At 57.5% G+C, this 461,373-nt stretch carries 336 protein-coding genes and 1 pseudogene (2 of these 337 cut by a window edge); 240 read left to right on the forward strand and 97 right to left on the reverse strand.

What is annotated here, in order from left to right; genetic code table 11:
• Positions 1–789, reverse strand: partial view of a M48 family metallopeptidase gene (locus tag M5R41_15240; protein ID MCZ7557751.1) — the 5' portion only. Its footprint begins 501 nt before the window's first position; 789 of the gene's 1,290 nt are visible here — the first part of the coding sequence; the start codon lies at positions 787–789; the stop codon falls past the left edge of the window.
• A gap of 461 nt (positions 790–1,250) precedes the next feature.
• Here M5R41_15240 and M5R41_15245 point away from each other — a divergent pair, with 461 nt between their 5' ends.
• From M5R41_15245 to M5R41_15265, 5 genes are all read left to right on the forward strand, one after another.
• Entirely contained in the window at positions 1,251–2,762 is a 1,512-nt protein-coding gene (locus tag M5R41_15245) for a hypothetical protein (protein ID MCZ7557752.1), read from the forward strand.
• Between the two features lie 12 nt (positions 2,763–2,774).
• Positions 2,775–3,062, forward strand: coding sequence for a hypothetical protein (locus M5R41_15250; protein MCZ7557753.1), 288 nt, complete (start codon positions 2,775–2,777; stop codon positions 3,060–3,062).
• A 33-nt stretch (positions 3,063–3,095) separates the two neighbouring features.
• A complete protein-coding gene (locus M5R41_15255; protein ID MCZ7557754.1) occupies positions 3,096–3,971 on the forward strand; it encodes a hypothetical protein in 876 nt (291 codons plus the stop codon).
• A gap of 6 nt (positions 3,972–3,977) precedes the next feature.
• On the forward strand, positions 3,978–5,210 hold the full coding sequence (locus M5R41_15260; GenBank protein MCZ7557755.1) for a hypothetical protein: 1,233 nt from the start codon (positions 3,978–3,980) through the stop codon (positions 5,208–5,210).
• A 171-nt stretch (positions 5,211–5,381) separates the two neighbouring features.
• On the forward strand, positions 5,382–7,535 hold the full coding sequence (locus M5R41_15265) for a right-handed parallel beta-helix repeat-containing protein (protein MCZ7557756.1): 2,154 nt from the start codon (positions 5,382–5,384) through the stop codon (positions 7,533–7,535).
• Between the two features lie 861 nt (positions 7,536–8,396).
• Here the strand turns inward: M5R41_15265 and M5R41_15270 are convergent.
• Together M5R41_15270 and M5R41_15275 are read right to left on the reverse strand one after the other, a co-directional pair.
• On the reverse strand, positions 8,397–8,999 hold the full coding sequence (locus M5R41_15270) for a hypothetical protein (protein MCZ7557757.1): 603 nt from the start codon (positions 8,997–8,999) through the stop codon (positions 8,397–8,399).
• Positions 9,000–9,009: 10 nt separating this feature from the next.
• Positions 9,010–9,948: a hypothetical protein gene (locus tag M5R41_15275; GenBank protein MCZ7557758.1), complete on the reverse strand. Its 939-nt coding sequence runs from the start codon at positions 9,946–9,948 to the stop codon at positions 9,010–9,012.
• Between the two features lie 415 nt (positions 9,949–10,363).
• Here M5R41_15275 and M5R41_15280 point away from each other — a divergent pair, with 415 nt between their 5' ends.
• The 15 genes from M5R41_15280 (at position 10,364) to M5R41_15350 (ending at position 37,207) form a co-directional block, all read left to right on the forward strand.
• Positions 10,364–12,133 (forward strand): T9SS type A sorting domain-containing protein, encoded by a 1,770-nt coding sequence (locus tag M5R41_15280; protein MCZ7557759.1) that lies wholly within the window; start codon positions 10,364–10,366, stop codon positions 12,131–12,133.
• Between the two features lie 424 nt (positions 12,134–12,557).
• Positions 12,558–13,943 (forward strand): SPFH domain-containing protein, encoded by a 1,386-nt coding sequence (locus tag M5R41_15285; GenBank protein ID MCZ7557760.1) that lies wholly within the window; start codon positions 12,558–12,560, stop codon positions 13,941–13,943.
• 104 nt (positions 13,944–14,047) lie between these two features.
• On the forward strand, positions 14,048–16,399 hold the full coding sequence (locus M5R41_15290; GenBank protein MCZ7557761.1) for a pyridoxal phosphate-dependent aminotransferase: 2,352 nt from the start codon (positions 14,048–14,050) through the stop codon (positions 16,397–16,399).
• Positions 16,400–16,403: 4 nt separating this feature from the next.
• Positions 16,404–18,263 carry a phosphoenolpyruvate carboxykinase (ATP) gene (locus M5R41_15295; GenBank protein MCZ7557762.1) on the forward strand — a complete coding sequence of 620 codons (1,860 nt, stop codon included), beginning with the start codon at positions 16,404–16,406 and terminating at the stop codon, positions 18,261–18,263.
• A gap of 576 nt (positions 18,264–18,839) precedes the next feature.
• Positions 18,840–19,136: a T9SS type A sorting domain-containing protein gene (locus tag M5R41_15300; protein MCZ7557763.1), complete on the forward strand. Its 297-nt coding sequence runs from the start codon at positions 18,840–18,842 to the stop codon at positions 19,134–19,136.
• A gap of 14 nt (positions 19,137–19,150) precedes the next feature.
• Positions 19,151–21,409: a T9SS type A sorting domain-containing protein gene (locus M5R41_15305; protein MCZ7557764.1), complete on the forward strand. Its 2,259-nt coding sequence runs from the start codon at positions 19,151–19,153 to the stop codon at positions 21,407–21,409.
• 460 nt (positions 21,410–21,869) lie between these two features.
• Positions 21,870–22,400 carry a sigma-70 family RNA polymerase sigma factor gene (locus tag M5R41_15310; protein ID MCZ7557765.1) on the forward strand — a complete coding sequence of 177 codons (531 nt, stop codon included), beginning with the start codon at positions 21,870–21,872 and terminating at the stop codon, positions 22,398–22,400.
• 173 nt (positions 22,401–22,573) lie between these two features.
• Positions 22,574–23,740: a T9SS type A sorting domain-containing protein gene (locus tag M5R41_15315; GenBank protein MCZ7557766.1), complete on the forward strand. Its 1,167-nt coding sequence runs from the start codon at positions 22,574–22,576 to the stop codon at positions 23,738–23,740.
• Between the two features lie 985 nt (positions 23,741–24,725).
• Positions 24,726–24,974, forward strand: a complete 249-nt coding sequence (locus M5R41_15320; protein ID MCZ7557767.1) for an AbrB/MazE/SpoVT family DNA-binding domain-containing protein — start codon at positions 24,726–24,728, stop codon at positions 24,972–24,974.
• Positions 24,974–25,306 (forward strand): type II toxin-antitoxin system PemK/MazF family toxin, encoded by a 333-nt coding sequence (locus M5R41_15325; GenBank protein ID MCZ7557768.1) that lies wholly within the window; start codon positions 24,974–24,976, stop codon positions 25,304–25,306. Before M5R41_15320 ends, M5R41_15325 begins: the two co-directional genes overlap by 1 nt.
• Before the next feature lie 24 nt (positions 25,307–25,330).
• Entirely contained in the window at positions 25,331–27,118 is a 1,788-nt protein-coding gene (locus M5R41_15330) for an asparagine synthase-related protein (GenBank protein ID MCZ7557769.1), read from the forward strand.
• Positions 27,119–27,577: 459 nt separating this feature from the next.
• Positions 27,578–28,279 carry a succinate dehydrogenase cytochrome b subunit gene (locus tag M5R41_15335; GenBank protein MCZ7557770.1) on the forward strand — a complete coding sequence of 234 codons (702 nt, stop codon included), beginning with the start codon at positions 27,578–27,580 and terminating at the stop codon, positions 28,277–28,279.
• A complete protein-coding gene (locus M5R41_15340) occupies positions 28,276–30,189 on the forward strand; it encodes a fumarate reductase/succinate dehydrogenase flavoprotein subunit (GenBank protein MCZ7557771.1) in 1,914 nt (637 codons plus the stop codon). Before M5R41_15335 ends, M5R41_15340 begins: the two co-directional genes overlap by 4 nt.
• On the forward strand, positions 30,189–30,935 hold the full coding sequence (locus tag M5R41_15345; protein ID MCZ7557772.1) for a succinate dehydrogenase/fumarate reductase iron-sulfur subunit: 747 nt from the start codon (positions 30,189–30,191) through the stop codon (positions 30,933–30,935). The genes M5R41_15340 and M5R41_15345 overlap by 1 nt, the downstream gene beginning before the upstream one ends.
• Positions 30,936–31,192: 257 nt before the next feature.
• Complete coding sequence (locus M5R41_15350) at positions 31,193–37,207, forward strand: choice-of-anchor D domain-containing protein (GenBank protein MCZ7557773.1); 6,015 nt, start codon at positions 31,193–31,195, stop codon at positions 37,205–37,207.
• Positions 37,208–37,468: 261 nt separating this feature from the next.
• On the opposite strand, the gene rsmI is transcribed toward M5R41_15350, so the two are convergent.
• The 3 genes from rsmI to queA form a co-directional block, all read right to left on the reverse strand.
• Entirely contained in the window at positions 37,469–38,206 is a 738-nt protein-coding gene (rsmI, locus tag M5R41_15355; protein MCZ7557774.1) for a 16S rRNA (cytidine(1402)-2'-O)-methyltransferase, read from the reverse strand.
• The gene (gene ispD / locus M5R41_15360; protein MCZ7557775.1) at positions 38,203–38,901 is read right to left on the reverse strand and encodes a 2-C-methyl-D-erythritol 4-phosphate cytidylyltransferase; all 699 of its coding nucleotides are present in this window, start codon (positions 38,899–38,901) and stop codon (positions 38,203–38,205) included. The genes rsmI and ispD overlap by 4 nt, the downstream gene beginning before the upstream one ends.
• Positions 38,902–39,073: 172 nt before the next feature.
• Positions 39,074–40,108 carry a tRNA preQ1(34) S-adenosylmethionine ribosyltransferase-isomerase QueA gene (gene queA / locus M5R41_15365; GenBank protein MCZ7557776.1) on the reverse strand — a complete coding sequence of 345 codons (1,035 nt, stop codon included), beginning with the start codon at positions 40,106–40,108 and terminating at the stop codon, positions 39,074–39,076.
• A gap of 563 nt (positions 40,109–40,671) precedes the next feature.
• Here queA and M5R41_15370 point away from each other — a divergent pair.
• Positions 40,672–42,726, forward strand: a complete 2,055-nt coding sequence (locus M5R41_15370) for an acetate--CoA ligase family protein (protein ID MCZ7557777.1) — start codon at positions 40,672–40,674, stop codon at positions 42,724–42,726.
• A gap of 195 nt (positions 42,727–42,921) precedes the next feature.
• Positions 42,922–43,614 (forward strand): methyltransferase, encoded by a 693-nt coding sequence (locus tag M5R41_15375; GenBank protein MCZ7557778.1) that lies wholly within the window; start codon positions 42,922–42,924, stop codon positions 43,612–43,614.
• 130 nt (positions 43,615–43,744) lie between these two features.
• Here the strand turns inward: M5R41_15375 and M5R41_15380 are convergent, their stop codons facing one another.
• Positions 43,745–44,560, reverse strand: a complete 816-nt coding sequence (locus tag M5R41_15380; protein MCZ7557779.1) for a hypothetical protein — start codon at positions 44,558–44,560, stop codon at positions 43,745–43,747.
• A gap of 501 nt (positions 44,561–45,061) precedes the next feature.
• Between M5R41_15380 and M5R41_15385 the strand changes: the two genes are divergently transcribed.
• The 10 genes from M5R41_15385 to M5R41_15430 all read left to right on the forward strand — a co-directional run bounded on the left by M5R41_15385 (position 45,062) and on the right by M5R41_15430 (position 60,206).
• A complete protein-coding gene (locus M5R41_15385; GenBank protein ID MCZ7557780.1) occupies positions 45,062–47,569 on the forward strand; it encodes a DUF5686 and carboxypeptidase regulatory-like domain-containing protein in 2,508 nt (835 codons plus the stop codon).
• A gap of 261 nt (positions 47,570–47,830) precedes the next feature.
• Positions 47,831–52,759: a VWA domain-containing protein gene (locus M5R41_15390; GenBank protein ID MCZ7557781.1), complete on the forward strand. Its 4,929-nt coding sequence runs from the start codon at positions 47,831–47,833 to the stop codon at positions 52,757–52,759.
• A gap of 235 nt (positions 52,760–52,994) precedes the next feature.
• Positions 52,995–54,569: a T9SS type A sorting domain-containing protein gene (locus M5R41_15395; GenBank protein ID MCZ7557782.1), complete on the forward strand. Its 1,575-nt coding sequence runs from the start codon at positions 52,995–52,997 to the stop codon at positions 54,567–54,569.
• Between the two features lie 276 nt (positions 54,570–54,845).
• On the forward strand, positions 54,846–56,063 hold the full coding sequence (locus tag M5R41_15400) for a hypothetical protein (protein ID MCZ7557783.1): 1,218 nt from the start codon (positions 54,846–54,848) through the stop codon (positions 56,061–56,063).
• Between the two features lie 653 nt (positions 56,064–56,716).
• Entirely contained in the window at positions 56,717–57,811 is a 1,095-nt protein-coding gene (locus tag M5R41_15405) for a metal-dependent hydrolase (GenBank protein ID MCZ7557784.1), read from the forward strand.
• Positions 57,812–57,859: 48 nt separating this feature from the next.
• On the forward strand, positions 57,860–58,201 hold the full coding sequence (locus tag M5R41_15410) for a histidine triad nucleotide-binding protein (GenBank protein ID MCZ7557785.1): 342 nt from the start codon (positions 57,860–57,862) through the stop codon (positions 58,199–58,201).
• Between the two features lie 30 nt (positions 58,202–58,231).
• Positions 58,232–58,558 (forward strand): (2Fe-2S) ferredoxin domain-containing protein, encoded by a 327-nt coding sequence (locus M5R41_15415; GenBank protein ID MCZ7557786.1) that lies wholly within the window; start codon positions 58,232–58,234, stop codon positions 58,556–58,558.
• A 94-nt stretch (positions 58,559–58,652) separates the two neighbouring features.
• Entirely contained in the window at positions 58,653–59,069 is a 417-nt protein-coding gene (locus tag M5R41_15420; protein ID MCZ7557787.1) for a nucleotidyltransferase substrate binding protein, read from the forward strand.
• Positions 59,066–59,386, forward strand: coding sequence for a nucleotidyltransferase domain-containing protein (locus tag M5R41_15425; protein MCZ7557788.1), 321 nt, complete (start codon positions 59,066–59,068; stop codon positions 59,384–59,386). The genes M5R41_15420 and M5R41_15425 overlap by 4 nt, the downstream gene beginning before the upstream one ends.
• A 238-nt stretch (positions 59,387–59,624) precedes the next feature.
• On the forward strand, positions 59,625–60,206 hold the full coding sequence (locus M5R41_15430; GenBank protein MCZ7557789.1) for a hypothetical protein: 582 nt from the start codon (positions 59,625–59,627) through the stop codon (positions 60,204–60,206).
• A 121-nt stretch (positions 60,207–60,327) separates the two neighbouring features.
• Here M5R41_15430 and M5R41_15435 read toward each other — a convergent pair whose 3' ends face one another.
• Genes M5R41_15435 through prfA form a run of 3 tightly spaced genes read right to left on the reverse strand, consistent with a single transcriptional unit; the run spans position 60,328 to position 62,802 of the window.
• Entirely contained in the window at positions 60,328–60,885 is a 558-nt protein-coding gene (locus M5R41_15435) for an HAD hydrolase family protein (protein ID MCZ7557790.1), read from the reverse strand.
• 4 nt (positions 60,886–60,889) lie between these two features.
• Complete coding sequence (gene kdsA, locus M5R41_15440) at positions 60,890–61,720, reverse strand: 3-deoxy-8-phosphooctulonate synthase (GenBank protein ID MCZ7557791.1); 831 nt, start codon at positions 61,718–61,720, stop codon at positions 60,890–60,892.
• Positions 61,717–62,802 carry a peptide chain release factor 1 gene (gene prfA, locus M5R41_15445; protein MCZ7557792.1) on the reverse strand — a complete coding sequence of 362 codons (1,086 nt, stop codon included), beginning with the start codon at positions 62,800–62,802 and terminating at the stop codon, positions 61,717–61,719. Before prfA ends, kdsA begins: the two co-directional genes overlap by 4 nt.
• Positions 62,803–62,975: 173 nt before the next feature.
• Between prfA and M5R41_15450 the strand changes: the two genes are divergently transcribed.
• The 10 genes from M5R41_15450 (at position 62,976) to M5R41_15495 (ending at position 76,221) form a co-directional block, all read left to right on the forward strand.
• Positions 62,976–63,719 carry a T9SS type A sorting domain-containing protein gene (locus tag M5R41_15450; GenBank protein MCZ7557793.1) on the forward strand — a complete coding sequence of 248 codons (744 nt, stop codon included), beginning with the start codon at positions 62,976–62,978 and terminating at the stop codon, positions 63,717–63,719.
• A 260-nt stretch (positions 63,720–63,979) separates the two neighbouring features.
• A complete protein-coding gene (locus tag M5R41_15455; protein MCZ7557794.1) occupies positions 63,980–66,106 on the forward strand; it encodes a T9SS type A sorting domain-containing protein in 2,127 nt (708 codons plus the stop codon).
• Positions 66,107–66,363: 257 nt separating this feature from the next.
• Complete coding sequence (locus M5R41_15460) at positions 66,364–68,520, forward strand: T9SS type A sorting domain-containing protein (GenBank protein MCZ7557795.1); 2,157 nt, start codon at positions 66,364–66,366, stop codon at positions 68,518–68,520.
• A 184-nt stretch (positions 68,521–68,704) separates the two neighbouring features.
• Positions 68,705–69,112 carry a hypothetical protein gene (locus tag M5R41_15465; protein ID MCZ7557796.1) on the forward strand — a complete coding sequence of 136 codons (408 nt, stop codon included), beginning with the start codon at positions 68,705–68,707 and terminating at the stop codon, positions 69,110–69,112.
• Positions 69,113–69,119: 7 nt separating this feature from the next.
• The gene (locus M5R41_15470) at positions 69,120–70,130 is read left to right on the forward strand and encodes a hypothetical protein (GenBank protein ID MCZ7557797.1); all 1,011 of its coding nucleotides are present in this window, start codon (positions 69,120–69,122) and stop codon (positions 70,128–70,130) included.
• Positions 70,131–70,195: 65 nt separating this feature from the next.
• On the forward strand, positions 70,196–72,730 hold the full coding sequence (locus M5R41_15475) for a SpoIIE family protein phosphatase (protein MCZ7557798.1): 2,535 nt from the start codon (positions 70,196–70,198) through the stop codon (positions 72,728–72,730).
• Between the two features lie 213 nt (positions 72,731–72,943).
• The gene (locus tag M5R41_15480) at positions 72,944–74,080 is read left to right on the forward strand and encodes a hypothetical protein (protein MCZ7557799.1); all 1,137 of its coding nucleotides are present in this window, start codon (positions 72,944–72,946) and stop codon (positions 74,078–74,080) included.
• A 99-nt stretch (positions 74,081–74,179) separates the two neighbouring features.
• A complete protein-coding gene (locus tag M5R41_15485; protein MCZ7557800.1) occupies positions 74,180–74,383 on the forward strand; it encodes a 4Fe-4S binding protein in 204 nt (67 codons plus the stop codon).
• On the forward strand, positions 74,380–75,546 hold the full coding sequence (locus M5R41_15490) for an NAD(P)/FAD-dependent oxidoreductase (protein ID MCZ7557801.1): 1,167 nt from the start codon (positions 74,380–74,382) through the stop codon (positions 75,544–75,546). Before M5R41_15485 ends, M5R41_15490 begins: the two co-directional genes overlap by 4 nt.
• A 219-nt stretch (positions 75,547–75,765) precedes the next feature.
• A complete protein-coding gene (locus M5R41_15495; protein ID MCZ7557802.1) occupies positions 75,766–76,221 on the forward strand; it encodes a DoxX family protein in 456 nt (151 codons plus the stop codon).
• Between the two features lie 947 nt (positions 76,222–77,168).
• Here M5R41_15495 and M5R41_15500 read toward each other — a convergent pair.
• The 3 genes from M5R41_15500 to M5R41_15510 are packed head-to-tail and all read right to left on the reverse strand — an operon-like array spanning position 77,169 to position 79,319.
• The gene (locus tag M5R41_15500; GenBank protein ID MCZ7557803.1) at positions 77,169–77,558 is read right to left on the reverse strand and encodes an energy transducer TonB; all 390 of its coding nucleotides are present in this window, start codon (positions 77,556–77,558) and stop codon (positions 77,169–77,171) included.
• Positions 77,559–77,613: 55 nt separating this feature from the next.
• Positions 77,614–78,936, reverse strand: coding sequence for a M56 family metallopeptidase (locus M5R41_15505; GenBank protein MCZ7557804.1), 1,323 nt, complete (start codon positions 78,934–78,936; stop codon positions 77,614–77,616).
• A complete protein-coding gene (locus M5R41_15510; protein ID MCZ7557805.1) occupies positions 78,933–79,319 on the reverse strand; it encodes a BlaI/MecI/CopY family transcriptional regulator in 387 nt (128 codons plus the stop codon). Before M5R41_15510 ends, M5R41_15505 begins: the two co-directional genes overlap by 4 nt.
• Before the next feature lie 615 nt (positions 79,320–79,934).
• Here M5R41_15510 and M5R41_15515 point away from each other — a divergent pair.
• A complete protein-coding gene (locus tag M5R41_15515; protein MCZ7557806.1) occupies positions 79,935–80,510 on the forward strand; it encodes a hypothetical protein in 576 nt (191 codons plus the stop codon).
• A gap of 158 nt (positions 80,511–80,668) precedes the next feature.
• Here the strand turns inward: M5R41_15515 and M5R41_15520 are convergent, their stop codons facing one another.
• The 11 genes from M5R41_15520 to M5R41_15570 form a co-directional block, all read right to left on the reverse strand.
• Positions 80,669–81,862 carry a hypothetical protein gene (locus M5R41_15520; GenBank protein ID MCZ7557807.1) on the reverse strand — a complete coding sequence of 398 codons (1,194 nt, stop codon included), beginning with the start codon at positions 81,860–81,862 and terminating at the stop codon, positions 80,669–80,671.
• Between the two features lie 87 nt (positions 81,863–81,949).
• Positions 81,950–83,314 (reverse strand): multiheme c-type cytochrome, encoded by a 1,365-nt coding sequence (locus M5R41_15525; protein MCZ7557808.1) that lies wholly within the window; start codon positions 83,312–83,314, stop codon positions 81,950–81,952.
• 237 nt (positions 83,315–83,551) lie between these two features.
• Entirely contained in the window at positions 83,552–84,418 is an 867-nt protein-coding gene (locus M5R41_15530; protein ID MCZ7557809.1) for a lipoate--protein ligase family protein, read from the reverse strand.
• Positions 84,419–84,517: 99 nt separating this feature from the next.
• Positions 84,518–85,063: a DinB family protein gene (locus tag M5R41_15535; protein ID MCZ7557810.1), complete on the reverse strand. Its 546-nt coding sequence runs from the start codon at positions 85,061–85,063 to the stop codon at positions 84,518–84,520.
• Positions 85,064–85,195: 132 nt separating this feature from the next.
• Positions 85,196–86,176, reverse strand: coding sequence for a flavin reductase family protein (locus tag M5R41_15540; GenBank protein ID MCZ7557811.1), 981 nt, complete (start codon positions 86,174–86,176; stop codon positions 85,196–85,198).
• A gap of 4 nt (positions 86,177–86,180) precedes the next feature.
• Positions 86,181–87,182 carry a fumarylacetoacetate hydrolase family protein gene (locus tag M5R41_15545; GenBank protein ID MCZ7557812.1) on the reverse strand — a complete coding sequence of 334 codons (1,002 nt, stop codon included), beginning with the start codon at positions 87,180–87,182 and terminating at the stop codon, positions 86,181–86,183.
• A 47-nt stretch (positions 87,183–87,229) separates the two neighbouring features.
• Positions 87,230–89,044, reverse strand: a complete 1,815-nt coding sequence (locus tag M5R41_15550) for a homocysteine S-methyltransferase family protein (GenBank protein MCZ7557813.1) — start codon at positions 89,042–89,044, stop codon at positions 87,230–87,232.
• A 759-nt stretch (positions 89,045–89,803) separates the two neighbouring features.
• The gene (locus tag M5R41_15555; protein MCZ7557814.1) at positions 89,804–90,685 is read right to left on the reverse strand and encodes an IS3 family transposase; all 882 of its coding nucleotides are present in this window, start codon (positions 90,683–90,685) and stop codon (positions 89,804–89,806) included.
• Entirely contained in the window at positions 90,682–90,996 is a 315-nt protein-coding gene (locus M5R41_15560; GenBank protein ID MCZ7557815.1) for a transposase, read from the reverse strand. Before M5R41_15560 ends, M5R41_15555 begins: the two co-directional genes overlap by 4 nt.
• A 596-nt stretch (positions 90,997–91,592) precedes the next feature.
• Entirely contained in the window at positions 91,593–92,633 is a 1,041-nt protein-coding gene (locus tag M5R41_15565) for a hypothetical protein (GenBank protein ID MCZ7557816.1), read from the reverse strand.
• 438 nt (positions 92,634–93,071) lie between these two features.
• Positions 93,072–94,112 (reverse strand): hypothetical protein, encoded by a 1,041-nt coding sequence (locus tag M5R41_15570; protein ID MCZ7557817.1) that lies wholly within the window; start codon positions 94,110–94,112, stop codon positions 93,072–93,074.
• A 1,037-nt stretch (positions 94,113–95,149) separates the two neighbouring features.
• Here M5R41_15570 and M5R41_15575 point away from each other — a divergent pair.
• From M5R41_15575 to M5R41_15595, 5 genes are all read left to right on the forward strand, one after another.
• Positions 95,150–95,353 (forward strand): hypothetical protein, encoded by a 204-nt coding sequence (locus tag M5R41_15575; GenBank protein MCZ7557818.1) that lies wholly within the window; start codon positions 95,150–95,152, stop codon positions 95,351–95,353.
• 104 nt (positions 95,354–95,457) lie between these two features.
• Positions 95,458–95,976 carry a YdeI/OmpD-associated family protein gene (locus M5R41_15580; protein MCZ7557819.1) on the forward strand — a complete coding sequence of 173 codons (519 nt, stop codon included), beginning with the start codon at positions 95,458–95,460 and terminating at the stop codon, positions 95,974–95,976.
• A gap of 310 nt (positions 95,977–96,286) precedes the next feature.
• Positions 96,287–97,624, forward strand: a complete 1,338-nt coding sequence (locus M5R41_15585; GenBank protein ID MCZ7557820.1) for a M23 family metallopeptidase — start codon at positions 96,287–96,289, stop codon at positions 97,622–97,624.
• A 208-nt stretch (positions 97,625–97,832) separates the two neighbouring features.
• Positions 97,833–99,773, forward strand: coding sequence for an alpha/beta fold hydrolase (locus M5R41_15590; GenBank protein MCZ7557821.1), 1,941 nt, complete (start codon positions 97,833–97,835; stop codon positions 99,771–99,773).
• Between the two features lie 115 nt (positions 99,774–99,888).
• Positions 99,889–100,209: a hypothetical protein gene (locus tag M5R41_15595; protein MCZ7557822.1), complete on the forward strand. Its 321-nt coding sequence runs from the start codon at positions 99,889–99,891 to the stop codon at positions 100,207–100,209.
• A 92-nt stretch (positions 100,210–100,301) separates the two neighbouring features.
• Here the strand turns inward: M5R41_15595 and M5R41_15600 are convergent, their stop codons facing one another.
• The 4 genes from M5R41_15600 to M5R41_15615 all read right to left on the reverse strand — a co-directional run bounded on the left by M5R41_15600 (position 100,302) and on the right by M5R41_15615 (position 105,867).
• The gene (locus M5R41_15600; GenBank protein ID MCZ7557823.1) at positions 100,302–100,817 is read right to left on the reverse strand and encodes a CHRD domain-containing protein; all 516 of its coding nucleotides are present in this window, start codon (positions 100,815–100,817) and stop codon (positions 100,302–100,304) included.
• 510 nt (positions 100,818–101,327) lie between these two features.
• Positions 101,328–101,633 (reverse strand): MTH1187 family thiamine-binding protein, encoded by a 306-nt coding sequence (locus tag M5R41_15605; GenBank protein MCZ7557824.1) that lies wholly within the window; start codon positions 101,631–101,633, stop codon positions 101,328–101,330.
• Between the two features lie 112 nt (positions 101,634–101,745).
• On the reverse strand, positions 101,746–105,138 hold the full coding sequence (locus M5R41_15610; GenBank protein MCZ7557825.1) for a DUF4175 family protein: 3,393 nt from the start codon (positions 105,136–105,138) through the stop codon (positions 101,746–101,748).
• Positions 105,139–105,150: 12 nt separating this feature from the next.
• A complete protein-coding gene (locus M5R41_15615; protein MCZ7557826.1) occupies positions 105,151–105,867 on the reverse strand; it encodes a DUF4159 domain-containing protein in 717 nt (238 codons plus the stop codon).
• A 337-nt stretch (positions 105,868–106,204) separates the two neighbouring features.
• On the opposite strand from M5R41_15615, the gene M5R41_15620 reads away from it, so the two are divergent.
• Both M5R41_15620 and M5R41_15625 read left to right on the forward strand, forming a co-directional pair.
• Positions 106,205–107,395 carry an aminopeptidase gene (locus M5R41_15620; protein MCZ7557827.1) on the forward strand — a complete coding sequence of 397 codons (1,191 nt, stop codon included), beginning with the start codon at positions 106,205–106,207 and terminating at the stop codon, positions 107,393–107,395.
• A 201-nt stretch (positions 107,396–107,596) separates the two neighbouring features.
• Positions 107,597–108,196 carry a PAS domain-containing protein gene (locus M5R41_15625; protein ID MCZ7557828.1) on the forward strand — a complete coding sequence of 200 codons (600 nt, stop codon included), beginning with the start codon at positions 107,597–107,599 and terminating at the stop codon, positions 108,194–108,196.
• A 28-nt stretch (positions 108,197–108,224) separates the two neighbouring features.
• Here the strand turns inward: M5R41_15625 and M5R41_15630 are convergent, their stop codons facing one another.
• Positions 108,225–108,605: a response regulator gene (locus M5R41_15630; GenBank protein ID MCZ7557829.1), complete on the reverse strand. Its 381-nt coding sequence runs from the start codon at positions 108,603–108,605 to the stop codon at positions 108,225–108,227.
• Between the two features lie 337 nt (positions 108,606–108,942).
• Here M5R41_15630 and ftcD point away from each other — a divergent pair, with 337 nt between their 5' ends.
• The 6 genes from ftcD (at position 108,943) to M5R41_15660 (ending at position 115,978) form a co-directional block, all read left to right on the forward strand.
• On the forward strand, positions 108,943–110,562 hold the full coding sequence (gene ftcD / locus M5R41_15635; GenBank protein MCZ7557830.1) for a glutamate formimidoyltransferase: 1,620 nt from the start codon (positions 108,943–108,945) through the stop codon (positions 110,560–110,562).
• A gap of 218 nt (positions 110,563–110,780) precedes the next feature.
• A complete protein-coding gene (locus tag M5R41_15640) occupies positions 110,781–111,500 on the forward strand; it encodes a hypothetical protein (protein ID MCZ7557831.1) in 720 nt (239 codons plus the stop codon).
• A gap of 105 nt (positions 111,501–111,605) precedes the next feature.
• Positions 111,606–112,466 carry a nickel pincer cofactor biosynthesis protein LarB gene (gene larB / locus M5R41_15645; GenBank protein ID MCZ7557832.1) on the forward strand — a complete coding sequence of 287 codons (861 nt, stop codon included), beginning with the start codon at positions 111,606–111,608 and terminating at the stop codon, positions 112,464–112,466.
• Positions 112,463–113,296, forward strand: a complete 834-nt coding sequence (locus tag M5R41_15650) for a hypothetical protein (GenBank protein ID MCZ7557833.1) — start codon at positions 112,463–112,465, stop codon at positions 113,294–113,296. Before larB ends, M5R41_15650 begins: the two co-directional genes overlap by 4 nt.
• 31 nt (positions 113,297–113,327) lie before the next feature.
• Positions 113,328–114,302 (forward strand): homocysteine S-methyltransferase family protein, encoded by a 975-nt coding sequence (locus M5R41_15655; GenBank protein ID MCZ7557834.1) that lies wholly within the window; start codon positions 113,328–113,330, stop codon positions 114,300–114,302.
• Positions 114,299–115,978: a hypothetical protein gene (locus M5R41_15660; protein ID MCZ7557835.1), complete on the forward strand. Its 1,680-nt coding sequence runs from the start codon at positions 114,299–114,301 to the stop codon at positions 115,976–115,978. Before M5R41_15655 ends, M5R41_15660 begins: the two co-directional genes overlap by 4 nt.
• A gap of 828 nt (positions 115,979–116,806) precedes the next feature.
• Here M5R41_15660 and M5R41_15665 read toward each other — a convergent pair.
• Positions 116,807–118,501: a T9SS type A sorting domain-containing protein gene (locus M5R41_15665; GenBank protein MCZ7557836.1), complete on the reverse strand. Its 1,695-nt coding sequence runs from the start codon at positions 118,499–118,501 to the stop codon at positions 116,807–116,809.
• A gap of 578 nt (positions 118,502–119,079) precedes the next feature.
• On the opposite strand from M5R41_15665, the gene glmS reads away from it, so the two are divergent.
• The 4 genes and pseudogenes from glmS to M5R41_15685 all read left to right on the forward strand — a co-directional run bounded on the left by glmS (position 119,080) and on the right by M5R41_15685 (position 126,410).
• Complete coding sequence (gene glmS / locus M5R41_15670) at positions 119,080–120,915, forward strand: glutamine--fructose-6-phosphate transaminase (isomerizing) (protein MCZ7557837.1); 1,836 nt, start codon at positions 119,080–119,082, stop codon at positions 120,913–120,915.
• Positions 120,916–120,953: 38 nt separating this feature from the next.
• Positions 120,954–121,895: pseudogene (gene nadA, locus M5R41_15675) on the forward strand (quinolinate synthase NadA).
• A 145-nt stretch (positions 121,896–122,040) separates the two neighbouring features.
• On the forward strand, positions 122,041–124,455 hold the full coding sequence (locus M5R41_15680; protein MCZ7557838.1) for an FG-GAP-like repeat-containing protein: 2,415 nt from the start codon (positions 122,041–122,043) through the stop codon (positions 124,453–124,455).
• A gap of 65 nt (positions 124,456–124,520) precedes the next feature.
• A complete protein-coding gene (locus M5R41_15685; GenBank protein MCZ7557839.1) occupies positions 124,521–126,410 on the forward strand; it encodes an OmpA family protein in 1,890 nt (629 codons plus the stop codon).
• On the opposite strand, the gene M5R41_15690 is transcribed toward M5R41_15685, so the two are convergent.
• Positions 126,400–127,212: a BtpA/SgcQ family protein gene (locus M5R41_15690; protein ID MCZ7557840.1), complete on the reverse strand. Its 813-nt coding sequence runs from the start codon at positions 127,210–127,212 to the stop codon at positions 126,400–126,402. The two genes, M5R41_15685 and M5R41_15690, sit on opposite strands and share 11 nt — an antisense overlap.
• 301 nt (positions 127,213–127,513) lie before the next feature.
• Positions 127,514–128,911, reverse strand: a complete 1,398-nt coding sequence (lpdA, locus tag M5R41_15695; GenBank protein MCZ7557841.1) for a dihydrolipoyl dehydrogenase — start codon at positions 128,909–128,911, stop codon at positions 127,514–127,516.
• A 245-nt stretch (positions 128,912–129,156) separates the two neighbouring features.
• Between lpdA and M5R41_15700 the strand changes: the two genes are divergently transcribed.
• From M5R41_15700 to M5R41_15720, 5 genes are all read left to right on the forward strand, one after another.
• Positions 129,157–130,794, forward strand: a complete 1,638-nt coding sequence (locus M5R41_15700; GenBank protein ID MCZ7557842.1) for a hypothetical protein — start codon at positions 129,157–129,159, stop codon at positions 130,792–130,794.
• 1,184 nt (positions 130,795–131,978) lie between these two features.
• Positions 131,979–132,818 carry a hypothetical protein gene (locus M5R41_15705; protein MCZ7557843.1) on the forward strand — a complete coding sequence of 280 codons (840 nt, stop codon included), beginning with the start codon at positions 131,979–131,981 and terminating at the stop codon, positions 132,816–132,818.
• 7 nt (positions 132,819–132,825) lie between these two features.
• Positions 132,826–135,789 (forward strand): response regulator, encoded by a 2,964-nt coding sequence (locus tag M5R41_15710; GenBank protein ID MCZ7557844.1) that lies wholly within the window; start codon positions 132,826–132,828, stop codon positions 135,787–135,789.
• Positions 135,770–140,869 (forward strand): PAS domain S-box protein, encoded by a 5,100-nt coding sequence (locus M5R41_15715; protein MCZ7557845.1) that lies wholly within the window; start codon positions 135,770–135,772, stop codon positions 140,867–140,869. Before M5R41_15710 ends, M5R41_15715 begins: the two co-directional genes overlap by 20 nt.
• Before the next feature lie 69 nt (positions 140,870–140,938).
• Positions 140,939–141,466 (forward strand): hypothetical protein, encoded by a 528-nt coding sequence (locus M5R41_15720; protein MCZ7557846.1) that lies wholly within the window; start codon positions 140,939–140,941, stop codon positions 141,464–141,466.
• A gap of 204 nt (positions 141,467–141,670) precedes the next feature.
• Here M5R41_15720 and M5R41_15725 read toward each other — a convergent pair whose 3' ends face one another.
• Entirely contained in the window at positions 141,671–142,903 is a 1,233-nt protein-coding gene (locus M5R41_15725) for a T9SS type A sorting domain-containing protein (protein MCZ7557847.1), read from the reverse strand.
• Between the two features lie 128 nt (positions 142,904–143,031).
• On the opposite strand from M5R41_15725, the gene M5R41_15730 reads away from it, so the two are divergent.
• Complete coding sequence (locus M5R41_15730; GenBank protein MCZ7557848.1) at positions 143,032–144,138, forward strand: hypothetical protein; 1,107 nt, start codon at positions 143,032–143,034, stop codon at positions 144,136–144,138.
• 1 nt (position 144,139) lies between these two features.
• Entirely contained in the window at positions 144,140–146,185 is a 2,046-nt protein-coding gene (locus tag M5R41_15735; protein MCZ7557849.1) for an AAA family ATPase, read from the forward strand.
• Here the strand turns inward: M5R41_15735 and ndk are convergent, their stop codons facing one another.
• The 5 genes from ndk to M5R41_15760 form a co-directional block, all read right to left on the reverse strand.
• On the reverse strand, positions 146,186–146,602 hold the full coding sequence (gene ndk, locus M5R41_15740) for a nucleoside-diphosphate kinase (GenBank protein MCZ7557850.1): 417 nt from the start codon (positions 146,600–146,602) through the stop codon (positions 146,186–146,188). It lies immediately after the preceding gene.
• Between the two features lie 286 nt (positions 146,603–146,888).
• A complete protein-coding gene (locus M5R41_15745) occupies positions 146,889–147,404 on the reverse strand; it encodes a DUF5698 domain-containing protein (GenBank protein ID MCZ7557851.1) in 516 nt (171 codons plus the stop codon).
• Positions 147,405–147,583: 179 nt separating this feature from the next.
• On the reverse strand, positions 147,584–149,080 hold the full coding sequence (locus tag M5R41_15750; GenBank protein ID MCZ7557852.1) for a dicarboxylate/amino acid:cation symporter: 1,497 nt from the start codon (positions 149,078–149,080) through the stop codon (positions 147,584–147,586).
• 129 nt (positions 149,081–149,209) lie between these two features.
• Positions 149,210–150,286, reverse strand: a complete 1,077-nt coding sequence (amrS, locus tag M5R41_15755) for an AmmeMemoRadiSam system radical SAM enzyme (protein ID MCZ7557853.1) — start codon at positions 150,284–150,286, stop codon at positions 149,210–149,212.
• Between the two features lie 5 nt (positions 150,287–150,291).
• Complete coding sequence (locus M5R41_15760; GenBank protein MCZ7557854.1) at positions 150,292–151,119, reverse strand: hypothetical protein; 828 nt, start codon at positions 151,117–151,119, stop codon at positions 150,292–150,294.
• Positions 151,120–151,442: 323 nt separating this feature from the next.
• Here M5R41_15760 and M5R41_15765 point away from each other — a divergent pair, with 323 nt between their 5' ends.
• Genes M5R41_15765 through M5R41_15775 form a run of 3 tightly spaced genes read left to right on the forward strand, consistent with a single transcriptional unit; the run spans position 151,443 to position 153,642 of the window.
• Complete coding sequence (locus M5R41_15765; protein MCZ7557855.1) at positions 151,443–152,951, forward strand: YCF48-related protein; 1,509 nt, start codon at positions 151,443–151,445, stop codon at positions 152,949–152,951.
• 11 nt (positions 152,952–152,962) lie between these two features.
• Positions 152,963–153,277, forward strand: a complete 315-nt coding sequence (locus tag M5R41_15770) for a hypothetical protein (protein MCZ7557856.1) — start codon at positions 152,963–152,965, stop codon at positions 153,275–153,277.
• A 44-nt stretch (positions 153,278–153,321) separates the two neighbouring features.
• Positions 153,322–153,642, forward strand: a complete 321-nt coding sequence (locus tag M5R41_15775; protein MCZ7557857.1) for a heavy metal-binding domain-containing protein — start codon at positions 153,322–153,324, stop codon at positions 153,640–153,642.
• 174 nt (positions 153,643–153,816) lie between these two features.
• Here M5R41_15775 and M5R41_15780 read toward each other — a convergent pair whose 3' ends face one another.
• Entirely contained in the window at positions 153,817–155,754 is a 1,938-nt protein-coding gene (locus tag M5R41_15780) for a Na+/H+ antiporter NhaC family protein (protein MCZ7557858.1), read from the reverse strand.
• Between the two features lie 180 nt (positions 155,755–155,934).
• On the opposite strand from M5R41_15780, the gene M5R41_15785 reads away from it, so the two are divergent.
• Positions 155,935–156,486, forward strand: coding sequence for a thioredoxin family protein (locus M5R41_15785; protein MCZ7557859.1), 552 nt, complete (start codon positions 155,935–155,937; stop codon positions 156,484–156,486).
• Positions 156,487–156,770: 284 nt separating this feature from the next.
• Here the strand turns inward: M5R41_15785 and M5R41_15790 are convergent, their stop codons facing one another.
• The 3 genes from M5R41_15790 to M5R41_15800 all read right to left on the reverse strand — a co-directional run bounded on the left by M5R41_15790 (position 156,771) and on the right by M5R41_15800 (position 159,849).
• Positions 156,771–157,412 (reverse strand): hypothetical protein, encoded by a 642-nt coding sequence (locus M5R41_15790; GenBank protein MCZ7557860.1) that lies wholly within the window; start codon positions 157,410–157,412, stop codon positions 156,771–156,773.
• A 75-nt stretch (positions 157,413–157,487) separates the two neighbouring features.
• A complete protein-coding gene (locus tag M5R41_15795) occupies positions 157,488–158,288 on the reverse strand; it encodes a CHAP domain-containing protein (protein MCZ7557861.1) in 801 nt (266 codons plus the stop codon).
• 64 nt (positions 158,289–158,352) lie between these two features.
• A complete protein-coding gene (locus tag M5R41_15800) occupies positions 158,353–159,849 on the reverse strand; it encodes a hypothetical protein (GenBank protein MCZ7557862.1) in 1,497 nt (498 codons plus the stop codon).
• A 316-nt stretch (positions 159,850–160,165) separates the two neighbouring features.
• On the opposite strand from M5R41_15800, the gene rnhC reads away from it, so the two are divergent.
• The 5 genes from rnhC (at position 160,166) to M5R41_15825 (ending at position 170,295) form a co-directional block, all read left to right on the forward strand.
• On the forward strand, positions 160,166–161,128 hold the full coding sequence (gene rnhC / locus M5R41_15805; protein ID MCZ7557863.1) for a ribonuclease HIII: 963 nt from the start codon (positions 160,166–160,168) through the stop codon (positions 161,126–161,128).
• Positions 161,129–161,176: 48 nt separating this feature from the next.
• Positions 161,177–161,497, forward strand: coding sequence for a hypothetical protein (locus tag M5R41_15810; protein MCZ7557864.1), 321 nt, complete (start codon positions 161,177–161,179; stop codon positions 161,495–161,497).
• Between the two features lie 359 nt (positions 161,498–161,856).
• Entirely contained in the window at positions 161,857–168,102 is a 6,246-nt protein-coding gene (locus M5R41_15815) for a choice-of-anchor D domain-containing protein (protein MCZ7557865.1), read from the forward strand.
• Between the two features lie 167 nt (positions 168,103–168,269).
• Positions 168,270–169,328 (forward strand): hypothetical protein, encoded by a 1,059-nt coding sequence (locus M5R41_15820; protein MCZ7557866.1) that lies wholly within the window; start codon positions 168,270–168,272, stop codon positions 169,326–169,328.
• 13 nt (positions 169,329–169,341) lie between these two features.
• Positions 169,342–170,295 (forward strand): OmpA family protein, encoded by a 954-nt coding sequence (locus M5R41_15825; GenBank protein MCZ7557867.1) that lies wholly within the window; start codon positions 169,342–169,344, stop codon positions 170,293–170,295.
• A gap of 459 nt (positions 170,296–170,754) precedes the next feature.
• On the opposite strand, the gene M5R41_15830 is transcribed toward M5R41_15825, so the two are convergent.
• The 4 genes from M5R41_15830 to M5R41_15845 form a co-directional block, all read right to left on the reverse strand.
• Positions 170,755–171,600, reverse strand: a complete 846-nt coding sequence (locus M5R41_15830; GenBank protein ID MCZ7557868.1) for a phosphatase PAP2 family protein — start codon at positions 171,598–171,600, stop codon at positions 170,755–170,757.
• Positions 171,601–171,618: 18 nt separating this feature from the next.
• Positions 171,619–172,749, reverse strand: a complete 1,131-nt coding sequence (locus tag M5R41_15835) for a CotH kinase family protein (protein MCZ7557869.1) — start codon at positions 172,747–172,749, stop codon at positions 171,619–171,621.
• Entirely contained in the window at positions 172,746–173,753 is a 1,008-nt protein-coding gene (locus M5R41_15840) for a hypothetical protein (protein MCZ7557870.1), read from the reverse strand. The genes M5R41_15835 and M5R41_15840 overlap by 4 nt, the downstream gene beginning before the upstream one ends.
• A gap of 252 nt (positions 173,754–174,005) precedes the next feature.
• The gene (locus M5R41_15845) at positions 174,006–176,483 is read right to left on the reverse strand and encodes a DUF4968 domain-containing protein (protein ID MCZ7557871.1); all 2,478 of its coding nucleotides are present in this window, start codon (positions 176,481–176,483) and stop codon (positions 174,006–174,008) included.
• 281 nt (positions 176,484–176,764) lie between these two features.
• Between M5R41_15845 and M5R41_15850 the strand changes: the two genes are divergently transcribed.
• From M5R41_15850 to argH, 8 genes are read left to right on the forward strand one after another with little or no spacing between them, the layout of a single operon-like run.
• Entirely contained in the window at positions 176,765–177,460 is a 696-nt protein-coding gene (locus tag M5R41_15850) for a GNAT family N-acetyltransferase (protein ID MCZ7557872.1), read from the forward strand.
• Complete coding sequence (locus M5R41_15855; protein ID MCZ7557873.1) at positions 177,453–178,658, forward strand: argininosuccinate synthase; 1,206 nt, start codon at positions 177,453–177,455, stop codon at positions 178,656–178,658. Before M5R41_15850 ends, M5R41_15855 begins: the two co-directional genes overlap by 8 nt.
• Positions 178,655–179,629: an N-acetyl-gamma-glutamyl-phosphate reductase gene (gene argC, locus M5R41_15860; protein ID MCZ7557874.1), complete on the forward strand. Its 975-nt coding sequence runs from the start codon at positions 178,655–178,657 to the stop codon at positions 179,627–179,629. Before M5R41_15855 ends, argC begins: the two co-directional genes overlap by 4 nt.
• A gap of 6 nt (positions 179,630–179,635) precedes the next feature.
• Positions 179,636–180,787 (forward strand): aminotransferase class III-fold pyridoxal phosphate-dependent enzyme, encoded by a 1,152-nt coding sequence (locus M5R41_15865; GenBank protein ID MCZ7557875.1) that lies wholly within the window; start codon positions 179,636–179,638, stop codon positions 180,785–180,787.
• The gene (locus M5R41_15870; GenBank protein MCZ7557876.1) at positions 180,784–181,731 is read left to right on the forward strand and encodes an N-acetylornithine carbamoyltransferase; all 948 of its coding nucleotides are present in this window, start codon (positions 180,784–180,786) and stop codon (positions 181,729–181,731) included. The genes M5R41_15865 and M5R41_15870 overlap by 4 nt, the downstream gene beginning before the upstream one ends.
• The gene (argB, locus tag M5R41_15875; GenBank protein MCZ7557877.1) at positions 181,731–182,528 is read left to right on the forward strand and encodes an acetylglutamate kinase; all 798 of its coding nucleotides are present in this window, start codon (positions 181,731–181,733) and stop codon (positions 182,526–182,528) included. The genes M5R41_15870 and argB overlap by 1 nt, the downstream gene beginning before the upstream one ends.
• Entirely contained in the window at positions 182,525–183,643 is a 1,119-nt protein-coding gene (locus M5R41_15880) for a M20/M25/M40 family metallo-hydrolase (GenBank protein ID MCZ7557878.1), read from the forward strand. Before argB ends, M5R41_15880 begins: the two co-directional genes overlap by 4 nt.
• Positions 183,640–184,989, forward strand: coding sequence for an argininosuccinate lyase (argH, locus tag M5R41_15885; GenBank protein MCZ7557879.1), 1,350 nt, complete (start codon positions 183,640–183,642; stop codon positions 184,987–184,989). Before M5R41_15880 ends, argH begins: the two co-directional genes overlap by 4 nt.
• A 774-nt stretch (positions 184,990–185,763) precedes the next feature.
• On the opposite strand, the gene M5R41_15890 is transcribed toward argH, so the two are convergent.
• On the reverse strand, positions 185,764–187,368 hold the full coding sequence (locus M5R41_15890) for a sodium:solute symporter (GenBank protein MCZ7557880.1): 1,605 nt from the start codon (positions 187,366–187,368) through the stop codon (positions 185,764–185,766).
• Positions 187,369–187,942: 574 nt separating this feature from the next.
• On the reverse strand, positions 187,943–190,405 hold the full coding sequence (locus M5R41_15895; GenBank protein MCZ7557881.1) for a PP2C family protein-serine/threonine phosphatase: 2,463 nt from the start codon (positions 190,403–190,405) through the stop codon (positions 187,943–187,945).
• 262 nt (positions 190,406–190,667) lie between these two features.
• Between M5R41_15895 and M5R41_15900 the strand changes: the two genes are divergently transcribed.
• The 8 genes from M5R41_15900 to rsgA all read left to right on the forward strand — a co-directional run bounded on the left by M5R41_15900 (position 190,668) and on the right by rsgA (position 202,608).
• A complete protein-coding gene (locus tag M5R41_15900) occupies positions 190,668–193,460 on the forward strand; it encodes a SpoIIE family protein phosphatase (GenBank protein ID MCZ7557882.1) in 2,793 nt (930 codons plus the stop codon).
• 82 nt (positions 193,461–193,542) lie between these two features.
• A complete protein-coding gene (locus M5R41_15905) occupies positions 193,543–195,339 on the forward strand; it encodes a DUF885 domain-containing protein (protein MCZ7557883.1) in 1,797 nt (598 codons plus the stop codon).
• The gene (locus M5R41_15910) at positions 195,339–196,364 is read left to right on the forward strand and encodes a phosphotransferase (protein ID MCZ7557884.1); all 1,026 of its coding nucleotides are present in this window, start codon (positions 195,339–195,341) and stop codon (positions 196,362–196,364) included. Before M5R41_15905 ends, M5R41_15910 begins: the two co-directional genes overlap by 1 nt.
• Before the next feature lie 557 nt (positions 196,365–196,921).
• Positions 196,922–197,320 (forward strand): ATP-binding protein, encoded by a 399-nt coding sequence (locus M5R41_15915; protein MCZ7557885.1) that lies wholly within the window; start codon positions 196,922–196,924, stop codon positions 197,318–197,320.
• Positions 197,317–198,024 (forward strand): nucleotidyltransferase family protein, encoded by a 708-nt coding sequence (locus M5R41_15920; protein ID MCZ7557886.1) that lies wholly within the window; start codon positions 197,317–197,319, stop codon positions 198,022–198,024. Before M5R41_15915 ends, M5R41_15920 begins: the two co-directional genes overlap by 4 nt.
• Entirely contained in the window at positions 198,008–199,999 is a 1,992-nt protein-coding gene (locus tag M5R41_15925) for a VWA domain-containing protein (protein MCZ7557887.1), read from the forward strand. The genes M5R41_15920 and M5R41_15925 overlap by 17 nt, the downstream gene beginning before the upstream one ends.
• 136 nt (positions 200,000–200,135) lie before the next feature.
• Entirely contained in the window at positions 200,136–201,503 is a 1,368-nt protein-coding gene (locus M5R41_15930) for an alpha/beta fold hydrolase (GenBank protein MCZ7557888.1), read from the forward strand.
• A gap of 13 nt (positions 201,504–201,516) precedes the next feature.
• Positions 201,517–202,608, forward strand: a complete 1,092-nt coding sequence (gene rsgA / locus M5R41_15935) for a ribosome small subunit-dependent GTPase A (protein MCZ7557889.1) — start codon at positions 201,517–201,519, stop codon at positions 202,606–202,608.
• Between the two features lie 501 nt (positions 202,609–203,109).
• Here rsgA and M5R41_15940 read toward each other — a convergent pair.
• The 4 genes from M5R41_15940 to M5R41_15955 form a co-directional block, all read right to left on the reverse strand.
• On the reverse strand, positions 203,110–203,481 hold the full coding sequence (locus M5R41_15940) for a four helix bundle protein (GenBank protein ID MCZ7557890.1): 372 nt from the start codon (positions 203,479–203,481) through the stop codon (positions 203,110–203,112).
• Between the two features lie 857 nt (positions 203,482–204,338).
• Positions 204,339–206,360 carry a hypothetical protein gene (locus tag M5R41_15945; GenBank protein ID MCZ7557891.1) on the reverse strand — a complete coding sequence of 674 codons (2,022 nt, stop codon included), beginning with the start codon at positions 206,358–206,360 and terminating at the stop codon, positions 204,339–204,341.
• Between the two features lie 157 nt (positions 206,361–206,517).
• Positions 206,518–207,489: a flippase-like domain-containing protein gene (locus M5R41_15950; protein ID MCZ7557892.1), complete on the reverse strand. Its 972-nt coding sequence runs from the start codon at positions 207,487–207,489 to the stop codon at positions 206,518–206,520.
• Complete coding sequence (locus M5R41_15955) at positions 207,470–208,078, reverse strand: Maf family protein (protein ID MCZ7557893.1); 609 nt, start codon at positions 208,076–208,078, stop codon at positions 207,470–207,472. Before M5R41_15955 ends, M5R41_15950 begins: the two co-directional genes overlap by 20 nt.
• Positions 208,079–208,491: 413 nt before the next feature.
• Between M5R41_15955 and M5R41_15960 the strand changes: the two genes are divergently transcribed.
• The 12 genes from M5R41_15960 (at position 208,492) to M5R41_16015 (ending at position 222,234) form a co-directional block, all read left to right on the forward strand.
• A complete protein-coding gene (locus tag M5R41_15960; GenBank protein ID MCZ7557894.1) occupies positions 208,492–209,094 on the forward strand; it encodes a tetratricopeptide repeat protein in 603 nt (200 codons plus the stop codon).
• A gap of 18 nt (positions 209,095–209,112) precedes the next feature.
• Positions 209,113–210,132 carry a glycosyltransferase family 9 protein gene (locus tag M5R41_15965; GenBank protein ID MCZ7557895.1) on the forward strand — a complete coding sequence of 340 codons (1,020 nt, stop codon included), beginning with the start codon at positions 209,113–209,115 and terminating at the stop codon, positions 210,130–210,132.
• Positions 210,133–210,269: 137 nt separating this feature from the next.
• Entirely contained in the window at positions 210,270–211,097 is an 828-nt protein-coding gene (locus M5R41_15970) for a DUF3108 domain-containing protein (GenBank protein ID MCZ7557896.1), read from the forward strand.
• A gap of 279 nt (positions 211,098–211,376) precedes the next feature.
• The gene (locus tag M5R41_15975; GenBank protein ID MCZ7557897.1) at positions 211,377–212,336 is read left to right on the forward strand and encodes a hypothetical protein; all 960 of its coding nucleotides are present in this window, start codon (positions 211,377–211,379) and stop codon (positions 212,334–212,336) included.
• 79 nt (positions 212,337–212,415) lie between these two features.
• Positions 212,416–213,339: a CPBP family intramembrane metalloprotease gene (locus M5R41_15980; protein MCZ7557898.1), complete on the forward strand. Its 924-nt coding sequence runs from the start codon at positions 212,416–212,418 to the stop codon at positions 213,337–213,339.
• 16 nt (positions 213,340–213,355) lie between these two features.
• Positions 213,356–213,943 (forward strand): DUF2007 domain-containing protein, encoded by a 588-nt coding sequence (locus tag M5R41_15985; GenBank protein ID MCZ7557899.1) that lies wholly within the window; start codon positions 213,356–213,358, stop codon positions 213,941–213,943.
• A complete protein-coding gene (locus M5R41_15990) occupies positions 213,940–214,869 on the forward strand; it encodes a phosphatidate cytidylyltransferase (GenBank protein ID MCZ7557900.1) in 930 nt (309 codons plus the stop codon). The genes M5R41_15985 and M5R41_15990 overlap by 4 nt, the downstream gene beginning before the upstream one ends.
• Positions 214,870–214,902: 33 nt before the next feature.
• A complete protein-coding gene (locus tag M5R41_15995; GenBank protein MCZ7557901.1) occupies positions 214,903–216,576 on the forward strand; it encodes a CTP synthase in 1,674 nt (557 codons plus the stop codon).
• 39 nt (positions 216,577–216,615) lie between these two features.
• Positions 216,616–217,587: a T9SS type A sorting domain-containing protein gene (locus tag M5R41_16000; GenBank protein ID MCZ7557902.1), complete on the forward strand. Its 972-nt coding sequence runs from the start codon at positions 216,616–216,618 to the stop codon at positions 217,585–217,587.
• Positions 217,584–219,485, forward strand: a complete 1,902-nt coding sequence (dnaG, locus tag M5R41_16005) for a DNA primase (GenBank protein MCZ7557903.1) — start codon at positions 217,584–217,586, stop codon at positions 219,483–219,485. Before M5R41_16000 ends, dnaG begins: the two co-directional genes overlap by 4 nt.
• Before the next feature lie 614 nt (positions 219,486–220,099).
• Positions 220,100–221,095, forward strand: a complete 996-nt coding sequence (locus M5R41_16010; GenBank protein MCZ7557904.1) for a hypothetical protein — start codon at positions 220,100–220,102, stop codon at positions 221,093–221,095.
• Between the two features lie 341 nt (positions 221,096–221,436).
• Positions 221,437–222,234: a hypothetical protein gene (locus M5R41_16015; GenBank protein MCZ7557905.1), complete on the forward strand. Its 798-nt coding sequence runs from the start codon at positions 221,437–221,439 to the stop codon at positions 222,232–222,234.
• A gap of 128 nt (positions 222,235–222,362) precedes the next feature.
• On the opposite strand, the gene M5R41_16020 is transcribed toward M5R41_16015, so the two are convergent.
• Together M5R41_16020 and M5R41_16025 are read right to left on the reverse strand one after the other, a co-directional pair.
• A complete protein-coding gene (locus tag M5R41_16020) occupies positions 222,363–222,587 on the reverse strand; it encodes a type II toxin-antitoxin system Phd/YefM family antitoxin (protein ID MCZ7557906.1) in 225 nt (74 codons plus the stop codon).
• Positions 222,584–222,982, reverse strand: a complete 399-nt coding sequence (locus tag M5R41_16025; GenBank protein MCZ7557907.1) for a type II toxin-antitoxin system VapC family toxin — start codon at positions 222,980–222,982, stop codon at positions 222,584–222,586. Before M5R41_16025 ends, M5R41_16020 begins: the two co-directional genes overlap by 4 nt.
• Positions 222,983–223,151: 169 nt before the next feature.
• On the opposite strand from M5R41_16025, the gene M5R41_16030 reads away from it, so the two are divergent.
• From M5R41_16030 to M5R41_16090, 13 genes are all read left to right on the forward strand, one after another.
• Positions 223,152–223,436: a 4a-hydroxytetrahydrobiopterin dehydratase gene (locus M5R41_16030; protein MCZ7557908.1), complete on the forward strand. Its 285-nt coding sequence runs from the start codon at positions 223,152–223,154 to the stop codon at positions 223,434–223,436.
• On the forward strand, positions 223,433–223,753 hold the full coding sequence (locus M5R41_16035; GenBank protein MCZ7557909.1) for a hypothetical protein: 321 nt from the start codon (positions 223,433–223,435) through the stop codon (positions 223,751–223,753). Before M5R41_16030 ends, M5R41_16035 begins: the two co-directional genes overlap by 4 nt.
• A 314-nt stretch (positions 223,754–224,067) precedes the next feature.
• Positions 224,068–224,646 (forward strand): orotate phosphoribosyltransferase, encoded by a 579-nt coding sequence (pyrE, locus tag M5R41_16040; protein ID MCZ7557910.1) that lies wholly within the window; start codon positions 224,068–224,070, stop codon positions 224,644–224,646.
• A gap of 491 nt (positions 224,647–225,137) precedes the next feature.
• On the forward strand, positions 225,138–226,994 hold the full coding sequence (locus tag M5R41_16045; GenBank protein ID MCZ7557911.1) for a long-chain fatty acid--CoA ligase: 1,857 nt from the start codon (positions 225,138–225,140) through the stop codon (positions 226,992–226,994).
• Positions 226,995–227,065: 71 nt separating this feature from the next.
• Positions 227,066–227,422: an NADH-quinone oxidoreductase subunit A gene (gene ndhC / locus M5R41_16050; protein ID MCZ7557912.1), complete on the forward strand. Its 357-nt coding sequence runs from the start codon at positions 227,066–227,068 to the stop codon at positions 227,420–227,422.
• Entirely contained in the window at positions 227,413–227,919 is a 507-nt protein-coding gene (gene nuoB / locus M5R41_16055; GenBank protein MCZ7557913.1) for an NADH-quinone oxidoreductase subunit NuoB, read from the forward strand. The genes ndhC and nuoB overlap by 10 nt, the downstream gene beginning before the upstream one ends.
• A gap of 36 nt (positions 227,920–227,955) precedes the next feature.
• The gene (locus M5R41_16060; GenBank protein ID MCZ7557914.1) at positions 227,956–228,456 is read left to right on the forward strand and encodes an NADH-quinone oxidoreductase subunit C; all 501 of its coding nucleotides are present in this window, start codon (positions 227,956–227,958) and stop codon (positions 228,454–228,456) included.
• Positions 228,453–229,757: an NADH dehydrogenase (quinone) subunit D gene (gene nuoD, locus M5R41_16065; GenBank protein MCZ7557915.1), complete on the forward strand. Its 1,305-nt coding sequence runs from the start codon at positions 228,453–228,455 to the stop codon at positions 229,755–229,757. Before M5R41_16060 ends, nuoD begins: the two co-directional genes overlap by 4 nt.
• An 18-nt stretch (positions 229,758–229,775) precedes the next feature.
• Positions 229,776–230,249 (forward strand): NAD(P)H-dependent oxidoreductase subunit E, encoded by a 474-nt coding sequence (locus tag M5R41_16070; protein ID MCZ7557916.1) that lies wholly within the window; start codon positions 229,776–229,778, stop codon positions 230,247–230,249.
• 28 nt (positions 230,250–230,277) lie between these two features.
• Positions 230,278–231,549 carry an NADH-quinone oxidoreductase subunit NuoF gene (nuoF, locus tag M5R41_16075; protein ID MCZ7557917.1) on the forward strand — a complete coding sequence of 424 codons (1,272 nt, stop codon included), beginning with the start codon at positions 230,278–230,280 and terminating at the stop codon, positions 231,547–231,549.
• Between the two features lie 668 nt (positions 231,550–232,217).
• The gene (locus M5R41_16080) at positions 232,218–233,519 is read left to right on the forward strand and encodes a hypothetical protein (GenBank protein MCZ7557918.1); all 1,302 of its coding nucleotides are present in this window, start codon (positions 232,218–232,220) and stop codon (positions 233,517–233,519) included.
• Positions 233,520–233,804: 285 nt separating this feature from the next.
• Positions 233,805–234,089, forward strand: coding sequence for a type II toxin-antitoxin system Phd/YefM family antitoxin (locus M5R41_16085; GenBank protein ID MCZ7557919.1), 285 nt, complete (start codon positions 233,805–233,807; stop codon positions 234,087–234,089).
• Between the two features lie 4 nt (positions 234,090–234,093).
• Positions 234,094–234,390: a type II toxin-antitoxin system RelE/ParE family toxin gene (locus tag M5R41_16090; protein ID MCZ7557920.1), complete on the forward strand. Its 297-nt coding sequence runs from the start codon at positions 234,094–234,096 to the stop codon at positions 234,388–234,390.
• Positions 234,391–234,460: 70 nt separating this feature from the next.
• On the opposite strand, the gene M5R41_16095 is transcribed toward M5R41_16090, so the two are convergent.
• Positions 234,461–235,903, reverse strand: a complete 1,443-nt coding sequence (locus M5R41_16095) for a DNA photolyase family protein (GenBank protein MCZ7557921.1) — start codon at positions 235,901–235,903, stop codon at positions 234,461–234,463.
• A 399-nt stretch (positions 235,904–236,302) separates the two neighbouring features.
• On the opposite strand from M5R41_16095, the gene M5R41_16100 reads away from it, so the two are divergent.
• From M5R41_16100 to M5R41_16195, 20 genes are all read left to right on the forward strand, one after another.
• Entirely contained in the window at positions 236,303–236,785 is a 483-nt protein-coding gene (locus tag M5R41_16100; protein ID MCZ7557922.1) for a transposase, read from the forward strand.
• Positions 236,786–238,146: 1,361 nt separating this feature from the next.
• Positions 238,147–238,713 carry a cytochrome c gene (locus tag M5R41_16105; protein MCZ7557923.1) on the forward strand — a complete coding sequence of 189 codons (567 nt, stop codon included), beginning with the start codon at positions 238,147–238,149 and terminating at the stop codon, positions 238,711–238,713.
• A 34-nt stretch (positions 238,714–238,747) separates the two neighbouring features.
• Positions 238,748–239,515, forward strand: a complete 768-nt coding sequence (coxB, locus tag M5R41_16110) for a cytochrome c oxidase subunit II (protein MCZ7557924.1) — start codon at positions 238,748–238,750, stop codon at positions 239,513–239,515.
• A 16-nt stretch (positions 239,516–239,531) separates the two neighbouring features.
• Positions 239,532–241,352, forward strand: a complete 1,821-nt coding sequence (locus M5R41_16115) for a cbb3-type cytochrome c oxidase subunit I (GenBank protein ID MCZ7557925.1) — start codon at positions 239,532–239,534, stop codon at positions 241,350–241,352.
• Positions 241,353–241,360: 8 nt separating this feature from the next.
• Positions 241,361–242,347: a COX15/CtaA family protein gene (locus M5R41_16120; protein ID MCZ7557926.1), complete on the forward strand. Its 987-nt coding sequence runs from the start codon at positions 241,361–241,363 to the stop codon at positions 242,345–242,347.
• Complete coding sequence (gene cyoE / locus M5R41_16125) at positions 242,344–243,258, forward strand: heme o synthase (GenBank protein MCZ7557927.1); 915 nt, start codon at positions 242,344–242,346, stop codon at positions 243,256–243,258. The genes M5R41_16120 and cyoE overlap by 4 nt, the downstream gene beginning before the upstream one ends.
• Positions 243,259–243,264: 6 nt before the next feature.
• Complete coding sequence (locus tag M5R41_16130) at positions 243,265–243,852, forward strand: cytochrome c oxidase subunit 3 (protein ID MCZ7557928.1); 588 nt, start codon at positions 243,265–243,267, stop codon at positions 243,850–243,852.
• A 13-nt stretch (positions 243,853–243,865) separates the two neighbouring features.
• Positions 243,866–244,147, forward strand: coding sequence for a cytochrome C oxidase subunit IV family protein (locus tag M5R41_16135; protein ID MCZ7557929.1), 282 nt, complete (start codon positions 243,866–243,868; stop codon positions 244,145–244,147).
• Positions 244,148–244,155: 8 nt separating this feature from the next.
• Positions 244,156–245,076 carry an ABC transporter ATP-binding protein gene (locus tag M5R41_16140; GenBank protein MCZ7557930.1) on the forward strand — a complete coding sequence of 307 codons (921 nt, stop codon included), beginning with the start codon at positions 244,156–244,158 and terminating at the stop codon, positions 245,074–245,076.
• Positions 245,073–245,846, forward strand: a complete 774-nt coding sequence (locus tag M5R41_16145) for an ABC transporter permease (protein ID MCZ7557931.1) — start codon at positions 245,073–245,075, stop codon at positions 245,844–245,846. Before M5R41_16140 ends, M5R41_16145 begins: the two co-directional genes overlap by 4 nt.
• The gene (locus tag M5R41_16150) at positions 245,843–246,427 is read left to right on the forward strand and encodes an SCO family protein (protein MCZ7557932.1); all 585 of its coding nucleotides are present in this window, start codon (positions 245,843–245,845) and stop codon (positions 246,425–246,427) included. The genes M5R41_16145 and M5R41_16150 overlap by 4 nt, the downstream gene beginning before the upstream one ends.
• Positions 246,424–246,846, forward strand: coding sequence for a DUF420 domain-containing protein (locus tag M5R41_16155; GenBank protein MCZ7557933.1), 423 nt, complete (start codon positions 246,424–246,426; stop codon positions 246,844–246,846). Before M5R41_16150 ends, M5R41_16155 begins: the two co-directional genes overlap by 4 nt.
• Positions 246,847–246,853: 7 nt before the next feature.
• Positions 246,854–247,096, forward strand: coding sequence for a hypothetical protein (locus M5R41_16160; GenBank protein ID MCZ7557934.1), 243 nt, complete (start codon positions 246,854–246,856; stop codon positions 247,094–247,096).
• A 35-nt stretch (positions 247,097–247,131) separates the two neighbouring features.
• Positions 247,132–247,743, forward strand: a complete 612-nt coding sequence (locus M5R41_16165) for a cytochrome c family protein (protein ID MCZ7557935.1) — start codon at positions 247,132–247,134, stop codon at positions 247,741–247,743.
• 57 nt (positions 247,744–247,800) lie between these two features.
• Positions 247,801–250,851: a TAT-variant-translocated molybdopterin oxidoreductase gene (locus M5R41_16170; GenBank protein MCZ7557936.1), complete on the forward strand. Its 3,051-nt coding sequence runs from the start codon at positions 247,801–247,803 to the stop codon at positions 250,849–250,851.
• Positions 250,848–252,278, forward strand: coding sequence for a polysulfide reductase NrfD (gene nrfD / locus M5R41_16175; GenBank protein ID MCZ7557937.1), 1,431 nt, complete (start codon positions 250,848–250,850; stop codon positions 252,276–252,278). Before M5R41_16170 ends, nrfD begins: the two co-directional genes overlap by 4 nt.
• Positions 252,279–252,293: 15 nt before the next feature.
• Entirely contained in the window at positions 252,294–252,833 is a 540-nt protein-coding gene (locus tag M5R41_16180) for a DUF3341 domain-containing protein (GenBank protein ID MCZ7557938.1), read from the forward strand.
• A complete protein-coding gene (locus M5R41_16185) occupies positions 252,820–253,482 on the forward strand; it encodes a c-type cytochrome (protein MCZ7557939.1) in 663 nt (220 codons plus the stop codon). Before M5R41_16180 ends, M5R41_16185 begins: the two co-directional genes overlap by 14 nt.
• Positions 253,479–254,648: a hypothetical protein gene (locus tag M5R41_16190; protein MCZ7557940.1), complete on the forward strand. Its 1,170-nt coding sequence runs from the start codon at positions 253,479–253,481 to the stop codon at positions 254,646–254,648. The genes M5R41_16185 and M5R41_16190 overlap by 4 nt, the downstream gene beginning before the upstream one ends.
• Positions 254,649–254,961: 313 nt before the next feature.
• Positions 254,962–256,494: an AbgT family transporter gene (locus M5R41_16195; GenBank protein ID MCZ7557941.1), complete on the forward strand. Its 1,533-nt coding sequence runs from the start codon at positions 254,962–254,964 to the stop codon at positions 256,492–256,494.
• 123 nt (positions 256,495–256,617) lie between these two features.
• On the opposite strand, the gene M5R41_16200 is transcribed toward M5R41_16195, so the two are convergent.
• The 8 genes from M5R41_16200 to M5R41_16235 form a co-directional block, all read right to left on the reverse strand.
• Positions 256,618–259,356, reverse strand: coding sequence for a T9SS type A sorting domain-containing protein (locus M5R41_16200; protein MCZ7557942.1), 2,739 nt, complete (start codon positions 259,354–259,356; stop codon positions 256,618–256,620).
• 6 nt (positions 259,357–259,362) lie between these two features.
• Positions 259,363–259,992, reverse strand: a complete 630-nt coding sequence (locus M5R41_16205) for a hypothetical protein (GenBank protein ID MCZ7557943.1) — start codon at positions 259,990–259,992, stop codon at positions 259,363–259,365.
• Between the two features lie 44 nt (positions 259,993–260,036).
• Entirely contained in the window at positions 260,037–261,359 is a 1,323-nt protein-coding gene (locus M5R41_16210) for a T9SS type A sorting domain-containing protein (GenBank protein ID MCZ7557944.1), read from the reverse strand.
• Positions 261,360–261,425: 66 nt separating this feature from the next.
• Positions 261,426–261,731, reverse strand: coding sequence for a hypothetical protein (locus M5R41_16215; GenBank protein ID MCZ7557945.1), 306 nt, complete (start codon positions 261,729–261,731; stop codon positions 261,426–261,428).
• A 96-nt stretch (positions 261,732–261,827) separates the two neighbouring features.
• Complete coding sequence (locus M5R41_16220) at positions 261,828–262,421, reverse strand: hypothetical protein (protein ID MCZ7557946.1); 594 nt, start codon at positions 262,419–262,421, stop codon at positions 261,828–261,830.
• A 43-nt stretch (positions 262,422–262,464) separates the two neighbouring features.
• A complete protein-coding gene (locus M5R41_16225; protein MCZ7557947.1) occupies positions 262,465–263,781 on the reverse strand; it encodes a T9SS type A sorting domain-containing protein in 1,317 nt (438 codons plus the stop codon).
• Positions 263,782–263,847: 66 nt separating this feature from the next.
• Complete coding sequence (locus M5R41_16230) at positions 263,848–264,174, reverse strand: hypothetical protein (protein MCZ7557948.1); 327 nt, start codon at positions 264,172–264,174, stop codon at positions 263,848–263,850.
• 171 nt (positions 264,175–264,345) lie between these two features.
• Positions 264,346–267,030, reverse strand: a complete 2,685-nt coding sequence (locus tag M5R41_16235) for a M1 family aminopeptidase (GenBank protein ID MCZ7557949.1) — start codon at positions 267,028–267,030, stop codon at positions 264,346–264,348.
• A gap of 342 nt (positions 267,031–267,372) precedes the next feature.
• Between M5R41_16235 and M5R41_16240 the strand changes: the two genes are divergently transcribed.
• From M5R41_16240 to M5R41_16250, 3 genes are all read left to right on the forward strand, one after another.
• Entirely contained in the window at positions 267,373–267,687 is a 315-nt protein-coding gene (locus M5R41_16240) for a hypothetical protein (GenBank protein ID MCZ7557950.1), read from the forward strand.
• Between the two features lie 120 nt (positions 267,688–267,807).
• Positions 267,808–268,398 (forward strand): XTP/dITP diphosphatase, encoded by a 591-nt coding sequence (locus M5R41_16245; protein MCZ7557951.1) that lies wholly within the window; start codon positions 267,808–267,810, stop codon positions 268,396–268,398.
• Between the two features lie 11 nt (positions 268,399–268,409).
• Entirely contained in the window at positions 268,410–269,213 is an 804-nt protein-coding gene (locus M5R41_16250; protein MCZ7557952.1) for a hypothetical protein, read from the forward strand.
• A gap of 446 nt (positions 269,214–269,659) precedes the next feature.
• Here M5R41_16250 and M5R41_16255 read toward each other — a convergent pair whose 3' ends face one another.
• The 4 genes from M5R41_16255 to M5R41_16270 all read right to left on the reverse strand — a co-directional run bounded on the left by M5R41_16255 (position 269,660) and on the right by M5R41_16270 (position 279,586).
• Positions 269,660–274,651 carry a T9SS type A sorting domain-containing protein gene (locus M5R41_16255; protein ID MCZ7557953.1) on the reverse strand — a complete coding sequence of 1,664 codons (4,992 nt, stop codon included), beginning with the start codon at positions 274,649–274,651 and terminating at the stop codon, positions 269,660–269,662.
• 122 nt (positions 274,652–274,773) lie between these two features.
• Positions 274,774–277,752, reverse strand: coding sequence for a T9SS type A sorting domain-containing protein (locus M5R41_16260; protein ID MCZ7557954.1), 2,979 nt, complete (start codon positions 277,750–277,752; stop codon positions 274,774–274,776).
• A 30-nt stretch (positions 277,753–277,782) separates the two neighbouring features.
• Positions 277,783–278,142 (reverse strand): hypothetical protein, encoded by a 360-nt coding sequence (locus tag M5R41_16265; protein MCZ7557955.1) that lies wholly within the window; start codon positions 278,140–278,142, stop codon positions 277,783–277,785.
• Positions 278,143–278,962: 820 nt separating this feature from the next.
• Entirely contained in the window at positions 278,963–279,586 is a 624-nt protein-coding gene (locus tag M5R41_16270; protein MCZ7557956.1) for a hypothetical protein, read from the reverse strand.
• 227 nt (positions 279,587–279,813) lie between these two features.
• Here M5R41_16270 and M5R41_16275 point away from each other — a divergent pair, with 227 nt between their 5' ends.
• From M5R41_16275 to M5R41_16310, 8 genes are all read left to right on the forward strand, one after another.
• Positions 279,814–281,868 carry a peptidylprolyl isomerase gene (locus M5R41_16275; protein MCZ7557957.1) on the forward strand — a complete coding sequence of 685 codons (2,055 nt, stop codon included), beginning with the start codon at positions 279,814–279,816 and terminating at the stop codon, positions 281,866–281,868.
• 56 nt (positions 281,869–281,924) lie between these two features.
• Positions 281,925–283,925 (forward strand): peptidylprolyl isomerase, encoded by a 2,001-nt coding sequence (locus tag M5R41_16280; protein MCZ7557958.1) that lies wholly within the window; start codon positions 281,925–281,927, stop codon positions 283,923–283,925.
• A 59-nt stretch (positions 283,926–283,984) separates the two neighbouring features.
• Positions 283,985–285,256, forward strand: a complete 1,272-nt coding sequence (locus M5R41_16285) for a peptidylprolyl isomerase (protein ID MCZ7557959.1) — start codon at positions 283,985–283,987, stop codon at positions 285,254–285,256.
• A gap of 153 nt (positions 285,257–285,409) precedes the next feature.
• Complete coding sequence (locus tag M5R41_16290; protein MCZ7557960.1) at positions 285,410–286,693, forward strand: insulinase family protein; 1,284 nt, start codon at positions 285,410–285,412, stop codon at positions 286,691–286,693.
• Positions 286,690–288,093, forward strand: coding sequence for an insulinase family protein (locus M5R41_16295; GenBank protein ID MCZ7557961.1), 1,404 nt, complete (start codon positions 286,690–286,692; stop codon positions 288,091–288,093). Before M5R41_16290 ends, M5R41_16295 begins: the two co-directional genes overlap by 4 nt.
• An 8-nt stretch (positions 288,094–288,101) precedes the next feature.
• Positions 288,102–289,088, forward strand: a complete 987-nt coding sequence (locus tag M5R41_16300; GenBank protein ID MCZ7557962.1) for a MoxR family ATPase — start codon at positions 288,102–288,104, stop codon at positions 289,086–289,088.
• 13 nt (positions 289,089–289,101) lie between these two features.
• Positions 289,102–291,138 carry a S8 family peptidase gene (locus tag M5R41_16305; GenBank protein MCZ7557963.1) on the forward strand — a complete coding sequence of 679 codons (2,037 nt, stop codon included), beginning with the start codon at positions 289,102–289,104 and terminating at the stop codon, positions 291,136–291,138.
• Between the two features lie 28 nt (positions 291,139–291,166).
• Positions 291,167–293,323: a VWA domain-containing protein gene (locus M5R41_16310; protein MCZ7557964.1), complete on the forward strand. Its 2,157-nt coding sequence runs from the start codon at positions 291,167–291,169 to the stop codon at positions 293,321–293,323.
• Positions 293,324–293,596: 273 nt separating this feature from the next.
• On the opposite strand, the gene M5R41_16315 is transcribed toward M5R41_16310, so the two are convergent.
• Positions 293,597–294,376 carry an enoyl-CoA hydratase-related protein gene (locus tag M5R41_16315; GenBank protein MCZ7557965.1) on the reverse strand — a complete coding sequence of 260 codons (780 nt, stop codon included), beginning with the start codon at positions 294,374–294,376 and terminating at the stop codon, positions 293,597–293,599.
• Positions 294,377–294,623: 247 nt separating this feature from the next.
• Between M5R41_16315 and M5R41_16320 the strand changes: the two genes are divergently transcribed.
• Positions 294,624–294,935 (forward strand): thioredoxin family protein, encoded by a 312-nt coding sequence (locus tag M5R41_16320; protein ID MCZ7557966.1) that lies wholly within the window; start codon positions 294,624–294,626, stop codon positions 294,933–294,935.
• Positions 294,936–295,049: 114 nt separating this feature from the next.
• Entirely contained in the window at positions 295,050–295,787 is a 738-nt protein-coding gene (locus tag M5R41_16325; protein ID MCZ7557967.1) for a hypothetical protein, read from the forward strand.
• 87 nt (positions 295,788–295,874) lie between these two features.
• Here M5R41_16325 and M5R41_16330 read toward each other — a convergent pair whose 3' ends face one another.
• The gene (locus M5R41_16330) at positions 295,875–297,851 is read right to left on the reverse strand and encodes an oligopeptide transporter, OPT family (GenBank protein ID MCZ7557968.1); all 1,977 of its coding nucleotides are present in this window, start codon (positions 297,849–297,851) and stop codon (positions 295,875–295,877) included.
• A 442-nt stretch (positions 297,852–298,293) separates the two neighbouring features.
• On the opposite strand from M5R41_16330, the gene M5R41_16335 reads away from it, so the two are divergent.
• From M5R41_16335 to M5R41_16450, 24 genes are all read left to right on the forward strand, one after another.
• Complete coding sequence (locus M5R41_16335) at positions 298,294–298,800, forward strand: DUF177 domain-containing protein (GenBank protein MCZ7557969.1); 507 nt, start codon at positions 298,294–298,296, stop codon at positions 298,798–298,800.
• 30 nt (positions 298,801–298,830) lie between these two features.
• Positions 298,831–299,010 (forward strand): 50S ribosomal protein L32, encoded by a 180-nt coding sequence (gene rpmF, locus M5R41_16340; protein ID MCZ7557970.1) that lies wholly within the window; start codon positions 298,831–298,833, stop codon positions 299,008–299,010.
• A 38-nt stretch (positions 299,011–299,048) separates the two neighbouring features.
• Positions 299,049–300,053 carry a phosphate acyltransferase PlsX gene (gene plsX / locus M5R41_16345; GenBank protein ID MCZ7557971.1) on the forward strand — a complete coding sequence of 335 codons (1,005 nt, stop codon included), beginning with the start codon at positions 299,049–299,051 and terminating at the stop codon, positions 300,051–300,053.
• Positions 300,054–300,072: 19 nt separating this feature from the next.
• Positions 300,073–301,059 carry a ketoacyl-ACP synthase III gene (locus M5R41_16350; GenBank protein ID MCZ7557972.1) on the forward strand — a complete coding sequence of 329 codons (987 nt, stop codon included), beginning with the start codon at positions 300,073–300,075 and terminating at the stop codon, positions 301,057–301,059.
• 13 nt (positions 301,060–301,072) lie between these two features.
• Complete coding sequence (gene fabD / locus M5R41_16355; GenBank protein ID MCZ7557973.1) at positions 301,073–301,981, forward strand: ACP S-malonyltransferase; 909 nt, start codon at positions 301,073–301,075, stop codon at positions 301,979–301,981.
• A gap of 40 nt (positions 301,982–302,021) precedes the next feature.
• The gene (gene fabG, locus M5R41_16360) at positions 302,022–302,768 is read left to right on the forward strand and encodes a 3-oxoacyl-[acyl-carrier-protein] reductase (protein MCZ7557974.1); all 747 of its coding nucleotides are present in this window, start codon (positions 302,022–302,024) and stop codon (positions 302,766–302,768) included.
• 54 nt (positions 302,769–302,822) lie between these two features.
• Positions 302,823–303,065, forward strand: a complete 243-nt coding sequence (locus M5R41_16365; protein MCZ7557975.1) for an acyl carrier protein — start codon at positions 302,823–302,825, stop codon at positions 303,063–303,065.
• Between the two features lie 86 nt (positions 303,066–303,151).
• Entirely contained in the window at positions 303,152–304,402 is a 1,251-nt protein-coding gene (gene fabF, locus M5R41_16370) for a beta-ketoacyl-ACP synthase II (GenBank protein ID MCZ7557976.1), read from the forward strand.
• Between the two features lie 18 nt (positions 304,403–304,420).
• A complete protein-coding gene (gene rnc, locus M5R41_16375; GenBank protein ID MCZ7557977.1) occupies positions 304,421–305,254 on the forward strand; it encodes a ribonuclease III in 834 nt (277 codons plus the stop codon).
• Between the two features lie 87 nt (positions 305,255–305,341).
• Positions 305,342–308,221 (forward strand): aminomethyl-transferring glycine dehydrogenase, encoded by a 2,880-nt coding sequence (gcvP, locus tag M5R41_16380; protein ID MCZ7557978.1) that lies wholly within the window; start codon positions 305,342–305,344, stop codon positions 308,219–308,221.
• Between the two features lie 221 nt (positions 308,222–308,442).
• On the forward strand, positions 308,443–308,928 hold the full coding sequence (locus M5R41_16385; protein ID MCZ7557979.1) for a hypothetical protein: 486 nt from the start codon (positions 308,443–308,445) through the stop codon (positions 308,926–308,928).
• Positions 308,929–308,931: 3 nt separating this feature from the next.
• Positions 308,932–309,534 carry a hypothetical protein gene (locus M5R41_16390; GenBank protein MCZ7557980.1) on the forward strand — a complete coding sequence of 201 codons (603 nt, stop codon included), beginning with the start codon at positions 308,932–308,934 and terminating at the stop codon, positions 309,532–309,534.
• Positions 309,535–309,868: 334 nt separating this feature from the next.
• On the forward strand, positions 309,869–310,684 hold the full coding sequence (gene hisN / locus M5R41_16395) for a histidinol-phosphatase (protein MCZ7557981.1): 816 nt from the start codon (positions 309,869–309,871) through the stop codon (positions 310,682–310,684).
• A gap of 217 nt (positions 310,685–310,901) precedes the next feature.
• Positions 310,902–311,984, forward strand: a complete 1,083-nt coding sequence (locus tag M5R41_16400; protein MCZ7557982.1) for a lysylphosphatidylglycerol synthase domain-containing protein — start codon at positions 310,902–310,904, stop codon at positions 311,982–311,984.
• Positions 311,981–313,039 carry a hypothetical protein gene (locus M5R41_16405; protein ID MCZ7557983.1) on the forward strand — a complete coding sequence of 353 codons (1,059 nt, stop codon included), beginning with the start codon at positions 311,981–311,983 and terminating at the stop codon, positions 313,037–313,039. Before M5R41_16400 ends, M5R41_16405 begins: the two co-directional genes overlap by 4 nt.
• Positions 313,036–313,893: a glycosyltransferase family protein gene (locus M5R41_16410; protein MCZ7557984.1), complete on the forward strand. Its 858-nt coding sequence runs from the start codon at positions 313,036–313,038 to the stop codon at positions 313,891–313,893. The genes M5R41_16405 and M5R41_16410 overlap by 4 nt, the downstream gene beginning before the upstream one ends.
• Positions 313,890–314,747 carry a transketolase gene (locus M5R41_16415; protein MCZ7557985.1) on the forward strand — a complete coding sequence of 286 codons (858 nt, stop codon included), beginning with the start codon at positions 313,890–313,892 and terminating at the stop codon, positions 314,745–314,747. The genes M5R41_16410 and M5R41_16415 overlap by 4 nt, the downstream gene beginning before the upstream one ends.
• Before the next feature lie 36 nt (positions 314,748–314,783).
• Positions 314,784–315,734: a transketolase gene (locus M5R41_16420; GenBank protein ID MCZ7557986.1), complete on the forward strand. Its 951-nt coding sequence runs from the start codon at positions 314,784–314,786 to the stop codon at positions 315,732–315,734.
• Positions 315,735–315,736: 2 nt separating this feature from the next.
• A complete protein-coding gene (locus tag M5R41_16425) occupies positions 315,737–317,083 on the forward strand; it encodes an aminotransferase class III-fold pyridoxal phosphate-dependent enzyme (protein ID MCZ7557987.1) in 1,347 nt (448 codons plus the stop codon).
• A 174-nt stretch (positions 317,084–317,257) separates the two neighbouring features.
• Positions 317,258–318,211, forward strand: a complete 954-nt coding sequence (locus tag M5R41_16430) for an endonuclease/exonuclease/phosphatase family protein (protein MCZ7557988.1) — start codon at positions 317,258–317,260, stop codon at positions 318,209–318,211.
• Position 318,212: 1 nt separating this feature from the next.
• Complete coding sequence (locus M5R41_16435) at positions 318,213–319,037, forward strand: SDR family oxidoreductase (protein ID MCZ7557989.1); 825 nt, start codon at positions 318,213–318,215, stop codon at positions 319,035–319,037.
• A gap of 98 nt (positions 319,038–319,135) precedes the next feature.
• Positions 319,136–319,648 carry an HAD-IIIA family hydrolase gene (locus M5R41_16440; GenBank protein ID MCZ7557990.1) on the forward strand — a complete coding sequence of 171 codons (513 nt, stop codon included), beginning with the start codon at positions 319,136–319,138 and terminating at the stop codon, positions 319,646–319,648.
• Positions 319,649–319,958: 310 nt separating this feature from the next.
• Positions 319,959–320,858, forward strand: coding sequence for an N-acetylneuraminate synthase family protein (locus tag M5R41_16445; protein MCZ7557991.1), 900 nt, complete (start codon positions 319,959–319,961; stop codon positions 320,856–320,858).
• A 106-nt stretch (positions 320,859–320,964) separates the two neighbouring features.
• On the forward strand, positions 320,965–321,786 hold the full coding sequence (locus tag M5R41_16450; protein MCZ7557992.1) for a sterol desaturase family protein: 822 nt from the start codon (positions 320,965–320,967) through the stop codon (positions 321,784–321,786).
• A gap of 445 nt (positions 321,787–322,231) precedes the next feature.
• Here the strand turns inward: M5R41_16450 and M5R41_16455 are convergent, their stop codons facing one another.
• A complete protein-coding gene (locus tag M5R41_16455; GenBank protein MCZ7557993.1) occupies positions 322,232–328,285 on the reverse strand; it encodes an MG2 domain-containing protein in 6,054 nt (2,017 codons plus the stop codon).
• A gap of 924 nt (positions 328,286–329,209) precedes the next feature.
• On the reverse strand, positions 329,210–332,500 hold the full coding sequence (locus M5R41_16460) for a phospholipase D-like domain-containing protein (protein ID MCZ7557994.1): 3,291 nt from the start codon (positions 332,498–332,500) through the stop codon (positions 329,210–329,212).
• 534 nt (positions 332,501–333,034) lie between these two features.
• Here M5R41_16460 and M5R41_16465 point away from each other — a divergent pair.
• A complete protein-coding gene (locus M5R41_16465; protein ID MCZ7557995.1) occupies positions 333,035–333,754 on the forward strand; it encodes a polyprenol monophosphomannose synthase in 720 nt (239 codons plus the stop codon).
• 37 nt (positions 333,755–333,791) lie between these two features.
• On the opposite strand, the gene M5R41_16470 is transcribed toward M5R41_16465, so the two are convergent.
• From M5R41_16470 to M5R41_16505, 8 genes are all read right to left on the reverse strand, one after another.
• On the reverse strand, positions 333,792–335,744 hold the full coding sequence (locus M5R41_16470) for a M1 family aminopeptidase (protein ID MCZ7557996.1): 1,953 nt from the start codon (positions 335,742–335,744) through the stop codon (positions 333,792–333,794).
• 11 nt (positions 335,745–335,755) lie between these two features.
• On the reverse strand, positions 335,756–336,505 hold the full coding sequence (locus tag M5R41_16475; protein MCZ7557997.1) for a hypothetical protein: 750 nt from the start codon (positions 336,503–336,505) through the stop codon (positions 335,756–335,758).
• Positions 336,506–336,587: 82 nt separating this feature from the next.
• Positions 336,588–337,427: an ABC transporter permease gene (locus M5R41_16480; GenBank protein ID MCZ7557998.1), complete on the reverse strand. Its 840-nt coding sequence runs from the start codon at positions 337,425–337,427 to the stop codon at positions 336,588–336,590.
• A gap of 64 nt (positions 337,428–337,491) precedes the next feature.
• A complete protein-coding gene (locus tag M5R41_16485) occupies positions 337,492–339,684 on the reverse strand; it encodes a pseudouridine synthase (protein MCZ7557999.1) in 2,193 nt (730 codons plus the stop codon).
• Positions 339,681–341,669 (reverse strand): SMC-Scp complex subunit ScpB, encoded by a 1,989-nt coding sequence (scpB, locus tag M5R41_16490; GenBank protein MCZ7558000.1) that lies wholly within the window; start codon positions 341,667–341,669, stop codon positions 339,681–339,683. The genes M5R41_16485 and scpB overlap by 4 nt, the downstream gene beginning before the upstream one ends.
• A complete protein-coding gene (locus tag M5R41_16495; GenBank protein MCZ7558001.1) occupies positions 341,638–342,423 on the reverse strand; it encodes a segregation/condensation protein A in 786 nt (261 codons plus the stop codon). The genes scpB and M5R41_16495 overlap by 32 nt, the downstream gene beginning before the upstream one ends.
• 2 nt (positions 342,424–342,425) lie before the next feature.
• The gene (gene trpS, locus M5R41_16500; protein ID MCZ7558002.1) at positions 342,426–343,418 is read right to left on the reverse strand and encodes a tryptophan--tRNA ligase; all 993 of its coding nucleotides are present in this window, start codon (positions 343,416–343,418) and stop codon (positions 342,426–342,428) included.
• A gap of 630 nt (positions 343,419–344,048) precedes the next feature.
• Positions 344,049–344,534: an HNH endonuclease gene (locus M5R41_16505; GenBank protein MCZ7558003.1), complete on the reverse strand. Its 486-nt coding sequence runs from the start codon at positions 344,532–344,534 to the stop codon at positions 344,049–344,051.
• A 331-nt stretch (positions 344,535–344,865) separates the two neighbouring features.
• Here M5R41_16505 and M5R41_16510 point away from each other — a divergent pair, with 331 nt between their 5' ends.
• The 5 genes from M5R41_16510 to M5R41_16530 all read left to right on the forward strand — a co-directional run bounded on the left by M5R41_16510 (position 344,866) and on the right by M5R41_16530 (position 351,447).
• Positions 344,866–346,347: a polysaccharide biosynthesis C-terminal domain-containing protein gene (locus tag M5R41_16510; protein ID MCZ7558004.1), complete on the forward strand. Its 1,482-nt coding sequence runs from the start codon at positions 344,866–344,868 to the stop codon at positions 346,345–346,347.
• Positions 346,348–346,696: 349 nt separating this feature from the next.
• Complete coding sequence (gene nuoE / locus M5R41_16515) at positions 346,697–347,194, forward strand: NADH-quinone oxidoreductase subunit NuoE (GenBank protein MCZ7558005.1); 498 nt, start codon at positions 346,697–346,699, stop codon at positions 347,192–347,194.
• Between the two features lie 505 nt (positions 347,195–347,699).
• The gene (locus M5R41_16520; GenBank protein MCZ7558006.1) at positions 347,700–349,178 is read left to right on the forward strand and encodes a 4Fe-4S binding protein; all 1,479 of its coding nucleotides are present in this window, start codon (positions 347,700–347,702) and stop codon (positions 349,176–349,178) included.
• 18 nt (positions 349,179–349,196) lie between these two features.
• Positions 349,197–350,909 carry an NADH-dependent [FeFe] hydrogenase, group A6 gene (locus M5R41_16525; GenBank protein ID MCZ7558007.1) on the forward strand — a complete coding sequence of 571 codons (1,713 nt, stop codon included), beginning with the start codon at positions 349,197–349,199 and terminating at the stop codon, positions 350,907–350,909.
• Positions 350,910–351,048: 139 nt separating this feature from the next.
• Positions 351,049–351,447, forward strand: a complete 399-nt coding sequence (locus M5R41_16530) for a response regulator (GenBank protein ID MCZ7558008.1) — start codon at positions 351,049–351,051, stop codon at positions 351,445–351,447.
• A 106-nt stretch (positions 351,448–351,553) separates the two neighbouring features.
• Here the strand turns inward: M5R41_16530 and M5R41_16535 are convergent, their stop codons facing one another.
• A complete protein-coding gene (locus M5R41_16535) occupies positions 351,554–352,495 on the reverse strand; it encodes a hypothetical protein (protein ID MCZ7558009.1) in 942 nt (313 codons plus the stop codon).
• 460 nt (positions 352,496–352,955) lie between these two features.
• On the opposite strand from M5R41_16535, the gene M5R41_16540 reads away from it, so the two are divergent.
• Positions 352,956–355,919, forward strand: coding sequence for a PAS domain S-box protein (locus M5R41_16540; protein MCZ7558010.1), 2,964 nt, complete (start codon positions 352,956–352,958; stop codon positions 355,917–355,919).
• 330 nt (positions 355,920–356,249) lie between these two features.
• On the opposite strand, the gene M5R41_16545 is transcribed toward M5R41_16540, so the two are convergent.
• Positions 356,250–356,912, reverse strand: a complete 663-nt coding sequence (locus tag M5R41_16545) for an FKBP-type peptidyl-prolyl cis-trans isomerase (protein ID MCZ7558011.1) — start codon at positions 356,910–356,912, stop codon at positions 356,250–356,252.
• A 144-nt stretch (positions 356,913–357,056) separates the two neighbouring features.
• On the opposite strand from M5R41_16545, the gene M5R41_16550 reads away from it, so the two are divergent.
• The 14 genes from M5R41_16550 (at position 357,057) to M5R41_16615 (ending at position 378,306) form a co-directional block, all read left to right on the forward strand.
• Positions 357,057–357,962: a pseudouridine synthase gene (locus M5R41_16550; GenBank protein MCZ7558012.1), complete on the forward strand. Its 906-nt coding sequence runs from the start codon at positions 357,057–357,059 to the stop codon at positions 357,960–357,962.
• Between the two features lie 224 nt (positions 357,963–358,186).
• On the forward strand, positions 358,187–359,446 hold the full coding sequence (locus tag M5R41_16555; protein MCZ7558013.1) for a radical SAM protein: 1,260 nt from the start codon (positions 358,187–358,189) through the stop codon (positions 359,444–359,446).
• A gap of 128 nt (positions 359,447–359,574) precedes the next feature.
• Positions 359,575–360,327, forward strand: a complete 753-nt coding sequence (locus M5R41_16560) for a class I SAM-dependent methyltransferase (GenBank protein MCZ7558014.1) — start codon at positions 359,575–359,577, stop codon at positions 360,325–360,327.
• 760 nt (positions 360,328–361,087) lie between these two features.
• Complete coding sequence (locus tag M5R41_16565; GenBank protein MCZ7558015.1) at positions 361,088–361,939, forward strand: DMT family transporter; 852 nt, start codon at positions 361,088–361,090, stop codon at positions 361,937–361,939.
• Complete coding sequence (locus M5R41_16570; protein ID MCZ7558016.1) at positions 361,936–362,802, forward strand: hypothetical protein; 867 nt, start codon at positions 361,936–361,938, stop codon at positions 362,800–362,802. Before M5R41_16565 ends, M5R41_16570 begins: the two co-directional genes overlap by 4 nt.
• Positions 362,803–363,099: 297 nt before the next feature.
• A complete protein-coding gene (locus tag M5R41_16575) occupies positions 363,100–363,663 on the forward strand; it encodes an NUDIX hydrolase (GenBank protein MCZ7558017.1) in 564 nt (187 codons plus the stop codon).
• Entirely contained in the window at positions 363,660–364,940 is a 1,281-nt protein-coding gene (locus M5R41_16580; GenBank protein MCZ7558018.1) for a DUF1343 domain-containing protein, read from the forward strand. The genes M5R41_16575 and M5R41_16580 overlap by 4 nt, the downstream gene beginning before the upstream one ends.
• Before the next feature lie 18 nt (positions 364,941–364,958).
• Entirely contained in the window at positions 364,959–366,038 is a 1,080-nt protein-coding gene (locus M5R41_16585) for a DUF6263 family protein (protein ID MCZ7558019.1), read from the forward strand.
• A gap of 19 nt (positions 366,039–366,057) precedes the next feature.
• Positions 366,058–366,828 (forward strand): HisA/HisF-related TIM barrel protein, encoded by a 771-nt coding sequence (locus tag M5R41_16590; GenBank protein ID MCZ7558020.1) that lies wholly within the window; start codon positions 366,058–366,060, stop codon positions 366,826–366,828.
• A gap of 256 nt (positions 366,829–367,084) precedes the next feature.
• Entirely contained in the window at positions 367,085–367,873 is a 789-nt protein-coding gene (locus M5R41_16595; protein ID MCZ7558021.1) for a PorT family protein, read from the forward strand.
• A gap of 34 nt (positions 367,874–367,907) precedes the next feature.
• Complete coding sequence (locus M5R41_16600; GenBank protein MCZ7558022.1) at positions 367,908–369,524, forward strand: OmpA family protein; 1,617 nt, start codon at positions 367,908–367,910, stop codon at positions 369,522–369,524.
• 51 nt (positions 369,525–369,575) lie between these two features.
• Complete coding sequence (locus M5R41_16605) at positions 369,576–372,050, forward strand: VWA domain-containing protein (GenBank protein MCZ7558023.1); 2,475 nt, start codon at positions 369,576–369,578, stop codon at positions 372,048–372,050.
• Positions 372,051–374,334: 2,284 nt separating this feature from the next.
• Complete coding sequence (locus M5R41_16610; protein MCZ7558024.1) at positions 374,335–375,468, forward strand: T9SS type A sorting domain-containing protein; 1,134 nt, start codon at positions 374,335–374,337, stop codon at positions 375,466–375,468.
• Positions 375,469–375,582: 114 nt separating this feature from the next.
• A complete protein-coding gene (locus tag M5R41_16615; GenBank protein MCZ7558025.1) occupies positions 375,583–378,306 on the forward strand; it encodes a T9SS type A sorting domain-containing protein in 2,724 nt (907 codons plus the stop codon).
• Positions 378,307–378,505: 199 nt separating this feature from the next.
• Here M5R41_16615 and M5R41_16620 read toward each other — a convergent pair whose 3' ends face one another.
• Positions 378,506–378,709, reverse strand: a complete 204-nt coding sequence (locus tag M5R41_16620) for a hypothetical protein (protein MCZ7558026.1) — start codon at positions 378,707–378,709, stop codon at positions 378,506–378,508.
• Between the two features lie 395 nt (positions 378,710–379,104).
• Between M5R41_16620 and M5R41_16625 the strand changes: the two genes are divergently transcribed.
• The 3 genes from M5R41_16625 (at position 379,105) to M5R41_16635 (ending at position 387,173) form a co-directional block, all read left to right on the forward strand.
• The gene (locus M5R41_16625) at positions 379,105–383,082 is read left to right on the forward strand and encodes a VWA domain-containing protein (protein MCZ7558027.1); all 3,978 of its coding nucleotides are present in this window, start codon (positions 379,105–379,107) and stop codon (positions 383,080–383,082) included.
• Positions 383,031–384,992 (forward strand): T9SS type A sorting domain-containing protein, encoded by a 1,962-nt coding sequence (locus tag M5R41_16630; protein MCZ7558028.1) that lies wholly within the window; start codon positions 383,031–383,033, stop codon positions 384,990–384,992. The genes M5R41_16625 and M5R41_16630 overlap by 52 nt, the downstream gene beginning before the upstream one ends.
• Before the next feature lie 192 nt (positions 384,993–385,184).
• The gene (locus tag M5R41_16635) at positions 385,185–387,173 is read left to right on the forward strand and encodes a VWA domain-containing protein (protein ID MCZ7558029.1); all 1,989 of its coding nucleotides are present in this window, start codon (positions 385,185–385,187) and stop codon (positions 387,171–387,173) included.
• A 647-nt stretch (positions 387,174–387,820) separates the two neighbouring features.
• Here M5R41_16635 and M5R41_16640 read toward each other — a convergent pair.
• Both M5R41_16640 and M5R41_16645 read right to left on the reverse strand, forming a co-directional pair.
• Positions 387,821–388,147 (reverse strand): DUF3467 domain-containing protein, encoded by a 327-nt coding sequence (locus M5R41_16640; protein ID MCZ7558030.1) that lies wholly within the window; start codon positions 388,145–388,147, stop codon positions 387,821–387,823.
• Positions 388,148–388,158: 11 nt separating this feature from the next.
• Positions 388,159–389,334 (reverse strand): hypothetical protein, encoded by a 1,176-nt coding sequence (locus M5R41_16645; protein ID MCZ7558031.1) that lies wholly within the window; start codon positions 389,332–389,334, stop codon positions 388,159–388,161.
• 749 nt (positions 389,335–390,083) lie between these two features.
• Between M5R41_16645 and M5R41_16650 the strand changes: the two genes are divergently transcribed.
• Positions 390,084–392,366, forward strand: coding sequence for a bifunctional (p)ppGpp synthetase/guanosine-3',5'-bis(diphosphate) 3'-pyrophosphohydrolase (locus M5R41_16650; GenBank protein ID MCZ7558032.1), 2,283 nt, complete (start codon positions 390,084–390,086; stop codon positions 392,364–392,366).
• A 67-nt stretch (positions 392,367–392,433) separates the two neighbouring features.
• The gene (gene ruvX, locus M5R41_16655; GenBank protein ID MCZ7558033.1) at positions 392,434–392,847 is read left to right on the forward strand and encodes a Holliday junction resolvase RuvX; all 414 of its coding nucleotides are present in this window, start codon (positions 392,434–392,436) and stop codon (positions 392,845–392,847) included.
• Positions 392,848–392,910: 63 nt separating this feature from the next.
• Here the strand turns inward: ruvX and M5R41_16660 are convergent, their stop codons facing one another.
• Genes M5R41_16660 through M5R41_16675 form a run of 4 tightly spaced genes read right to left on the reverse strand, consistent with a single transcriptional unit; the run spans position 392,911 to position 395,388 of the window.
• Positions 392,911–393,987 carry a hypothetical protein gene (locus tag M5R41_16660; protein ID MCZ7558034.1) on the reverse strand — a complete coding sequence of 359 codons (1,077 nt, stop codon included), beginning with the start codon at positions 393,985–393,987 and terminating at the stop codon, positions 392,911–392,913.
• 40 nt (positions 393,988–394,027) lie between these two features.
• Positions 394,028–394,480 carry a universal stress protein gene (locus M5R41_16665; protein ID MCZ7558035.1) on the reverse strand — a complete coding sequence of 151 codons (453 nt, stop codon included), beginning with the start codon at positions 394,478–394,480 and terminating at the stop codon, positions 394,028–394,030.
• Positions 394,481–394,484: 4 nt separating this feature from the next.
• Positions 394,485–394,766, reverse strand: a complete 282-nt coding sequence (locus M5R41_16670; GenBank protein ID MCZ7558036.1) for a hypothetical protein — start codon at positions 394,764–394,766, stop codon at positions 394,485–394,487.
• A gap of 16 nt (positions 394,767–394,782) precedes the next feature.
• Positions 394,783–395,388, reverse strand: coding sequence for a sigma-70 family RNA polymerase sigma factor (locus M5R41_16675; GenBank protein MCZ7558037.1), 606 nt, complete (start codon positions 395,386–395,388; stop codon positions 394,783–394,785).
• A 309-nt stretch (positions 395,389–395,697) separates the two neighbouring features.
• On the opposite strand from M5R41_16675, the gene M5R41_16680 reads away from it, so the two are divergent.
• From M5R41_16680 to groL, 8 genes are all read left to right on the forward strand, one after another.
• On the forward strand, positions 395,698–396,477 hold the full coding sequence (locus M5R41_16680; protein ID MCZ7558038.1) for a hypothetical protein: 780 nt from the start codon (positions 395,698–395,700) through the stop codon (positions 396,475–396,477).
• Positions 396,478–396,508: 31 nt separating this feature from the next.
• On the forward strand, positions 396,509–396,973 hold the full coding sequence (locus M5R41_16685; GenBank protein ID MCZ7558039.1) for an Rrf2 family transcriptional regulator: 465 nt from the start codon (positions 396,509–396,511) through the stop codon (positions 396,971–396,973).
• 65 nt (positions 396,974–397,038) lie between these two features.
• Complete coding sequence (gene tgt / locus M5R41_16690; protein ID MCZ7558040.1) at positions 397,039–398,187, forward strand: tRNA guanosine(34) transglycosylase Tgt; 1,149 nt, start codon at positions 397,039–397,041, stop codon at positions 398,185–398,187.
• 16 nt (positions 398,188–398,203) lie between these two features.
• Positions 398,204–398,527 (forward strand): preprotein translocase subunit YajC, encoded by a 324-nt coding sequence (gene yajC, locus M5R41_16695; GenBank protein ID MCZ7558041.1) that lies wholly within the window; start codon positions 398,204–398,206, stop codon positions 398,525–398,527.
• Between the two features lie 15 nt (positions 398,528–398,542).
• Complete coding sequence (locus M5R41_16700) at positions 398,543–399,757, forward strand: bifunctional 3,4-dihydroxy-2-butanone-4-phosphate synthase/GTP cyclohydrolase II (protein ID MCZ7558042.1); 1,215 nt, start codon at positions 398,543–398,545, stop codon at positions 399,755–399,757.
• 125 nt (positions 399,758–399,882) lie between these two features.
• Positions 399,883–400,362 carry a transcription elongation factor GreA gene (gene greA / locus M5R41_16705; GenBank protein MCZ7558043.1) on the forward strand — a complete coding sequence of 160 codons (480 nt, stop codon included), beginning with the start codon at positions 399,883–399,885 and terminating at the stop codon, positions 400,360–400,362.
• Between the two features lie 440 nt (positions 400,363–400,802).
• Entirely contained in the window at positions 400,803–401,090 is a 288-nt protein-coding gene (gene groES / locus M5R41_16710; GenBank protein MCZ7558044.1) for a co-chaperone GroES, read from the forward strand.
• Positions 401,091–401,135: 45 nt separating this feature from the next.
• Positions 401,136–402,770 (forward strand): chaperonin GroEL, encoded by a 1,635-nt coding sequence (gene groL / locus M5R41_16715; protein MCZ7558045.1) that lies wholly within the window; start codon positions 401,136–401,138, stop codon positions 402,768–402,770.
• A 283-nt stretch (positions 402,771–403,053) separates the two neighbouring features.
• On the opposite strand, the gene M5R41_16720 is transcribed toward groL, so the two are convergent.
• The 4 genes from M5R41_16720 to M5R41_16735 all read right to left on the reverse strand — a co-directional run bounded on the left by M5R41_16720 (position 403,054) and on the right by M5R41_16735 (position 406,879).
• Positions 403,054–403,935, reverse strand: coding sequence for an IS3 family transposase (locus tag M5R41_16720; protein ID MCZ7558046.1), 882 nt, complete (start codon positions 403,933–403,935; stop codon positions 403,054–403,056).
• Entirely contained in the window at positions 403,910–404,245 is a 336-nt protein-coding gene (locus M5R41_16725) for a transposase (protein ID MCZ7558047.1), read from the reverse strand. Before M5R41_16725 ends, M5R41_16720 begins: the two co-directional genes overlap by 26 nt.
• Positions 404,246–405,285: 1,040 nt before the next feature.
• Entirely contained in the window at positions 405,286–406,212 is a 927-nt protein-coding gene (locus M5R41_16730) for a TPM domain-containing protein (GenBank protein ID MCZ7558048.1), read from the reverse strand.
• Between the two features lie 7 nt (positions 406,213–406,219).
• Positions 406,220–406,879, reverse strand: a complete 660-nt coding sequence (locus M5R41_16735; protein ID MCZ7558049.1) for a hypothetical protein — start codon at positions 406,877–406,879, stop codon at positions 406,220–406,222.
• A gap of 306 nt (positions 406,880–407,185) precedes the next feature.
• Between M5R41_16735 and M5R41_16740 the strand changes: the two genes are divergently transcribed.
• The 7 genes from M5R41_16740 (at position 407,186) to M5R41_16770 (ending at position 418,698) form a co-directional block, all read left to right on the forward strand.
• Positions 407,186–410,119 (forward strand): VWA domain-containing protein, encoded by a 2,934-nt coding sequence (locus M5R41_16740; protein ID MCZ7558050.1) that lies wholly within the window; start codon positions 407,186–407,188, stop codon positions 410,117–410,119.
• Between the two features lie 104 nt (positions 410,120–410,223).
• Complete coding sequence (locus M5R41_16745) at positions 410,224–412,653, forward strand: M1 family metallopeptidase (GenBank protein ID MCZ7558051.1); 2,430 nt, start codon at positions 410,224–410,226, stop codon at positions 412,651–412,653.
• Positions 412,654–413,013: 360 nt separating this feature from the next.
• Positions 413,014–414,900, forward strand: coding sequence for a protein translocase subunit SecD (gene secD, locus M5R41_16750; protein MCZ7558052.1), 1,887 nt, complete (start codon positions 413,014–413,016; stop codon positions 414,898–414,900).
• Between the two features lie 49 nt (positions 414,901–414,949).
• Positions 414,950–415,867 (forward strand): protein translocase subunit SecF, encoded by a 918-nt coding sequence (secF, locus tag M5R41_16755; protein MCZ7558053.1) that lies wholly within the window; start codon positions 414,950–414,952, stop codon positions 415,865–415,867.
• A gap of 12 nt (positions 415,868–415,879) precedes the next feature.
• Positions 415,880–416,221, forward strand: a complete 342-nt coding sequence (locus M5R41_16760; protein ID MCZ7558054.1) for an STAS domain-containing protein — start codon at positions 415,880–415,882, stop codon at positions 416,219–416,221.
• Between the two features lie 87 nt (positions 416,222–416,308).
• Positions 416,309–417,595 carry an adenylosuccinate synthase gene (locus M5R41_16765; GenBank protein MCZ7558055.1) on the forward strand — a complete coding sequence of 429 codons (1,287 nt, stop codon included), beginning with the start codon at positions 416,309–416,311 and terminating at the stop codon, positions 417,593–417,595.
• A gap of 23 nt (positions 417,596–417,618) precedes the next feature.
• The gene (locus tag M5R41_16770) at positions 417,619–418,698 is read left to right on the forward strand and encodes a DUF1611 domain-containing protein (GenBank protein MCZ7558056.1); all 1,080 of its coding nucleotides are present in this window, start codon (positions 417,619–417,621) and stop codon (positions 418,696–418,698) included.
• 8 nt (positions 418,699–418,706) lie between these two features.
• Here the strand turns inward: M5R41_16770 and M5R41_16775 are convergent, their stop codons facing one another.
• Positions 418,707–419,627: a sodium:calcium antiporter gene (locus M5R41_16775; protein MCZ7558057.1), complete on the reverse strand. Its 921-nt coding sequence runs from the start codon at positions 419,625–419,627 to the stop codon at positions 418,707–418,709.
• Positions 419,628–420,106: 479 nt separating this feature from the next.
• Here M5R41_16775 and mraZ point away from each other — a divergent pair, with 479 nt between their 5' ends.
• From mraZ to M5R41_16900, 25 genes are all read left to right on the forward strand, one after another.
• A complete protein-coding gene (mraZ, locus tag M5R41_16780) occupies positions 420,107–420,559 on the forward strand; it encodes a division/cell wall cluster transcriptional repressor MraZ (protein ID MCZ7558058.1) in 453 nt (150 codons plus the stop codon).
• Entirely contained in the window at positions 420,556–421,503 is a 948-nt protein-coding gene (gene rsmH, locus M5R41_16785; protein MCZ7558059.1) for a 16S rRNA (cytosine(1402)-N(4))-methyltransferase RsmH, read from the forward strand. The genes mraZ and rsmH overlap by 4 nt, the downstream gene beginning before the upstream one ends.
• 4 nt (positions 421,504–421,507) lie before the next feature.
• Positions 421,508–421,879 carry a hypothetical protein gene (locus tag M5R41_16790; GenBank protein ID MCZ7558060.1) on the forward strand — a complete coding sequence of 124 codons (372 nt, stop codon included), beginning with the start codon at positions 421,508–421,510 and terminating at the stop codon, positions 421,877–421,879.
• 9 nt (positions 421,880–421,888) lie between these two features.
• On the forward strand, positions 421,889–424,060 hold the full coding sequence (locus tag M5R41_16795) for a penicillin-binding transpeptidase domain-containing protein (protein ID MCZ7558061.1): 2,172 nt from the start codon (positions 421,889–421,891) through the stop codon (positions 424,058–424,060).
• Positions 424,061–424,067: 7 nt separating this feature from the next.
• Positions 424,068–425,618 carry a UDP-N-acetylmuramoyl-L-alanyl-D-glutamate--2,6-diaminopimelate ligase gene (locus M5R41_16800; GenBank protein ID MCZ7558062.1) on the forward strand — a complete coding sequence of 517 codons (1,551 nt, stop codon included), beginning with the start codon at positions 424,068–424,070 and terminating at the stop codon, positions 425,616–425,618.
• Positions 425,615–427,051: a UDP-N-acetylmuramoyl-tripeptide--D-alanyl-D-alanine ligase gene (murF, locus tag M5R41_16805; GenBank protein MCZ7558063.1), complete on the forward strand. Its 1,437-nt coding sequence runs from the start codon at positions 425,615–425,617 to the stop codon at positions 427,049–427,051. Before M5R41_16800 ends, murF begins: the two co-directional genes overlap by 4 nt.
• Entirely contained in the window at positions 427,048–428,157 is a 1,110-nt protein-coding gene (gene mraY, locus M5R41_16810) for a phospho-N-acetylmuramoyl-pentapeptide-transferase (GenBank protein MCZ7558064.1), read from the forward strand. Before murF ends, mraY begins: the two co-directional genes overlap by 4 nt.
• A gap of 1 nt (position 428,158) precedes the next feature.
• Positions 428,159–429,541 carry a UDP-N-acetylmuramoyl-L-alanine--D-glutamate ligase gene (gene murD / locus M5R41_16815; GenBank protein ID MCZ7558065.1) on the forward strand — a complete coding sequence of 461 codons (1,383 nt, stop codon included), beginning with the start codon at positions 428,159–428,161 and terminating at the stop codon, positions 429,539–429,541.
• Complete coding sequence (locus M5R41_16820) at positions 429,538–430,701, forward strand: FtsW/RodA/SpoVE family cell cycle protein (protein MCZ7558066.1); 1,164 nt, start codon at positions 429,538–429,540, stop codon at positions 430,699–430,701. Before murD ends, M5R41_16820 begins: the two co-directional genes overlap by 4 nt.
• 8 nt (positions 430,702–430,709) lie before the next feature.
• Positions 430,710–431,807 carry an undecaprenyldiphospho-muramoylpentapeptide beta-N-acetylglucosaminyltransferase gene (gene murG / locus M5R41_16825; GenBank protein ID MCZ7558067.1) on the forward strand — a complete coding sequence of 366 codons (1,098 nt, stop codon included), beginning with the start codon at positions 430,710–430,712 and terminating at the stop codon, positions 431,805–431,807.
• 1 nt (position 431,808) lies between these two features.
• Positions 431,809–432,303 carry a hypothetical protein gene (locus M5R41_16830; GenBank protein ID MCZ7558068.1) on the forward strand — a complete coding sequence of 165 codons (495 nt, stop codon included), beginning with the start codon at positions 431,809–431,811 and terminating at the stop codon, positions 432,301–432,303.
• An 82-nt stretch (positions 432,304–432,385) separates the two neighbouring features.
• Positions 432,386–433,768, forward strand: a complete 1,383-nt coding sequence (gene murC, locus M5R41_16835; protein MCZ7558069.1) for a UDP-N-acetylmuramate--L-alanine ligase — start codon at positions 432,386–432,388, stop codon at positions 433,766–433,768.
• Between the two features lies 1 nt (position 433,769).
• Positions 433,770–434,708, forward strand: a complete 939-nt coding sequence (gene murB, locus M5R41_16840) for a UDP-N-acetylmuramate dehydrogenase (GenBank protein ID MCZ7558070.1) — start codon at positions 433,770–433,772, stop codon at positions 434,706–434,708.
• Positions 434,705–435,547 (forward strand): cell division protein FtsQ/DivIB, encoded by an 843-nt coding sequence (locus tag M5R41_16845; GenBank protein ID MCZ7558071.1) that lies wholly within the window; start codon positions 434,705–434,707, stop codon positions 435,545–435,547. Before murB ends, M5R41_16845 begins: the two co-directional genes overlap by 4 nt.
• Before the next feature lie 18 nt (positions 435,548–435,565).
• On the forward strand, positions 435,566–436,819 hold the full coding sequence (ftsA, locus tag M5R41_16850; GenBank protein MCZ7558072.1) for a cell division protein FtsA: 1,254 nt from the start codon (positions 435,566–435,568) through the stop codon (positions 436,817–436,819).
• 304 nt (positions 436,820–437,123) lie between these two features.
• On the forward strand, positions 437,124–438,314 hold the full coding sequence (gene ftsZ / locus M5R41_16855) for a cell division protein FtsZ (GenBank protein ID MCZ7558073.1): 1,191 nt from the start codon (positions 437,124–437,126) through the stop codon (positions 438,312–438,314).
• A gap of 403 nt (positions 438,315–438,717) precedes the next feature.
• Positions 438,718–439,320 carry a T9SS type A sorting domain-containing protein gene (locus tag M5R41_16860; GenBank protein MCZ7558074.1) on the forward strand — a complete coding sequence of 201 codons (603 nt, stop codon included), beginning with the start codon at positions 438,718–438,720 and terminating at the stop codon, positions 439,318–439,320.
• A gap of 598 nt (positions 439,321–439,918) precedes the next feature.
• Positions 439,919–440,335, forward strand: a complete 417-nt coding sequence (locus tag M5R41_16865; GenBank protein ID MCZ7558075.1) for a DUF5763 domain-containing protein — start codon at positions 439,919–439,921, stop codon at positions 440,333–440,335.
• A 268-nt stretch (positions 440,336–440,603) separates the two neighbouring features.
• Positions 440,604–443,594, forward strand: coding sequence for an IPT/TIG domain-containing protein (locus M5R41_16870; protein ID MCZ7558076.1), 2,991 nt, complete (start codon positions 440,604–440,606; stop codon positions 443,592–443,594).
• Positions 443,595–444,058: 464 nt separating this feature from the next.
• Positions 444,059–445,138 (forward strand): efflux RND transporter periplasmic adaptor subunit, encoded by a 1,080-nt coding sequence (locus M5R41_16875; protein MCZ7558077.1) that lies wholly within the window; start codon positions 444,059–444,061, stop codon positions 445,136–445,138.
• The gene (locus M5R41_16880) at positions 445,135–448,209 is read left to right on the forward strand and encodes an efflux RND transporter permease subunit (protein MCZ7558078.1); all 3,075 of its coding nucleotides are present in this window, start codon (positions 445,135–445,137) and stop codon (positions 448,207–448,209) included. The genes M5R41_16875 and M5R41_16880 overlap by 4 nt, the downstream gene beginning before the upstream one ends.
• A 488-nt stretch (positions 448,210–448,697) precedes the next feature.
• On the forward strand, positions 448,698–449,261 hold the full coding sequence (locus M5R41_16885) for a hemerythrin domain-containing protein (GenBank protein MCZ7558079.1): 564 nt from the start codon (positions 448,698–448,700) through the stop codon (positions 449,259–449,261).
• Between the two features lie 298 nt (positions 449,262–449,559).
• Positions 449,560–449,901 carry a multidrug efflux SMR transporter gene (locus M5R41_16890; GenBank protein MCZ7558080.1) on the forward strand — a complete coding sequence of 114 codons (342 nt, stop codon included), beginning with the start codon at positions 449,560–449,562 and terminating at the stop codon, positions 449,899–449,901.
• 389 nt (positions 449,902–450,290) lie between these two features.
• Positions 450,291–450,860 carry a dihydrofolate reductase family protein gene (locus tag M5R41_16895; GenBank protein ID MCZ7558081.1) on the forward strand — a complete coding sequence of 190 codons (570 nt, stop codon included), beginning with the start codon at positions 450,291–450,293 and terminating at the stop codon, positions 450,858–450,860.
• 241 nt (positions 450,861–451,101) lie between these two features.
• The gene (locus tag M5R41_16900) at positions 451,102–451,365 is read left to right on the forward strand and encodes a hypothetical protein (GenBank protein MCZ7558082.1); all 264 of its coding nucleotides are present in this window, start codon (positions 451,102–451,104) and stop codon (positions 451,363–451,365) included.
• Between the two features lie 280 nt (positions 451,366–451,645).
• Here the strand turns inward: M5R41_16900 and M5R41_16905 are convergent, their stop codons facing one another.
• The 4 genes from M5R41_16905 to M5R41_16920 all read right to left on the reverse strand — a co-directional run.
• Positions 451,646–452,290, reverse strand: a complete 645-nt coding sequence (locus M5R41_16905; GenBank protein ID MCZ7558083.1) for a hypothetical protein — start codon at positions 452,288–452,290, stop codon at positions 451,646–451,648.
• A gap of 104 nt (positions 452,291–452,394) precedes the next feature.
• A complete protein-coding gene (locus M5R41_16910; protein MCZ7558084.1) occupies positions 452,395–455,406 on the reverse strand; it encodes a VWA domain-containing protein in 3,012 nt (1,003 codons plus the stop codon).
• A 221-nt stretch (positions 455,407–455,627) separates the two neighbouring features.
• A complete protein-coding gene (locus M5R41_16915; GenBank protein MCZ7558085.1) occupies positions 455,628–458,588 on the reverse strand; it encodes a VWA domain-containing protein in 2,961 nt (986 codons plus the stop codon).
• Positions 458,589–458,867: 279 nt separating this feature from the next.
• A protein-coding gene (locus M5R41_16920; GenBank protein MCZ7558086.1) for a VWA domain-containing protein crosses the window boundary here: on the reverse strand, positions 458,868–461,373 show its 3' portion. 509 nt of this gene lie beyond the right edge of the window; the window shows 2,506 of its 3,015 coding nt (coding positions 510–3,015); the start codon falls outside the window, past its right edge — the gene reads right to left on this strand; it ends in the stop codon at positions 458,868–458,870.

Here is a 461,373-nt window from a genome sequence, read left to right on the forward strand (position 1 = left end):
GTGCTTCTCGATGAGCGTATCGAACAGCACGATGCGGCGGTGCCTCCCGAAGCCGGTGAAAAACGCATTCGCCCTCGTGCTGCGTTTCGAGCCGTCCATGACGAAAATGCCCTTCATCGGAAAGCGTACGGCCTCGGCGTAGCGCAGGATTTCGTCGCGCAGCGGTCCCTCGGCCAGCGCGGCGAAGCGGTTGAACAGCGGCATAATCCACGTCGGTGCCACATACTGCACGGCGAGCATGATTACGGTCACCGCTCCCCACGCGTACAGCCAGGCCATCGGTCCCGCCGAGGAGAACAGCCACAACACGAGCGCCAGCAGCGGAGCGCCCAGCAATAGCGCCAGCAGCGCGCCCTTGAGCACATCGGCGGCGAAGGTCTTCCACGTCGTGCGGTTGAAGCCGAAGCGCTGCTCGATCACGAATGTGGAGTATATGGAGAACGGCAGCGCCAGCAGCGAGCGTCCCGCCGCGAGTATGCCGATGTAGCACAAACCGGTGATGATAGCCGGGAGACCGAACGACCGCACCCACACATCCAGCACGCCAAATCCTCCCGCGAACCAGAACCCCGGCAGCAGCAGCATATCGAAACCCGAGGTTACAAAGCCGAAGCGCGTACGCACCCGCGTGTATTCCTGAGCCCGTGCATAGCGCTCCGCATCATACACGCCCGCGAATTCCTCCGGCACCCTCGGCGACAAAGCCCGCAGGTTGAGCACGTCCGCAAGCACGTCGAGCGCGTTGGTGACGAACAGTGTGGCGAGGATGATAAGTGCGAATTCATTCATGCAGCGCGGAGCCGGAAGTTGTATCAGTGTGATGACGCACTCCCAAAATGCGAAGAAATATCGTTCTGACAACATATACTCCACCCAGAATGAGAGGGCGATGGAAATTCGCAGGCCGGCGCCTGAGCGAGTTTAGGCGGTCCCTGAGCGAGTTTCAGCGGTCCCTGAGCGAGTTTCAGCGGTCCCTGAGCGCAGTCGAGGGGCAGCCTCCGAGTGAAGGGCGGTTTCTGAGCGTGTTTCCGGTGCCCGATCGTAGCCGAAGGCCCGGAGTACGCCAATCTCTCGACAACGGATGCTACGCGCAGCGGATCGTATAGACCAGAGTTAGATATATGACTATGTAATAAACGAAATTTTTCAAAAAAATCCCATATCTATGGGAGGCGCAGCATGTTTGAATGGAGGTATGTTTCCGTTGTGATCATACATGAACGATGTTTCACGAGTAAAAGGACACTACAATGAACGACAAAACAACAATCCCGAAACGGCTGCGGGCGCTACTGCCGCATAAGCGCTTCCATTGCCTGCGGACCATGCTCGCATTGCTCCTGCTGCTCTGCGCCACGAAGGCGTACCCGCAGGTGCAATGGACGGAAGTGAAATTGCCAAAATCCCCGAATATGACTTCATTTTCTAGTATGGTGTGGGCAGACTCGCTCCATGGATATCTCTTCGGGCGTTTCCACGGCGTAATACTAAAAACCTCCGATGGCGGTGCCAGATGGTTGCTTGATTTCCTACCACCAGGACCGGATTCACTTATCTATCGTTCCGGGTTCGAATTCAGACACGCCGATTTCAAAGGCAGGGATTTCGGCGTTGTGACATTCAACAAATATGGCGGGCGGGATTCGTTGCTCTTCTATACAACGGACGGTGGCGCTACCTGGAGTTACCATCTGATCAAGATGAATTCTCCGTTTGAAAACACAATGAATCCTCCCGGTTCTCAATTGCGTGTTGACGCAAACCGTGCCCTGTTCCTGTATTACACGCGCCAATACGACGACGGTGTGATAGCCAATGTGATAACTCGCAGCGATGACTACGGCGCGACGTGGCGTGAACTCGGAGGCGACACCGTATCCGGAAGCGGCGACCTCATTAACTATTACGTCATGCTGGACTCGCTGACGCATTACCGCTTCACTACTTTGTGGGACATCGGTGACTTCAGTCGCTCCGAGGCGCGGGTCACAACCGATGGCAGGCGCAACTGGTCCGGTTTCCCCGAGTTGCATTATCTGTGGTTTATTGATAATTCGGAAATTCAGGAAGTCCGGATGATCAATGATACCTCGGTATCGATTAGGCTTAGGGATCCCAACGGAAATGGCGGCCCATGCATTGTCAGCCGGGATATCCGCAATCACCTCACGCGTGAGGCATGGTATAACTATGGGCATCCGTATACATGGCCGAACGGGTGGAAGCAACCGGTATACGATTTGCTGTATCACGACGGTACGTACATCGCCAGAATAACGGATTCCGTCATGGTCTTCCGGGAAAATCCACCGGAGCGCGCACAAAAATTGTACGTACCCGGAGGATATTACGGCTCGTTTTACCTGCAACCGGGCGGTCGCGTGTGGCATTTGAATTGGGGAAAGCTCTGGGTCCTGGACTACCGGACCTTGGGCTCTGCTGTTACTCTCCCCGCGCCATCGCACGACATCGAGGGCTTCGAGTGCTATCCACAACCGTTTTCAAGCAGCTTGGGCGTGCTTACACTGCGCTTGAACAGCAAGCAGCGCCATGCAGAGGTTGAACTCGCTGTATACGATTCGAATGGTAGGCGGTTGTATGATAGAGAAATCGGAGACATCGCGCCTGGCATGAGTGATGTGCATGTGGATATGTCAGCAGCATCGTTCTCACAGTTACCCTCTAACGCGGTGCTGTTTATCGAATTACGAACTCAAAATCAACGCTTCTACACGAAATCACTGTTTCTCAAGAACAAGTAGGAAAGGTGTGACATGAAGAATACGAAGTACCTGTTCACGGCATGTCTCTTCGTCATGATGACTGGAAACGCAATCGCACAGACCCCTGAGTTAAACGATTACTGGCAGAATTTCGTCTCAAGCGGGGCGAATATTCTCTCAGGCTACACTCCCGATCCTAATTCAGTAAATCTCGGCAGTAATATCGCAGGGTACCACTTGGGCCGCTTTGGCTTGCATGGTCTCATCTGGGGGCACCTGACCTGGGTGCGCTCGCCGGAGTATGCTGATCCGGCGACAACGGATGGGCTGCGCAGGTAGTATCTGCGAATTGCTAATGGTAAGATCGATACGATGACGAGCGCTCCGGTCTTCGAGGATATCAGTGGCTGCGGCGCTATCAGCTACAAAGGACCGACGCATGAGGCGATCACGAGATATCATGACGGGTTCTGGCATGATGGCGACATGATCGGTGGCGGGTATAAGGGCTGGGGCATGAAACGAAGCATGGATGCCATGGTGGCTCTACCCAGATATATGCCCCGCATACTCAAGGACGAGTGGTATCGCATGAAAATCCGCTGCGAAAACAGTCCGCCGCCGAGTATGTTCACAACAATCACCATCTGGCTGGCTCCTGGCGGCTCGCCCTTCCCGAGTACGCCGCATTATATGCAGACGTATCGGGGGCTGGAAAAGGGAACAGAAGAGAATGCTCCGATATTACCTGTCACAGACGACGGATCGCTGCACATTGACCCTGTCAGCGGACTGCTGCAACCGCAGCGCGTATGGTACAGGAAAGGTACTGTGGCGATACTGTCCTGCTTTTCCAACATATCCGTGAAGAATCTGGCCGTGTTCAGAGGTACGGGCGGCAGCAGAACGCCGTTCTACAGTTTGCAGGTGCATGGTGCGGATTACACTGCCGATATCAACGATTTCTATGAACACTGGATTCGTGTCGGCGATGAAGATGTAAACGGCAGCGACCGCGACGTGTGGTCTGTGACTCTTGACAATGGTGAATACGTGATTCATACCACGGCAGCCAATGGGTATCCGATCGCTATGCCGGGTGCGCTGTATCGGCAGGATAACGAAGGCGTGTATGCTTCGGCATATCTGAAGTACAAGGACGAAGTTGACTTTACGAGCTTCAATCTGGAGGATTGTGAAATCGAATACGATTTGCGCATCGGCAAGCGCAACACCGGTTATGCTTAATCGGGCATGGCGTTTCATTTCACGAATCGAACAGGAGATCTCCATACCTACATCGACGGCAGAGAGCCAGACCTCGGCGTTGAGGGTGGTGTATTTGAAACCCCGGATGAAGTGACGGAAGGCGATGAATCCGTGGCCCTTCATAGCAGTGCCCAGTCCCTTGTGCGTTTTGGTCATTACTACCGGCATTTGTACCGCTATCTCGCCGCAAATCTGCGTCCCGACAGAATGGAGGTGACACACCATCGCGAGAGCAAGGAGAAAAAAAATGATGCGGGGCAATTCGTAGAAAACAGCGGAGAGCTGTTCTATGGCGGCACTCCGTGGGATGCGTCCTTCAGCATTGATCCCGACTCACTCGCCTACTCCGAAGGGCATAACTACGAAGGAGAAATGGCGGGAGCGATATTGCGCTTCAGCCGCTATATACTGGATCCGACTACACCGGCGGAGCTGAGTACGCATTTCGCCACGAATGCGAGCACCTACATCACGGCCATGAACGACAATTTGCTGGCGAAATGGATCAATGCCGCGCAACTGTATACCGGCAGCAGTGACCTGTTTTATGGCGCCAGTCAGAGCAACTGCTTGCTCGGCATCGGCAATCTCAACGACGGTCATATTTGGCGATACACGAAATCCCGTACAGGGAGTATGTTCCTGCATGCTCGCGGCTTATCCGGCATCACTCCAGCGTACTCTAATTTCTCCGATGCGTATTGCGATTACTATCACACGAAAATTGCCGATGCCTTCGTTCCCCAACAATACGATGGCAGAGACACCTGGCAATGGTATGACGGCGCCGGGTGGTGGGAAACGTATGACAACGGGATTATGGATGCAGCTCACTATGCGGGCGAGGTACGGCATGTGTTCATGGCGGACGAGTATGGCTTCCCCGAAATGGGCGACATCGGGTCGAAGATAGCAGACAATTTCGTGAATGCTATGTGGAACAGAGTTCTCCCCAATCCTCCGGAGAACCTGGTTGATCTGTACGAGTTCCGCCATCCCAATGAAAAGCACAAACTTTCTGACAAAGGAAACAGTTACGGACTCACGGACTACCCGTTGCTCGCAAAATACAATTTTACGGTGTGGGAAATTCTTAATGATTTCTACGCCCGTAAACCTATGCACCTGCGGAATTACGCACCAGCCTCCGCACAGATGGCCTATGCCGTGCGCTACGGTACGCCGCGCAATCTTCGCGCCGAGCCGCTCACCGTGTAGTCCTGCAATGATGGCCTCGTCTCGAACCTGCTTATCCGCTGGGATCCACCGTCGGATTATCCCTGTGGCTATCTTGATGGTCCATCGGGCGGCATCCGCCATGCGGGCACGCGCCTGCGCTGGTATCACATCGATCGCAAACTCGCAAGCGATGCGGACTGGTCCGCCGCCGTGCGCTGGAGCATAGACATACCCACATTCCAGCAAGCCCACAAGTATCCCTTCCTGCTTGATCCCACTGCCGAGGTGGGGCAGAGTTATCAGTATCGTGTATGTACGCAAGACGCCTCAACGGGCATCACGAATCTTTCGGAATACTCCCCAACCCTCGACGTCACCTATCCCGCCTATGCCGGTTACTATGACAGCAGAAATGACTTGCTCGAAATCGACCTCTTCCCCTGGCCGACGATACTGAGCGGCGAAACGCGCACGCTCGCCAAAGGCATTTACTATGCGCCGTTCAACATCCTGGTGGAAGAGGGCGGCACGCTCGTGCTCGATCCCGCCGTGCAGATCATTTTCGGCGATTTGTGCGAGCTGGAAGTGAAGGGCTCGTTCGTCGTCAACGGCAATCCGGACTGCGAGAGGGTAACGCTCACCGGTGTGGCCCCTCAATCGGGAGGCGGCGCCTCGGGCAGTTGGTGGGGTGTGTCGCTCTTTCCCTCCGCGACGCATGACATCGATTACGCCATCATCGAGAACGGAATCAACAATCTGGTGCTCTTCGATCCGGGCGGCGTTGTGAGCAACACCGCATTGCGCTACGCCTCACAACATGGCGTCATCATCAAAAACGCCGACGATTCCGGTCCCGCCGCACAATTGCTCGAGCAATGCGACATTCACGAAAACGGCTGGACCAATGTGTTTATGACACACGGAAGTCTCGATGCGGGAGGCCAACCGATACCGATCTACCCCATCATCCGCAACTCCACCATCCGCCAGGCGCTCACCGGCGATGGTATACTTGTGGCCGATCAGGCATTTCCTCTCATTGAATACTGCGACATACACTCGAACGCGACGAATGGCATTCGCTGCGAGCAAGTGCGCGGAGACGTTTTCGCCAACTCGAACGTCACTCTGTTGCACAGCAACATACACGATCACGAAAGCGGAGCGGGCGTATTCCTCCGAGGCAGCAATGGCCTGTTGCGCTTCAACGAGCTGTATGGAAATCTGCATGGCGTGTCGGCCAACGATGCGTCCATACTTCATGGTGCGCTGTCCTACGGCTCTGTCGGCGGTAATTCGCTGCATGACAATGATATTCACCTGCGAATAGAGAATTGTACCGGTATCTACATTGGGTTCCACTTCAGTTTGCTCGGCGACAGTCGTGGCCACGGCAATACCTTTGTCGCGCCGGGCAGTTACCACATACAATCGGTAAATTCGGCGGGCTTCGCGCAGTGCAACAGTTACAATCCGTACGACCCCTACGCCAATCCACCGCATTTCGACATCCCCGGTTTCCCGATGACGCCGGACATTGAAGTGTTGCCGCTCGGACCATGCGTCCCTCCCGGAGGTGGTACGCAAACGATATTGCCTAAAACCGTTGCATCCAACGAGCGTGCATTCACGCTCGGCACTTTGCCGATGTTGTTCGAAAAACACGACGATGCCTCGGTTCTGAAACTCCTGCAGACGTACGAGCTCGATCCGATATGCCGGCATGGCATACTCAGTTGGCTGGGCACCTACGCCGCGAGCGGCTCGCACAAGGATCGCTACCTCGCCATACTCGACTCACTGTCGCAATCCTGGCAGGGCGGCATGTTGGCGCAGGTACGCCATGCCGGAGTATCCGCCTTCGTCTCGCGCGGCGGCATGCAGATGTCGCCGGGTTACGCTTCCTCAATATCCGACTCGGCATTGCACTCCTACATCACACTGAAAGCCGCAGTGACAAATTCGAAGGAGCTTTCTCCGATGGAGGTTCTCCAGGCGCAGATCCGGAACAACGATACCGTCAACAAAACGATGTCGCCGCTAACACCCGCAGCGGGAAACGGCGTCCCGGTCCCCAGAATTTCCGTCAATGCCGGGCCGCCTCAGCCGGAGTATTCCGGACTGCTCGCATACCCCAATCCGGCGAGCGGTATGCTCAATCTCCGGGTGACAGATGCTCGTCGTTATGAGCAATGCAGGGTCACAGACTTGCTCGGACGAGTCGTCATGAAGGTAGATTTGCGTACGGTTACGGTTGAGGAAGGTTTGTACCGACTCGACCTCTCCACGCTCCCCCGCAACCGCTATCTCGTCACGTTGTTCGGCGAAGATGGCACGGCGTGTAAAACGGTGGTGTTGCGCTGAGGTCTTGCGCAAGGCATTCCGATTCGAAGTTAATAGCTGGCCTTTCGGTCATAACAGCAAAACAGGAGAGCGTCCGGCTCTCCTGTTTTGCGTTTTGCGAAATTAGAGTTGAATTCCTGTAAAGTTCTGACGCTTTGTTTGCATGAAAATAAGCACGTGAATTATAACGATGGTCCCTGAGCGAGGTCTCGGCTGCGCTCGACCATCGTCGAAGGGACGCTCAGCTACTGACGAATGGCAATCACAGTCGGAGGGGAACTATCGGACGACTGTGAACGGGTAGGTGGAGAGTGTGTTGTTGATACTGATGCACGCGATGTAATACCCGACCGGGAAGGTCGACACGAGAACACTACGCGTCAGAACAGCATCGTAATACTGAAGTTCCTCCGCATGAAATATTCGTCCGGTCAGATCTCTGATAGATAATTGGATGTGCGCGGGCTTTGTATACGTAATCTCGACATTGACGAAGTCTTTTGGCGAGCTTGGGTAGACCGATAGCGATTGAAGTTGCTTTGGGTTCTCAACCAGGTTCGGTGTACAGCACGGAGAATTAATCTTGTTGTATCTGTTGTTGCCGGTAAATTCGTTCGGACAATAGAGCTTCCTGAGCGCACAGATATTGCGACAAGAAAGTTTGGTGGCTTGCGGGATATTTGCCTTCAGAATGTTTCTATACATTGGGTCGCTTTTCGAGTCTGGATACGTTGTGCTATTCTCACAAGGATTCCCAATTGCGTCGGGATTATCGTTTGGGTCACTTGTTTCGCCCACGCCATATCCATTAATGTGGCCGAGCCCTAAGCAGTGAAGGATTTCATGCAGCAGGACTGATTTGATCGAAACGCACGGTTTACCTCATATTGAGGGATTGTTGCATTCCGGTTGCCAGCACCACTCATTATTTCGCTTTCGATCTTGTGACAAATTCAACCACACGGAGGGGACGTCAGTAGAGGGATTTCTCCCCTCCATTTGTCCCGGAACCTCTCTCCCATCAATACCAGGCTTATCAAAAGCTTGGGCAAATGTGGTGCCAAAAATTTCAATCGGCTCCGCTCCGTTCAGATTTTCGCAACTTTTTGAAATCGTGAGTCCTCCTGTTGTCGGGCACACGCAATCATGAAGTTCATTTGTAATATCCTGCAGCGCCGAATTCACAGTCGCCTTGAAGTCGAAATTTAAACAAGTGATTCCTTTAATGGTTTCAGGGAGAAACTGCCACTCTCTGACACAAATGTTTCTGGCGACATGTTGGTAGGGTAGCACAAGCGGACCGGCGACAGGGGTTGTGCGGCCACACCAGAAAACATTATCAGAATACTCAAGGTCTTCTACCTTCTCTTTCCCTCGGACGTAGTATGAATGAATCCAGGTTGGATCGCAGCCCGTTTGCGCGTACGTAACACTGACGGGAGTAACGAGCAGAATGACGAGAATGATGATTCGTTTTGTAGTCATGGCTGTAATCCTATTGGAGTCTGAGCATACCATTTCGCAACGTGCTGATGCAGTCCTCCAGATTTATCTGCGCACCACTGCGGAGAAGGAGATCGTTATCGAAGACCACATTTCCTACCACTGGCAATGCTCCCCTGACTCTTAAGTGATAGGAGGTATAGCTTGTTTGCGTACTCACGACGAATAAATCGAGAAAAACAATATATTGCTTCCCGACCTCCATCTTGCCTGGACCGGATTCGTAATACGTAAAACCCTTCGGGGCATAGTATCTGAATATACTGTCCGGCGGGCAGACCCAAGAAACGGGGATGCAGTTGCCGCTGCCTTCACCGATCGGATTTCCACAGAAATCGCTGTTCTGCAATCCACCAAAAATAGAAGTGATTATGGATATATCAGCGCAGTAGATTTCATTGAGATGCGGCGAACCAAAATATCTGGTCGTTGAGTCAATATGAACGCTTCTCGATTCAACGTTCACAAGATACACACCGCCGATATTGAAGTCTCTGAGCGTATCATAAAGATTTCTGGGAGATACGCGGTCGTAAAATGCATTTTGCAGGCTGCCGCCCAGATCCATATACGTCGATTTGTAGGCTGCGGGTTGTCGCCAATTTGACTCGTTTTCAGTGTGACGGAAGCGCAAATAATCGTAGTCCAGAGCTCGCAGCAGGGCTCTCATGCCGAGCGCGATGGAATCTTCACTGAGACTGTTGGCGAAGCTGTACAGCTCCTCCGGTGAATAAAGCTTACAGAGCGTATCCGCAACGATATACGTCGCGACAATGTCGAGCGGCATTTGGATCGAGTAACTTGGCCAGTTCGTAATTACCGCCGCATTCAGTATCTCGCAGGTGCTGTCGCTTTTCATAAACAGCGGCTGGGAGTGCGAAGCTTGGGATATGCCGGCGGCAAGCAACACGAGTAAAACAGTGATACGCATATGATTATCCTTATAAAAGTACGGTGCAAAATACTCGCAGGGCATACAAAAGTCAAGCCAACTACCATATTGGGGTCGCAGGCAGGTCGGAATGGTTGCATGTGGGCTGTGTGAGTAGAAATGGGATCAGTATCAACCGCAAACGAGAATGCAATGAACGCCAAGAAAGCATGGTCGAAGGGCGGTCCCTGAGCGTGGCTTCGACGGTCCCCGAGTCAGGTGACCATTCCGCCGGGCGGAAGTCGGTGACTATCGAATGTGACATCGAATTGGGATGAAAAATCTATCAAATATAGTCACTCTGTGCTTCGGCCGAGGCCCACCCCCATCATGTAGAGACGTTGCATGCAACGTCTCTACATGGCCGAAGGGGCCGTGCATTCCCTTTGCTGAAGAGACAACAAAAGCTATCGGCATGCATAATAACCTTGATTCCTGGTCGGATGCTGTGTACTTTGCCGTTTCGCTGGTCGTCGCCGGGCAAATAGTCATTCGTCATCCCGCATTCGTGCCACAAACCGAGGATATCGACATGAACTTTCGTAGTACCTTGTTGCTTCTCCTTCTCGTCCTCGTTTCATCCGGTCTGATCGCGCAACCTTCACTGCCCAAGACCCCGAAGGAAGATATGTCCGGCCGCATTTCTCCTGGCAATCTCACCATGTGGTTTTCCAACAACGGCATCCTGTCCTTCGATCCGATGCGTGTTGCTGCGGGACTGGAGTGGCCAACAGGTTCGGGGAAGTTCCTGGCCTTTTCCGAGGGATTACTCTTCGGTTGCCGGAATCCGGAGCCGTCGGTGGGCGGAGCCAATTACATTTCCGGCTTGCAACCTGGCAACATCCTCGCAGACGGACAGGCAAGCGATCCCGCCGATCCGGCGCACCGCATCTACATGGTTCGCAGAATGGACCGGACGTCCTTCGAAAACCTGAGTAGAGTCGAACAGTCGCGGTACATTTTGGACTTTCAGGAATGGCCGGTGCATCTGGGCGCTCCGTGGATTGACGGAAACAGAGACGGCATGTACGAAGCGGATTTTGACGCCTGGCTCGAAGGCACACCCGGCCAGGATTGCCCGAAATTTCCGGGAACGGAAGCGGCGTGGTTCGTCATGAACGATCTCGACAGCGCGCGCACGACGAAGCTGCACGGCTCCGATCCCGTGGGCGTCGAAATCCGCATGCTGATCTGGGGTTCGGATGAAGCCGGCGTCCCGGCAAATACACTCGTGCGCGACATCAAAATCATCAACCGGAGCGGGGCCACGCTGAATGACGTCTACCTGTCCTGGTGGGTGGATCCAGAAGTCGGCGACCCCTTGGACGATTTCGTCGGAGTCGACACCATCCGCAATATGGCCTACGCGTACAACAGCAGGGATCACGACAACGAATACGGCGTTGCACCGGCTATCGGCTGGAGATTGCTGCAGGGTCCGGTAGTCCGCGATCCAAACTCGGTGGCGCTGTATGATTACGGCTGGAAGCAAGGCTACCGCAATCTGCCGCTGAGCAGCTTCGTGCATTATATAAACACCGACGCGGTGTACCGCGACCCGGAACTGAGCGATGAAAGCGGCGCTACACAGTGCTACAACAACATGCAGGGGCTGACGTGGAACGGCGCGCCGTTCGTCAATCCTGTGAGTAACAAAACGAGCGTATTTACCCTCAATGGCAATCCCCTGACGGGCAGCGGCTGGGTGGACGGCATCGTGAATCCACCCGACGACAGGCGCATGATGATGAGCACCGGTCCGATATCTCTCGCCGACGGGGAAGAGCAGCAAATCATTATCGGATCGGTGGCCGCGCTGGACACCTCCGCGAAAGCGAGTGTCTATAAATTACTCGTCAACAGTGATGAATTCCTGAATTTTTTACTGCGCCATGTGACGTCGGCGTCGGCACCGGCAGCGATCCCACACTTTGCCATTTCGGACGTGTTTCCCCAGCCCGCAGCGGACAGGATAACAGTGCGCTTCGATGTGGACAGTCCGCAGCACATCACGCTTGACGTGTACGACATGCTGGGCCGGCGACTGCGGCGCCATCTCGATCTGTCCACTGCCGCAGGCAGCCACAGCAGCACAATCACAACGAGCGGCTGGGCTCCGGGCATGTATATACTCCGAATGCAAGGTGCACAGGGGAGTGTGAGCAGGCGCTTTGTCGTACGATAAAGCGATTTGTAAAGGCCAGCGCCTCATGCTGGACGTTCGCCACGACGTCCCGCTTTGCTAGTGTTACTGTGATGGAAGCGCCCCTCCACCGTAGACGCCGATACCGCTCTACGCCTCGTTGAGTGCACAGACCGGCAGAAAACGCAGAACAGGAGATCGGACCCGCCAGGCGTGTCATCCCTCTGTTCTTTCTGTTTTTTCTGCGGTCCACCCCTCTCTTTTCTGCGCCTTCTGTTTTTTCTGCGTTCCCGTGTTCTGTGGTCCCGCATTTGTTCGTCTGACAAAGAACCGGTACGTTTGTATGTAATGGCGAGTACTTCGCCTGATTCTCCCTATCCCAAGATACAGGGCGTTTCTTCGCTCCGGCATCCATTGCCCGAAAACAAAGTCGATACGCAATATCCACGTTTCTCTGGAGGCTTTCATGGCTACCTGGCTCATCGTCATCGTCGTTCTCGTTCTTGTCGCCGGCTTCATCTTCTGGATGACGCGGCAGTACAGGAAGGCCGGTCCCAACGAGGTGCTGGTCATCTCCGGCCGGCGCAGCGTCATTACGACGCCCGACGGCGCAAAGCAGGAAATTGGCTATAAATTCCGCATCGGTGGCGGTTCCTTCGTCAATCCTTTCAGCGAGCAAGCGGATACGCTGCCCATCGAGGTTGTCAGCGTCAACATCCGCACCCCGGAAGTGCTGTCCAAGGACGGCATCCCCATACTTTCCGAATCTTCCGCACAGGTCAAAATCGATTCCAACGAGTACTCGATTTTCCTCGCAACGCAAAACTTCATGGGTGGCGGCACCGACGCGGTGCGCGAAGTGGCCCAGACGGTGCTCGAAGGCAAGGTGCGCGAAAGCATCGGCAGCATGACGGTGGAGGAGCTGTATCAGAATCGCCAGGAATTCGCCAACCGCGTGTACAACGCCGTGGTGCGTGATCTCGGCAGCATGGGTCTCGTCATGATTTCTTTCGCGCTGAAGGACGTCACCGATACGCAGGGCTATCTCGAAGCGCTCAGCAAGCCGCGCATCGCGGCCGCCAAGCGCGACGCCATCGTCAAGCAGGCCGAGTACGACCGCGACGCGGAAATTTTTGCCGCGCAGGCGAAAAAGGAAGCCGATATCGCCAAGCTTGTCGCCGCCGCCGAAGTGGCCGGCCGCAACTGGCGTAACGAAGAACTCAAGGCAAAATCCCAAATCGAAGTCAGTAAAGTGCGCGCCGCCGCCGATACTTCCTACGAGCTCGAACGCCACAAACTTGCGCAGGAAGTGAAGCGCGAGGAATACAAGGTCAAGTTCATCGAGACCGAAGAGCAAGCCAAGGTGCAGACCGAGGAAATCAAGCGCAAAGAAAAGGAACTCGAAGCCAACGTCATCAAGCCGGCCGAAGCCCGCAAAGTGCAGATTCAGACCGAAGCCGAGGCCGAAAGCTTCCGCGCCCTCCGTGAAGCGGAAACGAAAGCCACTGTCCGCGCGCGCGAAAATGAACTCGACGCGGAGCGCATCAAAATGCTCGGCAAGTCCGAAGCCGACGCCATGACCGAAAAAGCCAAGGCCTACGGCGAGTACAATCAGACCGCACACTATCAGATGATTCTGGACATCCTGCCCGAGCTCACGAAAAATATCGCCGAGCCGCTCTCGCGTATCGACAAGATCACGATGATCAGCGGCGCCGACGGCAAGCTCGGCACCTCGCAGATCACCGGCCAGGTGGCGGACATTCTCGCCAACGTGCCCGAGGTCGTCAAGTCCCTCACGGGCGTCGATCTCGCGAAATACCTCAGGGAAAAACTCGGCGGCGATGCGTAATGCATGGCAACCGGACTCCCATGTCTCAACGAAACCGCCGCAAGAACCACGCACGCAGCGCGGTGGCCGCGGCATTCAAGTCATAGACAGCATGAGGTAGCACAGTGACCGCAGACAGAATACATTTGATCGGGTCCTCGCCCACGCTCAAGGTCGCCGCGAAAGCCAAGGCGCTGAAAGAGCAGGGTGTGGACGTCATAGACTTCAGCGTGGGCGAGCCGGACTTCGGCACGCCCGCGCATATCAAGGATGCCGCCAAGCGCGCCATCGACGAAAACTTCACCAAGTACACCGCCAACGAGGGCATTCTCCCGCTGCGCAAGGCCATCGCCGCGCATCTGAAAGAGGAATGCAATCTCGTGTACGATCCCGGGACGGAAATCATCGTCAGCAACGGCGCGAAGCACTCCATCTACAACGCCATGATGGCCATCGTCAACGACGGCGACGAAGTCATCATCCCCGCGCCGTACTGGGTGTCGTATCCCGAAATGGTGAAGCTCGCCAACGGCAAGCCGGTGATCGTACAGACCCGCGAGGAAGACGGCTTCCGCCTGACGCCGGATCAGCTCCGCGAACACATCAACGCGAGTACGCGCGCGGTGTTTCTCAACAATCCTTCCAATCCCACGGGCTCGGGCTATTCGCGCGAAGAACTCGAGGCGCTGGCCGACGTCATCGTCGAGGAAGACATCTACGTCATTGCCGACGAAATTTACGGCAAGCTGATGTACGACAGCCTGAAGTTCACCCGCTTTGCATCGCTCGGACCCGAGGTGTGGAAACGCACCATCACCATAGACGGCGTGTCCAAGGCCTACAGCATGACGGGCTGGCGCATCGGCTGGGCCGCCGCACCGAAGGACATCGTTTCGGCCATGGCCAAGGTGCAGAGCCACGCCACGTCCAATCCCTCGTCCATATCGCAACGTGCGGCGCTGGAAGCGTACAAGGGACCGCAGTACGAAATTTCCAAAATGGCGGCTGAGTTCGAGAAGCGCCGCAATTTCGTGGTGTACAAGCTGCAATCCATCCCCGGCGTTTCCTGTCCCATGCCCCGCGGCGCGTTCTACGCCTTCCCGAACGTGAAGTCCTTTTATGATAAGGAGTTCGAAGGTGTACCCATCCGCAACAGCTACGGCATGGCATATTACCTGCTCAAGCATGCGAATGTGGCCATTGTGCCGGGCGACGCCTTCGGTTCGGACGACTTCATCCGAATCAGCTATGCAACATCCATGTCCAACTTGCAGGACGGCATGGCCCGCATTGCCGAGGCTCTCTCGAAGCTCAAGCCCGCGCCCAAGCGCAAGCTCATCAAGCTCGCGAATACGGAAACCGTGGTGAAGCATATCGTGCAGTCCGAAGACGAAGTGCGCATCGACAAGCGCAACGCCCTCGTGGCCGAAGCGGAAGCCGAGCTGAGCTACAGCAACTACTTCGAATGGAATGCCAATATCAACGGACTCATCGTGCAGCTCCGCACCAACGTGGGGCATCTGTACGATTTCTGGGTGGAAAACTGGTATCCCGCGCAGCTCGAAGCAGACATCGAACCGCATGGCGTGATTTACGCTGTGGACGGTGTGGCGGGGCGCGAATCGCATGCCTTCTACAACAGCGACACCAAAACCGGCATCCTGTTCAACTGCGACCATTACGGATCGCTGCGCTCGCTCGCTCTCGGACTCGTCAGCGACGTTGCCGAGCGGCATAGCGACGTGCACGCCATTCGCGCGCTGTCCATGGACATCAACGGCGAGGGCGTGCTGTTTATCGGACCATCCGGTACGAAAAAGACGGAGCTGTTCTGGCGCCTCTTCTCCGAACGCGATGAAACCGCACTGCACAGCTACGACTATCTGTTTGTGCGCTATGGCGGCGGCTATGCGGCCGCGGACAATCCCGAGCGCAAGATGTACATGCCCACCAATACCGTCGAGTCCTGGGACGGCCTGGCAAAGCTTTTCGACAAGAGCAAATGCGAGAACGTGACTACGCGTGTCGAGGACTGCCGTAACGACAAGCACAAAGTGAACGACAGTTGCCGCCTCAACAGCGGCGCGCCGTACAGCTACTCCTGCGCGAAGAAAAGCCATGCCATGCTCGATCCCTACTGGCTGGGGGGCATGTCGCGTCACGTCAAGCGCATCGATATACGGCATGTGTTCATTCTCCGCAACGATCCCGTGTCGGCCGCAGTGCAGAAGCTCGATGTCGAGGATGCGCTGCATCAGATTGAGGCCGGCTATCCGGCGGGTACGTCCGGAGGCAAGCAGGAGCAGTGGTACAATCCGCATCTGCTGCTGCGCGGGCAGGATCGTTTCGATTTGCAGAAAACTTTCTTTGGCAAACTGTTCCGTTCGGCCGCGGTGTATCAGCTCAACGCCGGTACAGCCACGGTGACGGAAATGGCGCAGCATGTTTTGAAAAACGTCGGCGTAAGCGGAAGGTGAGACAATGGCGAAAGACATCTATGACGATGCATACTATAAAAAGTTCTACGAGCAGCTCGTTCCATTGCTCAAGGGACCGAACATCAAGGAAGTGGACCTCAAGTGGCTGGAGCCGCGGGTAAAGGAATACGCGCAGAAAACGAAACACGGCTCGCACGTGTGGCGTTCGGTGCAGAGCTCGCGTCTGGCCGCCAAGACCGTGTATCTCGGTACAGAGAAGGTCCGGCTCCCCTATCTGCTCCCGTATCAGGAAAAAGTGGTCAAGGGCGCGCCGGACGAGCTGGAGAAAGTGCTGAAATGGATGAAGACACTGCCCTTCATCAAGCTCACGCGGCAGATGGGCAACAATCCGGATTTCAATCCGGTTTGTACGCTGTATCTGAGTGTGGGCGACTGGCGCAACTCGCGTCTCGCCTACATGTGGGGCAATTTGCTGGACGATCCCGGAGGTCGGCCCGGTCCGGAGATCACCATGATTCACATCCCCGAGGAGCATCAGAGTCGCCAGCAGATTCTGACCATGCCGGAGTTCAATCTGAACATCTGTCTCGGCAGCGATTATCTCGGCGAGGAGAAAAAGGGCTTCCTTCGCCAGGCCATGTGGCTGGCGGATGAACGCGGTATGCTCGGTCTGCACGCGGGAAGCAAAGTGGTGGTCGCGCGCGACGCCAAGAGCAACGATCTCAAGCGTCATGGCGTCATCCTTTTCGGTATGACTGCTACGGGCAAATCCACCTGGAGCTGCCATCAGCTCGAGATGGATCCCAAGCGCGGCGAGATGACGTACGCGTCGCAGGACGACATTTGCTTCCTCAAAGACGACGGATCGGCCTACGGATCGGAGCACAACTTCTATGTGAAAACCGATGTGCGCAAGAGCGATCAGGAAGCGATGTTCCACGCACTCACGCACAAAAGCGCCCTGCTCGAAAATGTGATGGTCACCGCGGCCGGCGATGTCGACTTTCTCGACGAGAGTCTCTGCGGCAACGGTCGCGCGGTGGTGCGCATGGACAAGCTCGACATCGAGCGCGACGGCAAGCGCATTTCCATCGCGGCGGATTCCATCAATCTGCCCAGTCTGGAAAAGAACGACGCACTGTGGTTCGCTTTCATCACCCGCCGTAACACGCTGATGCCCTTCTCGCAGATGCTCACGCCGGAGCAGGGTGTGCTTGCGTATCTGTTCGGCGAATCCACGCTGAGTTTCGCGGCCAATCCCGAAAAAGCCGGCGAGTCCGTACGCATCGTCGGCACCGACGATTTCATCATCGGCAGCCGCGGCGCAAAGGTGAACCGCTTCTACGACATCATCATGAAGCTCACGACGAAGTATCCCGGCCAGGTGAATTTCCGCCTGTACAATACCGGCGGCATGGGCGAGGTGATCGAGGAGTACGAAGAGCGCGGCGTGGCGAAAAAGCGTCTCGTGCGCAAGGCCGAGCGCGTGCCACTCGATCTCATGGCGGCCATTCAGCGCGGCGATCTCCGCGGCACGAACAAGTACGAAAAGGGCGTGCTTGGTACCATGTCCATCGTGGAAGCCGACGGCCGACGCATGGACGAATGGGATGTGCACAAACTCTACACCGACGAACAGATCGACCATCTGATCAAGGACATCATTCAGGGTCGCCGTGCCTTCCTGGAAGAAGTGTCGAAGGAAGGCCTGCGTCCCGAAATCATCGCCGCGGCCGAGCGCAGCTTCCGCGCCATGGGCGACACCAGCGTGCGGAGGAGCAGCTCGCCCAACGCTTCCACCGGCGGTTACAACATCCCCGCCCCGCCCGAGCCCCGCGTGATTGTGCGCAGCGACGAGCCCGTATCGCGCCCCCGCAAGCCGGGAGTCTGGCGCTGGCGGTAGGACCCTCACCCTCCCTCACCCCCTTCCCCCTCTCTCCGCCTCAGGAGGAGAGAGGGGAGGGTGCTTCTCGAATGTGTACTGTGTTAATTGTAACACAAGCGGAAACCCTCTTCCTTTGGGAACGATGAAGAGGAAATCATATAGAAAAATATAGACGACCAAAACCCCTCTTCCTACCGGTCCTGGCGGGATGCTGCCGGGGGCATCCCTCCGGGACCCCGCAGAGAGGGGAGGGTGCTTCTCGAATGTGTAGCGTGTGTATTGAAACACCGGCATATTCCTTCCGCTGGTCCTCATACATCAGGATTGTCAATGCGGCACTGATAGCGGACCCGGTATATCCGAATAGTGCATCCATTTTTGCACTGATACTCTCTTAGCTGTGGGGTATCTTGCCGCTTGCAATTTGCGTGTTGGTTATAACGAGATACCCGAAGGTGGTTCTGCTCATTCGTTTTCGCCTGAAAGTATTCCGGATTCCAATAATCGACATACGTCATACCCCGCTGTGCCGGTTTTCGCTGTGAGGCACGGTTTGACGGATCGAGCGACGTCGTCAATAGAGGAGAGGTCCGCATGAGGAGCGATCTTGATGCTGTTGAAGAATCGGAAGATCTCAAGTTCGAGGTTTTCCCGAATCCTGCCCGGAAGGAAATCACGTCTCGATTCGTTCTTGCGGCACCCGCTTTAGCGCGTCTGTCGCTGTACGATATCTCAGGACACTTCATTCAAGACCTGTACCGTTCAGGCACTCTCGATGCCGGTACGCACCAGGTAACATGTACCCTCGAAAACATGCAAGTAGGTTATTATCACGTCGTGCTGCGCGTGAACAAAAACGTCGTGCGGAAATTGATCCATATAGTACTCTGATCGTGGGGCGCATCATGACGAACACCAGATATATAACAATCACTTCTGCCCTGCTTCTGCTCATGCTAACAACGGACGCGGCGGCACAATGGAAACAGCTTCCCATCCCCGCAGTTCATGGCAAGATTGCCTGCGCATCGGACGGGTCGCTCCGGGTACTGACCAACGGCACACTCTGTTACAGCGATGCGGGCAGGAAGTCTTGGACCTACCAATCCTTCCCGTACGATCTGCGTGATCGTACCTTCTACCCGCTGCGGCAAATGCTTCTTGCTTCCGACGACACAATGCTGATCATCTCCATGAGTGGAGATGTGTATTCCGTCGTACGGGGAGAGGAGACCCTACGTCCGGCTTCTGAGGGATTGCGGTCGAAGAATCCTCGTGGTCCCTTTCTCTTGACCTCTCGGGGCAAGCGCGGCGAACTCCTGCTCTGTCATGAGCAATTCTACGCATCCACAAACAACGGCGCAAGCTGGGAACTGCGGTACAGCGATCCAGGATCAGGCAGTTTTGGTCCCGGCGCGGTGGATCCGTGGAATACGGATGTGATGCTCCTGCTCAATGCGAATATCATTCACAGATCCACCGATGCGGGCGCGACGTGGCGGATGATCCCTATGGAGCTGTCCTCCTACGGAGCGGCCGACATGATTGTCTGCCCCGACGGACAGATTCACGCGGGGCGCTACCACTCATCGAATTGCGGCGAGACGTGGAGAACGTACCCTATGGAGGGAGGTATCGACGATTATTGGGGCGATGACAACCTCAAGTATGTATACAACAGTCAGGAACATAGCGTGTACGCATTAAACCGGCTTTACGGATTGTTCTGCCGGGATCTCGACAATCCGACTTTCCAGATCACCACATTGTCCTCATCCTACGACAGATGGATACGGTCGTTCCGTCTTAGTGCTGATGTCTCGTACGATGCACGATCGGGCAAAATGTTCGCCATCGTCAATGATTCACTGTACGAATATCTGCGGGGGGAGGTCGCGTTACTGAGCAACACCGTTTCGGCAGCGCCGGTCAACGGTTTGCTCGCGTACAATGCGGAAGGGGATACGCTTTTGGTCTCAACACCGCATACCACTCTGAAGAGTACCGATGCAGGCCGGACATGGGAATCAACCTCAATACGGGGGGTAGGTCATTTCAAGATGGAAATGATGCATTCCAAGAGAAGCAAAGATATGATCTACCAGTTCAACAGGGAGAATCAAATTATCTGGGTAATAGAGAACGAGAAGTCGTTAGAGAAATGGATCAGACTTGTCGGACCTTGCAAGCCCACCTACGATCCGTTCAGCAAGGATACCTTCCACGGTGGAAGCAACGGACTCTGGAGATTGAACGATTCCGAGGTGCTGAGCGCGGATTCCACCGCTGTTCTCATGGGCGAGTTATATGCGGGCACGCCCGTGCTTGCTCAATGCCTGTCCTTCGACAAGCATAGGGAAGGTGCTATACTACTCGCCGGCCTCGATCGGGACGATGGGAGAACCTCGCAGCTCCACCGCACCGGTAACTACGGTTTTAGTTGGGCGCGGATTACCTCCATCGCCCTGAATGAGACGCCGATTGACATCATTTTCGATGATGCTGTTGAAAACAGGATTCTCGTGATCGAGCCGACGGGAGTGCATATCACCACCGACGACGGCGTGACCTGGCAATATCGAGACCCCGGTCTTGGAAGCAGAAAGATCACATCCGTAGCTATCGATCCGGACAATGCATCGACAATGTTTCTCGGCGTCACCTCTCCGTCGAGACTCGACCCCATCCCGCAGTCGCGCGAAGATGGCGGAGGCGTGTGGCAAAGCACGGATAGTGGTATGACGTGGGGCAAGCTCCCCATCAACGGCTTGCACAACTATAATATTTCGCATGTCCTCGCGCTTCGCAATCCCCGCCGCATTTTAGTCGGCACTCCCTGCGGCGCATATGAATATCTTCTTGATTCGACCACCTCCGTCACACCGCAGAGCGCTGCGCCTACCGGCGGGGTGGAATTCGAGATATACCCAAATCCAGGTCGTGGAGTTGTGAACATCAGGTACACGATTAGCGCCCCCTCGGCTGTGCGGGTTGCGGTGTACGACGTTCTCGGAAGGGTGGTGAGCGTTCAATCCGTGGATGCGGCATCGGGCGGCAGTCACACCTTGACCCTGGCTACCGCGGCTCTGCGTGATGGTGTGTACATCGTGACGCTTGAGACACAAAGCGGAATTGCCGCACGCAGAATGCTGCTTGCGCGATGAGGATTGCTCGTAACTGCAGGTGTGGGGTAAAAAACCACTGGTATTGAACTCGGGCTAACCGTTCCGACGATTCACAAACGAGAAGGTGTGCGAACGGATGCCGGAGGCGCTGGCGGAAATCAGACAGTTTATACAGGATCGGCAGGGGGCAGGGAAGTTGCTTCAACGCGATACAAGGGGACGATCATAGCAGGTACTGTGCTTATCAGCGCCTGCTTCGAAAAACATTGAGTGCGGGAATTGAAGCAACGCCAGTCGACGGAGCATCCGCCGTGGGGGCTTGTTTTGCGATAGGCAGGTCCGATATATTATTCTGTCAAGGGCTGCAACTTTTTTCCCACATCCGACTCTATTACTATGTGCAGCATAATGCGCCGTTAGTCCGGAGTAGCACCGTCATCTGATGCCAAGCACCAAGTCCTCGCCACACCCACCGTCGGATACGCGACAGGAAGAATTCATGCACCTGCTGAACGTGCATCACGCGGCCTTCGTGCGCTATGTGCGGGCGATGACGAAGGACAGCGAGCTGGCGCGGGATGTCGTGGGCGAGACGCTGCTGGCGGCATACGAGAGCTTTCACAACCTGCGCGACCCGGCATCGTTTCTGTTTTTTCTCATCGCCATCGCGCGGCGGCAGTACTGGAAAATGAGCCGCTGGGGCAGGCTGTTTACGCGCATGGAAACGAAGCACGAGGATCTGGTGATAGATGGCGTAGCGGAGCCGGGAGTCGCCCACGATGTCGAACTCCTCCATGCAGCCCTCGCGAAGCTGCCGCAAAAGCAGCGGGAAGCCCTGGTTCTCTTCGAACTGTCCGGATTGAGCCTGAATGAAGTTCACGCACTGCAGGGCGGATCGCTTTCAGGCGTCAAATCCCGGATCGCACGGGCAAGGAAAAAACTCGCGGAAATGCTCGGGGAAAGACAGACCGAGCCCCGTACATCCGAGGATGCCAAGATCGTCATAGCTGATACAAAGGTCGGACAATGAGAGCAGACGATAATAAACTGGAACACCTTCTCAACGAGGCCCGAACTGCGCCGCCCTTTATCTCAGTCCATGCTGCGAAGCGCTTCTTTGCATCACATTCCGGTACAAGCGTTCTCGCCACTCAATCAAGAAAAAAGGCAAACATTCGCAGAATTATAATCTCAGGAGGCGTTATGACAGCGATCACAGCAATTGTTCTCATCGTCGGCTTGTACGCACCTCAACAGCAGCTTCCTTCATCTTCGCCACCAAAACGGAGCGCGGAAAGCGTCACAACACACGCGCGTGCCGATGATTCCACGAAATCCGTAAACAAAACGAAGATGGAAGTCGGTACACCTCGACAGTCGGACGTCACGAAAGACGCCGCACTGGATGTTTACCCCGTTTCGGAGAAATTAAAAGAGACCGCTCGCAAAGCACGGAATGACGGGGATGCTCCGACATCGGCCACGCGACGACTGGAACTGTTTGCAGCGTGGACCAAGGAGAGAATACGAGGTTGCGAGGTGTACGATCTTGATTCTCTCGAACTCAGTCGCATCGGCATCATCGTGTCCGATGATAGCACAATCTCACGTTCGTACGGAAATTTTACGATCGGTATGAAAGAAGACATGAGCGACGGTTCAGTTCTGATACGCATTCCCATTGGAAAACCTCGTAGCGTAACCGACAGCATCAAACTCGCCCGCGCGATCGAGAAATCGACCTTGCATTCGGGTCCCGGCATCTCCGAACCCATACGGCCGGCAGAACGGGTTCCAGTTCACGAAGTGCTCATCACCAACTCCAGAGGTCGCACCTTCAGCCATGCCGTCTCCACCGGCAATCAGGATACCGTCGCAGCCATTGGCTCGGGCGATTACTCCGGCGACGAACTTGTCGCGATCCGGGTACGTTTCCAACAGACAACGCTGACACCGGGAGCCGAAGATTATTACTACCTCTACTGGTACGAGCCCACAAAAACCTTTCTCGATCTCATGCCGCCGCGCGTTCGTCAGGCAATCGAGCGCAGAAAAGGCATGGATAGCAGAATTGCACACGACGAAAGCGCCGTGGCTAAATCGCTGAAGACGAGCAGCGTCTACCCCAACCCCGTCACCAGCGATATCGCCACCCTGGACTACACGCTTCGTGAGAAGCGTCGTGTTGCGATCTCGGTGTACGACATCACAGGCGAGCGAATCAGGAACGTCGCCGTCTCGGAGCAGCGTGAACCAGGTGCCTGGCAGGAGAATATTTCTCTCTCCGGAATTCCGGACGGCTACTATTTACTTGCTGTCACGACGGACAACGGTGAGCAGAACATCCATCCAATGGTACTGAAAAGGTAGCGACGTTCGACGCGAGCGTGCCCACCTGTCAGCCTGTTAATGACATCTCATGGAAGTGGGGCTCTGATTACATTACGGAAAGAATCATGCTTCGAGACGCTGCTCTGCTGACATCGGATTATTAAGGAATATCCGTGCTGTCGCAGCCCTCAGCATGACGAGGTTTGCTGGCACGTACTGGTGCGATGATGTCACTTACGAAATGGGCCGGTGTCCGCCCAGGCGGACTGGTGGGCACACTCAGGCTGACACCGGTCCCTTTCAGGTATGACATGTCCGACTGGCCCGGCTAGCCAACATCGTCACCCTGAGTCATGTAACCAGCGCTGCGCTCAGGTTTATATCTCGTGTGACATTTCAGAAAAAATCATCGTCACACTGAGCGAAGCACCGCGATAGCAATTGAGTTCGTAGAAAAATGTTTGCACGGTGCGGAGTCGAAGTGCCTTTGCTCGATTTGCACAGGTTTTATGGGTCCTCAACATCACCTCTGTCATTAGCAGGCGTCCCTCTGCTTGAATTTGGACTTCGAAACGCACCTTTCCTGTCGGGATTCCTCCTTATAACATCGAGGTGGCATGTAGTCTCCACATGCGTTGCCCAATCCAATCACCTGGCGACAATGAGTCGGCGATCTTGGCTAACTCCATTAGAATTCTCTCTTTGCGTCTCTGCGCCTTAGCGCCTTTGCGTTAAATTCCCCTCTTATCTCTGAGACGTCCCATAACATCTGTGAGGTATCGAATCTCCTTATGCGTGGTGAGAGCAATCTCTTTCGCCGGTGGAATCCGCCCCGAATAATTGGCCTTGATCTTCACCTCGCCGCGGTGCGTTGAGTTCAATAAATCAGCCGTGCCCTGGCCGCTCTCACTAGATGACATATGAGGGAGCAGCCGCACGAAAAGCTCAGATCGAGGTACAAATGTGGACTTGCATGGAATACAGATTGTGGCTATACTACGGATATACATGGAGAAGGCGCAGCATGCAAACCACTATTCAGAAATGGGGCAACAGTCAGGGACTCCGCATCGGTAAAGAGTTGCTGAAGGAAGCGGAGCTGGAAGTCGGTGATGCTGTGGAGATCAGCGTTCGCGAGGGAATTATTCTCATCGCACCGCAGCGGCAGATTCGGGGGAAATATAAACTCGAGGATCTGATCGCACGCATGCCGAAATCACGGAGGAGCCGCGAAACGGATTGGGGCGCACCAGTCGGCAAGGAGGTGTGGTAATGACGCGTCCGCCTCGTCAGGGCGACATCGTATCGCTGTCCTTCGATCCGCAAGCCGGACATGAACAGCAGGGACGCCGTCCCGCATTGGTTGTCAGCAAGGACCTCTTCAATGAAAGCACAGGGATGATCTTCGCCTGTCCCATTACCAACACTCAGCGGGGCTATCCGTTTCATGTCGCCCTGCCTGCAAGCGGAAAGGTTACGGGCTTCGTCATGGCGGAGCAAATGAAATCCCTAGACTGGCGCGCCCGCAAAGCGAGGTTGCTTGAACGTGCGGATAAGGACACGCTGAACGAAGTGCTTGCTATACTCGAAGCCTGCTTATATTGACCGTACCATAACAGGGAGCTGTCCGTGCTGCCAAAGGGTCTTTTCGGGATTGTATCATCGGTGGCGATTGATTACGACGAGCTGCGCAGGTCGCTCAATGCCTTGCTCGACGAGGATGAGTATTACGAGTCCCAGTCGAATACCGCCTGCACGGGCATCGTGGGCGTGATCTGCTCCAGCCGCTATCCGTATGTGAAATGCATTTCCACTTCGCCTGATCACTCGCAGATCGGAGCAATCGACGGAAGCAGTTTCCATGGCTCGCGTCTGGACACGAAGCCGCATCGCTTGCTGGATAGAGATCTGGCCCTGCCGGATGAAGCGAATGGCATGTTCGCGGCCGCGGCGTGGAACGGTGAGCGTCTGAAACTTCTCGTCGATCCCCTCGCGAGCACCCCGCTGTACTATCGATGGGATGAGCGTTGTTTCGCCTTTTCTTCCTCGCTGGCGACATTGTTGGCCATCGACATTTTTGCCGCGCCCGCGCATTCCGAGCGGAGCCTCGCACAGTATCTCTGCTGGGGCAAGGTCCTCGGTGGAGGGACGCTCTATCATGGTGTTCACAAAATGCAGGCGGCGGAGTTTGTAGATTTCGCCTTCAGCGATCACAATCCCACGAAAAAGAAATACTGGCGACCACGGATCCAGACCAACGGTGACGGGGCTGCGCTCAACCGCACAGTGGACGCGTTCGCCGCAAGTGTGGACAGCGTGATGCGAACGCTTCCGGCACCCATTGCCGTATCCCTGAGCGGCGGGTATGATTCGAGAACAATCCTGGCGGTACTACTCGCCGGAAAAAAACCGTTCGTCTCCGTCACGCATGGCATGGCGGACGGCTTCGATACACGCATAGCGCAATCGCTGGCGAAGGAACATGGGCTCGACCATCGTATGCTGTGGATAGACGGAGCATTCTCGGAGTCGTATCCGCTGTACGCGAAGGAATGCGTGCTTCGCTCGAATGGTATGATGTCACTGGAAAACGCGCATCTGCCATTTGTGTACGCCGCGCATACGGCGTATGCACATTCGATCGTGGATGGGATCAGCACATTTCTGGAAAGAAATTTCGGCTTGCGTCGCAGGGCGAAGGACGGATCATCGAAGGACGAGTTCTTCAACGCGGTGTGGGACTATCTGATTGGCGACCGCGAGAGAACCGTAGCGAAGCTCGAAAACGGTGAGAAAGTCATCCAGATCGCGAAGGAAGATTTGTACAATCTGCTGCCCGCGTGCGTCGACCTTTCCGATCCCGAAGCCCTCGCGGACACATTCTATCTTGAGCAAATCATCGCGAATCATGCAACGGACGGGGTCTGTCTTCAGCAGCACTACAATCGCTTCATGACGCCGTACTACGAACTCGGGTACATCAACGAACTCTCGAAACTGTCGGCGCGAAAACGTTCCGCGAACATACCGCAACGCGCGATTATGAAGCGGTTCACACCATCGCTGCGGTGGCGAGCAAGAAGCTATTCGGATATTCGCACTCTTCCAGTCTCGCAGTTCCACATGCAGTTATTGCCGGTCGCGTTTGACCGATTACTGCACAGAATCACCCCCTTGATTCGGCGACTGTGGCGCAGGTCTTCGCTTGATTATGCCCAGTATCGCAGCGCGGACCTGCTTCTCAGCACCGCCCTACGTGAGATCTCGGCACAGAGGTCTTCACAATTGGCGCCTTTGCTTGAGGACCAGGCGGTCACGGATGACCCTGAATTGCTTCGCTCCCTGCTCCCACTACTGATGTTCAACGGAGCCCTTGGCGGAATACCTCCGGTACGAGTCCGCTCGATCCGTCCATGACCAACCGGGTGAACGTTATTCGACAATGCGGGGCACGGAGGCCACGGCAATAGGGGTCTGTTCACAACTTCGGATCCGGCATCCATTGCGGTTGTGATCGGTTAACAGGCCAGTGGCCTGCTTTCATGTTTCCGTGCATTTCGGTGTTGATGCCGAGCTGTGAATGAGAAGCTGGTTCCATAGAAGGTACATACCGATACAGGGGACCCCTGGGAGGCGCAGATTCCGCACATATCTTGGAGCTACTCCTGGTATCTGGAACTGCCGCTTCTGCCTGCGGTTTCCACTGACGCAGAATCACGGGGTTGATCCGCGACATCGAAGTCCGTATTTTCAGGACAATTGGCATACGCCTTCTCTGAGAACACTTTTCCGAAACACAACGGGACCCACTCCCCCCGACACGCTGGTACATTAACAGCGGACCAACTATTTTTTCATCCATAACGTACGGGTACTATGTCTGCACTGGTACGATTCCTGCAATCCACCATTCTGAGCAAAGTCGTCATGGCCGCGACGGGACTGATTCTGGTCCTGTTTATTCTCGGCCACATGATCGGCAATCTTCAGATGTACCTGGGACAGGACAAAATGAACACCTATGCGGCGACCTTGCAGGGCCTTGGCGGTTTGCTCTGGCTCATCCGCGGTGTGCTGCTGCTCTGTCTCGTCCTTCATGTCATCACATCCATCCGACTCAAACTGCTGAACATGTCGGCCAGGCCTGTCGCGTATTCCAAAAAAGAGTACGTGAAGGCATCGCTGACCTCACGCACGATGATGTGGACCGGATCGCTGATTTTCTTCTTCGTCACCTATCACCTCCTGCATTTCACCATCAAGGCGACGAATCCCGTGTACGGCGAGCTGGTGGACGCCGCGGGTCGTCATGATGTTTTCTCGATGGTCGTGCTGGGGTATCAGAACGTGCTGATTTCCCTGACCTATTTCGTCGCGATGCTTCTTCTCGGCTTTCATCTGTTTCATGCCATCGCGAGCATGTTTCAGACGCTGGGGGTGAATCATCCGAAGTACACGCCCATGATCAACGGGCTCGGCGCGGTAGTCTCTATTGTCATCGTCGCCGGCTTCCTTTCCATACCCCTCGGGGTTCTTTTCGGCTGGATCGCATTGCCGGCAGGAGTGATAGTACTATGACACTCGATTCAAAAATTCCTTCCGGACCCATCGCCGAGAAATGGGACAAGCACCGCTTCGAGATGAAGCTGGTCAACCCCGCGAACAAGCGCAAGTACAGCGTGCTCGTCGTGGGTACCGGCCTGGCCGGTGCATCGGCGGCCGCGACACTTGCCGAATTGGGGTACAAGGTCACCGCCTTCTGCTACAACGACAGCGCCCGCCGCGCGCACAGCATCGCCGCGCAGGGCGGCATCAACGCCGCAAAAAATTATCAGAACGACGGCGACAGCGTGTACCGTCTGTTCTATGACACGGTCAAGGGCGGCGACTTCCGCGCGCGCGAAGCCAATGTGTACCGCCTCGCCCAGGTCAGCAACAACATCATCGACCAATGCGTAGCGCAGGGCGTGCCCTTCGCGCGCGAATACGGCGGCTATCTTGACAACCGCTCCTTCGGCGGGGCGCAGGTGTCGCGTACGTTCTACGCGCGCGGACAGACAGGGCAGCAGCTCCTGTTGGGCGCCTACTCGGCGCTGATGCGGCAGGTGGGGCTCGGCAATGTGCAGTTACACACGCGCCATGAGCTGATGGACATCGTGCTCGTGGACGGGCATGCGCGCGGTATCGTGGTGCGCGACATGGTTACGGGACAGATCGCGTCGCATGCGGCCGATGCCGTGATTCTCGCGACGGGCGGCTACGCCAACGTCTTTTACCTCTCCACCAACGCCATCGCCTGCAATGTGACGGCGGCCTACCGTGCCTATAAGAAAGGCGCGGCCTTCGCAAATCCCTGTTACACGCAGATTCACCCCACGTGTATTCCGCAGTCCGGCGATCATCAGTCAAAACTGACGCTGATGTCCGAATCTCTGCGCAATGACGGCCGTATCTGGGTGCCGAAAAACAAGGGCGAAACCCGGCAGCCCAACGACATTCCCGAGAGCGACCGCGATTACTACCTCGAGCGCAAGTATCCCAGCTTCGGTAATCTCTCGCCGCGCGACATCAGCTCGCGCAGCGCGAAGGAAGTCTGCGACGACGGCAGAGGGGTAGGCGCCACGGGGTACGGCGTCTATCTTGATTTCGCGGATTCCATCAACCGCCTGGGACGCGACGTCATCGAGGAGCGCTACGGCAACTTGTTCGAGATGTATCAGCGCATCACGGACGAGGACCCGTACAAGGTCCCGATGCGCATTTATCCCGCCGCGCATTACACCATGGGCGGGACCTGGGTGGACTACAATCTCATGAGCACCATACCCGGGCTGCACGTGCTGGGCGAGGCCAATTTCTCCGATCACGGCGCAAATCGCCTCGGCGCAAGCGCGCTGATGCAGGGTCTGGCGGACGGCTATTTCGTCATTCCCTACACCATCGGGCATTATTTCGCGACAGCGAAAACGCAGAAAGTCACGACCGAGCACGCAGAATTCAAGAAGGCCGAGGAAGACGTGAAGGCCCGCATCGGCAGCTTACTGGCGCTGAACGGCTCGCGCACCGTGGTCTCCATCCATCGCGAGCTCGGACAGATCATGTGGGACAACTGCGGCATGGGCAGAAACGAAGCCGGCTTGAAAAAAGCGCTGGAGCTGATACCCCAGCTTCGCGAGGAGTTCTGGAAGAACGGCAAAGTCGTGGGCGACGGCGACAACCTCAACAACGCTCTCGAGCGCGCCGGACGCGTGGCCGATTTCCTCGAATTCGCCGAATTGATGTGTCACGATGCCTTGCATCGCAACGAATCCTGCGGCGGACATTTCCGCGAGGAATATCAGCACGAAGACGGTGAAGCGAAGCGCAACGACGAAGAGTACGCATACGTGGCGGCCTGGGAATTCACCGGTGTCGGCAGTGCGCCGATTCTGCACAAGGAACCGCTGGAATTCGAAAATGTGAAGCTTCAGACAAGGAGTTACAAGTAATGAAACTCACATTGCATATCTGGCGTCAGAAAAACGCCCGCGATAAAGGCCGCATGGTAACGTATCAGGTCGGTGGCATCGTCGAGGATATGTCCTTTCTCGAAATGCTCGACGTGCTCAACGAGCAGCTCATCACCAACAATGAAGAGCCCGTGGCGTTCGATCACGATTGCCGCGAGGGCATTTGCGGCGCTTGCGCGCTGACGGTGAACGGCATTCCCCACGGTCCCGAAAAGGAAACCACCATCTGTCAGTTACACATGCGTCACTTCAAGGACGGTGATACGATTTACATCGAGCCCTTCCGCGCGCGGGCGTTTCCCGTGATCAAGGATCTCGTGGTGGATCGCAGCGCCTTCGACCGCATCATGGCGGCCGGCGGTTTCGTTTCCGCCAACACCGGCGGCGTGCCCGACGCCAACGCCATACCCATCAGCAAATTCAACGCCGACAAGGCGATGGATTTCGCCGCCTGCATCGGCTGCGGCGCCTGCGTGGCTTCGTGTAAAAACGCCTCGGCCATGCTTTTCGTGGCGGCCAAGGTGTCGCAATACGCCTATCTGCCGCAGGGGCAGGCCGAACGCAAGCGTCGCGTGCTGCGCATGGTCGCGCAGATGGACAAAGAGGGCTTCGGCGGTTGTACCAATCAATACGAATGCGAAGCCGTATGTCCGAAAGGCATCAGCGTCGCAGGCATCGCGCTGATGAACCGCGACTTCCTGAAAGCGAGCCTGACGGAAGAATAATATTCTGAACCGCATCGAACAGAGCCCCCTGTCCTGCATGGGCAGGGGGACTTTTTTTCTTCCCCGAGCGGAGAGTTTCGACCAGGTAGTCATACCGAACCAGAGTATGGATTGCAATTCTGAGGAAAAATCGCCCACTATCATCCGGTGCGGTTTATTCACACTTGCTCCGTAATTGCTGTTTTTGCTCTTGAATTCCCAAAAATATTTATCTATTATAATGTGTTGCACGTGTACCACCTAGTGTGAAAGAGGTTATGGCTACATTCTACCGAATCCTCGCTGTTTTCGCCTGTCTGCTCGCTGTTTCGACATCCCTGCACTCACAAACGGGCTCCTGGTCTCCGCAATTCATCCCCCCGACGCAACCGATGTTGTACGACATCGACATGCATCCGAGCGGGTTCGGCCTTGCCGTCGGCAAATCCGATATCAACGCGAGCACCGGTGCGTTTTACTCCGGCGTGTTGATGACGGTTGATTTCGGCAATAATTGGGCACAGGTGGAGAACATGGTCCCGCGCTTCGATCCGGAGTTGCCGGATTATGCGCTGTGGCGCGCCGTGTTCATTCTGAATGAACAGGTGGCAGTTATCGTAGGCGATAGCGGCCTGGTGTATCGCACCAAAGATGGCGGATTTTCCTGGACCAATGACTCCGTGGTTTTCAATCCGGATTTTGCCGCTCGCCCGACGCTGCGCGATGTGGTACTGATCAGTGAACGCGTCGGGTACATTGTGGGCGGCGACGTGCTGACGACCCTTCCGATCAATTCGGAGTTGCATCCCAATCAGGTCTTCCGCACGGACGACGGGAAAATCTGGTATGACAGATCCCCGACGCTGCAACAGACACAAAATCTATCGGCCGCGCTCAACGCGTGCGCCTATTCCGGCGGAACGCTGTTCATTGCCGGCGAGGTCGGCATGTTGTTGATGGACAACGGCACGGGATATCAGCGAATGAGTATCGTCAGTTCTCCGGCGTTTTACCGGCACATGTATACCGACATTGATGCCGTCAGCCAGAACGAAATATTCGTCGTTGGCTATGACGATGTCAGCAACACGCCACTCGCCTACAGGAGTATCAGGGATCTCTCACGCTTTTCCAGCATCGTTCCGGGCAACATCGCTTTCGGCGTAAGACGCATTCCCGCGGTGGATTTTCTGCACCCCAGCTACGGTTGGCTGGGTGCGGCACAATACTACACCGGCATGACCAATGACGGATGCGCATCCTGGACAACGTTCAATGTTCCGGGTAGTTCGGTGCAGAGCGATATGACAGCGATAGATTTCACCGACGAACTGAATGGTTGGGCCTGTGGTGGTGACGAAGCCAGCAACAGTGGTTGGGTGATCCGTTTCAGTGGGTCGCCTCCGAGGGCAAATATTTCGATTTCGGACAAGGAAGTTGATTTCGGGACTATCGAATGTGAAAATTCGGTGGAAGCCAACGTATACATTCGAAACACCGGAACCGGTGATCTCTGGTTACCGATGAACAGTGTGTTCTTCACCGATCCGGGTTTGAAGGTCATCAATCCTGCTCCTACGGCATTCCCTGTGGTCGTAAAACCCGGAAAGCAAGTCATTTTGCGGGTGCGTTGGACCATGGGCAGAAACGTGTTCGGAAATGCGACCGCGACGATGACGATCTGGCACAATGATCCCGATCATAATCCCTGGACTGTTACGCTCAAAGTCAAGCGCAACTACGGTGCACTCGATTTTCTCCCGGAAATGCAGTTGTCGTACGGGACCTGTCTGAAAGATACAGTGTACTTCCCGACGGTCATCCCTGCGGTCGGTAACCGTACCCCGACGTTCATTTCGTGGAAGTATGTGAGCGGACACAATGATTTTGCCATTGTCGCCCCGGATCCGGGCACGCAGGTCCCCACATCGATCGGTGTGAATTTCCGTTTTGCGCCGAGTGACACCGGCATGCGCCGCGGTGTGTACAGCGTGGTTCACGGAAACCCCGCCTGTCCGGACACGTCACAGATAGTCCTTACGGGCTTCGGCCAGCGGACGATACTTCGTGCTTCAGTGGACACGATCAATTTCGGCGAGGTGTGCGTGGGCGCACAGAAGGACACATCCATCATTCTGCGGAGTTTCGGAAACACCTTCGTTTCCGGCGGTCTGATCGAGCATGTCAGCGGAGATCCGCTGTTCGGTTCTCCCGACTGGGGAGTGTTTCTAAAACAGGATAGCGCGAAAGTGTTCCGGCTCCATTTCTCGCCCTTCAAGGCAGGCAGTTTCACCGCGCGATACCGCATAATTTCCGGTCCCTGTCCGGACACGTTGTATCTGACGTTCCGCGGGCGTGGTATCGAAACCAAACTCGAAATCACTCCGAAGAGCCCGATACAGCTCGGACCCATTTTCGTGAATCGCGTGACTACGCGCGACGTGACGATTACCAATGTCGGCACAACCAACGCGCGCATAACGGAAGTACGACTGCTCACTACAGATCCGACGTTGCAGATAATGGTCCCGCCTGCGCTACCGCGCTCGTTGACTCCGTCTCAAACTCTCGGAATCACCCTCCGTTTCGCGCCAAATAAGCTCGGTGAAATTCGCACCCGTCTGTTGGTACGCTGGGATTCGCGATGCGCTGACACGATTGACGCGGAGGTGAATGCGATATGCGTACCAAATCCGGAAATCGAAGCGCCACAGAACGCGGATCTCGGGGTACAGCGCTGTCCGCAACCCTTGCGTGATACGGTGTGGATTAAGAATAAGGGCAACGGACCACTGGTGTTCTATAGCACCACGGTGACGGGGGTGGACAGGCAGCATTTCACCATCATTCAGCCGAAGATCAATGACACGGCGAAAGCGATGAGCGACTATCCGATTATCGTGGAATTCAACCGCCCCGATCCCGGCCGCTCGAATGCCATACTTCGTTTTACTCACAACGATATTGATGCCGGTCGTACCGACATCGACGTGACGGCTGAACGTACCGTTGCGCATTTCGTGGTTGAAGGGGATTCGTCCACCGCATTCTTCACGCGTCTCTTTGTCGAAGAGTCGCGCACCTTTATCGTTCGCAACACCAGTCTGCAACCGATGTCGGTGACGGATATCACCGTCGTCGAAGAAGCGGCAGTGTTCAGTGCGCAACCGACACGGGCCCTCCCGATTGCGCTGGCCCCGGGTGACACCATGTCGTTCAGAGTCGTTTTCACACCGGACGCACGCGGTCCGTTCAACGGTGTCGTTCTGATCATGGGTACTCCTTGTGAATACAGCATCGCCCTTGGTCTTAAGGGTTCCGGCGATACGGACGGTCTCAGCACCGACAGAGGGAATCTCGCCTTCACCCTTGACCCCTGCAGCTACACCAATGCCTGTCAAAACATCGTCCTCAAGAATCAGGCGCCGGAAGCGGTGCTCGTCAGTTCACTGATCATCGTGCAGTCCGGGACGGTGTTTTCCATCGATCCGGCCGTAAGCACGCCATTCAATATCGGTCCCAACGGTGAACGCACCGTGCGTATCTGCGCCTCGCCGGAGGCCATCGGCTCGAGAACCGGGACGCTGCAGATCCACAGCAACGATCCCGCCTATCCTCTGCTCAACGTGGCCTTGACCAGCAAGCGTGATTCTTCAGCCATCACCGTTTCTGTAACCGACATAGACTTCGGGCGGAGCGCGGTATGTCAGAACGTTGCGCCGCGCCGCGTGACCATTACCAACACCGGTACACTGCCGGAAACAGTTACTCCGGCACTTCTCAACGGAGGGACGGCCTTCTCCATTTCCATGGCCGGTCCCGAGGTTATTCAACCGGGTAAGTCGTATACCTTCGACGTCGTGTATCTCCGTCCTACGTATGGGACGCACAACGATATCATTGAACTGCGGACAACGCGGTGCCAGACGGTGTTCCGGATACCACTTAGCGGCGAGTACGTGGAGCAGACCTATTTCGCGGCGCCGAATCCTGTCGTTTTCCCGACGGTGAATGTCGGTGGTGTCTCCACCCGACAACTCACCTTGCAGAACAATGGCGGTTTCGATGCGACGATCGGCGGAGTAACCATCTCTCCCGCCGGGCCGTTCACCATCCAGGGTTCCGCACCGACGAGCGTCTCCGCGGGAGGCACAGCGAACATTTCTCTGCGCTTCAATCCTGCGTCCGAAGGTCCTGCAACCGCGACCGTGTGTGTGTACATCACGTCGCCCTGCCCCGACACCATTTGTGTGCGGCTCGACGGCGAAGCCGTGAAAGGAACGCTCGAGTTGCATCCGGCGCTGCTTGCCTTCAACACACTCGCGCAGTGCGAGGAGGAAGTTCTGGACGACACGCTGATCAATACCGGCAGCGGACCGATCACCATTTTGTCCGCTTCCATTAACGGTCCCGGCCAGGCGGCCTTCACAAACCTGACACCGGTACCCGGCGCGGGTGAAGTTGTGCCTCCCGCAGGGAAGCGCATCTTCTCTATCCGCTACAATGCCGCGAATGCTCCCGCTGACGGCGCGGTGAATGCGAATCTGCAAATACGCACAGACGATATTGTGTTGCCGCAGTTTGATATACCTCTTGAAGCCGGACGTGTTACCCAGATCGCTGACGCAGGCGGTGCCGTCGACTTCGGAATTGTTGAAGTCAGTCAGCCCGAACAGCGTACCATCACGTTGCGAAACAACGGCACTGTACGGCTCTGCTATGAAACCGTCTCGCTGCCCTCGCAAGTGACGCTTTCACCTTCGTTACCGATTTGCATTGATCCCGGCAGGACGGTAGACGTTACGCTGACCTACACGTCGGCGGCGCCGGGAAGCTTTGCTGGTACGGCAGTGCTTCGCATCCCGACACCGTGTGCGGACAGTACGGTATTCCAGCTTTCCGCCACGTCGCAGGAGGGCTCCCTGGTTCAGACAGATACCGTGCGTCTCGCCCCGGCCCCCTGGTGCGATGATGCAACGTTCAGTTTCACGGCCAGGAGCAGCTATCTTGAAACCGTTTCACTTACGGGCATGCGTCTCGAGGGTGCGGATGCGGCGTTCTTCTCCATCGTGAGTCCCTCACCGTCGTCGCTCCCGCGCAATATCACATCGGGCGGAACCGAGCAGTTCGTCGTGGAATTGATCCCCGACCAACGCAATAAGGTGTATATCGCGACGTTCGTCGCCGATTACACCGCGTTCGGTCAGCCGGTGCAGCGCAGGACGGTGTTGATTGCGGAAGCTGTCGTTCCCTCGCTGAGCGTGGAAAGTGCGAATTTCCCCGCAACCGTGCTGGGTCAGTCCGGCGGCACACAGACCATACGAATCCGCAATACCAGTGCGCTTCCTTTGAACGTCAGTCAGATTCTCCTTGCGGATCCGTCGTTCATCGTACGCTCCCAGACGCCGACTCCCCCTGCGACTCTCCAGCCCAACGGCGAGATGACGGTGACCATCGAGTTCATACCGCAGGTAACCGGTTCACTCCTTGACAGCCTTGTCGTGGTTTCGCAGCTTCCCTGTGCCTTCAGGGCCAGCGGCTTGCTGAACGGCGAAGGCATACCGCAACCCATCGTCGACGCAACGATCACTATCGGTGCCATCTCCGGCGAGGTGGATCAGGTGATAGATGTTCCGGTGCTCGTGGATAAGTCACTGGGCGGTGCCGATGTGGGCGGCTGGACCGCAACGTTGACGTTCAACCGCAGCATGCTGTATCCGCTCGCCCTAGTCACCGAAGGCACGCCGAGCGCCGGTCTGACTCCGAATCTGTCCTGGGATTACGCCAACAGCACTGTAAGCTTCGGCGTGACAGGCAGTGGTCCACTCATGGCAGCCGGGACGGGACCGATAGCCTGGCTCCGTTGCCGTGTACTTGTGGGCGATGCGCAGACCACTGCTCTGACGCTGACGAGTTTCAGTTTCACCAGCGGATATGCCAGAGTAGCGGGCAGGGTGAACGGAAGCTTCGAACTGCTCAATTACTGTATGCCCGACGAACGGCTGCTCCGCGACAGGGCGGGATTCCGTATCTCGCAAAGCATACCCAATCCCGTGTCTCAGACGGGTCACGGCCGCGCAAGCGTCAGCTTCGTGTTGCCGAGCGAAGAGCGCGTGACCCTGTTCATCTATGATCAGATCGGACGGCAAGTTCGAGAGCAGGACTTCGGGGTGATGCCCGCCGGGACCCATTCGACCTTCCTTGGTGTCAGCGATTTGCGTCCGGGCGTGTACCACTACGTTCTGCGGACCGCACGGCACACCGCTGTTCGTTCCATGGTTGTGATCGAGTAAACTGCTTTCTCGCGACATTTCCAGCGGCCTGGTATCACATCGATGCCAGGCCGCTGTCGTGATGTACGACGTACGATTTATGGTGGAGGGTGAAGGGTAAAGGGTGAAGAGCCCGAAGTGCGAAGCTTCCTCTACCCCCAGCTTCAGCTGGGAGGCACGAGCACACACCACTGGGTACATACAGGCGGACGACAATTACACTATTCCACAACGTCAGTGGGGGGGGGGCGCCCATTTCTCCTGCCGGCAAGGTCGTTCTCTTTACCTGCGACCACGCTCCCCGTGTTTGCGCGAAAGGCGTGAAGCAGAACGGTTCTCACTTTCGGGACGCGGACCCACAATGATGACGAATTCACGTTTTTTTCCCTCCGCCGCGAATCGCGTATACAGCGCATGAAGTGTACCGCGGGCAACGAGTTGTGAGGGAAGCGTGAGATCACAAGCGATGCACGCCTCGCGTGTGGGTCCCAATTGCGTCCGCATATCCTCGAGCACCTGTGTCAAACGGTAAGGAGCATCCAGAAACACCAACGGTATCGTCATACTGCGGAGCTTTGCCAGCTCATCCCTCCGAAGCGATTTTTTGGGGGAGAGGAAACCATAGAAGAGAAATCGCTGCGCATTGAAGCCGGAAACAGCCAAAGCCGCTGTCAGGGAATCGGGGCCCGGGACGACATCCACGACTATTCCAGCATCGAGAGCGGCAGAGACGAGGCTGCTTCCGGGATCAGCGAACACCGGCATGCCGCAATCCGAGATGAGGGCGACTGTTTTTCCACCCCGCAATTCTTCCAAAACCTCCTCCGCCGCGTCTCTCTCGGTGTGCTCGTTGACTTCGATGAGATCTTTCAACATTCCGTGTCGCGACAACAGGCGACGCGCAACCGGAGCTTCTTCGCAAGCGATGAGATCAGCATCGCGAAGCGCCGTCACAGCGCGGGGAGAAATGTCCTCCGCATGCCCGATGGGAGTACCCACAATCACAAGGATGCCGCTCATCGCCTCTCCAGCTTGCGCTCACGTTCGATGAGTATCGCTTCGGCGAGCAGAAGATCCTCCGGTTCGGTGATTTTCAGATTACTCGCGGAACCCGCTACGACGTGAACCTGCACCCCGATGCGTTCGAGTAACGACACATCGTCCGTTGCCGCGAAATCGTCGCGGATCGCAGCGGTGAACGCCTCACGAAACACACCGGCACGCGCACCCTGCGGCGTCTGTGCCTGCCAAATCATCGCGCGGTCCACCGTTTCGCTGATCACACCAGCTTCGACGCGCTTTAGTGTATCCCGCGCAGGTATGGCCAGGACGGCCGCACCATGTCGTGCGACGGCGTCAACAACACCTGCGATGTGGTTTCGCTTCACACAGGGACGGGCAGCATCGTGGACGAGGACGATTTCCCTGTCATTTTCCACGGCGGAAAGGGCTTTCTCGACGGAGTCCTGTCGGCGTTCCCCGCCCAGTACGATGTCAATGTTCGCACGCCAGCTGCGATTTCCGAGCACCGCGCGGATCTTTTCTCTGTCGTCCGTTGCGATGATGATGCGTCGGCATTCCTCAATCGCGTCGAAGGCCACAAGAGTATGAAACAGAACGGGGGCCCCTGCAACTTGCAGGTATTGCTTCGGCGCATCGGATTTCATTCTGCTTCCGCTGCCGGCAGCAGGAATACAGACAGTAAATCGGTGCATGATTCAATTCTCTCCGTCGGTGAAATGTGCAGATAGTCGTGATTGTCAAGGATGGCGCAGCGATATGCGTGTATGCACTCCCGACTCGCCGCCACGGCACAATACTGCCGGAGCGCATAATAACACAGGCGAAGCCGAGACTCCGCCTGTCATGTTCTGCGTCACTGCGATATCAGATGATCATCATCGCATCGCCGTAACTGAACAGTCGATACTTATCCTTCACTGCCTTTTTATATGCCTTCATCATGAGGTCGTAATCCGAAAAGGCGGCGACCATCATGAGCAAGGTGGACTTCGGCATGTGGAAATTGGTGATCAGTTTATCCGTGATCTTGAAATCGTAGGGCGGATAAATGAATTTGTCCGTCCATCCGCGGGCGGGTGAAAGCTGCCGCATGGTAGTAACACTCGATTCCAGAGCACGGACGGTACTGGTGCCGACAACGACGATGCTTTTCTTTGCGTCTTTTGCCTTGTTTACCGCGGAGCAGGCTTCAGGCGGAATTTCGTAATACTCGGAGTCCATCTTATGCTTCGTCAAGTCTTCAACTTCCACGGGACGGAAGGTGCCGTGCCCGATATGCAACAGGACAGAGGTAATGGAGACACCTTTTTTCTTCATTTTTCCGAGCAGCCGCTTCGTGAAATGAAGTCCGGCCGTGGGGGCGGCCACCGCGCCGACCTGGCGGGCGTACACTGTCTGATAATGCTCCTTGTCGGCTTCTTCCGGCTCCCGTTTGATGTACGGAGGCAGCGGTGTCTGGCCGACGATATCGATGAGCTTGAACAAATCGCCCTGATAGTTGAAGCGCACGGTGCGTCCGCGAGACGTGGTGTTGTCGATGACCTCGCACATGAGCTTGTCGGAGAAATAGATTTTGTTTCCGATGCGCACCTTACGGGCAGGGTCCACGATCACGTCCCAGAGGCGCTCATCCTTACTCAACTCACGAAGGAGGAAGACCTCGATTTTGGCGTTGGTCTTTTCCTTCCTGCCGATCAGCCGCGCGGGAAATACTTTCGTGTCGTTGAGAACGAGGCAGTCGCCTTTCTTGAAATACTCATGAATATCGGAAAAAAGCCGGTGCTCAATATCGCCGGTGCTGCGATGCACCACCATGAGTCGCGATTGGTCGCGTTCCTCGACGGGGTACTTGGCGATGAGTCCCTTGGGAAATGCGTAGTCGAAATCGGAAAGTTTCATAAAATCCAGACCTGGATAAATGTATGATAATCAGGCGCGGGTCGTCCGGAGTACCATTCTTCCGGAAAAAACGCCATTTTTTGCGCTTTGCCGCCGCGTTCGACAAAATACGGAAAAAAAGAAGGGAAATCAACCGGATGTTGCATCTGAGCTGGAAAAACCCATATTTTACACGGTTATGGCTTCGGGAGGGCATCGTTTTTTACCCGGGTCTGCGGTATTTCCTCCATTCCACCGCCGCCGCTTCCGCGCTGCCGGCGCGAAAGTGACGCGGAGGGATAATTACCGTCGTTGCGGCCATGGACCCTGCCGTACGGAGCGGATCGAAAGGACGCTACAGGCAAAGAGCAAACCGCACCCATTCCGGGCCTCCGGCGCCGTCTCGCCCTCCGTTCTCTTCCCGGCTCATTGCCGCCATGCCCCATCCGATCTCCGGGACCATGAAGCACGAAGCGTCCTCCCGCTGATGGAAAAACACGGATCTTTCTTATCTTTCAGGACGGACCGGTCTGCTTTCATGCCGTCCATCCATCGTATCAGACACAGCACATTCGGAGAGCGACATGATTACTCCCCAGCTCCTTGCACCGCACAGCATTGTCGTCGTGGGAGCATCGAACGACATTCACAAACCCGGCGGGAAGGTACTGAAAAACATCATCGACGGAGGTTTCGCGGGCAACCTGTACGTGGTGAATCCGAAAGAGGCGGAAGTTCAAGGCATCAGGAGTTTTCAGCACCCCGGGGATCTGCCGCAGGTCGATCTCGCCGTTATCGCCATCGCCGCGAAATTCACACTCGCCACGGTCGAGACCTTGGCAAATGAAAAAGGGACAAAAGCATTTGTTATTCTCTCCGCCGGCTTCAGCGAGGAAGGCGACGAGGGCCGTGCGCTCGAACGCGCCATCGTGGACGTCGTCACCAGGGCCGGCGCCTCACTGATCGGTCCCAATTGCGTCGGGATTCTTACTCCCGCGCATCACAGCATTTTTACCGAACCCATCCCGATGCTGGATGCGAAGGGCGTGGATTTCATCACCGGATCCGGCGCCACTGCATGCTTCATTCTCGAAGCGGGGATCCCGAAAGGACTGACGTTCGCAAGCGTATTCTCCGTCGGCAACAGCGCTCAACTCGGCGTGGAAGAGATTCTCGCGTATTTGGACGAAAGCTTCGATCCCGCGACCAGTTCCCGCGTCAAAATGCTCTACGTCGAAACCATCGCCAAACCGCAGAAGCTGCTGCGGCACGCACGCTCCCTCATTGCCAAAGGCTGCCGTATCGCCGCGATCAAGGCGGGCTCCTCCGAAGCCGGTAGTCGCGCGGCCTCGTCCCACACCGGCGCGCTTGCCAGTCCGGACGTGGCGGTGGACGCGCTTTTCCGCAAGGCGGGCATTGTCCGTTGCTACGGTCGTGAAGACCTCATCGCCGTCGCATCCGTGTTCATGCACCCGGAACTTCGAGGAAAAAACATCGCCATCATCACTCATGCGGGTGGGCCGGCCGTCATGCTCACGGACGCGCTGTCCAATGGCGGACTGAACATCCCGCATATCGAGGGTACCGCCGCGCTCGAGCTGCTCTCGCAACTGTATCCGGGATCTTCCGTCGCCAATCCTATCGACTTCCTCGCCACGGGTACCGCCGCGCAACTCGGCACCATCATCGATTACGTGGATCAACGCTTCGACGAGATCGACGCCATGGTGGTTATTTTCGGGACGCCGGGCCTCACGCGCATCTTCGATGTGTATGAAGTGTTGCATGAAAAAATGCGCAGCTGTCGCAAGCCGATATTCCCTGTCCTCCCGAGCACACTTACCGCGCGCGAAGAAGTTGCGGATTTCCTCGCAAAGGGTCACCTGAATTTTCCCGACGAGGTCACACTCGGCAACGCGCTCGCGCGCGTGTATTCCACGCGCAAGCCGACGGAAGAATCACTCGTTCCTGCTGTCGATCACGCAGCGATACGCGATGTCATTGCATCGTGCGACGACGGCTACATCGCACCCGACGCCATTCAGAGGCTTCTCGATGCGGCGGGTATTCCTCGCGCGGGCGAAGCGGTGGCAAGTACGGCGGACGGCGCCGCCGCGGCCGCTTCAACGCTCGGTTACCCGGTGGTCATGAAAGTCGTCGGGCCGGTGCACAAATCCGACGTAGGCGGCGTGGTACTCAATGTGCAGGACGAAGCGCGCGTTCGCACCGAATTCGATCGCATGATGCGCATCCCGGATACCACCGCAGTGCTGCTCCAGCCCATGCTGAGTGGTATCGAACTGTTCGCCGGTGCGAAAAAGGAAGGCGGCTTCGGGCATCTCGTCCTCTGCGGACTTGGCGGAATTTTCATCGAAGTATTGAAAGACGTGCAGGCCGGTCTCGCGCCATTGAGTTCCGAAGAAGCGCTTGGAATGATCCGGCAGCTCAAGGGCTATAGAATCCTGCAGGGCGTGCGCGGACAGGCGGGCGTGAACGAAGCAGCCTTCGCGGAAGTGGTCAGCCGGCTTTCCGCATTGCTTGAGGCCGCACCGGAAATCATGGAACTCGATCTCAACCCGCTGCTCGGCACGCCGAAGGGTGTCACCGCGGTCGATGCGCGGATACGCATCGAGCGCTGATCCGCCGTGCGCTCGGTCCTGCGGCGGAGCGTCGGCAGCGTACCATGTGTTGCAGGTATCAGACGGATCGTGCCCGCGTGCCGTACTCAGACGAATCCGCGCGGGGTGGATCCTGCGGGCGGGAAGGTGCCGCCTCCTTCATTGCGGGTGACACAGGAATAGAATATCCGTATTACTCAGGCATTGGTGACGCGTATGCACAATCGGAGACGCATCGAAGAACTCAGGGCGCTCCTGACGGCAGAGTTTCCTCTGCGGGAACTCTTCGTTGACACCGGTACGCAACTTTTCACCCTTTTCACCGCAGAGGATATTGAAGCGCTGATCAGCAACGTATCGGCGGATGAATTCAACAAAGACGAGCGCCTGCCCTACTGGGCCGAACTCTGGCACAGCGCCGTGGCTCTGGCCGCGGTCCTGAACGAAGCGCAGATGCTTCCGGACAAGGCGCATGTGATGGAAATAGGCTGCGGTCTCGGATTGCCCGGACTTGTCGCGGCGCAGCGGGGCGCGCAGGTCACCTTCTCGGATTATGATCGCTTCGCTCTGTGGGCTGCGGAACTGAATCTGCGGAGCAATCTGCCGGGTGTCGAGGCGGAGTTTCTCGAACTGGACTTTCGCCAACCGCCGTCGCGGCAGTGGCCTCTGATTCTGGCTGCGGATGTGATCTATGAGAAACGCTTCGTCGAACCCCTCGCGGCATTTCTTGACGCGACGCTGACGCACGATGGCCAGGTTTTACTGGCGGAACCCAACCGCCTGATCGCCGTACCGTTTTTCGAGACGCTTACCGCGCGGGGTTTCCGCTACGAGCGCCAGTCGCGCTTCCCGAATCTGCATGGACGCACCGCCGAGGTAAGCGTGTACACGATACAACGACGGGCGTGAAGCCTGCAAACGGAGGACGTCGTCGGGATTTTCGCGGCCTTCCCTTGGAGGCACTACGAGACGGCGGGAAGTCTTTGCGGGACGCCGAGACGCTCCGCGCTGGTCGGCACGTCCACGCATGATGCCGCCCTTACTGATCGGCGAGCCACTCGCGCATGTACTTGCGGCGGAGGGGATCAATCTTCCATCCGTCGCGGCATTTGAGCGCTGTACGGAACGCCGCCGCCGCATCCTGTTTTCTGTCGGCCGCGATGTAGGTGAGACCCAGCTCGAAATGATGCCGGAGGACGCCAGGGCCCTCGGCGATGGCCGCACGGAAATGCGTTATGGATTTGTCCAGACTTCCATCAGGCATGCCGCCGAGAAACACATTTGCCAGTTGACGCTCTACCCACCCAACCGTGGCCACCTCGCGATGCCAGGTGCCGTAGATGGTGTTTGCCATCTGGTTCCGCGGATTGATGCGCAACGCTTCGTCCAATTCGTCGCGGATGCGGTTGGCAAGGCGCACTTTCTCCTTGCCGCCGACAAACATTCCTATGCTGCCGTAGGCCGCCGCGAGCGATGCGCGCGCGAAGGAATTGCGCTTGTCGTTTCGTACCGCGGCCTCCGCGTAGTCAATGGATTTTCGGTACAGACGTTCCTTCGCCGCATCGTCCGTCGCGGCATCGCCGTCGTTGATCGTGTAGTAGGAGAGGCGCCAGAGAACCTCGGCGTTGGAAGGATTGCCGTTTCGCAAGTCCTCGACGATCTGTCGAGCCGCGGAGTACTTTCCCTGATCGAAGTAGTTGTCCGCCTGGGCGAGCTGCTCGCTCAGCGCATCGCGCACGGTGCGCGAGGCATTGCCGGGCTCGCGCAGAACGGTGGCAAGGACAAGGGCGGTGATGAACAGGCCAGGCAGGAACCATCGCAGGGTCCGGGTGAGAGGTCCAGGGTGAGATGACATACGCTGTTGGTCTCCTTGTTGCTTTGTCCCGATCAAGCGGTGCCACGGGATAACGGACACTGCTTCATCCGCCGATTAGCGAATGATGCGCATTTCACATGAGAACAGTGTGACGAGAGCATGAGTTTTGTGTTGAGTCCATTTCGTCCGCTTCTCCCGTTCCTGACTTCGAACGTTCTCTGCATGGACAAAACGCTGTTGCCTGCAGAAAAAGTGCCTTCATGGCACAAAAAGAAATTTGCACTTTCCGGCTTCGCTGCGAAAGGCAAAATTTCGTCGTTGATCCTGCACTACCCTGCCATGATGTCGGAGCGACCCTCGTCCCGTTATGTATCGGATGCAGCGTTGTGTATGTTGCATGACTGTCGCGTTGCGGAGACGGTTGTCGGGAGGAGAGGACGCTTCCCGCGGAGCGATACCTTGAAGCGCTGGATTTTCCCGAAGAAATATACGGCACATTTTTTGCTGTCATTCTCGTTTTCCTATTTCCGGTAGATGCCCATGTTCACTCGTTTCTTTTCCCTCCTCGCCGTGCTCATGCTCTCCATCGTTACTCCTCAACTTCTTGCGCAGCATCGCGTGAGCGGACGCGTCAGCGATGCAGTGAGCGGCGAAGCCCTGCAATTCGCCAACATTTGGGTGGAGCAAATCCAGAGCGGCACAACAACGGATAAAGCCGGCCGCTTCGTTTTACCACTGGCACCCGGGCAGCACGTGCTCGTGGTGAGCTACATCGGTTACAAAAGTCGGAGGCAGCGGGTGAGCATACCCGGAGATACGGAGATCAACATCACCCTGCAGCCCTCCGCCATTGAATTGCCCGAAGTCACCATCACTCCCGGCGACAATCCCGCACTGCGTATCATCCGCAAAGCGATTGAAATGAAGGAGGTGCAGAAGGCGAAGCTGCGTAATTACAGTTTGACCTCGCATTCCAAGCTGCTCATTCGCGTGTCCGGTTTTGCGTTGGGCGGCGCAAGCGCCTCGGGTGAGGGTGAGAGCACGACGGTCACCATCGGCGGGAACACCGATACGGCAGACCCGGACAGTACAGACAGCGCCGACAGCAGCGCCACGATAAAGCGTGATCCGCGCCTTCCCGTTATTCTCGAGACACAGACGGACGCGTACTGGGCGGCACCGAATCGCTACAAAGAGGTCGTCACCGCGCGCAAGCAAAGCGCCTTCATTCCGGCGCAGGGCAACATTCTCGTCAGCGCGTTTTTCATCATCGATTTTTCAAAAGATGAGCTGAACCTCAGTGACAAGGCGCCGGTGATTGGTCCCATCTCCGAGGCGGGATTGCGGCACTACTACTATCGGCTGGCTGGTACGACCTTTATTGACAGCACGAAAATCTATCAGATCGAGATATCGCCGCTGAGCGACAGCGATCCTTTGCTGCGCGGTACGATATACATCGCCGATGAGAGCTATATGCTGTCCATGGTGGATGTGCAGCTCAACGACGCCGCTTTACCGACGTTGCTGGACACCATGGCGTTTCGTCAGAATTTTCGTTTCGTGGACGGGGAGTTCTGGATGCCGGCGGATGTGATCGTCATGGCATCGGCACAGATACCGGTCGTGAATATCGGACTCCAGGTGGAGGGCTTTTCGGTGCTGCAGGATTACCGCATCAATCAGGAGATCAATGAAGCGTTTTTCGACAGAACCCGTATCAAGGTGCTGAAGGAGGCGGACGAGCGGGATTCGTTGTACTGGGTGGAGACCCGGAAAATTCCGACGAGTGACGAGGAGGAGCGCGCGTATCTTGTTTCCGATTCCATAAAAATAGCTCTGGACTCCACGAAATACGCGGTGACGTTCGGTTCGATATTGAGCGGCGGCGTCACCGGCGCGGAGAATGTCGAATTCCGCTATCCCGGCCTTGTCTCGCTGTATCAATTCAATCGCATCGAGGGGCATGCGCTGTCCGGTGAATTCGGATTCTCCTTCAACTCCTTCCCGCTTCGCGGCATACGGGCCGGAGCCGGCTACGGTTTTTCCGACGAGCGCCTGAAGTACAACCTCGGGGCTTCCTTCCGTGTGTTTTCATCGCCCGCGCTGACCTTCGGAGCATCGCGGTATTACGCGCTCGATTATATCGACAGCGAGGGGGATCCGAATACGGCGGGTCTCATGACAATGCTCTCCTGGTTCGGGAAATACGACTACCGCGACTTTTTCTATCGTGACGGCTGGGCGTCCTGGCTGCGCTATGACCCTTTCCTGCTCTTCCCCATGCGCATCACGATTTCGCGGGACGGGTATTACAACGCGATGAAGAACAGCGAATGGAGTCTGTTCAATCGCGACCGCAGCTATCGGGACAATCCGCCCGTCAACGAGGGTCGTATCACCAGCGTAAGCGGACGAATGAGTCTTGACATGCGCGACATGCTGGACAATGCCGGAGAGCTTTCGCGTATCGGACGACGGAATCACATCCCGACCGTCGGCGTCGGCTTTCACCGCATCGAAATGCACAGCGGCGATTGGGATGTCACAGCGCTGTATGCGGGTCTGAACGGCGCGTTCGATCTCGGCGTGTACGGCGTTTTGTCCTACAATCTTGCCGCCGACCGCGCCAACGCGGCCCTGCCGACGCAGTTGCTGTACAATCTCCGTGGCGGTATTCAATATCTGGCCGCGACCACGGGATTCCGGACGCTGGGTTTCCGGGAATTCGGCGGTGACACGCGAGCGGTGGGAAGCTTCAGCTATGATTTTCGGGACTGGTTGTTCCGCTGGCTGCGTGTGCCGCTGCTGCGCGACAGCGGGTTTGGTCTGGAGCTGTTCGCCACGGGCGGTTGGACGACCATGCGCGCGGAGACGGCCGTCTTGCAAACCGTGACACCCGCCGAAGCGAAACTGCCATTCTGGGAAGCCGGTTTCGGCATTGACAACATCCTCAGCATATTCCGCGTGGATATGGCCTGGCGCCTGAATCATGCGCGCGAGGGGAGAAATTTCTTCATTGGCCTGGGCGGAGGGATACTGTTCTGATATGGTGGAGAGAAACGCCGTTCGACTCAAGCAATGTACCTGAGAATGCTTTCGATCTTCCGGCAGGCCGTACCCAATTTCGATCAAATCGCGCAAATCTGAGCCGCATGCGTGTGCTCCCGTTTCCTGATTGGGACATGCGACTCTTCCGAAACCGCGTAACGAGGATGCACCGCGGATTTGTGTTGCGGAAGATTCATATTTCCCGTATTCTGCTTTTTGCCTTGTTCCGCATTTTCTGTACTTGTCGCAGGTACGCCCATGCATCGCTGCTACGTCTTTCTGTTGCCGCTTCTGATGCTGACGCAAGCATTGGTGGCGCAACCATCGCTGGAAATCAAGAGCCTGGAAGTGAATTATCCGAAAGTCCGGGTGTACTTCAAGGTGGGATGCAACGGCGTCAACCGCAACGATTTTCAGAAACAGCAATTCGAGCTGTATGAAAACGGCAAGCTGATGACGGCGGCGACGCTGCATTGCTTCGATGAACCGGACTGCTGTGTGTCGGCGGTGCTGGTACTGGACCGATCGGGCAGCATGCTCGGGCAGCGCTTCATCAACATGCGCACGGGTGCAAGCAGCTTCGTCAATGAAATGAATCCCGATGGCAAGCCCTGCGACGAAGCAGCGATTGTAAGTTTCGCCAACGATGTACGCCTCGATGTGCCTATGACCTCGGACAAAGGCGCACTGCTGGCCGGCATCAACAATATCGTGCCCGTAGGGGGAACGGCCATGTGGGACGGTGTGGCGGCGGCAATTCAGGAGCTGCTGCGCTCTGCCAAAAATAGTTGCCGCGCGGTGATCGTGCTCTCCGATGGCGGCGATAACGGGAGCAAGGTGCACAACCTGAACTCGGTCGTACAGATGGCGCTGCGGGATTCCATTCGCGTCTTCACCATCGGACTGGGCTCTGCCGCCGACAAGAATCTTCCCGCTCTCGCCAGCCGTACGGGAGGGAAGCATTATCAGAGCGCCACCGGAGCAGATCTCGCGGAAATTTACTCGGCGATCCGTACCGGCATCATCGGCTGGAGCTTCCCCTGGTGCTATCTCGAATACGAAACCGGCTGTCCCGACGGCACCGAGCGCACGGTGGAGCTGAAGCTGAAGAATTACTGCGGCGGCACGGTCTCGCAAACCGTGCGCTACATAGCGCCGTATCTTCCCGAGAAATTCCAGAAAGTCACGTTGCGAGTCGGCGACGCTGAAGCGCAGGCACGTTCGGAGGTGTTGCTGCCGGTGTACCTGGATACGCCGGTCAGTGGAATGTTCGGCAAATCCTATGTCAGCATTTTTTATGACGAGAATCTTCTGGAATTACTGGAAGTCACGGCAGGGCCTCTTCTGGCCGGCAAAGCGTTTTCCTATCAAAAAAGCAACAGTACGATTTTCATACGTCTTGAGGAGGATGTCGAACTCAACACCTCGGGCGGTGTGCTCTATTATCTTCGCTTTCGTACCGCCGATCCGCCATCCACCGTCCGCACGCCGGTACAGATCGTGCACTGGAGTTTCGAGAAGTATTGCCTCGAACCTGTCACACGGGACGGTTCCGTGCTGATCCGTGCGCGCGTGGTGTTTCTGTCCTGCAGCACATCCGGCCCTGTCACCCTGCGTTGGAATGCGCAGACCGGGGGATATGAACCCACGAGTTTCGACATCTCCATAAGCGTCATCAACACCGGCAACAAGGAAGTCGAGGATGTGCGCGTGACGCTCATGGCCGAAGCGGGACGCATCAAGCTCATCAACCCAGTGGAATTCACACAGTCCGCGTCACCGTCCACCATCCCGCCTTCCGGCTCCGCCTCCGCGTCATGGAGAGTGGAAATCGCGAGTTACAAGGATTTGCGGAATTTTCCCATCCGTTTCCGCATCATGGTGAATGACGTGCTGTACGACGAATGCGAGTTGCTGGTATCTTTCGATTCGCTGCGCGACGATTTCATGCACTGCGATGTGCAGGCACCGGATGTGCTGCGGTGGAATGTGCGTGACCGGCGTTATGAGGGCAATCCCTTCCCCGTTATCGTCAACGCGTACAATGGCGCGAATATTCCCGCGCAGAACGTGCGTGTGACGCTGACCACCGATCCCGCCGCCATTCGGCTCGTCGCCCCGACGCAGACCACGCAGGCAATGACGCCCGACACCATCCCTCCAGGTCGGCAAGGCAGCGCGCAGTGGACGCTGGAAGCCGTGGGAAGTGATATCCCCCGTGTCGTGACCCTGCACATGAAAATCGAAGCCGACAATCTGCCGACCGTGGAATGCGAGCGCATTCTCCGCATCGAAGCGGGAGTGTATCCGCTGCTGAGCTGCTCCGTCACCATGCCGGATTCCGTCAACTGGAACGAACAGCGCAAGAGCTACGAACCCAATCCCTTCGACATCACCGTGACCGTGCCCAATGTGGGCAGCACCGATGCGGAAAATGTGCGCGCCACGCTGGTCTATGATCCGCGCGTGCTCCGTTTGCTCACTCCCGCGGTGGCGCAGCAGACGCTGACGCCAGCATCCATTCCCCGCGGCGGTTACGGCACGGCAGTGTGGACGGTGGAAGCGCTGCAGCAACAAAGGGCGACGGCTGTGAACATCAGTGTGATGGTGGAAGCGGACAATCACGCGCCGATTAACTGCTTCGGACGCATCGAGGTGGATTCGGCGCTCACTACCGGCATCGCCTGCGAGCTCAGCGCGCCGGATACGGTGTACTTCCGCGATCAATACTACGAGCCGGAGGAGTTTGCCATAGGCGTGCGTGTGCGCAACACCGGCAGCGCTGCAACTCGCGACGTAAGGGCCCAATTGTTGCAGGACACGCGCTTTACCATTCTCTCGTCAGGATCGCAGCTGCTTGCCGACGTGTTACCGCCGGGCGCGGATGCCTCGGGTGACTTTCGCGTACGCATACATGCGCGCGACACGGACGGCTACGACACGGTGTGGGTCAACATTCAGGGCGACGATACCGATCCGGTCTGGTGCTACCATCCGATATGGGTGCAGCGCGTGCGCATGCCGCGTTTCGATCTCCGTTGCGAGATGGAAAGCGACGGGCCGGTATTCGATCCCACACGTAACGACTACATCCCGAATCCGCTCACTTTCAGCACCACGGCATTGAACACGGGTGAGACCTGGGCAGAGGACTGTCAGATCATGCTGGTCGGACAGACACTGCTGACACCCGTCGGCAGCACCCTGCGCGATATCGGCACCATGCTGGTGAACGACGAGCGGCGCGACACGTGGAGTGTGCGCGTATTGCCGCGTGCGCAGGCGGGCTGGGATACGCTCACCTTTCAGGTGCTGGGCCGTGGTGGTCTCGGTCGGCAGATCGTCGTCGCCGAATGCCGCCTCCCCGTATTCGTGCCCGCGACGCGGGAGTCCGCCTACACTGTGAGCTGCGAAGCACCGGACACGCTGTACTTCGTCGACGGCGGTTACATCCCCGATCCTTTTGTGTTCACCGCGCGCGTTCGCAACAGCGGCAGCAGCACGGGGCGTAACCTGCGCGTGCGTCTGGAACTGCCGGCTGGCGTATTGCCAGCGGCGGGTGAGACTCTTGACCGCGTATTTCCCGCGCTCGGCGCAGATGAGGAGGTGGCGTTCACCTGGAATTTGCATGCCGAGCGTCGTCCGCACGACGGGGATTACGATATGTGCGTGCGCGTCATAGACGCTGTCGGGGCTTCGGGCAGTTGCTGCACCCCGGTGCGTATCTGGCGCAGCTCCGACGCCGACCTGAGTGTGCAGTGCCTGGCTGTGGATACGCTGTTCGTTGACGAGGCGCGCGGCGAGTACGTCGGCAATCCCTTCGAGGTCAAGGTCTTTGTCCGGAGTACTGGCAGCGAGATGGCGCGGGACGTGCGCGCGACGCTGATCGTGCCGGGGCATCTTGCCGCTGTTCTCGACCCGGTGACGCACAGCTTCGGCGATTTGGCGGACACTGCGCCCGTCGCGCACAGTTGGCGCGTGCAGGCGCTACGCCAGCCGATTGGTGCGGATATGCCGTTGCGTATCGAAGTGGTGGGCGCGAATGTTTTGCCAACGCGCGACACGCACTGCGCGGTGCATCTTATGGCCAATCCCGAACCTGCGCTTCTGGCGCAATGCAGCATCGAACCTTCGGACACGCTGTACTTCGACGAGACGACCGGCACATTTACCGTCCCGGAGGTGCGTCTGACGATGCGCATTCGCAATAACGGCGCGGCCGGCGCGGCGGAGGTTCGCGCCTACGCGCTCGCTCCGGAAGCGATGACGCTGCTCCCGGGCGAAAGCGCGATCAAACCGCTGCCGTCGGTCTCCCTGGCTCCGGGGGGATCGGACAGCATCAGTTGGCGTTTCCGGCCGATATTCAATGAAAGCTCCGGTTGGCGCGAGTTCCGCGCGGTAGTGAGCTGCGCGAACGGCTCGTCGGTTGAATGCGTGACGCGCCTCTATGTGCAGGGCGCGCGGCGGCAGGTGACGCTCGCTTTCCCCGAGTACTCGGTACTACGTTATCGTGAGAAGCAACTCATTCCTCTCATGATCAGCCGCACGGTTGTGGCGAAGCTGTCCGAATACACGATACGCATTGCCTTCGATCCGGCGCTGCTGCGCGTCAACGGTCTCAGCACGCAGGGCACGCTCACCGGCAGGGGCTGGGTGGGCGCGGGACTGCGCTCGCGAGGCGAGGGTGTGCTGGAGGTGTACGATTACACCACGGTGGCGCCGCTTGCGACTGAGGACGGCGTACTCTTCCTGTTGCAGGTGGAGGGCATGCTCGACAGGAATTGGGGCTCGGGCAGTTTCGGCGAAACCGCCATACGCATCGACACGGCACACACGCGTCTGAACCGCGGCGCGATTTCGTACGAGGCCGTCGACGGACGCGTTATCGTCACCGACGCCTGCCTCGAGCCGCTGATGGCTCCGGAAGGTTACACACTCGGGCAGAACCGGCCCAATCCCTTCAATCCCTCGACAGTCATAGAATACACATTGCCTGAGACAGGGCACATACGTTTGCGCGTGTTCGACCGACACGGCCGGGATGTGCGTACGCTGGTGGATGAAGTACGCGACGCCGGCAGACATGAAATCACCCTGGATGCATCGGATATGCCTTCGGGTATGTACTTCTATCGCCTCGAGCACGCACGTGGCGTGGAGATGAAGAAAATGGTGCTGCTGCGGTAGAGGGTTTCGCGAAATAAAGTGCTTGTTCAAGCACCCATGCTCTTGACATTGGTGTGAATATTTTGCACGTTGCTGTGAGCAGATCTGGACTTTGTGCGCGGGTATTCGTCCATTCGCGCGTGCGCATGCCTGTCTCGTGGGGTCTACGGCGCTATCCAGCTGCCTGGTAAAAAAAGGAAATAATAGTCGTAATAGTACCTGTATGTGACGGAATCGCCAAAATCCGAGGTGTGTCATGAAAAAGTACTTCATTGCCGTTTGTATCGTGTGTATGCTGGCTCCGTTGTTGCGGAGCCAGGCGTTCGCCGATGATGTCAGCTTGAACGCCGGGGTCCGGCTCGCCTCGGCTCCTTCTCTCGTCGTGACGTGCGAGACCGTCGACACACTTTTTGTTGATCCGCGCGGCGATCAATACCTCGGCAGTCCCTTCGTCATGAAAGTGACAATCACGAATACCGGTTCCGAGGCAGTCAGCGAGGTTGAAGCGTCGTTGCTCCTCCTTAGCCCGGCGCTACGAGCGGCTGGACAGCTCTCGAAGGAAATCGGATTAATCGAACCACAGACCTCCAGAGAGGTGCTATGGGAGATTATGGCGGTTCCTCAGCAAACTGCTATTGATGCCGACATCCTCGTCCTCGTTTCATCCGCAAATCACCCGACGATCGAGTGTCAATCCCGTGTGCATCTTACCGCGCTTCCGCTGCCGGAACTGGATGTGCGATGCAGCGTCGAGCCGTCCGATACGCTTCGCTACAATGAACGAACAGGCCGCTTCGAGCTATCGGAGCTTCGTATGAAAGCATCGGTGCTGAACATGGGGGATGGTACCGCCCGACGGGTACGGGCCACGCTGTTGCTGCCGGAGTTCATGGTACTCGCCGAAAAGGAAAGCGCCATTAAAAATGTGCTTCCGTCCGATCTGGATAAAGATCAGACAGGGAGCGTGGTCTGGAACGTCGAGCCCATGAGAGTGATCGGGCATCCGGGATGGATCGAATTTGAGGTGCTCGTCGTTCCGGAAAACGGCTCTCCGGTGAAGTGCAAACATAAGGTGTACCTTCAGCCCGTCAGCCGCCATGTTCTGTTGGCGATGCCGGAGAACAGCATACTCCGACATGGGGTGGAGAGCATCATTTCGATACGCATCGAAGGCGCCGAAGGACTGGACTTGTCGAAGTATGACTTGAACATCAAGTACGATCCCGGTCTGCTGCGCGTCAAGGGCATTGAGACCGCCGGCACGCTCACGGCGGACGGCTGGTCCACGAAGTTGAGCGTGAGCGGCGTGGGATCTCCGTTGAGCTTCGGCGACAGCACCATCACCATCCTGGCGCAGGGTCCCGCGATCGTCGCCGATGAAGGCGTGCTGCTGAACCTCCGTGTCGAAGGCATATTGTACAGCCAGCACGGCGCGGGAAGCTTCCGCTACTCGAGACTGAAAATGGACACCGTGCGCTCCTTGCTCGAGCATGGCTGGATATCGTTCTCTGCTGTCGACGGCGGCGTGTATGTCACCGACGATTGCCTCGAACCCTTGACGCTGAATCCCGCCTGGCAGCTTCGACAGAACCGGCCGAATCCCTTCAATCCGACGACCGTGATAGAGTACCGCCTTTCCGAAGCGAGCCATGTGCTGCTTGGTGTGTATGACGTTCATGGCAGACTGCTTCGCACGCTGGTGGACGAACTTCGGAATGCCGGCAGCCATGAATTGACCTTCGACGCTTCGGATTTGCCCTCGGGTATGTATTTCTACCGCCTCGAACACGCCCGAGGAGTGGAGATGAAAAAGATGCTGCTGCTGCGGTAGACGATCCGCGCAATGTGTGTCCGCATCGTAATGCGCATGCGCACTGATACAGGTACACGGATTGCACATATGGTCACGGATGCTCGATGACGGAAAGGTTTGAAGGAGCGAAGTGGATTTTTCTTCGTCACAGACCTCGAAAGAATCCTCCTCGTTGATCCGACTTCGATCCGCGCAATCCGTGCGGGCATTCCATACAGCTTATCGTTTGCACGTGCATTTCTCCACGGGATTGGAGATATTATCATGATGCGTCCCACTTGAGATGGTTTAATCATGAAAGCACCGCAGCGCAGCACGCAGAGGGAAAGCAATTCACGAACCGGGTCCATTGTCCTGTACGTCGGTATCGGTGTCGCCGCATTGGCAGCGCTCTATGTTGCCGGAGTGTTTGATGCGACACCGGGGAACGGCAGAAATAGCGAAGCGCGCCAGGTGGCGAGCACCTACAAACCCAGCGATCCCTGGCTGCAACGGGCCTATTCCATCGATGCGCTCTTCCACAAGGTATACACCGCGGGATGGGAAGGTGCCAACGGAGCTATAGGTGACGCACACCTCTTTGCCGTCACGGGCGACAGTGCGCTCTACCGCTTCCATCACGAAGTGCATCCCATGAAAGATCTTTTCAACGGGACTTGGGTGGACGATCGCGCCTGGGCCGCCCTTGCGGAGATGTACTGGTGGGATTTCACCGGCAGAAAAAACAAAACCCTTGTCGAGAATGCGGAGGTCCGCTATGTCGAAGCTCGTATGCAGGGCCGCATGTCCAGGCACGAGGGGTACTGGAGTTGGTACAACTGGCCGCCCGACTCCGACGTACGCGATCAGATTTTCACCAACAGCAATATGAATCAGATGGTCACCGTCGCCTGCTGGCTGTATGAGGCCACTGGCAAGCGTGAGTATCTCGACGATGCACTGAAAATCTGGAATGGCGACGGCGGCACGCCCGGAATCGAGAAAATGCTCTACAAGGGCAACGGCCGCTGGGAGGGCGCACGGGGGCCGGCGGCTTTCGGGAAACAGCTTCCCTGGGAAGGCGCATCGTACTGCAGTATCGGCGCCGCGTTGTATAAAGTAACCAAGGACAAGAAGTACAAAGATGCGGCAGTAGCCACCGCACGTCGCATCATGGACCCCGCCACGGGCTGGGTGGATCCCGAACATTTTTACCAGCTACAGATGGACGGGAACGGTGCTTTTGTGCATTTCGTTTTGGATGCGTACATGATCGCGCCGGACGAGCTCCCGGACATTCCGGAAAAAATAGGCAAAATGCTCGAGCACGTGTGGACGAATCATCACGGCAAAGCACGCGTCACCCTGCATCGCACAGCCGATCATGGCATACGCAACGGTTGGAATCCCAACGGCGGTGAAGACGGCTACGGCGTGGACGAGGTCGGCACCGTACACGCGCAATCGCAGGCCGTCCGCGCGTTCGGCGTGTATTGCTACGTGCGACACAAGTTTCCGGATGCTGTGAAGTAGAATCGAGAATCGTGAACCAGAGAAATTACAGAATGAGCTGAAATGACAGAAAATGAGAAACGAGAATCGTGAACCAGAGAAATTACAGAATGAGCTGAAATGACAGAAAATGAGAAACGAGAATCGTGAACCAGAGAAATTACAGAATGAGCAGAAATGACAGAAAACGAGAATCGTGAATCGTGAACCAGAGAAATTACTGAATGAGCAGAAATGACAGAAAACGAGAATCGAGAATCGTGAACCAGAGAAATTACTGAATGAGCTGAAATGACAGAAAACGAGAATCGAGAATCGTGAACCACAGAAATGACAGAATGAGCAGAAATGACAGAAAACGAGAATCGTGAATCGTGAACCACAGAAATGACAGAATGAGCAGAAATGACAGAAAACGAGAAACGGGAATCGTGAACCACAGAAATTACAGAATGAGCAGAAATGACAGAAAACGAGAATCGTGAATCGGGAATTGTTAACCGGTCCGCCTAGGCGGAGGGCATCGAAAAGTGCGAAATGGTGATGGTGCGGGAATTGTGAAAGCCTTGGGCTCACGATCACGCATGTCATCCTTCTCACTTTCTCACCCCTTTATGAGCTCCCTTCAGGCTTCAGGCGTCTTCAAATTGTAAGTCGTACTTCGTAAATCGAAAGTGGATACATTCACACAAATCACACTTGGTGCCGCGGTCGGACAGGCCGTCGGGCACCGCGACATCGGTAACAAAGCGATTCTCTGGGGTGCGTTCGGTGGACTGCTCCCGGATCTCGACATGCTCTTTCTTCCGCTGCTCGATCCCGTCACGCAGCTCTCCTGGCATCGGGGGATTTCCCATGGGATTCTTCTGATTCTGCTGCTGACACCATTGCTCGGTTGGGTGATGCACAAGGTACATGGCGGCCTCGTGAGTATGGGGAAGGGAGCGCTGCTGGTGTTTCTCGCCCTGTCGACGCATGTGCTGCTGGATTGCTTTACCGTGTACGGCACCGGTGTTTTCGAACCTTTCTCCGATGTCCGTCTCGCGTGGAACAATCTCTTCATCATCGATCCGCTGTACACGCTTCCGCTTCTGATAGGCGTTATTGCGTCGATGTTCCCCGGCGAGGTGCGGGCAAAGCTGTTCCGTAACGCAGCGGGCATCATCATCAGCAGCGGATATATCATCGTGACGCTGGCGCTGAAATTCGGGACCATGCCCGCCTTCACCCGCTCGCTGGAAGAGCAGAACATCAACTATACGCGCATCACTACCGCACCGACCGCTCTCAATTGTCTTCTGTGGCGTGCCGTAGCAGAGGACGCCGGCGGATATTGGATCGGGTATTACTCGGTATTCGATGGCGACGGAGCGGTGAAGTTCTGGCGCGTGCCGCGCAATGAGCAGCTGCTGGCGGGGCTCGAAAACGAACGCGCCGTGAAAAAACTGAAATGGTTCTCCGATGGCTGGTACAGCGTGTCGCGGGATGAGCGGGGACTGCGCTTCCATGATTTGCGCTTCGGGGAGTTCGATGCCGCCAAGCCCGAGAACAGCTTCGGCCTTGGTAATCCTGTCAACCTGCACTATGTCTTTACATTTCGCCTTCCTGAAGCCCCCCCCGGCTCGCCGGACCGCTACACCGTGCGTCAGGAGGAATTTGTCATGCCGGACGTGGGCCGAACTATGGACCTGCTTTGGACGCGGCTGAAAGGTATTCGACCCTCCACCAGCAGGAGCAGCAATGGATCCCCTCACTCTTTCAACGAGTAGCCCTGCGGCGGCAGGTATCCGAAGAAGAAGCACATACGAGAGCACTACATGGGCACTTCCATATTCAGCAGAATCATCGCACGCGACATACCGGCGGATATCTTGTATGAGGACGAGCACGTCGTTGCCTTCCATGACATCGCGCCACAGGCCCCTGTGCATGTGCTGATAGTCCCTCGCGAGGAAATCAGCAGCATTGCCGCGTTGAACCACGGCCACCAAAATCTTGTTGGACACATGGTGTTGACCGCACAGCAGGTCGCCCGCGACTTGGGTCTCGACTCCGGTTATCGCCTCGTGATGAATTGCGGTGACGATGGCGGTCAGACCGTCTGGCATCTGCATCTTCACCTGCTCGGCGGACGACCCATGCACTGGCCTCCGGGCTGATTTCTTTCATTTTATCATTCGGGACAGATCATGTCACGCTACACACGGCACTTGTTCATTTGTGAAAATCTCCGCGACGAGGGACATCCCCGCGGCAGCTGCGCGCGAGGCAATTCCGAGCAACTTCGACTCAAATTCAATGAAGAACTGAAAAAGCGCGGCATGCTCCCTACCCACCGCGCGAATAAAAGCGGCTGCCTCGACGCCTGCGAATTCGGTCCGTCCATCGTCGTGTACCCCGACGGCGTCTGGTACGGCGGTGTGACTCTCGACGACGTGGAGGAAATCGTGGAATCGCATCTGGTCAACGGCAATCCGGTGGAGCGGCTGCGCATCAAAGACGCACGGTACGAATAGGGCTTTGACCGGCGGTCGGTATCGGGAGCCGTCGGGAGTGTTTTTTACCGGTGCTATCGTATTTTTTCATACCACCGCGAACGATTGTACAAAAATGAGCAGTACATCCGACATCCGATGGAAGCAGCGCTTCGCAAACTTCCAAAAAGCAATGGTACGGCTCTCAGATGCCTGTGACCGGGAGGAGTATTCCGAGCTTGAGCGCAGCGGTCTCGTTCAGACGTTCGAATTTTCGTTCGAACTCGCATGGAATACATTGAAAGATGTACTGAGCTACGAAGGATTCGAAACAAGAACGCCGAGGGAAGCGATACGTACGTCCTTCACCGCCGGCTACCTCAACGAAACGGAGGCCGCGGCGGCTCTGGATGCACTCGAAAAGCAGAATTTGTTGAGCCACAGCTACCATGAGGCAACGGCGACAGAAGCTGTGGACCTTATAAAACATCGGTACGCGCCCATGTTGCTGGCCTTGCTGCGGAGGCTGGACGAAAAGCTGGAACGCGAATGAACGACGGCCTCACCGATGCGGTTCGGGACAGCATTCGTTCGATACTCTCCTCCCATCCGGGTGTAGAGAAAGCGGTCGTGTTCGGTTCAAGAGCGATGGGCTCACACGTGCCCGAATCCGATATTGATATCTGTCTTTTCGGTACCACTCTCACCCTGACCGATCAGGTGAGTCTGGCTGCGGTGATGGATGCTCTTCCCATACCGCAGAAAGTGGACTTGCTTCGGTATCACACAATCTCCAACAGGGAACTGATCGAACACATTGACCGCGTGGGGATGCTGCTTTATCACAGAAGTACAATATACTCCCGCTGAACATGGGCAATGGGATTGCCGCATTTTCGTCACCGACCGGCAGGCGACGGGTCGCGCATCGTCTTTGGTGGAAGGGCATGTCGGATTGCCTTGAGAGGGATGGGGACGACAGCGTAGATTGGCAGAATGAACATCCGTCGCTCTTTTGCCGATGGAAACCGCGCCAAAGGGAGAACGCTGCGAACGGAAAAGGGAAAGATACAAAACAGGGAACCCCCATCATCCGGAGACGCACACCATGCCATTCCAGTATATCACCGTCAAAGGCGATGTGTATCACCTCACGCAAAGTTTCAATGCACGGGGTACCAGGCTCTATCATCTGGTGAAGAACAAGAAAGGTCCTTATCTGGATGCAATGCCCGAAGGGTACGAGATTTTTGAAGATCCGAACGGCACTGTCACACTGCGAAAAGACGGCCCGAAACTGATCAGCGACGAGGAATTGCAGCTTGTCATAGACGGGATGCAGCGGTATTCCGCGCAGCCGAAATTCCTCTGCGACAGACACAAGAAAACTATCACGATTTATACCTGTTTCGAGATGGATGCGGCATTTCTTGCGAAGCGCTTGAAACTTGGTCCCGTCGAGACGCTCCTGCTCGAATCACGATATCGGGAATTTCAACCGTTTTATGATCCCGAGATGTGCTTCGCGCTTGTGCATTCGAAGGAGAGACTGTTCTCACCGCAACGGCTCTTCATCAACAGTCGGTTGCATGGTATGAGGACGATCGGGGACTCCGATACCCTGGAGAACCTGATCCCACGCTATTTACGGATACTTACGAAGCATTCCGCAATCGAAGCCAGAACCTGAACCATCCCTCCGGAATCTGACGCTGAAAGCAGGACAGACCGCGGGTCCCCGCTGATCGCTGCTTTCGCGGGGCAGTGACGATTACCCGAGCATACATCCGTAATTCTTATTCTTTCGCCGTTCAGAGCTGCGCGCCCGCATCGTGCGCTTTTCGTTTCTCATTGTGCACGTGCACGAGCATGTTCAGTACTTCTCTGACGGCACCTTCGCCGCCGCGGAAGCGTGAGACGAAATGCGCGGCCATTTTCGCCGAGGAATGCGCATTTGCCGGTGCGGCGGCGAAGCCCACCTGACGCAGTACGGGGATGTCGAAGACCCCGTCTCCCATGAAGGCTATCTGCTCGTCGGTGAGTTCGTAGAGCTGTTTGAAATCCTCGTACGACTCGCCCTTGTCGTACACACCGTGGTAGATATCGTGAATATTCAACTCCTTCGCGCGCTGTATCACCAGTTCGGAGGTCCCGCCCGTGATGATGCCGAAGTGTACACCGACAGCCTGTGCGGCGCGGATGCTGTCGGTATCCATCATGGTGAAGACCTTATGCTGTAATCCGTCCGGTGTGAGACGAATGGCGCTGTCGGTCAGGACGCCGTCCACATCGAGAAGGAAGGCCTTGATGCGCAGAAGGCGTTCGGCGATCTGCGGATTGATACGATGCTGTGCGTGCGAGGAATGCATGTGCTTACATATTGATCGGTGAGGAACGGAGCACTGTGTCTATAGCCAGAACGCGCGTGAGCAGCAACTCCAGCGCATCCATGCGCAACTGGCTCCCCGCGTCACTTTTCGCGCGGGGGGGATCGGGATGGACTTCGAGAAAAAGCGCATCGATACCGACGGCAGCGGCCGCCGAAGCGAGGGGAAGAATGTATTCGGGCCTGCCCGCAGAGCTGCCACCTTGAGCCGGAATTTGTACCGCATGTGTGGCGTCCATGACCACGGGATAGCCGAGCGAACGCATGATGACGAGGCCGCGCATATCCACCACGAGATCGTGATAGCCGAAACTCGTTCCACGCTCACACAGCAGGATGTTCTCATTGCCTGTGGAACGCACTTTATCCGCCGCGTGTCGCATGTCGTCGGGAGCCATGAACTGGCCTTTCTTGATATTCACCGCCTTGCCGCTTTGTCCGGCCACCAGCAGCAGATGCGTCTGCCGGCTCAGGAATGCGGGTATCTGCAGCATATCCGCCACCGCTGCGGCGGCATGCACATCCTCTTCGGTATGAACATCCGTGACGATGGGGAGCCCCGACTCGGTGCGTGCTTCGTCGAGCAGGCGCAGTGCCTCGTCGCGGCCCAGGCCGGTGAAGGCATCGATACTGGTGCGATTGGCTTTCTCGAAAGACGATTTGAACACCGCAGGCATGCCGAGGCGCGCGGCAACCTCCGCGACATGTGCGGCTGTGCGCAGCAGCATCTCGCGATCTTCCACGACGCAGGGGCCTGCGATGAGAAGCAACGGTGCACCGCCGCCGGCAGGGATAGAAGCGATGTGTGCCTGATTCATCTGCTCGCGCTCCCTTCGATTCCCGCTTCGAGGCGGGCGGTGCGGTCCGCGATTTTAAGACGCTCGATCACATCATCCAGGGCGCCATTGATGATGTCTGAAAGATTGTACATCGTCAAACCGATGCGGTGATCCGTAAAGCGGTTTTGCGGAAAGTTGTAGGTGCGGATCTTATCCGACCTGTCACCGCTGCCGACCATGGATTTGCGCGCGGCGGTGATTTCCGCTGTTTGTTCGCCCAGCCGTCGTTCGTAGAGACGTGCGCGGAGTACCTTGAGGGCTTTCTGTCTGTTCTTCAATTGCGATCGCTCGTCCTGACAAGTGACGACGATGCCGGTGGGAAGATGCGTCATGCGTACCGCTGTCTCCACCTTGTTGACGTTCTGACCGCCCTTGCCGCCTGACCGGTAGATGTCGATTTTCAGATCATTCTCGTCGATGTCCACCTCCACATCTTCGACTTCCGGCAGCACCGCCACCGACGCCGCGCTGGTATGGACGCGTCCCTGTGCTTCCGTCTCCGGCACGCGCTGCACGCGATGCACACCGCTCTCGAATTTCATGGTACCGTACACGTCGTCGCCGGAAAGGGAAAAGGTGACTTCCTTAATACCTCCCGCTGCGGCTTCGCTCACGGAAATCAGCTCCTGACGAAACCCTCTGGTCTCGGCGTAGCGTGTGTACATGCGGTACAGATCGCCGGCAAACAGCGCAGCTTCCTCGCCGCCTGTTCCGGCGCGGATTTCCACGATGACGTCCCTGCTGTCGTTCGGATCCTTGGGGATAAGAAGAATCTTCAGTTCCTGTTCGCAGACGTCGAGTTCCTTTTCGAGGTCTTCGAGTTCCTCAGCGGCAAGGACGCGCAGTTCCTCGTCGCTTTCGGTCTGAATAATATCGCGATGTCCCTCCACATCGCTGCGGAGACGGCGGTAACGCAGGTAGCACTCTACGAGCGGCTCCAACTGCCGACGCTCTTTCGCGAGGCGTCGGAAAAGATTCTGGTCTGTGGCAACTTCAGGACGGGCCAATTCGAAGCCCAGTTCTTCGAAACGGGCGACGGTGGCTTCAAGCTTGTCAAACATCGGTATGGGATTCTTCAAGTAGCATAATCTCTGAAATATAGGAAAATTCCATTTTCCAGACGGGGGGAAAATTATCCCCCCAAGTATTACGCCCATCTTTCTGCTCCAGCCACTTGCGCACACTGTTGCTTTTTCCTACATTTCCATGGATGCATACGAATAAAGGAACCCCAATGAAAAAACTTTCTACTATAGCTGCCCTGTTTCTCGCGTTTGCTGTTCTGCCCGTGCTTGCGGGTGCTCAGACGTTTTCCGTGTCCGCGGAGTCGGCGAACGTGTCGGGTAAACCGAACGACTATCTCTCCGGCTACATCAGCGTGACGAATACCACGAATCAGAATCTTCCCCTTCGTGTCGCCATCACTTCAAAGCAGAATCTCCCGACGGATTGGCAGACGCAGATTTGCTTCTTCCTCAACTGTTTCCCCCCGGCCGTGGAGAGCGTGGAAGGCGTTCTGCAGCCCAATGAGACAGATATCCTCGATTTGACCTTTATGACGGGTGAAACGCAGGGTACCGCTGTCGTACAGGTGACGGTAACCAACATGAACAATCTCTCGGATTTTAAGGTGCTCACCTATACCGCGACCGCCTCGTTGTCGAGTTCGAGTCCCGCACCAGGTTCCTTCTCGTTTGCACTCGCACAGAATTACCCGAACCCGTTTTCGAGCAGCAAGTCCTCCATGACCACGATCGGTTACACCTTGCCGAACGCCGGACACGCGGTCATGAAGATCTACAATCTGCTCGGGAAGGAAATCCGCACGATTGTGAATGAGTCACGCCCCGCCGGTCGTTCCACCGCCGTATGGGATGGACGTGACAATACCGGACGTATTGTCCCCGCCGGTGTGTACATGTACAAGTTGAGCTCAGGCAGTCAGAGCTTTTCGAGGCGACTGAGTCTGACACGATAAGCAGTCACGACATGAGTATGAAAAGTCCGCTTCGGCGGACTTTTTTTTTTGCATGATCCAGTAGATCGGGGCATTCTCTCTCTACCGGCACTGTGAGAGTTACGTTCCCACGTCTTGTTTCGCGCACCGTGGCGGAGGCGCTCCCTTCCCCGGATATCACTACTGTCTCGCGTCGGGAGTGCATCTCCGCTGGTATTGAAAAACGGATGTAAAAGTCGTACTATAATGCCGTATTCGCTATCGTTTCGGAGGAGAGTGCCATGCCTGGATTTCGGATTTCCGTTCAATTTTCTCTTTTATTCCTCACACTTCTGCTGCCGTGCATAGGGAGCTACGATCTGCATGCACAAATTACCTGGGAGGAGCGCCATCCGGGTGCAACACCACAATCCACCTACAAGGTGCATACGCCCGACACCTGGATGTGCGCCATTCGGGATACAGTGTTGCGAAGCACGGACGCCGGTATAACGTGGCAGCGCATGCCGATGCCCGTGCATACCGAGGGCGGGAGTTTGTGGTACTGGGACTGGCGCGGTGACGGACACGCCCTGCTCACCTATGTCGCCACATACGGCACAGGCGGAATCAACCTTATGACACTCGCCTACACCACCGATGATGGCGCTCATTGGGACGTAAAGAGTTTTCGTATGCTGGATACCTTCCCGGTATACTATAATGCCCATCCGAGAACGGTAGAGCTTTCCGGGAAATCCACAATTTTACTGCTCATCGACAGACAGATATTTCGAAGCACCGACCTGGGTGATAGTTTCGAGCGTTGTGATGTACCAAAGGGAGCCGACCGAATCGTCACAGACGGACAGGGCAGCGGAATCGCCTGGCCAGTCGAGGGTCGTGCGGCGAGGACCACCGACAGCGGCGAGAGCTGGCAGATGCTTGATCTACCGGAGCCTGTAGAGTACATCAGCTTCCATCCCGAGCGGATTTTCGCCGTAGCAGGTGCAGCTATATATCTGTCCACTTCGTTGGGAGACAACTGGAAGTGCATTCCGCTGCCTCCCCGCCCTGAAGTCGAAGATGGAGGATTTTCCGTAAGCGCAATAGCTGCGTTGGACAGCAACAATATCTGGGTGTTCGCCACCGCCAGTTACCAGCACTTTGTGTTGATCACCGAGGATGGTGGACTGCACTGGTCCTGGGAGCTCTCACCCTACCAGAGCATGTCCGCGGTCCGTCTCGACCACACACGGGCGCTGGTCGAAGCAGGAGCATTGTTGCTGTTGACCATTCCGGAGAAACGGCCGTTCGAACTCGTGCTGTCCGATCGCAGCAGTCTGTTGCGGAATGAGGTGTTTCTGGAGTGGAATGATCCCGGCAGCGCCGGGCAGGTGAGGAGTTACACTCTGGAGCGCTCCGGTGCAGATTCACTATGGAGCAAGGTAGAGCCCGCACCAGACACCGCAACGCAGTACCTGTATCTTGTGCTACAGGAAGGCGTCGGAGGCAGCCATCGGTACCGCCTCACCATGCAGTCATTGACCGGAGAAACCTACACCGCCATAAGCGATTCGCTTACACCACGCCGGGGGAGCTACATTGATTTGGTGGACGCAATCCTGCCCGGTTCCGAGGATGGAGTAACCGAGCTTACCTACGAGCACCGAACGCCCGATACGACTGTTACCGTAATCTACAGCATGTTGCCTCCCGAATATCCTTCACGCTGGACGACACGGTATCCATTACGCAAGACCGTACGTCATCCAACGGGAGAAAGCGAAAGCACATTAGAACACCTTACCGTATTTGCCGACAGGGCTCGTCAATGGACGTATGAGGGGGCGCCTTTAGGGCATGTTCCGATCAGTTTCGCTCAGCTTGGCTGGGCAAAAAACGTCATGGACAGCGCTGGTAATCTTCGTGGAGTGCATACACGACTCGTACCGGCGGAGCATGTCGGGTGGCGGGCAGACATTGATACGATCGCCTTATACTCATTCATGAGGATGCCCTTCGGGGGTGAGGATTGGCGTGAGTTTGTGTGCAAACCCGCAACCGGTTTTATTCATTACGCCAAATACTGGGGTGGAGACAGCAGGTTTGTGCTCCGCTTCATTTCCGCTGTCAATACAGCTCCGGACATGGCTTCCCGGTCCCCGCAGAGCATGCTGGCGCCGGCCTGGCCGAATCCTTTTACGACGGAGACCATGCTCACTTATGAACTCGGGACAGCACGGACGATTCGATTGAGTGTGCATGATATGCTCGGGCGGCAAGTCGCGGTGCCGGCGGAGGGCTGGAGAGTTGCGGGACGTCATACCGTGGTATTCCGGGCGCAGGACCTTCCTTCAGGAATGTTCTTCGTGCGACTCCAGACCGAAGGAAGCGTCGAAACCAGGATAATCGTGCGGGCAAAGTAGTCTCGTAGCCGGGAAGGTCTCCGGCAGGAGTCAGGCTAAAATTCCGCTACGACACGTATCTGTGAATCGTGATGCATGTGCCGGTCTGCGAAGCGGACGGGGAAGGAATTCCGATTACGCGCACCGTGGCGGACGCGCTGTCTTCCCCGGATATCTCTCCTGCCCCGGGTCGGGAGTGCATCTCCGCTGGTATTGAAAATCGGATGTAAAAGTCGTACTATAGTGCCGTATTCGCTATCGTTTCGGAGGAGAGCGTCATGCCTGGATTTCGGATTTCCGTTGTTTTTTCCGTGTTATTTTTTGCCTTTCTGCTGACGCATATAGGCGGTTATTCAACACAGGCACAAGTGCGCTGGGAGGAGCGGACACCCTGTGCTCCACCTCAGCATGCATACCGTGTGCACAGCCCCGAAACGTGGATTTGCTCCAAATTCGACACGCTGTGGAGAACCTCGGACGCGGGTGTGACCTGGCAGCGATTACCGATGCCTTCGCAGCCTCAAGGGGAGCACCTCTGGTTCTGGGATTGGCATCCTGACGGACGAGCATTGCTCACGTATTTCACGGAGCATCAGAACGGCGACAGCAGCTCTGCGACGATCGCCCACACAACGAATGACGGCGCACAATGGGATATGCAGAGTTTTCGCATTTTGGACAGGTTCCCTGTCCACAAATACGCCTCACCGACGTTCGCCTCTCTTGTCGGGAATTCGGCTATTCTGTTTTGTATCGACAGACAGATTTTCCGCAGCACCGACGGGGGCATGCGCTTCGAGCGCTGCGAGGAACCGGACGGGGCGCTGCATTTCGCCACGGATCAGAGCGGCAACGGTTTCGCATATCCGGTGAATGGACAAGTGGCGCGAACGACGGACGAAGGAGCAACCTGGCAGTTGTTCGATATGCCCGAATCCACATCCCGCCTGGAGTTCCACCCTGACGGGATGATTATCGGTATCGGTTCGGCGATACATATTGGTAGTACACATCTCCAGAGTTGGATACGCATCCCGCTCCCGGAAAGCGCAGAGATAGTTGGCGGCAGCTTGTCCGTCGATGCGGTAGCCGCACTCGACACGAATGATGTTTGGGTACTTGCGAGAAATACCCACCAGCAGTTCTATATTCTGATGACGAAAGACGGAGGTATGCATTGGGGGTGGGAGCTGGTTACGGAGCAATCTCAGTCCGCGATACGTCTCGACAGCACGCGGTCACTGGTTGCCGCTACCGGTCTGAAGCTTCTGACTATTCCCGAACGACGTCCGTTCCTGCTTCACGCATCTGATCGCAGCAGCCTTCTGCGGAAAGAGGTCCTGCTCGAATGGAATGATCCCGGAAGTGCCGGTCAGGTGGGGAGCTATACTCTGGAACGCGCCGGGGCGGACTCCGTGTGGACGAGTATAGAGCCCCAACCGGACAGCAGCGTGCAATTTCTGTATCACGTAGTGCAGGAGGACGCGAGTGACAACCATCGGTATCGTCTCACCATGCACACCCTGACCGGAGAAGCGTACACCGCGATCAGCGATTCATTGACTCCGCTTCGCGGGAACTATGTGGATCTGATTGACGCCATTCTGCCGGGGCCCGAGGATGGTGTATCTTCCGTGACATATGAGCACCGGAGGGTTTCGCTGAATCTGAATTCGTCCGGCGGCTATGACACGCTCGAAACGATAGTGACTGTCGTGTATGGCAGACTTCCCGTTGAGCATCCGTCACCAGGGATCACGGAATATCCCCTTCGCAAGACGGTGCGTCATGCGAACGGTGCGACGGAGACGTCCGTTGCGCGTGTCAGGTCGTATGCTGATCGGGCGCGACATTGGTCTTTCGACGATGCAGGTTTCGGATACTCCCAGCTCTCCTGGCCTGCGCGCGGCGTCGAGTATGGGAATAACGTGTATGGTACCGCCAGAGTCCAGCTTATTCCGGTAGAAAAATCGGGTATGACGCTGGACCGCGATTCCATCACACTGAATACGATGACCAGTGTGCCTCTGAAAGGTGAATTCTGGTACAGATTCGTATGTAAGCCCGCGACCGGCTTCATTCACTCCGCCGAGGGCTTCTTGCCAGGGAATCACGATATGCTCCGCTTCATTTCGGCTGTCAATACAGTTCCGGACGTGGCTTCCCGGTCCCCGCAGAGCATGCTGGCGCCGGCCTGGCCGAATCCTTTTACGACGGAGACCATGCTCACCTATGAACTCGGGAATGCACGGACGATTCGTTTGAGTGTGCATGATATGCTCGGGCGGGAGGTAGCGGTGCTGGCGGAGGGCTGGAGAGTTGCGGGACGTCATACCGTGGTATTCCGGGCGCAGGACCTTCCTTCAGGAATGTTCTTCGCGCGCCTCCAGGCCGGAGGGAGCGTCGAAACGAAGATGCTGCTGCGGGCCAGGTGAGCCTGCACCCTGCGAGAGTCTTCTCAATCCCTTCCTGAAAAGATCCCGCTCCGGCACTTATCCGCAGGGTAAGACGCAACTGCCGGTCTGCTGGGCGAACAGGGCAATTATTCTGATCCCGGGGTTTCTTTCATTCCTTGTCGCTATTTTTTACCTTCTTATTGATATCAGCAAGCAAGGAAGCATGTTCACACACAAGAAATCTCTCCCCATTGCAATTACCCTGATTGCCGGCGCGATGATACTGTTTTCCGGATGCTCGACCGGATTATCCGTCATGGCTCCACAGGGCTCGATGCTTGGTACACCCGGTCTCATGGTGAACACGACCGAGGGCGGCCACTTGTTTTTTCACGACAAGCAGTGGAAGCTGACGGTGAGCGGCATTGCCGGGACGGCGGAAGTTACCGCCGCTGACGGCACGCAATACACGGCCGACACCACATTGTCGTACTTCAGCGCCGAGGCCGCGCAATCGTCCGGACGCACCAGCACCATGGGGCAGTTCATGTTGACCATTCTGGGCGTCATCCTCGTGTTGGGCCTTGCCGCAATCATTCTCTACGCCGCGTTTCTCGCCACAGACCGCTAGGTATGTCATGGGCTTCCGGTTGACGGTTCTGCTTCTCCTTGCGGCCGCTCTCACCGGATGCGGGACGAGAAGCATTATTGTGCCCGTAACACGCCCGGCGCTTATTGACGTCCACCGCTGCGAGCGGGTACTGATTCTTCCCTGCGACATTTCGAACTTCCGAAGCACGAACAGCGTACGCGACGGTCTCGGAAGAGACGCGCGATGGTTCGCTCCCCAGGGAGTTGCGACCTCGATTGACCAGGCGCTGCCGGCAGCGCTCGCCGCCACCGGCCAGACCGAGTACATCTCCGACACGAGCATCTCCGTCGCGGGGTTGCTCAGTACTCCGGGAAAAGTTTCTGGAGAGTTGCTCCGCACGCTCAGGAGAGAATATGATGCCTCCTGTATCCTCGCGGTGCAATTGCTCGAGGCGCGGTACAATGAATCCATACTCACGGCCCCGATTCAATCCGCGTATGCATCCAACAACAGCGAGAAGCGTGTGCGCATGGCACGTGGTTCATTGATTGTTGGCATGCTGCTGATAGACGCGGTGGAGGGGCGTGTGGATTTCGCCGATTCGATACGCTGTGAGGTTTCGCGGGAAACACATTCCACGGACCGCGACCCGCCGGACATCAATCTCGAGGATACGCAGTGGCTTTTAGTGAACCAGGCGGCGCTCCGTATCGCCGAAGCGACACAACCGTTGCGCGATCGCGAGATCGTCACGTTCCTCGTGGATGACGATTATCCGGAGATACCCGGTGCCATCGAGCACGCGGAATTGGGGCGTTGGACGGACGCCGCGGCGTTGCTCGACAGTGTGGTTACCCGCGTCGGAGAGAAGGAGGGCAGCGACAAACTGTGGTACAACCTCGGTATTGTCCGCCAATACGCCGGTAATTTTTTCGGCGCCAAGGCGGCCTTTGAGACTGCCCGGCGCATTTCCGACAGCGCACGCTACCGGGCGGCCATCGAGCGATTGCTCCGTGCCGAAGAGGAGGATCTTGAACGCGTCCGGCAGGACCTGTAGCGCAACAATTTCTGTCCAGCCCGGTATACTGCATCCATCATGACCATGAGCGGCGGAGAAACGCTGTGACACATTTCGATAATCGCCCGGCGCTTGCACGATTCGTCTTTCTCGCGTCCACTGTGCTCGTGCTTGCCTACAGCGCGTTGTGGCTGTACCGTTATGCGTCCATCGCCACGGATGAAAATCTCTACGACGACATCAACGGGCGGGTGACGATCATTTCGATCACACCGGACGGTGCCTCTGATCGTGCCGGTCTGATGGTCGGCGATTCCATCATCGCCATCAATGGCAATCCGGTCGGTAACAAATTCGAGGCGAATCGGTATCTCATCGAGGGCAGCGGGGGGAATGTTCTTCGTTACACCATCGTACGTGAAGGAGAAACGCGCGAACTTCCCGTCGTCGTGGCCGAATTCGGCCTTCCATTGCAGTATCTCGCTGCCATCCTCACCGCACTGTTCTTGCTGGCTCTTGCGGCCTTCGTGTTTGTCCGTCGCACATCGCACCGCGTCGCACGCCTGTTCGGATGGGCAAATCTTGTCTTTGGATTCGCGCTGCTCGTGCACCGAAGCATCAGCGTGTACCATTATCCCGATGCATTGACTGCTGTTGCGATGTATATGCATCCGTTGCTTTGGCCGACGGCAGTCGCTCTGTATCTGCATCTGCTCCTGGATTTTCCGGTTGCGCGCTATGTGCGGCCTGTGCCGTTGCAGCTTATGACCGCGCTCTATGTGATTCCCTACACTGTTTTTATTGTTCTGTTGCTGTTGCCGGCGATGCTCGGGATCAAGGGTATGTACAGCATTTTGCTGCCGGTGTTCGGACTCATCGCTTCGGTGTTTGTGCTGCAGTACCTTTTCCGCCGACGAATGAAGAATCTCGAGGCGACGGATTATCGTACCCGGTCGCGCCCGGTGCATATCCTGCTCATCGTAACGATGCTGTTCATCGTTCTCCTGTTGCTGGTACCCCTGACGTCGTATTGGCAGTTCGTCTCTATGATAGGCGTGCTCATTCCCGCGGGGTTATTCCTTGTGATCGCACGGCAGCGTCTCTTCGATCTGTACATCGTGCTGCGCAGGCGTTCGCTGTACAGCGTTCTCCATGTCGCGCTTTCCGCAGTGACTGCGTTTCTGCTTGCCGCTTCGCTTGTGTTGGTCCCCAGACAGCAACTCGATCTGCCCGTCCTGAATGTGACAGGAGGACAGGTTGAGGTGTTGCGGCTTTCATCACTGTCTCAGGACAGGCGCGCGGTGTTCGAGCGCCGTCTCACCTTTGTCGCGGGAGCGTTGCTCCTTGCCGTGCTGTATTGGCTGTATCGCAGCGGCAGGAAGGTGCTGGACCAACGGTTCTACCGCGGTTCGTTGGACTATAAGCACGCTCTGACGACGTTCAGCAATCTCTCGCACAGCCATATGGACACGCTGGCGCTTGGACGCGAAGCGGTGTCCGGAGTGGTGAAATTGTTGCATGTCCGCGGAGCGGCCTTCGCGTTGCGATCAAGCGCTGGATTCGTGGCGCACGTTGCCCATCACTTACGACTGAAGGATGATGCGCTCGATTTTGATGACGCGACGATGGAGATTCTCAAGACAGCCTTCGAGAAATCACCTGTTGTTGCCACAGACAATCTTTCAATACGCGAGCGCTTCGACGAGCTCGGCGTGGAATTTCTCGTCGGCGTACAGATCGAACAGCATCTTGAAATCCTGCTTCTCCTGTCTGAAAAGGAATCGGACACAAATTATTCGCGCGAGGACGTGGAACTGCTCGAGAACCTTGCAATCAACCTTGCCGACGCCTTGCTGACGATGCGTTTCTACGACAGCGCCCGGGAGAAGGAGCGCCTTCGCAAAGAGCTGGAAATAGCCCGGCATATTCAAATGCAGTCCTTGCCGACAGTGCTGCCCGAGTTCCCCGGCATCGATGTCGCGGCGGAGTCCATCCCGGCATACGAAGTTGGAGGTGATTTTTATGATGTGCTGCCGCGGCACGATTCGGCGATGTTTGTCGTCGGCGATGTGTCGGGCAAGGGGACCTCGGCAGCCATGTATCTGGCCCGGCTGCAAGGCATATTAAAGACCATCGAGTCCTTTCAACCTACGCCGTGGGAATTGTTCACGCGGCTCAATACGCTGATTTTCGATCACATCGAGCGAAAGAGCTTTGTGACTCTGGCCGCATTGAAAATCGATTTTTTGAGCAGCGACGTCCGTTTCCTCCGCGCGGGCCATCTTCCGTTGGTTCACTACAACGCCCTTGCTCGCGAGGCGTCCCTGTACCAGCCTGCGGGGATGGCGATAGGACTTGATCCGCACGGTTTCCCGGAAATCCTTGCGGAGGAAGTCATCTTTTCACGTGCCGGAGACGTTTTCGTGCTGGTCAGTGACGGGGTCACCGAGGCGGCGAATGCCGAAGGTACGCATTTCGGTATCGAGGGGGTCATGGACTGCGTCGTGGCCAATGCGACGGGAAGCGCTGAAGAGATACAGTGCGCGATCATTTCCGCCGTGTCGCGGTATTGCACGACGGAGCAGGAAGACGATATGACCGTGCTCGTTGTGAAGTGTTCCATTCGTTCGGACGGTTGACGCCTTTGCTGCATTCTCCGCGGTCGGCGTTTTCGCGGCAGAGGCATACAGCGGGCAGAACGCTGATCCCTCGATCCGGGACGAATCACCGACGCACGGAACGAAATCCCGATCCGACACGAGGAGTTCAGGGGCAGGTTGGTGCCTTGCGAAACACATTGTGAATTGTGTAATATGAAACTCTAGTTTCAGCCACTCTTTTACGGCGAACGTATGAAAATTGCCTACCGATTTCTTCTTGCAGCTTGTATCAGTTGCTGCTTCACCGCTTCGGTGTTTGCGCAGAGTGCTCCATCGGAACTGAAGCTGGAGGTACTCACTGCAAACTCCACCGTCGTCACGATTAAGGCAGTCATGACCATAGTACCGACGATCATGAATGTGGAAGCCGTATCGGTGGCGGTGATGTACGATCCAAACAAATTCAACATCAACCCCACGACCACCGTCTCCAACCGGTATTTCCAATCTGTCGGATGGGAGAATGCATCGGTGGTCCCCTGGGATTCTACCATCGCCGTGGTGGTTTACGGTGAGTATCATCCGAGCTTCGGATCGAACCCTGTGTTGCGAAACAACCCCCCCGTGCTCTGCCACTTCAATTTTTACCCGAAGAACGCACCGGGTTCGGCGGACTTCATCGTCTATGCCAACAATCCAACCGGAGCGTTGACCTACTATTTCGAAGGCGGCTTCTCACAGCAGCAGAACTTCAGCCCGGTCATCAATCTTTTCGGCGTGTTCTACCCGGTCGAGCTTTCCTCGTTCACGGCAACGCAGCAGGGCGAAGCAGTCGTGCTCCAGTGGATAACCGCCAGTGAAACGAACAACTACGGCTTTTTCGTGGAGCGGAGCGATGTGGACAGCGGCGTGGAAAGCTGGACCGAACTCGACTTCGTGAAAGGTGCCGGTGATACGCACGAGGAATCCCAGTATCTCTTCATCGATCAAGCGTTGCCTCGCGACGGTCGCTACGCGTACCGGCTCAGACAGCAGGATTTCGATGGTACGATAACACACACCCGCCCGGTCGTTGTCGACTACCGTGCACGTCCTGTGATGTTCGGACTGGGGCAGAATTTCCCCAACCCCGTTTCCCTCTCCACCGGCGGCGTCACAAGGATGCAGTTCGACATCGCCGAAGCGGGCCCCGTGCGTTTGCAGGTGAGCAATATTCTCGGGCAGACGGTCGCGACGCTGGTGGATGACGTGCGGGAGCCAGGTCGTTACAGCGCAACCTGGTATCCTGCCGGACTTCCCGCAGGCACGTATATCGCCACGCTCACGGCACACAGCCCCGAAAGCGGGAAAAGCGATGTGCGGCACATGACCATGCAGATCGTGCGCTGATTGGTCTGACGCAGACACCATTCCGATGGTCCACGTCAGCGGTCGCAGGACCGTGCGCGTGGACCATCGCATTTCACTCCTGATCCGAAAGGGCTTGCCGTGCTGCTGATAGAAATACTTCCGGACACCTGCGATTTTTGCGGATGCTGTGTGGGTGTCTGTCCGGAAGACGCCATCGAGCTGAAAGAAGCGTCCATCGCCATTATCGAAGCACGCTGCACGAACTGTGCGAAATGCGTATGGGCGTGCCCTTTTGAGGTTTTCGTGTTTCACTCTCCGGCGAAGGAGCGCACAACGGCATGAGCAGGCATTGGGATGTGATTGTCGTCGGCGCGGGTCCGGCAGGAAGCACCCTCGCACGCTATGCGGCTAAAGCGGGCGCTTCCGTGCTCATGCTGGAGAAAGATCGCGATGTGGGCATGCCCGTGCGTTGCGGGGAGGCGGTGAGCAACCGGAGTCTCGAAAAGGTGGTGGATATTGATCCCCGGTGGATCGCGGCTACCATACGCCATTTCCGGCTCGTGTCACCGTCGGGTCACATCGTCGAGCCGGATCTTGGAGGACATGGCTACGTGCTGGAGCGGCGGATTTTCGATTACGACCTCGCGCGTCTGGCATCCGAAGCAGGGGCGGAAGTGCGGACGAAATGCTATGTCAGCGGGCTGATCCCGGCAGAGCAGGGCTGGGAGGGCGTCACCTACGAATGGAAGGGCGAGACGAGGGAGGCGTACGGCCGCATCATCGTGGGCGCGGACGGTGTGGAGTCGCGCGTCGGAAAATGGGCGGGCGTCGACACCACGACGCATTTGCGCGACATGGAGACCTGCGCACAGATGACGCTGACCAACGTTGATCTCGAAGACGATGTGTGCGAATTTTATTTCGGCAACGATATCGCACCTATGGGCTACCTCTGGGTATTTCCGAAGGGACGCGGCACGGCCAACGTGGGCGTGGGCATCAGCGGCATGGCGTCGAAGAAAAAGCATGCGATCCGCTATCTCAACGAGTTTGTAGCCCGGCGCTTTCCGGGCGCCAGCGCGCTGACGACGATAGCGGGCGGAGTTCCCTGCGCGGTGACGGTCGATACGCTCGTGAAGGAAAATGTCGTGCTTGTCGGCGACGCAGCGCATCAGGTGAATCCCATGTCCGGCGGCGGCATCACCAGCGGTATGATAGGCGGCATGATCGCGGGAGAAGTGATTGGCGAAGCGCTGTCGCGGAATGATCTCTCGCATTTGCAGCAGTATCCGAAGCGCTGGGACAAGGAAATCGGCGGCAAGCACCGCACGTATCACCGCATGAAAAGCGCGGTGTACAAATTCGGCGACGACATACTGGACGACATCGCGGTCAATGTGCTCAAGCTCAAACCGGAGAAGCGCACCATCTGGCGCGTGTTCGGCACGGCGCTGCGTCAGCAACCGGCGCTGGTCTGGGAGATGATGAAGGTGCTGCGGTTCTGATATTCCCCGGATCGCGCACATAGTGTATGGCTCGGAAGGCGATATCCTTGCATCATGGATGACCGTGGCGGGAAGGGAGGCGCCGGGGTCTGCACATTTTTTAACAAGAGACCTTGCGGTAGGGAAATCTTCTGTGTATATTCGCCGAAAAGGACGGACCCATATCCGAATTACCAAACACAGGACGGTTCTCTCGCTGTCCGCAGATGCGGAGGTTCCATGAAGGCGTTCGATTCAATTACGAAATGGGCTGACGCGCATCACCCGAAGTGGCTGGACGTGCTGCGTATGCTACTGGGGGTGGTGCTGTTTCTCAAGGGGCTGTCGTTTATTCTGAACAAGGACGTGACGATGCAGGTGTTGCATGACAACAATTACGAGTTCATTCCGGTGCTGCTGCTGCATTACGTCATCATTTTCCAGATGGCGCACAGCGTCCTGATCGCGCTGGGGTTGATTACGCGCATCGCCATCGCTGCACAGTTCCCTATTGTGCTCGGTGCGGCGATACTGCTGCTGACCACGGGCTCCTTTGCGCCGTTCGGCTCGGATTTGTTTCTGGTTGTGCTGCTGCTGTTTCTGCTGGTTTTCTTTTTTATCTACGGAGCGGGTCCGCTCTCGGTGGATGCCGTGCTGCGCAAGGCTGCGCCCAAGACTGCCGGAGAAACAGCCTAGAACTATCGGTGCATTTCCGTGCGGTGAGAGGTAAAGGAATGTCGATGAGCGAACATTGACGCTCTTCTCATTTTTTCACTCAACTTCAGGACGAAGATCTGCCGTAGCGAGTTTAGTGGGGAAGTGTCGCCCTGCGGAGCCCCACACTCACGTGTGGAGTTGGAGGAAGTGTCGCCCTGCGGAGCCCCACACTCACGTGTGGGGTTGGAGGAAGTGCCGCCCTTCGGAGCCCCACACTCATGTGTGGGGTTACAGGAAGTGCCGCCCTGCGGGCTCGGGATCATGGGGCGCGTGGTGCGTGCCCGCTACATTCACGTGTGGAGCTAGAGGAAGTGTCGCCCTTCGGAGCCCCACACTCACGTGTGGAGTTGGAGGAAGTGTCGCCCTGCGGGCTTGGGATCCTGGGACGCGTGGTGCGTGCCCGCTACACTCACGTGTGGGGTTAGAGGAAGTGTCGCCCTTCGGAGCCCCACACTCACGTGTGGGGTTACAGGAAGTGTCGCCCTGCGGGCTCGGGATCCTGGGGCGCGTGGTGCGTGCCCGCTACATTCACGTGTGGAGTTGGAGGAAGTGTCGCCCTGCGGGCTCGGGATCCTGGGGCGCGTGGTGCGTGCCCGCTACACTCACGTGTGGGGTTAGAGGAAGTGTCGCCCTGCGGGCTTGGGATCCTGGGACGCGTGGTGCGTGCCCGCTACACTCACGTGTGGAGTTGAAGGAAGTGTCGCCCTTCGGGCTCGGGATCCTGGGGCGCGTGGTGCGTGCCCGCCAGATTCACGTGCGGGGTTAGAGGAAGTGTCGTCAGCTTCAGGCTGAGCTTGGGAGCCGGGAGCGCGTAATGTGTATTCCCACACTCGCTGTCGGGTTCAAGGAGGTGTCGCTCCGAAACTCGAACCTGTACCCTTTGCCTCTCACCCTTTCCTTTCCTTGCGTGATGAAGTTCCCGGCGTCTAGTCGAGCCGAAACTTGATCGGGACGACTACACGCGCTTTGACTGCGGCGCCGTTGATCCTGCCCGGAGTGAACGTTACGCGCTTTACCGCGGTGACGGCGGCGTCGTCGAGGAGCTTGTTGTCGCTTTTCAAAGTTTCCGCGGCATCAACCTTGCCGTCCTTCCCGATGTATGCCGTGACGAATACCATGCCGGTGATGTTTTTTTCCTTCGCTTCCTTCGGGTACACGACTTCTTTCGCGAGGGCTTTGAGCCCACCGACAATTTCGGGATTCTCGGTGAGTTCCTCGGCGTACGTGGCTTTCTGCTCGTCGGTGAGCTGCTGCGCGATGAGGGATGGCGCGAGGAAAAGGGAGAGCAGAAACAGTGGGAGTATGAGCGTTTTCATGGTGGTATTTGAATTAACGTGAATGATGTCGTTACTGGTTGAGGGAGTTCCGTTGTCAATGAAGTTTGAATTTGATGGGGATGGTCATTTTTGTCGGAGCGGTCACACCCTTGAACTCTGCTGGCTTGAATGTCAGTCCGCCCACGGCTTCCAGCGCGGCGGCATCGAGAAGTGGGTGGACGGATTTCTTGATTTGTATCTTCTTCACCGTGCCCTGAGCAGTGATATCCACATCGACGAGCACGAGTCCTTCGATTTTCTTGTCACGTGCCTCTTCGGGATAGGTGATCCTGTCCCGAAGAGTGTTGAGTCCACCGACTATCTCGGCATCTTTCCCGTAATTACCATTAACATAATCCGCGGAATCAGGTCCACCGTTCTCCCACAACGTCTCAGAGTACACCGGGTATTTCACGTCAGCTTCTTTCGGTGAATCTTCCGAGCATTTCAGGGAAAGCGGCAGGATGGCAAGCGAAAGCACGGCTACGAGGAGGTACTGTTTCCATTTCATCGCGGGTTTTTCCGGATTGTTGAAAAGCTGCATGATACGCCGGGCGAAACCCCTGCGCGTTTCGAAGAAGCAGGTACCGGTCTGGAACAGTCGCGCGGGCTGCTCGGCGACGAAGCTGAGCAGAATCCGACCGTATTGCTGCGGAAGAACCCCTGTGCGGCGCAGTGCCTCCTCATCGCAGATCTCCTCCCGATAGCGGAATATGCGCAGATTGAGCAGCCACACGAGGGGATTGAGAGCGTAGACGATCTGCACGATTGTTTGCAGCAGCACCACAAAGGCGTCTCCGCGGCGAAAGTGCGTGGCCTCGTGATTCAGCACGGCGAGAAGTGAGTCCCGCGGACCCGCCGCAATGTCGGGAGTGATGTAGATGCGTCGATGGAAAAAGCCAGCGGCCAGCGGCGTGGGGATGCTTTGGCTTACGAAAATCGGTGGAAATCCTTGAATATCGTCCTGCGCGAACACCCGCGCATCGGCGAGCATGCGGCGCATGGACACCGCGCGCCAGACGGCGACGGTTGCCAGCACAAGGGAGGCGCCGATGATGATGAAGGTGAGCAGCATGTCGATGCTGATGCCCGCGGCTACGGACTGCCGCATCGTCGGAGTAACCTCAACGGCCGCGAGAGTGAACACCTGCGTTGCGATCACATCTCCCACCGGAAGCGAAATCACCGGCGGCAGCATGGATTTGACCAGCGCGGTCATCCACAGCGCGTAGCGGAAACGCGGCGAGGCGTTGGGCAGCAGTGCGTCAATGGCCAGGATAAGCAGGACGAATATCCCGGTCTGAATTTGCATGGGGAGATACCAGGAGAGGAAAGCTCCGGCATGCTGCTGGAGGAAGCTCGCGGCTGCGTCGATCATAGCTCACGCTCCTTTTCATCGAGCAGGCGACGGAGCGCGGCGATGTCGTCGTCGCTCAGGTTGTTGGAACTGACCAGAAACGAGGCCATGGCGCCGAAGGAGCCGCTGAACATGCGGCGCGCCACCGTATTCATAGATGCGTCGAGCACCGCATCACGCAGCACAGCCGGAGTGTATTTGATCACCATGCCGGCCTTCTTACGGCGGAGCACTCCCTTTTCGACGAGAATGTTCATCAGCGTCTGCACGGTGGTGTAAGCTTTTTCGTCGTTCGGGTAGGCGGCATCCATCACGTCGCGCACCGTCACCGCTTCGGGGTGCATCCAGACGGTATTCATGATGTCCCATTCCGCGGCGGAGAGTTCGAGTTTTTTCCTGGCCATGATGCATCCTAAATGTTTAGGAGCAATCTACGAAAGTTTTAGGAGCTTGTCAAGACCACAGAAAAAACAGAAAAAACAGAACACGCAGGAACGCAGGAACGCAGAACGCGCAGAAAAAACAGAATACGCAGAAAGGAAGAGATTCCCTCTGCGTCTTTGCGCCTTGGCGTCTTTGCGTTAATTCCCCTCCCCAGCGGAACGCAGAACACGCAGGAACGCAGGAACGCAGAACGCGCAGAAAAAACAGAATTCGCAGAAAGGAAGAGATTCACTCTGCGTCTTTGCGCCTTGGCCTCTTTGCGTTAATTCCCCTCCCCAGCGGAACGCAGAACACGCAGGAACGCAGAATTCGCAGAAAAAACAGAATACGCAGAAAGGAAGATATTCACTCTGCGGCTTTGCGCCTTGGCGTCTTTGCGTTAATTCCCCTCCCCAGCGGAACGCAGAACACGCAGGAACGCAGAATTCGCAGAAAAAACAGAATACGCAGAAAGGAAGAGATTCACTCTGCGGCTTTGCGCCATGGCGTCTTTGCGTTAATTCCCCTCCCCAGCGGAACGCAGAATTCGCAGAAAAAACAGAATACGCAGAAAGGAAGAGATTCCCTCTGCGGCTTTGCGCCTTGGCGTCTTTGCGTTAATTCCCCTCCCCAGCGGAACGCAGAATACGCAGGAACGCAGAATTCGCAGAAAAAACAGAATACGCAGAAAGGAAGAGATTCACTCTGCGGCTTTGCGCCTTGGCGTCTTTGCGTTAATTCCCCTCCCCAGCGGAACGCAGAACACGCAGGAACGCAGAATTCGCAGAAAAAACAGAATACGCAGAAAGGAAGAGATTCACTCTGCGGCTTTGCGCCTTGGCCTCTTTGCGTTAATTCCCCTCCCCAGCGGAACGCAGAACACGCAGGAACGCAGGAACGCAGAACACGCAGAAAAAACAGAATTCGCAGAAATGAAGAGCTTCCCTCTGCGTTTTTGCGCCTTGGCGTCTTTGCGCCTTGGCGTCTTTGCGCCTTGGCGTCTTTGCGTTAATTCCCCTCCCCAGCGGAACGCAGAATTCGCAGAAAAAACAGAAGACACAGAAACGCAGAACGCAGAATTCGCAGAAAAAACAGAAGACACAGAACGCAGAACGCAGAATTCGCAGAAAAAACAGAACACGCAAAAAAAAACTGAAGGCACAGAAGGTTAGATACTGCAAGGACTAGAGTGGACAGAAGGAACTGCATCTCTGTGCCAGATCTATGCGGCGCTGATGGCTGACGCGGATGACGCGGATTGTGGCGAATGGGATCGTCCGCTCCAATCCGCCTCAATCCGCGTACAGATTACGTGTTTCCGGCGCGAGCGTCAGAACGCTGAAACGAAGCCCACCGAAAGCTTGGGTTTCTCCAGTTCGATATCGTAGGTCACTTCACCCACAAGACGCAGGTTGCGCGCGAGGAGGTAGCCGGCGCTGGCGGTGGCGGTGTGATACAGGACAGCACCATCTTTTTGCTCGATGCGGTTGTACAGCGCGGCAAGATTCCAGGTCGATTTGTTGGCGTCCGGGAGATAGAGCAGTTCGACCATGATGCCGTTCATTTCCGTTTTCATCGTCGTGAGGCCACTTAAAGCGAGAGCGGGGATCGCGTCATCCGTGCGCATCAGATATTGTGCATTCAATTCCAGGTGGTCATTGCCGATGGTCAGATCCGGACCGAAGATCGTGACAGCGTTCGTGACCGTCTCCCCGTTGATGTTTCCTGTCGGCAGGGCCTCATCCGCAGTGTACAGGAATCCGCCGATGCGTACAGGCCCGAGACTTTGCGACGCTCTGAACGCAAACGCCTTGCCGTTGTCCACATCGAAGATCTTGTTTTCGGCATGGCCGATGCCGCTGCCGTTCAGCGCCTGCGCGGACAAATCGAGACCGAAATCGAGACCGTAGGTCATCATGATGCCGCGGTCATAGGTGAGAGTGGCGTGAGATGCGGAAGGACGCATCTTGTACACTTCATAATCTTCGAGCGTCAGACGCAATTCGCGCTTGAACAGCGGATCACATACCTGAAACTGCCCGACCATGATATCAAGGTTCGAGTTGAAAATGTTGTTGAAGTGTACGTACGCATCTTCGAGCCCGGTGACCTCGCCGCGCTCGTTCATGTAGAAATACATGTAGTAACCGACATGCTCGCTTATCGGTCCACCGCTTAACAGCTTCACGCCATACGGCGATTGGAAGTCGAGCTTTCCGTGATCTCTGTCGGCCAGTTGCAGAAAGCCGTCGAAACGGATTGCGATCGGGAAAAAGCGATGGAGCAAGAGCATGTCGTCGCCGGCATCGACGTAGGTGCGCGCGGGAGGAGGGGCATCGGGGAGGTTAAAGGCATTGCCCGCGAAATCCTCGCCGTATTCCTTCAGCTTCGGAGCGACACTGTGGCAGGTGCTGCAGCTGATATTGTATTTTCGGGCAAAGGCGGGTATGGCGGACGATTGATCGGGCAGCAGAAGCAGAACTCCAATGATGCAAAGGAGGATCGTTGTCGTGTGCAGTTTCATGGTGACTCCTTGGTCAAGGTTCGTATTGTATAATCCGATCCGATACATGGAGAATTCGGACGGTACTCTCGCAGAGGCGTTGCAACGTCAGAAATCCACAGCTTCGAACCAGGTCTCCGTCCGGCTCACGAATTCCGGCGTCATCTCCTCATCGGGGACGCCAAGATAGTCGCCGACGGATTTGATAAGGCGACGGTAGCGCATTTCGGCGACGACGCGAACTTTGCCGAGCGGCAGCGTATCCGGAAGCTTCCAGGTGTAGGTTTCGATTTTCGTTTCGCGGGGACCGATGCGGTAATCGTAACCGAGACGCGCGGTATTCCACTGCGCGATGGTCATGCGGTCCTGCGGATCGAAATACGCCATGCGGAAGACGCGATCACCTTCGTGCGGGAGGGCGTCGCGCGCGAGACCTTTAAAATCAGGCACGTCCATCATGTAGCCGATATCCTGAAATGCGGGCGCGTTGGATGAGATGGTAAATTCTTCGCCGTCGAAGCCTTTTTTATCGACAGGGAGATGATATACCTTCCCGGAAGCATCGGTGGCCGTAACCGTCAGCCAGAGCTGGCGCTCTTCGACGGATCCGCTGGGGATTTTATGACCGGCCTTATGGTTGAAGGCGGCAACGGAAACGACGATGCGTTCGCCGGGTACGATCTCACGAGTATCGGGCCAGGCATTCAGCTCGATGGCGCCCGCAAGTTTCGCCGGCGTATGCGCGCCCATAAACAGATGCTGCGGAATGTCGCTCTGTACGGCGGAAACTTTGGAGACTCGTCCCGCAGCGCGCGGCATGTGACAATCCTGGCAACGCACGCCTTCCTTACTGTACGGGCCCTCCTTCCATTCGAGCTGCGTGCTCTTTACCCAGACGCCGAAGGGATTTTTTTCGTTGTGACAGCTGCCGCACAGCTCGGTGGACATGGTGAAGGCGCTTTTGCGGGTTTCATGATGCGGGGAAATGACTCCCTCACGATTGCCGTATTTCACACGTCCGGGTTCGATGGTGAAACTGAAATTGAACGGCGGCTCCTCGCCCGATCCGGTGATGGTATGGCAGATGTCGCAAGAGACACTTTCATCGGCGCGCGAACCGGTGAAGGGTTTCGGCGGCGGTACATCGCCCGCGATAAAGGCCAGCGGAGCATGACAGCCGTTGCAGCCCTTCTGCACCGGATCGAATTTCGGGTCCTTTTTGCCGTGGGCGACGGCAAGTTTGAAATACTCTATCTCATCCCAGCTATGGGTATAGGCCTGTGACATCATCGCCTGCTCGTATTGACGAGAGAAATCGATATGACAGGATGCGCAGGCCTTCGGACGTTCGAAGTCGTCGTACGAGCCGCTCCCGAGCAGTGCGTCTCCGTACGGGCGTTGCTGGGAAGCAACGCGGGCAGAGGAGAAAAGTATGAACATGCAGAGCAGTACGGCGGTTGGGATGTGTTTCATGAGGTACTCCGTAAGATGTGGCCGCCGCGAAGGCGGAGGATATACCGATAGGATAGTCCTGAATATGTACTTGCTAATGTACGACATCCTGATGAAAGATGCACGTGTCCGCTATGCGGCGCGAACGTCATGCAACACGAACATCAGAGTTCGCTGTTACCCGACTCATGAGCGCCCTTCGGCGGAGGTTGAGCGCAGCCGAAACCTCGCCCAGGGACCGCCCCTCAACAGAACCGATCAGGGCAAGCGGTAGAGCCAGGCTTGCGTGGAGTATTTTTCTTCAATGAGTGTGAGGGCACTGCCAATTTCGGTCGGTGTAGCGACGGAGGGGTACGTGAGGTATTGTGCTGCGAAGGCGGCGGTGAGCGTATCGCGCAGCACGCCGTGTGGCAGGTCGGTAAAATCGCGGAGGGGAGACACTCGCTTGACCGCGCTGGCGACGCTTTTCTCATGCGTTCTGGGCGTATCCAGACGGAGGAGTTGCCACATCATCTCCCCGTCGAGCTCGTACGCCATGGTGGTATGATGCAGGACGGTACGGCGTCGCCTGCATTGGGCGGCTCCGGCAATTTTTCCGGAAGGGGAAGCAATGTCATTGATGGGACGATAGGTGGCGGGGATGCCGAGCGAGCGCAATGCGCGCACGCACCACATGTCGAGAAAGGCGAACGATTGGCGAAAACTCATTCCCTCGACGACGGCTTCTGGGACGATGAGCGACCAGGTGATGGTTTTTTCCGGCTCCACGACCATAGCACCGCCGCCGCTCATGCGCCGTCCGAAGGAGAATCCGTGACGCCCTGCAACATCCGCGTCTATTTCCTCCGCGACGCTTTGATAGGAACCGAGAATGACTGAGCGCTCGCTCCAGTCCCACATGCGGAACACCGCCTTGCGACTGCCGTCTGCGACGCTGAAGAGCAACGCTTCGTCGAGCGCGAGATTTTCCGCCGCGGCGCGCGGGGGTTCGATGATCAGGTCAAACTCCAGCGCGTCCAGGCGTACATTCAGTGCGTTGTCCCAGGACGTCTCGCTGTAATCAGTTTGCCAGGGGAGGAGCTTCATGGGCGGGGCGGGCTTTTCCGAGGCATGTGTGTGCGACATCCGCATCGCGTGTCATCCGGAAAAATCCATGCGGCAGGAGAACCGCTGCGCAGTCCTCGGAGTCGCGTTTTCACGCCGCGACAGGGGCTGGAGACGTTTCTACAAATAGGAGCCACCGGAAAGCGCGCTTCCGAGATCCGGAGGATTATCCGCCGTGGCGGCGGGTACTATCCCGAGCAGGCGGGTGTAGACGGTGAGCTGTCCGCGATGGTACATCTCATGCTGAATTGCTTCCTGCAGAAGCGAAAATCGCGTATCGCGGCTACCGTCGATACGGCGGACAAATTGCAACATATGCAGATCGCCGAGCTCGCGCAGACGCGCATCGGCGTCGCGGTACTGATCGACAAGAAGGTTGCCCAGTTTCTCATGCGTATCGCTGCGGGAGACGTTCGGTGCATACACATTGACGAGTTGCGCCATACTGACGCGATGCAGGTTCGTGTCGTCTCTGCAGAGTTCTTCGACGGTGATAATTGCGTACTCCAGCACATGATGCATGATTTCCGCGACGCTGCGCATTTCAAGAGTAGGACGAAATCCCAGCCGCGACGGCGGAATGACGTTCAGCTCGCGAATGAGCCCGCGGCGTATACCGAACCATTTATTCAGGATCTCTTGAAGCAGTGTGGAAGGGGATTCCATAAAAAGAAACTCCACTAAAAAAAAACTATTTGCAATGTACTATGCGCAAGTCGTATCGGAAATGGAGAATCGTCGCCCTGCGCATCTTCTGAGACCGAGCATAAAACAGACGCTCCGTCCAGGTTTTCAGCTTTATTCCGTGCCCGTGCTCATCACCGCACATTCCCAGGCCTGGTCAAGTTCTCCGGCTGCAAGGAAGGCACGCGTGCATTGCAGCAGCCGGAAGCTGCGCTGTTGCGTGTCGAGCAGGCCGGCTTTCCATTCCTTGAGTACACAGAGCAAGGCGCCGCGGGGATTGCCCGCACGCAGCTCGACGTCGAACATATCCGCGCTGTGCTGCTCCACAAAGATGCGCTCGATGTCCTGCAGCCATCGCAGCCGTATCGCCTCCGCGTCGGGGAGCGCCGCCACGCCCGCGAGTTTGGCGAGATCGTTGCCGGTGAGGACGGTGCTTGTGCGCAAATGCCCGGGCAATGCGTCGATGCCGATGCCGTTGTGCGAGGGCTTCGGCAGCTCGAACAGCGCGTCGCCGTGAGCGCGGCAGTACCAGTCGCCGCCCATTCTGGCTACAAGGTCCATGCGGCGGGGATCGATGCGCTCGCCGTCGAATACGGACTCGCGGACATGAAACATCAGTACTTCCGCCACCAGCAGATTTCCGCTTGCCGGCTTTGCCCCGGTATCGATATGCTGCAGCAAACGGCATTCCATAACGAAGGGCGATTCGGCGACGCCGGGAGGCGACACTACGTTCGATGCCAGCGGCGTGAAGCCCGCCTTTACGAATTCGTTCACGCCGCGTGGATAGTCGGAGGAGGCGAGGCTGATTTTTTCCACCATGTCGAAGGTTACGGCGCTGACGGTGAATTCCTTCGTCGCCACGATATTCTCGAAGGTATGCTTCGGCGTGCCGTCCTTGCCGCGATAGGCGGGAGACACGACGATAATCGGGGGATTCGCTCCGAAGGCATTGAAAAAACTGAAGGGCGACAGATTGACGTTTCCATCGGCATCCATCGAAGACACCAGCGCGATAGGCCTCGGCGCCACGCCACCGAGCAGAAGCCGATGGACAAAGGGAACAGGATGCTTCGATGGATCGATGTGGCGCATGCGATTACTCCGCGAGCTTCAGTGTGTTTTCGAGGCGGCCGAGTGCTTCGATTTCGCAGACCACGACGTCGCCGGGCTTGAGCCACCATGCCGGTTCGTACACCTTCGATCCGTTGAGTTCTAGGAAGCAGCCTGTACCCACGGTGCCCGAGCCGATCACGTCACCCGGATACAGGTTCACGCCATAGGACACACGCTCGATGATCTGCGCGAAGGTCCAGCTCATATCCTTGACGTTGCCGCGGCTGACTTCTGTGCCGTTGACGGTGGTGGTCATCACCAGGTCGTAACGTTCGCCATGCTCGCCGGGGATGCGGCGGTCGGCGATTTCGTCGCGCGTGACCAGCCACGGACCGATGGAGGTAGCGAAGTCCTTGCCCTTTGCGGGACCGAGATTGAGCTTCATCTCATGCATCTGCAGGGCGCGCGCGCTCCAGTCGTTCATCACCATGTAGCCGGCGATATACTCATCCGCTTCGGCAGCGCTGATATTGCGGCCTTCCTTGCCGATGACGATGGCGCATTCGAGCTCGAAGTCCAGCTTGTCGCAGTGCAGCGGCATGACCTCGACCTCACCCGGACCGGTCACGGCGTTGTGATTGGTGAAATAGAAAATCGGGATTTCGTCGAACTCGGGTATCATCTCCACGCCGCGGTTGCGCCGCGCGGCCTCGACATGCTGACGAAAGGCATAGCCGTCGCGCATGGACGTGGGTTTGGGAACCGGCGCGAGCAGCGTCACTTCGCCGAGCGGCCATGCGATTCGCTCGCTTTCCACTTCAGCAGGGCTGCCGCGATCGACAAACCAGGTCTGCACTTTTTTCGCGATGTCGATCGCCTCGCTGCCGAGGGCAAGAAAGGCGTTCATTTCGTTCGGCAGCAGGTCGTCGCCGTCTTTCATGGTGAAGCGCTGCATGGTGTGTGCGGCCTGAAGATCGATGACGGTGTCGCCGACAAGTGCGCCCAGCAGGCGGCGGCCGTTGTGCTCGAAGGTTACGAGTTTCATTCTCTGTCTATCTCCATATCGTGATGTGCGAAGTGATGTCGGGAACGCTATTCCCAGCGTCTGTTGTCCAGTATGAGGTCGGTGGCAAGCTCGCGGCCCTTTTCATCGATGCGGTACAGCGGCATGATTTTACTTGCGTGTACAATGGCCATGTCCAGACCGGCCTCGCAGGCGTAATGCAGGAACACCGAATTGAGTACGTGCCTCGAGTGCGGATTGAGTCCGAAGGACACGTTGGAAACCCCGAGACTCGTGAAGCAGCGCGGCCAGGCGCGCTTGATCATGCGAATGGCTTCGACGGTTTCCATGGCCGAGCGGCGGAATTCCTCGTCGCCGCTGCCGAGCGTAAAGGTCAGAGTATCGAAAATGAGATCTTCGTCCCGAAGCCCGAACGTGCCGACGGCCAGCTCGCGTATGCGCGCGGCGATGTCGAATTTATGCTGCGCCGTTTTCGCCATGCCTTGTTCATCGATGGTAAGCGCAACGACGGCGGCGCCGTACATTTTGCACAACGCGAGAACGGAGGCCAGGCGTTCCTCGCCGTCTTCGAGATTGATGGAGTTGACGATGGCCTTGCCCGCGTAATGCTTCAGGGCAGCTTCGATGACGGGGATTTCCGTCGAGTCTATCATGAGCGGTATCGCGGCCTGCGTGTTGAAGCGCTTCACCACTTCCGTCATGTCGCGCACCTCATCGCGCCCGACATACGCAGTGCACACGTCGAGGATGTGGGCACCTTCGCGGATCTGCTCCTTCGCCATGGCCACCATATCGTCGTAGCGGTCGGCGAGCAGCAGTTCGCGGAATTTCTTCGAGCCGTTCGCATTGCAGCGTTCGCCGATGAGAAGCGGCGGAGGATCGAGGTGCAAAGGCACGGAAGAATAGAGTGAAGAAACGGAGGCGCTGCTGTCGATGTCGCGAAGCCGCGGTACAGCGGTTGCCGCGAGCGCGGCGAGGCGTGCGATATGCTCCGGCGTCGTACCGCAGCAGCCGCCGATCATATTGACGCCGAGTTCCTCCACGAAGCGGCGCATGAACTGCTCCAGCTCGTCGGGTGTCAGCCGGTAGCAGGTGTGTCCGCCGATATTTTCCGGTATGCCGGCATTGGGCATGACGAAGACAGGACGCGAGGAGTTCTGGCAGATATAGCGGAGATTCTCCTCCATTTCCTTTGGTCCGGTGGCGCAGTTCATGCCGAACACCGTCACGATGTCGTAGGGATCGACCGTGGTCAGGGCCGCCGAGATCTCGGTGCCCATGAGCATGGTGCCCATGGCCTCGACGGTCACGGAAACGATGACCGGCCAGGTGTCTCCGCGCAGTTCGAACTCGGACCGTGCCGCCGCGAGGGCGGCCTTCACTTGCAGCATATCCTGGCAGGTTTCGATACAGAGAATATCGGTTCCGCCGTCGAGGAGGCCTCTGATTTGCTCGAGATAGGAGTCACGGAGCTCGTCGAAGGAGATATGGCCCAGCGAAGGGAGTTTCGTGGTGGGTCCGATGGATCCTGCGACGAAGCGCGGTTTTTCCGGAGTGCTGAAACTGTCGGCCATGCGGCGCGCGATGGAGGCGGCCTTGAGATTGAGCTCGTAGGCCAGGTGCGCGATGTTGTATTCGGCCAGGACGATGCCGGTGGAGCCGAAGGAATTGGTTTCGATGATATCCGCTCCTGCTTCCAAAAATCCCCGGTGTACCGCTTCGACGGCGGAGGGTTTGGAGATGACGAGATACTCGTTGCAGCCCTCGAGTTCGGGTCCGCCGAAATCCTCGGCCGTAAGATTCTGCGTCTGCAGGTTGGTACCCGTGGCCCCGTCGAATACGAGCACCCGGGATTTCAATGCGTCGGTAAACGCTGTATTCATGTACAATCCATCATTCAGGTAAGAATGAAAGATAGGGATTTTGGGGTTGGGGTGAAAACCCGTTGGGGCATGCGTCCGATACCTTCGTTCGTCGCGTGTTCATCTGGCACCGGGGTAAATTTCCCGAGCTGACAGCCAGACGTCCTTGGGACTAGAAAGTGGGTGGGTTGCGCGTGCCCCCAGCTGACATTGGGATTAGAGGAAGTGTCGCCCTTCGGGCTGTGGCCTCTCTGTTGGGCGTCGGCGACCCCGGGCTGAAGCCCGGGGTTAGAGGAAGTGTCGCCCTTCGGGCTGTGGCCTCTCTGTTGGGCGTCGGCGACCCCGGGCTGAAGCCCGGGGTTAGAGGGAGTGTCGCCCTTCGGGCTGTGGCCTCTTTGTTGGGCGTCGGCGACCCCGGGCTGAAGCCCGGGGTTAGAGGGAGTGTCGCCCTTCGGGCTGTGGCCTCTCTGTTGGGCGTCGGCGACTCCGGGCTGAAGCCGGGGTTAGAGGGAGTGTCGCCCTTCGGGCTGTGGCCTCTCTGTTGGGCGTCGGCGACCCCGGGCTGAAGCCCGGGGTTAGAGGGAGTGTGGAGTGTACCGCAAAAAATGGACAGTGAGTTCCCCCCGGATTGAAATGACAGTGTGCTTGTAGTGGTCGCGTTCGCAGTCGCGCAGAGGAACCGCGGGGTGGCGCCGGGGCGGCCCTGAGCTCTCTTGGGGGCTCCAGTCGCCCCGACTGCCAGCGCGGTTCGCTGCGCGCCTTGCTCTCGCTCATATCGTTTCATGCCGCCTGCTCCATGTCATTGCCGAGACGTTTCTTCGACCAATACAGATTCTCGTGTTCCTGCGGCGTATGATAGCCCAGCGTGCTGTGCAGACGCTGATTATTGTATTCAAGTTCAATGTACTCGAAGAGGTATCGCCGGGCATCCGTCACCGACGCGAAGAGAAGTCCTTCCGGCATTTCCTTCTTCAACGTGGCAAAAAATGACTCGGCGACGGCGTTATCCCAGCAATCACCCTTCCTGCTCATGCTCTGAATGCTGCCGTAAGGGCGCAGGGCACTGCGGAATCCCTCGCAGCAGTATTGCACACCGCGATCAGAATGCACGATAAGCCCCGCACGTATGCTTCGCGTCCAAGCCGCGCGTTTGAACGCGGTCACAACCATTGTATGGCGCAACGATGTGCTGACCTCCCAGCCGACGATCTTCCGGGAAAACAGGTCGATAAACACGCACAAGTACAACCATCCGGAGGTGCTGCGCAAATACGTGATATCACTCACCCACACCGTATCAGGTGCATCGACCGAAAACTGGCGTTCGAGCATATTTGGCGAGACAGTATACGAATGCTTCGAATCTGTCGTGGTAATGAAACGGCGACGATGCTTGACCTTCAATCCCTGCCGACGCATGCTGGCCGCCACGCGGCTCCGCCCGCACGCGAAACCGCGCTTGCGTAATGCTTTGACGAGACGACGTACGCCGTAGCTGGATTTCCTGCGCAGGAATTCCTCCCGGACCGCCATATCGAAGGCTGCGGTGCGCTCGGCGCGTGCATGCTCGCCACGACGACGCCATGCATAATAGCCTGAGCACGATACGTTGAGCACGCTGGCCATCCTTTCGATGCTAAACTCGTTCCGATATGCGTTCATAAACCGGAACCGGGCTTCGTGGGTAGCGAGAAGATGGCCACTGCTTTTTTTAATATTTCGCGCTCCTGACGGAGAATCTCGTTCTCTCGACGAAGACGATGCAGTTCAGAATCACTGGCGGGAAGATTTCCGTTGCCGGGAAAGGCCTCTGACTTCTGTGTCAGAAGCTGACGGCGCCAGGTGCGTATCGCACCATCATAGAGGTCGAACTCCTCCTCAAGCGCGGAGTCGGGTCGATCGGTGCTGTCAGCCAACTCGATCACGGATCGTTTGAATGCAGCATCATATTTCTTGTGGGTTCGTTTTACCATGACAGAGTCTCCGGTGATTTTTGAAAAGGTAACCGGGGGGAACTCTCTGTGCAATTTCTTCGGGACACTCCAGTGTCGCCCTTCGGGCTGTGGCCTCTTTGCCGACCCCAGGCTGAAGCCCGGGGTTAGAGGGAGTGTCGCCCTTCGGGCTGTGGCCTCTTTGCCGACCCCAGGCTGAAGCCCGGGGTTAGAGGAAGTGTCGCCCTTCGGGCTTTTCACTCTTCACTTCACACGGTGTCGTCAACCTCAGTGTGCCCACCAACGCCGTACATTGGTCCGTTTCGTGTGATGAATTGAGGTATCTGTGGTTTCGGCTACGATCAGGGGCCGGCCTAAACAGGGATTATCAGTCCTTATCCATCGATGTCATTTACAAGGATGCGACAGCACGGATATTGCTTAAAAATGCAATGTCGGCAGAGCAGTTCCGCTACTGCGGAAAAGCATGATCCTCTCCGTAACGCGATCAGAGAGCCACTTACACAAGATGTCATTACCAGGGAGGTTATTTCATCAACACCATTTTACCTGTCTGATGGCCGTATGGTGTTTCCAGAGGTGAACGCAGGTCCCAGGGTAACTCTTCCGCGACCTCCTTACTTAACCTGTTGACGATAGCCGCGTTTGACGATTGCATAGGAGTTAACGTGGCCGCAAGCGAGAACCATATGACCGGCCGTGGCAATACTATGCGTGAAGATTCCGTTGGGATCCGGAGGCAGCACTGAGGCAAACGTACTTCCGTTGAAATGAATTACCTCGCCTTGCTGAACGAAAATGCAAACATCATTGAGGGCCGTGCCCCGGATTCCTGTTATGCAGTTCTCCGGAGACAGCACGGGCAGCCACTTCCCGTCGGAATTACGGAACAGTCGTCCGCAACCGCCCGAATACCAGGTGCCGTGCATGCCCCAGACGCTGATCTGTTCGTGGGAAACGGACTCCACCAGCTCGGATATTCTCCCGTTCTCCATGCGGATCAGATATCCAGGCCTGCCGCTGTGCATGTCGGGATCGGTTACGGCAATGTATGTCGTCCCGCCCCATCCCCAGATGTCCCTGTTCCAGGCCGTCGTTTCCAAGCCCATCTGCGTATGCTTCTGACCATCCCAATGGATGATCGATCCGTTGTTCCCGACAGAATACACATTGTCCGCCCGGTCACCCCAGATTTTATATACCCCTCCTGCGCGGCCGATAGGAGTGAGGTTGTAGCCCTGCCATTGGGATCCGTTCCAATGACGAGCATTCACCCACATATCATCCCGAGCGAGGCAGAATACCGCGAAAAGCTCGGAAAACGCGCTTGCGCCCTGGAAAAATGGATCGATCCTGACCAGCGTCCATTTCCTCCCGTCCCAGTGCGCGGCATTAGCCGTCATTTTCCAGTCCACTTTCCCCGTGCTGTCATAGTGGTAGAAATATCCCACCGCCCAGGCATCGTCCTCCGCGAGGCAGAAGACGTCGTTAACCCTCGAGAGTTTGCCTCCGAGCGTGTCGTTTTGCCAGATGTAGGAATGGCTCTTCGTATCCCCCGGATCGGGCTCCGGCGGTATCGGCACGACGGCGTCCTCGTCGCACCCCGTTACGCACGAACAGAGAAGCGCAAACAACACGGATAGCAACATCACACGCATGGCAACCCTCTTGCTTAGTACAGTACCTCATGATCAATTCACGGCCGTCGTCCACTCCCGCGAAACGCACCGACACTTCCAACCCGTAGTAGGCGACCGACAACTCCTTATTCTATTCGCAGATGTATTGTATGAAAATACTTTTACAATATCACGATCTGGAGGCCTGGTTATAAGGAATTTCAAAAAAATATTTAGCAGCAGACGCGTCTGATCAGTAGCACACAGTACGCTCTCGATGATTACGCATCATAGATGACATCATGGATGACGTTGGGTTGTTGATTCGTCATGGGCTAGCTTGACAAAGCAAAGCCCTTGCACCCTCGGGTGCGGTCTTTTCCGGACGGGGTTGTTGCATGTGCCTCTCTTCCGTTGCACCGGAAGAGAGGTTTTTTGATGTGAGTACAGTTTCTCGGTTGTCCTTCCGCGACCTCCTTATTGGACTGGCTGGCGATAGCCGCGCTTGACCACGGCATATTGATTCAGATGGCCGACGGCGAGAACCATCCGGTCTACTACCGCAATGCGGCTCGTGAAAAAGCCAAGTGTTTCTTCGTCCAACACCGTTGCGAAAGTACTTCCGTTGTAATGAATGACCTCGCCTTGCTGAACGAAAATACAAACATCATTGAGCGCCGTGCCACGGATGCCGGTAATGCAGTTTTCCGGAGACAGCACGGGCAGCCACTTCCCGTCGGAATTACGGAACAACCGACCGCAACCGCCCGAATACCAGGTGCCGTTCATGCCCCAGACGCTGATCTGCTCGTGGGAAACGGACTCCACCAGCCCGGTGATTTTCCCGTTCTCCATGCGGATCAGATATCCACGCCTGCCGCTGTGCAGGTCGGGATCGGTTACGGCAATGTATGTCGTCCCGCCCCATCCCCAAATGTCCCTGTTCCAGGCCGTCGTTTCCAAGCCCATCTGCGTATGCTTCTGACCATCCCAATGGATGATCGAACCGTTGTTCCCGACAGAATACACATTGTCCGCCCGGTCACCCCAGATTTTATACGTCCCACCAGCACGGCCAAGAGGGGTGAGATTGTAAACTTCCCACGCCACGCCATTCCAGTGGAATGAGCCCGCCCACACATCGTCAATTCCGAGGCAATAGACGGCACGAACCTCCCCGAATGAAAATCCCCCCTGGAATGTGGGGTTAATCCTCACCAGCGTCCATTTTATCCCGTCCCAGTGTGCGGCATTTGCCGTCTTTTTCCAGTCCACTTTCCCCGTGCTGTCATAGTGGTAGAAATATCCCACCGCCCAGGCGTCGTCCTCCGCGAGGCAGAACACGTCGTTAACCCTCGAGAGTTTGCCTCCGAGCGTGTCGTTTTGCCAGATATAGGAATGGCTCGTCGTATCCCCCGGGTCGGGCTCCGGCGGTATCGGCACGACGGCGTCCTCGTCGCATCCCGTTACGCACGAACAGAGAATCGCAAACAACACGGATAGCAACATCACACGCATGGCAACCCTCTTGCTTAGTACAGTACCTCATGATCAATTCACGGCCGTCGTCCACCCCCGCGAAACGCACCGACACCTCCAACCCGTAGTAGGCGACCGACAACTCCTTATTATATTCGCATCCGAATTGTGCGAGAATACATTCACAAAATCAAGATCCGCATGCCTGGTTATGAAACACTGGTTTTGAAACTATCTTCTGATTTCGCCATTGCAGGACCTGAGACACGGGAAGGAAGCACAATTTCCTCCTCGCTGCAGAAGGCTCATTGAATCGCGAAACGAGAACGGCACCCTCTTGTCACTTTGCGTCTCTGCTTCTCTGCGACCTTGCGTTCCATTCCTCTGAAGTCAGAAGAGAATGCAACGCAAAGACGCCAAGGTGCAGAGACGCAAAGAATGTCTATTCACACGATCCCTGTCGTTTCGTGAAGGAATGGTCAGCCTTCGGCTGATGCGCCTGAGGCAGACTGGTGAACACACTGTTAATGACAAATTGAAGACAGTACCTGTTCTCTACGTGCTTTACGGAAAGAATCATCCTTCGAGACGCCGCCATGCAAACGCAGTTCAATACGAACGATCAAGACGTGGCGGCTCCTGTTAATGACATCTGGAGGACCCAACCTACATACACCGAGAAATCCGAACGCCGCACTTCGACTCCGCACCGCGTGGACCTTGTTCTTCGATCCCAAATTTTGCTGCGGTGCTTCGCTCAGTGTGACGGTACTTGTGAATGCACGAAGAAGCTGATGTCACCCACGAAATGGACCGGTGTATCCGCCTGAGGCGGATAGGTGGGCACACTCAGGATGACGAGCTTGGCTGGCACGCACTGGTCAAAGATGTCACTTACGAAATGGACCGGTGTACGCGCCTGTAGAAACACTCAGGATGAGGGTGATCTGACTCAGGATGAGACTCCGTGTTCATGCAGCACAATGAAAACGGAATGAAACCGAAAGCCGCATGCCATTGCGTTGAATCGCTACGCTTCGCACATTGAATCCACGTACTATTTTGTGGTTTGCCGTATGGAAGAACATCCATTTTCCGAGCGTTTCGAGAAACTCGCCACAGCGACACGGTCGTTTGATATCGAATTTTGGCAGTCGCAGGGAAGTGAAGCGATCTTCAACGCCGCGATGGATATGATTCGCGATTATTACTTGCTGAGAGGTGAGGATGCTGACGAGTTCAGAATTCAAAGAACTGTTGAGCATTTTTTCAGATCATAAGGTATGCTTTCTCATTGTCGGCGGATATGCCGTGATGAAGTACTCCGAACCTCGGCTCACGAAGAATCTGGATCTTTGTTTAGCAATGAGAGATCGCAGCGCTTATGTCCGCACATGAAAGCCCGCCATCACTGGAATTCGTTTTCCAGGCTTCTATCCTTCCCCTCGAAGGAGGCACGATCAATCATTGTCTTCCTCTGCCGGATCACGTCGGGGAAGCGTACCGCGCGGCCGGAGTGCGGCGGGTCATCGCCACGCTCAATGGCCATGCGTGCCGCCGGGCAATCATGAACAGGGCGGACGGCTCGCGCATGCTTGTGCTCGGCCTGCCGCTGCTCAAGGACATCGGCGCCGTGAGCGGCGATACCGTCTCCGTATACATCGAACCCGATCCCGATCCGGATTTTGTGGAGATATGCGAAGAATTCGTAGAGGTGCTCGAGCAGGACGATGCCGCCGCCGCCCGCTTCTATTCCATGACGCGGGGTATGCAGCGCTCGCTCGCACTGTACGTCAACACGGCGAAACGTTCCGAAACCCGTATCAAGCGTGCGCTGGAACTCGCGCTGAAACTGCGCAGCAACACACTGCATGGCGATACGCAGAAAAATCGGGAAAAATAATTCGTCACGTCGGGTGTACGCTCTTCGGCGGAGGTTGCTCATGACATACTGGTGTCTGGACCTGTGAATTCCGTGAAGGACGAACGTTGCTCCTTCGACTCCGTGCCCGTGAACGTCCGTACATACATCACACATCCTGCTGCGGTCAGCCTCAGGCTGATCAGGATGACGGAATCTGCTTGCACCGCTCCACACGCATGTCACATTCGATATTAACCGGTGTCCGCCTGGGTGGAATGGTTAGCTGACTCAGGGACCGCCCTTTTTCATTGGTTTGACATGCATTTGTACCGCGGAGTATCTTGATTGGATGAAGAAGCTGACCAATCTCCTGCCGCTTCGATACAAAGGTTTCATTCTTGCGGCTTCAGGTTTTGTTGCTTTGCTCTTGTTTACAGGAGCGATGTACGCGCTCTTTCGGGAGCAGGAACCCGTTACCCCTTCGGCTGCTCCGGTAGCGGCCGCTCCGGAACTGCCGCAGTTGGTGGAGGATCCCGCCGCCCATGGCCTGACGGAAATCAACGGGAGAATCGGAACAGGTCAACCGTTCATTACCGCCCTGCTCGACGCGGGTCTCGACCGGGCGCTGTGCGACACGGTGCAGAAGCATCTCGAAGGCGCGGCGTTCAATTTCCGTCAGTGTATGCCGGGACAGGCGTTCACGGCTCAGGTGGATTCCGCCGGAGCTCTGCGCGCATTTCGCTATGAGGTGGGAAAGCTGCTCAGCTACTGGATTGTCCGCGACAATGCGGGCACCCTCTCCGCCAGCCGATGGGAAACTCCTGTAGAGACGCAGCTCGTTGCGATAGAAGGCGATATCCATACCTCCGTGTATCACACCATTCTCTCCATGGGAGAAAAACCGCAGCTTGTCGCGGATTACGCCGATGTGCTGGGCTATGACATAGACTTCATTTTCGATCCGCGCGTGGGTGACCGTTTCAGTGTACTCGTTGAAAAGGAATTGCTCGACGGGGAGATCGTGGGCTACGGCCGCATACTCGCCGCGAGCTACAACGGCGAGATAACAGGGGAGGTACGGGGGTACTATTTCAATGCCGACAGCACGCTCGAGGGCTGGTTCGCACCCGATGGCGAGAACCTCCAGAAGGCCTTCATGCGAAGTCCGCTCAGTATTCTTCGCGTAACCAGCAGCTTCGGTATGCGCACGCACCCCATTTCCGGGCGCAGGAAAATGCATACCGGCATCGATTACGCAGCTCCGACCGGCACGCCGGTGTGGTCGGTGGGCTCGGGAACCGTGGTCTTTACCGGCTGGAAAGGCGGCTATGGCAAAACGATCGAAGTGAAGCATGCGGGAGGCGTTAAAACCCGCTACGGACATCTCTCGCGCATCAACGTGAAAGTCGGCCAGCGTGTGCGTCAGCATCAGACCATCGGCGCCGTCGGGAGCACCGGATACTCCACCGGCCCGCATCTGCACTTCGAGTATCTCGTGGGAGGTCAGTTCGTGCCGCCGCGCAAAGTGAAGAATCCGTCGCTCAAGCGCCTCCCCGCCGAACGCATGACCGCGTTTTCGGAGCACATGCGCCAGGTGGACAGTCTCTGGAATGCCGCGCACAAGGTCAGCTCCCGTGATCGCCGCATAGCTGTGGCGGGCGCGTCCGTTTCATCACGGCGCGGCTGACGCTCCGGTTTCAGGCGTGTCGCACTCTCCCCCCGATACAGTCTCCGGATACACTTGCGTGGATACGCAGGGAAGCCGAGGCCGTATACGCAACATCGGCGGATGCGCGCCGTATCAGCACTATTGCGATCCTCCTTCGCATGTTTTCGGTTTTCCAACTCCAGGTTTCGTTTCCCACATTCTCGTCTCACGCACTTGAGGACAAGCCATGAAGCTCCGATACCTCTTCATCATTGCCTTTCTGCTCCCCTTCGTTTCCCATGCGCAAATCACACCTGGCGACAATCTGGAAGTGCGCGGTGTTCCCCCCATACCGAAAGCGCTCGTTGAGCGGACGCTTCAATATCAGAACGTCCGCGCCGCATCGGTGTCCGACTGGGACGCCTCGGGCAAAGGCCTGTACATCAGCACGCGCTTCGGCAATACCGCGCAGGTGCATCATGTGGCCGCACCAGGGGCCGCGCGAAGGCAGATTACGTTTTTCGAGGAGCCGGTTGGCGGACTCAGCGTGGACAGACGCAAGGGTCGGCAGGGTTTTACGTTTACCCGTGACATCGGTGGCGGAGAATTCTATCAGATTTACTATTTCGATCAGCAGACCGGGACGGCGGCACTGCTCACGGACGGAAAGAGCAGGAATTCCGGTGCGTACTGGACCAAAGCGGGCGACAAGTTCTGTTACGCCAGCAATCGTCGTAACGGCAAGGATACCGATGTGTGGATCATGGATCCGGAAGAGCGCGACAAGACCTGGGTGCTGACCGAACGTGAGGGCTCCTGGTATCCCTCGGCCTGGTCGCCCGACGGCAGGCAGCTCGTGGTGACGCAGTATGTATCGGCGAATAAAAGTCTTCCTTACATCGTCGATCTCGCGACAAAGAACATGACCCCGTTGTTCCGGGAAAATGACGGCGATGTCTCCTACAGTGATTTCAACTGGGCGCCCAATGGTACAACGATATACTTCACGGCGGACATCGAACGTGAATTTCAGACGCTCTATGCGTACGATGTTGCGAAGCGCAGCACCCGTTGCGTACTTCCGGAATTGCAATGGAATATTGAACGAGTTTCTCTTTCGGACGATGGCGCCTACATGGCATTCACGCTCAACGAAGACGGCATCAGTACCTTGCGCATTGTGCGTCTTCCCTCGATGAAAGCTGTGAAAACCGCGCCGTTACCTGTCGGATTGATTGGCGGACTCGATTTCTCTCCGGACAGCAAGCGTCTCGCCCTCAGCATCAGCGCGGCGAACAGTCCCACGGATGTGTATGTACTTTCTCTTCCCAAAGGCAATCTCACCCGCTGGACCTTCAGCGAAGTCGGCGGCTTGAATACGGAGAATTTTGTCGTCCCGAAGCTGATTCACTATCCGACCTTTGACAAGGTGGACGGGAAGCCCCGGCTGATCCCCGCCTTCGTGTCCATGCCGAAGGAGGCAAAGGGCAAGATGCCTGTGATCATCGATATTCACGGTGGTCCCGAAGGGCAGTCGCGACCTTCTTTCTCAACCACAGAGCAGTACTGGGTCAATGAGCTGGGCTGCGTCGTGATCAGTCCGAATGTGCGCGGCTCGACGGGCTATGGCAAAACGTATCTCGCGCTGGACAATGGTTTCAACCGCGAGCATTCAGTGCAGGACATCGGTGCGCTGCTGGATTGGATCGCAACGCAACCGGAGCTGGACAAGGACAGAGTCGCGGTGCTGGGCGGATCGTATGGAGGCTACATGGTGCTCGCCGCGCTGACGACGTATCCCGACCGCATCAAATGCGGCGTGGATGTGGTGGGCATTTCCAATTTTGTCACCTTCCTCGAAAACACGCAGAGTTATCGCCGCGACCTCCGGCGCGTGGAGTACGGCGACGAGCGCGACCCGGCCATGCGGGAGTTTCTGCTCCGTATTTCACCGACCACCAATGCCGGAAAGATTCGTTCGCCGCTGTTCGTGGCTCAGGGCGAGAACGATCCCCGCGTTCCCGCCAGTGAAGCGCGGCAGATCATCAATGCCGTGCAGGCGAATGGCGTGCCGGTCTGGAGTCTCTTCGCCAAGGACGAAGGGCATGGCTTCTCGAAGAAGAACAATCGCGACTACTTCACCTGGGCGACGATACTGTTCTTTGAGGAATTTCTTTTGAAGAACTGAAACGTTAAACGTTAAAGGTTACACGTTAAACGACAGGAAGGACTGAATAAGCGGCCATCATGCGGGCACGGTGAGGAGGGCTTGTGCGTTTGCCGGAGATTCAGGAAGTTCCGGTATGGAAAATGAACGCAGTCTGATACGGGCAGCCGGGACAGTCATCGCCGAGCGCTTCGGTATGGAAACGGCGATGGATGCGTCGTCGGAGGACATGTCCGCCTTTCGCGATGCGTTGATCGCGCGCATTCAGTGGTTACTGGATACGCAGCTCGAGCGGCTGATGCACATCCTGTATCGCGTCGATGTTGACGAACATGCCGTTCAGCGCATTTTCCGGACCTCGCCGGTCCAGGACATCGCGACGACTCTTGCGGACCTGATCATCGAGCGGCAGTTGGAAAAGGCCCGAACACGGGCGCGGTACGCCTCGGGACGCTGAACACTCCCGCGACGGGCACTGGAAATACAATCGGGTGAAGATGCCGTACATCTTCACCCGATTTTTGTGTTCATTCCAAACTCTTTAAGCTGCTACTGAATCTGTCCCCGGATTTCTCCTGCGGGATTGGCCGTCGTATGCACATTGACATAGGTGTTACCTGCGGCCATTGCGCTGACAAGGTTGGCAATCGAGGATCCGAGCATTGGACCGACGAGGTTGGATGCTGTGATAGTCCCTGAAGCCAGAATGCCGTTCACCGGCCCGGCGGGTGCCGCCGCCGGGGGGCTGGAAGGATAGAGCCATACAACAACGGGCCCATTGAGGCCTGCGGGAGCAAGATGGATATGTGCCTGGGTGACATTCACGATGTTTGCGACAATCAGCTGATAGCTGATGGACATGCCATCTGCGCTGACGCGAAAGATGGCCTGCCCCGTCGCGGAGTTGGTTGGACCACTCAGGTGCGACACGAAGACGGATGTCTGCTTCTGCAATCCTCCGTTCTCCGGGGCAGCTTGTGATTCGGGTGCTGCGGGTTCGTCGCTGCAAGACGATATCGCCAGCATGAGAGCGAGCGAGAGCATGAGTTGAGGGATGCGCTTCATATCTATACCTCCAAACGAATTTGACAGAATGCACTGTCACCACCGTCTGGTATTTCCAGGGTGGTGTCACAAGGACTCGTTGTTCCGCTGTCCTGTTGCAAGCATTGGAAGCCCGGAGTTGCCGACTTTCGTCGTCACGACCACGCCGTGTCTGTTTGCGTACGGGAGTGGGGTGAACATACTACAGAATGTGCAATCCCTCTGTGACCCAGGTCACAGAAGGGGAAGAAAGATGCGTGTGGCATCATACACCGTAAAAATCGCCGTAATTGCGACGGGAGACATTGCTGCAGCACTTCGCTTTCAGGAAATGACGAAATGGTGGCGGCAGATGGGTGCCAGGATGCACAGTGAGGAATGATGACGATCCCGTTCGTCAACTTCATACGGAGGAGTGATTTTCAAAGTCAGGGCGGGAAAAAACACAACAGAGACTGCACCGCAACGCGGCCGGGAGCCGACGTCTTCGTCTTCGTCCAGGGAAGGCTGACTCTATGGTCGGACACGGATTCAGGTCGCGGCGATTTTCTCCTCTACCGATCTGACTTTATCCGCCATGGACTGTTCGCGGTCGGTGCGGGTGCCGTATTTGAGCATGCAGGAGATGCGCGGCGCTCCCATTTCATGCACCACTTCCTGACATCGTTTGATCGCGGCGAACACCGCATCCCATTCCCCTTCGATATTGGTGCCGTAGGCGTGGAGCTGAATGGTCAGGCCCGCGTCGCGTAAAATGCGTTCGCATTCCGCGATATACTTTGAGACGGAGAGTCCCACACCGATGGGGACTACTGTAAAATCAGCTATGACGTGCATGATGGTGTTCCGTTTCCTTAATGTTCTGTGTGCTGACTCGTACAGGCGTAGCTTCCGGCGATGATCGTATTCGTGCGGCCGGAGTGATTTGCGGCGTACGCGGTTGTACGTGTCACTGCTCGGCACTCACCTTTTCGAAGTACTTCCGTATCAGCGTTTCGTAGTCCCGACTGTACCCTTCGTTGACGGCGCGTTGGAGATCGCGCTGCAATCCTTTTTCCGGATTCAGTTGCGACGGGTCGATTTGTCCGGGACCGCGGCGTGCCACATCCTGTCCTGTCCGCGAACGACGCTGTTTCTCCCAGTCGCGCTCGCGCGTCGAGCGCGATGCGTCGAGCAGGCGGGAGAGAATGCGTTCCTGTTTCTGTATGGTGTTGGGGTTGACATTGTTCTGCTGCATGTCGTGCACAACTTCCTGCATTTCCTGGGCGACGCGTTCCAGATCGCCAAGAATGCGTTTTCCTTCCTCGCTCTTTTTGGCTTCCTTGTTCAGTTCTTCAACCGTTTTCTGCACCGCTTGCTGTTGCACCATCAGCCGCTGCATCTGCTGCATTTGCTGTTGCGACATGCCGCCCTGCTGAGGCATGGGCATGCCCTGATTGATGCTCATCTGCTGTTGCGCGGCCTGGCGGAGTTGCTGCATCATCGAACCGCCCTGAGAGCTTCCGGATTGCGACGACGACTGCATGCCCTTGGAGATTTGGCGTGCGGCTTCGTTCAGTTCCGCCATGGCGCCGCCCTGCTGCTGTCCTCCGGAGCGCTTGTCACGATTCTGCATGCTTTGCATGGCTTGCTTCATTTGCTGCATCGCCTTGCCCAGGTGTTCGGCCATTTGCTGATTGACGGCGAAGGTTTTTTTCGCAAGTTCCATCAGTTCATTGCCGGTCTGGTCGAGTTGCTCCATGAGCTGGGACTGTTCGCGCAGCGCTTCGCGGTATTGCGGGGAATTTTCCGGGAGGTTCGCGACGCGGTTTTTCAGATCCTCCTGTTTCTTGGAGAGTTCCAGCGTTTCCTTGAGCGCCTTCTGGAAGCCGCGCTGTACCATTTTCTGCATTTCGCTGTTCATCTTCTTCTTCACCTGGTCCATCTTTTTCTGAACCTTGCGAAGCTGCTCGGCGGTCTGCTTCTGCTGTTTGGATGCGCCCTGACAATTGCCGCCCTGGCACATGCTTGCGGAATTGCTCATCTGCTGCTGCATCTGCGACAGATTCATTTCGCTTTGGGCATCCTGCATCTCGTTGAGCGGCATTTCCTGCGGGAATTCCTCCATCTTTTTCTGCAGCTCGGCCATCTCGCGCTGCATGGCGTCCATTTCCTTCTGCAGCTCGCGCTGTTCCTGCGCGAGTTTGTCGAGCTCCTGCTGATTGGACGGATCCGCCTTTTCGGTACGGTTGGCAAGGTCTTCCTGCTTGTCGGCGAGATCCTTGGACCGCTTGGTCAGTTCATCCACTTTTTGTTCGATCTGCAGACGTTTGAGCAAGTCGATAGTGCGGTCGATGCTGCGGCGGAAATTCTCTTCATTGAAGGTGAATTTTTCCATCGCCTCGCGCATTTGCTCCGGGGTCATTTGCTTCATCAACTCGTTCATGCGTTTCATATTTTCTCGGAGTTCCGGAGCGTCCACCTCGCGCATGAGCTGTTCGAGTTCTTCGTACTTCTTGAGCGTCTCTTCGGAGAGGATGTTTTGCTTCTGCATATCCTGCTTGAGTTCGCTCATTTGCTCATTGACTTTCTGCACTTCCTTGAGCATCTGTTCCTGGCGTTGCATCAGCTCTTCGACTTTTTTCTGCTGCTGCCAGCTCAGTTTTTCCGCGTTCTGCTGCTTGAGCTCCTGCTGGAGTTTCTCCATTTCGCTCTGTACTTCCTGCGCCGCCTTCGCGGTTTCCTGCAAATCTTCGATGGCCTTGTTCTGCTCGCTGTCGGCACGCGCAAAGACTTCCTCCAGCGAGGGCAGCCGCAGAGAGTAAACCTGACTGCGTCCGACCTTGGGCCCGTTGACATTGTCGTTGTCGTAGATTTCCACATAATAGCTCACGACGTCTTCCGGTACGAGACTCAAAGACGTCAGATTCCAGATATACGGCACCTGCATATCCAGTTCTCTCGCGGACGGGAGCGGAATCGGTATGCTTGTGTATTCTTCCTGCGGCCGTTCGTAGCGTGAGGCGGCGAGTCGGTATTTCAGGACAAGTTTCGAGAAGCCGTAATCATCACCGATGCGCATGGCCATACGAAGGCGCATGCTTTCATCTATGTTCACATTGGCACCCGGCTCGAGGATCTCGACAGTCGGGGGGGCATCGGTGGTGACCTTTATCATGTACTCGATGGGGCTGGCATTGGGGATTCCGCCTTCGTCCATGAGCCGCACGTGCCAGGAATTATCCTTACGCAGCGTAAACTCTCCTGCCGCTCTGCTGCCCTGAGCCCGCACCGGTACCTCGCTGCTATCTGCGAACACCAGGGCGGCCTGGCGCACTTCCTTGTTCAGCGCCATTTCCACCGAAACTTTCGTTCCGGGTAATCCGGTGATATCCCCGACGTTTTCATCGAGGTATTTCGGCGGGATACGCGTATATGACGGGAAGGTCAGCTTCACCCGCAGGGAGCGCACGAACGGGCGATCCACCACATTGATCGAGAATTGGCGGCTTCGGTAGCCCGCGGCTTCCGCATAGTAGGTCAGCGAACTGCGAAGGCCTTCGATGACGTAGACGGAGCGTCCGCTGCTGTCGCGCAGCGCGGCGACCTGATCGAAGGTTTCCTGTCCCTCCTGACGAAGATAGAAGCTGATTTCCTGACGGTTCGGCGAAGTTGTTGTGGCGGTAAGCTCGATGCGTTCACCCTTGACGGCATCCATGTCGCCGGGCGTCACACGGAATTCGAAGGGAGCGGGTGGGGCGAAGTCCGTACGGAATTGCAGGATGCGACCTGCGGCCGTGAACAGGGAGGATGGCAACAGAAGGGCGAACGCGATACAGAAAAGCAGCACTCCCGCGCTCATTCGCAGCGCGGTGCGAAGAGGTTTGGTGTCGAGGACCGACGCGAGATTCAACTTCTCGAAGGTGTCCGCAACGTCACGGAATCCGGCATCAACGAGTGCGGGTGAGAAGGCGGGTTGCGTTTCGGCGTGCATGCTCCTGTACACCTGCATGGCGTCGAGCAAGCGGTCGCGCACATGCGGAAAGTGCGAGCCGACCTGCAGCGCGACGGTGTCGTCGCTCTTTCGGCGCGAGGGTGAGAAGCGATCACGCAGTGCCGGTCCGGCAAGAAACGTAATCGCCGCGACAGCGGAGAGCACGGATACGGCGAAGAGTATGGTGCGTGCCTCTATGCCGAACCAGAGTATGGCTTCGAGAGCGCTGACGACGAAGCCCAGGAGCATCAGAGCCGATCCGGCGAGCAACACACCGCGGAGCGTGCTGTTGCGTTCCTCGCTGTTTCTGAGGGAACGCAGGGCTCCCAGGATACGATTGTACTGCACGAGATTTGATGTATCCGTCATATCATTGCCTTTCTACTGCGTCAACGCATACACGATGATATTCAGCCCCATCTGCAGCGCTTTTTCCCGCACATCCTCGGGATTATTGTGTACATCCGGATCGGCCCAGCCATCCGCCAGGTTGCTCTCGAACGTGTAGAAGAGAACGAGGCGCCCTTCATGGAACACGCCGAAGCCCTGCGGCGGCTTTTTATCATGCTCGTGAATCTTCGGCAAGCCATTGGAGAAGGTGAAATGCGCACGGTAGATCGGATGATCGAAGGGTAATTCGATGAGCTGCTTGTCGGGAAATACTTTTCTGAGTTCGCGTCGGAACGCCTTATCGAAACCATAATCGTCGTCAACGTACAGGAAGCCGCCGTTTTCGAGATAATTCCTCAAATTCGCCGCTTCCCTGTCTGAAAGGTTGATGCTGCCATGACCCGTCATGAACAGGAAGGGATAGGCGAAGAGTTTCTCGCTGCCCACCTCGACGAATTCTTCTGTTTTCACCTCTATATCGATGCGTGTATGCTGCTTGAGGAAACGCAGCATATTCAGCTCGGAGGATGGGTCGTTATACCAATCACCGCCTCCGCCGTACTTCACGCGCGCAATGACGAATTTACTGGAATGCTTTTCGACGGTCTGCGCGGGCGCCCCCGACGGCAGGAGCAGCACGATGAGCGGAACGATAATCGAGCCCAGGAATATGGTGTAGCGGTATGCGACGATTGTCTTCATAGACATAAAAGTTACCATGAGACCGGTTTGCGAGCAAGGCGAATAAAATGGGACAATCAGGATGCGACTGGAACGATGAATACGGCGCGCACGAGCCGCCGCGGCGGTGAATGCTGCATGTCGAAACGTCCACCGGCGGACGGGCTTCCCGTCCGCGGGCGAAGCACGTACGATGGTCAGACGCCCAGAAGGGCTATTGTTGCCCTGCGTCGCGCTTCGGTCCGATGACACCCCGCTCCAGGTATCCTCTCAATTTTCCGCTCGATTGCATGCGATGCCTGGCCGTTTTCCTTTCCAATAGGCATTTTCGTACTTTTTTCTTTTCACACGAAAAGGAGCAAGCATGCAGCACGCCGTGATCTCACGCGAAAATCTCGAAACATGGGCCTCGTATCTGCTCGATTACTCCCTCGGAGGCATCGGGAAAACGGATGTTGTCATGATCAAGGGCGAGCATATCGCCTGGCCGCTTATCTCCGTGCTCCAGGATAAAATATTCGCGGCCGGCGGCGTGGCGGATGTCAATATTATCGCTCCGGACAATGATCGCGGAAAGGTCTGGGGTGCTTCCATTGCCCGCCATGGATCGGTGGAGCAAATTGAGCGCGTGCCGGAGTGGCACACACTTCGCTATGAGAGCATGACCAAGTACATCGAAATACTCGGCGCGGAAAATCCCTCTCTCTCTTCGGGATTACCGGAGGAAACCGCGATGGCGCTCATGCGCATGGATGAACCCTACAAGCGCATACGCCTCGGTAAACCCTGGTTGCTGACACTGTACCCCACCCAGGGTTTTGCCGACCTCGAAGGCATGTCGCTGGAGGAATACACGAACATTATCGTCAGCGCATCAACGGTGGATCCTCGTGAATTGGATCGTATCGAGGAGGAAATCTGGGCGGTGATGTCGCGGAGCAGCGTCATTCGCATCGTCACAAGGCATCCCGAGCAGGGTTCTACCCACGAATTGCGAATGAATATCGGCGGACAGCGCGTAATCAAATGCACCGGCAAGCGCAATTTCCCCGATGGCGAGGTGTTCACGAGTCCGGACGCTTCATCCGTTCAAGGCGAAATCTATGTGGACCTCCCCGTGTACAACAGCGGCAGCACCATCGAAGGAATTTTTCTGCGATTCGAGGACGGACGTATCACAGACTACACCGCGAAGGGTGGTTTCGAGACACTGAAGAAGGTGATAGAAACGGATGAGGGGTCGCATCGCCTCGGTGAGGTGGCTCTGGGTATGAACGCGGGAATACAGACAGCGCTCAAACACCCGTTGTTTGTGGAGAAAATCGGCGGTACGCTTCATATCGCCATCGGTGCCAGCTATCCGGAGTGTTATACGGACAACGGGCAGGAGGCGGGGGCGCAGGTCCAGGAGCGACTCGCCGCGGAGGGAAAACTCAACAGATCCGCCCAGCATGTTGATATCGTCACGGATTTCCGTCCGGGAGGCGCGGGTGTCGCGGTGTGTACGGACGATACGGAATTGCGCATTCGCGACAATATCTGGGTCGTCCACTAACGACGGCGCAGATACGGATCGGCTTCTCATCCCGTGGTGTTCGATTACACGATACCGTATGTCCGGTTTTTGAAATAATTGCGTAGATTTGAAATACTTCTGTACAACCGGAGGCGCGAGGTCCTCCATGCTACGCAACGGACATGCCAGTGATTGCAACGTGACAGCAGTGTAAGAGACGATTCAACGAGCCACGATACTATGGAGAACGAAGAGTACATCAGAAAGCTCGCTTCCCTGGAGGATCGCATTGCGGGGTTGCGGGAGGCCAATGAAGAATTGTTGGTTCAGCTTCAGGCCAAGGACGTCGAGTTACTTCGATTGAGAAGGGATTTGCAGGAGCGCCTGGCGGAGGCAATCTGGCGGGAGAACGATATTCAGCGGAATCAGGAGCGTTTCCGCTCCCTCGTCGCAAATCTTCCCGGTGCCGTGTATCGCTGTTCGAACGACGCATTCTGGACCATGGAGTATCTGAGCGATCAGATAGAACAATTGTCCGGATATCCCGCGGCGGATTTCATTCAGAACTGCGCTCGCAGCTATAAAAGCATTGTGCATCCTGAGGATGTGATCAAGGTCGTCAATGCGATCAGTCAGGGGGTGGAACAAAAGCGCCCGTACACAATCATCTATCGTATCAGACACAAAAACGGGACATATCGTACTGTGCACGAGCGCGGGATCGGCATTCACGCATCCGATGGTACGCTGCTTTGGCTCGACGGCGTCATTTTCGATATATCAGGCCACGAGAACGGGCTCGTCGACTGGCCGGCGCCGCAGTATTCCGATCAGCTCTGATCGTCGTTCGCGCAGGCGGCGCGGGTGTTCAGATGAATGCTCTGATCGTGTCGATGAGATCTTTCCGCTCGAACGGTTTCGAAAGGTAGGCATTGCAGCCCGCCTCGATGCAGCGCACACGGTCTGCCGGAAATGCATGCGCCGTTACGGCAATGATAGGGAGAGCGGCATGGTTCGGACTTTTACGAATTTTCATCGTCAAATCCAGTCCATTCTCGTCGCCGGGCAGCGACAGGTCCATGAGCACGAGATCGATGCCCTTGTGATTCAGAATATCCCAGGCCTCATCGGCCCAGGCCGTTGCCGTGACATCCCAGGTGTTCCGGAGCAGGACCTGGACATACTGAATGCTCTGTTCGTCGTCCTCCACGAGGAGAATCTGCTTACGTTCCGGCGTGTGCTCGTGCATTGTGCGTATGGTACAGTGAGTAGGCGGCGTGCGGAATACTGGACGCAGTATTCCTGTAGGGATAAAAAATGTACAATATATTTTTTTAACCGACAAATGGATTGTCCGTACGGCAGACGGAAGGACGGGTGCGGGCAGAGCGCCCCGCCGTACGCGTGCCTGGAGCCGTTGCGTCGCAACTCCGCAGGCGTGTTCTGCGACCGGCAGGGGGAGCGCCCTGAGAGCGCGTTGGCCGCCGCGGGACACAGGGCTGGTTTTATATCCGACGTAGAAGTATTATGTTAAAATGTCGGGGCGACCCGAACCACAGCTTGTACCATCATCCGTGCGGATTCTCATGAAAAAGATTGTCGAATGTGTCCCGAATTTCTCCGAAGGCCGCGACCAGCGCGTCATCGATGCCATTGCCGACGCCATACGTGCCACGGCCGGCTGTACACTGTTGGATGTGGATCCCGGCAAATCCACCAACCGTACGGTGTACACCTTTGTCGGTTCGCCGGAAGCCGTGGTGGAGGGCGCCCTGAACGCCGCGCGTGCCGCAAAGGGCCTCATTGACATGACGAAGCACAGTGGTGAACATCCGCGCATGGGCGCCATGGATGTCTGCCCCTTCGTGCCCGTCGCAAACGTCACCATGGAGGAATGCGTGGAATGCGCGAAGCGCTTCGGTGCCCGCGCGGGTGAGGAACTCGGCCTTCCGATCTATCTCTATGAGGAAGCGCAGCCGCTGGAATACCGAAAAAGTCTCAAGCACATCCGTGCCGGCGAGTACGAAGGAATGGCCAAGAAAATCGTTCAGCCCGAGTGGAAGCCCGATTTCGGTCCGGCGGAGTTTCTCCCTTCCTGGGGAGCCACCGCCACGGGGGCGCGTTTCTTTCTCATCGCCTACAACGTGAACATTCTCGGCACCAAAGAGCAGGCGCATCGCATTGCCCTGAACATCCGCGAGCAGGGAAGAGGCGAGGACGAACCCGGACGTCTCAAGGCCGTGAAGGGAATCGGGTGGTGGGTGGACGAGTACAACATGGCGCAGGTGTCCATGAATCTCGACAACTACAATATCACGCCGCCGCATGTCGCCTTCGAGGAATGTACCAAGGATGCGCGCGAACTGAATCTTGCCTCGGCGGGATCCGAAATCGTGGGTTTGATTCCCCTGCAGGCCATGCTGCTGGCGGCGGATTACTACATCGAGAAAGAAAACCTGTTCATCATTGACGAGCAGCAGAAAATTCGTCTCGTGATCGAGCGTCTGGGACTGAACTCTGTCTCCCGCTTCGATCCGAAGAAGCGCATCATCGAATACATGATCGAAGAGGAGGGCAGCGAGCCTCTTGCGAGCATGAGCGTTCGCGACTTCGTGGAACTTACCGGCGCACGCACGTCCGCTCCAGGCGGTGGATCCGCCTCCGCGCTCATCGCCGCCACCGGAGCCGCGCTCGGCGCCATGGTAGGATGGATGACCTATGGCAAGAAGAAATTCGAGGACAAGGACGCCATCATGCGGCGCCTGATCCCGCCGCTGCATCATGCGATGAAGGATCTGCTCCCCATGATCGACGCGGACACCAACGCCTTCAACGATTACATGGATGCGCTCGGCATGCCGAAAACCACCGATGAGGAAAAAGCGCTTCGCACAGCGGCCATGCAGGCAGGATTGAAAAAGGCGGTTGAGGTTCCCCTCGGCACGATGCGCATCGCGGACCGCTGTTGGGATGCCATGGAGGAGATGGCACAGCACGGGAACATGAGCTCGCGCTCGGATTTGGAAGTCGGCGCGAAAGCGCTCGAGACGGGTATCTGGGGTGCTTACAAGAATGTCATGATCAATCTCGACAGCATCAAGGATGAGGACTACACTCTGCGCATCCGCGGAGAAGCCGATGCCATACTCGCACGCGCAAAGGAGAGGTGCATAGGTGTGCTCGGTATACTGCAAGCACGTGGATAATCGTATACGGGCCGCTGAAAGCGGCCCGTATCGCATGTAGTGCTGTGCGTGATCCGGTCCGCCCATACGCTCCGGGCACGGGCGGTCGGGACAAACGACTTGTTATTCTTCTATATTCGTGCTATACTATGGTCGCTTCAACGTCGTATTCCTCCGGTACACCGCGACGACCGCTGTCCGTGTCTTGCACCAAACACCGTCCACAAGGAGGCCTTCTGATGAGACGCATTGCCACCCTGCTGATCCTTCTCCTGCGCGCAGTCTCGCTCTCTGCGGCTGAACCGGACACACTGGCCTCCTATCGTAATGTGCTCATGGTGTCCATCGGTTATCAACACTCCCCCCTGACCGAGTTCAACGATGGTATCGCACCCAGCGGCTTTGACGCGGTGAGTGCGACGAATCTGACGGGAGGGTTTGAATGGGCCTTCATCAATGCTCCGAAGCACATGCAGTCCATCTCGCTGGAGTTCACGCTTGCAAAGGAACTTGAGCGCGCCGAACCCCTGCAGCCGGCCCGCGAATTCCAGGTACGGAGCATGGCCGGGTACCTCAATTCCGGTCTGCCCGTGTACAACGATGGTTTTCATCGATTGCTGTTCCGTCTGGACCTCGGTGTGGGACTGACCGTGCTGTCGTCCGCACTGAAGCAGAACTTCCAGGATGTACTCGACGGGCTTCCGGCCGAGCGAAACACCATCAGTCAAAGTTCGCTGCTGCTGCGCCTCGGATTCCGGCATGAATTCCGTTTCGACAGCGACGCCGAATCTCCTTTCCCTATCGGTATCCGTGTGGGCTATGCGTTTACCCTCACCACCAACGACTGGACAAACGCCGATGCATTCGGCGCTTCAGGTATGCAGATCAGCGGGGGACCGAAGGCACAGTATACCGGTTTCTCCGCAGCCCTCGATCTGCCGCTGGCGGTATTTCGGTAAGCGAACAGCATAGAGCGCCACAGGGGGGCCTGATCGCTTTTCGCAACCGGGCAGCCAACAATTTCCGGTACGTATCGCCTCGCGATGTCCGGCGCAGGATCATGCATGGACAGCATCCCGGTGCTCGCCGGACGCTGTCCGTTTACCGTCATTGTCCTGTCCTCCACACCTCCGTATATTGACGAAATGGATAGTGCGCTCACGACAACGGAAATACTGCGCAGGCTTTTACAAGGCGAGATAAGCACCGAGGATTGTGTACGCGCGATCGAAGCGGGTCGCAGTCACACACTTGCGGTGGATGGCATTGCACGGCTCGATCCCGGACGCAGGGAGCGTACGGGTTTTCCGGAGGTCATACTGGCGGAGGGCAAAGCGGATGATGATGTGCTGCGCATTCTTGAAACCCTTCGCGACGCGGCCAGAAGCAACATTCTCGTCTCGCGTCTCACGGAGCACCTCTTCGCTTCCTGTGCCAAAATACTTCCCGATGCCGAATACCATCACCGTTCCGGTATGGCGGTGTTCCGTCCGGATCCGCCGCAGGAACTGAAGGGTGACATTGCACTGATCACCGCCGGCACCGCCGATCTCGGCATCGCCGAAGAGATAGAGATCGCCTGCCGCTATGCGGGCAGTTCCGTCCGCAGTTTTGCCGATGTGGGCGTTGCCGGCTTGCACCGCCTTCTCGATATTGTGCCGGAACTGGAGCGAGCCCGCGTCGTTGTCTGTGTGGCAGGCATGGAGGCGGCACTGCCGAGCGTACTCGCCGGTTTGCTTTCCGCACCCGTGATTGGCGTACCGGTTTCAACCGGCTATGGCGTCAATTCCGGAGGATGGAATGCCCTGCTTTCCATGCTGGGGTCCTGCGCCCCTGGCGTCCTCACGGTGAACATCGACAACGGTATCGGCGCAGCGGCTGCAGCCCACCGCATCAATCTGCTCGGAGAAGGGAAGCAGCGATGAGCGACACTGCGGCACAGTATCAGGCGCTCCTTTCGCGTATTGCGGCGGATGGCACTTCAGAAGGGGACAACTATGTGGCATTCTCCGGCGGAGTGGACAGTGCGCTGGTAGCACACGGCGTGCATCGGGTATTTCCCGGACGTGCGCTCGCTGTCATGGCGCTGTCGCCATCCGTCTCCCGCGAGATGCGGGCATCCGCCGAGGCAGTTGCGGCACACATTGCTATTCCACTTCGCTTCGTGCAAACGTATGAAACAGAGAATCCCGTGTATGTCGCGAATGAAGGCCTCAGTTGTTATGTATGCAAAAGCGGCATATACGATGCCATGAAGGCCATACGCGAACTGTTGCCCGCCGGAGAGGTCCGGTTGTTCAACGGGACCAATGCCGATGACCTGTCGGATCCCACGCGCGTGGGACTGCTCGCCGCCCGTGAACATGGCGTTCTCAGCCCTCTCGATTATCTCCGCAAAGAGGATGTCCGGCGGTTGTCGCGGCATGCGGGACTGCCGAACTGGAATCACGCGGCCTCACCCTGTCTTCGATCAAGACTGCATAGCGGCGTTCCGGCCAGTGATGTACACCTTCATCGCGTAGAAAGCGCCGAACGCATCGTTCGCAGCACGTATGGTCTTTCTCCCGCATGCAACTTCCGCGTACGCCATCTGCCCGGCGACCTCGCCATGTTGGAATTCGATGCCGAAACGTTAGCCACCGTCGACCCGGCTCTCTGTCGCGATGCGTTGATCGGGCTGGGCTATGCGGATGTACAGATACGCGTTTTTCGTTCCGGAGCCGTTGCATTCACACCGAGCGCCTCCGATTCCTGATCACCAGCGCCGTCCAGGCGGCCGGAAACCCATGCATCTTACCGAACTCCTCGCCCACAAACGCATTCTCATACTCGACGGCGCCATGGGCACAGAATTGCAGCGTCAGGGTGTCGTGCTGGAGCCGCCGCTGTGGTCCGCGACGGCGCTTTTACGCGCACCGCATGTGGTACGCAACATCCATTTCGCCTATTTGCACGCCGGCGCGGATATGATCACCACAAATACTTTCAGGACGAATATTCGAACCCTCGAGCGGGCGGGGATGGAGCATCGTTGGGAGGAACTCAACATGAAGGCGATGCAGCTCGCTCTCGAAGCCAGGGAGCGCTACATCCCCTCGCGTCCCGTGCTCATCGCGGGGGGGCTGGCTCCGGTAGAGGATTGCTACAGGCCCGATCTGGTTCCTGACGATGCGCAGCTGTTGGAGGAGCACACGAAGCAGGCCGAACTGTTGAGCATGCTCCGTGCGGATTTTCTGCTGGTCGAGACCATGATGACCGAACGCGAGGCGGTGATCGCCACGCACGCGGCTGCATCGACCGGCAAGGATGTCGCGACCAGCTTCACGTGCGGCGCAGACGGCAAGCTGCTTTCGGGAGAAGACGTTGTCGCGGCGGCGCGTTCCGTGCTGGATGCCGGCGCTGTGGCGGTGATGATCAACTGCGTTTCGACGCGCACCATGCTCGATCCGCTCACCCGGCTCACCTCATCTCTGGATGCTCCGGTAGGATGTTATGCGAATGTCGGGGATCCCACGGCAGACAATGCCAGCGATCTCGTGTGCGAGGTGGACGTAGAGGGCTTTGCTTTGGCTTCGCTTGGATGGCTGGCTGCCGGAGCGCGCCTCATCGGAGGATGTTGCGGCAGCACAGCGGAACATATTACAGCGCTCACACGTCTTCATTCGCCTGAAACCCTGACCATGCAAGAAAAGGAGATCGATGCGTGGAACACGCGCGACAGGTACACGACGCCGACCATTTCCCTCGGGGACGACGAATGACGCGATTGCAGCACATTTTTTACTCCTGCGCATTTTTCCTTCTGGCATTCGTAGCGGGTGTGACCGCACAGGAACGCCCCGTGCCGCAGACCTCGCCGCTCGTACCACGTCAATGGATTCTCACTCTACAGGGCAGCGCGACAAAGGGATTCGATGATTTTCCCGACACACGGTTTTCCGGCGGCGGGGCATTTTTGCTCAAGCGCCATCTCCTCGATATCAGCGGCGGAAGAAGGGGATTGCTCTATGCGCAGGCGGGACTGGGTTTTTATGATATGCAGTTCAAGACGAGCGCGGATATGTATCGGGTGTTCGACACCTCCCGTCTGGAAATGCACGAAACGAACCGCAGTTTTATCATGCCCCTGTCCTTCTCGGCACACTGGCGCGGCACCATCGGGCCGCGCAGCCAGGTATTTCTCGGCGCGGGGCTCGAGGCGCTGTATTTTTCTCCGATGAATCCCAACGGCGACGCACTAGAGCGGCCGCAGGAGAAATATGGTAAATGGACGCTGGGCATTCCGCTGAGCGTCGAACTCGAGTATTTACTCTCCGACGACCTCGCGCTGAATCTGCACGGCACGATGCATCAGAGCTTCACCGATTACCTGGATGGTTTTTCGCAGGGTGGATGGAGCGATGCGTTATTGGTTTTCGGCATCGGGGTCAGCTACTCCTTTCCGCCGGCGGACAGAGACCGCGACTATGATGGCTTGCTGGACCGCGACGAGATCCATGTGTACCGCACGAATCCCGACAATTCCGACACTGACGGTGACGGACTGAACGACGGTGAGGAGGTTGTGCTCGGTACTTCACCGTTACGTGCGGATACCGATGGAGACGGATTGAACGACGGCGACGAGGTGCGGGTGTACGGCACCGAGCCGCTTCGCAAGGATTCCGACGGTGACGGACTCACTGACATGGAGGAAATTCGCCTCGGCAGTTCGCCGACCAGAGCGGACACGGACAACGATGGTCTTCCGGATGCTGTTGAACTGGCGCGGGGTACCGATCCGCTGAGCCGGGACACCGACGGCGACGGTTTGCCCGATGGTCTCGAAGTCGTTTCGAGCCCCTTGCTTCGCGACACAGACAGCGACGGTCTGGACGACGCGCTCGAGAGCGCCCATAGTCTGCGACCGCACGACAGCGATTTCGATGCCGACGGTATTCCCGATTTCCTGGAAATTCAGATTGGCACAGACCCGAAGAAACCCGACACAGACAACGACGGCGCAACCGATTATGCCGAGTATTACGGGTTGATGACCGACCCACGCACTCCCGATACGGACGGGGACGGCATTCTCGACGGCTACGATCCATCACCGCTCGGCAGTTCCGGCGTCAATCCAGTTCAGCGTGTATACTGGACGTTGTCGGAAGTTTTTCTGCCCGGTCAGACGGTGGATGAAACATCCAAGTCTTTCCTTCTGCTGTTACATTTGATCCGCAGTGCTCCCCGCCAGCAGGTATCCGAACTGGAAATCGAAGTTCTGGGTCGCGACATGACCGAGGCACGGGAACGGCTCGATCAGCTCCGCACCTTCCTCAGGCGCCTGACCAATGGTTGGGACATACCGAGTATGACTTTTATAGAGGATGTCGAATCGCGCGGGCTGCTCGATGTGCGCATTCGTTATATCTGGAATCGAAGTCTCGGCAAATAGCCGCGGGTGCGCGGAGGAAGTCCGCCTTGTTTCTCCGGATGGAGTGCCGATCCTGGTATGATCCCGGACATGCGAGCGCCGTTTCGGTGGCTGAGCTCCCTTTAGCCGAAGTTGAGCATCCCTTTCCAGAATTGTGGGAGCTTCATGAAACGCCCACTTTTGCGGCGGATGTGGGAGGTTCATGAAACGCCCACTTTTACGTCGGATGTGGGAGGTTCATGGATCGCCCAGTTTTGCGTCGGATGTGGGAGGTTCATGAAACGCCCAGTTTTGTGTCGGATGTGGGAGGTTCATGAAACGCCCACTTTTACGTCGGATGTGGGAGGTTTATGGATCGCCCAGTTTTGCGTCGGATGTGGGAGGTTCATGAAACGCCCAGTTTTGTGTCGAATGTGGGAGGTTCATGAAACGCCCACTTTTACGTCGAATGTGGGAGGTTCATGGATCGCCCAGTTTTGCGTCGAATGTGGGAGGTTCATGGATCGCCCAGTTTTGCGTCGGATATGGGAGGTTCATGGATCGCCCAGTTCGCCGGCGATATTCTGCTGCTCGTGATGCAGCGATGCGAGTGATGAAAATTCCATGCTCTCTCTGAGGATATTTTCATATGAGTGAGGTTGCTGCGATCGTGAAGTCGGAGAACCATAGTCCCGGATGTGATGCAGGAATGGATCAGAGCATGGCAAGTGCGGGCACACGCAGCATGAAAACACACAGGCCCCGCAGCAGCGGGGCCTGTGTGTTTGTGTATCCGCGTGGATGACTGCGGATTCCTGTGCCGCGACGGTATGGTACACGCGGACGCGTGCGCGACGCTATCCCTCGCGGCTATTTGTTCAGCGCCATGCGCATGGTCTTTGTGAAGCTGAGACCGCTTTCGAGACCGGTCATGACCACGGTTGCTACGTAACTGCCGCTCGGGAGCCCGGCGGCATCGAAAAGCACCTGATGCACACCGCTCTCCATCGTACCGTTCACGAGGGTTGCCACTTCACGGCCGAGCATATCGTTGACCGTCAATGTGACAGTGCTTCTTTCGGGTACGCTGAACCGTATCGTGGTGGAAGGATTGAATGGATTCGGATAGTTCTGATCCATATCAAACGTCGCAGCGGAGAACGCATTGCGTTTGTCCATGTCCTCGCCATGGTCACGCAGCCAATTCAGCTTGATTGCAATGTAATCGAAGTTGTTGACCACGCCGTTGCCGTCGGCATCCATGTAGCAACCTTCGGGCGTGAACCAGGGAATGGACGCTTGCGGCTCCCAGGCGAGATAGGCCAGCGGGTTGCTTTCAGCGCCAAATATGAAGCGGGCGGGGCCGTTCAGCCAGTTCGACCGAAGATTTGCGTCGTAGATGTATCTATTCAGCGACGCACGGTCGCCGTAGTTCACGATGCCGTCGTTGTTCACATCGCCGGGCCAGACTTCACAGAGCTGCGTGCCGGCTTTGATAAAGAGCGAGGAGACTTTCGTGCGGACATCCTCATAGAAGAGGCAATTGTTGTACACCGAGAACACTGCCTCCACGATATAGTACGCCGGCGGCAGATTCACATTCACGATATGGAAGCCGTTCAGTGCACCGACCGGCTTTTGCGCCACAAAGGATTCAGTGTACGCGGGGGTGGAGGACGGATCGCCGACACGGTAGAAGTTCAGCGTGATCGGTACGCTGTACGCCTCGTTCAGAGGATAGGATACGGAGTAATTCACCCGGATCGGACCCGGGGTCTCGTAGTATCCCTGAAACATCCCGGAAGCGTCGCTGAGCGTCATGGTAACGACTCCGGCGGGGACGAAGCAACCGAAGCGATACGTCAGGCCCTGCGGAGGGCCGAAGGTGGCATTGAAATTCGAGAACGCGGTTGTGGAGGTGGTGTTGGCCGTCGAGGTCGCCCAGGTGTTCGTGGTCTGTAGCGCAACACGACGCTGGAAATCCGCGGTAGTTGAGGCCACTCCCGCATACACGGTACGGGCAGCGTTATCCGTGCACGCACCATAGACAAATTCGATCATTCCGGATGTTTCGTACATCTTCACCTGATAATTGTAGGTGTTCGGGGTGGGGAAGCTGTTGGTCCAGTACGACATGCCATTGAACTGAATGGTGAGCACACGGTTGGGCGCCGTACCGCTGACTTCCCAGCGAATGGGATTCGCCGGATCGGAACGAGAGTCCGTATTGAAGGGTGACAGCACACCGGCCCGACCCGTGAAATTCACATTCATGACATTGCTGATACTCGTTGTTCCGGCCCCGAGCGTCACATAGCCGTTCGTCCCGACGAAGCAGGAAGTATAGGTGTTGCCGTTGAAAGGGAATGGAAAGCCGAAGTTCACCGTCCAGTACCCGTCGTCGAGGCTGCCGACCAGACCCGTGGTCAGGACATTGGCATTGCCGATGGGTGTGTAGGTACCGATGAACTGTGTAAATGGCAAGCCCGAGACCTGCGCGTTGGAAACGCCTGTTGATGCCATCAGCAGCAACGCGGCTGCGAAAATGGCGAATCTATTCTTCATGATATCCTCCGTGAAAGAGAGATTGAAGCGCACCTGTGCGTGCAGCTTTAAGTTTGAAAATATGTTACAACAAGAAATTGCATCTGCAATATATTGTGAAAAACTTTCACAAAGCATTGAAAAGTTCTGAAAACGGCTCGTAAAGAGCATAAACCTTCAAATTTGAATCATATTCGCAGGGTAAAAATTTGTCCCCCTTCTGTTTTCCGATCCCTGCGTCTGTGTGCCCTGGCATCACAGTGCCGAATTGCCCAGATGCATCGGGACATTGGTGCGCAATCGCGACCAGCGCGGAGTACGACTGTCCTGACAGTTCGCGCGCTTCCCTTGTGCATCGGGGTGATGTCCATTTCGTATTGATCTTCCCGATTCTTGCGATCCGAGGCCTCTACAGGTTCATGCCGTCGATTGCGCGATCCCTGCAGCCCATCTATGGGTGATACATGCGCGGTATACGCGCTTTCACCTTGTTTCTCTCTGCCTGAAGTGATAAGTTTTCTGATTACGGCACGCGCGTTTTCCATTCCGCGGAGCATCCGCTGGTCCAAGAAACGCCATAACCTTTTATGTGAACCTGTATGTGTGGAATAGTTGGATATATCGGTTTCAGGGAAGCGACACCCATCATCCTTGACGGGCTCAGGCGACTTGAATACCGGGGATACGATTCGGCGGGACTGGCCATTTTATCGGACAACGGCATCCGTATCCAAAAGAAGGCCGGGAAAGTGGCCGATCTCGAGAATCTTATCGAGCTCCACCCCATGAATGCCACTATCGGCATCGGTCACACGCGCTGGGCGACCCATGGCGAGCCCAACGACGTCAACGCACATCCGCATGCCGATCATTCCGGCGGCATCGTGCTCGTACACAACGGCATCATCGAAAACCATCTGGCTATTCGGCGCCGGCTCAATCGCGACGGCATAACGTTTACCACCGACACGGACACCGAAGCGCTGGTACAGCTCATTTCCACGTTTTTCGATATTACGAACAACCTCGAGCAAGCCGTTCGGCTCGCCCTTCATGAAATAGACGGTACCTTCGGCATTGTCGTCATGTCCAACAGAGAACCGGAAAAGCTGATCGCCGCCCGTCGCGGTAGTCCGCTGGTGCTCGGCATCAACGACAACGAATATTTCATCGCATCGGATGCCTCGGCCATCGTGGGCCATACACGGCAGGTGATCTTCCTCGAAGACGACGACATCGCAACGATCTCCCGGGATGGCTATGAAGTAAAAACGCTGGGAGATGAAATTATCGAGCACGAAATCGAGCTCATCACCTACGACATCGAGCAGATAGAAAAAGGTGGTTTTGACCATTTCATGCTCAAGGAAATCAATGAGCAGCCGCAGACGATACAGGATTCCATGCGCGGACGGCTCATGACGGATAAGGGCACCGCGAAGCTCGGGGGTCTGCGTGACGTGCTGCCCGTGCTCAACAATGCCCGCCGTATTATCATCACCGCCTGCGGAACCTCCTGGCATGCGGCGCTTGTCGGCGAATACATGCTCGAGCATTACGCCCGCATCCCCGTCGAAGTCGAATACGCCTCCGAATTCCGTTACCGCGATCCCATCATTCATGAGGATGATGTCGTGATCGCCATCAGCCAGAGCGGCGAAACAGCGGACACGCTCGCCGCGTTGCGTGAGGCGAAAAAACGCGGCGCCACGGTGCTCGGAATATGTAATGTCGTAGGAAGCACGATAGCGCGCGAAACACATGCAGGGGTATTCGTCCATGCCGGACCGGAAATAGGTGTGGCCTCCACCAAGGCCTTCACCGCCCAGCTGGTCGCGCTGTCGCTCATCACGCTGATGCTCGGCCGCAACCGCGGATTCATCTCGCTCGACGAGGGGCAAACCTTCGCGCGCGAGCTTATGGCCATACCGGAAAAGGTGCGCGAGATTCTGGAGAACGTCGATCCGATACGCAAACTCGCCGAACAGTATTTCACCGCCACCAATGCACTGTATCTCGGTCGGGGCTACAATTTCCCCACCGCTCTCGAAGGTGCCCTAAAACTGAAGGAAATTTCGTACATCCATGCGGAGGGCTATCCCGCGGCGGAGATGAAGCACGGACCGATCGCACTTATTGATGAAAACATGCCCGTGGTGTTTCTCGCGCCACAGGACAGAATTCACGAAAAAGTGATCAGCAATATCCAGGAAGTAAAAGCCCGCAAGGGACAGGTGATCGCCATCGTCAATCATGAAGACGAAGCCATCACCGAACTGGCCGATCATGTGATCTGCATTCCGCGAACTGTTGATTTTCTCTCGCCACTGCTGACGGTCATCCCGCTGCAGCTCCTGGCCTACTATATCGCCGTTCTGCGCGGCTGCAATGTCGATCAGCCGCGAAATCTGGCAAAGAGCGTTACCGTGGAGTAGTTGTTCGTAGTATTATCGAGATTCCGGATTCCATGCGTATGACCAGTACCCTGCCAGATACAACGACGCTCAGCGATGCCGAGCTCGCCCGTGACATCCTGCGGCTGAAAGAGGAGATGAACGCGGTCATCCTGGCGCATTACTATCAGGACGAAGCCATACAGGACATTGCTGACGTCCGAGGTGACAGTTTCGAGCTCTCCCGCCGTGCCGCACAAACCGACGCCGACGTGATCGTGTTTGCCGGCGTGCATTTCATGGCTGAAACCGCCGCGATACTGAATCCGACGAAGCTCGTGCTCATGCCGGACCTCAACGCCGGTTGCTCCCTCGCGGAGAGCGCCCCGGCGCATCTCTTCAGAATGTACCGACAGCAGCATCCGCAGCATCTGGCGGTGACGTATATCAATTGCTCGGCGGAAGTGAAAGCGCTGAGTGACATCATCTGCACGTCGAGCAGCGCCGAGACCATACTCGCCAAAATCCCCGCGGATGTCCCCATCCTTTTTTCGCCCGATAAAAATCTTGGCGGTTATGTGCGCGCGAAGACCGGACGCGAGATGCTGCTCTGGCAGGGGGTGTGCACTGTCCATGAGGCCTTCAGCGAAGCGCATATTTCGGTGCTCATCGAGGAACATCCCGACGCCGAGCTCATCGCGCATCCCGAATGCGAGGCAGCGGTGTTGCGCCATGCGGGATTCATCGGCTCCACCAGCGCACTCCTTCGTTACGTGCAGGAAGGGCCGGTCCGCAGCTATATCGTCGCCACCGAAGCAGGAATTCTGCATCAGATGCGCAAAGCCGCACCGGAAAATGAGTATATTCCGGCACCGCCGGAAAACGGCTGTCTGTGCAACGTGTGCGATTACATGAAGGTGCATACGCTGCGGAAGCTTCATCAGTGTATGCTGCGCCGTTCTCCTGCGGTGCGTGTGGCGGAAGATATCCGGTCGCGTGCATTGCGGCCGATACAACGCATGATCGAACTCCACGATGCCGATGCAAGCCGCGCAGCCGCGATACTCGCGGAGATCGAACTGCCATTTCAGGGCTGAACGGTAGCGCAGCCGAGCAGGCAACGTACCTGACTATTTGATTCCATTTCCATTCTATCAAGAGGTTGTTATGAAGAAACTGCTCCAGATCCTGCTGCTTACCGCGGTCCTGGCCGGCAGCGCCAGTGCTCAGCAGCTCGTGGATCTGTTCCATTATCAGGCGGAACAGAACTTTACCCTGCTCGGACTTCCCGCAGGCGCCATGGCCATCACGCGCTTCGAGGTTGAGGACGCGGCGGCTCTGCATGAAATCAACGTGTGGTTCTACAATCAGGAACAGGCCGGCGACAGTGTCATCGTGTACCTGTTCGGCAAGGAAGGCGGCGGTGCGTTTCCACTGCTCCTGAGTCCGCTGGCCACAATACGCGCCTTCGTGCCGGGACAGTTCAACAACCTCGTGCGCTTCACCTTCGATCAGCAGAAGCCCACGTTTACACGACCCACAAATTTCTTCGTCGGTGTGAGAATATTCGGCACCAACGTCAAGGTCCGCATGGACAACATTACGCAGACCCCGACCTGTGCGACCAGTGCCGGCGATACACTGTACACCAGCTCCTACTGGCAGGATCTTCAACCGCCGTACATTCCCTTCAACGGCCGGCTTGCGAACGGCATGGCCACGAACAACTGGTATGTGGGCGTGAAGGTGGAGTATAATCCCGTGAGTCAGACGGGCTTTACGGAATCGACGCTGCTCGCAGGTCTCACCATGCCGCCCAGCGGCCGCCGCATGTCGTGGGCGGATTTCGACGGCGACGGGTATCAGGATTTGCTCTATGGAAAGCATCTGCTCCGCAATAACGGCAGCGGGCGTTTCGTCGACATATCCAGCCAGGTCGGCTACGATGGCGGAAGCATTATCAACATGTTTGCCGATATCGACAATGACGGTGATCTCGACATCGTGTGTTCTCCCGAGACCTGGATTTACGTCAACAACGGCGGGCAGTTCACCAAAGACACCGAACCGGGCTTTAGTCCTGGCCGCAATTCCACCGCCATGGCCATCGCCGATTACGACAACGACAATTATCTCGATATGTTCGTTGCCAACGGCGAATACATGTACATGAAGAATCCCGCCAACAATCGTGATTCAGCGCTTGTACGCGGCGCGGCCTGGGAAGCGTTTCTCTACGGAAACTCCAACAACGGCAAATTCCGTGATGTCAAAGGCATGATACTCGGCGGGTACCGGAGCGGTGCCTTCGGACGCAATCCCTACGACAATCAGCAGACGGTACAGGGCTACCGGCCGATCACCGGCGCCATGTGGGTGGATATTGATCTCGATGGCGACATGGATCTTTACGCTTCGGTGGACCGTCTGCAACCGAACTACATGTGGGAAAACCAGGGCAACGGATTTTTCCGCGATGTAGCCATGCAGCACGGCCTGCAGGGTGTGGTCAAGACCGATCCCGATTATATCGGCCTGTTCGGCAACACCAAGGGATGCGACTTCATTGATTACGACAATGACGGGGATCCGGATCTCTTCACCGGCGAGGCAGCCGAGCAATGGCGCCTCCTTGCGGGTGATCTGACTTCCGTGTGGTCCAACAGCGGGAAGCCCAACAGCCAGTTCAGCCAGGTGGCCAACACGACCAGCAAGATCGAATTCCAGATGCAGTGGGGCGATGTGGCCTGGGGCGATTTCGATAATGATGGTATCCCCGATGTTTTCATCACCTCCGGTGAAAACTGCTACAATGCCACACTTCTTCATCAGCAGCCGGATCAGAGCTTCGCGAACCTGACGTATCAGATGGGTATCAATGCGGAGAACAGTCTCGGCGCGGTGTGGGTGGATTACGACAACGACGGTGATCTGGATCTCTGCGTGGCCGCGGAAACCGGTATCAAATTGTATCGCAACGACATGCCGAAGCAGTTCAACTGGATTGCATTCAACCTGCGTACACGCACATCCAATGTGTATGGTGTCGGATCGCGCATCGAGGTTGTCGCGGGTGGGAAGAAATACACGCGCTGGATCACCATCGGCAAGGGTGCCGGATCACAGGCGCCGTTCGTGCAGCATGTCGGCATCGGCGCGGCGACAGCCGTGGATTCGGCGGTATTCGTGCTGCCCAATGGCGAGCGTTTCTCCCTCATCAATCCGGAAATCAACAAGCTGCACAACATTCTCGAGCCGGAGCCTGTGGATGTTGACGAGCTTGCGACAGCGCAGGCCATCGCGTTGCAGCAGAACTATCCCAATCCGTTCTCGCGTTCGGCGAACAGCACGACACGCATAAGCTACGACATGGCATCGCCGGGCAATGTCACACTGCACGTGTACGACTCCCGCGGAGCCATTGTCCGGACGCTGGTGAGCGGGTACAATACCGCCGGAACGCATTCCGTGAACTGGGATGGCACCGCCGAATCCGGTCTGACCGTGGCCACCGGTACATACACCTGCGTGCTCACTGTCAACGGTACTACCGCCACACGGCAGATGGTGGTGGTGAAGTAACGTTTCCCGAAGACAAAAAAAATTGATACTATGCGGAGTCCTTCGGGACTCCGCATTTTTTTATCATGGCCTGGCTGTACATGATTCATGCTCTGCGCATTCTGACCTTCATTCTTCTTGTGACCTCCTGCGCTATGGCGCAACACTACACGCGCGGCGCGGCGCGTCTGGGGATACTCGGAGGTGTCAACATCGGCGGAGAAGAAGCCACACTGAAGTACGCCCAGTACACATTGCATCCTTACGGTATGGCAACCGGACAGTATTATCCGGTACATCGTATCGCACTGTCCGCGTCGCTGTATGCCGGCACACTGGCCGCCGAATTCAGCGGACGGGCACTTTTCCCCGGCTACGGACGGCAGCAGATTACGGAGTACGATACGAAGTATTACGGCGTCTCAGCGGGTGGGGATTGGATGGTGTACAGTTTCGGTGATTTCACGCCGTTCACGCGCTTCCGTCTCGGAACAATGATGCATCATACGCGGGTGATCGGCACCGGTGGTTTTGAACGACGTTTGTCGAAGGGCGCGCTTATTTACCAGTTTGGCGGCGGAATAGAGTACTCCCTCAACCGTGAAGTCAAGCTGACGTTCGGTTTCGACCTAACGCTGAGCAATTCGGACGAGATTGACGGACTCGCCTCCGGCGGAAAAAACGACGCGCTTAGTGTTTTTTCTCTCGGCCTGGTCTTCCTTCTGCGTCCCGGAGAGCGAGAAGCTGTCCCAGCTACGCGACCCAGGCCGGTCAGGCCACGTACGACCACGACCGGCCCGGTGGCCGCGACGCAGCGGAGTGATACCGCGCAGACACCTGTTGCGCAGCCGGCAGACGACGACTGGGGGCCTGGCACCAGTCCGGCCTGGTACGACGGCACGTACGAGCCCGCCCGTGACGCCGTCGCTCTGGAGCAAACGCCGATACATGCGGAAGCACTCATACCTGTCGAAGAGGGTGCGAAACTCCAGTTGGTAACGTCGCTCGCCCTGACACCGCTTCGCCGTTTTGCTGATCTTGAAGAAGATCCTTCTCTGTTCACCTTCACCGCGCGGCAGAACGGACGCGAAGCAATGCAACTGCGCAATTACATCGAGATTCTGCGCGACAACGCCGTGATCTATCAGGGCAGCAGCGAGCTGCGATTGTCGGGTCGTGAACGAACGTTCACGGCCGATGAATTTGTGGATCTCCCGGAAATGCTGCTGCGCACACAGGGTGACGAGACTTTGGTCCGTGGTAACTATGTCGTTCGTATCTCCACAGTAGCGTGGGACCATGAGCTCAGCAGCATCAGTCAGGCGAAATTCCTCAATATTGATCTTCGGCCGATCTTCGGCGCGTCTGCGGATACGGCGAAAAGCATCATTTCCACGAAAGCCATTGACGCGAGCGCGGAAGGGGAGGATGCGCTGCTCGTGAACTTCTTCGATCCTCCGCAGCGTGTCGGAGTGGCGGTATCGGGCGATACCGACAACTCCAGAGAGGCGTTCCGCATTACCCCAGCGACGATAGGCAGTGCCGCGATGGAGGAACGTATTGCATCGGACATCGACCGCTCGGCCGGAGAAGCGTTGCGGCTGCGGGGATTGGCCGCGAACAATCGCGATGCGGCACGACTGCGTGTCATCCTGGCGGAAGTGTATTTCCCGCTCAATGACGACAGGATCACCGAGGAAGCACGCCTCATTCTCGACAATGTCGCGAGGCATCTCAATCAGCATCCCGAGCTCTCGATTGAGGTGCGCGGCTATGCGAACGATCAGGGTGACGCGCCCTGGAACACGAATCTTGCACATCGCCGGGCGCAGCGTGTGGTGGAGTATCTCGTACGGCGGAAGTCGAATTCCTGGCGTCTCGGGACGCGCGAAAGCGAGGGATTCCTTGCGCCGATTCGTCCGGGTGAGGATGCGCGCACCGCGAGGAAGGCGGAGATCGTGCTTATCACGAAATAGCGGGAGGCGTGAAAGGGATAGCGCGGAACGCCTCAGCGAAACGCAGAGCCTTTTCGGGATCCACCGGCGCGCTGCTTATTCCCTCTTGTTTGATCGAACTACCGACAATCACGCCGTGCGCTGCGGGAAAAAAGTCACTCAACGAATCCGCATCCGCTCCGCTCCCGACGTACACCGGTACCGGGGAAATGGCGGCGGCGGTTCGGAGGCGCTGCGCATCGGTTTTCCGTCCAGTCCCTTTTCCCGAAACAATGATTGCATCGGCAAGCCCGCGGTGCACGGTATCCGCGAGCGCGTCTTCGAAAGCCTCACCGGCCAGCGGTACCGCGTGCTTCACATGCACATCGGCCAGAATGGCGACATCGCCGGCCCCAATCGTCTGCCTGTAGCGCAGTGTTTCATGTGCCCGGCCTTCGATTATTCCCTGATCGGTGAGCATCGCGCCGGTATGCACGTTGACGCGAATGAATGCCGCTCCGACAGCGGCCGCGATAGCGAGCGACGCCCGCGCATCGTTGCGCAGCACCTGAACACCGAGCGGGAGGCCATACTGACATTGCAACTGGTAAGCTATCACGCACATTTCCGCGATGACCTCAGGTCCGACTTCCGTTTTCGCGAACGGAACATCGCCGAAATTTTCCAGCAGCAGCGCATCGAAGTCCGCATCGGCGAGAGCTTCCGCATCCCTGAGCGCATAAGCGAGAACATCCTCACGCGATCCGGCAAATCCGGGCGATCCTGGCAGCGCGGGCAGGTGTATCATACCGATCAGGCGAAGAGCGGAGAGATCGTGGGTCATCGTGGTCCTGATTGCAGAGTGACGAGTGCGCGGAACAGAAACGAAGAGCAAAGAGCAAAGAGCAAAGAGCGGAGAGCAGAGAGCAGAGAGCAGAGAGCAGAGAGCAGAGAGCAGAGAGCAGAGAGCAGAGAGCAGAGAGCAGAGAGCACATCCATACAGGACCACTGACTCAGCAGAAAGCACTTACTCCATTTGAAAGAGGAATACGGACAACAATCGTTGCGCGCAGAGGGCCGTACGGCACGTGCATACTCTCTGCTCTTCGCTCTCTGCTCTTCGCTCTCTGCTCTTCGCTCGCTGCTCAGAAATTGACCGACTCACCAAACGCCACGGCGGCGGCTTCCATCAATGCCTCGGACATGGTCGGATGGGCATGGACGGTTTTGATCAGTTCGAGTTCGGTGGTTTCGAAGGTGCGGCCCAGGGCGGCTTCGGCGATGAGTTCCGTCGCCTCCGCGCCGATGATATGCGCACCGAGCAACTCGCCGTACTGTGCGTCGAAAATCAGCTTCACGAAGCCTTCCGCGTGTCCGGCCGCCACCGCCTTGCCGGAAGCACTGAAGGGGAACTTCCCGATCTTCAGTTCATGGCCGAGTTCGCGTGCCTTCTTCTCTGTCAGACCGACACTTGCCACCTGGGGCTGACAATAGGTGCAACCGGGGATGTTTGCGTAGTTGATGGGCTGGGGATGATGTCCCGCAAGCGCCTCCACGCATGTGATACCCTCGGCGGATGCGACATGGGCGAGCCAGGGCGGTCCCACAACGTCGCCGATGGCATACACGCCCGGCACAGTGGTCCGGTAATACTCGTCCACCTTGATGTACCCGCGATCGAGCTGCACACCGGCCTCCTCGAGCCCGACGCCTTCCACATTTCCCTGCACACCAACAGCCATGAGGGCCACGTCGCCTTCCAGCACTTCCGTGCCCTTGTCCGTCGCGACGCTCACTTTCACACCATCGCCATCCGTGGCGATTCCTTCGACGCGCGATTTGGTTTTCAGGCCGATTTTTTTCTTCCGGAAGTTTCGCTCCAGTTCTTTCGATACTTCTTCATCTTCTATCGGGAGGATATGGTCCATCATTTCCACGATGGTCACCTGCGTACCGAGGGCATTGTAGAAGTACGCGAATTCCACGCCGATGGCACCCGCACCGAGGACGATGAGCTTTTCCGGGCGTGTCTCCAGCGCCATCGCCTCGAAGTAGGAAATCACCTTTTTCCGGTCGATGTCGATGCCGGGAATACTGCGGGGGCGCGCACCGGTGGCCAGAATGACATGTTTGGCATGCAGCTCGTCGAGTTTGTTCCCGTCCTTGTCAAAGGTGCCGACGTTGGTGCCCCCGAGCAGTTTTCCCCAGGCGGGGATGTGCGTCACATTGTATTTCTTGAAAAGGAAAGCGACACCTTTGGACATCTTGTCGGCGATGCCGCGGCTACGCGCAATGATTTTCGAAAAATCGTAGGACAGGTTGTCGAAACTGATGCCGTAATCGCCGGCATGTTGCAGCGTTTCCCAGATCTCGGCATTTCGAAGCAGGGATTTCGTCGGGATGCAGCCCCAATTCAGGCAGATGCCGCCGAGATGCTTTGCCTCCACGCAGGCTGTAGAAAATCCGAGCTGCGCCGCGCGTATCGCCGCAACATATCCTCCGGGTCCCCCGCCGATAACTACCACATCAAAAGATTGTGCCATGAGAATTCTACTCCGCTATGTCAATGAATTTTGCTCCTTCCCGAAAGATAGAAAGACGTGGAGAAGGAATGAAATCCCGCAATACGCCAGTGAAACGACAGGCGGTGACACATCCGGGCATGCGGGAATACGCCGCAGCCGGGATCGTCGGCCCGCCGCTCCCGTCGCATGTGGCGTGCAGGCATTGCGCGTGCCGTAGTATTTCACCATTATGGAATACTATTGAGTCGCGAGGCTTGACGTGTATGCCTGAATTGCGGTCCTCTCCCGCTGAACCATTCCGGACCACATTTTTCCTGAGTCCCGTTATCGCGGGGCTTCTCATTCTCGCCTGGGGATTTCTCTGGTGGCAGTACACTGTCGATGATACGTTCATCACCCTGCGCTATGCCGGGAATCTGGCCCAGGGGAACGGGGTCGTCTTCAATCCCGGAGATTATACCGAGGGCTACTCCAGTACTGTCTGGGTATTCGTTCTTGCCGGGATAGCACGTCTGGGATTCGATACCCTGGCGGCGGCCAAGGTGTTGGGCCTTCTGGCCTCGTTGTCGTTGTGTCTGCTGATGTATTTCGTCCTGCACCGGATGTCCGTTGACCCGCCTATTCGTTTTCTCACCGTTCTGGTCCTGGCAACCATCCCCGGCCTGCATATTCATGGCGTATCCGGAATGGAAACACTGCCCTTCGCCTTGTCCATTGCCGTGTTGATTGCTCTGCCATTATTGACGTCGTCCCCACATCTGCGGAATCTCCTGCTGCCCCCACTTCTGCTGCTGATCGCAGCTTTCCGACCCGAAGGAGTACTGTTGTTCGCGGCTGCGTCGGCGGTATGGATTATCCGTGCACAGCGATCTCGCTTGCGCATACTTGTTATACTTGCATGGGTCGCCCTCATCCTCCTGTTTGTGCTGCGCTATTGGTACTACGGCAGTCTCCTCCCCAATACCTGGATGGCCAAACCATCACCGCTCCTTCACCATCTGACACGCGATCCGTTTTCCGCAGGGAGTATGACGACACTGATTGGTGCGTTCGGCCACGTGTTCCTCGCCTTCCCCGGGGGTTTGGTGGGTGCGGTGTTTCTTCTTCCGCTTATGATTCTCCCTGTACTAAGGAGACAGGACCTGGTCCGGTGTAGCGCGATTGCGGCGGCGCTCACGGGCGGCCTGTTCGTCACCTATGCCGCGGAAGACTGGATGCCTGGATATCGCTTTGCGCTCCCGTATCAGTTCCCGCTGCTGCTGCTGGCAGCGATCGGTGTGCAGTCTGTGCTTCACGGCACGAAGCCCGGCACCGGCCGACAGCGACGCGGTATTGTCATTGCCGTCGCCGCGATGCTGTTCGTGTACAACACGGGTATGACGGCGTACTGGTTTCACCGATACCGGAATACGACGGTCAATCCTGCGCTCGATGCAGCACAGTATGCGCCGATCGGTACATGGCTCAAACGCCACAGCAGCCCGGGTGACCGCATTCTGGCCTACGAGGTCGGAGCGGTGTCCTATTACTCGGAAAGATCAGTAGTGGACTACGAAGGTCTCGTCACCAGAGAAGTCGCCAACATCGTGCGTGGTACTGCGGGGTACGACGCGATACGGTACGGCGGCGATACGGGAGCGATGCGTCGCATTGTCGCGTATTGTGTCGCGCAGGATCCGGATTACCTGCTCATCCGCTCATCGGACACTGCGCAGATCGTACCGGGCCGTCCCCTCGATCCCGTCGTTGCGTCGGAAGCCATACAGCGGGCACTGGTTGCGGCGTTCGGATCGCTATTGACAGTCCGTACCGTTTTTCCTTTAAAACAGCATGATACGACCAGCCGAGACCGTTACGTGCTTCTCGGCCGGCGATCGCAAACGCGGTTCCACGATCGTTGAGCGCTGGATCCGCAGGAAAGAAGAGCCCCGCCTTCCGTCCGCGCAGCTCGTTATCGCACCCCTTCACGTAAGTACGCGAAACCACGGCAGCTGTCCACCGACGTCCGCTCCAAAGCACACTGCGGAATACGTTTTGTCCCTCGCTGTGGCCGTTGCGCATCGTCGTGAGTCGTACTGGGATATCATGCGCGCGCATCGCATTCCACGTCCCAACACTTCGCATTCCTGCAACTACCTGTTCGTTGCTTTGCCGGTTTGTCCAGGAAAAGACTCGTTCGTGCTCCACCGGTTGTCACCCTTTGACAGAGGACGTCCGGAGGTGAAGGTATGGTGAGTCATATCCTTCGCGACGCCACATCGCTTCCCGCATTTCGGTGTTAGTGCGTAGCGACTGCATAGGGCATAATCAGCACGCGTCAACCTTCGGGTGCGGCAGTTCGACGTATGTTGCCCCGGGCTCTGTCACGGACGAGATCACGGGAGAGAAGCCGCTGTGAGGCAGTCCGCGGAAACAGTGCAACCCGTGTGATCGCGCGGGCGTGTGAGAGAATGCGCAGCTACTTCGCGCGTGTGATGGATACGCGGAAGTGCAGCGTTCCCGATTGCATGCGCGGTTGCACTGAAGCCCTGCACGCGGGTCTTGCCGGCTGTGGCGTAATACATCCTTCGCGGACAGGTCAACACCGCGCCTTGGAGGACTTGACTTTCGGAGCATTTAACCGGATATTGCTTTCTGCTACGTTGCGAAGGTTTGTACCTTCCTTCGCCTGAAGTAGACCCGATGCACCTTTCTGTCAGGAGACGTACCTGTCCCTGGCACATCCCGTGAAGCACGCAAGCATTCTCCTGTCCGGTCATCCGCCGTTGCCTGCTGCGGCCTGCTGCTTCATGACGCACCATTGCGATGCCCCCAATGAATAACGAACGTCTGATCCCGTACGGTATGCACATGAGTCCTCTCCTGAGAGTGATGAGCGTCCTGCATCGCCTGCCACTGTGCGAGCGATGCGGTGCGCATTGCCGGTGCATTCATCCACTGCCGGAAATTGACAGACTGCATGCACACAGCCGCGTCGCCAACTCTCGTCGAGTGTGGTCGGTGTACGTCGTGGAGGCGCGTCGGGGACCCTGCATGAAAAGGGTGGCATCAGATGCAGAATGCGGGAACATTCGACGGAGCGCACATGCGTAGAGACTTTGAAGAGATCGCCGATGCGCTTCTGGCCTCGTGCGACATTGATATCAGGAGGTACGACAGAGAATTCGTGACCGGCATTCTGTCGCGGCGGATGAAGAGTCTCGGGTACGACGCTATTGATCAGTATCTCATGGAACTCCCTTCGCACCCGATCGAACGTAGCGAACTCCTCGCCATGCTGCATAACACCTACACGGATTTTTACCGGGATCTTGTCACTACAGCAGTGCTCGAACGCAGCATACTCCCTGCCTTGGTCGAGCGGCGATGCGGATCAGAGCGAAACTCCGTGCGTGTCTGGTCGGCAGCGTGCTCGTCCGGGCAGGAGGCCTACGGTATCGCGATGCTGCTGCATGACATTATTGCCGCGCGTGAATGCGATTGTTCCTTTCGCGTATTTGCCACCGATAGAAATGCGAGCGTTTTGGACATTGCCATCAAGGGACGCTACGAACGGGAAAAGCTTGGCAGACTGCGCGTAGCGCAACTCGACACGTTTTTTACCGCCCACACGGATGGGTACGAGGTTTCGCACTCGCTCAGAACACATCTCGAATTCAGTCTCTATGATCTCTTTGATCCGGACTCCATGTGTCCTCCCGCCTGCATTTACGGTGAATTCGACGTCGTTCTCTGCAGCAACGTACTGCTGTATTACAATGAACGTACACGGCAATTCGTTCTGGAGAAGTTACAACGATGTCTCGCCAGGAATGGTGTGCTTGTGACAGGCGAATCGGAGCGGGAGATTGTCACCACATCGGCATTGTTTAAAGGGTTTATGCCCGGATTACCCATTTATACCGCGAATACCGACAGGAGATAGCATGCACATGCGCGACATACGAATCGGGGCGCAGCTTTCTGCCGCCTTCGCCCTGGTCCTTTTCTTCGTCGTCGTACTCGGCGTTCTCGCATGGTATCATACCGACGTGGTCTGGCGCTCCCTCGATGGTCTCTACCGGCACCCCTTCGTGGTACGCGAGGCGATCGGAGATCTGAGAAGTGACATACTGATCATTCATCGGAATATGAAGGACCTTCTTCTCACGGAGGATCCGGCGCGGCAGGACGTGCTTTTGCGGGGCATTGGCCTCGCGGAAATCGACGCAGAGCAGCAATTCGACATCCTGTTTGACCGGTATCTCGGGCACCGCTCCGACATCGACAGTGTCCGCATTGCTTTCGAACTATGGAAGGGGATACGGCAGCAGACTGTCAGATTGCTGCACGCAGGTCGTCGTGATGAAGCAGTGCAACGCACAATGGCAGACGGCGTGGGGGGAGCGCATGCGGAGCATATGTACAGGCTGCTGCGCACGATACAGGGCACGGCTCAGAGCAAGGCGGATTATTTTCGTCAGCGGAGTAATGAGCAGAAGCGCGCACTGACACAGAGACTTGTCGGCGTAGTCTTGTTGATTCTCTTCCTGTCCGGTTTCCTGGGGTTGCTGCTATTCCGCGCCATACGGCAGCCCGTGTCCGAACTCACCACGGCTGCCGCGCGCTTTACGAACGGCGACTACGACGTCCGAAGCAGCGTGAAAGGCCGCAATGAATTGGGTTGTCTTTCAGCGGCGTTCAACGGTCTTGCAGAGAAGATTCAGCGTGAGATCCGCCTCCGTGATACGGTGCAGCATATCAAGCATGCACTCGTCGAGGAGCATACGTTGCATACGGCAAGCAAGACCTTACTGAGATCCATACTCACACGGACAAGCGCGAAGTCGGGCGCAGTGTATCTGTATCAAGAGGCAAACGACAATTACACTCTGTTCGAATCCATCGGGATGCCTTCCGACACACCGGTCTCATTTTCCGCGCTTCAGAGGGAAGATGTGTTCGGCCTGACGATGGAAACGAAGGAAATCACCCGCATTTCGAATATCACTGATGACGCGATGTTTCTGCTTAAAACTCCGGAGGGAAGGCTGCGTCCGAAGGAGATACTGTCCATCCCGATCATCTTTGATGGACGGACGCACGCAATTATTGCAATCACCTCTCCCACGGGTTTCTCCGATCAGGATCTCGGTGTGTTCGATCAGCTCTCCCTCTTTCTCGGCACGTATTTCTCGAATATTCAGACGGCGGAACGTATCGAAGCATACGCCTCCACGCTGGAGAAACAAAATCAGGAACTGGAGGCGCAAACGCGGGAGCTGTGCCGGCAGGCGGAGGAACTCGGCGAGCAGAATGTGGAGCTGGCGCTGCAGAAGCAGGAGTTGAGCAAGGCCAGCGCAATGAAAAGCACCTTCCTGTCCAACATGAGCCACGAGTTGCGTACCCCGCTGAACTCCGTTATCGCGCTTTCAGGTGTTCTCCAGCGGAGACTGCGTGACAGTATCTCCGAACAGGAATGCAGCTACATCGAAATCATTGAGCGGAATGGCAAACATCTCCTGTCCCTGATAAACAACATTCTCGATCTTTCCCGAATAGAAGCCGGACGTGAAGTAATCGAGAATTCCGATACCAACATTGCACATCTCGTCCGGGATGTGAGCGACATGCTGCTTCCACAGGCGGAAGCGAAAAATCTCCGTCTGGAATGCTCCGTGCAGCAGGACCTTCCGACCGTCGTAACGGATGCCGCAAAATGCCGTCAGATTCTCATCAATCTGGTCGGCAATGCGATCAAATTTACCGATGCAGGAAGTGTGCGTGTTTCGGCCTGTGTGCGGGAAGAGACGATGCGCATTTTGGTATCGGATACCGGAATCGGAATAGCACCGCAGCAGCTCGAATACATTTTTGACGAGTTCCGGCAGGCGGACGAAGGTGTCGCACGCAAGCATGATGGGACAGGTCTCGGTCTGGCAATCTCGCGTCGCTACGCAACGCTGATGCATGCCTCGATCGAGGTCGAAAGCGTACTCGGCCAGGGATCTTCATTCACGCTTGTGCTGCCCCTGCGGTCCGAGGTTTCGGCCGACCGCTACGGCACGCAGAGCAGTACCGTGAACACGGTTTTCGAGTATGCCTCGCACTCCGGAGCGCATATACTCATCGTGGAAGACAATGAAGCCGCTCAGCTGCAGCTTCGGGAGATTCTGGAACCGCAAGGATATCGGATCTCCACTGCAGGCAATGGAGCAGAAGCTCTGCGGCAGGTCCGGGAGATTATGCCTGACGGCATCATTCTCGATCTGATGATGCCGGAGATTGACGGCTTCGAGCTTCTGCGCCTCTTGCGTGAAGGAGCATATGGAGGTACCATACCCGTGCTCATTCTTACCGCCAAGCAGGTGACACGGGAGGAACTTGCCAGTCTCAAGGGGAACAATATTCACCAGTTCATTCAGAAGGGTGATATCAGTAAGCGGGAACTCCTCGCGGCAGTCGCGGGACTGGTACGAGGATCAGAAAGTGTCATTCCCGCTGTCCCGGATGATCGGACGGAGCCGCAGCATCTCTCTCCGCTTCCAACGGTACTGGTCATCGAGGACAACTCAGATAGTATGGTGACCATTGAAGCGCTTCTCCACGGTGTATGCGAAGTCAAACAGGCGGGAGACGGTTTCACGGGCATCGAAATGGCCGTCAGGCTGAAGCCGGAAATCATACTGCTGGACATTTCTCTTCCGGAGCTCGATGGTTTTCAGGTGCTCGATGCCATCAGAAAGCAGACGCATCTGCGCGATACTCCGGTTGTCGCGATCACGGCGCTCGGGACGATTGACGATCAGCATCAGATCATCAGGCGTGGTTTTACCGCCTGTGTCGAAAAGCCGGTTGACGGAGCAAATCTCATTCGCACGATAATGGGCCTTATCCATGGAATACATCAATCCTGACATTCTGGTAATTGACGACAATCCCGACAATCTTGCCATCTTCCGTGCGGTTGTTGCGGATATTCTTCCAAATGCGACGGTGGAAGGTGTGCTCAGTGGGAAAGAAGGAATCGAGACCGCACGTCGTACGCGACCCGATGTCATTTTTCTCGATATCGTCATGCCGGAGATGGATGGCTTCGCCGTCTGCCGGGCGCTGAAGAACGAGGAAGGATTACGTCACATACCCGTCGTGTTCCTGACCGCGCTCAAGACGGAACGTGATTTGCGCATAGCGGCGGTGGAAGCGGGTGCCGAGGGTTTTCTCTCCAAGCCCCTGGACGAGACAGAGTTGCTCGTGCAGATCCGTGCCATGAGCAAAATTAAATCCTTGCATGACATGCAGCATCAGGAACGCCTATTACTCGTTGACGAGAAGGAGCGCCTGGCCGAACTTGTTGCGATCCGTACCCGCGAACTTGTCTCTGAGCTCAATGATCATCAGGAGACACTGACCCGACTCCGCGAGGCGAACACGCAACTCCACGAAAGTCGCAACGCCGCGCTCAATCTGCTCGAAAATCTGCAACGCGAAGTGGAGGCACGCAGGCTGACGGAGGCAAATCTGACCATGGCCCAGCGGGTGGCGAATGTCGGGAGCTGGACGTGGTATATGAAGACGGACCGCCTCGAGTGGTCGGAACAGATGTACGCGATATTCGATATTGACCGGGAGAAATTCACCGGCAATCTGGAGGACGTCCTTCTCCGAGCCATTCATCCGGAGGATGCAGAACGTGTACGCGCGTCGAATCGATTGGTGACGGAGCAGCAGACCCCCACTCCGATAGAGTATCGTATCGTACGTCCCAATGGTTCGATCCGCACCGTCTGGGCCGAAGCGGGAGAGTTGGTGCTGGATGCTGATGGACATCCATTCTCGCTGAGTGGCATCGTGCAGGACATCACGGTACGCAAGCAGACGGAAGAGCATCTCCGTGAGCGCGAAGAGCGCTGGCGGACTATCATCAAGGCTTCGCCCGACGGAATCGTGGTTTCTTCGGTCGACGGGCGCATTGAAGAGGTTTCCGATATGGCGATCTCGATGTTCGGTTATTCCACCGCCGAACACATCGTCGGTCGGCATCTGTTGGAGTTTGTCGATCCAATACACCACGATCGCGCCATGAAAGGTCTGGAAAGATTGTTCCACACCGCTTCGACCGTCGAAGAAGAACTTTGTGTGCTGCGGCGGGACGGGACACAATTTTTCATAGAGATCAAGGGTGAGATTCTCAAGGATTCCGACGGAAGGCCCGCAAGAATTATCCTTATCGAACGCGACATTACGCAGCGCAAGAGGGCCGAGGAGGCATTGCGCGCAAGCGAGGCTCTGCATCGTGGTCTTCTTCTCGCCATTCCGGACGTGGTGCTGCGTTTCGACAGCGAGGGACGCGTACTTTTTGCGTCTGAAAATTCTCCGGAGCTGTTCGGACTCTCCGCAGCGCGGCTCACCGGAACGGTGCTTCCCGAGGTTGCACTTCCCGAGCAACAACGGGAGTTCTGGTCCTCGGCGCTTCAACACGTGCTGGCATCGCGGCAGATACTCGAGACGGAGCATGAAATTCAGCACGCAGAGGGGCGCACCTGTCTCAACGTACGCCTGATCCCGGAATTGGATGGCGCGGCATCCATAACCTCCGTACTTGTGTTGTGCAGGGATATCACGCGCCAGAAGAAAATCGAACAGGATTATCAAGTCCTGTTTCATGAAATGCTCGAGGGGTTCGCGGTACACGAAATCCTCTGCGACGAAGACGGTCAACCGGTAGATTATCGTTTTATCGCTGTCAATCCCGCCTTCGAGCGCATGACGGGATTGCGCGCGACCGATATTCTGAATCGGACCTACAGGGAGATTCTTCCAACGGAGCGGAGTCCCTGGTTACCCGTGTATGGCAAGGTGGCGCTTACCGGTGAAGCGGCGCATTTCGAAGAGTGGTCGAACAGTCTTCAGAAGCATTTCGAGATCACCGCGTTCCGTCCCGCGCCCCGGCAGTTCGCCTGCATATTTTCCGACGTCACGGAGCATCGCAAGGCCGAAGCGGCACTGCGGGAAAGCTACAACATGCTGGATAAACTCACGGCGCAGGTACCGGGCGTCGTGTATCAGTATCGTTTGTATCCGGATGGCCGTTCGGCATTCCCGTTTTCCAGTCCCGGCATGTACGATATTTACGAATGCACTCCGGATGAGGTCCGGGAGGACGCGACGCCGGTGTTCGGACGATTGCACCCTGACGATTACGACGGCATTGTCGAGGCCATCCAGCATTCCGCACGCACACTCGAGCTTTTCCAATACGAATTTCGCGTTATACTTCCGGTGCAGGGGTTGCGTTGGCGTATGTGCGAAGCAAAGCCGGAACGCACCGACGACGGTGGAACGCTCTGGTACGGCATCATTTCGGATATCACCGAGCGAAAGGAAGCCGAGGAGAAACTCCGGGCTTCGGAGCGCCGTTTCCATACTTTTCTCGATTCGACAACGGACATGGTGTATCTGGAGGACGACAACGGAACCAAACTGTTCGGTAATACCGCCCTCCTGCGCTGGCTGGATTTGACCGGAGAGGAATTCCTCGGCACACAACGTGCGGTTCCGATGGTGGAGCACAGCGGTCCCGGCAATGGTCAGCGTTCTGAGACCTGCACGCACGCCGACGGAGTGACCATCAACGAGACACCTCTGAATGATTCTGTGTTCGAAACACTGACGTTCCCGGTGGATCTCGGCGACGGCCACGTTGGACGGGGAGCATATATTCGGGATGTCACCGAACGTAAACGGGCGAACGAAGCGGTTCGCGAGAGCGAAGAACGCCTTCGCGCCATAACGGAGTCGGCTCAGGACGCTATCGTGATGATGGACGCAGCTGCGCGCATCACGTATTGGAATCCCGCGGCGACAGTGATTTTCGGGTATTCTGCGGACGAGGTCCTCGGTTTGAGTCCCCATGTGTTTCTCGCTCCGGACGAGTATACAGGCACCGCCAACGAAGCATGGGCGCGTTTCGTACGTACCGGCGAAGGAAAACTCATCGGTAGAACCGTGGAGCTTCAGGGTCGCAGAAAGGATGGCATCGTCATTTCCATTGCGTTATCGCTCTCGGCCGCAAATATTCGAGACGAGTGGCATTCTGTGGCGATCATCCGTGACATCACCGACTGGAAACTTGCCGAACTGACTCTCCGCGAAAGCGAATCCCGCTTCCGTACCATGATGGAGCAGTCTCCCATCGCCTATCAATCGCTGGATGAAGAAGGACGCTTTATTGACGTCAATGACGAACTATGCGAGTTCCTGGGCTATACCCGCGCGGAATTGCTTGGCACACCCTTCGTGCGTGTAGTGCCTCTCGAGCTCCGCGATCAATTTTCAGCTTCCTTTGCCCGATTTCTCACGGATGATTCCATTCTCGACGAAATGCGTCTGGTCAGAAAGGATGGAGAAATCTACGATGTGATCCTGCAAGGCCGGGTACAGCGGACACCGAACGGACGTTTTTTGCGCACCCACTGCGTCCTGTTCAACATCACCGAGCGAAAGCAGGCGGAGCGCGCATTGCAGGAGAGCGAGACGCTCTATCGCTCGTTGTTTGATGAACACAGCGCCATCAAACTGCTCATTGATCCGGCTTCCGGTGCCATCGTTGATGCCAACCACGCAGCCGCATCGTTTTATGGCTGGCCAAGGGATGTGCTGAAGTCCATGAACATTTCGCAGATCAACACCTTACCCACCAACCAGCTCTTCCGGGAAATGGATAAGACGGTACAAAACCGACAGGGCTATTATGAGTTTCTGCACCGCTGTTCTGACGGGGCCATCCGTAACGTAGAGGTGTTCGCGGGAACCGTCAGCATCAAAGGACGAGCCTTCATCCATTCCGTTATTCACGATGTAACGGAGAAAAAGGAAGCGGAGAGGCGTATTCGTCTCCTCGGACGTTCGGTGGAGCAGAGTCCCGTCGGTATCATGATTACCGATCCCAATGGTAGTATCGAATATGTCAATCCCGAATTCACCGCCATCACCGGCTATGATCAGGATGAGGTTCTCGGGCATAATGCACGACTTCTGAAATCCGGGGAGCATGGTGCCGAATTTTATTCGACTCTATGGAAAACGATACTTGCCGGAGGGGATTGGTCCGGTGAATTTCATAATCGACGGAAAACAGGTGAACTCTATTGGGAGCGCGCTATCATCTCGCCGGTAATGTCCGACGAAGACCGCATTTCCCACTTCGTCGCCATTAAACAGGATACGACCAAGGAGCGGCAACTCCTGGCCGATCTCGTCATTGCCAAGGAAAAAGCCGAGGAAAGCGATCGCCTGAAATCCACCTTTCTTGCCAATATGAGTCACGAAGTGCGCACGCCCATGAACACGATTATCGGCTTCTGCGAATTGCTCATCGATCCAAACCTGGAAGCGGAGGAGCGTGAGCAATATACGGCAGTCATACGGCAGCGCTCGTACGATCTTCTCTACATCATCAACGACATTCTGGATATATCGCTGATTGAAGCAGGCGAAATGCGTCTTGTGGAGGAAACGGCGCACATCAGCGCGATTCTTGAGGATTTGCATCTCACTTTCCGGCATGTGCACCAGGAAAATCCCGCGAACCCCGTGACACTCGCGGTCATCAATCAGCTCGGAGCACTGGATGACGCAGTGCTCATCGATGCGCGGCGACTCAAGCAGATTCTGTCCAACCTGCTGTCCAACGCATTCAAGTTCACGCATGAAGGAACAGTCACCTTCGGCTGTCGCGGCATAAAAGACGAAAGATTGCTCTTTTTTGTTGAAGACACCGGCATCGGCATTCCGGAGCACGCGTACCAGTTCATTTTTGATCGCTTCCGGCAGGTTGATGATTCTTCGACGCGGCCCTACGGGGGCACGGGACTCGGACTCTCGATCACGCGCGGTTTCGTCCACCTCATGGGTGGAGAAATATGGGTCGAGTCGGAACCCGGGAAGGGGAGCACCTTCTATGTCTCGCTGCCGCTGAAGCATGCGGTAACATAGCAGGGGGTGCTCGGATCGTCGGATTATCCTATCTTGTATGTGTAGATTGTTCCATTAGTCACTGGAATCATGAACTGGTACATTTCCTGGGTCACGGAGCAGCCGATGTTGTCGGCGGCAATTCAATTCGGAATTCTCGGGACACTGGGTGAAATCATCTCCCACACCCTGCGGAGTAAGAAAATCGGACTCCCCAATACTCCGCTCGAGATGTTCGGGAAAATGCTCGCCTGGGCGTTGCTCGGCATCGTCATCAAGTACGGTTTTACCGGGATGAAGGGCATGGTGCTCAACCTGCTCGAGCACGGGATGCTGCCGGAGTTCTGCCGCGACGGCTTTGGCTGGGCGTTCAGCGTGTCGGTGGTGACGAATGTTTTTTTCGGCCCGCAGATGATGTATTTCCATCGCGTCGAGGATAATCTCATTCTCCGCCGCTGGTCCTTCGCGGGCATCGAAACGGCGCTGAAAACTCTGGTATGGTTCTGGATACCGGCGCACACCGTCACATTTCTGCTCCCAACCGAATTTCAGATCGGGTTGGCGGCGCTATGGAGTATTGCCCTCGGCATCATACTCGGACTCAGCATACGGCGCTGATCCCTGCAGCCGCACCGTTTCCGCAACGTCGGCGATCAATGTCGCGGTGCCGGAGGACGAAAGGCAGGAGCAGTCATTCTGCGTAGAATAGTTAGTGAAAAGGTGTGCTGCGGCTTTTCCCGGCACACCTTTTCTGTTTTTTCGTGCTGTCCGTCTGCTGTGAGAGTCAGGATCCCCGTTACGCGGGGTTCACGACGGTAGTAGTCAACGAACGACGGTGAAGGTCCGTTGATGCCGGGCACCCGCGGCTTCGAGCCGCAACACATAGCTCCCCGGTGGCAGCCCTGCCGTATTGAAGCTGCGTAGTTGCGTTCCCGTCGCGATGGCGTTTTCGGAGAGGTACGCGATTTCGCGGCCAAGCAGATCGGTAAGGATCAGCCGATGGTTGCCGGGATGTTCGATAGAAAAGCTGACGGTGACGGCCGAGGTCGCTGGTTGCGGGTACACACTGATGATGCGCGCGGTTTCGCGCGTCCGCGGTCTGTCGGTCTGCTGTGGTTGGTTCAAGGGACGTTTCCACAAACCGTCTTCCCGCGCGGCGTACAACATGTTGCCGTGGGTCGTGATGCTGAACAGCAATGCGAACTCGTGATCCGTCACATTCCAATTGTTACCGTTATCGTGACTCTGAGCGATAAAATACTCGCCGCCATGCTGCACGGCGGCGTACAGCTTTCCGTCGTGTTCCGCGAAGCCGATCACGTCGAGCAGAGGCAGCGACGAGACACCGACATAGGACCATTGCGCGCCATCCATAGCGCCGCGATGTATGCCCGCGTTGCCGCCCAGCAGCAACGCATCGCCATGCGTATGGAAGGCGTAGGCGGTGAGGTCATTGGAGAAGCGTTCGTCCACCAGCAGCTCCGACCACGACTCCGTACCGGCTTCGCGTCGGAAGATATGCCCATTGGCGCCTGCGCCGGCGAGCAGATGCGTGGGTGTTGCGAACAGGGTGTTGATGGTGTAGGAGGTCCACCAGAACAGACCGTCATTGCGCTCGCGCCACGCGCCGGGATGCTCCAGACCGACCGCGTAAATACCGGATCCATCCGTTCCGGCATACAGCGTATCGTTGTGTACGAGCAACGCCGTGACAGTCATGCGCGGATCGCCCTCGCCGATGCGGCTCCAGGTATCGCCGAGATCGCTGGAGGCGAATACGCCGTGCACCATGGTTCCCGCGAAGAGCATGTTTCTCCAGACGGTCATCGCCAGTACACCCTCCGCGTCATGGGGGAACGGCGAGCACGCCGTCCAGCTGTCACCAGCGTCGAGGGAACGGAACACACGCGTATCGCCGCCGACATAGAGGGTGGTACCGGCTTGCGCGAAGGAATACACCATCTCGCGTACATCTGCCACACGCGTCCACTGCGCGTACGACGGTATGGCTGCTCCGAAGAGCAGAATCAGGGAAAAGAGGATCTTGTATATCATGGAAAAAACTTTCTCGCTTCTCGAAGATTGACACCAGAGATGGTACGAAGAATTTGCCCTATGGTTGCGGATGTGTTTTACCTGAACGGGTAATTCTCTACTTTGCAGGAACACAGATCTCAAAGCGCATGTCAGAAACACGCAATAGCTCAGGGTTCATCGCATTTACGTTCTTTTTTCTCCTGTTTCTTGCGGGGAGCGTCAGTCTGCAGGAATCGGCGATCAAAGGATCGATCGACACATTTTTTCCGAATTACGAGTTTTTCACCAATGTGATCCCCGGCGAATGGGTGGTCATGAGCCGCAATCTCTCCCAGAGTGAGTACACCTCGCAGCAGCGCGAGCATCTCAACGACCTCTTCTACACGATACGGGCCGGGGAGCTTAATCCGACAGATGCGACCATGAATGTTCTGCTCGGCAAAAAGCGCATACGCGAGCACGCGATGCAGACAGAACAGACACTGTATTTCATAAATCCGTTTATCGCCTTTTTTCCGCTGCATATTTTCGTCGCATCCCTGCTCGCATTTCTCCTCTCCATGTTCATCCCTGTGGAAGGCGACATCGCCTGGATACGGAAAAAGCTCTATCGAGAGATCAATCACATCTATTCACTGCTCCGCAAGCAATTCGAAGCGCACAACGTCGACTTTCTCGAGATGATACAGCTGCCGCGGCAAAAGCGCGAGGAATTGTTACTCTTCACCACCCTCCCCGAAGTGGTCATTTTTGAGCTGACGGATTATATCAGCGTCAGGGACTGGGTGGAAAAAAAGGTGCGCAATCCGTTTATCCCGCTGAAGTTCTATTTCCGCTACCGCATTTCCGCATCGTACGGGAACCTCATTCAGGGGCTGGTATCCGGCGGCGCGGCCATCCTCATCTTTGTCATCGGACTCCGTGGTCTGAAACTCATCCCCGCCGAGGAGCCCTCGCTCATTCTCATGGCATTGTCCATCGAGTTCATTCTGCTCATCATTCTCATGATCACCTTCGCCGGATCGGCACAAGAAGAGCGGTTGGACCGTGTGGTCAAGGAACTGGAGGCAGAACAGCGGGACGCGCTCAAACAGCAAACAGATACGCTGCACGATGTTCTGAGCGGTTCGGTCGCGAAAGGCGGGGGCGGGGTCACGACAACCGACAGCATTGCCGAATACGAGGAACAACGTCTGCTCGACGAAATATTGAGCATGATGCTGAAGGAAGCGGAAAAGAAACGGACTTCCTGACATGGACAGTGAAGGATTTTTCATACCTCGCCCTGATCTGGCACAGGAGATGGACCGCGCCTTCGAGCGGTGTGTGCATGCCGGATTGCAGGTGGTGTGGCTGTTCGGAGAAACGGGTCAGGGCAAAACGCTCTTTCTTCAGAATTATCTGGAGCAAGCCCGCAGCAGGGCGCTGGTATCGTATGCACAGTGCAGTTCGCCCATCGGCAGTCAGTCCACCACCATACTCAAGCCGCATCAGCCGCTGAAGGACGCACTCGAAAGCCTGCTCACCAATCAGGCGAGCATGCGTCGTAAGCTGAATCTCATCAAGAACATTTCGCTCACCGTTCTGGCGATGATACCCATCGTCGGGGAATTTGCCTACGGCGTCAAGGAAATCCGGCGCGATCTGAATGAATTCAAGAACGGTACGCGCGAGGTGGATTTCTCCAACTTCGTGCGGGAATACTTCGACGATCTGATGCACATCGCCGAGGAGTCGCCGGTCATCGTCGCCATTGACGATGTGCAATGGTCCGATGTGCCAACCATCGAAGCGCTGTACCGCTTTTTCACCGAGGTGCGTTACCGTGCTTCGCGCATCACCGTGGTCCTGAGCACGCGTCGCGATGAGCTGCACGGGATTACCGAGTTGCTGAGTCTGTACACGGAGAGCACGCAGGGCGACAATTGCACCGAACTCGTCGTGCCACCGTTCACAAGCCTGCAACTGCGGGATTACTACACGATGCGTTTCCCCGCTGCGGGCCGTCAGCCGGACTTGTACCTGTGGCTGGAGCAGAAGACAGGCGGGAATCCCTTTTTCCTCTCGTCGTATATTCAGCACTTGCTGCACGTCGGCATCATTGACGAGAACGGCGTGGTACAGGGAGATCTGGAAACCTATCTTGGGTTACCGGCGGAGATACGTCTGGTCAACTCATGGTTGATGAAAGCGCTGAACGAGGAGGACCTGCACCTGTTGCTGACCGCTTCGGTGCTGGGGTACGAGTTTTCCCTGCACGAATTGATGCATCTCACACAGCGTCCCACGCTGGAGCTCATACGCTCGCTGCGCCGGGTCAAGTCCAATCACGGCGTCCTGGAGCAGGTGGGCTATAAGCTTATAAACGGCAAGGAATCCACCGTGTACCGCTTCACGCAGCACGCCATACACACGGCGTTGTATAACGAGTTGACAGCGGAGGAAAAGGAATCGCTGCATCGCATGACGGCACATTACCTGAACGACCTGCGATTGATGCACGGTACTGATCCTGAGGTGCAGAATTCGGTCGCATCCGCGCTGATGCTGCATTCGCGCCTGGGGCATGAGCCCGAGCTGGAGTATCAGTCGCTGTTGCTGAAGGCCCAGAATACTCCCGACGATCTGGATGAGGCGGAGATTCACCGACAGCTCGCCATGCTAGCTCCGACCATCGGTATACCCATCGATCAGTTGCTGGAGTCCTACAGGCACGCCATGCAGCTCAGTCCCATACGAACACGTATGGCACACAAGGAGCAGGTGGCGATCAGCGTGCCGCAGGAGGAGCGCGAAGGGGATTCGCTTTCGGCGTTGCTCGCGCGCGTGTTGTTGATGCTGCGTCGGGGCAGCACGGCCGAGGCGAATGTGGTGCTGGAAATGCATATCAACCGCGCGGAGAAGCGACGGCAGTTCGTGCATCCCGTGCTGCATCTGCTGTACGCATTGACGGGCGAGATGACGGGACGTGGTTCGGATTTTGCGCTGCACTCCCTGCGCTCGGCCGCCCAGAGCGAATCGCATCCGAGCTATGCGGCATTCGCGAAGCTGGGGCTGGCGTTGTTCGATCGCGCGAGCGACACAGAAGTATTGCTGCGCTTACGGGAAGCGGCCGCATACAGCGGCCGCCACAGAGGGATAGTACAGGCTATCATTGCCTGGGTGATCAACACACGATTCGCGGGGAAAGCGGAATTTGCGGCCATCCTCGAGCAGAGGCAGCTCGATGTCCATTTGTCCGCGTACGTGCGATCCGCCTTTCCGCGCACGTCCTCGGCTCTGCAATCCGGCAGTTCCTGATTACTGCATCAACTCCGTACCGACGAAGAAGTAGTTCACCTCGAACGACGCTGTGTCCGGGGCGTCCGAGCCATGGACCACATTGCGTTCGATATTCGTGGCCATGTCGCGACGGATGGTGCCGGGATCGGCGTTTTCCGGGTTTGTGGCGCCCATGAGCGTGCGCCAGCGCTTGATGGCGTTTTCGCCTTCGAGGGCCATGAGCAGCACGGGGCCGGACGTCATGAACTCCATGAGTCCCTGGAAAAAGGGTCGTTCGCGATGGACGTAGTAGAATCCTTCGGCTTTGCTGCGGGTGAGGTGTTCCATACGCATAGCGATAATGCGCAGGCCTTCCTGCTCGATGCGTTTGACGACTTCCCCGATCACGCCTGCGGCGACGCCATCGGGTTTGACAATTGCAAGTGTGCGTTCCATGTGTTTCCTGTTGGATAAAATTGAGTGAATGTAATCAAACTTGGTAAGATACGTATTTTTTTGCGTGATTCGTAGCTCCCCGAGATGTCGGGTATCGTTGCGACGATGGGAGGGAGGGCTTCCTCGTGAATCGGTCCGCCGCGGAGGCATACGGTTCGCCGCGGCTGAAGGGAATCATTCTGCCGGAAGAGGTGGGAAACGGCTAGCGTAACCGTCGGTTGCCGGCCGACGGGAAGGACGTCGTTTTCGTTACTTCCCCTTCTATCTTTTCTGCTTTTTCTGTGGTCTATTTGCGGGAGCCGTGCACAAATCCTCGGTACAGCATGGCGTTCTGAATGGAGATAAAAACGCCTGGATCAATTTTCTCGACGATGCCCTGGAATTCCTTCAGACGATTGCGGCGGATCATGGAGGTGATGATGGCCGTCCCTCCGCTGCCGCCTTCCCCGGGGACGATGGTGACACCGAAGAGGTTCTTTCGCAGCTCATCGGCGATCTGATCCGTATGGTGGCGCGAAATGAGGTAGATTTGATGGAAGCCGATGGCGAGTTTCTCTTCGATCAGAATGCCGATGAGTGTTCCCGTGGCGAAGCCGCAGGCATAGCCCGCGATGTTCCAGGGGTTGTCGAGCTGCGAAAAAATCTGCCGGATGGCTATGACCCAGATCAGCGACTCGAAAAGACCGAGCAGCGGTGCGAGTTTCTTTTTTCCCTGCACCGTAAAAAGAGTTCGCAGCGTGCCGATGGACACGTCGCCGATGCGGAGGAAAAAGATGAGCAAAGCGTTGAGTGCGAAATCCATGATGGTGCGGAAATTGTGATTACAAAAACCGATATAATCTACAGGAGATTTTCCGAAACATCCATACTCCGGGATCGCGAAGCCGCAGGAGCAGAAGGCAGAGCGATGGCCACAGCTTTCCCGGGAGAGCAATCGGGTGCCCGATCAAACATCAATGACCGTCGGCGACTGTCTGTGGTCTAGGAGCCGGATTTTTTAAACACGCCCTCCGTTGAAGCGACGACCATCGTCACCGTTGCGTCGCTGGTGATGTTGGTGATGGTCCGGCACATGTCCAGCAGTCTGTCCACTCCGAGAATCAATGCGATGCCAGCCTCCGGCACACCCACGGAGCGCAGTACGATGATCAGCATAACGATGCCCACCCCGGGCACCGGCGCGGTGCCGATGGAGGCCAGCGTGGCGGTGAGCACCACCGTCAGTTGTTGTGTGAGCGAGAGATCCATGCCATACACCTGAGCGATGAACACCGCCGCGACACCCTGATAGAGCGCAGTACCGTCCATGTTGATGGTCGCACCGAGCGGGAGTACGAAACCGGTGATGGACTTCGGGGCGCCGATATCTTCACAGCAATCCATGTTCACAGGCAGTGTGGCGGCGGAGCTGCTGGTGGTAAACGCCACGAGCTGCGCGGGACGTATGCCACGCAGGAAATCCATCAGACGCACCGGACGGGCGAAGATTTTCAACAACAAAGGATAGACGATGAAGGTCTGTACCGCCAGTCCTCCGACCACCGCGAGCACATACCAGATTAACGTCTGCAGTATACCGAAACCGAATTCCGCGATGGTGGCGGCAATGAGCGCGAACACGGCATAGGGTGCGATGCGCATGACGAGATCCACCAAAGCGATCATCGCATCGCTCACTGCATCAAAAAAGGAGGTGATGCGATGCGCCTTTTGTTTCTCTATGAACAGCAGTGCAATTCCCATGAGCAAGGCGAACACGATGATCTGCAGCATTTCCGCATCGGCCATGGCGCGGATGGGATTTTTCGGGACAAGATTCACAAGGTAATCGACAACATCGATGCTGAGGTTTTCCTGAATACGCGCAGCCGCGTCCTCCTGATAGGCGGCCATGAGGCGATCCCGGGCTGCGCTGTCCATGCGGTCGCCCGGCTGAATGACATTGCCGAACAGCAGTCCGATGCTGATCGCTATGGCAGTGGTGCCGATGTAGAACGCTATGGTTTTTCCGCCGATGCGCGCCATGCGGCCGATATCATGCAGACTGGACACACCGACCAGCAGTGAGGCGAAGACCAATGGAATCGCGATCATCATCAGCAGGCGGATGAAAATATCACCCAGCGGTTTGATCGCCGTTGCGATGGTGCGCTCCCGTTGCACCGCCGTGACCTGGGAGTAACGGACCTCGTCACCGTTGACCCGGGCCACGATTTCGACCGACGGATGCTGCTTGCGCAGACGCCCAAAGCCCTGCAGCATTTCGATTTGCTGATCGGGGCCAAAGGTGCGTTCCTGGTCTCCTGCCCGTAATGTGGCGCTGTCCCAATCGCGCAACTCGATCTGTCGCGCGTCATCGCCGCTGCCTGTGGCGAGATACAGCAGATGAGTATCCACGCTGAACAGCACACCGAACACTGCTCCGAAAATCAATCCCAGTAAAATCTGAACGTGCAGCGGCGGTGCGGAAAATTTCATGTCGACTCCATTACATGCAGTACTGCGGAAGATAGCACATGATGTATTACAGAGAAACCCCGCGCAAGCCCGCTCCGGTGTACGAATGCGTCAGGAGAAAGGACATTGCTTACGCGGCGGGCAATACCATCAGCCGCCGATAGTTACCGGTGCGCGCCGTGAGCCCCAGCCGCCGGGTTGCCTGTCGAAGCGCCCCGGAATCGGATACGAACATGCGGCGCAACGTCCCTGCGCATCCATGCCCCAGTGGGTGATGTCATAGCCGTTGCGACCGATGAGCAGGGCGTCGCAGGAGGGACAGCGGGTGCTGCCCCCTTCCTCGTCACGCACATTGCCGGTGTACACATAGTGCAGACCGTTGTCCGACGCAATACTGCGCGCACGTCGCAACGTCGTCGCCGGTGTGGGCGCGCGAGAAAGCAGTCGGAAATCCGGATGAAAGGCGGTGAAATGCAACGGAACGTCCGTTCCAAGCTCCGCGGCTATCCATTGCGTCATCGTGTCGATTTCCGCATCGCTGTCGTTTTCCCCGGGGATGAGCAGTGTGGTGATTTCGAGCCACACCTCGGTCTCGTGACGGAGGTAGCGCAGCGTGTCCTTCACCGCTTCGAGCTCGGCGGAGCATAGCCGTTTATAGAAGGATTCGGTGAAGCCCTTGAGATCCACATTCGCGGCATCCATGGCGGCGAAGAATTCTCGTCGAGGCGCATCGCAGATATAGCCGGCGGTGACGGCGACCGAAGCGATGCCGCGTTCCCGGCACGCAGCGGCGGTATCCGTCGCATATTCCAGAAAAATCACCGGATCGTTGTAGGTAAACGCAACGCTGCGGCAGTCATAGCGCTCGGCAGCTTCGGCGACGTCTTCAGGCATGGCGGCATCCGCCAGTGTGTCCGTCTCACGGGATTTGCTGATATGCCAGTTTTGACAAAAGCTGCACGTGAGATTGCAGCCCGCCGTGCCGAACGACAGTACCGGTGAACCCGGATAAAAATGGTTCAGCGGTTTTTTTTCGATGGGATCGATGCAGAAGCCGCTGGAACGTCCGTAGGTCGTGAGCACCACAGTCCCGGCGCTGTGTTGCCGGACAAAGCACAGGCCCCGCTGTCCTTCGGCCATGGTACAGGCGCGGGGACAGACATCACATCGCACGCGCCCGTCGGGGAGCGCATGCCAGTGGCGGGTGGGATGCGCGGGGTGTTCCATATGCGTCAGGGCCTCTTGTACGTTTCTTCCTTTTTTCCTTTCACCGTACCATTGATAAATAACAGCATACCCTGTTGCGATGCAGAGCCCCGCATGACGCCGTCCATGACGAGGCTTACCGGCCAGAGAGATTCCTCCGCGATGACTCCTTCGGCAGTCATGTCCACTTCCATTTCCACAGCGGACTGGTCGCCGGCAAGTATGAAATGCATTTCGAACACCGCGCAGCGCATGTTCTGCACCATGCGGATATCGATAAGCTTCAGTGTCGCTTCACGCAGGTGCATGTTTTTGTTTCCGAACACGGCGAGGAACGATTGCAGCAGTTCGTCCCTCAGAGCCAAGGTGTCGCCGATTTCCATCGTCCGTCCTTCGAGAATCGGCCGCAACGCATTTTCTTCCCTATTGCCCGCGAGATTGCGGACCAGGTTGCCCTCTGCATCCGGTGTCGGAGTGCCGTCGGCATATTCCACGAACAAGCCCGTATCGCTGTACGTCAAGAGATAGGATTTTCCCTGAATCGCGAGATCGAACTGTGCGCCGCCGAGGGCCATGCCAACTTCCCATGCCTTGTGTACGTCGAGACGGGCCTTGGTCAGCCTTCGCTCGTCCGCTTCGAGAACGGTGAGGGTGTAGTGACGGAATTCCTTATTGGTTTGCGTCATGAGTACTTCCTCGCTGCCGTCCATCTTCACATCCAGCGCCATTCCCAGCGAATCGACGCGCTCGACAGATACCCCTGTCGCGACGGGATGCGCGGTGAACGTAACGGATTGTGCGTGCAGGGCGAAGGGAAATACAACGAATAGGAGGAGAGAAGAGAAGGGTTTCATGGCTATCCAGGTTTGTGTACTCAGTAATGTACCGGCTTGGGTCGAGGAACTCAAGAGCGAGGCTGCCTGTCTGCTGAGCCGGCGGGTGAACATCCCGTTCCGCCTGGAGGGGAAATGCACACCTGTCGCAGGTCACATGCTGCGGATGAAGACACAGGGGAGACCGGCGAGACAATCGGAAGTGCATCGAGACGTCGCAATGCGGTGATGCGCCCGAAGCCAAGAATCCTGTCCGGGTCCGCATGGATTGTGCGGGTGGACACTCTGGTTACGATACGCTATTTTATGGGATGCAATTACCGGCAACAGCGTTGAGTACTTTGATGAACATACATCGCCATGGAATCTTCCTCATTTTCCTGCTTCTCCCGCTTTTCTGCGATGCCGTCAATGCGCAGATTGGTTGGACCAGTATGAACACCGGAACCACGCGCGATCTTGAGGGCGTGTTTTCCGTTTCCCAGCTCCAGATGATTGCGGTCGGTGCCAGTGGGAGCATCGTCGGAACGACCAACGGCGGCGCAAGCTGGATTTCCGCACCCAGCGGGAGCAGCCAGCGTTTACGCAAGGTCGTGGTGGCAGGATTCTCCACGCCGGTGCTTTGGGTGGTGGGTGACGCCGGAACTCTTTTGTTTTCCACTTCCGGCGGCTACACCTGGAATGCGGCATCGAGCGGAACCACCGCCGATCTGCACGACATCTTCGCCATTGATTATGCCAACGCCACCAGCTTTTGCGCCGTGGGAGCGTCGGGCACGATAATCGGGACGACCAACTCCGGGACGAATTGGTTTCCCATGACCTCAGCAACTCCGTCGAATCTCAATGGCGTGTTCTTCACCGATCCCCTGCTCGGATGTATCGTCGGGGATGCAGGAACGATCCTGCTCACGTCCAACGGAGGCGGCAGCTGGACCAGTGTTTCCAGCGGCGTGACAGTTGATCTGAATCATGTTTTTTTTACATCCCTCCAATCCGGTTGGATATGCGGTGACGACGGCAAACTCCTCACGACGACGGATGGAGGACAGAGCTGGGCTCCGGTTTCATCCGGTGTCACGGTGGACTTGCGAAGGATGTTTTTCAGCGACGCGCAGACAGGCACGGTGATCGGCAGGTCCGGCACCATCTTACGGACGACGAATGGCGGAACGACCTGGACGCAGCAGGTGAGCGGCACCGGCCTCGATCTGAACTCTGTCTTCTTCACCGATGCGAACAACGGCGTTGTCGTCGGGGATAACGGGCTTGCGAAAAAGACCACCAATGGCGGTGTGCCGGTGGAGCTTTCGCATTTTTCCGCCCGAAGCATCGATGGAGGTGCCGTAGTACTGGAATGGAGCACGGTTGGAGAGGTTCAGAATTTTGGCTTCTACATCGAACGTTGGCATGACGGTGTCTGGCAACCGCTGGGATTCGTCGCCGGAGGCGGTGATGTACCCGGACGCCGCGATTACCAGTACATGGACCGGCCCGAAGCTGGTCTGAACGCGTTGCGCTACCGTTTGAGACAGGTGGACTATGACGGTACATCCGCTGTCGCGGCGGAAACGGTGCTGCATCGGGCCGTGTCGCCTGATTGGAAGATTACCGCATCACCGAATCCTGTCGCCGGTGTCGCGACACTGCATGTTGTACTCGCGAACGACGCGGAGATCGAACTCGGTCTGTACGATCTCTCCGGAAAATGTGTGGAAACGGTGTTTTCCGGCGCGGCACGGGCCGGCTCGCATCAGTGGCGATGGAATCGCGGGACACACAGGACGGGATTGTACATCGCGGTTCTGCGAAGCGCCACACATATACTTTCAGCACCAATGGTGCTTCTGTAAGACAGGAGATTATGAAGGACGACACATCCAAGGGAAGGGTAGAACGGGCGGTGCTTCTGCTGCTCCAGGCGCTGTTGTGCATACTCGCCGCTTTTGCGACAACGATGTTCATGGCTCATGTCGTCGGCGTCCCCTCGGGAATGGATGGTGTTTTTCCCATGGTGTTTCTGTATGCGTCTATCGCGAATCTCACGTTCTTTCATACCTTCGAATTGCAGAACAGACAGACGTCTCCATGGAAAATTCTTCTGATCACCGCAGCCGTTTCCATGGGAATCTCCCTGTTGATGCTCCTGGTCTTCTCGTTGTTCCATTCTCAATCCTGACAACACCCATTCAACTATAACCATACATTTCAAGGAGTACCGTCATGATCGTCACCACCACACAAGGGATCGAAGGCAAAAGCATCGTCGAGTACAAAGGCATTGTCACCGGCGAAGCCATTCTCGGCGCCAATATTTTCAAGGACATTTTCGCGGGCATACGGGACATCGTCGGCGGCAGATCAGCGACCTATGAAAATGAACTGCGCAGCGCCAAGGATATCGCTCTGCGGGAGATGCAGGAGCGCGCGCAGGCGATGGGCGCGAACGCTATCGTGGGCGTGGACCTCGATTATGAGAACCTCGGTGCCAGCGGCGGCATGCTCATGGTCACCGCCAGCGGAACCGCGGTCGTCATTCGTTGAGCGCGCAGCGAGTGGGGGATGGGCAGAGAGAAGAGAGCTGCGCAGTGAACGTGTTTCGCTCTTCAGTGCAAGACTTGCTGCGATCCGGAATCGTATTCGGCATTCCACCGGAGTCGGGCCACGCACCGAGGCCGCGGTCCGATACAGACCAGCTCTCCTCTCTCTGCGCTTCGCCTACTGCGTTGCAGATGTGGGACTACCGAGATAGCGTATAGCAGCGGCCATGACCACAAACCCGAGCGGAAGTGTGTACCATGGTGGGATATCGAAACCAGCGGGGAGCAGTCCAACAAGAAGAGATACCAGAGCCGGTAGCAACGCATACGGAAGCTGTGTGCGTACATGGTCAATATGATCACATGCCGAAGCCATGGAGCTGAGTATGGTGGTGTCGGAAATAGGTGAACAGTGATCTCCGAACACCGCCCCGGCCAGCACGGAAGCGATGCTCCCCAGCACCAGGGTGTAGGCGTGGCTCGCATCCAATCCGCCATCGGCCCCCAACACCACGGCCAGTGGCAGTACCAGCGGCATCATGATTCCCATGGTGCCCCAGCTCGTGCCCGTCGCGAAACTCACGGCGGCTGCCACGAGAAATGTGAACACCGGCAGCCAGCGCGGGTCCAGTGTGCCCCGAAGCACATCCACCAGATAGGTCGCGGTGTGCAGATCCGCCGTGATCTGACCGATGCTCCACGCCAGCGTAAGAATGAGCATGGCGAGCAGCATCGATTTCAGGCCGTTGAACCAGGCCTCCATGGCCTCGAGAATGCCGAGGGTTCGCTGTCCCACCGCAAGTGCGATTGCGACGACGCAGGCAAGCAGCGATGCCCAGAGCAGCGAGCGATAGGAATCCGCCTGACCGATGACATTGCCGAGACTGTAATCGGTGGAGCCCGACGAGGAGATTGCGTTATTGCCGGTGATGTAGAGACTGACCAATGCGACAATCAACACCGTGAGAATGGGCAGCACGGCATTCCACCAGCGGGGAAGTACCCCTTCCGCGGGAAGGACGCTTGAGGAATCCGTCAGGTCCGTGGCGAGCTGTGCCCCGTCGCGATAGAGCTTGCCTTCGCGGCGTGCGCGCAGCTCGGCCTTGCGCATTGGCCCGAAGTCCCTCCCCATCAACACGAGCATGAGGGCAAAGGCCAACGTGAAAATGGGATAAAACGAGAAGGGCATCATGTCGAGAAACACCGCGTAGGCGTTGCGTCCAAGCATGCCTGCCTGCTGCATGGCCTGATCGATGAGACCCACCTCGTAGCCGATCCACGTGCTCACGAACAACAGACTGGACACAGGCGCCGCTGTGGAGTCCACGAGATAGGCAAGCTTTTCGCGTGAAATGCGGAGGCGGTCGGTGATGGGCCGCATCGTGTTGCCGACGATCAGGGTGTTCGCATAGTCGTCGAAGAAAATCACAAAGCCCAACAGCCATGTAGCCAGCAGGCCCCGTCGCGGACTGTGCGCCATGCGTGACAGTGTGTTGGCAATGCCAAGGGTTCCGCCGCTCTTGGACATCACCCCAACCATGCCGCCGAACAGCATCGAGAATGCGATTATGGAAATATGCTGCGTATCCGCCAGCGATCCCACGATATAGACATCCAGGACATGGAGAAAACCCGTGAAGGGATCGTAGCCGTAGATGAACGTGGCACCGAGCCAGATCCCCGCCACCAAGGCCACAACCACTTGTCTGATGAGCAAGGCGAGTACGATAGCCAACAGAGGGGGCAGTATGCTGAGCAGACCGGGGATGACGCGAACGCTTCGTGTGCCGCTTCCCCCGGCGGCGGATGCGAATTCCGCGCGCAGGATGCGCTGGCCGCTTCCCCGCACCTCCGCAGTTTTTGTACTGAAGACGCCGTTGCGTAGCAAAGCGCGCGCGGCACCGTCCACGGTAAAGCCGGTGAAACGCAGCTCTCCATTGGCGGAAGTGTCGACGCGGCCGTAAGCGTCGGTAACACTGATAGTCGTAGTGAAGCCCACGCCATCCAGCACGACATCGGGTGTTTCGAACTGCACCCCCTGCGAAAAAAGCGCCTGCAGGAGCAGGGGCAGAAGGAACAGTGCAATAATGCCGGTACGGAGTATTCCTGGACGCATGCGCACTCGTGGTGTGAGAACTGCTGTGCAAGATCGTTTCTCCGCTGCTTCCGTGCAACTACTCCGCTCGTCTCTGCACATGTCACCAAAGTTCGTCACACAGTGATATCACATGCATCGCGGACTTGCCGGACAGCGATTTCCTGTGCAACTTACTCTGACGCAACTACGGAGGTCAGCATGGCATTGATGTACTCGAACGGGATGGCTATCGGCACGCCGATGCCGCCTTTTGCGCTGAAGGGCACAGACGGAAGAACCTGGTCGCCGGACGATTTCGCGGAAGCGGCGGTGCTTGTGGTCGTATTTACCTGCAATCACTGTCCCTACGCCATCGCGAGCGAAGACCGTCTGATTGCACTGCACCAGGAGTATTCCGAGAGTGGCGTGCGTTTCGTCCTCATCAATCCGAACGACGCGGCGCGCTATCCCGATGATTCTTTCGACTATATGATACAACGCGCCAGGGAGAAGGATTTTCCCTTCCCGTATCTGCACGACGAGACGCAGGAGGTTGCGCGGGCCTTTGACGCCGCCTGTACGCCGGACCTTTTCGTGTTCGATGCCGCCCGCAGGCTGACCTACAATGGCCGCATCGACGACAACTGGCAGGAGCCGCGCCGGGCGAGCCGCCACGATTTACGCAATGCCATCGAAGCGACCCTGGCGGGGCGCGAGATCAAAGCGGAAGATCGTCATCCATCCATGGGTTGTTCGATAAAGTGGAAGTAGAGCCCCTTCCATCGGAGGGATGAGCGCCTGACGCATCGCCTTGCTTGGTCGGCGGAATTGCCTCCAAGCACCACGTCACTTCGAGACGCCGTACGGCGACGTGTCCGTATCCACAGCACGTCACCTGTGGCGCAACCAACACAACATCGGGTCAGCGCACGCGAATCCAGCACGATCACATCCTTCACGGACACCGCCTTTACCATTCACGACCATTCGTGCTCGGATTCCGCTGTACTCTATGCACAAACGCTTCGTGCGCCCGGCATCAGCGGACAGGAGGTTTACATTTCTCCCAGCACACGTATGACGCGGATCGTGGTATTCGGACGGAAATCCGGCCGGGCAAGAAATACGATGTCGCTGTCCTCGAGGTCGTCGCGTGCGCCGACGAAGCCGTTTCCGTCGAGGAGAAACTGCACTCCGGGAAGTTCGGGTACTTCAGCGACAAAGTTATCTGAAACATATGAGTACCAGAAGGTGAGAGACTTGTACACTCCCGCGAGTTGCTCGAGTGTATTGCCCACACGTATTCCGTCTTTTGTCATACAGAGACCGGACTCGATGCGGATTTCACCGATGTCCGTGGAAAAGTCCTCGGTGTCGGGATCGTAGGCGGGGAGGATACGCAGCACCTCGGTTCCTTCCTGCGTCAGAACGTACCAGGGCTCCTCGTACTGCTCGCCTTCGCCTTCGACCAGGACCAGGGTTCGCGTCAGCTTCAGGCGTGTGTCATCGAATTTTTTCGGGATGTCGTCGTACAGACGGAATGGTCCCACCCCCTCGGCGGTCACAAGAAGGGCGCGGGTTTCCGTTGTGCTGGTGCTGTCGCTCCGGTCGCTTTGTTCCTTCGTTTCCTCTCGTCCGCACGCAGCAAGCAGGACAAGAGCGAGCGCTGTCGCCGCAATGGTCGATGAAACCTTCATAGACACCTCCGCTGTTGCATCGCGAAAGCTGTCAAACTTCCGTATGCAATGCAAGCGGGAAAAACGCCGGGTGACTTATCCCAAGGCGGGAGTATAATCGATAAAGCCCTTGTTTATTTCCACGATTTTGCGGTGCAACCGGTAGACGCCGCCGCCTTCACGGGTTTTACTGGCGTCGGTGTTGCCTTCGATGGTGGTGATACGGCCGCCTTCCACTTTCTCGATAAGTCCGGTATGTCCGAGGCCGCCGCCATGATCAATGATGAAAATCATACCGGCCTTCACGAGGGCGGGGTTGTTCACCGCCTGCGATTTGAGTATACGCCCGGCGCCTTTTTTCTGCGCGTGATTCCAATGGAAAAGGCAGCCCGCGGTTTTGACCATGGGATTCGATCGCCCGTGTTGTTTCGCGGCTTCGTCGAAGCACCAGTACACAAAGGCGCAGCACCAGGCGAGTCCCGGACGGACTCCGGCGCGGCGCAGATATTCACTCACCTCGGGACCCTTATTCGAATTTTTGGGCTGCTCGCGCACCTTTTTCTTTTCTTCCCCTGCCGCGATGGCGAGCACGGTTTTCAGGAAATCATTGTCTGGTTTTTTATCCGAGACCACCGAGTCGGATCCGAACAACGCTTCCCAGGTCAGAGAGCCGACCTGCCCGTCCTGTTTGAGCGGGCGTCCCTCGGCATCGACATTCCGAGCCTGAAACAACTTCACCACCTCGCGTGTGCCCGGACCGAAGGAAGGATTTTCCGGATCCAGTTTGAGCACCGTATCGCTCGAGGCTGCCAGTGCCTTGTTGAGTTGCTTTTTCAACGCCTTGACGATAGCACCATCGCTTTCACCCATTTTGATCACCCGACCTGGATACTGCATAGACGCTCCTGTGTATTGTGTTCAGAATTGCCGTGAATGAGAGAGAATGAACGACCCGCCGGGTTCACTCCATGCGTGCGATGGCGAGGCGCAGCTTGCCCAGAAAACCCTTCGCGGATTTCAGAGGGATGTAGGTACCCGCGGCGTCCTGCTCGACGAGGGTGCCGGCTTTTTCGCTCCAGTTGTCATCAGCAAACACGTAGCGGAGTTTCCACCCGTCTTCTTCCTTCGTGGCGCGCACCACAACCGTATTGCGGAAAAGGTATTCACCCGGCACATGCTGATCAAAAAAGAGAAAACCATCTATTTCGTAGTCCGTAGTCGAGACGGCCAGTTCGACACTGAATACGAGGGTGCTACTGCGTTTCACCGTGATGTTGCGTGTGTCGAGGAAGGCGGAGAACAGTACCGGATGGCGGGGGCTCTGTTTCTCTGCATTCTTCGCATCCGGGAAGAGTTCATCGAAGCGCCGGAGAATGGCGGAATGCGTTTCCTTGCGGCGCTCCGTCAGGGTAAATGTGTACGCACCACGGGGAGAAACCACCGCTTCGAAGAAATACGAAGCACGAACAGATTTTCCATCGGTACGGGCTTTGGCCACGGCGGGCGGCAGCGGAAGGTGCTCCACTTCGAGGGTGCCATCGACGCGCACGTCACCGAACAGAAAACGCACGAGATTCTGATACCCTTCTTCGGAGTTGACAATGCCGTAGGTTCCGCTGTGCGTGCGGTGGACGAAGGCACGAGGTGTACCGGACACCGCGGCGTTCTCGATTTTCACGAGGCCGTCACTGAGTTCGCCAGCAAGTTTGCGCGCCACTCCGGCACCGGCGGTGTAGTCTTTGTTGTTTGTTCCAATGAGGCAGAAAAACCGCTTCGGATCGAATTTCCCGTTCAGCGTATCAACGCGCGCGCTATTTTTGGGCAAGCCCAGATACTGTGCCATGGTCGGGCGATTGAAATTATTGATGTCCCAGATGCCAAGGAAGGATGGGACGTTGAAACCCGCCATTTCGATGCCGTTGTGTGGTGTGGCGAAGGTAAAGACCTTGTCCACCATCGCTTTGCTCTCTTTGCTTCCGATGGTGGGATTCTGCAGAAACGCGCGGCAAATCAAGCCGCCCATCGAATGCGCCACCAGATATACACGAAAATCCTTCAGCGCCTGCGCGTCGTCGCCGCACACCTGCTCGCGGGTTTTGAGGATGAGGGCATGCAGTCCCTCCGCCGCCTTGACGATGGAAGGCGGATCACCGCCGCCGAAATCCTGATCGGCCTCCTCATAGTAGCGGTAAATGAGAATGCTCCTCGCGGGGAGCTGGTCTGTTATTTCTCTGCCGCCGCGATACATGTCCTGATAGCCATGATCCTTCATCAGGCGGATCAAGGGTGATTCAAAGATGTGACGCAGTACACGGCCGTCCCAGGCCTGCCGTACCTTGGTAGAGCCGAGATTGAAGCCCATATACGGCGTCGCGACGGTGGCGTCTATTTCGGCCTGCGTCATGGCGTAGCCGCGGATGTAGATAATGGGATAATACGGTCGCTGTATGAGGGCCATGGCGGATTCTCCGGACGGTGAACAGGCGTGGCAGTATGGCCGCTCTTTCCAGATTCGGAACGAAAAATGGGGTCGGTGCTGCCTGATGACAGCGTTTCCCGCCCTGTACGGGCATCGTTCGGCGGAAATGGAAAAACGGTTGAATGTCGATTACGGATACAAAATATGCTGTTTCGGGTGAAATGCAAACAGTGCGGCAGTACCGGTTTTCAGCGCTGTGCGCATCCGTCGTTTCGTGCGCGGACGGTACAGGAGTTGTGTCCCGCTGGTATATTCCCTTTCCCGATACGTAATTTAGAGGAGTACCTTGGAGCACATGGTGAACAACGCATCCGAAAAAGCCACCCAACACCTGCACACCGTTCTCGATCGCTGCCGTGACGCCGGTTGTGAAACGGATGCAGTCACATCCAAAGCATGGAATGTTGAAGCGGATGTCCGCTCCGGCAAAGACACAGTCAAGGTGCTGATCTATTTCAACGCCAAGGGCGTGCTGACGCCGCGGGTACAGGGGAAGTCTTCGGCATTGAAGGAGCTTGTGGAATTGCAATTGCACGGCGACGAGCCTTTGCGCAGCGCATTTTTGCCTGATGATGTGGCACAGTGGATTGGTGTGGATGAGAGCGGGAAGGGAGACTACTTTGGTCCGCTCGTCGCAGCGGCGGTGTTGGTCACTCCGGACAGTCTGCTTCGCCTGAAGCCTGTCATGTTGCGCGACAGCAAGGAGCTTCATGCTGCGGTGATCAGCAAGGCGGCGGCACAGATCCGTGAGATTTGCGCGGAGCATTTCACCATAGTGACCGTGTTGCCGGAGCGGTATAACGACTTCATGAGCGGCAACAGCTTCGGGAAAAATTCACAGCGCATCCTGGCCTGGATGCATGCGCGTTGTATTGAAAACCTTCTCGAAAAACATCACGGTGTGCACCATGCTGTGTGCGACAAATTCGCCGATACGTCGGTGGTCGGCCGGGCGTTGATGACACAGGGCAGGACGATCACCGTCCATCAGCACGTGCGTGCCGAGGCCGATCCCGCGGTGGCGGCGGCGGCCATACTCGCACGTGACGAGTTCGTGCGGCGTATGAAGCAGCTCGAGGACAGGGCCGGCTGCCGGCTGCCGCTCGGCGCATCGGATGAACGGGGAATCATCGCTGCGGGAGGACATATCATGAGCCACGAAGGGAAGGAAGCGTTGGGACGTTACGCCAAGCTGCACTTCCGCACCACACAGCAGGTATTGCGCCGTTGGTCCACCCGGGACGCGTTCGATGCGTAGTTCAGCGGGGCATGGCCAATCATTTCGGAATACACATCGGGAATTCGAATGAAAGTCTTTCTCATTCTCATCACTTTGTTCCTGCTCGCCTGCAGCGGCGACGAAGGAACGGCACCCGCCACAACGTTTGCCGTAGCCATAGACAATCGCGTCGCGACGAGCTACGACGTGTATCACGCCACCGCACAGGAGGGCCCCTGGAAGAAAATCGGCCACGCCCTCTCCGGCATGACCTATTGGATACGCGGGCTGGACACCGGCGTGACTCATTATTTGCGTTTGGTACCACCGGGGAGCGCTGCGGATCAATTCCACTTCGAGCGCAGCGCGACATCCACCGGGGCGGATGTTGTGTGGGTGGTGCGGTAAAGTGCACATCCTGACGGAAGGGTGGGAGGATTGGAATCACATTGCGTGAGGGTGGGCGATTCATGTAACGCCACGCGTGCTGACACTCGAACGTGGCAATCTCTCAATGCATCACTGCCTACACATCGGATTATTTCGCGAAATACTCTCTCCCTCAATGCAGAGAGCGGCTCGGGTACTTAGAAGACAAGTCCGGCTCTGGCCTTGTTGCAGGCAATACCCGTCGGCGCATCTCTGATATGTATTTGTCTGGAGGCAAAGGGACCGTGCTCGGTCGCAAAACTCTCCCTTTTTCCGTCAATGGCTTTTACGCTATCTTTCCAAGTTGCATCTCGTTCACACTGGCGCAGGAGAGAGTCATGACAGCAGTTTTTCGCACCATGGCCGCAGTAGTGTTGTTCACTGCCGGCGCGTCGGGATTGCTTGCCCAGGGCAGCTGGGTGCAGGTGCCGACCGCGCTGCAGTCCAATCCGAATACGCATGTACAGATAGGAGGCCTCTGGGGGATAGCCATGGCCGATTCAGGTACGGGATTCGCTGCGGGCTATGCCTCGGTGGCAGGCGGTTTTTCGGGTGTGTTGCGAAAAACACCCGGTAATCCCACCTGGTTCGTTCTCCCGGCGTCCAGCTTCACGCTGCTCCCGGCAAACCATAGTCTGTGGTCAGCTGTCACCGTGGTGGGAACGCATGTCTGGGTGTGCGGTTCCAATGGACGATTGTACAAAAGCACAGACAACGGCAATAACTGGTTCTCTTCCGCCAACGGGATCGCAGGCACGAATACGCTGTTTGATATCCATTTCCGTACGCCCGATGAAGGCATGGTCGTCGGCAGCAGCGGAACGATATACTTCACCACCGACGGCGGCGCAAACTGGGTGCCGCAAACGCTGCCCGCCACCGTACCGGGAAATACCGATCTGTACGGCGTGGACGACGCCGGCTCCGGCATGGGTTACTGGTACGTCACTGGAGGAACGCATACGCTGATCAGAGGCGTACCGCGTTCGTCGGCGACAAGCTGGGTCGATCTGAGTGCGAATGTGCCTTCAAATATCGGTATCATCGAGGGCTTGCAATTCTACAACGATAACATCGGAACTATCGCGGGCGTCATTGCAACCGGATCGCCGATACACCGGACCGTCAATGCGGGCGCCAGTTTCACCAGCATCGGCGCCAGTCTTCCATCCGGCACGTACAACGGCTTGCATTTCTTCGATCAGACCACAGGCTGGGTGGGAAGTGCCTCACCGGCTCTGTACTATACCTCGAACACCGGTACAAGCTGGACGCAAGCGACGATCACTCCGTTACCGTCGCAAAACATCACCAACTGGCTCACTCGCATCACCTTCGTTGGGACGGACGCCGGATATGCCTCCGGAGGCGCTCCGGGGACTTCCTCGACAGGCTGGATACTCAAGTACGTGCCCGCTCAGGCACCGGATATCTCTTCCACCCCCACCTCGCTGGATTTCGGGACGTTTTCCTGCGGGACGTTCATCGAAAAACAGTTCACCATTTCCAACATCGGGGCGGGTCCGCTCAATATCAACGCGATCAATTTTTCGCATCCCGAATTTGCCTTGCTCGCGCCCTTACCGACGCCTGTTCCTCCCCTCGGCGGAGCGACATTCTCCGTTCGGTGGACGCCCACACAGCCGGGGCCAGTTCCTTCCGGCGCACGCATGACCATTCTGACCAACGATCCGGTGAATCCTGCGTGGGACGTGGATCTCGCCGGCATTTTCAACAGCGGCACGGTAACGATTCCGAGCCCAGCCACCGCACCGGTCGCCTGCGTGAATGATTCTGTGGACATTGTCGTGAACGCCACGCTCACAGGGAACATCCAGCCGCAGCTTATCAACTTCGAACATATCAGTGGTTCGACGGGGGTGCGTCTTGTCTCTCCGCCCGTTGGGAGTAATCTGAGCGGCTCTCCCACGCTTACGTTCCGTTACGCGGCAGCTTCTCCCGGCACATGGTCCGGCACCTACAGAATCCTTTATGGCGACCCTCTTTGTCCGAAAATTGCGGTGATCGTATTTGAGGGTACAGCAAATTCGTCCACACTGACCGCATCTCCGTCGCTCGTGGACTTCGGTGAAGTCTGCATCGGGCAGTTCAAGGACATGCTGATCACGCTCACCAACACCGGCACGGTGGACGCCGTAGTGTCGTCACGCACGCTCATCGGCGGAACGGATGCTTTCCCGAATCAGCACTTCTCGCCTTTCGGTCCCATCCCACCCAGCGGGAACAGACAATACACTGTACGTTTCGCACCCGGCAGCGGCGATTTGGGGCTTGTGGAAGGAACGTTCAAGTTACGCATCGATCCCTGCGGCGATAGCGTCATTATCGTGTTGCGCGGCACCGGCGTCAAACCCGCCATCACATTTACCCCGACGAATCTCCTGGCACTCGGACCCGTCCCCATCGGACAGACGACCGACGAACAGGTGACCATTACGAACAGCGGAACAGGAAGTATTTCCATCGACGCCATTGCTCTCAAGCCGACGCACCCGCGCCTGACGCTCACAGGACTTCCTGCATTGCCGGCGCAGCTCGGCCCCTCTCAAAGCATTATTGTTACTGCGCGTTTTTCTCCCGACCGCATCGAAACGATTGTAAGCGAGCTGTCGGTGCGCTACAGCGGACCTTGCTCGGACAGCGCCCGTCTGCCGGTGATTGCTTCCAGCGCGAGTGCCCCGACAATCCTTGTGCAGTCCACGCTCGACATGGGGGAGAATGCCTGTCCCGATCCGCTCATCGACACACTGTACGTCAAAAATCTCGGTCCGGGAGTGCTCACCATGTCGCGTTTCACCATTGGTGGCCGCGATGCTTCGCATTTCCGTGTGCTCGCTCCGGGGACCCCGGCGTTTGTTGCTGTGGGTGATTCCACACCGATCTATATATCCTGCGATGCCCCTGCGCCGGGCGTGAGTGAAGGAACGCTCACGATAGAACACGACGACCCCAAGACCTTCAATTCCTCTGTCGTTCAACTGCGCTCTGAACGGATTCTCATCGGATGGCGTGTGGAAGGAGACAGCGTCAGCGTCATGACAAGCTGCGCGCATGTGGGAGTGAACAGGACCTTCGACCTTCGCAATACCGGATTGCGGACGCGCACCATCAAAATGCTCAGAATGCTGAGTGGCGGAGAGGTTTTTCACATTGCGAGCAATCCCCTCCCCATGGATGTCCCCCCGGGCTCTGCGCGCCCTTTCGAGGTGACGTTCACGCCATCGGGGCAGGGTAATTTCAGCGGCATCCTCGAAGTCGTAATCGGACCGTGCAACGAAACCATGTTGTTGACACTACGCGGGAGCGGCAGTGAATCCGAGCTTACGCTCGCGCCGACGCCTGTGGACTTTGGTTCGGTCAATGTTGGTGCCGACGTCATGCGTTCTGTGCGGCTCAGTAATCCCGGCGCTTCCGTCGCGACAGTGACAGAAATACTATTCCGACCTCCAATGCCTGTCGGATCCGAGCACTTTACGCTCTCACCACCACCGTCATTGCCCTTCGCGCTGAATTCGGGAGCCAGCCGCGATCTGGACCTTCGTTTTTCACCACAAGCGATGGCATCGTACAGTGGGGAGCTCTGCATCATCGTCAGTACTCCGTGCCCGGATACCATCTGTGTGACGCTTTCGGGCCGTGGTACGTCGTCGGGACTCGGCGTGAGTCGCACTCGCCTGGATTACACACTCGATCCATGTACGCTTCTCGAAAAATGCGACACAGTGGAGGTGATCAACAACGGATCATCCCCGGTGCGCCTCACCGGTGCGGCCTTCGATGATGCGGGTTGGTTTCAGCTCACCTTCCCGACCACATTTCCTCTGGATGTATTGCCCGGTTCACGGTTGATGTTTGTGGTCTGTGCGCAATCCGGATTCAGCGGAACGAGGAGCAGCTTTCTCCGGATAGGCACAAACGACGCCACGACACCGGAACTCCGCGTTATCGTGACGGCGGTGCGGGATTCTTCAGGATTCGCGACCTCCGAGCGCAGCTTCGACTTCGGCGCCATCGCTTCTTGCCAGATCGGTATGACGAGAACGCTGTCTTTGAGCAACACCGGTCTGATGATGGAAATCATTGATACACTGGAAAACAACGCACCCTTCTTTGTGGAAGATGCCCTTCCCATAGTCCTGCAGCCGGGACAGCAGAAAACAGTGACGGTGCGCTTCTCGCCCGCGAGTTTCGGTGTTTTTCGCGACACACTCTTCTTCACCAACTCCCGCTGCGGGAAACGCATCGCGCTGGAGCTGCGAGGTGAATATCGCGCGGACAACATCAGCGTCACGCCGGATCCGCTGCTGTTCAGCAATGTCCCCGTGGGATCATCCTCCATACGCAACATCACCTTCGGCAATGTTCATCTCGCACAGGTGCGCGTCGCCGACGTGCGTATTCAGCCGTCGGGAAGTTTCGCGTCCTCGGGAGCGTATCCCCGTACGGTGAGCCGTGGCGACACCATCGCCCTGCCGATTCAGTTCGCTCCGCAAAGCGCCGGTCAGCACTCCGCGACCGCCTGCATCATCATAGATCAGCCCTGTGCGGACACCTTGTGCGTTACGCTGCAGGGGAGCACCAGCGACGGAGAACTTCTTGCCCGTCCAGCGGTGCTCCATTTCGGTACCGTCGCGCAATGTGCGCAGACCATTCTTCAGGACACCATACGGAACATCAGCAGCGCGGACATACGGCTGCTGAGTTCTCGTATCGAAGGAAGCGGGGCCGCATTTTTCGAAATCCTGGATCCTGTCACTGCGGAAGAACTCCTGCCGCCGTCGGGCGAGCGGATTTTCACCATTCGCATCCTTCCTGCCGCGGCGGCGGATGGAAGTATGGACGCGCAGCTCGTGATCGAGAACACCGGAAGTCCCACCCTTTTCGCGATACCGCTTGCAGCGCAGCGTGTCACACTCATTGCAGCTGCCGGCGGGACTGTCGATTTCGGTTCTCTGTTCACCGGGGCTACCGAAAGCCGTCGTGTCACTCTGCGGAACAACGGCACTGCGCCTCTTCGCTATAGTACGCTGAATGCAACCCCGGGAGCGAGCATTGTACCGCAACCACCGTTCAGCATCGCCCCGGGTGATTCTCTGGAGGTGGAGTTGTTACTCACACCTTCCATGAGTGGACAGTACCTGGGGAGTTTGCGACTTGATGCCACATCACCCTGCGCCGACTCCACGGTGTTCCTTCTCACGGCGGACGTTGCCGATGGTCTTGCCGCCGGAGCTCTTGATTTGGGGACGCGGCCAAGCTGTCTCCCGGCACAGGGGAGCGTGCTTGTCAGGAATACGCAAACCGTCGCTGCTGAGATCAGACAGCTGACCTTCACCGGATCGGATGCCGCCGCATTTCACGTGCTCGCTCCGTTATCGCTGCCGCTCACGCTTGCGCCCGGAGATTCGATCGAGGTGCTGATAGAATTTGCAGCCATCGGGGGTGAACGCGGGTACGGCGCGAACCTTGCCGTGCTGTTCCGAACCGGTTCTACCGATCTCATCGCCAATGCCGCCGTTTCGGCCGTCGCACACAGCGGTCGTTTATCGGGTCCGACAGTCGGGGATTTCGCCTCTGTCGAAATCAGTGCCGGAGGCGAATCGAGGAACTTCCTCTTCACGAACAACGCACCATTTGCTGTGCGCATTGCGAGCGCGACGGCTTCCGGGTCTGTGTTTACTCTCCTGTCCTCGACACCGCCCTTGCCAGCGACAGTGCAACCAGGCGCTACGGTGGAGTTCGCACTGCGCTTCGCTCCCGCTGCAACGGTCAGCTATACCGGGCAGCTCTCACTTACCTATGAATCGCCCTGTCCTCTTGTACAGGACATCCCGCTACGCGGAGACGGCATAGACACACGCCGACCGGTGGTACTGCGGCTGGCAAGCCTCGAAGGTGCCCCGGATGATGTGGTGGAAATACCGCTTTCCATTGACCGCGATCTCGGTGGACTCGTTACGGAATGGAGCGGCGAGATCAGTCTCAATGCGAGCATGCTGTATCCGATGGAGGTAACTCTTGCCGGCACCCTGAGCGCGGATATGCAAGCGCAATTCAGCTACGATCAGACGAGCGGGATAATCCGCGTCGCCGCCGCCGGCGCACCGCTGCGGAGCGGCAGCGGAGTGATCGCTATCGTGCGATGCCTTGTGCTGATAGGCGACGATACGACCTCGCCGTTACGCATCGAGCCTGAATTTTCTTTCGGCAGAGGAGCGCGCGTGGAGAGACGCGACGACGGCGAATTCACCCTGGTTGATTTTTGTGATGCCGACGGTCTGCGTCTCGTGCGCGACAGGGCAGGGCTGCGCATCGTATCTTCGTCACCCAGTCCCTTCACTGAAGCGCTGACGATAACCTTCGACATCGACAGCGACGGGCCGGTGGATCTGCGCCTCTACGACGCGGCGGGTCGGGAAAGCGCAGTGCTCCTTGAGCGTGGCATGGAAGCGGGCAGGCACAGCATCACCCGCAGGACACCCGACATAGGAGCAGGCACCTATTTCTGTGTTCTTCGCCACAATGGTCGTGCGGTCGCTACCCGCATCATCAGAGCGCGATGAGGAAGTGTCCCGGGAAATTCACGCACGGGTTTCGGCATAGTTCGCTGATGCATCGGTGCGACGCATACGGCCTTCATCCTCGCGCGCTATCGGCACAGTGAAGTTTGAGCACTTGGTAAATGAAAAATAATCCTTACATTAGGCTTTTCCATCTCTTTTTCTCGCCTATGAAATGCAAAATACTCCTCCCCGGCTTCTTCGTCCTCTGCACACTCCCGATGATGCTTCAGGGACAAACCGACAATCCCGGCCCACGCGACGTCGTTCGTTTCGGCCTGTTCGGTGGGCTGCAGTTCAACATGCATAGTGGAACATACGAAGCGCTGGACAACAACGCCGTATGTGGTATCTGCGAGTTTGAGAACGGTGAAAAAACCGGCCTCCGGCTCGAAGGACTCTTCGAGTATCCGCTTTCACGTACGTTCCTGTTCAGCGGCCGCATCGGATACCAGGATTTCTCGGGTGCATTTGACCGGGACAAGTATCGTGTCGGTCCTGTGGCGCAACCGTCAGGGCCGCCGGTGGACATGATCGTGGATCAAACCTTCGACAACGCACTGTCGTATCTCACGGTCACACCCGGCATCCTGTATTTTCCGATCGATCAGGAACTGCACCTGAATCTCGGGCTTGGTTTCGCGTTTCCGCTGTCGAAGGATTACACGCTGCGCGAAGTGCTCGTTTCGCCCTCCGATAAAACCTTTGCGGATGGGACAACCGATCACATCATTCGCGATGAGGAAATTCAGGAAGTCAATGGTCTTCGGCTCGCTCTCGAGCTTGGCGCCGGCTACGACATTCCTTTGACCCGGAATCTGTTGCTCACGCCCGAGGTCGCCTACTCGCTTCCGCTCACGAAGGTGACGGGTCGCGGCGATTGGACAGCCGCCGCGTTTGCCGGTGGTCTTGGGCTTCGCTACGCAATGATTCCCCCGCCGAAGGAGCTACCGCCGCCGCCGCCTCCCGCCCCCGCCGCCGCCCCCGCCACCGAGGTTATTCCGCCCCCCGGCTGCGGACTTGGTGGTACGCGGAATCGATGCCGATGGGAAAGAAACGGATGCGAGTACGATTGTGGTGGAAGAGTTGCGCACCATCGAACGCTATCCGCTGCTGACCTATGTGTTCTTCGCAGACGGCGACGGCAAGACGCCGCTGCGTCAAAACCTATTAGGGAACGAAGAAGCCAAAAGCTTTTTCATCGAAGATGCCAAAGGTCAGGAACTTGAAATTTATCGCAATATGCTCAATGTCATTGGCCGCAGAATGCTTGAGCGCCCAAATGCGAAGATTACTCTGACCGGTACCAATTCCGGCGCCGGCGCGGAGCGCAACAACACCACGCTTTCAAAACAGCGTGCCGAAACGGTCCGCGATTATTTCGTGAATACCTGGGGCATCGAATCCAGACGTATCACTGTTCGCTCACGCAATCTCCCGGTGGACCCCTCCGCTGTGGACGATCCCAGAGGACAGGAAGAAAATCGTCGCGTTGAAATCACATCCGCTACCGAGGAAATCATTGCCCCGATCCGGCGAGATGAGATCGCCTACTCGACGTCCCTCGATGCCTTACTGCTCAAGCCCTCGGTGGACGCTCCGAATGGCGTCGAACGCTGGCTGCTGCAGGTCTCACAGGGTCCGCGCTCGTTGTTCTCCCAAAGTGGCACAGGCAGCGCGCCGGCGGCAAGCTATCGCTGGGATTTCGAAGGTGAAGCACTCGTTCGCAGCGGTGAAGCGCTGAAGGTGGAGCTCCTCGTGCGCGACCGACGTGCGCAGGAGGAAGATGTGCCGGTGAATATCGCTCTCAACACACTCACCCTCGAGCGCAAGCAGGAAGAGCGCATCGGAGACGTCCGCGTCAATCGTATCAAGCTGATTCTCTTCGACTATGACAAAGCTACGGTGTCGAAGCGCAATCTCGATATCATTGATGAGGTGACGGAAAGTATCACACCCACATCGCGTGTAGCCATCAATGGTTATACCGACGCCCTGGGCGATGCGGAATACAACATGGGTCTGTCGCAGCAGCGCGCCGAAGCGGTGAAAGCGTCGTTTGGCGCAAAACTCGCGAACGTGGAAGTGACGACCAAGGGTCTCGGCAGCACACCGCTGCTCTTCCCGAACGATACACCCGAAGGCCGTTTCTACTGTCGTATGGTGCAGGTCATCATAGAAACACCCGTGCAATAGTATTGACGTGATGAGCCACGGGCGCTGTCTCCGTGTGCCCACGCCGCTGAAAATACCTGAGGGGGTCCGATACGTCGGGCCCCCTCTGTCATTGTGCACATATCGGTTGCCGCACTGTCCCGGCCATACTCTCCTTCGAACAGGACGCACTGATCGCACCGCGTCGGAGCGGCGGGTACCGCGAAGCCGACAGGGTGTTTACTGCTCCCCGCGTCGTCGTCGTCGTGCCAGCCTGCAGGGTGATATGTCCGCAATCCGCAATCACGCAGGCGGCCAGACGTGTCTCAACCGTGTTTCCGGATTATCGAATCCCTCCGCCTCAGACGAGCCGATTCCCGATTCCCGATTTCCGATTATCGATTCCCGATTCCCGATTATCGATTCCCGATTCCCAATTCCCGATTCCCGATTATCGATTCCCGATGAAATTCCGAGATGCATGCGCTCCGCTCTCCGCGCTCAAAACGAGTACACGAAGCTCACGGCGGGTCGGCCGTCAGCGATGCCGACGCCGAATGAATCCAGAAAGGTGGGCGCGCCATTGTGAATGGCGGCATAGGTGAGATGGGAAATGAGTACACCGACGGCCGCACCAGTCATGACGTCACCGAGGTAATGTTTGTTGTCGCGTATGCGTGAATAGCCGACATAGCTGGCCCAACCGTAGGTGGATGCTGCCGCGGCAACTCGCAGGGCGTCACGCAAGAGAGGCCTCTCCCCAAGTGACTCCGACGCCATGATCGCATCATCCAATTCCATCTGCAGCCAGGAACAGGTCGCGAAGGCGACCGAGGTGTGACCACTGAAAAAACTCTTATCATCACTCCCGTCAGGACGCATCCGATGTACGAGTGACTTCACCGTCTGTGTGGCGACCTGCGTGTACATCACACTGCGGTAGAGGCCGAAGGCGTGACGCATTTCTTCCTCCGCGTCACCCTCTTCGCTCAGCAGCTCGATTGCGAGAATCTGAATCGTGCGCGCGCCGAGAATGGCGTGCGGCAATGCGAACGGATCCAGACTGCCGAAGGACTCGGAGCCGCGCACGCCGAATTCTGTTGCAACTTCGCGTTCCAAACCGGTCGCGTGTATCAGGACGGGTTTACCAGCGGATTGAAGCGCCTCGTAACGGTTCACGAAATAAAAAAAGAACACCGGTGCGTCATACCAGGCGAATACGTCCCCCGCCGCATTCATCGAATGGGAGAGGAATCGGTTGACGCGGTTCTCGTCACGATATTGTGCATGGGATATTGCTGGACCCAGAAGCCAGATCAGCAGGAGGGTGTGGAGTGTCGTCTTCATCGGCGAATCGTCAGCTGTTCATCGTGTCGTGAGTGTGTCTATGCTTCGCAGGAAAAAGTCTCGCCGCTCTATAAGATGCCGCCGGAGTGCGGCGGATTCGGCTTGCAGCGAAAAGCCCGCCAGGCCGAGCTTGGGATCGAGCGCCCACGCCGCGGCGATGGCCGCCTGGTACACCTCGAGCTGCGGGAAAAGTTGCCCCGGCACAATGACGGAGGCCAGCATATTCTTCGCCTCTCGCTTGTATATCGCGACGCAACTGTCGTTACGCAGTAAGGCTCGAATGATGTCGTTGTCTCCCGTCAGCCCCACATCTGCGTCCTCCGCCAGCAACTTGTCGAAATCCCACGGTATGATCTGATAGGGCGAAATGGGAGTGGGTTTGTAGAAGAGCATGTTGTTCGCGAAGCCATCTATATGATTTAGTATGGACGCCGCGGCATGATAGCGCAGATAATTCGTAATGTCCAGATGACGGCCGACGACCTCGGGTATGCGGTCCGGCGGAGCGGTATCGAGAGCTTCGATCATTTCGCCGAGGGAATTCAGATTTCCGGATTCCGGAATGTCGAGAGAAAAATATTTGTCGAGATGCATGTTTTCCGAGAAGCTGAAGCGCGCACCGAAGCTCGCCTTGATCAGTTCATACACCATCATACCACGTTTGCGAAAAAATTCTTCTTCCACGCGCTCCACTTGCAGCAGCAGTCCTTTGTCCGTTCCGTTGATGCGCAGAAACACATGCGCGGTATTGAATGACGGAAAGCCGAGCCCTTCGAATATCATAGTCGCGAGCTTGCTTCGCAGCATGGTACGGTCGAACACCTGTGCGCTGAGATTGCAGGTGTTCATGCCATTGATCTGCTGCCCCGCATCGAGCTGCAGCTTGTACGACCAGCGCGCGTGGTAGCGTGAACCGGCGCCCTGCGGCTCGAAAGTGCCGCTGTACGATGTCTCGCCAACGAAAATGCGGGCCGGGGCCTTCTCGTTGCTCCACCGGTTCGAAAGCAGTGAACTGTAATACTCCTGTGGGATCCACACGTCGAGAACCGCAACCTCCCCCGTGTCGGGGAGATACGTGGAGTTGTCTGCGGTTTCACAAGCGCAAAACGTGAATATGGAAAGGAGCGCTATGGATGCAAGTGCTTTCAATAACGGAAAAAGGTCTCGATTGTTACGCTGGAACCCTCGGTGGAATAGGTGTCTGATCTGCCGTCCCGCGTTAGCAGCGCATCGAGCGAGAGGCGCAAACGGACGTCATCGTCTACAAACACATTCGCACCCGTCATTATTTCCAAGCGATGCGTTCCCATTTCCTCGAAGTCGGGAACAAACCAGGCGAGCATGAGATAAGGCTCAAGTACTTTCAGGAATGTACCGCCAAGATCGAAGCGCATTGCTGTCATGGACTTCAGTCCCGCCGTGTAGACGCGATCCTCACGCGCGAGCAGTCTCCGGCGTATGCCTTCCTCCGGATCCTGGAGAAGAACTGCTTCAAGGCCGCTCTCGAAGAGTGAATCCTTGTACCCCGCATCGGCGGAGACGCCGAAGGTGGTAATTGCATTCTCGCGTCCCCGCTGCAATAGGGCGCCTCCGAGCGACGCCGTATATCCGGCGGATGAATGCGCTGTGCCGCGCAGATAGGCGCTCGTCACATACGATTGATTCCGGAACACACCGGCGGCATAGGAAAAGGGAAATTCCGGATTTTTCTCTTTGTAATTGTAATACACCATCAGGCCGACGTTTCTGCCATCGTACCCCAGATCGGAAACCACCCGGTGCATGTAACTGTCGTTTACGGGAATGTACTCGTCCCGATCGCTGAGTCCTTCGAGGCTGAACGGCTTCTTGATGTTTCCGATCTTGATGCGCGCCTTGTCCATGTGCTTGAATGTGACGGTCGCCTCGCGCAGGACTGCGGTCTTACTTTCTGAATGCCCGCGGAAATCCAGCTGTCCCTCTATCTTTTTGGAAAGCTCGATATCGGCCTGCAGCTTCCCCTCGTAATAAAATTCCTGATTGAATCCTGCGACGGGATTGCGGTCGAAAAAAGCGGCTCCCGTCGCTCCGAATCCGGAAAATGAAACTTTCTGCGCCTGGCTGTGACTCGTAAAGAATGAGAGAAGCAGCAGGAGGAAGATATGTTTTTTCATGAACCTGTTTGCAGTGCGTGTTGCTCTCCACGGCTGCGGCCTGCGTCTCAGGTGTCAGCAACGACGTGGATGTCGGGGACAGGTGCTGTGTAGCGCGAAGGGAAAACCGCCGGACAACAAAACGGATATGCCCACATTCAGTAAATGTATCGAACCGGATCGGCCTGGGCAAGGCAGAAGGGAATGTACGATCGACGAGTGACGAAGAGACGCATCGTACATCCTACTTCGTCAATCGTAAATCGTCACTCGTCAATACCCTATCGTCACGGTGCTCACGCCAGGAGCGAACGGTACAGTGATCTCGAAGCGACGGTGGGCGGCATCAACCCGTGCATCGGGTGGAACGGTGTTGGCGTCGGTGTCGAAAATGATGCGGTCGGCGGTCGCGACGCGGCGCGGCGAAGCGTCGGAACCGAAAAGCCGTAAACGTATCGCCTTGATATTCCGCGTTCGCACGCTTTCGGCGGCGTCAATGGTCAACCGCCAACCCCGCTCTTCCGCACCGAGGGAAAAACGCAGTACTTCGAAATCGCCCCGCTCATAACCATACCCCTCGCCGCTGTCAAGATACATCGTACCGCTGCCGCCGTCTTGTGGAACGATGTCCAGCACGAGTGTGTCGAGCTGTTTTTCACCGGTAAACTGCGGCGCATTTCTTCGCGGAATGATGGCTCCCGCTTTGTAGAACAACGGCAAACGACTCACGGGCGCATCGATGATCACGCGTTGACGGCCCTCGTAACTCTGGCCGGTCCAGGGATCCAGCCACCGGCCCTCCGGCAGGTACACCTCCTGAAACCGCTGTCCCTCCTGTACCACCGGAGCGACGAGTATGTGATCACCGAACATCCATGTGTGTTGCCAGCGGCTGTCATATACCGCGGGATCGTTCTGATAGTCGTGCAGCAGCGGCCGCATCATCGGTGTGCCGCTTGTCGAGGCCTCGTGAAAAGCGCTGTAGATGTAAGGCAGGAACTCATAGCGCAGCGAAATGAAACGCCGGGCCAGCTCCTCCGTTTCCTCGCCGAAGGACCAGGGCTCCTGGTCGCGGGTGTTGATATGCGTGTGCGATCGCATCAACGGAGTGAAAACTCCCGCCTGCAGCCACCGTACGTAAAGCTCCGGCGATGGCGAATCCATGAATCCGCCGATGTCCGTACCGTTGAACGGCATACCGGACAAACTCAATCCGAGGCACATCCGTATACCCATGCGCAAATCGTCGAAACGTGCGGTATTGTCACCTGTCCAAATAGCCGCCCAGCGCTGTGTCCCCGCGAAGGCCGCGCGCGTGAGCACGAACGGTCTCTTATCTGGGTGACTTCGCCGCAGGCCATCAAAGGAGGCCTCCGCCATCAGATGTCCGTACACATTGTGCATACGTTTGATCGTCGCAGGAGCGCCGTCGTTGTCGAACTGTACGAGATACGGAAATTCCCGGCCCCAGACTGCCGGCTCGTTCATGTCGTTCCAGAAGCCGTCCACGCCGATGTCCATCATTCGCGCGTATGCGTCTCCCCACCAGCGGCGGGTGTCCGCCCGCGAGAAGTCGGGGAAGTGACACCAGCCAGGCCAGACCTGCCCGCTGTACAGCGTCCCGTCCGGGTATTTCAGGAAATGATCGCGGGCGATTCCCTGCTCGTACACGTCATAGCCGCGCTCGATCTTGATTCCGGGATCGATGATGGGCACGACTTTGAATCCCATCGCTTCCAGGTCGCTCAGCAACATGTGTGGATTCGGAAAGGCGGCGCTGTCCCACGTGAATACCTTGTAGTTGTCCATATAACGGATGTCGAGATACAGCACATCGGCGGGAATGCCGCGCTGACGGAAATTTTTCGCAAGATCGCGGACCTCATGCTCCGGATAATAACTCCAGCGACATTGCTGAAAACCGAGCGCCCACAGAGGCGGGAGGGGCATGCGTCCCGTGAGACCAGTGTACCGTCGCACAACGTCCCTCACGGCCGGACCGAATATGAAGTAATAATCCATTTCACCATCCTCGGCGCCGAAGGAATACACGCGGTCGCTGGCGGCTCCCATATTGAAAACACTGCGGAAGCTGTTGTCGAAATAGATGCCATAGGCCCCTGCATCGCGCACACCAATGAAAAACGGGATCGAAGCGTACAGGGGATCGCGGTCGTTTCCATAACCGGGGACGTCGGAGTTCCACATCACCCACTGACTGCCGCGCTTATTGACATCGCCGGTTTTTTCCCCCAGCCCATAAAAGCGCTCGTCCTGATGCAGGGTTTTCCAGACGTGAATTTCCTTGCCGTCCCAGGCGTGTCCGAATGCGCGGTCGTCGGAGGCGATCTCGCGCCCCTCGCCGTCGCGGAACACCAGCCGCAGTGGACGCTTGAGAATGTCTACTCTTCCGCCTGGCATGACCAACACCAGAGCGCTGTCCGTATCGTCGAGGTTCCAGTTCACAGCCGGAATTGCTTCGTGTCGTACGGCATGGGAGGGGTCGTTCAGCAAGGTGCCGTCGCGGCCTACCTGTATGCGCAGAACGGCCTCTCCGACGATGCTGAGACGCAGGACGTTGTTCTCCGCCCGAATACTGACACCGGCTGCGTCGCGTTCGTGGGAGACGTAGTCGCCGAGAGAGGTGTACTGATCCGCGTTGGCGGGGAGGGTCATGCGCACGAGCAGCAGAAGCCAAGGAATGCAGGCATGCCAACGTGCGGCGCGTAATGCGGATACAATGTGTTGCATATACAAAAGAATAATCGTATTTTTATTAAATCTCATTGTTCACAAGACTCTGGTGATTCGGATCATGAGCTCGATTCTGCTCAATGTAGCCCTGAATACGATGTTCCGCAAGCATGCGGCAGCCCGCTGCAGCGTGATCCGTTTCCGCGCCGGCAGGCGCCGCTGATACTCCATACCTCGCCCTGATTTCCCTGAATATTTCATGATCCAAGCCCGATTCAGGCGGTCAACCGCTGTTCGTGCATGTTTTCGTTCAATCCGCAAGGAAAACCCTGGAGACCATGGTCACATACATTATTGAAGTTGCCGGCGATACGCACGCTCCATATGCAGGCAGCATCTGTAAAGCAATCGAAGAAGCCGCCGCCGCCCGCGGGACGGGCATCGCCCGGCGCGATCCGGCCTACATCGAGCAGAAAATGCGCGAAGGAAAAGCCGTCATCGCCGTCGCACGGGACAGCGAAGCCGGCAGCGAAGAGCTGGCGGGTTTCGTGTATATCGAAACGTGGAGCGATAAACGCTATGTCGCCAACTCCGGTCTCATCGTTCTCCCCGCGCATCGTCACGCCGGCCTTGCCCTGCGCATCAAGCGGCGGGTGTTCGAACTGTCTCGTGAGCGCTTCCCCAAGGCCCGGATTTTCGGCATCACCACCAGCCATGCCGTCATGAAAATCAACACGGTGCTCGGCTATGTACCCGCACCCTTCAGCGAATTGACGGCGGACGACGAATTTTGGAATGGTTGCCGGAGCTGCCCGAACTACGATATTCTCACACGCACCAACCGCACGATGTGTCTCTGCACGGGGATGCTCTTCGATCCCGAACGGCCGCATCCCGTTGCCACCATGGATGTGGATGGACGCCTGCGTGAGCGTGTGCATGCCGAGGTGACAGACGCAGCGCATCCCGATCATGCTCCCGGCTCCGGCGACACCGCGGGGAGAACCCTGCGGGAGGAGGCGGAGTATGTCTGAAGGAACCCGCGTCGTCCTCGCCTTCAGCGGCGGACTCGACACCACCTACTGCGCCGTGCATCTGTCCGCCACCATGGATTGCGAACTGCATACAGTGACGGTAAACACGGGCGGCTTTTCTCCGGCGGAATGCACCGCCATCGAAATGCGCGCACTGTCGCTCGGTGCCGCCGTGCACCGCACCATTGACGCGACACAGGAGTTTTACTCCCGCTGTATCCGTCATCTCGTCTTCGGCAACGTGCTTCGCGGCGGGTTGTATCCATTATCGGTGAGCGCCGAGCGGGTATTCCAGGCCGAAGCCATCGCGCGCTACGCGAAGGAAATCAACGCGACGCATATCGTCCATGGATCCACCGGCGCGGGCAACGATCAGGTGCGCTTCGATACGGTGTTCCACATCCTCGCACCCGGCGTGCGCATACTCACTCCCATCCGCGACAACAAACTCAGCCGCGACGAGGAAATCGCATATTTGCGTGAGCACGGCGTGGAAGGGAATTGGGAGCGCGCGCCGTATTCGATCAACCAGGGTCTGTGGGGTACGTCTGTCGGCGGCCGGGAAACACTGACGTCCGATACGCCCCTCCCCGAAGAAGCCTGGCCTGTGCCGGTAAGCAGCAGTGAGCCCAAATCCGCATCGCTGCGCTTCGTGCGCGGGGAGTTGGTGGATGTTAACAACGCAGGCTGCGCGGACAGCGTGGCGGCGATTCGCCTGCTCGAAAGCATGGCGGCGCCCTTCGGTATCGGACGCGACATACACATCGGCGATACCATCATCGGAATGAAGGGGCGCGTGGGCTTCGCCGCCGCCGCACCGCTGGTGATTATCAAGGCGCATCATGCACTGGAAAAACACACGCTCACAAAACAGCAGCTTCTGGTGAAGGAGCAGCTCGCCGCGGTGTACGGCGGCATGGTGCACGAGGCGCAGTTCCTCGATCCCGCCGCGCGGGACATCGAAGCACTGTTCGAACGTTCGCAGCAATTCGTCACCGGAACGGTGTACGTTACGCTGGCTCCGTACCGCTTTCAGGTGACCGGCGTCGATTCTCCGCACGACCTTATGTCCCCGCGTTTCGGAGCATACGGCGAAGAAAATCGCGCATGGAGCGGCGACGACGTGCGCGGCTTCTCGCGCATCTATGCCAATCAGACGATGATGCATCACGTCGTGAACAACGGAGCGGGCGAATGATACGTGCCGGTATAGCGGGCGCATCGGGCTTCGCGGGCGGAGAACTGCTTCGCCTGCTTCTCGCGCATCCTGCGGTCAAAATCGCCTGGGTATCGTCGGAGCGCCTCGCCGGACAGCCGGTGTCGGTTTCGCATGCCGATCTCGCCGGCGAGACGGAGCTGCATTTCTCCGCCTCCCCGGATTCGGATGCTGATGTCGTATTCCTCTGCCTCGCTCACGGAGCTTCCGCGGAAGTGCTCGAGCGCCTGAAGTTGCCACGCGAAACAACCATCATCGATTTGAGTCAGGACCATCGGCTCGCTGGAGCGTCGGGCTGGATCTACGGACTTCCGGAGCTCAACCGCGAACGCATCCGCGGAGCGTCCTGCGGCGGAGCGCGCATCGCCAATCCGGGGTGCTTCGCTACGGCGCTGCAAATCGGCATCCTGCCTGTGGCGGCAGCCGGATTGCTTCCCGATGAACTGCACAGCAGCGCAGTGACGGGATCAACCGGCGCGGGCGCGGGCATGAGCGACACGCTGCATTTTTCCTGGCGCGCCTCCAACATGCAGGTGTACAAACCCTTCGATCACCAGCATTTGCCGGAAGTGCGGCAGTCGCTCGTGCAGTTGCAACCCGGCTTCACCGGCGCGCACCGCTTCATACCGTACCGTGGACCCTTCACGCGCGGCATCATCGCCTCGACATATTTCCGCTGGGACGGCGATGCCGACAGTGCAAAAAAACTGTACGCCGATTTTTACAGCGGACATCCTTTCGTTTCGATCGCCGATGAGCAGCCGGACCTCAAGCAGGTGGTGAACACCAACCGCTGCATCGTGCATCTTTCGTATGCCGACGGACAAGTACTCGCCGTCAGTGTGCTGGACAATCTTCTCAAAGGCGCCGCCGGGCAGGCGGTGCAGAATATGAACCTTCTGTGCGGTCGTGACGAGAGCGAAGGGCTTCGCCTCAAGGCCTCCGCCTACTGAGCGACCATGGAATTATTCGACGTCTACCAGCAATACGACATCGCTCCCGTCCGCGGCAGCGGTATGCATGTGTGGGATGAATTCGGCCGTGCCTACCTGGATTTCTACGGCGGGCATGCGGTGATATCCATCGGACACGGGCATCCGCATTACCTGGAGGCGCTGCGCGAGCAGCTCGACCGCCTCGTGTTTTATTCCAACGCCGTGCGAAATCCTTTGCAGGAGCGACTCGCCCGCTTGCTGGGTGAGCAATCCGGCTATGCCGATTATCGCCTGTTCCTCTGCAATTCCGGAGCCGAGGCAAACGAGAACGCGCTGAAAATCGCCTCCTTCCATGGCGGGAGGAGCGGCGTGATCGCTTTTACCGGCGCCTTTCACGGCAGAACCTCCGCGGCCGTGCAGATTACCGACAATCCGGGGATACGCGCTCCGCTGAATCACGATATGGATGTCCGTTTTATACATATGAACAGCGCAGAGGCACTGGAACAGGCGCTGCGCGAGCGTCCCGCGGCAGCCGTGATTGTGGAGGGCATTCAGGGTGTGGAAGGTGTGGTGGAGGCCGGGGACGAATTTCTCCGCGATGCCCGCGCGCTGTGCGACTGCTTCGCCGCGATGCTCATTCTCGACGAGGTGCAGTCGGGCTACGGCCGCACCGGCGATTTTTTCGCGCATCAGCGCTCGGGCATACGTCCGGACCTGATCACCATCGCGAAGGGTATGGGCAACGGATTTCCGGTGGCGGGCGTGTTGATCCATCCCGATATCGCCGCGAAGCGCAATATGCTGGGAACGACCTTCGGCGGCAGCCATCTGGCATGCGCCGCCGCCATCGCCGTGCTCGAAGTTCTGCGCGACGAAAATCTTGCCGAAAGGGCCGCCGCCATGGGCGAAATCCTTCGCAGTGCCGTCGGCTCCTTGCCCGGTGTGCGCGAAGTGCGTGGTCGCGGTTTGATGCTGGGCATCGCTCTCGACCGACCCGCAGCGCCGCTGCGAAAGGCGCTGCTGCAAACCCACAGCATCTTCACCGGCTCGGCGACGCGTACGGATACCATCCGTCTGCTGCCGCCGCTCGTGCTCACGGAAGAGCATGCCATGGAATTCGCCGGCGCGTTCGGCTCCGTGCTTTCATCAACCTTTCAGAGTGCAACCGCATGAAACAGTTTTTATCCGCGAACGACCTGCCCGATTTCGCGTCCGGTGTGAGCGAGGCCCGTGCATTGAAAGCTTCACCGTTCTCCTTTCAGGATCTGGGGAAGAACAAAACGCTCGGCATGGTGTTCTTCAATTCCTCGCTGCGCACGCGTCTGAGCACGCAGGTCGCCGCGCAGAATCTGGGAATGAACGTCATCGTGCTCAACACTGGCCAGGACGCATGGCAACTGGAATTCGCCGACGGCACCGTCATGGACGGCGGAAGCGCCGAGCATATCCGCGAAGCGGCCGCGGTGCTGGGCGAGTACTGCGACATCATCGGCGTGCGCGCCTTCGCCGGACTCAAGGATAAGGCGACCGATCAGCGCGAAGAAGTGCTCACAAGCATGGCCGCGTACAGCGGAATCCCGGTTATCAGTCTCGAAGCCGCGACCAGGCACCCGCTGCAGTCCTTCGCCGATCTCATCACCATCGAGGAATGGAAAACCCGGCCCCGTCCGCGCGTGTTGCTCACCTGGGCACCGCATCCGCGTGCGCTGCCGCAGGCCGTTCCCAACAGCTTCGCCGAGTGGATGCGCCGCGCGGATGTCGACTTCGTCGTGACGCACCCCGAGGGCTACGAACTCGACGAAGCCTTCGTACCGGCGGAACTGATCGAGTACGACAGGGACAAGGCCTTCGATGGAGCGGATTTTGTATATGCGAAAAACTGGTCCAATTACAAGCAATATGGCGCCGTAATCTCACAGGACCGCCCCTGGATGGTGACGCAGCGCGACATGGCGCGGACGGCCGGCGCAAAGTTCATGCACTGTCTCCCGGTACGCCGCAACGTCATCGTCGAGGATGCCGTGCTCGACAGCGACGCATCCATCGTCATTCCACAGGCGGGCAACCGCGTCTGGTCCGCGCAAACCGTGCTTAAACGCATGCTGGAGGTGCTGTGATGGATGAACGCTTCGTACTGCATGTGGTGAAAATCGGAGGAAACGCCGTCGACAATCCTTCGACGCTGGCGTCCATACTCGCTGCCATCGCAAAAATGCAGGAAGGGGTGATACTCGTCCACGGCGGGGGAGGCGAGGCGACGACGCTCGCACGCCGTCTCGGTCTGGAGCCGGTCATGGTGGAGGGCCGCCGCATCACCGACGCCGCGATGCTGGACGTGGCGGTGATGGTGTATGCCGGCCTGATCAACAAGCGCATCGTCGCGGCCTTCGCCGCGCATGGCGTCACTGCGATCGGTCTCTCCGGCCCCGATGGAGATCTTATCACAGCAAGCAAGCGGACCAAATCGAAGGTGAAATACGGATACGTCGGCGACATTACCGCGGTGGATGCCGCATTGCTCGAGTCCCTCCTCGATTCCGGACTTCTGCCGGTGATTGCTCCCATTACGCATGATGGAAAAGGCCAACTGCTGAATACCAACGCGGACACCGTAGCCGCCGCGATTGCCTCCGCGTTCGCGCGGGAGTATCGCGTGCTGCTCCATTTATGCTTCGACCAGCCGGGCGTATGTCTGGTCCCGGGCGACGAAAGCAGCGTGCTGCCAGTGCTCGACGCGGCACGGTTCAGGGAATTGAGCGCGTCGGGCGTCATCACCAGCGGTATGCTGCCGAAACTGGAGAACGGTTTCGCGGCGCTCGCCGCCGGAGTGGATAGCGTGCGTTTGCTGCATGCCGATGCATTCGCGTCCTTCGTTACACATGAAAGCGAACCCGGAACGGAACTCGTCGAATGAGCAACACAACATCCGTCCGGCAGCTTGAAATTATTCCGACACGTTCCGTCGAAATCGAGGAGAGCGAAGCGCTCGCGTTGCTGAGGTTGTTGATCTCCACACCCTCGCACAGCCGCGAGGAGCACGACAGCGCGGTAGTTCTTGAAAACTATTTTGCTTCCAGCGGATTCACACCGCAGAGGATCGGGAACAATGTCTGGGTCGAGCATCCCTCCGCAGACGCGTCGGCACCCACCGTGATGCTGCTCTCGCATCACGACACGGTACGGCCCACACAGAGCTGGACGCTGGAGCCCTACACGGCGATCGAACGCGACGGAAAGCTGTACGGACTCGGCAGCAACGACGCGGGCGCTGCGATGTGCGCCATGGCTGCCGCCTTCGTTGCGCTGAAAAATGAATCCTTGCCCTTCCGTCTGCTCTGCGTTGCCGCCGCCGAAGAAGAAATCGCCGGCGCCGGTGGCATAGTCGCCGCGCTGCCATTGCTTGGAGGCGTGGATATGGCCATCGTAGGCGAGCCCACGGGACTCGAAGCCGCGATCGCCGAAAAGGGACTGCTGGTGCTGGACTGCACGGCGCGCGGGGTGCCCGGGCATGCGGCTCGGAGCACCGGCGTCAACGCCATCGACATCGCAGCGCGCGACATCGCCTGGTTTCATTCCTTCCGCTTCCCTAAGGAATCCGCAATGCTCGGTCCCGTAAAAATGACCGTGACGCAGATACAGTCGGGCACGCAGCACAATGTGGTGCCGGATCGCTGCGACTTCGTGGTCGACATACGCGTCACCGACGCATACACGCATGAGGAAGTGCTCGACCTCGTTCGCGCGAACATCGCGTCGGATGCGCAGCCGCGCTCGATGAATCTGCGACCCTCGGCCATCGACGAGGCCCATGTGCTCAGACGCGCGACCGCATCGCTGGGCATTCCCTGTGTCGCCTCTCCCACGATGTCCGATCAGGCGCGGCTGCTTATGCCGTCCATAAAAATCGGTCCGGGGCGCTCCGAGCGTTCGCACACCGCCGACGAATTCGTGTACATCGACGAGGTGCGCCATGGCGTGCGCACCTATCTGGATCTGCTGCATGCATTGACAAAGGAAATGCGGACATGAAACTCTGGGAAAAAGGACTGCCGCTGGAAAAGGAGATCGAGGATTTCACCGTCGGCAACGACCGCGTGCTCGATCTCGAACTTGCGCCCTACGATGTGCTCGGTTCGCTGGCCCACGCGCGCATGCTCGCATCGTGCGGACTGCTCTCGGAGGATGAGCACGCACAGCTTCGGCAGGGGTTGCTCGCGATCATGGCGGAAATCGAGGCGGGCAGCTTCATCATCGAGGACGATGTGGAGGATGTGCATTCGCAGGTCGAGTTGTCGCTGACGCGCAGCTTCGGCGAAGCGGGGGAGCGTTTGCACACCGCGCGCTCGCGTAACGACCAGGTGCTGCTGGATATGAAGCTGTATCTGCGCGACCGCATCCGCGCTGTGGTGGAAGCGTCGGGAGCGCTTGCGGAGCGTCTGCTGGATCTGAGCAAGCTGCACCGCGAGGTGTTCCTCCCCGGCTACACGCATATGCAGATCGCCATGCCGTCCAGCTTCGGGCTGTGGTTCGGAGCCTGGGCAGAGAGCCTTACCGACGATCTCGCAGCCTTGCGCGCCGCGTATCGGCTCGCGGACCGCAATCCCCTCGGCTCGGCTGCGGGCTACGGTTCGTCCTTCCCCATCGACCGCGGGATGACCACCGAACTGCTCGGCTTCGAAGGACTACATGTGAACTCCGTACATGCGCAGCTCTCGCGCGGCAAGACCGAGCGCGCAGCCGCGCACGCCATCGGCATGACCGCCGCCACACTGGCCCGCTTCGCCATGGACGTGTGTCAGTTCACCTCCGGAAATTTCGCCTTCCTCTCGCTCGATGCCGCGTTCACCACCGGTTCGAGCATCATGCCGCACAAGAAAAATCCCGATGTGTTCGAATTGATCAGGGCGAAGTGCAACCGCGTACAGGCGCTGGCAAACGATATTACGCTCGTGACTGCCAATCTACCCTCGGGCTATCACCGCGACCTTCAGATCCTCAAGGACATGCTTTTTCCCGCATTCGGCGACATGCTCGCGTGTTTGCGCATCGCGGCGCATGCATTGGAGGGCTTGCGCGTCCGCAGGGACATCATCGACGACGCCCGCTACCGCGACGTATTCAGCGTGGATGCCGTGCATGGAAAGGTGATGGAGGGCATGCCTTTTCGCGCCGCGTACAAGGCCGTCGCCGACGACATCGCCTCCGGGAGCTACGATGCAGCGCTGCGACTTCAGCACACGCATATCGGCAGCATCGGCAATCCCGGCAGCGATCTCATCCGCGACCGACTGCGGCGGGAGATCGCGGAATTTCCGTTCGGGGTATGGGATGACGCACGGAGCAAATTGTTGGCTTCTTCGCCAGGAAGTGACTGACCCACATCCGCGACCGGACACGGTCCACACCGTACCATAGGCATGTTTTCGCAAAGTTCTGAATTCTGACAGCAGAACGCGGAGAGCAGAGAGCAGAGAGAGCTGAGCGCGTGCATCTCGCCGGCGTTGTGCGTTGTTGGTTCGAGATGCTTTCGCAAGGCGCTACGCCCTCTGCGCTACGTGAGCCTTTCACATCTCATTATTCACATCTCGACGGGAAGTTGCGCCCTCCGGGCTATTCTTCAAAAAGGGGGCGCATATCCCCTACACTGAAGTGTAGGTCGAAGACTCGCCGCGGCGGGGTTAGAGGAGGTTGCGTCAGCCTCAGGCTGAGCTTGGGACGCAATCAATTCTCTTCAATACGCAGCAACGCGGGCACGGCCCGCCGTAGGCCTACCGAGATTTCCGATTATCGATCCACAATCCGCAATTCGCAATCCGCAATCACGCAGGCGGCCCGCTGTGCCCCTACAGGCCCGGATGTAATGATCCGAAATCCGCAATCCCCAATCCGCAATCCACAATCCGAAATCCGCAATCACGCCGGCGACTCGCCGTGCCCCTACCACGATTTCCGATTATCGAGCCGCAATCCGCAATCCGCAATCCGAAATCCGCAATCACGCAGGCGCCTCGCCGTGCCCCTACCGGGATTTCATGATTCCGCGATTCCCGATTCCCGATTCCCGATTCCCGATTCCCGATTCCAGATTCCAGATTCCAGATTCCAGAAAAACAATGTACTTCCTGGAAATTGGACATATCGGGGTTGCATTACCCCAGCCACCGCCACAGCACGGTCAGCGTACTCAGCAGTACAATCGATGCCGCGATGTTCGCTGCGCGCATGGCGGTGCGCGGCTGATGGCGGTCCGCTGTGTCGGAGAAGGTGAGATTCACGAGACTTCCGGTGGCGGGAGATTCGCTGGCGAAACTCACACCGATGAGCACCAGCGAGCAGACGACAAACAGAAGTATCGCCACGTGCAGGAAGTTCACCGTTGCGGCCTGTAGCAGCAGCGGGTTCTCGAAAGGGTTGAGCTTGTGCATGATTTCAAGAATGAAGCGCAGCGCGCCCAGTACCAGACCGGTGAGCAGCGAGGCAAGAGCGCCCTTCGCGTTTACCCTCCTCCAGAAAATCCCGAACAGAAACACCGCAGCGATAGGCGGTGATATGTAGCCCTGTACGCTCTGGAGGTAGACGTACATGCGCTCGTCGCTCAGCAACCCGATGAAAGGAATCCACAGCAGCCCCAGCAGCACCATCGCCGCGGTTACGTACCGGCCCATGCGAACCGTCTGCCGCTCATCCGCGTGCGGGCGCAGCTTCTGATAGATGTCAATGGTGAAGAGCGTGGACGTGGAGTTGAACATGGCGCTCAGCGAGGACATCAGCGCAGCGAGCAGACCGGCCACGACCAGACCTTTGATGCCATTCGGCAGCAGCGTTGTCACCATCCATGCATAACTGCGGTCGCCCGTCACTGTGCCGTCGGACAACGCGTAGCCGACGACGCCGGGAAGTACGAGAATGAACACCGGGAGGATTTTCAGAAAACCCGCAAACACCGTGCCGGCCTGTGCATGATCGAGGTTACGCGCACTCAGCACCCGTTGCACAATGTACTGGTCCGTGCACCAGTACCAGATGCCCAAAATCGGAGCGCCGAACACTATCCCTGTCCACGGAAAATCCGGATCGCTCATCGGCCTGAACATGTGCCAGAAATCCGGCGGTGTGGCGGCCACCACGGCATCCCAGCCGCCCGCCTTCTCGAGACCCAGCAGGGTGAGCGCGAGCGATCCGACGATCAGAATCACCATCTGCACGACGTCCGTGTAGATGACGGCGCTCAGGCCACCAAGCACGGTATACAAGCCGGTGACGAGCACGATCACCACCGCCGATGTGTACATGTCCCAGCCCACGACCGCATGCAGCAGTATGCCTCCGGCGTACAGCGAGATGGATATCTTTGTCAGCACATAAGCGACGATGGAGATGCTGCTCAAATACCAGCGGGTGGCGCTGTTGTAGCGGCGCTCGAGAAACTCGGGCATGGTAAACACGCCCGAGCGCAGATAGAATGGCGTGAACACCCATCCGAGCAGCAACACGATGAGACAGGCCAGCCATTCGAAATGTCCCACGGCCAGTCCCGACTTCGAACCCGTGCCCGCAAGTCCGAGCAGGTGTTCACTGGAGATGTTCGTAGCAAACAGCGAAGCACCTATCGCTATCCAACCCACCGAGCGTCCCGCGAGAAAATATCCCTCCCGCGTCTTTCCCCTCCGTGTAAAGTACACACCAATGCCGATGACCAGCAGAATGTACGCAACGACAATGATCAGATCGAGCCTGGAGAATGCTTCGGACATGCCTTCTCTCCGTCATGATGGAATGCGCAAATCTGCGAAATCCGTCGGCAACATACAATGTGGTCGGCGGAGAGGGGGTGAAGAGGGGGTGAAGGGTAAAGGGTGCAGGGGTGCCTGTCTGCAGTCGAAAAGTAGATAAAAGACCAGATAACCCCGAATATAAAAATGCGCTCTGCCTGTGAGACTTCACGCCTGGAGAAATCCGCCTGGGCTAAGCGCTACGCCCTTTTGCGCTACGCGAGCCGTTTACTCAACCGAAGGCTGACACTTTTCACATCTCACCTGGAGTGGCGCCCTTCGGGCTTGGGAGCTCTTTGCTGGCTGCGTGCCCCCCACACTCACGTGTAGGGTTTTGGGAAGTGTCGCCCTTCGGGCTTGGGACGCGTATGATTTTCATTTGGATGTGACGACGCGGGCACGGCCCGCCGTGCCCCTACCGCGATTTCCGAGTATCGATCCGCAATCCTCAATCCGCAATCATGCAGGCGGCTCGCCGTGCCCCTACCGCGTTTCCGTGATTCCTGTTTCTCGATTCCCGATTCCCGATCCGAAATCGTCAATCGTCAATCGTAAATCAGCTCACCCTCACCACCACCATCGTCATGTCGTCGTGCTGCTCGGCTTTGCCGGCGAAGCGGCGGGTTTCGCGGTAGAGGCCGTCGAGGATTTGCGCGGCGCTGTCGCCGGCGTGACGCTGCAGGGTGACGGCCAGTCGCTCCTCGCCGAACTCCTCGCGCTTCGTGGTCATCGCCTCGGGATAACCGTCTGTGTACAGCACGAATATGTCTCCCGGATGTATGGGCAGCGTCACTTCCTCGATCGTCTGCTCGAATTTCTCACCGCCCTCGAAACCCAGCGCCATACCGCGCGACTGTATCACATCCACATGGTGATCGGAATCCATGCGCATCACCGGCGTGTGTCCCGCGCGCGCGATGGTGACGCTGTGCGTCTTCAGATCGAACACGGCGTAAATCATGCTGATGAAATTGCCGCGCTCCACGTTCTCGTAAAACAGGCGGTTCATTTCCACGAGCACGCGCGAGGGCGAGGTGGAAAAACGTCCCAGCGCTTTGAGAAATCCTTTGGTCAGCGTCATGTAAAACGCGGCCTGCGTGCCCTTGCCGGATACGTCTCCTATGGCGATGCCGATTTTATCCGGTCCCAGGTCGATGAAGTCGTAGTAATCCCCGCCCACCTCCATCGCCGGCGCACAGCGCGAAGCGATATCCAGGCCGGGGAAATGCGGATCGTGCTTCGGCAAAAAGCCCATCTGCACATCCCGCGCAATCTCCAGCTCGCGCGACAAACGCTGCCGCTCCGAAATATGCCGCTGGAAGCGGGGCGCGATCTTTTCGAAATCGCTCACCGTATCGCGTGTGACGAGGGCCAGCACGGCGAACAGCAGCATCGCCAGACCCACAGCCAGCAACAGCATTCCCTCGGATTGATACGCGGTGTTCCAGGGCAGAAGCAGCAAACCACCTTTATGGACAATCAGACCCGCACTCAGTCCGCTGATGCCGGCCATGACATCCGCGGATACAAACAGCAGTATCACAACGAGCGCAGGAAGCAGAGTAAGCGCTATTCCGCTCCAGAGAGGTTGCAGAGCGAGCGGATTCGGCAGAGCAAGCACCAATGCGCCCATCGGGAGCAGCAACCAAGGGGTGCGTAGTCGTTGACGGACCAGGGACACAACGAACATCACCGCGAAAGCGAAAGCAAACACACCGCTGTTCAATGAATCGCCGAGCACAAAAAGCGCCGGCATACCGGAACTGAACATGTCGAAGGCATTATCCGATTTGTGCACGATACCAATGCCGCCGTCAGGAGCGAACAACCCGAGCGCGGTCACGCCAATACCCGTCATGAGTAATCCGCCCGACAGACCGCGTAACAGTGCATGCCCGATACGCGAATGAAGGACGTGCCCGCGCGTAAGCAGATCCACAGTGATGAATTTCTCTTTCCACGTTTCCCGCCCCACCGACTCTCCCACAGCCCAGACGACGAACATTGCGCCGCCGACGAGCAACGGAGCGAGCAGGAGTGGGAACAGGAGTTCCGGCTCCCAAACCGCCTCCGCGCGGAGCTGGAGGTAAAACCACGTGCCGAACAGCAGCGCCGTGACACCGCTGATAAGAAGGGCCGTTCGAAAACCGATCTCATACGCCCGCAGTCTCCGGATACCGGTCACAATCAGCAGTATCGAGAGGCCAACGTAAAAGAGCACCTGCAGTATCTCTCCCATGTATCCGCCCTCACTCCCGGCCGCTGATGACGTTGCTCTGGGTTCAAGGGAGAAGCGGGTCACGGTACCACCGGCAAGATCCACGCGTACGTCGATGCTGTCACCTGTCCGGGCATCAAATGCGGCCCAGGAAGCCGAATAGTTTCTTCGCGCAGGTGATTCGTTCCGCGTCCAGCGAACACTGTCGCCGGGTGCGAAACCGCGCTGTGTGCGTGCAGCGGCATTCAGCCCGAGCGGACCGCGGTACATCGAGTCTGCGTGCGTCCGTATCAGACGCTCCACTGTACCGAGCGCCTCGTGCGGCGAGAGAGACGGAAGCGAAACCGAATCGGGTACGGGAACGAGCAAGTAGAGCAGTGATCCGTCAGTGTGGAATCGCATCTGAATGTCGCCCTTGAGAATGCGGTCCACGATGCGTTCTTCGGAATTCGAAATGCGCAGGGAGGTAGCTCCGTCGGGGTCGGCGCGGAATATGCGGACGCGCCAGTGATATGCCGAAGAGGAGAGTGCAGCCGGGACCGCGTCGGTGGGCGGCCCCTTGCGCGCGCCCATCTCCTCAGAAGAGCTCTGACGTAGCCTCGGAAGAATGGTGAAGCGCACGGAATCGAGATGCAGATCCGCAAGCACAGCTTGCGAGCGGAAGCGGATACTGTCGCTGTTCACAGTGAGACGCATCATGGACCAGGGGTGGGCGGTGGGATAGAAGTACAGCAGAAGAATCAATCCCGCGACTCCGCCGGCGAGCCAGAGCCAGGTGATAGCGCGTTCGCTCTGTAACATGCAGTCTCCGAAATGCTGGAAAAACAGGATCAGTCCACGGCTGCGAGATGCAACAGTTGCATGGGGCGTCCGTATACGGATTGTTCGGCATAAGGTTGCTTTCACGAACAGAATCACGACAGGGCGGCCTGAGAACGAATTCCGCGAATACTGTGTGATTCCTTCGTGTAAAATCGCGATATTATGCGACTGAAAACAACCCGAGCGATGCAACGCGTCCCGTGAGTTCTCTCTTCTGTACTTCTCACTTTCAGGCGCCGCCATGTCCCGACTGATGGATTCTCTTTCACCGCGTGCGATACGAATTCTCTACTCCGTTTTTGCCATTCTCGTCCTGGCTATCGCCGTGTACAATCTCCTGCACATCCTTGTGTGGCGCGTGCCGAGCAATGATCAATGTGAGTGGAGAATGGTGTTTTCCGATACAGCGGCCGTGCATCTGGATTGGGATGTGCGCAAGCCGCATGCGTCAATGCTCGGTTTCGAACGGGGAGACCTGGTTCTCGCTGTCAATGGCATCAGTGCCGACAGTGCGAGCGATGCGATAAAGAACATACTGCGTGCGGCCGGCGGAGATACGGTTCGGGTACTGATTGACAGGGACCGGCGGCAGCGGACCATCCCGCTCGTGCGCGATCCCGGGTGGAAAGAACTTCCGTTCAAGTTGTACGACAGGCCTGTCGAAACCCTCGTCATAACGAACATCGTTCCCGGAGGGGTGACGGAGCAGGCCGGCGCACAGGAAGGCGATCTGCTGCTGCGTATCGACAGCGTCAGTACCCGCTATCAACTCGGCGCTCAGAATCTTCTCAACAGACATCATGCGGGTAGCATCGCCCGCTTTACCATTGAGAGAGATGGAGAGCTGCGCACACTGAACGTTCGTGTGCTCAAGGCCTTTAATTACATGTACTTCGGCCTGTTTCTCCTTGGCCTGGGTTTCTTCGTCGTCGGGTACGTGGTCGTGATGGCCAAACCGGAGGGTCGTATCCAACGACGTTTCGGGCGCTATGGTATCCTCGCCTTATTCCTGTTCGGAATGCAGAGCGTCGCAGTGGGTCCGGTACTGGATTCGTATTTCAAAGTGTACAGCATGCTATCGCTGGCGCTCCTTTCGCGTATTATCGCACCTCCGGCCTTCGTGATGTTTTTCTTCCACTTCCCGTATCACAAACGGCGTGTGGATCGCTGGTGGATCATTACCGGTCTTTACGGACTCTGCGCTCTCGCCGCTTTCGTGCTCTTTAATTGGTCCTTCCATATTCTCGAATGGAGGGCGGCGCTCTGGATGATCCGTCTCGCCGATCTTTTGCCCATGTCGCTGCTCTTCGTCGGGCTCCTGGTCTTTGCGCACAGCTACTTTCATGTCGGGGACCGACTGCAACGCAAGCAACTGCGTCCCATTTTGTACTCCACCCTCATCGGTGTCGCGGTCTTCATCTACATGACAGTGGTGAGCACGACCTATCCTCTTGCGATTTACCTTCAGCCCTATCTTCTGCTCCCGGCACTATTGTTCATCGGCATTCCTCCTGCCTTTGCCTATGCGATTTTCAAGAATCGCCTCATGGACGTGACCGTTATCGTCAAGCGCAGCATCATATATGCGCTGATTACCGCCACCATCGCGGCGATTTACCTCATGTTCGTGTTCGGTCTTGGGAGTGTGCTCGGGGTAATGCTGGGTGAAACGGACAACACTCTGCTCATACTCGTCGCCTTCATCGTCATCGCGCTGGTCTTCGATCCGCTCAAACGAAGATTGCAGGAGTGGGTGGACCGTATATTCTATCAGGAACGCTACAATTACCAGAAAGCGTTGCTCGAGTTCAGCCGTGAACTCCCGCGGCAAATCAAGATGGAGGAAATTCTTTCTTCCATGGTGTCGCGTATTTCATCCACCATGCATGTCGAGCGCGTGGCCGTGGGGCTGTGCGATGATACGCATGGCTGTCATGTGCTGAGTAAAAATATTCCGGACCGCTGCTGTGAATTCGGACATGTGGATGGCGGGCTGTTGCAGGCGCTGAAGGACATGCGTATCCCTCTCTCCGTCGCGCTGGTCAACGAGGATCCGCGCATCGTGGATCCTGAGGACAGACAGCGCATTCGTGAGGCCGGTATCGTGTTGGTCGTGCCGATGTTTTTGCAGGATCGTCTCATCGGCGCCATCATGGTTGGTTCCAAGATGAGCGGCAAGGTCTACTCGCAGGAAGACATTGATCTGCTTTCCACCGTCGCGGGACAGGCCGCGATAGCCATCGAAAACGCCCGTCTGCACTCATCGGAACTGGAGAAACAGAAGATCACCGAACAATTGCAGATCGCACAGCGCATACAGAAAAGTCTGCTCCCGCGCAGCAGTCCCGAACTATCCCAACTCGACATCGCCGGCGTGTCGATTCCCGCGATGACGGTCGGTGGTGATTATTATGACTACATACACCTGCCGGACGACCGCCTGCTCGTGGTCGTGGGCGATGTATCCGGGAAAGGCATATCCGCCGCGCTGTACATGTCCAAGGTGCAGGGTATTCTCCGTTTTGCCGCGTCGGTGTGCGCCACACCGCGCGACATGCTCATCAGCACCAACCGCCATTTGTATGAAGGTATGGAGCGGAACACGTTCTTTACCGCGGTACTCGCCTTATTCGACTTCCGGGAGGGGACCGTGACCATGTGCCGCGCCGGACACACGCAACCGCTGGTCGGTCTGAACGGCGATTTGCACTATATGCACATGGAAGGCATGGGGCTCGGTCTCGAGCCGGGTGCCGTGTTCGACACCTCCCTGCAGGAGGTCACCTGGCCAATGAAACCCGGTGGGCTGGTACTGCTGTATTCGGACGGACTGACCGAGGCCATGGACGGGGGCATGAATCTATTCGGCGAAGACCGTCTTTTCAGCCTTTTCCGCAGTGTGCGTCATGAAGACGCCGAAGACATACAGCGGCGCATCTTAGGGGAGGTGGCCTTGCATCGCGGTGCCGCCGAGCAAAACGATGACATCACCATGGTGGTCATTCGGATTAAGCAGAAAAAGGTATCTGAATAATCCGGCATGCGGGGCCGGCGGACACATTTTTCCCTTCCAGGACTTTTCCCGATGTTGGAGCATTGACAATACCGGATGCTCCATGACACGTCTCATTTTTTCCACTGCGATCGTACTCCCCCTGCTGCTCACAACGTGCACTACAGACCATCGTAGTGCCGCCGACCGTCACTTCGAGGAGGTTGCCGCGCACTTCATCGAAGCCTGGCTCGTTTCCCATCCCGAACAGGCGACAGCGCTGGGGGACCGCCGTTTCGACGACCGACTGAATGATTACTCCCACAATGGGATACAGAACGACATCGCGCTGTATCGTGCATATCTCGACACTTTGCGGGAAATACGCGTCGAGGATCTTTCGGCAGCACACATGATTGATTACGACATTATGCTGCAAAGTGTCACAGGAAGTCTTTTTACACTCGAAGAATTGCGCGAGTGGGAATGGAACCCCTTGTCATACAATCCCGGGGAGGCTATCTACGGCCTGATCGCGCGCAATGGAACGACGTTCAGCGCAAGAATGAAGGCCTTGGCCGCGAGACTGCGCGGTGTACACGCTCTGCTCGACGCGGCCCGCGCGAATTTGACGAATCCTCCTGCAATTCACACCGAGACCGCGATCATTCAAAACGAAGGCGTCCTTGCACTGCTGACCGGCATCGTGCAGGCTTGTATCGACAGCGTGGACAGTCCGCTGCGCGCCGAGCTCTCCACAGCTCGCGATTCCGCATTATTGGCACTCAGGGACTATGGTGCCTGGTTGTCGGAGGACTTGCTCCCGCGCTCACGACGTGACTTCCGACTTGGCGCGGCGCTGTACGCCAGGAAGTTTCAGTATAAACTCGATACGGACATGAAACCGGAAGATCTGTTGCAGGAGGCCTGGCTCGATCTCGCCCGTACCACAGAGGACATGTATCAGGTCGCACTTCCATTGTATGCGGAGCTGTTCGACAGTCGTGACGCCGCGAAACTCGAGCGCGACGCACTCATACGCGCGGTACTCGCCAAGCTCAGCGATCAGCATTCCAACGACGATCGCATCGTTGAGCAGGCGCGGCGTGACCTCGTGGCGGCCACGGATTTCGTAAAGGCACAGGGCTTGGTGACCGTGCCCGCCGAGCCATTGGAGATCATCGTGATGCCGGAATTTCAGCGTGGTGTCGCGGTGGCTTACTGCGACAGTCCCGGAGCACTGGAGAAAAACGGAAAAACGTTTTTCGCCATCGCTCCCACTCCGGCATATTGGACCGATGCACGCAAGGAGTCGTTCTACCGCGAATATAATGACCACATGCTGCGGAATCTTGTTGTGCACGAAGCGATGCCGGGGCACTATTTGCAGATAGCCGCATCGCATAAGGCAGAGGCCCCGACACTCCTGCGTGCGATCACACCCAGCGGTGTGTTTGCCGAAGGGTGGGCGACCTACAGCGAGCAGCTCATGGCTGACGCCGGTTTCGGCGGAGCGGCGATGAAGATGCAGCAACTCAAGATGCGTCTCCGTCTGTTGATCAACACCATTCTCGACCAGAGTGTCCACACGATGGGCATGAGCGAACGCGATGGCATGGCGCTGATGATGGAGCAGGGATTTCAGGAGGAGAGCGAGGCGGCGGGTAAATGGCGCAGGGCCTGTCTCACCTCGGTGCAGCTCAGTTCCTACTATTACGGCAACCGGAGAATCAACGACATACGCGCACGCTATCAACAGCAGGCGGGTGAGCGCTTCGACCTGCGGGCGTTTCACGATACCCTGCTTTCCTTCGGCACCATTTCGCCCAAATATCTGCCCGTGTTGCTCAAGCTGCCCTCCGATGCCGCATCGGCACCGTCGGCAGCGGAACGGGAAAATTTGGAACGCCGACCAGGTTGATGGAACCTTCGCACGATACCGACGCGCTAGCAGCCCTCGGAACGGAGTTCACCGGCACCGCTCCGAACGCGGTGATCGCGCTCAAGGGTGACGCTTCCGACCGCAGGATTTACCGGCTTGTGTATTCTTCGCAAAGTCTGATCGGCGTCGTCGGACCCAATGTGGCGGAGAACCGCGCCTTCATCGGCTTCGCGCGCTCCTTCCGCGCCGCAGGATTGCATGTGCCGGAAGTGTATCGCGTATCGGAACACGAGCAGGCGTATCTGCAGGAGGATCTCGGAGACGCGCTTTTCAGCGACTGGCAACGGACACATACGACAGCCGAGGGTGTGGATGGCGAGGCCATGGCCCTGTACGGCATCGTATTGCAAGAGCTGCTGCGTTTTCAGCACGACGCCGCCTCCGCAGTGGATTATTCACTGTGTTATCAGACCCGCGAGTTCTCGACCGAAGCGATGCTTTTCGACATCCGTTATTTCCGCGACAACTTCCTTGCACGTCTCGCAGAAGTTCCGTGGGACGAGCGGCGTTTCATGGCCGATTGCAACCTGCTGGTCGAAATGCTGTGCCGGGAGCCGCGCAACGGTTTCCTCTACCGAGATTTTCAATCCCGCAATGTCATGCTGCGCGATGGCACACCCTGGTTCATAGATTTCCAATCCGGCCGAAAGGGCGCTCCGCAGTATGACCTCGCGTCCATGCTGTACGACTCAAAGGGCGGGCTTACAACCGCGCAGCGCGAGACGCTCATCGATCAGTACATTGCCGGCCTGAGGTCGCGGTATGATGTCGATGAAGTCGTTTTCCGGCGCCGTTTCGCCGGTTTCGCCGTGTTGCGGCTCATGCAGGCACTCGGCGCTTTCGCCAACCTCGGTCTGAACAAAGGCAAACCAACGTACCTCGAGTTCATTCCGTCACGTTTGAGCACAATGCGCGAGGTCGTTTCCTCAGCGGTAATTCTCGACGAAGTCCCGTATCTGAGGGGTTTGTTGCTGCGGTGCGGTGATGGTGGTGATTCAGAGTGATAAGCGAAGTAAAGAGTGAAGAGTAAAGAGTAAAGAGTGAAGAGCGTCAACCAAGGAGCTAGCGCTGTAACTGCAGAATATACGAAAACGAACCCCTTTACTCTTTACTCTTTACCCTTCACGAATCCTATGAGTTTATAGATTCACATCCCATCATGAGCAGACGTTCTGAAGTTACAGAAATATATGCGTAACAGAACCCCTTTACCCTTTACTCTTTACCCTTCACGAATCCAAGGAGTTTATCGATTCGCATTCCATCCTGAGCAGACGTTTTGAAGTTACAGAAATATATGCGTAACAGAACCCCTTTACCCTTTACTCTTTACCCTTCACGAATCCTATGAGTTTATAGATTCACATCCCATCATGGGCAGACGTTCTGAAGTTACAGAAATATATGCGTAACAGAACCCCTTTACCCTTTACTCTTTACCCTTCACGAATCCTATGAGTTTATAGATTCACATCCCATCATGAGCAGACGTTCTGAAGTTACAGAAATATATGCGTAACAGAACCCCTCTACCCTTTACTCTTTACCCTTTACGAATTCCATGAGTCTGTTGATTCACATCGCATCATTCGGATACAGAAAATCCGGTATCCCCGCAGACGAGTCCGGCCATGGCGGCGGGTATGTGTTCGACTGCCGCGGTTTGCCGAATCCCGGACGCGAAGAGCGCTTTCAGGCGCTGACGGGATTGGACGCGGAGGTGGAACTGTTTCTTGCGGCTGAGGAGGCGGTAGAGGATTTTCTTGCGCACTGCCTTGCGCTCTGTCTGAGTACGGCGGAGGCGCATCGGCGCAGGGATTTTACGCAGCTGTCCGTAAGCTTCGGCTGCACGGGAGGTCAGCATCGCTCGGTGTACTGCGCCGAACGGACGGCACAGGCCCTGCGCGATGCGGGGTATGATGTCGTCGTGACGCATAACGAACGGGAGCATTGGCCATGAAGGGCATGATACTTGCCGCGGGGTTCGGGACGCGACTCGGTGCGCTGACGAGCGATATTCCCAAGCCGCTGCTCCCGGTCGCCGGGAAACCCATGATAGCGTCAGCGGTCGAAGCGCTCAAACGAGCCGGTTGTACCGATATCATCGTCAACGCGCATCATCATGCCGGTATGATCGTCGCGCACTTCAGGGAAACGGATTACGGAGTCCGGATACGCGTGAGCGTCGAGAGCGATATTCTCGGTACCGGAGGAGGGATTGTGCATGCGCGTCCGTTGCTCGGAGATGCTCCCTTTTTTCTTTTACATAACGCCGACATCGTCACCGGCGCGATTCTTTCCGCGCTGGTGGAGGAGCACCGTCGGCACGCGCCGCTTGCGACGCTGCTTGTGCACCGCAGGGAAACGAAGCGTGCCGTGCTGTTCGATGAAAGTATGCGCTTTCTCGGCAAGGAAGTGTGGCGCGAAGAAGGCATGGAGTTTCCGGACGATGCACAGCGCTTCAATTACTGCGGTGTGCAGGTGATATCGCGGGAGTTTTTCGATCTCGCTTTTCCGGATGGTTTTTCAGATCTGTTCGATTGCCACCGCATCGCACTCTCGTCCGGGCGGATGATACGGGGGATGGAACATAACGCGTATTGGACGGATCTTGGAACAGAGGAACGGATTCGCGAACATGAGCAACATGAGCATATCCGATAGCATAAGAACATCGCGGCTGGACGTCGCCATGGTGCTTTGGTTGTTCGTTGCGGCGCAGAGCTTGTTCGCACAGGATGCGATAATAGTAGACCGGGTCGACGCATCGCAGTGGCCGACCCTGCAATTCAGACTTCGCCTCCTGACGGCCGGCACCGATACCATTCTTCCGGATCCGGGACGTCTGGTTTTCTTCGAAGAGAATCTTCCGCTGACGTATTCGATGCGCTGTGATGCTCCCGCGCCCACGCCGCTCGCCCTCGCACTGGGTCTGGAACTGAGTCTCGACAGCTATTTCCCCCAGGCCCGCGATGCCGCGCTGCGGGCGCTTGCGCTCGTTCGGTGCACGGATGCCGCCGACAGAGTATCATTATGGACGTTTGCATCCTCTATAGGTCACGACCTGCCCCTCACTCACGACAGCGGCCGCGTTGCATCGTTGATTCTCGGAAAGAGCGAAGCGCAGTGGCCTTTCAACGGCACCATGCTGTTCGAGACCATGTACAGAGCGGTTGAGGAAGCAGGAGCGGCTTCGGAAACGAACAAAGCCGTGCTGTTTGTGACGGATGGAGTCAACAACACGATCTATTCGAACCGCGACGCGGCGGACGTCATCAACCGCGCTGTTGGACTCGGCGTGCGCGTACATAGTATCGGCATTCGTCAGGTCGCCGCCGGGCTTGCGGAGTTGCGATCCATCGCCGCAGCGACCGGTGGAATATACCACCGTGTGACGGATGCCGGAGTATTCGATTCCCTTGCCCGCGCGCTGCGTGCATCGATCATTCCCGAGCACTGGTGCGACATCGAAACGCAATCGCGATTCTGCGCGAACGGAGCGGTACGCCGCATGTTCTGCCGCTATATCACGGAGCAGGGCGATACGCTGTCGACCTCGGTGAGCTACGTTTCGCCACTATTGCCCGGAGAACTCGACACGCTCGCGCTGTGGAGTTCGCCTCCCCGCATGATGCTCACCGCAAACGACACCGCAGTCGTTGTGCTTGGTGTGTCGCTGAACAATGGGGTGCAGCCGCCGTCGTTTACGCTGGCGCTACCGTTGCAGGGTATGCGAATTGTCTCCGCACTTCCAGTGCAATGGCAGGCAACGACACGAACGTCGGGCGACACTCTGTACCTCGATGCCACGCCTCCGGCCTCCGGTCTCACTGCTGGGGACTATTCCGTCCTTCGCGTGACGCTGACCGCATCCTCGGCAATCTCGCGCGATCTGCAACCGACATTTCAGACGCAAGCATCGTCGTGCATCTTCGCCACGCCCGGGACGGTGAATCGCGCCGTGTTGATTGCGCTCGACACGATGCGCACCGAGCGCGGTGCTACAGCGGATATGCCTATCCGTATATATGACTCCGGGTTGCCTGAAGGTGTGCAGGATGTTGTGTTCCGTGTCAGCATCGATACCGCGTATGCCCGATTCAATGCCGCTGCCCCATGGACGGACGAGCCAGGTTGGCAGGGATCGTGGGCCCTCATCGATGCGGGTACACTTGTCATGCGGCTTGACCGCCTCACGACCGATGGGACTGTTCCGGCCGGCCGGGCAGGCATCACGACGTTGTATACTTCGCCGCTTCATATTCCTGTAGCAATCGATCTTTCCGTTGTCAATGCGTTCGGCACACCGCCACAATTCCGGTCCGAAGCAGGCCTGATCGTTCTGAGTGATTCCTGTCATCCCGGTATCGTCATGCTCAGCGGACTCTCCATATCTCCGCCCCGACCGAATCCGGCGAATTACGAGGTACTCCTTGATGTCGATGTCCTCGGGGATACATCTATCCGACTGCAGTTGCTGGATGCGGGCGGTAAACCAGTGAATGAAAGAACCATGGAGATGAGAAAAGGTCTGTCAACCGTGCGCCTGGGGGTGTCATCTCTGCCATCGGGCAGCTACAGCATTCTTTGCCAGAGTGTATACGGCATTACGGTACAGCCGCTTCGCATCATTCGGTGATCTGTACCTGCCGTTCGATCGTAGCACGTTGTGCGCCCCTGTCCAGGGTCTCGAAAATCCTTTCGCGTTCAGAGTGCGGTGAGTATTTTGATACGATTGAATATCGCTCCGGATTTCCAACAGGTTTGCAAGCATTATGAATTATCTTTCTCTTTGTTCCACACTGCTTCTTCTCCTTGCCTCCACGGTTTGTACAGATCCACTCGCCGCACAGACACCCGCACAGAAAGCCGCCGCGTCCGCCTTCGTGGATGCCTTCGCCGCGCGTAACTGGGATGCGTTGCGCGCCATCGCCCATCCGGATTTTCAGCAAAAAGTGACCGTCGAACAACTCGAGAAATTGCTCGACGATATGGAAAGCCGGGCCGGGAAGTTACAGCGGCACAGCTTCTACAGCGGTGAATTCAATCGCAGCTATGCCAACGTCGTGCACCGGCTCCATTTCAAAAAGGATTCCATCGGTCTCCGCATCGTTGTGGATTCGCTGAATTTCGTCGGCGGAATGTGGATTGAGCCGATTCAGAAGGTGTATGCTTTCGCCCCACCGCCTTATGCGGACAGTACGCGGTTTTTCGAGGAAACGATCAGCTTCGGAGGAGAGCAGGCGCTTCCGGGTGTGATCACGGTGCCTAAGGGCAAGGGACCGTTTCCTGCTGTCGTGCTCGTTCACGGATCGGGACCGCAGGACCGGGACCAGACGGTGAATGGAAATAAGATGTTTCGCGACCTGGCCTGGGGCCTGGCCTCGAAAGGCATCATGGTATTGCGCTACGACAAGCGTACACGGGTACACGGACCGAAAATGAATCTGCTGAAGCTCACCGTGCAGGAGGAAAGTATCGACGATGCTGTCGAAGGGCTTCGTCTTCTGCGTGGGCACAGTGCCGCGGATACCAATCGCCTCATTCTGCTGGGACACAGCCTGGGCGCCGCTCTCGCTCCCGAAATCGCGACGCAGTCAGGTGTAACCAAGGGCGTCGTCATGCTTGCGCCCATCGCCCGTCCGCTGGAGGTGGTGATATCCGATCAGCTTCGCTACATCGCCTCGCAGCAGGATACATTGACCGAGCAGGAATCCGTGAAACTCCATACCGAGCTGCAGAAGGCAGCACAGATAGCCGACGAGTCGCTGGGCGCGAGCCGTCTTCTGCTCGGTGTGCCCGCGTCCTACTACTACGACATGCACAAGCGCGACCAGAAGGCCTACGCCCGCGCTCTCGGTGTGCCGATATTCATTGCACGTGGCGAAAAGGACTATCAGGCGCCGCAGATGGAATACGTGCTCTGGCAGGACTATCTGAAAGACATTCCGAAGGTGACGTTCAAAACCTATCGGAACTGCTACCACCCCTTCATCGAAACCGATGCGAAACCCGGACCATGGAATTACACCATGGAAGGGCATGTCACGGAGGAATTGATCAACGACCTTGTCCGCTGGTGTACGTCTTTTTCGCTCGATGCAGCGGACGCGACTCAGGAAAAGGAGTACAGGGTCCGATGACGACATCCATCACATGAGCGGCGGTGACAAGGGCGGCAAGATTCACCGCCGTGTGCAGAAGCGCAAGGATATAGAGAAACAGTGGCGTAAAGGTGAGGCGCGCTGGTCCTACGAGGGGGATGCGGAAGCGGACGAAAACAGTCTTCAGCATGTGCTCGGCGCTCCGCGGCGGCATCACCTTGTGGATACACACGGTGAGCACGAAGCCGTTGTCGTGCAAACGGGAGGGACGCATACGCTGCTGCAGGATGGGACGGTCATTCTTCGCGCCAAACCCCGCCGTTCCACCACCAGCGAGAACCGCAAAAGCACTCTCATCGCCATCGGCGACCGCGTCCGCTACCGCCCCGCGAGCGCGGATGAAGCCATCATCACGCACGTGTACGAACGCAATTCCTGGCTGCTTCGCCAGTCTATCCGTGATGCCGAGTATGCGCAGGTGCTCGTGGCGAATATCGACATGGTGGTGGTCACGACTGCGGCGACCGCCGAATTGCTTCGTCCCGGCCTCATCGATCGTTATCTCATCGCAGCCGCCATGGGCGGGATGGACACCTGCGTGGTCGTGAATAAGATTGATTTACCGGACGAAGAAGACCGCGCGTGGGTGGAGGAAGTGGCCGCCATGTACCGCGACGCCGGGTATGAGGCGGTACTGACGAGCTGCGTGACGGGCGAGGGGATGGAAGAACTCCGGGTCGTACTGAAGGATAAACTCAGCGCGTTTTCCGGTCACAGTGGTGTTGGTAAAACCAGTATTCTCAACGAACTTCTCCCGGAGCTCCGGGAAAAAACCGCAGATCTGAGCGAGCAAAGCCAGCGCGGCATGCACACCACCACGCGCAGTACCCTGTACGCACTACCCGGCGGGGGCGCCATCGCCGACACGCCCGGCATACGCGAGTTCGGACTCTTTTATTTTGACCCCGCAGAGCTGCACAGCTACTACCCGGAGTTTGTTGCTCTCTCGCGCGACTGCCGCTTCCCCCATTGCACCCACACACATGAACCCGGCTGCGCCGTCCGCGACGCCGTAGACCGCGAAGAAATCCATCCCCTCCGCTATCGCAACTACCTCCAGATACTCGAAAGTCAGCAAGCGTAGCGGAGCGGAGAGCGGAGAGCGGAGAGCGGAGAGCGGAGAGCGGAGAGCGGAGAGCGGAGAGCGGAGAGCGGAGAGCGGAGAGCGGAGAGCACGTCCATAGAAGACAAGGAAATCCGCACAAGATCCTGACTCCGCTTCCTGCACGACCGTCCGACCTGCACGACCATGCTCCCCGCTCTCTGCTCTCCGCTCCTGCACAAGCGTTCGACTCGCATGGCCGTGCTCTCTGCTCTCCGCTCCTGCACAAGCGTTCGACTCGCATGGCCGTGCTCTCTGCTCTCCGCTCCTGCACAAGCGTTCGACTCGCATGGCCGTGCTCTCTGCTCTCCGCTCCTGCACAAGCGTTCGACTCGCATGGCCGTGCTCTCTGCTCTCCGCTCCTGCACAAGCGTTCGACTCGCATGGCCGTGCTCTCTGCTCTCCGCTCTCCGCTCCTGCACAAGCGTTCGACTCGTATGGCCGTGCTCTCTGCTCTCCGCTCCTGCACGACCATGCTCTCCGCTATCTTCTTCGTGACGGATTCCTGGGGATCTGCCTGTGAAACTCCAGAATCATGCGTGATAGTTCGTCGAGTTGTCCAACGAGCGGCATCATACGTTCCTGTGATGTAAGACCGATCTTTGGAATGGTCAGACACATGTTGGCTGTTTCAAAGGTTGATCGTCGTGCGATGTTCAGGAAATTGCGGAACTCATTGTTCGACAAGCTGCCGGAGCCTTCCGCGATGTTGTTTGTGATGGACAACGAGGCGGATCGAACCTGCTCAGCGAAACGATACATCCTTTGCTGATCGAGGAAATCAGCAAGGCGGAATGAACGCACAACCACATCCGTCCCCCGTTGCCAGATATCGAGATTCTGAAATCGAAACATGTCATACTCCCAAAGTGAGTGGAATGAAAAAAAACATCAATACCTGTGCGGTATTAACGAAATGCGTAAATCTTTCCTGGATACAAATAGAAGAGAGCAGAGAGCAGAGAGCAGAGAGCAGAGAGCAGAGAGCAGAGAGCACGTCCATAGAAGACCAGGAAATCCGCACAAGATCCTGACTCCGCTTCCTGCACGACCGTCCGACCTGCACGACCATGCTCCCCGCTCTCTGCTCTCCGCTCCTGCACAAGCGTTCGACTCGCATGGCCGTGCTCTCTGCTCTCCGCTCCTGCACAAGCGTTCGACTCGCATGGCCGTGCTCTCTGCTCTCCGCTCCTGCACAAGCGTTCGACTCGCATGGCCGTGCTCTCTGCTCTCCGCTCCTGCACAAGCGTTCGACTCGCATGGCCGTGCTCTCTGCTTTCCGCTCCTGCACAAGCGTTCGACTCGCATGGCCGTGCTCTCCGCTCTCCGCTCCTGCACAAGCGTTCGACTCGTATGGCCGTGCTCTCTGCTCTCCGCTCCTGCACAAGCGTTCGACTCGCATGGCCGTGCTCTCTGCTCTCCGCTCCTGCACAAGCGTTCGACTCGCATGGCCGTGCTCTCTGCTCTCCGCTCCTGCACAAGCGTTCGACTCGCATGGCCGTGCTCTCTGCTCTCCGCTCCTGCACAAGCGTTCGACTCGCATGGCCGTGCTCTCTGCTCTCCGCTCTCCGCTCCTGCACAAGCGTTCGACTCGCATGGCCGTGCTCTCTGCTCTCCGCTCCTGCACCAGCATCCGACTCGCATGGTCGTGCTCTCCGCTCTCTGCTCTCCGCTCCTGCACGACCGGCCGACCTGCACGACCGTGCTCCCCCTCACAGCATCACCTCAACCTGCAGCGTCCCTTTCCCCAGAGCGTCGCCATCGACGGCATCCGCACCGTCACCCATGGAACGCACCCCGTCGCGTATGCTGATGCCGTACTTCACGCCGAGGCGCAGCCAGGGCCAAGGACGCCAGTCGGCCACAAGATAGCTCCGCAGTCCTCGTCCGTACAGCGCAATGTTCTGCATCACGCCCGGAACATCATGCTCGAATTGATACACGCGTCCGTCGTAGCCGCCGCTTTCAATAATAGCGATGCGTCCGGTGAGAACGAGTTCCGGAGTGAGAGTTGCACGACAGTCGGCGAGCAGGAGCAGTCCGTCGTCACCCTCTTTCCACGCGTCATAGCGCACCATGCTGCGGTCTGCACGGAAGCGCAGCCGCACACCGTTCTCCATCTCCGCGATCAGTTCGACGCGCAGGGCAGTGGACTGCCGTCGGGCAAGAGGCCGGATGTCGCGCCCTTGCGCGTCGATGGCGGCAACGGTGTTGTCTTTCTCCCCGTGGGTGCATCGCATGTTGAGGATGAGAGATTCCGATATCTCCCAACCTGCAGCGAGCAACATTTCCCCGCCCGAGGTCGGCAAATGCAGTAAATATGTGCGGTTCGGAAACGCGAAAACGTCCACCCATGCATCGATGCGGAGTTCCGGTACGGGACGAACCCGCAATCCGAGGTACAATCCCTGTTCGTTCTGCAGCTCGCCTCCCCGTTCGCCGAAACCGAAGCCGTGAATGTTGACGAAGCGCTCATTGTAGGATCGCCATAGAAGCACTGCCTCGGCCTGTGCATGCAACGGAGCCCGTAAACCCAGCAACGCCGCTCCGCGGTCGAGATGACACAGCGCCATTTCGCCGAACACCTGCGTACGGCCATAGCTATAAGACGCGTCACCGCCTACAACCCACGCTCTGTCACCGCGAAAACCGAAGGGCGTGTTGGGATCGGACGGCACAGAATACCACGCATGCCATGCGGACACTCCCCCACGCATGGCAGTAGCTGTACCAACCTTCTCCCATTGCGCGCGAGCGCCATACAAGTCCTCGCGCACGCTCTGTCTCCTTTGGCTTTCGCTTGGGGAGCGATGCATTCCGTCTATGCCGAAGGCTCCGGCGGTTCCTGTACTTTCATCGATCGTGGCATCCAGCGCGTTACGGCTCGCGAACGTGAGCAGCGATACCGCGCCGAATCCCAACTGCACCGCCGCGCCGCGATAGAACAGGCCCTCCGTCGCCGAAGCGTACGGTGCGAGCATGCGCGTCCCGCGACGGCCGGCGGCGAGAGCGTCCGAACCTTTGGACAGACCGAAGGACTGCCAGAACACGAGCCCGTTCCCCGCCGCCACCGTGAAGTCTCCGAGCACCGCCTGATCCACGATGCCCAAAGCCTCCGCGCTGACATAGCCACACAGATGATCGGCAAAATCGCTCTCTCCCGCATCGCGCTCTTGCAACAGACCGGCGCGTACATGTCCGAGACCCTGTGCGGTGATGCGTTGTTGTATGCGCGCCCGCCCGCCTGGGTAACGTCCGTCCAGAAATCCGGAACGCGGCCTGTCCTCCTGCTGAACTCTACCGCGGTATTGCAGGACATCAGCCAATGCTGTTGTCTCTTCGCAATCGAGTGACGCGCAGAATCGCAGCAAAGCGTACGCGTCCCGATCCATCCCTTGCAGGCGTCGGAGGCTCTTCCAGCCCGGAACGCTGTCAGAGCGCATTGCGCCGTGTATGGCCAGCGCCAGGGTCGGAGAAACCAATGGAATGGACTCCAGCTCCTCCAGTGTCGCTGATCGAAGGCATAGCGGATCTTCGGCAAAACGTTCGATTTGTTCGACGAGCAGTGAGGCATCCTCCTCGTCGCTGCGTTCCAGCAGGCGTTCGAGCGCCCGTTCCACAGCGGCACCGCGCCGGCCATTCTCCTGTCCGCAGAGGGGTGATGGAGCAAGAAACAGAATAAAAGCCACGAAGGCGAGCGCACCGTGCGCCCGAAATGTGATACATGCTGACATGACAGTACTCCCTGACTGTAATGAAAAATGGTAGTCGTGCTTGTCCCTCGACAAACGGATAATCCGTCTGCGCGCAGGCGTACGTTATAATCGGTGCACGGCGGAGCGTGCTGTAGTCTCTATGGTCATGCTGCTCTCCCGTGCAGCCGGTAGTCCATCAGGACGTGATGGAGTCGAGCGGTATTTCGTCGATGTTGACGTTGAGACGATGCTGGAACACAAACGTCACAACAATCCCCAGTACCACGGCGAACCACAGCGTGGCGACCCGGATAATGAAGGTCGAGGCCACGGCCACGTCGCGTGTCGCACCGGCCAGTATGCTCAAACCGGTCAGACTGCCTTCGGTGGTGCCCAGTCCGCCAGGCAGCATGCTCGCCGCCCCGATGACGGTGGAAAAGGCGTAGATAAACGTTGCTTTCAGCACTGTCGGCGGCGCCTCGAACACATGCAGAATGATCCAGAAACCGAAGCATTCAAAAAACCACGCGATGATGCTCAATACCGTCGCTGCGGCCAATGGACGCGGACGCAGCAGCGCATGGATGCTTTCGTAGGCGTTGTGCCCATGCTGGGCGAAGCGGCGGATTACGGGCATTCGTCCCAGGAAATCAATGACGTACAACGATCCTCTCCGCCAGGCCAGAAGCAGCGTCACCGCAAAGAAAAACACTGCGAAGCCCACCACCGCCATTCGGCTGATGTCGAACACGTACGCTCCCACGATAAGCAGCAACACCAGTCCGATAAAATCCGTCAGGCGCTCCGCCACGACTATCGGCGCCGAGCGGCTTACCGGCGTGCCGTTGACCTGTTTCAGGAGATAGGACTTCAGAACCTCACCGAGTTTCCCCGGGGTCACCGCCATGGTAAACGCGGAAAAGAAGATGATCAGGTTCTTGCCGCGCCCCGGATGCATGCCGAGTACGCGCGTGTAGTACTCCCATTTCGCGTACCGGAATACGTAGTTCAACAGCGTGCAAAGAAGAATGACGGGCGCCCAGGCCCAGTTGAAATCCATGAACGCTGCCACGAGCTTGTCGAAGTCCGCCCATATCGTCAGCGCGATGAACACCACCGCGCCGAAGGCCACCGAAAAGAGAAGCTTGCTACGCCAGCTGCCCGTCATCGGCACCTCCCCGGGGCTTGATGAATTCCTTGTACGCGCACCAGAAGCTCGACAACGGAAGACCCATCACGTTGTAGAAATCCCCGACGATGCGGCTCACGAACACCGCGCCGAAATCGTCCTGTATGCCGTACGCGCCCGCCTTGTCCATGGGACTGCCGGAGCGCACATAGTCCAGTATTTCCTCGTTGCCGAGCTTGCGGAACCACACCTCCGTGCGCTCGAATTTCGTCACCGTGCGCAGGCCCGGCATTTCCACCAGCGAATAGCCCGTGTACACTTCATGCCGCTGATCACTGAGCCGATGCAGGATGCGCACGGCGTCGGCCTCGGATTCCGGCTTGTTGATGATCTCGTCGTCGTGCACAACGATGGTATCCGCCCCGATGACGATGCCCGCAGGTAGTCTGAAAGCCACGTCACGCGCCTTGCGCTCGGCGAGTATGGTCACATGCTCTTCCGGCGTCACCGCTTCGGTTATCGTTTCATCCACCCCGCTCGGAATGCAGTCGAATATCAGACCGACCTGCCGGAGCAGATGCTTCCTTCGGGGCGATGCCGATGCGAGGACGAGAAATGACGGTTGCACGCGGGCCTGTAATGATGGTTCGTGGACTCGACACGAAACATCCAATATCGCATACGCGCACCAAAGGCGAAAGTCCCTCGCAAATGACCGCATCTCCGAGTGGATCGGTACACATCGATAACATGGTGGCTTGCGTACTCGATCGGATGAAAGTGAATGTCCGCGGAAAAGTATTTCCGGAGATGATCACGGCGCTTCCCGTTCCCACGGTGCTTCACGTGCCGCGATAGAGGCTTGTAGGTGACGCTGTAACCTTCTCCGCATGGTCGAAATGGAAGTACGAACCCAGCGTGTCCGCGTCCATCCCTCCAGGGCCGTGATCAGACACGGACACCGTCCGCGAAATTCGCTGAAAATTCGTATCATTTATGTCGGATTTGACAGTCACACAACGAATGTATATTGGAGCACACATGAACACGCAGCGTCTCTACCTCATCATCGGTCTCATTCTCGTCGCGGCTGTGGTGGTATTTATATTGGTCCCCGAAGATTCAGGCACGCCGGAGCAGCCCGCTGCCGAGCAAATGCCGCCCGGACATCCGGATATCAACGGTATGGAGCAGGGTATGGGCGACGGTCAGCCCAGCGCATCCAATGTACGCGGCGATTTCATGACCGAGTACCGCCGTCTGAAGGAAAAGGTCGCCGCACAGCCCGCAAGCGATACCAGCGATGTGCTCTCCTTTGCACGCATGCTTCTCGACGCGCACCAAGCCGCGAACGCTCTGCCCTTGCTTGAGCGCTACCATAAAGCCGCTCCGAAAAACGTCATGGTCATGCTCGATCTCGCGTTGGCGTATTACGACACGCAGAGCATAGACAAAGCGGAATCCATTACGAAAAAGGCGCTCTCCATCGAACCGAACAACACCACGGCCATGTACAACCTCGGCGCGATCTATGCCAAAACCGAGCGCAAAGCCGAGGCGAAAAGCATGTGGCAAAAACTCATCGCGCAAAGTCCCGATTCGAAAGACGCGCAACGCGCCAAAGAACTCATGAAGGAGCTGTAAGCTGCAGCATCTGATCGTATGACGTTCTGCGTATTCAGAACAGACCGCATCGGCGACGTGCTGCTCACGCTGCCCCTCGCGGCGGCACTCAAACGACACGATGCCTCGTCGCGTGTGCTGTTCTGTGCCCGGGCGTATACGGCCGATTTGCTCCGTCTCAGTTCCGATGTGGATGAGGTGATTGTCGTCTCTGACACCGACGTGTCTCTGTACGCGCCGGGTTTCGTCACCGAACTGCGGGACCGACGTATCGATGTGACGTTTTTTGCCTACCCACGACCCGGACTGGCGCTCGCGGCGCTACGCGCGGGCATACCCGTGCGCGTCGGCACCGCATACCGCTGGTTTTCACCCATGTTTACGCACAGACGCCGGGAACATCGTCGCACGGGCATGGCGCATGAAAGCGAGTACAACCTGGCGCTGCTGAACCCCCTCGGCTTCGAATACACCAAGCCTCCGCCTCCGCGCTTGCGGATCACGGACGCACTCTCTTCAACCGCGCGGGAGCTGCTCGCGGCATCGGGTATTCGGGAAGACGAACGTTTCGTCGTGCTGCACCCCGGAAGCGGAGGCAGCGCAAAGGATTGGCCGCCGGAGTACTTCGGCGAATTGGCGGCACATCTGCTCCGGGATGTATACGGATTGCGTGTTCTCGTGACCGGCACGGAAGCCGAAGACGGGCTGAAGCGCAGCGTGCTCTCCATTGCCGGTGCGCGTGCCGCTGCCTTACCTGCCGATGTTTCTCTGCCCCTCCTCGCCGCCGTGTTCGAACGGGCTGCGCTGGTAGTAGCCAATTCCACCGGACCGCTGCATCTCGCTTCGGCGGTCGGACGCCCTGTCATCGGCCTGTATCCCTTCCTCCATCAATGCCACCCGAGGCGCTGGGGTCCGCTTGGCGAGGCGGACATTTTCACGCCCGCGCAGCAATCGGATTGCGAGGACTGTGCGAGGGAGAATTGCGACCGGCATGACGACATGCGGAGGATTTCCGTCGGCGACGTACGGGATGCCGCGATGAAACGGCTTGTGCCATGAATCATCCCTTCGGCAATGCGGTCACGCGCAACTTCCTTGCTTCTCTCGCGAATACTGACGAGTATACATGTTCGATCAATCGAAAGGAACCCGCGTCAATGGAAGGGCATATAACGGGAACCATCTGGAGAAGCACAATGAAACGCATCCTCGCATATAGTATCGCCGCAGTCCTCTACTCGACACTCGCTTTCCCTTCGCTGCTGGCGCAGAAAACAGCCGATGTGACGCGGGACGGAGCGAAGCCGCCGGTATACCGCACGGTGGAGAACAATGCGTTCGATGTGGGCGAAGAGTTGACATTCGACGTCAATTACGGGTTCGTCACCGCCGGAGAGGCGAGAATGTCCATACCGTCGTACTCCTGGCAGAAGGGACGCAAATGCTACAATCTGCAGTTCCTGGTGAAGTCCACCTCGTTTTTCGATTCGTTTTACCGTGTGCGCGACCGCTACGAGTCGCATCTCGATGTGGAGGGACTCTTCCCCTGGCGCTTCATTCAGCAAATTCGCGAAGGCAAGTACAAGCGGGATTTCAGTGCGCGCTTCGATCATGATGCGAAGAAGGCGTATACCACGGAAGGCGTGTACCCTCTGCCGCCTTTCACCCAGGATGTGCTCTCCGCCTTTTACTACATGCGCACATATGACTACAGCAAGCTGAAACCCGGACAGAAAGTGACGCTGCAGAATTTCTATAAGGACAGCACCTACACACTCACCGTGGTGTACCACAAGCGTGAGACCATAGAGGTCAAGGCCGGGACATTCAGAACCATCGTGCTGGAACCCATCATGGAGGAAGGCGGCTTGTTCAAGGCCTCGGGCCGCATCCTCGTCTGGGTAACCGACGACGAGCGCAAAATCCCCATTCAGGTGGATGCCGAAATACCCATCGGATCCATCACCTCCGAACTCACCGAAATGAAGGGAATCAAAGGACCGGTGCGGGCGCGGGTAAAATAACGTACGATGTACGAATGACGAATTGCGATTTCCCGTGGTGACGTTGCATGCAACGTGTCTACGGGAAATCGTGTAAAGGAAAAAGGGTAAAAAGCTTGGGATCGAAAGAAATCAGTCCCTCTTACCTTTTTTCCTTTTCACCCTTTTCCCTTTTCACGATCCACCCCTTTTCACCTTTTCACGATCCCCACCCCTCACACAAGTGCACCGCGCCACAGATTTTCGTACCTTACGGCTGATGATGGTCAACGCACGCATCACGTACCGGTCGAGAGCAGCATGTTTCCCCAACTGGATTTTTCGGATATTCGCACGCAGTCCGTCGCGGAGCGCCGCAGCAAGGTGACGCTCGGGGATTGCGCATCGCCGTTCGACGGAAAAAGCTCGTTCGGAGCTTTTCTCGATACGCTCCCGAATATTCTTAAAGCCGCGGAGCTGAAGGATTTCGCCGCAGGCATCGTCAACGCGCACCGGAACGGAGGACAGTGCCTCCTTCTCATGGGGGCGCACGTGATCAAGACCGGTCTGGCGCCGATTGTGATTGATTTGATGGAGCGGGGTGTGCTCACACATGTGGCGATGAACAGCGCCTGCGCCATACACGACGCGGAGTCGGCGCTCTTCGGTGTCACCTCCGAAGATGTGGCGGCCAATCTACAGGATGGGAGTTTCGGCATGTGGCGTGAGACCGGCGACTTCATCAACAACACATTGAAGACGGCGTACCTTTCGCAGCCCTGCGGCTTTGCCGAGGCGCTGGGACGAGGGCTCATCGATCAAAACGCTCCGCATCTGCATTACTCCATCATGGCAGCCGGAGTGCGCAGCGGCGTGCCGGTCAGCGTGCATGCGGCCATCGGAACTGACATCGTGCATCAACAAGCGAGCATGGACGGAGCCGTAACGGGCGAAATGAGTTTCCGCGATTTCCGCGTGTTGGCGCATTCGGTTTCGCGGCTCGATGAGCACAGCGTGGTGATGAATGTCGGCTCCGCGGTGATCCTACCCGAAGTCTTCCTGAAGGCGCTCACCGTTGCGCGTAACCTGGGTAATCCGGCACGGGGCTTTCTCGCGGCCAACTTCGACATGATTCAGCATTATCGTCCCAATCAGAATGTCGTAACCCGCCCGACGATGGGTGCCGGTCGGGGGTATACCTTTACCGGCCACCACGAAATCATGCTGCCTCTGCTTGCGGCAATGGTGCGGCTGGGATTGGAGGGCAGGGACGATGCGTGACATCAACGAACATAGTTCCCCCGAATCCGACCCGCCATTGACCGAATCCCCGGAAACGTCGGGGCATGTTGGAGAGACGATGCATGCATCATCTCCACAACATGCATCGTCTGTACAAATCCCAAATTGGACGATACATCCCGTCGGTTTCGGAATCGCGGTGCTGGCCATTGCGTTTGTGGCGTATCAATTGATCGGCGGACTGATCACCTATTTTCTTTTCGGTGTGGACGTTGCCGGGAATGTCCAATCCATGCGCGTGGTAACGGTGGTCTCGCAGGTATTATTTCTCGTAGGTCCCGCAGTGGCGCTGCTGTATCTTCAGCCGTGGAACGCGGTGGAGGTGTTTCGATTGCGCGCGCCAGCCCTGGCACCGTTGCTGCCTGTCGCCGTTGCGATTATCGGGGCGCAGTTTTTCGGGCAGGTGTATCTCGACGTGCAGCAGCACGTCCTGCGCAGCTATCTGCTGCCAGACGGACTGTTACCGCTGCTCGACAGCTTCGAGGAGATGTTAAGCGAGTTGTACGAGTCGCTGCTTATCATGCGCTCGCCGGCGGAGGCGCTGTTTGTACTCTTCGTCGTCGGATTCACACCGGCTGTGTGCGAGGAGGCGTTGTTCCGCGGTACGGTGCAGTATTCCTTCGAGCGCGTGTTGCGCATGCGCTGGGTGCTGCTGCTCACCGGTTCGATTTTCGCGATGTTTCATCTCAATCCCCTTACATTCGTCCCTTTGACGTTGCTCGGCGCGTGGCTGGGTTTCGTGGTCTGGCGGGGCGGTTCGATATGGTATGCCGTGATCGGACACGCAATGAACAATAGTCTCGCCGTCTTCTCACTGTATATGCTCGAATCGGATTCTTTTGTCCCGAAGCTTGATCCCGGCGCCATGCCCGATACCGCAACACTGCTGATCGGCGCGGCGGGTCTGGCGGCATTTCTCTTATCCGTGCTGTGGTTCTGGCGGCTGACCGCCAATCCGCGGCATGATATCCCTTCATCTTAACCTGCAGGAGGACCTTATGTCATACTGTCCGCAATGCCACACGGAATATCAGTCCGGCGTCACCGATTGCGCGGATTGCAACGTACCACTGGTGGAGGGCACGCCGCGCTTCTGCCCGAACTGCGAAGAATTTGTCACCGAAGCGGACACATTCTGCAATAACTGCGGGATATTACAGGAAATCATTCCTGCCGAGGATGTTCCGGAATGTGAAAACCACCCTGACGAACCCGCCGTCGGCGGCTGCGTGATCTGCGGCAAGCCGGTATGCGCCGACTGTGCGACGGAACAGAACGGCCGCATTTTCTGCGAGCAGGATGAGCACCTCAACGTGCATTCCGGTTTCGTCGTGGCCTACACCACAGCCACCGATTACGAAGCGGAGATGATCAAGGCGAACCTGGAAGGCGCCGGCATACACGCACTTGTGTTCAATCAGCACGACCATGTGTATTTCACGACCATGGGCATGCTCGCGCTGGTCAACGTCATGGTGCCGCCGTCGCAGCTCGAGGCCGCTCTGGAAATCATCGGCGCGCTCATGAGCGAACAGCAGGACGAGAACGAGGCGGGCGACGAAGAAGAAGGCGGAGCGACCGCGTGAGCAATACCGGGACGCGCGTTCTCGTCGCGCTGATCGCGATACCGGGTATTCTCGTTCTGGCATGGTTTGGCGGCTATGCCTGGTTGCTGTTTATCGCCGCTGTGCAAATCGCAGCTCTCATCGAATTCTCCGCACTCGTGCGCGCCAAGGGCGCGGAAGCGCAAACGGGCGTCATGATCGCGACATCGCTGCTGCTGCTCCTGGTGTTTCTGCACGAACGGCTCGAACATGATATTGCAGCCATCACCGGAGGGACCACCTGGCCCCTGCAGTGGCAGTCGCTGCTGTGGATACTGCTGCTGTTCATGCTGCTCGTTCTGCTTGTGGAATTGTTCCGCAACCGACCATCGCCGTTGCTCAATATCGGAGCAACGGTGGCAGGTGTGCTGTATGTCGGACTCTTTCTGGCCTGCACGCTCGGCATTCGGGAAATTTTCAGCGTCATCGAATTTCCCGTCGGACGCGTGTTCGGCACCGCGGAGTTGTCCGCAGCGCAAGCGGATCAACTGTGGAACTGGGGCGGATGGACTGTGATAGCACTGCTGGGCTCAATATGGATGTGCGACACTGCCGCGTATTTCGGCGGTCGGTCCATGGGCCGACATAAACTCTTTCCCCGGGTCAGTCCCAACAAGACCTGGGAAGGAGCGCTATGGGGCTTCGCGGCGGCTGTCGGCAGCATGCTCCTGGCCCGTGCGCTGGTGCTCGATTACCTGAGCATCGCCGATGCTATTACCCTCGGCTGCATAATCGGGGTGCTCGGACAGCTTGGTGATCTCGCTGAATCGCTTCTCAAACGCGACGCCGGTGTGAAGGATTCCTCGGCGCTTTTACCCGGCCATGGCGGAGTGTTCGACCGTTTTGACAGCTTGATATTTGTTTCGCCCGCTGTCTTTCTCTACCTTGATTTCGTTGTGTTCGCATAAGTTGCGGACAGGAAAACAGTGAATCCAACCAGCATGAAAACCACGAAATACGTCTTTATCACCGGCGGTGTCGTTTCCTCTCTTGGCAAGGGAATCGCGGCGTCCTCGCTCGGTATGCTGCTGCAATCGCGCGGCCTCACCGTCACCATTCAGAAATTCGATCCCTATATCAATGTCGATCCGGGCACCATGAGCCCGTATCAGCACGGAGAGGTGTACGTCACCGAAGACGGCGCGGAAACCGACCTCGATCTTGGTCATTACGAGCGCTTCCTGAGCCGCGACATGACGCGAGATAACAACACCACCACGGGCCAGATTTACAATCACGTCATTCAGAAGGAGCGTCGCGGCGATTATCTCGGTGCCACGGTGCAGGTGATTCCGCATATCACCGATGAGATCAAGCGGCGCTACGCCCGGCTCGCCAAGGGCGACGAGTACGACGTCATTATCACCGAAATCGGTGGGACTGTGGGCGATATCGAGAGTCTGCCCTTTCTCGAAGCCATGCGCCAGTTCGTCATGGCCGTCGGCAGAAAAAATGCCATCATCGTGCATCTGACGCTGGTCCCCTTCATTCCCAGCGCCGGAGAATTGAAAACCAAACCCACGCAGCATTCCGTGAAAATGCTGCTGGAACTCGGGATTCAACCCGACATGCTGCTTTGTCGTGCCGACAGAGCGCTTCCCCGCTCCATCCGCGAAAAAATAGGTCTGTTCTGTAATGTGGAGCCGGACCTCGTGATAGAAGCGCGGGATGTGGACACGATTTACGAAGTGCCCATGCAGTACAAGCAGGAGCGCTTCGACGAGCAGGTTATCCGCCTGCTCCGTCTCCGCACGCAGGAACCCGACCTCGATCGCTGGACCAAGATTCTCAAACGCATCAAGGAACCGAAATTCACCCTGGATATCGGTCTGTGCGGCAAGTACGCCGAGTACCACGATGCCTACAAGAGCATCATCGAATCCTTCGTGCATGGCGGCGCAGAAAACAACGCGCGCGTGCGCCTGACCTGGATTCATTCCGAAGACATCGAGAAGCACGGCGCCGCGCGTTATCTCAAAGATATTGACGGACTGCTCGTCGCTCCCGGTTTCGGAGAGCGGGGGATTGAAGGAAAAATCAAGGCCGTGCAATACGTGCGCGAGAACAAGATCCCGTTTTTCGGGATTTGCCTCGGACTGCAATGCGCCGTCATCGAGTTCGCCCGCAACGTCTGCGGCATCGCCGATGCGAACAGCACAGAATTCGGCGAGACAAAATCCAACGTCATCGACCTCATGCTCGAGCAGAAGAGCATTCAGACCATGGGCGGGACCATGCGCCTCGGGGGCTTCCCCTGCCAGCTCAAGCGGGGGACCAAGGCCTATGAAGCCTACGGAAAGAAGCTCATCAGCGAGCGGCACCGCCATCGCTACGAAGTGAACAACGAATACCGCGCGGTGCTCGAGCAGCACGGATTGGTATTCAGCGGTACCTCGCCCGATGAAGCACTCATGGAAATGATCGAGCTCGCGGACCATCCGTGGTTCGTCGCTTCGCAGTTCCATCCCGAACTCAAATCACGCGCGGTGGATCCCCACCCGCTGTTCAGGAATTTCGTCAAGGCGGCTCTTCAGTATAAGCTGCTGCGCACCGGCGCCGCGCTGCCGGCCGAAGAGACCGACGCATCCACAGAATCGGCGCGCGCCGCCCATTGAACCGATTATGAATCACCGGTAGAATCGGAGGAGTGATCCATGCGATTTCTTGCTGCTCTTTTCCTCGCCTGCTGTGCGGTGACGACCGTACACGCGCAGGTGGACACGCTGCAATACGACGGCATCACCAACATCTATGACGGGAAGCTTCTGGCCGTCACGCGCTTCCCCGGCGAACTGGACGTGTTCTTCAATACACGTTTCTCCCCCGCTGAAAAATGTACCCTCACCACGGTACTCGTCGGTTTCAGCGTCGTGAAGTTTCAGGCGCTCACGGGCGAAGATACGCTGGTGGTCAAGGTATTCGAGAACAGCGCGGTTCCGCCGAACCTGGTCAACGTGGTGAAAACGTACAAGGTCAATCTCGGCGATGCCGGCTTCCCGAGCCCGAACATCCGCTTCAACAATCCGCTCGAAGCGGGAGCGAGGGATGTTCTCGCCGTCAACCTCAATCCACCCGTCATTTTCTCTCCCCGGCGCGATTTCATCGTTGGGGTGAAGTTGGAGGCGAAACAGAAACTTGCGGTGGGCGACGGTCTGTGGAATGGCCTCACGATGCTGTTCAATCCCGGCGTCACGGAATTTGATCGCTACCGTCGGTATTTCATCGCACCAAACCCCGCTGCGTCACGGAATACTCTCGCCACCGAAGCAGCCAATATCGGGCTGTTCATGCGCGCCGTCGTGTCGTACAATCCCAATCTCCCCAACGTCGATCTGACGGACGCCACCGGGGCACCGCAGCCCGCCGCGTTCGCGCTGCGGCAGAATTATCCGAATCCCTTCAATCCATCCACCGTGCTGGAGTACACACTCTCCTCGCGGCAACACGCGACACTGACGGTACATGACGCGCTGGGACGCACGGTGTCCGTGCTCGCAGACGGCATGATGGATGCGGGGACGCACAGCACGCGCTTCGACGCCGACGGTTTGCCTGCCGGCGTCTATGTGGCGCGTCTCACAGTGAACGGTCAAATGCTCACGAGGTCCATGCTGCTCCTGAAATGAGACTTTCGGAATCGCAGATCCAGCAGGTTCGCACAGCCGCCGACATCGTGGACGTTGTCGGCGGCTTCGTGCGTTTACGCAAAACAGGCCGCAATTTCACAGGGCTGTGTCCGTTTCACAAGGAGAAGACGCCGTCCTTCAACGTCAATCCCGAGCGACAGATCTACAAATGCTTCGGTTGCGGCAAGGGGGGAGACGTGATCAGCTTCATCATGGATATGGAGCATGTGTCCTTCATGGACGCGGTGGAAGAACTGGCCGAGCGGTACGGAATAGCGCTGCAACACGATGATGGCATCCGTCCCGAGCGCAAGGAAGATATGGAGGCGCTGTACGCCGCCACGAGGCTCGCCGCGCGCTTTTTCTTCGACAGTCTCAGAGGGGCCTCCGGCGAGGCGGGACGGGAGTACTTCCGGCGTCGCGGATGGTCGGAAGAAACCATGAAAACCTTCGGCCTCGGTTACGCGCCGGCGGGCTGGAGCAATTTTCTCGACCACGCCCGCGCCGAAGGAATCGACGAGCACATTCTCGACCTCGCGGGCCTGATCAAGCTGCGCGAGGGCGGCGGGGCCTATGATCGTTTCAGGAATCGCGTCATTTTTCCCATCATTCACGTCACGCGCAAGGTGCTGGGTTTCGGCGCCAGGGCGCTGTCGCCCGAAGACGAGCCGAAATATCTGAACTCGCCCGAGTCCGCGATTTACAACAAGAGCAAGGTTCTGTACGGACTTGCGCAGGCCTCCAACGCCATACGCGAGGCCGAGTCCATTATTGTGGTCGAGGGGTATGCCGACGTGCTGTCGCTGCATCAGGCCGGGATACGCAACGTGGTATCCACCAGCGGCACGGCCATGACGCCTGATCAGGTGCACGCCATCAGCCGCTACACGCGCAATATTTTCTTTCTCTACGACGCCGACTCCGCCGGGCTCCGCGCCATGCTGCGCGGCATAGACGTGATACTCGCCGAGGATTGCGACGCGCGCATCGTACAGCTTGCCGCGGGCGAGGATCCGGATTCCTTTGTCATGAAATACGGCGTCGAAGCCGTGCGCGAACGCATGGAGCAGGCGGTGTCCTTCGTGGACTTCGTTACCGCGCAACTGCGGGCCGACGGCAAGCTCGACTCGCCCGAGGGACGCGCACAGGCCGTGCATCAAATCGTGGGCATGCTTTCGAAAATGGACGACGCGCTGCGCAGAGAGTTCTACATTCACCACATCGCGCAGACCTACGGCATTTACGAGAATCTGCTGTACCAGGAACTGGCGAAGGTGATGAAGGGGGCGAAGCGCCGCGAGCGCGCCGCCGTCATCGAAGAACACGCACCCCCTCCCGCCGACGCTGCCTCCGAAAGCGTGCCGAAGGAGGAGTTCGCGTTCTGCTCGCATCTCTTGCAGGCGCCGCCGGAAATTCAGGCCGAGGCCCTGCACTCTGTGCGTATCGGGCATTTTCGCAGCGCGCGCATCCGCGACCTGCTGCACATTCTGTTCGAGCAGGAAGAGCACGACGGCGCGGTGGACAGCAACGCGCTGTGGAATTACGTGCAGGACGATGCCGGTATGCACACCCTGCTCGCCGACCTGCTGATGCCGAGGGATGAAGTCAGTAGCGGCTGGAGCAGAAGGCAGAATGTCAATCCCAAGGACCATCGCCGGGTATTGCGCGATTACTACAAAGAGGTGCTGGAGGCGCGCGTCGGGGAACAACTCTCGCGCCTGCAGGAGAGGCAAAAACAGGCATCGGGTCCAGACGAGGAGAACGAGCTTGCGCGACGTATCATCGCGTTGCAGAAGGCCGTATCGAGCCTGAACGGAGTCTCGCTGATAGCGAATTTTCCCGATATCGAAGGGGAGGATGAAATGAGCGATGGTACGGAGACGAGTTTCGGGTTTTGATAAGACGCAGGGGAGATTTTAACGCAGCCCTTCGACTTCGCTCAGGGGCCGGCGCAGGGACGCAGAGGAGGGGAATGTAACGCAGCCCTTCGACTTCGCTCAAGGGCCGGCACAGGGACGCAGAGGAGGGGAATGTAACGCAGCCCTTCGACTTCGCTCAGGGGCCGGCGAAGGGACGCAGAGGAGGGGAATGTAACGCAGCCCTTCGACTTCGCTAAGGGGCCGGCGAAGAGACGCAGAGGAATTTTTTAGGACTTCGAGCTGCCCCATCTCCATTTCACTCTGTGCCCTCCGCGCCCTCAGCGATCTCTGCGATAGAAGGGGCCCCGTACAATCTGACCCCCGCTGAGATAACGCATGTCCTCGTTGAGGCTCATCGCCGGGGGCATCGAGGTTAAGCCATCTTAATTAGGATGTCACAGGTATGAAAAGCGGTTTACGCTTGATTATAAGAGAATTAACCCGTACTATGGCCTGAGAAATCTGAAGCCTGTCTCGATTTATCAGCAGCAACAGTACGGCAACCGCGTGGGAAGCGCGGAGTACCGTAGCGGATACCAGCGTGAGTTCGGAGAAGTGATGATAGAGGACCCGGACGTTGTAAGGAGTTTCGGATGGAGAAGTTACGAATAAAAAAATGTCAATGGAATGAGGGGCATACACGCTTGTTCCCTCGCTGGTTATTGGGGTGCTTGGTTGCTCTTGCAATATTGTTCAGATGGCAGGAATGTACAGCGCAGCTACCGATATATTTCAGCGACCAGGAATGCGGAATAGTTGAATATGCCGACGTTCTGATTAAACCACCGTTGTCGACGTTTATGCCGTTAAATGTAATGTACTCCTATATAGTGCTTGACAGCATTTGCAAGGTGGGGACCTTACAGGAAGTGCAGTCGAGACTGAACCTCATGTCAAACGACTCGATTCGGCTTGCGATGCGGTATTACTACGACGTTCTCGACTACGATCCTATTCTCTTCCACAAATATGCGCTGGCTACGATAGGAGATCCCAACTATACATGCAGTGTACCCGCGTTCATCAGTACACTATTTGATTTGTACGAAAAATCAGCAAATGCCGGACCGAAGGATAACTTGTTGATCTGGACCTCATATATCTATCATATACGCGTACGCTCCCAAATTGCGCGAGAGGATAGTAATAAACATACCAAAATGCGAAAATTCTGTGCCAGAGCGGACGTTCTGAACAAAATAAAAGGAACGGTGCTGCCTGATCCAAGTCGTATGGAGGATGGAGGAACTGAGCAGATCACTCTCTGGTGGGGAAGAGAGGTCCCAAGCTGGAACAATGGAATATACATCGTAGACAGTACTGCATATTACAATGCTCGCGAGGGATTCCTACTTCCGGAACGAGAATATATCGTCTTCGTGTTGGCTGAACCAACATATTTGGAAGGTACTGTAAATTCGCAAGGGTACTTACTGAGCGGAACTTATGATTCCAATGAATTGGGAACATGGGTTCTGCCGGTTGTTAATGGGATGGTTATTGACGAATTTGGATATTTTGGCCTAGGGACAGAAATTGAAATGCAGACCTTCAAAGAGTTTGTAAGGTCATGGAGAGAGCACATTTGATGATAATTTCGGTCGCTTGTTAAAGACATTACCCAACAGAATAAATATGAAGATACTATTGCTCCTGTTATTTGCACTAGCCAATTGCACACTGATGGAAGTTCACGCGCAGGACGGCTGGGATTGCTACGGTAAGCATTTTGTTTACTTCAAAAAGACTGGAAATGGAATTGTAGCAAAGTGCTCTTCCAGAGAGACGCCCAATCCAGCCGAGGTGACGCTTGGAATGCCATTTAGAACCATCTTTGGTTGAAGAGAATAGAGTTGATTGTGAAATATTGTTATTCGAATTTGGAAGTGTCGTAGATTCACGGTTGATCCAGTTTGTAGCGAGTAGCACCATGAAGAAAACATGTGTCAATCTGTTGTTGGTTCTGGTATTACTTTCCGGCTTGGTCTTTGACGTCGTCGCGCAGGGCGATGAGTTTGTCAATTACAAGCGCGCATTCGCGACACGTACAACACTGAAGCAGTCGATAGCGCAGCTCAAATCGCGGGATGGAGAGCGCTTTCATGATGTCGAGAGAGCGAACTCGTTGGTATTCGCCAAAATCACCCAGGCGGTACGCCCTCTGTCGGACGAAACAAGAGCTGCATTGTCGCTTACGAAGAGCATATACGGTATGGAGAACTTGCTCGACGTGTCGCGCAACGAAGTGGAGGTCGCCTATGGAGATGCAACACTCTGGATGGCGGTCCTCCGTATCAAAAAGCCGATGATGCTCAGAGAGACGCAGCCGGATCGAGGCGTCTACCTCATGCTCAGACCGATAGGAAGGAGAGGGGATACACCGATTTTCGTCATCGAATTTTATTGCACTATTGAAAATGTGGGTCTACAGCGCGTGTTGCAGGATGCGGTAGAATGCGCTACGAAACTGAACGACTTCACGGAAAGCGAGGATATCATAGAGGAGATCGGCAGGCATTGGTCTCATACGGGAGATTGGAACGAAGAAAAACACACCGTGGCCCTTTCGTACATCCGGGGTCTTGCCTGCTGGGACATGGGCGACCACGAGCGCGCGGAGAAGTATCTTGAAGCGGCGGAGCGATACATCAATTCCCGGCCCGATGATGTTCTCTCCTCCGCGATGACCGTCGGACTGGAAACAATGGGCAGGACGGCACGGAAGTAGAAGCCGCGCCCGCTCATCCAGGTCCCCAGCCATCACAGAAAATCCTCGTTGATGTTTATCGCCGAGGGCACAGACCCGCTATCCGTGCTTTGATCCGGAAAAATGTCTCTTGATTCGCCCTTCATATTTCATAAATCCCTCGACCGGCTTTCCCGCACTGCGTTCACAATTTCATCCATGGAGAGATCGAGGTCCACGCCTTCGATGTCGAAAGGCGACTCGCTCTCCGTCACAGGGATGAGCAGGAATACCTGTCCGTCCCGCCTGCGGATACGTACCCGCCCTTCCTTTCTTGCGCGGTCCAGTAATTCGGCCAGGTTCTGTCGGGCCTCGGAATAGGTGTATGTTGTCATGGCAGCAACTCCAGAATTGGGATTCCTAATTTCCTCGCCACTAATGATAGAGGTTCGTCAAGCGTAAGAAGTGGGGCATGCCAGGCTGTGGCAGCAGCAAGGACGTACGCGTCGGAAGCATACATTCCGTTTGCGGATGCGATGTTCAATGACGATTCCAGATCGACGTCGATAAGGCGGATTGGAATTTTCTTAAATTCGTTGACCGCGGCGATGGCGCTGTCGAGCGACAAGCGACGTCGTTTCATCATTGCCGAGAACGCGTTGCCGATTTCCCAATGCAGCGATGTTGGGGCGAGCAGCTCAGCGCCCCGTGTCGCCTTCGCAATCGCATATTTGTGCGGCTCGTTCGTGACGACGGCGATGACAGCTGATGTATCGACAAGTACTCGCATGGCGCATCCTTCTTGAACAATTGTACAAGACAATGTGAGTATTAAGTTTTAGAAAGTCAATACCATTCTCGTGCCTGTCTCCCCCGTGTTGTTTTTGGCCCGCCGTCTGAACCTTAGCGCAATCTGTGATGTTACGATGAATCAACAGAGATCATTCTCAGGAGTAATCATGGCAGTACTGACACAGACGGAAATTGAAAAAAAATTGAGTGAATGTACCGGCTGGTCCATCGCGGAGGGGCAACTGCGGCGTACCTTCACCGCGCCCAGCTTCCACCGCGCGATGGCGCTGGCGGTACAGGCCGGCATGCTGGCCGATGTGGCGGATCATCATCCGGATATCGACATCCGCTATAACAAGGTCACCTTCGCGCTGTCGACGCACAGCGAAGGCGGCATCACGCAGAAGGATTTCGATCTCGCCGCACGGATCGACGAGGCGTTTGCGCAATGAGCGCGGGCAACAGGCTCGAAGCGCTGAAGGGCTTCCTGGAGCAGGATCCGGACGATTCCTTCACCCGATACGCGCTGGCCCTGGAATACATCGGTCGCGGAGACGAGAGCACGGGTATCGCGTTGCTGCGCGAGACCATCGAGCGCGATCCCTCCTACGTCCCCGGCTGGCACATGCTCGCGCAGCAGCTCGTAAAGACCGGAGACTTCATCTCAGCCAGGGCGATATTCGAGGAGGGCATACGCGTCGCGCGAAGCACGGGCGACACCCACGCCGCCTCCGAAATGGAAATGGAGATGGAAGAAGCGGGAGTGTGACGATGTACGACGTACGATTATTGATCGTTCGTCTGTGAAGCGAGATCCGGCGTATCGTGAAAAGGTGAAATGGTGAAATGGTGAAAAGGTAACAGCCTCTTACCTTTTCACCTCGCCGCGGCGAGTCTTCGGCCTGCGGCCTTCGACTTTTTTCCTTTTCACCTTTTTTCCTTTTCACCTTTTTACGAGCGCCCGATTGGACGCACGGAGTAAGCAGATTTCGTCAATCGTAAGTCGATTCCCCTTTTTTTGCTCTCCCGCGCATTGCGTATACTTGAAGCTTGAGCATGTTTCACCATTATCAGGGCGCCGCGATGGCAAAGACGCACGAAGAATTCCTCGACATTTTCAAACAGGCCGGTGCCTTTCTCGAAGGCCATTTCGTGCTGACCTCAGGCCTGCACAGCCCGCATTATGTGGAGAAATTCCGCGTGCTGGAACACCCGCTGCATACGGCGGAGCTTTGCGCGGAATTCGTCGCGGAGTGGGGAGAGCAGCATCCGACGGTGGTGCTGGGACCCGCGACGGGCGGCATCATCCTCGCGCATGAAACGGCGAAGCAGCTCGGCGTGCGGGCCATGTTCACCGAGCGTCTCGACGGCGCCATGGTGCTGCGCCGCGGCTTCGAGCTCACGCCCGAAGACCGCGTGCTCCTCGTCGAGGATATCGTCACCACGGGTGGCAGCATTTTCGAAGTGATCGAAGCGGTCAAAGCTACAGGGGCGCAGATCCTCGGCCTCGCCTTCCTTGTGGACCGCAGCGGCGGCAAGGTGAACTTCGGCATTCCATCCAAAGCCCTCCTCACCCTCGATGTGGTGACCTATCAACCCGACGATTGTCCTCTCTGCCGCGACGGCGTACCGATACGCAAGCCGGGAAGATCGGGAAAGTAACGAATGTACGATGCAGGATATTCGGATATCCGGGTATCGTGAAATGGTGAAATGGTGAAAAGGTAAAATGGTGAAAAGGTGAAAAGGTGAAATGGTGAAAAGGTGAAAAGTCGAATATTCGCCGCGGCGGGGTAACAGCCTCGTACCTTTCTCACCTTTTTTTCTCCCTTTCAACGTCGCGCGAGATTTTCCAGGATGGGCGTGTGCGGCCCCCGTATGCACGTGTGAGGGGAAAGAAGTGTCGTCAGTCTCAGGCTGAGCTTGCTCCAGGCTGTGCTGGGCTGAGAGGCCCCCAACTGCCGTTGGGGGGTACAGGAAGTATCACCCTTAGGGCTGACTGCGCCTGAATAACGTTGACCGAATGTTAGATTGCTGCAAATCGTAAGTCGTCCCGCCTGCGCTCTCATGTACCGACGATTGTGCCATTGTCCTATGATGCTTCGGCGGGCAGGCAATCGTTAGTCGTCAATCACATTGCGCGATCACGATTCATGGCGTATTTTTCAGACTTCCCTTACGCCCAAAATGTCGAGGCGCCCATGAGTCTTGCTGTGACCTTTTCCACCATTCCGGAACTGTTCCTCAATCTGACGGACCGCTTTGAGCATGAGCAGCGGCCGCTGATGCTGAGAAAGGTAGACGGAAAATTTGAAGCGCTGCGCTATCATGAGGTGCGCGAGCAGACAGCTCTGCTTTACCATGCTCTGCTACGGTTGGGGATACAGGCCGGCGACCGCATCGGACTGCTGTCGGAAAACCGTCCCGAATGGGTCATCGCCGATCAGGCGATTTTGCTGCACGGCGCACAGGACGTACCCATTTTCCCGTCGCAGACCGCGAAGCAGGTCGAATTCATTCTCCAGGATGCCGGCGCGACGGCCATTTTCGTTTCCAACCGTTTTCAGCTCGCGAAAATCCAGCGCATTCGCAGCGATGTGAAATCGCTGCGCCACGTCATCGTGATGAACGATCTGGACGACATGCCCGACGATGTGCTCAGCTGGTCGGCTCTGATCGCCTCCGGCGCGGCGGATCATGCGCAGCATCCGCATGCGCTTCGGGAGGCCGCGCAACTCGTCAAGCCCGACGATCTGGCGACGATCATCTACACCTCCGGCACCACCGGCAATCCCAAGGGCGTGATGCTGTCGCACAGCAATTTCGTGGCCAATATCACCGCCGCCACGCAAATCCTCCCGATCGGAGAAGACGACACACTGCTCTCTTTTCTGCCGCTCTGCCATGTGTTCGAGCGCATGGCCGGCTATTACACCGCCATGTCCTGCGGCGCCACCATCGCCTACGCCGAGAGCATAGACACCGTGGCGGAAAACATGCTGGAAGTGACGCCCACCATTGTTGTCGCCGTACCGCGTCTCTTCGAGCGCATCTACAACCGTGTCGCCCGCATGGTGGAAAAGGACAGCGCCGCGAAACGCAAGATCTTCTATAAAGCCGTCGAGGTCGGACGTGAATACGTACAGGCCGCGAAGCAGGGCAAACCGGGAGCGATGCTTCGCGCGAAGCATGCCATAGCCGACAAGCTGGTGTTTAGCAAGCTCAAGCAGCGGACAGGCGGACGCATAAGGTATTTCGTTTCCGGCGGAGCCGCTCTGCCGCGCGAGCTCGGCGAATTTTTCGAGGCCGTGGGCCTGCTCATCATCGAGGGCTACGGACTGACGGAAAGCTCCCCGGTAATCGCCGCCAATCGCATCGGGTCGCATCGCTTCGGCTCCGTGGGAAACCCCCTGCCGGGAGTGGAGGTGCGCATCGCCGAGGATGGAGAAATTCTCTCGCGTGGTCCGCATATCATGCGCGGCTACTACAACAACAGAAAGGCGACCGAAGAGGCAATCGACAAGGACGGCTGGCTGCACACCGGCGACATCGGCGTGCTGGACGAGAAGGGATATCTGTACATCACGGACCGGAAAAAGCATCTCTTCGTCAGCTCTGGCGGCAAGAACATCGCGCCGCAGCCCATCGAGAGTCTGTTCGCAGGGAGCGATTACATCGATCAATTCGTACTCATCGGCGACAAGCGCATGTATCTTACCGCACTGATCGTACCCGATATGGATGCGCTGAAACAGTACGCGAAAACCCACGGCATCACCTACGGCGATTCGAAGGAATTGCTGAAGCATCCGGACATTCACCGCCTGATCGAGCAAACGATACAGACACGCCAGAAGGACCTCGCGAATTTCGAGAAGGTCCGCCGCTTCAGTCTGCTCGAAGAGCCCTTTACCATCGAGAATGGCGAAATGACGCCCAGCATGAAAATCCGCCGCAAGGCCGTGGAGGAACGTTATCAGGAGCTGATCGAGTCCATGTATCGCACCTGAACGCGGTTTGGCGGCTGACGGGGATTTTCCTACATTATTCTTTTGACAGAAACAATAGTTTCATCACGCACATGATTGAATCCTACATCCCGATTTTCATGATCCTTGGCGCCGCCATGGTCTTCGGCGTCGTCTCCGTGAACATGTCATGGCTCCTGGGGCCGCAGCGGCCGTATCGCGAGAAAATGACCACGTACGAAAGCGGCATCGACCCTGTGACGACCGCTCACACCCGTTTTTCCGTGAAATACTACATGGTGGCGCTCTCCTTCATCATCTTCGACATCGAAGTGGTGTTCATGTATCCCTGGGCGGTACGCTTCAAGGAACTCGGATGGCCGGGTTTTGTTGTTATTCTTGTATTCGTGGTCGTCCTTGTGGTCGGCTTCATTTACGAGTTGAAGAAAGGAGCATTACGATGGGATTAGAATCAGCGATAGGCGAAGGATACATTACCACAAAGCTCGACGCCCTGATCGGCTGGGCGCGCAAAAGTTCGCTCTGGCCGATGCCGATGGGACTTTCCTGCTGTGCGATAGAACTGATGTCCGCCGGCGATCCGCGCCACGACATCTCGCGCTTCGGCATGGAAGTGATGCGTTTTTCACCGCGGCAGTCCGATGTGATGATTGTCGCCGGTACGGTGACGTACAAAATGGCCAGCGTCGTCCGCAAGATTTACGATCAGATGGCCGAACCCCGCTGGGTGATCGCCATGGGTGCCTGTGCGTCGTCGGGCGGCATGTTCCGTTCCTATTCCGTGGTGCAGGGCATTGACCAGTTCATTCCCGTGGATGTGTTCACCGCCGGATGTCCCCCACGTCCCGAGAATCTCTTCCATGCGCTGATCGAGCTGCAGGACAAAGTCAGCAAATCCAGCGTGCTGGACTATCAGAACCGCAAAGATCCGATCATTGTCCAATAACGGCAGCCCACCGGGGCCCGGTCCAATCTTTACACCATGAACGAAACCCTGGAAAAGCTCGTCGCCTCGATGAAAGATCGCTTCGGCGCGGGCATAACGAACGTCACGGAATTCCGCGATGATGTGATCGTCACCGTCTCGCGCGATATCATCGTGGAGGCGACGACCTTTCTTCGCGACAATGCCGATTGCCCCTTTCCCCTGTGCGAGGACGTGTTCGGCGTCGACCAGTTCACGCGCAAGCAGCGTTTTGAGGTGAATTACCATTTTTTCTCCGTCGCAAAAAAGGAGAGAATTCATCTCAAGGTGCAGGTGGAGGAGCAGGATGCCTCCGTACCCTCCATCACCGGTGTGTTTCCCGGCGCGGGCTGGTACGAGCGTGAGACCTTCGACATGTACGGCATCACCTTTCCCGGCAACAACGATTTACGCCGCATGTACATGCCGGAGAGCTACGAGTACTTTCCGCTGCGGAAGGATTTCCCGCTTATGGGCATCCCCGGTTCCATTCCCCTTCCGAAGCGAGGTGGCGCATGAGTACCGATCGTATCATCGCCGACGACATGTATCAGAGCCCCGTCGCGACATCCAGCATCCCACCCAAGGGACAGCGCACGCAGTTGCTGCAGGCGCTGCTGGACATGGATCCGGATCTCACCTACGACGATCCGCTGGAAAACGACATGATCCTGAGCATGGGGCCTTCGCATCCCGCCACGCACGGTGTGTTGAGAATCCTTCTGCGTCTGGATGGTGAAACCATTGTCAGCGGTATTCCCGAGCTCGGCTATTTGCACCGCGGCTACGAGAAAATCGCCGAGAACGAGACCTATCACGAATTCATCACACATACCGACCGTCTGGACTACCTCCAGCCGGTGCACAACAACGTCGGATATATTCTCGCGGTAGAGAAATTGCTGGGCATCGAAGCCCCGCCGCGCGCGCAGTACATCCGTACCATGCTCGCAGAGCTTGCGCGCATTTCCTCGCATCTCGTGGGTTTCGGTGTGATGGCCATGGACGTCGGGGCCATGACGCTGCTGCTATGGTGCTTCCGCGAGCGCGAGAAAATCCACGATATTTATGATCTGGTGATCGGTGCGCGTTTCACGACCAGCTACACGCGTATCGGCGGATTGGCACAGGACATCACCCACGAAGGGCTGGCCGCCATCAGCGCGTTTCTGGATCAATTCCCCGAACGCCTGGACGAAGGCGAGCGTCTGCTGAACCGCAACCGCATTTTCTTCGACCGCTGCCGCGGCACCGGGCTCATCACCGCGGAAGAAGCGCTGGCCTGGGGTTTTACCGGACCGAACCTCCGCGGATCCGGTGTGCCTCTGGACTTGCGCCGCGACAAACCCTATCTGGTGTACAACGACCTCGATTTCGATGTCATCACCGAGACGGAAGGCGATTCGCTTGCGCGCTATTACGTCCGCCTCGCCGAGATGAAAGAGAGCGTGAAAATCGTTCGGCAGTGCATTGAAAAACTTCCCTCCGGCAGCATACATGCGCATGAGCCGAAGAAGGTGCTGCCGAGGAAGGAACGCGTGTACACCCGCATGGAAGAATTGATCCACGATTTCATGATCGTGAACTTCGGCGTCAATCCGCCCGCGGGTGAAGTGTATCAGGCGATCGAATCGTCGAAAGGACAGCTGGGCTTCCATATCGTGAGCCGCGGCGAAGGACATCCATGGAGACTGAAAATCCGTTCTCCGTCATTCTGCAATCTTCAGGTCTTGCCCCATCTGCTGAAGGGACACATGATTTCCGACATCCTCGCGGTGCTCGGAAGCATCGATCCCGTGATGGGCGAAGCCGATAAATAACCAGCGAAGCACAGACCGATGTTCAGCGAAGAAGAACTTCAGAAAGTACAGGAAATCCGCTCCCATTATCCGACGAATCTCGGCGCGGTGATGGGCGTGCTGCACATGATGCAGGACAAGTACGGCATGATTTCCGACGAGGCCATCAGCTACATCGCGAAGTTGATCGACGTGCCCGAGGAGAATGTGCTCGGCGTCGTATCCTTCTACGAGATGTACCATCAGCATCCGACGGGCAAGTACAAGCTGCAGGTATGCACGAATGTGTCCTGCCTGCTCTGCGGATCCGACATGGTGCAGAAGACGATAAAGGACAAGATCGGCATCGGCATCGGAGAAATGACGGAAGACGGTTTATTCTCCGTGCACGAAGCCGAATGTCTCGGTTCCTGCGGCACCGCGCCCATGATGTCCGTCAACAAGACGTATCATGAAAAACTGAATCCCGAGAAAATAAACGCAATTATTGACGAGCTGAAGGCGAAGGGCTGAGGCCCGAGCCCGGAGAGCACCAAGGATCATGATCGACTACCAGCCAGTCATACTCCCGAATATCCCGGACCTGCACCGCATCGACGTGTACGAGCAGCACGGCGGGTATCAGCGCATACGCAAGGCCATGGGCATGACGCCCGACGAGATCATCGCTGTCGTCAAGGCATCGGGTCTTCGCGGCCGCGGCGGCGCGGCGTTCCCGACGGGGTTGAAATGGACCTTCATGCCGAAGGAAACGGAGAAACCCAAATACCTGTGCGTGAACGGCGACGAAAGCGAACCGGGGTCCTTCAAGGACAGGCAGATTTTCGAGTTCAATCCCCACCTGATGATCGAGGGTATACTGATCACCGGGCGGGCGCTGGGTCTGAAGGCCGCGTACATTTACATTCGCGGCGAGTATGAACACTGGGTACAGATGGTGGAAGCAGCCGTGGCTTCGGCGTACGCGAAGGGTTACGTCGGCGAAGGAATGAAGCAGACCTTCGGCTCCGATTTCGCAATGGACATCTACGTGCACCGCGGCGCGGGCGCGTACATCTGCGGCGAGGAGTCGTCGCTGATGAACTCCATCGAAGGCAAGCGTCCCTATCCGCGCGTCAAGCCGCCATTCCCGGCGCAGAACGGGCTGTGGGGTTGTCCGACCACGATCAACAATGTGGAAACCATCGCGAACGTGCCGCTCATTATCGAGAAGGGCGCGGAGTGGTTTGCGGCCATCGGCGCCGAGAAGCATCCCGGACCAATCCTCTACGGCATTTCCGGACATGTCAACAAACCCGGCGTGTATGAATTGCCGACGGGCATGCTGCTGACCGAGCTGATTTACGACTACGCAGGAGGCGTGCCGGGCAACAAGCGCATCAAGATGGTGATTCCCGGCGGAAGCTCCATGCCTCCGTTGCGGGGAGATCAGCTCGAAGGTGTGCGCATGGATGCGGATTCGCTCAAGGCGATCGGCTCCGCCATCGGCACGGCCGGTATCATGGTGATGGACGAAGACACCGATCTCACCCGCATTCTCACGCGCATCACACATTTCTACAAAGTCGAATCCTGCGGACAATGTACACCCTGCCGCGAAGGCACCGGCTGGATGCTCAAGGTGCTGCATCGCCTGGAGCACGGCGAGGGTAGTTCCGCCGACCTCGATCTGCTGCACAGCGTCGCCTGCAACATCGAAGGCAACACCGTCTGCGCCCTCGGCGACGCCGCCGCCTGGCCGGTGCGTTTTACTATCGAGCGTTTCCGTGGGGAGTTGGAAGAGGAGCTTGTAGAAAAGAGCGTGAAAAGGTGAAAAGGTAAAAAGGAAAAAAGTCGAAGGCTGCAGGCCGAAGACTCGCCGCGGCGAGGTGAAAAGGTAGGAGTGCTTATCAAATAGCGTCCTACCTTTTTACCTTTTTACCCTTTCACGATCCCTTCCTGCCTTTTCACCCCGCCGCGGCGAATCTTCGACTTTTCACCCTTTCACGATCCCTCCCCCGCTTCCCCGAGAATTATTGGAAGTGTGGCTTCAGGAGTGTAACTTCCATAGGCGAAGTACAGAGAACATCCCGATAGACCGAGGCCATCTTGCTGGAAAGTAACAGAACGAATACTTGCATTAATAATAAAAGTATTCTCGTCCTACTTTCTGTATTTATGTTTTCTCTTGTGTATGCCAATACCGAAGTGAAGGCGCAGACGTGGCAACGGATGAAGATGGAATTGCCGTCAGGTTATGACCGAATCAATGCCCAAAATGCCAACTTCGCTTCCGCGACGAAAGATATTGGGGGGGTACACAAACTGTATAAGTAGAGCTTAACTGATTACATTCAGAAGTAGTACGGAGACTGTTTTGGCTCGAAAACGCTACACCCCGAGCAGATTCGGAAATTGCGGGAAGCTCGGTCCTAACCCACAATAATTCGGGAAGAACCAACTATATCACTTGTTACTGAATCATTTAGAGGGACAGGGCCTTTGACACGACAGATCAATTTCTCCATGCTGTTCTTTCTTACGTTACTCCTGATCTCGGGTAGCAACGCAGCTTCGCAATCGTGGGAGCGCCGGGATTTCCGTCTCCCAGATAACCATCTGCTGGGAAGCAGTAGCGAGATATTTTTCAGCTCTCCCGACACGGGTTGGCTGCACAGCCGCGGATATCTCAAGAGTGGCGACTATGTCGGCGACGTGATGATAAGCACTGACGCCGGGGATTCCTGGCAGTTAAGGCTTGAAGGTGTCGAAGCATTCTTTGCCATGGACGCCTCATTTCTCTGGGCCAGCAGACGTGACAGCCTTTTTTTTAGCACGAACAGTGGCGCTACCTGGGATACAATCCCTTTCCCTGTGTTCGTCCAGCAGCTGCACTTCGCGGATCGTACCCATGGCATCGCCTTGACGCCTGTCGGCGAGGAATGCCGGCGCACAAGCGATGGAGGCCGACACTGGCAACTCGCGGACACCCTCGTTCGCCTGACGTACAGGCAAGGGATCAGTTTTCCTGTTCCAGAGATCGGCTGGATGGTTTCAGACGAAAGTCCTTTTGCTTCCGATAACGGTATGATAGCACGGACCTCCGATGCCGGTAAAAGCTGGACATATCAGGAACTTCTCCCGGATCATCAAGTGCCGATACTGTACAGCGTTTTGTTCCTGGATACACTCCGCGGATTCGCCGCCGGACCGGGACATTTGCTAAGCACCCAGGATGGCGGGAAAATCTGGTCATATATATTTCTGCCTGTTAGCGGGCGTACGCTGGCACGTTCGGAGCGCGGGGTGCTCTATGCGTCTGGATGGAATGGGGCCATTCTCTACTCCATCGATACAGGTACTACCTGGTTGTCCATGTCAACCGGTGCGAGCGCTACTATTACGTATCTCGCTGCTGAGGGTACCGGCGGCAGGATCATGGCGTTCGCACGCCTCTCCGAGACCGAGGGGCTGCTTCTTCGCGTGGACGAAGAGAAGGTCCTGTCCGTGGTTTCCTTTCCGGACGGGCATTTACCATTGGGACTCGAGATACACACCTACCCGGCTCCCTTCTCTGAAATCCTTACGGTCGAGTTTTCGGCATCCATCGGGGAACATGCGGTTGCATTCGTCTACGACTTGGCCGGCAAGCTGATACATCGCGATGATCTCGGTATCGTCGCGCAGGAAAGATCCATCTGGCATTGGCGGCCCAGGACAGGAAAGCTTGCGAAAGGTCCCTATCTCCTTGTCATACAGGCAGGCAGCACCGGCGACATTGCTGTACTGCAATACACTAAATAACCGCATATACCTCCATCTTACCTCGCCGCGGCGGGGTAAAAAGGAAAAAAGTCGAAGGCCGCAGGCCGAAGACTCGCCGCGGCGAGGTGAAAAGGTAGGAGTGCTTATCAAATAGCGTCCTACCTTTTTACCTTTTTACCCTTTCACCTTTTCGCCATCTCTTCCTGCCTTTTCACCCTTCACCCTTTCACGATCCGCGTCAGGTCCGAAAATCAAAAACTTGATTTATTAAATATGTTGGCCTATATTACGACCATAAAGTTAGTCAAGATAAGGAGCCATCTCATGAAAAGCATTTCAATCACAAATGATATTGTCCCCATTGCCGAATTCAAGACAAATATTTCTAAGTGGTTCAAAAGCCTCCAGACTACAGGACATCCTGTGGTTATTACGCAGAATGGTAAACCGGCGGGGGTTCTATTGTCAACGAATGACTACGACGAATTGGTATATAGAAAAGATTTTCTTGATTCTGTTGGCAGAGGAATATCGGATGCCGAGAGCGGAAGGACGTACCGGACTGAAGAGATCCGGGCGGCATTAGTCGCGAGAAGAGGCAAGGGTTAATTTGATGCAAATACTATGGACACATGAAGCTTTTCAACAATTAACCGCCATTGAAGACTATATTTCAAAAGACAGCCCCGAAAGAGCAGCCGACTTTATCAATATCATGGTCGAACGTGCAGAAGCAATACCTGACAGTCCGCGCATGGGCAGAGTTGTACCTGAAATCGTCAATCCCGACATACGAGTGCTGATATTCAAAAAATATCGTATTGTCTACAGACTCACCGAACAGCGTATTGAAATACTTACCCTTTTTGAAGGACACAGGTTGTTGCGGCTTGATGAAATTGACGTGTAAGTCAGACCATAAAACAGTGGCGCGATACTCACCCGGAGGCCGCGTGTTACCTTTTTACCCTTTCGCATTTTCACGAATCCCCACCCCTGAACATAGCAATGGCCTTCACCTTTTGCGTGGCGTGATTCACGATAGGGTGCGGGTAATGTTCGCCGATAATGCATCCGGCTTTCTGCTGCATGAACATATCCGCGTCGTGCGGCCAGTGGATGAGCTTGTCTGAAAAGCCGCGCAGTTCGGGTAGCTGCTCGCGAATGAAGGTACCGTCGGGATCGAAGCGACGGGACTGGAGCACGGGATTGAATACGCGGAAGTACGGTGCGGCGTCCACACCGGTGGAAGCGGACCACTGCCAGCCGCCGTTGTTGGCCGCGAGATCGAAGTCCAGCAGATGCCGCGCAAAATACGCTTCGCCCCATCTCCAGTCCAGCAGCAAATCCTTTGTCAGGAACATCGCAACCACCATGCGCAGGCGGTTGTGCATCCAGCCCGTCGCGTTGAAATGCCGCATGGCCGCATCCACGATGGGATAGCCGGTACGTCCCTCGCACCACGCCAGGAAATGATCCTCGCGTCCCGGCCAGAGCAGATGATCGTATTCGCGCCTGAATGGTCCATTGGCCACATGCGGAAACTGATCGAGAATCATGTGATAGAATTCCCGCCAGATCAATTCATTCAGCCACACACGGGCGCCCTTTGAAGTGTCCCGCATGGCGCGTCGTACCAGTTCGCGTATCGAAATCGTACCGAAGCGCAGGTGGACAGAGAGTCCGGACGTACCGCCGACGGAAGGGAAATCGCGATCATCCGCGTAGCAGGACATTAGTGGGAGAAAGTCCTTGAGCCGCCGCTGCGCAGCCGACTCTCCGGCCTCCAGCCACAGAGGACTCTCGACGAAGCCGAGGTCTGACAGGGACGGAAGGTCCGAATCGGCAGGGAAGACAGCGGCGGGTGCCAGTCTGGAGAGGTCGGCGCGTTGTTCGGCGGCGGGGGAGGCAGAGCCTGTGGAGATTGCGTCGAAGCGGTTAAGCCAGGCCTTCGAGTAGGGGGTGAAAACGCGAAAAGCCGTCCCGCCGCCAGTGATTACCTCCAGACTCTCGAATATCACCTGATCTTTCACCGCATGGAATATCCTTCCGTCACGCTCCAATGAACGGGCAACGTGAAGGTCTCGCTCTTTCGCGTAGGGTTCGTAATCCTTTCCGGCAAACACAGCGGCCGAACCGATGCGGCCGGCAAATTCCGGAATCAGTGATTTCGGATCGCCGTGCAGTACCGCCAGATCAGAGCCCAACAAGCGCAGTGCGTTTTTCAGCTCCACGAGGGATGCATGAATGAAGCTGAGACGACGGTCGGACGGGTTGTCAAGTCTGTCGAGTATGTTCGTATCGAACACAAACACAGGAATGACACGATCCGACTTCGCGCACGCCTCCGCGAGCACGGCATGATCGTTGAGCCGCAGGTCGCGGCGGAGCCAGAGAATGGAAACAGGGTAGAGGTGAGACATGATGGTGAAGATGAGGTGCTGAGTCGACGTCCTGCGTTATATCCTTCCTCAACAGTGACGGACCGGTGAATGATTCCGGCATACCGCAAGGTGAAATGTGAAAAGAGTGAGCCTAAGGTAGAGTGCAAGGTGTACTGAGCCTGTCAGCCTCAGGCTGACGACACTTCCTCATCCCCATACGTGAGTGTGGGTTTGCGTGCACCACGACCGGTCCCGAGCTCAGCCTGAGGCTGACGACACTTCCTTAGCAGGCAGAAGTCTCACCGAAACGATAAACCTTGCCTTTATAAGCGGCACCTGAGAATTTGTACCAAAAATTATCCGGTATAAATATCCACCTTTAAAGAGAATCGTTGAGTCCTGATATTTCATTTTTGGTCACTGATTGGGAGTCATACCATGTCCTTCGTCATTCAATATCACCACATCGTGTTCGGAACATACAAGAACCAGCACACAATCACACCCTCACTCGAGACACCGCTGCATAATTATTTGTTCGGGATTGGCCGGAACAACAATATGAAGTGTCATGCCATCGGTGGGATTTCGAACCATGTTCATCTTCTGGTCTCATTGCAGGCAACACTTTCTGTATCAAAGGCCGCGCAGATTCTTAAAAGCAACTCGTCAAAGTGGGTTAATGACGAGGAACGTACGTCCACGATTTTCAGGTGGCGTGAGGGCTATGCTGCCATTTCCGTGAGTCCGAAGCAAGTTGGTCGGGTAATGAACTATATCAGCAATCAGAAGGAGCATCACAGGTTAAAGAGCTTTACCGAGGAATGTGAAGCGATGCTGCGAGCATTTTCTGGATACAATCCTGACGAACGAGGCGAACACACTTCCTGGTTCATGGATGATGATAATGAGGAAGATTGAAAGTGAAGATGAGTAGTGTGAGGAAGTGTCGTCCTGCGGACTCTTTTTCTTCTGGTGCTGTGCTTGCGTGCGTACCCCACACTCACGTGTGGGGATGAGGGAAGTGTCGTCCTGCGGAAGCCCCACACTTGCGTATGGGGTTAGAGGAAGTGTCGTCCTGCGGAAGCCCCACACTTACGTATGGGGTTAGAGGAAGTGTCGCCCTGCGGGCTTGTTTTTTTTGTGGTTGTGCGTGACCCCCACACTCACGTGTGGGGATGAGGGAAGTGTCGTCCTGCGGAAGCCCCACACTTACGTGTGGGGTTAGAGGAAGTGTCGCCCTGCGGAAGCCCCACACTTACGTATGGGGTTACAGGAAGTGTGGCCCTGCGTGAGCCCCACACTTACGTATGGGGTTAGAGGAAGTGTCGCCCTGCGGGCTTGATTTTTTGTCGTGCTCGTGCGTGAGCCCCACACTTACGTATGGGGTTAGAGGAAGTGTCGCCCTGCGGGCTTGTTTTTTTGTCGTGCTCGTGCGTGAGCCCCACACTTACGTATGGGGTTAGAGGAAGTGTCGCCCTGCGGAAGCCCCACACTTACGTATGGGGTTCTAGGAAGTGTCGCCCTGCGGGCTAAGAGATCGGGTGGGTTGCGCATGCCCCCCAACTGCCGTTGGGGGTTTGAGTAAGTGTGGCCCTGCGGGCTCTTTTTCTTCTGGTGCTGTGCTTGCGTGTGACCCCCACACTCACGTGTGGGGTTTGAGGAAGTTTCGTCCTGCGGGCTAAGAGATCGGGTGGGTTGCGCATGCCCCCCAACTGCCGTTGGGGGTTTGAGGAAGTGTGGCCCTGCGGGCTCTTCCCCTTAACTATTCACTCTTTACTCTTTACTCTTCACTTTTCATACTTCACTCTTCACCCTTTACCATTCTTACTTTTCACCTTTCACCGGCTACAACGCAGGATATCGTCGCACCGCGGGAAAATAAACCGGATTTAGGAATCCGTAGAAAATGGCGAAGACGGATGAGTGGACGAAGGGCGGAACATCGAGTAACGCAACCGATTATCAATGAAGATAATGCGCCCGTGCCGGAGGCCTTACAGCAGGATCTGCGCTATTATGGAAGTCAGCATGGTTGTGTTGCGCCGCGCTTCTGAAAGGTGGAATCGCTGATACTTCGGAGAAGCGGCTCTGTAAATCATTGCCAATAAATGAGTTATGAACCGGGTCGGAGTGGATGGACAAGCTTCCATGGACGACAATGTAACCGGCATGTCCGAAAATCAAACAATTTTTTTAAAAACTTGACATATAGAAAAACATGTAGTAGCTTCAAGGAATGCAAATCACGGATTGACGGACGAACCCGGACTCTTGCTGCAATGGAACACGAACACGTGTCGAACCGCACCTATCAATTTGGACTGAATCTCAATACGCGGAGTGTCATCCTCCTCCTCCTGCCGGCGATGCTGCTTGCGGGATGTTACGCGTTTGTGAACGACGAGACTCCTCCCGAGTGGACGGATCCCGCAGACGCGAAGGAACAGCTCGGCGCCATAGCCGCGGCGACGGGGGGACCCGGCGCGGCGGTGTTCAATGCCAAATGCGCGGTGTGCCATCAGATGACGGGGAAAGGTATCCCCGGAGTCTATCCCACGCTTGTCGGATCGGAGATCGCGACGGGCGATGAGCGCCTTTCCATACGCATCGTACTGCACGGTTTTCAGGGGCCCATCGAACGGAACGGCGCCAAGTACAATGGCGTCATGCAGCCCTGGAAAAACGATCTGACCGATCAGGAAATTGCGGATGTGCTCACATTCGTTCGTACAAGCTGGGGGAATGCAGGCACCCCCGTCACCGCCGAAAGCGTCAAGGCGCAACGCGATGCCACCAAGGGCAAAGTGGGCGCATGGACGGAAAGCGATCTGAAATCCTCCCTCTGACCCCATCAATCGATGCACCCGAGGTAGACAAGACATGCTCGACTGGCTCCCCGAAAACGTATCCGCGTTCGGTGATGGAGTGGATCATCTGTTCCACATCATCTACTACATCTCCCTCGCGATTTTCATCCTTGTCAACGTGATTTACGTCGCGTTCATCATCCGCTATCGCAGAAAGCGTAAAGGAGAGAAGGCGTATCACTATCACGGAAACAACATGCTGGAGCTGACCTGGACGGCGCTGCCGTTCGGGCTTTTCCTTTTCCTCGCCTTTTACAGCGATGGCATCTGGCAGGATATCAAGTACAGTGAGAAAATGCCGAACCCGGATCTGGTCGTCGAAGTGATGGGACAGACCTATCTCTGGCATTTCCGTTATCCCGGTTCCGACGGCGTATTCGGCCGCAGGGAACAGGCCCTGATCAGCACGACGAATCCCTTCGGCATCGATCCCGACGATCCGAACGGCAAGGACGACTTTGTGACCATCAACACCATGCACGTTCCCGTGAACAAGAACATCCTCGTGCGGTTGTCGTCGGTGGACGTATTGCACAGCTTCTTCCTGCCGAACATGCGCGTCAAGCAGGACGCCGTGCCTGGCCAGTGGGTGGATGTCTGGTTCAACAGCAGAAAAACCGGTGAGTACGAGATAGCCTGCGCGGAGCTCTGCGGTTCGGGTCACTACCTCATGCGCGCAGTGCTCCGCGTCGATGCGCAAGCCAACTATGACACCTGGATAGACGAGCAGTACAGCAATGTGCTCGCCTCGTTGACCGCTCCGACCACTACGAATGAATAACATGCGTTGAGATCCTATGGAAGCCGTTGCTCATACCGCACCTCATGCCCACGCCGGAGCGCATCACGCGTCCTTCCTGCGTACCTACATTTTCTCCACCGATCACAAAATGATCGCGAAGCAGTTTCTGATTGTCGCGATTCTGTTCCTCTTCATCGGCGGAGCGTTTGCACTGTTCATCCGCTGGCAATTGGCCTATCCCGGCGAGCCGATTCCTGTGATCGGCACCATGCTGCCTTCGAGCTGGGTGAATCCCGATGGTGCGATCACGGCGGAGTTTTACGCACAGTTGCTCACGATGCACGGGACGATCATGATTTTCGCTGTGATCATTCCGTTGCTGGTCGGTGTGTTCGGAAACTTTGCCATTCCGCTGATGATCGGCGCGGACGACATGGCGTTTCCCTTTCTCAACATGGTGTCGTTCTGGCTGTATCCACTTGCCGGTGTCGTGATGATGAGCGGTTTTTTCATGGAAGGAGGGATGGCGGCCTCGGGCTGGACGGCCTATCCGCCGCTCAGCGCGGTTGCCTCGTCGGGACAGACGCTATGGATCGTGGGGCTCTTCCTCGCGGGCTTTTCCTCGATTCTCGGCGCGGTGAATTATATCACGACGGTGATGAACATGCGCGCACCGGGTCTGAAGATGTTCCAGTTGCCGATGACCGTGTGGGCGGTGTTCATCACGGCCATTATCGTGATCATCGGTACGCCCGTGCTTGCCGCAGCGCTGTCCATGCTCTTCATGGATAATTTTCTGCACACGAGCTTCTTTACCCCATCGAACCTCATCGTGCCGGCGCGTGACATGTCGCGCACGGCGGGCGGGGGGCAGCCCTTGTTGTGGCAGCATCTTTTCTGGTTCTATTCTCATCCCGCGGTGTATATCATGATTTTGCCGGGTATGGGCGTGGTCTCCGATGTGCTGAGCACTTTTTCCCGCAAGCCGCTGTACGGCTACAAGGCGATGATTTTCGCCATCGTCGCGATCGCGTTTCTCGGCATTATCGTCTGGGGACATCACATGTTCCAGTCCGGCATGAATCCGCTGCTCGGCACGACCTTCATGGTCAGCACGATGGTGATCGCGGTACCTTCGGCGATCAAGACCTTCAACTGGCTCGGCACCATGTGGCGCGGGAAAATGGAATTCACCACGCCGATGCTGAACGCCGTCGCCTTTGTGTCCATGTTCGTGATCGGCGGTCTGAGCGGCATTTTCATGGCCTCGACGCCTGTGGACGTGTTCATTCACGACACGTATTTCATCGTCGGACACATTCACTATGTGCTGTTTGGCGGCAGTCTCTTCGCGGTCTTTGCCGGGCTGCATTACTGGTTCCCGAAAATGACCGGACGCATGTACAGCGAGCGTCTGGGGAAGTGGCATTTCTGGACGACGTTCATCACCTTCAACGGCACCTTCTTTCCCATGCATATCCTCGGTGTGGGTGGAATGATGCGCCGCATTTACGATCCCACCGTGTATGACTTTCTCAAGCCGTTTCAGCCGATGAACGAGTTCATCACGATCAATGCCATATTGCTCGGGTTCGCACAATTCATTCTTGTGGCGAATCTCTTCTACAGTTGGTTCTATGGCCGCAAGGCGAAGCGCAATCCCTGGCGCGCCAACACCCTCGAATGGCAGGCGCCGTCACCACCGCCGCATGGCAATTTCGATACGGAGCTTCGCGTGTATCGTGGTCCGTACGAATACAGTTCGCCCGAGAGCGTACAGGATTATCTGCCGCAGACGGTTTCGCCCGACGACGTCGCAGCGCAGTGGGAGCATCACCGCGCACGTCAGGCGCAGCACAGCGAAACGACAGCGTGAGGACAGAGATGACGACGACGAGCACCTATTGGAATTTTCCGCAGCGCCTGCTGCATCGTCTCGCGGTGATATTGGCCGTGGGCACGGTTCTGCTCATCGCGAAGGGCGGACTTGTGCACAGCGCCGGCGCGGGATTATCGGTACCTGACTGGCCGACAACCTACGGCGAGAACATGTTCACCTATCCCATAGACAAGTGGTACGGCGGCATCGTGTACGAGCACGGACACCGGCTCATCGCTTCGGGTATCGGCGTGATCATGATCGCCGTGGCCGTGATGATCTGGGCGTACGATACGCGCCGCTGGTTGAAGTGGCTCGCCGGCGCGGCGTTATTTGCGGTGATCGTACAGGGCGTGCTCGGTGGATTGACGGTGCTCATGCGCTTGCCGACAGCGGTGTCCACCGGACACGCCATGCTTGCGCAGGCCTTCATGATAATGACCATGCTCATGGCGGCGGCCACGTCGCGCGGGTGGACGAATTCCGCGCCCGCATTGCAGGTGGACGCCGACGCGGGGCTGCAGAAACTGCTGCTCGCGACGGTGCTGTTCACGTTCGTACAGATTTTTCTTGGTGCGCTGACGCGACACACGTACAGCGGCATGGCGATTTCCGATTTCCCGTTGAACAACGGACGCATCATACCCGAATTCGTCAGTTTCGGTGTGCTCATTCAGTTCCTGCACCGAGTGGGTGCCGTGGTGCTGACGACACTAATCATTGTGCAGAGCGTGAAGATTTTCCGTCGTCCCGAGCTTCGTCGGCTCCGGCGTCCGGCTATGGCGGGTCTGGCGATGATCGCCGTACAGTTCATGCTGGGCGCGACGGTGATATGGACGCGCGAAGCGATTATTCCCAACACGCTGCATGTGGCGGGAGGCGCCATCACCTTCGCGACGGTGTTCCTGACCTACGCGTGGGCGCGGCGCTACTATGCATTCCGCGAGGCGGATACGAATGAACAGCTACAGGTTTCGGAGGCACGGGCATGAGCGATCTCAACTATTCAGCGACAACCGCCGCAGTGGAACTCACGCGCCGTGAAAGCGCATCCGCGTATTACGAGTTGACGAAGCCGGGCATCACGCTGATGGTGGTCGTGAGTACCGCCGCAGGATTCTGGCTTGCGCTGCCGAAGCATTTCGCACTGCTGGATTACCTGCTTCTGTTCATCGCGACGGTGGTGGGGACCGCGCTGGTTTCCGCCGGCAGTTGCGTCCTGAACCATGTGATGGAGCATCGCTACGATCTTGAGATGAAACGCACGATGTTTCGTCCCATTCCATCGGGAAAAATCACCGCTGCGCAGGCGACGTGGTTCGGCATTGCGCTCGCCGCCGCGGGTCTCGCGCTGCTTGTCATTGCGCAGCCGCTGACCGCCGGACTTGCCGCGCTGACGCTGTTCCTGTATCTCGCAGTGTACACGCCGCTCAAGCGCGTGACCCCGCTGTCGACGCTGGTTGGCGGCATACCCGGCGCGCTGCCGCCGCTGGGCGGATACGCGACGGTGACGGGGAGCATTACGCTCGAGGCCGGTGTGCTGTTCATGATACTGTTTCTCTGGCAGATGCCGCACTTCTTTTCGCTCGCATGGATGTACCGCAAGGATTACGAGCGTGGCGGATTTCGCATGCTGACCGCGCTGGATGAAAGCGGTATAGTGGTGGCGAAGCATATCGTATCGTACACCATTCTGTTGCTGCTCTTCAGCCTGTTGCCGACGGTGTACGGCGACACCGGACTGCTCTATTTCGGCGCGGCACTGCTGCTCGGGGGCGCCTTCCTCGCCATGGGATTGCGTTTCATGCATACGCGCAGCAACACACGCGCGCGCGCAGTGCTGCTGACCTCGTATCTCTACCTTCTCGCGCTGCTCACATTGATGTTCATCGACAAGGCCTGACGCATTATGACCACACTCGCCGCTCATTCGCGTTTCAATACGGGCATCTATCACGGAAAGCTCGGAATGTGGATATTTCTCGCATCCGAAATCATGTTTTTCTCGGGTTTTCTGGGTGCGTTTATCGTGCTGCGCAATCTGAACATCGAACTGTTCACCGCAAGCGCTCATCAGCTAGACAAAGTCGTGGCCACGATAAACACCGCCGTGCTGATTACGAGCAGTCTCACTATGGCGCTGTCGCATCTGGCGCTGGAACGCGGTGAGGAAGCGAAGTTCCGCCTCTTCCTCACCATCACGATTGTTTGCGCGTTCGGTTTTCTCGGCATCAAATCCTTCGAGTACGCCACGAAGTTTTCGCATGACATTTATCCCTGGACGAACACCTTTTTCGCCAGTTACTTCACCATGACGGGCTTTCACGCGCTGCACGTGATCGGCGGACTCATCCCGATGATCTGGATGCTCGGCAAGTCGCTGACGAAAGGCTATCCGCAGAGCATGCATCATCGCGTGGAGACACTGGGCTTGTACTGGCACTTCGTCGATCTCGTGTGGATTTTCCTCTTCCCGACATTGTATCTGATTTTCTAGAAAGGAGACAGGCATGGCTCACGGCGTCAGTTTCAAGGAAATCCAGAAAAGCTATCTCAAGGTATTCATCGCCCTGATGGTGCTCACGGCACTGACGGTGGCGGTGACGACCATTCACTTCGGTGACACGCTCAACATCGTGGTGGGCATTCTCATAGCCCTGCTCAAGGCCGGACTGGTGGCATACATTTTCATGCATCTGAAATTCGATCATCGTCGGCTGCGGCTGTTCGTGTACATTCCGCTCGCGTTTTTTGTCATCATGGTATACGCACTGACGGTGCTCGGCCTCTGATCCATCGCATGCTCGTCGTCGACTCCATATCGCACAGCTATACGCAGAAGAAACACGAGGCGGTACGCGCGCTCGACGCTGTGGGCTTTACCGCTACGTCCGGCGAGATCACCGCGGTGGTGGGCCCCAACGGCAGCGGGAAGTCCACGCTGTTCCGCGTGATCGCGAGTCTGTTGCAAGCAACCGCGGGGAGTGTGCGCTTTGACGGCCGGCCTTTGAATAAAGCGGACATGAGTGTGGTTTTTCAATCGCCCGCCCTTGACGGCCTGCTGACCGTGTTCGAGAATTTTTCGCATCACATGATGCTGCACGGGAGACGCCTTGAACGCGCCGCGCTTCCGCGGGATGTGCTGGACGCGCTGGACCTCGACGAGGTGCTGGACCGCCGTGTGGATACCTTGTCGGGCGGCTATCAACGGCGAGTGGAGGTTGCGAAAGCGCTGCTGACCGGACCGCGTTTGCTGGTGCTCGATGAACCATTCTCCGGGCTGGATGTGCGTGCGAGGATGCAGTTTTTCGCACATCTGCGCGATATCGCGCAGCAGCGCGCCTTGACCGTGGTGTTGATAACGCATGAACTGGACCTTGCCGCACTATGCGGCCATGTCGTCATGCTGCACAAGGGAAGCGTGATGGCCGACGCAGCTCCCGCAAAACTGCTTGTGGAATTCGGAGAAACAGTCGCGGAAGTTCGCAGCGCGGACAGCGTCGCCGTAGAGCGTCGCCTGAAGACGGCCGGATACACGGTGTTCGGTTGGAGCGATGACACACTGTTCGTGCCGCATGCCAGTCTCCGGGGAATCGTGGATGCACTGGGAGACGATGCGGAGCGCTGCAGTATCGAATCGCGCAGGCCCTCGCTCGACGATTACTTTCTCACCCGCACCGGAGCTCATATTGTGGAGAGAACGGAGGCCATTGCCGCATGAACGCTTTCGTCCTCCCCGTATACAGTCTCTGGCTGCGCGACATGCGGCATTTCGTCCGCAGGCGCAGCCGTATCTATGGCGCCATCGGACAGCCGGTGGTGATCTGGGCGTTACTCGCGGCGGGATTTGCCGGCAGCGTGGATGGCAGTCACACAGGTGGTGTAGCGTACGGCGCGTTTTTCTTTCCCGGCGTGCTGCTGCTGATCACCGTCTTTACGTCGATGTTTTCCACGATGTCCGTGATAGAGGACAAAAAGAGCGGCTTTATGCAGGGCGTCCTTGCCTCGCCGGCGTCGCGCGGCTCCTTGCTGTGGGGCAAGATGCTTGCTGGCTCAACGCTTTCTCTGATTCAAGCCGCGGTGCTGTTCGCATTGCTGCCGGTCGCGGGAATTCCGGTGAGCCTTGAAGCAGCCGGAGCCAGCGCACTGCTCGTCGCGGCAGCCGGGCTGATATTGACCAGTTTGGGTTTGCTGATCGCCTGGCACATGCAGAGCACGCAGGGATTTCACGCGATCATGAATCTGCTGCTCATGCCCATGTGGGTGCTGTCCGGAGCGCTGTTCCCGGTAGCGGGTGCAAGCGATTGGCTCGCGGCCCTTATTCGACTGAATCCCATGTACTATGTCACGTCACTGTTCCAAACGGCGTTTTTTCTGGGCAGCGGCACGACGGTAGCCGGTAGTCCGGATATCATCATGGCCTCGATCGTCGCTCTCCTGAGCGGCGCTGCCGTGTACGCCGCAACATTGCGCACACTATCAAAACGATGAGACGCACCTTTCTCCATATTACCTTCGCTATCCTTGCCGCCGCTGGCGTTTCAGCCTGCGGAGACGGAAGCGCCACGACGGTGACAGCGCTGCCGGAACTGGGTAAAGCCCCCGCGTTCACCGGCAGTAACTTTACCGGCGCCGAGGTGAGCAGCGACGAGCTGCGCGGTACCGTGTACATCGCGTATTTCTTTTTCACGAGCTGTTCCGGTCCCTGTCCCGTGATGAATTCCAAGGCCAACGTCTTGCAGGCCGCGTACGCCAAGGCCAATGATTTTCGCATCGTCGGTTTCAGCGTGGATCCGGAGACGGACACCGTGCTGCGGCTGGCGCGCTATGCGGACCGCTACTCGGCGAAGCCGGGCCGTTGGTACATGCTGCACAGCAGTATCGAACAGGTGTCCGAGGTCGCATCCGCGGGTTTCAAGGTCGGTGACGCGTCCGAACCGGATTTGCACAGCACACGCTTCATTCTTGTCGATCGCAGCGGGACCATCCGGGGATATTACGACGGCATGGACGATACGAAAATGAGCGAGCTTCGCGGCGCCATTGACTTTTTGCTCGGGAGGGACGCATGAGCATCAGTGATCTCCCGACGGTGAATGCGCTGCTGAATTCGCTTGCGACCGCGTTTCTGCTCGTCGGATTCTATTTCATCAGGCGCAAGGACGTACGCAGGCACCGCGCGATGATGTTGGCGGCTTTCGCGACTTCGACGCTTTTCCTGGCCACCTACCTGACCTATCACTTCAGCGCGCATCTCGTGACGAGGTTCCAGGGTGAGGGGATTGCGCGAACGGTGTATTTCATCATTCTGATATCGCATTCCATCCTTGCGGTCGCCGTACCGCCCATGGCGATACTCACATTGTTTCGCGGACTGAAAATGTCTGTGGAGCGTCACCGCGCCATCGCGCGGTGGACGCTGCCGCTGTGGCTGTACGTATCCGTCACCGGTGTGGCCGTGTATCTGATGCTGTACCACTTCTATGCGTGAGTTGGAGATGAAGAGCACAATCGCATTGACACTGATTCTGCTAACGGCGGCATTCCTGTTTCCGGATGTTGCCCAGGCGTGTCCGAATTGCAAGGAAGCATACGCGTCGGATGGCGCAACGCCCGTGGCATCCGGTTACGGAGCGAGCATACTGTTCATGATGGCCATGCCGTTTGTCGTGATCGGCGGTTTTGTGCTGCGCTTGTGGCTGGCCCGCAGGAATACCGATCAATCCGCGTTGCGGTCCTGACTCCGAGAATACGAAATCCATTTTTTCAGGCAGCTATGTTTACAGCCTCCATAGACAAGCAGATTAAACGCGCAATACTCGGCGGACTCACCGTGGTCGCCGTCGGCGCCCTCGCATTCTATTTTTTGCGCCACCCCGATGTTATGGATGTCGGATACCGGCCGCAGCAACCCGTGCCGTTTGACCACCGGCTCCATGCCGGAGATCTCGGCATCAGTTGCGTCTATTGCCACAGCAGCGTCGAAACTTCCGCGCATTCCACCGTGCCGCCGACGAGCACCTGCATGAATTGCCACAACGCCGTCAAGCGCGACAGTCCCAAGCTCGAGGCCGTACGCGCGAGCTATGAGAACAATACCCCGATTGAGTGGGTGCGCATTCACCGGCTTCCCGACTACGCGTTTTTCAATCACAGCCGGCATGTGAACGCTGGTATCGATTGTGCGTCCTGTCACGGCGAGGTGGAAAAGCAGGGGGTGGTGGTTCAGAAAAAACCGCTGACCATGGGTTGGTGCCTGGATTGTCACCGCGCGCCGGAGGAACACGTCATCCGGACTCGTGACATTTCCGGCGTGGACGTGCGCCCTTCGGTGCTCAACAGCGCATTGAAAAAAGGACCCGAGAACTGTTCCGCCTGCCATCATTGACCGGGCATCGCGGCACGTTTCTCACCGAGACTAACGATTCACTACGACACATACAGCATGGCTGATACAACGACACAGAACAAGACCTACTGGAAAAGCTTCCGCGAGCTGTCGGGCGATCCGGAGGTCATGGAGCAACTCAAGCACGAGTTCCCGCCGGATTACGACGAGCCCACAGCGGGCGCGTCGTTCATGACACGGCGCACCTTCATCGGTCTGCTTGCCGCGTCCACTGCCTTTGCGGCGACCGGTTGCCGGCGTCCCGAACAGACGATCGTGCCCTATGTAAAAAAACCGGAATATCTCGTGCCCGGTTTGGCCAACCATTTCGCCACCGCGTGGACGCATCAGAATTTCGCTGCCGGCTTGCTCGTGAAATCCCGCGAGGGACGCCCGATCAAAATCGAGGGGAACGATCTCGATCCGGTGAGCGGCGGGAAATCGTCGCATCTCGCGCAGGCCTCGCTGCTGTCGCTGTACGATCCCGACCGCGTCCTGCGGCCCACGGTAAACGACAGCGACTCCACGCCGCTCAACGCCATGCGCCGCATCGCCGACGCGATCCGCGAAGTGACGGCCAAGGGGAAGAGCGTCCGCATCGTCGTGGACGAGCACGCGTCGCCCTCGCTTGCGAAGCTGTATGCGCAGCTCGAGACACTGCTGCCCAATACCAAAGTGGTGACCTGGCCCGCTATCACCGCCACAGGCGCGGCGGAAGCCAACCGGCAACTGCTCGGCTTCGACGGCATCATGGTGCCCGATCTCTCCCGCGCGGATGTGCTCCTCGGTGTGGAAGCGGATTTCCTCGGTACCGATCCCGACGCGCTGTATCACATCCGCCGCTTCTCGTCCCGCCGCAAACCCTCGCGCAGCGATCTTTCCATGAGCCGCTTCTACGCGGTGGAAGCGGCCATGACGCTCACTGGCATGAATGCCGACACGCGCGTGAGCATCAAGCCCGGCGAGATGAATGAGTTTCTGCTGGCACTGCTGCATGAGCTGTGCGTCAAGCGCGGTCTGCCCGGTCTCGACGCGTCGCTCGTCGCCATGTTGGCCGGGGCGGCCAACGAGCGCTTCCCCCTGATCGCCCGGATCGCCGACGACATGGCCGGGAAACAATCCGCGGTACTGATCGGCAGGCATCTGCCCGTCGAGACGCATGCGCTGGGTGTGCTGCTCAACCGCGTTCTTGGCGCGTATGGCGAGGGAAAAGTGTTCGATCCCGCACAGGCGCTTCCTTACAGCGCGTCGAAGAAAGCCGGTATCGAAACGCTGCGCGGAGAGCTGAACAAGGGTTCCGTCGGCGCGCTGATCTTCGCCGATGTGAATCCCGCCTACTCTCTGCCTGGAGCGGGTTTCCGGACCCTTGTGTCCAAAGTTCCCTACCGCTTCTCGCTTTCGCAATACGCCGACGAGACATCGAAATTCTGTTCCATTTTCATTCCGGTCAACCACTATCTCGAAGCGTGGGGAGACGCCCGGATGATGGACGGTTCACAGGCCGTCGTGCAGCCGCTGATCGCGCCTCTGAACGAAGGCCAGCTCTCATTGGGTGACGCTCTCATGGGCATCGCCAAGGCGCTGGACGCGAACAGCTTCGCCGACACCGCAAATTGGTACGAGTATGTGCGCAAGCGCTGGCGCGACGAAGTGTTCGCCGCGAGCGGACGCCCGTATTTCGATGCCTTCTGGACGGACGCATTGCGGAACGGATCCATTCCCGGCAGCACACAGCGTCCGGCGATGGGCTTCGACACCACATCTGCTTCGCGCCTGCTTCGCAGCGCCGCCGCGCAGAAGCAACAGGGACTGATGCTCGGCGTGCTGCCGTCGCACTCGCTGTACGACGGACGCCTGGCCAATCTGGGCTGGCTCATGGAGTTGCCCGATCCCGTCACCAAGGTGACCTGGGACAACGTCGCGATGATGAGCAAATCCCTGGCGCAGCGGCTGGGGGTAAAACAGCAGGATGTGGTGCGCATCACAACGGCATCGGGCAGTATCGAGCTGCCGGTGTTCATTCAGCCGGGGATTTCCGGGGACGCGGTGTTCACAAGCACCGGCTTCGGACGCACCGAAGGCGGACGCGTGCTTGCGGAGAAAGGCGCCAACGCCTTTGCCGTGATGTCCTCCGTTTCCGAATCCATCGGCTATGTGCGCGCAAAAATTGAAAAAACCGGCGCGACCATGACTATCGCGACCACGCAGGATCATCACTCGCTATCCGGCGATGAGCATTTCGATATCGACCGCAGCGACATCGTGAAGACGGCCACGCTCGCGGCCTACGCCAAGGATGCCTCGGTGATTTACGAGAAGGACCTGCCGGTGTATGGCGCAGAGCGCAACACCGACCGTCCGATCAGCATGACCAAGCCCTTCGACTACAGCAGCGGCCACCGCTGGGGAATGACCATTGACACCTCGTCCTGCGTCGGCTGCAACGCCTGTGTGATCGCCTGCGTGTCGGAGAACAACATTCCGGCCGTCGGCAAGGAACAGGTGGCACGCGGTCGCGAAATGCACTGGATACGCATCGACCGCTATTACAGCGGCGACGACGACAATCCCGACACACTGTTGCAGCCCATGCTGTGCCAGCACTGCGAAAAGGCCCCGTGCGAAAACGTGTGTCCCGTGGCCGCGACGACGCACAGCCCCGAAGGTCTCAATGAAATGACCTACAACCGCTGTGTGGGGACGCGGTACTGCTCGAACAACTGTCCCTACAAAGTCCGCCGCTTCAACTATCTCGACAATCACACGGAGGACCGCGATCCGCTGTCGCTGGTGTTCAATCCCGACGTCACTGTGCGTATGCGCGGCGTGATGGAGAAGTGCACGTTCTGCGTGCAGCGCATCAACGGTGCGAAGCATCACGCGAAGAACGAAGGCCGCGACCGCCTGAACGACGGCGAAGTGCATACCGCCTGTCAGCAGGCCTGTCCTGCCGACGCCATCGTGTTCGGCGACGTGAACAATCCCGACAGCGCCGTGTCGAAGAGCATGACGAGCGACCGCGGCTATCACGTGCTGCGCGAATTGAACGTGCGGCCGTCCATCACCTACCTCGCCAAGATCAGGAATACCGACGGAGGCCGCGCATGACCCCTGTTACTGAAAAGCATCGCCACGATCATTGGGACGTGGAGCGGGCCGGCACCCTGGCCGTGGATCCGCACGAATTGCGCGAGCCGCTGTTCGAGGGGAAACCCACGCTCACCGACGTGACGGAGAAAGTCTCCGCCGTCGTCGAAGGCAAACCCACGAAGGGGTGGTATGCCGCCGTGACCCTCACCAGTGCGCTTGCCGGCTGGGGCATACTCACCATTCTCTACACGGTGTTCACGGGTATTGGCGTCTGGGGCAACAATCAGCCGGTGGGCTGGGCCTGGGACATCACCAACTTCGTGTTCTGGATCGGTATCGGTCACGCGGGAACGCTGATCTCGGCCATTTTATTCCTTTTCCGCCAGAAATGGAGGACGGCCATCAATCGCGCCGCCGAAGCGATGACAATATTTGCCGTCATCTGCGCATTGATTTTCCCGATCATTCACACCGGTCGTCCATGGCTGGCGGTGTACTGGCTGCTGCCGCTGCCGAATCAGATGCAGATGTGGGTGAATTTCCGCTCGCCGCTGTTGTGGGACGTGTTCGCCGTGTCCACGTATTTCGCGGTATCGCTGATGTTCTGGTACGTCGGCCTCGTGCCGGATTTCGCGACACTGCGGAATCGCGCGAAGAACTGGATTTCGAAGTATGTGTTCACCTTCCTGAGCCTTGGATGGACAGGCGCGAACCGTCATTGGCACCGCTACGAAAAGGCCTACCTGATTCTCGCGGGCATTTCCACACCGCTGGTACTGTCGGTGCACACCATCGTGAGTTTCGACTTTGCGGTGTCGGTGATACCAGGCTGGCACACGACGATCTTCCCGCCGTATTTCGTGGCGGGCGCCATTTTCTCCGGCTTCGCCATGGTGCTGACGTTGATGATCATCGCGCGCACCCTGCTGAACCTGCAGCAGTTCATCACGCTCAAGCACATCGAGAATATGAACAAGATTCTGATGGCGACGGGCCTTATGGTGGGCTATGCCTACGGCGTCGAGTTTTTCATCGCCTGGTACAGCGGCAATCCGTACGAGAAATTCATTTTCATCAACCGCGCCTTCGGGCCGTACAGTTGGGCGTATTGGACGATGGTGACCTGCAACGTCTTTATCCCGCAGCTCTTCTGGTTCCGGAATATCCGTCGCAATCTGCTGATCACCTGGGTGGTGTCGATTTTCGTAAACATCGGCATGTGGTTCGAGCGCTTCGTGATCATCGCCACCTCGCTGCACCGGGATTTTCTGCCGTCGAGTTGGGGCTATTTCACACCGACATGGGTGGACGTCTCCATTTTCGCGGGCACGATCGGGTTGTTTCTCACGCTCTTCCTGCTCTTCGCCAAGTACATCCCCGTGCTGGCGATTTCGGAGGTGAAGGGCATACTTCCCGGTGCGCAACCGTCTCATGACCATCACTGACGAGGAACGCGACGCATGAGCAAGAACGCAGGCATGATCGGTGTATTCACGAATCCCGACGCCGTACTGAAGGCGGCGGCGGAAATTCGCCGCGCCGGCTACAGCAAATTCGATTTTCACACGCCCTATCCCTTGCACGGGCTGGACGACGCCATGGGCATCAAGCGTACGATATTGCCATGGATATCCCTCGGCGCCGGTGTGGCCGGCCTCGGCATCGCGCTGCATTTGCAGTGGTGGACGGGCGCGGTGGATTATCCCCTGGTGATCGGCGGCAAGCCGCTGTTCGCCTTCGAGCCCTCCATTCCCATTGCCTTCGAGCTGACCATTCTTCTCTGCGCCATCGCGACCGTCGTGGGTATGTTCGCCCTCAACGGCTTGCCGCGCTGGTTCTCGAAATGGCAGAACGACCCGCATTTCCTTCGCAGCACCGACGACGCCTTCGTGGTCACCATTGATGCGGAGGACGCGAGTTATCATCCCGAACGCACCCGCTCGCTGCTTGACGCACTGGGTGCCGAACAGATCCGTACGGTGGACTATGTTGAAGAATAAACGGAACCTCATCATTGCGGCATTGGTTGTGGCCGCGGCTGCCGTCTCTTTTCTGGTGCTGTGGGCAGGCAACGATTTCCAGGCCTTCCGCTCGACGGAGCCGCCGATTCAGATACGCTACGACATGTACTATCAAAGCAAGGTCGGCGCACAGCAGGGCAGCGAATTTTTTGCCGACCGTCTGGCGATGCGCGGACACGTGCCCGGCACCGTGCCGCGCGACGGAGACATCTACCCGTACGCGACATTTGAGGAAGCGGAGGCGGAACTCCGTAATCCGCTGGCCGGACGCACGGATCTGCTGGAGCGCGGGAAGAACCGTTTCAACGTGTTCTGCGCTACCTGTCATTCGCCGTCGGGGCAGGATACCACCGAGGTCGTGCGCAAGGGCATGCCCAAGCCGCCGAGTCTCGCCGCTCCCAATGCAAAGAATTATTCCGATGCGCGTCTGTTCCATGTGATCAGCGCGGGACAGAACATCATGCCCGGCTATGCCGACAAGCTGAAGCCCGAGGATCGCTGGGCCATCGTCAACTATGTGCGCGAGCTGCAAAAAGCTCCGCTGAAATACGCGGAAGCGCCGAAGCCCGCCGCCGCGGACTCCGCCAAAGCCACACCAACGACTGCGAACACGGGACAGGCACAATGAACAGAGCACCGGTACTTCTCGGGGATACGAAATTCGTCAAAACCATGACCATGGTCGGCGGTGCCGCCGCCGTGCTCGGTGTCGCATTGTCGCTGGCGTCGGCGTTTGCGGATTATGACCGCTTCCTTTTCGGCTATCTCACCGCCTTCGTGTTTTTTGCCGGCATTGCGGTGACGGGCGTGTTCTTCAGCATGCTGCAGTTTCTCGTGCGCGCGGGGTGGAGCGTCTCCATCCGCCGCATTCCTGAACTCATAGGTGGATTCACACCGCTGCTGCTGATTTTCGTATTACCCATCGTTTTCGGTGTCGGCGTGCTGTATCATCACTGGGTGCATCCCGAGCCGGGAGACGTGGTGCTGCAGGGCAAGGCGGCGTGGCTCAACGTGCCCTTTTTTACGACGAGACTGTTCGTGTACATCGCCATCTGGATCGGGATGTACTTCCTCATCGTCGGCAATTCCTTCCGTCAGGACAAGCGAGCGGACATCGGCCCCACGCGTATGAACTGGAAGCTCAGCGCGCCGGTGACCATTTTCTTCGGGGTGACAATCACCTTCGCCGCCTTCGACATGCTGATGTCGCTGTATCCGCACTGGTTCAGCACCATTTTCGGAGTGTATTACTTTGCGGGCTCGCTGGTCGGGACGCTTGCGGTGATCACCATCATCGCCGTGCTTCTGAAAAAAGCGGGCCTGATGACGGAGTGGCTCACGCCGGAGCGCTTCCATGATCTCGGCAAATTCCTGTTCGCCTTCAATGTGTTCTGGGCCTACATTGCGTTTTCACAGTATCTCCTCATCTGGTATGCCGATCTTCCGGAAGAGATCGTGTTCTTCAAGTATCGCACCAATCACGGCTGGGAGTACGTCTCGATTCTGCTGCTTGTGTTTCACTTCATCGTTCCCTTCATCCTCTTGCTCTCGCAGGATGCCAAGCGCAATCTGAACGTGCTGCTCAGCGGTGCGGTGTTGCTGCTGGCCGCGCATTTTCTCGACATGTACTGGTTGGTCATGCCCAACTACAATCACGACGCCGTGGTACTGGGATGGAATGAATTCGCACCGCTGCTCGGACTCGGCGGCTTTTTCATTCTCGTCACCGCATGGCAGTTCCGCAAGCGCAGCGCTGTGGCGGTGAATGATCCGTATCTGGCGGAGAGTGTGTGAGGGGAGAGGTAAAGGGTGAAGGGTGAAGGGGTGGGAAATCCGGAGTAGAGACGTTGCATGCAACGTCTCTACATGATGGGGGTGGGCCTCGGATTCGCTTCCGGGCCTTGGCCGAAGCTCCGTGTGACGATATTTGATTGATTTTTCATCGGCGGCGCCCGGCGTGAAGGCGCGCTGATCCTATAATCCGATTCTTCGTTCCCCAGGGAGCTTTTTTGCTCTGGTCGTTGTTGTCATTATTTCCCCGAAGTATTGGAATGGGTAATGACGCACCGTTCAGGTGCGATGTGTGTGCTACAGTTATGGAGTGCCGATGACCGCGAAAAAATTTTCGAAAGGGATAATGAATCGTTTGCTCGGCTGGATAGAGCGTGTGGGCAATGCCCTGCCGCATCCCGCCACGCTGTTCGCGATACTTGCCGGAGTGGTCATCCTCCTGTCATGGGTGTTCAGTCAGTTCGGCATAGCGGTGCAGCATCCGGGGACCGGGGAAACGGTGCGGCCGGTGAATCTGCTTTCCATCGAGGGTTTACATCGCATCCTTCTGACCATGGTTACGAATTTCACCAGCTTCGCGCCGCTGGGCACGGTATTCGTCTCCATGCTCGGCATCGGCATTGCGGAGAGCAGTGGGCTCATCGGTTCGTCGCTGCGTATGCTGGTGCTTTCCGCGCCGCGCAAGCTGCTGACCTTTGTGATAGTCTTCGCGGGCATCATGTCCAACACGGCGAGCGAGGTGGGCTACGTACTGCTTGTGCCGCTGGCCGGTGTGATTTTCGTCGCGGTGGGACGCCATCCCGTCGCGGGCATGGCCGCCGCGTTCGCGGGCGTGTCGGGTGGTTACAGCGCAAACCTGCTGCTCGGCACCATCGATCCGCTGCTCGCGGGCTTGTCGCAGGAAGCCGCGCACATCATCGACAAGAACTACGAGGTCAACGCCGCGGCCAATTACTACTTCCTCGCCGTCTCCACCTTTTTCATTTCCATCGCCGGTACCTGGGTAACGGAGAAGCTGGTGGAGCCGCGGCTGGGCAAATACTCCGGTGATGCAGCGGATGAGGATGCGCTGCGTCCTCTCAACAGCGACGAACGCAGAGGACTGCGCTATGCCCTCATCGCAGGCCTCCTCTTTGTGACCGTGATTGTGCTGGGTCTTCTTCCCGGTGTGGGCTTTCTGCTCGATCCCAAAACCGGAGACGTGCTGACCTCACCTTTTCTCAAAGGCGTGGTGGCTTTCATTTTTCTCGGCGCGGTGGTGCTGGCCGTGGCCTATGGCATCGGAGCACGCACGGTGCGCAACGACGCGGATGTGATGAAGGGCATGGGCAAAGCCATCGAAACCCTGGGTGTGTACACCGTGCTCGTATTTTTCGCCGCGCAATTCGTCGCGTATTTCAACTGGACCCATATCGGGCTTATTGTCGCGATCGAGGGGGCGCAGGTGCTCAAATCCTCCGGTCTGGGACCCATACCGCTGCTTATCGCCTTTATCATCATTACCGCGATCATCAATCTGGTTATGGGAAGCGCGTCCGCGAAATGGGCCATCATGGCGCCGGTGTTCATCCCCATGTTCATGCTCCTCGGCTACTCGCCCGAACTCGTGCAGGGCGCCTATCGCGTGGGCGACAGCATCACCAATATCATTTCCCCGATGATGTCGTATTTCGCGCTCATCGTGGCCTTTGTCGCGAAGTATGACGCGAAGGCCGGCATAGGCACCATCATAGCGACTATGCTGCCGTACACCGTGGTATTCGGCATCATCTGGACCATTCTCTTTATCGTATGGTTTCTCCTCGGGTTGCCGGTCGGGCCTGGTGCGGGGCTGTATTACAACGGATAATATTGCGGGATCTGGGCATATCGATGCCTGTCTGATCCAAAGCCGTAGAGGTGTATTTTGCCGCCGATCACCACTCCGCTGTCCGTGCCCGCGTCGCTGCGGCTCGACGATGTGTACTGAGCACTACTTCACAACCGTCATCGTCCTGCTCATCGTCACACCACCCGCCACCATGCGACAATGATAGACTCCGGAAGACAGATGAGCGGCGTCGAAGGTAACGGCATGCCGACCCGCGGTGCGTTGCTCGTCCAGCAGTACAAGAAGTTCAACACCTCTGCTGTCATGGACGGACAGGCGCACGCGCCCGGCATCCTTCATCGAAAACGAAATGCTCGTCGTAGGGTTGAATGGGTTCGGATAAATATCGTCGATCGCGTACTCGTGCTCGGCAATCTCCGCCGTCCGTGCCTTTTCGTTTGATGGTCCGGGAAGCGTGCGTATCGTGACCGAATCGGCCTCTGTCAGGGGAAGACCGAGATCGATTTTGGCGTGAACCTCCTCATGCGATCCGGGATACAGGTCCGCGATATCTTCATAGATGGCGTAGGCGCCATTCCAATCCTTCAAACCCCTGTGCGTGAGTATCACCAGCGCCAGATGCGAGCGGCGCGCGATCAACGGTTCGGTCGTGCTGATTGCCGCGAGATTGTTGTAGAGCGCAACCGCTTCGGGATAGTGACGGTTCGCGGCATGATAATCGGCCAGATACTCCGTTGCGGTGTTGCGCAGCCACGGCGGTTGCGCGGTCGAGCTTCGAATGGCGCTCAGGGTGTTGACATACTGTGCCTTGGCGGATGCCGGATTGACGCATATCGCATCGTTGGAGGGTTTGTTGAGCGTTGCGTCCATGAAGGATTGTTGCCATTGCGTCAGGCATTGCTCGGCCTCCCAGCGTCGTTGTGCGTACCCCAACGCTTCACCATATTTCGCAACCGCCGTTGTGTACGCTCGCAGCCGCTTGCTTGCCGCACCCTGGTTGAACGCAAGCGTGTACCTCGGATCAATGGCCTGGCGCTGCACGACGGGCGTCTGCGTGGAGTTCGATTTGTGGAGCACTGTCTCCGAACCCGCCGGGTTGGACCAACTGAATACCGACAGCGCGTCCACATCCACATTCATGGAAACATCATCGGGATAGTTGCCGTCGCCGATGACGGTGGAGGTGTCGCGCAGGATGAAATCATACGCGATATTGGAATGCACGCTGTTGTCGCATTCGAAGGTGGGCGCCGATTTGTGCTGTATATGTACGCCGGCGTTGTTCCAGCGCATGCTGTTGCCCTGCGTCGTGTCGCAACTCCCGCCATCGTACCGATTGAACGGCAGATACAGATCGTTGCCGAAGACTCCATAGGTTCCGTTCGAATCCACCCGATTGTCCGTCCACAGATTGCCGCAATGATACAGCAGCGCGCCGTAATTCGTGTTGTTGTTGAAGCGGTTGTCGTGTACGACGGTGCTCATGTAATAGCCGAGCAGGCCGGCGTTCTTGTTTCGCTCTATACGGTTACTGCTCAGGAAGGGCGAATCGCTGAACACGGTGATGCCGATATCATTGTCGGACAGTTCGCAATTCGTGATGGTCGGTTGCGCGTGATCGGTGGTGATGCCGCTTTTCGCGCCGTGGACAAAGAGATTCGAGAGCGTGGATTGCTCCGAGAGGGCAATGTCGATGCTGTCGAAGACGATGCCGGTCCATGAGGTGACGCTGGAGAGTTTATCAAAACGGGCCCAGTTACTGCCATTGAGCCCCGCATCCATCACGCCGCGTATTTTTATCACGCCATCTCGCTGCATCTCCACGATACTCTGCGTTTTCACCTCCAGTACGCCGCCGCTGTCGATGATCATGGTATGCAGGCCGGTCACATGTGCCTCCGGACAGATCACGATTTTGCCGCCATCCCGACAGACAATGCGGCTGTTCGCGCCGAACGTGTTGGTATTGAGCCAAAGTTCGCCGTCCACATACAGCGTTCTGCCAGCATCGAAGAGAAGGGTGGAATTGTTGTTGACATTGACAAGCGTCCCTGCGGTGATATAGGTGTCGCCCGTAATGGTGAAGCTACCGTCGAGATTCACGCGCTTGATCGAGTATATCGTATCAGCGATGGTTTCGTGATAGTGCTTGAAAATGGACAGGCCGTCCGTCCCACCGCCCGCGTAGCAGATCTTCTGTCGGTAGGCATCGGGGAACACACCATAGATGCCCTGGCCCCAGTTTCCTGAGTCAGAATAATTCCCGGTCGTGAGCGTATCGTAGACATTGTAATACGCCACCTCGATGAGATTCTCCGGATCGCTGATATCGAGTACGCGAAAGCCCTGCGTGTAGTGAGCCACATACGCATATCCGTCGCGCGTGTGCAATTGGTGGATGGAATTGGGCGGACGCGTCGTATCAAACATCGATGTATTGATCAATCCCGCCGCCTCCCCGTTCTGTACGAAGTAATTGCCCTTGAGTGAAGTCGTCGAGGCGGAATCGAGGTCGCTCGTTTTCCACACCTTGAGTATCGGTGCCTGAAGGGAATCGCCATAGGCAAAGCCCGAACTTCCGGGTGATATTTCATCCGTTGTAAACACATAGTTCCGATCATCCGTAGGCCAGGCGCTGTGGCAGGTGCGCCAGTCGAAGCGCGGAGTAAGTGTCGAAAACACGTTCATAGCACCACTTTTATCGCTGTCGTACATTTGTCGCTTCACGATGCTACTGTTCGCCGCATTCGCGGTGTCCATATCGAGGATGAACAGTCCGCCGCGCGTGTACGCGACATACGCGCGATGCCCATTAGGATCGACATACATCTCATGCACGCTCTCGGTAATATGGGATGTAGAGCCGAAGCCGCCGGGCAAGCTGTATTAACCCTTGTGTATCGGTGCGGTAGGATTCCACAGCGACCAGACATCGATATCGTGGGTCTGAGTGGCGATGTAGAGTATATTATCTGCGATGGTGATTGTGTGTGCTTGCGCTGTACCGAGGTCAAGGTTTGGAATAGTTGCAGTCTGCACTGAACTGACCGGTACGAAATGATCCTGCGCTGTTTGCCCAAGGGCTATCGCGGAATCGACATTTACAATGTAGACGACGGGGTTAGCATTCTTGTTCGCAATCGCCAAAGCCGCGTATGTTGTATTGTTCACCTCGAAGGTTTCCACGTCGGCCACGCCAATATTCACTGGATTGAACGGGTCATAATAGTCATCATCGTTGACGTACGCCACCTCATTGTAGTATGCGGGTGACGTGCCATTGACCAATGCGATGCTCAAGCCGCCTCCCAATGTCGAGAGCGCGTAGTGCCGATTGGGAGTGCCAGCTATCCTAATACCCCAGACATCGCTGCTACCTCCTTTCGAGAAATTATCCTCAGCGATCACCGCGACGTTTTTGGATTGAAACGTGTAGTTTGACTGCGCCAAGGTGAGTTGTGCGAACAGGAGGGCTATTGAGATAGCAAGTATGCGGGTTCTGTATCGATGTATCATGATTTGCTCCGAATGAATGTTGAGAAAATGGACGTTGGTCAGATTTATCGTTGGATCACGATTCTCTGCGTCACTACTTCTTTTCCGGCGAACGCGGTTAGAATATATATGCCGTTTGGCACATTCTGGTTGTAGCGGTCACGGAGATCCCAATGCAAGCTGCCGGGGCCGAGCATTTGCCACTCTCGAAGCAACTTGCCGAGGGTATCGTACACTCCGAACATAACGCTTGCATCTGTCGGCAACTCTGTTTTCACCGTAAGGCTTTCGCTTGCCGGCTGTGGCCAGGTTTGCATGCTGAAATCTGATAGTTGAGGCGTAGTCTTTACGTCTGTAAGAGCATTCTCCCGGACGTATATGCCCTTAGCCGTTTGTAGATACAAGCGATCCCGACCCGCATCGTACGAGAGCCATTCGTACGGCCCACCAAAAGTTGGCTTATAAGGCAGCAGTGCGGAAAGCGTGTCATAGACCCATGTTGCACCCCGATCTGTAGAATGATACACTCCCGGCGAGTCACCCAGTGCGAGGAAGAAGAGATGATCGGGATTATTTGCAGACATGACGCCGTGAACAACGCCGATCCCCCTCCAACCCTGAAATATAGGACTCCAGGACAATCCGCCATCTGTCGATCGTACAAAATCGCTCTGGAACGGGGCATAGATCAATAAAGGATCGTCAGGATCGATGATCATCATTGAAAGCAGTCCTTGACCCCAACCAACAATCTCCCATGTCACTCCATCATCGGAGCTATGAAAAAAATACGCGCCTCCGATGTCCGTGTCCACGTTCACATACACATCCGGTGTTGTCGGACTCATGCCGATACCGATTCGCGATCCATCGCTTGAGGCCGGAAAGGGGTATGGCCATGACCAGGTCCTACCGTAATCTGACGAACGATATAAGCGGTCCAATGGGCCATAGGAAGTAATTCCGAAAAGTACTCCGGTATGATTGCCCTCCTTGAAGTAAAACCGGCTGATATCGGTTGTAAGTTGACCCATTTCATGATTTTCCCAAGTTCGTCCGGAGTCTGCGCTGATGAAAAAATGCCTTGTCCTTGAAGGATCGAATGTATAGTAGGCGGCGAGCACTTTGATCGAATCTCCCGGAAAAATCCATGTCGCGGCCCCGACAGGAAGCGTGGTTGTATCGACTCTTTCCCAGTTCTCTCCGGCATCAAGTGAGCGGTAGAGTCGTCCCGAACCTGGTACCCGTACAGATGCGAATATCAGATCACCCAAGAGAGACATTGATACAATTTCTTTTTCCTCCGGCCCGATATACCGCCAACCGCTTTGCGCGGAAGCAAGTGTGGGAAACAGTATAAACACCAATGAGGCGAGTAGCAGCTTCATGATGGAAGTCCTTTCCGGAGAGTGCAGTGTATGTCGCTGATTGCTTATGTGGTTGAGCATACGTAATCATGTGCTCAGAATCAAGTCATAAAATGTTGAATTCACTGAATTACACGGAGGCTCTACATCCGTTGTAAACACATAGTTCCGATCATCTGTAGGCCAGGCGCTGTGGCAGGTGCGCCAGTCGAAGCGCGGAGTAAGTGTCGAAAACACGTTCATAGCACCACTTTTATCGCTGTCGTACATTTGTCGCTTCACGATGCTACTGTTCGCCGCATCGGACGCGTTGATATCGATGATGAACAGCCCTCCGCGTGTGTACGCGACATAAGCGCGATGGCCATTCGGCCCATTGGGATCGACGAACATTTCATGCACGCTTTCGCTGGTATGCGATGTGGACCCGAAACCCCCGGGAAGTGTGTACGAACCCTTGTGCTGAGGCGAGGAGGGATTCGAGACATCCTATACATCGATCTCATGCTTCTGCGTGGCGACGTACAGACGGTTGTCCGCGATGGTGATGGTGTGGGCTTGGGTAGAGCCTGAGTCGAGGCTTGGAATAGTGGCTGTCTGGACCGAACTGATGGGCACAAAGTTATCTTGTGCCGTTTGACCGAGGGCTATCGCGGAATCCACATTGACGATGTATACGACTGGATTAGCACTGCTCCTGGCTATTGCCAAGGTAGCGAACGTGATACCGCTCACCACGAAGGTTTCAATGTCGGCGAAACCATAAGAAATTGGAGTTTGAGCTTGGATATCGTAGTCGACGTGATTAACGTACGCCATCTCATTGTAGTACACAGGTGATGTTGCGTTGACCAATGCAATACTTAATCCACCACCCAGCGTTGAAAGCGCGTAGTGTTTGTCAGGAGTACCGGCGATCTTTATTCCCCACACGTCACTGCTACCTGCACGTGAGAATTTATCATATCCGATCACAGCAACATTTTTCGAATGAAAGGTGTAGTTGGATTGTGCATCGGCAATGTGTACGTGAATACAAATTGCGGATAGTACGAGCACAAGGTGTATGTAGCGCTGCTTCATTGTTGCCCTCATAAAGTGGTGTTCAAAATGTGGATTTCGAGGTTTATCGTTGAATCAAGATTAGACGTGTTAGTCTCTCCTGTCCAGCAAACATTGTCAGAAGGTATATTCCGCTCGGTAATTCCCTGTTGTTACTGTCACGAAGATCCCACTGAAAACTGCCGGGTGCAGACACGCGTTGTTCACGCACCATGGTTCCCAGGGTGTTGTACAAGCGGAGCGTGGTACTCGAGGCCGCCGGCATTTCGATGTTCACGGTCATGCTCTCGCGTGCCGGCTGAGGATACACCTGAATCAAAGGGGCTGGAGGTATTTCGGTAGCCGTGAGGTTCGTGCTCAAATTATCACGGATGTAGATTCCTTTCCTGGTCTCGAAATACAATCGATTACGGCTTGCGTCGTGTTGAAGCCATCTATTCGCGTCTCTTGAATTCCAGTAGGATTTGTACGGAAGGTCAAGCGAGCTTGAATCAACAGTCCATGTGAAACCTCTCGACTGAGAGTGAGAGATTGCGCCCGTATTGCTATTGAACCGAAACAGTTCGTTCGCATTCTTTAAGTTTCGGGTCAATGAGCGAAAGCCTCTATTGTCATTATCTGTATAAATGATTGTCCAGGATGAGCCGCGGTCTTCTGAAAGGAGGAGCTGATTTCCTTGGGTAGCGAGTATTTGGTTGGTCAAATCCGGATCAACCGATAGTGAACCAATGTTCAGTGGACTTTCGGCGACGAACTGCCACGTCTCCCCGTCATCCGCACTGTGGAAGAAATACGCTCCTCCGATATCGGTATCAACATTGACATAGACATCCCGAGACGTTTCACTGACGGCTAGTGCGATGATGGAACCGTCGCTGGAATATGGGAATGGGTACGGCCACTGCCAGGTTCTACCGAAATCCGTCGAGCGATACAGGCGTTCAAATCGATGATTGATGGAACGAAAACCGAATACCAGACCGGGAACGTTTTTCTTCTGAATCAGTCCGCCGATAGAGGGATCCTGCTGATCCGTGGAATCCCAAGAGACCCCCAAATCGTTGCTGAAGTATATTTTCGACGCAGTCGCCCCCCACAATCGTGTGGGTTCGCCCTCGAGAATTGTAACAACGGTGCTAGGGTGTATGAGATTTGTGTCGAGGAGAGACCAGGAATCTCCAGCATCGGTTGAGCGATATATGCGTCTTGCGTTGTACCCACCTTCCGGGCGTGGGATTGAAACAGAGGTAAAGATCAGATCGCCCAAGATGGACATATGAGTAACGCTATGTTCCTCCGGTCCGATATACCGCCAACCGCTTTGCGCAGTTACGAGGGTGGAATAAAGAACGAGAGCGAATGCGAAAATAATCACTTTCATGATGGAAGTCCTTTTCGAAGAGTGCAGTGTATGTCGCGGATTGCTGATGTAGTTGAGCATACGTAATCATGTGTTCAGAATCAAGTCATATAATGCCGCATCTCCCGAATTGCCCGCAGGGATTTTATCCGTCGCCCGCACAGACTCCCGATCCTCCGTCGGCCAGGCGCTGTGACAGAGCCGCCAGTCAAAAGCCGTGTCAGCGGAGAAAACCGAAAGAGCGCTCAGTTTGTCGCTGTCATACATCTGTCGCTTCACGATGTTGCTGTTGAGGACATCGGCGGTATCGATATCGACAATGAACAGCCCGCCGCGCGTGTACGCCACGTAGGCGCGATGGCCGTTCGGTCCGTCGGGATCGACGTACATTTCATGCACTGTCGCTCCCGGCATGTTTGTCCCCGGCACTGGATTCGGCAGAGCGTAAGCGCCTTTGTGTATGGGCGAGTACATCGAAAAAAAAGGAGCAGAGAAATTCTTCTCTGCTCCAATATCCTCGTCGAAGTGATGTAGTATCGAATCAGCGCTCGTGTTGCACGCGCTACTCGCGATGATATAGTCTATTTACTCGGCAACAACCAGCGTCCGAGCGCTTGTGGCGTTCCCACTCCGCAGCACCAACGTATACACACCGGCGGGGAGGCCGTGTAATTCCACCTTTATACTGTACTCGCCCTGCGACAGCGTGCCGTTATATACTTCCCGAACCATGCGTCCGAGCACGTCGTGCACACGCAGGGTGATGTCGGACGTCCCGCGAACGGACAGTGGTGCAGTGCGCAGGACGGCGGCGGATGCCGGATTCGGATACACGGCGTGTAACTCCATCGCGGCGGGTGATGCGGGTTCGCGCGTGCTCAGCACCGGTTCGCAGGGCATCTCGTCAAGCATCGCCGCGATATTCGTTTTCAGTTGTGCGGGCTCGATGCGATACGGCCGCAGGGACAGGAACATCATGTGTCCGGTTTCCATCTCGCCCGTTTTGACGGGCTTGCCCCACACGCCGATGCCGGAGGTGGTGTTGTTCCTTGTTTCGGTAAAGAGGATAAGATTCTCCGGACGAGCGAGCGTGAGACTGAACGGATTCACCAGATTCTGGTCGCCGGTGAATTCCATGTCCGTCAGCGAGGGCAGCGTCGCTTTGCACTCGCGTACCGTCGCCAACTGACCGGTCCAGGTGATGCCGAGGAACTGGCGCATCTCCGCGGAGAGGAATTGCTGGCCATAGCGCGTCATCAACAGGAGATTGCCCCCGACGCGCACGTACTCCATGGCCGAAGTGTTGAACCAATGCGCTTCATCGCCGTTGTAGGCGTTGCCCAGCCAGATCACGGTGCAGTATTGACCCAGCACGTTCGCAGGAATCGCCCCGCTGCCGATGGGTGCGGGTACGCCTTCGGGATAGCCGCCCGAGGGGTTCGGGAAGAGATCCCACAAGGTATAGGGCTGGCCGCCGGTGAAGGTCGAATCCGCGAAGGCGGCGTCCATGGCGCTCCGGTACGCGCTTTCATTCCAGTCCACGCCGTTGACCAGCAGTATGCCCTTGTCGAAGGTGGGATTGACGATTTTTTCGATCACCCGCTTGAGAATCCAGTTGTCGCGGTCGAGTTGCACCAGCTCCGGCTTTTTCGGAAGCATGAAGCTCCATTCCTGCGCCGCCTGATCATTGAACACCACAAGCGTCGTATCACTGCCGTCGTCGTAACGCACGTACAGATCGATGGGCATGGTGAAGAGCTGCCGCGTCGAAAGATAGAGCTGCTCGATGCTCACATCCAGCTGGTGCTCGCCGCCGACATTCGTGACGCCCCATTCGTACTGATAGGTGGGATAATACTCTCCGTAAATCCATTGCTGGAAGAACCAGTCGAGATCCATGCCGCTTTCGTCTTCCATGACCTGCTGGAATTCGCTCGTGACGGCGGTCCGGTAATACTGCATCATCTCATCACCCAGATATTTGCGCGTGGCGGCGAAAAACGCTTCATCACCCATGACATGCCGCAGCATGTGTACCACCCAGGAGGCCTTGTTGTAGCTCAGGTTGCCGCTGAAGATGCGGGAGAAATCCGTCGGATCACTGACGTATATCGTACCCGGACCATAGTAGGCCTTGCCCGCCATATCGGCCTTGAGCGCGTCCAGACCCCAGCGCGCCTCGTAAAACAGCGCTTCGCCGTAGGTCGCCCAGCCCTCGTTGAGCCAGATGTGATGGAAGGAATTGCAGGTCACCTTGTCGCCGAACCACTGATGCATCAGTTCGTGTACCACTACACCGGTACTGTAAAAGCCCATGGAGGATACCGTCTGATGCTCCATTGCGCCTCCCCATTCATACTCGGCCATGCCGTACTTCTCGTTGATGAACGGGTAGGTGATGAAGAGATCCGAATACACCTGCAAGCCTTCGAGCATGTCCTGCTCGAATGCGGCCATGTCCTGCGCGGACATGCCGTACCACCAGCTTCCCACGGGCATGGTCCTGCCGCCGTGCGTGAATTGAAACTCGCGGTAATTGTACTTCGCCGCCGCGACGCTGACAAGGTAGGTGACGATGGGATATTTGCTTTTCCAGTGCACTGTCCGCGTGCCATCTCCGCCTACGACATCAGAAACGACGAGCCCGTTGGATACCGGATACAGGTCATCGGGAACAGTGACGATGATGTCAATCGAGTCCGCTTTATCCGACGGATCATCCTTGCAGGGCCACCACGTGCGCGCGTCATACGGTTCTGACTGCGTGGCGATAGATGTCACCTGCTCGTTGAGTTCCACGTTGTTGACGCTGCGGATGCTGATGCCGCTCTGCGCGTACGATGCAGTGTAATACATGCGTACGTCATCGCTCCTCTGCGTACGCAGAGTGTATGGCAGGGGAATGGTCACCACATCGCCATTGATCGTGAGCTGGCTTTTCGGAATGCGCTGGCCACGAGTCACAACACTATCTATGGACGCATTCGGCGCCATGTGGACGTCAAGAGTGTTCATGTCACCGTTGATCGCTCTGAAGTGCATGAGCACGTTGCCGCTGAACGGGAGTGTCGCGTCTTTTCCCAGGGAAATGGTGAGGCGATAATACGTCACGTCGTAGGAGGCCATGGAAGCCGGAACAAAAGCGCTGCGCTTTGCGAGCAGTTCGTACCGCCGCATTTCTTTCTCGCGGTGGACGCACATATCGCTCTGTTGTGCGAAAGCGGTACCGCCGACAAGAAGCAGCAGCAAGAGGTGGTAAAGCAATTTCATAGGTTCTCCAGGTGGAAGGGATGTACTGCACCCTGATGCAATCTTCAATAATAGTACGTACGCTCATGTCGAACAATGCACAAATCCGTGGTCTGTATGTGAGGGGGCCGCGGAATACCCGTGCGTGCGGATGGATGCGGATCGGCGGGTATATGTGTAGAGGAATCTTTCGGGGGAATGTCGCAAGCGGCTTGCGGGAAGGGAGTGGGTAACAGGATTTACGTGCATTCATGTTCCTCTGGCGCCTCGGTGTACGTATCGCGTATGCGCGATGAGGGACATTGCTCCGGTGCAGCCGAAGTGGTATCATTGAAAGAACAAGATCACGCAGGAAATCTCGAAATGATACGACAGACATGGCTGTTTGCCGCCTCGGAAAGCGATGGCCCCCCGGTTTCAAAAAGCATCCACCAGCTCTTCGAAGCACTGCCCGGAGTGCTGCGCCTCGAGTATGGAGCGATATCCTCGCGCTCGACAGGCCAGATCCGGGCTGCGGCGATTCTGGACGTTTATTTCTCCGACGAGGATGCGATGAATGCTGCCTATGCCTGCGCGGAAGGCAGGCGCATCTCGCGCGAAGTCATGAACAACGCCGCCGCCGTGCTGGACGTCCTCATCATCGACAATCCCGACTCCATGTCCGATGGGAGCCACTGAGAGCTCGGGACCGGACACGGATTCTCTGCATGGCGGCACTGGCATTCCAGAGTCGGATTCTGTATTGTTACATACGGAACAGTAGCTGAAACAGAACATTCTCAGATACGCACACTGCGCATGAAACCCGACACCATCGTCCTTGCCACACGCAACCCGCATAAAGCCGCGGAAATGAAGGCCCTCCTCGCCGGCCTGCCCGTCACCGTTCGTGATCTGTCGGAATTTCCCGGCTGTCCCGACGTGGAGGAAGACGGCGACACGCTCGAGGATAACGCATATAAGAAAGCCGAGGCGGCGTACCGCTGCACGGGTCTCCCCGCCGTGGCGGACGACACCGGCCTTGAGGTGTACTATCTTCTCGGTCAACCCGGCGTGTACTCCGCCCGCTATGCCGGCGAGAATGCGACATACGAGGAGAACTGCAAGAAGCTGTTGCAGGAGTTGACGCAGGTGCCCGCACGCAAGCGCGATGCGCGCTTCCGCTGTGTGATCGCGCTGGTCGGTCCCGGCACGGAAGAGTACTTCGAGGGCCGGGTGGAGGGACGCATTTTACTCACGCCGCGCGGAAGCGGTGGTTTCGGGTATGACCCGGTATTCCAGGCGGAGGGTTTCACCCGCAGCTTCGCGGAACTGACGGCGGAGGAGAAAAACGCCGTCAGCCACCGAGGCAACGCGCTGCGGGCATTGAAGGAATTTCTGGCGAAATAACGGAGGTTTGTATGCGATATTTCATGTTCCTGTTGACTCTCGTGCTCGTCCTGCCCGCATGTACCGATGATCCGGCTCCCGTCACAACGTCCGGGACGGAGTTGTTTGCCGATCAGCAGTATTATCCCGACCGGGAGGGGTTCTGGTGGGAGTACCAGCTGGATTCGGCAAGCGTCAAGGATGTTGCCCGGGTGCGTTCCCGCATCATCGGCAGCCGCGTGGTGGATTCCCTGACCTATTCGGTGCAGGTGAACGAGGACAGGCGCGGGGGTCAGGTCACGACGGACACGCAATACATTCGAAAAACGGGTGTCGGCATCATGATGAGCAGTCCGGGTTTGAGGGATCTGGGTGCTTTCCCTGTGATTCCCGGTGGACCGGGTGTGGAAATCCCCAAAGAGTTTCTCATCATTCCCTTCAATCCGGGCTTTCAAGCCACCTGGGATATTGTGACCATCGAGTTCAATCAAATTCCGATTTTTCCCATATACTTCCGGGTAAAGGGGCGCTACATCGGAACCGGAGACGTCGCAACGCAGCGTGGCACGCTGAAAAATGTCGCGCGCATCACGGTCAGCATTGAAGCGCGCCTGCCCAATCTCCAAAATCCGACAGATTTTCTCAATCCGCTCATCCTCAACGAGAAGGCGGATTTTTACTTCACACGGCCTTACGGATTGGCATTGATCGACGGCTCGGAGGCGGTGTTCACGTTGCTGCGCGGCGGTCTCCCTCTGGCATCCAGCTTCCCGAAGCTGCGCCAGGAACTCGTGGACATGAATATCGTCCAGCCGCAGCCTGTCTGCTCCTGGTGAGCAGGGCGCAAGGCGCAGAACGCGCCTGCCCCCCGAAGCCATTGCACAGCGCTGCTGGATTCCGATAATTTGAGTTTGCGCAGGCGGGGAGAGCGAAGAGCAGAGAGCACGGGCGTGCAAGATTGCTCGCATCGTACAAGCGCCCCACGTCGGGAGGAGGCAGAGAGCAAAGGGCAGAGAGCATGGCCGTGCAAGATTGCTTGCACCGTACAAGTGCCTCAGTTCGGGAGGAGGCAGAGAGCAAAGGGCAGAGAGCACGGCCGGGCAAGATTGCTTGCACCGTACAAGCACATTAGTTTCGCAAGTGGGAGGCGGCGGATACACTCAGGAGCATTGTAACGGATATAGATCGCTTTTCGGACATCCGTAACGCACGACCGTGCTCTCTGCTATCGGCTCTCTGCTCCGGCCGCACCACCGCCCGTACAGACGCCCGCCGGGCGTCTCTACCGCACCACCACCGCCCGCACCGCCTGCCCTCCCGCGCCGATCATGCGAATGAAATACATCCCGGGCTGCAAACGCAATGCCGACGGCACGATGAGCAATACACCATCCGCTTCCTGCATCATACCATCCCGCAGCAGCACCACCTCGCGGCCGAGGGCATCGTACAGCACGATGCGCACATACTCGCCCACCGGGACATTCACCGAGATGCGCGCTTCGCCGTTGAGCGGCACGGGTTGCGGCCAGACGGGGCCGAGGCCGTAGGTGGTAGGGGACGTGCCCGTTTCCACTCCCACGAGTCCCTTGATGCGATACGTCACCGCCACATCCCTCGGGAGATTCGGGGCTTGCCCTCCAATTGTGAGAGCGGTGGCGTGCAGGCCGAAGGGCAGCGCGGTGCTGTTGGGCTGCACGGCGATGCGGGCGGCGTGATCGCCCGAGACGGGATCTGCGTTGAGCCACCACTGGCCGCCTTGCGCCGTCCACGGCATGGAGAGGCCGCCGCCGGTCCAGAGTTGTATGTATTGCGCGGCGGGGAGGGGATCGTTTTGTTCGGCTTCGAAATGCAAATGCAGCGGAGTAAAGACAATTCCCGTCGGCGCATCCGGCAGAACGTGCACGGTGTGGTCGCAGTCGGTGATGCTGCCCTGCTCGTCGCTGCGCCAGGTGAAGTTGACCTGAAACGCGCCGTAACCCGCGAGGGCGCTGGTGGTTTTGAGCGTCCACCAGCGCGTGTTGCCGTCGCCGGGACGCAACTCGCCGAAGCTGAGCGTGGCGCTGTCGCTCACGAGTTCGAATTCCGGCGGCAGCATGATGGTAGCGGAGCAATTGTGCAGCGCCACGGTGCCTGTGTTGGTGGCGGTGTAGGAGATTTCGAAGGGTTCGGGGATGAGGATTTCGTAGGCTGCGTCGGCGTGGAGCGAGTCATGCCCCGAGACAACGCAGTGTGTTGTCTGTACTTGGGGCCATGATTCGATAATGATCTCGGCGCTGCAATCCTTCCAGTCGCCCTGTTCGGTGGAGCGGTAGCGGACGGTGATATGCTGCGCTTCGGTGAGTGTGTCGGCGAGGGGATGCAGGAGCCATCGCAGTTGCGCGGCGCTGTTGCTGTCGATGGAGGCGAGAGTTTTCATTGCTGTCTCGCCGTTCGCGGGTTCGAAGCGCGGGGCGTTAGTGAGATCGATCTCTGCCTCGAGGCTCGTCTCCGGTGTGTCGAGTATGTTGCGCAGGTCCAACGTTACCGGTACGGGATCGGGGTCGTAGCCCAGCGGATCGCGCAAAAAGCGCACGGTGTCCAACGTAATGATGTCGCAGAGCAGCCCGTCGATGCCGGGGATGTACATGTCGTGCGTGCAGATTGCGAGGAGCGAGTCGCCCGTGCCGTCGCGTTTCGTTCCCCAGGTGAAGGCCTCCAGCGTGACATTGCGCGAGGCGCGCAGGGCGAGCATACGCAGCTTCCATTGCTCCGCGAGACTGTCGCCGGGAGACAGCGACGAGAGAGTACGGGACAGCGGATCCAATGCGAGCAGCCCGGCGTCGCCGAGGATAGACAGATCGACTCTACGAGCGTCCAGCGCGACTGTGCCGGTGTTGCGCAAACTATAATCGATGGCGACGGGAGTCCGCTGTATGACCAGTGACTCCGGTACTGACGGAGGGCCATACAGCGCGCATTCGGCGCCGCCGAGCAGCATGGTGATGCGCACCGGCAGCATACAGAACGTGCTCCAGCGACCGCCGCCGCCCGTAATGCGGAAGTACAGCGTGTCGGTGGCCGTGCCGACGGGATTGCTCGCCAGACCAAGCTGCCAGCGCAACGTATCGACATCGTTCTGTATCATGCGCAGGGGACCGCGGCCGTAGTCCGCCGCGGGCAGCGAGAGGTGGCGACAGGCGCTCAGGTCCAGCCACACGTTGATATCGAGCAACGCGCTGTCGATCACGCTCCGGAGTTCGAGCAGGACCTCGGCGGGATTTGGTGTGATTGCGCCGCTTTCCGGATTGATGGTGATGTTTTGCGTACCAAACGCCATGCACTGCACGGGCATTGCGGGTACGTGCACCGTGGCGTCGCAGAGAGAGAGTGGATTGCCGACGGGGTCCTCGCCTATGCAGAAGATGCGCACATCGCGTGCCACCGGACGACGCAGCGCGCGCGCCTGCCAGTTGACGGTATGACTGCCGCCCGGAGGCACGGTTGCGCCGGGAGCATATTTCCCGCCGGCGGGGACGGGAAAGAGATACATGCCATCGCCGAAGTTCATGGAGAAGCGCGCGAAGGTGATAGGGCCGCTGCCGGTGTTGTTGACGGTGAGCGATACGGGAAAGGGAGTCGGATCGTAATTGTCGCCGAGCACCAAGAGCGAGTCCGGCGCGGTGACGGCGCAGGGCACCTCAGGTACGAAGCGATCCCGCCGCGCGAAGTTGATATACGCATCGCAGGTGATAACCGAGGGCGTGCCGCGCATACGATCCGCATCGAAGTAGTAGGTGACCACGTCGATCCAGGCGCCCGAGGTATCGAAGGCCGCGTCGTCCACACGCACGCGCCAGCGCACGGTGTGCCTGTCTCCCGGCCGCAGACGCAAATCGCCCAACGCTATGCGCGCGCGTTGCGTGTCGGGATCGAGCACCAGACCCTTTGGCAGAGATATCTGGCATTCGATACCTCCCGCGTCTATGGCCGGATCGATGTTGAGCAACTCCGTGCTCACATCCAGATAACGCGGATGAATAAGCGCCGGATCGTTGTATTTAAATACCGTGTCGGCTACGTTCAATCCACAGGATAGCAACTCGCAGCCGGGTACTCGTGTGCGGAAGAGGAAGCCCTCCGCATCATTTCCATACAGAGGTTGTATAGCGCTGAACATTGTCACGCTATCCTTGTGTATGGATTTCAATTCACTGAACACGGTAAGATTGTTGCCCGCATCGATATGGGAGTAATTATGGTAGGCGCCCCATTTTACATGTCCTCGTTTAATATACTTCTCGTCGGGATGCCAGTAGCCGGAATGACGGATTTCCGTGCCGTCATAGTCCAGAACAAGCAGATACTCAGATTCATACTGATTTACCGTGTCGAGCGGATTGACGAATGGGTAATTCGTGGTGCGTGTGCGACCAAAAACAAGAATTTCATTACACGGTGTGATCCGCACTTGCGGAGCAAAGCTTAACGGTATAGGATTGTATGTAACGAATGCTGGCTCGCCACCGGTTGGCGGATAGCGCATGATAATGTTAGCTGTATTCTCCGTTTCGAGTGGTCTTACAAGGGTAGCAGAGTTACTCATCCCGACCAGGACAACTGAACCATCAGCCCCTACCGCTATAACCGGAAGATCAACGTATGATATCGGAGTGGCGTAGATAAAACTCGTGAGGTCACCGCTTATCTTACACAGGAATGTGGCGTTGTGCGCCTCACCAACAAGCCAGTTCCGGATCCTGGGGAGGGGTTTCAATGGGTATTCACCATGATCCTCTATGCACAGAATAATATTACTTGCTCTATCGGTTGCTAAAATAACCCGCAAATGGGACAAAGCTAGGAATTCCCCTTCGCCGTCGAAGATGTAGGTACCGGCAACAACCGAGTCATGCATGTTATTAATTTTTACGAGGATGGCGCTCCGTGGCCACCACCTGCGGCCGTGCGGATCGTAGATTGGAATGGTGTCGATAGTGTCCTGAATCGTTCCCGGAGTGACGCACCATTGCACGCCATCGGTCTCCGCGAGCAGTATGGTGTTGCCTTGCGCATCTACTGTCAACTCTGCAGCCATAAGTGCTCCGGGGCCGCCGAGCCATGTGGAGGAAATGAGAAGGCCCGCACTATCTAGCTTGAGCAAGACAGGTACTGAAAAATGTTGCCATTGTGAGGTACGAGACCAATGCCACGATGGTTGTGCAGGTCGTACCGGCTGCAGTGCATTCGCCGTGATGGGAAAATCCAGGGATTGCGCGTTGCACATCATATGCGCATTGTTGTCGTTGTCACAGCTCATCATCGATTTGCTCAACCTCGTCCCACCAGAAAGAAGGCCGCGAAGTTCGTTCAGGCTCCCTCCAATGTACGTCGCAAAATGTATCGTCTGAGCGTCCGCCTTCAGGCAGGCGTGAAACATATCGTAGTCTCCACTCAAATTTGCCTGATGCGCTGCGAGTACGGGGAGATCCGAGGAGGCGGTCTGCATATACAGATGTATATACCCACGTTGATCAATGTCGAATCCGACTATCTCATCCACCCCATTTCCCCCAAAAAACGTATTGAACTCGGTGGCAATTTCTCTGCGTCGGTCATAAAAATTTCGGTATGGACGGTACCGTATGCCACTTCCCATGGTCGCGTTACTGCGTTCAACATAGATATCCCCATCTTCTCTTATCCCCGTTATCATATCATCCAGTATGACATCCGCTCCCTCGAAGCGTATGTCGGCCGGATTCGCGCCAGGGTGCAGCACAATACATTGTTGAAACCGATCACCATTCTCGCTGTATTCGATATCAACGCCGGGCCATACGTTTGCATATCGAATTCCCGTAAAACTGGGAATATTCGTCCGCCACATCGAGCTGTCATTGCCTCTGTATATCTGCGTGGCTTCGTACCGCTCGCCCAGTCCTTCGATGTACATATCCTTCGATGGATTGACAAAGCGGAGATCGAGTCGCGCCAGCAATCCGTCACCAGGGATAGGCGCGGTATTCGCGGTCACTTCCAATGTCGGCAGAACAGTCGACCGACGTAACGGCCTCCATAGGACTATTCCTTCGTTGGTAAACGCCGCCTTCTCCATGCCTCGGATAACACCATACCTCACCTCCGCATCCCATTGTCCTGCGTTTTGAATGAAGTGCAGGGGTATACGAAAACGCTCCGCCGTGACGGGAGGATCTTTGGCAAACATTGTTACGGTGATCGACTGAAACACTATCAGCATCGAGATGGCAAAGATTCCGGGATTGTATCGCATGGTGGACTCCTGAAGCGTGCAATGTATACTACGGAAAGAAATGCCCGGAGGGGCGGATTGCCCCTCCGGGTGGATTGCGCGGATTCCGTTGCAAAGTGAAGTGGAAATCCGCTTCGGAAATATCAACGGAGAATGACGAAGGAGCGGGTAACCTGGCTGGCACCGCTGCTCATGCGGACGATGTAGCTTCCCGCCTGCAAGCCGAGTTTGATCGGATCGAAGCGCAGCAACAGTCCACTTTCGCGCATGGTACCCGAGAACAGCGTTTGTAGGCGTCGACCGAGCATATCGTATATCTCGAGAGATACGCCTGCATCGACTGGTCCCGTGCAGGAAATGTTCACACCATCGGCATTGGCGTATTGCGGTTGCGGCCAGATGGAAGAGATGGCTATGCTTGGTTGAGGCGTCTGTGCCACTTCCGCATCGGAACGTTTCACCCATCGTATGGTCGTGCCGAGGTTGGTCAGCATGGTACCCATGAGGCCGTTGTTGCCGTTCTGACTGTCGTACCAGTACACCGCCATTTCGCCCGCGTAGGCCGCTTTGACCATAGGTGTGCGTTGATGGTAATTGCCGGGTCCGGGTCCAATCATTGCCGGCTGCGGCCACTGCGGTCCACCGGAAGGAAGAGAGGAATCGAAGAGTATGTGCTGTCCGTAGATCTCGGTCGGACGCGCGGGACTGCACGGACTCATCTCACCGCCACCTTCCCACACAGCCACGCCGCGAGGACCGTCGAGACCGGGTGCGAAATTGATCATGCGAGCGATGTCCGGGGACGAAGGCGCGGTGAGGCCTATATCGAGAAGCAGGTTCTGGCCATATTCCGGAACGCCAGGGGCGGGCCAAGCGTTCGGGAAGGTCACACGGTTCGACTCGACTCGATGGTATGTGCCACCTGGGATGGTGAATGCGGTATTCCAGACCATCAGCGCCCCTTCCTCGCTCGAACCCGCATTGCGGAGACTGTCCACATCGATCGCCGGGTGGCTCGAGAATTCTGAAGGGCTGTTATTCGTCAGCATCAGAGCAGTATTGAGAGCTCCAAACTGATAGGTGTTCACAAACACATCAGAGGTTTGTCCGCCCGGAGGGACAATTGCGTACGCGAGTATGGCCGAGCCGCTCATTATACCACCGGTGGTGCCGGCGGCAAGGTCGTAACCTTGGAAAGAGCTGTATGGAATGGGAGTAGTCGGAGTAGCTTGCGGCATTGCTAAGTCGAGATTAGCAAGGTCAATGTTCCCCGAAGTGGGTTCATTGCTCACACCATACAGGTAATCCGCTCCGTCCCAGGCGATGATGAGGGATTCATGATGGCCAGGACTACCCGGTATCATGTCAAACAGGCCAACTCCTGGGACCGTAGTCCAGAATCCGAGCTTCATCTGTCTGAATCCTGAAAGATTATCATTGCTCAGACAGCCAATAAGAGCATTGATGGCTGGCGAGTTCACAGGGAGAATGCGTGGTTCGCGATAATCGAACCCAGTGCCAGCTCCGCCCCACAAAATCGGCACTAGGGTCGCTACTCCTGACGCTGAAACATTTGCTGTCCAGCAATTGAATCTTGAAGGTGCGCTTCCAGTGACCTCCTGCTCCCAGACCACTCTTGCGCCACCCTGTCCGTCGATGCACACATCCGGCAGTCGGGCATTGAGGCTTGCGGCGTTGCCGCCGATGTATGGATTCACAACGACGCCGTTGGTGGACCAGCGGGGAACGCCGTAGCGGTCCAGCTTTTGTATGAACACCATGCGGTATTCCGTACCCGGCTGCCCATAGGGGTAGCGGATCTCGTCCCACACGATGTAGGTGGAGCCGTCGAATTTGTCGCTCACGAAGCGGAAATTCTCCGCATCCTCGCCGAAGGTCCAGTAGGCGAATTCGTCGCGCCAGGCCATGCCGGTTGCACCGGTGCATTCGCCGGGGGTCTGGCAGTAGATATTCTCGTCGTCCTGATTGTCGTTGGGTATGGGCTTGCGGCGCCCGTCCTGCCAGGTGAATACCCGGCGGCTTGCCTGTGGCAGCACCTGATCACCGCGCGCCTCCGTCACCGGCCAGCCGTTGAGTTGCTGCTGATACGTCCACGACGGGAGGTTGACTTCCTGATACCAGATGTCCATTTCCGTGCCCGTATGATGCTTCCACGCGAACACGGTGTTTTCGTTTATCACGCTGCTCGCAAGAAGATTGTCCATGGCGAGCTGCGTCTGGTCGTAGGGCAGTTGGCAAATCGGATCGCCGTTCGTGCCCAGGGGATTCACCATCACCCCGGGTCCTCTCGCATCCAGCAAGCCCGCGTAAATGTCGACGCCGGTGGCTTGCTGGTCTCGACTGTCCTCCCAACCCACGGTCACCAGCGGTATGAAGGTTTGCGGATCGGGGAAATGCTCCCACAAGGTGATTTGCGGGAATTGTTGAGCGTCCTGCGCATCGCAGACTATGGCACCCTGCGTCGGAAATAGCAGATTGGCACCCGAATCCAGTGCCTGCGCCATGATGTCGGGGGTGAAGGAGCCCGGGTTTGTTCCATCGTCCTGCCAGACGATGATGGCCCGGCGGTCCTGAACGGCGGGATTCCTGCCTGTGTTCACAATCTGCGGGAATTCCTGATTGCCTGGCGCGTTGAGCGTGACGGGCCTATCGCCGTTGAGATACAGCTGATTGGTGTTCGCGCCGATATGATTGACCATCACGCGCCACATCGCTCCGCCGAGAGCATAGTCGCGCGCGTCCTGATACGTCACCACCACGCCCTGCCCGTCGGGCGTCGGTATATTGTCAACGTCGAGTTCCGGATTGATCTGGTCGGGATCGCTCATGGTCGAGACCGGGATGCCGTTCTGCGCCCAACCCGGAGCCGGATTGGCCGTCGCGCTCTGCATGTATTGCAGATACACGTCGCGGTTGCGCGGCTGCACGCCCGGATCGTTGCGATAGTCTATCCAGGTGATGAATGCGCCGTCGTCGGTGCCCACGATGCGTGGACGCTCGTTGTGCGTTCCCGTTTGGCACACCGGCACACCGTTCACCGGCCATCCCGGGTCGCGCCTGCCCGTGCTCAGCTCGAAGCGCTGACAGTAGATATCCGCCACCAGCTCGTCGGGATCATTCCTGTAGTCTTCCTAGGTAATGATCACTCCGCCCATGTTGTCGTATGCCGCGCGCGGATTGCGCTGGGCATTGTCCGCAGTGCATACCTCGATGCCGTCGAAGCGGTTTTTTACAACGTCGAGAGTGCCAAGGCCAAAATAGTCGGTACGCGGCCCTATCCACTGTGGTATGCCCAGATTGGCATCCACAAGCTGGATGTAAATGTCGGCGCCCGTGGCCGCGGTTTGCTCGCTTTCCCAAACCACGGCAAACTCGGTCACTCGGCTGGGCCTGGCGATGGAGGGCTTTAATTGATCGAGCACCGCCATGGAGAGGGAGCGATCTTTGTCCTGCGTTTGCGCAACAGTGGTTTGCGGGGGCTGGGCCGCCATCAGGAGGAAGACGGCACAGAGAATCGAGCCGACGAGCCGTATCCGACGGCATGCGGGACAATCAAACGAATCGACGAATCGACGAATCGACGAATCGACGAATCGACGAATCGACGAATGTCACCGTTGATTGTCCGGGGATTAGGTGTTTCATTCCTGCCTCGTAATAAAAGTACGACAACTGTGAGTGTATGTCAAAACCGCTTGCGCGGTCCGAATCACCGCAGTGTGTTTTCAGGCAACAGAAACGGGGGTTTCGTCATCGTGAGACTTCGGAAAATCCAGGCACAAAATTCTGTTGTCGCTCCTCTGTCCGTCACGCGACTCTGAAGACAAAGCGCATTATCTCCGTGCCGCCCACGACACTTTTGCCTCCAACGCCGGACAGGCACGGCCCGTCGTGGGGAGCATGTCGCCTTTTCGCCATCGAAGTCCGCTTCGCGACCGTTTACTCCACGCGGCGAACGTTGATGACTTTCTATCCTATAAATAGAACCAATCGGTCCCCTTGCTGAAAATATCTTAAAAAAAAACAGGTCACTTTTTCGCCCCCATCGAAAATGGGCCGGGATGGGCGGTTTGTTGATTTTTTAAGCAAGTTGGGATGAAAAAAAAGCGCGCCTGCCCCCCGAAGCCATTGCACAGAATTAGCACATATCGATGATCAGTGTGGCTTAGGAGGGGGAGGGCGGGCGTCTCGAACGATAAAGCTCGGGGTTGTCGAGAAGCACTCGCTACGCGCTACGCTCCTCTGGCAGCGGATATAGTTTGCTATGCGGACGTTCGGAGCGTGCGAACGTGCTCTCCGCTCTCCGCTGCCTTACCGTGTACTCCGGGTGTTACGGCTTTCCCACTCGCGGAACACCTCCGCAAGAATGACGCGATAGGCAGGATGGTAATTGGCGGCGTACTCGCGACTGTGGTGAATGACGTCCAATCCACTCGGACTGAGGGTTTCGTCGAAGTTTTCCATCTCGGTGGATGTCCAGGGGAATTGTCCCTGCGATGCGAGTGCGCGGGCTCTGTCCCATTGCGCGAGAAACGCCACCGTATCGGGCCGGAGACGCTCCATCGTCCGTTGCATAAGGCCGATGATGGTCTCTGTGGTAATTCCCATTCGCACCGCCGGACGCAGGTTGAGCCGCAGCATGTTGCCCGAAGGGCCGCAGGGCTCTGTGAGACGGGTTTCTTCGAATTCCGGGAGATGCGCAATTTCGCTCTCCAGCCGATTCCGTGCAAAATCCCAGTTCGTGATGATATGTCCCGGACCGAACGCGTCCTGATACAGGGATTTGTACAGATCCTGAGCCTGGCTGAACGGATAGTCCTGCCTGAATGATTTCGCGAAGCTCCTCAAGGGATCAGCTTCCTGCTCCCTCGCATCGGAACAGGCAAGGAGGGGGAGTATGAGCATGAGAAGGATGAGGGTTGATATCGTGTTCATGGCAGAGTGCATTTCCTGTGAAGATAATATAGCAGGGGATGAGAAGACCACCGCACGCTATTCTCCGCCGGCGTTGCGGAAACATCGTGTTGCGGCACAGTACCTGCCTGTTGTCCGGCGGCGTGGAACCGCCGGTTTACCTTGCTTTTATGCGCGAAAACGTGGTAATATAGAATCTGACTCTTTTTGTCAATCAAATATGGAATCAGCGACTCATGAAGCGTATCATGTCAGCGAAACCTGAAACATGCACCCGTATCGCCGCAATGGCCCTGCTGGGAATGCTCCTGTTCACGCCGGCGCTGCATGCGCAGCAGGGAAAGGCGCCGAAGGGTTCTTCGAAACCGACCGTCCTCGCCAAAATCGGGAAGTACGACCTTTCTCTCGAGGAATTTGAACGTCAGTACATCCGCAACAACGGCGGTGAAGCCGCGGCGGCCCGATCCACGAACGCAGAGCGGCAGGAGTTTCTTGAACTGCTCATCAAGTACCGGCTGAAAGTACACGAAGCACGCGCGAAAGGCTACGACAAGGATGCGGAAATCGTGAAAGAGCTTCAGGAGTATCGCAACAGTCTCGCTCTTCCGTATTTCACCGAACGGGCGCTGATAGATCCGAAAATCCGCGAACTGCATGAGTTGCAGAAAGAAGAGATCCGCGCTGCCCACGTCCTCGTACGTGTCGTGAATGATTCCGAGGGCAACCCCGACACCACCGCTGCACTGAACAAAGCTCTCGATATTCTGCGCCAGGCGCGCGAAGGCGTGCCCTTCGACACGCTGGCAGCACGGCATTCGGATGATCGCGGTACCTCCGAGAAGGGCGGCGACCTGTTGTACTTCACGGCCGGCATGACGCTGCCGGCATTCGACAGAGCCGTGTATTCTCTGACCAAACCGGGCGAACTGTATCCCACTCCCGTGCGGACCATGTTCGGCTACCACGTCGTCAAGCTGATCGAACGCCGTCCCTCCCGCGGGGAGCTGCAGGTCAGTCATATCCTCGTGCGTACCAATCCGGACGAGCCCGGCGACACCACCACCGCGCTGCAGAAGCTCAATACCATTATCGACAGCATCAAACAGGGACACAGCTTCGCTGAACTCGCCACGCGCAATTCCGAGGATCCCGGTTCCGCCGCGAAAGGCGGTGATCTGGGCTGGGTCACGAGACGCAAGTTCGTACCCGAATTCGAACTCGTGGCCTTCGATCTGAAGGAGGGCGAACTCAGCCGTCCGGTGCGTACGCAATTCGGCTGGCATGTCATTACCATTACCGGCGAGCGTCCCCCGAAGTCTTTCGAAGACGCGAAGCAGGAGCTCAAAGAGCTGTACCGCCGCTACAGCTATGAAGAAGACAACAAGGCCTTCCTCCAGCAGATCTACGACGGTTACGGCATTACACTGAAAGATGACGTGCTGACGCAGTTGAAGTCGTCTGTGGACAGCACCGCCACGACCTCCGCGCCCGGCTGGTACAACAACATTGACGAGAAACTCAGGAAAGCGAAAGTCGCCACGTTCAAAGGCGGCGGTCTGACGATTGACGAGGCGATCCGTATCATCGAAAAGAATCAGGATTTGCAATCCAAGCCCCTGAATACACGTTCCCTTCGTGAAGTCATGGAACTCGCGGCGCAGAAGGAAGTGCTGCGTATCGAAACCGAGAACCTGGAGACGCGCTATCCTGAATTCGGCAGTCTCATGCAGGAATACCAGGAAGGCGTATTGCTCTTCAAAGCGGAACAGGATGCCGTGTGGAATCAGGTGAAAGTGGAAGAGGAACGCCTGAAAGCGTTTTGGGAACAGCACCGTAGCGAATACACCTGGCCGGATCGCGTGCGCTTCAGCGAAATCTTCGTCACCAGTGACAGTGTGTCCAAAGTGTTGCGCGACAGTCTCGACAAGGGCGTCCCCTTCGAGGAACTGGCCGAACGCCATACGCAGCGTGCCGGCTACAACAGCAAGCAAGGCGACTGGGGCTTGCAGCCCGTGGACGCCAACGAGCTGACCCGCCGTGTGCAGGGTATGCAGGACGGTTGGGTGGAAGGTCCGCACAAATTCCAGTACGGCTATTCCATCGTGAAGAAGACGGGCAAGGACCAGGCCCGCGAGAAAACGTTCGAAGAGGCGCAGTCGGAAGTTTCCAGCAAATTCCAGGAATTCGAAAGCAAGCGTCTCGAGAGCGAGTGGATCGAAGGACTTCGCAAAAAATACGGCGTCACCGTCAACAACGCCGTGCTTGAAAAAGCCTTCGGCACGCTGACACAGGGGCGTTCGTAACAGAACGTCCCACTGCCGTGTCCTTGATGCATTCCGTCACACAACACAGGGAACGCATGTCGTTCAGTAAATGCATTTTCGTTCTTGTATTTGTTTCCATCGTCTTCTCCGGCTGTTCGTCCGTACCGCGCGACGTGCTTGCCACCATCGATGGTACGCCGCTGTCGGTATCCGACTATGAGGAGATGTTCCTTCGTACCCGACTGAACCGTCCGCATAACGACGAGGAGAAACGGGAATTCCTCACCACTCTGACGGATTTTCGCGTGAAAGTGGCCGAGGCCGAGCGCCTCGGTCTGCAGAACGATCCGGACTTCATCCAGGAGGTCAAGGAATACCGCGATAATCTCGCGTTATCCTTTTTGTACGAACAGCGTCTCGCCGAGCCCGCGTTGCGCACACTGTACGACCGTCGTCTCGAGGAAATAAAGATTCAGCAGCTCGTCGTCAAATGGGCACCGGGCGAAGGCCCCGATGCCGACACGAGCATGACTTGGGAAAAAGCGCGGGTTGTCGAGAGCATCATCAAGGCCAGCGGACTTCCGTTCGATTCGCTGGTCACACTGTACAGCGACGACGGCGGTAAGGCGCGGACACGCGGCGTCATCGGTTGGATTATCGCCGGAACGACTTTCCCCTGGCTGGATGATATGATCTACGACCTCCAGCCCGGCCAGGTCACACCGCACCCTTTGCGCACCGTGTTCGGCTATCACTTCTTCAAAGTACTGGACCGGAAGCCCGCGCGGCAGCGTCTTCGTCCCGCACAGATTCTCTACCGCCTCGACCTCGAGCAGCGCAACGACACCACCGCCGGCGTCGCATTTCTCGGCGCGCTGCGGGATTCCATTCAGCAGGGGCTTGCGACCTTCGAGGAACTCGCCATGCGGCATTCGCAGGATACCGTGTCGGGTCCCATCGGCGGTGATCTCGGCTGGATGACGCGCGGTACCAATATCGAGGCCAATTTCGAGGACGCTCTTTTGAACCTGCAGGTGGGTGAAGTATCGCGCGTTGTGCGCACGCCCTTTGGTCTCCATCTGATAAAAATGCTCGCCGAAGAAGCACCCGAACCTCTGGAAAAACAGAAGGACCATTTGCGACGCATCTACCGCAACGAGCGCTTCGCCACAGATTTCCTGCATTTCACGACGCAGCTCCGGCGACAGTACAACTACGCCATCAACGCGAATGTGGTCGAACGCCTGCTTGGGAGGATAGACTCGTCGCACAGCACATCCACGCCAGGCTGGGACAAGGCACTCACCCGTGAGGACCGCGCCGCGTATCTGCTCCGCACCGATATCGGTCCCGTAACGGTGGACGAAGCAGTGGCTTTCATCAAAAGTGAGCCCACCGTACAGATGCGCCGTTTCACAGCGGCAGTGCTCGACACCGTCGCGCTGATGCTGGCGGATCGCCGTCTCGCGCTGCATGAGTCGAGAGATTTCGAGAACAGCATCCCCGAGTTCCGCCGCTTGCTTCAGGAGTATCGGTCCACCGCGCTCATCACGCGGCTTGAAGAGCGGGAGGTCTGGAATGCCATACAGCCGGGCGAGGAGGAAATGCAGGCGTGGTGGCGCGAACGGAAGTCCGAGTTTACGCTGCCTCCGCGTGTGAAGATCGCGGAGATATTCACCCACACCGAGAAAATGTCCATGATTTTCAGGGACAGTCTCTACGCCGGCTACGACTTCGGTTATCTTGCCTCGCGCTATACGCAGCGACCCGGGTATTTCCGCAATAATGGCGAGTGGGATTTCATGGATTACAATCAGAATGAACTTGCGCGCACCGCGGCCGGCATGGCTGTCGGGCAGATCGCCGGTCCCATTCCCTTCGAAGGCGGTTTTTCTCTCATCAAGGTGCTCGACAAGCATGATGCGCGTGAGCAGACGTGGGAGGAGGCCCGGTCCTCCGTGATCGGTATGTACAAGAGCGAACGGGCCGCCGCGCGTCGGGCCGAATGGGTGCGTGAACTTCGGGCCCGGCATCAGGTTGTGGAGTATCCCGGCAATCTGGACGCGGCCTTTCCGCCGGTGAAAATGGAGAACTGATTTTCGCCTTGTTCCGTGACGCAACGCTTCCGTATTCTATAGTTATTTGGAAAAAATTCATGCGCTACATCCTTGCTCTTTCGTTTCTCTTCCTCGCCTCCGTTGTGCAGGCGCAGGAGACGCGCGTGCTGGATCGCATCGTTGCAGTGATCGGAGACGAAATCATCACCGAATCCGAACTACAGCTGCAGTTGCTGCAGCGGGGCATATCACCCGCCGGCGACAAGAAGGATGAGGAGCGGCGTATGCAGCTGCTGCAGGCAATGATGAATGACAAGCTCATTCTCGCGCAGGCGGTGCTTGACAGCGTGAACATCCCGCAGGAGGAGGTCACGCGTCGCCTGGAGGAACAGTTGCGCCGTCTCATCCAGCAGTTCGGCTCCGAAAGCAGACTCGAGCAGGTGGCGGGCATGAGCCTCGCCCAGATGAAGCGCGAGTTCCGCGAGGATATTCGGAAGCGCTTGATGATTGAATCCATTCAGCAGCAGAAATTCGGTGTCACGGAAATCACGCATCGCGAGGTGCTGGATTTTTTCGCGGTGTATGCCGACACGCTGCCGCCCGTTCCGGAGCAGGTGGAGTTGCGGCAAATCGCCCTGTTCCCCAAAGTCACCGAGCAGTTTCGCGAAGCCGCACGCGCGAAAGCGCTTGCGCTGCTGGATTCTCTCCGTGCGGGCGCGCTGTTCGAGGATCTGGCGCGGCGCTACAGCGACGATGCCGGAAGCGCCCGCAACGGCGGCAATCTCGGGCTCGCACGGCGCGGGGTGTTCGTGAAGGAATTCGAAGAAGCGGCGTTCGCTCTCGAACCCGATCAACTCTCCTCTGTGGTAGAAACCCAATTCGGCTTTCACATCATCAAGCTGCTCGAAAAGAAGGGCGAGGCCATTCGTCCCAGCCATATCCTGATCAAGGTGGAGAAAACCGGAGAGAGCGATCAGTATGTGATAGATTCACTGAAGGCGCTGCGGCAGCGCATTCTTGACGGCGCGTCGTTCGAGGAAATGGCCCGTCGTTACTCCGAAGACGAGGAGACGCGCAAGCGCGGCGGCAATCTCGGGATTATCGATGTGGCCGAATTGACGGACGAGATGAAGGCCGTGCAGCAGAATCTTTCGGCAGGCAGCATCTCGGAACCGGTGAAAATCACCCTCGACAAGGATTACGCCTACGCCATCATTGAGCTGGTGCAGCGCATACCGCAGCATGCCGCCACGCTGGAACGCGATTATCAGCGTATCGCGAATTATGCCAAGATCATCAAGCAGAACCGGCAGTATGCCGAGTGGATCGAGAAGATCAAGGATAACGTGTACTGGAAAATCAATATGTGAGTGATGGATCGTCCGCTTCGACGCAAGGCCGCGTCGGCGCCGGCGTGACGGATCTTTGTATTCTCATGAACGGGTCGCCACGTGTACAGCACTCTTCGCGGAAGGCGGTTGGCGGACCGACGTACGAAACGTATTTGTGTAGCGCGGAGCAAAGTGAGTACTCTGAACATCGCATTTGAAGAACATGACCTGCCGAACGGCCTGCACGTCATACTGCACCGTGACGCCACATTGCCCATTGTCGCCGTCAACCTCTGGTATCATGTCGGATCGAAGAACGAACACGAGGGCGAGACCGGTTTCGCGCATCTGTTCGAGCACATGATGTTTCAGGGCTCGGAGAACGTGCCGGCCAACATGCATTTTCATCACGTGCAAAGCGCAGGCGGCACACTCAACGCCTCCACGTCCTTCGATCGGACCAACTACTACAACACACTCCCGGCGCATCAGCTCGAGCTGGGGCTGTGGCTGGAGGCGGATCGCATGCGCAGCCTCGCCGTGAACGAGGAAAACCTCGAAACACAGCGCAACGTCGTGATCGAAGAGCGGCGGTCGCGCTACGACAATCAGCCCTACGGCACGATGATGATGGAGCTGTTCGCCCGTGCGTACAAGATGCAGGCCTACCGCTGGCCGACCATCGGGTCCATTACCGACATACGGGCCGCCACGCTGGAGCAGGTGCGGGCGTTTCATTCTATGTATTACCGTCCGGGTAACGCGTCGCTGTGCATTGCCGGCGACATTGATATGGACGCGGCCCTGGGCCTGGTGGAGAAATATTTCGGCGACATCGAGGATCATGACGGGGCGATATACCGTCCGTTCATGCACGAACCGCCGCAGACCACACAGGTGCGCGACTACGTGTACGACAGCATACCCCTGCCGGGATTGCTGGTCGGCATGCACATTCCGGATATGAATTCAAAGGACTTCCTTCCCCTCGATATCCTGTCCAATATTCTCACGTCCGGGGAAAGCTCGCGCATGTACCGCAGTTTCGTGCACGAAGCGCGTATCGCGCAGTCCGTTGTCTCCTATGCGTACGATCTGGAACTGCCCGGCTTGTTCCTGTTCCGCATCATCGCACAGCAGGGAAAAACCTCCGAGATGCTGGAAACCATGCTCTGGCGCGAACTCGACGACGTACGCAGAAACGGTGTGACCGAGCGTGAACTCGAGAAAGCGCGCAACCGCATCGAGGCCGGCTATGTGCATTCCGCCGTGTCGCTGCAATCACGCGCCGACATGCTCAACAGCTTCCGCGTACTTTCGCGGGACGCAGGGCTCATCAACACGCATTTGGACAGCATCCGGGCCGTGACGCGCGAGGACATACAGCGCGTTGCCGCTTGCTATCTGACGGAGCTGAACGCGACTTGTCTGCATTATCTCCCCTATCCGAAGCAATCCCCGGAGGCGGCACAATGACACCATTGCATCCCGCATTCGACAGAAGCCGTCCTCCGTTGTGCGGTACGCCGAAGGATGTTCTGTTCCCGGACTATTTCGAGCATGCGCTCAGCAACGGTCTGCGCGTTTTGGTGTACGAGCAGCCGGGATTTCCTCTCGCGACCATGCAGCTCGTAGCCCGTGGCGGCGCCTCGCGCGACGGTGATGTACCCGGTCTGGCGGCAATCACGTCCGAACTGCTGATCAAAGGGACGAGGCGACGCAGCTCGCATGATATCGCCGAAGAGATCGAATCGCGCGGCGGCTCGATATGGAGCGGTGCGGGCTGGGACAGCTGCGTCGTCGGCATTGGTATCCTGAGTCGTCATATCCCGCATGCCTTCGATGTGCTTGCGGATACAGTGCGCAATCCGGCGTTCGCCGAGGAGGAGATCGAACGCCTGAAAGAGCAGCGACTCGCGGATATTCTGCAGGACAAATCCAATCCGACCGTGCTCGCCTGGCATCGCTTCTGCGGTGCGGTGTACGGCGAACACCCGTACGGACGTCCGCAGGACGGTACCGAGGCCTCTCTGGCCGTGATTGATATCGAGCGGCTCCGCGCCTCCCATGCGGAACGTTTTTCTCCGTCACAGTGCTTCCTGCTCGTTGTCGGTGATGCGTCGCCCGCGCAAATTGTCGCTCTCGCGGAAGAGCATTTTGGTGACTGGAGCGTCCCTACAGCGGAAGACGCGGGATCCATGCCCATACCGCCGCTTTCCGGCCGTCAGGTGCATGTGGTAGACCGTCCCACCGCGGTGCAAAGTTCCATCGTGGTCGGTCATCCGGGAATCGCGCGCAACAGCGAGGACTACATCCCGGTGTCGCTCATGAACACCTTGTTCGGCGGGTATTTCGGTTCGCGACTGAATCTCAATCTCCGCGAGGCACGCGGTTATACCTACGGAGCGCATTCCCGCTTCGATGCGCGGATGCAGCAGGGCCCCTTTGCCGCTGGTGCGGAGGTGCGCATGGAAGTGACCGACCTCGCCATCGAGGAAGTGCTCACGGAAATGCGCCGCATGCGTGAGGAAGTCATACCGGAGGACGAGCTTGCAAAGGTACAAAGCTACCTCACCGGCAGCTTCCCGCTTCAGATCGAAACGCCTTCGCAGGTAGCGCAGCGCATCGTGACCATCGAACTCTATGGACTGAGCAAGACGTACTACAACCATTTCAACAGTACCGTCCTGTCACTGCGGCCCGAAGACATTCAGCGGGTTGCCGTACAGTACCTCAATCCCGACGATGCCGTCATCGTCGCGGCGGGTCGGGGCAAGCAGCTTCGCAACACACTGGAACGCTTCGGGCGTGTTCAGGTGTTCGATGCGGACGGACAGGTCATTCCCAACATATCACCGATAGCGCAGGACGTATGACAGCAGACATGAAATATCGTGATGACGTGCAGGCGGTTGCCGCACTCAACGAAAGTTACCTGAATCTTACTCGTGAGATCGGGAAAATCATCATCGGTCAGCACGAGATCGTCGAGCAACTCATCACGGCATTGCTTGCGCAGGGGCATTGCATGCTCGTCGGTGTTCCGGGGTTGGCGAAGACCTTGCTCATAAAAACGCTGGCCGAGGTCGTGGATCTGAAATACAGCCGTATCCAGTTCACACCCGACCTTATGCCGAGCGACATCACCGGCACGGAAATCATCGAAGACGATCACACGACGGGCAGCAAGGCTTTTCGTTTCGTGAAGGGGCCCATATTCGCCAACATCGTACTTGCCGACGAGATCAACCGCACGCCGCCTAAAACCCAGGCCGCATTGCTGGAAGCCATGCAGGAGCACGCCGTCACAGCGGCGGGAACGAAGTACGTCCTCTCCGAACCCTTTTTCGTACTCGCGACGCAGAATCCCATCGAACAGGAAGGAACCTATCCGCTGCCCGAGGCGCAGTTGGACCGTTTCATGTTCAACCTTTGGCTGGAATACCCTTCGCGCGAAGAGGAAGAGCAAATCGTAAAAAGCACGACCAGCCCGCTCGCGGCGAAGCTGAACAAGGTCATGTCAGCGGAGGACATTATCTACTTTCAAGAGCTCGTACGCCGTGTGCCCGTGGCCGATCACGTGATTTCCTATGCTGTCGGCCTGGCCAGACGGACGCGTCCCGCGCAGGACGGCGCGCCGCAGTTCATCAAGGACTGGGTGCGCTGGGGCGCCGGTCCGCGCGCGTCGCAGTATCTCATTCTCGGCGCCAAGACCCGCGCCATTCTCAGCGGTCGTGCCATGCCCGATGTGGACGACGTCAAGGCGGTGGCGCGTGCCGTACTGCGTCATCGCATCGTCGCCAATTTCAATGCCGAGGCCGATGGTGTGAGTACGGTGCAGATCGTGGATCGCCTGCTGCAGGAAAACTGAACAGGAGTCTGTCATGAAGCCGCAGATCGCGCTGATGGCGCTGGTCCTTCTGTTTCTCATCGCCGCTCCGGCGAGCGATGCACAACACCGATACTGGGTGACCTTTTCCGACAGAGGGAGCGATGCCGCCGAACGGCTTCGCGCATATCGGATGGATTACTCCGCTGAACGTTTGTCTAAACGCACCGATCGGGCACATCCACCGACCCTGGACGCCCGACAGCTAAGCATCGAAGACCTCCCGCCTGCGCCGGCGTATGTGCAGGCACTGACGGATGCCGGTGCCCGAGTGCATGCGCGTTCGCGCTGGCTCAACGCCGTCAGCATCACCGCCGATGCCGCCGTACTCGAACGCTTGAAACAGCTGCCCTTCGTCGCGGCGATCGAAGCGGTGCGACGCTACAAAACACCCGGGATCACACCCGCACCTTTTGCGCGGGTACAAGACTCGCCCCGTCCGGTGAAGCCGCCATACGGTCTCGACTACGGCACGTCGCTGCAGCAGGTGGAACTGCTCCGTGTACCCGAGGTGCATGACATCTGGATTGACGGAACGGACATCATCGTGGGTATGCTGGACAACGGGTATCGCTGGCGCGTGCACGAGGCCTTTGCCTCAACCGACGTGTTCGGCGAATACGATGTGATCAATGATGATTCGCTCACCGAGAATTCCGCCACCGATCCGTCCGGGCAGGACGGTCACGGCACGGTGACTTTCTCCACGCTGGGCGGCTTCAAAGAAGGCCAGCTTATCGGCCCCGCGTTCAACGCGGCATTTTTACTGGCCAAAACCGAGGTGATGGGTTCCGAGACGCAAATCGAGGAAGATTACTGGGTGGAGGGCCTCGAATGGCTCGAGATGCGCGGGGCAAGCGTGGTCAGCGCCTCACTCGGCTATTTGGACTGGGACGACGGGACCGGCTATTCCTGGGAACGTGGTGATCTGGATGGCAAGACCGCTGTAACGACGCGTGCCGCCGCCGCAGCAGCGCGACGCGGGCTTGTGCTCGTCACGGCCATGGGCAACGAAGGTCCTGCACCGGGCAGTATCATCGCGCCCGCTGACGCGGACAGCATCATCGCTGTGGGCGCGGTGAGCTACACGAAAGCTGTGGCTGGTTTCAGTTCATCCGGTCCGACCAGCGATCAGCGCGTCAAGCCGGATATCGTCGCACCCGGAGTCAGCGTGTTCTGCGCGAACCGCAATGGCGTCGCGACCTACGAACGCGCGAACGGCACCTCCCTCGCGACACCGCTCGCGGCGGGCGTCGCGGCGCTGATTCGTTCCGCCCGTCCCGAACTCACGCCGGTGCAGCTTCGCAACGCTCTGCGCAGCACGGCCGACAACGCCGCGACACCCGACAACAGGCGCGGCTGGGGTCTCATTGACGCATGGAAGGCATTGCTGCACCACGGCATGGTCATCAGCACCAATCCGAAGATTTTCTGGAGCGGCGTGCAGAGCGTGGTGATGGTCTGGGTGATTTCTCCGAGCGACCTCAGCGGCGATGTACAACTGCATTACACGTCGGGGACGCAGAGCGGCACCATAACGATGACGCTCGCGGAAGAGCATGCCGGACTGGGACGCGGCTCCGGCCGCTATGTAGCCGAATTGCCGCCGCTCCCGATGAATGCGGAAGTGCGCTTTCACGTGGCCGCTTCGGATACGCGTGAGTCGCGCACCTCGCCCTATGGCGCTCCCGCCCGTCAACATCGCTTCACCACGGGTGAACAGCGTACGCTGGGCGCGGGTCATCTGCTCCCGAAATCCTATCAACTCTATCAGAGCTTCCCCAATCCCTTCGAGGCGGCCACATCATCGTCCGTCACCATTCGCTATGATGTACCGTCGCCCGGTGCCCGAATCCGTCTCACGCTCTACGACGCGCTGGGCCGCCGCGTCCGCACCCTGGTGGATGCCGACAGAGGCGCCGGACAGCACAGCGCGCGGGTAGACGCCACCGGTCTCGCGAACGGTATCTACTATTACGGCTTATCGGCGGGCGACACGCAGCTCTTCCGTCGCATGCTGATTTTACGGTGAGCGGGGGAGAATGAACTCGATTCCGGCAATGGCGTCATTTTCTCTCTCTCTCGCCGAGAGCGTCGCGCTTCTCCTCCTGCTTATCGCGGTGGCGACAGCGTTCAGCGTGTGGACCTATCGCAGTACCGTGCCGGAAATCAGTGCCCGTCGCCGGGCGGTGCTGGTGACGCTGCGCTCGCTCGCCCTTGCGCTGCTGCTCTTCCTGCTGTTCGAGCCGGTGCTCAATCTCAAGGGCAGCGATGTGCTTCCGCCCCGGCTCGCCGTGTTGCTGGACGATTCGCGCAGTCTGCTCGTGGAGGATGCCGGGCAAGCACGCTCCGCGCAGATGCGCGACTTTGTTTCTTCGTCGGTGTATGACAAGCTCGAAGGAGACGGCGAACGCGCCGAGTATCTTTTCTCCGGCAAGCTGTTTCCCATGAAGGATGTCACGGCGGATTCGCTGCGCTTCAATGGCGCCGAAACGGACATCAGCGCGGCTTTAGAGGCGGCATGGAAGGATAATGCGCGTAAAAATCTCGCCGGGGTTGTTCTCGTAACCGACGGTGTTTTCACCACGGGAAAAAATCCGCTCTACGCGGCGCAGTCGCTCGGTGTGCCGGTGCATGTGGTGGCGGTGGGGGATTCGGCCGAGAAAAAGGACCTCATCCTCGGCCGCGTGCTCACCAATACCATCGCCTATGTGGAGAGTTCCATTCCGGTGGATGTGTCGTTGCGCAGCGCCGGCTTCGAAGGCGGCAGTGCGCGCGTGAGCATGCTCGAAGGGAATCGCTCCCTCGGCTCGGTGCAGGTGGCGCTCAGGCCCGGAACGCACGAGTACCCTGTGAGCTTCAGCTATACGCCGTCCGGTGAAGGAGTGAAGAAGCTCACGTTCCGGGTGGACCCTCTTCCCGGCGAACTGACGAACAAGAACAACTCCCGCACCACGTTCATCAAAGTGCTCAAATCGCGTATGAAGGTGGTGCTGCTGGCGTCGGCGCCGAGTCCCGATGTGTCGCTGGTGCAGCGCGAATTGCGCAAGGACAACAATATCGAGACCGCGCTGTTCGTGCAAAAGGCCTCCGGCGCGTGGTATGACAAACGTCCGACGCAGGAGGATCTGAACACTGCGGACTGCATCATTCTCATCGGTCTGCCGTCCGGCGGCGAAGATGCCGCGGTGCTGCGTCAGGCGGCCGATGCGGCGGAGAAAAAAGGCGTGCCGCTTATGCACATTCCGTCGCGTACCACCGATTTCGCCGTGCTGCGCCAGGTGCTCGAGACGCTGCTGCCCTACGATATCGTGCAGCCCCGGAAAGACGAGGCGGAAGTTTTTTTCGAACCGTCCCAGGCCGCGCAGAACAATCCGGTTATGACCACCGGTATCCCGGGCGAAGTGTGGGGCAAACTGCCTCCGCTGTTCAAGACCGAAACGAGCTTCAAAGCGAGAGCCGGCGCGCAGGTGCTGGGAACGCTGAGTCTCAACAACATCTCCTTCAACGAACCGCTGCTGCTGCAGAGGCGCCTCAACCGCGGCAAGGTGTTGGCCTGGACCGCCTATGGATTGTGGCGCTGGCAATTGTCCCACGACGTCCTGGGAGGACGCGTCCCTGAGATGTTGTTCTCCAACAGCATTCGCTGGTTGACCACGCGCGACGACGACAAGCGCGTGCGCATTCGGCCCGCGAAGGAGTTTTTCGACAGCGGGGAAGAAATCGAATTCATGGCCCAGGTGTACAACGAGAGCTATGAGCCCGTGGATAACGCCGTCGTGAATGTATCCGTGCGCAGGGAAGGCGAAGAACGCGAGCTTGTCCTGACCGGTCTCGGCTCCGGGCGCTATGCGGGCACGCTGGACCTGGGCAGGGAAGGGGATTACGAGTACGCGGGAACGGCGTTGCTGGATGGAAAGGAACTCGGCAAGGACAACGGACGCTTCAGCGTGGGAGAGCTCAACATCGAGTTTCAGGATACGCGCATGAATAACGCCCTGCTCCGGCAGATTGCCGCAAGCACGGGTGGACGGTATGTTACCATCAGTGATGCGTCGGGGCTGCCCGCCGCAATTCAGAAGCATGAACTGTACGCCGCCACGGAGCAAACCGTCGTCAGCGATATACAGCTCTGGAATCTTATCTGGCTGCTTTCCGCCGCCGTGCTGCTCTTCGCAATCGAGTGGTATCTGCGCAAGCAATCGGGGTTGATCTAGGGAATTTCGGATTGCGGCAGACAACCAACGCTGCGGTGCACATGCGGTGTTCGGGGAATGGTGAAAAGGTGAAAAGGTGAGAAGGTGAAAGGGTGAAAGGGTGAAAGGGTGAAAGGGTGAAAAGGTGAAAAGGTGAAAAGGTGAAAAGGTGAAAGGGTGAAAAGGTGAAGGTAGGATTCGTGAAAAGGTGGGAGTGCCAATCGAAGAGCATATTACCTTTTTTCCTTTTTTCCTTTTTTCCTTTTCACGAATCTCACCTTTTCACGATCGCCGTCACTCCCACGACGGCGGTTTTTTTTCCAGAAATGAACGTATGCCTTTCGCGAAGTCCGCGGTGGAACGGCTCAGGGCATTGAACTCCGCGCCGTAACGCATAGCATCCCCGAGATCGCGCGGCGCGATATCGAGCAGCAGTTGCCGCGTCATGGACACCGCCTGCGGCGAGGTCTGCGTCGCTATCTCTTTGGCGATGCTATAGACGGTTTCGTCGAGCCTCTCCGGCGGAACGACGTGATTGACCATGCCCCATGCCTGTGCCTCCTTGGCGCTCAGCAGGTTGCCGCGAATGAGCAGTTCGCGCGCCCGCCCGATGCCGACGCGTTCGGTCAGCAGGCGCCCGACGATGGCGGGAACGAAACCGATACGGACTTCCGGAAAGCCCAGCCGCGCAGCTTCCGCCGCGACGACGATATCGCAGGCCAGCGCCAGACCGCAGCCGCCGGCGATGGCATGCCCGTTGAGACGCGCGATTACGGGAAGGGGATGCGTCCGCAGCGCGAGCATCATGTCCATAAGACGCAGAGAGTCCGTGTGATTCTCGGCGACCGAGTTCCGGCTGATGTCTTCGAGGTACGCGAGATCCGCTCCGGCACAGAAGGCCTCGCCGGCGCCGGTAAGCACGAGCGCGCGGAGCTGCGTATCGCTGCCCGCACTCCGCAGGGCCTCGTGTAATTCGTATACCAAACCGGCGTGCAGAGAATTGCGTTTTTCGGGGCGATGGAGGGTGATGGTGCGTATGGGACCGTCGTCCAGTATTCGTAGGAATTCGGGCATGGTAGAGCCTGTCTGCGGATGAATGGTCTGTGCACTAGTAAAATACGGCGGGGGAGTAAACGGAGGAAACCGGGCATCATCCAGCGCAACTTTACCATGCCTCACAGCCGGGCGGCACGCGATGGAAGGATTTCGACATATGCGCACACAGAATGGATGCAGAGTCGTACCTCCGGTGATGCACCCCCGCATTGTGCGGATTGCCGCCGGTGTTGTATGTTGCAGCCGTATGCACATGGGTTATGGTATGACGGAACAGGAAAACGCACTTCTCGAACGAATTCGCACCGCTGCTGCGCTTGCGGTATATTTCTCCACCCCTCACTGTACCGTCTGCGGTGTTCTGCGTCCCAAAGTGGAAGCGGAAATCGCAAAACGCGCGGCTGTAGATTTTCTGTACATCGACAGCGAGGCCTACCCCGCCGTCGCCGCGCAGCACATGGTGTTTGCCGCACCGACCGTGCTGGTGCTGATAGAAGGGAAGGAGTACCGCCGCTTCAGCCGGAATTTTTCGATGGAGGATTTCGCCTTCGCGCTCGATCGCGCGGATCTGTTGTAACTTTCGTCCCTTTCGTGTGTTATTCAGGGAGAAGCCGCGTTTCTGACTTTCATTTCAGAGCAGCTTTCAGTATCCTTTGTATTCGAGACCTTTTACAGCGAGGAGTTCGCAGCGATGATTTCACGATTTGTCACAGGTATTGTCCTCATTCTGACCATTTCATTCGTGGCGGGCGCACAGCAGCAGACGCAGGTCGCCACGCGTTTTGCGCCGAACAAGGCCTATTCCATGAGCATCGCGGTACATGTCAGTGGCACCGATGGATACAAAGAGATAGTCCCATCCGCCAGCACGCAGCGGGTGGAGATCCTGACCGGCCCTCCGGACGACGGTGCCTTTCCCGTGGAAATGACGATATACTCGCCGGTGCAGCAGCATGGCGGAAGCACGGAAGAACGCGTGCAGTGGAAGTTTACATTTACGGATGAAGACGGAAGCATCGAGAACGTCAGTATCGCTTCGTCCTCGGAGTCCATGGAGCAAAGTCTCGCGCGTTCCATCCTGCATCGCTATCTCGGCGACATGCTGTTTTCGCCGGTGTACAAACTCGAAACCGGCCGCAACACCGGGACGCCCGTGGTGGAGCGTGCGGTGCGCCGCGACGGTGCCGGAGAATTGTATGATGTGACCTACGTCATGAACCTTCCCGTGCTCAAGGAAGCCGGTGCCCCCATGGCGCAGCATGCCGGCGGCTATGGCGTGTACGACGCGCAGCTCGGCTTTTTCACCGAACTGGTGAAGCAGGAGATGAGCAAAATCTATCAGTACGAAGACGCTACCGGAGAGGAGCATCACATCGTCATGAACAGGGAAACCAAAATCCTCACCAGCATACGCGATGTGACGCAATAGGGCGCCATCGATCCCCCTCAACAGGGCATGAAATGCAAAAGGCCGGCGGAGCGTATCCGCCGGCCTTTCTTCTGCTTGCGAAATCCGCTACGCCTTGGCGCGCATGGAATCCCAGTAAATGTATCCGGCGATCAGGGCGAACATGGCGAGCGAGAGCAGTTCTGCTCCGCTGGTTTCGACCCAGGTCCATCCGAATTCGTGATAGTTGATGCCGAAGAACTTGAGCGCCGCGCTGACCACGCCCATGATGGCGCCGCCCGCGATAAGACCGGAAGCGATAAGCGTCCCGCGCTCGCGGCGGGCGTTGTTCACCGCTTCGTCCTTGGAGCGTGTGGACACGAAATGCGCGATGATGCCGCCGGCCAGCACCGGGGTGTTCAGCTCCAGCGGCAGATACATACCCAGGGCGAAAGCCAGGGGCGGAATCTTGATGCTTTCGAGCGTCAGAGCAAAGAGGGCGCCGGCGATGTACAGCACCCAGGGAGCGGGTTGATTGGACATCAGCGGCTTGATCACCGCCGCCATGGCGTTGGCCTGCGGGGCGGGCAGCGCGGTGGCGCCGGTAAAGCCATAGGTGGCGTTGAGCAGAATGATGACACCGCCCACGCTCGCTGCCGCGAGTATGGTGCCCAGGAATTTCCAGCGCTGCTGATGCACCGGGGAGTTCCCGAGCCAGTAGCCGATTTTCAGGTCGGTGATGAATCCACCGGCCATGGACAGGGCGGTGCACACCACGCCGCCGATGATCAGGGCGGATACCATGCCAGTCGGACCCGTCAGACCTACCTGAACAAGGATGAAGGAAGAAATGATCAGCGTCATCAGCGTCATGCCCGAAACGGGATTGGAGCCCACGATGGCGATGGCGCGCGCGGCAACGGTGGTGAAAAGGAAGGCGATGACGGCCACGATCAGTAATCCGGTCAGCGCCTGTCCGAAATTACCGGTGACGCCCTGCCAGAAGAACACGAAAATGCTGAGCAGCACGACCACGATCAGCGAAACAACCGTACTCATCGGGATGTCCTTGTCCGTGCGCTGCTGTCCTTCGAGTTCGGATGCGTGTTTTTTGGTGAACAGCTCCGCCGCGGCCAGTTTAAACGCACCGCCGATAATCTTGCTTGATTTGACGATGCCGATAATGCCGGCCATGGCTATGCCGCCGATGCCGATATGGCGCACATAGTACCAGTAGATGGTACCCGCATCCATGTCGCGTATCAGCGTACTGACGCCCGTACCGATGGGTTCGGTGAGACCTTGACCGATGTAGCCGATGAGCGGGACGAGAAGGAACCAGGAGAGGAAGGATCCGGCGGCGATGATCGCTGCGTATTTCAGGCCGATGATATAGCCGAGGCCGGTCACCGCCGCGAGGATGTTCATACGGAATTCGATGCGGTACACATTCGCCAGCCAGTCAAGTCCGGGGATGACTTTGGACGAAAACGCCTCCTTCCACAGTCCGAAGGTGGTGACCATGAAGTCGTACAGTCCTCCGACGGCGGAAGCCACGAGCAGGGTTTTCGCCTGATTGCCGCCGCTTTCGCCCGCGACCAGCACCTCGGTGGTGGCTGTCGCTTCGGGGAAGGGAAGCTGCCCGTGCATGTCCTTGACGAAGTAGCGGCGGAAGGGAATCAGATACAGAATCCCGAGAAAACCGCCGAACATCGAGGCGAGGAAGACATGCCAGAAATTCGTCGGCAGCTCGAGAATGTACAGCGCGGGAATGGTGAAAATCGCGCCGGCCACCACTACGCCGCTTGCGGCGCCGATGGACTGAATAATGACATTTTCCGACAGCGCGTTCTTGCGCTTCGTTGCCGCCGAGATACCGACGGCGATGATGGCGATGGGAATCGCGGCTTCGAACACCTGGCCGATTTTCAGGCCCAGATATGCCGCCGCCGCGGAGAACAGTACGGAAAAGAACAAACCCCAACCGACCGAGTACGCGGTGATCTCGCGCGGACTCTGCGATGCAGGCACGGTGGGAATGTACTCCTCGCCGGGTTTCAGTACTGTGTACGCGTTCTTGGGTAGACTGCGCGAGGTGGGTTCCATAAACTCTCCTGTGCAGGTGACGATGTGGATCGGCTCAACGGGGAGCAGGCTCCGATATATCGAAAAAAGCTAGCGAAAGCTCCGGTGAAATCAAAGCATGCTCTCATGCGGCAGGCGGGAACATCTCACCCGCCTCACCCGCGCATGGATGCGTACACGGATGACACGGATGAGAACGGATTCTCACAGATGGCTTTCATGGATCTCGATCCGAGGACATGCGAGTTGTGCCCCGAAGCTTCTCTCCGCGCATATCCGTCACCATCCGCGCCAATCCGCGCACTGATTTCGCACACTGACTTCGTCCACTTATTCCGCACGCCTGTTCCGCAAACCGGCTTCCGGATACCGGCTCCGTGTACCGATGCGGCGGACTCACCCGTGTTTGCACGATCCAGGGATTTTTCCTAATTTGAGTGACTTGAGGCGACCGGAAATGAATATGCGGACGAAATACATACCCATCCGACTTTCCGGCAGAGCGGAAGGCACCGAAGAGCTCAGCTTTTCCGTCGAACCGTCGGAGATCCAGCTTCCGAAAGAATTTTCCGCGCCTCTTACGGTACTGGTGCATCTCGACGTGTCGCACGACCAGATCGTGCTGCGTGTCGACGTCCGCGGCGAAGCGGTGTATCCCTGCGACCGCTGCCTCGATCCTGTGCCGCTTCCCGTTGAGACGCGATTCTATCTCGTGTACACCAGCGGCGGCGCGGACGACATCGCGATCGATGCGGACGATGTGCGCATGATAGACCATAACGACCCCGTCGCTGATCTGGCGGATGACGTACGCGACGCCGCGATGCTCTGCATCCCAATGCGGAAAATCTGCGGAGAAGACGAGCACGGCAATGCCCTGTGCAGAACCACGATACCCGATCATCTCAACGCGGATGCGCAGGAGAAATCCGATCCCCGCTGGGACGCGCTGAAATCGCTGAAATTGTAATCAATAGATCATCGTTCACCGGAGAAACTCATGCCCAATCCAACCCACCGCCACTCGAAATCGCGTACCGCCAAACGCCGCACGCATTACAAGGCGGATGCCCCGACCACGACCAAATGCGCGAACTGCGGCGAGACCAAGCTTCCGCATCGCGTGTGCCCCAGCTGCGGCTACTATAACGGACGCTCCATCGTCACTCCCAAAGCGTGATCCGGCGCGATGCGCGGACCGTATGAGCGGCTAGTGTCGTGATTACCATCGCTGTTGACGCTATGGGCGGCGACTTCGCCCCTCGCAATGTGGTCGAGGGTGCGCTGTCCTGTGTCGCCAGTGGCGACTGTGATTTTTCCATACTGCTGGTGGGACGCGAAGAAGCCATGCGTCCCTTCCTTCCGGCCACTCTCCCGCCGCAGATCAGCATTCTGCACACCGATGAAGTGGTGGAAATGGACGACTCCATCTCCACAGCGCTCAAAGGAAAAAAATCTTCGTCCATGTACGTCTCTTTGCTGAAGCAGAGCGAAGGCGAAGTGCAAGGATTCATCAGTGCCGGCAATACGGCGGCTGTGATGGCGCTTTCCACCATGATACTCGGACGGCTCCCCGGCGTGGAGCGACCCTGCATCGGTACCTTTCTGCCCGGTACGGGCGGACCCGTGCTGCTCATAGACGCAGGCGCGAATGTGGACAGCAAGCCCACGCATTTACAGCAGTTCGGCATCATGGGCAGCATTTTTACGCGTCTCATGATGCGCAAGGAGAATCCGAAGGTCGGTCTGCTGAATGTGGGCGAGGAGGAAGGGAAGGGGAGCGACGCCTGCATCGCCGCCTGGCCCCTGCTGAACGCATCCCCTATCCATTTCATCGGAAATGTCGAAGGCCGGGACATTCTCCGCGGCACCGCCGACGTGGTGGTGTGTGATGGTTTTACCGGCAATATCATTCTGAAATTCGCTGAATCCTTTCCCTCGGTGCTCAAGCACAAATTCCTTGAATACGCCGCGAAAAGTATTTTCCACAAACTCTGGGTGGGTTTGATCGCCGGGACGTTCAAAGGAATGCTCCGGGACTGGGATTATCAGCAATACGGCGGCGTTCCCCTGCTCGGGGTCAACGGCGTCAGCATTATCGGTCACGGGAGTTCGTCCCCCACGGCGATACGCAATATGATATTGCGCGCAAAAGAAATGGTGGACCACCGCGTGAACGATACCATCAAGGAGGCGATGGCCTCGATCCATCCTCAATCGTGATCAAGAGAACACCATTCCTATGAAAACTGCTGTCATCACCGCTGTCGGTCACTACGCTCCCGACAAAGTCGTACCCAATAGTCATTTCGAATCCTACCTCGAGACCTCGGACGAATGGATCACCACGCGCACGGGCATTCGTGAGCGCCGCTGGCTGGAAGAGGGAGCCACTTCGGATCTCGCCGCGGAAGCAGCGAAGAAGACGCTTGCGATGCGCGGTATGTCGCCCGAAGACGTGGATTGCATTATTGTCGCCACGGTAACACCCGATATGTTCTTCCCGAGCACCGCGGCTCTGGTGCAGCACAAGATCGGGGCGAAAAACGCCTGGGGTTTCGATCTCAGCGGTGCGTGTTCCGGTTTCCTGTATGCGCTCGCGACGGGTGTGCAGTTCATACAGGCCGAGCGCCACAAAGCGGTATTGATCATCGGCGCGGACAAGATGACCGCCATCACCGATTTCAGCGACCGGAATACCGCGATCCTCTTCGGCGACGGCGGCGCAGCTGTGCTGCTCGAGCCCTCCGATGATCCGCAGTACGGCGTGATTGACTGGGTCAATTACCTGGACGGATCGGGTATGGAAGCTCTGCATATGAAGGCCGGCGGGAGCGCCAAACCCTCCACGCTCGAGACGGTGCAGCGCAAGGAGCATTACATTTACCAGGATGGCAAGGCCGTGTTTAAAGTCGCCGTCGTCGGCATGGCGGATGTGTCCGTCGAAATCATGAAGCGCAACAACCTCGCCTCGGATGACGTGGCCTGGCTTGTGCCGCATCAGGCGAATCTGCGCATCATTCAATCCACGGCCGACCGCATGGGCCTGCCCATGGAACGCGTGATGGTCAACATCGACCGCTACGGCAACACCACCGCCGCCACCATCCCGAGCTGCCTGGCCGAGTACTTCGCCGACGGACGGCTGAAGAAAGGAGACAACGTGGTGCTCGCCAGCTTCGGCGCGGGCTATACCTGGGGCGGAGCGCTGCTGCGCTGGGCCATTTAAGGAGATTACAGAGATGAAAACCGCATTTCTCTTCCCGGGACAGGCCTCGCAGTATGTGGGCATGGGCAAGGATCTCGTCGAACAGCACGCGCGTGCGAAGGAGCTCTTCGAACGCGCCAACGACATCATGGGTGTGGACCTCATGCGCATCTGCTTCGAGGGTCCCGCCGAGGAACTGACGCAGACGCGCTACACGCAGCCCGCGATTTTTGTGCACAGCGTCGCCATCGCCGAACTCACCGGCATCACACCCGATGCCGCCGCGGGCCACTCGCTCGGCGAGTACAGCGCGTTGGTGGCCGCCGGTGCCCTGAGTTTCGAGGACGGATTGCGACTCGTGAAAAAACGGGGCGAACTCATGCAGGAAGCCGGCACGCGTTCGCCCGGCACCATGGCCGCCGTCATCGGTGCGGAAACCGTACTGATCGCCGAAGTATGCACCGAGGCCTCGGAAGCGGGTATCGTGCAGGCGGCGAATTTCAATTCACCGGGCCAGGTCGTGATTTCCGGCAGCCTCGCAGGTGTGGATAAGGCCATGGAATTGCTCAAGGCCCGCGGTGTGCGCATCGTGAAAAAACTTCCGGTGAGTGGAGCCTTTCATTCACCGCTCATGCAATACGCCCAGGATGAACTGGGCGACGTCCTCGCCGCGACACCTATCAGCGAGGCACGCTTCCCCGTGTACACGAATGTCACAGCGGAGCCGGTGACCAAGCCCGAGGCCATCCGCGAGAATCTGCTGCGCCAGGTCACCAGTCCGGTTATGTGGGAGCGAAGCATGCTCAACATGCTGCGCGACGGAGTGACGGCGTGTTATGAAACAGGTCCTGGCAATGTGCTTCAGGGTCTGCTCAAGCGCATCAATGCCGAGCTGCCCTGCACCGCTGTGGGTACGCATGACGAACTGCTTCTCCTGAAATGAACATGTTTTCCGAATCGGATTCACACGCAGAGAGGATTGAATGAAACAGCTGCAGGATAAACGCGCCATCGTCACCGGCGGAGCACGCGGCATAGGGCGCTCGATTGTCCGCAAATTCGTGGAGGAAGGTGCGCATGTCGCCGTGTTCGATGTGGCCTTCCCTGAGGATTTCGAGACCTTCGCCGCGGAAATGCGTGCTCTGGGTTCCACCATCATCGCAAAATCCGTCAACATCACCGACAGCGCCGCCGTGGACGCGGCCTGCGATGAAACAGCGGCCGAACTCGGCGGCGTCGATATTCTGATCAACAACGCCGGCATCACCCGCGACAAGCTGATGCTGCGCATGGGCGATGACGACTGGGACCTGGTCATGAACGTGAATCTCAAGGGCGCCTTTCTCATGACGCGCGCGGTATTCCGTCACATGATGCGGGCGCGCAAGGGCAAAATCGTGAACATCAGCTCCGTGGTGGGTGTGATGGGCAACGCCGGTCAAGCGAATTACGCCGCCTCCAAGGCGGGTATGATCGGTCTGACGAAGTCCTCCGCAAAGGAATTTGCCGGAAGAAATATCAACGTGAACGCTATCGCGCCGGGGTATGTGGAAACAGAGATGACGCATGTCCTTTCCGAGGAACAGCGGAACGCGTTTCTCTCCGTCATTCCCCTCAAACGCGGCTGCTCTCCCGCGGAAGTGGCCGATACGGTCGTTTTCCTCGCTTCGGAAAAATCTGATTATATTACAGGTCAGGTCATCAATGTCGATGGCGGCATGATCATGTAGATGTCTATTCGCATACACGTTACAGTTCAAAAACACTAAACAATGGAGGAATCCATGTCCGAAGAGATTACCCAAAAAGTCAAGCAGATCATCATCAATCGTCTCGGCGTCGAAGAGAGCCAGATCTCGGATACCGCGTCGTTCACCAACGACCTCGGTGCCGACTCTCTCGATACAGTGGAGCTCGTCATGGAATTCGAAAAGGAATTCAATCTGACCATCGCGGACGAAGATGCAGAGAAGATCACGACCGTCGGCGACGCCGTCAGCTACATCACCAGCCACGTGAACGGCTGAGACGGACACGTGTCCGCTTTTCCAACATCAGAAAATAACGCATCCCGTCCCTGTAAGCGGGACGGGAATCCATTTGGAGGAATCGCATGAATAAACGACGAGTTGTCGTTACCGGCATGGGCGCCGTCACTTCGATAGGACTGACGGTGCAGGAATTCTGGAACAACGCTCTCGCCGGAGTTTGCGGCGTCGATTACATCAAGGCCTTCGACACCTCGGAGTTCAAAACCACATTCGGTGCGGAAGTCTGGAACTTCGACGCGCAGAATTACATCGACCGCAAAGCCGCGCAGCGCATGGATAAATTCACCCACTACGCGGTGGCTGCCGCAAGCATGGCCATTCAGGACGCGGGTCTCACTCCCGAAAACGCGGACGGTAACCGTGTCGGCGTGATCATCGGTTCCGGCATCGGCGGCATGTGGACAAACTGGGAGCAGCAGAATCTGTTCTTCGAGGCGAAAAGTCCGCGGCGCATAAGTCCTTTCTTCGTTCCCATGCTCATTTCCGATATCGCGGCGGGGCATGTGTCCATCATGAACGGCTTCAAGGGTCCGAATTATGCGACGACATCCGCTTGCGCGACATCCGCGCATGCGCTCGCCGATTCGCTCATGCTCCTTCAGCGCGGCGATGCCGACGTCATGATCACGGGCGGATCCGAATCCGCTATCACACCAATGGGGCTCGGCGGTTTCAATGCCGCGCGCGCTCTGTCGACACGCAATGATTCGCCGAAGACCGCGAGCCGTCCCTTCGATCTCGAGCGCGACGGCTTCGTCATGGGCGACGGCGGCGGCATACTCGTGCTCGAAGAGCTCGGCCATGCCTTGCGTCGCGGCGCGAAGATTTACGCGGAATTCGTCGGTTTCGGCCTCACCGCCGATGCGCATCACATCACCGAACCGGCTCCCGGAGGCGAGGGCGCGGTGCGCTCCATGAAGCAGGCTATCGCAGACGCGGGCTTGCAGCCGCAGGACATCACCCTCATCAGCGCGCACGGGACATCCACGCCGTACAACGACAGAAACGAATCCGCGGCGATCAAGACCGTTTTCGGCGAGCATGCGGCGAAGCTCAAGGTGAACTCTCTCAAATCCATGACCGGGCATCTGCTTGGCGCGGCGGGTGCTGTGGAAGCCATCGCCACCGTCATGATGCTCTCGACCGGAAAAGTGCATCCCACGATTAATTACACCACGCCTGATCCCGAATGCGATCTCGACTATGTGCCGAACACGGCCATCGATTTCGAAGCTGACGCGGCACTGAGCAACAGCTTCGGCTTTGGCGGACACAACGCATCACTGCTTTTCAGGAAGTATTCGGGCGCTTGATATGCAAAAGCTCTGAGTATGCTTCGATTTCTCAAGGCACTCGTTTCCAAACGCAGCACCTCACGTACGAATGTTTCACGTCCTCCTTCCGGTCGTCACCGGGAGGAGGAACGTCTCGCCCTGTCGGCCTTCGTGACGTTCGACAGCGCCGAATTCACCCGCCGCACCGGCTACCGCATCCGTTCCATAGAATTCTTCCATCAGGCCGTCGTTCATCGGTCCTTTCTGCAACTCTGTCCGCCCGGACGCTTCCAGTCCAACGAGCGCATGGAGTTTCTGGGTGATTCCGTCCTGAACCTCATTGTCGCCGAATACCTCTATCTCACCTTTCCCAACGCCGAGGAAGGCCAGCTCTCCAAGGTGCGCAGCCGCCTCGTGAGCCGGGCGGCCCTCGGCGAATGCGCGCGTCGTTTGCATCTTGAAGATTTCCTCATGCTCAGCCCGAGTGCGCATCAGTCCATCAAAGACGGCAGCGAATCCATTATCGTGGACGCCGTCGAATCCTTCGTCGCCGCGATTTACCTCGACGGCGGCTATCTCGCCGCCAAGGCCTTCGTGACGGAGCATTTGCTCAACGCTTTCGGAACGACGCGCATGGCGCAGGACGAGAACTATAAGAGCCGACTGCTCGAGTATACGCAGGCTCGCGGTCTTGGCGGGCCCAAATACGTCACCGTAGACGAGTCCGGCCCGGATCACAGCCCCGTTTTCACCGTGGAAGTGCAGGTGGGCGGTGTACCCCTCGGCGTCGGCAAAGGCAGCAACAAGAAGGCGGCGGAACAGAACGCCGCGTCCTTTGCGTTGAGTCATCTGCAATCGCAGGATCAGGCAGCCGCACAGCAAAATTCCTGATCCCTTCGTCCCGACCGCGTGATCACGCGCGGCCGCTTCCCCCTAATCGACGATTTCATCACGCAACTGAAATTGAACGGTCCCATCATGAAACGCACCCCACTGTACGAAACCTCCTTTGAAACACGGCACATCGGACCGAGCGTCCGCGAAGAGCAGGAAATGCTCGCGCTGCTCGGCGTATCCTCACTCGATGCTTTGATAGACCAAACCGTCCCGGCGCAGATTCGCTTGCCCAGGCCGCTGGACTTGCCGGATGGCATGGGCGAGCACAGCTATCTCGCAGAGTTGAAGGCACTCGCCGGAAAGAACAAGGTGTTCCGTTCGTACATCGGACTGGGCTATTACAACACGCACACGCCCAGCGTCATTCGCCGCAATGTTCTGGAAAATCCGGGCTGGTACACCTCGTACACGCCGTATCAGGCCGAGATTTCGCAGGGACGCCTTGAAGCGATTCTGAATTATCAGACGATGATCGTGGACCTGACGGGCATGGAAATTGCAAACGCCTCCCTGCTCGACGAGGGCACCGCCGCGGCCGAAGCCATGATCATGGCGCGCGGTATTGTTTCGCGCAGCGCTGCGCGCAAGGGCAGCATGAAATTTTTCGTATGCGACACGGTGTATCCGCAAACACTGGATGTGCTTGCGCTCCGCGCCGAACCGCTGGGCTACGAAATTGTGCGCGGAGATTTCCGCACGGCGCAGCTCGACGAGTCCTTCTTCGGCGTGCTGCTGCAATACCCGGCGCAGGATGGCAAGGTGCATGATTACCGCACGATTGTGGAACAGGCACATGCGCTGGGTCTGGTCGTGGTCGTGGCTGCGGACATCATGTCTCTTGTCGCGCTCACACCACCGGGCGAGTTCGGTGCCGACATCGTTGTCGGAAATTCTCAGCGCTTCGGTGTGCCCATGGGCTACGGCGGTCCGCACGCGGCGTTTTTCGCCACAAAGCAGAGCTACGTTCGCCAGATGCCCGGTCGCATCATGGGTGTTTCGGTGGATCGCCACGGCAACCGCGCCTATCGCATGACGCTGCAGACGCGCGAGCAGCATATCCGCCGCGAAAAGGCCACGTCCAACATCTGCACCGCGCAGGCGCTGCTGGCGGTGATGGCGGGCATGTACGCGATTTATCATGGCGCGGAAGGATTGAAGAACATCGCCGGAAGCATCCATACCGCCGCGGTAGCGCTGGACAAGGGCCTGCGCTCGCTGGGCTACGAGCAGTTGAACGAAGCGTACTTCGACACGCTGCTGGTGAAAGCCGATGCGGCGAAACTCCGTCCCTTCGCCGAAGCGGCCGGCATCAACTTCCGCTATGTCGATTCGGACCATGTATGCATCGCTCTGGACGAGACGGTGACGGAAAAGGATATTCACGACATTCTGACGGTATTCGCGCAATGCGCCGGCAAAGAGTGGAAGGGCGGGGCGGATCTTTTCGACGCACTCGCTACAGATTTTGCGGAGGGCGTCGCGCGGAGCAGCGCTTTCCTGACGCATCCGGTATTCAACATGAACCGCAGCGAAACGGAAATGATGCGCTACATCAAGCGTCTGGAGAACAAGGACGTGTCGCTGGTGCATTCCATGATTCCGCTGGGTTCCTGCACCATGAAACTCAACGCGGCGACGGAGTTGTATCCGATCACCTGGCCGGAATTCGGAGCGATACATCCCTATGTCCCGGCCGATCAGGCGGAGGGCTATCGTGAAATGATTACCGAGCTTGAGCAGCAGCTCGCCGAGGTCACCGGTTTCGCCGCCACGTCGCTCATGCCCAATTCCGGTGCGCAGGGCGAATACACGGGCCTGATGGTCATCCGCGCGTATCACGTGGCGCAGGGCGATGCGCAGCGCAATGTGGTGCTCATTCCTTCCTCCGCACACGGCACCAATCCCGCGTCCGCCGTCATGGCCGGCGCCGAGGTGGTGATCGTCGCTTGCGACGATCGCGGCAATATCGACGTGACCGATCTGCGCGCAAAGGCGGAGCAGTACCGCGATCGCCTGTCCGCGCTCATGGTCACCTATCCCAGCACACACGGAGTGTTCGAGGAGAGCATCATGGACGTATGCCGCGTCATTCACGATAACGGCGGCCTGGTGTACATGGATGGCGCCAACCTCAACGCGCAGCTCGGGCTCACCAGTCCCGGTCTCATCGGCGCGGACGTCTGCCATTTGAATCTGCATAAGACCTTCGCCATTCCGCACGGCGGTGGCGGTCCGGGCATGGGCCCCATTTGCGTCACCGCGGCGCTGGCGCCCTTCCTTCCGGGGCACCCCGTGGTTGCGACGGGCGGCGACAAGGCCATACCGGCCGTATCGGCTGCTCCCTGGGGCAGCGCGAGCATTCTGCCGATTTCTTACGGCTACATCAAAATGCTCGGCGGTCCCGGACTGACGGAGTCCACAAAATTCGCCATCCTGAATGCAAACTATCTCAAGGCGCGTCTGGAACAGGACTACAGCATCCTGTACACCGGGGCCAACGGCCGCGTGGCGCATGAGTTCATTCTTGATCTGCGTCCGTTCAAGGATGCGCATATCGAAGCCATCGATGTCGCGAAGCGCCTCATGGATTACGGCTTCCACGCCCCCACCGTGGCCTTCCCCGTAGCCGGCACGCTGATGATCGAGCCCACCGAAAGCGAGAGCAAGGCCGAGCTGGACCGCTTTGCCGAGGCCATGCTGGAAATCCGCAAAGAGATTCAGGAAATCCTCGACGGCACCGCCGACGCGCACGACAACGTGCTGAAAAACGCGCCGCACACCGCCACAGAGGCCACCAACGAAGTGTGGGAGCATCCCTACACGCGCGCCAGGGCCGTCTTCCCGCTGCCCTACGTGCGTCAGGCCAAGGTCTGGACGCCCGTCGCCCGCATAGACGACTCCTACGGCGACCGCAACATCATGTGCGCGTGTCCGCCCATCGAGGAGTATATGGCGGAGTAAAGAGTAAATAGTAAAGAGTAAAGAGTGAAGGGGTCTGGTTTCCGGGCCCCTTCGATGTTTTGGTGTGGAGGTGGTAAAGGGGGAAGGGTAAAGTGTAAAGCGGGCTGGTGACTTTTTCACCTCCCCCGCTTTTCATAGTCCACATCCTTCTCATTGTATTTCTCCTTCCTCCTGCGTAACATGAATTCCGACATGCGTGTCCATCACACGGAGTATGATCGATGAGAAAGGTTCTTCCGCTTCTGGCGCTGCTGCTGTTCGCCTCCTGTTCCGGCACTCCCGATAAACCGGCATTTTCGGATTTCCTCGAGATCCGGGATATCGTGGAAGATGACCCGCTCGCGCATCAATTCGCGTCGCTCGGCGGCGAGAAATACCGGCTGGGCGATCCCATGATTTACGGGCGTTCGGTCAATCGCTTTCAGATCAAAGCGGTTTCACCGGAGCAATACGACATGCTCATCACGCTTACCGGCGCGGAGGACGCCCGCTGGCGCCGTTTCGCCCGCAGCCGCATCGGCAAAACGGTCGCGCTCGTGGTGGACGGAAAAGTGCAGGCAACCTTTCCCGTCATCGATCCCGGACCACCCGCGGAGGACAAGCTGCTTGTCATAACGATACCGGCGGTATGCGAGAGCGAGAAGGACGCGCAGAGACTCGAGCAGTTTCTCGAAACATCGAAAAAGCCACTCAAGAAGGAAAAATAAATCGTGCGGAGATTTTTTCTCTGGTTCGGGGTCGCGGCACTGCTGGCTGTTGTCATCTGGCAGTTCTGGCCTGATCGCGTCATCGAACACGAAGCGGGCGTGCTTTGTCCGGACGAGCCACGGCAGACGAAACCCACACGCACATCCCCCTGGCTGCACGGCGATTTCATGATCACCGCGCTGGCGGATTACGACATCCGCGCTCGCGTGTTGAGCAGAAAAAATTACGGCAGTGGAAAGGAGTCCGATCTCTCTCCGGTGGATCTGGCTCTCGGCTGGGGACCCATGTCCGACCAGTTCGTGGTCGACAAGCTGGATATATCCCAGGGACATCGCTGGTACAAGTGGAATGTCAAGGAACTCATGCCCATTCCGCAAAAGGACATCGAGCGCTCCAGCGCCAATGTGCACATCATTCCGGCGAACGAGGACGTCGAGGATGCGCTGGACGATGTGTACGTCGGCAGCATCGTGCACATGACGGGCTATCTCATCAAGGCCACGCAGGAAGGCAACTGGCGCTGGGTTTCCTCCACCACCCGCAACGACACCGGCGACGGCGCCTGCGAAGTGTTCTGGGTAGAGAGCATATCTGTGGAAAACTGACAGGGGAGCAGAAAACGGAGAGCAGAGAGCCCGTCTGCACTATCCGGATATACGTACAACGAGCTCCATCCGCTATCGGCTCCGGTGAGCTTCTGTACGCTCATGTATGCGTACATGAAGTATTTGCACGCGCCGTGCGCTTCCGCAGAGCCGTGCTCTCTGCGCTTCGCTCCCTGCCTGCCCTCCGCTTGAATTCTAACACATTCATCATCACCTACTTACCGTTCACTCATGAGGGAGCGCGATATTACCCTAGCGTGCGAGCGCTCTCCCTCGGATGCGTGGCAGTCACCATCAGCAAGGCAAGTGCAGAATCAAGAATGAAGGATATGCGATGATAACATCCACAACATCCAGGAACGTGATCGAAGCCTCAGCGAATTCTTCTATCCTCCCCGGCTTTCTTCCGTTGCTTCACGCGCTCGCCGATGCAAGCGCAGTCTGGATCATGCGCCATTTCCGGACCGATTTCGCAACGGAGCGCAAAGCGGACAGTAGCCCCGTTACCGAGGCGGACCGGGGCGCCGAGCGCATCATGCGGGAGATGATTCTTGCTTCACATCCGGATCATGGCATCATCGGCGAAGAGTACGGAAGCCTGCGTCCCGAAGCGCGCTGGACCTGGGTGCTGGATCCCATCGACGGCACGAAATCCTTTATCAGCGGCGTGCCGCTGTTCGGGACGCTCATCGCCGTCTGCGAATACGGTCAGCCGCTTCTGGGCTGTATCAACTTTCCAGTGCTGCATCAACGGCTGATCGGTGACAACAGAAACGCATGGCTCAATGGCTCTCGCATCAGCGTGCGGCCGATACACGCACTGGAAGATGCCACATTGCTGGTAACCGATCCCTCCGATATCAGGCGTCACAAAAACGGTGTTGCATTCGAACGTCTCACGGAGCGCGTCGGTATCTTCAGAAGCTGGGGGGATTGCTATGGACATGCCTTGCTCGCTTCCGGATACGCGGACATCATGGTGGATCCCGTACTGCAACCCTGGGATATCATGGCGCTACTGCCCGTCCTGCGGGGGGCCGGAGCCGCGGTGAGCAGCTACGAAGGCGGGGATGCGGTCGCGTCCGGGAGTCTCGTCGCATCGCATCCCGCCCTGCATGACGAGGTAATCGCGATGCTGAATAACGACTGACTTGACGAATCGGCGCTCCGGCTTTCGCTGATCTCCATCTCTCCGATGCCATAAAGCGGATAACGCACTCCGTAACACCAATTAGCTGTTCCGACCAGACCCCACTCTCGTCCGCGACGACGGCGGCACTCATTCTGTTAGAATGGTGTTTGCAACTTCACACAATGATCTCATCATATCATAACAGCGGGGCAATACTGGGCTGCTACCTTGCACTATGCAAGAAGCGCAGATACTCCGGAAAAACGCCACCCGATTCCTTGTCGCAGTGCTCATTGCAGGGAGTGCCCTGTTGCTGTGGCAGCAGCTTCGCGGTGTGTCGCTGCACGATGTGCAAGCGCTGGTGAGCACCCTCGGATATCGTCTGCCTCTGATCGTCCTTCCGTACGGACTCGTGCTCCTGCTTGACGTACTCGGTTGGCGGCAATGCATGACAACACCGCGCTATCTGTCACTGCGCACCCTTTTCGCCATCCGTGTCTCCACCGATGCGTTATTGAACACCATCCCGGCCGGGGTGGCGATAGCCGAACCGATGCGCATCATGATGCTGCATCGTCGTCTGCGTCTTCCCGTCGCCGACGCGACCTCCGCCACACTTCTTTCAAAGATGAATATCGCTATCGCACAAATGTTGTTTGTGCTCCTGGGCCTGTTGCTCGTATTGCTTCATGCCAATCAACATCAGGGCATCGCCGCGTTGCTGGACAGCGCCGGAGGATGGGTGACCGTGCTGCCGGCGACGCTGCTTGTTCTCGCCGTGCTGTCTCTCCCGTACACTGGGCCGCGCTTTACGCAACTGCTGCAGCTGCTGCATCGATTGCCTGTGCCTACACTCCGGAAGCAGTTGTCAAGAGGGGAGAGAGCGCTCGCGGAGATTGACGGGTATATCGGGGATTTCGCGCGCAGCAATCGCGCCCGCTTTATTACCTCGCTGCTGCTGTTTCTCTGGGGTTGGCTGCTCATGGCGGCGGAAACATGGCTCCTGCTGCACCTGCTCGGTGCGGAAGTCAGCATATCGCAGGCGATCGTATTTGAAGGGCTCGCGTCCATCGTCAAGCTGCTATTTTTCTTTATTCCCTCCGGGATAGGTGCGCAGGATTTGAGCTTCGTCGCCATGCTCTTCGCCTTCGGAGTTCCCGATGCCGCCACGGTTGCCGTCGCCTTCATGCTGCTTCGTCGCGGGAAAGAATTGTTCTGGGCGATCACCGGCCTCGGAGTGCTGGGCTTCCTTCGTCCGGGTACCGATGCGCATACGCCCGCGCAGCAGACTGCGATGGCGGGAGAGGCGGTCTCGTGAAGAACATCCTTTTCATCTGTGGATCCATCAATCAGACGACGCAGATGCACGCCATCGCGCGTGAACTGCCCGGTCATGCGCATTACTTTACCCCGTACTATTCGCATGGATTCATCGGCTGGTGCGCGAAAAGAGGATTCCTGGAGTTCTCCATACTCGGTGCGAAACTCGGCAATCGCGCACTGGAGTATTTACGCGCGCATGATCTTCGGATTGACATGCACGGACAGGGGCGATCGTACGACCTGGTGCTGACCTGCAGCGATCTGATCATTCCACGAAATATCCGGCACACGCCGATCGTGCTTGTGCAGGAGGGGATGACCGACCCGAAGAATGTTGCTTACTATCTCGCGAAGTATCTGAAGCTGCCCCGGTGGATGGCCAGTACATCAACCACCGGACTCAGTCATGCGTATCGGGCCTTCTGCGTGGCGAGTGAAGGATACCGAGAGATGTTTCTGCACAACGGCGTCCGCCCGGGGACGCTACGCGTGACCGGCATACCGAATTTTGACAATTGTGCCGAGTACCGGAACAACGATTTTCCCCATCGGAACTTCGTGCTCGTCGCAACGAGCGATATGCGCGAAACATTCAAGTACGAAAACAGAGTCCGATTCATCCGCCGCTGCCTGGACATCGCTCAAGGTCGTCAGCTCATCTTCAAGCTGCATCCTAATGAACATGCGGAGCGCGCCACAAAGGAGATTCAGACGCATGCTCCCGGCGCTCTCGTCTATGCCACCGGAAACATCAACCACATGATCGCGAACTGCGATGTGCTCGTGACGCGATTCTCTTCCGTCGTCTATATCGGTCTGGCGCTGGAGAAGGAAGTGTACTCGGATTTCGACGTGCACGAGCTTCGCGGCAAGGTCCCGATACAGAACGGAGGCAGTTCCGCCGCCGCGATCGCCGTCGTGTGTCGCGAGATTCTCGTCCGCGAAGCGCTGGGCGGTACAGGACAGGTGGTTACGCGACAAGCGGGTACGCCACAGTTCCTGCCGGCATTCGCAACGCGCATACGCAGGCATTTCGGGAGCGGCGCATGAAAATCGTTGTGGTAATACAGGCACGTATGGGAAGTACGCGTCTGCCGGGTAAAGTGATGCTCCCTCTCGCGGGGGAGCCGCTGCTCTTGCGCATGGTGAACCGCGTCCGCGCAACCCGCATCCCTGTCAGCACACTCGTTGCCACAACGACGGATCCTGAGGATACGGATATCCGCATTTTGTGCGCGCGTCATCGAATACCCTGTTACAGCGGTGATCCCTTCGATCTGCTGGACCGCCACTATCGCGCCGCATTGCTCTACGATGCGGATGTCGTGGTGAAAATACCATCCGATTGTCCGCTCATCGATCCACGTATTATCGAACAAGTCCTGGCGTACTTTATCAGTAATGCTGATCGCTACGATTTCGTCAGCAATCTGCATCCGCCCACCTGGCCCGACGGCAATGATGTGGAGGTGATGGGGATGCGCGTGCTGCGCGAAGCGTGGAAGGAAGCCACGCGGACGATGGAGCGCGAACACACGACCCCGTTTATCTGGGAGCAACCCGAGCGTTACCGCATCGGGAACGTGTTGTGGGAAGCCGGCCTGGATTACTCGATGACCCATCGGTGGACGATAGACTATCCCGAGGATTATCGCTTCCTCCGCACGGTATACGACGCCCTGTACACGGAAGAGCGGCCCCATTTCTCCCTGGACGACATACTGCACCTGCTCGAGCGGCAGCCATGGATTGGAGCGTTGAACCATCGCTTCGCCGGTGTGAACTGGTACAGGCACCATTTGCATGAGCTTCGCACCATTCCACCTGACAGAACCCGGCATGCGGATACATCCGGCAGCGGGATCAATCACCCAACGACCATCTATCATGAGGGAATCCAGTGACTGATATCGAACATCGCTCTCTTGCCGACACCGCAACACGCGTGCGTGAGCATATCATACGCATGTCCGGCAACGGTGGCTGTTTCATAGGCGCATCGCTCTCCTGTACGGACCTCATCGTGTATCTGTACAAGCATGTGCTGAATATTTCGCCCGACCGTGTTGTCGATCCGGACAGAGATTATTTTCTGCTCTCGAAGGGACATGATGTACCTGCGCTGTACGGGGTGTTCGCGGAGCTCGGGTATATGGATTCCGCCCGTCTGTCCAACCATTTGCATCCGCAGGATGTGCTGTACTGGCATCCCAATCGCGAAGTGCCGGGAATCGAGTTTCATAGCGGATCACTCGGGCATCTTCTGTCCGTGGGCATCGGCGTGGCGTTGGATATACGCTTACGAAAAGGATCGAATCGAGTGTTCGTGATGCTGGGTGACGGAGAGCTCAACGAGGGCAGCATCTGGGAAGCGGCGCTGGTGGCGGGCGCACAGAAGCTGGATAATCTCATCGTGGTCATTGATCGCAACGCGTTTCAGGCAAACCTGCGCACGGAGGATCTCCTGCCGCTCGAACCGCTCGAAGACAAATTCGAAGCGTTCGGTTGGTCCGTCCGTCGCATAGATGGACATTGCTTCAGCGAGATGGAAGAGGTATTCGGCACAGTTCCCTTCGAGCCGGGGCGCCCCGGCGTCATCATCGCCGACACCGTGCGCGGGAAGGGGCTGCCCAGCATCGAAGCCCGCGCGGACAGATGGTTTGTGAATTTCAAACCCGAAGAAGTGGATATGCTGCTGGACGAGTTGCACGGTATACAGCGAGCGGAGCTGTCGTCCGAGGCACTGCATGTTCGCTGATACGATTATGGATGTTTCATTCGGAATCACGTTACCATGACTTACGAAAGCACACTGCGCAGCATCGCCGCAACGGACGAACGCGTTATCGTCATGACCGCCGAGAATCGCGCCGCAATCCGGGCTCTCCCGGACGTCCTGGGGGAGCGCTTCATTGACGTCGGGATTTGTGAACAGACCATGCTCGGCGCGGCAGCGGGTCTGGCGCTTCGGGGGCGTATCCCCGTTGTTCACGCACTGGCGGCTTTCCTGACCATGCGCGCCTTCGAGTTCACGCGTACCGATGTCGGTATAGCCCATCTCCCCGTGAAGCTGATAGGAGCTGTCCCCGGCTTCCTTTCCGACGGTAATGGTCCGACACATCAGGCGATTGAAGATATTGCCATCATGCGCGGCATTCCGGGCATGCATATTTTCTGTCCCGCCGATGCCGAGGAACTCAACGCTTTCCTGCCCGTCATCATACACTCGCAAGCACCCTGGTATGTGCGGTTCAACGCGCTTGCGCCCGTCGTATCGCATACCGAAGCACCGGTCCCGGGGAAAGCGGAAATCCTGAGCGAGGGGTACGATGTTGCGCTTCTCACCTACGGGTTCATGTTGCGGGAAGCGCATCGGGCGCGGGAGTTGCTCGAAGGACAGGGTGTTTCCGTGCGCCTCGTCAATCTTCGCACGCTTGTCCCTCTCGACACGGAGGCGGTGTTGAGCGCTGTGCTCGAATGCTCCCTCACCGTGACGTTGGAAGACCATTTCCAAACCGGGGGGCTGTACAGCATTCTTGCGGAGTTGTTGCTGGGCAGAGGAATGGGCGCCGACGTGCTTCCCATCGCGTTGACCCACTGGTTCAGCCCTGGACGACTGGAACACGTGTTGGATACCGAAGGCTTCAGTGCCGTCCATATCGCACACCGCATCCTTCGGCAGCTGGAAGGCAACTCAACACCCATGCAGACGGAATCCGAGTATCTCTTCAAAACCTACCTCTGATCATGCCCAACACCATCGCATTCAACGAACAGTATCCTGATATACACCAGTCTGAACAGTGGTACGCCCGCGCGCTGGGCCTCATCCCCGGGCAGACGCAGACACTCGCGAAGGGACCCGGTCAATACGTGCGGGGCGTCGCCCCCATGTTTGCCGCGCACGCCAAGGGTGCACACATGTTCGATGTCGACGGCAACGCGTACATCGATTACAACATGGGTATCGGACCTATATCTCTTGGATATGCCTATGATCGTGTGGACGACGCCATCCGCGAGCAACTCGCACGCGGCATTACCTTTTCTCTTGTGCACCCGTTGGAAGTGGAGGTGGCGGAACTGTTGCGCGACGTACTTCCGCACGCAGAGATGATCCGCTACTCCAAGGCGGGCAACGACGTGACCTCCGCGGCAGTGCGCCTCGCACGTGCCTTTACGGGACGCGACACGGTGCTCTGTTGCGGTTACCACGGTTGGCACGACTGGTACATCTCCGTGACGGATCGCAATCGTGGGATCCCGGCGCAGGTGGCAGACCTCACGTACACCTTTCAATACAACGACATACAGTCCGTCATAGACTCCATAGACGACGACACGGCCTGCGTCATTCTCGAACCGGTGGTGTTTGAAGAGCCACGCGACAACTTTTTGCAAGAGCTTCGCGCCGTCTGTGATCGCTACGGTGTGCTCCTGATATTCGACGAAATGTGGACGGGATTTCGACTCGCCCTCGGCGGTGCGCAGGAGTACTTCGGTGTTCGTGCGGACCTCGCCTGCTACTCGAAAGCCGTCGCCAACGGCATGCCCATCAGCGTACTCGCGGGCAGGGCGGACATCATGACGCTGTGCGAGAAGGATGTGTTCTTCTACACGACCTTTGGTGGAGAAGCCCTTTCACTTGCCGCGGCCAAGGCCACGATTCTTGAGATGCGCGAGAAACAGGTGCAAAAGCGTCTCTTCGAAGCCGGCGGGCGCTTGCGGGACGGACTGAACACCATGCTTTCGGAGTTGGAAATCGATTACATCCATTGTCGCGGTTACGCTCCCCGAAGTATTGTCACCTTTGATGCTTCCGCGGGAAATCCGCTCATGCTCAAATCCTTGGCGCAGCAGGAACTGATCAAACGCGGCATCCTCTGGTCGGGCTTTCACACGGTGAGTTATTCTCATACCGACGACGATATCGAGCATACACTCGCGGCCTGGCGGGAAGTTCTTCCACTGCTGCACGATGCCGTCGCCACTGGTGAAGTTGATTCACAGCTGCGAGGTGCACCGGTGGAACCCGTATTTCGAAAGACCAGCAACTTCAACACCCGGGCGAAGACCTCGGCACAGGCACAATGAAGTTTGATGTGACATTCGCTGTTGTGTCTTCGGGAACAGCGTGTCATCGAAGCAGACTGCGCTCTCTCCCGGTTGTTGCGGTTAGTGCGGGACGTCCGGCAGACAGCGAATGCAGGTTCCGATGAGATGAGTTGCCGTGTCGGAGAACTTCTGTTCCAGTCATCCTGAACGAGTATGATTTCTCATCTGATTTCCGAAGCGGACGGTATGCGGACCTCCATGTTGCGAGGCAGCACGCCGGTATCGCTGCTCCGCGAATACCGTCTGCGCTGCCTGAGCATCAATACGCATCGCGGCCAGGGGCCGAAGTTATCGCTCCTTCGAGCGGGGGCTTCACCGGAAGAACTCCAGCGCATAGAGCTGATGCATGACACGCGGGCATACGCGTATTTCATTGCCGAGTGGCTGAACAATCACAAGAGCAACTACGACGTAGTGGCTCTGCAGGAGGTGTTCAACGGGGTTCTGGGTGTGGGGGAGCGCATCGTCCAGAAATACCGGCAGCGGGATCACTACCGCATGCTCAGTGGTTTCGCGTCCTACCTCGAGCACGGGGTGGGTTTCGCGGCATTCCGGTATCAGAATCTGCTGTTGAGTCAGTTGCCGAAGCTCTCTCGTGCGGCATATCACCTGCACTTACCGGGGAAGGTGTTTTTTCTGGCCTCCTGCGGATTCACGCTCGCGCCGTTTTTGCTCAAGGACACAATCATCTGGATTGGCAATACCCATCTTCATGCCTACAGCCCCGCGGCACGGATGCGGCAGGCGCGCAGCATCGCGCAAGTGATCCGCGCACTCGGTGATGCACCGATCATACTGATGGGGGATCTGAACACCGTGGCCTCCGGATGTCGCATTGCCGACTTCGGTCCGGGCGATATTGACCGGTATAATTATCAGAACGATGACACGCTCGCCATCCTCTCCGACACCGGCTTGGGAACGGTACGGCACGAAGACGCATTGCGGTACTACTCCTATCCAACCGGGCTTCCGAACCGTACGCTGGACTATATCCTCTTCAGCCGGCATTGGCATGTGCACGACTACGGCGCGTTGCACGGGTTCATGCTGTCGGATCACTATCCCGTATTCGCCGAACTGGAACTCAACATCCGGAATAATTGATATGCATCCCTCTGAAGTATTCTCTCTTCGTGGCAAAACCGCTGTCGTCACCGGCGCCCTTGGTCTGATAGGAAAAGAACATTGCCGCGCACTTGCCGCCGGCGGGGCAAACATCGTCGTCACGGATATGGACCATGCCGCCTGCGCGACCTTTGCCTCTTCGCTTAGCGAAGCGTACGGTGTGGCGGCGATAGGTTGCGCCGCCGACATAACGGAAAAGGCGGATGTACGTGCACTGAAACAAGCCGCGATCGGGAGCTTCGGCAGTATCGACATCCTGGTCAACAATGCGGCGATCAACGACATGGTTGAAGATCCCCTGTCCGCAGCCGATCTCTCGAAATTCGAGCACTATCCGCTGGAACTCTGGCGGCGTTGCCTGGATGTGAACGTCACGGGCGCATTTATCTGTGCGCAACTCCTGGGGAGCCACATGGCGGAGCGGGGGAGTGGTTCCATCATTAACATTGCTTCTACCTACGGCATCGTCGCGCCGGATCAGCGGCTCTATCGAACACCGGATGGGGTGCAGCCGTTCTACAAGTCGCCGGTGTACCCCACGAGCAAAGGCGCCATACTTTCGTTCACCCGTTTCCTGGCGGCGTACTGGGGCGAACGCGGTGTGCGGGTCAACGCCCTCTCGCCCGGTGGGGTGGAGAACGGACAGGACAGCTACTTTGTCGAGAAGTACGCATCGCGTACACCGCTGGGCAGAATGGCACAACCCACCGATTATCACGGAGCGCTGCTGTTCCTCGCATCGGACGCATCCGCCTATGTCACCGGAGCGAATCTCGTGGTCGACGGCGGCTGGACCATCTGGTGATTGCGGCGTATGTGTGCGGATACTACCTTGCATGCATGAATACTCTCGATCCCAACAGCGTTCTCGTCCGTCCACTCGGCACCTTCCAGCATATCGCCATGAACGAAGCGATACGGCGTGCTCGTCGTATTCGCCTTGTACTGAGTGACAACGATGGCGTCCTTACCGACACCGGCGTATATTACGGCGCGGACGGCGAACTCGTCAAGCGCTACAGTATTCGTGACGGGATGGGAATGGAACGCCTCCGGCAGCTCGGCATCGAGTCGGGCATCATCACCGGTGAAAAATCGCCGAATCTCAAGCGTCGCGCCGAAAAGCTCCGTCTGACGCATCTCTATCTGGGCGTAAAGGACAAAGTCGCAACGCTCGAAGCCCTCCGCAGGTCTTCCGGCCTCGCGTATGAGGAGATTGCGTACATAGGCGACGACGTCAACGATCTGCGCATCATGGATCTTGTCAGTGAACGAGGACTAACCGCTGCTCCCGCCGACGCCATGCCGCAGATCGCGGCCATCGCGCATTACAACTGCCTCTGGACCGGTGGTAACGGGGCCTTCCGTGATTTTGCCGAAGCGCTGATCACACTGCGTGCATCAAACCGCTCGTAATGTACGCTTTTCCGGTCGCCGTTTCCGGGGAGAAGTATCGCGCTTCTCCCTTTGTTTTTTATCCCGCCGCCGCGTCTTCGACGGTGCTTCGCGAATGAGCGATGCCGCCGGGAACATCATGGGGAATGAACCATGGACAGGGAAGGAACATTCGGGATAGCCATCAAGGGCTCTCATACAATGCGAATCTTCTCCTTACATGCATCAAACCCATTTTTAAAACAATTTTAGCACTATTCTCGTCCCGTCCTCACATGGCATCGATAGTTTGTACGAGTCACTATACATAACTATCGGAGTCAGGTGTCGTATGGCAGTACAGTGTGTAGGAAATATCGAGGTCGGGGACGGACGACCTGTATACATCATCGCCGAAATAGGCATCAATCACAACGGATCGCTTGACATCGCGAAAAAACTTATCGACGGTGCCGTGCTTGCCGGATGCGACGCCGTCAAATTTCAGAAGCGTACACCGGAGCTGTGCGTCCCCCGTGATCAATGGGACGTTATGCGCGATACGCTCTGGGGACGCATGTCCTACATCGATTACCGCAGATTGATGGAATTCACGACGGAGCAGTATGTGGAAATAGATCGCTATTGTCGCGAAAAGGGTATTCATTGGTTCGTATCGGCATGGGATGAGGAAGCCGTGGATTTTACCGAGCAGTTCGATACGCCGTTGTACAAGGCGCCCTCCGCATCGCTCACGGACATTGCGCTGTTACGCCACATGAAGGCGACAGGAAAGCCTTTGATGATTTCCACCGGTATGTCGACGATGGAGGAGATTCGTCATGCGGTGGATTCCATCGGTACCGATAATCTCCTGATCGCGCACTCGACGTCGGCATACCCTTGCGAAATACAGGAGCTGAATCTCCGGATGATTGACACGCTCAGGTCGCTGTATCCCGATACGCCCATCGGATACTCGGGTCATGAAACCGGGCTCGCCCCGACGTGGGCCGCAGTCGCCCGGGGAGCCACGTTCGTCGAGCGTCACATCACGCTCGACCGCGCCATGTGGGGATCGGATCACGCTGCTTCCGTGGAGATTGTCGGTCTGTACCGGCTCGTCTCGAATATCCGCGACATCGAGCGCTCCCTGGGCGACGGCGTGAAACGCGTGTACGAGAGCGAGATCGCACCGAAGAAAAAGCTCCGCCGCATCCACCTGGGCGATACCACTCCTGTTCTGGGTTAAGGCGGCAATTTCCGCGATGCCCCGCCTCCATCGGTCGTGTGTGCCTGCGCGCATGACCGATGGGGCAAACACCTCTGTACCAGCGCATAAAAAGCTACGACCCTGAATGACTCTGACGGTTCTTTCTCCCCTTCTCATCGTAGGCGCGGCGGCCGTTATCATCGCATTCGAGCGCAAATATCCATACGCACCCGGTCAGCGCTTTTTGCGCGATGGTTTCTGGAACGATCTGCTCATGTACAGCATCGTGCAGAGCTATGTGCTCGGCCTGGTCATCTCATTGCTGATAGAATGGATGGACAACGGTTTGATGCTGTCGCGTCACCGCCTGCTGGCCGGTTGGCCGCTCTGGTCGCAGGTGCTGCTGTTCGTCGTCACCCACGACCTGTACATTTACTGGTTTCATCGTCTGCAGCACAGGAGCGTCCGTCTCTGGCGCGTCCACGAGGCCCATCACTCCACACGCGATGTGGACTGGCTTTCCGGTTCACGTTCCCACTCTTTCGAGATACTTATCAACCAGACCGTCGAGTTTGCGCCCATAGTGCTCCTCGGCGCCGCTCCGGAGGTCGCGGTACTGAAGGGTGCCATATCCGCAGTCTGGGGAATGTGGATTCATTCTAATATCAATGTGCGCAGCGGATGGCTGCAGTACGTGATCAATGGTCCGGAAATGCATCGCTGGCATCATTCCGATGTCGTATCGGACGGTTCGTACAATTACGCCACAAAGCTTGCCCTGTGGGATTGGCTGTTCGGCACCGCCTGGCTCCCGGGACATACGAAGCCATCCGGCTATGGTCTGAAGGAAGTCGATTTTCCCGACGGCTACCTTGCCCAGCACCTCTTCGCATTCAGAGCATTGAACGACGCCACCATGACCGCCGATCATGGATCGGATGGCGCAAAGTCCAACGCACAGCACTGATCGCAAAGACGCAGAGGCGCAACCCTTCGACGGCGGTTGAGCGTAGCCGAAGCCTCGCTCAGGGGCCGTGTGGCAGAGATTTATGGCGAGGGGAAATTAACGCAAAGGCGCAGAGACGCAGGAACGCAGAGGGATTCTATTCCTTTCTGCGTGTTCTGTCTTTTCTGCGTGTTCTGCGTTCCGTGTTCTGCGTTCTCTGTGTGTTCTGCGTTCCGCGGGAGGCGCTCACTGTCAATCTTGCGGTCTTACCCTCGAATACATGAACGTGCAGAAAAGGAGAGCTGGAAAACTCTCCTTTCTGCGTGTTCTGCTATTTCTGTGTGTTCTGCGTTCCGCGGGGGCGCTCACTGTCAATCTTGCGGTCTTACCCTCGAATACATGAACGTGCAGAAAAGGAGAGCTGGAAAACTCTCCTTTCTGTTTTTTCTGTTATTTCTGTGGTCTTTTATTTCTGTGGTTTCACCGTCACCACCACTCCCGCGGTATGCGCCGAGAACTCCGGCGCATACATGCTCTGAATGCTGCTGATGCCGTTGGAGAAGCGGCCGGCGTGGGATACGCGCAGAGGATATTCGAACACATGCACACCTTTGCGCAGCCAGTGGAAGAAGAAATTCACCGCCGCGTCGCGCGGTGCCTCGTAGTAGATCAGGCCCTGCTGCCAGCGGTGGCCGGAGAGTTGATCGATCAATTCCAGGCCGGAGCCGCGCATGTCCTTCATGTGTACATACTCCATGTCGCGGTCCACACGCAACGTGATGCGGGCCTTGAGCACGTCGCCGACACGCAGCGGTGAGGACTCGGTGATCGGCTCCAGCACGACACCCTTTTCGGTGTTGTTCTGGCGGTACAGCGTTTTTTCGATTTTCAGCGGGGTGCTGTGCGGCGTGATGCGGTCGAGCTGTTCGAAGTACTGCCAGTACAGCGCACCCCAGGCGATACCCTGATCCGATTTTTTCAGGGTCACGGCGCCCATCTCCGGTTTGATGTCGGAGCCGCGCCAATCAACACGGTAGTAGCCTGTTCCGGCTTCAACCTTTGCGCCCATGGCGACGGGATCGATGGTCGTGCCGCCGAGTTGTACCTCCACCAGTTTGTCCGACGCGAGCAAATCGCTGCCACGGCGCAGCAGAGCGTAGCAGGCCTCGGCCGTAGCGACGGTGGTCTTCCAGTCCTGAACTTGTTTCTGCCGCAGCAGCCAGATTTTCATTTCCTCGACGGCATCCATGTCGTTGGCCACTTCATCGAAGACCTCGATCAGAAGCGCCTGCGTTTCTATCGGGGCCTGATACCAGAACCAGCCGGATTCCAGTTTCCAGTACATGCCCATCTCCTCGCTGCGCAGCGAGCGCTCGCGCAGGGACTTGACGATGGCGGGAGGCACCTTGTTATCGCCGCGGCGATGCAGGCCGAGCGCGATCATGCCCTGCATGAAGAAGCCGCGTCTCGGCCACCAGCGGCGTGATTGCGTTAACCAGAAATTCACGGACTCGTCGTACTTCTTGTCCGGCTTCTGATCGAGGAAATAGCTGCGGGCATAGAGATAGTGCACGTCGAGATATCCGAGATGGTCCTTCTCCGGATCGAAGCCGGGCATGCTTTTCAGCTTCTCGTAATCACTGTGCATACGTGCGTCGATGAAATTCACCGCGCGGCGCATCATGCGGCCGATACGCTCGTCACGCGGGTTCACGCCCAGTTCCTTCAGATGGCCAAAGCCGGCGACGATGTACTGCGAAATGTAGCGGTCTTCCGGCAGACCCGGGAACCAGGGCCAGCCGCCGTTGGACGCCTGCGCCTTCTCGAGTTTGCGCATGGCGCTTTCCAGATTGTCCGCCATGGTGTTGAGGTCGAAGAGCAGGGCGATGCGCTTCTTGCGCTCGCTCTCGTTCTTACCTTGCATCACCCAGGGAGTTTCTTCGAGAAGCAGGGCTTTCAGGTCCTGATTTTTCTCAAGGTTGGATACGAGCGCGTCGGTATTTTTCCACTGCTCGAACACGCGCTTGATCTTCGGATTCGCGTTGGCGATATGCGACGCGATGCTGTTCGCGTAATACCGGTTGAACACCTGCTCCGAACACTCGTAGGGGAATTCCATCAGATACGGCAGCGCCTGCACTGCATACCAGGCTGGCTGCGACGTCATCTCCAGCGACAACTGATGGTGTCGCAATGTGTTCGAAGTATTCCTTCGGAGTTTGTCGAAACTGAAGCTTTTCGTCGTTCCGCCCCGAACCCAGACGGGCAGCGACTCGGTAACGAGCATGCGGTTGGGGAGAATGGGAAGCGCCATCTCTTCACCGTCGGAATAATCTCCGGCCTTGGCAATCACGCGATAGGTCACGGCGGAGATGCCTTCCGGAATGCGTACATCCCAGGTGGCCGTCGTGCTTCGACCTTTCTCGGCGGTGAAGCTCTGTGTGCCGTTTCTCAGTTCGAAACGTTCGCTCACCGGCTGCATGCTGAGAGCGTCCAGCAACTGCAGTGAAACATTGCCCGTCAGCGCCGTCTCCGAAAGATTGGTGATTTTAGTGGACAGGGTGATGCGGTCCCCCTCGCGCAGGAAACGCGGCATATTGGGCACGACCATCACTTCCTTCTGCGTAACCGTGAATTTTTCCAGCGACCCGGTCATAAGATCGGGTGTGTGCGCAAACACACGGAGCTTCCATTTGGTCAAGGCCTCGGGCATGGTGAAGCGCAACACCACATTGCCCTGAGTGTCGGTGGACAGAGTCGGGAAGAAGAATGCGGTTTCGCTGAAATCCGTGCGCGCCTTGACCATGTCCATCGCTTCCGTCGCGGGCTTGCGCGCATCTTCGGTTCCTTCCTCCTCTCGGACCGCAGCGTCGTCCGCCTCGCCTTTTTTTGCAACTAATGCGGTCTCCGAGGACATCATTTTCATTTCCATGGCCGGAGCCGCCATCTGCATATCCTCATTGACCATCCCGTCCTTCATCCTGTAGCCACCGCGGCCGTACAAGCCCCGGTGATACTCGAGCAGAAAGAGATTCAGCCGGTCGTAATCCTGATAGAACCCGGAAACACTGCTGTTCCAGTCCGGCGCGTGCAGACGCGCCGAGAGTACTCCGAAGGTGGCCGCGTCTATGCTACTGCTATAGAGAAATGTCGGCCATGCGAAGGCGGGCCATCCCTGTGCATAAATGGCGTCCAGTGACGCATCGTACATCGTGGCGAGGATTTCGGCTGCAACGCGGTCCTTCTCCTTGCCCTTCACCGTCAATGTCCATTCTTCCTGCTGCCCCGGCTTGAGCTTGTCGCGGAAGCTCGCGGTTTCGACAACGAGATCTTTGTTCGTCCACGGAATGTTGATGGGCACGGTGTAGGAATGCAAACGGTACTCCATCACGAAAAACACCTGCGCGACGAGCCCGCCGCGGTGCTGCTCCGTGACGGGAATGCTGAAACTCCGCTGCTCGCGGTCCAGCGTCAGCCATTTCTCCTCTATTGTCCTGCCACGATGCTCCAGGCGATACAGCAGGTGCACATCGCTGTAGGCGGAGGAAAGGAGGAAGCGGGCCTGCTCGCCGGGAGCACAACTGACCTTCACGGGTATGAGCAGACTGCCGGCACTGTACGGGACGCTTTTCGAGGCGGGGGCGTACACGTCTACAAAACGTTTGGTCTCGAGATCGGTACCTCCGGGATCCTTGCCCTTCACGCTGATGCGATAACGTCCGGGAGCGAGCTTGCCGAGCCGCAGCGAGTCCACGCCCTTCGCATTCGTCGCGAAGTCGCGCGACAGCACGCGCTCGGCGATCTGCCAGGTGTCTTCGTTGCCTTCGTCGCCGTACACGTCGCGCGGGAAGCTCTCCAGGAATTCCTCGCGTGTCAACAGCCAGGTGTCGGGCTGGGGAAGAATACGGCGGCGCGGCATGCGCTCAGGCGCGCGCAAGCGCTCCACGAGAACGGTGCCGCCGGCTGGAAGCGGACTGCCGGAAAGATTCTCCGCCGTGATGGCAATGTCCTGTTCCACACTGCCGTCCAACTGCGACGCGACGCCGATGCCGAGGACAAGGGACGTATAGCCCGCGCTGACCGTGGTGCTCGCGCTGTGCGTCTCGCCGTTGATGTCCGTCACATCCGCACTGATTTCATAGGTAAATACCGGCAGCTCTTTTTTATCTACCGTTTTGTCGGGGAGCGCGGTGAAGCTCACGGTAAATGTGCCGTCGGCATCGGTGGTCGTGCGGCCGTGCGCGATTTCCTGTGCCGCGCCGCGCGGCATCGGACGCCACCACCAGTACCAGTAGGGGTAGCGTACCTTGCGCACCACGCGCCAGGAAACCTCGGCGCCGTCCACGTTCGCGCCGGAGTAGGACGTGGCCTGGCCCTTGGCGTGGACAAGCTGGTTCAGCGCATAGCTCCCTTCCACCGGTTTGAACGTCGCCTCGAATTTCGGACGCTTGTATTCCTCGACGCGGATCTGCGTCGCTCCGCTCTCGTTGGCGATGCGCATCATGCCGGTGAGCACCCCCGCGGGGGCGGTGAAGGTGGTGTTGAAAGACCCGTACTCGTTGGTCGTGACCTTGGTGTCGGCAATTTTCTGTCCGTTGACGTCGTAGAACGTCACCGTGCTGCCCGCACCGGACACGACCGCGAACTGCGCTTTTTCATCTGTTCCGTCAATGATGATGCCTTTGACGTGCACGGTCTGACCGGGCCGGTACAAGGCGCGATCCGTGAAGAACAGCGTCCTGCGCTGCCTGTCGCCACGGCCTCTCCGCCAGGTGTAATATCCGCGTTCCACATTCAGCGTATCGCGGCCCTGCGTTAATCGCACCGATACGCCGTCGCTGAATCTCCCGGCGGTGATAATGATGCGTCCGCTCTCATCGGTCACCGATGTCGCGAGGACCTGGCGTTCATGCTTCCCACTCTGCGAGTCCCAGCGGCGGGTGAACAGCTGTGCGTTCACACCCTTCAGCGGTCTCCCGTCCGATGCGTCGTTCACCCAGAGCGTGAGGTCGCCGTCCACTTCCTTGCTTTGCAGCGACAGCCGGGTAACGCGCAGCCAGGCATAGGCGATGGCGTTTCCGCTCAAGGAAAAATCCGCACGGGGACTGGCCAGCATGATATATGTTCCCATCCCGAGCGCGGGTCCGGCTACGTCCACGCGATGCGCCTTGTAGTCCGACACTGTCGGCAGCTTCACCGACCAGCGCTGCACCGCATCGGCTTCGATGTAGGTGGAAAGCCACTGATTGATCAGGTCGTATCTATAGCGATATCCTTCCTGGCCGTATTCCTCATTCGGAATGCGCACGATGCGGAAATGCATTTCGGTGAGGTTGCGAAACGATGCGCTGATCAGGAAAGGTACACCGGGCAGTTGCGTGTCCTCAACCTGCAAGCCGGCTTCCTTGTTGAGAATGCTCGCTCTCAACGACCGGCAGTCCTGTGCGCCGCGGGAATCCGGAAAGCGCGCGATTTCGGCGTCGCAGCGTGCAAGGGCGGTGACGTAGTCGTTCTTCGAAAAGTGATATTGCGCCAGTGCGGCACCGGCCAGCGTGGAAATGGACGATCCGCTATGCGCGTCGTAGAGCGCCTGCACGGCTTTGTAATAGGTCGTGTCCTTGTCCTCGTGAAACGTAATGCGCTTGCCGAATTCCAGTCGCTGCAAGTCGAGGTCCACCAGCGCCGCCACTTCTTTGGTACCCCGGTGATAGCGCAGCAGCTGCTGATACAGGAGGATCACATTGTAATTGGCGTCCCCGGCATCGGGGGAGGTAAATGTTCTGTCGATGAAGGTATCGAAGGGGAGCAGGGCGTCGAGGTTGTTGACTTCGAAAGTCCGCTGCGGCTTCGGAAGATTTTTCTCGTCGTTTTTCAGAAAATCGATGGCGCGGTGGGCGAGAATGTCGAACAGCGTCGGACGGTACAGCCGGCTGTCATGCGACGACACAAGCACGACCGTGTAACTCGCGGCCGGAACACTCTGCAGCAGTTCCGCTTCGCGTATGGACGCCAGGAACAACGCGCGCGTGGTATCGAAAAAACGCGCCGCGTCCCAGGTGCGGAAATCGTCGTCCGCCGCGTCTTCCACGACGGTACGCTGCGAGATGCGCCAGCGGTTGTCCCCATAATAGTTCCAGTACACAGACGCGAGTATGGAGGTGAGGATGGAGCGGGAAGGTTCCTTTGCTACCGCAATCTCCTTCTCCAGATCGCGGACAAGGATGACCTCTCCCTCCTCATTGGTCTCGGCGCGCAAGGCGACGCGATAGGCGATGGCCTTGATCAGTTGCGGCTGGTTGCCCTGCTTCGATGCTTTGAGATAAATGGCCTCGACCATTTCCAGCGCCGACTTCGGCAGACCCTCGTCAAGCGCCTTGTCCACGGCCTTCCATTGTTCTTCATATTCGTCCTGCATAAAGGCGCTCCAGAGATCATCGTAGGGATTGAATGCGTCCGTCGCGAAAAACATCATCGGCGCGGCCAGACAGAGCAGCAGCGTCAGCCGAATGTTGGATGACATGGGAAACTCCTGTGCTACGAAGGGTGAGAAAATCAGCAGACAACGGTCGGGTTATACAGGGCATATGTGTATCTTGTTCCGGAAGTGTGGGGGAGGGGAATGAGTAATGAGTAATGAGTAAAGGGTAAAGGGTAAAGGGTAAAGGGTAAAGAGTAAAGAGTAAAGAGTAAAGAGTAAAGAGTAAAGAGTAAAGAGTAAAGAGTAAAGAGTAAAGAGTAAAGAGTAAAGGGTAAAGGGTAAAGGGTAAAGGGTAAAGGGTAAAGGGTAAAGGGTAAAGGGTAAAGGGTAAAGGGTAAAGGGTAAAGAGTAAAGAGTAAAGAGTAAAGAGTAAAGAGTGAAGGCGTCGTAATCGCGGATAATCACCAGGTCATAAGCGAACTCTATCTGCGTACCGTGCTGTAGGCGCCTGTTAATGACATCGATGGATAAGGACCGATAATCGCTGTGAGAGCCGGTTGCCGGTCCCTTCGGCGGCATTTGTGGGTCGTCGAAACTGCGTACTGGCTCCGGCACTCCGGTGATCACAGACCCATTTTCGGTGCCTGCCCTTCGGCTACGCACAGGGACCGAGCCGAAACCCCCGGGAATTAATGTCACCCACGAAATGGTCAGCCTTAGGCGTATCCGCCTTTGCGGGCTGGTGGGCACACTGTACTGGACGTCCTGCAGACAGTACCTGGTTTCCACGTGCGTAACGGAAAAAATCATGCTTTTCCGCAGTAGCGGAACTGCTCTGCTCACAACAGATTGTTAATCCAAATCCGTGCTGTCACAGCCATCAGCAGGATTAGTTTTGCTGACGCGCTGGTGCGATGATGTCACCTTAGGCTGATCCGCCCGGGTGGACCCGTGGGCACACTCAAGATGACACCTGTCACTTCACTCTTCACTCTTTCCTCTTCACTCCTTCCTCTCTCTCTCCGCTCATCGAAGCACGACGCTCACCGTCTGTGCCGCATCACCGGAGAGCAGGCGGAGGAAATATATGCCTGCCGGAAGGCCCGCAGTGCCGATGGTCAGAGATCGCAGCATGCCTGTCGAATTGCCCTGCTCCAGCACAGCGACGCGACGTCCCAGTGCGTCATGCAGCGACAGTGTATAGCCGGCACCAGCCGGGAGGTGCAGCGAGGTAGTGAAGATTGCGCCGGACGGAACCGGATTCGGCCAGGCGGGGTGAAGTTCGGTGCTCCTTGCCGCTGTGGGGATATCCTTCGCATCCAGAACAATCACCGCCTCGCCGCCGGCATCGCGATAGCGCTTGTACCATTCCTGCAAATACTGGACGGCGATGTCCGCATCCCGGAGGATCAGCGTGTTCTCGTTGTTGGAGAACTCGGCCGCATTGGACCAGTTGTGCGAACCCGTCAGTACGGATGCGGCGCCCGGTGTTCTGTCGCCGGCGTTCACCAGCAGATACTTGTGATGCAGCATGCCGCGCAGTCCCTTCTTCAGCCACACATCCATACCGTTCCCGAGCAGATAGTCGTAGCGGCTGCCCTGATCGGTGCTGTTGTCCATGACACCGCGCACGGCCACGGCGGCGTTGTGCCGCCCAAGCATGGCGCGTGCGATATCGTCGCGTGTGAAGGTAAGCAGCGCAAACAGCACGGACGAGGTCGCGCGCTGTACCTCACGTACGATGCGGGAACTGACGTTGTCGCTGGGAGAAAAATACAGCTCCACCGGAATCCGCGTCGGTCCGATGACGAAGCGATGCGGTGTGTTGTCCAGCTTGCGCGCGCCGAAACGCGAGTCGTCGCTGACCGCCGTTTCTCCGCTGCCGCCCCACATTTCCTCGAACTCCTTCGTGAAGGTATTAGCGAGTGCCTGATCCTGAATCTCGATCACGTTCTGTGCGTCGTCGTAGGTGCCGGGTTCGGTGGGATTCCACGATCCCGTCAACACCCAGTCGTCGGTATCGCTGCCGCGGTCGCGCGCGTCGAGGACAACGAATTTGTTGTGCTGCAAGCCGACGCCGGCGTTCACGCGGTCGAAATTATCCTGAATGGTCGGGACGTTGGCGCGTAAACGGCCCATGGCGTTGCTGTTGCTGTTGTCGCTTTCCACGATGGCGCGAATACGGACGCCGCGATTTTTCGCGGCGATGAGCCGGTCCACGATATCCTCGCCCGGAGGGCCGCTCAGACTGTACAGGCACAGATCGATACTGTGCTGCGCCGCGTCGATGCGGTTGAGCAGGCGATTGAGCAGATTGACGCCGGAATTCGCGGGCAGCGGCGGATAGAGTGTATTGTCCGCGCTCTGATTGAAGGAGACGATGATGTCGCCGGACGAATTCCGTGAAGCGCTGCTGATGTAAAACGGCTGGGCAAAACTGGTATCGGTGCTGCCGACGGAAAACGGCTGCACACGATAGATCGTGGCGGGTTCGAGCCCCGCGAGCGTTACCGTCTGCTCGGTTGCGGGAGTGCTGCCTCCCTGCGCCACCCCAAGTTCGTAGGCCGAGGTACGACCGTAGCGCACAGCAGCGAGCGCCGGCAATCCGGTGCTCCATCCGATACTCACGCGATCCGGCTGAATGTCGGTCTCCACGGGCTGTGTGACGATGCGCGGACCCGTGGCAATGACGTCCGACAACATGCGCGGCATGAACTGATAGCCGCCCGCGAAAGGCGCCTCGCGTTTGAACTGACTCACCACGCCGACGATGTCGAAGCTGCCACCCGGAGCGGGTTGATTCGCCAGCGCCACGTCGTTGTCGATGCGCACTTCGAGTTCGGCGCTGCCGTCGCTCAGTTTGTAATTCGTGCCCGAGCCGGTCACCGTCCAGGCCTGCGTGTTCACCGTGACGCCGTTGATGCGGACGAGCATGCTTTCGTACAGCTCGACGCCGTTCAGTCCGTCGTTGAGCACATCGCGCAACGGCACAATCAGCGGAGTGAGTTCATTGCCGGTGGACGGACGCGCGTCCACGGTCACTTCCACGAGTTCGGTCAGGCCATTGAAATGCGTAATCTTGCCGGTTACCGTCACTTCATCTCCGACGGCAACGGACCCGCTGAAATTGAAATCATACACCGCGATGCCGCCGGTGTGATCCTGAATGTACGAAGGGGAACCGAATTGATTCGCCACGGTGACGATACCGTTGACGGTCACGATGTCATTGAGTTTCAGCGGCACGCCTTGCGTATCATTGGCCCGGGCTTCCGCGATAGGGATGGGGCCGCCTTTCACGAACAGTGCCGGGGACTTTTCCACAGGCATGAGCATGCCCGGCATTCCGGTGAGCACGGTGAAGAGATAATTGCCTGTTGTGCCCGGAGCCGTCATGTTGCGCAACGTAATCACCGCGCTGTCGGCCGCGAACTGCACACGAGCGAAGAGCAGCGTATCGCCACGGATTTCGGCGTCGGCCTGCATGTTGTCGTCCAGCGTCACGTCGGCAATGTCGCGCGACCAGGGGAAATCCGCCGGCACGACAATGGCGAGCGCTTCAATGGTGAATTCTTTCGACGGACGGAAGGATATTGGCAGGTCGAACACGTCGCCCGCGTTCACACCGCCGCGAAGGATGGCTGCGCTCCCGCTGCCCTCGCTGCTGGGCGGCTCCGCAGGACTGGTTGAATTCTGCGGATTGCGTCCGTTGCTCTGCAGCACGAAATCCGCCGCGTTGTTGTTGCTGTCCCAGCCGTTGCCCGCGCGCGCGTCGCTTCCTCCGGCGGCGAGCGACGCCGCAGTGGAGGTCGCGTTTGCTTTCCGCTCCAGACTATGGTCGTTGGGATCGGTGCCGTGATTGGGTGCGGCTTGTCCTTCCGGATTATTGCCGCTGCCATAGCCCACCCGGTCCATCACCTGTCCCCCCGCATTGACCAGACGAATATTGCCGTTGTCGGCCATGCCGCTGCCGCTCCACGCCAGGTCTGCCACGGGCGTCCCCGCCCAGGTGGGGGACGCACAGAGGAAGAAGGAGCGGGCGCGGATCACCGTTCCCGGCGGCACTGTGGCCATCACCGAATAGGACGATCCGCTGGCCGACTGATATTCCAGCCGCCATCCCGCCATGCTGATGGGGCTGCCTGTCGGATTGTAGAGCTCGATGAACTCTCCCGCCTGATTGCCTATGCTGCCGCCGCGCGTGGCGAACTCGCTGATGACGACATTGGAAGCGGTTTGCGACAGAGCGAGCGGTGAGAGCAGGAGCAACAGTGCGGCGGCGGAAAGGTAGCGGCGGTAGTGCATGATCAGATTCATTCAAAGTGATGGAAAGCTTTAATATACGAGGCCAGAGAATGGGGCGCCATGCCCGGAATACTGACCGCAATCCTTTTTGACGCTCGGGGGGAGGGGAATGTAACGCAGCCCTTCGACTTCGCTCAGGGACCAGCGCAAAGGTGCGGAGGCGCTGAGGATAGATGCAGGAGGAGTTACATTCCAATCCCTGCGATCCTGTTGATTATGCTGGCTGCCTCGATCGATATCAAAAGCCCCAGTTCCTAACCAGGACGAGCCAGAACCACAGAGGATTTTGTAATGTTGGCTCGAAAAAATGTTTCTGCAACTCATTTTCTGGCAATGGATTGCAGCGATCAATAGAGATTTCTTTGCTTTTTGTACATGAATTTCACTTGTAAGGAACGAATAAACGTACCTCTGCGCCTTTGCGTCTCTGTGTTGGTTTTCCATCCTCTGCGGCCCGCCTGCCGGAAACTCTTTTGTCCTTTTGCCGATTTCTCCGCATATTAATCTTTACCCGTTTTCGATAATTTCGGGACTCGTTCACACCGCATGCAGCGCGCGCTCGTTATCATACCGACATACAATGAGCTGGAGAATATCCAGGGCATCATTCCGGAGATTCTGCGGCAGGATGAGCGTCTCCATGTGCTGGTGGTGGACGACAACTCACCCGACGGAACCGCCGCGGCCGTCAAGAACATGATGGGCGGCGATGCGCGCATTCACATTCTCGAACGCGAAAGAAAAATGGGACTGGGAACGGCCTATGTCGCCGGTTTCAAATACGCCATCGCCAATGACTTCGATTTCGTTTTCGAAATGGACGCCGACTATTCGCATGATCCGGGCACGCTGCCGCGTTTTCTGCAGGCCATCGAAAGCTTCGATCTCGTGCTCGGCTCGCGGTACATCTCGGGCGTCAACGTTATCAACTGGCCGATGAAGCGCCTGCTGCTCAGCTATTTCGCGAATCAGTACACGCGCATCGTCACCGGCCTTCCGGTGCGCGACGCCACAGGCGGCTTCAAGTGCTTCCGCGTCGAAGTACTCAAGGCTATAGACCTCGACCGCGTGCGCAGCAACGGCTATTCTTTTCAGATCGAAATGAGTTTCAAAGCCTGGAAAAAGGGCTTCCGCATACACGAGATCCCGATTATCTTCATGGATCGCCGCGCCGGGATTTCCAAAATGTCCAAAAAAATCGTTCGCGAAGCCGTCACAATGGTCTGGCGTCTGCGCCTGCAGAGCATGTTCGGCCTGGTACGCTGAGGGCTGAAAGGGAGGTCGGGGAGCTGCGCCCCGTACATCACTTCCGGTGTGCGACCATGATGCCTGTGGATACCATGCCTGAGGATGACTGTATGGTCAGTGTGTAGGCGCCGGGAGTGAGCGCCGAGGTGTCGAGCAACAGGGACTGCGTACCGGACTGCGCCATTCCACTCCATGTATGCACCAGACGACCCGCAGTATCGTGCAGCAACAATTCAACCGCGGTGGACGACGTCGCGCGCAGCTTCAGTGTGACCGACGCGTCGGCGGGATTCGGGTAGACGGCATCGACGGCCATACCTGCGGGGAGTGTGACGGGATTCTCGATAGAAGTGACGGTGCGATAGGTTACATGCTTGAGCACGACGCCGCGGGGATCCAGAATTGCGTGACGCACGTCTCTGGCCGCTATGTCCGTAAAAACGATTTCCTGATATCCGCTCGCACCCGTTTCGATGCGGCGCCGCAGCGTATCACCACTTTGCAGCAGTATGGCAACGTCCATGGGCATGGTGAACAACGGATACTTCAGGGTGTCTTGTGTCTGCAGAAGATTGATGCGCAAGGGCGCGCCGCTGGGGTCGAGCACGCGCTGCACCGTGTACACCGGGTAACCCGCTTTGAACACCCATTGATCGAAAAACCAATGCAGCGAAGAGCCGTGATGTTCTTCCATCACGGATTGAAAGTCCTCGGTCGAAGCGCTGCCGTACGCGTGTCTCCTACCGTAGTCGCGCAATCCTTCGAAAAAGGCATCGTCGCCCATGACGTCGCGCAGCATCACCAGCACCATCCCGCCTTTCTGGTATATGGTGTAGGGATAATTGGAAGACGGTGCCGTACGCGGGAAATCGTGCAATGGGAGCATACCTTCGAAGGAGACAATGGACTGACGATAGTACTCCGAGGCGGTTTTCACCGCTTCGAGGTATTTGCTCTCTCCGCCGAAATACTCGGCATACACCATTTCACTGAACACCGCGAAGCCCTCATTGAGCCAGGCGTCACCGAAATCGCGGCAGGTCACCCAGTCGCCCCACCACATATGCGCGAGCTCATGCGCGGCGGTTCTTCCGGCGACGCTCTCCGTGCGGAACAGTTGATCTGCATAACTGATCATGGTCTGATGTTCCATCGAGCCGATAGGAGTGAGGCAATAGCCGACCTTGTCGAAAGGGTAGGGACCGAAGCGATGGGTGAAGGCCTCCATCATACCGGCGACAGTGGTGAAATACGACACGCCGCGGAGGGAATCCGCGCGGCGCACGTAGTATTCCATCGGAATGCCATTCCATGTATCCCGTATCACGACGTAATCGCTGATGGCGTAGGTGAACAGATAGGTCGCGCACGGATGTTGCTCGACCCAGCGGAAGCTGCTCCAGCCCGCGTCGTCGCTTCGCCCGGCGAGCACGCCCGTGCCAGCGACGACCAGTCCCTCGGGCACCGTGAAGGTCACATCGAAACGCGCCTTGTCGTGCGGCACATCGTTCGACGGCAGCCAGTAGCGCATGAGAGACACCGATGCGGCGCGGAAGCCCACACCCATGAAATAGCTGATGTCGCCCCAGTGACAGCCACCCCAGGGCTGTGATCCGCCCTCGTTGCCGGGTGTGCCGTTATAGCTAATCCGCAGCGTGACCGAATCGCCCGGCAGTACCGCGTCCGGAAGTTCGACGCTCAGAACGGTTCCGTCGTACGCATGGGGCACACTTACCGGATGGACTGAAACGCCGGTGACGCTCATATTCACCAGATCGAGCGGGATGACGGAGAGCGGGGTGGCGCCGGCATTGCGCACGGTGACCTCGGCGCTGCCCTCCAGGGTTTTCGCAAACGGAGTAATGCGCAGTTCCGCGCGATAGTGCAGAACGTCAATATCCTCTGTGCCTTGCGCACGAAGGGGCAAGGACGTGCAAGCGACGAGGAGGACAACAGTGAGAATCATGTGCGTCGCGCTGCGCTTCGGGATGCGGCGGGGTGTATGCATGGTGCGTCCGTTTACTTCTGCTTTGCCTTTTTAGAAAACACGGCGTCGGGTATGCCCTTGTTGATGCGATAGTTGGAGTAGGTGAGCGCGATTTTCGCCGGCTTCTCTTTTTCTCCGGTGTCGTTTTTTGGCTTTACTCCGGCGCGGCGCATGCTCATCGGGGATTTCATTTCGATGGTGATGGTGGCGGGCATCGTGTGCCCCCCTGCCCGCAGATAGGTGAAGTCCGCCGTAGCGGAAGCCGCTTCTCCGGGATCCGTCTCCATGCGGAGGATCTCCCGTTTGACCGGATCCACGTACAATTGGACGCGCTGCAGGCGCACTGTGTCGGACTTCGCGAGCAGTTTGATTTTGCGGCAGTTTGTGCCGCGTATGACGGCGTCGCCCTGCGCCAGCGCATCGTACTCCCCGGGTTTGAACATGGAGGGATGAAACATCACCGCGTCGCGGGGCAGCATGGCGAAGCGCTCGCTTTCGACATGCACCTTGTCCGGTTTTCTGAAATACAGTGTCGCCTCCATTTCCGGGACGCTCAGCCCCGGCACCTTCATCGAAGCCTGTATATCCACGACGTAATCGTTGATGCGCTCGTAGTCGCTCTGTATCCCTTTGAGCAGCGTCCACGCCTCGGATTCCTGCGCATGCAATACGGCCGGAATAACGAGCGTGAGAAACAGCAGCAACGCGCAGGCGCGGTATACCGGAGGAACGCCGCGTGTCATGGATGTGCTTTCGGAATGAACGGGATATGTTGTGCTCATGCGGCGCTTCGTGATTGTGGAATGGAAAACGCTTCCTCGGCAGTGGCGCGAGACCAGCCGTTGTCGCGGCATGGTGCGGGCGTCAGGACAGCACGTCTTTCTTCCGGAAAATAATCCAGGCGGAGCTGAGAAACACGGCAAAAAAGAGGAACAGCTTTCCGGCGTCGCCGCCGATCGCCGCCCAATCGATGCTGTCGTCGAAGGCGCGGCGCCACACATCGGTGTAGGTGGTGAAAAACCATGGCCGCAGCGCTTCGAAAAAGTCGAACGGCAGATTGCCGAGTATGAACAACAGAATGATCACCGCGAAGGAGCCGACGATGGGACCGATGGCGTTTTCCACAAAGGTCGAAAACATCATGCCCAGCGCGGCTACGACACACATGGACCAGCCGGCGAGGAAATAGGCAAGCAGAAAACGCCACCATAACTCGGACATGGGGAGAATTGCCATGCCTTCTTCACGGATCATGAACATATCGCCGCCGCCGAAGAGCAGCAGCCCGGGCAGCACGCTGGCCAGCGCGAGGAAGACGACGAGCGAATAGGAGTACACCATCGAACTTAACGCCTTCACCGCGAAGATGCGGTTGCGCGAGGGCGGGCGTGTGAGTATGAGGCGGTACGTGCCGCTCGTGGCTTCGCCGGCGAACACATCACCCGCGACGAGCAGAATCAGAAACGGAACATGGACGAACAGGGAGTTCATGACCATGTTGGAAACGAACCAGCCGTTGAACAGCGAACCAACGAAGAGGAAATTCTGCTGCAAGCCGCGCGTGATCCCGTCTATCATGTCCTCGCCCGCGACAGCGAGTCCCCAGTACACCAGCGGGATGAGGACGGCGATGAGCCCGAAGCCGATGTACGTGCGCAGCTTGCGGTAGGTTTTCAGCAGTTCGTACCAGACAAGAAGGAGCATGAATCCTCCGGGAGATGACGTGACACTGTCGTGCGAAACTCCTTCAAGCCGCACATGTTTCGTGTTAACGTACGAGTTTCTTCAGTGCGCGCACTTCGTCCGTTTCGAGGTAACGCCAGGCACCGCGGCGCAAGCCCTCGAGGGTCAGGTTTCCGAACGCGATGCGGTCGAGCTTTTTTACGGTATAGCCCAGTGTTTCCAGCATGCGGCGTACTTGCCGGTTGCGTCCTTCGTGCAGCACGATGCCGAGATGGTTGTTGGCCGGCGGATCGAGCAATTCCACCTCGCAGGGAGCGGTCATGCCGTCGTCGAGACGTACGCCCCGGCGCAGACGGTCCACATCGCCCGGCTGCATTTTTTGCTCCACTTCGGCGAGATAGGTTTTCGGCGCATGGAAGGACGGATGGGTCAGTTGATTGGCCAGCTCGCCGTCGTTGGTCAGGAGAATGGCGCCGGTGGTGTTGCGGTCCAGGCGCCCGACGGGGAAGACGCGCGGCTCGGGCGGCACCAGTTCCATGACCGTACGCCGGCCCTTCTCGTCATCCGTTGTGGTGATGCAATCTTTGGGCTTGTTGAGCAGGATGTACACGAGCTGCGTCTGAATGTACACAGGCGTGCCGCGCACGGACACGTTGTCCTTCGATGCGTCAACCTTTACGCCGAGCTCGGTCACGACGGTTCCGTTGACGCGCACTACGCCGGAACGGATGAGTTCATCCGCTTTGCGTCGGGACATCACGCCGGCCTCGGCGAGAAACTTGTTGAGACGGATCTCGCCTTCTTCGGTGCGCACCTCGCCGCTTCGGCGACGGAGGCCGCCGGTTTTGGAGCCGGAAATACGGGAATGCGCGGATCGTTTCGGAGCCGTTCCGCGCGGTGTCTGCTGCTTTGTGGGACTGTGAGCTCGTCCGCCGCCGGAACGCTCGCCGCTTTGCCGCACATCGTCGCGGTAGGGACGACGCTCTCCGCCGCGTTCGGAAGCGCCGCGTTCGCCGTAGCCACCCTGCTTACGCGGACGTTCTTCTTCTTTGCGTGCGTAGCCGCGTCCGCCGCCGGAACGCTCGCCGCTCTGCCGCGCATCGTCGCGGTAGGGACGACGCTCTCCGCCGCGTTCGGAAGCGCCGCGTTCGCCGTAGCCACCCTGCTTACGCGGACGTTCTTCGTCCTTGCGCCCGTAGCCGCGTCCGCCGCCGGAGCGCTCTCCGCGCGGCCGTGCATCGTCGCGGTAGGGACGACGCTCTCCGCCGTGATCGGAAGCGCCGCGTTCGCCGTAGCCACCCTGCTTACGCGGGCGTTCTTCGTCCTTGCGGGCGAAGCTGCGTCCGCCGCCGGAGCGCTCTCCGCGCGGCCTTGTATCGTCGCGGTAGGGACGACGCTCTCCGCCGCGTTCGGCAGCGCCGTGCTCGCCGTAGCCACCCTGCTTACGCGGACGTTCTTCGTCCTTGCGCCCGTAGCCGCGTCCGCCGCCGGAGCGCTCTCCGCGCGGCCGTGCATCGTCGCGGTAGGGACGGCGCTCTCCGCCGCGTTCGGCAGCGCCGTGCTCGCCGTAGCCACCCTGCTTACGCGGGCGTTCTTCGTCCTTGCGGGCGAAGCTGCGTCCGCTGCCGGAGCGCTCTCCGCGCGGCCGTGCATCGTCGCGGTAGGGACGGCGCTCTCCGCCGTGTTCGGCAGCGCCGTGCTCGCCGTAGCCACCCTGCTTGCGCGGGCTTTCTTCTTCTTTGCGCCCGTAGCCGCGTCCGCCGCCGGAGTGTTTGCTTTTTTGCTGTGTGTCGTCTGAGCGGCCGGTGGTCTTTCGTGGAGAGCCGCCAGCCTGGGCCGTGGCATTGTAACGTTTCCCGGTGCCCGCGTATCGTTTGCGGTTGGCCGGGATGCCGTGGTCGTGTTCGTATCGGAAATGTCCGTCGCTGTGACCGCGACGCGCATGCGTTTCGTCGGAGCGGCCGGCGTCTCCCGGATGCCGGTCTTCCCGGCTGTGGCGCGACGGCGTGGGACCGTAACGCCCGTGCACCCGCTCAGCGGAAGCACGACCGTAGTGATCGCCGCGTCCGGCGCCCCCGCCGTGCGAATCGCGCCGGAAGGTCTCGTCGCCATGAGCGGCTTTGCCCTTGCGCCCGGACTGCTCCGGACCGCCGCGATATTTGCGGCGATCGCCGGAGGCATGTTTCGAGGAATCGGTGCTCCGTTTTTTACCGTGTGATCCGGCGGTACCGGGACGGCGCTTCGGGCCGCCGGAGGATTGCTTTCTGTGTTCGCTCATCGGGGCGCCTCATCGCCGGCATCGTCCGGCATATCGGTGTCGAAGGGGTTTTCATCACTGTCGTCTGTATCGTCGCGTCGTTCGTTCGTGTCGTCGTCCGGGAAATCCTCAAAGGTCTCGAAGGCGTCCTCATCCGCAGGCGATTCGCCCTCCGGAATTTCGTCCGAAGCATCGAACCCTGTTTCGTCAAATTCCGGAAGATTGCTCTCGATTTCCCTGAGGAAATCGTCCTCCGACGCAAAACCGACGGGATCCGCATCGAGTGACTCATCGTCGCTCGCCGTAAGGTCCTCATCGGTTTCCTCATCCTCTGCTTCCTGCTCGTCAGCGAAGGCAACATCTTCCTCATCGTCCGAGTCGTCATCCTCTTCGTCCTGCTCGTCGTCCGAGTGTTCGTCTTCCTCTTCCAGCTCGTCAACGAACTCTTCGTCATTGTCCGGCTCATCGTCCGAGTCGTCATCCTCTTCGTCCTGCTCGTCGTCCGAGTCTTCGTCTTCTTCATCCAGCTCGTCAACGAACTCTTCGTCATCGTCCGGCTCATCGTCCGAGTCGTCATCCTCTTCGTCCTGCTCGTCGTCCGAGTCTTCGTCTTCTTCATCCTGCTCGTCAACGAACTCTTCGTCATCGTCCTGCTCGTCGTCCGAGTCGTCATCCTCTTCGTCCTGCTCGTCGTCCGACTCTTCGTCTTCTTCATCCGACTCATTGTCCGGGGCGTGATTCTCTGCATCCGCTTCGTCATCGAAGTCTTCGTTTTCCTCATCATTCGACTCGTCGCCGACGGCTGCAGGTCCGGTCGCTGCGAAATCTTGTCCGATGCTCTCTTCTTCCTCCACCCAGACGGGCAGATCCTGTTCGATCTCACGGACATCGTCGGGGAGGTCGTCGGGGCCGGAAGAGGCGGTATCCGTCGGCAGCACATCGTCCGAATCCACATCGAGCATGACGCGAAGATTCGACGCCTCGTTTTCCCGGTTATCGGAGGATTCAGTATCGTCGGCGTCCCCTCCTTCTTCCGTGTCACTGCGCAGCCGGGCCGTGTCGAAGAGGCGCTCGAGATCCTGTGAGGACATTTTCGTCAGATTCATGGCCTGACCGGGATCCATTTCATCGATGGGATTGACGGCCAGCTCGTCTTCGGCGGAGAGCAGATCTTCGATCTCGCGCGGTTTTGGCAGGTCGCTGATGCTGCTGAGTCCGAAGTGCTTGAGAAAATTCTTTGTCGTGCCGTAGAGCAGCGGACGGCCGGGGCTGTCTTCACGGCCGACGATGGAAATGAGATTGCGTTCGAGCAGGGATTTCACGACATATTCGGCGTTGACGCCGCGAATGCCCTCGATGGCCGGCTTGCTGATCGGCTGTTTGAAGGCGATAATGGCGAGCGTCTCCAGCGCGGATTGCGTCAGGCGACGCCGCGAACGTTCGGCGAACAGCCGTCCGACCCAGGCGCCGTACTCTCCGGTAGTTTGAAACGCGAAGCCGCCGGATACCTCGATAATGCGGAACGCGCGTCCGGCTTCCTCGAACTCGCTGTTGAGCGTGTCGATGCATCGTTTCACGCGGGTGATGGTGAGACGGATGCCGCGGCGCCGCTTACCCGGACCTGCCTCCTCATCGCTTTCGTCCTGTTGGTCGGGCGCCAGCAATTCCTTGATCTGCTTGAACGTCAGCGGTTCGTCGGAGGCAAATATCAATGCTTCGAGAATGCCGCGCAGCTCGTCGTCGTCCGCCGGATCGACGGGTTCGTCCTCGCCGGCCGCATCTTCATCGGGGGCTTCCGAGGCGGCGGGGGCGCCTTCCTCGGTGCCGGGGGCGGAAGCGGCCTGACCGTCGCCTGCTTCGGGCCGCTCGTCGCTCTCCGCGGGGCGGTCCAAAGCGGAAGCGGTATCGTCGCGCATCCCGGACTGCTCGTTCATCGTTTCGCTGTCTGTCGCCATGTCGTCGCCGTCACGCTCCTCAATCGGAGTGGCTGTCGGGTTGTTCTGCATCGGGAGTAACCTGCTGCGTCTCTTCTTCTGTCTCGTTATAAAATATTTCTATGTCGTTGAACTGCGCGTGAATTTCCACGCGAATGCGCCGCGCCCGAATCAGTTCGAGCAGGGCGATGAAGGTCACGACAACCTGAATCTTCTCTGTCATTTCGCGCATGACTTCGAGGAAGTTGTAGCGATTGCGTTCGCCGAAGCGTTTCATGAGCCAGCCACCCTGCTCCTCGATGGACCATGGAATATTGCGGACTTCATGCACCGTTTTGACCGGGATGCTCGTCATGGCCTTCTGGAAGGCCCTGATGAGGTGATACATGGTCACATCTTCCAGGACGTCCTCATCCTCGCTGACCGGCGCTTTTTTCACGTCGAATTTGAACAGCGAACGGAAATAGCGTTCGCGCTGTTCGAGCTCGAGTTTCTGCAGCTCCATGGCGCTTTCTTTATAGCGCTTGTATTCCAGGAGGCGCTGCGTCAGCTCGGCGCGAGGATCGATTTCCTCCTCGCCCTCCTCGACCGCGATGCGGGGCAGGAGCATACGGGCCTTGATCTGCATGAGCGTCGCCGCCATGACGATGAACTCGCCTGCGAGTTCGAGATCCAGCATTTGCATGACGCGGATATAGGAGAGGAATTCCTGCGTGATGTAGGCGATGGGGATGTTGTAGATGTCCAGCTCGTCGCGCTTGATAAAAAACAGCAGCAGGTCGAGCGGACCTTCGAAATCCGGTATTCTGATTTTGAATTCCGCCACGGTCAGCCCAGCTTCATGGCGTCTCGTACGGCGCGCATCGTTTCCGACGCCACAGCGCGTGCGCGCGTTTCGCCGTCACGGAGGATGTCCAGCACCAGCGAGGGATCCGATTCATAGGGTTTGCGGCGTTCGATATGCGGTGCGAGAAACTCGTCTATGCGCGCGGCGCAGCGCTTTTTGCAGTCCACACAGCCCAGGGCGCCCGATTCGCAGCCGGAGCGGATTTCCGGAACTTCAGCGGGATTGAATTTTTCATGATACGTGAACACCAGGCAGACGTCCGGTCTGCCGGGATCGTTGCGACGGATCTTCTGCGTGTCCGTGGGGGCTTTGCGCAGTTTTTCCCACACCTCTTCCGGCGAATCCTGCAGCAGCAAAGTGTTGCCCGCGGATTTCGACATCTTCCTGTCCTTGCCGTCCAGGCCCGGCAGGCGGCTGAATTTGGTGACCTTATGGCTGGGCTCCGGAAACACCTCGCCGTATTGGGCATTGAATTTTCGGGCGATTTCGCGGGTGATTTCCACATGTGAGAGCTGATCCTCGCCGACGGGCACGAGATCGGCCCTGTAGAGCAGGATGTCCGCCGCCTGCAGAACCGGGTAGCCCAGATGTCCGTAGGTCACATTTTCGATTTCCAGATCACGCACCTGCTCTTTGATGGACGGATTGCGCTCGAGGCGGTTTTTCGTGATCAGCATCGAGAAAATCAGATGCAGCTCGGTATGCTCCTTGACCTGCGACTGACGGAAAATCGGGCTCCGCGACGGATCGATACCGCCGGCCAGCCAGTCGATGACCATATCTATCGTGTCCTGCGCGATGCCGTCTGTGTCCAGGGACGTGGTGAGTACGTGATAATCCGCCACCAGGTGGTAGTTGTTGTACATCCCCTGCAGCTCGACCCAATTTTCCAGGGCTCCGGCCCAGTGACCCAGATGCAGCTTTCCCGTCGGCCGCATGCCGCTGAGAATCGTATTCCTTTGTATGTCCGTCATGTCGTAATAACCGGTATGGCATTGAACAGACTATAAAGATACGCACGCGGGGCTATGCGAGGAAAGCGGACGGAGAAAGGTCTGTTCTTGCACGGCGGAAATCTGTGCCACACCTTCGCGGCGGAGGGGAGGGAGCAGGGAGCAGGGAGCAGAGAGCAGAGAGCAGAGAGCAGAGAGCAGAGAGCAGAGAGCAGAGAGCAGAGAGCAGAGAGCAGAGAGCAGAGAGCAGAGAGCAGAGAGCAGAGAGCAGAGAGCAGAGAGCAGAGAGCAGAGAGCAGAGAGCAGAGAGCAGAGAGCAGAGAGCAGAGAGCAGAGAGCAGAGAGCAGAGAGCAGAGAGCAGAGAGCAGAGAGCAGAGAGCAGAGAGCAAGGACCACGTCCGTACAAGCCGGGCGTACGAGCAGCGCATACTACCCGCTGCTCGTTTCTTATTCCAGATTGCGCTTTTTCGCACATACGTACTCTAAGCTCTCCGCTCTATGCTCTCCTACTCCTACGCCACAACCGATCATCGATATGTGCTGAATCTGTGCAATGGCTTCGGGGGCGGGCGCTCTCCGTACTCGTTTAGTCAATACTATTTCTGCGAATTCTGCTTTTTCTGCGAATTCTGCGTTCTGTGTTCCGCGTGCTACGCCTGAAAAAGGTAAGGTCTCCAGGGATCCTCGATTGTATGCACGGACTGGAGGAGGAAGGAGACATGCGAGGGACGGCGGGGCTTGCTGAGCAGCGTCATGCCCGTTTTTTCGAGAGGGCGGTTGCCTTTCTTGTTATTGCAACCGACGCAGGCGGTTATGAGGTTTTCCCAGGAGTCCATGCCGCCGCGCGAGCGGGGCGTGATATGATCCACGGTGAGTTGGGCGTTGCTGCTGCCGCAGTATTGGCAGCGATGTCCGTCGCGGCGGAGAATGTTCTTGCGCGACAACATGATGCTCTTGTACAGAACTCTGTGATACTTTCCGAGACGGATGATGCTGGGGAAGGGCCAGGTCGCGGACACGCTGTGAATGCGCCGGTGCCGGTTTTCCTCTATCATTTCGGCCTTCTCCAGGTACAACAGGATCACCGCCTTTTGGACGCTGCAGATACTTACAGGTTCGTAGCTCTGATTCAACACGAGTACGCGTCCGCTTAAGGCAGTACCGGGTTTCGCAGGTTCTTCGAAGACGTCCTCCGTGTGTTATCCAAAAAAAATAGGGGACATATTCGACAAATCCAATGCAATTCCCGTTCGCCCCCGGGTGCGTTGAACTACGCCATGCCGTGCCTCCGAGGGAGTTGCCTCATCGCGACAGCAGCGTCTTTCAGCACGGCAGCCGCGCGCCCGTACGCTCCGGGTTTCGTGTGAACTGGTCGCCCTGCTGTGTGGGGAAGAAAATTGTCGAGAAATTTCGGGAGGTTCCGTATGCGTCTTTCGGATCTCGTGGTAATTCGCGATTTTACGCGCAATGCGTGCACTGCTGAAGAAGCTCACAACCGACTCGGCCATTTACGGGGTCAGCAATATCCTCGGGAGGTTCATTACCTTTCTGCTGGTCCCGTTCTACACGCACATGCTGCCGCAAGGGGATTACGGCATCGTCATCGTCGTGTACGCGTACATCGCGTTTCTGAACGGCATCTTCACCTTCGGACTGGAACCTGCGTATATGCGTTTCGTGGCCGAAGCGGGGAGCGCGGACCGATCGCGTGTGTTCAGCGCCGCGTTCTGGTTCATTCTTGTCGCGGGAGCGGTGCTGGCGATTCCGATATTGTCGTTTTCCTCGTCCATTCAACCCTGGTTGGGAATTCGCCCGGAGTGGGCCGAGATTCTGCCGCTCTCCCTTGCCATGGTGCTGCTCGACGCCGTCTGCGCCATACCTTTCGCGGCGCTGCGCATGGAAAACCGTCCGCGCAGCTTCGCGGGCATACGGTTGTTTTCCATCGTCCTGAACGTGGGACTGAATTTCCTGCTCATCGCCGTTTGGAAATGGTCCGTCGTTGCCGTGTTCATTTCCGGCGCGGTATCCTCGGCGTCCTGTCTGCTTCTGCTTCTTCCGACGCTACGGGGACGCTTGCGCTTTTCCGTCGACCGGGCGCTGCTGCGCCGCCTGCTCGTGTACGGCTTGCCCACCATGCCGGGTGCCATATCCATCATGCTGATCGAGATCATAGACAAACCCATCATGCTGCTGTTGACCGATGCGGCCACGGTCGGATTGTACGGCGCGAATTACAAGCTCGGGATATTCATGATGCTCGTGGTGAGCGTCTTTCGTTACGCCTGGCAGCCCTTCTATCTGCAGCTCGCTTCCGATCCGGGTGCCAAGGCACTGTTCTCCCGCGTCATGACGTATTTCGTGCTCATAGGATCCGTCATCGTCCTGCTGCTCTCGCTGTTCATCGGCGAGCTCGTACAGATACCGCTTCCGCGCGGACGCACGCTCATTCCGGCGGAGTATTGGAGCGGACTGGGCATAGTCCCGATCATTCTCTTCAGCTATCTGTTCGCGGGAATGGATCAAATTTTGAGCGCCGGCATCTATATACAGAAGCGGACAATGATCGTGCTGTACGCGACGGCGTCGGGAGCGCTGGTGAACATCGTCGCGAATTTCCTTCTGATTCCGGTGTTCGGCATCTACGGTGCCGCGTTCGCCACGCTCGCCGCGTATTTCACGCTCGCCGCCGTGTACTGGGTGGCCGGAAGGAAAATTTATCCCATCACCTGGGAGAACGCCCGCCTGCTGAAGCTCTTTGGCGCCCTCGCCGTACCTGCGCTGCTTTGGTATCTCGTTCCCATGGACGCAGTGCTGCCCATGCTGCTCTGGAAAATCTTTCTTGTCGCGCTGTATGTTTCCACGCTCGCCGTCAGCGGCTTCTTTTCCAAAGAGGAACGAAACGCGTTGCAGGGACTCCTGCGCGGAGCCCGACGAAGCGAACGCATGTAGACGTCGCGCTCTGTTCGTGCCTCTGCGATACCTTCCCATCCTCCTGGTTTTTGTCACTTGGCCCCTGAGCGGAGTCGAAGGGCTGCGCCTCTGCGATAGCTTCCACGCTGATGCGATCCGGGGCCAAATGGCGCATAACCGTTCGTCGACGCAAGATTAACCGACCCCGGCTGACTCGTGTGATATACGCCCCCACAGATACGTGAAAAAATTAGCGACTCAAGCCCACAGAAGAAAATAGAGAAATATTTCACGCGAATTTGCTTTCTTGATGTGCCTGAATTATATTGCATGGTGAGCAATCGAGAAAATATTCTCGAAATAATGTAGGAAACTTTAAGAGAGTATCATGCAGACCCACGAAAACACGCAGCACGTCTACGAGAAGTACCCGAAAGGGCAGCCATCGTGCCTTATCGACATGCTGCAGGATGTTCAGGAGCACTTCGGCTACTTGCCGGACATGGAAATGCAAAAAGTGGCGCGTCATGTGGATATCCCCGTGTCACGCGTCTACGGCGTCGCAACCTTCTACAATCAATTCCGCTTTCAGCCGCTGGGCAAATACGTCATCAAAGTCTGCCGCGGCACCGCCTGCCACGTCAAGGGATCGCTGGACATTCTCCAGACGCTGGAGAACGAGCTTGGCATCAAAGCGGGGCAGACCACAAAGGACCTCGGCTTTACCATCGAAACGGTCGCGTGCATCGGAGCATGCTCTATCGCCCCGGTGATCGCCGTCAATGAGGAATTCCACGGCGGACTCACCACAAAATCGCTCGTCAAGCTGCTCTCGCAATACAGGAAAAAAGTCTCGGCCGAGGAGGTACATCATGAATGCGTATAGTCAGAATTGCTTCGAACAGTGCTGGCACAGCGCCGAGCGTCCCTGCCCGCACTTCGTGGAGTGCGTCAATACCGGACAGCGCTGCGATTGCACGGATAACAGCAACCGCGCCCTTGCGCAGTACAAGGATCAACTCCTCATGGTCGAGCACGACGTGCCCGTGATCCTGGTCGGTATGGGGACCTGCGGACTGGCGAACGGCGCGCGCAGGATTCTCGAGGGAATCAAGGCGGAGCTGTTCGAGCGTGGCGTCAGCGCTTCGGTGGTCCCGGTGGGCTGCGTCGGTTACTGTGCCCGCGAAGTGATCGTGGACGTGAAATTGCCGGGTCGTCCCCGGATAAGCTACTGCGAAGTGAAGGAAAGGGATATCCTCCCGATCGTGGAACGCACCATCCTGGGTGGGGAAATTCTCGAGGAAAAGCTGCTCGGTATGTACGCGCATCCGGACGAAGGGTCCTGGGCCTCTCTACCGCTGCTGAATGAGATTCCCTTCTTCGCGAAGCAGATGAAAATCAATCTCGAGAATTGCGGCGTCATCGATCCGGAGAGCATTGATCAGTATCTCGCCACGGGAGGATATACCGCGCTCTCGAAGGTGGTAAACGGCTCCGGTCCGCAGGAAGTAATTGACGACATTCTGAAAGCCGGTTTGCGCGGACGCGGCGGCGGCGGTTTCCCGACAGGCCGTAAATGGCAGCTTGCCCGCGACGCGAAAGGCGACAAGAAGTACCTCATCTGCAACGCCGATGAAGGAGATCCCGGCGCGTTCATGGATCGCGCGCTGCTCGAAGGCGATCCGCATCGCGTGGTGGAAGGGATGATCATCGCCGCATACGCCATCGGCGCAAGCTACGGATACATTTACTGCCGGGCCGAATACCCGCTTGCCATCGAGCGCATCGAAAAGACGCTCGCGGCTGCCCGCGAGTACGGTCTGCTGGGCAACAACATTCTGGGCAGTGGCTTCAACTTCGACATGCGCATCAAGAAAGGCGCCGGCGCCTTTGTGTGCGGCGAAGAAACAGCGCTGATCCATTCCATCGAAGGCCGCCGCGGCATGCCCCGCCCCCGACCGCCCTATCCGGCTGTGTCGGGTCTCTTCGGCAAACCCACGGTCATCAACAACGTCGAGACCTTCGCCAATGTCACGACAGTGTTCAAGAACGGTGCGGACTGGTATGCCGGGATCGGTACAGATACATCCAAGGGCACAAAAATTTTCGCTCTCTCCGGCAAGGTTGCCAATGTCGGTCTCGTCGAAGTGCCCATGGGCATTTCCCTCCGCGAAATCATTTTCGATATCGGCGGCGGCGTTCCCGATGGCAAAGCGTTCAAGGCTGTGCAAATCGGCGGTCCCTCGGGCGGCGCCCTCCCCACAGCGGTGATAGACACACCGGTGGATTACGAGCACCTCAAAAAAGTCGGCGCCATGATGGGATCCGGCGGGCTGGTCGTCATGGACGAAACCACCTGCATGGTGGATCTGGCGAAATACTTCATGACCTTCATTCAGAGCGAGTCCTGCGGCAAGTGCATTCCCTGTCGTGAAGGGACCAAACGACTGCTCGAGATCCTCGAACGTCTGACGATTGCTCATCGCAACGAAAAAACGCAGGAAGAGTCGCTGCTGCGCTTCCAGGGCATGGTCTATCTCGATCGTCTGGCCTCAGTGATCAAGGATACTTCGCTGTGCGGTCTCGGACAGACGGCGGCGAATCCCGTGCTGAGCACTTTGCACTACTTCCGCGAGGAGTACGAGGCGCATCTCTACGATCGCAGCTGCCCCGCCGGCGCCTGCCGCGAACTGCTGACCTATCATATCGACACCGACAAGTGCAACGGCTGCGGCCTGTGCGCAAAAAAATGTCCCGAGAATGCGATTCTCGGTGAAAAGAAAAAAGCGCATTACATCATCGAGGATAAATGCATCCGCTGTGATCAATGCCGCGTCAACTGCAATTTCGACGCGATATTCGCGAACTAGAGCCGAGAGAGGAACGACATGAACATCACGATAAACGGACACAATTGCTGGGCCAAACCCGGCGAAACCATCCTCGACGTGTCGCGTCGCGAGGGCATCAACATCCCGACGCTGTGTCACCTCCGCGAGTATTCGCCCACCGGTTCCTGCCGCATCTGCACCGTCGAAGTCGAGGGCAGCGGAGCGCTGGTTCCCGCCTGCGCCTTTCCGGTGAGCGAGAACATGGAGGTACGGACGAACTCGCCGCGCGTACGCCGCGCCCGCAAGACGCTCATCGAACTGCTCGTGGCCAACCATCCGCAGGACTGCCTGTTCTGCGTCCGCAGCGGCAATTGCGAGTTGCAGAGTCTGACGCAGGAATACGGCGTGCGCACCATACGCTACAGCGGCGAACGCCGCCGCGCGCGCATCGACATCGCCAGCCCGGCCATCGAACGCGATCCGGAGAAGTGCATTCTCTGCGGGCGCTGCGTGCGCATCTGCCATGAGACGCAGCAGGTCGGAGCCATAGACTTCGTGCACCGCGGTTTTAAAAGCTCCGTCGCTCCCGCGCTCGAGCGCAGTCTGAACACTGTGCCCTGCGTGGATTGCGGGCAGTGCGTGGTCAACTGTCCCGTGGGTGCCCTGACGGAGAAAAGCCATCAGAAAATCGTCTGGGAAGCCATCAACAATCCCGACATGTACGTTGTGGTGCAAGTGGCGCCGGCCATACGCGTCGCCCTGGGCGAAGAATTCGGCACGGAGCCGGGCACGGTGGTGACGGGAAAAACCGTCGCGGCCCTGAGACGGCTCGGCTTCAAACGCGTCTTTGATACGAATTTCAGTGCGGACCTTACGATCATAGAAGAAGCGACGGAACTGCTGTCGCGCCTGAACAACGGCGGGTCGACTCCGATGCTGACCTCCTGCAGCCCCGGCTGGGTGAAGTTCATCGAACATTACTATCCCGATTTGCTCGGCAACCTCTCTACCTGCAAATCGCCGCATGAGATGCAGGGTGCTCTGTTGAAAACCTACTATGCTCAAAAAATCGGAGTCGACCCGTCGCGTATGTTCGTGGTGTCGGTCATGCCCTGCACCGCGAAAAAATACGAGGCACAGCGTCCCGAACTCGGCAACGAGTATCCCGATGTGGACGCCGTCATCACCACACGCGAACTGGCCCGCATGATACGCGTGGCCGGTATCGATTTTCACAAGCTGCCCAACGAGGGCTTCGACGATCCGCTCGGCGAGTCCACGGGCGCGGGCGCCATTTTCGGCGCGGCGGGCGGCGTCATGGAAGCGGCCCTACGGACAGCGCATTATTATATCACCGGCAACGACATGAAGTCGCTGACCTTCGCACCCGTGCGCGGACTGGATGGTGTGAAACAGGCCGATGTGACCATCGGCGACGTATCCATAAAAGTGGCGGCGGTGAGCGGTTTGCACAACATCAAGCCGATTCTCGACGACATACGCGCGGGCAAATCGCCCTTCCATTTCATCGAAGTGATGGCCTGCCCGGGCGGTTGCGTCAACGGCGGCGGACAGCCGCAACCCGCGACGCCGGAGAAGCTGCTCAAGCGCACCGAAAGCATTTATCAGATCGATCGCGAATCCCCGCGGCGCAACAGTCACCGCAACGAGTCCGTGCAGAAGCTGTACGCCGAGTTTCTCGGCGAACCCAACGGCCACCTGGCCCATGAACTGCTGCACACGCATTACGTGGAGCGCGACGATTTCTAGCAAAGAATTGACATCCTCCTCTCTCCAAGGCAACCCCGTGGGAAGCAACGCCCCCGGGGGGGCTGATCCGGAAGGGGGAGGATGGAACGGCAAAACCCCGACACACGATTTTGAAACTGAAGGAATACAGGTAGTCATCATGCAGAAAATCATGCTCGTCGACGACGACGTGGACATCATCGAAACCTACAAACCCGTACTCGAGGCGGCCGGTTACGAAGTGCGCTACGCGCATGACAGTCAGGCGGGCTTCCGATTGTTCAAGGACTTCCATCCCGACGCCGCGGTGATCGATCTCGCGATGGAGCATTTCGACGCCGGTTTCGCGCTGTGCAAGCGCATCAAGGACACTCCCGAAGGCGAGCACATGCCCGTCATCATCATGACATCCGCCGGACACGACACCGGTATTCGTCTCTCCACGCAGAGCGAAGAAGAAAAGCAGTGGATCAAAGCGGACCATTATCTCGACAAACCCGTACCGCCGCAGGATCTCGTGCAATTCCTGCACGACAGAGTTCTGAAAGCGGTCGGATAGCGCAGCAATTTCCTTTTCGGATTGCCCCCCTCATGTAGAGACGTTGCATGCAACGTCTCTACATGAGGGGGGTGGGCTTGAATGCCCTAAAGAGTCCGGCGCCAGGCTATTTCCCGCCCTTCTCCGCAGCGCTCTCCCTGCACGCATACTCGCGCAGGTAGCGTCCCAGACGGGTGTTCTCGATACCGGGGATGGCGAGGGCGCGTTCGCAGATGTCAGGAGGCGATTTGACCATAAGACCGATGGTCATATCCCAGACGTACACCGATTGAACTTCATCCGGCCAGGCTGCGAAATGTCGCAGCAGGCGCTCGATATATTCGACGCGATTTTCATACAACCTGCCCTGCTTCATTGCAATCTCTCTACCAACACTACTGAGGATGTGCGAGTAATAATATCCAATGACGCCGTTTCTATACGGTGTCTCATTCTGGCCGTTCATCAAATCTTGGAATTCCGCTGGTAATTCATATTCTTCGCTACGGGATCTTCTCCGCTCACGAACGAGTTGTTCGGCAGCACGAAGTTTATTTCCAGTTGTGCCGCCTTCTGGAAGTGCATTCACATGTATCAATGCGCGAAGCGGCAGTTCATACTCTGCGCCGGAGTCCGTCGTGATGATCATGTCGAAACGGAGATACCAGTCACCGGGTGGTATCAGGCCACTGTTACCGGTGTCGGCGTCGTAGAGCAGCAGATCTACTCTGCGCGTGATGTAATACACGCTATTAGAACCGATGCGCATTGGACCTTGCCCCGTTTCGAGAAGGGTGAAAATATCTCCGCTCTCTTTGTTCATGACACTGAGAAAACGGTCGCTTCCTCTGACCGGGACGAAGCGCAGGTTCATTTTCTCCTCAGTCGGATTTTCGATGCGCAGCACTACCAGCGCCCTGTCATCCTGAATATAGTTGTATTTATCAGCTTCTATGGTACAATGTAGGGGCTGCGCTGTGAGCGGCTGTGCCACGAAGGTCTGCAGGAAGCTCAATGCTATCGTGGTCAGCAGGAAGTGAATGCACTGCAGGTGTTCAGCGGTTTTCATTGTTGAATCTCCTATTGGCGATGGCTGCAGTCTCTTCGTGGTGCAATGCTCACAGTGAAACACCCACGGGGTCACTTCCTGGGCGGAGAAAAAAGTTCAAGGAAATTTTCGTCACGCTGTAAAGTATCCTTTTTGGTCAATCGGACAAAGTCCCCCGCATCTTCATTTGGAAACAGCCGCCACCCTCCGGCGGGAATTGCTCAGCCCTGTCGCGACGAGAGTCGCCAGGCATGCATCCCGCGTTTGTGAGCACTTCCACTGAACGCATTTGTCCATCACAGGATTATCGAGTATGTTTCATTGCTGAATGGGCGACGGACGTAGTCACGACCGCCGTCGCCGCGCGTAAAATGTGCGCACCCTCCGCACCTCCCGCCGACTGGCGACCACCGTACCTTTCGCTGTTCTACCCGGATGCGCAAGCGCCCGTGCCATCCATTAGCGCCGGAGAGCGTTATTCATGCCCCTGCTCATTCTTTACGTATCGCCCGGACCCCAGCGTGAGCAACTGCTGCGCGCCATCAGCGGTGCCGCCGTGCCGGTATCCGTTGTCGAAGGGAGCGCGTTTTCTCCCGAGGGCATGAACGATACCGGAGAAGCGCGCTTCGCTGTCGTGCCATGGCGGGTGGATTCGGGTTGGGAGCTTTCCGATGACACCTTGCGGGCCCTGCGCGATGCGGTGGTGCCTCTGATCGCGCTGGTGGAAGATCAGGACGAGGAAGAGGCCTGCCTGCACCTGGGGCACAGCGTGCACGACATCGTGAGCGCTTCGCGGCCGGCGCGGCTGCTGCGCCACCTCACCTCGGATAGCTTTCGCACCGCATCCGCTGCCTCTGTGGAGCCCGGCACCATCGTGGAGCCACAGGATGGCGTGTCGGCGTCGCGCGTCGAGGCGGTCGCGTTGTTCGCGGAGGACAGGACCTTGTTGCGGTGGAATGCCACCGCGGAGTTGCTTTTCCAACCCGGCGTCACTATCGGCGTCGGGGAAGAGGTCGCCCCTCGCCGTTTCTCTGACGTGACGGATCTGCTCGAAAGCTCGCTCATCGTCGGCGCGGAGAAGACCGGTTACTGGAGCGGAACACTGACGCTGTGCCGCACTGACGGAACCCTCGTCTCCCTGCGCGCGCAACTGCACACCTTGCGCTCGGATGTCGCCGGCGCCAGGCAGTATCTGCTGCTCTGTCAGCCGCTCCCCGCTTCCTCGGGCACCGAGGAACGCGAAGTGCAGCCCGCGTCAATGATCGGACAGCTCAAGGGGCTCACCTATCAACGCCGTGTCGCAGATCCGGACTCTCTTCTTCTGTTTGGCGCCGTGCGTGAGCTCACGGGGTATGATGCGAAGGAATTTATCGGAAGGACGGTCCGCTGGCCGGATCTGTTGCATCCCGAGGACAGACCGCGCATGCTGCAAATCCTCGAGGAGCTGATAAGCGGCGCGCGTTCTTCCTTTGATGAAACCTACAGAATCTTCGACCGTGACGGCAGGGAGCGCCGCATCAAGGACGTCGCAGGACGCTGGGTGGACGCGAACGACGAAAAGGAGGTAGTGATTTCCGGACTCATTCTCGAGATCCATCACGAGAGGGATTTCACGGACCGGATGTTGTTGTCGGAAATGCTGTACCGCAATCTCTGGGAAATGGAAGCCGACGCGCTCTTCCTCATCGAACGGGATACGGGGCGGATCCTCGAGGTGAACGGTACCGCCTGTGTGATGTACGGCTTCGACCGCGCGGAATTGCTCAGCCGCCGCAACGTGGACCTCTCCGCCGAACCGGAACGGACGCACGCGGCCACGCACAGCGAGGTGACGGAGATCCCTGTCCGCTGGCATCGGAAAAAGGACGGGACGGTATTTCCGGTGGAGATACACGCGACGCATTTTGTCTGGAACGGCCGCAGTGTGCATCTTGCCGCCATTCGCGACATCTCCGAGCGACTGAGGCACGAAACACTGCTGCGCGACGCCGAAACCCGTTACCGCGCCTTCTTCGAGCAGGCACCCGACGGCATTGTCGTGCTCGATCCCATCTCCCTGCTGCCGCGAGAATTCAACACCGTGGCCAGTGCGCAGTTGGGATATGAAGCGGAAGAATTTGCGCGACGCAGTCTTCGGGAAATTTTCGTCCAGAACGACCAACCGCTCGACAGCATTCTCGCGACCGTCCGCAGTGCGGGGAGAATGGATTTTTCGGCGATGCTGCGCAGGCGGGACGGCGGCTTCGCGGACATGGACGTGACGCTGGTATCGGTCGATCTCGCGGAGAGAACGGTCTTCTACGGCATTCTGCGCGACGTCAGCACACGCCGTATTGTCGAGGCCAACCTGCGCACGTTGTCGCGCGCGGTGGAGCAAAGCCCCGCGATGATTGTCATCACCAATGCCGAGGGTGGCATCGAATACGTCAATCCGCGCTTCACCGCCGTGACCGGATATACCGCCGGGGAGGTGATCGGTCAGACACCAAGACTTCTGAAATCGGGGGAAACGTCCGACGACGTCTATACAGAACTCTGGAGAACGCTGGCCCGCGGCGACGAATGGCGTGGCGAACTGCACAATCGCAGAAAAAACGGCGAACTGTACTGGGCGCTCGTTTCCATCTCGCCGGTGCGGGATGCCAACGGCCAAACACTGCATTACGTTGCGGTGCAGGAAGACATCACCGCCACAAAGCTCATACAGCAGGACCTCATCGAGGCGAGGGACCGCGCGGAGCGATCGGACCGCCTCAAGGACGCCTTCATCGCCAACATGTCGCATGAGATCCGCACGCCCCTGAACATCATCCTCGGCTTTACCGGTGTGCTCAAGGCGCTGCTCGAGAGCACCACCGACGAGGAAATCGAACTGTGTCTGGACAGTATCGAACGCGGCGGCGCGCGTCTGCTGCGCACGGTCGAAGAGATTTTGAATATTTCGAGCATTCAGGCCGGTACCTTTCCGCATGCGCCATTACCTCTGCCTGTGGATCATCACGTACAGCAGACCGTCAAGGACTTCTCCGCGCAGGCAGCGGAGCGGCGGCTCGCACTGGATTTCCGTCCCGGCGGAGGGAGCAGCTACATTGTCGCGGACCCCTATGTTTTCGTGCAGGCACTGTCCAATCTGCTGGACAACGCACTGAAATTCACGAAGGAGGGCGGTGTGGTGGTCAGCACCACGGCGGCGCCGGAGCGAGTCGTCGTCGAAGTGGAGGACACCGGTATCGGCATTGCTGCTGAGTATTTACCCTACCTGTTCGACAGCTTCACGCAGGAGCACTCCGGAAACTCCCGCCCCTTCGAAGGCCTCGGTCTCGGTATGGCGCTCACCCGGCGGTATGTGGAGATGTGCAACGGCGAGATCAGCGTGTACAGTGAAAAAGGAAAAGGGACCAAGTTTACTCTTAGCTTCCCCGCTTCGCGGCTCGATCCGTCGTAATTCCGGGAGTTCATTGAACGCAGAACACGGAACGCAGAACACGCAGAAAAGACAGAATACGCAGAAAGAGAAAAGACGCAGAAAAGACAGAACACGGAACGCAGAACACGCAGAAAAGACAGAACACGGAACGCAGAACACGCAGAAAAGACAGAACACGCAGAAAGGACAGAACACGCAGAAGGAGAGAAGACGCAGAAAGGTATCTTCAAGTCGCGTTTGTAGTACCTCGTGCCTCGTAAATCGTAGTCGTAAGTCGTAATTCGTAAGTCGTAAATCAACAACGGCCCCCGATGGAGGCCGTTGTTGTGAGAGTCGGATGAAGTTCGATCAGCTTTCGATGCCGAGCAGTTCGATTTCGAAGATGAGGGTGGCATTGGGACCGATGTCCTCGCCGGCACCGCGCTCGCCGTAGCCGAGTTCGGAGGGGATGAACACCTGCCACTTGGAACCAACAGGCATCATCTGCAGGACTTCCGTCCAGCCGGCGATGACGCCGGTGACGGGGAATACCGCCGGCTCACCGCGATCGATGGAACTGTCGAATTGCTTGCCGTCAATCAGCGTGCCTTTGTAGTGACACTTCACGCGGTCGCTGCTGGTGGGCTTGGGGCCGTCGCCCATTTTGATGACCTTGTACTGCAGTCCGGACGCGGTGGTCTGCACGCCTTCTTTGGTCTTGTTTTCCGCGAGGAATTTCTTGCCGGCATCGAGATTCTTGGAACCGTCGGCCTTACGCTTTTCTTCCTGCTTCGCCATCAGTTCGGTCTGATAGGCCATCATGATCTGCTGGGCCTGCTCCTCGTTCAGAAGGGCTTTCTTCTCGGTCAATACGTCGTTGATTGCCGCGGCGAGAATGTTGGCGTCCACTTCCACGCTCTGCATTTTAAAATTCTGCCCGATATTGAACCCGATGGCGTAGCTGACGCTGTCCTGGTGGGTCTTCAGTTCCTTGACCACCTGCGCATTATTTTCGCAGGAGACCAGGAGCAGGGCCATGGTGAGGGTTGCAAGAAATCGCATGAGATGTACTCTCCTTGGTGATGTGATATGCATATGAGAAACAGCTACAAACACATAAGTTAGAGAAAGATTCGCTCATAACGCAAGGGCGTTGATTCTACCCCGAATTTCTCAATGAACAGCGGCTACACATACACGGATATCGTTCCCCCCGCATTCGCCGGCGACACCGTACTCGATTATTATGCGAAGCGCTACCGGCACTCGTCGCGGGAGGAATGGCTCGAACGCATCCGCGAAGGACGTGTGCTGCTCGATGCCCGGGTCGCGCAGGCGGACCAGCGCCTGGCGGCGGGCGATCGTCTGCAGTACACCCGCAAGGCCTGGGATGAACCCGCCGCACCTGCGGAGCTTACCGTCATCGCCTCGGGCGAAGGGTGGATGGTGTTCCACAAACCCGAGGGACTGCCCGTGCTCCCGGGGGCGGGTTTTCTCGAACATACGCTGCTGCACACCGCGCGCGCCGCTTTCGGGGACAACCTGGCTCCCGTGCATCGGCTGGGACGCGGCACAACAGGTGCTATACTGTTTTCGACCGACAGCAGCGCCGCCGCGACGCTTGCCCGGGCAATGCGCGAGCGGCGTATTCGGAAAACCTATCTCGCACTCGCGTCGGGCCTACCCTCCGACGACGCGTTTACCGTAGACGTTCCCATTGGTCCCGTACCGCATGCATTGCTCGGTACCGTGTACGCGGCCAATCCTCAGGGGAAACCCTCGGTCAGTCACTGTCGCATTATCAGGAGGGATGCGGCGGCGGGATGCAGTCTGATTGAAGTCCGAATTCCGACGGGTCGGCCGCATCAGATTCGCATTCACCTCGCTGCGGCAGGCTTTCCGCTGGCGGGGGATCCCCTGTACACCATCGGCGGTCTCCCGCAGCTTCCGGACGATGTTCGGCGGCAAGCGGTGCCCGGTGACTGCGGCTACCTGCTGCATTCCTGGAAAATCCGTTTTCCGGAGCCGTCTTCGGAAAGCGAAACGGAAATTATCGCCGAGCCGCCACCCGCATTGCGGTGAACCTGTCTGTCCGTCCGGCGGCTCGTTGGAAAATGAGCAAAGAGGGCGAGAATAGCCTTGATTCGGGAGAATGCATGTCGTAACATATTACTTTGTGCCAGACGCGCGACGGACAGGCGGGATGGAGTCTGTGCTGACGAGTATCGAACACGTGGATAACACGATCTGAATACCCGCGCTGTATGTTGCCCTGGTCCTGTCACCTACATCCAGAGAAGACTATTATGCACTCCGAGCTCTCACCCGTTACCATGTACCGCCTCCCGTGGAATCTGACAGACAACGCCATTTCCTGGCTCGAACCGACCAGCGCCTGCAATCTGTATTGCGACGGCTGCTACAGGGAAAACCGCAAGGACTCCCACAAATCACTGCACGCCATCGGCCATGAACTCGATGTTTTCGAGAAGTACCGGAAATGCGACGGAGTTTCCATCGCCGGTGGCGAACCGCTCGCACATCCCGATATCGTCGAAATCGTCCGCATGGTCAAACGGAAAGGGTGGAAGGCCATCATCAATTCCAATGGAGGACTGCTGACGCCGGAGTTGCTGCGCGAGCTCAAGCGCGCGGGCGCCGACGGTTTTACTTTTCATGTGGACAGCGGGCAGGTGCGTCCGCAGTACAAGGGCTGCAACGAAATAGAACTGAATGAGCTTCGCAACAAGCTCGCCGACATGCTGCACGACGTCGGCGGTATGACGTGTTCCTTCAATGCGACAGTGTACCCCGAGACCCTGCACTACGTCCCGGCATTGCTGCAGTGGGCGCAGGAAAAAATAGACCGTGTGCATGTGATGGTGTTCATCAATTACCGCATGGCGGTCATGGGCAAGGATGTCGATTTCTATATCGGCGACCAGCAGGTGCGCTTCGACGATATGATGTACTCGAAAAAGGACGACCACCGCCGCACGGACATCTCCTCGCCGGAGGTGGTCGATGTGATCAGAACACAGTATCCGGATTTCACACCCTGCGCGTATCTGAATGGCAGCGAGAGCCCTGACTCCTACAAATGGCTGATGACGGGACGCATGGGCAACAGCCGTCAGATTTTCGGTTACGTCGGTCCCAAGTTCATGGAAATCGTCCAGACCGGCAATCATCTGTTCACCGGCAAGTATCTCGCCTACGGCAGCCCCGCCATGCAGCGCAGGGGACGACTGTACTCGTTGCTGGCACCCTTCGATGCAGGCATCCGCGGCGTGATGAAGTCCTGGCTCGGATCGTTGTTCCGGCAGCCCGCGGCGTTTTTCAAACGGATCCATTTCCAGTCTGTCATGATCATTCAGCCGGCGGATATTCTCGCCAACGGCGCTGTCAACATGTGCGATGGTTGTCCCGACATCACGGTGTGGAACGATCAGCTGGTGTGGAGCTGCCGCATGGAGGAGCAGCTTCGCTGGGGACAAAACGTCCGTATGGTGCCGAAGAGAAAGGCGGAAAAGGTTGAGGCGGAGGAGTCCTCTGTTCATGGCTGAATCGCTGGGCGGTAGCGCGCAGCGGCTCTGACGCAGCATCTGCGACGCGCAGGGTATGTGACGGGGGATGGATTTGTCTTGCCGCCTCCCCTGCTCTACATTGCCGATACCACCGCAGCGGAGCAGACATGCAGGACGAGGCAACGACGGCGTACTACCACATCGCCTACAGCGATCATGACATCATGAATCCCATATCGGACGAGCGCTTCATGCTGCTGGCCCGACAATGCGGCCTGTCGGAGAGTTCGCGTGTCATCGATATCGGAGGGGGAAACGGTCACGCGGCGTTATTGCTCTGCCGCGAATGGGGGTGCCGTGTCGAGCATATCGACGTGTCGCCGCAGTGGACCGCCGAAGCGCGTCGCCGCTTCAGCGACGCCGGACTGGAGGCGCTCGTACAGTTGCGTTGCGCCGATGCGTCTGACATCGTGCTGGACGACCGCGATGTGGACCTCGTCATTTGTCTCGGAACGACGCCCATCTACGGTGATTTCCGTGCCGCTCTCGGCGTTCTGCACCGGGCGTTGCGGCCCGGGGGACATCTCATCATCGGAGAGCCGACACAAGACCGCTCCGTCCCCTTGCGCTACAAAGAATATCTCGCGCGCATGCAGTGGCATATCTGTTCCTCGCGCGATATTCTCGGTGCAGTCGCAGCGCATGATTGCGAGATGCTCTGGTTGTTGCGCAGTACGAAGGATGAATGGGACCGTTATATGAGCATGCAGTGGCACGCCATTACGCGGCACGCCGCCGAACATCCGCACGATGCGGAGGCACAGGAATTTCTCGAATGGATGCGTGACGAACAGGATGTATATCTCCGCTATCAGCGGCACTGGATTGACTGGAATGTCATGCTCCTCCGAACATGGTGAAGGATCGTGAATTGGTACGCGGCGGAGGGAATCGCTGTCACTCATTACCTTCACCCTATACTCTTCACCCTTTACCTCCCCAAGTGTCGCCCTTCCCCCCGGGCTGACGCCCGGGGTTAGAGGAAGTGTCGCCCTTCCCCCCGGGCTGACGCCCGGGGTTAGAGGAAGTGTCGCCCTTCGGGCTGATGGCGGATGTGCTGTGCGCGTGGCCCCCCGGGCTGACGCCCGGGGTTAGAGGAAGTGTCGCCTTTCGGGCTCTTCACCCTTCACCCTTTACCCTTCACCCTTTACCTCCCCCAGGTGTCGCCCTTCCCCCGGGCTGACGCCCGGGGTTAGAGGAAGTGTCGCCCTTCGGGCTTGTCATCAGGTGGTGTGTTCGTGCGTGCCGCCCACACTGACGTGTGGGGTTTGAGGAAGTGTCGCCCTTCGGGCTCTTCACCCTTTACCCTTCACCCTTCACCCTTCACCTCCCCAAGTGTCGCCCTTCCCCCCAGGCTGACGCCCGGGGTTAGAGGAAGTGTCGCCCTTCGGGCTCTTCACTCTTCACCCTTCACCCTTTACCCTTTACCCTTCACCCTTCACCCTTCACCCTTCACCCTTCACCCTTTACCCTTCACCCTTTACCCTTCACCCTTCACCCTTTACCCTTCACCCTTTACCCTTCACCCTTTACCTCCTCAGGTGCCGTCAGTCTCAGTCAGTGCTGCGCTGCGTTCCATCGTACATCGTACGTCGTACATCGGAAGTGCTATATTGCGCTATGAGCAGAGCATTCGGCATCGAGCTGACCGACGGGATGAAGCACATGGTAGTCTCGGCTGTGTCGTTCAGTCTGATGGGGTTGTTTGTGCGAATGCTTCGGGAACTGCCGTCCATAGAAATCGTCATGTTCCGGGCCGGTATCAGTCTGGTGATTTCGGCGGGATTGCTGATACACGCACGGAAGTCGCTCATCGGCAAGCATCGGGGATTGCTGTTTCTGCGTGGACTGTTCGGCTTCATCGCCCTGAGCGCCTATTTTTATTCGATACACGAGCTACCGCTCGCGGAAGCCGTACCCGTGCAATACACGAGCCCTTTGTTCACCGCGATGCTGGCGCCGCTGATACTCAAGGAAAAAAACAAAGGCAACGAATGGCTGGCCATGCTCACGGCGTTTGCGGGCGTCCTGATCATCGCACGTCCCGGGTCATTCTCCTCCGCGGTTCCGGTGCTGATCGGGTTGAGCGGGGCGTTCTGCAGCGGCGTTGCGTATAACATCGTTCGAAAGCTTGGCATGAAGGGTGAAGATCCGCTTACCATCGTCATGTATTTTCCCCTGGTCGCGCTGTTGTTGGGGACCCCATTCGCCATTGACCACTGGCGCATGCCCGTCGGCTGGGAGTGGGGTGCGTTGCTGATGGTCGGTATCACCACGCAGACGGGTCAGGTAGCGCTTACCAAAGGACTGCGGCTGGAGCGGGCGGCACGTGCGAGCATCGTGAATTATCTGGTTATCTTTCTCTCGACGATCTATTCGCTCGTGCTTGGAGAAGAGCTTGGTCTGGCGTCATTCGTCGGTATGGCGCTCATCCTTCTCGGTATCACCTTGGTCGGACGGCAACGGTCATGAAACACTCTGTTGTACTCATCGGAATGATATGCGCTATCCTGCTCCCCAGGCAGTTTGCACAAGCACAGCTGCCGCAACGGCTCGGTGCGTGGGAATTGCGGGAAAACGAAGCGGCGAGCGGCAAATATCCGCCGCGTATGGACGCGGTGCGCTTCGACGCCTTTGGCGCCAAACGCGTATGGGGCGTATATCGGCGTGCACGGGAGGAGATGACGGTTCTGCTCGCCGAATGTGAAACGCGGGAGCGTGCCTTCGGCCTGTTTGGGGCTGCGGCGCAGGGGATGCGGCATGGCATCGTCGGGGACGCGTTTTCAATGGAACGTGCAGCCCAGCATATTCATTACGGTCCGTTTTACCTGTACATCAGCGCGTCGGGACGTGGAGCCCGTGTAGCGGAGGATCTGATCCTCGGACTGAAACGCGCGTTGTTCAATCGCGCGGACTGCTACGCGAGCGATATCCCGCTGCCCATTGACGACCGCGTTCTCGGCAGCGAATTGTATATTCCGCCGGACGGGCGTGCCTGGGGAGAACTGCTTCTCCCCGGCCTCGAACCTGTGATGCCGTTGATTCGGGGACGCGCCGCATGGATTGCACGCTACGACATACGCGACGCAAAGGCGCAACGTCTCTTGGTGTCGCTGCCCATGCGCTCTGTGGAAGCCCTCAAAGCCCTCGAGGCGGGTATCATCGAACGGTACGCGACAGAAGGGACTGCGGATGAGGATTGCCGGCTTGCGTCCTTTCTTTGGAGGACGTACATCATTCATATTCTGCCCGGTAAGGGGCGGCTCTTTATCGCAGTTGTTCCGGCTCGCGACAGCGAAGGCTGCGCCTGGGCCGGCAGGGCGGATGACGAATAAACTGCCCTTCTCGGCATGGAGCAGTGTGCCGCGGGGAACCGGGCCATAGCGCGATTCTGACGCGGGTATCGGGTTACTTCTCCCGCAACAATGCTCCGCAGTTTTCGACAACGGGGTTTTGAATTCATCCGGGTGATGCACAATTTTTATGGTGCCAATGTTCGCCGTCTCTGTACCACTCTGTCTGATATTCGATCCGAAGGGCTGGCGGGGACGCGATTACGCGGCGACGTGGTACCGAGCGTCTATGTGCGGTTTGTAACAGAACATCGAACACCAGCATCGCAGAGAATGACCATGCCCCTGACACCGTGGAAAAAAGTGAAAGAAGAAATCCTCCATGCCAATCCCTGGTGGACGTACAAACGTGACCAGGTGCTTCGCCATGATGACAGCCATGGAGAGTATCATTATGTCGAGACACCGGGTTCTGTGATGGTAATCCCGCGCACAGCGGAAGGTGAGTTCCTTCTCGTGCGGCAGTATCGCCACCTGAATCAGCGCGAGAGCATCGAATTTCCGGCTGGCGGAGTCAAAGCGGGGCAGAGCTGGGATGCCGCCGCAAGGGCGGAACTGCGTGAAGAAGCAGGCACCACCGCGACGACACTCACGCTGATCGGCAGTTTCAACCCATTCAACGGAGTGACGAATGAAATCTGTCGGGTCTATGCAGCCAGCGGTTTGGCGGCGGTTGCAGCACAACCCGATCCATCGGAGCAATTCGAAGTCCTTGTGCTGACCGAGACCGACATTCATGCGCTGATCGCCGCCGGGGAGCTCTGGGACGGCATGTCGCTTGCCGCCTGGTCGCTGTACCGGAACACGCAGTTCGGCGCACAATTTGTTCGTGGAGACGAATGACGACACGACGACGACCGACCCATGGATGTCCTCTTCGCACGGTACTCACGGTCGCAGTGCTGCTGCCGATTTTCGCCGGGAGCGCGGCAGCGCAACAGGCACCATCACGTGGTGGTGACCCTGCGGTTGTCTGTGGCGCGGATGTTCTTATCCGGGACTCGCTGCATCTGTGCCGCGGAAAACGCGTCGGCGTCATCACCAATCACACGGGAGTGCTGGGAGACGGCACGCTGTTGATCGACCGCTTGCGGCGGGAAGAGGGAGTGACGCTTGCGGCAATATTCAGTCCGGAGCACGGCCCGAACGGTTCCGCACCCGATGGCGCGTTTATTGCGGACGGAAAGGACGGCGATGTGAAGGTGTATTCACTGTACGGTACAGTACGCAAGCCGACGGCAGGTATGCTGGAGGGACTCGATGTCCTGCTGTATGATCTGCAGGACGCCGGGTCACGATACTATACCTACATCTCAACCCTCGCGTTGTGCCTGGAAGCGGCCGCCGGGGCCGGCATACCTCTCGTGGTGCTGGACAGACCCAATCCGCTCGGAGGAGAAATGATCGAGGGACCGCTCCGCCGTGAAGGTATGCAGTCATTCGTCGGGATGCTGCCCGTTCCCGTCAGGCACGGGATGACGGCAGGTGAGTTGGCGTCCATGATGATCGCGGAGGGGTGGATTCGTGCTTCCGGGGTGAAGCTGCACGTCATTCCCATGCGCGGTTGGAGTCGGTCCATGTATTACGAAGAAACGGGTCTGCGCTGGCTGCCACCGTCACCGAATCTCCGGACGGTTGAGGCGGCGCTCGCATACGCCGGCACCTGTCTGCTGGAGGGCAGCGCAATCAGCGAGGGGCGTGGAACGGATGCGCCCTTCCTGCAGTTTGGCGCGCCGTTTATCGATGGAGAAGAGGTCGCGGAGGCCTTGACCGTCCTGGGACTTCCCGGGGTGCGCTTCCATGCTGTGACCTTTACTCCTAAGGCAGACCACGGAAGCGCGCGACCAAAATTCGCGGGTGTGCCATGCTTCGGGATACGGCTGCATGTAACCGATCGGAAACTGTTCCGTCCTTTTGAAACCGGAAGAAAAATTCTGTCCGTGTTGCACCATCTCTATGGTGAAAGAATGGTGTTCACGTCGTATCTTGACAGTCTTGCTGGTGTGGCGGATTTTGCGGACCGCTGTGTGCGAATCCCTCCCGTATCGAATGAATGCGACTGGACCGAAGAGATTCGAGACTTCTTCCACCGCCGTACCGGCTATCTGCTCTACCACTGAATTTCCATTGGTACCCCCATGCGACGATCACTGCATCTTTTATTGTTCAGTATGCTGTTGCTTGCCTGTTCTTCCTGTCGTCACCATGCGGAAGACGCCCCCGGCAATACGGATAGTACCGTCGTACAGTCCGAGGTTCTTCCGCAGGATGAACAGGGGACGGCGGTGCGTCTCGACGATCCGCTGGTGCTTACGTACCGGTTTACGAAAGGCGAGAGCTTCGCTTATCAGATCCGGAAGAAGGAAAGTCTGTCCATGTTCCGGGATTCGCTGCTCGATGAGAAGAATGATGTAACGATCACCCGCTGGTACACCTTCAAAGTGCTGGAATCGCATTCGCAGGGAGGGGGACGTTTGCTCGCCGAATGCGTCCGCGTTCTCTATGACGGCCAGTACAGCGGGCCGTCGGGCAAACGGGAAATGAAATACGATTCGCGCGAGAACAACGCGCCAAACACGGAGCGATTGCTGTCCGAATTCAACGCCCCTGTAGGTCATCCCTTCGAGGTTGTGGTTGCACCCGATGGCCGCATCGCAGCCGTGGAGAAACTGGATGCGGTGATACGGAACTATATGAAAGAGGACTACGCCACCACCAAATCCGATCAGATCAAGGCGATCACGCAGGATTACGCCCAAACGGGGATAAAAAGCGTGCTGCAGCTCGTGTTTCAGAAATTGCATGACAAGCCGGTCGCGCAGGATTCCTCATGGGTCATCATCAATGCGCGGAAGCTCGGCTACCTGAGTTTGCGTGACGACGCGGTGTACACTTTTCATGGCATCACGGGCGCCGAACTTGGAAAACTTGCGCATATCGGCGTGCGACTCACCTCCACGTACACCGGGAATCCTTCCTTCGACACGGGACAGGGCTGGGCAACAATGAAGGATTTCGACATCGCCGGTGTTGGACGAACGTCCTTCAATCTGGACAAAGGTCGTGTCCATCGCCGCAGCATCTCGAATTCGGTCTTCGTCAATATGTTCGTGGAACCACCGGAGGAACTGAAGCGCCTTGCTCCGGACCAGGCACGTAACCATTGGTGGTCGCAAAAGGCCGTAACCGAAGACAACATCGAGCCCTACCAGCCCTGACGAAGCGGAGTACCACGGAATGAAACGCATCGCGGACAGGACGCTCATCATCCCTACGATCCGGCTTCGGGATGGCCGCTGCTGCCAGGTGCCTGTCGGTGAACCGGGAACCGAGGCCGCCTATCCGTCGGATCCCGCGGAACAGGCGGTTCTGTGGCGCCACGAGAACATGAAGATGCTGCATGTCATCGCCGAAGAATCCGCGGAGTGTACTCTGGAACAGCAGGTGCCGTTGCTGCAGCGCATCATCAACGCAGTCGAAATCTCGATTCAGGTCGAAGCACAATTTATGAGCGATATGGACTTTGTGCTCCTTTTTGAGCAGACCGGCGCCTATCGCGCTGTTCTGGACGAGAACCTGTCCGCGAATTTGGACCGGGTAGCGCATTTGATCGGCCGCTTCGGTCCGCGGAAAATCGTACCGTCGCTTCGCATCCGGCACGAGGCGACGACGGCGGACAGGGGGCCGCAGGAGGATGAAAGCGCCCTGCTACGGCAGGCCGAACAGCTCGCCGCCTGCGGTGTCGAACGTATCGTCATGGACGCGCGTCAAATTTCTTCTGGTCCCCCCATTCACAGTTTGCTTTCCCTCGTCGAACGAGCTAACTTGTCGGTTACGCTGAACGGTTCCGTTCGCGGTTTCCAGGATCTGAAGCTACTGTATCCACTTCGAGACAAGCGAATCGATTCCATTATTATGGAAAATGCGCTATATTCAAATGCTTTTCCGTGTCAGAAGATCTGGAGGCAGGCGGAACAGCAATTGGTCGTCCGGAACGAACCACTCTAGGCAGGTCACGGATGAAGCTCACAGCTATCATGGAAATTTGTCGCATACGACGGAATGCATTGACATTCAAGCGATTTTTCGTATATTTCGCTGTGAAATATTTTCACAATAACTCCAATGTTTTCAACGACTTCCGGGCCCTTACCATCGCCGACGCCTCCTCCTCCGGGACAAAATCCCGCATGAACCCGGATCCGACAGAAAAAATATCGACAAACTGGTTTCTTTACTTTGGTCATTGTTATCAGGTGTGCTTATGAGATTAACCGTCCTGCGATCTTGTGTTTTGATCGCAAGCCTGCTGCTCGTGTCATCAATCGGGTTGGCACAGACCGTCTACAGCCCTGACGTCTCGCGCGTTTTCGTCAGTGGTTTCATGGGGTTGAACCACAATACAAACATGGGTGATTTCAAGACGGACTGCGACTGTCTTTTCGAGGGCAGCTTCGGTCTCGGGAATGTCGGGGCCATTATCGGTGCCGACATCACATACGCCTGGTCGCCGTCATGGGCCGTTATGGCCAAGGTGTATTACGACAACAAGCACACGCGCGAGTCCTATGAGCGCGAGATCTCTACCCCCATTGCCACCGGCCAGCAGGTCATCGTCAACGGTGTGAATTACGAGGAAATTGGAGATGTCAGTCTCTCGTATTTCACGGTCGGACTGTTCGGTCGCTGGCAGCCGCGCCTCGCGCGCTGGTATGTGTTCGCCGGGCCCACTGTCGGACTTGCGGTGGCGTCGCAGGTGCAACACAATCAGGAAATCGTCGATCCGGATCTCTCGTATCGTGAATTGCTGGATACCAAGCGCCAGGTGTCCACTGGAGATTTCGACGGCACGCTTCGTCTCGAGGCGAGTGTCGGTTTCGGGTATGATTATATAATTCGCCCGCGCTGGTACGTCAACCCTGAAATCAGGGTCGGCTACCCGTTGACAAAAATCACCGACACGATCAATGACCGCAACAAGAGTATTCCTATCGATGACTGGAAAGTCATGTCGGTACAACTCTCTATCGGTCTGAAGTACGAAGCATTCTAATTCACGAACGTTCCACCTACCGGATACTGATTCCATGCAACGATTTGCTACTCTAACTCTTGTCGGTTTCGTCGTGTGCATCGCTTTGCTCGCCGGCTGCGCGGGAAGCGATCCGGCGGATATCGCCCTCGTCACGGGAGGCGTCGTCGAAAATCTCGGTGAGAACGTCAACTCCGCGTGGGACGATTACGCCCCGGCGGTCACCGCGAACGGGACACTGTTCTTCACCTCACGTCGGCCCAATCCCCGCCGTCAGGACTTCATGGATGACGTCTACCGCGTCAACCATATCGAGAGAAACTGGGAAAAACCGGTCTATCTCTCCGAAGTGATCAATACGCCCGAATCACAGGGTGCGATCTCCATTTCACCCGACGGCCGTACGCTGTACCTCGCTCTCTGCCGCCAGCCCGACGGCTTCGGAAAATGTGACATTTACATTGCCGAGTGGAACGAGCGCGGCACCGAATGGTCAAAAGCCAGAAATCTCGACAATCCCGAAGGGAAGGACCTTACGCTTACCACCATCGTCGATAATTTCGACAAGATCAATACCACGTACTGGGAATCGCAGCCGTCCATCTCCCCGGATGGCCGTACGTTGTACTTCGCGTCCGACAGGCCCGGCGGTTACGGCGGGACCGATCTCTGGATGTCGCAGAAGCAACTCGACGGAAGCTGGGGACGTCCGGTGAATCTTGGTCCGGATGTGAACACCAAAGGCGAGGAGCGCACACCTTCCATCGCGTTTGACGGTCGCACGCTGTATTACGCATCCGATGGCTATCCCGATGGCGAGAATTCAAAAGCGGCAGGTGGTATGGATCTCTATGTCACGCGCGCGCAGGGGAGCCGTTGGTCGCGTCCCATGAATCTTGGCTATCCGATCAACTCCAAGAATGATGACGTCTTCATTTCGTCTACCCTTTCCGGCGATACGCTCTACTTCGCATCCAACCGTCCGGGTGGATACGGCGGCTTCGATCTGTATCTCCTGCTCGATCCGCCATTCCCGCCGGATGCCGTCGTCAATATCGTCGGCGTTGTCACCGACATTGAAACCAGCCGTCCGCTCGCATCCACCCCGATCACTATCGAGGATTATGGAACCGGCGAGATTGTGAACAGATTCCAGAGCCTCGAAAGCGGGCAGTTCCAGTTCATCGTTCCCGCCGGACGCGAGTATCGCATCAGCGCGGAACAGAAGGGCTATCTGTTCAAATCCGATGTCTTCGAAGTGCCAGAACTTACCGTGTATCGTCGCCTCGAGAAGAACATTGCTCTCGAACCGATACCGCCCATCGTCACGGTGCCGCCGAAAACAAACCTCACCGTGCTGTTCGATTTCGATAAAGCCACATTACGTCCGGAATCCAAGCCGGAACTCGAACGTGCGATCCGCTTTATTCTCCAGAATCCCGGAAGACGCTTCGAAATCTCGGCGCACACGGATGCTCTCGGTACGGAAGAATACAACCTCGACCTCAGCGAACGCCGCGCGGCCGCCGTACGGAAATACCTCATCGGCAGCGGTGTACCCGAGGATATCATCGTTTCCAAGGGGTACGGCGAAGCGCAGCCGATCGATGATAACGAAACACCGCAGGGTCGCCAGCGCAACAGGCGTGTGGAACTCTCTGTCATCGAGTAATCTCGATTAGCCCGACAACAGTTTGATTCAGGTAGATACGGAGATAGAACTATGAACCGTGCGTACTCATCCATTTTTGCCAGAGTCACCATGCGGGTGCTCTTCGCGGCTGCGGCACTGCTCCTTTTCCTGCAGTCCGCCGAGGCGCAACCGCAGCTCACGTTCAAGCGCGTGACGGTGAACTGGCCGACGGTCGAGCTGTATTTTTCGGTCGGTTGCGACGGCAATCCGGCCTACAACATGACGAAACAGGATTTCCGTATCTACGAGAACGGCGTGGAAGTCAAGGACTTCACGCTGTGGTGTCCGGATCCGACGATACGCTGCGCGATTTCGGTTGCGCTGGTCTTCGACGCCTCCGGTTCCATGAGTGGTTCCGGAACAGCGGGCGCCAAACAGGCGGGCCACGCGTTCGTGGATCTTATGGACGGGGTGATTGACGAGGCGTCAGTGGTCTGGTTCACGTCGGTGGTGACGGTGTATCAACAGATGACGACGAACAAGCCGATGCTGCATTCGGCGGTGGACGCGTTGCCGGCCAGCGGCGCGACGGCGGTGTGGGACGGTATCTACGCTGGTCTGATCGAGCTGATCAACAACGGCGTCAACCAGTGCCGCGCGGTGATCGCGATGACGGACGGCGGCGACAATTCCTCGTCGCGCCAACCCGCGGAGATCATCGCGCTGGCGAACCGTCACCGCATCCGCATATTCACCATCGGTCTGGGCTCGTCCATCAACAGCGTGGAGCTTGAGCTGATCGCGCAGCTGACGGGCGGCAAGTACTTCCAGACGCCGAACGCGGGTCAGCTTGCGGCGATCTACACGGAGATTTCGACGATCATGTTCCAGGGCTTCCAGGAGTGCATCATCACGTACGAGCGGGAATGCGCGGACGGAAGCCTTCGGACGGTGGAGCTGCAGCTGCGGAACTTCTGCGGCGGAACGGACTCGAAGACGAAGACGTACCGCGCTCCGCTGGATTCGTCGACGTTCAAGACGCTGTATATGGAGCTCGGCAAGGGCGAGGGCAAGGGCGGCACGGACATCAAGGTTCCGCTGATGCTGATCACGCCGATCGACGAAGATATGTTCTATCCATTCCAGTTCACGCTGGAGTTCGATCCCTCGTGCGTGCAGTTCAAGAGCGTGACGACGCCCCCGGGCTCGTTGATCGAAGGTCTTCCGATATCGGTGACGCCGGTACCGACGGGCGCGCTGATACAGGTGACGGACCGGAAGCTGGTCAACGGGAGCGGTCTGCTGATGGAGTTTACGTTCAAGGCGTCGGATCCCGCCGATACGACGTGCTGCGAGATACGGGGCGTGAACCCGAAATTCGAACAGGGGTGTTTCATCCCGATCATCAACCCCGGCGAGATCTGCGTGTATCCGCGCAAGCCGGTGGTGAGCTGCGACATAGACGGCCCGAAGGAACTGGTGTGGATGCGTCCGATCAAGGACTACATGCCGAACCCGTTCTCGGTCAACGCTCGTTTCTACAACACGGGCGACAAGGAGGCGTTCAATACGCGCTTCAAGATCACGTACAACAGCGCGGACGTTCAGCTGATCACGCCGTTGACGGACGTTCAGGTGGGTTCGCCGAAGGACATCCCGTCGAACGGTTTCGCGGAGGTGACCTGGCAGCTTGCGGCCAAGCGTCGTTCGAACGAAGTGGAGACGGAGATCTGCATCACGGCGCTGTTCGACAATCATGAAGAAGTGGTCTGCTGCCTGAAGGTGAAGATTCCGCCGACGGAGCCGATACTCGAGTGCGCTCTGGACGCTCCTCCGATCGTAGCGGACAATATCAACCTGCGCTACGTGCCGATGCCGTTCCCGGTGACGGTGACGGTAACGAACGTGGGCGGCATGCGTACGGATTCGGTGTGGGCGACGATCAAGCTTCCGAAGGATCTCGAGCTTGCGGCGCCGGACATCCCGGACCGTCACACGAAGCGCGTGGTTCCGTCGCTGCTGTTCCCGAATCAGAGCGGCAGCGCGACGTGGATGGTCAAACATCCGAACACGGACGTCGAGAAGAGCTACATCGTGGAGGTGTGGGTGAAGACGGCGAACGCGGATTCGTCGAAGTGCGAGATCACGATCGTGATCCCGCCGTTGGATTCGCCGATACTTTCGCCGCGGTGCTACGTTCCGAGCGAACTGGTATTCGACGAAAACCTCGACACGTACGTCCCGAACCCGTTCACGGTGCGTCTGACCTGCGTGAACAACGGCAACACGGAGGCGTTTGACGTCGAGGGCACGATCATTCTTCCTCCGGACCTGGTGCTCGATCCACCGACGCAGCCGGTGACGAAGATGTTCACGCCGTCGAACATGCTCAAGTATGTTCCGCCGGCACCCGCGCCGGAACTGACGTGGACGGTGCGCTGGACGAAGCGGTACCGGTACAACGTGACGCCGCAGATCCGCTGGACGGTGACGGGCAAGAACTTCATGGGGGCGTACGTCTGGACTCGACGGAAGTGCGCTGCGCGATCCCGATCCCCGGTCTGATGCCGCTGTTCGGCTGCACGATCGAGATGCCGGATTCGCTTGCGCTCAACGCGTCGGAGACGGACGTCGAGCCGAACCCGTTCACGGTGCGGTACACGATCACGAACAAGAGCAAGCAGATCGGCCGTATCACGCGTCTGTTCATCAGCTTCCCGCCGGACGGTCTGTCGCTGGATCCGAGTTCGCCGAACCCGATGAACCAGACGATGAGTCTGGATCTGGACAAGGACGAGTTCCGGACGTTCGAGTGGATCATCAAGGTGCAGAACCGCATCACGCGTCGTCTGCCTCTGATCACGGTGATCGCCTTGGATGACGAAGGCAACGAGATCCGCTGCGAGCAGTATTTGCCGATCGCGAACCTGAAGACGGCGCTGATGTGCGACGTGCGGACGAGCGAGCCGGAGCTTCGGTACATTCCGGTGCTGACCGAGTACGAACCGAACCGTTTCGTGATCAGCGCGACGCTGACGAACACGGGCGGGGCGAACCTCAACGACATCGTGGCGGAACTGGAGTGGACGGATCCGAGCGGCCAGGATCTGGTGGAGTTCGATCCGGATTACGCGGACAACACGAACCCGAAGACGTGGGGCGTGCTGTTCCCGAGCCTGGGTCAGACGTTCACGTGGGGCTTCCGCCTGAAGAACAAGAACACGACGGACGTACCGCAGGTGCTGACGTTCAACATCAAGTACGGTTCGCGCGAGACGCCGTTCATCGCCGGAGGCTGCGAGGTTCCTGTGACGATCGAACCGGTTGTGGCTCCGAAGCTGATCTGCAGCCTGGGCGGTCCGGACACGGTGCGCTTCGTGGTGGACCGTTACGAGCCGACGCCGTTCGACATCGATGTGCATATCGAGAACATCGGCACGGGCGACGCGCGCGATGTGAAGGCGTACCTGCTGCAGGATACGCGGTTTACGATCGTCTCACCGACGATGCGTGCTCTCGGGACGCTTGCGGCGTTTTCGAGCACGGATCTGACGGGCGCGAACGGCTTCACGGTTCGTGTCAATCCGCGCGATGTTGACGGGTACGACACGGTGCGCGTGACGGTGGTTGCCGAGGGCGCGATGACCGAGTGCCTGCTTCCGATCTATGTCGAGCGCGAACTTCGTCCGCGCTTCGAGCTGGTGTGCACGTCGAGCGCGGTGTTGCGCTTCGACGATGTGCTCAACGATTACACGCCGAATCCATTCCCCGTGGAGACGCGGGTAAAGAACGTGGGCGACACGCGGGCGAAAGACTGCAAGTTGATCTTCGTCGGTCCTCCGCGCTTTATGCCGTATGACCAGGTGACGACGATCAGCCTGGGCGACATGGAAGTCAATGAAGAGCGCACGATCACGTGGCAGATGGTGCCGTGGCGTCGCGACGTGGGCGGCACGGAGACGCTGCTGTTCCAGGTGCACGGATCGGGTGGTCTGGGCAACCGGATCGTGGTCGAGCCGTGCGGTGTGGACATCTATGTACCGCCGGCACGCGCGGCGACGTATGCGTGCGACGTGACGGCGCAGTCGATATCGTTCGATCCGACGACGGGCGGGTATGTCCCCGATCCGTTCGAGGTGACGTCGACGGTGACGAACACGGGTCTTGCGGACGGTCTTGGCCTGTTCGCGGAGCTGACGGTGGAGAGCGGCCTGTATCTGACCTCGCCGGCGCGCGTGGACCTTTCCGGGACGCTGAGCCCGAGCGCGACGAGCGCTCCGGTGCGCTGGACGGTACGTCCGATCGCGCGTGCGACGGACGGGAACCTGAAGGCGACGGTGCGGTACACGGACCGCTTCGGGAACACGGCGTTGTGCGAGACGATGGTCTTCGTTCCCGCGGCACCGGAGCCGGGTCTTCTTCTGGGCTGCACGTCGGATCTGGTGAAGCTGGAAGTGGATAAGCTTCGCGGCGAGTACGTGCAATCGACGTTCAATATCCGCGACGGTGGGCAACAACAGCGGCCGTTCGGTATTCGACGTGGAAGTGACGGCGATCTCGATGGACGCGGATCTGAAGATCTCGCCGTTGTCGCCGAATCCAGTGATCGTTGCTCCGCGTCTGGACCACAACGCACCGACGGTGTCGGTGTCGTGGTCGGTGAACGTGGTTCCGCGCTCGAAGAGCGGTCCGATCCAGTGTTGTTCCGGTCACGGGCAAGGACGAGCAGGGCCGCTCGGTACCGACGCGCGAGTGTTCGGTGTGGATCGACGTTCCCGCGGTGGGCAGCCCCGATCTTCAGTGCGATATCATGACGTCGGTGACGACGCCGGATCCGAACGATGATCGGATGATCTCGTACAGCGAGTCTCTCGGCGACTATGAAGGCGAGAAGTCGGCGTTCGGCGACTACACGGTGTTCACGGTGAGCGCGACGATCCAGAATCGTGGCGAGGCGCAGGCGAACCGCGTCCGGGCGACGCTTCTGCTTCCGGAGTACATGGCCCTGGAGGCCGAAGAGAGCGCTCTGAAGAGCGTGACGCCGAACGACATCGGTCCCGGGAACGGGATAGCGACGGTGAGCTGGAAGGTTCGTCCGCTCGCGGTGGGCGAGGACAAGCCTTTGACGTTCGAGATCGTGACGACGTCGGAGAATCATCCGCCGGAGAAGTGCACGCATGACGTGACGCTTCAGGCGGCGCAGCGTCTTGTGACGCTCTCGCTTCCGGACGACATGGTGGGCAGCTACGGCGAGAAGGTGACGGTACCGGTTCTGGTGGGTGAGACGCTGGGCCGCGATATCTTCGCCTACAAGCTGACGATCCGTTACAATCCCTCTCAGATCCGCTTCCTGGACGCGACGAACGCGAACAGCCTGACGGCTCGCGGTTGGAACGGCCCGCAGGCGCGTGTTCTTGTCGAGCAGGGTGCGCCGGAAGGCAACCTTGTGCGTATCGAGGACCGTACGACGGGTCAGCCGTTGTCGACGAGCCGCACGGGGGCGCTGGTGTTCCTGCGCTTCGAGGTGGTGCACAATCCGGAGCAGATCGATCTGGTGGCGCAGTCGCCACTGGAGTTCGTCTCGAACACGCTGACGGACGACAACCGCGATTTGTGGTCGTCGATGAACAGCGTCAAGGACGAAGAGCAGGGCGATGTGAAGCTGGTGCTGATCAACGGCGCGGTGACGGTGAGCGGCGACTGCGTGCTGCCGCTGACGACGGCGACGCGTCTGGAGCAGAACCGTCCGAATCCGTTCAACCCGACGACGGTGATCACGTACCGTCTGGGCGAGACGGGCGAATACACTCTGACGCTGTTCGACGCGCTGGGCCGGAAGGTGCGCGTGCTGGAGACGGGCGTGAAGGCCGCCGGGACGTACACGTACGTACTCGACGCCACGGGCCTGACCAGCGGCGTGTACCTCTACCGCCTCGACACACCGACCTACAGCGACACCAAGCGCATGATTCTCTCGCGCTAAGACGCGCGGGGATTTCAACCGACCGTAGAATCAGAGCGGGAGGCGGCTGACACCGCCTCCCCTCGCTACCGAAACCCCGACGGAAGTTGTACATTTTCTCAGGAAGCCGATACCATGATGAAGAGAACAATCCTGCACACAGTCCTGCTCCTCGCAGTCCTGTTTCCGCCGCTGATGTTTGCTCAAGGGCAGGGTGGGGACGACGCCGTTATGGGGTTACCCGTCATTTCTGTCCGACTCGAGAGCTCGGCGACGCAGCTATTCTATGTGGACTACGATTATGTCCCGAATCGCATCACGGTGACCGCATGGGTGAAAAACATCAGTGCAGATACCGCGATCGCACGAAACGTCAACGCGCGCATCATCGCGGACACACGTTTTAATGTGCCTGTGGGAGAGCCGGTTGAAAAACACGTCGCGGATTTCCTGAATCCCGGAGATTCTGCCTCCGTTACCTACGAGTTGGTCGTGGCCAGCGAACGAAGCGATGATGGAACGGATGATGTCCGTGTGCTCGTTTTCACCGACAATGCCTATGCCAAGGATGCGACCATCCCCATCTGGGTTCAACGTGAAATGTTCCCCATACTGCAGAACACCATCGGATCTCTCCCGAGCCTGGTGTTCGACGACAACACCAACGACTTCATCCCGAATCCGTTCTGTGTCGATGTCGTGGTGCGAAATACCGGTGAAGGTGTCGCGGATTCCGTGTATATACAGTTCGTCGGTGTGCGGTATGTGACCGTGTTCGAGCAAGACTCTTCGATCAAATACCTCGGCGCCATGCGGCCGAATGAAGAGCGGACAGTGCGTTTCTGCTTCCGTCCGGCATGGCGGACCTTCGACACCACCGTAACCCTGAAATTCCAGACACACGGCATCGGTGGCTACAAGCGGAAGAAATACATCCAAGCCGACAGCGTTTCCATGTTCCTCCCCGCTGCGAAGCAGGCCGCGTATCAGGTTGTCTGTAACATCGTCCCGAGTTTCATAGAGTTCAAGGACCATCGCTACAATCCGGATCCCTTCGACTATACTGTGCAAATCACGAACGTCGGCACGGCGGTAGGCAAAGGTGTGAAAGCAAAACTGCAGTTTACGGGTTTCACACTCAATAGCGGAGAGAGCGAGGAAAAGGATCTCGGCGACATCGGCTTGGGACAGACGGTGAACGTGAGCTGGAAACTGAAGCCCACGAGACTGTTTGAACGGGATACCTTGTTCATCTGTGTCCGCGTCTATGACATTTTCAACAACAACGCGGTCTGTTGCGACAGTGTTATCGTAGACTCAATACGCACCGCGCGCTTCGACGTCGCATGCACTGGTCCCGATACAATCAGGGCTGATAATCAGGCGGGCGTGTATCTCAACAATCCCTTCGACGTGGAATTCACAGTCTGCAATATCGGCAGCGATTACGCGGATTCGCTGAAAGCCACGATATTCATCCAAAGTCCGAATGTCACTCCGATACCCGGCTTCCCGAATGTCATCGAAAAGGCTATTGTGTCCGGTACAGACTCGCTCGGAGTTGATAGCTGCTACACATTCCGGTGGACATTGGAAGCATTGCCTATGGCTGTGACAACCCCGGTGCGCATCAAGTTCACTGCGCAGGCACTCAATGCCGAGCCGCGGGAGTGCGAGATCGTCGTGATCGTCCAGAGACTTGATGCTCCAAATCTGGATATTACTTGTGGAACCATACCTGAGGATACTGTTAACTTCGATCCAAGCAGTGGGGGATATTTCCCACCCTACATCATTTACTGGGCTGTCGTGAAAAACATTGGTGGAGGGATCGCAAAGAACGTTTCAGTAACACTAGCCCCTCCACCTAGGACACAGTTGGCAGACGGTGAGACTTGGACCAAACTTGCAAACCCCAAGGATCTCGGACCGAATGACTCCGCAAGAATTGAGTGGATCACCGTTCCGGTGAGACGCACGGATTTCGGAAGCAATATAACTTATCGGGCAGAAGTCACATCAGAGAACGTCGTTGAGCGTCCGGTGTGCAGCGCGGATGTCTTTGTGCCTGCTCTGCCGAAAACGGCCGCTTTCTCCATACCTTCCAACAACGTAGGCTACACCAATCAGCTCATCATGGTGCCGATTTTCATCGATGATCCGACGGACAAGGACATCAAGAAAATCGAAATCAAGCTGCACTACAACATTGACGACAACCGTAACAGACGGCCGCTCGATGTGGTCGAGTTCCTCGAAATCGTGCAGTTCAATTCGCTGACGGAGGGATGGAACATCCTGAATCAGGGACGGAACGCTTCGAACGACGTGCTGCAATTCACGATACAGAGCACTTCCCAGCTCGCATACCCTGACAATGTGGCGCCGGAGTTCATTCCACCCCTCATCTGGCTGAAATTCCGCGCGGCCTTTGGCAGCAGTCCCGACGATCTCGACATCGAGCGCACTCCGGTCCTCTGGCCCGATCCTCTTGTCATTCAGTCGGAAGTGGTGATCAACGACGGTTCCATTTTCCCGCTCGTGACGCCGGGTGAGGTTTGGGTGAGCGGCGACTGTCTCCGTCCTCTCACAGCTTCGCCGGATTACATCATATTCAACCGGCCGAATCCTTTCAATCCGAGCACCACGTTCGAATACCATATCCCGGTGGACGAGCATGTGAAAATCGTTGTTTTTGATGCACTCGGACGCGAAGTTCGTACCCTCGTGAATGATTACAGAACCGCGGGTTACCACTCCCTGGTCTTCAATGCCGATGGACTACCCAGCGGCATCTATTTCTACCGACTTGAAACGCCATCATTCTCCACAATGAAGAAAATGGTGATTTCCAAGTAATCACATCCCGAGACAGTGATTTGAGTCCGGTCAGCAATGGCCGGACTTTTTTTTTTCGTGGTCAGGGAAAAGCCCGCCCAAAACCCATCTCCCCGGCAATCGATCAGGGAAGCCGTGGAGCAGAGGAGTATGGAGAAATTCCGTGCTGGTAAGAGGGAATGATGTACTTGCCTGACGCAGATCACATGCCTCCGTGTGTTCATCTGCCCCCGTTTTCGTGCGTAAAGCCGATGAGCGGTCTCCCAGGCAGACCGACAGGATAGTTGCGATTCAGGGCGAAAGTCCACATGTTCGCTGCCTCGATTCGAACCATGGTGTACAGGCTCCTTCTTGTCACATCGGGTGATGTGGCCGGGAGGCCACCGTTCAAGGGCTGCGCCGACATGTCATTTTTGCTCGTCATGGCGGTGCTTGCTTGGAGACGACTCCGGAGGTACGAATGTCCCACCGGATGAAACATCTCGAATTGCATCGTGAGAGCCCCTTTTTCATGATACCGGGAGAAAATGGAAGCAGCGCGGAGAGAGCGTTGCGGGTTGAAAAAAAAACTCAAAAACACGCGATTGCCCCTGTAACTTTTAGTCACTTCATGTGTTATTCAAGTTACAGTGCCGAAGAATTTCGCATGTTCGGCCTTGGCATCCCGGACACCCGACGTGGTCATACCACCCAGCCCATAAATAATTGACCTGCGTTTTCGGTGTGAATATATTTCACTTTAAATTGTTTCTTATGTATCTTTCGCCTAGATGAAACATTGATACAACTTTTTACTACAGACATACACAGGAGCCAAACATGAAAGTTGCGAACGAAGTCCGCACACTGTCGCGTATCGCGCTATGGGCGATGCTCGCGCTGTTTGCGTTCGGATCGGTTGCCGAGGCGCAACCGCAGCTGACGTTCAAACGCGTGACGGTGAACTGGCCGACGGTCGAGCTGTATTTCTCGGTCGGCTGCGACGGTAATCCGGCCTACAACATGACGAAGCAGGATTTCCGTATTTACGAGAACGGCGTGGAAGTCAAGGACTTCACGCTGTGGTGTCCGGATCCGACGATACGCTGCGCGATTTCGGTTGCGCTGGTCTTCGACGCGTCCGGTTCCATGATTGGCTCCGGAACAGCGGGCGCCAAACAGGCGGGCCACGCGTTCGTGGATCTCATGGACGGCGTCATTGACGAGGCGACTATTGTCTGGTTCACGTCGGTGGTGACGGTGTATCAACAGATGACGACGAACAAGCCGATGTTGCATTCGGCGGTGGACGCGTTGCCGGCCAGCGGCGCGACGGCGGTGTGGGACGGTATCTACGCGGGTCTGATCGAGCTGATCAACAACGGCGTCAACCAGTGCCGCGCGGTGATCGCGATGACGGACGGCGGCGACAATTCCTCGTCGCGTCAACCCGCGGAGATCATCGCGCTGGCGAACCGCCACCGCATCCGCATATTCACTATCGGTCTGGGCTCGGCGATCAACAGCGTGGAGCTTGAGCTGATCGCGCAGCTGACGGGCGGCAAGTACTTCCAGACGCCGAACGCGGGTCAGCTCGCGGCGATCTACACGGAGATTTCGACGATCATGTTCCAGGGCTTCCAGGAGTGCATCATCACGTACGAGCGGGAATGCGCGGACGGAAGCCTTCGGACGGTGGAGCTGCAGCTGCGGAACTTCTGCGGCGGAACGGACTCGAAGACGAAGACGTACCGCGCTCCGCTGGATTCGTCGACGTTCAAGTCGCTTTACATGGAGCTGGGCCGGGGCGAGGGCAAGGGCGGCACGGACATCAAGGTTCCGCTGATGCTGATCACGCCGATCGACGAAGAGATGTTCTATCCGTTCCAGTTCACGCTGGAGTTCGATCCCTCGTGCGTGCAGTTCAAGAGCGTGACGACGCCCCCGGGCTCGTTGATCGAAGGTCTTCCGATATCGGTGACGCCGGTACCGACGGGCGCGCTGATACAGGTGACAGACCGGAAGCTGGTCAACGGAAGCGGTCTGCTGATGGAGTTTACGTTCAAGGCGTCGGATCCCGCCGATACGACGTGCTGCGAGATACGGGGCGTGAACCCGAAATTCGAACAGGGGTGTTTCATCCCGATCATCAACCCCGGCGAGATCTGCGTGTATCCGCGCAAGCCGGTGGTGAGCTGCGACATAGACGGCCCGAAGGAACTGGTGTGGATGCGTCCGATCAAGGACTACATGCCGAACCCGTTCTCGGTCAACGCTCGTTTCTACAACACGGGCGACAAGGAGGCGTTCAATACGCGCTTCAAGATCACGTACAACAGCGCGGACGTTCAGCTGATCACGCCGTTGACGGACGTTCAGGTGGGTTCGCCGAAGGACATCCCGTCGAACGGTTTCGCGGAGGTGACCTGGCAGCTTGCGGCCAAGCGTCGTTCGAACGAAGTGGAGACGGAGATCTGCATCACGGCGCTGTTCGACAATCATGAAGAAGTGGTCTGCTGCCTGAAGGTGAAGATTCCGCCGACGGAGCCGATACTCGAGTGCGCTCTGGACGCTCCTCCGATCGTAGCGGACAATATCAACCTGCGCTACGTGCCGATGCCGTTCCCGGTGACGGTGACGGTAACGAACGTGGGCGGCATGCGTACGGATTCGGTGTGGGCGACGATCAAGCTTCCGAAGGATCTCGAGCTTGCGGCGCCGGACATCCCGGACCGTCACACGAAGCGCGTGGTTCCGTCGCTGCTGTTCCCGAATCAGAGCGGCAGCGCGACGTGGATGGTCAAACATCCGAACACGGACGTCGAGAAGAGCTACATCGTGGAGGTGTGGGTGAAGACGGCGAACGCGGATTCGTCGAAGTGCGAGATCACGATCGTGATCCCGCCGTTGGATTCGCCGATACTTTCGCCGCGGTGCTACGTTCCGAGCGAACTGGTATTCGACGAAAACCTCGACACGTACGTCCCGAACCCGTTCACGGTGCGTCTGACCTGCGTGAACAACGGCAACACGGAGGCGTTCGACGTCGAGGGCACGATCATTCTTCCTCCGGACCTGGTGCTCGATCCACCGACGCAGCCGGTGACGAAGATGTTCACGCCGTCGAACATGCTCAAGTATGTTCCGCCGGCACCCGCGCCGGAACTGACGTGGACGGTGCGCTGGACGAAGCGGTACCGGTACAACGTGACGCCGCAGATCCGCTGGACGGTGACGGGCAAGAACTTCATGGGCGTACGTCTGGACTCGACGGAAGTGCGCTGCGCGATCCCGATCCCCGGTCTGATGCCGCTGTTCGGCTGCACGATCGAGATGCCGGATTCGCTTGCGCTCAACGCGTCGGAGACGGACGTCGAGCCGAACCCGTTCACGGTGCGGTACACGATCACGAACAAGAGCAAGCAGATCGGCCGTATCACGCGTCTGTTCATCAGCTTCCCGCCGGACGGTCTGTCGCTGGATCCGAGTTCGCCGAACCCGATGAACCAGACGATGAGTCTGGATCTGGACAAGGACGAGTTCCGGACGTTCGAGTGGATCATCAAGGTGCAGAACCGCATCACGCGTCGTCTGCCTCTGATCACGGTGATCGCCTTGGATGACGAAGGCAACGAGATCCGCTGCGAGCAGTATTTGCCGATCGCGAACCTGAAGACGGCGCTGATGTGCGACGTGCGGACGAGCGAGCCGGAGCTTCGGTACATTCCGGTGCTGACCGAGTACGAACCGAACCGTTTCGTGATCAGCGCGACGCTGACGAACACGGGCGGGGCGAACCTCAACGACATCGTGGCGGAACTGGAGTGGACGGATCCGAGCGGCCGAGGATCTGGTGGAGTTCGATCCGGATTACGCGGACAACACGAACCCGAAGACGTGGGGCGTGCTGTTCCCGAGCCTGGGTCAGACGTTCACGTGGGGCTTCCGCCTGAAGAACAAGAACACGACGGACGTACCGCAGGTGCTGACGTTCAACATCAAGTACGGTTCGCGCGAGACGCCGTTCATCGCCGGAGGCTGCGAGGTTCCTGTGACGATCGAACCGGTTGTGGCTCCGAAGCTGATCTGCAGCTGGGCGGTCCGGACACGGTGCGCTTCGTGGTGGACCGTTACGAGCCGACGCCGTTCGACATCGATGTGCATATCGAGAACATCGGCACGGGCGACGCGCGCGATGTGAAGGCGTACCTGCTGCAGGATACGCGGTTTACGATCGTCTCACCGACGATGCGTGCTCTCGGGACGCTTGCGGCGTTTTCGAGCACGGATCTGACGGGCGCGAACGGCTTCACGGTTCGTGTCAATCCGCGCGATGTTGACGGGTACGACACGGTGCGCGTGACGGTGGTTGCCGAGGGCGCGATGACCGAGTGCCTGCTTCCGATCTATGTCGAGCGCGAACTTCGTCCGCGCTTCGAGCTGGTGTGCACGTCGAGCGCGGTGTTGCGCTTCGACGATGTGCTCAACGATTACACGCCGAATCCATTCCCCGTGGAGACGCGGGTAAAGAACGTGGGCGACACGCGGGCGAAAGACTGCAAGTTGATCTTCGTCGGTCCTCCGCGCTTTATGCCGTATGACCAGGTGACGACGATCAGCCTGGGCGACATGGAAGTCAATGAAGAGCGCACGATCACGTGGCAGATGGTGCCGTGGCGTCGCGACGTGGGCGGCACGGAGACGCTGCTGTTCCAGGTGCACGGATCGGGTGTCTGGGCAACCGGATCGTGGTCGAGCCGTGCGGTGTGGACATCTATGTACCGCCGGCACGCGCGGCGACGTATGCGTGCGACGTGACGGCGCAGTCGATATCGTTCGATCCGACGACGGGCGGGTATGTCCCCGATCCGTTCGAGGTGACGTCGACGGTGACGAACACGGGTCTTGCGGACGGTCTTGGCCTGTTCGCGGAGCTGACGGTGGAGAGCGGCCTGTATCTGACCTCGCCGGCGCGCGTGGACCTTTCCGGGACGCTGAGCCCGAGCGCGACGAGCGCTCCGGTGCGCTGGACGGTACGTCCGATCGCGCGTGCGACGGACGGGAACCTGAAGGCGACGGTGCGGTACACGGACCGCTTCGGGAACACGGCGTTGTGCGAGACGATGGTCTTCGTTCCCGCGGCACCGGAGCCGGGTCTTCTTCTGGGCTGCACGTCGGATCTGGTGAAGCTGGAAGTGGATAAGCTTCGCGGCGAGTACGTGCAATCGACGTTCAATATCCACGCGACGGTGGGCAACAACAGCGGCCGTTCGGTATTCGACGTGGAAGTGACGGCGATCTCGATGGACGCGGATCTGAAGATCTCGCCGTTGTCGCCGAATCCAGTGATCGTTGCTCCGCGTCTGGACCACAACGCACCGACGGTGTCGGTGTCGTGGTCGGTGAACGTGGTTCCGCGCTCGAAGAGCGGTCCGATCCAGGTGTTGTTCCTGGTCACGGGCAAGGACGAGCAGGGCCGCTCGGTACCGACGCGCGAGTGTTCGGTGTGGATCGACGTTCCCGCGGTGGGCAGCCCCGATCTTCAGTGCGATATCATGACGTCGGTGACGACGCCGGATCCGAACGATGATCGGATGATCTCGTACAGCGAGTCTCTCGGCGACTATGAAGGCGAGAAGTCGGCGTTCGGCGACTACACGGTGTTCACGGTGAGCGCGACGATCCAGAATCGTGGCGAGGCGCAGGCGAACCGCGTCCGGGCGACGCTTCTGCTTCCGGAGTACATGGCCCTGGAGGCCGAAGAGAGCGCTCTGAAGAGCGTGACGCCGAACGACATCGGTCCCGGGAACGGGATAGCGACGGTGAGCTGGAAGGTTCGTCCGCTCGCGGTGGGCGAGGACAAGCCTTTGACGTTCGAGATCGTGACGACGTCGGAGAATCATCCGCCGGAGAAGTGCACGCATGACGTGACGCTTCAGGCGGCGCAGCGTCTTGTGACGCTCTCGCTTCCGGACGACATGGTGGGCAGCTACGGCGAGAAGGTGACGGTACCGGTTCTGGTGGGTGAGACGCTGGGCCGCGATATCTTCGCCTACAAGCTGACGATCCGTTACAATCCCTCTCAGATCCGCTTCCTGGACGCGACGAACGCGAACAGCCTGACGGCTCGCGGTTGGAACGGCCCGCAGGCGCGTGTTCTTGTCGAGCAGGGTGCGCCGGAAGGCAACCTTGTGCGTATCGAGGACCGTACGACGGGTCAGCCGTTGTCGACGAGCCGCACGGGGGCGCTGGTGTTCCTGCGCTTCGAGGTGGTGCACAATCCGGAGCAGATCGATCTGGTGGCGCAGTCGCCACTGGAGTTCGTCTCGAACACGCTGACGGACGACAACCGCGATTTGTGGTCGTCGATGAACAGCGTCAAGGACGAAGAGCAGGGCGATGTGAAGCTGGTGCTGATCAACGGCGCGGTGACGGTGAGCGGCGACTGCGTGCTGCCGCTGACGACGGCGACGCGTCTGGAGCAGAACCGTCCGAATCCGTTCAACCCGACGACGGTGATCACGTACCGTCTGGGCGAGACGGGCGAATACACTCTGACGCTGTTCGACGCGCTGGGCCGGAAGGTGCGCGTGCTGGAGACGGGCGTGAAGGCCGCCGGGACGTACACGTACGTACTCGACGCCACGGGCCTGACCAGCGGCGTGTACCTCTACCGCCTCGACACACCGACCTACAGCGACACCAAGCGCATGATTCTCTCGCGCTAAGACGCGAAAACTGTTCAACCCATAGCAAGCCCGGGCCCGCGTACGCGGGTCCGGGCGTTTTTACTTCCGGGAAAGAAGATAATCCTGTAACTTTTACCAGGTTCATGGTTTATTGTATGAGAGCCCTTCCCCACGTTACGCGTACCTGGAAGCCAATGACGGTAGTCTGAGCACGCAAAAAAGGAGATATCAATGCAAGGCAGAAATGGAAGCATCAGAATGTCGCGATTCGTGTTGCGGGCTTTGCTCGGATCGATTATGATCTGTTCGACAGCGTATGCGCAGCCAACGCTGAATTTCAAACGCGTGATAGTGAACTGGCCGACGATCGAGCTGTACTTCTCGGTCGCCTGCGACGGAAGTCCGGCGTACACCATGACGCAGCAGCATTTCCGCGTTTACGAGGAGGGCTCTGAGATACAGGACTTTACGCTCTGGTGCCCCGATCCGACGGATCGTTGTGCCGTGTCCGTGGCGATGGTCATGGATGCATCCGCTTCGATGAGTGCAACGTGGAGGCCGAGCGTAAAGACCGCAGGTCATGCGTTTGTAGACCTGCTGGATGGTGTCGTTGATGAGGCTGCCATCGTGTTTTTCAATCAAACAGTGGAAGTCCGGCAGCAAATGACGACGAACAAACCGATGCTGCACTCGGCGGTAGACGCATTGTACGCCTCCGGCATCGCTGCTTCAATGGATGGCATACATGCGGGAGTGCTTGAGGTGATAAACAGGGGAGTGAATCCCTGCCGTGCCGTTATCGCGCTGACTGATGGTTATGAACGGATTTCGACGCATACCGCGGCGGAGATAATCGATCTGGCGAATCGTCATCGCATCAAGGTGTTCGCCATCGGTTATGGTAACGATATCAACAGACAGCTACTCCAGACGATAGCGCTGCAAACGGGTGGCAGGTACTACGAGACACCGACCGTCGGACAGCTTGCGGCGATCTACCTTGAAATCTCGACGATACTGTTTCAGCAGTTTCAGGAATGTCTTATCACGTATCAGGGGCAGTGCGCCGACAGCAGCAGTAGGACAGTGGAGTTGTCGTTACTGAATTTCTGCGGAGGAGACGATGCCGCGAGTAAAGGTTATACAGCGCCCTTGCTCTCGCCCAGACTCTTCCCGCGCGATTACGTGCCCAACGAACTGGTGTTCGTTGACAGCGCCAACACCTATGTACCAAATCCGTTTTCCGTGCGACTGACCTGCACGAACCAGAGTGTGGAGGTCGCGACCGATGTGGAGGGGAGCATTATTCTTCCTGATGGTCTGGAGCTTGATCCGCCGGGACAACCGGTGAGAAAGCTGTTCACCCCGTCAACAATGAAACAATACACTTCACCCGACCCGATCCCGGAATTGCTCTGGACGGTGCGGTGGACGAGGCGAAACCGGTACGACGTGAATCCGCAGATCAGGTTCACGGTAACGGGGAAGGACTGTCGCAGTGTGCAGATTGATTCAACCGAGGTCAGGTCTACCATCCCTATAAAGGGGGTGTATCCGAGCTTCGTCTGCGATGCCTTCGACTTGCCGGATTCCCTTGCGCTCAATGCCGCCGGGACCGATGTGGAGCCGAATCCGTTTACCGTGAGATTCACGATAAAGAACAAGGGGAATAACGTCGGCCGCATCACACGTCTGTTTATCAGTTTTCCGAGCACAGATGGTTTGTCCCTGGATCCGAGCTCGCCGAACCCGATGAACCAGACGATGAATCTTGAGCTGGACAGGGACGAATCGCGGACGTTCGAATGGATGGTCAAGGTGGAGAAGCGTATCACGCGCCGTGTGCCGATGATAACAGTGGTCGCTCTCGATGACGAGGGGAATGAAATACGCTGCGAGGACCTGCTCCCGATTGCCGGCGTGGGGACGGTCGGCAGCGGAAGCGTCCCCTTGCCCACCGCGACGCGTCTGGAACAAAATCGCCCCAATCCCTTCAATCCGACGACGACGATTGAGTATCACCTCGGCGAAGCGGGCGAGTACTCGCTGACGCTGTATGACGCGTTGGGTCGCATGCTGCGCGTGCTCGACTCCGGATACAAGCCGGCCGGGACGCATAGCTACGTTCTCGATGCGTCGGATCTGCCCAGCGGTGTGTATCTCTACAAGCTGGAGACGGCTGGGTTCAGCGAGACGAAACGCATGATATTTGCACGCTAGAATCCGGGAGTCACAACCGGTATCGTTGCAGGGGTCTGCGATCCAGGCCTGCTATTCTGTGGGATGGATACTCGGAGGCGCAGCGGGATCGGAATTACGGTCTTGCACATCCTCTGTCCCGAAGAACATTTTCTGATTTCACCACTGCAGCACCTATGACACGGGAAGGAATCACCATTTCCTCCTTGCTGCTGAAGGCTCATTGAATCGCGAAACGAGAACCGTACCCTCTCGTCACTCTGCGTCTCTGCTTCTCTGCGACCTTGCGTTCCATTCTTCTGAAATCAGCAGGGAATGTAACGCAAAGACGCCAAGGTGCAAAGTCGCTAAAATGGATACTCTCACGAGCCCTGTCGTTTCGTGATGTAGGCGGGTCCGCCATGATATCGCCATTGCAACACCCAAATCACAACCGGAATCCTCGTAAGTCATTGAAAACAATGACTCACATTTGCATTCCCATAAAGCGTGGCCAAGTCGGGTCTGGGGGATGGATACTCGGAGGCGCAGCGGGATCGGAATTACGGTCTTACACATCCTTTGTTCCGTAGGACATATCATGTGCCTCTGTACTGAGGGGGAACAAAAAACCCCGCGTCATCGCGGGGTTTTGATTCGTTCGAATGATTCTCTTGTGAGTAGTGGCATCAATGCATGACGCCGGTCGGAGGGGTGCCGGTAAACATCTGACCCTGGTCCGCCGCGATGTTGATTTCTCCGAATTTGCGTTCGAATTTGTCGATGTTGTCGCGCAGGGCGTTGAGAAGCAACTTCGCATGCACCGGTGTCATGACCACCCTGGCATGGACTTTCGCTTTCGGAATGCCGGGAAGGATGCGGGTGAAGTCAATCACGAATTCCGCGTTGGAGTGCGTGATGATTGCAAGATTCGAGTAGATGCCTTCGGCTTCCGCTGCGCCGAGCTCGATGTTGACTTGCTGGCTCTGCATGTCCGGATTGTTGTGATCGCTCATGGTGGGCTCCGTTATTCCTTGCGCAGTGCGTCGGCCTTCTCATAGGCTTCGGCAGCTTCTTTGGTCATCCCAACGGATGCGTAAACGCGCCCTGCGAGATCCCAGTTTCCCGCGACCTCTGGTTGCAGTGTGAGAAGCTGCTGGAGATAGGGCACACCCTTGCGGATAATTTCCTTGTATTCGTCAGATGCTGTCTCAACGTCCGTGGACTGATTTGCATCACGAACGCTTATACCCCAGCGAAGGTAGGCAACCACCATATTGTACAGAGCGCTGGAGTTCTTTGCGTCAAGCTGAATTGCACGCCCCAGAAACTTCGTCGCGTCTTCATACTGACTGACTTGCAGCATGGCGGTTCCGGCGGCATACTGTGCGCTTCCGTCAGACGCATTCTTTTCCGCATAGTCTTTGAACTTCGTCACGGCTTCCGTCACACGGTCTGCGGCGATATACGCGTTGAGGAGCTCGTTATTCAGCTCGCTGCTCTCTGGGAATTTGACGACGGCGTCATTGAGCAGGGTGATGACTTCGTTATACTTGGCTTTCGCGCCTTCGGCGTTGCCGGCATTTTTCAGCTCGTTGCCTTTGAGGGTATGAAGCTGTGCAAGGGCGCTGTACGCGTCGGCATTCGGATTGCGCTTGATCTGCTCGTTGAGGGGTGCCAGGGCGTCATCGGCTTTTCCCGCGCCCATGAGAGCGAACGCGTGGTAAATGTAGGCGTTGTGCCGTGCGGAGCTGTCCGGTTCGAGCAGGGTCGCCGCTTTGAAGGCGTCAGCCGCTTCGAGATACAGCTTTTCGTCCTTCCGTATCTGTGCGCGCTTGAGAGAGTTTGCGCCGTGGTTGAAGGCCTGGCCCCAGAAGTAGTAGGAATTCTGGTCAATGTCAGTGGTTTTACCGAACTGACGCGCCTTTTGCCAGGATTGCTGGAGGGCCATGTATTGCTTTTTCTCGCCCTGAATGATGCCCAGCCAGTACCAGCCTTCGGCACTGTTCGGTTTCTCCGTCACTTCTTTCTGGAATGCCGCAAGGGCCTGATCGAGCTTTTCTTCGCTTTTATTCGATTGATACTGCTGATAGTACAGCTTGCCGCTGGTGACATTCGGTGATGAACACTGGAAACCCATGGTGGTGAATGCGATTACGATGATCGCAAACAATACGACCATGGGGGAATAACGGTGCTTCATGGTATCCTCATGTGGTAGATCTTTGGAAGAGCTGTTCCTCCGGACATTCTCAAAGTTACCGATTCGCTCCGGTAAAGGCAAGGGAATTACCATTGCAGGCGCCTGAAACCCATTGCATGACAGATACTCCGCCTCAATCCGTGACATCCGCGTACCCCATCCGCAGATTGGGCGATACATGAATCGCCCAATTCTGGAAGCAGCGGCGGCGCCCGGCGTTTTCTTCGATAAAAGCGCCGCGAAAATCCGCCTCAATCCGTGACATCCGCGTACCCCATCCGCAGATTGGGCGATACATGAATCGCCCATTTTGGAAGCAGCGGCTGCGCCCGGCGTTTCCTTCGAGTAAAGCGCCGCGAAAATCCGCCTCAATCCGTGACATCCGCGTACCCCATCTGCAGATTGGGCGATACATGAATCGCCCAATTCTGGAAACAGCGGCTGCGCCCGGCGTTTCCTTCGAGTAAAGCGCCGCGAAAATCCGCCTCAATCCGTGACATCCGCGTACCCCATCCGCAGATTGGGCGATACATGAATCGCCCTATTCTGGAAGCAGCGGCGGCGCCCGGCGTTTCCTTCGAGTAAAGCGCCGCGAAAATCCGCTTTAATCCGTCTGATCCCCGCTCCAATCCTGCAAACTTGCATCGAATATTCGGTCCAAGTGTACGGTACGTGCGCGCGCTGCGTGTACGGGATTTCTACCCTTGTTTTCTGCACTCCATCGTCTATATTACAGGATTAGGTGCGCAATGAAAATCTCCGATGATGGGAAGCGACGCAGCATCCTGGGGATCCTTCAAAAGACCCGGGCCGGGACCTCGCCCGCTTCGCAACAACAAAAACTCGATGCCCTCCTCACCATCTGCCGGAGCAACCTTGCTTCCGTAGACGAGGAGTTGATCGCGCGCGCTTTCCACTTCATGCATCAGGCGCATAAGGACCACCGCCGGAAATCCGGAGAGCCCTACGCGACCCACCCCTACGCGGTGGCCATGATTGTCGCTCAGGAAATCCCCCTCGACGATGTCTCCGTCGCCGCAGCGCTGCTGCATGATGTCCTCGAGGATTGCGAGGAGTACAGCTATACCGACCTGCTCCACGAGTTCGGCCAAACCATAGCGGATATCGTCGAAGGGGTCACGAAAATCTCCTCAATTCTTGTCAGCATGGAAATCAGCAAGGCGGAAAACTACCGCAAATTGATGGTATCCATGGTCAACGATATTCGCGTTATTCTCGTCAAATTCGCGGACCGCCTGCACAACATGCGCACACTCGAGTTCGTCAGCGAGAGCAAACAGGAACGCATCGCGCGTGAAACGCTCGAGGTGTATGCGCCGCTCGCACATCGTTTCGGACTCGGACGAATCAAATGGGAACTCGAAGACCTCGGTCTGAAACACCTGCATCCCGAGGAGTATCGGCGGCTGAAACATCAGATCGCGGAAAAACGTCGCGACAGAGAAGACTACATCGACCGCTTCAGCAAACCACTCAAGGCGGAACTGCAGAAAGCGCATCTCAACTTCGAAATCAGTGGTCGGCCGAAGCACATGTACAGCATCTATAAGAAGATGGTCGATCGGAATAAAACCTTCGACGAGATCTACGACCTCTTCGCCGTTCGCATCATCCTCGATACCGAAGAGGATAAGGATTGCTACATGGCATACGCCATCGTCTGCGAAGTGTATATGCCCATCCCGGAACGGTATAAGAATTACATCGCCCTCCCGAAGCAGAACGGGTACAAGTCCATTCACACCACTGTCCTCGGTCCCGACGGGAAAATGGTGGAAGTGCAGATCCGTACACGCGCCATGCACGAAATTGCGGAGAAAGGAATCGCGGCGCACTGGGCCTATAAGGAGAGCACGCAAAGCAAGGGCAGCCCGTTCGAGAATTGGGTGCGTTGGGTGCGGGAAGTCCTCGAAAGTCCGCAATCTGCGGCAGGAGATGAGGAAGACGCACGACAGCTGCTGGACAATTTCAAACGCAACCTGTATTTGGATGAAATTGTCGTCTTTACCCCGAAAGGTGATCTCATCGTGCTTCCCAACGGCTCCACACCGGTGGATTTCGCTTTCGAAATCCATTCCGAAGTTGGGCTGCATACCATCGGCGCGAAAGTCAACGGACGTATCGTCCCGCTCAGCCGAAAACTGCACAGCGGCGATCAGGTGGAAGTCATAACCTCCCGCTCGCAGTGTATCAGCGCGGATTGGGAGCAGAGCGTGGTGACGCATAAAGCGAAGGTGGCCATCCGCCGTTTTGTCAACGAACAGACAAAACAAGTGCTGCAAAAAGGCAGGGAGAAATGGGAACGCAAGGCGAAAAAGCTCAAGCTACCGCTCGATGAAACACCGCTGCTCAAAGCGGCGCGCATTCTGAAATATCCCGGTCTTTCGCGCATGCTCGTGGCGCTGGCGAAGGATGAAATCACCGTTGACGAAATAGCCGAGGCCTGCCTCGCGGCGGAAGAAAAAGAACCCGAAACTATCCTGCCCGTGCGCGACCAGCAGCAAGTGTTCGATGAGTTTGCCGATGCGGCACGCAGCGAACAAGGCGTGATGATACAGGGCGAAATCTCCAATATCGAATTCGATTTCGCTCGCTGTTGCAGTCCGTTGCCGGGCGACGACATCATCGGTTTCGTCACCCTCGGGCATGGCATCAAAATCCATCGCCGCTCGTGCAAGAACATTCAGCGCCTCATGCACGCCGATGACGCGTCTCCCATGCGCGAGCGCCTGATCGATATCAGTTGGCCCGAGAACGCGGATCTGCATTATCTCGGCGGCATCAAAGTCACGGGCGAGGATCGTCCGGGTATTCTGAACGAGATCGCGCTTGCGGTCACCAGCTATCAGAACACCAATATCCGCAGCGTCAACATTGAGACGGACAAATCGTTCTTCTACGGATCCATCCTCGTCACCGTGCGTAGTCTCGACCATCTCGAGCGTCTGATCGAACGGCTCAAACGAGTAAAGGGCATCGCTTCAGCGGAACGCTACGTGGAAATGTCCTGAAACACATCCCTGTCACGCAGTGCGCCCCGTATACGGTGCGCATGCACAGCATCACGGTGCAAGCGCTATGAACGGACGAACTCTCGCAATTGATTTCGGTGAGCGGCGCATCGGGCTGGCGCTGTCCGATGAAATGGGCATTATCGCCTCGGGAATCGGCACAATCCCGAACGATGACCAGACGCTTCCCGCTCTCGCCGCCATGGCGAAGGAACGCGGCGTGCAGCGCATCATCGTCGGACTTCCGCTCACGCTCTCCGGTGAACGCGGCTCCTCCGTCACAATGGTCGAAACGTTTGTCGCAGCCCTGCGTTCACTGCTGCCACTGCCGGTGACACTGGTGGACGAGCGCTTCACCTCCTCGCTCGCCGAGCAGGCCATACGCGACATGGGTGTAGGCCGGAAAAAGCGCCGCGAGAAAGGGAAGGTGGATGAAATCGCCGCGGTGATCCTGCTCCAGGGTTATCTGGACAGCCAGTGAGAGACGATACAAACGAAACGAGCCGCCAGAAAGGCGGCTCGCTGCAATACGCATGTGATGGCATCAGTCCATCCAGTCGGCAATGAAGACGTTCGTATCTCCCGCCTTTTTGTTGTTTCTGTTCGAACAGAAAATCAGCTTTTTCCCGTCGCGTGTGAACATCGGGAAACCATCGAATTCACCGAAATAGGTGACGCGCTTCAAACCGGTACCATCGACATTGATGATGTACAGATCGAAATTCCGTGGATTCCCGGCATCCATATTGGAGCTGAAAATGATGCGTTTCCCGTCGGGATGCATGAACGGTCCGAAGTTGGCTTTGCCGTTGTTGGTCACTTGCGTTATCCCGCTGCCGTCGGCGTTCATTATATAAATCTCCAGATTTCCCGGGCGCACCAGATGCTCGGACACAAGCTCCTGATACGAGGCAAGCTCCTCCTTTGTCTTCGGTCGGCTGGCCCGGAACACGATTTTCTCTCCGTCAGGTGAGAAAAAGGGGCCGCCGTCGTAGCCCTTGGCATTGGTGAGGCGGCGGACGTCGCTGCCGTCGATATTCATGGTGTAGATTTCGGGATCGCCGTCTTTCGTCGAAGTAAAGACGATTTTATCGCCCTTCGGCGACACCGTCGCTTCGGCGTCGTACCCCTCGGAGGCGAAGAGTTTCCTGAGTCCGGTACCATCCTTACGTACGACATAGATGTCGAACTCGGGGTAGAGCTTCCACACATACCCTTTGCTTCTGTCCGGATCGGAGAGACAGCCGGGATCGTGTGCTTCCGTCGAGGAGAAAAGGATGTGCTCACCATCGGCCAGCCAGTAGGAGCATGTGGTTCGTCCCTTGCCGGAGCTGAGCATTTTCACGCCGCTGCCGTCTATTCCCATGGTGAAAATCTGATCGCAGCCCATATCGCCCGTACGGGCCTGGAAGGTCAGCATTTTCTCATCGAAGGAAAGGTACGCCTCGGCGTTCTCTCCGTCGAACGTCAGCTGTCGGATGTTGGCAATGAGTTCCTCGCCATCGAGTCGGAGCGAGTCCGCAGCCGACGCGCTGCTATCCTGGTGCTTGTCGGAATCCTGTTTGGCGCATCCGACGAACATGGCCACGGCAAGCGCGGCCAGACAAATGTATCTGCACACGATAATTGTTCCTTGTGATGGTACTGTGGGACAGGAGCGTTCAGTCCGCGGCTCCGGCGCGGCAGGTGATCACCGGTATCGCGGCGGAACGAACGATTCTCTGCGCGATCGATCCGATGAATAAATGTTCGAGTCCGCTTCGGGCGTTGGTCGCAATCACGATGGCATCGGCCTGAATTCCGGCGGCGCAATCGAGAATTTCCTCGGCAACGTCGCCTTTCCGGAGTTCGTGCGTTACCGGTACGGTCACCGGCACGGACTGCAGCAGTTCATCGAACTTCGCCTCAAGTTCCCGACGAATGCCGGCCTCCACAACGTCCTCCGTCAGCTCGAACGTGCGCATGGACAAAACGGAAAAAACATCCTGATACACATGCAGGAGATGCAGTGAGGCGTTGTACCGCTTTGCCAGATTGGCGGCGAGATGCAGGGACGTCCCTGCGGCGAGGGAAAAGTCGATAGGGACAAGGATGGTGCGAAGAGTGTCGAACACGATATCAGAGCGTTGCTTGACGCGATTTATATACGTGATAGAGAATGCTGCGAATGGATTCCGACGTCGTTTCCGGACAGCGGATGCTTCGGGAGTGCTTGAGCAAACAGAGCTTGGTCGCGATGTTCAGATGGTATTCGCCAAGAAGCTCCGGTTTCTCATGCACAACATGCTGGAGAATATTGATGTCTTCGTCGGACAGGCCGGCAGCGTTACTGTCCGCCAGCGCGCTGATGTATTCCTGCAGTTCTGCGGGTGACATGTCGTTGTATCGGTGACTGTTCATGGTTATCGATTCCTGATCATATGTTGACGTAATCGTCACTCTCATCCCCGTCGGGAGCATCGCTGTCGTGCTCTTCCTCCGGGGCTGCTTTCACGCGGGGTTTGCGTGTGCGATCGCGGTCTTCGTAACCGCGTTCCTGTGCGTAGGTCAGAAGCTTGCCGCGAAGCATTTTCCTTCCCCTGTGCAGACGGGAACGCACCGTGCCTATGGGACATTCGACGAAATCGGCGATTTCTTCGTACGTGAATCCTTCGATATCGCAAAGGATCACTACCGTCCGGAATTCCTCTGGCAGCGATTCGAGCGCACTCGTCACGTCGTCGTCCAGGATGTTCGAGAAAATCTTTTCCTCGAGATCGTTTGGATCGGTCGACTCCGCGCGAATAGAGTGATAGAATTCCTCGACATCATGATAATCCACCTTGTCCGGCTCCTTGGAGGAGCGACGGTACATGTTGATGAAGGAATTCTTCATGATTCGGAACAGCCAGGCTTTGCAGTTCGTTCCCTGCTCGAATTTATCAAAGAAGCGGTATGCTTTCAGGTACGTCTCCTGCAGGAGATCGTCCGCCTCGTCGGGATCACTGGTCATGCGGAGCGCAAAATTGTACAGTGCGTCCATGTGCGGCAGCGCTTCCCGTTCAAAATCCAGGTGGCGCTTACGCAAACTTTCGGGGGTTTCGGTCAGTGACGTCTCATCGGTTGAGATATCATCCTGTACATCGGGATCGAGGACAGACATGGGTTCAGCCTGGTTCTATGAACAATCAATGAAATATACACCGGAGCCACGTTGGACACAACGGGAATATCGTTGCTTCGGGCTGCCGCGCTGTGCGAAAAAAAGCGGGAACACGGGATTTTGATGATGATTTGTACATCTTTTTTCGATTGAAGTTTCGGAAGTTTTCACTATATTCCGAATTGAGATATGAATAATCTGCTTTCTTCGGCGGAAAATTTCAACACCAAAGCATATCCCCTGCCCCTCATGTCCGCGCATCCGTTTCTCCGATCCTCCGTCGTTCCGGCAATCTGCCCGAAGTGCAAGGCACCAGCCCTGCACCGTAGTCACGCGATGTCATCAGCGGATCAATTCAGAAAGAATTTTACATCAAAAAAGCGCTTCCGCTGCCATGTGTGCAGTTGGGAGGGCTGGCTGGATGAAACCCGTCTCACCTATCCGAGTGTTTCTCTGGTGGGCAGCGTGCCCACAATGAACGGCGAAGAGGTGGATATTCCGTCCATACTGTTACAGGATGAGCGGAATCGTCCGGACGCCGATTTCCCGCTGCAGGTACCCGGGGCGCGAAGCAGGAATACCCAATCCCGGGAAACGGCGCCACAACCCCCTTCACGGGACCAGGGTGTATCAGACCAGCCGGGCGATGAAGAGGGGACACCCGAAAGAAAAAATGGCGCGGGACGCGCGTCCAACGGCCATACGGCCATGGGAAGCGACTCCAGTACGGTACTTCCCAGGGCGGAACTCCCTGATGCCGAAGCCAGGCCGTATTCGACCACCGTCACGCCTGGTTTCCACCACCGGTCGCGACACAAGGCCTTTGGCTGTCCCAATTGCAACGAATTCAATCTCTATAGATCCCGGTCCAGAAATCTGGGCGAATTTCTTCGGAAAAAATTTACCAATAAGCGGCCATATCGCTGTCATACCTGCGGCTGGCGCGGCTGGGTAATAAAAGGACTGTAACTACCTCGACCACTTTTTAAAAGGAATCCCCATGCAAGTCTCCAAATCCGCCGGTTACGCCGTGCATGGCCTCGGCTACCTCATCACCCGCGGCACGAAAGAACCGGTGCAAATCTCCGAAATCGCGGAAGATCAGGACGTATCCAAAACCTATCTCGCGAAAATCTTCCAGCAGCTCTCCACTGCCCGCATCGTGGTCGGCCATCGTGGTGTCACCGGCGGCTATATGCTCGCACGCGACGCCAAGGATATCACCCTCGTGGATATCATCGAGGCGGTGGACGGTCCCATCATCCGCAAGCATTGCTGCCTCGGCATGTTCAGCTGTCCGATCAAGACCAAGTGCGTGGTGCTGGATGCCTTCAGCCAGGCGACGGAAATCTACGTCGACTATTTGAAGAATATCTCGCTTGCCGACATCGTCGCAAAAATGAAAAAAATGGACGCCCCGTTCATGGCGTATCCGGCAGGTTCCAAGCCCAAGCGCAGCCGCTGACACGTCCGCTTCATCCATTGGCTGACTCCGTGTGATCCATGGGGTCGGGGATTTTTTTTGTTTCCATGGAATTCCTTCTCCAGCATACGGACACTTCAACGAGGGCGCGGGCGGGAGTTTTCCGCACCGATCACGGCGAGGTGGAGACGCCGATTTTCATGCCTGTCGGTACGCAGGGCACCGTCAAGGCCGTGGAGCAGCGCGAGCTGAAGGAGATTCAGGCGCGCATCATTCTCGCGAACACGTATCACCTCGCTTTGCGTCCCGGCACGGACCTGCTGCGCGAGGCGGGCGGATTGCATCGCTTCATGAACTGGGACCGTCCCATACTGACGGACAGCGGCGGTTATCAGGTGTTTTCTCTGTCGGAACTCCGCAAGCTGGATGCCGATGGCGTGACCTTTCAGTCACATATCGACGGTTCCTATCACAAGTTCACGCCCGAACGGGTGATTGATATTCAGCGGGCCATCGGTTCGGACATCATGATGATACTCGATGAATGTCCGCCGGCGGACTGCGGCTATGAGTATGCGCGGCGCAGCAACATACTCACCCTGCGCTGGGCCGCTCGTGCGCGCGCGCATCTGGACGCCACCACGCCCTCGTATGGGCACAGGCAATTTGCCTTCGGCATCGTGCAGGGAAACATCTTCGAAGATCTGCGCGCGGAAAGCGCCCACGGACTCATGGACATCGGTTTCGACGGATACGCCATCGGCGGACTTGCCGTGGGTGAGCCCGCGGAAGTGATGTACGCGATTACCGAAACGACCACGGCGCTGCTGCCGACGGATCGCCCGCGTTATCTGATGGGCGTCGGGACCCCGGTGAATATCGTGGAAAGCATAGCCCGCGGTGTGGATATGTTCGATTGCGTCATGCCCACGCGCAACGGACGCAACGCCATGGTCTTCACCAAGGATGGACCGCTGAGCATCAAAAAGGAACGCTTTCTCCACGAGTTTTGCCCTATCGAGGCCGATTGCGGCTGTTATGCCTGCACGACGTTCACGCGTGCCTATATCAGCAATCTGTTCCGGACCAGCGAGATTCTCGGGCTGCAACTCGCTTCGCTGCACAATCTGGCATTCTATTTGCAATTGACGCGCGACGCACGAAATGCTATTTTACAAGACTGTTTCGGAGAGTGGAAAGACGCATTCGTGCGTCGCTACCACGCCGGAACAGGCAAGGACGCTACACACATTTGACGACAGGAGTAATCCGGTGATTGAAACGATTCTCGCAATGGCCCCGCAGGATGGCGCCGGCGGCGGCCAGAGCATGGTCAGCACGCTGGTCTTTTTCGCACTGATTTTTGTGGTTTTCTATTTCATGATTCTGCGTCCCCAGCAGAAGCGCGCCAAAGAGCGGCAGAAAATGCTCGACAGCATCAAAAAAGGAGACAAGGTTGTCACCTCCGGCGGTATGCACGGCAAGGTGGTGAACGTGGACGATGCGACAGTGCTGCTCGATGTGGGCGACAATATCAAGCTGAAATTCGATCGCAGCGCGATCAATGTCATAACACGCGAGGGCAGCGCCGAATAATCCGGGCTGAACGTCATGGCCTATCAATTTAACACCATCGAAGAAGCGATTGACGCGATTCGGGCCGGTGAAGTGCTGATCGTCGTAGACGACGAGGACCGCGAAAACGAAGGCGATTTCGTTTGTGCCGCCGAACTGGTGACGCCTGAGATCGTCAATTTCATGGTCAGTCACGGACGCGGTATGGTATGCGTCCCCCTCACCGAAGAGCGCATGGAAGAATTGCAGCTCGGGATGATGGTGGACGGCAACACCGCTTTGCACGGCACGAATTTTACCGTGACAGTGGACTATGTGCACGGCACCACGACGGGCATATCCGCGTCGGACCGTGCCGCCACCATACGCGCTCTTGCCGATCCCTCCACCAAACCCACGGATCTCGCGCGGCCCGGACACATTTTTCCGCTCAAAGCAGTTTCCGGCGGCGTGCTCCGTCGCGCCGGCCATACCGAAGCGCTGGTGGATCTTACGCGCTTTGCGGGCCTCCAGCCTGTGGGCGTCCTCTGCGAAATTCTCAAGGAAGACGGCACCATGGCCCGCACCACCGAGCTGATGGAGATCGCCAGGAAGTTTTCCCTGAAAATCATCGCCGTCAACCAGCTCATCGCCTACCGGGTACAGAAAGAGCAGCTCGTCAAGCGGGAGATCATCACGCGTCTTCCCACGCGGTACGGCGATTTCAATCTGCACCTGTACACGAATCTCCTCGACAACAAGGAGCATCTCGCGCTGGTACGCGGAAGCATCGACGACGGCGAGCCGGTACTTGTGCGCGTGCATTCCGAGTGCCTGACGGGCGACACCTTCGGGTCGCTGCGCTGCGATTGCAAGGATCAGCTCAATGCCGCCATGATGATGATCGAGCGGGAAAATCGCGGTGTGTTGCTGTACATGCGGCAGGAGGGACGCGGCATCGGTCTCGCGAACAAATTGCGCGCTTACAATCTGCAGGATGCCGGTTTCGACACCGTGCAGGCGAATATCGAACTCGGTTTCCGTGACGACTTGCGCGACTACGGCATCGGCGCGCAGATACTCGTGGATCTCGGCGTGCGGAAAATGCGCCTGCTCACCAACAATCCGCGCAAAATCGTCGGACTCAAGAGTTATGGGCTCGAAGTTGTGGAGCGCATCGCCATCGAAAGCATGCCGAACGAGGTGAACGAGCACTATCTCCGGACCAAGCGCGACAAGATGGGGCACTTCATTTTGCACCAGCAGAGCTGACACGGGCTTGACTTTGTAACGCCTGTTGCGTACATTTGTATTGTCATAGCCAGAATTCCTGTGCGGAATGCTGGCTATGTTTTTTATTATTTTTTCGTCCCGAACCATTAGTAGCGGAGTCTTCCGTGGAAACAACAGGCACAGTATACCTCACAAAAGAGCGCATGCTGCAACTCGAGCAGGAATTGCATCAAATGAAATCGAAAGGCCGCGCGGAGATCGCCGACAAGATCGCCGAGGCCCGTTCGCATGGTGATCTCAGCGAAAACGCCGAGTACGATGCCGCCAAGGAGGAGCAAGGTCTGTTCGAACTCCGCATCAGCAAAATGGAGGCGATGCTTGCCCGCGCGCGCGTGATAGACAAAAACGACCTGCCGACGGACGCCGCGTACATTCTCTCGGATGTGACGCTTGAGGATCTCAAGCGCGGCGGTACGGTGACGTATAAGCTGGTCTCGCAGGAAGAGGCCGACTTCGAACAGAACAAGATTTCGGTCAGTTCGCCCATCGGCAAGGCACTGCTGCGAAAGAAAATCGGAGAGGAAGTGGTGGTGAAAGTCCCCGCCGGCGAGTTGCACTACCGCATTATCGACATCTCCCGCTGACAAGCGAACACGCAATACAGCGCTGATTTCTGAAGCGGACAGGTATACGGCCTGTCCGTTTTTTTTTAGGGCAGCGTTCGTGCCGGGCTTTCCCGTCGCGGACCCGCTTTGTGAATTGATTCCCCGCCACGATCTGTATGCTGATTTCGGTTTCGATGTAGTGGTGGTCTCCGATGCCCGAGCCCCCGCTCTCCGCACTATGCAATGTATCTCCATCAGCTAAATTTCCCTGATTCCACAAATTCACGATGGACACCTTTCTTGCTGAGACTGTACCGCTGCGCTTCGCGGCTCGATCATTCTAAGCGATTGTAAACAAAGAACTTACAATGCGGGTGTTGACTTTTGTGTGGGGACTTCGTATGTTAGCACTCTATCGTAATGAGTGCTAACAGCCACATATTCAACATCTAAAAAGTTATGGAGGAAATACCATGGCGATGAATCTCAAACCCCTGGCAGACCGCGTCATCGTCCGTCCCCTCGAGGCGGAAGAAAAGACCGCGGGCGGGCTCTTTATCCCCGACACGGCCAAGGAAAAGCCCATGCAGGGCGAAGTGATGGCGGTAGGTCCGGGCCGCGTCGGCGACGACGGCAAGAACATCACCCCTGAAGTGAAAGTCGGCGACAAGGTGCTGTACGGCAAATACTCCGGCACCGAAGTCAACGTCGGCGGCGAAGACTACCTCATCATGCGCGAAAACGACATTTTCGCGATTATCGGCTGAGTAAACGATTTTTCAACATAGAAGCAATTCAAGGAGATAGTTCACATGGCAGCGAAAATCATCAACTACGATGCCGAAGCCCGCAACGGGCTCAAGGCCGGTGTTGACAAACTCGCAAACGCAGTGAAGGTCACGCTCGGTCCCAAAGGCCGCAACGTGATCATCGATAAGAAATTCGGTCCCCCCACCGTGACCAAAGACGGCGTGACCGTCGCCAAGGAAATCGAACTCGAGGACGCCATCGAGAACATGGGCGCCCAGATGGTGCGTGAAGTCGCCTCCAAGACCTCCGACGTCGCCGGCGACGGTACCACCACCGCCACCGTGCTGGCCCAGGCCATCGTGCGCGAAGGTCTCAAGAACGTGGTCGCCGGTGCGAATCCCATGGACCTCAAGCGCGGTATTGATCTCGCCGTCGGCAAGGTGATCGAAGGACTCCGCGAAATGAGCCAGGAAATCGGCGACAACAAAGCCAAGATCGCCAACGTCGGCGCCATTTCCGCCAACAACGACATGGCCATCGGTCAGCTCATCAGCGACGCGATGGAGAAAGTGGGTAAGGACGGCGTGATCACCGTCGAAGAAGCCAAAGGTATGGACACCGTGCTGGACGTGGTGGAAGGTATGCAGTTCGACCGCGGCTATCTCAGCCCGTATTTCGTGACCAACGCCGATTCGATGAAAACCGAACTCGAGAATCCCCTCATCCTGATCCACGACAAGAAGATCAGCAGCATGAAGGATCTCCTCCCGATTCTCGAGAAAGTCGCCCAGCAGGGTCGTCCGATTCTCATCATTTCCGAAGACATCGAAGGCGAAGCGCTTGCCACGCTGGTCGTGAACAAACTGCGCGGCACCTTGCGCGTTGCGGCCGTGAAAGCCCCGGGCTTCGGCGATCGCCGCAAGGCCATGCTCGAAGATATCGCCGTGCTCACCGCCGGTACCGTGATCAGTGAAGAGAAGGGCTACAAGCTCGAGAACGCTTCGCTGAACTACCTCGGCACCGCCAAGCGCGTCGAAATCGACAAGGACAACACCACCATCGTTGAAGGCGCCGGCGAAGCCGAGGACATCAAGAAGCGCATCAACGAAATCAAGGTGCAGATCGACAACACCACCAGCGATTACGACCGCGAGAAGCTGCAGGAGCGTCTCGCCAAGTTGTCCGGCGGCGTTGCCGTGCTCAAGATCGGCGCCGCGACGGAAGTCGAAATGAAGGAAAAGAAAGCCCGCGTCGAAGACGCGCTGCACGCAACGCGCGCGGCCGTCGAAGAAGGCATCGTGCCCGGCGGCGGTGTGGCCTTTATCCGCGCCATGAACAAGCTCGACGCACTGAAGGGCGAGAACGAGGATCAGCAGACCGGTATTGAAATCGTGCGTCGCGCGCTCGAAGAACCGCTCCGCCAGATCGTCACCAACGCTGGTCTCGAGGGTTCGGTGATCGTGCAGAAAATCAAGGAAGGCACGGCGGATTACGGTTTCAACGCCGCTTCCGAAGTGTTCGAGAATCTGGTGGAAGCCGGCGTCATCGATCCGACCAAGGTTTCCCGCATCGCGCTGGAGAACGCCGCGTCGGTTTCGTCGCTGCTCATCACCACCGAGTGCACCATCGTCGAGAAGAAAGAAGACCATCCGATGCCCCCGATGCCGGGCGGCGGCGGCATGGACGGAATGTATTGATCCATTGCCCGTGTGCAATTACAAAGGGCGGCCCAACGGGTCGCCCTTTCAATTTGACGATGTGAGGTTAAACGGATAATAGGGTAAAGATGGAGTGTACCGCAAAAAATGGACAGTGAGTTCCCCCCGGATTGAAATGACAGTGTGCTTGTAGTGGTCGCGTTCGCAGTCGCGCAGAGGAACCGCGGGGTGGCGCCGGGGCGGCCCTGAGCTCTCTTGGGGGCTCCAGTCGCCCCGACTGCCAGCGCGGTTCGCTGCGCGCCTTGCTCTCGCTCATATCGTTTCATGCCGCCTGCTCCATGTCATTGCCGAGACGTTTCTTCGACCAATACAGATTCTCGTGTTCCTGCGGCGTATGATAGCCCAGCGTGCTGTGCAGACGCTGATTATTGTATTCAAGTTCAATGTACTCGAAGAGGTATCGCCGGGCATCCGTCACCGACGCGAAGAGAAGTCCTTCCGGCATTTCCTTCTTCAACGTGGCAAAAAATGACTCGGCGACGGCGTTATCCCAGCAATCACCCTTCCTGCTCATGCTCTGAATGCTGCCGTAAGGGCGCAGGGCACTGCGGAATCCCTCGCAGCAGTATTGCACACCGCGATCAGAATGCACGATAAGCCCCGCACGTATGCTTCGCGTCCAAGCCGCGCGTTTGAACGCGGTCACAACCATTGTATGGCGCAACGATGTGCTGACCTCCCAGCCGACGATCTTCCGGGAAAACAGGTCGATAAACACGCACAAGTACAACCATCCGGAGGTGCTGCGCAAATACGTGATATCACTCACCCACACCGTATCAGGTGCATCGACCGAAAACTGGCGTTCGAGCATATTTGGCGAGACAGTATACGAATGCTTCGAATCTGTCGTGGTAATGAAACGGCGACGATGCTTGACCTTCAATCCCTGCCGACGCATGCTGGCCGCCACGCGGCTCCGCCCGCACGCGAAACCGCGCTTGCGTAATGCTTTGACGAGACGACGTACGCCGTAGCTGGATTTCCTGCGCAGGAATTCCTCCCGGACCGCCATATCGAAGGCTGCGGTGCGCTCGGCGCGTGCATGCTCGCCACGACGACGCCATGCATAATAGCCTGAGCACGATACGTTGAGCACGCTGGCCATCCTTTCGATGCTAAACTCGTTCCGATATGCGTTCATAAACCGGAACCGGGCTTCGTGGGTAGCGAGAAGATGGCCACTGCTTTTTTAATATTTCGCGCTCCTGACGGAGAATCTCGTTCTCTCGACGAAGACGATGCAGTTCAGAATCACTGGCGGGAAGATTTCCGTTGCCGGGAAAGGCCTCTGACTTCTGTGTCAGAAGCTGACGGCGCCAGGTGCGTATCGCACCATCATAGAGGTCGAACTCCTCCTCAAGCGCGGAGTCGGGTCGATCGGTGCTGTCAGCCAACTCGATCACGGATCGTTTGAATGCAGCATCATATTTCTTGTGGGTTCGTTTTACCATGACAGAGTCTCCGGTGATTTTTGAAAAGGTAACCGGGGGGAACTCTCTGTGCAATTTCTTCGGGACACTCCAAGAGTACAGAGTGAAGAGCCCGAAGGGCGACACTTGGGGAGGTAAAGGGTGAAGAGGAAAGGGTGAAGGGTAAAGGGTAAAGGGTGAAGGGTGAAGGGTGAAGGGTGAAGAGTGAAGAGCCCGAAGGGCGTCACTTCCTCTAACCCCGGGCGTCAGCCCGGGGGGCCACGCGCACAGCATATCCGCCATCAGCCCGAAGGGCGACACTTCCTCTAACCCCGGGCGTCAGCCCGGGGGGCCACGCGCACAGCACATCCGCCATCAGCCCGAAGGGCGACACTTGGGGAGGTAAAGGGTGAAGAGTAAAGAGTGAAGAGCCCGAAGGGCGACACTTGGGGAGGTAAAGGGTGAAGAGTAAAGAGTGAAGAGCCCGAAGGGCGAGACTTCCCCTAACCCCACACGTCAGTGTGGGTGGCACGCATACACACACCACATGATGACAAGCCCGAAGGGCGTCACTTCCTCTAACCCCGGGCGTCAGCCCGAGGGGCCACGCGCACAGCACATCCGCCATCAGCCCGAAGGGCGACACTTCCTCTAACCCCGGGCGTCAGCCCGAGGGGCCACGCGCACAGCACATCCGCCATCAGCCCGAAGGGCGACACTTCCTCTAACCCCGGGCGTCAGCCCGGGGGCCACGCGCACAGCACATCCGCCATCAGCCCGAAGGGCGACACTTCCTCTAACCCCGGGCGTCAGCCCGGGCCACGCGCACAGCACATCCGCCATCAGCCCGAAGGGCGACACTTCCTCTGACCCTCAGGGGCCCCCGAAGGCCGACACTTCCTCTAACACTCAACGGATGGATTCTCAATTTGCTTTTGAGAATACGTGATTTCCGCGTCTCGCACAGCGTAAACGCGGAAGAAAAAATCGTAAATCGTCACTCGTACCGCCTTCGCTTTCAGGTACCGATGGTTGTGCCATGAACCTGTGATGCTTCGGCGGGCAGGCAATCGTACGTCCGTTTACCACGATCCGCTCGAGCCGCCGCCGCCGAAGGAGCCGCCGCCGCCGGAGAAACTGCTGCCGCCGCCGGAGGACCAACCGCTGCTGCTTCCGCTCGAAGACCAACCGCCGGAAGACCAGGTGACGCGACCCGAGGTTTTCATTTTTTCGGCCATGCGTTTGCCCCAGTCGGTTTTGGGGAGCAGTATCCGAAGGATGGGGAGTCCGACAAGGTAGACGACCAGCAGCAGGAAGCCCAGTGGAGAGCCCGTATCCTGCTGAATGAGGAACGCCGGCGCGGCATAGAAGGGCACGAGGAAGGCGTACAGGAACCAACCCGCGCAGCCCGGAGAGAAAATGCCGATTACAGTGAACAGTCCCACGATGCTGAACCAGAACAGCAGAAAGAACAGCAGCGGAAACTCATCGTCGCTCGACGCCTCCAGTGTATCGAGAGAGAGTGTGCCGTCGGCGGCCTGGATCAGCGCGACGAGGCCGTCGCGTATCCCCGCTTCAAAATCGCCCTGCTTGAAGCGCGGCGTGATGATTCCGTTGATGATGCCCGAAGAGACGGCGTCGGTGACCGAGGCCTCGAGGCCGTAGCCCACCTCGATGCGCAGCTTGCGGTCGTCCTTTGCGATAAGCAGCAGGATACCGTTGTCCACCCCCTTTTGACCGAGCTTCCAGGTCTCGGCGACGCGGAGGGAATAGTCTTCGAGCGATTCGTCCCCAAGCGAGGTAATGGTAAGGAGCACGATCTGGTTTTTCGTGGAGTCCTCATACGCGGTGAGCATGCGCTCGAGCTCGAGCACCGTTTCCTGGCTGAGCATGTGCGCCGTGTCATTGATATGACCGGAAAGGTAGGGAACCTCGAGGGCCAGCGCCGTGGCGCCGCCAAGGATAAGGAGAGCGATCGCGAGGATACGCAGACGTCTGTCGAGCTTCATGACGCCCCTACCTTCCGCCGAAGCGCACAGTGTTGTCGAGTTCGTTGGTGTCGTCGCGGCGGATTTCCACACCGTGCCGTTCGAGTAATTCTCCGCAGCGTCCGATGGCGTTCAGAAGGCCTTCGGCGGGACGTCCGCCTTTCATCGCTTCGATGATAATACGGACTACTTCATCCCATTCCTCCTGCCGCACCTTGCTGTTGATGCCGGAATCTCCGAGTACGCGAACGCGGCGCTCGAACAGGGAAATGAAAAGCAGAATACCGGTCCGTTCGCGGGTGGTGAACACCTCCTCATCGAGAAAGGCCATAGCGGCGTGCTCATCCACACGCTGCTGCAGCACGCCGCCGGGAATGAAGAGCCGCTTGAAATCCGGTATGAACGCCGCCAGCGCGGCGCCGAGCACGAACGCTCCCACAGCGATGACGGTCATTTCAGGAATGCCCACCGGCAGCCACCAGCTGGTACCGATGGCAATGAGACTGAAGGCAAACAAGGAGACGAAGGCGAACAGCAGTCCCGCCCGCAATGTCGCCTCGGGATAGCTGTCGCTGCGACCCGCGACAAACGGGACGATTTCCCCCGAGGTGCGTTGCTCTGCGGCTTTCACCGCCGTGGCGATGCGCTCCTTGTCCTGCGACGAAAACAGATTCTCCGGCTTCTTCATGATCTTCCATCGTTGTGATAAACATGGAAAAATACCCTCTGCCGGCTCACGTAGCAAGAACTTTGCGATTAACGACGTACGACTTGCGATTTATATGAAACAGCTAGGATCATCTTATGATCGAGATCCTTGGCCTCAATGGACCGACTCCCGATTGTACATGACGATATTCGGCTATTGCTGTTCGCACAGCGGAAGCGCGAAAGCAAAATCGTAAATCGTAAATCATTTTGCCTTGTTTTTCACGGTTGAGACTGTGATTTTATTGTTTTTCCTGTATTAACCAGAACAGAGCGAGGGCCTTCCATGAATATGTTGTATCGGATTCCATTTATCCTGATTCTCCTGATTGCGACCGGCGGCGGTGCGTCGGCACAGTGGACACAAAGCATTCTCGATGTCAAGACCGATCGCTTTCCGCTGATAGATGTACACGTGGCTTTACGGCAGAACCAGGCGCTGGTCAGAACGGTGGACAGCTCGCAGTTCCGTCTCTGGGAAGATGGTCACGAGCAGGCACCGCTGACATTGTTTTTCGAGGATGCGCAGAAAAGCTTTTCCCTCGGGATAGTGATTCCCGTTACATCCACCATGACCGCCGGCGACATCGCGACCGCAAAAGGCATAGGGCTGCGTATCGTGGATCGAATGAACGGCCTCACGGACGAGGCCTGCGTGTACGATGGAAACGTTCTGCCGCGGCAGGATCTGACGCATATCAAACCCTTTCTTATCGGTGCGCTTGACGGACTGCAGCCCGGAGGATCGGGCGTCTCCATCTGGGATGGCACCTATGCGGCAATCAATGAAGTCGCTCAAGGCTCCAATCCCGACCGCGCGATCATTCTCATCTCCAACGGACGCGGCGGCAGTGGCACACGCTCCGTTGTCGACGTGATCAATTTCGCGAAGAGTGCGCAGATGAAGGTGTACTGCTACGGCGTCAATGCGGTGAACTCCGATCAGGAAATGAAGGATCTTGCCGCGCAAACCGGCGGCACATTTTACATCAACGCGGACTTGCTGGTGCAGGAAATCATTGACCTGCTTTCAGGTCGGCCTCAGTATGGCATTCTTTCCTACACCAGCAACAACACGTGTCGCGACGGCGTGGCACGCGATCTGAACGTGCGTTTCCGGCAGGGGAATGACAGTGTCACGACTGCGCAGCAGTTTCAGCTCTCGGCGGATCCCGCGACGGGTGTGAGCGTGAATCTCGGTGTGGATACCGCGAGCATTACCTCCGGAGCATCGCGGAATGTCGCTGTCAAGCTGACACCCGCCGTGCAGAATCAACGCCTCTACCCCGGTGTCATCACTCTGAATTTCGATACGAATCTCCTGACCCTGAATCAGGCGATCACCGCCGGAACGATGAGCGCCGGAATGAATGCGAGCGTAACGCCGACCGCGACAGGCGCAACGGTCACGCTGGCCAACACTGCCACGCTCAATGGCAGCGGTAATCTCCTGCTGCTGAATTTCACGGCGGGAGAGGTCACCGCAAACACCGATACCAGAGTGACCATCGCCTCGGTACAGTTCGACCGTGGCTGCATCACCACGCAGAATGGCGAGGGACGCATCACGGTGCGACCGAAGAACGCGGCTCTGGCGATTTCTTCCTCTCCTGTCGTGTTCAATTGGGACAGCGGGAGCGGTCGTTATAATCCCGATCCCGCAGTGGTTTCAGTAGAAGTGAGTAATGTGGGTGATCTGCCCGTCACGGCACTCAGCGCGCGCCTGGGCAATTCTCCGGACGTCCGCATCGCCTATGGCGGCGTGCAGGATGTCGTCGTGATACCTGACAGCCTCGGTCCGGGACAGAAGGGCACCGCGGTGTTCTACGTGCAGGCCCTGCCCGTCGCCTCCGAGCGGACGGCGCAGGTGAGTATCGAAATTACCGGCAACCCGGTCACGCGCACCGGGACGTTGTTCTTCAATATCAAAGCAGCCGACGCGACTGTCCGCACGCTTGCCCGTGTGGATGAAATTCTGGTGCAAGCCGGCAATTACACGCCCGATCCGGCGACGTTTACCGCCGCTGTTCGCGCCATCGGCACGCAGACCAGCCCGGGCGGCACGGTGAAGCTGGATCTCCCCGGCGGCGTCACGGTGAGCAGCAGCGAAACACAGAGCTTCGCGGCCATGCAGCCCAACGACAGCACTGTGCTGGTATGGCAGTTGCAATATCCTAAAGACGGCAGCGCCGCTTCGTACATCATCGGTGTGATCACGGAGCCGACCGGTAAGGCGGCGGATACTTCCTATGTCACGATGTACGTACCCGAGCTCATGAGCGAGCAATGGACGTCGAACTGTGACATCGCACCCAAACGATTGCTCTGGTCGGCCAGCGCGGGTGCGTACAATCCCGCGGAAGCGGAATTCTCGGTAACGGTAGAGAATACCGGCAGCGTCGAGATTCCCACCATCACGGCCGGGATTCAGCTCCCTGCCGGTATCGTCCTCGCTCCCGGTGAGAACGCGCAGAAAAACTTCAGCGGGATCGGAACGGGACAACAGCAGACGCTGACCTGGAAGCTTCGCCCCGTAACGCGTTGCGCCGATGCGGATGTGGACATACAGGTGTCACTGCTCGGTGCAAGCGGCACGCCGCGCACCTGCGTTACCTCACTGTTCGTGCAGTCGGCGAACAGCGGCGCACCCACGGTGGCGGGTCGCACACCGGCGCAGCTCGACACGCTGGATCGTGGTTCCGCGGCAACATTCACTGTGGATGCGACAGATCCCGACGGACTGCAATTGCTGTACGAATGGGGTGTGAACGGCGTCTTCGAACCTTCGCGGCCGGACAATTCGTACTCGAAGGAATTCTCCATCAACGGTCAGTTCGAGGTCGTGTGCCGCATTCTGGATCCTTGTGCGGTACGCGGAGAGGGCGACACGACTATCGTGACATGGAATTTCACTGTTCGCAGTTCTCTCAGTACAACGCCGCTGCCGACGGCAGGCGACTTTGCCATTCTGGCGAATTATCCCAATCCCTTCAATCCTGGCACGACGGTGGAGTTCAAGTTGCCCATGGGTCGCCAGCGTATGCGTCTGGACGTCGTGGATGCCACAGGACGCGTTGTCCGTACCCTGCTTGACGAAGTGCGGGAGGGCGGCGTCCACAACGTGTATTTCGATGCGGCGGGATTGCCGAGCGGCGTGTACACGCTGCGTCTGCACTCGGGCAGCAGTGTCCGATCGCATCAGGTGACGCTCATCAAGTAGCGTATCCGATAGTAATGAAACCGATGAGGGGAAGGCCGGAAGTCTGTGCAGTGCCGTTGGCACCACAGTTCCCGACCTTCCCCTCACCATTTTGTCGCATGACCATGCTCCGTTCTTTGCCGACCGTTCTCCTGCTTCCGCTGCTGGTGCTGCTGTTTCCCTGCGGCACGCAGGCGCAGGATTTTGGCAGGCGCGAGCGCTGGACGGACGTCCTGCATTACGACATTCGCATCGTCCCTGACCATGCCGCGGCATCCGTTCAGGGTGACGTGCGCATCATCGCGGTCAGTCTGCGCGACACGCTTCACTCTGTCCGGCTCGATGCGGTGAGGATGCGTATAGACAGCGTATTCATGAACGGTTTCGTGACGGACTTCCGGTATGACTCTCTGTCGCTCGACGTTCGCTTCCACAGACCCGTCGGCTATGGAGACAGCATTGCGCTCCGCATCGTCTATGCCTGCACGCCGTACAAGGGAATGTACTTCATCCGGCCCGACGCCAGTTTCCCGAATGATCCCTGGCAGATATGGACGCAGGGACAGGGCGAGGACAACAGGCACTGGCTGCCATGCTACGATTTCCCGAACGACAAGGCGACGAGTGAGCTGCGCGCGACTGTGGACAGCGGACGGATCACGCTCAGCAATGGCCGGCTGCTGTCCCGAACGCCGCATCCCGACGGTCGAGTGACCTGGCACTGGCTGCAGGACAAGCCGCACAGCAGTTATCTCATCATGTTTGCGGCAGGGAAGTACCATGTGTATACCGACAGTGCGCGGGGCATTCCCGTGCAGTCGTATCACTACCAGTCCGACCGGCAGGAAGACGTGGCGCGCACCTACGCTTCATCAGCGGACATGCTGGAGTTCTTTTCCGATTTCATCGGGGTGCCCTATCCCTGGGACAAATACGCACAGATACCCGTCGCCCACTATCTCTATGGAGGAATGGAAAACACATCCGCCACCGTGCTGGCGGACACCCGGGCCGTGGTGGATGCGCGTGCCGCGGTGGACTATGATCCCGAACCATTGATTGCGCATGAGTTGGCGCATCAGTGGTGGGGCGATCTCGTGACGTACATCGATTGGAACAACGAGTGGCTGAATGAGGGCTTTGCCACGTACTATCAACAGAGATGGACGCTGCATCGCCACGGAAAAGACGACTTCGACGTGCAGCGCTACGAGGGCATCCACAATTACATGGACTGGGCGGACAAAGCCGGACGTTTGCCGGTGGTGTACCGTCGTGGCACCTCCGCCGCGAACACGTATTCCAAAGGCGCGGCGGTACTGCATATGCTCAACGACATCCTCGGCGAGGAACAGTACCACCGGGTAATGAAAGAGTATTTGCTCCGTTACGCCTATTCCAATGCCGAGACCAACGATCTCAAGCGCGTGATCGAGGACGTCGCAGGAATGAACCTGCACTGGTTTTTTTCACAGTGGCTGTACCGCGCCGGTTACCCCGAATTGACGGTACGATCATGGTGGGATGAACAGAAGCAGGCATTGATGGTTCAGGTCAGGCAGGTGCAGCAAATCGATACGTTGGGCGGCCGTTTTCGATTCCCGTTGGCGTTTCATGCCATTGACAGGGATGGACAGTTGACGTACCTGCGTGCCGACGTGATGGGAGCGGATACGGTGTTCCACTTCGCCCTCGGTGCGGCGCCTTTGCGCGTGGAAGTGGATCCGGACAATATTCTCTGCGGACGCATTCAGATCGAGCACGGTGTGACGGACGCCATACGGGCGCTGCAATCGAGCGGCAGTGTCGTCATCCGCCTGCGCATGGTTGCGGAGTTGGCATCGCATGCCGGAACGGATACGGACGCCTTCGATGCACTCGCCCACTGCGCCCGTACGGACGCTCACCGTGCTGTGCGCAAAGCCGCTGTGGTGGCCTGTGTGGACGCTGCGTCCCCGTCGGGTGGACGGACCGACTTCCTGAAAAAGCTCTTTCTGGATGTGTCGAAGGATGTGCACTCCGGCGTACGCGCGCTCGCCTATCATGGCTTCAGGAAATTGCGCGATGTTTCGCTACGCGAGGTGTTTGAGGGAGGGATGAGGGATTCGAGTTATTACGTCGAGGCGGCGGCCATGAACTGCCTGCTCGATGGGGACACGACCAATGGATGGAGTGTTATCCGTCAGCGCCTGCGGTCCCGTTCGCATATGGATATTCTCGCACTTGCGGCGCTCGATTGGGTGCGGCACTTTCCGGGACAGGAAGCCCTCCGGGAGGTGCGGGCGCTCGCCGGCCCCGGGCATTCTCTCGCGCTGCGCGCCAAAGCGTTTGAAACCCTGCTCTCGCTCGGCGACGATGCGCAGAGCGTCCGGGCGCTGGTTGAAGGGATGCTTGCCGAACCGCGCTATCAGATCCGTCTCTATGCGGTCAGCGCCCTGGCGGTATTCGGACGCGCGGAAGCACAGCGCAGGGCGATGGCGCATCTCACGACGGAGTCTGACCCGCGCGTGCGTGATCGTATCCGACAACTGTATGCGACCGGCGGCTCGCAGTGACGTCGGCCACCAGGAAGTGCATGCGCATGAGCGGGCGTTTACAGCTGCATCCTTATCAGAACCGGAGCGACGATTCTGGAAAGGAGACGCCGGATGAGGCGTGGGAAGCGTGCAGGGATCGAGGGATGCTACAGGCGGCACCTGCTTCCGCGTTCCGTCGCGAATCGCCGTGCGGAACACCGGCGAGCGGGGGCTCTCTTGCTTCCGCCCGCTACAAATCCGGCCCGGGAAGGATTTCACCACAACCAATTGACTTTATTACACTTCCGGCCTATATTTGTTACTCTATGCCAGATTGAAATGAAATTTCGAGCATTTATCATATTGTTGTTGGAGGTCTGAAAGACCGTGAAGAAACACATGTTCCGTATAATCCTGATCCTCGCGTTCATCGCGTTCTCAGGATACTTGCTGTACCCGACCTGGATGGATGCGGGGCATCAAAAAAGCCTGAGTACGCTCACAGGGGCAGACAGCGCGAAATATTACGACGATAATGAAGAATCCATTCGCGACAATCGCGAAAAACGGCTGAAACTTGGTCTCGATCTTCAGGGCGGTATGTACGTCACTATGGAAGTGGACGTTATTCAGCTTCTGGAGAAACTCGCCAGGAATCAGGACGAGATTCTGCGGGAGATCCTCGCGGAAACCCGAAATGAATCCAAGACCTCCGACGAGTCCGTCCTGGACATTTTTGGCCGGAAGTTTGATGAGCGGAACATGCGTCTCAGCCGGTATTACGGAAACATCCGTGATGCGAACTCCGACGTTATGACCTATCTGAAGGATGAAAGCGAGAAGGCTGTCGAGCGCGCCGTGGAAATCATCCGGAACCGTATTGACCAGTACGGCGTCTCGGAAGTCAGCATCACGCGCTCCGGCACTCGTCGTATCATCCTCGAGCTCCCCGGTGTGAGCGATGAGCGTGAAGTGCGCGGCCTGATTCAGGAAACCGCGCAGCTCGAGTTCAAACTCCTCACCGATCCGCAGGTCTACTATTCGGTCCTCGAAAACATAGATAAGGTGTTACTCGGAAAGACCATTGACGCGGCCGGCGGAGACAGCACTCTCGCGGCGGTGGACAGCGCTGCCGCCGTGGCTGCCGCCGACAGCGCCGATGCCGCTAAGCGGCGTGAGGATTCGCTCGCCAGCGCGACAATGACCGACGAGCAGCGCGTGGAGAAATTCCGCCAGGAACATCCGTTCATGGCCCTGCTTATCGGTACGCAGTCCGGCTATTTTGCGACGGAGGAGCAGAAAACCCGTATCTCCAACATTCTCAATCGCGAGGATGTCCGCAAGGTGATTCCCGAGGACGTGTCCTTCGCGTGGGGTGCCAAACCCATTACGTTCGACGACGGTACACAGGCCTTTCAGCTGTACTCGCTGAAAGCGCGTCCTGAACTGACAGGCGAAGTCATCACAGACGCGCGTGCGCAGATCGATCAGGGCGGCCTGGGTGCCAACTCCGTGGTCACCATGCAGATGGATGCTGAAGGCTCACGCGAGTGGGCGCGGGTGACCGGCGCAAATGTCGACAAGCAGATCGCGATCGTGCTTGATAACGCGGTGTTTTCCGCCCCCGTCGTTCGCCAAAAAATCATCGGCGGCAACTCGCAGATTGACGGTATGGAGAACATGGAAGAGGCGCGGCTGCTCGAGATCGTCCTCAAGGCCGGCGCGCTTCCAGCCCCCGTCGAGATCATCGAAGAGCGGACCGTCGGTCCGTCGCTCGGTGAAGATTCGATCTCCAAAGGCGTCAATTCCTTTGCGATCGGTCTTATCCTCGTGCTCGTTTTCATGGTGGTGTACTATCAGTTCGGCGGTGTCCCAGCCGACATCGCTGTGATGTTCAACGTGGTCTTCATTCTGGCGATTCTCGCGGGCTTCCGCGGAACGCTGACACTACCCGGTATCGCCGGCATCCTGCTCACGGTGGGTATGGCCGTGGATGCGAACGTGCTCATCAACGAACGTATCCGCGAGGAATTCGGCGCCGGCAAGACGATGCGCGCCGCATTGGAAGCCGGTTATTCACGGGCATTTCCGGCAATTATTGACTCAAACCTGACGACGCTTCTCACCTGTCTCATTCTGTATCAGTTCGGTTCAGGTCCCGTTCAGGGCTTTGCGCTGACATTGATGATTGGTATCGTGTGCTCCCTGTTCACCGCCATCATCATGACGCGCGTCATTTTCGAGCTCACCCTCGATTCGTCGCCCAATCTCGTCAAGCTCGGTTGAACCGGCAACAAACACAGAATCCTACTGACGCAGGAGCAAAAAGCATACAATGAGAATCTTCAAAGATCTTAACATCGATTTTCTCGGGAAGAGGAATCTTTTCTACCTCGTATCCGCCGCGGTGATCGTTGCCGGAATAGCATCGATCGTGTTCAAGGGGCTGGAATTCGGTCTCGATTTCAAAGGTGGCACCGAAGTCGTCGTGCGCTTTCCCCGTGCCGTAGAGATCGGCGAATTGCGCGGTATCATGCGCAACGCGGATCTCGGCAGCGTGGAAATCAAGTCCTTCGGCGGCGAGACGGATTACATCGTCCGCACCGAATTGAAGGGAGAGGGCTCGAAGATCAGCGACCAGATCAAGGTCACACTCGATAAGGCCTTCACGGAGCAGATCGAGGTACTGCAGGAAAACCGTGTCGAAGCAAAAATCGGTGCCGAGATACGTCGGGATGCCGTTATCGCCATTTTCGTGGCGCTCATCGGAATTCTGGTGTACATCGGCTTCCGCTTCAAATTCATCTTTGCAGTGGGCGCCGTGGCCGCACTGTTCCATGACGTGTTGCTGACGCTGGGCATTGTGTCCATCTGTACCGGTTTGATACCGGGATTGAATCTGGAGTTTGACCAGGCGATGGTGGCCGCGTTTCTTACCCTCGTGGGGTATTCCATCAACGATACCGTTATCGTGTTCGACCGTGTGCGTGAGAATCTGAAGCTGTTCAAGACGTCTCCCCTTGAGCCGTTGATGAACAAGAGCATCAACACCACCATGGCGCGAACGATCCTTACCAGCGCGACCACCATGGTCACCATGCTCGCGCTGCTCTTCCTTGGCGGAGAGCCGACACGCGGCTTCGCCTTCACCATGGTCATCGGTATTATCACCGGCTCCTATTCCAGCATTTTCGTCGCAAGTGCGCTGACGCTGGATTGGGCCAAGGCACGGAACGCAAAAATAACCTTCTAAGGAAGACGGAGTATGAACATCCCGACAACCGAATTCGGCAACGTCGTTGTCCTGGCGCTTCAGGGCGCCATACTTGGCGGGCCGGAAGCCAGCGCTCTCAACGAGACGCTGCACCGCCTGATCGACAACGGAAAGAAAAACGTCGTTCTGGATCTGGGCAATGTGACGCTCATGAACAGTTCGGGCTTGGGGATGCTCATCGGCGGCTATACCACGATGGCCAATAATGGCGGTGAACTCAAACTGGCGGCCGTGAACGAGAACGTCCGCAAGCTCATCGAGATCACCAAACTGCATACTGTGTTCTCGCCTTTTGCGAGTGTGGACGACGCTGTCGCAAGCTTCGCGTCCTGATCCCGGCAGAATGCAGCGATACTTCTTTTCGGCCTCCCGGGAGACACCGGGGGGCCGCATACTTTTTACGTAAGCAGGAGCAACGCTATGTCCGTCCGCGTCGTTGTCGGTGCCCAGTGGGGCGATGAAGGCAAGGGAAAACTCGTCGATATTCTCAGCAAGGATATTGACATCGTCGCACGTTACCAGGGCGGAGCCAATGCCGGCCATACTATTGAAATCGGCGACAGGAAGCATGTACTGCACCTCATCCCTTCGGGAATCTTTCATGAACACGTGACCACCGTTATCGGCAACGGTGTGGTCATCGATCCCGTTGCGCTCATGACCGAAATCGCGCTGCTCGAAGCCGCAGGTGTTTCGCTCAAGGGCCGGCTCAAGATCAGCCATAACGCGCACATGATCATGCCCTATCACAAGATTCTCGATCAGCTGTACGAAAAAGGGCAGGTGCCCATCGGGACCACCGGACGCGGTATCGGCCCCGCGTATTACGACAAAGCCGCGCGTGTCGGTATACGTATCGTGGATCTGCTCGATCACGAGATTCTCGAGGAGCGCATCAGGCGCAACATCGAGGAAAAAAATCAGATCATCAGAAAAATTTACGACGCGGAGGAACTCGATGTCGAGCATATCCTCGAAGAATATCAGCGCTTCGACTCTCTTATTGACGAGTACGTAACGGATACGGCTTTCTTCCTCAACGACGCCATTCGCCAGGGGAAAAGCGTTCTCTGCGAGGGTGCGCAGGGTGCTTTGCTCGATATCGACCATGGCACGTATCCCTTCGTCACATCTTCGAGCCCTGTCAGCGGCGGCGCAACCATTGGTCTCGGTATCCCGCCGACTGCCATCGACTCCGTCATCGGCGTGATGAAGGCGTACACGACGCGCGTCGGGCACGGGCCCTATCCCACCGAACTGGATGACGCAGCGGGCGAGCATTTGCTGGTCAAAGGACATGAGTACGGTTCGACTACCGGACGTCGCAGGCGCTGCGGCTGGTTCGACGCCGTAGCGATGAAATATTCGATCATGCTCAACGGCATCGATGCGGTTGCCATGACCAAGCTGGATGTGCTGAGCGGCCTCCCGGAGGTGAAGGTCTGCGTCGCCTACGAATACGACGGGAAAACCACGACACGATTTCAGACGAATCTCAAAACTCTGGAGCGCATGCGACCCGTGTACGAAACTTTCGAAGGATGGGAAGAAGATATTTCCGCGGTGCGTTCTTTCGCAGATCTCCCGGCTGCGACACGCACGTACATAGACGCGCTGCAGGAGCGCATCGGTGCACGTATCGCATGCGTCTCCGTCGGTCCCGAGCGGTCGCAGATTCTCTTCCCGACCGGTACCCCCGCATGGTGATGCTCGATCCGCATACTGAGAGGATGGTTCTGCTCGCCGAAGGGCGGTTGAGTTCCATCGGGCTCCGCATGGTCATCGCCGCGCTTCTGTATATTCCGGAACGAATCGTCGCGGTGATAGACAGTACCAAGGAGCGCTCCAGCACGCAGGAAGTCATTGGTTTCGGCGGAGACACGCCGATCGTCCATTCGCTGGAAGAGGCGATGGCGTTTTCGCCGGATTCCATGCTTATCGGCATCACTCCCATCGGCGGCCAACTGCCGGATTCCTGGCGCGCCATCATCCGCGAGGGACTTTCCGCCGGCCTCCATGTGGTGAGCGGTCTGCGCCAGCGCCTGGCCCACGACGCCGAATTCGGCGCCTTGTCTCACGAGCACTCGGTGCGCATTCATGACCTGCATCATGTGTCCATGAGTCATCTCATCCGGGCGCAGGGAAGCTGGCGTCGGCGTACTATTAACACGATACTGACCATCGGGACCGATTCCAACACCGGGAAAATGACAACCGCGCTGATGATCTACCGTGAGATGCTGAAACGCGGTCTGCGCGCCGCCATGATTGGTACCGGACCGACAGGTATTCTGATCAGCGGACGCGGTGTGTCGGTGGAGGACATTTCCAGTGATTTCCTCACCGGCGCGGTGGAATTCGAGATTGACAAGGCGGCGAACGAGGGCTACGAGTACGCGATTGTCGAAGGACAGGGAGCTCTCACCAACTGCGGAAACAGCCCGATCGCGCACGGCTTGCTCGTCGGCGCCATGCCGGATGCGATGGTCCTTTGTCACCAGCCCTCGCGGGAGACAGACGGTTACGGCCTGCCGCTTCCGGAACTGGAACGCGTCATCGCTCTGCACGAAACCATGCTCGGCGTCTTCAAACATGCCAATGTTGTGGGCATCGGGCTTAATTCGATGGACATGAACAAGGAAGACTATCGGCTCGCCGTCACCGGGACGCAGGAGCGTACCGGCTTGTTGGCCGTGGATCCCCTGCGCGAGTCATCCGCCGGCCTGGTGGATACGCTTCTCGAGTACTTTTCCAAGTACAACAAATTGTTGTTGCCGCATTCCCACAGTGAAATTCATGATCGCGTCTGACCTCTGCGTCAGCGGAGATGAAGCAGCCAGCGGAACACCGTAATCGTCAGCAGCAGAGCCCCCTCCACGCGGCTGAGCTTCCAGCCGGTACGCATCATCATGAGAATCACGAGCATGAAGGCCGCGAGCACGGCGACGTGCAGAAGCGCGTCATCGCTCGCGTTCAGGGGACGGAGCACCGCGGCCACACCCAGGACGCCGAGCAGATTGAACACGTCGCTCCCGATCAGATTGCCGATGGAAATGCCCTGACGCTTGCGCAGTATTGCGACAAAAGAGGTCACGAATTCCGGCATAGAAGTCCCCACCGCCACGATGGAAATGCCGATCGTCCATTCCGATATACCGGCAGCCCGCGCCAACACGGTTGAGGAAGCAACGAGAAAATGCGCGCCGAGCACAATGCATGTGATGCCGAGAAGTACCATCGGTACGTCCCACCAGTGGAAATCGCCGGCGGGAAGTTCTTCACGAGCCACATCCCTTTTCAGATACAGCAGCAGGATGTATCCCAGCAGCAGTGCGAGGAGAATCGCACCCTCGAACGAGCCAAGCTGGTGATCCGAGAGAAATACCAGGAGCAGGGTTCCGGTACCGCTCAGCATGATGCCGTCGCGGAACACCATCGTTCGCGTTGTCGGCACTGTGCGCACGAGGAGTACGATACCAAGGATGAATCCGAGATTGAAAATATTCGACCCGACAACATTGGCGATAGCCAGGTCGGGGTGTCCTTTCACTGCCGCTCCGATACTCACCGCAAATTCGGGTGCGGACGTTCCGATGGCCACCACGGTCAGTCCGATAACGAGTTCGGACACGCCGAAGCGTCGTGCCAGACGCGCAGCCGAGGTGACGGTCCAGACCGCGCCCTGCCAGAGCGCGAGTATGGAAAGCGTGATTATGGCGACATGCAGGATTTCGTGCACGAGTAGTTTGGGGCTGTGAACAATATCGAGGCGTTACAGCCTCCGTCCCCGAATAAAATGGGAATTTTCAGCGTCGGAAAAAATGTGTACCGATAGACGGGATACGGGCAATCCGTCTCATGGCGGCGGCGGCGAAAACGAGCGCGGCATTGACGGGCGTCGCGGCGCGGTACTTCCCACCCCTTCGCGGCCTGCAAGACGGGGCCAGTCAACGCGTCGGAGCGAAATCCGGCGTGGGGGATTGTGGGAGATAAAGAAGCGAGAAAAACGGGAAGTATCTGACCGCGAAGGAGCGGATAACACACACGAAACTATCGTGAAAATCCTTCAAAACAGATTAATTTCGAAGAAAGAGGGAGGCACTGAATTTTTTTTCGTGCTGTGGGAGAAAAGCGCTTGATTCTGATCAGCAAATTCACAATTTTGGGGTAAAGTGGGTTGGAGTGGGGAATAGTGGTAAACTATTATGTCTCAGATATATGGCTGGTTTCAAAGGAAAATATGAATACGCCGTAGACGACAAGGGTCGTGTGAACCTCCCTGCCAAGCTACGGAAAAATCTGTCGCCCGAGGCACAGGATTCCTTTGTTATCACGCGGGGGTATGACATCAGTCTCGATTTATTCCCGTTGGACATGTGGAATGAATTCGAACAGCAACTTCGCAACAAAACGAACAGACACGAGGACGATCACCGCCTGTACGTCCGTACCGTCATGATGTGGGCGCAGGAAACCAGTCTGGACAAGCAGTCCCGCATCACCATTCCGCAGGATCTCATGGAATTCGCCGGAATCAGCGGCAATGTGATCATCATCGGCGCACTTGATAAAATCGAACTCTGGAGCCCCGAGAACTTCAAGGCCTACTATGACCGGCACGCGGAGCAGACCTACGAGGCCGTTGCCGCCCGCGTGATGGGGGGCGCGTGAGTGAGCCAGATGGAGAGACCGGATATCACATACCGGTGTTGCTTCATCCGGCGGTTGATCTCCTCATCGGAAATCCCACCGGCGTATACGTTGATGGCACGCTCGGCGGAGGAGGTCACAGTAGCGAAGTATTGAGGCGGCTCGGACCCACGGCTACCGTGTACGGTTTTGACCAGGATCTCGAAGCACTTGAACACTCGCGGTTACGGTTCCACCAGGACCCCCGCATGACGCTCATCCACAGCAATGTGGTCCATCTAAAGCAAGAGCTTGCTCAGCGCGGCGTCGCGTCCATTGACGGTCTTCTGCTCGATCTCGGAGTGTCGTCGCATCAGATAGACGAAGCCCGCAGGGGGTTCAGCTTTCGCGCGGACGGCCCCCTGGACATGAGAATGAATCAGGATATGCGTACAACCGCAGCCGACATCATCGCATCGTCCACAGAAGAGGAACTGGCTGAGATTTTGTTCTCCTGGGGCGAAGAGCGTCACAGCAGACGCATCGCCAGAGCGATCATCCGCGAGGCAGCGGTACGACGCATAGAAAATACGGCGGAGTTGCGCGATATCATCATGAAGGCGGTTTCTCCGGCACATGTCACAAAAACTCTCGCGCGAGTGTTTCAGGCCTTGCGTATAGCGGTGAACGACGAGCTCCGGGTGCTCGAGCATACTCTGCGCGATGCCTTGGACATGCTCACGATCGGCGGGCGCTTGGTGATCATTTCCTATCATTCGCTCGAAGATCGCAGAGTGAAGCACTTTTTACGGGCAGAAGCCGCGAGCTGTATCTGCCCGCCCGGACTGCCGGTGTGTGTGTGCGGCAAAACCGCAAGAGTACGAATACTGACGACGAAGCAGAAAGAGGCAGACGAAGATGAGATACGTAGAAATCAACGAGCCAGAAGCGCCCGTCTTCGCGCAGGCGAAAAGATTCACGCGTAAACGCATGAATCCTGTTTTCGCCACGGCGGTGCAGGACGTGCCTTTGGAATATGAGCAAGCGGCGCCGCGTCGCAGGCGCAGTCGTGGACTCACCACGTTCACGCTGGTCATGATGCTTGTCGGCTTCGCCGTCCTGATCACGCTGTATATATCAAACGTCGTCGCAGTTGACGGACTCATGATGCAGCAAATCGACGTGGAAAAAACCGAGCAACTTCTGCTGCAGGAACGCGAGAATCTGCGGGCAGAGATCAATATGCTCTCAAGCTACAACCGCGTACAGCACATCGCTGTCGAGCGTCTCGGCCTCGTTCACGCGAATCAACAACCGTACTCCCTCACGGTGTACGGGATACAGAACCAGCAATCCAGGTAACGCGCACAGGTGACGTTGGAACCGTTCAATTACAACACCAGCAAGAATGAAGAATACCGTCTGCTGCAGCGCCAGCAGAGTTCGGTACGTATGTATATGCTGATGGTGTTGTTCATTGCCGGATTCATTGCCGTCGCTATGAAGCTCTTCGTCATCCAGGTGCGGGATTCCGAAAAACTGCAGGAGCTTGCACGCATACAGTACGAGAGCAGGGAGAGTATCAAGCCCATGCGCGGCCTCATTCTCGACCGCAATCTCTCCATACTCGCATCCAATGTGACCGAGTATCTGCTGGCGGTCGATCCCGCAGTGATAGAGGATCGCGATTCCGTGGCCCGCGTCATCTCCGCTGCTCTCAACCGGCCGCTCAGGGAGATTCGCTCCCTGTTGTCGGATACCACACGGCGCTATGTGGTCGTGCAGAAACGACTTCCGGAAGAAGCCGCCGCAACACTCAAGGGGTGGGATTACTATGGCGTGAAACTCCGCCCTTCACCCAGACGTCGCTACAACTTCCAGGCACTCGCCGGGCCGCTGATCGGCTACACCAATGTGGATAACAAAGGGCAAAGCGGTATAGAACTCGAAATGGACAGAGAGCTCTCGGGCCATGAAGGTTTTATCGTGTATCAACGCGATGCCCGCGGGTCGCGCAGGCCTGAAGTGGATTATCCGAAAGTGGAACCGGTGAACGGACGCAGTGTGGTGCTCACCATCTCGCAGGTGTACCAGTCCATCGCCGAAGAAGAGCTGTCGAAAGGAGTGGAACTCTACGCCGCCGAATCGGGCCGATGCATCGTGTTGCAACCCAGAACAGGCGAAATTCTCGCCATGGCAAACTATCCGAGTATCGATCCCAACAAACTTCAGGAGTACACGCCGGAGAAAGCCCGCAATCGTGCCGTGACGGATCTTTACGAACCGGGCTCCACTTTCAAAATCGTTGCCATGAGCGCCGCGCTGAACGAAGGGTTGTACGAGCCGGACGATGTCATCAACGCGGAAAACGGACGATGGGTGTACAACCCGAAGCTCAAGCCGATTGTTGACGATCATCCGTACGCACAACTCACCCTTCGCGGCGCCTTTGAGCACAGCTCCAACATCGTCAGTGCAAAACTGGCTAACAAACTGGGCGACGAACGCTTCTACAAGTATGCGCGAAATTACGGCTTCGGCGTCAAAACTGGCATTGAACTCCCCGGCGAAATTTCCGGCGATTTAAAGAAACCGCTGAACTGGGACGGCACAACGCTCAACCTTCTGGCGTTCGGCTACGGTCTTGCCGTCACCTCCTTGCAGATCGCCTGCGCGTACGCGGCGATCGCCAATGACGGCGTGCTGATGCGGCCCTTTATTCGTAAATGGCTGCTCGATGAGAATCGTAATATCGTGGAAGAAAATACACCGCAAGTGGTACGCCGTGTCGTTTCGCCCGAAACCTCGCACATCATGCGAAGCTTCATGAAGGGCGTGGTGGACAGCGGCACCGCGCGTCTGGCCAGCATCGAGGGCGTAAGTATCGGTGGAAAAACCGGAACGTCGCAGCGTCTGGTGAACGGGTCCTACTCGAACAAGTCCCATGTGGCCTCCTTCGTGGGATTTTTCCCCGTCGAAGATCCCAAGGTGCTGATCCTCGTCATTCTCGATGCTCCCTCGCGCGGTTACTACGGGGGAACGACGGCGGGACCGATATTCCGCAACATCGCCATGCGCATCATCAATTCGTCCAGCGAATTTGCAAAGCGGCCCGAACCGCTCTATGCCTCGTTCAAAGGCAACGATCAGGTACGCGTACCGAACGTGCGCGGGATGAACCGCGACGTGGCGGAAGCTCTGCTCAAAGCACACGGACTGAATATGCACCTCACAGGTAAGGGCGAGCGCGTCGCATCCCAGAGTCCGTCAGACGACCGTATGGTGCGTCGCCGCAGTATCGTCACGCTGCACATGCGGCCTGCCAAGCAGGAGCAGGCCGGCGCCATGGTGCGTGTTCCGAACGTTATCGGTATGTCGCTGCGCCAGGCCATGGCCTACATGAAGAGCATGCAGCTCACGCCGAGTCCCATGGGCAGCGGCATTGTCCGTGCCCAGTATCCCGAACCCGGAGAGATGGTCCCATCCGGGTCCCGCTGTACCATCAATGCGGACGCAGAAGTCATTTCCGCCAATCTGTACTGAGAACGCCGTGTTCAATCAGGTCGCAACAAATCTGCACGCTTTTGCCACGGGCTGCCGCCTGTCGGACATCGTCAGCGATATCGCTGCGGTGCAGATCTATGGTCCCCAGGATGCCGCCGTGGCGAATATCACCACGGACTCGCGTAGGGTGTCCCGCGGATCAGTATTTGCCGCGGTGGAAGGGGAACATGTGGATGGACATCGCTTCGTGCAGCGCGCGATCGAGGCCGGGGCGGTGTGCGTTGTCGTGCAATTGCGCCAGTACGAAGAAGGGCTGAAAGATCTGCTTACGCCGGCGTACTGCCAGCACAACGGGAGTACGGTAGCGATTGTGCACGATACGCGCGAAGCGGTGGCGGTGCTGGCGGATCGCTACTACGATTCACCATCACGGGATCTGAAGCTCATCGGTATCACCGGCACCAACGGGAAGACCACCATCTCCTGGCTTTTGCAAGGCGCCCTCAGAGCTGCCAAACTTTCTCCCGGAATGATCGGGACGGTCGAATACCGCATAGGGGATACCGTTCTGCCGGCGACCTACACCACACCGCCTGCGGAAGACCTGCACCGCATGTTTCGTGACATGCGCAAGGCCGGATGCAAATCCGCAGTGATGGAAGTGTCCTCGCATGCACTGGCTCTCAAGCGCGTACACGGCATTTCGTTTGATGTCTCCGTTTTTACCAATCTCACCCAGGACCATCTGGATTTCCACGGCGATATGGATGCCTATCGCGATGCAAAGGGCTTGCTGTTCAGCGCCCATACGCGCGGTGTCGGCCTCCTGAATGCCGACGATCCCGTTTCGTCGCATCTGCGCGCCCCGCTGGGCAGGAGGGGCAAGCTGTACGGTCAGCATGGGAAGCCAGCGTTTCGTATGCGCGACATCGAGGTGACAGCGAAGGGAACTTCCCTCACCATCGAGCATGCGGGTGCATCGTGGAAATTGCGCTCCTCGTTAGTGGGTGCGTTCAACGCCTACAATCTTACCGCAGCCTTCGCCGCGGCGGTGTTACTGGGTATTGATCCGGAAATTGCCCGCCGCGGAATTCAATCGGTAAAACGTGTACCCGGTCGCTTCGAGCGTATCCTGTCCGCTGACGGCGTCGCCGCGATTGTGGACTATTCCCATACACCGGATTCACTCGCGAAAGCCCTGCAGACGGCCCGCGCATTGGTCGGCGCTGGCCGCGTGATTACGGTGTTCGGCTGCGGCGGCGACCGCGACAAGGGGAAGCGACCGTATATGGGGGCTGTGGCATCGTCCATGAGCGATCTGGCGATCATCACGTCCGACAACCCGCGCACCGAAGATCCCGCGGCGATTATCGCAGCGGTGTACGCCGGTGTGCAGCCAGGCCGCGAAGTGATGGTACGCAGCGGGCGAAAAGCCGCGATCCATCAGGCGCTCAAGCTCGCACGCCCCGGAGACATCGTGCTCGTGGCGGGTAAAGGCCATGAAAATTATCAGATCATCGGGACCACGAAGCGGCATTTCGATGACAGTGAAGTGGTTCGCGCCTATTTCGAAGCCCGACGCGGAGGTGTGCAATGACGCTTCGCATCGGCGATTTTGCCGCGCTCCCGACTGCCGTGCTGCGCAACTGCGACGCTATTGCTGAGCACGTTCCGACGCGTGTCGTGACGGATTCGCGCGAGGCAGGCCCGGAAGTCGTTTTTGTCGCGTTCCGTGGCAGCCGTACCGACGCGCATGACTTTGTGCCCGATGTGTTGCGTCGGGGCGCGCTGGCCTGTGTTGTGGAGAACCGGTGGTGGCGCAAGCACAGGGATTCGGTGCGCGACCTGCCGCTCATTGTCGTGGCGGATACCATGAAAGCCTACGGCGGTATCGCGAAGATGCATCGCGCATCCTTCGATGTACCAGTGGTGGGCATCACCGGAAGCAACGGGAAAACCGGGAGCAAGGAAATGGTTGCGGCGGTGCTGCGCACACGTTACCGCGTCCTGCACACCGAGGGAAATCTCAACAATCATATCGGCCTGCCGGCAACGTTACTGCGCCTGACAGCGGAGCATCAGGTGGTGGTGACGGAAATGGGGACAAATCAACCGGGAGACATCGCCTGGTTGTGCGACATCGCCCGCCCGACACATGGCGTGATCACGAATATCGGCCGCGCGCATATCGAAAAACTGCTCTCACGCGAAGGCATCGCCGCGGAAAAAAGCGCACTGTTCGCTGCGCTTCCTTCCAGTGGCACCGCCATTCTCAATGCGGATGAAGATCTGCTCAGCGCCGCTGTGCCCCGGCGTGTGCCGCGTATCAGCTTCGGCACGCGTCGCAAGGCGGATGTGCGACTCGAGAATGTACGACTCGACGCGGACGGACGCGCGATCGCCCGCATCGTTGCACCGCGCTTTATGTCGAAGCCGCTTACTCTGCGTCTGCAATCCGTGGGCAGGCATTCCGCGCTCAACGCCGCTGCGGCCGTCGCAGTGGGCTTCGCCTTCGGCTGCCCCGTATCGAAGATGAAGATGGCTCTTGAGAGCGTGGCACCGGTGGACAAACGCCTGCAGACGCACCGCGTCGGAGGGGTGCTGGTGATCAATGACAGCTACAACGCGAATCCTGATTCCGTACTCGCGGCACTGGACGTCCTGCGCGGTATACGCATCGCGGGCCGCCGCTGCGCGGTTCTCGGCGACATGCTGGAGCTCGGCGCCGACGCGCGCACGGAGCATGAGCGCATAGGAGCGGCAGTGGTGGAAGCCCGCATTCCGTATGTGCTCACCTTCGGGAAACTCGCGCGCGGTATACAGCGCGGTGCACTACAGAAAGCAATGGAAACGGGCTTCCCTGTGTTGGCTCTGCATTTCACCGATAAGGCGGAATTGGCCGGCAACCTCAGCGCGTTGCTCACCGACGGAGACGCGGTACTCGTCAAGGGATCGCGCGGCATGCGCATGGAAGAAATAGTGGAAGTCATCGTTCGCGAATTCACCAGCGATGAGGCACAAACAGCATGATGTACTACCTCTTCGATTACATCAACACGCACTTCAGCCCGCCGGGCTTCGACGTGTTCCGCTTCATCACCTTCCGTGCCGCCGCCGCCGCAATCACCGCGTTGCTCATCAGCTGGTTTCTCGGCCCACGAATCATTCGGCTGCTCAAGCGCCGGCAGATCGGAGAAGCGGCCAAGCTCGAAGCTCCGGAAACACATCGCGTCAAGGCCGGGACGCCCACGATGGGCGGACTCATCGTGCTCGGATCTATCATCATGCCTGTGCTGTTGTGGGGCCAGCTGCACAACACCTATGTGTGGCTGATTCTGGTCGCAACCGTGCTGCTCGGAGGCGTCGGCTTCATCGACGATTACCTCAAAGTGGTAAAAAAGTACCCAAAAGGTCTTATTGGCGAGTACAAAATCGTCGGACAGATTGTCGTGGGACTTATCGTCGGTGCCGTGTTGTATTTCTCCCCGGAATTTGAGGCAGGCAGATCGGCTACGAACGTGCCGTTTTTCAAAAATCTGTTGCTTGACTACACCTGGTTCTACATCCCGATGATCATCCTCGTCATCGTCGCGACATCGAACGCGGTGAATCTGACGGATGGCCTGGATGGCCTCGCCATCGGTACCATCTCCATCGCCTTTATCGCCATCGCGATCATCAGCTATGCGAGCGGTCGTGTGGATTTCTCGAATTACCTGAACATCGTCTATCTCCCGAGGAGCGGTGAACTTGCCGTGTTCAGCGCCGCGGTTATCGGTGCGGGGCTGGGTTTCCTCTGGTACAATGCCTATCCGGCGCAGGTATTCATGGGCGACACCGGATCGCTCGCCCTGGGCGGTGCCATGGGTGTGCTGATGGTCATGATCAAGAAAGAGCTGCTTCTGCCTATCCTCGGCGGCATCTTTTTTGCCGAAACGGTATCAGTGCTGATACAGAAGGCCTATTTCAAGTACACGAAAAAGAAATATGGACAGGGCAAGCGAATATTCCGCATGGCACCCATCCATCACCATTTCGAATTGCTCGGCTGGCCTGAACCCAAGATCGTGACGCGGTTCTATATCGTGGCGATCATCCTCACCATTCTGAGTCTGGCAACATTCAAGGTACGATGATATGCAGCGCGCATTCGATATCGCTAGTCTGAAAGTTACCGTCATCGGCGCCGCACGGAGTGGACTCGCCGCAGCCCGCCTGCTGCGCAGCAAAGGGGTCAGTGTGTTTCTGAGCGAGCTGTCGGAGGCCGGTCGCTATCCCGAGGCCGCACGCCTGCTCGCGGAAGAAAACATCGAACACGAATTCGGCGAACACAGCGAGCGCCTCTATGCGGCTGATCTCATTGTCGTGAGTCCGGGCGTCCCGTCCGATGCACCCGTGCTGCTTGAAGCCGAACGGCGCGGCATGCCCGTCATCAGTGAAATCGAGATCGGTACCATGTTCGTTGACGGCCCCATTATCGCCGTCACCGGCACGAATGGAAAAACGACGACGACGACGCTTACCGGCGAGATCTGCGCCGCCTCCGGACGCCGGACCCTGCTTGCGGGGAACATCGGTTTTGCGTTCACCGACGCCTTGCGCGAGAACGACGGAGATATAGACATCAGTGTGCTCGAGATCAGCAGCTTCCAGCTCGATACCTGTGTGACGTTTCATCCGACCACAGCCGTCATCACAACCATCACCCCCGATCACCTGAACCGCTATCACGGATCCTTCGAAGAGTACGTTGCCTCCAAACAGCGCATCTTCATGAATCAGAATTCCGGGGACCGGCTTATTTACAGTGTGGATAATCCGGTGGTCGAAGCAGCGGTAAAGCCCGCAGCGTCACAGCTGTTCCCGGTGAGCGTGACGCAGCGTTTGAAATTCGGCGGCTGGCGTGAGAACGGCCATCTCATGCTCGACGCAGGGTATGGTGGGGAGTTGCTCGCACGCGTCGAAGACCTGCAGATCCGCGGAGCGCATAATCATATGAACGTGCTGATGGCGTCGCTCGCGGCCCGCCTCGAAGGGATTCCCATGGACGTGATACGCCAGGCGGTGATCTCCTTCCGTGGCGTCGAGCATCGGCTGGAATTCGTCATCGAGCTCGACGGTGTCGCCTGGGTCAACGACTCGAAAGCCACGAATGTGGACTCCGTCGTCACTGCACTGCAGAGCTACAAACAGCCCGTGGTATTGATCGCGGGCGGACGCGACAAAGGCACATCCTATGATCCGATGATGGAATTGGTGAAGGAAAAAGTGCATACGATGGTGCTGATCGGCGAGGCCGGCGACCGCATGGAAGCGGCATTCTCGCGCGTAACCAGGGTGACCCGCGCACGCGACATGCAGGAAGCGGTGAATATCGCCAGAGCGGCGGCGCGTCCGGGGGATGTGGCGATGCTCTCGCCCGGTTGCGCGAGCTTTGACATGTACGACAATTTCGAACACCGCGGCCGCGTATTCAAGGAATGCGTGCGTACCTTTTGTCGGGAACCGATGGTAGCGTGAAACCAAAAACCGGACATATAGACCTGTACGTCTTTCTTAGCGTCCTCGCGCTGATGATGTTCAGCGTGGGTGTCGTGTACAGCGCCAGCGTTTCCATTTCCGGAATACGGCACGGCGGCGATTCGGATTATCTGTTCCGCACACACGCCGTTCGTGTGGTGATGGGCGTTGGCGCGTTGTTCCTCGGTATGTTCGTCAATTATCATTCGTACAAGAACGTCAGCAAAATACTGCTGATCATCGCGCTCGCCATGCTCGCGTACACGCTTGTCGGCGGGGCGGTGGTGAAGGGAGCGCAGCGCTGGATATCCTTTGGACCCTTGCGTTTTCAGCCATCCGAATTTGCGAAATTCGCACTGGTCATCCATCTCGCGGTGCTGCTCTCGACCAAGCAACGATACATACACGATTTCCGCAACGGCTTCCTCCCGTTGATGATATGGATATTCTCGGTGGTCGGGCTGGTTTTTCTGCAGCCGAATTTCAGCACGGGAGCCATCATCCTCGGCATCAGTTTCATGGTTCTCTTTGTCGGCCGTGTGCAGCTGAAGCATATCGCCGGTGTCGCACTTGCGGCGCTGCCTGTCGTCCTGGTCTATGCTGTTTCGGCGGATTACCGTTGGAACCGCATCATGGCGCATTTCGGGGGCGAGAGCGCCGGTGGATCCGCCGGCACCTATCAGATTGAGCAAGCGGTGATCGGGCTCGGCAGCGGCGGTGTTTTCGGTGTCGGTATGGGCATGAGCAAGCAGCGTGAGCTGTTTCTCCCGGAGTCCTACACCGATTTCATCTTTGCCATAGTCGGTGAAGAGTACGGATTCATCGGGGCACTTCTCGTTCTCGCGCTTTTCCTGGTGATCATGGTGCGAGGGATGAAAATCGCAAAACGTGCCACCGATGACCTGGGACGTTTTCTCGCGACCGGCATCACCGTCACCATCACCGTGTATGCTGTAATCAACACCATGGTGACCACGGGCCTGCTTCCCACCACGGGACTACCCCTGCCCCTGCTCAGTTACGGGGGAACGAGCATTCTCTTTACGGCATACGCTCTCGGGATATTGCTCAACATTTCCATGTTCACGCGCATTCGCCCGCGCGAGATTGTGCCTCAGGAGGCGCCGTCGGGACCACGGGTCGGGGAGCTGTACCAATGAGCCCGCGCATGCATATCATTTTTGCCGGAGGCGGCACGGGCGGACATCTCTTCCCCGGAGTCGCCATTGCGCAAGCGGTGCAGCAACTCAAGCCGGATTGGAGCGTCAGCTTTGTCGGGTCCGGCAATCGCCTTGAAGCACGGGTCGTACCCAAGCTCGGCTATGACTTCGACGCATTATGGATTTCCGGATTCAAACGCCGTATCAGCGTGGATGCCCTGCTGCTGCCGCTGAAAATCCTTGTATCGCTGGCGCAGTCGTGGAACATCCTGCGCAGACGCAAGCCGGCCCTGGTGGTCGGGACAGGCGGTTATGCGTCCGGTCCGATGCTGTACATGGCGGCGAAGACCGGTCGGCGCACGATGATACATGAACAGAACGAGTATCCCGGCGCAACGACGCGCATGTTGTCTTCGATGGTGGACGAAGTCTATGTCACCTACGAATCGAGCGCAACACGACTTCCTGCTGCGGAAAAGCTGTTCATCTCCGGGAATCCGGTACGGCCTGGTTTGTCACGCTCCTCAGCGGATGACGCGAAGGAGTTTTTCGGATTGATGCCCGAACGAAGAACAGTGTTCGCATTCGGCGGCAGTCTGGGATCGTCGTCCATCAACAAGGCGGTGCGGCAGCTCGTGCCGCGTCTCGTACGTGAGGGATATCAACTCATCTGGCAGACAGGGGCGCGGGATATTGCGGAACTCGCAGCGATCGGCGCATTGTACGCCGGCCAGGTCGTTGTCAGGGCGTTTATCGACGATATGGACAAAGCCTATTCCGCGGCGGATCTGGTGCTTTGCCGGGCTGGTGCAACGTCTCTCGCCGAGCTCAGCGTGCTCGGCCTGCCTGCCATCCTGGTGCCCTATCCGTTCGCTGCGGCTGATCATCAGTACCATAATGCAAAGGCAATGGCCGATGCCGGCGCGGCGCTCGTCCTTCGTGATACCGATTTGCATATGCTCGAAGGCCAGCTGTTCCGCCTGCTCGATGACGATGCGACGTTGGGTGCGATGGCTGCCGCCTCTTCGGCTCTGGGGCGGCCACAAGCCGCATTCGATCTTGCGCAGGCGGCCATACGCCTCGCGGAAACCGGAAAAGGAGCGTGACATGGAAACGGTGAATCGGGTATTCAAGCGCAAGCACGACTTCTACTATCTCACCTTACTGGTGTACGTGGCGTTTTTCGTGCTGTACATCTTCATCACCGGTACTGTGACCGATGATACGGTGCAGTTCGGCTTCCGTGACCCCGTCGTCTATATCATCGCGGCCTTTATCGTTTACGCGCTCGTCATGCTGGTGATCAGCATGGTACGGAATCAGCGATTGGAAATCACGGACACGAGCATCATTCTTCGCTCGCGATTTTATGAGCGGACCATACGGTTCAGCGACATCGAACGAGTCACCTTCGCGCGCGATCGCTACAAACCCAACGACGGGACGTTCGCCGTCCTCAAGCTGCGTCTATCCGGCCGACGCCGTCTGATGCGACTGCGTTTTGCGAATTATGAGCGTGAAAAAGAGTTGTATCAGCTCCTGAAAGCGCTTACCCAGCCGGGGAAGAATGACCCGGCGGCACGAGTGCGACATGATCCATGAAATCATGCAGCGATGCCAAACGTCCGAATTTGAACAGCACACCCTATCCTGAAAACGGATCAACCATAGTGAAGAGCAGCGCATGAAATTCGCGAATATCAACCACATCTACTTCGTCGGCATCGGCGGCATCGGGATGAGCGGCATCGCCGAGATTCTGCTGAATCAGGGCTTTCGTGTTTCAGGCTCGGACCTCACCATAACCGAGGTGACACGTCACCTCGCTGAGGTGGGTGCGACGGTATACGAAGGGCACAATCCGGAAAATCTGCATGACGTGGATGTGCTCGTCTATTCGTCGGCTGTTTCGCAGGACAACCCTGAAGTCATCGCGGCCATCGAGCGGAAAATCCCTGTGATTCGTCGCGCGGAAATGCTCGCCGAAGTCATGCGCCTGCATCACGGCATCGCCGTTGCGGGAACGCATGGAAAAACCACCACCACTTCCATGCTTGGCATGGTGCTCATCGAAGGGCAGAAAGATCCCACCGTCATCGTCGGGGGCAAGCTGCATGCCTTTGGCGGAACCAACGCGCGCCTTGGCAGCGGTGAGTTCATGGTGGTGGAAGCGGATGAGTACGACCGCTCCTTCCTCAAGCTCAATCCCTCCATCGCCATCCTGACGACACTCGAAGAGGAACATCTCGACATCTATGGCAGTCTGGAGGATTTGAAAACCGCCTTCATCGAATTCGCCAACAAGGTGCCGTTCTACGGTTTCGTCGCTCTCTGCCTCGACGAACCCACGCTGCAGGAAATCCTCCCGGAGATTCAGCGGAAAGTGGTGACCTACGGCTTCTCCTCGCAAGCGGACGTACAGGCGGTGGATCTCGTGCAGAAGGAGCAGCGCAGCAGCTTTACCGTCGTCGCCAGGGGACACGAACTCGGCATGATTACGCTGGGTGTTCCGGGGGAACACAACGTGCAAAACGCCCTTGCCGCCGTGGCGGTCAGTCTCGAACTCGGTATCCCGTTCGAGCAAATAAAACGGGCGCTCGATGCTTTCGCCGGTGCCTTCCGACGCTTCGAACTCAAAGCCGATGTTGGCGGGGTGCTGGTTGTGGACGACTACGCGCACCATCCGACCGAGGTCAAGGTCACGCTCAAAGGAATCAAGGCGGGCTGGCGTCGGCGTGTCATCTGCGTATTTCAGCCGCATACCTACACGCGCACCCGCGATTTCTATAAAGATTTCGGCCGCTCTTTCATGAACGCCGATCTGCTCATTGTCACGGACGTCTACGCGGCTCGCGAACGCGCAATACAGGGCATCACCGGTGAAATCATCGCCGAAGCGGCGAAAAATTTCGGACACAGAAATGTGCAGTACATTGCCGACAAGACGCAACTGGCCGAGGTGCTGGAAGCGGTGGTGAAAGAAGGCGACATCGTGATCACCATGGGTGCGGGCGATATCTATATGCACTGTTCACGCTTTATTGAAAAGCTCAAGGACCGCAAGTGACGTGCTGAATCTCGAGCACATACGGCAGCTCTGCACCGGCGGCATCAGCATCAGCGAACCGCTCGCACCGCTTACGTCCTTCCGCATCGGAGGGCCGGCCGATATCTATCTCGAGCCATCCACTACGGATGAACTGGTCGCGCTTGTCCGTTATTTTCGCGTCCAGGAAGTGTCGTACATTCTGCTCGGGAATGGAAGCAATATTCTGATCAGCGACGAGGGCTACCGAGGGGCTGCGCTGAGCATCGAGAAGGGCTTCTCGTCTGTCACGCTCGACGGCGATACCATCACCGCGGGCGCCGGAATCCGTCTGAGCACCTTTGTGGATTTTGCCATCACGCATAATTTCGCCGGCGTGGAAATGCTGGCCGGTATTCCCGGGACGCTCGGTGGCGGCGTGATCATGAACGCCGGAGCCTACGGAGGAGAGATTTCGGACCATCTCCTGGATGTTACCGTGCTTCGCGGTACGGACGTACGCACACTCTCCAGGGACGCATGCAATTTCCGGTACCGGAACTCCGATCTGAAAGAGGATATCGTGCTCTCCGCGCGCTTCCGCTTTCCCCGGGGAGATGCTCAGGAGCTTCGTCGCAGGCGAAAGGAATTGCTGCTCAAGCGCAATGCCGCGCAGCCGGTGAAGTTTCCCAATGCCGGAAGCATTTTTAAAAATCCCGAAGGCGATTTTGCGGCGCGGTTGATCGAGAGCAGCGGACTGAAAGGACAGCGTTTCGGTGGTGCAGTCGTATCGGAGCTGCACGCGAACTTCATCGTAAACGACAGCGGTGCCACCGCGAACGATGTGGTGGCCCTCATCAACCGTGTACGCCGCATCGTATTCGAGACCACCGGTGTGGTGCTCGAGCCGGAGATCCAGTTCATTGGCTTTTCCGCCGATCCCCTGGATCCGTTACCCCTGAACAGGCAGGTACAGGCATGAGACGCAAACGCACAGTAAAACCAACCCGACACCGCACCGTGGGCATCGCGATGTTTTTCGTCGTGTCCGCTATCGCGGCTATCGCTCTTGCGGCCGCGGAATGGCGCGAGAGTGTGACGGGTGTGGTCCTGGACGTTCGCGGTGTGAGCATCACCTCCAAGGCGGTGATCGCAGACGCCGTGGCGCTGAACGATTCTTCCAGTCTCACCACGATTGATCTTCTCGAGGTGAAGCGGCGCATTCTCGCAAATCCGTACATACGCGACGTGGACCTGATGCGCGATCCGCCGCGTACCCTGGTCGTGAACGTCACCGAAAGAAAGCCCATCGCAATGCTGATCAACGTACAGGCCGCCGACTGGCTTGTTGACGAAGACGGCTATGTGCTTCCCGCTGTGCATGCCCCCGAGGTGTACGATGTGCCGGTCATCACAGGTGCGGGCGATTTGCGGGTACTCAAACCGGGCGTGCGCATTGTGAGCAAGAAAGTGCAGAAAGCGTTGCAGGTGCTGCGGACGGCTCGCGGCATGGGCGGCGGCATCTTCCACCAGTTTTCTGAAGTACACGTCGCTCCCAAGCGCGACCTCGTGCTCTACACCATCGAGGCGGGCGTTCCGGTGATTCTCGGGCCGGTGGTGCATATCGAGAACAAGCTGAGAGCGTTCAATACGTTCTGGGAAAACGTGGCGATGAAATACGATCCCGCCGCGCTAGAATATGTGGATCTGCGCTGGAGCAATCAGGTCGTGACACGCTGGCGCGGAACGACGGACGCACCCGCGCAGGCGGAACAGAGCGATACGCTCGCCGTGCGCGACACACTCTTCATCAAGGAATGAAACAACGACGGTACCGATATGAAAAGCAGACAATCATCCCATGCAGCAGATAATATCGTCGTTGGACTCGATATCGGGACGACCAAGATTTGCGTCCTTATCGCGGGCAAGGATGCCGACGGCCGCATCAATGTGTTCGGCATCGGCAAGGCGGAGAACGAGGGAATGGCCCGCGGTACGGTCACAAACATTGATAAGACGGTCCGGGCGATTCAGGAGGCCGTGCAACAGGCCGAACGCCAAAGCGGCATCAAAGTGCGCGCCGTCAATGTGGGCATCGCCGGCGATCATATACAAAGTTTCCAGAGTCGCGGCGTCATTGCCATCAGCAATCCGGAGAACGAGATCGGACGCAAAGACGTGGAGCGTCTGCTGCAGGACACCAAACGTGTCGCGCTTCCGTCCGACCGCCGCATCATCCACGTCATCCCCCAGGAATTCATCGTGGACGGGCAGGACGGCATCTACGATCCGGTCGGCATGGCGGGAGTGCGTATGGAAGCCAATGTGCATATCATCACCGGCGGTATCACCCCGGTGCAGAATATCTACAAATGCATTGAGCGCGCCGGACTCGAAGTCAACGATCTCGTCCTCGAACCACTGGCCTCCGCGTACTCGGTGATGAGTGAAGAAGAAAAAGAAGTCGGAATAGTGCTTGTGGATATCGGCGGCGGCACCACCGACATCGCCATCTTCGAGGATCGCACCATCCGACATACCGCCGTGCTGGCCATTGCGGGCAAGAAAGTGACCGAGGACATCCGCAAGGGACTGGGCATACTGAATGATGAAGCCGAGCGGCTCAAACGCGAGCACGGCTACGCCTATCTGCCGGAAATCGTGGAAAACGTGCGCATCCCGCTTCGTCCGATCGGCGGACGCGATGCGACGGAAATATCCCGCGATCTGCTCTGTCAGATCATACAGCCGCGCATGGAAGAAATTCTCGAAATCGTCGGTCTCGAAATCAAGCGTTCCGGGTACTCCAAGCACCTTCACTCCGGCATCATTCTCACAGGCGGCGGATCCCTCATCAAGGGTACAGCGGCGTTGGCCCGCGAGGTGCTCGGCATGCCGGTGAAGATCGGCATACCCAGCGGCTTCTCCGGCGGCTTCGTCGCCGAGGTGGAGAATCCCATCTACAGCACCTGTGTCGGCCTCGTCATGCACGGCATGAGAAGCATCGGTCCCGAAAGCTTCAGCACCAGCGCCGACGCCGGCCGTCCGAATGTGCTGCGCAGGATCATGGATTGGTTTAATGAGCTGTAGATGGTGAAGAGTGAAGAGTGAAGAGTGAAGAGTAAAGAGTGAAGAGTAAAGAGTAAAGAGTGAAGAGTAAAGAGTGAAGAGTGAAGAGTAAAGAGTAAAGAGTAAAGAGTGAAGAATGAATCATAAGCGGCAAAATAGCACCTCGGCAATTCAGCAAAGATTGGCGGCTCCAGGCCCCTTCACCCTTTACCCTTTACTCTTTACCACAATCCGGTACCAACGACAACCGATAATATGAGAAACATATACAAACAGATTTTTCAAGTGAATGCAATTCTGTAACACCATCATCTGAGGAGACCCCATGGCTATTCTGTATGACAACTCGATGGATACCCGGGCGAAGATCCGGGTCGTCGGCGTCGGCGGTGGCGGCGGTAACGCCATAGACGACATGATTCAGCGCGGTATCGAAAACGTGGAGTTCATTGCGGTGAATACCGACGCGCAAGCGCTGGACCGCAACGGATCCTCGTTTAAAATTCAGGCCGGCCGTAATCTGACGCGCGGCCTTGGCGCCGGAGCGGATCCCTCAGTCGGGTATCGCGCGGTGGAGGAGGACAAAGAGGAAATAGCCGCGGCACTGAGCGGATCCGACATGGTATTTGTGACCGCCGGCATGGGCGGCGGAACCGGTACGGGCGGAGCGCCGGTGGTGGCGAATATCTCCAAAGGCACCGGGGCACTTGTCGTCGGTATCGTGACCAAGCCCTTCCACTTCGAGGGCAAGCGCCGCATGGCACAGGCGGAAGAAGGGATCGAGGAACTGCGCAAGCACGTCGACACACTTATTGTCATACCGAATCAGAAGTTGCTTTCCCTCGTGGATAAAAACACGCCGGTATCCGAAGCCTTCCAGCTCGCCAATGAGGTGCTCTACAATGCCACACGCGGCATCGCCGAAATTATCGCCGTACCCGGTTTGGTCAATGTGGACTTTGCGGACGTCCGCACCATCATGCGCGACATGGGCGATGCGCTTATGGGCAGCGGCATCGCCTCCGGCGAGAACCGCGCCGTGGAAGCCGCGCACAACGCCATTTCCAGTCCGCTGCTCGACGGCGTCAGTATCGGCGGAGCGCAAGGCGTCCTGGTCAACATCACCGGCGGTGCCAACACGTCGCTGGTCGAAATTGACGAAGCCGTATCCATCATCACCGAAGCGGCCGGCGAGGACGCCAACGTCATCTTCGGTTCGGTGATTGACGAAGCGCTCGAAGACAAGCTCATGGTCACCGTCATCGCCACCGGCTTTAATAAGCGCAACGTCGGTGCGCGTCGCCCGGCCATGCCGCAGTCCGCTTCGCGTCAACCCCAGCAGCAGACCGCGATGCGCATTCCCACGGGCATCACCGAAATTCGTGAGTACGACGAGCCCGCCTTCGTGCGCAAGGGTCTCTCCCTGACCACCAGCGACGACGACGACGCCTCGGGCCAGCGCATCGAGAAAAGCAATCCCGACCGTCCGGCATTTTTGCGGAAGATTATGGACTGATTCTCTCTCACTCTTTCTTTACCTCCTCAAGCAGCGCCGCCCGCCCTCTCCTCATGGGGCGGGCGGTGTGCTTCTCCGGGTGTACGGAATCCGGTCAGTAATTTGTGGATTGAATGGTATTACGGAGATTGCGGATATTTCAGGAATTGCTGAGCAACGCGTTTCGTGAATGTAAAAAAGGACGTTGCTGTCGCGAAAATAAACGTCCCGGCGGTGAAGGACCTGAAGCTGCGGAGTTGTAACGATGCCGAGATGGAAGTATAGATTTACGACTATCGCCGTGCTGACCGTTGTCGGTGCGGCTCTGTCATTTGTCGGGCTGCGAAGCGAGACGAGAGTGCGCAGCAGCGCCTTCGGGATGCAAGCCGTGGTTTCGTCACAAGATGCTGGAGCTGAAACGTTCATGCCTGCATCCGTCCGAAGGGACTCCCTCGCGCTCACCGTGTTGAACGACGGAGAACGGTATGTCCTGCATTGGCTTGTACCGCCGGCACTGAGCTGTATGTCCTTTATCATCGAACGCAGACTATCGGAGACGTACAGCTTTACCTCCGACACGCGCTGGATCGAAATCGGGATGGAACCCGGGATGTGCAATCTGTTCGAAGCCGTGCCGTATTCTTTTCCCGATCGCAGTACCACAACCGGGATGAAGGGGATCATGCAGTACCGCTTGTCCGTCCGAACGGAAGGCGGCGGGGAACTTGTCAGTTACTCAGAGGTCATTACGCTGTCAGTTCCCGATCAACTGGAAATCCGCGATATGTATCCCCAGCCGGCGTCCATGCAGGTGCAGATGTCTTTTCTCACGTCTGACGCGGATCCTGTCACGGTGCGGATCTTTGACATGACCGGTACCGAACTGCGTAGAACAGCATTTTCCGTACCCCGGCCAGGCGTGCAACACCATATACTGGATGTGTCTTCCCTTCCGGCAGGGATCTATGTCTGTGCGTCGGAATCGCGGCAATCGATTGCGGTGCGCACATTCCGCGTTGTTCGATGATGAAACCTGAACGGTAATATTTCCACACATCCGGATAGCAACGCCACGACTGTTACCCGACAGAGATATGAGGAGCCTGCTATCAGCCCCGGGTCGCTGTGCACAGGCAAACGATGGTTCTTCGTCATGGAATGAATGAATGCAGGCCGACTTTGGCATAGCATAGCATGATCGCTGTGGGCTGATCACGCAAGCAGACCTCGGACAGCGCCGGCTTTGGCAGGGTATGTACGCAAAGCTCCCGTTGCCATCAAGGATCGACGTGGCCCATTCGGCGCAGGCGCTGCGGTCAATGAAAGTATCTCTCTGTAACTCTGTCGTTACAAAAAATCTTGCGCTGGAAACCTTGTTCGCGCCGGGAGGCGCCCATGCTACCGGAGGCAGCTGAATTGGTCACAGGAACACTACCCATCGTAGGATGATATGCAAAACCGGGACAGCGTGATCGCACGTGTGCCTACACCCGTCGGCAATCCGGATTGACACTATCGTTCATTGACAATCTCGTTATGGTCCCCCTTGCCCGTTTCCGAAATAATGGCCAACTTCCATCGTGATGTCCACCCGTCTCACCATTCACGATGTGTGGTACTGTCCAATGAAGCTCTCCGATGTGATCTCCCGAAATGCGAACATTTGTGTACTGCTCTTGCTGCTGCTTGTCGGCGTCAGTGCGTTCGCTGCCCCTGCAACCAGGCCTTCGCCCCTATTCCAGAGATCGGAGGTCAGCAACTGTGATGGTACGCGGCTTTCGCCGATGATCATCGCCGATGATGTTGTGAATGATGTGGCGAAGCAGGATACGCAACAGGAGAGGAAGCGCTGCAAGGCCGTCACGCAAAAGGGCACGCAATGCAAGCGGGATGCGAAGGAAGGCAAGGAGTATTGCTGGCAGCATGAAACGGTCCCCGCCGGGGATCGCTGCAAGGCCATCACGAAAAAGGGGACGCAATGCTCGCGAAAGGCGAAAACCGCAGACGGATATTGTACCCAGCACGCGAAGATGCGGGAGTGAGCGGTAGTCACCGAGGGGGGGCGCTATTCACCGCACGCGATGCGTTCAAGCTTTGCTGATGCGATTATTCATTTTTTTCATGCCTGCGCGACCAAGGAAGGTGGTGTGCTGTAATATCCTTCCTCGGCGCAGCGCAGGCCGGTGGTGCTGTGCGGATTCGGAGTTATGAAAGCGATTATGAGATTGCTAAACCGTTTATTATTTTTCGTTCTGCTATCCGTCTTTCTGGTCACCATCACCCCATCACACCCTTAGAGGGAAATCGAGCATGCAAAACCGGCGCATTGTTGTGTTGCTTTCGGCTGTACTCGGCCTCATGGCAACTGTCTGTCAGGCACAGAACACCATCACATTTACGGCAACGGATGCGCGCAGCGCGGCATCGATGACGCTCGACAGCATCCATATTCTCAACCTCAGCCGTGGGCGCGACACCACAATTACCGGTACCACCTTCCCCGTCGACTGGCCGCTGACAACCGGGGTCGGCGAGATTGCGCGGCCCGGAGGGCTCTCCATCAGCGGGAATTACCCAAACTCCTTCGGTGACGCGACGGCCTTTTCCGTCGGCACATCCGAGGTTGGAGTTTTAAGCATCGCAGTGTTTGGCATGAACGGAACGCGCGTAGCTGAGTACCGGCAGTCACTGCAGCCTGGTCAACATGAGTTCGCCTTTGCTGCGGGCGGTTTGCCGGACGGTGTGTATTTCGCGACGGCGTCGTTGAATGGGCAGACATCGACGCTGAAGCTGCTGAAGAGCGGGCGATCGGCCGGTGGAAACCCGCAAATCGTTTACAGGAACTGGAGTGCGGCAGTCGCTGCCCCGCTAAGGAGAACAGCCGCCGCTGATCTCTATACCTACATCGGTTATGCTGCCGGATATTTCCCGGCTGTACTCGCGGAGGTGCTTCCGGCAGCGGGCCGCAGCTACGAATTCTCCCTGCTGCCGCTCACCAGCCGCGGTATCAGCACTGGCGCGACGGTGCCTGTATACGAGATGGATGTACCCACCACGGGCGGAACAGTCAACGTGAGCACAGAGGACTGTCCTATCAAGGGGATGGAGATCACGGTTCCCGATTCCGCTTTCGCCGAGCACCGCACCTTCTCCATATCCTATGCCCAGGTGCAGAGTCACAGCTACGGAGCGAACTTCAATCCCGTCTCACCGATGATTGTCATCAGCAACGGCGGCGGTTACTCCGACGAACCGATGATCATCAAGATCCCGGTGAAAGTTCCGTCCGACGAATTCGCGATGGCGTTTTTGTACAACGAGCTTACCGGCACGTTGGAAGGAATGCCCATCCTCGCCGCGGACGCGTCCTCCATTACCGTTGCGACACGCCACTTTGCCACGTCTCAGATATCCACCTTCGCGCCGGACGTTCAGCGCGCATCCAAGCGTACCGCAGACGCGTTCGCGAATATTATCATATCGTCTATCAGGGAATCGTCGCTGAAGGGACAGCAGATTCTCACAACCGGTTTTACACCGGGCAAGGATGACTGGGAGTTCAGCAATCGGGGTTCGGTTATCGCATCGGGCGGCCATTGTGCCGGACAATCGCTTTCAATGATGTGGTACTACTATGAGAAAAAGCTCCATGGAGCATCGCAGTTGTTTCACTCGCTCGACCGTCTGTTCATTCCATCCACCAATGGAGATTCCCTGTGGATGGACAATCCGAAGGGCTACAAATTTGCCTCGATCATTCAAAAAGAGTACGGGAAGTTCAACGGATGGATGGCGGACCAGCTCAGGCAGTTGCGGGATAGCTCTGTACATGCCATCGGGTGGCGGGCCTTCTTGTATTCCATGCTTCTCACAGGCGAGCCGCAGTATGTGTCACTGAGAGCGAGGGACACCGACGGTTCATACTTCGGCCATGCGATTGTCGCGCACAAAATATCGGTAACGGAGAAGAAACTGTTCGTAACCGACCCGAATTATCCGGGTCAGGAGCGATCCATCCTGTTCTCGGATCCATACTTTGCGCCGTACGATACAAAGCAGAATGCCAATGAGCCGGCATCGGAACAATATCCATGGATTGCCTATATCGCAAAATCATGTCTTATTAACTGGTCCACCATAACTGCGCGTTATGCGGAGGTACAGGCGGGGACAATCGGCACAGTCTCTCCACACAGTTTCCCACAAGTGCGTCTCATCGACAATTCGGAAAATGCGGTCATTTCCGCTTCGACCGACTATGTATCGAACCGCGACACTCTCGTCATTACTGCGCACAATGCACAAACCGCCTTCGCCGTGTATGATGCGACATCGGGGGAGCGGCTCGTTCCCGGAGCAAAGTCGCCGTATGGGCTCGTGTACGATAGCGTTCTCGTGTTAAAGCCCGGAGTTAATGAATTCGGAGTGTACTTTGCACAGAAGGTCGATAATTCCTGGGTGTATGCTGATTATCAGTGGTTGACGGTGATATACAATCAGCTCACTCCACACGTTGCGACCATCAGTCCCACCCAGGGTACGGCGGGCGACGTTCTGACTATCAACGGTTCGAATTTCGGAAATGATCGAAGCAAGGGCGAAGTACATCTGTACACGACATCCCGCGACATGATCCTCAGAAATGTTGTATCGTGGGATACGAACAGAATCGTCGTCACCGTTCCCGATGATGCGATCAGCGGAAAAGTGTATGTCAAAGTGAACGGACTTGAGAGCGAGTACCGCGTCAACAGCGGGCACCTGCAATTCACCTTCAAACCCGGCCCCGCAATTATCCAATCCGTTACACCTGACCATGGATACGGAGGAGACCAGATAACGATAAAGGGCAAGCGTTTCGGGAAAGGTCTTACCGGCAGTAAAATCGTCATCAATAATTATGATCTCTTCCCGAATAATCCTTCCGAAATCCCTTCCTGGACGGATTCGCTGATCACGATTATCCTCCCCAAAACCTGCATCGGGGGCGATCTTCAAATGGTGAACTGGTCCGACGAGTCGAAGAGCAGCAACGTCGTGCAGTTTACTATGGACCAGCCCGTCATATCCGGGTACGGCCCCGCCTCGGGACCTGATCAGACCCTCGTTACAATTAGCGGAAATTTTCTCGGAGAGAGCGCTCTGTGGACCGGTACAGGTGTGACCGTCGGCGGTGTCAAACCGATTCTGGACAACTGGTCGCGAACGGCGGTCTCTTTCTATGCGAGTCAGAGTGGCGAAATCGTGCTGACCGTCTGCGGTAAATCAATCGTCGTCGGAAATTTCACGAAAACCCCGTAGAACAGGCATCGGACAGTCAGTTTTCACCATCGATACCCAAAGCTCAGATCGCGTCACCGCGCATGCCTACGCTTTGGCGAATAATGCCACCCCGCACAACGGTCCATTTCGTGCATGACATCAGGTAATGGAGCCAGGCTTCATGAAGGAACCACTGCGGTAAACTCTCCGGGTGAAGCTCCGACGTTGTCTGGTAGCGTCTCGAAGCATGATTCGTTTTGTAACGCACGCGGAGAGCAGTCGCCCGGTGCCGCCTATTGCACCTTGCCTCACCGCACGAAACTCGCTACTTTAAATGAATTGTACCCGGAGCCATGTCCAGCGAACGGGCTGTCGAATCCTTGTGAGCACAACACCATCTTTTAAGTGCTCGTTGAAGCTGAGACAGAGCAGCTCGGCTCAAACGACGGCCTTTCTGGCCCTTACAGTGTGCCCTGATCCTGCCAAACTTTGAATTGAACCGTATGTTAGAACCCATTCCAATGCAGCGTATGCACATTCTGATCGTGTGCATGCTTTCCCTGCTTCTCCTGTTGCTGCTGTCGTCCTGCGGAGAGAGCAGTAACAGAAAAAAAATCGACGACTCTGCTCCCGTGCTGGCGGAGGCGATGGTCGTACAGCCTGAATCGCATACCGTCAGCATCAAAGCCACGGGTGACCTCCTTCCGCTCGAGGAAGTCGAGATCAAAGCTCCTGTGGCGGGCAATGTACGATCCATACATTTCCGCGAAGGGCAGCAGGTGGGAAAGGGCGCACTTCTGGTTTCCATTGACGACCGCAACTGGGTCGCCCAGAAAAAAGGACTCGAAGCGCGTCTGATTGCCGCGGAAGGGGAATTGCGGCGGAAGACACAGCTTCTGGGTATCGAGGGCATCAGTGCGGAAGAAGTGGAGAAGAATCGCGCGGAGGTCGACAATCTCAAGGCGCAAATCGAGGGCCTCGAGGTCATGATAGACCTCGCCGCCGTGCGTGCCCCGTTCAGCGGACGTATCGGCATGCGCAATTTCAGTCCCGGAGCATGGCTCTCTCAAGGTGGCGCAATCGCGCGGCTGGTGCAGACGGACGGCATGAAGGTGCATTTTACCATCCCCGCGCAGTACGCCCACAAAGTGGCGGTCGGACGCCCGGTGAAAGTGTTCTCCTCAGCCAATGGCGATACTGCAGTAGCGAATGTCTACGCAGTCGATGCACGTATCAATTCGTCGTCAAGAAGTCTGCAGATACGCGCTATGCTCAACGGCAAACATCCGACGTTCATTCCGGGGGATTTTGTACAGGTATCGCTGGAATTGGAGAAAAAGGAAAATGTGCTCCTGGTTCCGGCGGAGGCGATAATCCCTGAGCTCAATCAGCACACCGTGTTCATCGTCAAGGACGGTAAAGCCAAACGCACAGTGGTGAAAACCGGCGTCCGGACCGAAGACCGCGTGGAAATCCTCCACGGACTCTCGCCCGGGGATACCGTACTGATTTCGGGATTGATGGACGTGCGGGACGGTGCGCCGGTGACGCTTCAGCAACTGCACACCGCGGTGACGGAATGACACTCTCCGAGCTGAGCATCAAGCGACCGGTGCTGACGATGGTGTTCGCCATCGCTATCGTCATATTCGGTGCCTCATCCTTCCTCAATCTCGGCGTACGCGATTATCCGAGCGTGGACCCGCCCATCATCACGGTTTCCACGAGTTACACCGGGGCGAATGCCGAGATCATCGAATCGCAGATCACGGAACCGCTCGAAATACAGATCAACAGAATTGATGGCATCAAGACGCTTACCTCCACCAGCACTACGGGGCGCAGTATCATCCGGGTGGAGTTCGAACTGGGAATGGATCTCGACAACGCCGCGAACGATGTCCGCGACCGTGTGGCTCAGGCCGTGCGCAACCTGCCTCCCGATACCGATCCGCCCATCGTCTCGAAAGCGGATGCGGATGCCCAGACCATCGTGACCATAACCTTGCAGAGCGGGAAGAGAAGTTTACTTGCCCTCACCGACATCGCGCAGAATATATTCGCTGAACGCCTGCAGACTATTCCCGGCGTCAGTCAGGTGAACGTGTGGGGCAGCAAGCAATATGCGATGCGTCTCAATCTCGATATGGACCGCATGATCGCCCACCGTGTGAATCCCGTCGACGTGCGCAATGCCCTGACCGCGCAGAACATCGAGCTCCCGTCGGGTCAGGTGGAAGGCGACAGCCGCTATCTCACGATTCAGACGTACGGTCGTCTGAACACGGAGGAAGAATTCAATAATCTGGTGATCGCCGACCGTAACGGTACCATCGTCCGCCTTCGGGATATCGGACATGCGGAGCTCGGAGCGCTCAACGAAAAATCCATCATGCGCGGCAATGGCGGCATCCCCATGGTCGGTGTCGCAATGCAGCCGCAGCCGGGATCGAACTACATCGAAATCGTGGACGAAGTGTACCGGCGCGTGGAGCTGTTGAAGAAGGAGATTCCGGGGGATATTATCATTGGTACCGGGCTCGATATCACCACCAGTATCCGGCAGTCGATCAGGGACGTACAATCGACGATATTGGAGGCGTTTATCCTTGTCGTCGCCATCATTTTTATTTTTCTGCGGAATCTGCGCACCACGCTCATCCCCATCATCGCTATCCCGCTCTCGCTCGTGGGCGGCTTCATTTTTCTGTGGGCCGCGGATTTTTCGATCAATGTATTGACACTGCTTGGTCTGCTTCTCGCCACAGGAATTGTCGTTGACGATGCGATCGTGATGATGGAAAATATTTATGCCAAAATCGAAAAAGGCATGAATCCGATCCAGGCCGCTTTCAAGGGTTCGCGGCAAGTGTTCTTTGCGATCATTTCGACGACGATCACGCTGATATGTGTGTTTCTCCCGATCTTTTTCATGCTCGGTCTGACCGGACGCCTGTTCCGGGAGTTCGCCATGGTCATGGCAGGGTCCATCATCATTTCCATGTTTGTGTCGCTCACCCTCACGGTGACGATGTGCTCTCGTATGCTGAAACGGGACGACCGGGAATACCGGTGGTTGAAACAGGTTCACAGGCCGATTGATTACGTTCTCGCACAGTATCCCGCGTGGCTCGATTGGTTCATGGCACGCCGGCGGTTGGCGCTCCCTATCGTGCTTGCCTCGGCAGCGATAATCGGTCTTCTGTTGTTCACCCTGCAAACGGAACTCGCACCGTTAGACGACAAGAGCGCACTGCGTCTGATGTCCACAGCGCCCGAGGGTACGTCATTCAACATGATGAGCGATTACCACGCGAAACTGATTCACCTGGTGGATACACTTCCGGAAAAGCTGAGTCTTGTCGCAGTAACCGCGCCGGGTTTCGGGGGGAGTCCTTCCGTCAACTCCGCCTTCACCCGACTCATGCTCAAGCCCCCGGATCAGCGGGATAAGACACAAATGGAGCTGGTAGCCGAGCTCAACCGCAAGCTGCGGAGCTTCAGTATGGCGCGGACCTTCGCTCTGCAGGATCCGACCATCGCCGGAGCGGGTGGCGGCAGGGCGGGTCTGCCGGTGCAGTACGTGCTGCAGGCGGCCGATCTCGGCAAGCTCGAACACTATCTCCCGCTCTTTCTCGACGAAGCGCGACGGCATCCCGCGTTCGAGGTAGTGGATGTAGATCTCCGTTTCACCCGCCCGGAACTGATCATCGATATCGATCGGGACAAGGCGTTCAATCTCGGAATAAGCGTGCGCGATGTCGCGGAGGTGATTCAAACCTACTTCAGTGAGCAACGCATTGGGTATTTCATCCGCGACGGGAAGCAGTATTTCGTTCTCGCACATGCGATACCGGAGCAGCGCCGGACCCCGGAGGATGTCACGAACATTCAGCTGCGCACCACGTCGGGGGAACTGGTGTCCCTTGGAAGCGTGGTGCAACTCCGGCACGAAAGTCTCCCGCCACAATTGCTGCGCTACAACAGATACTCGTCCGCGACCGTCTCCGCCGCGCCTGCGCGGCGCTATACGCTTGGAGATGGAATCGCAGCTATGGACGAGATCGCCGACAAGGTGCTGGATGAAACGTTTCTCACTTCGCTCGCGGGCACGTCGGCGGATTTTTCGGAGAGCACATCCAACCTGATGCTGGTGTTCATTTTTGCTCTCATTCTCGTGTACCTGACGCTCGCCGCGCAGTTCGAGAGCTTTCGTGATCCCCTGACTGTCATGATAACCGTACCATTGGCACTGGCCGGAGCGTTGCTCTCCATGTGGGTGTTCGGGCAGACGCTCAACATCTTCAGTGAAATCGGCATCATTCTCCTGGTGGGCATCGTGACCAAAAACGGTATTCTCATCGTGGAGTTCGCCAATCAGAAACGGGAGGAGGGATTGGATATCATGGCAGCAGCGAGAGAAGCCGCCATCGATCGCATCCGTCCCATCCTCATGACCACGCTGGCCACCGTGCTCGGTGCCGTACCGTTGGCTATCTCGCTCGACGGCACCGCCAACAGCCGCGTATCCATGGGTGTCGTCATTATCGGAGGACTGCTCTTCTCGCTCGTTCTTACACTCTTTGTCATACCCGCACTGTACACCTACATCGCGCGTACAAGCGCCCCGGTGGCTATCGAGGAAGAAGCGTAAGGGTCGTATCCGCTGTGTCGGTAACGATTCCGTCCAGGCGGACGTCGGTTTATGGAGAGTGTGACATTGAAGTTGAAGCGGTGCAAACAAACTCCGTCACCTCTCCGCGGCGAGTCCGCCTCGGCGAATCTGCGATCTTCGACCTGGATCCGGTAATCATCGTTACCCGCCGGTTTATATCATGTGTGACATCGATTTGTGATGAAAAATCTATCAAATATCGTCACACGGAGCTTCGGCCAAGGCCCGGAAGCGAATCCGAGGCCCACCCCCATCATGTAGAGACGTTGCATGCAACGTCTCTACATGATGGGGGTGGTGGAGGTTAAAACGTTGGTCAGCGCCCCGCTACTGCGGGGAAGCGCTACGTCCGTCTATCTCGATGTTCATTGGGCCGGAGCATCACATGCCATTGGCAGGGCCGTCATGGCAGCATCCCAAACAACCTCAAAGAGCAACTCCCCACTACACACAGCGAAAGTCTTCCCATGGACACACTGCACGCAAAGCCTAATCATCCCTCCGAATATCTTGAGAGAGATCACCGCCGGCTCGAAAACCTGCTTGCCGCTGCGGCGCACGATCCCTCCGAGGTTGACATGGTGTTGTACGACGAATTCAGGAGAGGTCTGCTACGGCATATCGGCATCGAGGAAAAAATAGTCCTTCCGCTGCTCCGCTCCGTCGCCGGCTGCGGCTTCGACATGGAGGCGCAATTGCGACTTGAACATGGCGCCATTGCGGCGTTACTCGTCCCGCCGCCGGCGCCTGAATTGCTCTTCGCCCTTATGGGTCTTCTGCAACGGCATAACCATCTCGAAGAGGATCCGGAGACCCTGTATCAGCTTCTGGACGATTGTGTCCGGGCTGCGGGCGACGACATTCTGCGGAAGGTCGTGGAATTCCCGGACGTCCCCCTTTCCCGCTTCATCAACAATCCCCACGCCGTAGAACCCGCCAAACGCGCCGTCGCACGGAGCGGACATGATTATGACGCGTTGGTGGAGGAGGGAAGGAGCGTGAGGAGGGGAAACGGTGATACAGAATGGTGAAGAGAAAAAAGTAAAGAGTAAAGGGATCAGCCCACAGGGCGACATTCCCTGTATCCCCCAACGGCAGTTGGGGGACACACGCGCCCAGCCACTACCTCTCCAGCTCAGCCTTTGGCAGACGACACTTCGCCCGACCCTGCCAGGGTGAGCTTCGACCTCAGATCTACAGGTGCCGACGGCACGCACACCTCCATCAATCCCGAGCCCCTGAGGCGAACCTCTCATAACAGTACGAGCAAGTGCGACAGATTGGCTACATTGAAAGAATCTGATAACGATCACATCTTCAGAGGTACTCATGCTCACAAAGGATTGGCTGATCCTGATTCTTGCGGGTTTTTTCGAAGTAGCATTTGCGTTCTGCCTCGGGAAGGCGAGAGAGAGCACCGGTATTGAAATGTACCTGTGGTATGGCGGCTTCATCGTGACCCTTGCCGTGAGCATGACGTTGCTCGTTCAAGCAACGCAAACCTTGCCCATTGGGACGGCGTACGCGGTATGGACGGGTATCGGTGCAGTCGGAACGGCCCTGGTGGGGATAGTGGTGTTTCGGGAGCCGACGACCTTCTTGCGGCTGCTCTTCCTTTCGACACTGATACTTTCCATCGTCGGTCTGAAAATCGTGTCGCACGCGAAGTGAACAGCAGGTACATGATAGCCCGCATCCTCCAGGGTGCGACGGGCGGCGAAGGGCGCACATACCCGGCGTTCGTGTGAACCGTACGTCGGCAGGAAGGGCGCCGGGGAGGCAAGTGCGTTTTCGCGAAGTCATGTCATCAACAAATGGCGGGAGCGGCGCAGACCGCGGTATTCACTTGCGCTTGTGAGATACTGCAATAATTGGTACTATCTTTTCTTGACGTGATATTCTGTATGGCCCAAGGTGCAGGACGCGTGCGACGGGAAGCCATCCCGGATCGTTCCTGCAGCCGCACAGCGGATGCATGTATGAAATAGTCAGCGGGATCAGTGAATGAACACCGATGGTAACGGCGAATCACGAATGCGGATGGATTTCAAAGGAAAAACATGAGAAGAATAGTCGCCGCCATCAATATGACCATCGACGGATATTGCGATCACACAGCAGGTATTCCGGATGAGGAACTACATCACCATTATACGGAGCTGTTGAATGGAGGTGATGGCATTCTCTACGGGAGAATTACATTTCAACTTATGAAATACTGGCAGCCGCTGGTGAAGAATCCCTCGGGTAAAAATGATATGGACGAATTTGCCAGGGCGATAGATACCATCCCGAAACTGGTTTTTTCTCGAACCTTGAAACATGTCGAATGGGAAAGTGCGGCGTTGGCAACCCGGACCCTGGAAGAAGAAGTTGCAGCACTCAGGCGGCAAGCGGGCCGGGACATTCTCGTCGGCAGTCGGAGTCTGATCCTCCAGCTCATGAAGCGCAACTTGATAGATGAATACCAACTCTGTGTCCACCCAATCATTGTCGGCAGCGGTATGCCGTTATTCGAAAGCATCCGCGACACTACAATCTTTACACTTGTGAAGACCAAGACCTTTCATAGTGGTGCAATAACGCTGTACTATGCGCCGATACAGGAGAATACACCGAAGCGCGAGTGAGGCATCGCCACAGGAGGGGTGACGGCGTTGGAGGACACATGCCATTGTTGCTTCACCGTCGTCTCCCGTTCAGTCGGAGAGATGAAGCGACTCGTGGTCTTCAACACTTTCACGATGAGCGCTCAGGACATCAATGAGTACATCATGCTCTTGTACATGAAATACTCGGAACTATCCTGAGAAGAACCGACGATCATAGGCGCGAGACGGTCATACTCACAAAGTGGCGGAGACGCAAGCCATGAAGAAAATCGTGTTGATCCCCTGTCTGTTGTCATCTCATTGTGCCTTTGCAGGGACAGGCGGCGCAGAAGACGAGAATATACTGATACTTTCATTCCTCGCGGTCATTGTATCGATTCTTGTTCTCCTCTATGCAACGGCATTTGTCAGGAGACGTATTGCAGAGCGTAAGGAAAAGAGCGTAGCGCAGCCTGCTGATGATGTGCAGAGCGAGGATGCCGATGAAGGTGTTGAATTGAAGCACCCTGAAAATAGTATGTGAGCAAGAGACTGTTTTGTAGCAATTGACCTTACAACACCTCAGAAATCCTGGCGCCATCCCGGAAGAGCCGGGAATGTGATTTCTGCACGAAGCGCAGGATAATCGCTCCGCTGGATTCGGGATTGCACCGGGGAAGGTACACGGTGGCGGCGCGATTGCTGGTCTGCATCCATGAGGATATCCTGCATCGGATATCCTTCGCCTGATATAGCGTGGGTTCAGTCTTCTACAACGGGAGCATCATGAAAAATGCTCTGGGATCCCACTCGCGCTACTCCCCTCAATCCCCTAAGAACCGGTGCATGTAGCCGATCTGAAACATGAGCTGGGGATTGGAATAGTCGCCTTCCCCGACGGATGCCCCGGCTTGCAGGAAGAAACCGCCGAGATTCAGCTCGTACACCGCACCGAGATACGTCCAGTATTTGTTCCTCGTGAACCAGCCATCGTCCTTCTCCAGTCGCGAGCTCCCGGCAATCAACGCCAGCACGTGACTGCGATTGCTGTTGTCGGAGAGCTTGAAGCCGATATTGAGCTGGGCACCGGCGAGCGCATCGCCGTACAGCGCGCCGGAAAGCCGCAGTCCGAGCGTACCAAACCAGCGCCCGAATGCGATGTTGAATCCCGCCGGTGTGCCGAAGTTGGCACCAAGCTCATAGTATGCGGCCTCACGGAGATCGGTGATCTGATCGTCCACCCACACCGCTTCTTTCCGGATGATCTCGATGTCGTCGAAAGAGTAAACATATTCGCTCCCGTCCCGCGTCCTGATTTTCAGGCTCTTGTTCGGCACCTGCTCGATGATGGTTCCCAGTATTTTCGATCCGTTTTTCAGGATCACGGCGTCCACTTCGGACTGTGCGAGGCAGCGGCTGCCGGTCAGCGCGAATGCGAGAATCAGTAACGGGAGGAAATACGCTTTCATGTTCCTTTCTCCTGATGGGTGATAATTATTCGCAGAGAGCGGAGAGCAGGGAGCGGAGAGCGCTCTTCACTCTTCACTCTTTACGCTCCGCTCTCCGCTCTTTGCTACAACCTGGTTACGCGCTTCACCAGCACGGTTTCTCCAAACATCGCCACGAGATAGTACACTCCGGCACCGCGGGCGTGGAGAGAGTGCGTAAAATCCGCAGCGCCATCAGGCAGCACACCTGTGTGAATCACATCCGCTCGGCCAAGTACATCGTACAGCGCCAGTGTAACGGTTAGATTCCTGGTGCCGGTGAGTGCGATGCGCAGCAGGTCGGTCGCCGGTTCGGGCCAGACATGCAGCGATGCGCGTTCTGCTACCGGCGGCGTGGCGTCCACGTCGAGCACCGTCACGTTGAAGGGATCCGAGAGCGCTGAGCAGCCTTCGGCATTGGTGACCTGAACCTGATACACGCCGGTCTGTCTTGCAACGTGCAGCGGTCCGGTGGCGCCTGGTATAGCTGTGCTGTTCAGATACCACTGGTAGGCATGTGCTGTGTCGCTTCGCAGCGCATCCCCGAGGCGGCGTATGACGGGCTTCGCGGGTGCGGGCTTCATAATGACGTCCGTGGTGTCCGAAGCGCCCCAGCAGCCCAGTTCGTTGCGCACCCGCACGGAATACCGACCGGCCGCCGTCACCACGATGCTTTCCGTACTCGCTCCTGTACTCCACTCGTATGCGGGATAGCTCTTGTCGGTCCACAAGTGGACGGTCTCGCCTTTGCAGATCGCCACCGGACCACCCGGAGTAATCACCGGTTGTGGACTATTGTGTACCGATACATGCACCGTATCGGATATCCCGAGTGCTCCATCAGTGCGTCGGACCGTGCAAAAGTACTGCCCGCTCGTACGAACCACGAGCATGCGATTCTTCGCTCCGGATGACCAGGCATAGCTGGCGTAGCCGGCTCCGGCGTCGAGAGTGACGGAGTCGCCCGAACAAAAACGCAGGGAGTCGTCGTATGCCAGCTCGAAACGGAACGACGCCTCGGGAAGACCCGGTATGCGAATCGGTATCTCGCATTTCGAGGAATCCGTATTTGATGCAAAACACCAAACCGTCACAGTGTAGTGTTTCTCCCCGGTTGTCGGCGCATGCTGAAGCATCCATTCGGCGCTGCCTTCCTGCCCGGGATTCAGCAGTGAGGGAAGGATACGTTTCGTGAATCGGTCCGGCGCGTCCGGTGCCGCCAGGGTCAGCTCCGTTGGCAGTACGATGGAGGCACGGAGGGTGTCCGTCCGAGAACCGCCGGTGTTCCGAGCGGTAACGGTGACGGGAAAAGGCATGGGATTATAGCGAAGATACGTCGTGTCCGCGGTTATTGCGGGGGCATCGAGAGTACACTCGAGCATCGGACCTGCCTGCGGGATAAACACTTTATGGCAGCAAATGACATCGGGATAATTATCGAAGCTGCTGCGAATACAGATTTCGATGGAATCGCCCTGTGTCCGCTTTTTGGCCGCCAACTGCCAGTTCACTTCCGCGAACATCCCCGGAGCGATGTCCGCCGGCGATACAAGCTGTGTCGTGCTGACTGGCGAGACCAGTCGCACGTCATGGGTATCCACGATGATGGTACATCGCGCATTGCGCAGCGTCGTGTCGCCGATATTGTCGCAGCGTCCGGTGACGATAAACGGGTTGGGCTGATAGTCGCGCAGCTTCCGATCCCACTGCAGGCGCTTCGTACCGTTGATATCGCAGAAGGCCTGAGGTGCCTTTGCATTGATGCAAATACTCCCGGTTTCAATAACCGGAATGAAACAGCCCTGTTCAAATCGGGGATACGCAGCACGGATGTCGCAACATGCGGTATCAGACCGGTTCGCAGCTTTGAACGTCATGTTCAGCAACAGACCACCGCCATGAACAAGCTTGCGTGCGGTAACCTGTATGAGGGCGCCTGCGGGATGAGGCGTCACCATGATCGGAGCACCCTCGAGCAGGGAGCCCGTCGGCGTGCTCACACCTTTGAGCTGTACGCAGGAAGTGTCGTATTCCAGTGTGAATTGCAACGGGTAGAACATCTCGCCGTTGATTGGTGAAATGAGGTTGAGGGGCAGCGTGATATCGGCGCCACTTTTCCCGGTTGCATCGCCGATCTCCAAATTCAGATTCTTGAACGTGGACGAATCCAGGGGAGCGCGATACGTTTTCGTCTTGGTGTCGCTCCCCCCACAGAAATCCTTCAACTGCAGATCTACCGTCCGTAGAGCGCCATCCGCGCACTCGCGCTCATAGGTGATGATGCACTCCTGAAAGCTCTGGCGTATGATGGTGAATATTTCCTGATAGATCGCGGCGAGCTGTCCGGCATTCGGTGTCTGGTAATACTTCCCGCCGGTAAGCGAGGCGATCATTTGCAATTCCACCGCATTGACACTGCTGCCGAGAGCGACAGTAAACACATTGATACGGTGGCGATTCGCCAGTGCAATAATCTCCGCAGGCGTGCGCGTCGAACCTCCGTCGCCGCCGTCTGTCAGCAGTATAACAGCGCGACATTGGTTCACCCCGTTGTTGATCAGTTCGAGCAGTCCAAAGTACCCGCCGTCCCAGACTGCCGTCAAACCACCTGCAGGAAGGGCATCTACGGCGGCGTGCAGCCATTGCTTATTCGTCGTCATCTGCTGCTGTACCGTCACGACGGAGGTAAACCAAATTACCGCCGCCTCGTCCATAACGCCGTCCATCAGATCAATAAATGCGTGGCCCGCCAGCTTGGCGCCGGCATTACCGGAACCTATCATCGAACCGGATGCGTCGAACACCAGTGCTACGGATTTTGCACAGGGTTTGGTGGGATCGGGACACCACACCGTGAAATCTTTGACCTCGACACCATTCTCATAGATGCGAAAATCCTGCTTCGACATATTGTACGCCGGATTGCCGTCACAGCCGACCGTCACATACAACTCGATGGTCGGCCAGTTTACCGTCACCCGTTTGAAGGTGAGGTTCGGCTGCGCCTGAAGCCCGGCCGTTGGCATCACGTGGCAGATAAGGATGAGCAGCGCGACAGCGCTCCATGTGTGAGCAGGTACGTTAGATAACCTTTTCATGACAGACTCCTTTGCAAAACACAGAACGCAGAACACGCAGAAAAAGCAGAACACGCAGAAGAAGAGAAGAGGCCGAAAGGCTATCTTCTCGTCGTGTTTGTGGTACATCGTACGTAGTACGTCGTAAGTCGTCCCGCCTGCGCTCTCATGAACTGCCGTTTGTGCGATGGTCCTTTGATGCTTCGGCGGGCAGGAAATCGTAGGTCGTAAATCGTCACTCGTTACAGTTTCGTGATGCGCTTTACCAGTACGGTTTCCGGCAGTACGGCGACGAAATAGTACACCCCCGCTTTCCGTCCGGAGAGGGAATACTGAAATTCACCGCGCTCATCGGTGCTCCGTGCTTCGTGAATGACTTCCGAGCGGCCGAGTACATCGAAGAGATACAGGGTAAACGGCTGCGTGCCGATGTCGTTGATGCGGATGCGCAGCACATCGCTTGCCGGCTCGGGCCAGGCGTGGAGTGTCGGTGCGCCAGCGAGTGGGGGATTGCCGGCGACGCCGAGTACGGTGACGTCGTATATGTCGGATACCACCGAGCAACCACGCGAACTCGTCACCCGAACCTGATACGACCCGGGTTGTGTCACAAGAAGCGCGGGCTGCGTCGCTCCGGGTATCTCAACGCCATTGCGGAACCACTGGCATCGGTAGCCCTCCGGTACGCTCAACACGTCGCCCGTCCGTCGAATCACCGGCTTGTCGGGCTTGAGGAAACTGATGACGGTCACCGGATCGGATTGACCCCAGCAACCGTGACTGTCGCGCACGCGCACAAAGTATTTGCCTTCGATGCGGACAACGAGTTCGGCCGTGGTCGCGCCGATGTTCCAGAGGTACTCCTCGTAACTGCCGTCCACACCGAGCACGACCGAATCGCCGACACAGAACCAGAGTGTGCCGCCGGGAGTGATCATGGGCTTGGGAGCGGGACGCACGCTCACGTGCAGTGTGTCGGAGCGTCCGATAAGTCCGTCGGAACGTCGGACAACACAGAAATAGGACCCGGCGTTTTTCACTGCGATCTGCTGTGTCTGTTGTCCATGAGACCAGTTGTAGGTCAGATACCCGCTGCCGGCATCGAGAATCACAGAATCACCCTGGCAGATCTCGAGCGGTCCGGATGCTGTCAGCCGTGTGCTGAAGGTTGGCGGCGGCAATCCGGGTATGCGCACATTGACGGTGCAGACGGTCGTGTCCTGTCCCGCAGCCCAGCTCCTGGCGGTCAGCGTGTATGACTTCTCCGATGAGATAATCGGATGCTGAAGCATCCAGTTCACACCCCCGCTCTGCCGCGGAGCGAGAGTCGCGGGCAGGAGCTGCTTTGTATAGTTTCCGGGCGTCTCCGAAGGCGCTAATTCGAATTCCGGAGGCAGTTGCAGCGATGTCCACACGGTGTCGCTCTGAGTGCCACCGTTGTTCGTCACCGCCACGCTCAATGGAAAGGGCATTGGTGTATAGCGTACGGCGGCGGTGTCCGCAACGATCTGTGGCACAGATACGGCGCATGAAAGAACCGTACCCGCCTGTGAAACGACGATGCGAACGCAGCAGGTGACGTCGGGGTGATAGTCGAAGCTGCCGCGTATGCAGAGTTCGATGGTGTCTTCGGACGTCCGGGGTTTGGCCGCGACCTGCCAGCTTACGGTGGCGAACATCCCCGGATCGATATGTGGCGGGGAGGGAGTCTGTGTGTCCGTACTCGGCGAAAGCAGCTCGATGTCGTCTGCATCATAGAGGATGCGGAAACGTGCGTTTGCTGCCGTAGCGTCGCCGGTATTATCGAAGCGCCCCGTGATGGTAAAGGGATTCTGCTGGTATTCCTTGCTGTCCTGTCGCCAGTCGAGTCGGGGTGGAGCCGTGACGGAGCAGGATATGGTCGGGAGAGTGGGAGAGAGACATACACGTCCGGTATCCATTATCGGAATGAAGCAACCCTGCGAGAATCCCGCATTGATGGGGCGTATATCCCGGCACAGCGTATCGCTGCGCTGTTGCGTGGAGAACGCCAGGTTCATCAGGCGTCCGTAGCCATTCACCAGAACAGGGGCCGTGCTTTCTATTGTGACACCTCCGGTCACGGGCGTCGCAGTTATCGGGACGCCATCCAGCAGCGATCCAGGCGGAGCGGTTACAGATTTGAATTGAATGATGGAGGTATCGTATGTAAGCGTGTAACGCAGCGGATAGAAGTTGTTGCCGTGAATACTTGTGCGGAGATTGAGCGGCAGGGTGAAATCGTCGCCATGTCTGGCGAAAACCTCGCCCAGATCGAGGTGGAGGGGGGAAAATGTTGTGCTGTCCAGCGGTGCGCGAAAGGACTTCGTTTTCGTATCCGAGCCATTACAGTAATCCCGCAATTGCAGCTCGACGTTGCGCAGGCCGCCATCCGCGCATTGGGCGTCATAGGTGATCATGCACTCCTGAAAGTGTTGCGCGAGCAGTGTGCCGATCTCTACATACGCGCCGACAAGCTGCGAGGCAGTCGGGACGTAATAGTATCTGCCCCCGGTGAGCAGCGCGATAAGCTCCAGCTCCACGCTGTTGATGCTCGAGCCCAGGCCGATGGTAAACACACGGATGCGGTGCCGGTTTGCCAGCGCGATGATTTCCGCCGGCTGCCGCGAGGATGAATTGTCGCCTCCATCCGTCATCAGTATCACCGCGCGGACCGGATTCAGCCCATTGTTGATCAGCTCGATCAAACCAGCATAGCCGCCGTCCCACACCGCCGTCCCACCACTCGCCGGCAGTGCGTCCACGGCCGAGTGCAGCATCGGTTTATTGCTCGTCATCTGCTGATACACTGTCACCACGTGCGTGAACCAGATGATCGATGCCTCGTCGACTACACCATCCATGAGGTCAATGAAACCGTGCCCGGCTTGCTTTGCGGCCGCGTTGCCGGCGCCCATCATCGAACCGGACGCATCGAATACGAGCGCCACGGAAAAGGAGGATCGTACCGTGGGATCAGGGCACCAGAGCTGAAAATTCGGAACTTCCACATTGTTCTCGAACACGCGAAAGTCCTGCGCCGACACGGTGAAATCAAGTGTGCTGTCGCAACTCGCCGAGAAGTACAGTTCAATGGTCGGCCAATTCACACCGATGCGTTTGAAATTCAGCGCCGGCTGACCGTGCATCGTCACGAGCGGGGCGCACAAACCGATGAGAAGCATACACACGGATATCCGTCGTGCTGTAGAACAGAAACTGCCGGACCTCTCCATCACGTTCTCCTTGGCGAATCAGAAGATATTATGACAACATTGTAGGGAAAATGTCCTTCAATGTCAAGACCACAGAAGACACAGAAAAAACAGAACACGGAACGCAGAACGCAGAACACACAGAAAAAACAGAACACGCAGAAGAAGAGAAGAGGCAGAAAGGGTCTCTCTTCAATGCGTTTGTGGGACATCAACAATCGTCAAACGTAAGTCGTCAAACGTAAGTCGTCAATCGTAAATCGTTACGCGTTTCATCAGCACAGTCTCACGCAGCAGGGCCACGAGGTAATACACGCCGGGAACGCGGCCCTGGACGGAGCAGGTAAAACTCGCGCCGCCGTCGGGCAGCACACCGCTGTGAATCAACTCCGACCGGCCAAGCATGTCGTACAGAGCTACAGTGACGGGTTGATTTCCCGTATCCGCGAGCTCGATGCGCAGAATATCGGTCGCGGGTTCCGGCCAGACGTGCAGCAGGGGACCCGTTGTAGCCGGCGGGACATCATCGGTGTCCAGCACAGTGACGTCGAACGGGTCCGACAGCGCCGAGCAGCCGTTCATAAAGCGCACACGCAACTGATATCTTCCGGTATTTTTTATCTTGATCACGCTGTACCCCGAATCGGGGAGAAGCACGCCATCGCGATACCAGTAGAACCCGCCGATGTCGCCCTGGGCAATAAGCCAGTCGAGATTACGGCGTATTCCGGGTTTGGACGGAACGGTTTTTGTGGTGACAATCACCGTATCGGAATACCCCTCGCAGTCATGACTGCTGCGCACCGTAGCGTAAAATGCGCCTGCCGAATGCACAGTGATGATCTGCTCCGTCGCTCCGTTGCTCCAAAGATAGCTCATGTAACCGCCGCCTGCATCGAGTTGCACGGAATCGTTCTCGCACATCGGAAGCGATCCATGCACAGCGATGCGTGGCGAAGGTGCGTCAATTGCCGTTACCCTCACCGTGTCCGAAATACCGATGCGTCCGTCGCTGTGCTCCACGTTGCAGTAATAATTTCCACCTCGCTTTACGGTCAGGAGTCGATCGCGTGCACCGTTGGACCAGCGGTAAGTGGCGTAGCCCGCTCCTGCATCCAGCAAAACCGAGTCGCCCTCGCAGAATAGCGTGGATCCCAGAGCTGTGAGCGTAAAAGGGAAGGTCGCGACAGGGAGGCCCGGAATGCGTACAGCGACGGCGCAGTGCTTCGAGTCGGAATTTGCGGTACGTATCAATACCGATACGATGTATTCTCTGTCTGTATTGCTGCGCGGATGCCGCAGTTGCCATGTGACTTTTGCCGTTTCGTGTGCTCCCAACGTCGGCGGGGAGAGCAGTTTTCTGTAGGAATCGGGCGCATCAGGTCCGGCCAGATCGAGTTCCATCGGCACGTCTATTGTCGCCCATACGGAATCCGTGCGGGAAGGCCCGAGATTCGTTGCCTCGAGGGTTACCGGGAAGGGCATAGGCGTATATCGCACATTCGCACTGTCGGCGGCGACCTCCGTTGCGGACAGCCGGCAGTCAAGGATGGGGTCCATTCGCGGGACATATACCTTCGTGCAACAAACGACATCGGGATGATTGTCGAATCGCGCCGTGATGCATATCCGCGTTGTATCACCTTCTGTTCGGGGGATGGCTGTCAGGGGCCAGTTGACGTTTTCGAACGAACTCGCGGCGATGATGCCGGTGCTTCCCGGTTTTGTATCGGTACCCGGGAAATACAACCGAACGTCTGCAGTGTCGTAGGTGATTGTGTAGCGTGCTTGCTTCGCATCGCTGTCGCCACGATTGGAAAAGTGCGCGAGTACCGTGAAGGGATTCGGCGAGTAGTCAGGGTTTCCTCTTTCCCAGTCGAGACTGCTCGGAGCACTGATATCACAATGGATGATCGGCGTTCCGGGGGCGATGCAGATACGACCGTCCGCTATTACCGGGATGAAGCAACCCTGTTCGAATGTGGCGGCTACGGCTTTCACCTCCGTACACGCCGTATCCGGAACAATTTTCGTCCTGAAATGGAGATCGAGTAGAGTACCCCCCTGTGTAAGCAGCTTCGGCGTGGTTGTCCGTATCGTTGCACCGTCAGCCAAGGGCGTCCACGATACGGGTACCCCGGCCAGCAAGGTCGTGTCGGATGCCGTCACGTTGTCTAGCTCCACCACAGCGGTGTCGAAGACGACGGAGAACTGCATGGGATAGAACATCACCACGTCTGCGGGTGCGAGCAGACGCAACGGAACGGTCATTTCCATCCCTGCGCCACGGATCGAATGCTCCAAAGCCATGTATAGCATGGAAAACGTCGAAGAATCCATCGACGCCTTGAACGTCGTCGTTTCGGAAAGTGAAGTACCACACACATCGCTTACCTGCACTTCAATGGTGCGATGCGCTCCGTCCATGCAAGGACTGGTATAGGAAATTCTGCACTCCTGAAATCCCTGAAAGATGATGGTCGAGATTTCCATATAAATGGCGGCCAACTGGCCTGCATTCGGTGTCTGATAGTATCGGCCACCCGTTGCATCCGCGATGAACTCCAGGGAACCGGAATTGATTGCTGTTCCGAGACCGATCGTGAAAACACGGATTCGGTGTCGCTGCGCAAGAGCGACCACTTCCTCCGGTGTACGTGTGGACGAGGCATCGCCCCCATCGGTCAGCAAGATCACCGCCCGGCATGGATTCGTCGCGTTGTTGATGAGTTCGATCAATCCGCCATAGGCACCG

The sequence above is a fragment of the Bacteroidia bacterium genome (genome assembly GCA_027493955.1).
Classification (GTDB): domain Bacteria; phylum Bacteroidota; class Ignavibacteria; order SZUA-365; family SZUA-365; genus JAOSJT01.

What these genes read in the sequence shown, in the direction of transcription:
- M5R41_15745 (MCZ7557851.1), bottom strand. Translation starts at nt 147,404, where the DNA reads ATGGATTTCGCACTCAACGCTTTGCTCATCTTTTTCCTCCGCATCGGC.
- M5R41_15735 (MCZ7557849.1), top strand. Translation starts at nt 144,140, where the DNA reads ATGGACAGTGAAGGATTTTTCATACCTCGCCCTGATCTGGCACAGGAG.
- M5R41_15760 (MCZ7557854.1), bottom strand. Translation starts at nt 151,119, where the DNA reads ATGAAACCCTTCTCTTCTCTCCTCCTATTCGTTGTATTTCCCTTCGCC.
- ispD (MCZ7557775.1), bottom strand. Translation starts at nt 38,901, where the DNA reads ATGCACCGATTTACTGTCTGTATTCCTGCTGCCGGCAGCGGAAGCAGA.
- M5R41_15580 (MCZ7557819.1), top strand. Translation starts at nt 95,458, where the DNA reads ATGTCCGCACATGAAAGCCCGCCATCACTGGAATTCGTTTTCCAGGCT.
- M5R41_16455 (MCZ7557993.1), bottom strand. Translation starts at nt 328,285, where the DNA reads ATGTCATCCAACATTCGGCTGACGCTGCTGCTCTGTCTGGCCGCGCCG.
- nuoD (MCZ7557915.1), top strand. Translation starts at nt 228,453, where the DNA reads ATGAGTACCGATCGTATCATCGCCGACGACATGTATCAGAGCCCCGTC.
- M5R41_16625 (MCZ7558027.1), top strand. Translation starts at nt 379,105, where the DNA reads ATGAAAGTTGCGAACGAAGTCCGCACACTGTCGCGTATCGCGCTATGG.
- M5R41_16285 (MCZ7557959.1), top strand. Translation starts at nt 283,985, where the DNA reads ATGCGCTACATCCTTGCTCTTTCGTTTCTCTTCCTCGCCTCCGTTGTG.
- M5R41_15425 (MCZ7557788.1), top strand. Translation starts at nt 59,066, where the DNA reads ATGAACGACGGCCTCACCGATGCGGTTCGGGACAGCATTCGTTCGATA.
- M5R41_16305 (MCZ7557963.1), top strand. Translation starts at nt 289,102, where the DNA reads ATGAAGCCGCAGATCGCGCTGATGGCGCTGGTCCTTCTGTTTCTCATC.
- M5R41_15510 (MCZ7557805.1), bottom strand. Translation starts at nt 79,319, where the DNA reads ATGGCCAGGAAAAAACTCGAACTCTCCGCCGCGGAATGGGACATCATG.
- M5R41_16210 (MCZ7557944.1), bottom strand. Translation starts at nt 261,359, where the DNA reads ATGAAGCTGCTACTCGCCTCATTGGTGTTTATACTGTTTCCCACACTT.
- M5R41_15945 (MCZ7557891.1), bottom strand. Translation starts at nt 206,360, where the DNA reads ATGTCAGCATGTATCACATTTCGGGCGCACGGTGCGCTCGCCTTCGTG.
- M5R41_16270 (MCZ7557956.1), bottom strand. Translation starts at nt 279,586, where the DNA reads ATGAACACGATATCAACCCTCATCCTTCTCATGCTCATACTCCCCCTC.
- M5R41_16475 (MCZ7557997.1), bottom strand. Translation starts at nt 336,505, where the DNA reads ATGAGCACAACATATCCCGTTCATTCCGAAAGCACATCCATGACACGC.
- M5R41_15960 (MCZ7557894.1), top strand. Translation starts at nt 208,492, where the DNA reads ATGAACACGCAGCGTCTCTACCTCATCATCGGTCTCATTCTCGTCGCG.
- M5R41_16255 (MCZ7557953.1), bottom strand. Translation starts at nt 274,651, where the DNA reads ATGCGATACAATCCCGGAATCTTTGCCATCTCGATGCTGATAGTGTTT.
- M5R41_16580 (MCZ7558018.1), top strand. Translation starts at nt 363,660, where the DNA reads ATGACGACACGACGACGACCGACCCATGGATGTCCTCTTCGCACGGTA.
- cyoE (MCZ7557927.1), top strand. Translation starts at nt 242,344, where the DNA reads ATGAGCGATCTCAACTATTCAGCGACAACCGCCGCAGTGGAACTCACG.
- M5R41_15285 (MCZ7557760.1), top strand. Translation starts at nt 12,558, where the DNA reads ATGGCTACCTGGCTCATCGTCATCGTCGTTCTCGTTCTTGTCGCCGGC.
- ftcD (MCZ7557830.1), top strand. Translation starts at nt 108,943, where the DNA reads ATGAAAAAGATTGTCGAATGTGTCCCGAATTTCTCCGAAGGCCGCGAC.
- M5R41_16180 (MCZ7557938.1), top strand. Translation starts at nt 252,294, where the DNA reads ATGAGCAAGAACGCAGGCATGATCGGTGTATTCACGAATCCCGACGCC.
- M5R41_16425 (MCZ7557987.1), top strand. Translation starts at nt 315,737, where the DNA reads ATGCCCAACACCATCGCATTCAACGAACAGTATCCTGATATACACCAG.
- M5R41_15535 (MCZ7557810.1), bottom strand. Translation starts at nt 85,063, where the DNA reads ATGGAATCCCCTTCCACACTGCTTCAAGAGATCCTGAATAAATGGTTC.
- M5R41_16020 (MCZ7557906.1), bottom strand. Translation starts at nt 222,587, where the DNA reads ATGACAACATACACCTATTCCGAGGCCCGACAGAACCTGGCCGAATTA.
- M5R41_15770 (MCZ7557856.1), top strand. Translation starts at nt 152,963, where the DNA reads ATGAAGGACGACACATCCAAGGGAAGGGTAGAACGGGCGGTGCTTCTG.
- M5R41_16875 (MCZ7558077.1), top strand. Translation starts at nt 444,059, where the DNA reads ATGTTAGAACCCATTCCAATGCAGCGTATGCACATTCTGATCGTGTGC.
- hisN (MCZ7557981.1), top strand. Translation starts at nt 309,869, where the DNA reads ATGATAACATCCACAACATCCAGGAACGTGATCGAAGCCTCAGCGAAT.
- M5R41_15605 (MCZ7557824.1), bottom strand. Translation starts at nt 101,633, where the DNA reads ATGCACGTCATAGCTGATTTTACAGTAGTCCCCATCGGTGTGGGACTC.
- M5R41_15410 (MCZ7557785.1), top strand. Translation starts at nt 57,860, where the DNA reads ATGGGCACTTCCATATTCAGCAGAATCATCGCACGCGACATACCGGCG.
- M5R41_16085 (MCZ7557919.1), top strand. Translation starts at nt 233,805, where the DNA reads ATGAAAAGCATTTCAATCACAAATGATATTGTCCCCATTGCCGAATTC.
- M5R41_15690 (MCZ7557840.1), bottom strand. Translation starts at nt 127,212, where the DNA reads ATGACCCACGATCTCTCCGCTCTTCGCCTGATCGGTATGATACACCTG.
- M5R41_16160 (MCZ7557934.1), top strand. Translation starts at nt 246,854, where the DNA reads ATGAAGAGCACAATCGCATTGACACTGATTCTGCTAACGGCGGCATTC.
- M5R41_15430 (MCZ7557789.1), top strand. Translation starts at nt 59,625, where the DNA reads ATGCCATTCCAGTATATCACCGTCAAAGGCGATGTGTATCACCTCACG.
- M5R41_16740 (MCZ7558050.1), top strand. Translation starts at nt 407,186, where the DNA reads ATGAATATGTTGTATCGGATTCCATTTATCCTGATTCTCCTGATTGCG.
- murC (MCZ7558069.1), top strand. Translation starts at nt 432,386, where the DNA reads ATGAAATTCGCGAATATCAACCACATCTACTTCGTCGGCATCGGCGGC.
- M5R41_15275 (MCZ7557758.1), bottom strand. Translation starts at nt 9,948, where the DNA reads ATGCGTATCACTGTTTTACTCGTGTTGCTTGCCGCCGGCATATCCCAA.
- mraY (MCZ7558064.1), top strand. Translation starts at nt 427,048, where the DNA reads ATGATGTACTACCTCTTCGATTACATCAACACGCACTTCAGCCCGCCG.
- M5R41_16745 (MCZ7558051.1), top strand. Translation starts at nt 410,224, where the DNA reads ATGCTCCGTTCTTTGCCGACCGTTCTCCTGCTTCCGCTGCTGGTGCTG.
- M5R41_16130 (MCZ7557928.1), top strand. Translation starts at nt 243,265, where the DNA reads ATGACCACACTCGCCGCTCATTCGCGTTTCAATACGGGCATCTATCAC.
- M5R41_16320 (MCZ7557966.1), top strand. Translation starts at nt 294,624, where the DNA reads ATGACGGAACAGGAAAACGCACTTCTCGAACGAATTCGCACCGCTGCT.
- M5R41_15555 (MCZ7557814.1), bottom strand. Translation starts at nt 90,685, where the DNA reads ATGAACGCATATCGGAACGAGTTTAGCATCGAAAGGATGGCCAGCGTG.
- M5R41_15855 (MCZ7557873.1), top strand. Translation starts at nt 177,453, where the DNA reads ATGTCTGAAGGAACCCGCGTCGTCCTCGCCTTCAGCGGCGGACTCGAC.
- M5R41_15380 (MCZ7557779.1), bottom strand. Translation starts at nt 44,560, where the DNA reads ATGTCATCTCACCCTGGACCTCTCACCCGGACCCTGCGATGGTTCCTG.
- M5R41_15925 (MCZ7557887.1), top strand. Translation starts at nt 198,008, where the DNA reads ATGAGCATATCCGATAGCATAAGAACATCGCGGCTGGACGTCGCCATG.
- M5R41_16465 (MCZ7557995.1), top strand. Translation starts at nt 333,035, where the DNA reads ATGCAGCGCGCGCTCGTTATCATACCGACATACAATGAGCTGGAGAAT.
- M5R41_16845 (MCZ7558071.1), top strand. Translation starts at nt 434,705, where the DNA reads ATGAGACGCAAACGCACAGTAAAACCAACCCGACACCGCACCGTGGGC.
- rnhC (MCZ7557863.1), top strand. Translation starts at nt 160,166, where the DNA reads ATGGTGAACAACGCATCCGAAAAAGCCACCCAACACCTGCACACCGTT.
- M5R41_16900 (MCZ7558082.1), top strand. Translation starts at nt 451,102, where the DNA reads ATGAAGAAAATCGTGTTGATCCCCTGTCTGTTGTCATCTCATTGTGCC.
- M5R41_16350 (MCZ7557972.1), top strand. Translation starts at nt 300,073, where the DNA reads ATGAAAACTGCTGTCATCACCGCTGTCGGTCACTACGCTCCCGACAAA.
- M5R41_16070 (MCZ7557916.1), top strand. Translation starts at nt 229,776, where the DNA reads ATGTTCAGCGAAGAAGAACTTCAGAAAGTACAGGAAATCCGCTCCCAT.
- glmS (MCZ7557837.1), top strand. Translation starts at nt 119,080, where the DNA reads ATGTGTGGAATAGTTGGATATATCGGTTTCAGGGAAGCGACACCCATC.
- M5R41_16310 (MCZ7557964.1), top strand. Translation starts at nt 291,167, where the DNA reads ATGGCGTCATTTTCTCTCTCTCTCGCCGAGAGCGTCGCGCTTCTCCTC.
- lpdA (MCZ7557841.1), bottom strand. Translation starts at nt 128,911, where the DNA reads ATGGCACAATCTTTTGATGTGGTAGTTATCGGCGGGGGACCCGGAGGA.
- M5R41_16765 (MCZ7558055.1), top strand. Translation starts at nt 416,309, where the DNA reads ATGTCCGTCCGCGTCGTTGTCGGTGCCCAGTGGGGCGATGAAGGCAAG.
- M5R41_15780 (MCZ7557858.1), bottom strand. Translation starts at nt 155,754, where the DNA reads ATGCGTCCAGGAATACTCCGTACCGGCATTATTGCACTGTTCCTTCTG.
- M5R41_15260 (MCZ7557755.1), top strand. Translation starts at nt 3,978, where the DNA reads ATGGCGTTTCATTTCACGAATCGAACAGGAGATCTCCATACCTACATC.
- M5R41_16555 (MCZ7558013.1), top strand. Translation starts at nt 358,187, where the DNA reads ATGCACTCCGAGCTCTCACCCGTTACCATGTACCGCCTCCCGTGGAAT.
- M5R41_16595 (MCZ7558021.1), top strand. Translation starts at nt 367,085, where the DNA reads ATGAGATTAACCGTCCTGCGATCTTGTGTTTTGATCGCAAGCCTGCTG.
- M5R41_15400 (MCZ7557783.1), top strand. Translation starts at nt 54,846, where the DNA reads ATGAAAGCACCGCAGCGCAGCACGCAGAGGGAAAGCAATTCACGAACC.
- M5R41_16035 (MCZ7557909.1), top strand. Translation starts at nt 223,433, where the DNA reads ATGAGCGCGGGCAACAGGCTCGAAGCGCTGAAGGGCTTCCTGGAGCAG.
- M5R41_15715 (MCZ7557845.1), top strand. Translation starts at nt 135,770, where the DNA reads ATGGAATACATCAATCCTGACATTCTGGTAATTGACGACAATCCCGAC.
- M5R41_15455 (MCZ7557794.1), top strand. Translation starts at nt 63,980, where the DNA reads ATGCCTGGATTTCGGATTTCCGTTCAATTTTCTCTTTTATTCCTCACA.
- M5R41_16190 (MCZ7557940.1), top strand. Translation starts at nt 253,479, where the DNA reads ATGAACAGAGCACCGGTACTTCTCGGGGATACGAAATTCGTCAAAACC.
- kdsA (MCZ7557791.1), bottom strand. Translation starts at nt 61,720, where the DNA reads ATGAATCAGGCACACATCGCTTCTATCCCTGCCGGCGGCGGTGCACCG.
- M5R41_16450 (MCZ7557992.1), top strand. Translation starts at nt 320,965, where the DNA reads ATGACTCTGACGGTTCTTTCTCCCCTTCTCATCGTAGGCGCGGCGGCC.
- M5R41_15395 (MCZ7557782.1), top strand. Translation starts at nt 52,995, where the DNA reads ATGAAAAAGTACTTCATTGCCGTTTGTATCGTGTGTATGCTGGCTCCG.
- M5R41_15565 (MCZ7557816.1), bottom strand. Translation starts at nt 92,633, where the DNA reads ATGCGTGTGATGTTGCTATCCGTGTTGTTTGCGCTTCTCTGTTCGTGC.
- M5R41_16140 (MCZ7557930.1), top strand. Translation starts at nt 244,156, where the DNA reads ATGCTCGTCGTCGACTCCATATCGCACAGCTATACGCAGAAGAAACAC.
- M5R41_16275 (MCZ7557957.1), top strand. Translation starts at nt 279,814, where the DNA reads ATGTCAGCGAAACCTGAAACATGCACCCGTATCGCCGCAATGGCCCTG.
- M5R41_15435 (MCZ7557790.1), bottom strand. Translation starts at nt 60,885, where the DNA reads ATGCATTCCTCGCACGCACAGCATCGTATCAATCCGCAGATCGCCGAA.
- fabF (MCZ7557976.1), top strand. Translation starts at nt 303,152, where the DNA reads ATGAATAAACGACGAGTTGTCGTTACCGGCATGGGCGCCGTCACTTCG.
- M5R41_15655 (MCZ7557834.1), top strand. Translation starts at nt 113,328, where the DNA reads ATGCATCTTACCGAACTCCTCGCCCACAAACGCATTCTCATACTCGAC.
- M5R41_15420 (MCZ7557787.1), top strand. Translation starts at nt 58,653, where the DNA reads ATGAGCAGTACATCCGACATCCGATGGAAGCAGCGCTTCGCAAACTTC.
- M5R41_16640 (MCZ7558030.1), bottom strand. Translation starts at nt 388,147, where the DNA reads ATGAGCGATCACAACAATCCGGACATGCAGAGCCAGCAAGTCAACATC.
- M5R41_15890 (MCZ7557880.1), bottom strand. Translation starts at nt 187,368, where the DNA reads ATGTCCGAAGCATTCTCCAGGCTCGATCTGATCATTGTCGTTGCGTAC.
- M5R41_16150 (MCZ7557932.1), top strand. Translation starts at nt 245,843, where the DNA reads ATGAGACGCACCTTTCTCCATATTACCTTCGCTATCCTTGCCGCCGCT.
- M5R41_15350 (MCZ7557773.1), top strand. Translation starts at nt 31,193, where the DNA reads ATGGCTACATTCTACCGAATCCTCGCTGTTTTCGCCTGTCTGCTCGCT.
- M5R41_15850 (MCZ7557872.1), top strand. Translation starts at nt 176,765, where the DNA reads ATGGTCACATACATTATTGAAGTTGCCGGCGATACGCACGCTCCATAT.
- M5R41_16205 (MCZ7557943.1), bottom strand. Translation starts at nt 259,992, where the DNA reads ATGATACATCGATACAGAACCCGCATACTTGCTATCTCAATAGCCCTC.
- M5R41_16230 (MCZ7557948.1), bottom strand. Translation starts at nt 264,174, where the DNA reads ATGCCGGGAGCGACAGTGCATGAAATGTACGTCGATCCCGACGGACCG.
- M5R41_16170 (MCZ7557936.1), top strand. Translation starts at nt 247,801, where the DNA reads ATGGCTGATACAACGACACAGAACAAGACCTACTGGAAAAGCTTCCGC.
- nuoE (MCZ7558005.1), top strand. Translation starts at nt 346,697, where the DNA reads ATGCAGACCCACGAAAACACGCAGCACGTCTACGAGAAGTACCCGAAA.
- M5R41_16520 (MCZ7558006.1), top strand. Translation starts at nt 347,700, where the DNA reads ATGAAAATCAATCTCGAGAATTGCGGCGTCATCGATCCGGAGAGCATT.
- M5R41_15790 (MCZ7557860.1), bottom strand. Translation starts at nt 157,412, where the DNA reads ATGAAGGTTTCATCGACCATTGCGGCGACAGCGCTCGCTCTTGTCCTG.
- M5R41_16435 (MCZ7557989.1), top strand. Translation starts at nt 318,213, where the DNA reads ATGCATCCCTCTGAAGTATTCTCTCTTCGTGGCAAAACCGCTGTCGTC.
- M5R41_15920 (MCZ7557886.1), top strand. Translation starts at nt 197,317, where the DNA reads ATGAAGGGCATGATACTTGCCGCGGGGTTCGGGACGCGACTCGGTGCG.
- M5R41_15995 (MCZ7557901.1), top strand. Translation starts at nt 214,903, where the DNA reads ATGAAAACCACGAAATACGTCTTTATCACCGGCGGTGTCGTTTCCTCT.
- M5R41_16860 (MCZ7558074.1), top strand. Translation starts at nt 438,718, where the DNA reads ATGCCTGCATCCGTCCGAAGGGACTCCCTCGCGCTCACCGTGTTGAAC.
- M5R41_15905 (MCZ7557883.1), top strand. Translation starts at nt 193,543, where the DNA reads ATGACACGTCTCATTTTTTCCACTGCGATCGTACTCCCCCTGCTGCTC.
- M5R41_16135 (MCZ7557929.1), top strand. Translation starts at nt 243,866, where the DNA reads ATGGCTCACGGCGTCAGTTTCAAGGAAATCCAGAAAAGCTATCTCAAG.
- rsgA (MCZ7557889.1), top strand. Translation starts at nt 201,517, where the DNA reads ATGAGCGGCGGTGACAAGGGCGGCAAGATTCACCGCCGTGTGCAGAAG.
- M5R41_15310 (MCZ7557765.1), top strand. Translation starts at nt 21,870, where the DNA reads ATGCACCTGCTGAACGTGCATCACGCGGCCTTCGTGCGCTATGTGCGG.
- M5R41_16240 (MCZ7557950.1), top strand. Translation starts at nt 267,373, where the DNA reads ATGATACGACAGACATGGCTGTTTGCCGCCTCGGAAAGCGATGGCCCC.
- M5R41_15625 (MCZ7557828.1), top strand. Translation starts at nt 107,597, where the DNA reads ATGGAGAACGAAGAGTACATCAGAAAGCTCGCTTCCCTGGAGGATCGC.
- M5R41_16335 (MCZ7557969.1), top strand. Translation starts at nt 298,294, where the DNA reads ATGCGGACGAAATACATACCCATCCGACTTTCCGGCAGAGCGGAAGGC.
- M5R41_15590 (MCZ7557821.1), top strand. Translation starts at nt 97,833, where the DNA reads ATGAAGCTCCGATACCTCTTCATCATTGCCTTTCTGCTCCCCTTCGTT.
- secD (MCZ7558052.1), top strand. Translation starts at nt 413,014, where the DNA reads ATGTTCCGTATAATCCTGATCCTCGCGTTCATCGCGTTCTCAGGATAC.
- M5R41_16635 (MCZ7558029.1), top strand. Translation starts at nt 385,185, where the DNA reads ATGCAAGGCAGAAATGGAAGCATCAGAATGTCGCGATTCGTGTTGCGG.
- M5R41_16720 (MCZ7558046.1), bottom strand. Translation starts at nt 403,935, where the DNA reads ATGAACGCATATCGGAACGAGTTTAGCATCGAAAGGATGGCCAGCGTG.
- M5R41_15985 (MCZ7557899.1), top strand. Translation starts at nt 213,356, where the DNA reads ATGTCATACTGTCCGCAATGCCACACGGAATATCAGTCCGGCGTCACC.
- M5R41_16530 (MCZ7558008.1), top strand. Translation starts at nt 351,049, where the DNA reads ATGCAGAAAATCATGCTCGTCGACGACGACGTGGACATCATCGAAACC.
- M5R41_15500 (MCZ7557803.1), bottom strand. Translation starts at nt 77,558, where the DNA reads ATGAAAACGCTCATACTCCCACTGTTTCTGCTCTCCCTTTTCCTCGCG.
- M5R41_16165 (MCZ7557935.1), top strand. Translation starts at nt 247,132, where the DNA reads ATGTTTACAGCCTCCATAGACAAGCAGATTAAACGCGCAATACTCGGC.
- M5R41_16560 (MCZ7558014.1), top strand. Translation starts at nt 359,575, where the DNA reads ATGCAGGACGAGGCAACGACGGCGTACTACCACATCGCCTACAGCGAT.
- M5R41_15630 (MCZ7557829.1), bottom strand. Translation starts at nt 108,605, where the DNA reads ATGCACGAGCACACGCCGGAACGTAAGCAGATTCTCCTCGTGGAGGAC.
- M5R41_16915 (MCZ7558085.1), bottom strand. Translation starts at nt 458,588, where the DNA reads ATGCTTCTCATCGGTTTGTGCGCCCCGCTCGTGACGATGCACGGTCAG.
- M5R41_16025 (MCZ7557907.1), bottom strand. Translation starts at nt 222,982, where the DNA reads ATGCGAGTACTTGTCGATACATCAGCTGTCATCGCCGTCGTCACGAAC.
- M5R41_15450 (MCZ7557793.1), top strand. Translation starts at nt 62,976, where the DNA reads ATGAAAAAACTTTCTACTATAGCTGCCCTGTTTCTCGCGTTTGCTGTT.
- M5R41_16430 (MCZ7557988.1), top strand. Translation starts at nt 317,258, where the DNA reads ATGATTTCTCATCTGATTTCCGAAGCGGACGGTATGCGGACCTCCATG.
- M5R41_16155 (MCZ7557933.1), top strand. Translation starts at nt 246,424, where the DNA reads ATGAGCATCAGTGATCTCCCGACGGTGAATGCGCTGCTGAATTCGCTT.
- M5R41_16030 (MCZ7557908.1), top strand. Translation starts at nt 223,152, where the DNA reads ATGGCAGTACTGACACAGACGGAAATTGAAAAAAAATTGAGTGAATGT.
- M5R41_15845 (MCZ7557871.1), bottom strand. Translation starts at nt 176,483, where the DNA reads ATGCAACACATTGTATCCGCATTACGCGCCGCACGTTGGCATGCCTGC.
- M5R41_16280 (MCZ7557958.1), top strand. Translation starts at nt 281,925, where the DNA reads ATGTCGTTCAGTAAATGCATTTTCGTTCTTGTATTTGTTTCCATCGTC.
- M5R41_15900 (MCZ7557882.1), top strand. Translation starts at nt 190,668, where the DNA reads ATGTCCCGACTGATGGATTCTCTTTCACCGCGTGCGATACGAATTCTC.
- M5R41_16605 (MCZ7558023.1), top strand. Translation starts at nt 369,576, where the DNA reads ATGAACCGTGCGTACTCATCCATTTTTGCCAGAGTCACCATGCGGGTG.
- argC (MCZ7557874.1), top strand. Translation starts at nt 178,655, where the DNA reads ATGATACGTGCCGGTATAGCGGGCGCATCGGGCTTCGCGGGCGGAGAA.
- M5R41_16090 (MCZ7557920.1), top strand. Translation starts at nt 234,094, where the DNA reads ATGCAAATACTATGGACACATGAAGCTTTTCAACAATTAACCGCCATT.
- M5R41_15830 (MCZ7557868.1), bottom strand. Translation starts at nt 171,600, where the DNA reads ATGAAGACGACACTCCACACCCTCCTGCTGATCTGGCTTCTGGGTCCA.
- M5R41_15385 (MCZ7557780.1), top strand. Translation starts at nt 45,062, where the DNA reads ATGTTCACTCGTTTCTTTTCCCTCCTCGCCGTGCTCATGCTCTCCATC.
- trpS (MCZ7558002.1), bottom strand. Translation starts at nt 343,418, where the DNA reads ATGACGGACATACAAAGGAATACGATTCTCAGCGGCATGCGGCCGACG.
- nuoF (MCZ7557917.1), top strand. Translation starts at nt 230,278, where the DNA reads ATGATCGACTACCAGCCAGTCATACTCCCGAATATCCCGGACCTGCAC.
- M5R41_15725 (MCZ7557847.1), bottom strand. Translation starts at nt 142,903, where the DNA reads ATGATATACAAGATCCTCTTTTCCCTGATTCTGCTCTTCGGAGCAGCC.
- M5R41_15840 (MCZ7557870.1), bottom strand. Translation starts at nt 173,753, where the DNA reads ATGAAAAAACATATCTTCCTCCTGCTGCTTCTCTCATTCTTTACGAGT.
- M5R41_16535 (MCZ7558009.1), bottom strand. Translation starts at nt 352,495, where the DNA reads ATGAAAACCGCTGAACACCTGCAGTGCATTCACTTCCTGCTGACCACG.
- M5R41_15640 (MCZ7557831.1), top strand. Translation starts at nt 110,781, where the DNA reads ATGAGACGCATTGCCACCCTGCTGATCCTTCTCCTGCGCGCAGTCTCG.
- M5R41_16725 (MCZ7558047.1), bottom strand. Translation starts at nt 404,245, where the DNA reads ATGGTAAAACGAACCCACAAGAAATATGATGCTGCATTCAAACGATCC.
- M5R41_16295 (MCZ7557961.1), top strand. Translation starts at nt 286,690, where the DNA reads ATGACACCATTGCATCCCGCATTCGACAGAAGCCGTCCTCCGTTGTGC.
- M5R41_15970 (MCZ7557896.1), top strand. Translation starts at nt 210,270, where the DNA reads ATGAAACGCATCCTCGCATATAGTATCGCCGCAGTCCTCTACTCGACA.
- M5R41_16870 (MCZ7558076.1), top strand. Translation starts at nt 440,604, where the DNA reads ATGCAAAACCGGCGCATTGTTGTGTTGCTTTCGGCTGTACTCGGCCTC.
- M5R41_16440 (MCZ7557990.1), top strand. Translation starts at nt 319,136, where the DNA reads ATGAACGAAGCGATACGGCGTGCTCGTCGTATTCGCCTTGTACTGAGT.
- secF (MCZ7558053.1), top strand. Translation starts at nt 414,950, where the DNA reads ATGAGAATCTTCAAAGATCTTAACATCGATTTTCTCGGGAAGAGGAAT.
- M5R41_15880 (MCZ7557878.1), top strand. Translation starts at nt 182,525, where the DNA reads ATGAGCAACACAACATCCGTCCGGCAGCTTGAAATTATTCCGACACGT.
- M5R41_15950 (MCZ7557892.1), bottom strand. Translation starts at nt 207,489, where the DNA reads ATGACGGGCAGCTGGCGTAGCAAGCTTCTCTTTTCGGTGGCCTTCGGC.
- queA (MCZ7557776.1), bottom strand. Translation starts at nt 40,108, where the DNA reads ATGAAACTTTCCGATTTCGACTACGCATTTCCCAAGGGACTCATCGCC.
- M5R41_16225 (MCZ7557947.1), bottom strand. Translation starts at nt 263,781, where the DNA reads ATGAAAGTGATTATTTTCGCATTCGCTCTCGTTCTTTATTCCACCCTC.
- M5R41_15895 (MCZ7557881.1), bottom strand. Translation starts at nt 190,405, where the DNA reads ATGTTACAGAGCGAACGCGCTATCACCTGGCTCTGGCTCGCCGGCGGA.
- M5R41_15980 (MCZ7557898.1), top strand. Translation starts at nt 212,416, where the DNA reads ATGCATGCATCATCTCCACAACATGCATCGTCTGTACAAATCCCAAAT.
- M5R41_16585 (MCZ7558019.1), top strand. Translation starts at nt 364,959, where the DNA reads ATGCGACGATCACTGCATCTTTTATTGTTCAGTATGCTGTTGCTTGCC.
- mraZ (MCZ7558058.1), top strand. Translation starts at nt 420,107, where the DNA reads ATGGCTGGTTTCAAAGGAAAATATGAATACGCCGTAGACGACAAGGGT.
- M5R41_16015 (MCZ7557905.1), top strand. Translation starts at nt 221,437, where the DNA reads ATGAAGAAAACATGTGTCAATCTGTTGTTGGTTCTGGTATTACTTTCC.
- M5R41_15870 (MCZ7557876.1), top strand. Translation starts at nt 180,784, where the DNA reads ATGAAACAGTTTTTATCCGCGAACGACCTGCCCGATTTCGCGTCCGGT.
- amrS (MCZ7557853.1), bottom strand. Translation starts at nt 150,286, where the DNA reads ATGGAACACCCCGCGCATCCCACCCGCCACTGGCATGCGCTCCCCGAC.
- M5R41_16645 (MCZ7558031.1), bottom strand. Translation starts at nt 389,334, where the DNA reads ATGAAGCACCGTTATTCCCCCATGGTCGTATTGTTTGCGATCATCGTA.
- M5R41_15315 (MCZ7557766.1), top strand. Translation starts at nt 22,574, where the DNA reads ATGACAGCGATCACAGCAATTGTTCTCATCGTCGGCTTGTACGCACCT.
- M5R41_16895 (MCZ7558081.1), top strand. Translation starts at nt 450,291, where the DNA reads ATGAGAAGAATAGTCGCCGCCATCAATATGACCATCGACGGATATTGC.
- argH (MCZ7557879.1), top strand. Translation starts at nt 183,640, where the DNA reads ATGAAACTCTGGGAAAAAGGACTGCCGCTGGAAAAGGAGATCGAGGAT.
- M5R41_16480 (MCZ7557998.1), bottom strand. Translation starts at nt 337,427, where the DNA reads ATGCTCCTTCTTGTCTGGTACGAACTGCTGAAAACCTACCGCAAGCTG.
- M5R41_15815 (MCZ7557865.1), top strand. Translation starts at nt 161,857, where the DNA reads ATGACAGCAGTTTTTCGCACCATGGCCGCAGTAGTGTTGTTCACTGCC.
- M5R41_16185 (MCZ7557939.1), top strand. Translation starts at nt 252,820, where the DNA reads ATGTTGAAGAATAAACGGAACCTCATCATTGCGGCATTGGTTGTGGCC.
- nuoB (MCZ7557913.1), top strand. Translation starts at nt 227,413, where the DNA reads ATGGGATTAGAATCAGCGATAGGCGAAGGATACATTACCACAAAGCTC.
- M5R41_16330 (MCZ7557968.1), bottom strand. Translation starts at nt 297,851, where the DNA reads ATGGAACCCACCTCGCGCAGTCTACCCAAGAACGCGTACACAGTACTG.
- fabD (MCZ7557973.1), top strand. Translation starts at nt 301,073, where the DNA reads ATGAAAACCGCATTTCTCTTCCCGGGACAGGCCTCGCAGTATGTGGGC.
- M5R41_16510 (MCZ7558004.1), top strand. Translation starts at nt 344,866, where the DNA reads ATGCGTGCACTGCTGAAGAAGCTCACAACCGACTCGGCCATTTACGGG.
- M5R41_16460 (MCZ7557994.1), bottom strand. Translation starts at nt 332,500, where the DNA reads ATGAATCTGATCATGCACTACCGCCGCTACCTTTCCGCCGCCGCACTG.
- M5R41_16315 (MCZ7557965.1), bottom strand. Translation starts at nt 294,376, where the DNA reads ATGCCCGAATTCCTACGAATACTGGACGACGGTCCCATACGCACCATC.
- M5R41_15460 (MCZ7557795.1), top strand. Translation starts at nt 66,364, where the DNA reads ATGCCTGGATTTCGGATTTCCGTTGTTTTTTCCGTGTTATTTTTTGCC.
- M5R41_15550 (MCZ7557813.1), bottom strand. Translation starts at nt 89,044, where the DNA reads ATGAATACAGCGTTTACCGACGCATTGAAATCCCGGGTGCTCGTATTC.
- M5R41_15865 (MCZ7557875.1), top strand. Translation starts at nt 179,636, where the DNA reads ATGGAATTATTCGACGTCTACCAGCAATACGACATCGCTCCCGTCCGC.
- M5R41_15375 (MCZ7557778.1), top strand. Translation starts at nt 42,922, where the DNA reads ATGCACAATCGGAGACGCATCGAAGAACTCAGGGCGCTCCTGACGGCA.
- M5R41_15620 (MCZ7557827.1), top strand. Translation starts at nt 106,205, where the DNA reads ATGCAGCACGCCGTGATCTCACGCGAAAATCTCGAAACATGGGCCTCG.
- M5R41_16550 (MCZ7558012.1), top strand. Translation starts at nt 357,057, where the DNA reads ATGAACAGCGGCTACACATACACGGATATCGTTCCCCCCGCATTCGCC.
- M5R41_15300 (MCZ7557763.1), top strand. Translation starts at nt 18,840, where the DNA reads ATGAGGAGCGATCTTGATGCTGTTGAAGAATCGGAAGATCTCAAGTTC.
- M5R41_16115 (MCZ7557925.1), top strand. Translation starts at nt 239,532, where the DNA reads ATGGAAGCCGTTGCTCATACCGCACCTCATGCCCACGCCGGAGCGCAT.
- M5R41_15720 (MCZ7557846.1), top strand. Translation starts at nt 140,939, where the DNA reads ATGAACTGGTACATTTCCTGGGTCACGGAGCAGCCGATGTTGTCGGCG.
- M5R41_15480 (MCZ7557799.1), top strand. Translation starts at nt 72,944, where the DNA reads ATGAAAATTGCCTACCGATTTCTTCTTGCAGCTTGTATCAGTTGCTGC.
- M5R41_15800 (MCZ7557862.1), bottom strand. Translation starts at nt 159,849, where the DNA reads ATGGCCCTCATACAGCGACCGTATTATCCCATTATCTACATCCGCGGC.
- M5R41_16265 (MCZ7557955.1), bottom strand. Translation starts at nt 278,142, where the DNA reads ATGGCGGCCCAGCCCCCGCAAACCACTGTTGCGCAAACGCAGGACAAA.
- nrfD (MCZ7557937.1), top strand. Translation starts at nt 250,848, where the DNA reads ATGACCCCTGTTACTGAAAAGCATCGCCACGATCATTGGGACGTGGAG.
- M5R41_15710 (MCZ7557844.1), top strand. Translation starts at nt 132,826, where the DNA reads ATGCGCGACATACGAATCGGGGCGCAGCTTTCTGCCGCCTTCGCCCTG.
- dnaG (MCZ7557903.1), top strand. Translation starts at nt 217,584, where the DNA reads ATGAGACTTTCGGAATCGCAGATCCAGCAGGTTCGCACAGCCGCCGAC.
- prfA (MCZ7557792.1), bottom strand. Translation starts at nt 62,802, where the DNA reads ATGTTTGACAAGCTTGAAGCCACCGTCGCCCGTTTCGAAGAACTGGGC.
- M5R41_16000 (MCZ7557902.1), top strand. Translation starts at nt 216,616, where the DNA reads ATGCGATTTCTTGCTGCTCTTTTCCTCGCCTGCTGTGCGGTGACGACC.
- ruvX (MCZ7558033.1), top strand. Translation starts at nt 392,434, where the DNA reads ATGAACGGACGAACTCTCGCAATTGATTTCGGTGAGCGGCGCATCGGG.
- pyrE (MCZ7557910.1), top strand. Translation starts at nt 224,068, where the DNA reads ATGGCAAAGACGCACGAAGAATTCCTCGACATTTTCAAACAGGCCGGT.
- M5R41_15680 (MCZ7557838.1), top strand. Translation starts at nt 122,041, where the DNA reads ATGAAGAAACTGCTCCAGATCCTGCTGCTTACCGCGGTCCTGGCCGGC.
- M5R41_15505 (MCZ7557804.1), bottom strand. Translation starts at nt 78,936, where the DNA reads ATGATCGACGCAGCCGCGAGCTTCCTCCAGCAGCATGCCGGAGCTTTC.
- M5R41_15595 (MCZ7557822.1), top strand. Translation starts at nt 99,889, where the DNA reads ATGGAAAATGAACGCAGTCTGATACGGGCAGCCGGGACAGTCATCGCC.
- M5R41_15280 (MCZ7557759.1), top strand. Translation starts at nt 10,364, where the DNA reads ATGCATAATAACCTTGATTCCTGGTCGGATGCTGTGTACTTTGCCGTT.
- M5R41_16410 (MCZ7557984.1), top strand. Translation starts at nt 313,036, where the DNA reads ATGAAAATCGTTGTGGTAATACAGGCACGTATGGGAAGTACGCGTCTG.
- M5R41_16730 (MCZ7558048.1), bottom strand. Translation starts at nt 406,212, where the DNA reads ATGAAGCTCGACAGACGTCTGCGTATCCTCGCGATCGCTCTCCTTATC.
- ftsA (MCZ7558072.1), top strand. Translation starts at nt 435,566, where the DNA reads ATGAAAAGCAGACAATCATCCCATGCAGCAGATAATATCGTCGTTGGA.
- M5R41_16735 (MCZ7558049.1), bottom strand. Translation starts at nt 406,879, where the DNA reads ATGAAGAAGCCGGAGAATCTGTTTTCGTCGCAGGACAAGGAGCGCATC.
- M5R41_16670 (MCZ7558036.1), bottom strand. Translation starts at nt 394,766, where the DNA reads ATGAACAGTCACCGATACAACGACATGTCACCCGCAGAACTGCAGGAA.
- M5R41_16250 (MCZ7557952.1), top strand. Translation starts at nt 268,410, where the DNA reads ATGCGATATTTCATGTTCCTGTTGACTCTCGTGCTCGTCCTGCCCGCA.
- M5R41_16060 (MCZ7557914.1), top strand. Translation starts at nt 227,956, where the DNA reads ATGAACGAAACCCTGGAAAAGCTCGTCGCCTCGATGAAAGATCGCTTC.
- M5R41_16400 (MCZ7557982.1), top strand. Translation starts at nt 310,902, where the DNA reads ATGCAAGAAGCGCAGATACTCCGGAAAAACGCCACCCGATTCCTTGTC.
- M5R41_16120 (MCZ7557926.1), top strand. Translation starts at nt 241,361, where the DNA reads ATGACGACGACGAGCACCTATTGGAATTTTCCGCAGCGCCTGCTGCAT.
- M5R41_15540 (MCZ7557811.1), bottom strand. Translation starts at nt 86,176, where the DNA reads ATGCGCCACATCGATCCATCGAAGCATCCTGTTCCCTTTGTCCATCGG.
- M5R41_15615 (MCZ7557826.1), bottom strand. Translation starts at nt 105,867, where the DNA reads ATGTCTATGAAGACAATCGTCGCATACCGCTACACCATATTCCTGGGC.
- M5R41_15270 (MCZ7557757.1), bottom strand. Translation starts at nt 8,999, where the DNA reads ATGACTACAAAACGAATCATCATTCTCGTCATTCTGCTCGTTACTCCC.
- M5R41_15495 (MCZ7557802.1), top strand. Translation starts at nt 75,766, where the DNA reads ATGAAGGCGTTCGATTCAATTACGAAATGGGCTGACGCGCATCACCCG.
- M5R41_15965 (MCZ7557895.1), top strand. Translation starts at nt 209,113, where the DNA reads ATGACGTTCTGCGTATTCAGAACAGACCGCATCGGCGACGTGCTGCTC.
- argB (MCZ7557877.1), top strand. Translation starts at nt 181,731, where the DNA reads ATGGATGAACGCTTCGTACTGCATGTGGTGAAAATCGGAGGAAACGCC.
- M5R41_15930 (MCZ7557888.1), top strand. Translation starts at nt 200,136, where the DNA reads ATGAATTATCTTTCTCTTTGTTCCACACTGCTTCTTCTCCTTGCCTCC.
- M5R41_16760 (MCZ7558054.1), top strand. Translation starts at nt 415,880, where the DNA reads ATGAACATCCCGACAACCGAATTCGGCAACGTCGTTGTCCTGGCGCTT.
- M5R41_15470 (MCZ7557797.1), top strand. Translation starts at nt 69,120, where the DNA reads ATGGGCTTCCGGTTGACGGTTCTGCTTCTCCTTGCGGCCGCTCTCACC.
- M5R41_16590 (MCZ7558020.1), top strand. Translation starts at nt 366,058, where the DNA reads ATGAAACGCATCGCGGACAGGACGCTCATCATCCCTACGATCCGGCTT.
- M5R41_16525 (MCZ7558007.1), top strand. Translation starts at nt 349,197, where the DNA reads ATGAACATCACGATAAACGGACACAATTGCTGGGCCAAACCCGGCGAA.
- M5R41_16100 (MCZ7557922.1), top strand. Translation starts at nt 236,303, where the DNA reads ATGTCCTTCGTCATTCAATATCACCACATCGTGTTCGGAACATACAAG.
- M5R41_16485 (MCZ7557999.1), bottom strand. Translation starts at nt 339,684, where the DNA reads ATGAGCGAACACAGAAAGCAATCCTCCGGCGGCCCGAAGCGCCGTCCC.
- M5R41_16885 (MCZ7558079.1), top strand. Translation starts at nt 448,698, where the DNA reads ATGGACACACTGCACGCAAAGCCTAATCATCCCTCCGAATATCTTGAG.
- M5R41_16565 (MCZ7558015.1), top strand. Translation starts at nt 361,088, where the DNA reads ATGAGCAGAGCATTCGGCATCGAGCTGACCGACGGGATGAAGCACATG.
- gcvP (MCZ7557978.1), top strand. Translation starts at nt 305,342, where the DNA reads ATGAAACGCACCCCACTGTACGAAACCTCCTTTGAAACACGGCACATC.
- M5R41_15415 (MCZ7557786.1), top strand. Translation starts at nt 58,232, where the DNA reads ATGTCACGCTACACACGGCACTTGTTCATTTGTGAAAATCTCCGCGAC.
- M5R41_15530 (MCZ7557809.1), bottom strand. Translation starts at nt 84,418, where the DNA reads ATGTCGCACACACATGCCTCGGAAAAGCCCGCCCCGCCCATGAAGCTC.
- M5R41_16865 (MCZ7558075.1), top strand. Translation starts at nt 439,919, where the DNA reads ATGAAGCTCTCCGATGTGATCTCCCGAAATGCGAACATTTGTGTACTG.
- M5R41_16420 (MCZ7557986.1), top strand. Translation starts at nt 314,784, where the DNA reads ATGACTTACGAAAGCACACTGCGCAGCATCGCCGCAACGGACGAACGC.
- rpmF (MCZ7557970.1), top strand. Translation starts at nt 298,831, where the DNA reads ATGCCCAATCCAACCCACCGCCACTCGAAATCGCGTACCGCCAAACGC.
- M5R41_15775 (MCZ7557857.1), top strand. Translation starts at nt 153,322, where the DNA reads ATGATCGTCACCACCACACAAGGGATCGAAGGCAAAAGCATCGTCGAG.
- M5R41_15255 (MCZ7557754.1), top strand. Translation starts at nt 3,096, where the DNA reads ATGACGAGCGCTCCGGTCTTCGAGGATATCAGTGGCTGCGGCGCTATC.
- M5R41_15685 (MCZ7557839.1), top strand. Translation starts at nt 124,521, where the DNA reads ATGGCCTGGCTGTACATGATTCATGCTCTGCGCATTCTGACCTTCATT.
- M5R41_15490 (MCZ7557801.1), top strand. Translation starts at nt 74,380, where the DNA reads ATGAGCAGGCATTGGGATGTGATTGTCGTCGGCGCGGGTCCGGCAGGA.
- M5R41_15520 (MCZ7557807.1), bottom strand. Translation starts at nt 81,862, where the DNA reads ATGAAACTGCACACGACAACGATCCTCCTTTGCATCATTGGAGTTCTG.
- M5R41_15600 (MCZ7557823.1), bottom strand. Translation starts at nt 100,817, where the DNA reads ATGAAGCGCATCCCTCAACTCATGCTCTCGCTCGCTCTCATGCTGGCG.
- M5R41_15820 (MCZ7557866.1), top strand. Translation starts at nt 168,270, where the DNA reads ATGAAATGCAAAATACTCCTCCCCGGCTTCTTCGTCCTCTGCACACTC.
- ndk (MCZ7557850.1), bottom strand. Translation starts at nt 146,602, where the DNA reads ATGGAACGCACACTTGCAATTGTCAAACCCGATGGCGTCGCCGCAGGC.
- M5R41_16700 (MCZ7558042.1), top strand. Translation starts at nt 398,543, where the DNA reads ATGGCCTATCAATTTAACACCATCGAAGAAGCGATTGACGCGATTCGG.
- M5R41_15610 (MCZ7557825.1), bottom strand. Translation starts at nt 105,138, where the DNA reads ATGACGGATACATCAAATCTCGTGCAGTACAATCGTATCCTGGGAGCC.
- M5R41_15325 (MCZ7557768.1), top strand. Translation starts at nt 24,974, where the DNA reads ATGACGCGTCCGCCTCGTCAGGGCGACATCGTATCGCTGTCCTTCGAT.
- M5R41_16325 (MCZ7557967.1), top strand. Translation starts at nt 295,050, where the DNA reads ATGATTTCACGATTTGTCACAGGTATTGTCCTCATTCTGACCATTTCA.
- M5R41_16890 (MCZ7558080.1), top strand. Translation starts at nt 449,560, where the DNA reads ATGCTCACAAAGGATTGGCTGATCCTGATTCTTGCGGGTTTTTTCGAA.
- M5R41_16445 (MCZ7557991.1), top strand. Translation starts at nt 319,959, where the DNA reads ATGGCAGTACAGTGTGTAGGAAATATCGAGGTCGGGGACGGACGACCT.
- M5R41_15570 (MCZ7557817.1), bottom strand. Translation starts at nt 94,112, where the DNA reads ATGCGTGTGATGTTGCTATCCGTGTTGTTTGCGATTCTCTGTTCGTGC.
- M5R41_15345 (MCZ7557772.1), top strand. Translation starts at nt 30,189, where the DNA reads ATGAAACTCACATTGCATATCTGGCGTCAGAAAAACGCCCGCGATAAA.
- M5R41_15295 (MCZ7557762.1), top strand. Translation starts at nt 16,404, where the DNA reads ATGGCGAAAGACATCTATGACGATGCATACTATAAAAAGTTCTACGAG.
- M5R41_16245 (MCZ7557951.1), top strand. Translation starts at nt 267,808, where the DNA reads ATGAAACCCGACACCATCGTCCTTGCCACACGCAACCCGCATAAAGCC.
- murF (MCZ7558063.1), top strand. Translation starts at nt 425,615, where the DNA reads ATGACGCTTCGCATCGGCGATTTTGCCGCGCTCCCGACTGCCGTGCTG.
- M5R41_15650 (MCZ7557833.1), top strand. Translation starts at nt 112,463, where the DNA reads ATGAGCGACACTGCGGCACAGTATCAGGCGCTCCTTTCGCGTATTGCG.
- M5R41_15810 (MCZ7557864.1), top strand. Translation starts at nt 161,177, where the DNA reads ATGAAAGTCTTTCTCATTCTCATCACTTTGTTCCTGCTCGCCTGCAGC.
- M5R41_15975 (MCZ7557897.1), top strand. Translation starts at nt 211,377, where the DNA reads ATGTTTCCCCAACTGGATTTTTCGGATATTCGCACGCAGTCCGTCGCG.
- M5R41_15320 (MCZ7557767.1), top strand. Translation starts at nt 24,726, where the DNA reads ATGCAAACCACTATTCAGAAATGGGGCAACAGTCAGGGACTCCGCATC.
- M5R41_16540 (MCZ7558010.1), top strand. Translation starts at nt 352,956, where the DNA reads ATGCCCCTGCTCATTCTTTACGTATCGCCCGGACCCCAGCGTGAGCAA.
- M5R41_16105 (MCZ7557923.1), top strand. Translation starts at nt 238,147, where the DNA reads ATGGAACACGAACACGTGTCGAACCGCACCTATCAATTTGGACTGAAT.
- M5R41_16770 (MCZ7558056.1), top strand. Translation starts at nt 417,619, where the DNA reads ATGGTTCTGCTCGCCGAAGGGCGGTTGAGTTCCATCGGGCTCCGCATG.
- scpB (MCZ7558000.1), bottom strand. Translation starts at nt 341,669, where the DNA reads ATGCAGAACAACCCGACAGCCACTCCGATTGAGGAGCGTGACGGCGAC.
- M5R41_15370 (MCZ7557777.1), top strand. Translation starts at nt 40,672, where the DNA reads ATGATTACTCCCCAGCTCCTTGCACCGCACAGCATTGTCGTCGTGGGA.
- M5R41_15940 (MCZ7557890.1), bottom strand. Translation starts at nt 203,481, where the DNA reads ATGTTTCGATTTCAGAATCTCGATATCTGGCAACGGGGGACGGATGTG.
- M5R41_15700 (MCZ7557842.1), top strand. Translation starts at nt 129,157, where the DNA reads ATGCCTGAATTGCGGTCCTCTCCCGCTGAACCATTCCGGACCACATTT.
- M5R41_16145 (MCZ7557931.1), top strand. Translation starts at nt 245,073, where the DNA reads ATGAACGCTTTCGTCCTCCCCGTATACAGTCTCTGGCTGCGCGACATG.
- M5R41_16195 (MCZ7557941.1), top strand. Translation starts at nt 254,962, where the DNA reads ATGACCGCGAAAAAATTTTCGAAAGGGATAATGAATCGTTTGCTCGGC.
- M5R41_15765 (MCZ7557855.1), top strand. Translation starts at nt 151,443, where the DNA reads ATGAACATACATCGCCATGGAATCTTCCTCATTTTCCTGCTTCTCCCG.
- M5R41_15560 (MCZ7557815.1), bottom strand. Translation starts at nt 90,996, where the DNA reads ATGGTAAAACGAACCCACAAGAAATATGATGCTGCATTCAAACGATCC.
- larB (MCZ7557832.1), top strand. Translation starts at nt 111,606, where the DNA reads ATGGACAGCATCCCGGTGCTCGCCGGACGCTGTCCGTTTACCGTCATT.
- M5R41_16385 (MCZ7557979.1), top strand. Translation starts at nt 308,443, where the DNA reads ATGAGAAAGGTTCTTCCGCTTCTGGCGCTGCTGCTGTTCGCCTCCTGT.
- M5R41_15340 (MCZ7557771.1), top strand. Translation starts at nt 28,276, where the DNA reads ATGACACTCGATTCAAAAATTCCTTCCGGACCCATCGCCGAGAAATGG.
- M5R41_15750 (MCZ7557852.1), bottom strand. Translation starts at nt 149,080, where the DNA reads ATGAAATTTTCCGCACCGCCGCTGCACGTTCAGATTTTACTGGGATTG.
- M5R41_15785 (MCZ7557859.1), top strand. Translation starts at nt 155,935, where the DNA reads ATGGCATTGATGTACTCGAACGGGATGGCTATCGGCACGCCGATGCCG.
- M5R41_15305 (MCZ7557764.1), top strand. Translation starts at nt 19,151, where the DNA reads ATGACGAACACCAGATATATAACAATCACTTCTGCCCTGCTTCTGCTC.
- M5R41_15665 (MCZ7557836.1), bottom strand. Translation starts at nt 118,501, where the DNA reads ATGAAGAATAGATTCGCCATTTTCGCAGCCGCGTTGCTGCTGATGGCA.
- M5R41_16095 (MCZ7557921.1), bottom strand. Translation starts at nt 235,903, where the DNA reads ATGTCTCACCTCTACCCTGTTTCCATTCTCTGGCTCCGCCGCGACCTG.
- M5R41_16220 (MCZ7557946.1), bottom strand. Translation starts at nt 262,421, where the DNA reads ATGAAGCAGCGCTACATACACCTTGTGCTCGTACTATCCGCAATTTGT.
- M5R41_16650 (MCZ7558032.1), top strand. Translation starts at nt 390,084, where the DNA reads ATGAAAATCTCCGATGATGGGAAGCGACGCAGCATCCTGGGGATCCTT.
- M5R41_15575 (MCZ7557818.1), top strand. Translation starts at nt 95,150, where the DNA reads ATGGAAGAACATCCATTTTCCGAGCGTTTCGAGAAACTCGCCACAGCG.
- M5R41_15705 (MCZ7557843.1), top strand. Translation starts at nt 131,979, where the DNA reads ATGCGTAGAGACTTTGAAGAGATCGCCGATGCGCTTCTGGCCTCGTGC.
- M5R41_16575 (MCZ7558017.1), top strand. Translation starts at nt 363,100, where the DNA reads ATGCCCCTGACACCGTGGAAAAAAGTGAAAGAAGAAATCCTCCATGCC.
- M5R41_15465 (MCZ7557796.1), top strand. Translation starts at nt 68,705, where the DNA reads ATGTTCACACACAAGAAATCTCTCCCCATTGCAATTACCCTGATTGCC.
- M5R41_16045 (MCZ7557911.1), top strand. Translation starts at nt 225,138, where the DNA reads ATGGCGTATTTTTCAGACTTCCCTTACGCCCAAAATGTCGAGGCGCCC.
- M5R41_16470 (MCZ7557996.1), bottom strand. Translation starts at nt 335,744, where the DNA reads ATGCATACACCCCGCCGCATCCCGAAGCGCAGCGCGACGCACATGATT.
- M5R41_16880 (MCZ7558078.1), top strand. Translation starts at nt 445,135, where the DNA reads ATGACACTCTCCGAGCTGAGCATCAAGCGACCGGTGCTGACGATGGTG.
- M5R41_15390 (MCZ7557781.1), top strand. Translation starts at nt 47,831, where the DNA reads ATGCATCGCTGCTACGTCTTTCTGTTGCCGCTTCTGATGCTGACGCAA.
- M5R41_15335 (MCZ7557770.1), top strand. Translation starts at nt 27,578, where the DNA reads ATGTCTGCACTGGTACGATTCCTGCAATCCACCATTCTGAGCAAAGTC.
- M5R41_16685 (MCZ7558039.1), top strand. Translation starts at nt 396,509, where the DNA reads ATGCAAGTCTCCAAATCCGCCGGTTACGCCGTGCATGGCCTCGGCTAC.
- M5R41_15910 (MCZ7557884.1), top strand. Translation starts at nt 195,339, where the DNA reads ATGGAACCTTCGCACGATACCGACGCGCTAGCAGCCCTCGGAACGGAG.
- M5R41_16215 (MCZ7557945.1), bottom strand. Translation starts at nt 261,731, where the DNA reads ATGTTCGTCGATCCCAATGGGCCGAATGGCCATCGCGCTTATGTCGCG.
- M5R41_15730 (MCZ7557848.1), top strand. Translation starts at nt 143,032, where the DNA reads ATGTCAGAAACACGCAATAGCTCAGGGTTCATCGCATTTACGTTCTTT.
- M5R41_16680 (MCZ7558038.1), top strand. Translation starts at nt 395,698, where the DNA reads ATGAATAATCTGCTTTCTTCGGCGGAAAATTTCAACACCAAAGCATAT.
- M5R41_16905 (MCZ7558083.1), bottom strand. Translation starts at nt 452,290, where the DNA reads ATGAAAGCGTATTTCCTCCCGTTACTGATTCTCGCATTCGCGCTGACC.
- M5R41_16300 (MCZ7557962.1), top strand. Translation starts at nt 288,102, where the DNA reads ATGAAATATCGTGATGACGTGCAGGCGGTTGCCGCACTCAACGAAAGT.
- M5R41_16910 (MCZ7558084.1), bottom strand. Translation starts at nt 455,406, where the DNA reads ATGAAAAGGTTATCTAACGTACCTGCTCACACATGGAGCGCTGTCGCG.
- M5R41_15660 (MCZ7557835.1), top strand. Translation starts at nt 114,299, where the DNA reads ATGACGCGATTGCAGCACATTTTTTACTCCTGCGCATTTTTCCTTCTG.
- M5R41_16620 (MCZ7558026.1), bottom strand. Translation starts at nt 378,709, where the DNA reads ATGACGAGCAAAAATGACATGTCGGCGCAGCCCTTGAACGGTGGCCTC.
- coxB (MCZ7557924.1), top strand. Translation starts at nt 238,748, where the DNA reads ATGCTCGACTGGCTCCCCGAAAACGTATCCGCGTTCGGTGATGGAGTG.
- M5R41_16790 (MCZ7558060.1), top strand. Translation starts at nt 421,508, where the DNA reads ATGAATCCTGTTTTCGCCACGGCGGTGCAGGACGTGCCTTTGGAATAT.
- M5R41_15795 (MCZ7557861.1), bottom strand. Translation starts at nt 158,288, where the DNA reads ATGCAGTATCCAGGTCGGGTGATCAAAATGGGTGAAAGCGATGGTGCT.
- tgt (MCZ7558040.1), top strand. Translation starts at nt 397,039, where the DNA reads ATGGAATTCCTTCTCCAGCATACGGACACTTCAACGAGGGCGCGGGCG.
- groL (MCZ7558045.1), top strand. Translation starts at nt 401,136, where the DNA reads ATGGCAGCGAAAATCATCAACTACGATGCCGAAGCCCGCAACGGGCTC.
- M5R41_15825 (MCZ7557867.1), top strand. Translation starts at nt 169,342, where the DNA reads ATGCTCAATGTCATTGGCCGCAGAATGCTTGAGCGCCCAAATGCGAAG.
- M5R41_15585 (MCZ7557820.1), top strand. Translation starts at nt 96,287, where the DNA reads ATGAAGAAGCTGACCAATCTCCTGCCGCTTCGATACAAAGGTTTCATT.
- M5R41_16600 (MCZ7558022.1), top strand. Translation starts at nt 367,908, where the DNA reads ATGCAACGATTTGCTACTCTAACTCTTGTCGGTTTCGTCGTGTGCATC.
- M5R41_15915 (MCZ7557885.1), top strand. Translation starts at nt 196,922, where the DNA reads ATGAGTCTGTTGATTCACATCGCATCATTCGGATACAGAAAATCCGGT.
- M5R41_16610 (MCZ7558024.1), top strand. Translation starts at nt 374,335, where the DNA reads ATGATCTCGTACAGCGAGTCTCTCGGCGACTATGAAGGCGAGAAGTCG.
- M5R41_16365 (MCZ7557975.1), top strand. Translation starts at nt 302,823, where the DNA reads ATGTCCGAAGAGATTACCCAAAAAGTCAAGCAGATCATCATCAATCGT.
- murD (MCZ7558065.1), top strand. Translation starts at nt 428,159, where the DNA reads ATGCAGCGCGCATTCGATATCGCTAGTCTGAAAGTTACCGTCATCGGC.
- M5R41_16615 (MCZ7558025.1), top strand. Translation starts at nt 375,583, where the DNA reads ATGATGAAGAGAACAATCCTGCACACAGTCCTGCTCCTCGCAGTCCTG.
- fabG (MCZ7557974.1), top strand. Translation starts at nt 302,022, where the DNA reads ATGAAACAGCTGCAGGATAAACGCGCCATCGTCACCGGCGGAGCACGC.
- rsmI (MCZ7557774.1), bottom strand. Translation starts at nt 38,206, where the DNA reads ATGAGCGGCATCCTTGTGATTGTGGGTACTCCCATCGGGCATGCGGAG.
- M5R41_15245 (MCZ7557752.1), top strand. Translation starts at nt 1,251, where the DNA reads ATGAACGACAAAACAACAATCCCGAAACGGCTGCGGGCGCTACTGCCG.
- M5R41_16675 (MCZ7558037.1), bottom strand. Translation starts at nt 395,388, where the DNA reads ATGGACGCACTGTACAATTTTGCGCTCCGCATGACCAGTGATCCCGAC.
- M5R41_16010 (MCZ7557904.1), top strand. Translation starts at nt 220,100, where the DNA reads ATGGAGAAGTTACGAATAAAAAAATGTCAATGGAATGAGGGGCATACA.
- rnc (MCZ7557977.1), top strand. Translation starts at nt 304,421, where the DNA reads ATGCTTCGATTTCTCAAGGCACTCGTTTCCAAACGCAGCACCTCACGT.
- ftsZ (MCZ7558073.1), top strand. Translation starts at nt 437,124, where the DNA reads ATGGCTATTCTGTATGACAACTCGATGGATACCCGGGCGAAGATCCGG.
- M5R41_16570 (MCZ7558016.1), top strand. Translation starts at nt 361,936, where the DNA reads ATGAAACACTCTGTTGTACTCATCGGAATGATATGCGCTATCCTGCTC.
- M5R41_15250 (MCZ7557753.1), top strand. Translation starts at nt 2,775, where the DNA reads ATGAAGAATACGAAGTACCTGTTCACGGCATGTCTCTTCGTCATGATG.
- murG (MCZ7558067.1), top strand. Translation starts at nt 430,710, where the DNA reads ATGCATATCATTTTTGCCGGAGGCGGCACGGGCGGACATCTCTTCCCC.
- ndhC (MCZ7557912.1), top strand. Translation starts at nt 227,066, where the DNA reads ATGATTGAATCCTACATCCCGATTTTCATGATCCTTGGCGCCGCCATG.
- M5R41_16830 (MCZ7558068.1), top strand. Translation starts at nt 431,809, where the DNA reads ATGGAAACGGTGAATCGGGTATTCAAGCGCAAGCACGACTTCTACTAT.
- groES (MCZ7558044.1), top strand. Translation starts at nt 400,803, where the DNA reads ATGAATCTCAAACCCCTGGCAGACCGCGTCATCGTCCGTCCCCTCGAG.
- M5R41_15545 (MCZ7557812.1), bottom strand. Translation starts at nt 87,182, where the DNA reads ATGAAACTCGTAACCTTCGAGCACAACGGCCGCCGCCTGCTGGGCGCA.
- M5R41_16235 (MCZ7557949.1), bottom strand. Translation starts at nt 267,030, where the DNA reads ATGAAATTGCTTTACCACCTCTTGCTGCTGCTTCTTGTCGGCGGTACC.
- M5R41_15525 (MCZ7557808.1), bottom strand. Translation starts at nt 83,314, where the DNA reads ATGAAACACATCCCAACCGCCGTACTGCTCTGCATGTTCATACTTTTC.